At 34.9% G+C, this 461,373-nt stretch carries 391 protein-coding genes, 1 pseudogene and 1 riboswitch (2 of these 393 cut by a window edge); of the genes and pseudogenes, 235 read left to right on the forward strand and 157 right to left on the reverse strand.

Annotated features, from left to right (window positions below; genetic code table 11):
- Window positions 1-13, forward strand: partial view of a subclass B1 metallo-beta-lactamase gene (gene bla-B1-FLAV / locus M0M44_RS14905; protein ID WP_248726363.1) — the 3' end only. It extends 743 nt beyond the left edge of the window; the window shows 13 of its 756 coding nt (coding positions 744-756); its start codon lies beyond the left edge, outside the window; it ends in the stop codon at window positions 11-13.
- Between the two features lie 23 nt (window positions 14-36).
- Window positions 37-2,487 carry a replication restart helicase PriA gene (gene priA, locus M0M44_RS14910; protein WP_248726364.1) on the forward strand — a complete coding sequence of 817 codons (2,451 nt, stop codon included), beginning with the start codon at window positions 37-39 and terminating at the stop codon, window positions 2,485-2,487.
- Here the strand turns inward: priA and M0M44_RS14915 are convergent, their stop codons facing one another.
- Entirely contained in the window at window positions 2,488-3,186 is a 699-nt protein-coding gene (locus M0M44_RS14915; protein ID WP_008463025.1) for a LytR/AlgR family response regulator transcription factor, read from the reverse strand.
- A gap of 177 nt (window positions 3,187-3,363) precedes the next feature.
- Here M0M44_RS14915 and rpsF point away from each other — a divergent pair, with 177 nt between their 5' ends.
- The 9 genes from rpsF to M0M44_RS14960 all read left to right on the forward strand — a co-directional run bounded on the left by rpsF (window position 3,364) and on the right by M0M44_RS14960 (window position 22,536).
- Window positions 3,364-3,705, forward strand: a complete 342-nt coding sequence (rpsF, locus tag M0M44_RS14920; protein WP_068842999.1) for a 30S ribosomal protein S6 — start codon at window positions 3,364-3,366, stop codon at window positions 3,703-3,705.
- A gap of 5 nt (window positions 3,706-3,710) precedes the next feature.
- The gene (gene rpsR / locus M0M44_RS14925) at window positions 3,711-4,007 is read left to right on the forward strand and encodes a 30S ribosomal protein S18 (protein WP_002987043.1); all 297 of its coding nucleotides are present in this window, start codon (window positions 3,711-3,713) and stop codon (window positions 4,005-4,007) included.
- A gap of 69 nt (window positions 4,008-4,076) precedes the next feature.
- Window positions 4,077-4,517, forward strand: coding sequence for a 50S ribosomal protein L9 (rplI, locus tag M0M44_RS14930; protein ID WP_248726365.1), 441 nt, complete (start codon window positions 4,077-4,079; stop codon window positions 4,515-4,517).
- Window positions 4,518-4,621: 104 nt separating this feature from the next.
- A complete protein-coding gene (locus M0M44_RS14935; protein ID WP_248726366.1) occupies window positions 4,622-5,095 on the forward strand; it encodes a DUF6495 family protein in 474 nt (157 codons plus the stop codon).
- Window positions 5,096-6,265: 1,170 nt separating this feature from the next.
- Window positions 6,266-16,681 (forward strand): Ig-like domain-containing protein, encoded by a 10,416-nt coding sequence (locus M0M44_RS14940; RefSeq protein WP_248726367.1) that lies wholly within the window; start codon window positions 6,266-6,268, stop codon window positions 16,679-16,681.
- A 47-nt stretch (window positions 16,682-16,728) separates the two neighbouring features.
- Window positions 16,729-17,661, forward strand: coding sequence for a PorP/SprF family type IX secretion system membrane protein (locus M0M44_RS14945; protein WP_248726368.1), 933 nt, complete (start codon window positions 16,729-16,731; stop codon window positions 17,659-17,661).
- Window positions 17,662-17,672: 11 nt separating this feature from the next.
- Entirely contained in the window at window positions 17,673-19,610 is a 1,938-nt protein-coding gene (locus M0M44_RS14950; RefSeq protein WP_248726369.1) for an OmpA family protein, read from the forward strand.
- A gap of 243 nt (window positions 19,611-19,853) precedes the next feature.
- On the forward strand, window positions 19,854-21,857 hold the full coding sequence (ligA, locus tag M0M44_RS14955; RefSeq protein ID WP_248726370.1) for an NAD-dependent DNA ligase LigA: 2,004 nt from the start codon (window positions 19,854-19,856) through the stop codon (window positions 21,855-21,857).
- Entirely contained in the window at window positions 21,847-22,536 is a 690-nt protein-coding gene (locus tag M0M44_RS14960; RefSeq protein WP_248726371.1) for a hypothetical protein, read from the forward strand. The genes ligA and M0M44_RS14960 overlap by 11 nt, the downstream gene beginning before the upstream one ends.
- Here M0M44_RS14960 and M0M44_RS14965 read toward each other — a convergent pair.
- Window positions 22,526-23,437 (reverse strand): bifunctional metallophosphatase/5'-nucleotidase, encoded by a 912-nt coding sequence (locus M0M44_RS14965; RefSeq protein WP_248726372.1) that lies wholly within the window; start codon window positions 23,435-23,437, stop codon window positions 22,526-22,528. The genes M0M44_RS14960 and M0M44_RS14965 overlap by 11 nt on opposite strands.
- Window positions 23,438-23,482: 45 nt before the next feature.
- Window positions 23,483-24,262, reverse strand: a complete 780-nt coding sequence (locus M0M44_RS14970) for a 5'-nucleotidase C-terminal domain-containing protein (RefSeq protein WP_248726373.1) — start codon at window positions 24,260-24,262, stop codon at window positions 23,483-23,485.
- 47 nt (window positions 24,263-24,309) lie between these two features.
- Here M0M44_RS14970 and M0M44_RS14975 point away from each other — a divergent pair, with 47 nt between their 5' ends.
- From M0M44_RS14975 to M0M44_RS15060, 18 genes are all read left to right on the forward strand, one after another.
- On the forward strand, window positions 24,310-24,822 hold the full coding sequence (locus tag M0M44_RS14975) for a DUF6913 domain-containing protein (RefSeq protein WP_248726374.1): 513 nt from the start codon (window positions 24,310-24,312) through the stop codon (window positions 24,820-24,822).
- A gap of 12 nt (window positions 24,823-24,834) precedes the next feature.
- A complete protein-coding gene (dapA, locus tag M0M44_RS14980) occupies window positions 24,835-25,716 on the forward strand; it encodes a 4-hydroxy-tetrahydrodipicolinate synthase (RefSeq protein ID WP_248726375.1) in 882 nt (293 codons plus the stop codon).
- Between the two features lie 141 nt (window positions 25,717-25,857).
- Window positions 25,858-26,652, forward strand: coding sequence for an outer membrane protein assembly factor BamD (locus M0M44_RS14985; RefSeq protein ID WP_248726376.1), 795 nt, complete (start codon window positions 25,858-25,860; stop codon window positions 26,650-26,652).
- A gap of 9 nt (window positions 26,653-26,661) precedes the next feature.
- On the forward strand, window positions 26,662-26,979 hold the full coding sequence (locus tag M0M44_RS14990; protein WP_008463064.1) for a DNA-directed RNA polymerase subunit omega: 318 nt from the start codon (window positions 26,662-26,664) through the stop codon (window positions 26,977-26,979).
- Window positions 26,980-26,986: 7 nt separating this feature from the next.
- Window positions 26,987-28,201 (forward strand): bifunctional phosphopantothenoylcysteine decarboxylase/phosphopantothenate--cysteine ligase CoaBC, encoded by a 1,215-nt coding sequence (gene coaBC, locus M0M44_RS14995; RefSeq protein WP_248726377.1) that lies wholly within the window; start codon window positions 26,987-26,989, stop codon window positions 28,199-28,201.
- Window positions 28,202-28,270: 69 nt separating this feature from the next.
- Window positions 28,271-29,155 carry a type IX secretion system protein PorD gene (porD, locus tag M0M44_RS15000; protein WP_248726378.1) on the forward strand — a complete coding sequence of 295 codons (885 nt, stop codon included), beginning with the start codon at window positions 28,271-28,273 and terminating at the stop codon, window positions 29,153-29,155.
- Between the two features lie 59 nt (window positions 29,156-29,214).
- Window positions 29,215-30,867 carry a DNA repair protein RecN gene (gene recN, locus M0M44_RS15005; RefSeq protein WP_248726379.1) on the forward strand — a complete coding sequence of 551 codons (1,653 nt, stop codon included), beginning with the start codon at window positions 29,215-29,217 and terminating at the stop codon, window positions 30,865-30,867.
- 9 nt (window positions 30,868-30,876) lie between these two features.
- Window positions 30,877-31,398: a tetratricopeptide repeat protein gene (locus tag M0M44_RS15010; RefSeq protein WP_248726380.1), complete on the forward strand. Its 522-nt coding sequence runs from the start codon at window positions 30,877-30,879 to the stop codon at window positions 31,396-31,398.
- Window positions 31,399-31,419: 21 nt separating this feature from the next.
- Window positions 31,420-32,610, forward strand: coding sequence for an enoyl-ACP reductase FabV (gene fabV / locus M0M44_RS15015; RefSeq protein ID WP_248726381.1), 1,191 nt, complete (start codon window positions 31,420-31,422; stop codon window positions 32,608-32,610).
- Between the two features lie 126 nt (window positions 32,611-32,736).
- Window positions 32,737-33,735, forward strand: a complete 999-nt coding sequence (locus M0M44_RS15020; RefSeq protein WP_248726382.1) for a glycosyltransferase family 2 protein — start codon at window positions 32,737-32,739, stop codon at window positions 33,733-33,735.
- Between the two features lie 2 nt (window positions 33,736-33,737).
- A complete protein-coding gene (gene coaE / locus M0M44_RS15025; RefSeq protein ID WP_248726383.1) occupies window positions 33,738-34,334 on the forward strand; it encodes a dephospho-CoA kinase in 597 nt (198 codons plus the stop codon).
- A 59-nt stretch (window positions 34,335-34,393) separates the two neighbouring features.
- Window positions 34,394-35,980, forward strand: a complete 1,587-nt coding sequence (locus tag M0M44_RS15030) for a sensor histidine kinase (protein WP_248726384.1) — start codon at window positions 34,394-34,396, stop codon at window positions 35,978-35,980.
- A 3-nt stretch (window positions 35,981-35,983) separates the two neighbouring features.
- Window positions 35,984-36,700 carry a response regulator transcription factor gene (locus tag M0M44_RS15035; protein ID WP_095927693.1) on the forward strand — a complete coding sequence of 239 codons (717 nt, stop codon included), beginning with the start codon at window positions 35,984-35,986 and terminating at the stop codon, window positions 36,698-36,700.
- Window positions 36,701-37,208: 508 nt separating this feature from the next.
- On the forward strand, window positions 37,209-37,970 hold the full coding sequence (locus M0M44_RS15040; RefSeq protein ID WP_248726385.1) for a hypothetical protein: 762 nt from the start codon (window positions 37,209-37,211) through the stop codon (window positions 37,968-37,970).
- On the forward strand, window positions 37,960-39,351 hold the full coding sequence (locus tag M0M44_RS15045) for an RtcB family protein (RefSeq protein ID WP_248726386.1): 1,392 nt from the start codon (window positions 37,960-37,962) through the stop codon (window positions 39,349-39,351). The genes M0M44_RS15040 and M0M44_RS15045 overlap by 11 nt, the downstream gene beginning before the upstream one ends.
- Before the next feature lie 13 nt (window positions 39,352-39,364).
- Entirely contained in the window at window positions 39,365-39,970 is a 606-nt protein-coding gene (locus M0M44_RS15050; RefSeq protein WP_248726387.1) for a hypothetical protein, read from the forward strand.
- Entirely contained in the window at window positions 39,958-40,647 is a 690-nt protein-coding gene (prfH, locus tag M0M44_RS15055; protein ID WP_248726388.1) for a peptide chain release factor H, read from the forward strand. Before M0M44_RS15050 ends, prfH begins: the two co-directional genes overlap by 13 nt.
- A gap of 76 nt (window positions 40,648-40,723) precedes the next feature.
- Window positions 40,724-41,257 carry a hypothetical protein gene (locus M0M44_RS15060; RefSeq protein ID WP_248726389.1) on the forward strand — a complete coding sequence of 178 codons (534 nt, stop codon included), beginning with the start codon at window positions 40,724-40,726 and terminating at the stop codon, window positions 41,255-41,257.
- Between the two features lie 92 nt (window positions 41,258-41,349).
- Here M0M44_RS15060 and M0M44_RS15065 read toward each other — a convergent pair whose 3' ends face one another.
- The 8 genes from M0M44_RS15065 to M0M44_RS15100 all read right to left on the reverse strand — a co-directional run bounded on the left by M0M44_RS15065 (window position 41,350) and on the right by M0M44_RS15100 (window position 48,529).
- Window positions 41,350-42,096, reverse strand: coding sequence for an acyl-[acyl-carrier-protein] thioesterase (locus tag M0M44_RS15065; protein WP_248726390.1), 747 nt, complete (start codon window positions 42,094-42,096; stop codon window positions 41,350-41,352).
- 15 nt (window positions 42,097-42,111) lie between these two features.
- The gene (gene miaA, locus M0M44_RS15070) at window positions 42,112-43,041 is read right to left on the reverse strand and encodes a tRNA (adenosine(37)-N6)-dimethylallyltransferase MiaA (protein WP_248726391.1); all 930 of its coding nucleotides are present in this window, start codon (window positions 43,039-43,041) and stop codon (window positions 42,112-42,114) included.
- Window positions 43,042-43,193: 152 nt separating this feature from the next.
- Complete coding sequence (locus tag M0M44_RS15075; RefSeq protein WP_248726392.1) at window positions 43,194-44,033, reverse strand: ion transporter; 840 nt, start codon at window positions 44,031-44,033, stop codon at window positions 43,194-43,196.
- Window positions 44,034-44,063: 30 nt separating this feature from the next.
- Window positions 44,064-45,425, reverse strand: a complete 1,362-nt coding sequence (locus M0M44_RS15080; protein ID WP_248726393.1) for an exonuclease domain-containing protein — start codon at window positions 45,423-45,425, stop codon at window positions 44,064-44,066.
- Window positions 45,426-45,517: 92 nt separating this feature from the next.
- Complete coding sequence (locus tag M0M44_RS15085) at window positions 45,518-45,865, reverse strand: four helix bundle protein (protein WP_248726394.1); 348 nt, start codon at window positions 45,863-45,865, stop codon at window positions 45,518-45,520.
- A 40-nt stretch (window positions 45,866-45,905) separates the two neighbouring features.
- Window positions 45,906-46,577 (reverse strand): YggS family pyridoxal phosphate-dependent enzyme, encoded by a 672-nt coding sequence (locus M0M44_RS15090; RefSeq protein WP_248726395.1) that lies wholly within the window; start codon window positions 46,575-46,577, stop codon window positions 45,906-45,908.
- A 12-nt stretch (window positions 46,578-46,589) separates the two neighbouring features.
- On the reverse strand, window positions 46,590-47,477 hold the full coding sequence (locus M0M44_RS15095) for a 3-hydroxyacyl-CoA dehydrogenase family protein (RefSeq protein WP_095927681.1): 888 nt from the start codon (window positions 47,475-47,477) through the stop codon (window positions 46,590-46,592).
- A gap of 86 nt (window positions 47,478-47,563) precedes the next feature.
- Window positions 47,564-48,529 carry a Gfo/Idh/MocA family protein gene (locus tag M0M44_RS15100; protein WP_248726396.1) on the reverse strand — a complete coding sequence of 322 codons (966 nt, stop codon included), beginning with the start codon at window positions 48,527-48,529 and terminating at the stop codon, window positions 47,564-47,566.
- A gap of 211 nt (window positions 48,530-48,740) precedes the next feature.
- Here M0M44_RS15100 and M0M44_RS15105 point away from each other — a divergent pair, with 211 nt between their 5' ends.
- A complete protein-coding gene (locus M0M44_RS15105) occupies window positions 48,741-49,382 on the forward strand; it encodes a protein-L-isoaspartate(D-aspartate) O-methyltransferase (RefSeq protein ID WP_248726397.1) in 642 nt (213 codons plus the stop codon).
- A 27-nt stretch (window positions 49,383-49,409) separates the two neighbouring features.
- On the opposite strand, the gene M0M44_RS15110 is transcribed toward M0M44_RS15105, so the two are convergent.
- From M0M44_RS15110 to smpB, 3 genes are all read right to left on the reverse strand, one after another.
- Window positions 49,410-50,417: a helix-turn-helix domain-containing protein gene (locus tag M0M44_RS15110; RefSeq protein ID WP_248726398.1), complete on the reverse strand. Its 1,008-nt coding sequence runs from the start codon at window positions 50,415-50,417 to the stop codon at window positions 49,410-49,412.
- Window positions 50,418-50,502: 85 nt separating this feature from the next.
- Window positions 50,503-51,141, reverse strand: a complete 639-nt coding sequence (locus M0M44_RS15115; protein WP_248726399.1) for a hypothetical protein — start codon at window positions 51,139-51,141, stop codon at window positions 50,503-50,505.
- A gap of 82 nt (window positions 51,142-51,223) precedes the next feature.
- Window positions 51,224-51,679 carry an SsrA-binding protein SmpB gene (gene smpB / locus M0M44_RS15120; RefSeq protein WP_095927676.1) on the reverse strand — a complete coding sequence of 152 codons (456 nt, stop codon included), beginning with the start codon at window positions 51,677-51,679 and terminating at the stop codon, window positions 51,224-51,226.
- A 138-nt stretch (window positions 51,680-51,817) separates the two neighbouring features.
- On the opposite strand from smpB, the gene M0M44_RS15125 reads away from it, so the two are divergent.
- The gene (locus tag M0M44_RS15125) at window positions 51,818-52,456 is read left to right on the forward strand and encodes a porin family protein (RefSeq protein WP_248726400.1); all 639 of its coding nucleotides are present in this window, start codon (window positions 51,818-51,820) and stop codon (window positions 52,454-52,456) included.
- A 102-nt stretch (window positions 52,457-52,558) separates the two neighbouring features.
- The gene (locus M0M44_RS15130; protein ID WP_248726401.1) at window positions 52,559-52,783 is read left to right on the forward strand and encodes a VF530 family protein; all 225 of its coding nucleotides are present in this window, start codon (window positions 52,559-52,561) and stop codon (window positions 52,781-52,783) included.
- Window positions 52,784-52,786: 3 nt separating this feature from the next.
- On the opposite strand, the gene M0M44_RS15135 is transcribed toward M0M44_RS15130, so the two are convergent.
- The 3 genes from M0M44_RS15135 to M0M44_RS15145 all read right to left on the reverse strand — a co-directional run bounded on the left by M0M44_RS15135 (window position 52,787) and on the right by M0M44_RS15145 (window position 54,860).
- Entirely contained in the window at window positions 52,787-53,341 is a 555-nt protein-coding gene (locus tag M0M44_RS15135) for a DUF3575 domain-containing protein (protein ID WP_248726402.1), read from the reverse strand.
- Between the two features lie 110 nt (window positions 53,342-53,451).
- Window positions 53,452-54,000 carry a GNAT family N-acetyltransferase gene (locus M0M44_RS15140; RefSeq protein ID WP_248726403.1) on the reverse strand — a complete coding sequence of 183 codons (549 nt, stop codon included), beginning with the start codon at window positions 53,998-54,000 and terminating at the stop codon, window positions 53,452-53,454.
- 8 nt (window positions 54,001-54,008) lie between these two features.
- A complete protein-coding gene (locus tag M0M44_RS15145) occupies window positions 54,009-54,860 on the reverse strand; it encodes an aldose 1-epimerase family protein (protein ID WP_248726404.1) in 852 nt (283 codons plus the stop codon).
- Window positions 54,861-55,046: 186 nt separating this feature from the next.
- Between M0M44_RS15145 and M0M44_RS15150 the strand changes: the two genes are divergently transcribed.
- Complete coding sequence (locus M0M44_RS15150) at window positions 55,047-57,317, forward strand: M1 family metallopeptidase (protein WP_248726405.1); 2,271 nt, start codon at window positions 55,047-55,049, stop codon at window positions 57,315-57,317.
- Between the two features lie 95 nt (window positions 57,318-57,412).
- Here the strand turns inward: M0M44_RS15150 and M0M44_RS15155 are convergent, their stop codons facing one another.
- Entirely contained in the window at window positions 57,413-57,580 is a 168-nt protein-coding gene (locus M0M44_RS15155) for a hypothetical protein (RefSeq protein WP_159436632.1), read from the reverse strand.
- A gap of 201 nt (window positions 57,581-57,781) precedes the next feature.
- On the opposite strand from M0M44_RS15155, the gene M0M44_RS15160 reads away from it, so the two are divergent.
- The 11 genes from M0M44_RS15160 to argH all read left to right on the forward strand — a co-directional run bounded on the left by M0M44_RS15160 (window position 57,782) and on the right by argH (window position 69,244).
- Window positions 57,782-58,429 carry a GNAT family N-acetyltransferase gene (locus tag M0M44_RS15160; RefSeq protein ID WP_248726406.1) on the forward strand — a complete coding sequence of 216 codons (648 nt, stop codon included), beginning with the start codon at window positions 57,782-57,784 and terminating at the stop codon, window positions 58,427-58,429.
- Window positions 58,430-58,484: 55 nt separating this feature from the next.
- Window positions 58,485-59,678 (forward strand): argininosuccinate synthase, encoded by a 1,194-nt coding sequence (locus tag M0M44_RS15165; protein ID WP_248726407.1) that lies wholly within the window; start codon window positions 58,485-58,487, stop codon window positions 59,676-59,678.
- Window positions 59,671-60,648, forward strand: coding sequence for an N-acetyl-gamma-glutamyl-phosphate reductase (gene argC / locus M0M44_RS15170; RefSeq protein WP_248726408.1), 978 nt, complete (start codon window positions 59,671-59,673; stop codon window positions 60,646-60,648). The genes M0M44_RS15165 and argC overlap by 8 nt, the downstream gene beginning before the upstream one ends.
- A gap of 80 nt (window positions 60,649-60,728) precedes the next feature.
- Complete coding sequence (locus M0M44_RS15175) at window positions 60,729-61,877, forward strand: aspartate aminotransferase family protein (RefSeq protein WP_248726409.1); 1,149 nt, start codon at window positions 60,729-60,731, stop codon at window positions 61,875-61,877.
- A gap of 77 nt (window positions 61,878-61,954) precedes the next feature.
- A complete protein-coding gene (locus tag M0M44_RS15180) occupies window positions 61,955-63,148 on the forward strand; it encodes a glutamate-5-semialdehyde dehydrogenase (protein ID WP_248726410.1) in 1,194 nt (397 codons plus the stop codon).
- A 223-nt stretch (window positions 63,149-63,371) separates the two neighbouring features.
- Complete coding sequence (gene proB / locus M0M44_RS15185; protein ID WP_248726411.1) at window positions 63,372-64,133, forward strand: glutamate 5-kinase; 762 nt, start codon at window positions 63,372-63,374, stop codon at window positions 64,131-64,133.
- A 70-nt stretch (window positions 64,134-64,203) separates the two neighbouring features.
- Complete coding sequence (locus M0M44_RS15190; protein ID WP_248726412.1) at window positions 64,204-64,527, forward strand: GxxExxY protein; 324 nt, start codon at window positions 64,204-64,206, stop codon at window positions 64,525-64,527.
- 149 nt (window positions 64,528-64,676) lie between these two features.
- Window positions 64,677-65,624 carry an N-acetylornithine carbamoyltransferase gene (locus M0M44_RS15195; protein ID WP_248726413.1) on the forward strand — a complete coding sequence of 316 codons (948 nt, stop codon included), beginning with the start codon at window positions 64,677-64,679 and terminating at the stop codon, window positions 65,622-65,624.
- Window positions 65,625-65,722: 98 nt separating this feature from the next.
- A complete protein-coding gene (argB, locus tag M0M44_RS15200; RefSeq protein WP_029269663.1) occupies window positions 65,723-66,496 on the forward strand; it encodes an acetylglutamate kinase in 774 nt (257 codons plus the stop codon).
- A 257-nt stretch (window positions 66,497-66,753) separates the two neighbouring features.
- Window positions 66,754-67,824, forward strand: a complete 1,071-nt coding sequence (locus tag M0M44_RS15205; protein ID WP_057118419.1) for a M20 family metallo-hydrolase — start codon at window positions 66,754-66,756, stop codon at window positions 67,822-67,824.
- A 139-nt stretch (window positions 67,825-67,963) separates the two neighbouring features.
- Window positions 67,964-69,244, forward strand: a complete 1,281-nt coding sequence (argH, locus tag M0M44_RS15210; RefSeq protein ID WP_248726414.1) for an argininosuccinate lyase — start codon at window positions 67,964-67,966, stop codon at window positions 69,242-69,244.
- A gap of 78 nt (window positions 69,245-69,322) precedes the next feature.
- On the opposite strand, the gene M0M44_RS15215 is transcribed toward argH, so the two are convergent.
- Entirely contained in the window at window positions 69,323-70,639 is a 1,317-nt protein-coding gene (locus M0M44_RS15215; RefSeq protein WP_248726415.1) for a pectate lyase family protein, read from the reverse strand.
- 257 nt (window positions 70,640-70,896) lie between these two features.
- Between M0M44_RS15215 and M0M44_RS15220 the strand changes: the two genes are divergently transcribed.
- Together M0M44_RS15220 and M0M44_RS15225 are read left to right on the forward strand one after the other, a co-directional pair.
- Window positions 70,897-71,898, forward strand: coding sequence for a DUF2157 domain-containing protein (locus M0M44_RS15220; protein ID WP_248726416.1), 1,002 nt, complete (start codon window positions 70,897-70,899; stop codon window positions 71,896-71,898).
- A complete protein-coding gene (locus M0M44_RS15225) occupies window positions 71,895-73,058 on the forward strand; it encodes a hypothetical protein (RefSeq protein WP_248726417.1) in 1,164 nt (387 codons plus the stop codon). The genes M0M44_RS15220 and M0M44_RS15225 overlap by 4 nt, the downstream gene beginning before the upstream one ends.
- Before the next feature lie 67 nt (window positions 73,059-73,125).
- Here M0M44_RS15225 and ytxJ read toward each other — a convergent pair whose 3' ends face one another.
- A complete protein-coding gene (gene ytxJ, locus M0M44_RS15230) occupies window positions 73,126-73,515 on the reverse strand; it encodes a bacillithiol system redox-active protein YtxJ (RefSeq protein WP_248726418.1) in 390 nt (129 codons plus the stop codon).
- 203 nt (window positions 73,516-73,718) lie between these two features.
- Here ytxJ and clpB point away from each other — a divergent pair, with 203 nt between their 5' ends.
- The 4 genes from clpB to M0M44_RS15250 all read left to right on the forward strand — a co-directional run bounded on the left by clpB (window position 73,719) and on the right by M0M44_RS15250 (window position 79,482).
- Window positions 73,719-76,316: an ATP-dependent chaperone ClpB gene (gene clpB / locus M0M44_RS15235; RefSeq protein ID WP_248726419.1), complete on the forward strand. Its 2,598-nt coding sequence runs from the start codon at window positions 73,719-73,721 to the stop codon at window positions 76,314-76,316.
- Between the two features lie 401 nt (window positions 76,317-76,717).
- A complete protein-coding gene (locus tag M0M44_RS15240) occupies window positions 76,718-77,602 on the forward strand; it encodes a DUF808 domain-containing protein (protein ID WP_248726420.1) in 885 nt (294 codons plus the stop codon).
- A gap of 345 nt (window positions 77,603-77,947) precedes the next feature.
- Window positions 77,948-78,358 (forward strand): hypothetical protein, encoded by a 411-nt coding sequence (locus M0M44_RS15245; protein WP_248726421.1) that lies wholly within the window; start codon window positions 77,948-77,950, stop codon window positions 78,356-78,358.
- Between the two features lie 233 nt (window positions 78,359-78,591).
- Window positions 78,592-79,482: a carbon-nitrogen hydrolase gene (locus tag M0M44_RS15250; RefSeq protein ID WP_095927649.1), complete on the forward strand. Its 891-nt coding sequence runs from the start codon at window positions 78,592-78,594 to the stop codon at window positions 79,480-79,482.
- Between the two features lie 319 nt (window positions 79,483-79,801).
- On the opposite strand, the gene M0M44_RS15255 is transcribed toward M0M44_RS15250, so the two are convergent.
- Both M0M44_RS15255 and M0M44_RS15260 read right to left on the reverse strand, forming a co-directional pair.
- Window positions 79,802-81,061, reverse strand: coding sequence for an OmpA family protein (locus M0M44_RS15255; RefSeq protein ID WP_248726422.1), 1,260 nt, complete (start codon window positions 81,059-81,061; stop codon window positions 79,802-79,804).
- Between the two features lie 202 nt (window positions 81,062-81,263).
- Window positions 81,264-82,781: a choice-of-anchor I family protein gene (locus tag M0M44_RS15260; protein WP_248726423.1), complete on the reverse strand. Its 1,518-nt coding sequence runs from the start codon at window positions 82,779-82,781 to the stop codon at window positions 81,264-81,266.
- Between the two features lie 184 nt (window positions 82,782-82,965).
- Here M0M44_RS15260 and M0M44_RS15265 point away from each other — a divergent pair, with 184 nt between their 5' ends.
- Both M0M44_RS15265 and M0M44_RS15270 read left to right on the forward strand, forming a co-directional pair.
- Complete coding sequence (locus M0M44_RS15265) at window positions 82,966-84,006, forward strand: agmatine deiminase family protein (RefSeq protein ID WP_248726424.1); 1,041 nt, start codon at window positions 82,966-82,968, stop codon at window positions 84,004-84,006.
- A gap of 215 nt (window positions 84,007-84,221) precedes the next feature.
- Window positions 84,222-85,406 carry an endonuclease/exonuclease/phosphatase family protein gene (locus M0M44_RS15270; RefSeq protein ID WP_248726425.1) on the forward strand — a complete coding sequence of 395 codons (1,185 nt, stop codon included), beginning with the start codon at window positions 84,222-84,224 and terminating at the stop codon, window positions 85,404-85,406.
- Between the two features lie 106 nt (window positions 85,407-85,512).
- Here M0M44_RS15270 and fahA read toward each other — a convergent pair whose 3' ends face one another.
- Complete coding sequence (gene fahA, locus M0M44_RS15275) at window positions 85,513-86,799, reverse strand: fumarylacetoacetase (RefSeq protein ID WP_248726426.1); 1,287 nt, start codon at window positions 86,797-86,799, stop codon at window positions 85,513-85,515.
- A gap of 109 nt (window positions 86,800-86,908) precedes the next feature.
- Between fahA and glyA the strand changes: the two genes are divergently transcribed.
- The 4 genes from glyA to M0M44_RS15295 all read left to right on the forward strand — a co-directional run bounded on the left by glyA (window position 86,909) and on the right by M0M44_RS15295 (window position 90,683).
- On the forward strand, window positions 86,909-88,183 hold the full coding sequence (glyA, locus tag M0M44_RS15280; protein ID WP_248726427.1) for a serine hydroxymethyltransferase: 1,275 nt from the start codon (window positions 86,909-86,911) through the stop codon (window positions 88,181-88,183).
- Between the two features lie 135 nt (window positions 88,184-88,318).
- The gene (locus M0M44_RS15285) at window positions 88,319-88,912 is read left to right on the forward strand and encodes a MiaE family protein (RefSeq protein WP_012025392.1); all 594 of its coding nucleotides are present in this window, start codon (window positions 88,319-88,321) and stop codon (window positions 88,910-88,912) included.
- A gap of 230 nt (window positions 88,913-89,142) precedes the next feature.
- A complete protein-coding gene (locus M0M44_RS15290; RefSeq protein ID WP_248726428.1) occupies window positions 89,143-90,183 on the forward strand; it encodes a GMP reductase in 1,041 nt (346 codons plus the stop codon).
- Between the two features lie 2 nt (window positions 90,184-90,185).
- The gene (locus M0M44_RS15295; RefSeq protein ID WP_248726429.1) at window positions 90,186-90,683 is read left to right on the forward strand and encodes a GNAT family N-acetyltransferase; all 498 of its coding nucleotides are present in this window, start codon (window positions 90,186-90,188) and stop codon (window positions 90,681-90,683) included.
- 141 nt (window positions 90,684-90,824) lie between these two features.
- Here M0M44_RS15295 and M0M44_RS15300 read toward each other — a convergent pair whose 3' ends face one another.
- The gene (locus M0M44_RS15300) at window positions 90,825-91,403 is read right to left on the reverse strand and encodes a pentapeptide repeat-containing protein (protein WP_248726430.1); all 579 of its coding nucleotides are present in this window, start codon (window positions 91,401-91,403) and stop codon (window positions 90,825-90,827) included.
- A 158-nt stretch (window positions 91,404-91,561) separates the two neighbouring features.
- On the opposite strand from M0M44_RS15300, the gene aspA reads away from it, so the two are divergent.
- From aspA to M0M44_RS15330, 6 genes are all read left to right on the forward strand, one after another.
- Window positions 91,562-92,971, forward strand: coding sequence for an aspartate ammonia-lyase (gene aspA / locus M0M44_RS15305; RefSeq protein ID WP_248726431.1), 1,410 nt, complete (start codon window positions 91,562-91,564; stop codon window positions 92,969-92,971).
- A 158-nt stretch (window positions 92,972-93,129) separates the two neighbouring features.
- Complete coding sequence (locus M0M44_RS15310) at window positions 93,130-94,416, forward strand: BamA/TamA family outer membrane protein (RefSeq protein WP_248726432.1); 1,287 nt, start codon at window positions 93,130-93,132, stop codon at window positions 94,414-94,416.
- A 165-nt stretch (window positions 94,417-94,581) separates the two neighbouring features.
- Window positions 94,582-95,256: a response regulator transcription factor gene (locus M0M44_RS15315; protein WP_095927634.1), complete on the forward strand. Its 675-nt coding sequence runs from the start codon at window positions 94,582-94,584 to the stop codon at window positions 95,254-95,256.
- Between the two features lies 1 nt (window position 95,257).
- Window positions 95,258-96,640, forward strand: coding sequence for a HAMP domain-containing sensor histidine kinase (locus M0M44_RS15320; RefSeq protein ID WP_248726433.1), 1,383 nt, complete (start codon window positions 95,258-95,260; stop codon window positions 96,638-96,640).
- Between the two features lie 82 nt (window positions 96,641-96,722).
- A complete protein-coding gene (locus M0M44_RS15325) occupies window positions 96,723-97,445 on the forward strand; it encodes a hypothetical protein (RefSeq protein WP_248726434.1) in 723 nt (240 codons plus the stop codon).
- A 185-nt stretch (window positions 97,446-97,630) separates the two neighbouring features.
- Window positions 97,631-98,578 carry a bestrophin family protein gene (locus tag M0M44_RS15330; RefSeq protein ID WP_338030067.1) on the forward strand — a complete coding sequence of 316 codons (948 nt, stop codon included), beginning with the start codon at window positions 97,631-97,633 and terminating at the stop codon, window positions 98,576-98,578.
- Window positions 98,579-98,810: 232 nt separating this feature from the next.
- Here M0M44_RS15330 and M0M44_RS15335 read toward each other — a convergent pair whose 3' ends face one another.
- Window positions 98,811-100,235 carry an aminotransferase-like domain-containing protein gene (locus M0M44_RS15335; RefSeq protein ID WP_248726436.1) on the reverse strand — a complete coding sequence of 475 codons (1,425 nt, stop codon included), beginning with the start codon at window positions 100,233-100,235 and terminating at the stop codon, window positions 98,811-98,813.
- A gap of 106 nt (window positions 100,236-100,341) precedes the next feature.
- Between M0M44_RS15335 and M0M44_RS15340 the strand changes: the two genes are divergently transcribed.
- Together M0M44_RS15340 and M0M44_RS15345 are read left to right on the forward strand one after the other, a co-directional pair.
- Window positions 100,342-101,259: an EamA family transporter gene (locus M0M44_RS15340; RefSeq protein WP_248726437.1), complete on the forward strand. Its 918-nt coding sequence runs from the start codon at window positions 100,342-100,344 to the stop codon at window positions 101,257-101,259.
- A gap of 237 nt (window positions 101,260-101,496) precedes the next feature.
- Entirely contained in the window at window positions 101,497-103,755 is a 2,259-nt protein-coding gene (locus M0M44_RS15345; RefSeq protein ID WP_248726438.1) for an acyl-CoA dehydrogenase family protein, read from the forward strand.
- A gap of 92 nt (window positions 103,756-103,847) precedes the next feature.
- Here the strand turns inward: M0M44_RS15345 and M0M44_RS15350 are convergent, their stop codons facing one another.
- Window positions 103,848-104,192, reverse strand: a complete 345-nt coding sequence (locus M0M44_RS15350) for a 5-carboxymethyl-2-hydroxymuconate Delta-isomerase (protein ID WP_248726439.1) — start codon at window positions 104,190-104,192, stop codon at window positions 103,848-103,850.
- 145 nt (window positions 104,193-104,337) lie between these two features.
- On the opposite strand from M0M44_RS15350, the gene M0M44_RS15355 reads away from it, so the two are divergent.
- The 4 genes from M0M44_RS15355 (at window position 104,338) to M0M44_RS15370 (ending at window position 110,463) form a co-directional block, all read left to right on the forward strand.
- A complete protein-coding gene (locus tag M0M44_RS15355; protein WP_248726440.1) occupies window positions 104,338-105,984 on the forward strand; it encodes a DUF6377 domain-containing protein in 1,647 nt (548 codons plus the stop codon).
- Window positions 105,985-106,188: 204 nt separating this feature from the next.
- Window positions 106,189-108,405 (forward strand): glycoside hydrolase family 3 C-terminal domain-containing protein, encoded by a 2,217-nt coding sequence (locus M0M44_RS15360; protein WP_248726441.1) that lies wholly within the window; start codon window positions 106,189-106,191, stop codon window positions 108,403-108,405.
- A 146-nt stretch (window positions 108,406-108,551) separates the two neighbouring features.
- Complete coding sequence (locus M0M44_RS15365; protein WP_248726442.1) at window positions 108,552-109,214, forward strand: DUF1349 domain-containing protein; 663 nt, start codon at window positions 108,552-108,554, stop codon at window positions 109,212-109,214.
- Window positions 109,215-109,323: 109 nt separating this feature from the next.
- Window positions 109,324-110,463, forward strand: a complete 1,140-nt coding sequence (locus tag M0M44_RS15370; RefSeq protein ID WP_248726443.1) for an acyltransferase family protein — start codon at window positions 109,324-109,326, stop codon at window positions 110,461-110,463.
- Between the two features lie 244 nt (window positions 110,464-110,707).
- Here M0M44_RS15370 and M0M44_RS15375 read toward each other — a convergent pair whose 3' ends face one another.
- Entirely contained in the window at window positions 110,708-111,814 is a 1,107-nt protein-coding gene (locus tag M0M44_RS15375) for an NADH:flavin oxidoreductase (RefSeq protein ID WP_248726444.1), read from the reverse strand.
- Window positions 111,815-111,821: 7 nt separating this feature from the next.
- A complete protein-coding gene (locus M0M44_RS15380; protein ID WP_091496855.1) occupies window positions 111,822-112,124 on the reverse strand; it encodes an ArsR/SmtB family transcription factor in 303 nt (100 codons plus the stop codon).
- A gap of 260 nt (window positions 112,125-112,384) precedes the next feature.
- Here M0M44_RS15380 and M0M44_RS15385 point away from each other — a divergent pair, with 260 nt between their 5' ends.
- Window positions 112,385-112,876 (forward strand): TlpA family protein disulfide reductase, encoded by a 492-nt coding sequence (locus M0M44_RS15385; RefSeq protein ID WP_248726445.1) that lies wholly within the window; start codon window positions 112,385-112,387, stop codon window positions 112,874-112,876.
- 90 nt (window positions 112,877-112,966) lie between these two features.
- Here M0M44_RS15385 and M0M44_RS15390 read toward each other — a convergent pair whose 3' ends face one another.
- Window positions 112,967-113,347 (reverse strand): hypothetical protein, encoded by a 381-nt coding sequence (locus M0M44_RS15390; protein WP_248726446.1) that lies wholly within the window; start codon window positions 113,345-113,347, stop codon window positions 112,967-112,969.
- Window positions 113,348-113,560: 213 nt separating this feature from the next.
- On the opposite strand from M0M44_RS15390, the gene galA reads away from it, so the two are divergent.
- From galA to M0M44_RS15415, 5 genes are all read left to right on the forward strand, one after another.
- Window positions 113,561-116,383, forward strand: a complete 2,823-nt coding sequence (galA, locus tag M0M44_RS15395) for a beta-galactosidase GalA (RefSeq protein ID WP_248726447.1) — start codon at window positions 113,561-113,563, stop codon at window positions 116,381-116,383.
- Between the two features lie 128 nt (window positions 116,384-116,511).
- On the forward strand, window positions 116,512-117,381 hold the full coding sequence (locus M0M44_RS15400) for a helix-turn-helix domain-containing protein (protein WP_248726448.1): 870 nt from the start codon (window positions 116,512-116,514) through the stop codon (window positions 117,379-117,381).
- A 310-nt stretch (window positions 117,382-117,691) separates the two neighbouring features.
- Window positions 117,692-118,099 carry a cupin domain-containing protein gene (locus M0M44_RS15405; RefSeq protein ID WP_248726449.1) on the forward strand — a complete coding sequence of 136 codons (408 nt, stop codon included), beginning with the start codon at window positions 117,692-117,694 and terminating at the stop codon, window positions 118,097-118,099.
- A gap of 219 nt (window positions 118,100-118,318) precedes the next feature.
- Window positions 118,319-119,371, forward strand: a complete 1,053-nt coding sequence (locus tag M0M44_RS15410) for an NAD(P)-dependent alcohol dehydrogenase (protein WP_248726450.1) — start codon at window positions 118,319-118,321, stop codon at window positions 119,369-119,371.
- 228 nt (window positions 119,372-119,599) lie between these two features.
- Entirely contained in the window at window positions 119,600-120,583 is a 984-nt protein-coding gene (locus tag M0M44_RS15415; protein ID WP_248726451.1) for an aldo/keto reductase, read from the forward strand.
- A gap of 187 nt (window positions 120,584-120,770) precedes the next feature.
- Here M0M44_RS15415 and M0M44_RS15420 read toward each other — a convergent pair whose 3' ends face one another.
- The gene (locus tag M0M44_RS15420; protein ID WP_095927616.1) at window positions 120,771-121,358 is read right to left on the reverse strand and encodes a DUF4142 domain-containing protein; all 588 of its coding nucleotides are present in this window, start codon (window positions 121,356-121,358) and stop codon (window positions 120,771-120,773) included.
- A 174-nt stretch (window positions 121,359-121,532) separates the two neighbouring features.
- Between M0M44_RS15420 and M0M44_RS15425 the strand changes: the two genes are divergently transcribed.
- The 6 genes from M0M44_RS15425 to M0M44_RS15450 all read left to right on the forward strand — a co-directional run bounded on the left by M0M44_RS15425 (window position 121,533) and on the right by M0M44_RS15450 (window position 125,445).
- A complete protein-coding gene (locus M0M44_RS15425; RefSeq protein ID WP_248726452.1) occupies window positions 121,533-121,973 on the forward strand; it encodes a hypothetical protein in 441 nt (146 codons plus the stop codon).
- Between the two features lie 18 nt (window positions 121,974-121,991).
- Window positions 121,992-122,861 (forward strand): XAC2610-related protein, encoded by an 870-nt coding sequence (locus M0M44_RS15430; protein WP_248726453.1) that lies wholly within the window; start codon window positions 121,992-121,994, stop codon window positions 122,859-122,861.
- A gap of 224 nt (window positions 122,862-123,085) precedes the next feature.
- Window positions 123,086-123,325, forward strand: coding sequence for a DUF7218 family protein (locus M0M44_RS15435; RefSeq protein WP_248726454.1), 240 nt, complete (start codon window positions 123,086-123,088; stop codon window positions 123,323-123,325).
- Between the two features lie 41 nt (window positions 123,326-123,366).
- Window positions 123,367-124,464, forward strand: coding sequence for a DNA topoisomerase IB (locus M0M44_RS15440; RefSeq protein ID WP_248726455.1), 1,098 nt, complete (start codon window positions 123,367-123,369; stop codon window positions 124,462-124,464).
- A 78-nt stretch (window positions 124,465-124,542) separates the two neighbouring features.
- The gene (locus tag M0M44_RS15445; RefSeq protein ID WP_008463190.1) at window positions 124,543-124,707 is read left to right on the forward strand and encodes a DUF1328 domain-containing protein; all 165 of its coding nucleotides are present in this window, start codon (window positions 124,543-124,545) and stop codon (window positions 124,705-124,707) included.
- Between the two features lie 90 nt (window positions 124,708-124,797).
- Window positions 124,798-125,445, forward strand: a complete 648-nt coding sequence (locus M0M44_RS15450; protein WP_248726456.1) for a DUF5661 family protein — start codon at window positions 124,798-124,800, stop codon at window positions 125,443-125,445.
- A gap of 75 nt (window positions 125,446-125,520) precedes the next feature.
- Here M0M44_RS15450 and M0M44_RS15455 read toward each other — a convergent pair whose 3' ends face one another.
- The gene (locus M0M44_RS15455) at window positions 125,521-126,075 is read right to left on the reverse strand and encodes a hypothetical protein (RefSeq protein WP_248726457.1); all 555 of its coding nucleotides are present in this window, start codon (window positions 126,073-126,075) and stop codon (window positions 125,521-125,523) included.
- Window positions 126,076-126,262: 187 nt separating this feature from the next.
- On the opposite strand from M0M44_RS15455, the gene M0M44_RS15460 reads away from it, so the two are divergent.
- From M0M44_RS15460 to M0M44_RS15470, 3 genes are all read left to right on the forward strand, one after another.
- On the forward strand, window positions 126,263-126,835 hold the full coding sequence (locus tag M0M44_RS15460) for a YciE/YciF ferroxidase family protein (protein ID WP_248726458.1): 573 nt from the start codon (window positions 126,263-126,265) through the stop codon (window positions 126,833-126,835).
- A gap of 70 nt (window positions 126,836-126,905) precedes the next feature.
- Window positions 126,906-127,637 (forward strand): endonuclease, encoded by a 732-nt coding sequence (locus M0M44_RS15465; protein WP_248726459.1) that lies wholly within the window; start codon window positions 126,906-126,908, stop codon window positions 127,635-127,637.
- A complete protein-coding gene (locus tag M0M44_RS15470; RefSeq protein WP_248726460.1) occupies window positions 127,634-128,347 on the forward strand; it encodes a DUF72 domain-containing protein in 714 nt (237 codons plus the stop codon). The genes M0M44_RS15465 and M0M44_RS15470 overlap by 4 nt, the downstream gene beginning before the upstream one ends.
- A gap of 90 nt (window positions 128,348-128,437) precedes the next feature.
- Here the strand turns inward: M0M44_RS15470 and M0M44_RS15475 are convergent, their stop codons facing one another.
- Entirely contained in the window at window positions 128,438-128,938 is a 501-nt protein-coding gene (locus M0M44_RS15475) for a pyridoxamine 5'-phosphate oxidase family protein (RefSeq protein WP_248726461.1), read from the reverse strand.
- Between the two features lie 238 nt (window positions 128,939-129,176).
- On the opposite strand from M0M44_RS15475, the gene M0M44_RS15480 reads away from it, so the two are divergent.
- Window positions 129,177-129,608 (forward strand): response regulator, encoded by a 432-nt coding sequence (locus tag M0M44_RS15480; protein WP_248726462.1) that lies wholly within the window; start codon window positions 129,177-129,179, stop codon window positions 129,606-129,608.
- On the opposite strand, the gene M0M44_RS15485 is transcribed toward M0M44_RS15480, so the two are convergent.
- The gene (locus M0M44_RS15485; protein ID WP_248726463.1) at window positions 129,598-132,420 is read right to left on the reverse strand and encodes a PAS domain-containing sensor histidine kinase; all 2,823 of its coding nucleotides are present in this window, start codon (window positions 132,418-132,420) and stop codon (window positions 129,598-129,600) included. The two genes, M0M44_RS15480 and M0M44_RS15485, sit on opposite strands and share 11 nt — an antisense overlap.
- 209 nt (window positions 132,421-132,629) lie before the next feature.
- Between M0M44_RS15485 and M0M44_RS15490 the strand changes: the two genes are divergently transcribed.
- Together M0M44_RS15490 and M0M44_RS15495 are read left to right on the forward strand one after the other, a co-directional pair.
- Entirely contained in the window at window positions 132,630-132,971 is a 342-nt protein-coding gene (locus M0M44_RS15490; protein WP_248726464.1) for a hypothetical protein, read from the forward strand.
- A gap of 579 nt (window positions 132,972-133,550) precedes the next feature.
- On the forward strand, window positions 133,551-134,363 hold the full coding sequence (locus tag M0M44_RS15495) for a hypothetical protein (RefSeq protein WP_248726465.1): 813 nt from the start codon (window positions 133,551-133,553) through the stop codon (window positions 134,361-134,363).
- A 66-nt stretch (window positions 134,364-134,429) separates the two neighbouring features.
- Here M0M44_RS15495 and M0M44_RS15500 read toward each other — a convergent pair whose 3' ends face one another.
- Together M0M44_RS15500 and M0M44_RS15505 are read right to left on the reverse strand one after the other, a co-directional pair.
- Window positions 134,430-134,690, reverse strand: a complete 261-nt coding sequence (locus tag M0M44_RS15500) for a SemiSWEET family sugar transporter (RefSeq protein WP_248726466.1) — start codon at window positions 134,688-134,690, stop codon at window positions 134,430-134,432.
- A 133-nt stretch (window positions 134,691-134,823) separates the two neighbouring features.
- Complete coding sequence (locus M0M44_RS15505) at window positions 134,824-135,669, reverse strand: SDR family oxidoreductase (protein WP_248726467.1); 846 nt, start codon at window positions 135,667-135,669, stop codon at window positions 134,824-134,826.
- A 391-nt stretch (window positions 135,670-136,060) separates the two neighbouring features.
- Between M0M44_RS15505 and M0M44_RS15510 the strand changes: the two genes are divergently transcribed.
- The 5 genes from M0M44_RS15510 to M0M44_RS15530 are packed head-to-tail and all read left to right on the forward strand — an operon-like array spanning window position 136,061 to window position 142,627.
- The gene (locus tag M0M44_RS15510; protein ID WP_248726468.1) at window positions 136,061-137,275 is read left to right on the forward strand and encodes a hybrid sensor histidine kinase/response regulator; all 1,215 of its coding nucleotides are present in this window, start codon (window positions 136,061-136,063) and stop codon (window positions 137,273-137,275) included.
- 16 nt (window positions 137,276-137,291) lie between these two features.
- Entirely contained in the window at window positions 137,292-140,858 is a 3,567-nt protein-coding gene (locus M0M44_RS15515) for a response regulator (protein WP_248726469.1), read from the forward strand.
- A gap of 17 nt (window positions 140,859-140,875) precedes the next feature.
- Window positions 140,876-141,241: a response regulator gene (locus M0M44_RS15520; RefSeq protein ID WP_248726470.1), complete on the forward strand. Its 366-nt coding sequence runs from the start codon at window positions 140,876-140,878 to the stop codon at window positions 141,239-141,241.
- A gap of 7 nt (window positions 141,242-141,248) precedes the next feature.
- Window positions 141,249-142,061, forward strand: coding sequence for a CheR family methyltransferase (locus M0M44_RS15525; protein WP_248726471.1), 813 nt, complete (start codon window positions 141,249-141,251; stop codon window positions 142,059-142,061).
- Window positions 142,040-142,627 (forward strand): chemotaxis protein CheB, encoded by a 588-nt coding sequence (locus M0M44_RS15530; protein ID WP_248726472.1) that lies wholly within the window; start codon window positions 142,040-142,042, stop codon window positions 142,625-142,627. Before M0M44_RS15525 ends, M0M44_RS15530 begins: the two co-directional genes overlap by 22 nt.
- Window positions 142,628-142,712: 85 nt before the next feature.
- Here the strand turns inward: M0M44_RS15530 and M0M44_RS15535 are convergent, their stop codons facing one another.
- Both M0M44_RS15535 and M0M44_RS15540 read right to left on the reverse strand, forming a co-directional pair.
- Window positions 142,713-143,474, reverse strand: a complete 762-nt coding sequence (locus M0M44_RS15535; protein ID WP_248726473.1) for a porin family protein — start codon at window positions 143,472-143,474, stop codon at window positions 142,713-142,715.
- A gap of 12 nt (window positions 143,475-143,486) precedes the next feature.
- Window positions 143,487-144,608: a hypothetical protein gene (locus M0M44_RS15540; protein WP_248726474.1), complete on the reverse strand. Its 1,122-nt coding sequence runs from the start codon at window positions 144,606-144,608 to the stop codon at window positions 143,487-143,489.
- A 293-nt stretch (window positions 144,609-144,901) separates the two neighbouring features.
- On the opposite strand from M0M44_RS15540, the gene M0M44_RS15545 reads away from it, so the two are divergent.
- The 5 genes from M0M44_RS15545 (at window position 144,902) to M0M44_RS15565 (ending at window position 153,247) form a co-directional block, all read left to right on the forward strand.
- Window positions 144,902-145,225 carry a DUF6660 family protein gene (locus M0M44_RS15545; protein WP_248726475.1) on the forward strand — a complete coding sequence of 108 codons (324 nt, stop codon included), beginning with the start codon at window positions 144,902-144,904 and terminating at the stop codon, window positions 145,223-145,225.
- Window positions 145,226-145,333: 108 nt separating this feature from the next.
- Entirely contained in the window at window positions 145,334-148,456 is a 3,123-nt protein-coding gene (locus M0M44_RS15550) for an efflux RND transporter permease subunit (protein WP_248726476.1), read from the forward strand.
- 122 nt (window positions 148,457-148,578) lie between these two features.
- The gene (locus M0M44_RS15555; protein ID WP_248726477.1) at window positions 148,579-149,739 is read left to right on the forward strand and encodes a TolC family protein; all 1,161 of its coding nucleotides are present in this window, start codon (window positions 148,579-148,581) and stop codon (window positions 149,737-149,739) included.
- Between the two features lies 1 nt (window position 149,740).
- On the forward strand, window positions 149,741-150,988 hold the full coding sequence (locus M0M44_RS15560; RefSeq protein ID WP_248726478.1) for an efflux RND transporter periplasmic adaptor subunit: 1,248 nt from the start codon (window positions 149,741-149,743) through the stop codon (window positions 150,986-150,988).
- A gap of 258 nt (window positions 150,989-151,246) precedes the next feature.
- The gene (locus M0M44_RS15565) at window positions 151,247-153,247 is read left to right on the forward strand and encodes a heavy metal translocating P-type ATPase (protein ID WP_248726479.1); all 2,001 of its coding nucleotides are present in this window, start codon (window positions 151,247-151,249) and stop codon (window positions 153,245-153,247) included.
- Window positions 153,248-153,308: 61 nt separating this feature from the next.
- Here the strand turns inward: M0M44_RS15565 and M0M44_RS15570 are convergent, their stop codons facing one another.
- The 10 genes from M0M44_RS15570 to M0M44_RS15615 form a co-directional block, all read right to left on the reverse strand.
- Window positions 153,309-153,707, reverse strand: coding sequence for a tautomerase family protein (locus M0M44_RS15570; RefSeq protein ID WP_248726480.1), 399 nt, complete (start codon window positions 153,705-153,707; stop codon window positions 153,309-153,311).
- A 44-nt stretch (window positions 153,708-153,751) separates the two neighbouring features.
- Window positions 153,752-154,402, reverse strand: a complete 651-nt coding sequence (locus tag M0M44_RS15575) for a VOC family protein (protein WP_248726481.1) — start codon at window positions 154,400-154,402, stop codon at window positions 153,752-153,754.
- Window positions 154,403-154,616: 214 nt separating this feature from the next.
- Window positions 154,617-155,759, reverse strand: coding sequence for a cytochrome-c peroxidase (locus tag M0M44_RS15580; protein ID WP_248726482.1), 1,143 nt, complete (start codon window positions 155,757-155,759; stop codon window positions 154,617-154,619).
- Window positions 155,760-155,911: 152 nt separating this feature from the next.
- The gene (locus tag M0M44_RS15585; RefSeq protein ID WP_248726483.1) at window positions 155,912-157,375 is read right to left on the reverse strand and encodes a hypothetical protein; all 1,464 of its coding nucleotides are present in this window, start codon (window positions 157,373-157,375) and stop codon (window positions 155,912-155,914) included.
- A complete protein-coding gene (locus tag M0M44_RS15590) occupies window positions 157,362-158,822 on the reverse strand; it encodes a RagB/SusD family nutrient uptake outer membrane protein (protein WP_248726484.1) in 1,461 nt (486 codons plus the stop codon). The genes M0M44_RS15585 and M0M44_RS15590 overlap by 14 nt, the downstream gene beginning before the upstream one ends.
- A 4-nt stretch (window positions 158,823-158,826) precedes the next feature.
- On the reverse strand, window positions 158,827-162,183 hold the full coding sequence (locus M0M44_RS15595) for a SusC/RagA family TonB-linked outer membrane protein (RefSeq protein WP_248726485.1): 3,357 nt from the start codon (window positions 162,181-162,183) through the stop codon (window positions 158,827-158,829).
- Window positions 162,184-162,193: 10 nt separating this feature from the next.
- Window positions 162,194-163,297, reverse strand: a complete 1,104-nt coding sequence (locus M0M44_RS15600; protein WP_248726486.1) for a FecR family protein — start codon at window positions 163,295-163,297, stop codon at window positions 162,194-162,196.
- A 67-nt stretch (window positions 163,298-163,364) separates the two neighbouring features.
- The gene (locus M0M44_RS15605) at window positions 163,365-163,964 is read right to left on the reverse strand and encodes an RNA polymerase sigma-70 factor (RefSeq protein ID WP_248726487.1); all 600 of its coding nucleotides are present in this window, start codon (window positions 163,962-163,964) and stop codon (window positions 163,365-163,367) included.
- Window positions 163,965-164,225: 261 nt separating this feature from the next.
- A complete protein-coding gene (locus M0M44_RS15610; RefSeq protein ID WP_248726488.1) occupies window positions 164,226-164,864 on the reverse strand; it encodes a hypothetical protein in 639 nt (212 codons plus the stop codon).
- A 196-nt stretch (window positions 164,865-165,060) separates the two neighbouring features.
- Window positions 165,061-165,492, reverse strand: a complete 432-nt coding sequence (locus M0M44_RS15615; RefSeq protein WP_248726489.1) for a DUF1810 domain-containing protein — start codon at window positions 165,490-165,492, stop codon at window positions 165,061-165,063.
- A 363-nt stretch (window positions 165,493-165,855) separates the two neighbouring features.
- On the opposite strand from M0M44_RS15615, the gene M0M44_RS15620 reads away from it, so the two are divergent.
- Window positions 165,856-166,605 (forward strand): 4-hydroxy-tetrahydrodipicolinate reductase, encoded by a 750-nt coding sequence (locus tag M0M44_RS15620; RefSeq protein ID WP_248726490.1) that lies wholly within the window; start codon window positions 165,856-165,858, stop codon window positions 166,603-166,605.
- Window positions 166,606-166,925: 320 nt separating this feature from the next.
- Here the strand turns inward: M0M44_RS15620 and M0M44_RS15625 are convergent, their stop codons facing one another.
- The 3 genes from M0M44_RS15625 to M0M44_RS15635 form a co-directional block, all read right to left on the reverse strand.
- Window positions 166,926-167,672, reverse strand: a complete 747-nt coding sequence (locus M0M44_RS15625) for a succinate dehydrogenase/fumarate reductase iron-sulfur subunit (RefSeq protein ID WP_248726491.1) — start codon at window positions 167,670-167,672, stop codon at window positions 166,926-166,928.
- A 260-nt stretch (window positions 167,673-167,932) separates the two neighbouring features.
- Window positions 167,933-169,843: a fumarate reductase/succinate dehydrogenase flavoprotein subunit gene (locus M0M44_RS15630; protein ID WP_248726492.1), complete on the reverse strand. Its 1,911-nt coding sequence runs from the start codon at window positions 169,841-169,843 to the stop codon at window positions 167,933-167,935.
- 291 nt (window positions 169,844-170,134) lie between these two features.
- A complete protein-coding gene (locus tag M0M44_RS15635) occupies window positions 170,135-171,412 on the reverse strand; it encodes an acetyl-CoA C-acetyltransferase (protein ID WP_248726493.1) in 1,278 nt (425 codons plus the stop codon).
- A 238-nt stretch (window positions 171,413-171,650) separates the two neighbouring features.
- Between M0M44_RS15635 and M0M44_RS15640 the strand changes: the two genes are divergently transcribed.
- On the forward strand, window positions 171,651-174,089 hold the full coding sequence (locus tag M0M44_RS15640) for a TonB-dependent receptor (RefSeq protein WP_248726494.1): 2,439 nt from the start codon (window positions 171,651-171,653) through the stop codon (window positions 174,087-174,089).
- Between the two features lie 284 nt (window positions 174,090-174,373).
- On the opposite strand, the gene M0M44_RS15645 is transcribed toward M0M44_RS15640, so the two are convergent.
- From M0M44_RS15645 to M0M44_RS15655, 3 genes are all read right to left on the reverse strand, one after another.
- On the reverse strand, window positions 174,374-175,396 hold the full coding sequence (locus M0M44_RS15645; protein ID WP_248726495.1) for an LLM class flavin-dependent oxidoreductase: 1,023 nt from the start codon (window positions 175,394-175,396) through the stop codon (window positions 174,374-174,376).
- A 73-nt stretch (window positions 175,397-175,469) separates the two neighbouring features.
- Window positions 175,470-175,877, reverse strand: a complete 408-nt coding sequence (locus tag M0M44_RS15650) for a DUF1634 domain-containing protein (RefSeq protein WP_248726496.1) — start codon at window positions 175,875-175,877, stop codon at window positions 175,470-175,472.
- The gene (locus M0M44_RS15655) at window positions 175,864-176,700 is read right to left on the reverse strand and encodes a sulfite exporter TauE/SafE family protein (RefSeq protein WP_198855974.1); all 837 of its coding nucleotides are present in this window, start codon (window positions 176,698-176,700) and stop codon (window positions 175,864-175,866) included. Before M0M44_RS15655 ends, M0M44_RS15650 begins: the two co-directional genes overlap by 14 nt.
- 214 nt (window positions 176,701-176,914) lie before the next feature.
- Here M0M44_RS15655 and M0M44_RS15660 point away from each other — a divergent pair, with 214 nt between their 5' ends.
- Both M0M44_RS15660 and M0M44_RS15665 read left to right on the forward strand, forming a co-directional pair.
- Window positions 176,915-177,778 carry a helix-turn-helix domain-containing protein gene (locus M0M44_RS15660; RefSeq protein WP_248726497.1) on the forward strand — a complete coding sequence of 288 codons (864 nt, stop codon included), beginning with the start codon at window positions 176,915-176,917 and terminating at the stop codon, window positions 177,776-177,778.
- 100 nt (window positions 177,779-177,878) lie between these two features.
- Entirely contained in the window at window positions 177,879-178,382 is a 504-nt protein-coding gene (locus M0M44_RS15665) for a hypothetical protein (RefSeq protein WP_248726498.1), read from the forward strand.
- Window positions 178,383-178,471: 89 nt separating this feature from the next.
- On the opposite strand, the gene M0M44_RS15670 is transcribed toward M0M44_RS15665, so the two are convergent.
- On the reverse strand, window positions 178,472-178,906 hold the full coding sequence (locus tag M0M44_RS15670) for a DoxX family membrane protein (RefSeq protein ID WP_248726499.1): 435 nt from the start codon (window positions 178,904-178,906) through the stop codon (window positions 178,472-178,474).
- A 7-nt stretch (window positions 178,907-178,913) separates the two neighbouring features.
- Window positions 178,914-179,471 (reverse strand): GNAT family N-acetyltransferase, encoded by a 558-nt coding sequence (locus M0M44_RS15675; protein ID WP_248726500.1) that lies wholly within the window; start codon window positions 179,469-179,471, stop codon window positions 178,914-178,916.
- Window positions 179,472-179,835: 364 nt separating this feature from the next.
- Between M0M44_RS15675 and M0M44_RS15680 the strand changes: the two genes are divergently transcribed.
- The 7 genes from M0M44_RS15680 (at window position 179,836) to M0M44_RS15710 (ending at window position 187,519) form a co-directional block, all read left to right on the forward strand.
- The gene (locus M0M44_RS15680; protein WP_248726501.1) at window positions 179,836-180,849 is read left to right on the forward strand and encodes a zinc-binding alcohol dehydrogenase family protein; all 1,014 of its coding nucleotides are present in this window, start codon (window positions 179,836-179,838) and stop codon (window positions 180,847-180,849) included.
- 142 nt (window positions 180,850-180,991) lie between these two features.
- Window positions 180,992-181,378: a DoxX family protein gene (locus M0M44_RS15685; protein ID WP_248726502.1), complete on the forward strand. Its 387-nt coding sequence runs from the start codon at window positions 180,992-180,994 to the stop codon at window positions 181,376-181,378.
- Between the two features lie 404 nt (window positions 181,379-181,782).
- Window positions 181,783-182,418 (forward strand): GNAT family N-acetyltransferase, encoded by a 636-nt coding sequence (locus M0M44_RS15690; protein WP_248726503.1) that lies wholly within the window; start codon window positions 181,783-181,785, stop codon window positions 182,416-182,418.
- Window positions 182,419-182,477: 59 nt separating this feature from the next.
- Complete coding sequence (locus M0M44_RS15695; protein ID WP_248726504.1) at window positions 182,478-184,682, forward strand: TonB-dependent receptor; 2,205 nt, start codon at window positions 182,478-182,480, stop codon at window positions 184,680-184,682.
- A 191-nt stretch (window positions 184,683-184,873) separates the two neighbouring features.
- Window positions 184,874-185,602: a CPBP family intramembrane glutamic endopeptidase gene (locus M0M44_RS15700; RefSeq protein WP_248726505.1), complete on the forward strand. Its 729-nt coding sequence runs from the start codon at window positions 184,874-184,876 to the stop codon at window positions 185,600-185,602.
- Between the two features lie 49 nt (window positions 185,603-185,651).
- On the forward strand, window positions 185,652-186,812 hold the full coding sequence (locus M0M44_RS15705; RefSeq protein WP_248726506.1) for a sensor histidine kinase: 1,161 nt from the start codon (window positions 185,652-185,654) through the stop codon (window positions 186,810-186,812).
- The gene (locus M0M44_RS15710) at window positions 186,812-187,519 is read left to right on the forward strand and encodes a LytR/AlgR family response regulator transcription factor (RefSeq protein ID WP_248726507.1); all 708 of its coding nucleotides are present in this window, start codon (window positions 186,812-186,814) and stop codon (window positions 187,517-187,519) included. The genes M0M44_RS15705 and M0M44_RS15710 overlap by 1 nt, the downstream gene beginning before the upstream one ends.
- Before the next feature lie 323 nt (window positions 187,520-187,842).
- On the opposite strand, the gene M0M44_RS15715 is transcribed toward M0M44_RS15710, so the two are convergent.
- On the reverse strand, window positions 187,843-191,772 hold the full coding sequence (locus M0M44_RS15715; protein ID WP_248726508.1) for a hybrid sensor histidine kinase/response regulator transcription factor: 3,930 nt from the start codon (window positions 191,770-191,772) through the stop codon (window positions 187,843-187,845).
- Between the two features lie 396 nt (window positions 191,773-192,168).
- On the opposite strand from M0M44_RS15715, the gene M0M44_RS15720 reads away from it, so the two are divergent.
- The 9 genes from M0M44_RS15720 to M0M44_RS15760 all read left to right on the forward strand — a co-directional run bounded on the left by M0M44_RS15720 (window position 192,169) and on the right by M0M44_RS15760 (window position 205,415).
- A complete protein-coding gene (locus M0M44_RS15720) occupies window positions 192,169-195,183 on the forward strand; it encodes a SusC/RagA family TonB-linked outer membrane protein (RefSeq protein ID WP_248726509.1) in 3,015 nt (1,004 codons plus the stop codon).
- Window positions 195,184-195,199: 16 nt separating this feature from the next.
- The gene (locus M0M44_RS15725; protein ID WP_248726510.1) at window positions 195,200-196,723 is read left to right on the forward strand and encodes a RagB/SusD family nutrient uptake outer membrane protein; all 1,524 of its coding nucleotides are present in this window, start codon (window positions 195,200-195,202) and stop codon (window positions 196,721-196,723) included.
- A 275-nt stretch (window positions 196,724-196,998) separates the two neighbouring features.
- Window positions 196,999-198,174, forward strand: coding sequence for a cellulase family glycosylhydrolase (locus M0M44_RS15730; RefSeq protein ID WP_248726511.1), 1,176 nt, complete (start codon window positions 196,999-197,001; stop codon window positions 198,172-198,174).
- Window positions 198,175-198,286: 112 nt separating this feature from the next.
- The gene (locus M0M44_RS15735) at window positions 198,287-199,333 is read left to right on the forward strand and encodes a glycoside hydrolase family 43 protein (RefSeq protein WP_248726512.1); all 1,047 of its coding nucleotides are present in this window, start codon (window positions 198,287-198,289) and stop codon (window positions 199,331-199,333) included.
- A gap of 203 nt (window positions 199,334-199,536) precedes the next feature.
- A complete protein-coding gene (locus M0M44_RS15740; protein WP_248726513.1) occupies window positions 199,537-201,345 on the forward strand; it encodes a glycoside hydrolase family 2 protein in 1,809 nt (602 codons plus the stop codon).
- A gap of 101 nt (window positions 201,346-201,446) precedes the next feature.
- On the forward strand, window positions 201,447-202,469 hold the full coding sequence (locus M0M44_RS15745) for a glycoside hydrolase family 43 protein (protein ID WP_248726514.1): 1,023 nt from the start codon (window positions 201,447-201,449) through the stop codon (window positions 202,467-202,469).
- 23 nt (window positions 202,470-202,492) lie between these two features.
- A complete protein-coding gene (locus tag M0M44_RS15750) occupies window positions 202,493-203,671 on the forward strand; it encodes an aldose epimerase family protein (protein WP_248726515.1) in 1,179 nt (392 codons plus the stop codon).
- Window positions 203,672-203,875: 204 nt separating this feature from the next.
- On the forward strand, window positions 203,876-204,856 hold the full coding sequence (locus M0M44_RS15755) for a glycoside hydrolase family 43 protein (RefSeq protein ID WP_248726516.1): 981 nt from the start codon (window positions 203,876-203,878) through the stop codon (window positions 204,854-204,856).
- Window positions 204,857-205,001: 145 nt separating this feature from the next.
- Window positions 205,002-205,415, forward strand: a complete 414-nt coding sequence (locus M0M44_RS15760; RefSeq protein WP_248726517.1) for a 3-hydroxyacyl-ACP dehydratase FabZ family protein — start codon at window positions 205,002-205,004, stop codon at window positions 205,413-205,415.
- 114 nt (window positions 205,416-205,529) lie between these two features.
- Here the strand turns inward: M0M44_RS15760 and M0M44_RS15765 are convergent, their stop codons facing one another.
- The 6 genes from M0M44_RS15765 to M0M44_RS15790 all read right to left on the reverse strand — a co-directional run bounded on the left by M0M44_RS15765 (window position 205,530) and on the right by M0M44_RS15790 (window position 222,690).
- Window positions 205,530-207,458 (reverse strand): OmpA family protein, encoded by a 1,929-nt coding sequence (locus M0M44_RS15765; protein WP_248726518.1) that lies wholly within the window; start codon window positions 207,456-207,458, stop codon window positions 205,530-205,532.
- Window positions 207,459-207,470: 12 nt separating this feature from the next.
- Window positions 207,471-208,394 carry a PorP/SprF family type IX secretion system membrane protein gene (locus M0M44_RS15770; RefSeq protein ID WP_248726519.1) on the reverse strand — a complete coding sequence of 308 codons (924 nt, stop codon included), beginning with the start codon at window positions 208,392-208,394 and terminating at the stop codon, window positions 207,471-207,473.
- A gap of 55 nt (window positions 208,395-208,449) precedes the next feature.
- On the reverse strand, window positions 208,450-219,264 hold the full coding sequence (locus M0M44_RS15775) for a PKD domain-containing protein (RefSeq protein WP_248726520.1): 10,815 nt from the start codon (window positions 219,262-219,264) through the stop codon (window positions 208,450-208,452).
- Window positions 219,265-219,523: 259 nt separating this feature from the next.
- Window positions 219,524-220,591 carry a BamA/TamA family outer membrane protein gene (locus tag M0M44_RS15780; RefSeq protein WP_248726521.1) on the reverse strand — a complete coding sequence of 356 codons (1,068 nt, stop codon included), beginning with the start codon at window positions 220,589-220,591 and terminating at the stop codon, window positions 219,524-219,526.
- A 114-nt stretch (window positions 220,592-220,705) separates the two neighbouring features.
- Window positions 220,706-221,902, reverse strand: coding sequence for an FAD-dependent oxidoreductase (locus M0M44_RS15785; RefSeq protein WP_248726522.1), 1,197 nt, complete (start codon window positions 221,900-221,902; stop codon window positions 220,706-220,708).
- A 29-nt stretch (window positions 221,903-221,931) separates the two neighbouring features.
- A complete protein-coding gene (locus M0M44_RS15790) occupies window positions 221,932-222,690 on the reverse strand; it encodes a helix-turn-helix domain-containing protein (RefSeq protein WP_248726523.1) in 759 nt (252 codons plus the stop codon).
- Between the two features lie 310 nt (window positions 222,691-223,000).
- Here M0M44_RS15790 and M0M44_RS15795 point away from each other — a divergent pair, with 310 nt between their 5' ends.
- The gene (locus tag M0M44_RS15795) at window positions 223,001-223,516 is read left to right on the forward strand and encodes a hypothetical protein (protein ID WP_248726524.1); all 516 of its coding nucleotides are present in this window, start codon (window positions 223,001-223,003) and stop codon (window positions 223,514-223,516) included.
- A gap of 92 nt (window positions 223,517-223,608) precedes the next feature.
- Here M0M44_RS15795 and M0M44_RS15800 read toward each other — a convergent pair whose 3' ends face one another.
- The 5 genes and pseudogenes from M0M44_RS15800 to M0M44_RS15820 all read right to left on the reverse strand — a co-directional run bounded on the left by M0M44_RS15800 (window position 223,609) and on the right by M0M44_RS15820 (window position 226,658).
- The gene (locus tag M0M44_RS15800; RefSeq protein WP_248726525.1) at window positions 223,609-223,998 is read right to left on the reverse strand and encodes a RidA family protein; all 390 of its coding nucleotides are present in this window, start codon (window positions 223,996-223,998) and stop codon (window positions 223,609-223,611) included.
- 95 nt (window positions 223,999-224,093) lie between these two features.
- Window positions 224,094-224,657 carry a Crp/Fnr family transcriptional regulator gene (locus tag M0M44_RS15805; protein WP_248726526.1) on the reverse strand — a complete coding sequence of 188 codons (564 nt, stop codon included), beginning with the start codon at window positions 224,655-224,657 and terminating at the stop codon, window positions 224,094-224,096.
- A pseudogene (locus M0M44_RS15810) lies at window positions 224,650-225,114 on the reverse strand (transposase); the annotation flags it as partial. The pseudogene M0M44_RS15810 and the gene M0M44_RS15805, both read right to left, overlap by 8 nt.
- Before the next feature lie 276 nt (window positions 225,115-225,390).
- Window positions 225,391-225,768: a hypothetical protein gene (locus M0M44_RS15815; protein ID WP_248726527.1), complete on the reverse strand. Its 378-nt coding sequence runs from the start codon at window positions 225,766-225,768 to the stop codon at window positions 225,391-225,393.
- A 257-nt stretch (window positions 225,769-226,025) separates the two neighbouring features.
- Window positions 226,026-226,658, reverse strand: coding sequence for a nitroreductase family protein (locus M0M44_RS15820; RefSeq protein WP_248726528.1), 633 nt, complete (start codon window positions 226,656-226,658; stop codon window positions 226,026-226,028).
- Between the two features lie 106 nt (window positions 226,659-226,764).
- Between M0M44_RS15820 and M0M44_RS15825 the strand changes: the two genes are divergently transcribed.
- Window positions 226,765-227,121 (forward strand): winged helix-turn-helix transcriptional regulator, encoded by a 357-nt coding sequence (locus M0M44_RS15825; protein ID WP_248726529.1) that lies wholly within the window; start codon window positions 226,765-226,767, stop codon window positions 227,119-227,121.
- A 1-nt stretch (window position 227,122) separates the two neighbouring features.
- Here M0M44_RS15825 and M0M44_RS15830 read toward each other — a convergent pair whose 3' ends face one another.
- The 3 genes from M0M44_RS15830 to M0M44_RS15840 all read right to left on the reverse strand — a co-directional run bounded on the left by M0M44_RS15830 (window position 227,123) and on the right by M0M44_RS15840 (window position 228,803).
- Entirely contained in the window at window positions 227,123-227,596 is a 474-nt protein-coding gene (locus tag M0M44_RS15830; RefSeq protein ID WP_248726530.1) for a MarR family winged helix-turn-helix transcriptional regulator, read from the reverse strand.
- A gap of 2 nt (window positions 227,597-227,598) precedes the next feature.
- Window positions 227,599-228,084 carry a GNAT family N-acetyltransferase gene (locus M0M44_RS15835; protein ID WP_248726531.1) on the reverse strand — a complete coding sequence of 162 codons (486 nt, stop codon included), beginning with the start codon at window positions 228,082-228,084 and terminating at the stop codon, window positions 227,599-227,601.
- A gap of 125 nt (window positions 228,085-228,209) precedes the next feature.
- Entirely contained in the window at window positions 228,210-228,803 is a 594-nt protein-coding gene (locus M0M44_RS15840) for a hypothetical protein (RefSeq protein ID WP_248726532.1), read from the reverse strand.
- A gap of 329 nt (window positions 228,804-229,132) precedes the next feature.
- Here M0M44_RS15840 and M0M44_RS15845 point away from each other — a divergent pair, with 329 nt between their 5' ends.
- From M0M44_RS15845 to M0M44_RS15870, 6 genes are all read left to right on the forward strand, one after another.
- Window positions 229,133-230,044, forward strand: a complete 912-nt coding sequence (locus M0M44_RS15845) for a YybH family protein (protein WP_248726533.1) — start codon at window positions 229,133-229,135, stop codon at window positions 230,042-230,044.
- Between the two features lie 47 nt (window positions 230,045-230,091).
- A riboswitch (cobalamin riboswitch) is annotated at window positions 230,092-230,294 on the forward strand.
- A gap of 115 nt (window positions 230,295-230,409) precedes the next feature.
- A complete protein-coding gene (locus M0M44_RS15850; RefSeq protein WP_248726534.1) occupies window positions 230,410-232,458 on the forward strand; it encodes a TonB-dependent receptor in 2,049 nt (682 codons plus the stop codon).
- Window positions 232,455-233,600, forward strand: coding sequence for a YncE family protein (locus M0M44_RS15855; RefSeq protein WP_248726535.1), 1,146 nt, complete (start codon window positions 232,455-232,457; stop codon window positions 233,598-233,600). The genes M0M44_RS15850 and M0M44_RS15855 overlap by 4 nt, the downstream gene beginning before the upstream one ends.
- Before the next feature lie 3 nt (window positions 233,601-233,603).
- The gene (locus M0M44_RS15860) at window positions 233,604-234,800 is read left to right on the forward strand and encodes a cell surface protein (RefSeq protein ID WP_248726536.1); all 1,197 of its coding nucleotides are present in this window, start codon (window positions 233,604-233,606) and stop codon (window positions 234,798-234,800) included.
- Window positions 234,801-234,825: 25 nt separating this feature from the next.
- Complete coding sequence (locus M0M44_RS15865; RefSeq protein WP_248726537.1) at window positions 234,826-237,105, forward strand: DUF5074 domain-containing protein; 2,280 nt, start codon at window positions 234,826-234,828, stop codon at window positions 237,103-237,105.
- A gap of 285 nt (window positions 237,106-237,390) precedes the next feature.
- The gene (locus tag M0M44_RS15870) at window positions 237,391-238,029 is read left to right on the forward strand and encodes an NAD(P)H-binding protein (protein ID WP_248726538.1); all 639 of its coding nucleotides are present in this window, start codon (window positions 237,391-237,393) and stop codon (window positions 238,027-238,029) included.
- 87 nt (window positions 238,030-238,116) lie between these two features.
- Here M0M44_RS15870 and M0M44_RS15875 read toward each other — a convergent pair whose 3' ends face one another.
- Window positions 238,117-240,399, reverse strand: a complete 2,283-nt coding sequence (locus M0M44_RS15875; RefSeq protein ID WP_248726539.1) for a cation:proton antiporter domain-containing protein — start codon at window positions 240,397-240,399, stop codon at window positions 238,117-238,119.
- Window positions 240,400-240,700: 301 nt separating this feature from the next.
- Between M0M44_RS15875 and M0M44_RS15880 the strand changes: the two genes are divergently transcribed.
- The 6 genes from M0M44_RS15880 (at window position 240,701) to M0M44_RS15905 (ending at window position 247,427) form a co-directional block, all read left to right on the forward strand.
- Window positions 240,701-242,686, forward strand: a complete 1,986-nt coding sequence (locus M0M44_RS15880) for a GAF domain-containing hybrid sensor histidine kinase/response regulator (RefSeq protein WP_248726540.1) — start codon at window positions 240,701-240,703, stop codon at window positions 242,684-242,686.
- A gap of 75 nt (window positions 242,687-242,761) precedes the next feature.
- Complete coding sequence (locus M0M44_RS15885; protein WP_095927525.1) at window positions 242,762-243,127, forward strand: response regulator transcription factor; 366 nt, start codon at window positions 242,762-242,764, stop codon at window positions 243,125-243,127.
- Window positions 243,127-244,341, forward strand: a complete 1,215-nt coding sequence (locus M0M44_RS15890; RefSeq protein WP_248726541.1) for a YaiO family outer membrane beta-barrel protein — start codon at window positions 243,127-243,129, stop codon at window positions 244,339-244,341. The genes M0M44_RS15885 and M0M44_RS15890 overlap by 1 nt, the downstream gene beginning before the upstream one ends.
- Window position 244,342: 1 nt before the next feature.
- Window positions 244,343-245,164: a hypothetical protein gene (locus tag M0M44_RS15895; RefSeq protein WP_248726542.1), complete on the forward strand. Its 822-nt coding sequence runs from the start codon at window positions 244,343-244,345 to the stop codon at window positions 245,162-245,164.
- A gap of 12 nt (window positions 245,165-245,176) precedes the next feature.
- Entirely contained in the window at window positions 245,177-246,607 is a 1,431-nt protein-coding gene (locus M0M44_RS15900; protein WP_248726543.1) for a glycosyltransferase family 2 protein, read from the forward strand.
- 265 nt (window positions 246,608-246,872) lie between these two features.
- On the forward strand, window positions 246,873-247,427 hold the full coding sequence (locus M0M44_RS15905) for an NAD(P)-binding domain-containing protein (RefSeq protein WP_248726544.1): 555 nt from the start codon (window positions 246,873-246,875) through the stop codon (window positions 247,425-247,427).
- A 114-nt stretch (window positions 247,428-247,541) separates the two neighbouring features.
- On the opposite strand, the gene ilvD is transcribed toward M0M44_RS15905, so the two are convergent.
- Together ilvD and M0M44_RS15915 are read right to left on the reverse strand one after the other, a co-directional pair.
- On the reverse strand, window positions 247,542-249,233 hold the full coding sequence (gene ilvD / locus M0M44_RS15910; RefSeq protein ID WP_248726545.1) for a dihydroxy-acid dehydratase: 1,692 nt from the start codon (window positions 249,231-249,233) through the stop codon (window positions 247,542-247,544).
- 57 nt (window positions 249,234-249,290) lie between these two features.
- A complete protein-coding gene (locus M0M44_RS15915) occupies window positions 249,291-249,860 on the reverse strand; it encodes a Crp/Fnr family transcriptional regulator (protein WP_248726546.1) in 570 nt (189 codons plus the stop codon).
- Window positions 249,861-250,106: 246 nt separating this feature from the next.
- Here M0M44_RS15915 and M0M44_RS15920 point away from each other — a divergent pair, with 246 nt between their 5' ends.
- Both M0M44_RS15920 and M0M44_RS15925 read left to right on the forward strand, forming a co-directional pair.
- Window positions 250,107-250,919 carry an AraC family transcriptional regulator gene (locus M0M44_RS15920; protein WP_248726547.1) on the forward strand — a complete coding sequence of 271 codons (813 nt, stop codon included), beginning with the start codon at window positions 250,107-250,109 and terminating at the stop codon, window positions 250,917-250,919.
- Window positions 250,920-250,997: 78 nt separating this feature from the next.
- Window positions 250,998-251,609 (forward strand): DUF417 family protein, encoded by a 612-nt coding sequence (locus M0M44_RS15925; protein WP_248726548.1) that lies wholly within the window; start codon window positions 250,998-251,000, stop codon window positions 251,607-251,609.
- 65 nt (window positions 251,610-251,674) lie between these two features.
- Here the strand turns inward: M0M44_RS15925 and M0M44_RS15930 are convergent, their stop codons facing one another.
- Genes M0M44_RS15930 through M0M44_RS15950 form a run of 5 tightly spaced genes read right to left on the reverse strand, consistent with a single transcriptional unit; the run spans window position 251,675 to window position 260,789 of the window.
- Window positions 251,675-254,098: an ABC transporter permease gene (locus tag M0M44_RS15930; protein ID WP_248726549.1), complete on the reverse strand. Its 2,424-nt coding sequence runs from the start codon at window positions 254,096-254,098 to the stop codon at window positions 251,675-251,677.
- Window positions 254,099-256,510, reverse strand: a complete 2,412-nt coding sequence (locus M0M44_RS15935) for an ABC transporter permease (protein WP_248726550.1) — start codon at window positions 256,508-256,510, stop codon at window positions 254,099-254,101.
- Between the two features lies 1 nt (window position 256,511).
- Window positions 256,512-258,923: an ABC transporter permease gene (locus M0M44_RS15940; RefSeq protein WP_248726551.1), complete on the reverse strand. Its 2,412-nt coding sequence runs from the start codon at window positions 258,921-258,923 to the stop codon at window positions 256,512-256,514.
- A 3-nt stretch (window positions 258,924-258,926) separates the two neighbouring features.
- The gene (locus M0M44_RS15945) at window positions 258,927-259,637 is read right to left on the reverse strand and encodes an ABC transporter ATP-binding protein (RefSeq protein ID WP_248726552.1); all 711 of its coding nucleotides are present in this window, start codon (window positions 259,635-259,637) and stop codon (window positions 258,927-258,929) included.
- Between the two features lie 30 nt (window positions 259,638-259,667).
- Window positions 259,668-260,789, reverse strand: coding sequence for a hypothetical protein (locus M0M44_RS15950; RefSeq protein ID WP_248726553.1), 1,122 nt, complete (start codon window positions 260,787-260,789; stop codon window positions 259,668-259,670).
- Window positions 260,790-261,030: 241 nt separating this feature from the next.
- Between M0M44_RS15950 and M0M44_RS15955 the strand changes: the two genes are divergently transcribed.
- The 4 genes from M0M44_RS15955 to M0M44_RS15970 all read left to right on the forward strand — a co-directional run bounded on the left by M0M44_RS15955 (window position 261,031) and on the right by M0M44_RS15970 (window position 266,690).
- Window positions 261,031-262,380 (forward strand): sigma-54-dependent transcriptional regulator, encoded by a 1,350-nt coding sequence (locus tag M0M44_RS15955; RefSeq protein ID WP_248726554.1) that lies wholly within the window; start codon window positions 261,031-261,033, stop codon window positions 262,378-262,380.
- Between the two features lie 2 nt (window positions 262,381-262,382).
- Complete coding sequence (locus M0M44_RS15960) at window positions 262,383-263,717, forward strand: sensor histidine kinase (RefSeq protein WP_248726555.1); 1,335 nt, start codon at window positions 262,383-262,385, stop codon at window positions 263,715-263,717.
- Window positions 263,718-263,823: 106 nt separating this feature from the next.
- Window positions 263,824-264,420, forward strand: coding sequence for a biliverdin-producing heme oxygenase (locus tag M0M44_RS15965; protein ID WP_248726556.1), 597 nt, complete (start codon window positions 263,824-263,826; stop codon window positions 264,418-264,420).
- 2 nt (window positions 264,421-264,422) lie between these two features.
- A complete protein-coding gene (locus M0M44_RS15970; RefSeq protein ID WP_248726557.1) occupies window positions 264,423-266,690 on the forward strand; it encodes an ATP-binding protein in 2,268 nt (755 codons plus the stop codon).
- A 114-nt stretch (window positions 266,691-266,804) separates the two neighbouring features.
- Here M0M44_RS15970 and M0M44_RS15975 read toward each other — a convergent pair whose 3' ends face one another.
- Both M0M44_RS15975 and M0M44_RS15980 read right to left on the reverse strand, forming a co-directional pair.
- Entirely contained in the window at window positions 266,805-267,683 is an 879-nt protein-coding gene (locus M0M44_RS15975) for a DMT family transporter (RefSeq protein WP_248726558.1), read from the reverse strand.
- 1 nt (window position 267,684) lies between these two features.
- Complete coding sequence (locus M0M44_RS15980) at window positions 267,685-268,206, reverse strand: GNAT family N-acetyltransferase (RefSeq protein ID WP_248726559.1); 522 nt, start codon at window positions 268,204-268,206, stop codon at window positions 267,685-267,687.
- Window positions 268,207-268,269: 63 nt separating this feature from the next.
- Here M0M44_RS15980 and M0M44_RS15985 point away from each other — a divergent pair, with 63 nt between their 5' ends.
- Complete coding sequence (locus M0M44_RS15985) at window positions 268,270-269,133, forward strand: LysR family transcriptional regulator (RefSeq protein ID WP_248726560.1); 864 nt, start codon at window positions 268,270-268,272, stop codon at window positions 269,131-269,133.
- A 3-nt stretch (window positions 269,134-269,136) separates the two neighbouring features.
- Here the strand turns inward: M0M44_RS15985 and M0M44_RS15990 are convergent, their stop codons facing one another.
- The 7 genes from M0M44_RS15990 to M0M44_RS16020 form a co-directional block, all read right to left on the reverse strand.
- Window positions 269,137-269,583 (reverse strand): GNAT family N-acetyltransferase, encoded by a 447-nt coding sequence (locus M0M44_RS15990; RefSeq protein ID WP_248726561.1) that lies wholly within the window; start codon window positions 269,581-269,583, stop codon window positions 269,137-269,139.
- A gap of 310 nt (window positions 269,584-269,893) precedes the next feature.
- Window positions 269,894-270,220, reverse strand: a complete 327-nt coding sequence (locus M0M44_RS15995; protein ID WP_111423642.1) for a DMT family transporter — start codon at window positions 270,218-270,220, stop codon at window positions 269,894-269,896.
- Window positions 270,221-270,293: 73 nt separating this feature from the next.
- On the reverse strand, window positions 270,294-270,854 hold the full coding sequence (locus M0M44_RS16000) for a Crp/Fnr family transcriptional regulator (RefSeq protein WP_248726562.1): 561 nt from the start codon (window positions 270,852-270,854) through the stop codon (window positions 270,294-270,296).
- Window positions 270,855-271,011: 157 nt separating this feature from the next.
- Window positions 271,012-272,502 carry a TolC family protein gene (locus M0M44_RS16005; protein WP_248726563.1) on the reverse strand — a complete coding sequence of 497 codons (1,491 nt, stop codon included), beginning with the start codon at window positions 272,500-272,502 and terminating at the stop codon, window positions 271,012-271,014.
- A 156-nt stretch (window positions 272,503-272,658) separates the two neighbouring features.
- The gene (locus tag M0M44_RS16010; protein ID WP_248726564.1) at window positions 272,659-275,775 is read right to left on the reverse strand and encodes an efflux RND transporter permease subunit; all 3,117 of its coding nucleotides are present in this window, start codon (window positions 275,773-275,775) and stop codon (window positions 272,659-272,661) included.
- Window positions 275,776-275,825: 50 nt separating this feature from the next.
- Window positions 275,826-276,920 carry an efflux RND transporter periplasmic adaptor subunit gene (locus M0M44_RS16015; RefSeq protein ID WP_248726565.1) on the reverse strand — a complete coding sequence of 365 codons (1,095 nt, stop codon included), beginning with the start codon at window positions 276,918-276,920 and terminating at the stop codon, window positions 275,826-275,828.
- A 219-nt stretch (window positions 276,921-277,139) separates the two neighbouring features.
- Entirely contained in the window at window positions 277,140-277,499 is a 360-nt protein-coding gene (locus tag M0M44_RS16020) for a hypothetical protein (RefSeq protein ID WP_248726566.1), read from the reverse strand.
- Window positions 277,500-277,892: 393 nt separating this feature from the next.
- On the opposite strand from M0M44_RS16020, the gene M0M44_RS16025 reads away from it, so the two are divergent.
- On the forward strand, window positions 277,893-278,120 hold the full coding sequence (locus M0M44_RS16025) for a hypothetical protein (RefSeq protein WP_248726567.1): 228 nt from the start codon (window positions 277,893-277,895) through the stop codon (window positions 278,118-278,120).
- Between the two features lie 21 nt (window positions 278,121-278,141).
- On the opposite strand, the gene M0M44_RS16030 is transcribed toward M0M44_RS16025, so the two are convergent.
- The 4 genes from M0M44_RS16030 to gndA all read right to left on the reverse strand — a co-directional run bounded on the left by M0M44_RS16030 (window position 278,142) and on the right by gndA (window position 283,856).
- Window positions 278,142-279,866, reverse strand: a complete 1,725-nt coding sequence (locus M0M44_RS16030; RefSeq protein WP_248726568.1) for a tetratricopeptide repeat protein — start codon at window positions 279,864-279,866, stop codon at window positions 278,142-278,144.
- Between the two features lie 323 nt (window positions 279,867-280,189).
- Window positions 280,190-280,906 carry a 6-phosphogluconolactonase gene (pgl, locus tag M0M44_RS16035; RefSeq protein ID WP_248726569.1) on the reverse strand — a complete coding sequence of 239 codons (717 nt, stop codon included), beginning with the start codon at window positions 280,904-280,906 and terminating at the stop codon, window positions 280,190-280,192.
- Window positions 280,890-282,419, reverse strand: a complete 1,530-nt coding sequence (zwf, locus tag M0M44_RS16040; protein WP_248726570.1) for a glucose-6-phosphate dehydrogenase — start codon at window positions 282,417-282,419, stop codon at window positions 280,890-280,892. Before zwf ends, pgl begins: the two co-directional genes overlap by 17 nt.
- 27 nt (window positions 282,420-282,446) lie before the next feature.
- Window positions 282,447-283,856, reverse strand: a complete 1,410-nt coding sequence (gene gndA, locus M0M44_RS16045; protein ID WP_248726571.1) for an NADP-dependent phosphogluconate dehydrogenase — start codon at window positions 283,854-283,856, stop codon at window positions 282,447-282,449.
- Window positions 283,857-284,345: 489 nt separating this feature from the next.
- Between gndA and M0M44_RS16050 the strand changes: the two genes are divergently transcribed.
- Window positions 284,346-286,109, forward strand: coding sequence for a carboxypeptidase-like regulatory domain-containing protein (locus tag M0M44_RS16050; protein ID WP_248726572.1), 1,764 nt, complete (start codon window positions 284,346-284,348; stop codon window positions 286,107-286,109).
- Between the two features lie 79 nt (window positions 286,110-286,188).
- Here M0M44_RS16050 and M0M44_RS16055 read toward each other — a convergent pair whose 3' ends face one another.
- The 7 genes from M0M44_RS16055 to kaiC all read right to left on the reverse strand — a co-directional run bounded on the left by M0M44_RS16055 (window position 286,189) and on the right by kaiC (window position 291,819).
- Entirely contained in the window at window positions 286,189-287,265 is a 1,077-nt protein-coding gene (locus M0M44_RS16055) for a calcium:cation antiporter (protein ID WP_248726573.1), read from the reverse strand.
- A 187-nt stretch (window positions 287,266-287,452) separates the two neighbouring features.
- The gene (locus M0M44_RS16060) at window positions 287,453-287,788 is read right to left on the reverse strand and encodes a winged helix-turn-helix transcriptional regulator (protein WP_248726574.1); all 336 of its coding nucleotides are present in this window, start codon (window positions 287,786-287,788) and stop codon (window positions 287,453-287,455) included.
- Between the two features lie 92 nt (window positions 287,789-287,880).
- On the reverse strand, window positions 287,881-288,285 hold the full coding sequence (locus M0M44_RS16065) for a response regulator (RefSeq protein ID WP_248726575.1): 405 nt from the start codon (window positions 288,283-288,285) through the stop codon (window positions 287,881-287,883).
- Between the two features lies 1 nt (window position 288,286).
- Window positions 288,287-289,543: a sensor histidine kinase gene (locus M0M44_RS16070; protein WP_248726576.1), complete on the reverse strand. Its 1,257-nt coding sequence runs from the start codon at window positions 289,541-289,543 to the stop codon at window positions 288,287-288,289.
- A 1-nt stretch (window position 289,544) separates the two neighbouring features.
- On the reverse strand, window positions 289,545-289,844 hold the full coding sequence (locus tag M0M44_RS16075; protein WP_248726577.1) for a circadian clock KaiB family protein: 300 nt from the start codon (window positions 289,842-289,844) through the stop codon (window positions 289,545-289,547).
- Between the two features lie 2 nt (window positions 289,845-289,846).
- On the reverse strand, window positions 289,847-290,140 hold the full coding sequence (locus tag M0M44_RS16080) for a circadian clock KaiB family protein (protein ID WP_248726578.1): 294 nt from the start codon (window positions 290,138-290,140) through the stop codon (window positions 289,847-289,849).
- Window positions 290,141-290,145: 5 nt separating this feature from the next.
- Window positions 290,146-291,819 carry a circadian clock protein KaiC gene (gene kaiC, locus M0M44_RS16085; RefSeq protein ID WP_248726579.1) on the reverse strand — a complete coding sequence of 558 codons (1,674 nt, stop codon included), beginning with the start codon at window positions 291,817-291,819 and terminating at the stop codon, window positions 290,146-290,148.
- Window positions 291,820-292,144: 325 nt separating this feature from the next.
- On the opposite strand from kaiC, the gene M0M44_RS16090 reads away from it, so the two are divergent.
- Together M0M44_RS16090 and M0M44_RS16095 are read left to right on the forward strand one after the other, a co-directional pair.
- Window positions 292,145-292,888, forward strand: a complete 744-nt coding sequence (locus M0M44_RS16090; protein WP_248726580.1) for an SDR family oxidoreductase — start codon at window positions 292,145-292,147, stop codon at window positions 292,886-292,888.
- Window positions 292,889-293,268: 380 nt separating this feature from the next.
- Window positions 293,269-294,234 (forward strand): hydrogen peroxide-inducible genes activator, encoded by a 966-nt coding sequence (locus M0M44_RS16095; protein ID WP_248726581.1) that lies wholly within the window; start codon window positions 293,269-293,271, stop codon window positions 294,232-294,234.
- Window positions 294,235-294,362: 128 nt separating this feature from the next.
- On the opposite strand, the gene M0M44_RS16100 is transcribed toward M0M44_RS16095, so the two are convergent.
- The 9 genes from M0M44_RS16100 to M0M44_RS16140 form a co-directional block, all read right to left on the reverse strand.
- Window positions 294,363-295,139, reverse strand: coding sequence for an alpha/beta hydrolase (locus tag M0M44_RS16100; RefSeq protein WP_248726582.1), 777 nt, complete (start codon window positions 295,137-295,139; stop codon window positions 294,363-294,365).
- A gap of 140 nt (window positions 295,140-295,279) precedes the next feature.
- The gene (locus M0M44_RS16105) at window positions 295,280-295,696 is read right to left on the reverse strand and encodes an OsmC family protein (RefSeq protein WP_248726583.1); all 417 of its coding nucleotides are present in this window, start codon (window positions 295,694-295,696) and stop codon (window positions 295,280-295,282) included.
- A 394-nt stretch (window positions 295,697-296,090) separates the two neighbouring features.
- A complete protein-coding gene (locus tag M0M44_RS16110) occupies window positions 296,091-296,612 on the reverse strand; it encodes a hypothetical protein (protein WP_248726584.1) in 522 nt (173 codons plus the stop codon).
- A gap of 2 nt (window positions 296,613-296,614) precedes the next feature.
- Window positions 296,615-296,860, reverse strand: coding sequence for a hypothetical protein (locus M0M44_RS16115; protein ID WP_248726585.1), 246 nt, complete (start codon window positions 296,858-296,860; stop codon window positions 296,615-296,617).
- A 190-nt stretch (window positions 296,861-297,050) separates the two neighbouring features.
- Window positions 297,051-297,422, reverse strand: coding sequence for a hypothetical protein (locus tag M0M44_RS16120; RefSeq protein ID WP_248726586.1), 372 nt, complete (start codon window positions 297,420-297,422; stop codon window positions 297,051-297,053).
- A 498-nt stretch (window positions 297,423-297,920) separates the two neighbouring features.
- Window positions 297,921-298,307 (reverse strand): hypothetical protein, encoded by a 387-nt coding sequence (locus M0M44_RS16125; protein WP_248726587.1) that lies wholly within the window; start codon window positions 298,305-298,307, stop codon window positions 297,921-297,923.
- 184 nt (window positions 298,308-298,491) lie between these two features.
- The gene (locus M0M44_RS16130) at window positions 298,492-299,904 is read right to left on the reverse strand and encodes a phospholipase effector Tle1 domain-containing protein (protein ID WP_248726588.1); all 1,413 of its coding nucleotides are present in this window, start codon (window positions 299,902-299,904) and stop codon (window positions 298,492-298,494) included.
- Window positions 299,905-299,953: 49 nt separating this feature from the next.
- Complete coding sequence (locus M0M44_RS16135) at window positions 299,954-301,096, reverse strand: DUF2931 family protein (protein WP_248726589.1); 1,143 nt, start codon at window positions 301,094-301,096, stop codon at window positions 299,954-299,956.
- Between the two features lie 78 nt (window positions 301,097-301,174).
- The gene (locus M0M44_RS16140; RefSeq protein ID WP_248726590.1) at window positions 301,175-302,989 is read right to left on the reverse strand and encodes a type VI secretion system Vgr family protein; all 1,815 of its coding nucleotides are present in this window, start codon (window positions 302,987-302,989) and stop codon (window positions 301,175-301,177) included.
- A 455-nt stretch (window positions 302,990-303,444) separates the two neighbouring features.
- Here M0M44_RS16140 and M0M44_RS16145 point away from each other — a divergent pair, with 455 nt between their 5' ends.
- The 8 genes from M0M44_RS16145 to M0M44_RS16180 all read left to right on the forward strand — a co-directional run bounded on the left by M0M44_RS16145 (window position 303,445) and on the right by M0M44_RS16180 (window position 312,689).
- Window positions 303,445-305,973, forward strand: coding sequence for a hypothetical protein (locus tag M0M44_RS16145; protein WP_248726591.1), 2,529 nt, complete (start codon window positions 303,445-303,447; stop codon window positions 305,971-305,973).
- A gap of 318 nt (window positions 305,974-306,291) precedes the next feature.
- A complete protein-coding gene (locus M0M44_RS16150) occupies window positions 306,292-306,702 on the forward strand; it encodes a cupin domain-containing protein (protein ID WP_248726592.1) in 411 nt (136 codons plus the stop codon).
- A 365-nt stretch (window positions 306,703-307,067) separates the two neighbouring features.
- Window positions 307,068-308,060 carry an alpha/beta fold hydrolase gene (locus tag M0M44_RS16155; RefSeq protein WP_248726593.1) on the forward strand — a complete coding sequence of 331 codons (993 nt, stop codon included), beginning with the start codon at window positions 307,068-307,070 and terminating at the stop codon, window positions 308,058-308,060.
- 95 nt (window positions 308,061-308,155) lie between these two features.
- On the forward strand, window positions 308,156-308,563 hold the full coding sequence (locus tag M0M44_RS16160; protein WP_248726594.1) for an organic hydroperoxide resistance protein: 408 nt from the start codon (window positions 308,156-308,158) through the stop codon (window positions 308,561-308,563).
- Window positions 308,564-308,671: 108 nt separating this feature from the next.
- On the forward strand, window positions 308,672-309,403 hold the full coding sequence (locus M0M44_RS16165) for a DUF1223 domain-containing protein (protein ID WP_248726595.1): 732 nt from the start codon (window positions 308,672-308,674) through the stop codon (window positions 309,401-309,403).
- 415 nt (window positions 309,404-309,818) lie between these two features.
- Window positions 309,819-310,793, forward strand: coding sequence for an IS110 family RNA-guided transposase (locus M0M44_RS16170; RefSeq protein WP_248726006.1), 975 nt, complete (start codon window positions 309,819-309,821; stop codon window positions 310,791-310,793).
- Window positions 310,794-310,924: 131 nt separating this feature from the next.
- Window positions 310,925-311,941: a sensor histidine kinase gene (locus M0M44_RS16175; RefSeq protein ID WP_248726596.1), complete on the forward strand. Its 1,017-nt coding sequence runs from the start codon at window positions 310,925-310,927 to the stop codon at window positions 311,939-311,941.
- Entirely contained in the window at window positions 311,922-312,689 is a 768-nt protein-coding gene (locus tag M0M44_RS16180; protein ID WP_248726597.1) for a LytR/AlgR family response regulator transcription factor, read from the forward strand. Before M0M44_RS16175 ends, M0M44_RS16180 begins: the two co-directional genes overlap by 20 nt.
- 573 nt (window positions 312,690-313,262) lie before the next feature.
- Here M0M44_RS16180 and M0M44_RS16185 read toward each other — a convergent pair.
- From M0M44_RS16185 to M0M44_RS16215, 7 genes are all read right to left on the reverse strand, one after another.
- A complete protein-coding gene (locus M0M44_RS16185) occupies window positions 313,263-313,661 on the reverse strand; it encodes a DoxX family protein (RefSeq protein ID WP_248726598.1) in 399 nt (132 codons plus the stop codon).
- A 493-nt stretch (window positions 313,662-314,154) separates the two neighbouring features.
- Window positions 314,155-315,216 carry an NAD(P)H-dependent flavin oxidoreductase gene (locus M0M44_RS16190; protein ID WP_248726599.1) on the reverse strand — a complete coding sequence of 354 codons (1,062 nt, stop codon included), beginning with the start codon at window positions 315,214-315,216 and terminating at the stop codon, window positions 314,155-314,157.
- 6 nt (window positions 315,217-315,222) lie between these two features.
- The gene (locus M0M44_RS16195; RefSeq protein ID WP_248726600.1) at window positions 315,223-315,597 is read right to left on the reverse strand and encodes a nuclear transport factor 2 family protein; all 375 of its coding nucleotides are present in this window, start codon (window positions 315,595-315,597) and stop codon (window positions 315,223-315,225) included.
- A 21-nt stretch (window positions 315,598-315,618) separates the two neighbouring features.
- Window positions 315,619-316,356: an SDR family NAD(P)-dependent oxidoreductase gene (locus M0M44_RS16200; RefSeq protein WP_248726601.1), complete on the reverse strand. Its 738-nt coding sequence runs from the start codon at window positions 316,354-316,356 to the stop codon at window positions 315,619-315,621.
- Between the two features lie 22 nt (window positions 316,357-316,378).
- Window positions 316,379-316,597 (reverse strand): tautomerase family protein, encoded by a 219-nt coding sequence (locus M0M44_RS16205; protein ID WP_095929127.1) that lies wholly within the window; start codon window positions 316,595-316,597, stop codon window positions 316,379-316,381.
- 12 nt (window positions 316,598-316,609) lie between these two features.
- Window positions 316,610-317,143, reverse strand: coding sequence for a YceI family protein (locus tag M0M44_RS16210; protein ID WP_248726602.1), 534 nt, complete (start codon window positions 317,141-317,143; stop codon window positions 316,610-316,612).
- Window positions 317,144-317,228: 85 nt separating this feature from the next.
- Window positions 317,229-317,813, reverse strand: coding sequence for a Crp/Fnr family transcriptional regulator (locus M0M44_RS16215; RefSeq protein WP_248726603.1), 585 nt, complete (start codon window positions 317,811-317,813; stop codon window positions 317,229-317,231).
- A gap of 214 nt (window positions 317,814-318,027) precedes the next feature.
- Between M0M44_RS16215 and M0M44_RS16220 the strand changes: the two genes are divergently transcribed.
- The 8 genes from M0M44_RS16220 to M0M44_RS16255 all read left to right on the forward strand — a co-directional run bounded on the left by M0M44_RS16220 (window position 318,028) and on the right by M0M44_RS16255 (window position 329,621).
- Entirely contained in the window at window positions 318,028-318,861 is an 834-nt protein-coding gene (locus M0M44_RS16220; RefSeq protein WP_248726604.1) for a universal stress protein, read from the forward strand.
- Between the two features lie 598 nt (window positions 318,862-319,459).
- Window positions 319,460-320,506: a beta-ketoacyl-ACP synthase III gene (locus M0M44_RS16225; protein ID WP_248726605.1), complete on the forward strand. Its 1,047-nt coding sequence runs from the start codon at window positions 319,460-319,462 to the stop codon at window positions 320,504-320,506.
- 39 nt (window positions 320,507-320,545) lie between these two features.
- Window positions 320,546-321,640 carry a sensor histidine kinase gene (locus M0M44_RS16230; protein WP_248726606.1) on the forward strand — a complete coding sequence of 365 codons (1,095 nt, stop codon included), beginning with the start codon at window positions 320,546-320,548 and terminating at the stop codon, window positions 321,638-321,640.
- Window positions 321,641-321,645: 5 nt separating this feature from the next.
- Window positions 321,646-322,401: a LytR/AlgR family response regulator transcription factor gene (locus tag M0M44_RS16235; protein ID WP_248726607.1), complete on the forward strand. Its 756-nt coding sequence runs from the start codon at window positions 321,646-321,648 to the stop codon at window positions 322,399-322,401.
- Between the two features lie 626 nt (window positions 322,402-323,027).
- The gene (locus tag M0M44_RS16240) at window positions 323,028-324,161 is read left to right on the forward strand and encodes an efflux RND transporter periplasmic adaptor subunit (RefSeq protein ID WP_248726608.1); all 1,134 of its coding nucleotides are present in this window, start codon (window positions 323,028-323,030) and stop codon (window positions 324,159-324,161) included.
- Between the two features lie 27 nt (window positions 324,162-324,188).
- Window positions 324,189-327,344 (forward strand): efflux RND transporter permease subunit, encoded by a 3,156-nt coding sequence (locus M0M44_RS16245; RefSeq protein ID WP_248726609.1) that lies wholly within the window; start codon window positions 324,189-324,191, stop codon window positions 327,342-327,344.
- 2 nt (window positions 327,345-327,346) lie between these two features.
- Entirely contained in the window at window positions 327,347-328,756 is a 1,410-nt protein-coding gene (locus M0M44_RS16250) for an efflux transporter outer membrane subunit (protein WP_248726610.1), read from the forward strand.
- 82 nt (window positions 328,757-328,838) lie between these two features.
- On the forward strand, window positions 328,839-329,621 hold the full coding sequence (locus M0M44_RS16255; protein WP_248726611.1) for a hypothetical protein: 783 nt from the start codon (window positions 328,839-328,841) through the stop codon (window positions 329,619-329,621).
- A gap of 193 nt (window positions 329,622-329,814) precedes the next feature.
- Here the strand turns inward: M0M44_RS16255 and M0M44_RS16260 are convergent, their stop codons facing one another.
- On the reverse strand, window positions 329,815-330,753 hold the full coding sequence (locus M0M44_RS16260) for a ring-cleaving dioxygenase (protein WP_248726612.1): 939 nt from the start codon (window positions 330,751-330,753) through the stop codon (window positions 329,815-329,817).
- Window positions 330,754-331,069: 316 nt separating this feature from the next.
- On the opposite strand from M0M44_RS16260, the gene M0M44_RS16265 reads away from it, so the two are divergent.
- Complete coding sequence (locus M0M44_RS16265; protein WP_248726613.1) at window positions 331,070-332,641, forward strand: sigma-54 interaction domain-containing protein; 1,572 nt, start codon at window positions 331,070-331,072, stop codon at window positions 332,639-332,641.
- Between the two features lie 74 nt (window positions 332,642-332,715).
- Here the strand turns inward: M0M44_RS16265 and M0M44_RS16270 are convergent, their stop codons facing one another.
- The 4 genes from M0M44_RS16270 to M0M44_RS16285 all read right to left on the reverse strand — a co-directional run bounded on the left by M0M44_RS16270 (window position 332,716) and on the right by M0M44_RS16285 (window position 334,450).
- Window positions 332,716-333,069, reverse strand: a complete 354-nt coding sequence (locus tag M0M44_RS16270; RefSeq protein ID WP_248726614.1) for a cupin domain-containing protein — start codon at window positions 333,067-333,069, stop codon at window positions 332,716-332,718.
- A complete protein-coding gene (locus M0M44_RS16275; protein WP_248726615.1) occupies window positions 333,069-333,689 on the reverse strand; it encodes an alpha/beta hydrolase in 621 nt (206 codons plus the stop codon). Before M0M44_RS16275 ends, M0M44_RS16270 begins: the two co-directional genes overlap by 1 nt.
- 148 nt (window positions 333,690-333,837) lie before the next feature.
- Window positions 333,838-334,128: a GNAT family N-acetyltransferase gene (locus M0M44_RS16280; protein ID WP_095929144.1), complete on the reverse strand. Its 291-nt coding sequence runs from the start codon at window positions 334,126-334,128 to the stop codon at window positions 333,838-333,840.
- A 166-nt stretch (window positions 334,129-334,294) separates the two neighbouring features.
- The gene (locus M0M44_RS16285) at window positions 334,295-334,450 is read right to left on the reverse strand and encodes a helix-turn-helix domain-containing protein (protein WP_248726616.1); all 156 of its coding nucleotides are present in this window, start codon (window positions 334,448-334,450) and stop codon (window positions 334,295-334,297) included.
- 197 nt (window positions 334,451-334,647) lie between these two features.
- Between M0M44_RS16285 and M0M44_RS16290 the strand changes: the two genes are divergently transcribed.
- From M0M44_RS16290 to M0M44_RS16320, 7 genes are all read left to right on the forward strand, one after another.
- Window positions 334,648-335,052, forward strand: a complete 405-nt coding sequence (locus M0M44_RS16290; RefSeq protein ID WP_248726617.1) for a hypothetical protein — start codon at window positions 334,648-334,650, stop codon at window positions 335,050-335,052.
- A 315-nt stretch (window positions 335,053-335,367) separates the two neighbouring features.
- Window positions 335,368-336,291, forward strand: a complete 924-nt coding sequence (locus M0M44_RS16295) for a FixH family protein (RefSeq protein WP_248726618.1) — start codon at window positions 335,368-335,370, stop codon at window positions 336,289-336,291.
- A 4-nt stretch (window positions 336,292-336,295) separates the two neighbouring features.
- Entirely contained in the window at window positions 336,296-338,275 is a 1,980-nt protein-coding gene (locus tag M0M44_RS16300; protein ID WP_248726619.1) for a TonB-dependent receptor plug domain-containing protein, read from the forward strand.
- A gap of 6 nt (window positions 338,276-338,281) precedes the next feature.
- Entirely contained in the window at window positions 338,282-338,650 is a 369-nt protein-coding gene (locus M0M44_RS16305; RefSeq protein ID WP_248726620.1) for a hypothetical protein, read from the forward strand.
- 48 nt (window positions 338,651-338,698) lie between these two features.
- Complete coding sequence (locus tag M0M44_RS16310; protein WP_248726621.1) at window positions 338,699-339,565, forward strand: MbnP family protein; 867 nt, start codon at window positions 338,699-338,701, stop codon at window positions 339,563-339,565.
- Between the two features lie 87 nt (window positions 339,566-339,652).
- Window positions 339,653-340,645, forward strand: coding sequence for a cytochrome-c peroxidase (locus M0M44_RS16315; protein WP_420842785.1), 993 nt, complete (start codon window positions 339,653-339,655; stop codon window positions 340,643-340,645).
- A gap of 173 nt (window positions 340,646-340,818) precedes the next feature.
- Window positions 340,819-341,067, forward strand: coding sequence for a hypothetical protein (locus M0M44_RS16320; RefSeq protein ID WP_248726623.1), 249 nt, complete (start codon window positions 340,819-340,821; stop codon window positions 341,065-341,067).
- A 47-nt stretch (window positions 341,068-341,114) separates the two neighbouring features.
- Here M0M44_RS16320 and M0M44_RS16325 read toward each other — a convergent pair whose 3' ends face one another.
- Together M0M44_RS16325 and M0M44_RS16330 are read right to left on the reverse strand one after the other, a co-directional pair.
- On the reverse strand, window positions 341,115-341,318 hold the full coding sequence (locus M0M44_RS16325; RefSeq protein ID WP_248726624.1) for a hypothetical protein: 204 nt from the start codon (window positions 341,316-341,318) through the stop codon (window positions 341,115-341,117).
- A gap of 210 nt (window positions 341,319-341,528) precedes the next feature.
- Entirely contained in the window at window positions 341,529-342,968 is a 1,440-nt protein-coding gene (locus M0M44_RS16330) for an FAD-dependent oxidoreductase (protein WP_248730010.1), read from the reverse strand.
- A 297-nt stretch (window positions 342,969-343,265) separates the two neighbouring features.
- Here M0M44_RS16330 and M0M44_RS16335 point away from each other — a divergent pair, with 297 nt between their 5' ends.
- The 10 genes from M0M44_RS16335 to M0M44_RS16380 all read left to right on the forward strand — a co-directional run bounded on the left by M0M44_RS16335 (window position 343,266) and on the right by M0M44_RS16380 (window position 356,739).
- The gene (locus tag M0M44_RS16335; RefSeq protein ID WP_248726625.1) at window positions 343,266-343,469 is read left to right on the forward strand and encodes a hypothetical protein; all 204 of its coding nucleotides are present in this window, start codon (window positions 343,266-343,268) and stop codon (window positions 343,467-343,469) included.
- A 174-nt stretch (window positions 343,470-343,643) separates the two neighbouring features.
- Window positions 343,644-344,279 carry a hypothetical protein gene (locus M0M44_RS16340; protein WP_248726626.1) on the forward strand — a complete coding sequence of 212 codons (636 nt, stop codon included), beginning with the start codon at window positions 343,644-343,646 and terminating at the stop codon, window positions 344,277-344,279.
- 162 nt (window positions 344,280-344,441) lie between these two features.
- Window positions 344,442-344,885 (forward strand): hypothetical protein, encoded by a 444-nt coding sequence (locus M0M44_RS16345; protein WP_248726627.1) that lies wholly within the window; start codon window positions 344,442-344,444, stop codon window positions 344,883-344,885.
- A 658-nt stretch (window positions 344,886-345,543) separates the two neighbouring features.
- Window positions 345,544-348,735 (forward strand): SusC/RagA family TonB-linked outer membrane protein, encoded by a 3,192-nt coding sequence (locus tag M0M44_RS16350; protein WP_248726628.1) that lies wholly within the window; start codon window positions 345,544-345,546, stop codon window positions 348,733-348,735.
- A 12-nt stretch (window positions 348,736-348,747) separates the two neighbouring features.
- The gene (locus M0M44_RS16355) at window positions 348,748-350,172 is read left to right on the forward strand and encodes a SusD/RagB family nutrient-binding outer membrane lipoprotein (RefSeq protein ID WP_248726629.1); all 1,425 of its coding nucleotides are present in this window, start codon (window positions 348,748-348,750) and stop codon (window positions 350,170-350,172) included.
- A gap of 324 nt (window positions 350,173-350,496) precedes the next feature.
- A complete protein-coding gene (locus M0M44_RS16360) occupies window positions 350,497-351,426 on the forward strand; it encodes an NAD-dependent epimerase/dehydratase family protein (protein WP_248726630.1) in 930 nt (309 codons plus the stop codon).
- A gap of 555 nt (window positions 351,427-351,981) precedes the next feature.
- A complete protein-coding gene (locus M0M44_RS16365; RefSeq protein ID WP_248726631.1) occupies window positions 351,982-353,433 on the forward strand; it encodes a TolC family protein in 1,452 nt (483 codons plus the stop codon).
- Window positions 353,434-354,423 carry an HlyD family secretion protein gene (locus M0M44_RS16370; protein WP_248726632.1) on the forward strand — a complete coding sequence of 330 codons (990 nt, stop codon included), beginning with the start codon at window positions 353,434-353,436 and terminating at the stop codon, window positions 354,421-354,423. It begins immediately after the preceding gene.
- A 5-nt stretch (window positions 354,424-354,428) separates the two neighbouring features.
- Complete coding sequence (locus M0M44_RS16375; protein ID WP_248726633.1) at window positions 354,429-355,604, forward strand: ABC transporter permease; 1,176 nt, start codon at window positions 354,429-354,431, stop codon at window positions 355,602-355,604.
- Complete coding sequence (locus M0M44_RS16380) at window positions 355,573-356,739, forward strand: ABC transporter permease (RefSeq protein ID WP_248726634.1); 1,167 nt, start codon at window positions 355,573-355,575, stop codon at window positions 356,737-356,739. The genes M0M44_RS16375 and M0M44_RS16380 overlap by 32 nt, the downstream gene beginning before the upstream one ends.
- 152 nt (window positions 356,740-356,891) lie before the next feature.
- On the opposite strand, the gene M0M44_RS16385 is transcribed toward M0M44_RS16380, so the two are convergent.
- Genes M0M44_RS16385 through aspT form a run of 4 tightly spaced genes read right to left on the reverse strand, consistent with a single transcriptional unit; the run spans window position 356,892 to window position 362,560 of the window.
- Complete coding sequence (locus M0M44_RS16385) at window positions 356,892-358,085, reverse strand: porin (protein WP_248726635.1); 1,194 nt, start codon at window positions 358,083-358,085, stop codon at window positions 356,892-356,894.
- Window positions 358,086-358,105: 20 nt separating this feature from the next.
- Window positions 358,106-359,155 carry a type II asparaginase gene (locus tag M0M44_RS16390; protein WP_248726636.1) on the reverse strand — a complete coding sequence of 350 codons (1,050 nt, stop codon included), beginning with the start codon at window positions 359,153-359,155 and terminating at the stop codon, window positions 358,106-358,108.
- 28 nt (window positions 359,156-359,183) lie between these two features.
- Window positions 359,184-360,830, reverse strand: a complete 1,647-nt coding sequence (gene aspD / locus M0M44_RS16395; RefSeq protein ID WP_248726637.1) for an aspartate 4-decarboxylase — start codon at window positions 360,828-360,830, stop codon at window positions 359,184-359,186.
- A 35-nt stretch (window positions 360,831-360,865) separates the two neighbouring features.
- Entirely contained in the window at window positions 360,866-362,560 is a 1,695-nt protein-coding gene (gene aspT / locus M0M44_RS16400; protein ID WP_248726638.1) for an aspartate-alanine antiporter, read from the reverse strand.
- A gap of 501 nt (window positions 362,561-363,061) precedes the next feature.
- Here aspT and M0M44_RS16405 point away from each other — a divergent pair.
- Entirely contained in the window at window positions 363,062-364,084 is a 1,023-nt protein-coding gene (locus tag M0M44_RS16405; RefSeq protein WP_248726639.1) for an LLM class flavin-dependent oxidoreductase, read from the forward strand.
- A gap of 63 nt (window positions 364,085-364,147) precedes the next feature.
- Here M0M44_RS16405 and M0M44_RS16410 read toward each other — a convergent pair whose 3' ends face one another.
- Window positions 364,148-366,526, reverse strand: a complete 2,379-nt coding sequence (locus M0M44_RS16410; protein ID WP_248726640.1) for a TonB-dependent receptor — start codon at window positions 366,524-366,526, stop codon at window positions 364,148-364,150.
- A gap of 163 nt (window positions 366,527-366,689) precedes the next feature.
- Between M0M44_RS16410 and M0M44_RS16415 the strand changes: the two genes are divergently transcribed.
- The 3 genes from M0M44_RS16415 (at window position 366,690) to M0M44_RS23850 (ending at window position 370,163) form a co-directional block, all read left to right on the forward strand.
- Entirely contained in the window at window positions 366,690-368,291 is a 1,602-nt protein-coding gene (locus M0M44_RS16415) for a histidine kinase (protein WP_248726641.1), read from the forward strand.
- A gap of 1 nt (window position 368,292) precedes the next feature.
- Window positions 368,293-368,988, forward strand: coding sequence for a LytR/AlgR family response regulator transcription factor (locus tag M0M44_RS16420; protein ID WP_248726642.1), 696 nt, complete (start codon window positions 368,293-368,295; stop codon window positions 368,986-368,988).
- A 200-nt stretch (window positions 368,989-369,188) separates the two neighbouring features.
- Window positions 369,189-370,163: a GNAT family N-acetyltransferase gene (locus M0M44_RS23850; RefSeq protein ID WP_338030069.1), complete on the forward strand. Its 975-nt coding sequence runs from the start codon at window positions 369,189-369,191 to the stop codon at window positions 370,161-370,163.
- A 107-nt stretch (window positions 370,164-370,270) separates the two neighbouring features.
- On the opposite strand, the gene M0M44_RS16435 is transcribed toward M0M44_RS23850, so the two are convergent.
- The gene (locus M0M44_RS16435) at window positions 370,271-371,059 is read right to left on the reverse strand and encodes a polysaccharide lyase (protein WP_248726643.1); all 789 of its coding nucleotides are present in this window, start codon (window positions 371,057-371,059) and stop codon (window positions 370,271-370,273) included.
- Between the two features lie 653 nt (window positions 371,060-371,712).
- Between M0M44_RS16435 and M0M44_RS16440 the strand changes: the two genes are divergently transcribed.
- The 6 genes from M0M44_RS16440 (at window position 371,713) to M0M44_RS16465 (ending at window position 378,974) form a co-directional block, all read left to right on the forward strand.
- On the forward strand, window positions 371,713-373,263 hold the full coding sequence (locus tag M0M44_RS16440; RefSeq protein ID WP_248726644.1) for a vitamin K epoxide reductase family protein: 1,551 nt from the start codon (window positions 371,713-371,715) through the stop codon (window positions 373,261-373,263).
- 104 nt (window positions 373,264-373,367) lie between these two features.
- Window positions 373,368-373,553 carry a hypothetical protein gene (locus M0M44_RS16445; RefSeq protein WP_248726645.1) on the forward strand — a complete coding sequence of 62 codons (186 nt, stop codon included), beginning with the start codon at window positions 373,368-373,370 and terminating at the stop codon, window positions 373,551-373,553.
- Window positions 373,554-373,807: 254 nt separating this feature from the next.
- Entirely contained in the window at window positions 373,808-374,950 is a 1,143-nt protein-coding gene (locus M0M44_RS16450) for a hypothetical protein (RefSeq protein WP_248726646.1), read from the forward strand.
- Between the two features lie 178 nt (window positions 374,951-375,128).
- Window positions 375,129-376,487 carry an NAD-dependent succinate-semialdehyde dehydrogenase gene (locus tag M0M44_RS16455; protein ID WP_248726647.1) on the forward strand — a complete coding sequence of 453 codons (1,359 nt, stop codon included), beginning with the start codon at window positions 375,129-375,131 and terminating at the stop codon, window positions 376,485-376,487.
- 157 nt (window positions 376,488-376,644) lie between these two features.
- Entirely contained in the window at window positions 376,645-377,343 is a 699-nt protein-coding gene (locus tag M0M44_RS16460) for a DUF1826 domain-containing protein (protein ID WP_248726648.1), read from the forward strand.
- Window positions 377,344-377,549: 206 nt separating this feature from the next.
- Complete coding sequence (locus M0M44_RS16465; protein WP_248726649.1) at window positions 377,550-378,974, forward strand: amino acid permease; 1,425 nt, start codon at window positions 377,550-377,552, stop codon at window positions 378,972-378,974.
- 46 nt (window positions 378,975-379,020) lie between these two features.
- Here M0M44_RS16465 and M0M44_RS16470 read toward each other — a convergent pair whose 3' ends face one another.
- Entirely contained in the window at window positions 379,021-379,281 is a 261-nt protein-coding gene (locus tag M0M44_RS16470) for a hypothetical protein (protein ID WP_248726650.1), read from the reverse strand.
- 235 nt (window positions 379,282-379,516) lie between these two features.
- On the opposite strand from M0M44_RS16470, the gene M0M44_RS16475 reads away from it, so the two are divergent.
- From M0M44_RS16475 to M0M44_RS16540, 14 genes are all read left to right on the forward strand, one after another.
- Window positions 379,517-379,810, forward strand: a complete 294-nt coding sequence (locus M0M44_RS16475; protein WP_248726651.1) for a hypothetical protein — start codon at window positions 379,517-379,519, stop codon at window positions 379,808-379,810.
- A gap of 323 nt (window positions 379,811-380,133) precedes the next feature.
- A complete protein-coding gene (ureA, locus tag M0M44_RS16480) occupies window positions 380,134-380,436 on the forward strand; it encodes an urease subunit gamma (protein ID WP_248726652.1) in 303 nt (100 codons plus the stop codon).
- An 18-nt stretch (window positions 380,437-380,454) separates the two neighbouring features.
- Window positions 380,455-380,826, forward strand: a complete 372-nt coding sequence (gene ureB, locus M0M44_RS16485) for an urease subunit beta (protein WP_248726653.1) — start codon at window positions 380,455-380,457, stop codon at window positions 380,824-380,826.
- On the forward strand, window positions 380,823-382,544 hold the full coding sequence (gene ureC / locus M0M44_RS16490; RefSeq protein WP_248726654.1) for an urease subunit alpha: 1,722 nt from the start codon (window positions 380,823-380,825) through the stop codon (window positions 382,542-382,544). The genes ureB and ureC overlap by 4 nt, the downstream gene beginning before the upstream one ends.
- Window positions 382,545-382,619: 75 nt before the next feature.
- Complete coding sequence (locus tag M0M44_RS16495) at window positions 382,620-383,207, forward strand: hypothetical protein (RefSeq protein WP_248726655.1); 588 nt, start codon at window positions 382,620-382,622, stop codon at window positions 383,205-383,207.
- A complete protein-coding gene (ureE, locus tag M0M44_RS16500) occupies window positions 383,207-383,710 on the forward strand; it encodes an urease accessory protein UreE (RefSeq protein WP_248726656.1) in 504 nt (167 codons plus the stop codon). The genes M0M44_RS16495 and ureE overlap by 1 nt, the downstream gene beginning before the upstream one ends.
- 1 nt (window position 383,711) lies before the next feature.
- Entirely contained in the window at window positions 383,712-384,401 is a 690-nt protein-coding gene (locus M0M44_RS16505; RefSeq protein WP_248730012.1) for an urease accessory protein UreF, read from the forward strand.
- Window positions 384,402-384,476: 75 nt separating this feature from the next.
- On the forward strand, window positions 384,477-385,115 hold the full coding sequence (gene ureG, locus M0M44_RS16510) for an urease accessory protein UreG (RefSeq protein ID WP_248726657.1): 639 nt from the start codon (window positions 384,477-384,479) through the stop codon (window positions 385,113-385,115).
- 4 nt (window positions 385,116-385,119) lie between these two features.
- A complete protein-coding gene (locus M0M44_RS16515) occupies window positions 385,120-385,917 on the forward strand; it encodes an urease accessory protein UreD (RefSeq protein ID WP_248726658.1) in 798 nt (265 codons plus the stop codon).
- Between the two features lie 6 nt (window positions 385,918-385,923).
- On the forward strand, window positions 385,924-386,622 hold the full coding sequence (locus M0M44_RS16520; RefSeq protein ID WP_248726659.1) for a hypothetical protein: 699 nt from the start codon (window positions 385,924-385,926) through the stop codon (window positions 386,620-386,622).
- Window positions 386,623-386,655: 33 nt separating this feature from the next.
- The gene (locus tag M0M44_RS16525; RefSeq protein WP_248726660.1) at window positions 386,656-387,549 is read left to right on the forward strand and encodes an urea transporter; all 894 of its coding nucleotides are present in this window, start codon (window positions 386,656-386,658) and stop codon (window positions 387,547-387,549) included.
- 145 nt (window positions 387,550-387,694) lie between these two features.
- Window positions 387,695-389,752 (forward strand): TonB-dependent receptor, encoded by a 2,058-nt coding sequence (locus M0M44_RS16530; RefSeq protein ID WP_248726661.1) that lies wholly within the window; start codon window positions 387,695-387,697, stop codon window positions 389,750-389,752.
- A gap of 12 nt (window positions 389,753-389,764) precedes the next feature.
- Entirely contained in the window at window positions 389,765-390,568 is an 804-nt protein-coding gene (locus tag M0M44_RS16535; RefSeq protein WP_248726662.1) for a DUF2490 domain-containing protein, read from the forward strand.
- 204 nt (window positions 390,569-390,772) lie between these two features.
- Window positions 390,773-391,999, forward strand: a complete 1,227-nt coding sequence (locus M0M44_RS16540; RefSeq protein ID WP_248726663.1) for a RidA family protein — start codon at window positions 390,773-390,775, stop codon at window positions 391,997-391,999.
- Window positions 392,000-392,234: 235 nt separating this feature from the next.
- On the opposite strand, the gene M0M44_RS16545 is transcribed toward M0M44_RS16540, so the two are convergent.
- From M0M44_RS16545 to M0M44_RS16565, 5 genes are all read right to left on the reverse strand, one after another.
- Window positions 392,235-393,119, reverse strand: a complete 885-nt coding sequence (locus M0M44_RS16545; RefSeq protein ID WP_248726664.1) for a helix-turn-helix domain-containing protein — start codon at window positions 393,117-393,119, stop codon at window positions 392,235-392,237.
- Between the two features lie 328 nt (window positions 393,120-393,447).
- Complete coding sequence (locus M0M44_RS16550; protein WP_248726665.1) at window positions 393,448-394,572, reverse strand: DUF4238 domain-containing protein; 1,125 nt, start codon at window positions 394,570-394,572, stop codon at window positions 393,448-393,450.
- A gap of 222 nt (window positions 394,573-394,794) precedes the next feature.
- Window positions 394,795-395,025: a hypothetical protein gene (locus tag M0M44_RS16555; protein WP_248726666.1), complete on the reverse strand. Its 231-nt coding sequence runs from the start codon at window positions 395,023-395,025 to the stop codon at window positions 394,795-394,797.
- Window positions 395,026-395,143: 118 nt separating this feature from the next.
- Window positions 395,144-395,812 (reverse strand): hypothetical protein, encoded by a 669-nt coding sequence (locus M0M44_RS16560; RefSeq protein ID WP_248726667.1) that lies wholly within the window; start codon window positions 395,810-395,812, stop codon window positions 395,144-395,146.
- Window positions 395,813-396,050: 238 nt separating this feature from the next.
- Window positions 396,051-396,455 (reverse strand): helix-turn-helix domain-containing protein, encoded by a 405-nt coding sequence (locus M0M44_RS16565; RefSeq protein WP_248726668.1) that lies wholly within the window; start codon window positions 396,453-396,455, stop codon window positions 396,051-396,053.
- Window positions 396,456-396,637: 182 nt separating this feature from the next.
- On the opposite strand from M0M44_RS16565, the gene M0M44_RS16570 reads away from it, so the two are divergent.
- The 8 genes from M0M44_RS16570 to M0M44_RS16605 all read left to right on the forward strand — a co-directional run bounded on the left by M0M44_RS16570 (window position 396,638) and on the right by M0M44_RS16605 (window position 403,450).
- Window positions 396,638-397,165, forward strand: coding sequence for a hypothetical protein (locus tag M0M44_RS16570; protein ID WP_248726669.1), 528 nt, complete (start codon window positions 396,638-396,640; stop codon window positions 397,163-397,165).
- Between the two features lie 254 nt (window positions 397,166-397,419).
- Entirely contained in the window at window positions 397,420-398,346 is a 927-nt protein-coding gene (locus M0M44_RS16575) for a ketopantoate reductase family protein (RefSeq protein ID WP_248726670.1), read from the forward strand.
- A gap of 219 nt (window positions 398,347-398,565) precedes the next feature.
- The gene (locus M0M44_RS16580; RefSeq protein ID WP_248726671.1) at window positions 398,566-399,351 is read left to right on the forward strand and encodes an SDR family NAD(P)-dependent oxidoreductase; all 786 of its coding nucleotides are present in this window, start codon (window positions 398,566-398,568) and stop codon (window positions 399,349-399,351) included.
- A gap of 223 nt (window positions 399,352-399,574) precedes the next feature.
- Window positions 399,575-400,381 carry a phytanoyl-CoA dioxygenase family protein gene (locus M0M44_RS16585; protein WP_248726672.1) on the forward strand — a complete coding sequence of 269 codons (807 nt, stop codon included), beginning with the start codon at window positions 399,575-399,577 and terminating at the stop codon, window positions 400,379-400,381.
- A 154-nt stretch (window positions 400,382-400,535) separates the two neighbouring features.
- Window positions 400,536-401,222 (forward strand): CDP-alcohol phosphatidyltransferase family protein, encoded by a 687-nt coding sequence (locus M0M44_RS16590; protein WP_248726673.1) that lies wholly within the window; start codon window positions 400,536-400,538, stop codon window positions 401,220-401,222.
- A gap of 1 nt (window position 401,223) precedes the next feature.
- Window positions 401,224-401,649: a GtrA family protein gene (locus M0M44_RS16595; RefSeq protein WP_248726674.1), complete on the forward strand. Its 426-nt coding sequence runs from the start codon at window positions 401,224-401,226 to the stop codon at window positions 401,647-401,649.
- Between the two features lie 438 nt (window positions 401,650-402,087).
- Window positions 402,088-402,663, forward strand: a complete 576-nt coding sequence (locus M0M44_RS16600) for a DUF4833 domain-containing protein (RefSeq protein ID WP_248726675.1) — start codon at window positions 402,088-402,090, stop codon at window positions 402,661-402,663.
- A 184-nt stretch (window positions 402,664-402,847) separates the two neighbouring features.
- Window positions 402,848-403,450, forward strand: a complete 603-nt coding sequence (locus M0M44_RS16605) for a DUF4468 domain-containing protein (RefSeq protein ID WP_248726676.1) — start codon at window positions 402,848-402,850, stop codon at window positions 403,448-403,450.
- 393 nt (window positions 403,451-403,843) lie between these two features.
- Here M0M44_RS16605 and M0M44_RS16610 read toward each other — a convergent pair whose 3' ends face one another.
- From M0M44_RS16610 to M0M44_RS16635, 6 genes are all read right to left on the reverse strand, one after another.
- Window positions 403,844-405,775 carry an OmpA family protein gene (locus tag M0M44_RS16610; protein ID WP_248726677.1) on the reverse strand — a complete coding sequence of 644 codons (1,932 nt, stop codon included), beginning with the start codon at window positions 405,773-405,775 and terminating at the stop codon, window positions 403,844-403,846.
- Between the two features lie 10 nt (window positions 405,776-405,785).
- Window positions 405,786-406,703, reverse strand: coding sequence for a PorP/SprF family type IX secretion system membrane protein (locus M0M44_RS16615; protein ID WP_248726678.1), 918 nt, complete (start codon window positions 406,701-406,703; stop codon window positions 405,786-405,788).
- A gap of 154 nt (window positions 406,704-406,857) precedes the next feature.
- Entirely contained in the window at window positions 406,858-408,102 is a 1,245-nt protein-coding gene (locus M0M44_RS16620; protein ID WP_248726679.1) for a T9SS type B sorting domain-containing protein, read from the reverse strand.
- Window positions 408,103-408,179: 77 nt separating this feature from the next.
- Window positions 408,180-410,585 (reverse strand): hypothetical protein, encoded by a 2,406-nt coding sequence (locus M0M44_RS16625; RefSeq protein ID WP_248726680.1) that lies wholly within the window; start codon window positions 410,583-410,585, stop codon window positions 408,180-408,182.
- Between the two features lie 76 nt (window positions 410,586-410,661).
- A complete protein-coding gene (locus tag M0M44_RS16630; protein ID WP_248726681.1) occupies window positions 410,662-416,088 on the reverse strand; it encodes a beta strand repeat-containing protein in 5,427 nt (1,808 codons plus the stop codon).
- Between the two features lie 1,047 nt (window positions 416,089-417,135).
- Window positions 417,136-417,765 (reverse strand): nitroreductase family protein, encoded by a 630-nt coding sequence (locus M0M44_RS16635; protein ID WP_248726682.1) that lies wholly within the window; start codon window positions 417,763-417,765, stop codon window positions 417,136-417,138.
- Window positions 417,766-418,032: 267 nt separating this feature from the next.
- Here M0M44_RS16635 and M0M44_RS16640 point away from each other — a divergent pair, with 267 nt between their 5' ends.
- The 4 genes from M0M44_RS16640 (at window position 418,033) to M0M44_RS16655 (ending at window position 421,983) form a co-directional block, all read left to right on the forward strand.
- Window positions 418,033-419,085 (forward strand): DUF1852 domain-containing protein, encoded by a 1,053-nt coding sequence (locus M0M44_RS16640; RefSeq protein WP_248726683.1) that lies wholly within the window; start codon window positions 418,033-418,035, stop codon window positions 419,083-419,085.
- 30 nt (window positions 419,086-419,115) lie between these two features.
- Window positions 419,116-420,147, forward strand: coding sequence for a methionine synthase (locus M0M44_RS16645; protein ID WP_248726684.1), 1,032 nt, complete (start codon window positions 419,116-419,118; stop codon window positions 420,145-420,147).
- Window positions 420,148-420,311: 164 nt separating this feature from the next.
- Entirely contained in the window at window positions 420,312-421,304 is a 993-nt protein-coding gene (locus M0M44_RS16650; RefSeq protein WP_248726685.1) for a bile acid:sodium symporter family protein, read from the forward strand.
- A 226-nt stretch (window positions 421,305-421,530) separates the two neighbouring features.
- The gene (locus M0M44_RS16655) at window positions 421,531-421,983 is read left to right on the forward strand and encodes an Lrp/AsnC family transcriptional regulator (protein ID WP_047775354.1); all 453 of its coding nucleotides are present in this window, start codon (window positions 421,531-421,533) and stop codon (window positions 421,981-421,983) included.
- Window positions 421,984-422,379: 396 nt separating this feature from the next.
- Here the strand turns inward: M0M44_RS16655 and M0M44_RS16660 are convergent, their stop codons facing one another.
- The gene (locus tag M0M44_RS16660) at window positions 422,380-423,276 is read right to left on the reverse strand and encodes a helix-turn-helix domain-containing protein (protein WP_248726686.1); all 897 of its coding nucleotides are present in this window, start codon (window positions 423,274-423,276) and stop codon (window positions 422,380-422,382) included.
- A 164-nt stretch (window positions 423,277-423,440) separates the two neighbouring features.
- On the opposite strand from M0M44_RS16660, the gene M0M44_RS16665 reads away from it, so the two are divergent.
- From M0M44_RS16665 to M0M44_RS16705, 9 genes are read left to right on the forward strand one after another with little or no spacing between them, the layout of a single operon-like run.
- A complete protein-coding gene (locus M0M44_RS16665) occupies window positions 423,441-424,292 on the forward strand; it encodes an aldo/keto reductase (protein ID WP_248726687.1) in 852 nt (283 codons plus the stop codon).
- A 22-nt stretch (window positions 424,293-424,314) separates the two neighbouring features.
- Entirely contained in the window at window positions 424,315-425,463 is a 1,149-nt protein-coding gene (locus M0M44_RS16670; protein ID WP_248726688.1) for an aldo/keto reductase, read from the forward strand.
- 21 nt (window positions 425,464-425,484) lie between these two features.
- Window positions 425,485-426,468: an aldo/keto reductase gene (locus M0M44_RS16675; protein WP_248726689.1), complete on the forward strand. Its 984-nt coding sequence runs from the start codon at window positions 425,485-425,487 to the stop codon at window positions 426,466-426,468.
- Between the two features lie 25 nt (window positions 426,469-426,493).
- A complete protein-coding gene (locus M0M44_RS16680) occupies window positions 426,494-426,937 on the forward strand; it encodes a nuclear transport factor 2 family protein (RefSeq protein ID WP_248726690.1) in 444 nt (147 codons plus the stop codon).
- A 12-nt stretch (window positions 426,938-426,949) separates the two neighbouring features.
- Entirely contained in the window at window positions 426,950-428,038 is a 1,089-nt protein-coding gene (locus tag M0M44_RS16685; RefSeq protein WP_248726691.1) for an alpha/beta hydrolase, read from the forward strand.
- Between the two features lie 18 nt (window positions 428,039-428,056).
- The gene (locus M0M44_RS16690; protein ID WP_248726692.1) at window positions 428,057-428,683 is read left to right on the forward strand and encodes a flavodoxin family protein; all 627 of its coding nucleotides are present in this window, start codon (window positions 428,057-428,059) and stop codon (window positions 428,681-428,683) included.
- 10 nt (window positions 428,684-428,693) lie between these two features.
- Window positions 428,694-429,407: a carboxymuconolactone decarboxylase family protein gene (locus M0M44_RS16695; protein WP_248726693.1), complete on the forward strand. Its 714-nt coding sequence runs from the start codon at window positions 428,694-428,696 to the stop codon at window positions 429,405-429,407.
- An 11-nt stretch (window positions 429,408-429,418) separates the two neighbouring features.
- Entirely contained in the window at window positions 429,419-430,480 is a 1,062-nt protein-coding gene (locus tag M0M44_RS16700; protein WP_248726694.1) for an alpha/beta hydrolase, read from the forward strand.
- Window positions 430,481-430,504: 24 nt separating this feature from the next.
- Complete coding sequence (locus M0M44_RS16705; protein ID WP_248726695.1) at window positions 430,505-431,005, forward strand: cupin domain-containing protein; 501 nt, start codon at window positions 430,505-430,507, stop codon at window positions 431,003-431,005.
- Window positions 431,006-431,346: 341 nt separating this feature from the next.
- Here the strand turns inward: M0M44_RS16705 and M0M44_RS16710 are convergent, their stop codons facing one another.
- From M0M44_RS16710 to M0M44_RS16730, 5 genes are all read right to left on the reverse strand, one after another.
- On the reverse strand, window positions 431,347-431,817 hold the full coding sequence (locus M0M44_RS16710; RefSeq protein WP_248726696.1) for a hypothetical protein: 471 nt from the start codon (window positions 431,815-431,817) through the stop codon (window positions 431,347-431,349).
- An 87-nt stretch (window positions 431,818-431,904) separates the two neighbouring features.
- Window positions 431,905-433,089 carry a DUF3570 domain-containing protein gene (locus M0M44_RS16715; RefSeq protein ID WP_248726697.1) on the reverse strand — a complete coding sequence of 395 codons (1,185 nt, stop codon included), beginning with the start codon at window positions 433,087-433,089 and terminating at the stop codon, window positions 431,905-431,907.
- 18 nt (window positions 433,090-433,107) lie between these two features.
- Window positions 433,108-433,341, reverse strand: coding sequence for a DUF4266 domain-containing protein (locus M0M44_RS16720; RefSeq protein WP_248726698.1), 234 nt, complete (start codon window positions 433,339-433,341; stop codon window positions 433,108-433,110).
- A complete protein-coding gene (locus tag M0M44_RS16725) occupies window positions 433,338-434,231 on the reverse strand; it encodes an FAD:protein FMN transferase (protein WP_248726699.1) in 894 nt (297 codons plus the stop codon). Before M0M44_RS16725 ends, M0M44_RS16720 begins: the two co-directional genes overlap by 4 nt.
- A gap of 40 nt (window positions 434,232-434,271) precedes the next feature.
- Complete coding sequence (locus M0M44_RS16730; protein WP_248726700.1) at window positions 434,272-434,706, reverse strand: thioredoxin family protein; 435 nt, start codon at window positions 434,704-434,706, stop codon at window positions 434,272-434,274.
- A gap of 352 nt (window positions 434,707-435,058) precedes the next feature.
- Between M0M44_RS16730 and M0M44_RS16735 the strand changes: the two genes are divergently transcribed.
- From M0M44_RS16735 to M0M44_RS16745, 3 genes are read left to right on the forward strand one after another with little or no spacing between them, the layout of a single operon-like run.
- A complete protein-coding gene (locus M0M44_RS16735) occupies window positions 435,059-435,718 on the forward strand; it encodes a BON domain-containing protein (RefSeq protein ID WP_248726701.1) in 660 nt (219 codons plus the stop codon).
- Window positions 435,719-435,743: 25 nt separating this feature from the next.
- Window positions 435,744-436,415 carry a BON domain-containing protein gene (locus M0M44_RS16740; RefSeq protein WP_248726702.1) on the forward strand — a complete coding sequence of 224 codons (672 nt, stop codon included), beginning with the start codon at window positions 435,744-435,746 and terminating at the stop codon, window positions 436,413-436,415.
- 21 nt (window positions 436,416-436,436) lie between these two features.
- Entirely contained in the window at window positions 436,437-437,147 is a 711-nt protein-coding gene (locus M0M44_RS16745; protein ID WP_248726703.1) for an LOG family protein, read from the forward strand.
- A gap of 64 nt (window positions 437,148-437,211) precedes the next feature.
- Here M0M44_RS16745 and M0M44_RS16750 read toward each other — a convergent pair whose 3' ends face one another.
- Window positions 437,212-437,865, reverse strand: a complete 654-nt coding sequence (locus tag M0M44_RS16750; RefSeq protein ID WP_248726704.1) for a hypothetical protein — start codon at window positions 437,863-437,865, stop codon at window positions 437,212-437,214.
- A 154-nt stretch (window positions 437,866-438,019) separates the two neighbouring features.
- Between M0M44_RS16750 and M0M44_RS16755 the strand changes: the two genes are divergently transcribed.
- Window positions 438,020-438,466, forward strand: coding sequence for a hypothetical protein (locus M0M44_RS16755; RefSeq protein ID WP_248726705.1), 447 nt, complete (start codon window positions 438,020-438,022; stop codon window positions 438,464-438,466).
- Between the two features lie 105 nt (window positions 438,467-438,571).
- On the opposite strand, the gene M0M44_RS16760 is transcribed toward M0M44_RS16755, so the two are convergent.
- The 5 genes from M0M44_RS16760 to M0M44_RS16780 form a co-directional block, all read right to left on the reverse strand.
- Complete coding sequence (locus M0M44_RS16760; RefSeq protein ID WP_248726706.1) at window positions 438,572-439,402, reverse strand: universal stress protein; 831 nt, start codon at window positions 439,400-439,402, stop codon at window positions 438,572-438,574.
- Window positions 439,403-439,423: 21 nt separating this feature from the next.
- Window positions 439,424-439,903 (reverse strand): hypothetical protein, encoded by a 480-nt coding sequence (locus M0M44_RS16765; RefSeq protein WP_248726707.1) that lies wholly within the window; start codon window positions 439,901-439,903, stop codon window positions 439,424-439,426.
- Window positions 439,904-439,936: 33 nt separating this feature from the next.
- A complete protein-coding gene (locus tag M0M44_RS16770) occupies window positions 439,937-440,101 on the reverse strand; it encodes a hypothetical protein (RefSeq protein WP_248726708.1) in 165 nt (54 codons plus the stop codon).
- 106 nt (window positions 440,102-440,207) lie between these two features.
- Complete coding sequence (locus M0M44_RS16775) at window positions 440,208-440,876, reverse strand: BON domain-containing protein (RefSeq protein WP_248726709.1); 669 nt, start codon at window positions 440,874-440,876, stop codon at window positions 440,208-440,210.
- Window positions 440,877-440,916: 40 nt separating this feature from the next.
- Complete coding sequence (locus M0M44_RS16780; protein WP_248726710.1) at window positions 440,917-441,447, reverse strand: hypothetical protein; 531 nt, start codon at window positions 441,445-441,447, stop codon at window positions 440,917-440,919.
- 286 nt (window positions 441,448-441,733) lie between these two features.
- Here M0M44_RS16780 and M0M44_RS16785 point away from each other — a divergent pair, with 286 nt between their 5' ends.
- Entirely contained in the window at window positions 441,734-442,171 is a 438-nt protein-coding gene (locus tag M0M44_RS16785) for a hypothetical protein (protein WP_248726711.1), read from the forward strand.
- 73 nt (window positions 442,172-442,244) lie between these two features.
- The gene (locus tag M0M44_RS16790) at window positions 442,245-444,740 is read left to right on the forward strand and encodes a cation-translocating P-type ATPase (RefSeq protein ID WP_248726712.1); all 2,496 of its coding nucleotides are present in this window, start codon (window positions 442,245-442,247) and stop codon (window positions 444,738-444,740) included.
- 6 nt (window positions 444,741-444,746) lie between these two features.
- Here M0M44_RS16790 and M0M44_RS16795 read toward each other — a convergent pair whose 3' ends face one another.
- The 5 genes from M0M44_RS16795 to ppsA all read right to left on the reverse strand — a co-directional run bounded on the left by M0M44_RS16795 (window position 444,747) and on the right by ppsA (window position 451,810).
- On the reverse strand, window positions 444,747-446,102 hold the full coding sequence (locus M0M44_RS16795; protein WP_248726713.1) for an MBL fold metallo-hydrolase RNA specificity domain-containing protein: 1,356 nt from the start codon (window positions 446,100-446,102) through the stop codon (window positions 444,747-444,749).
- Between the two features lies 1 nt (window position 446,103).
- Complete coding sequence (locus tag M0M44_RS16800; RefSeq protein WP_248726714.1) at window positions 446,104-446,934, reverse strand: ATP cone domain-containing protein; 831 nt, start codon at window positions 446,932-446,934, stop codon at window positions 446,104-446,106.
- A 123-nt stretch (window positions 446,935-447,057) separates the two neighbouring features.
- Window positions 447,058-448,107, reverse strand: a complete 1,050-nt coding sequence (locus M0M44_RS16805) for a response regulator (protein ID WP_248726715.1) — start codon at window positions 448,105-448,107, stop codon at window positions 447,058-447,060.
- Entirely contained in the window at window positions 448,104-449,291 is a 1,188-nt protein-coding gene (locus M0M44_RS16810) for a PAS domain-containing sensor histidine kinase (protein WP_248726716.1), read from the reverse strand. Before M0M44_RS16810 ends, M0M44_RS16805 begins: the two co-directional genes overlap by 4 nt.
- Window positions 449,292-449,401: 110 nt before the next feature.
- Window positions 449,402-451,810, reverse strand: a complete 2,409-nt coding sequence (gene ppsA / locus M0M44_RS16815) for a phosphoenolpyruvate synthase (RefSeq protein ID WP_248726717.1) — start codon at window positions 451,808-451,810, stop codon at window positions 449,402-449,404.
- Between the two features lie 252 nt (window positions 451,811-452,062).
- Between ppsA and dinD the strand changes: the two genes are divergently transcribed.
- The 6 genes from dinD to M0M44_RS23935 all read left to right on the forward strand — a co-directional run bounded on the left by dinD (window position 452,063) and on the right by M0M44_RS23935 (window position 456,238).
- Window positions 452,063-452,929 carry a DNA damage-inducible protein D gene (gene dinD / locus M0M44_RS16820; RefSeq protein ID WP_248726718.1) on the forward strand — a complete coding sequence of 289 codons (867 nt, stop codon included), beginning with the start codon at window positions 452,063-452,065 and terminating at the stop codon, window positions 452,927-452,929.
- A 40-nt stretch (window positions 452,930-452,969) separates the two neighbouring features.
- Window positions 452,970-453,392, forward strand: a complete 423-nt coding sequence (locus tag M0M44_RS16825; RefSeq protein WP_248726719.1) for an MgtC/SapB family protein — start codon at window positions 452,970-452,972, stop codon at window positions 453,390-453,392.
- An 86-nt stretch (window positions 453,393-453,478) separates the two neighbouring features.
- Complete coding sequence (locus M0M44_RS16830) at window positions 453,479-453,916, forward strand: hypothetical protein (RefSeq protein WP_248726720.1); 438 nt, start codon at window positions 453,479-453,481, stop codon at window positions 453,914-453,916.
- A 93-nt stretch (window positions 453,917-454,009) separates the two neighbouring features.
- Window positions 454,010-455,728, forward strand: a complete 1,719-nt coding sequence (locus M0M44_RS16835) for an amidohydrolase (RefSeq protein WP_248726721.1) — start codon at window positions 454,010-454,012, stop codon at window positions 455,726-455,728.
- A 184-nt stretch (window positions 455,729-455,912) separates the two neighbouring features.
- Window positions 455,913-456,002 (forward strand): DDE-type integrase/transposase/recombinase, encoded by a 90-nt coding sequence (locus tag M0M44_RS23930; protein ID WP_420842786.1) that lies wholly within the window; start codon window positions 455,913-455,915, stop codon window positions 456,000-456,002.
- Window positions 455,999-456,238, forward strand: coding sequence for a hypothetical protein (locus M0M44_RS23935; protein ID WP_420842741.1), 240 nt, complete (start codon window positions 455,999-456,001; stop codon window positions 456,236-456,238). The genes M0M44_RS23930 and M0M44_RS23935 overlap by 4 nt, the downstream gene beginning before the upstream one ends.
- Window positions 456,239-456,429: 191 nt before the next feature.
- On the opposite strand, the gene M0M44_RS16840 is transcribed toward M0M44_RS23935, so the two are convergent.
- Window positions 456,430-457,938 carry a sensor histidine kinase gene (locus M0M44_RS16840; RefSeq protein ID WP_248726722.1) on the reverse strand — a complete coding sequence of 503 codons (1,509 nt, stop codon included), beginning with the start codon at window positions 457,936-457,938 and terminating at the stop codon, window positions 456,430-456,432.
- 632 nt (window positions 457,939-458,570) lie between these two features.
- On the opposite strand from M0M44_RS16840, the gene M0M44_RS16845 reads away from it, so the two are divergent.
- From M0M44_RS16845 to M0M44_RS16855, 3 genes are all read left to right on the forward strand, one after another.
- A complete protein-coding gene (locus M0M44_RS16845) occupies window positions 458,571-459,254 on the forward strand; it encodes an SDR family NAD(P)-dependent oxidoreductase (RefSeq protein WP_248726723.1) in 684 nt (227 codons plus the stop codon).
- A 12-nt stretch (window positions 459,255-459,266) separates the two neighbouring features.
- Window positions 459,267-460,679, forward strand: coding sequence for an SDR family oxidoreductase (locus M0M44_RS16850; RefSeq protein ID WP_248726724.1), 1,413 nt, complete (start codon window positions 459,267-459,269; stop codon window positions 460,677-460,679).
- Between the two features lie 163 nt (window positions 460,680-460,842).
- Window positions 460,843-461,373, forward strand: the 5' portion of a protein-coding gene (locus tag M0M44_RS16855; RefSeq protein ID WP_248726725.1) for an IS6 family transposase. It continues 135 nt past the right edge of the window; only the first 531 of its 666 coding nucleotides appear in the window; it begins with the start codon at window positions 460,843-460,845; its stop codon lies beyond the right edge, outside the window.

Here is a 461,373-nt window from a genome sequence, read left to right on the forward strand (position 1 = left end):
GGGTCAGAAATAAGTACTGACTTATAAAAAAAATCAATGCATTTCATCGAAGTTATTTTACCGCTTTCTTTAGCTAAGACATTTACATACCGAATTTCTGAAGCTGAATTTCATTTCATAAAAAAAGGAATGCGTGTTGCTGTGCCATTTGGTAAAAGTAAAATATATACAGCGCTAGTTCTGGATGTTCATGAAAATGCTCCAACATTATACGAAGCTAAAGAAATCCATCAAATTTTAGATGAAGTGCCAATTGCAACCGAAATTCAGATTAAACACTGGCTTTGGGTTGCAAATTATTATATGTGCGGAATTGGAGATGTGTATCGAGGTGCATTTCCGAGTGGTTTATTGTTGGAAAGTGAAACAATCATTTCGCATAAGCCCGATGTTGTGGTAAATGACAGCGAACTTTCTGATGATGAATTCTTAATTTATGAAGCCCTGAATCATCAAAGTTCCTTAAAGATTCAAGAGATTACTTCAATTTTAAATAAAAAGAATATACTTCCGATTCTGCAAAAGCTAATCGCGAAAGATATTATTTTTTTGGATGAAGAAATAAAAGAAACATACAAGCCAAAATTGGTTCGATATGTTAAATTGCATTCCAAATACGAATCGGATAACGGTTTGGCTGAATTACTCGAAGTGCTGAAAAGTGCTAATAAACAGAAAGAAATTGTTTTAACTTATTTTCAGTTGAATGCTTCGGAGAAAAAGCCCATTACGGTAAAGAGGCTTACGGAAGTTTCAAATGTAACAGCTGCCGTTGTAAAGGCTTTAGTTGAAAAAGAAATTTTTGAGGAATATTATTTGCAGCAGGATCGTGTTACATTTAATGGAGAAGTATCAGATAAGGAATTGCAGCTTAGTGAGGCTCAAGAAAGTGCTTTTTCTGCAATCAAAAATAGTTTTCTGGAGAAGGAAGTTTGTCTTCTTCATGGTGTGACTTCAAGCGGAAAGACTGAGATTTATATCAAGTTAATTGAAGAGTATTTGAATACCGGAAAACAGGTTTTGTATCTGTTGCCCGAAATTGCTCTTACTACGCAGTTGGTATCGAGACTGCGTTTTCATTTTGGAGACAAAGTAGCTGTTTTTCATTCCAAATACAGTAATAACGAGAGAGTTGAGGTTTGGAGGCAAACGCTTGAAAACTCTCCAAAAGCACAAATTGTAATTGGAGCAAGATCTGCTTTGTTTTTGCCTTTTAATGATTTAGGATTATTAATCGTTGACGAAGAACACGAGCAGACTTTTAAGCAGACAGATCCTGCGCCAAGATACCATGCCAGAGATGCTGCAATTGTTTTGGCTAATTTTCATAAAGCAAAAGTGTTATTGGGTTCTGCAACGCCTAGCATTGAAACCTATTTTAATACCCAAAATGATAAATATGGGTTGGTAACACTTTCTGAACGTTACAAAAATGTCCGTTTGCCAGAAGTGCTTTTAGTTGATTTAAAAGACAAGCATTTTAGAAAAAAAATGACAGGGCATTTTAGCGATCTTTTAATCGAAGAAATTGCAGAATCAATGTCGTTAGGTGAGCAGGTCATTTTGTTTCAAAATAGAAGAGGTTATTCGCCTATAATAGAATGTTTGACTTGCGGACACGTTCCGCATTGTCAGCAGTGCGATGTTAGTTTGACTTATCATAAACATAAGAACCAGTTACGATGCCATTATTGTGGTTATTCTATAGCAAAACCTACAAATTGCCATAATTGCTCCAGTATAGATTTAACTACAAAAGGATTTGGAACTGAGCAGATAGAGCAGGAGTTGGCTTCGCTTTTTCCGAAAGCCAAAACAGCTCGAATGGATCAAGATACTACTCGAGGTAAATTTGGTTTTGAAAAGATAATTGATACTTTTAAAAATCGAGAAGTTGATATTTTGGTGGGGACGCAAATGCTGGCCAAAGGACTTGATTTTGACAATGTAGGTTTAGTCGGAATTATGAATGCTGATAATATGCTCCATCATCCAGATTTTAGAGCTTTTGAACGTAGTTTTCAAATGATGACCCAAGTTGCGGGAAGAGCGGGGCGATCAGAAAAACAAGGAAAAGTTGTCATTCAGACTTACAATCCGAATCATAATACAATTCAACAAGTTACAAACCATAATTATATAGGTATGTATAAAGAACAGTTGTATGACAGGCAAATCTATAGATATCCGCCTTATTTCAGGATTATTAAGCTTACGCTAAAGCATAAAGATTTTGATAAATTGAAGGAAGGAGCTATATGGCTGTATCAGGTTTTAAGTCAGAACTTAGGAATGCCAGTTTTAGGGCCAGAAGAGCCAGCGATAAGTAGAATACGAAATGAATATATTAGGACTATTTTAATAAAGATTCCGCATAATCTTCATTTAGGAAACACAAAAAAAACTATTCAGAAAATGCTGAATAGTTTTGAAGCTGTGGCTCAATACAGAGCTATAAAAGTTGTAGTAAACGTTGATTTTTATTAATTAAGAAGAAGTTGAAAGTGCTTTTACTAGATCTTCTTTTTTATTGCGGCTTAACGGTATTTTGGTAATGCCTATTTCGGCAAATTTACTATTGAAACGTTCAACCTTATCGATATTAATAATATACGACTTGTGAACACGAATAAATTTGTCTTTGGATAAATCATTTTCAAAAGACTTCATAGTAGAGAGAACCAAATTGCTGTCGTCTTCGGTTACTACTCTTACGTAATCTCCAAAAGCTTCAATCCATTTTATTTTTGAAGTGAAGATTTTAAGTTTTTTTAGATTACTTTTGATGAATATATGCTCGCCTTCTTCTTCTTTAATGTCCTTTTTAAGTAAATGCATGTCAATTGCTCTTTTTACAGAGGCATTAAAACGATCTACTGCAATAGGTTTCTGAAGATAGTCGGTAGCATCGTAGTCGAAAGCTTTGAGGGCATATTCGGCTTTAGAAGTAATAAATATAATTTGCGGTTTTGATTTTAATCCGTCAAGAAAATCAAATCCGTTAATAACTGGCATTTCTATATCAAGAAATATTAAATCAATATTATTTAATGAGATACAACTTTTTGCTTCAATTGCATTAGAAAAATCCCCGATTAAATGCAAGCCTGGGTGATTATTGACCAATTTGGCAATAATTGTCCTTTGTATAGAACTATCATCTACAACAACACAGTTTAGTTTCATAACATTTATATTTAGAATAAATTCAGGATAGCAGTAGTAAATGTATTATTTTTTTGTAAAAAAAACTAAGGATGAGGGATCTTTTTTGCATTACGACGAATAAAAGAAAAAAAATGTTGGATATGTAAATTAAATGCTTACTTTTGCACCCAATTTTAACAAATAAAATTTTTATTTATGAATCATTATGAAACTGTTTTCATTTTAAATCCCGTTTTATCTGAGGTTCAGGTGAAGGAAACAGTAACGAAATTTGAAGAATTTCTTACTAGTAGAGGAGCTGAAATGGTATCGAAAGAGGATTGGGGTCTTAAAAAAATGGCTTACGAAATCCAAAACAAAAAAAGTGGTTTTTACCATTTATTCGAATTCAAAGTAGCTGGAGAAGTTCTTTTAGCTTTTGAAACTGAATTCAGACGTGATGAAAGAGTTATGCGTTTCTTAACTGTAAGTTTAGATAAACATGCTATTTCATGGGCTGAGAGAAGAAGAGCAAAATTAAAATCTACTAAAGCGTAATTATTATGTCTACAATCGAGCAATCTGCAAAAGGAAAAAAAGACGGAGATATCAGATATTTAACGCCTTTAAACATTGAAACTAATAAAACTAAAAAGTATTGCCGTTTCAAAAAATCAGGAATCAAATACATCGATTATAAAGATGCTGATTTCTTATTGAAATTCGTTAACGAGCAAGGAAAAATTCTTCCACGTCGTTTAACTGGAACTTCATTAAAATACCAAAGAAAAGTTTCTGTAGCTGTAAAAAGAGCTCGTCACTTAGCTTTAATGCCATACGTGGCCGATTTATTAAAATAGTATAAAAAAAATCTAGTCGCTGGTTTCTGTTTTGTCAGAACCTAACTTCTAAAATATAAGGACAACAACATGGAAATTATTTTAAAACAAGACGTACAAAACCTAGGGTTTAAAGATGATGTAGTATCTGTAAAACCTGGTTACGGTCGTAACTTTTTAATTCCTCAAGGTTTTGCTACTTTAGCAACTCCTTCTGCTAAAAAAGTTTTAGCTGAAAACCTAAAACAAAGAGCACACAAAGAAGCTAAAGTTGTGGCTGATGCTAAAGCAATAGCTGAAACTTTAAAAGCTCTTGAAATTAAACTTACTGCAAAAGCTGGTGGAGAGAAACTTTTTGGTTCTATCACTAACATCGATATTGCTGAAGCGTTAGAGAAATCTGGTAATGCTATCGATAGAAAATTCATCACTAGCGGTGTTGTAAAACGTTTAGGTAAATACAATGCTACAGTTCGTTTACACAGAGATGTAATCGTTGAATTAGCTTACGAAATTGTTGCTGAAAAGTAATAGTTTTTAGATCTATACAAAAATCCCGATGAAAGTCGGGATTTTTTTGTTTAAGACAAGATTATAGTAATAATTAGATGTAAAGCATAAAGCCTAAAAAAGAAATGAAATACGCAAGATTAACAAAAGAGCAGTTTGACGAATTACATGCTGAATTTGCAAGTTTTTTGGCAACACAAGCAATAGATAGAAAAGAGTGGGAAGAGCTTAAGATTAATAAACCAGAAGTTGCAGAACAGGAACTTGATGTTTTTTCAGATTTGATTTGGGAAGGTGTATTAGGTAGGGCAGAATATTTGGAACATTTTTCTAAAAGCCATATTTTTCTGTTTCATTGTTTTGATACTTATATTAAGTCAATTGTTTTGAAAACTTTTTCTCCAGAGGTTGACTTTTTGACTAAAGAAGGGCTTCAATGGTTAAGCGATAATATGTTTACAGACAATATCGAAATGAAAGTTGGGAAGAAAGTGTTTACAGAGGAACGTAATTCTTCGATTTTTGAATTGATTAAACAAGGTGCTTTTTTAAGTGATGGACAGTTGTTTAATCAAATTAATACAATTATAGAATCTTAAAGTAATTTTTGTAAGGTTTTAAATATGGCAGGCAGTTGTTCGCAATTGTCTGCTTTTTTTTTGTTTTTTAACTTTTGTTTAATTTTTTTAAAAGTTTTAACCCCGTATTTCTACTTGTTTTTTTTAGACTCTTCAATTTTTTTATATTTTAAGTTTTTGTGAAACAGTTTTACTGCGTTTGGTCTTTATTACGGATAGTTTTATCGATAAAATTATTAAAAATGTAGGATTATTCTTTTATTCAATCGATTTAACATATTTTGTTTAATATTTTGTTTAATGGAGAAATTATATGCTAATTATGTTAAAAGTAGCCATTTTCTTGATGTTTTGGTGTGTCTACAATTTTGGAATTAAAGTTTTATGAATAAATTATAAGAATTTTATGTTTGTTTTATGTTTTTGTTTTTGCTAATTTTAGGTAACAAAAGTTAAACAAAGTTTTCTTTTGGTTTTCAAGACATAGTGGTTAGAAAATTATTTGCCATGTTGTTAAGATTGAAAATTGAGAAATTATACCACAACCTAATAAGTCTGCGTATGGAATTGACAATTACTTTCTTTATCAAATTTACTTTAATCGTACATTTTGTTTTAGTTTTATTTTTTAACCTATTTCGCTTACTTCGTTTCAACGATAATTTTAATCGTTACATAATACTTAATTTCTTTTCAAAAGGTTTACTTTTTAGTTTGCTGTCTTTTAATTACCCCATTTGGCGGGCTGATTATAAAGGACAATAATTTTATTGGATATAAACAGATTCGAACTAGCTTTTGTAGTTAGTTAATTTTAGAAAAGACTAATCAACTTTCTGAAAAAAATGAATCGACATATATAAAGAACCCCAGTTCTACTTTCAACTAAAATTTTCATTATGAAAATTAGGCCTGCAACAAATCACTCCTCTTGGAAAATTGATTACAATCATTTTTCCTCTAAAAAAGCAGAACTTATTTTGTCTCAGAGAGATAGAATTTGTTCTACGGTATACTTTGATATACCGAATTCAACATAGTTTTTTTTATTAAAACAGAATTTAGCAGCTTTTTTATAGGTTCCTATTTTTTTGTTTTAACTGTTTGATTTTTAATCGATTGTTTAATTGCGTAGGTGCTTGCACTTACTGCAAGAGGTGTTTTATTGTCCATTTTCTAATCTTCCAAATTATGAAAAAAAAATTTACTTTTTGTAGTCTCAATCATCAAATGAGATTATTAGGACTTTTAACTTTATTCTTTATATGCACTAATGCATTCGCTCAGACTATTTGTAGACCTGTGTCTCAGACAAATAGTGCAGGGGGAGGGCTTTTGTGTTTAGGAGTAGATGTTAATAGTCCTGCCAATGCTTTTGATAGCGCTGGCTTATCCACTTATGCAACCTTAACCAATGGTGTTGCAGTACTTGGATGTTTTGCAGAAGAAACAATGACCTTAAACCAAACGGCTAGAGCTGGTGACCAAGTTGCGATATACTTTGGTACAGGCAACGGATTGCTTGATTTAACCTTGTTATCAAATGCAACTGTTCAAGCTAAAAATTCTGGAACCAATGTAGGTTCAAGTGTGGCTTTAAATAGCCCGCTTTTGAATTTGAATTTGTTAAGCGGTAATACTGTTGCTGTTGCAAAGTTTCCTATTACAGGTGATACCAACCAAATTCAAATTCAGGTTGGTGGTGGACTTTTAAGTCTTTTAGTAAGCTTAAGAGTCTATGATGTTAGGCTAGAATTTGCACAACCTACGGTATCTGGCGGTTTATCGCAGACGGTTTGTGCTGGGGTTCCGACCACTCTTACAGCGACACCAGCTGCGGGTACTTCGCTGGCTTGGTACAGTTCTGAGTTTTCAACAACAGCTTTGGCAGTGGGAAATACTTATACAGCTCCTGCGTTAACAGCAAATACAACATATTTTATAGGAATAACTAGAGCTGCAGGCTGCGAAGGAAATGTTCGTGTACCTGTGGCCTTGAATGTTTCTAACCCGACCATTCCGGCCATTAGTAATGTTGGAACAACGGTTTGTTCGACAGGCGCAACTCAACAAACGACTTTATCGGTTGTAAATGCTGCTCCAGGAACAACTTACAACTGGTACTCTTCGTCAAGTGGTGGCCCTATTTTAGCTAGTGGAACTACTTATTCTCCGACAGTGCCATTAGGAACAACTCAATTTTTTGTGGAGGCTGCTATTGGTAGCTGCGTTAGTTCTCGTACGCCAGTAAGTGTTGTTTCGACAGCGGTACCGGCTACACCTACAGTTCTTACACAAAGTGTGACAATACAATCTGGACAGAATGCAACTTTAAGTGCATCGACTACAGAGGTTGGAGCACAATTAAACTGGTATGAAACTTCAACTGGAGGAACAGCTGTTGCAACAAATACAGCAACCTTTACAACCCCAATTTTAACAGCTACTAAAACGTATTACGTTGAAGCACAAAGTCCAAATGGAAATTGTGTTAGCGCGACTAGAATACCGGTTACAGTAACTGTTCAACCAACAGCTTTAGGCGGATGTCTTGAAGCCAGCAGTCAGGTAACTACTCAAGTTGGCATATGTTTATTGTGTAATGCTACAAATCCGAATTTTTCTGTAGACGGAAATCCTGCAACTGCAACAAGACTCACTATTCCTGCCAATGTATTAGGATCTATGCAGCAAACATTACAATTTACAAATCCAGGAAAAGCTGGTGATATTGTTGATGTTGACTTAGAATTGCCTGGAGGTTTAGCAGATGTTCAGTTGTTAAGCGCGATTAGTTTAGCAACTTATAATGGTGCGACTTATAATAATGATAGAGTTACGATTAATAATCCTCTTATTACTTTACAGTTATTAAGCGGTACTAGATATAGAGCAAGTGTTACAGCTGGTGCTAATTTTGACCGTGTAGAAGTTCGTTTAGGAGGTGTACTTGGTCTTATAACTAATTTAGATATTTATCAGGCAACTTATAGATATAAAGCTCCAGTTGTTTCTGGAAATACTACAATTTGCAGCGGACAAACTACAACTTTAAATGCTAATCTGGCTTTAGGTGAAACTATTAAATGGTATGATGCTCCAACTGGTGGAAATTTATTAAACAGCACAGCTTCCTTTACAACTCCAGCTTTGGCAGCTGATACAACTTATTATGTTGAAGTAACTCGTAACGGTTGCGTCGATAGTGTAAGAAATCCTGTTGCTGTTACAGTTAGTAATCCAGTGGCACCAACAACAATTTCAGTTGTGCCAACAAATTTATGTAGTGGAGAAAATACAACTATAACAATCCAATCACCTGTTGCTGGTACAACTTATAATTGGTATGATGATGCTACAGCAGGAACTTTGGTATTTACAGGAACTTCTTTTGTAACTCCAAGTCTGACTGTTCCAACTACCTATTATATTGAAGCAGTAATTGGAACTTGTCTAAGTGCTCGTACACCTGTTGCAGTTAACGTTAACGCTAGACCAGCTGCACCAGTTGCTGTGTCTTCAAGTGTTATTATTCAGTCAGGTCAGAATGTACAGCTTTCTGTTGTAAGTAATCCTGGGATTTCCTATTTATGGTATGATGTCCCAACAGGAGGAACTTTTTTGCAAGGTACTGGTAGCAATACCTATACACCTAATCCGGCTTTAACGGCAAATAAAACATTTTATGTTGAAGCGGTAGATACAGCATCAGATTGTAAAAGTAGTTCAAGAACTCCTATAAATGTGATCGTAACCAATACGGTTAGCACTTGTTTACAGCCAAGTACACAAGCAATAACGGTTGACCCTGGTTTATTGTGTGTTTTATGTAATGGGATTAATGGGGCTAACGCAGTTGACGGAAATCCAAATACATTTTCTTCTTTAACAATAACTGCGGGAGTGCTTAATTCATACATACAGCAACAATTAAATTTTCTAACACCTGGTCAAGCTGGAGATATTATTGATGTTGAATTAGAATTACCAGGTGGTCTTGCTGATATAGCATTGCTGGGATCTGTAAGCATAGGAACTTCTTTAGGAGGAACTGAAAATCCAGGTAGACTTGCAGTAAACAATAGTTTATTGAATTTACAAGTATTATCAGGTAACAAATTTAAAGTTAGTTACCCAACAACTGCCGCATTCGATAGAGTGGATATTAGATTGGGAGCATTAGTTGGCTTATTGACTACTGTAAACATTTATGGAGCTTCTTATAGATTTCCAAATGCTACAATAACTGGAGCGGCGGCACCAATTTGTGCTGGTCAAACAGCAACATTGGCGGCTTCTTCTACAGGAACTGAAACATTTACATGGTATGATGCTCCTACAGGGGGAAATATTGTGGCAGTTAGCCCAACTCTTCCATTAACTGCTACTACAATTTATTATTTAGAAGCAACTCGTGGAGGAACTTGTGTAAATAGTGTTCGTCAGCCTGTAACGGTTAACGTATTGCCTATCCCAACAGATGCTGATATTAACGTTACAACTCCTATTGAAGCATCTTGTACAGGAGAAGCTGTTATAGCTCCTACGACGACAATTCCAGGAGCAGCATTTAAATATTATACAGATCAAAATAAAACTACAGAAATTGTAGACGGAAGTGTAGATGGAAGTATAACATTTGCGAAAGATGCTAATGGAGTACTTACAATTTCAGGTTTGGCAAGTGGAAGCACTCACAGTTATTTTATTTCTATTTTAAATGGTGGTACTTGTGAAAATGTAAACGGAACTTTGAAAGAGGTGGTAATCAATTCTCCTTCAACAACGCCTTTAACAGTTATCACTACTCCATTGCAAGCTTGTGGAAGTGCTAATTTGGTAAATGCAATTGTAGGTTTTGATTCATCTGGAGCTACTACTTATACGTTCTATGACCCTTCAAATAATGTAATAACTGCTGATGCCGCTGCAAATATAACAGTAAGTGGTGTTTATTCTATAGAAGCAAAGAATACATCTAGTACTTGTACTTCGGCCAAAGAAACGGTAACGGTAACAATTAATGCTTTACCAAGTTTAACGATAACTACTCCGCAAGAATCTGTAAACGTTGGAACAGATGTTCCGTTAAATGCAGTTTCTACAGGAACGATTACATGGTTTAACCCACAAGGAGTTGCAATTGCAGGCCCTCCATTTACAACAGGACCTTTAAATACTCCGGGAGTTTATACTTATACAGCTGTAGCAACTGACGGAACTTGTAGTACATCAGCAACTAAGATTATCAATGTGATCGATCTTACTAGTTGTCAAAACTTAACAGAACGAGTTTATGCAACAGGACAAAGTGAAGGAACTATAATTAGTGGAGATGTTACAAACAATGCAAATGCAGTCGATGGAAATCCTCAGACATTCTCAACCATTACTACAGGTTTAGGACTTTTAGGTATTGGCACAACATGGCAGAATTTAACTTGGCCAGCTAATATCGCTAAAGGTACTCCAGTGACAGTTAAATTAGGTTCTGAATATAGCCTATTAGCTGTTGGTCAGAATTTATCAGTAGTAGGTACAAAAAATGGTAATCTTATTGGTGCAGCGCAACCAGTATCAGGATCATTATTAAACTTAATTTCAGGAGATAATACATATGAGTTTACTTTTGTTCCTTCAGATGCATCAGGTCCACAAGATTATGATGGTATTCGTATTATATCTTCTTCACTTGTAAGTGTTGCTCAAAATGTAAAAGTGTTTGATGCTCATTATAATAAACCTGTCACAGCAGTAACTTGTACACCAGGAGATATTCAGGATATCTTTTATGGTGCAACAGATTTAGGCTTGCCAATTGGAGCTGTAACCGCTGCGGTGGGGGTAAGCGATGCTTGGAATATTGCAGACAACGATGTAACTACTTTCGCAACAATGTATAGCGGAGTAAGTGCTTTAGCATCAGCAGATTTAACAGTACAATTTAAAACGCCATCTGTTCTTAGTGATACTTTAAGAATTGTGGTTTCAAAACCAGGAACTCTTTTAAGTGTTAATCTGCTTACAGGATTTACCATTCAACGTTATTTAGGAAATGTGGCAGTTGGTGCTCCAATTCAAAATACAAGCACATTATTAAGTATAAAATTATTGCCTGGAAATTCTTTGGCAATGGTATTAGTGTCTTCTCCAACAGAGATTTACGATAGAGTTAGAATTCGTTTAGGAGGTGTTGTGGGAGTATTAGATTTCTTAAGAGTTCATACTGTAGAAAGAACAGCTAATACCACAGTAATTGGAGCAGATCCGCAAAATAAAATTACGGTCTGTCCAGGTACTGAAATTGAACTTCAAATTCCTGAAGTCGCCTGTTCTACCTATCGATGGTACGATGCAGAGACAGGAGGGAACTTGGTTGCTAGTGGACCAACCTTTACAGTGCCAGACAATTTAACTGCTGGTATTTACAAATATTATGTACAACCGGTACGTTACGGTTGTGAAAATTATGCAAGAGGAGAAGTTACTGTTGAAGTAAAAGCTTCTGCTCCAGTAAATGCTTTAACAGACATTACGTTAAACGGAGGAACAGCAACATCAATTTGTTCTGCTTCTGGAACTGTAACTTTAGCAACTGGTTTAAGCGGAACTCCTGTTTTAACAAACCCTGTATACCATTGGTATAGTTTTAATGGAACAACAAGTCAGTTAATTCCTGGTGAAACAACTGCACAGTTGATAGTAAACGGATTGGCTCCGGGAACTTATACTTATTTCGTTGGAGTGAGTTCAGATGAATTGTGTGAAACTGCAGCGGCAGATAGAAAACAAATTACATTCACAATTTTGCCTCCTTCAACAGTAAATGATATTTTGGTTGATGATGTAACGGTTTGTCCAGGCTTATCAGCATCATTAACTCCGACTGCACCAGCATTAACTAGCCCAGTATTTACTTGGTATTTAGACGCAGCTAAAACGCAACCAATTACAAATGGAGATGTAATAGCAGGGGTTACTTATGCAGTAGACGCAGCTGGTATTTTAACTGCTACAGGTTTAACAAAAGCAGTAAGTCCGATAACATATTATGTAGCGGTTTCAAGCACTAATACCTGTGAAAATTTAGCAGGAACATTACAAGATGCAGTAATCATTGTTAGTGATCCAAATACTCCAACGACTACAAACAGTACTCAAGATTTCTGTTTGTCTTCTAATCCGACGGTTGCTAATATTCAAGTAAACGAGAGCAATGTTATTTGGTATGATGCAGCGATAGGCGGAAATGTAATTGCCTCAACTACTTCTTTAGTAAGCAGAATTTACTACGGAGCAGTTACAGATGCGCTTACAGGCTGTGAAAGTTCAGTGAGATTGGAAGTGACAGTAAATGTAAACGATCCAGGAACACCAACATTAGTAACAGCAGGAACTCAAAACTTCTGTTTGGCAAATGCACCGACTTTTGCAAGCATTCAGACTAATGAAACAAATATTGTGTGGTATACAGCTTTAACAGGCGGAACTTTAATTCCATCTACAACAGCTTTAACAACAGGACAATATTTTGCAGCGATTTTAGATCCAGCTTCTGGCTGTGAAAGCGCTTTAAGATTAACAGTTGATGTGATTGTAAATGATCCTGGAACGCCAACTTTGGTAACAGCAGGAACACAGAACTTCTGTCAGGAAGATGCACCGACATTTGCAAGCATTCAGACTAATGAAACAAATATTGTGTGGTATACAGCTCTAACAGGCGGAACTTTAATTCCATCTACAACAGCTTTAACAACAGGTCAATATTTTGCAGCGATTTTAGATCCAGTTTCTGGCTGTGAAAGTGCTGCAAGACTAACAGTTGATGTGATTGTAAATGACCCTGGAACGCCGACTTTGGTAACAGCAGGAACTCAAAACTTCTGTTTGGCAAATGCACCGACATTTGCAAGTGTTCAGTTCAATCAGGCAAATATAGTGTGGTATACAGCTCTAACAGGCGGAACTTTAATTCCATCTACAACAGCTTTAACAACAGGTCAATATTTTGCGGCAATTTCTGATCCAGTTTCTGGCTGTGAAAGTGCTGCAAGATTAACAGTTGATGTAATTGTAAATGACCCTGGAACGCCAACTTTGGTAACAGCAGGAACTCAAAACTTCTGTTTGGCAAATGCACCGACTTTTGCAAGCATTCAGACAAATGAAGCAAATATTGTCTGGTACACAGCTTTAACAGGCGGAACTTTAATTCCATCAACAACAGCATTAACAACAGGACAATATTTTGCAGCGATTTTAGATCCAGCTTCTGGCTGTGAAAGCGCTTTAAGATTAACAGTTGATGTGATTGTAAATGATCCTGGAACGCCAACTTTGGTAACAGCAGGAACACAGAACTTCTGTCAGGAAGATTCACCAACATTTGCAAGCATTCAGACTAATGAAACAAATATTGTGTGGTATACAGCTTTAACAGGCGGAACTTTAATTCCATCTACAACAGCTTTGACAACAGGTCAATATTTTGCCGCGATTTTAGATCCAGCTTCTGGCTGTGAAAGTGCTGCAAGATTAACAGTTGATGTGATTGTAAATGACCCTGGAACGCCAACTTTGGTAACAGCAGGAACTCAAAACTTCTGTTTGGCAAATGCACCGACTTTTGCTAGCGTTCAGTTCAATCAGGCAAATATAGTGTGGTACACAGCTCTAACGGGCGGAACAGCAATTCCATCAACAACAGCATTAACAACAGGACAATATTTTGCGGCAATTTCTGATCCAGTTTCTGGCTGTGAAAGTGCTGCAAGATTAACAGTGGACGTTATTGTAAATGACCCTGGAACGCCGACTTTGGTAACAGCAGGAACTCAAAACTTCTGTTTGGCAAATGCACCGACTTTTGCAAGCATTCAGACAAATGAAGCAAATATTGTCTGGTACACAGCTTTAACAGGCGGAACTTTAATTCCATCAACAACAGCATTAACAACAGGACAATATTTTGCAGCGATTTTAGATCCAGCTTCTGGCTGTGAAAGCGTTTCAAGATTAACAGTCGATGTTATTGTAAATGATCCTGGAACGCCAACTTTGGTAACAGCAGGAACACAGAACTTCTGTCAGGAAGATTCGCCGACATTTGCAAGCATTCAGACTAATGAAACAAATATTGTTTGGTATACAGCTCTAACAGGCGGAACTTTAATTCCATCTACAACAGCTTTAACAACAGGACAATATTTTGCAGCGATTTTAGATCCAGCTTCTGGCTGTGAAAGTGCTGCAAGATTAACAGTGGACGTTATTGTAAATGACCCTGGAACGCCAACTTTGGTAACAGCAGGAACTCAAAACTTCTGTTTGGCAAATGCACCGACTTTTGCAAGTGTTCAGTTCAATCAGGCAAATATAGCGTGGTACACAGCTCTAACAGGCGGAACAGCAATTCCATCAACTACAGCATTAACAAGCGGTACTTACTATGCAGCAATTTCAGATTCTACAACGGGCTGTGAAAGTGCTGCAAGATTAGCAGTTGATGTGATTGTAAATGATCCTGGAACGCCAACTTTGGTAACAGCAGGAACTCAAAACTTCTGTCTTGTAAATGCACCGACTTTTGCAAGCGTTCAGTTTAATCAAACAAATATTGTTTGGTATACAGCTTTAACAGGCGGAACAGCAATTCCATCAACAACAGCTTTAACAACAGGTCAGTATTTTGCGGCGATCTCAGATCCAGCAACTGGTTGTGAAAGTGTTACCAGATTATCAGTTGATGTAAATGTGACTGACCCTGCAACACCAACAACAACTGCTATTGCACAAACATTCTGTACAGGTACAAATCCTACAGTTGCTAATATTCAAGTGAATGAAAGTAATGTAGTTTGGTACACAACTCAAACAGGAGGCACTGCTTTAGCTGCGACAACTGCGCTAACTACCACAACTTATTTCGGAGCAATTAAAGATCCAGCAACAGGTTGCGAAAGCAGTGTGAGATTGCAAGTGGCTGTAACAGTTGGTAATACATTAAATCCAACGACAAATAGTACAGCACAGACTTTCTGTTCGGCAAATGCTCCAACTATTGCAAATATTCAAGTGAATGAAAGCAATGTAACATGGTTTACAGCAGCAACAGGAGGAACAGCAATTCCAGCAGGAACAGCGCTTACTTCGGGAATTTATTTCGGAAACATAGTTGATCCATCAGGTTGCGAAAGCTCGACTCGTTTGCAAGTAACAGTGACAGTAGTTGATCCGAGTGCAACACCTACTACAGCTAACACAACACAAAACTTCTGTATTTTAAATTCGCCAACAGTGGCAAATATTCAAGTAAACGAAGCAAATGTTGTTTGGTATAGTACAGCGACAGGAGGAACGGCAATTGCGCCAACAACGGCCCTTGTTACAGGTACATATTATGGTGCAGTTTCAAGTGCTATTGGATGCGAAAATCCAGCTAGATTAGTGGTTACGGTAAATGTAAATTCTCCAAGTGTAATTACAACACCAAGAACTACACAAACATTCTGTTTATCAGCTTTGCCAACATTGGCTAGTATTTTTGTAAACGAAACAAATGTAGTTTGGTATGCATCTGCAACTGGCGGAACAGCATTAGCAAATACAACTCCGCTTACAGCAACGACTTATTATGCAGGATCATTGACCAATACATTTAACGGTTGTGATAACGGACCAAGATTAGGAGTTACAATCGCATTTGAAGATGATGCTGCAGTTCAGCTTGCTACTACAGATGATACTCCTTGTGTATTCAAAGGTGTAACTTATTCAATTGCAAATGGTAAATCTAATTATGTATGGACTATTAATGGAGGTACAATTGTTTCAGGCGGTGGTACAAACGATGGTTCTGTAACAGTTTCGTGGTCAGATATTGGTCCAGGAAAAGTAACTGTAGCTTATGTTAATAATTGCGACGAAAGAACAATTAAAACGTTAGATGTTACTGTTGCAAGCTGTTCAGATTTAACTATTACGCATACTGTAGATAATCCAACACCGAACTTTGGAGATAAAGTAACGTTTACGATTACAGTAAACAATGTAGGTGAAGGAGATTTCATAAATACTATTGTGAGTGATTTACTTCCTAGCGGTTTACAATTGGTAAGTTCTTCGGCAACTGCAGGAACATACGATCCAGCAACACAGCTTTGGACCATCCCGACATTAACGGCAGGTCAGAGTGTAGTATTGACAGTTGTAGCAGAAGTATTATCAAGTGGAAACTATACAAGTGTTGCTACCGTTGAAATTTCGACTCCTTTAGATGTTGATGCATCAAATAATTCAGCTTCGGTTACGATAGAACCAATTTGTCTAACTGTTTACAATGAGTTTACTCCAAACAATGATGGTAAAAACGATTTGTTCAGAATTGACTGTATTGAGTCTTATCCAAACAACGAACTGAAAGTATTTAACAGATACGGAGCATTAGTGTATAGTAAAACACGTTATGAAAATGATTGGAACGGTACAGCAAATGTATCCGGTGTAGTTAATAGAGGAGATATGCTGCCAACAGGTACTTATTTTTATGTGATAACCATTGGAGATGGAACGGTTAAAAAAGGCTGGTTGTCTATTATGAGATAATCCACTTCTATTAATCATCTAATTAATTAAACTAAATAAGTATCGTTATGAAACTATATATAAAATCATTAGAAACATATTTCATTTTAATATGTTCTTTTATTACGGTTTGCGCTTCGGCACAACAAGATCCCGAATATACCCAGTATATGTATAATACTATGGCGGTAAATCCAGCGTATGCTGGGTCTACCGGAACCATAGAAGCAGCACTTTTATATCGTTCTCAATGGGTCGGAATGCCTGGAGCACCAGAAACACAGTCTTTCTCTATTCATGCTCCTCTTAGAAATGAAAAATTAGGAGTAGGTTTAAGTATTGTAAATGATAAAATAGGACCTTCAAATGAACTATATCTTGATGGAAACTTCTCTTACTCATTGCCTCTCGGATATGAAAAAAGATTAGCTTTTGGTCTAAAAGCCGGTACGAGAATGTTAAACATCGATTGGTCTAAAGGAAGGTATTACGATGATGATGATGTTTTGTTAAATCAGAACATTAATAATCAGATGAAACTAGCTGTAGGAGCGGGTATTTACTACTATACAGAAAAATGGTATGTAGGATTCTCTATTCCGAGTTTTATTCAGAATGATTACTATGACGATGTAAAGGAATCTATAGATTATGATCGTTTGCATTACTATTTAATGGGGGGATATGTTTTTGATTTGAATCCAAATTTGAAATTTAAACCAGCATTTTTAGTAAAAGCAGTAAGTGGAGCACCGCTTACCGCAGATATTTCAGCAAATTTCATGATTCAAGAAAAGTTTGTTATAGGAGGAGCGTATCGAACAGATGATTCGATAAGCATACTGGCAGGTTTTCAAATATCGCCAAGTTTCTATCTTGGATATGCTTTTGATTATACTGTAAGCCAATTGAATAAATACAATGATGGTTCACACGAGATCATCTTGCGTTATCAATTTGTGAAAAACCAAAGCAAAATTAAATCTCCTCGATTCTTCTAAAACCAAAACTTATGAGAAAACTATATATCCTATGTTTAATTTTGAGCGTTACGTTTAGTTTCGCTCAAAAAACTAACTTAAAGAAAGCTGATGCTTTGTTTAGAAACTTCTCTTATTTGGATGCTTCCAAAGCTTACGAAGAATGTTTGCAAAACATAAAAGATCCATCAGCTCAGACTTTGAAGAATGCGGCAGACTCCTACTATTTTATTTCTGATTCTAGAAATGCTCTCAAATGGTATAGAAAACTGTATGAAGTTCAAGGGAATAATCTAACTGATATTTACTACCTGCGTTATATCCAATCTATGAAAGCAGTTATGGATTATGATGAGGCAGATAAAATCACAAAAGAATATCTAGATAAAAAAGGTGATAAAGTAGAGATTAATAAATATGTTGCCCAAAAGAAATATATGGACAGCGTCGCAAAAGCAAAACCTCTTTACACCATTAAAAATTTGGATATCAATACCAGTAAATCAGATTTTGGTGCCACATTTTTTAAAGATAATGTAGTATTTACGTCAGCTCGTGATACAACAAAGTTCAGTGAAAAATTGTATACTTGGAATAATCAGCCTTTTCTTAATTTGTATGTTGCAGAAAGAAATCCGGCAGATGGCAGTTTATTCAACGAGACGGTTTTTCTTCCAAACGTAATGACTAAGTATCATGAAGCTACTGCAAGTTTTGATAGTAAAGGAAGTACCATTTATTATTCGACCAATATCGTAAAGAAAAATAAATTGGTTGTTGATGAGGCCAAAGTAAACAATTTTCAGATTGTCAAAGGATCCATTGTCAATAATAAATTAGAAAATCCTCAGAAAGTATTTTTTGATAGCGACGATTATTCTGTAGGGCATCCATCATTAAGCGAAGACGGACAATTGCTTTTCTTTGCTTCAGACATGCCTGGAGGTCAAGGCGAAACAGATTTGTACATGGTAAAAATTGCAGCCGACGGTACCATGAGTTCCCCTCAAAATCTAGGATCCAATATTAATACGATTGGTAACGAAGTGTTTCCATTTTACCAAAACGGAGTTTTATACTTTTCGTCTGATGGGCATTATGGCTGGGGTGATTTAGATGTTTATGAAAGTAAGCTTTTACCCGATGGAACATTTTCTACACCAAGAAATCTTGGAGCACCTATCAACAGTAATAAAGACGATTTTTCTTTTATAATTGATAAAACAAATGCTTATGGCTATTTTTCTTCAAACAGAGCAGGAGGAAAGGGCGATGATGATATTTATTCTTTCGTAAAAGGAAAACCAGTTTGTAACCAAAGTATTTCTGGAATGGCTATCGATCATAAAACAAAAAAGCCTTTAACAGATGTTACGATAATGGCGTATAACTCTTACAGTGAAGTTCTGGGCGAAACCAAAACAAACTTTGACGGAAAATATGCTATTGAAGTTCCTTGCAACAAAGTAGTAAAAATGATTGCCGCAAAACCAAATTACAGTAGTGATGATAAAACAGTAGAAACAACTGGTGAAAATGGTGGCGAAATAAAAGATGTAAATTTTGAATTAAGCAATTACGATGACTTAGTTGTCAAAAAACAAGGAGTCGAAAAAGTTGATGTAAATCCAATTTACTTCGATTATGATAAGTATGATATTACACCAAAAGCTGTAGAAGAATTGTCTAAAGTTGTCTTTGTTATGCAGAAATTTCCAAACATCAGAATCAAAATTGAATCGCATACCGATTCACGCGGAAAGGATTCGTACAACTTGAAACTTTCAGATAACAGAGCAAAATCAACTCGAGATTATATCCTTTCTCAAGGCATAGATGCTTCTAGAATTGAAAGTGCAATTGGTTACGGAGAAACACGATTAATTAACAGATGTAAAAATGGTGTAAAATGTTCTGAAGAGGAGCATGTCCTAAATAGACGTTCAGATTTTATCATTATTCAAAAATAGTTCTATATTTGTGCTGTAAAGTATTGATTTTCAGTTAAAAATATAAAACGTCGAAACCATTTGGAAGTTGGTTTTTTTAATTCTTTTTTAAGAATAATGGACAAGGAGGAAATCAGACTGCATGGATTTGCAGTCTGATTTTTGATTTTTTAAAACTTTTATTTTTTCTGCATTTGAACAAAAATAAATTCTAATTTTGATATTCAGTTTTACATTATTATAATCTGCAATATTTTACTATTTATGAGCATTCAAGAGACTATTCAAGCATTACGAAATGAACTTAATCAGCACAACTATAATTATTATGTGTTAGACAATGCTACAATTTCAGATTATGATTTTGATATTAAGCTAAAAGAGCTTCAGGATTTAGAGAATAAACATCCAGAGTTTTTTGACGAAAATTCGCCAACTCAGCGAGTAGGAGGAACTGTTACCAAAAATTTCAAAACAATAGCGCATCAATACAGAATGTATTCTTTGGATAATTCTTATTCTAAAGAAGATCTTTTAGATTGGGAAAACCGCATTCAGAAAGTTTTAGGAAACGTGAACTTGCAATACACTTGCGAATTAAAATATGACGGAGCCTCAATAAGTATTACGTACGAAAACGGAAAATTAGTTCAGGCCTTAACCCGTGGAGATGGTTTTCAAGGAGATGAGGTAACTAGCAACATAAAAACCATAAAATCAGTTCCGTTGCATTTGAAAGGAAATTATCCTGATAAATTTGACATTCGTGGAGAAATTATTCTTCCGTTTGCTGGTTTTGAAAAAATGAATCAAGAATTAATAGAAATTGGCGAAACTCCATATTCAAACCCAAGAAATACAGCTTCGGGAAGTTTAAAATTACAAGATAGTGCTGAGGTAGCTAAACGTCCGCTAGAATGTTTGCTTTATTTTGTTACAGGAAACAACCTGCCTTTTAAAACGCAATTTGAAGGGTTAGAATTAGCTAGAAGCTGGGGCTTTAAAGTGCCAAAAGAAGCAAAACTAGTTAATAGTATGCAAGAAGTTTTTGACTTTATTGATTATTGGGATGTTCACCGTCATAATTTGCCTTATGAAACAGATGGAGTTGTTATAAAAGTCAACAGCATTCAGCATCAGGAAGAATTAGGATATACAGCAAAATCGCCACGTTGGGCAATTGCTTACAAATTTAAATCAGAACAAGTTTCAACCAAATTAAAATCAATTTCGTATCAAGTTGGAAGAACTGGAGCTATAACACCAGTTGCCAATCTAGAACCTGTTCAGCTAGCTGGAACTATTGTAAAAAGAGCTTCTCTTCATAATGCCGATCAAATTGAAAAATTAGATATTAGAATAAATGATACTGTTTTTGTTGAAAAAGGGGGAGAAATTATCCCTAAAATCATTGCAGTAGATTTAGAGAAACGACCAGAAGATTCAGAAAAAACGCATTATATCACGCACTGTCCAGAATGTCAGACAGAATTGGTTAGAAACGAAGGAGAAGCCAATCATTATTGCCCTAATTTTTATGGATGCCCTCCGCAGATTATAGGAAGAATTCAGCACTATATTTCAAGAAAAGCAATGGATATTGAAGGACTTGGAGGAGAAACAGTGACGCTGCTTTTCAAAAATGATTTAGTGCATAACTACGCTGATTTGTACGAGCTTAAAGTAGAAGATATTTTGCATCTAGAACGAATGGCTAAAAAATCAGCTGAAAACTTGGTGAACGGAGTGCAGAAATCAAAGGAAATTCCGTTCGAAAGCGTATTATTTGCACTTGGAATTCGTTTTGTTGGAGAAACAGTTGCCAAAAAACTAGCCAAGCATTACAAAAATATAGATGCTTTAGCGCAGGCATCATTAATGGATTTAATTTTGGTTGATGAAATTGGAGAAAGAATTGCTAAAAGTGTTATTGAATTCTTCGAAAATGAAGAAAATAGAAAAATTATTGAACGATTAAAAAGTTATGGAATTCAATTTGAAATTGAAGAAAAAATAAACCCAAATGCTACTGATAAATTTGTTGGAAAAACTTTTGTGGTTTCTGGCGTCTTTAGTCAATTTTCTAGAGATGAATTAAAGAAAGCCATCGAAGATAACGGAGGAAAAGTAGGAAGCTCAATTTCTGCAAAAACAGATTTTGTAGTCGCGGGAGATAATATGGGGCCAGCAAAGCTAGAGAAAGCAACAAAGTTGAACATCACTATATTATCAGAAGAAGACTTTATAAACAAATTGAATGAAGCCTAATAAACCATCATTAATTTTGTTCTTTTTCGGCTTGTTTTGTACCATCATTTTTGATTGGACAGAACAAGATGTTTTTGCGACATATGCAAAAGCTATTGTTCTCCCTGCTATTTTTATTTATTATTTAATTAGCAGTGAGTTTCAAATCGGGAAAACAGAAGGATTGATCTTTTTATTCTGTTTTATTGGACAAGTTTATGATTTGATGGATATTGAAAGCTCTGATTTAGGAGGAGTGCTTAGTTTTCTAGTTGTTTATAGTTTAATCGTCATGATATTTATTCGGCAGCATGAAAGAATCAGATTAACCAAACGCGATATTCTCCCTATTTCTATTGTAGTTGTTTTTATTGTCTATTTGTTAATCTCTGTTTTGAGCCTGCAGCTCGACAGCATGAGAAAATTTATTGTAATATATACCATGTACGGAATTGTTCTGAGTGTATTGAGCTATTTCTGTTTTGTAAGTTACATCACAAAAGGAACACATATAGCGCTACTAATGTCACTCATGGCAATAAGCTACATCTTCTCTGATATCTTTTATATTTTTAATGAATATTTCTCGTATTCTATTGTTTTAGTTTTAATACGAGATACAACTCAAATTCTAGCTTATTTCTTTATGGTAGAATACTTTTTAGAAAAAGCTAGAATTCAAAAAAAGACTATACAATAATAGTTGCACTTTGGTTGGTATGAGTTTTGTTTTTATCAAAATAGAAATCGATACGGCCTAAATTAATTCCGTAACATCCAACTTGATTCACAAGAACCTCTTTTCCAGCCTTATTCTTTACAATTGTAGGTTTGTCTAAGAAAGTATGCGTATGACCTCCAATAATTAAATCAATGTCTTGGGTTTGTTCGGCAAATGTCAAATCACTAATTTTTGTTGCATCATCTTTGTATTTATAACCCAAATGCGAAAGACAAATTACCAAATCACATTTTTGTTCTTGCTTTAAGAGTTTTGTCATATCCTGAGCAACTTCAACTGGATTATTGTAAACCGTTTCTAGATATAATTTTTTATCTACTAAACCTTGCAATTCAATTCCAACACCAAAAACACCAACCTTAATTCCGTTTTTATTAAAGATTTTGTACGGTTTCACATGCCCGTCCATAACCGTGTTCTTAAAATCGTAGTTCGAGTTGATAAAGTCAAAAGTTGCATGCGGAAGCTGAGCATATAAGCCATCAAGACCATTATCAAAATCGTGATTTCCAATTGTAGAAGCATCATATTTCATCATACTCATCAATTTGAATTCTAATTCACCTCCATAATAATTGAAATATGGTGTTCCCTGAAAAATATCACCAGCATCCAATAAAAGTACATTCGGATTTTCTTTACGAATAGTTTCAATTAACGTTGCGCGACGAGAAACACCACCTTTGTTAGGATTACGTGGGTCATCGGCAGGAAAAGGATCGATGTGGCTATGCACATCATTAGTATGTAGAATTGTTAAATGCTTAATGTCGTTACTTTCAAAACTGCTCAAAGACAATCCTAAACTTAGTAGGGCAGTACTTGCTGCTGTTTTTTCGATAAACTCTCTTCTTTTCATTTTATATATTTTTTGCAGAAATGCTTTGCTTGTTTTTTATAATTTTTATTCCTCTGTGATTCTGATATTTTTTGGAGCAACAACAGTGTCTACTTCTTTAAAATAATCAATCAATACATCTCTAAGTTTGTAGTTTAAGTCAAACTTTTGAGTGTTTTTTGCAAAGAAAGTCATGCTGTCTCCGCCATTTGCCAAATAATCGTTTGTAGCAACATAGTACGTTTTGTTTAAATCAAGTGGGTTGCCTTGCACCATGATGTTTTTTGCCTTATTGTCTTTTGTAATTGTAAAAGTCATTCCAGACAATGGCTGAGGTTTTTTCTCCTTAATAATATAAGCAGCAATTTCTGAGATTTGCTCGCCTTTTAAAGCTAAAACAACCAAGCTGTTTTCAAACGGCATAATCTCAAAGGCCGATCTTGTTGTGACATTTCCTTTTGGAAGAATAGCACGAATACCGCCATGATTTAAAAGACATAAATCAATGTTTTTCTTTTCGCGAGCGTTAAAAACAATGTTTCCTCTTAGTACGCAAACATCTGCCATCAAGCTACCAATGCCAGTCTGCCACTTTCCTGTGCTTTTGTCAAGAGTTTCAGGGCAATAAGCCAGTACATTGTCCAAATCTTTATTGATATGATCGCGATAAGGCTTAATAAAGTTTTCAATTTCAGGAGTTTCGGCAGCCTTTTCAGTAACAGGGAGTTGTTTTCCTTCAATTTTAGTTAGATTGTAGTTATTCTTACTACAGGAAGAGATTAAAAAAAGTGTTAAGAATATAACAAAAAGTTTTAAAAATCCGTTATACTTTTTTAGTTTTACCATTTTAAATGCAACTTAAATAATTAATTTTGTAATCTAGTAAAAGTACTATGTTTTTGAATTATATAAAGGAATTTTTTGTAAAAAAATCATTAAATAATAATTTAAATAAAGAAAAAAACGGAGTATTTACTAAAAATGTCCAAACGGTTGGTTTATTGATAGATGAGAGCGATTTTGAATATTCAGAAGCAATAGTAAAGGAGTTAATGCTCCACGGAATTGCTTTGGAAAATATAAAAGTTCTTGCATACAAAGGAAAATTTAGGGAAAAAGAAACCTATTCTCGTCCAACTTTTGGTAAAAAACACATCAATTGGAACGGAGAAATTACAGAAGGTTTCTTGAATGATTTTGTAAATTCAGAATTTGATCTTTTGCTAAGTTATTATAATGTCGAGAATAGTATTTTGATGTTAATCACGAGCAAGTCAAAAGCAAAATTTAAAGTCGGATTTTCTGCTGTAGACCAAAGACTAAATCGTTGGATGATTAGTACAGAATTAGGAAGCTATAAACTATTCGTTTCCGAACTGTTTAGGTATTTAAAAAATATAAAATAAATTAATAATAATATGCAATCATTAATAGGAACTGGTGTTGCGCTTGTGACGCCATTTAAAAAAGATTTTTCAGTTGACATTGAGGCTTTACAGCGAATTGTAAACTTCTCTATAGATGGCGGAGTGGAGTATCTTGTTGTGATGGGAACAACAGCAGAAAATGCAACCCTTACAGCAGAGGAGAAAGAGTTGGTTATAAAGACTGTAATCGATGTGAATAAAGGAAGATTGCCTCTAGTTTTAGGAGTTGGAGGAAATAATACTATGCAGATTGTTGAGGAGTTAAAAACAAGAGATTTTTCTGCTTTTGAAGCGATATTATCGGTTTCTCCATATTATAATAAGCCAACTCAGGAAGGGATTTATCAGCATTTTAAAGCAATTGCTGAAGCTTCTCCAGTTCCTGTGATTTTATATAATGTTCCAGGAAGAACGGCAAGTAACATGCTTCCTTCGACAGTGGTGCGTCTGGCTAACGATTTTAAAAATGTTGTAGCCATTAAAGAAGCAGCTGGAGATATGGCTCAAGCAATGCAGATTATTAAAAATGCTCCAAAGGATTTCTTAGTGATTTCTGGAGATGATATGTTGGCGTTGCCGATCGTTTTGGCGGGAGGAGCAGGTGTTATTTCGGTAATCGGACAAGGTTTTCCTAAAGAATTTTCAGAAATGATTCGTTTAGGACTAAATAAAAAAGCGGCTGACGCTTACAAAATACATTACTTTTTATCGGACAGTATTGATATGATTTTTGAGCAGGGAAATCCAGCTGGAATCAAACAAATCTTCCAAGCCCTTGGAATTGCTGAGAATACTGTTCGTCTACCATTGGTTTCTGTTGATGAATCTCTAGCAACAAGGTTAAATGACTTTGTAAAAAACAGCATTAAATAATTGTTAAAGTGCTAGTATTTTAAGATACTAAAAAATTATTTTGCAGTAGCTAAATTAATAACTAAATTTGCCACCGAAACTTCGGTGCGATTTCACTTTGGCATAATTAATTGTCTGAGAGATTGTAATAACAGTAAGAAAATGAAAAAAATAGTATCGCTATTAATTGTTGTAACTCTTTTTTATTCTTGTGGAGAATATCAAAAAGCGTTGAAAAATGATGATGTTGCAGCAAAATTTGAAGTGGCAACAAAAATGTATGATGCTGGTAAATACACAAAGGCGATTCGTCTTTTTGAGCAACTAGCAACTTCATACAGAGGAAAACCACAAGCAGAAAAACTGTTTTACATGTTTTCGCAGTCATATTATAAAACAAAACAATATTATTTAGCTGGTTATCAGTTTGAAGCTTTTGTTTCAGGGTATCCTAGAAGTGAAAAAGTACAGGAAGCAGCGTTTTTAGGTGCTTACAGTTATTCTAAATTGTCTCCAGTTTATAGCTTGGATCAAGCAGATACTGTAAAGGCATTAGAGAAATTACAGACTTTTATTGAGAATTATCCAAATTCTGAATACATTCCTCAGGCAAATGAGACTGTACAGAAGTTAAATGGTAAATTAGAGAAAAAAGCTTTTGAGAATGCTAAAGGATATAATACAATATCAGATTACAAATCGGCTTTAATAGCTTTTGATAACTTTATTGCTGATTTTCCTGGAACACCGTTTAAAGAAGATGCGCTTTTCTATAAATACGATTCTGCATATAAATTGGCAATTAACAGTGTTCCTTCAAAAATGGAAGATCGTTTACATGTTGCACAAACATGCTATGCTAATTTATTGAAGTTTAAAAGCGATACGAAATATAAAAAAGAGGCAGACGAAATGAATGCCAGAGTTGAAACAGATTTACAAAAATTTACTAAATAAAATAAAGTCATGGATTTAAAAAAGACGAATGCTCCTGTAAACACAATAACTTACAATAAAACAGTTATTGAAGAGCCAACAGGAAATGTGTATGAGGCAATTACCATTATGGCTAAAAGAGCAAATCAAATTAATTCAGAGATTAAAAAAGAATTGACTGAAAAATTAGAAGAGTTTGCTACTTACAATGATAGTCTAGAAGAAGTTTTTGAAAATAAAGAACAAATTGAAGTTTCTAAATTTTACGAAAAATTACCAAAACCACACGCTTTAGCTGTTCAAGAATGGTTAGACGGAAAAACTTACCACAGAAGTTCAAACAAATAATAGTACAATGTCAGTTTTAAACGGGAAAAAGATTTTACTGGGTGTTTCTGGTGGAATCGCAGCGTATAAAACAGCCACTTTAGTACGACTTTTTATAAAAGCAGGTGCACATGTCCAAGTGATCATGACACCTGCTTCTAAGGATTTTGTAACCCCACTTACATTATCTACGTTATCAAAAAATCCAGTACATTCAAATTTCTTTAATCAGGATGATGAAGAGGCAGTTTGGAATAATCACGTTGAATTGGCTCTCTGGGCGGATTTTATGTTGGTTGCGCCAGCTACTGCGAATACTTTGTCTAAAATGGCTACAGGAAATTGCGATAATCTTTTAATTGCAACCTACTTATCGGCAAAATGTCCAGTTTATTTTGCGCCAGCAATGGACTTGGATATGTACAAACACCCTTCGACTTTATCGAGTTTTACAGCATTAAAACAGTACGGAAATATTATGATTCCTGCTGAAAGCGGAGAGTTAGCAAGTGGTTTGTCAGGCGAGGGTCGAATGGCTGAACCTGAGAATATTGTTGCTTTTCTAGAAGCTGATTTAGAAAGTAAATTGCCTTTAAAAGGAAAAAAAATACTAGTTACCGCAGGACCGACATACGAAGCGATAGACCCTGTACGTTTTATAGGAAATCATTCGTCAGGAAAAATGGGATTTGATATTGCTAATGAAGCGGCAAGCTTAGGAGCAGAAGTGTTCTTAGTAGCAGGGCCAACTCATTTAAAAGCAAAAAATAGTCTGATAAAAGTGATAGATGTTGTTTCGGCTCAAGAAATGTACGATGCTTGTCATTTACATTTTAATGAAGTTGATGCAGCAATCGCTGCTGCTGCTGTTGCAGATTACAGACCTAAATTTGTTGCAGATCAAAAGATTAAAAAGAATACTGTAGAATTTTCGATAGATTTAGAGAAAACAAAAGATATCTTGTCTTCTTTAGGTGCTATCAAAAAAAATCAGTTTTTAATCGGGTTTGCATTAGAGACTGAAAATGAAATTGAAAATGCTAAGCTGAAAATTCAGAAAAAAAACTTAGATTTGATTGTTTTAAATTCCTTACAAGATAAAGGTGCGGGTTTTAAAAAAGAAACCAATAAAGTTACTTTTATTGATAAAAATTTTGAAATCGAACCTATGGAATTAAAATCAAAAGAATCTGTTGCGGCTGATATTTTGAATAAGGTTATTCTGCATTTTTCAAAATTATAAATTTAGAATATACGCCGAAAACATAAATTGGAAACAGCTTATGTTATAAAATTAAATATCTAGACGATTATGAAGAAGATAGTTACGCTATTAGTATTTTTAAGCTTTGGTTTTGTACAAGCTCAGCAGTTAAATTGTACAGTGACTATTAATACAGAAAGATTAACAAACCCAAATAATCAGGTTTTTAAAACGCTTCAGACTTCTTTGGCTGAGTTTGTTAATAAAACAGATTGGATAGGTTCTGTTTTAAAACAAAATGAGAGAATAAACTGTTCGATGTATATTACTTTATCGTCTAACAGCTCAGATCAATTCACGGGAACAATTCAAGTTCAGTCTTCGAGATTGATTTTTAATTCAACCTATTCTTCTCCAGTTTTAAATTACAATGATAAAGATTTTAATTTTAGATATACGGAGTACGAACCATTGTTGTTTAATCCAAGTACTTACGAATCAAATTTGGTTTCTGTAATATCTTTCTACTGTTATGTGATTTTAGGAATGGATGCCGATACCTTTCAGATGGGAGCAGGAAATCCATATCTTCAAACCGCGCAGAATATTGCCAATGTTGCACAGCAAGGAGGTTTTAAAGGATGGAACCAATCTGATGGACTTCAAAATCGATACTATTTAATTAATGATATGATTGCTCCAACCTATAGTGATTTGCGTCAGACTACTTATGCATATCATACAGGACTGGATGCAATGACATTGGACACAAAAGCAGCTAAGGAAAAAATCAAAAACGCATTAATGCTTGTTGGTAAATTAAACTCTGTTAAGCCCAATGCTTTTATAACCCGAGTTTTCTTTGATGCAAAATCAGATGAAATCGTTTCTATTTTTTCTGGCGGTCCAAGTATCACAATCACAGATTTAACCGATGTCTTAAATAAAGTTTCGCCGTTAAATTCTACAAAATGGTCGCAGATTAAATACTAATCTCGTTTTTCATTTTTATCTTCGCTACTTTTTAAACTTATATTTTTACAAATCGACCTATGATTACATCACTGTCAATTAAAAATTATGCTCTTATCGAAAAACTGTCTATAGATTTTTCTAAAGGTTTTTCTATAATTACAGGTGAGACAGGTGCGGGAAAGTCAATTATTTTAGGAGCTATTGGTCTTGTTTTAGGAAAAAGAGCAGATCTTACTTCATTAAAAAATAAAGAAGAAAAATGTGTTATTGAGGCACAATTTGAAATTGGAAAATATAATTTAAAGGAGTTTTTTGAAGCTAATGATTTGGATTATGAAGATGAAACGATCATAAGGAGAGAAATTTTACCCTCAGGTAAATCTCGTGCTTTTATAAATGACAGTCCGGTAAATCTTCAAGAACTGCAAGATTTGAGTTTGTATTTGATTGATATTCATTCGCAGCAGCAAACTCAGGAATTGTCAGATGAAAATGTTCAGTTTAAAATTATTGATGCTATTGCAAACAATACTGAGGTAATTAGTGAGTATCAGAAACTGCTTAAGTCTTACAAATCGGATAAATCGAAGTTAAATGCTTTGCTTAAAAAACAAAGTGATGCAGGTAAAGAGCAAGAATATCATACATTTTTATTGAATGAACTGGTTGCGGCTCAATTGAAATCTGGAGAGCAGGAAGAGTTAGAAGCAGACTACGAAAAACTGAATAATGTTGAGATAATTAAAGAATCTCTAGATAAATCTTTGACAATTGCTAATGAAGAGCAATTTGGTGTTTTTCATAGTTTAAATGAAATCAAAAATGCCTTGCAAAAAGTAGCTCCTTTCTCTGTAGAATATCAAAATTTGTTTGAAAGGGTAACAAGTTTGACTATAGAGTTTGATGATGTTTCTAAAGAATTGGAAAATTGCTCAGAAAAATTATTGAATGATCCTGCACAGTTAGAATTAATCAATCAAAAACTGCAGTCGATTTATAATTTACAAAAAAAACATCAGGTAAGTACTGTAGATGAATTGTTGCAAATTCAGTCAGATTTAGGAAATTCTTTGCTTGAACTTGATAACATGGATGAAGAAATAGCTTCACTGACTAAAATTATCGAAGAAAAAGCAGCAGAACTAGATAGTTATGCATCGAAAATACATCAAAACAGATTAGATGCAATTCCGACGCTATCAGCACAATTGGTTTCAATTCTCGAGACGTTAGGAATGCCTAATGCTCGTTTTAATATGGAATTACAGCCTTCTGAAACTTATTTTCAAAACGGAAAAGACGAATTACAATTCTTATTTTCAGCAAATAAAGGAACAGATTTTGGCTTGCTGAAAAAAGTAGCATCAGGCGGAGAGATGTCTCGTATTATGCTCGCTGTAAAAGCAATTTTGGCTAAATATTCAAAACTTCCGACTTTAATTTTTGATGAAATTGATACAGGAGTTTCTGGAGAAATAGCGATCAGAATGGGAGAAATCATGAAAGAAATGAGTGCTGCCATGCAAATATTTGCCATTACGCATTTACCTCAAATTGCAGCAAAAGGAGATTCTCACTTTAAAGTTTCTAAGGCTACAGTTGGCGACGATACGCAGTCTGAATTGAAACTTTTATCGCAAGAAGATCGTATTTTAGAAATTGCTCAAATGCTATCGGGAGCAAATATTTCTGATTCAGCTTTAAATCACGCAAAACAATTATTGAATTAAATTATAGAAATGGAGAGTTTGAGTTTTTACGAAAATCAATTTATAAAAGCAGATTCATTAATTTCTGAAGGAAATTCGGCAGATGCAAAAGAATTGCTGGAAGAAATTTTATCGCAATACCCTGATTTCGGCAAAGCGCATAATCATTTGGGATGGATTTACTACAATAAGCTAAGCGACTACGAAAGAGGAATTTATCACTATAAATTGGCAATGAAATTTGAGCCAAAATATGCGGCTCCATATTTAAATTATACTTATTTGCTTATTGATATTGGTCGTTATGCCGAAGCAAAAGAGCATATTAAATTTACAATAAGCAATTTAGAAAATGCAGATAACTCTTCTTATAACAGCGAATTAGGAAGAATGGCAGAATATGAAAACCAATATTCGGCAGCTTACAACTATTATAAAGAAGCTCAGAAAAATGCATTAAACCCAAATTTTATTGACAATATGAAGGCTAATATGAAAAGGGTTAAGGATAAAATGTCTATTTTTGAAAAATTAAAACTGAAATTGAAATAATACAAAAAAAATAATTGCAAGATGATTATAGAACCTAGAATGAGAGGATTTATTTGTTTGACTGCCCATCCAACGGGAGCTGAGCAAAATGTAAAAAATCAAATCGAATACGTAAAATCTAAAGGAGAAATTGCTGGTGCTAAAAAAGTTTTAGTAATCGGTGCTTCTACAGGTTTCGGATTAGCTTCAAGAATTACTAGTGCTTTTGGTTCTGGTGCATCAACAATTGGAGTGTTTTTTGAAAAACCACCAGTTGAAGGAAAAACAGCTTCTCCAGGATGGTATAATTCTGCAGCATTCGAAAAAGAAGCTCATAAAGCAGGTTTATATGCAAAAAGTATCAACGGTGATGCGTTCTCAAACGAAATCAAAAGAGAAACTTTAGATTTGATTAAAGCAGATTTAGGACAAGTAGATCTTATAATTTATAGTTTAGCGTCTCCAGTACGTACAAATCCAAATACGGGAGTTACTCATCGTTCAGTTTTAAAACCAATAGGACAAACTTTTACGAACAAAACAGTTGATTTTCATACAGGAAAAGTTTCAGATGTTTCTATCAATCCTGCAAATGAGGAAGATATTGAAAATACTGTAGCAGTAATGGGAGGTGAAGACTGGGCAATGTGGATTGATGCTTTGAAAGCTGAAAATTTATTAGCTGAAGGAGCTACAACAGTTGCTTATTCTTATATCGGACCATCTTTAACTGAAGCGGTTTACAGAAAAGGAACAATCGGTCGTGCAAAAGATCATTTAGAGGCTACGGCATTTACTATCGAAGATTCTTTAAAATCTATCGGAGGAAAAGCTTACGTTTCTGTAAATAAAGCTTTGGTTACTCAAGCAAGTTCTGCAATTCCAGTAATTCCATTGTACATTTCACTTTTATATAAAATCATGAAAGAAGAAGGAATTCACGAAGGATGTATTGAGCAAATTCAGCGTTTATTCCAAGACAGATTGTATAATGGTTCTGAAGTTCCGGTTGATGAAAAAGGAAGAATCAGAATTGATGACTGGGAAATGCGTGAAGATGTTCAGGAAAAAGTGGCTAAACTTTGGTTGGAAGCTACAACCGAAACATTACCAGAAATTGGTGATTTAGCTGGTTACAGAAGTGATTTCTTAAATTTATTCGGATTCGAAGTTCCTGGTGTTGATTACAACGCAGACACTAACGAAGTTGTTGAGATTGAAAGTATCAAATAATATATTTTTACTTAGTAAAACGAAAAACCATCAGCCAAAAGTTGATGGTTTTTTTGTGAATATACCATATCTTTGTTAAAATTTTAAAACAATAAAAATATACCCTTTAATAACGCACATTCTGCTATGATTTTTTCTTTAATTATACCCGTGTATAATCGTCCTGATGAAGTTGATGAGCTTTTGGAAAGTCTCTCAAAATCTGATTATAATGAAGCTTTTGAAATTGTTCTTGTCGAAGATGGATCTTCTATTCCATGTCGGGATGTGGTGATGAATTATCAAGGAAAATTAAATATATCATATTATTTCAAAGAAAACTCAGGTCCTGGAGATTCTAGAAATTTTGGGATGCAGAGAGCTAGAGGTGATTATTTTATCATTTTCGATTCAGATTGCATTATTCCATCGCAATATCTGACTGAAGTTCGTAAAGAATTAGATGCAAATTATGTGGACTGTTTTGGAGGTCCGGATAAAGCATTAGACAGCTTTTCTGATATTCAAAAAGCCATCAATTTTGCTATGACTTCTTTCTTGACGACAGGTGGAATTAGAGGTGGTTCGGAGAAGATAAACAAGTTTCAACCACGTAGTTTTAATATGGGTATTTCTAAGAAAGCTTTTGAGGCATCAAAAGGATTTGGAAACATTCATCCGGGGGAAGATCCAGATTTATCGATTCGTTTGTGGAATTTAGGCTTTGAAACAAGGCTTTTTAAGGAAGCTTATGTGTATCATAAAAGAAGAATCGATTGGGAAAAATTCTCAATTCAAGTAAACAAATTTGGTATTGCTAGACCGATTTTAAATAGCTGGTATCCAGAACATAATAAGTTAACGTTTTTCTTTCCGACTTTGTTTATACTCGGATTATTATTAGCTTTTTTACTGTTAATTTTCAATATCGATATTTTATTACAATTATATTTCGTATATTTCGTTATAATTTTTCTTACAGCTAGTATTCAAAATAAAAGTATCAAAATTGGATATCTGTCTGTAATTGCAGTGTGGAAACAGTTTTTTGGTTACGGAACAGGATTTTTAAAATCTTATATAAAAGTGATTTTATTAAAGAAAAAACCGCAGGAGGCTTTTCCGCGTATGTTTTTTAAATTATAAGAATGACAAAAGTTATTGGTCTTACAGGAGGAATTGGCAGCGGGAAAACGACTGTTGCAAACTATTTTCAAGAAATGGGCGTTCCTGTTTATATTGCCGATGACGGTGCTAAAAGAGTAATGCAGTCAAAAAATATTCTGGCAGAAGTAAAATCTGCATTTGGTGGCAATGTTTTTGATAATGATATTTTAAATCGTGCTAAGCTGGCACAAATTGTTTTTAATGATAAAGAACAATTGGCAAAATTAAATGCGATTGTGCATCCAGCAGTAAAATTAGATTTTGATGATTGGGTAAAAAAGCACATAAATAATGATTATGTAATGTATGAAGCCGCTATTTTGTTTGAAAGTGGCCGATATAAAGATTGTGACGTAATTATAACCGTAACAGCCCCCGAAGAGGTAAGGATTGATAGGGTTATGAAACGAGATAAAGCCACCCGCGAAGAAGTTTTAAGTAGAATGAAAATGCAGTGGAATGATGAAAAACGAATTTCTAATAGCAATTTCGTGATTAATAACAATAATCTTAAAAATGCTAAAGAAGAAGTTGTTAAAATTCTTAAAATTTTAAATATAAAACAAAAACAGTCTTAAATGTTAATATTTGGTTAATGTATTATTTAGTATATTGTTAAAATATTAATTTTGTTTCGATGAATAAATTATTTTTTAGAATACTTGTTTTATTGATGAGTTTGTCCTTGATAGGGATAATTCTGGTGCAAGTGTTTTGGTTCAATTCTTCGTTCAAAAATAATGAAGAGCAATTCAAATACCACGTTACTCAAGTAATTGGAAATGTTGCAGATAAACTGGAACAACAAGAAGAGTACAGTTTCTACGACAAATACAACCGTATAAAAGACAGTACGGGTAAAATTCCAAAAAAAGAAGATTTACTAGAAGTACTTTATGTACAAAGAAACACAAAAACGAATAAAACAATCGTTTATTCAAATACATTGACATCTGAAGATTACGATATCAATGGTTCTGTTTTTAACAAAAAATTCAGTAGTGAACGTTTTAAAAGTTTTAGTTCAAGAAGGGTAACAGAAGTTTATAATAACAATGGCGGAATTGACAATAATAATTTAGGACAAAGTATTATTCCGGATCAGAGATTTGAAAAATCAGGAAGTCTGGATATTTTGAACAAAGTCCAGCAGCAGATCCAGTATAAAGATATTGCCTCTTTAACCCCAATTGAAGGGAGAATTACAAAAGACAAACTTTATAAGTTATTAAAGAAAGAACTGGAAGAATATGGTGTAAAGACCAAATTTGAATTCGGCATATACAGTAGTGGCGTTCCAACAAAGATTAAATCCGATGGATTTCATTTTGATAAAGAATCCACATACGATATTCCAATTTATACAGATAATGAAGGGAATAGCAAATATGAATTATCAGTTACTTTTCCCCATAAAAAGAAATTCTTATTATCTGAATTATTAAGTATTACTATTTTATCAATAGTTTTTACATTAATTATAATAGTTGCATATACAAGTGCGTTAAATCAATTATTGCGTCAGAAACATATTTCTGAAATCAAGACAGATTTTATTAATAACATGACGCATGAGTTTAAAACTCCAATTGCAACTATAAACCTAGCATTAGATGCTATTAGAAGTCCGAAAGTTATTGAAGATAAAGAAAAAGTTTATCGTTATCTTCAAATGATTCGAGATGAAAACAAAAGAATGCACGCTCAAGTTGAGAATGTTCTCCGTATTTCAAAATTAGAAAAAAGAGAACTTGACATAACTAAAGAACCAACTGTAATTACAGATATAATTGACGATGCTATTGAGCATGTGAATCTTATTTTAGAAGACAGAAATGGTTCTGTAGTAAAGCATTATAACGCAGCAAGAACGACTTGTTTGATTAATGAAGTTCACTTTACAAATGTGCTGGTTAATATTTTGGAAAACGCCATTAAATATTCGCCAGATGCACCAGAGATTGAAATCTTTACTGAAAATATTAAAGATATGATTTTGATAAAAGTGAGAGATCATGGATTGGGAATGAGTAAGATAGCTCAAAAACGAGTGTTTGAGAAATTTTATAGAGAGCACACAGGGGATCTTCATAATGTAAAAGGACACGGATTAGGACTTGCTTACGTAAAAAGAATAGTAGAGGATCACAATGGTCAAGTATATGTAGAAAGCGAAAAAGGAAAAGGTAGCACCTTTATAATAAAAATACCATTAATAAATTAAAATATGGAAAATACTAACAAAAGAATACTTTTAGTAGAAGATGACCTAAATTTTGGGGCGGTTCTTAAAGATTATCTAATGTTAAATGACTTTGAAGTTACTTTAGCTAAAAACGGTATGGAAGGTTTCGAGAAGTTCAAGAAAGATGTGTACGATTTATGTATTCTTGACGTAATGATGCCTTATAAAGATGGTTATACTTTGGCCAAAGAAATTAGAGAGAAGAACAGTGAAGTGCCAATTATCTTTTTAACAGCAAAATCTATGAAAGAAGATGTGTTAAAAGGTTATAAAGCTGGTGCAGACGACTATTTAAATAAACCTTTTGATTCAGAAGTTCTTTTAATGAAGATTAAAGCAATCATTCAGAGAAAATCAGCTGATACAAAAGCAGAACAAGTACAGTTTGAATTTAATATTGGAAAATTCCACTTAAATTCGAAACTAAGATTCTTGACTTTCCAAGATGAAGAGCCAATTAAATTGTCTCCAAAAGAAAATGAATTGTTGAAAATGCTTATTCTTCATGAAAATGATTTAATGCCAAGAGAATTAGCTTTAACAAAAATATGGAGAGACGATAACTACTTTACATCAAGAAGTATGGACGTTTACATCGCTAAATTGAGAAAATATCTAAAAGCAGATGAAGATGTTGAAATCTTAAACATTCACGGAGAAGGTTTTAGATTGGTAATAAAAAGCAAAGTTTCTGAATAATCATTCAGGAAAAAATATAGAAGCTCTGAGAAATCAGGGCTTTTTTTGTGCATTTAGCTGAAATATTTTTGATTTATTTTAGTGATATAGATTTGCTTTTAATTGTTTGATTTTTAATGTGATAGTGTTGGTTTTGAAAGCTCTTGAAATATTGTTGGAATTTATTTCGAAGAATTTTCTTTAAATAAATTTGGAAAATCAAAAAAGTATTATGAATATTTGCACACGAAAAAAATAATAACCCTTTAAAAACGAAGAAAAAATGTTTGTACTTACATTGACATCTCAGAGCTTTACACCAAACGGATTTGGTGAAGCAATTCTTCGTGGCTTATTTCAATCTTAGAAATATACTTTTAGATATATATAAAAGCCCGAAGACATTTAGTTTCGGGCTTTTTTTATTCTAGACACTTCAAATTTTCCCGAACAATCGATTTTATTTATCCTTAACGGATAAAAGGTTTAAGCCTTTTGGGCTATTAATTTAATGCGCGATAATTTTTTTATGGAAAATTATACGGTAGACGAGTATGCTTTATGTACTCGTTTTAAAAGTAAAAGAAAGAAAAAGAGATTAGTAAAAGAAGATTTTGAAAAACAATTAATTCAGTTAAGAAAACTTGAAGTTGAACTTTGGAAAAAGCGTAAAGACTTACCATTGGTTCCTTTGGAAATTCCGTATCAAAAAGGATGGCAACGTAATTTTAAATTAAGAGATGATATTGCTAGATCTAATGAAGCACCATTTTACAGAGAATTATTGGAAAAAATAAATACATGGCAGTTTTCTCCTGAAAAATCTTTTAAAAGAAAGAAAAAGAGAAAAAGAAGAAATGTATATGTTGAAAAAATCCAGACTGTAAAAGAATTTTCGGAATGGGAATGGAGAAGTCCAAAATTAGAATTGACAGAAAAGGAAAAAATGCATTTTTATAAGCGAGAACGTTGGTGTAGCAATTTTAAGCGATATAAAATTCATTATGTGTTTAATGAACCTTGGCGTTACGTGCTTCGCGTTAGCCCATATATGATAACACATACCAAGATGGTCGATTCAGATTTGGAAAGCGAAATTCAGCTTCTTGATAATTATATTGTTAATCATAATCTGAGAAATAAAATAAACAGATTAATACACGGCAGTTCTTATAAATGGAGTTACTATGAAAAGGAGAATCCAAAAGAGATAAGCCCAATTAAAAATAAAAGTTTGCATGCTTTGTATCAGCAATATGCAGATGAAATGATAGAAAATCATGGGAAATAAATTATCTGGAAAAGACCTGATTAAATTAGGCTTTCCAAAAAACAATTCAATAAATATCGCCTTAGGGCAGATAAACAGATATAGAAAAAGAGAAAAAAAGGAATCTATTTTAACAGAAGCAAAAGATGTATTGCTAAATCCTGAAAAATATGAAGGAAATGGAACATGGGGTAAAGTCGCTGAAGGTTTAATCAAACCAGTTCAGGTAAGAATGCATCAGCTTAAAAATACAAGAGCGCCTTTTAAAATTTTTGGTGAGAATGAAATAGACGAACAAGCTAAATTTCAATTGTACGATTCGCTTAAACTTCCGGTATCAGTTGCTGGAGCTTTAATGCCAGATGCGCACTCAGGCTATGGATTGCCGATTGGAGGCGTTTTAGCAACAGACAACGCTGTGATTCCGTACGGAGTTGGTGTTGATATTGGATGCAGAATGAGTCTTTCAATCTTTGATTTGCCAGCTTCTCATTTTAAAGGAAAAGAACATCAATTAGAAGCTATTTTGAAAGACAATACAAAGTTTGGAATGTACGAGACGCATGCTTCAAGAGTAGATCATGAAGTATTTTATAAAAGTGAATTCAAGGATATTCCGTTGTTAAAGAATCTTTTACCAAAAGCTTACAAGCAATTGGGAACTTCAGGCGGAGGAAATCATTTTGTAGAATTCGGAATTGCAAAAATCGATAATCCAGAAAACGAATGGAAGCTTGAAAAAGGAGAATATTTTGCTGTTTTATCTCACAGTGGTTCCCGCGGATTGGGTGCTAATATTGCGAAACATTACACGTATTTGGCCACAAAACAATGTCCGTTGCCTAAAAATGTGCAGCATTTGGCGTGGCTAGATTTGAATACACATGACGGTCAGGAATATTGGCTGGCTATGAATTTAGCTGGAGAATATGCAAAAGCTTGTCACGATGATATTCATAGAAGAATTGCCAAAGCGATTGGAAAAAGAGTAGTGGTGACGATAGAAAATCACCACAATTATGCTTGGAAAGAAACGGTAAATGGTCAAGAATGTATTGTGCATAGAAAAGGAGCAACACCTGCAGGTGAAGGACAACTGGGAATTATTCCAGGTTCAATGACTGCGCCTGGTTTTATAGTAAAAGGAAAAGGAAATTCAGAAAGTTTAAATTCTGCTTCGCATGGTGCTGGACGTTTGTTTTCGAGAGCTAAATGCAAAAGTACTTTTACGCAAAGTGAAATCAAAAAGGTTTTGAAAGCCAACGATGTAACCTTGATTGGAGGAAATATTGATGAAGCGCCAATGGCATACAAAGACATTACAAAAGTGATGGCAAACCAAACTGATTTGGTGGAAGTTTTGGGAACTTTCACACCAAAGATTGTCAGAATGGATCGCTAAAAATAAAAAGATTATGGAAAGATTTCAAGACGAAAATAAATGGCTGGGAAATTTTTATAACGAGATTTTCGTAAAATGTCCCAAATGTGAATCTAAAGGAGTTTTAAAGGAAGTGCCTAGAAATTGTGAATGCGGAAAATGTACTACAATGGCTTTTGAATGCAAAACGTGTTTTTATAAAATTGATGAACCTGTTTATCAATACAAAGCATATGGAAAGCATTATTGTGGTAATTGTTTTGAAAAATTCGATTACGAATCTCAGATTTTTAAAGAGATTCCAGAAATATATCAGATTAAATGCCCGCATTGCAGTTTTCAGGAAGAAATAAAGCCAGGAGTTTCTAGAATTAGAAAAGAAACTAAGAAAGACGGTTTAATAAGAGAGCCATGGCATAATTTGCTTCTTTGGTTTCAAAAAGAAATAAAAGGAAATATTTTTTGGGTTTACAATTATGAACATATAATGTATTTGGAAAGATACATTAAAGCCGATTTAAGAGAAAGAAATAATAATGGGAGCGGTAATGGAACTATGGTTTCAAGACTTCCAAAATTTATTAAAGTAGCTAAAAACAGAGAAAAGCTTCTTAAGATATTAGAAAAATGGAAAGAATAATTCAGATAACAGCGGGTCGCGGACCTGCAGAATGCACTTGGGTGGTTGCCCAAGTGCTTAAAAAAGTACTCGAAGAAGCACAAGAACAACAATTGGACACAGTTTTACTGCAAAGAGAAGTGGGAACTGAAAACGGAACTGTTGAAACAGCTTCAATCGCTATTAAAGGAAAGAACGCCGATCAGTTTGTGAATTCTTGGATAGGAACAGTTCAATGGATTGGTCAAAGTCAGTTTAGGAAAATGCACAAACGTAAAAACTGGTTTATTGGAATCTTTGAAATTGAACCGCAGAAAAATACATCAGTTTCCGAAAATGATATTCAATATCAGGCCATGAGAAGTTCTGGTGCGGGTGGTCAGCACGTAAATAAAGTTAGTTCGGCAATCAGGGCGACGCATATCCCTACTGGAATCGCAGTAGTTTCCATGGACAGCCGTTCGCAGCACCAAAATAAAAAACTGGCAACAGAAAGATTAATTAAAAAACTAGAAGACGAGAAATTGATTCAGCTTAAGTATCACGTGGGAAAACAATGGGAAAATCAGCTTAATGTACAGCGAGGAAATCCAGTGAGAGTTTTTACCGGAAGTGATTTTAAAAAAAATAAAGTGGAGAAGAGTTACAAAGGAACTCGTCAGAAATTAAAAAACGATTTACGAAATGAGCATAATTAAAAACTTGGTCGCAAAAAATAATGATGATATGCGAATTGTATGTGACCAAAAAAAACAATACATATAGACACATAAAATGAAAGCAATTGATAAATACCTTTTTCAAGCTTTGGATAATTATCCTTATTCGCTTGAAGAAACTATAGAATCTTTGGATTATGCTTTTTCTTACGATTCAAAAAATACAATGATTTTGTGTTTATACGGAAGAATTCAGGCAGAACAATTAATGAATTATGAAGAGGCGAAATCTTATTTTCAGCAAGCTTTATCTATTAATATTCATGCTCTTGAAGTATATCCGTATTATTTGCAAACCTTGATTGTGAATGAAGATTATGAAGAAGCTCAAAAGCTAATTGATTTTGCTTTGACTGTAAAAGGAATAAACAAGTCTGAAATTTACATCAGAAAAGCAATTCTGTTAGAAGTACAGCATAAATTTAAAGATGCTTTAAAAGAAATTAAGCAAGCAAAATTACATTCTATTCAACATGATTATGACTCTGGAATTAGTGAAGTTGAGAAAAGAATTAAAGGTAAACTTGATTTGTTGAAAAAGAAGAAAGATAAAAAAACAAAAAAAGATTCTAAAAAGAAATCGAAATGATTTTAAACAAAAAACGATGCAAAATAGCATCGTTTTTTGTTTAATTAAGTTACAAACAGAGTTTGTGTGAATATTGTTAGGTTAAAGAAATTTTATTTCCAATGTAATTCTAAAGCAAAACACGTTTTTTCGCCTTTTGTAATACTAAATGTAGCTGTTGTATGATCGTCATCTTCACTTTCGTGAATGACAACATTATCTTGTAATGAAAGCTCTTTCATGAAATTCATTTCAAAGCTTTTTACTTCTTGTTTTAAAATTCTCTTAGGATCCACGTGATCTAAGCACCACTCGAGATATTTTACATTATTGACATGATTTACTATGTCAAGATCTGATAAATAAACTGTTTTTTCAAAAACAGCTTCTTTTTCGTGGTTGATGTTTATTTTAGAAAAACCTTCTTCCGTGGCTCTGTTTTCTGGGAATAATTCAAAATGTTCGTATGGCAAAGCCAATGCTTCTGGACGGCGTGCCTGAGTATTGAAAACAGCCCAGTAGGTTTCGCATCCTACAATTTTTTTTCCGTTTACATACATTTCAAGAGCACGAACAGAACGTGAATTCTCTAAACTATTAATCCAAGTTTTTACGGTTACAATATCCTGCCATTTTGGTAAAGCATGAACTTCTACGCGCATTCGGCTTAAAACCCACGCTTGATGAAATTCCTGCATATCATAAAAACTAATTCCTCCAACTTCTGAATGTGCAGCAGCAGTTAATTGTAAAATATTACACAAATCGGTGTATTTTAAATAACCTGCAGGAGTGCATTGTGTGAAATTGATTTCCCAGTCTTTACTTAAAACTGATGTGAAATTTGGTGATATTGGCATTGTTAATTTTAGATTTTAGATTGATGATTTTAGATTTTCTTCGATGTAATGAATAATCTCATTTCTATCAGTCGAATAATCAAACCATTTCGTGTTTTCATTTCGCTTAAACCAAGTTAATTGTCTTTTAGAAAATCTTCTTGTATTCTTTTTGATTTCTTGTACAGCAAAAGGCAAAGTGAATTCTCCATCAAAATAACTAAATAATTCTCTATAACCGACCGTTTGTAAAGCATTTAACTCTTTGTTAGGATAAAGAGATTTGGCTTCTTCCAATAATCCGATATCCATCATAATATCGACACGTTGGTTGATTCTGTTATAAATGATTTCTCGGTCGGCGTCTAAGCCAATTAAAATAGGAGCGAAGTCTCTATTGTTTTTCTTTAAATTTAAAAATGAAGAATATGGTTTTTGCGATCCAATACAAACTTCTACAAAACGCATCATTCGTTGTGGGTTTTGTAAGGTCTGGGGATTTTCGATTGTTATTTTTTGATAATAATCAGGATCTAAATTTTGTAATTGTTCTTGAAGATATTCGATTCCCAATTTTTCATAGTTTGAATTTACTTCGGTACGAATTTCTGGAGCAATTTCTGGAAATTCGTCAAAACCTTTCAAAACGGCATCGACGTATAATCCAGATCCGCCAATTAAAATTGCAAAATCATTGTTTTGGTATAATTCTTCTAGTTTTAAAAGTGCTTCTTTTTCGTAATCGCCAACGGTATAATTTTCGAAAATAGATTTGTTTTGAATAAAATGATGTTTTGCAGCACTTAATTCTTCCGGACTTGGAACAGCGGTTCCAATTGTCATTTCTTTAAAAAACTGACGGCTGTCGCAAGAAACAATTTCGCATTTAAAATGCTGTGCCAAAGCAATGCTTAGGGCTGTTTTCCCGATAGCTGTTGGTCCGACAATGGTAATTAGGTATTTCATATTTTTTAGCCCAGATGGAAATGGAAACCCCGGACTTATATTTGTTGAATTTTTTTGGTGTAAAAGAGCGACCAACGGAAGCTCCTTTTATGCCTTAAAAAATTACAAATATAAGGAGGAGTTGCAATGTACAGCTGGATTAGCTTCTAAAATTAATTATTTGGCAACTCTGTTCCGCATTCGTAACAATATTTTGCATTGTCAAAATGAACCTGCGACTGACATTTTCTGCATGTTTTTTTTCCGCTTACTGAATTGTTTCTTAAACTGCTTTTTGCAAATTCGGCTGTAACAATTCCTGTTGGAACAGCAATTATTCCGTAACCTAAAATCATTACAAATGCTGCAATAAATTGTCCTAAAGGAGTTTGAGGAGAAATGTCGCCATAACCCACGGTTGTTAAAGTAACAATTGTCCAATAAATTCCCATTGGGATACTTGTAAATCCTGATTCTCTGCCTTCAACCAAATACATGACTGTGCCGATTATAACGGTGCTGATTAAGACAAAATAAATGAAAACTAGGATTTTTTCTTTGCTGGCTTCTATAGCTTCTTTTAATTGTAAAGATTGATGATTAATTTGCGGAATATGCAAAATTTTGAACAATCGAAGAAAACGCAGTGCTCTTACGATGGATAAAATACTCGCGCCAGGAAAAAAGATCGATAAATACATTGGTAAGACGGCAAGCAAATCGATGATTCCGTAAAAGCTGAAAACGTATTTAACTGGTTTTTGAATAGATATAATTCTCAGTATATATTCGATGGTGAAAAAAACTGTAATTATCCATTCGCATATCAATAATTGTTCATGATATTTAGAACTGATTCCTTCTACAGTATCGAGCATGATTAGGAGAACACTCAGTAGGATTAACCCCAGCAATACTAAATCGAACATTCGTCCTAAAATGGTATTGGTACCATATAGAATAATTTTGACTTTTTCTCTGAAGATTTCGTATTGTGATTTTTTATTTTTCATATCATTAAAGATAATGAAAGTTTTGTTTTGTTAAAAATGAAGTATCTTTAATGATTTGCTTTTTCGGATGTAATTCTGAATGATATTTTTTACATCACGGTTGTGCTGCATTGGAATAAGAATGTTTTTGAGAATATCAATATTTGTGATTTGATGATTCAAATCGTAATAAGCATAACCTTGATATGTTCCGTTTTCTATTAAAATAGCACTTCTTTCGTTTACATTTCGACCTCTGTCTATTAAGATCATGCTTTTATTTTCGAAACTGTTTTCCGAGATAAACTGCTGTACTCTTAAATTGTAAACTTCTGGTGTAACTTCGCCAACGCAAGCGCCATCGCATTCTTTGATTTTATATTGAAAACACTCTTTTTTGGTCTGATATAAACCAGTTAGTTTTTGGCACAAATGATATTTTGCTGTAAACCTAAAAAGTGCATTTTTGCCTTCTTGTAAAGAAGCAAAAGATGTAATTTCTTTTTTACGTCCGTCTGCTTTTTCAAGTTTTAAATTGATATACCCGTTTTCGTCTTTTTCGGCATACAAGGCAAAAGGAAAAACAGTTTTCTTTTGCGAACGATTGTATCTCGGGCGATTTATTTTTACTTCCTGACTTTCTTTTAAAAGTGCGATTAATTCGCTTCCAGTTTCGTCGTAAGTTATGGTAAAAACTTCAGCCTGAATTCTTTTGCTTTTGGTTGTAACTCCAGTAAAATGCTGATTGACTCTCTTTTTGATGTTTTGACTTTTACCAATATAAATCAAAGTTCCACCTTCATTATAAATATAGTAAACACCAGTTTTGGCTGGCACTTGATTTAAGATGTCTAAGAGTTTTGGAGAAATGCCTTTTTCGACTTCGAGTTTTATAAAATCTTTTACAATTGTTTTCTCTGTGTCTTTTTCTAAAAGCATTTTGAACAGCTTTGTTGTTGCCATAGCGTCTCCGCTCGCACGATGCCTGTCTGCCATAGGAATTCCGAGCGCACGCACTAGTTTTCCTAGGCTATATGAGGGTTGTTCTGGAATTAGCTTTTTGGCTAATTCTACTGTGCAAAGTGTTTTGGCTTCGAAATCGTAGCCTAAACGACGAAATTCTGTTCTAAGAATTCTATAATCAAAAGAAGCATTGTGAGCCACAATTACAGAGTCTGAAGTAATTTCGATAATTCGTTTGGCGATTTCATAAAACTTTGGAGCAGAACGCAACATCGCATTATTGATTCCAGTCAGTTTCACTACAAAGGGCTGAATCGGAATTTCAGGATTGACAAGGCTAATGAATTGGTCTATTACTTCATGTCCATCAAATTTATAGATGGCGATTTCAGTAATTCCCTCTTCATTAAATTGTCCTCCTGTAGTTTCTATGTCTAGTATTGCGTACAAATTTAGTATTCAGTATAAAATTCAATATCAATAACAATTTCAAAAATCAATATCAATTTCAAAATTGTTATTGTAATTGCCATTAAATAGAACTATTTCTTATTTAGTATCATTTTTGATGAAATTGCAATCAGTTGTTCTACTTCGATTAGGAGTTTACTTCTTTTGCTATCATCACCTTCTTTTATATAATCTAGAATTTTTAATGAATTTCTTGATTCTTTTAATTCTTTTACAACTAATGAAACTTTAAAGATAAAATCTTTATCTGTTATTGTTCCTTGTGCTTCTCCAAAATTTAAAGATGCACTTCCAGAGGATCTAATCAGTTGATTTTTATGATATTCGTTTTCAAATATTTTTTCTAATTGTCTACTAAAGAAAATACATTCTCCAGCAAAACGAACTAATCGATCTTCAAAGTTGAATATTTTTTCCATTTAAAGTTTTAACTTTTGCAATTGATATTGATATTGAAAATTAACGGCCTCCAAAAATGCTGCTTCCAATGCGAACCATTGTACTTCCGCATTCTATTGCTAATTGATAATCTCCAGACATTCCCATCGAAATTGTAGAGACGGACTCCAGTGCGTCTTTACCATATCCGTCAATGTTTTTTAATGAATCAAAAATAGATTTTAAATGGGTAAATTCTTTTTTAATCTGGTTTTGATCTTCTGTGAAAGTTGCCATTCCCATTAAACCTAAGATACGAATATTTTTTAACTCTTTAAACTCTGGAGAAGTTAAAAGTTCATTTAATTCGTTTTCGTCTAAACCAAATTTAGATTCTTCTTCTGCAATATAAATTTGAAGAAGGCAATCTATAATTCTTTTATTTTTTAAAGCTTGTTTATTGATTTCCTGCAATAATTTTAAACTGTCAACACCATGAATCAAAGTGACATAAGGTGCCATAAATTTGACTTTATTGGACTGAACATGGCCAATCATGTGCCACTGAATGTCTTTTGGCATTTGTTCCCATTTCTCCGTCATTTCTTGAATTTTGTTTTCTCCAAAAATGCGTTGGCCTGCTTCGTAAGCTTGTAATAAGTCTGAAACAGGTTTTGTTTTAGAAACGGCAACTAGTGTTACATGTTCAGGTAAAGTTGCTTTGATTGTATTTAAGTTCGATTGAATCGACATGATATTTCTTTTTTATAAGAACTGCTTCGAGATTTTCTCTGCTTTTTTACTTTCGCTGTAATCGTAAAAACCTTCTCCAGATTTAACGCCTAATTTTCCTGCTCTAACCATATTTACTAAAAGTGGGCAAGGAGCATATTTTGGGTTTTTGAATCCGTCGTACATTACATTTAAGATTGCTAGACAAACGTCAAGCCCAATAAAATCAGCTAATTGAAGCGGTCCCATTGGGTGTCCCATTCCTAATTTCATTACGGTGTCAATTTCGTAAACTCCCGCAACTTTGTTATATAACGTTTCTATTGCCTCATTTAGCATTGGCATTAAAATTCTATTTGCTACGAAACCTGGATAGTCGTTTACTTCAACAGGAACTTTACCTAATTTTTCAGATAAAGTCATGATGATTTTAGTTACTTCATCGCTTGTATTGTATCCGCGAATGATTTCGACTAATTTCATAATCGGCACCGGATTCATAAAGTGCATTCCGATAACACGCTCAGGATGTGCTACAACAGCTCCAATTTGTGTAATTGAAATAGAAGAAGTATTAGTTGCTAAAATAGTATTATGCGAGCAGTATTCGTTTAATTGTTTGAAGATGTTTAGTTTCAACTCCACATTTTCAGTTGCTGCTTCGACTACCAAATCAACACCCACAACACCGTCTTTTATGTCTGTATACGTGATAATATTGGTAATTGTTTTGGCAACGTCTTCCTGAGTAATCGTTCCTTTAGACAGCATACGGTCTAAGTTTGCCGCAATGGTTGCCATTCCTTTATCTAATGATTTTTCAGAAACGTCGATTAATTTTACCGTAAATCCGCTTTGCGCAAAAGTATGCGCAATTCCATTACCCATTGTTCCTGCTCCAATTACAGCTATTGTTTTCATATTTTGATAGATATTTTTTTATGATTTAGCCACGAATTCACTAATTAATTCGTGAATTCGTGGCTACCTTATTTTTTGAAATTTACTTATTTATTGAAACAATCAATAATTTGATAAGCCACGCGCAACGCATCTGTAGCTTGTTCTAATGTAACAACTGGCGTGGTATCTGTATTGATTGCATGTGCAAAAGACTCTAATTCGTCCAGAATAGCGTTGTTTTGCTCCACATCTGGATTGGTGAAATAGATTTGTTTTTTTACACCTTCAGCGTTTTGAAGAATCATGTCAAAATCTCCAGGAACTTCTGGGGCATCTTTCATACGTACTACTTCGCATTTCTTTTCTAAGAAGTCAACCGAAATGTAAGCATCTTTTTGGAAGAAACGTGATTTACGCATGTTTTTTAATGAAATTCTGCTTGCTGTTAAGTTTGCCACACAACCATTTTCGAATTCGATTCTGGCATTGGCAATATCGGGAGTATCGCTAATTACAGATACACCACTGGCGTGAATATCTTTTACTTTTGAATTTACTACACTTAAAATTGCATCGATATCATGAATCATTAAATCTAAAACCACAGGAACGTCTGTACCACGCGGATTAAATTCAGCCAAACGATGTGTTTCTATAAACATTGGATTTTCGATCATGTTTTTTGTAGCGATAAAAGCAGGATTAAAACGCTCTACGTGACCAACTTGCCCTTTTACATTGTATTCTTTAGCTAAAGCGATAATTTCTTCGGCTTCTTCTACAGTGTTGGCAATTGGTTTTTCAATAAAGATATGTTTTCCTGATTTGATGGCAACTTTTGCACATTTATAGTGTGAAAGTGTTGGAGTTACAATATCAATCACGTCGACAGCGTGAATTAGTTTTGCAATTGTGCTGAAGTTTTTATAGCCAAACTCTTTAGAGATTCTTTCGGCATTTTCTTGATTTTCGTCGTAAAATCCAACTAATTCGTATTTGTCAGATTGTTGTAATAAGCGTAAATGTATTTTACCAAGATGACCAGCACCTAAAACTCCTACTTTTAACATGAGAATGTATTTTAAACAAAAATATAATTTATTTGTTTACCGTGAAAATGAATTTAACTAATTGTGAGTTGCGAATTATGAATTGTAAACTATTAGCCACGGCTTTTGACTTTCTATTTTTGACTTTCGACATTATTAATTTATTATTTAAAAATCAATATTTGAAATCCTGTTTTGTTTCTTATTTTTGCGAAAATAAAACCTACCCATTTTGAAAGACACTGCCAAACATCAAGGACTTCGTAATCAATTAGTAACCACTTTAGAGCAAAAAGGAATTACTGATAGAGCGGTTTTGGATGCCATTAAAAAAATCCCAAGACACCTTTTTTTAAATTCAAGTTTTGAAGATTTCGCTTATCAAGACAAAGCATTTCCTATTGGGGCAGGACAAACTATTTCTCAACCTTATACGGTGGCCTTTCAGTCGCAATTGCTTGAAGTTAAGAAAGATCATAAGATTTTAGAAATCGGAACCGGTTCGGGTTATCAGACCGCAGTTTTGTTTATGCTTGGAGCAAAAGTGTATACAATTGAAAGACAAAATGAGCTATTTAAAACAACGTCTAATTTATTTCCAAAATTAAACATTCGCCCTAAACATGTTACTTTTGGAGATGGTTATAAAGGATTGCCAAATTTTGCTCCGTTTGACAGTATTATAGTTACAGCAGGTGCGCCTTTTATTCCGCAGCCTTTAATGGCTCAGTTGAAAATAGGAGGAAGGCTTGTTATTCCATTAGGAGAAGATGTTCAGATTATGACTTTATTAATTAGAAAGAATGAAACTCAATTTGAAAAACATGAGTTTGGAGAGTTTAGATTTGTTCCTTTATTAGAAGATAAAAATTAATACGAAGCCCAGTTTAGCTGGGCTTTTTTATTTTTCGATTAATTGTATTGCTCTTTTTAGATTTTCTTTTTCGATTCTAATTATATAATTAATAAAAATTGATTTATCATTCTGAATCTGACTTTCTTCCAAAACAGAAAAATACTCCTCTATACTCTTTTGATTTTCATCAATTGTGACATATGTGTAATTATGTTGGATTAAAATCCAGTTTAATGCTAGGTTTGCCATTTGAAGATTTCCATTTTCAAAAGGCTTAATTTCAGTTATTCTTAGATGAGCTTCAGATGCGAGAATTAGCGGATGAAGATTGTTTTTTTGCGATTCGAACCAATTAAAAAATAAATTCATTTCGCGTATAATAAGTTTGTCATTTACATATTTTCCAGAACTTTCAGATTCGAATCCTTTAAAAATAATAGTATGAAGCAAAAGAAAATCTTTTTCATTTAATGCTATTTTCTTTTGAGTTAGATCTTTAATGTATAATGTTGCTTCTTGAAAATTGATAGCTTCAATATGATTTTGCATACTTTTTCCAGAAATGGTCAATCCTTCATTTAAGACCAGTTTAGTTTCTTCCAATGTTAGCGGATTCCTGTTTAAGTGAATACTTTTAAAAATAAATTCTATTTCTAAAGTTTTTGAAATTTGACGGTACTCAAAATGATTAAAAGAATGAATTTTATTTTTTAAGATTTCAATTTCATCCAATATATTTTGAATTGAAGATAGTAATGCTGAGTTGATTTCTTTTTTATTATTTTGAATTTCTTGTTCAGCTAAAATTAAGGCTTTCAATGCAAATTCTTCATTACCAATTTCATAAAGAATTTTCTCTTTAAGCCACGCTACCATCAAAGTTTCATAATCAATCTCTAAAAGTTGAGATAATTTAGTTACTTGGTCTTTTGTTGGTTTTCGAGTTCCAGATTCAAATTTGCTGATCAAAGCCTGATCGATATCAGCAAGCTGAGCTAACTCACGAGTTTTTAAACCTTTCTGTTCTCTAGCGTTTTTTAAAAGTGATTTCATTTTATGAAAGATTTAGTCTTGACAAAATTAGTCAATTTTTTTAGCAAAAGAAAAGCAACATTTTTGAAATGCTGCTCTTGCTATTTTATTTTGGAGGAAGCGATCCGTCTTTTCTCATTTCTTTCACAACGGCTTGCATTATCGCATCAACGGTTTGCCCTAAATCGGTAACATATTGTGATTCTGTAGTTCCTGTCCAGATTAGTTTATTTTGTTTTAGCGAAAACACATTGGTTTCTACCATGTATGACGTAGTTTCTTGGTAATATCCAGGATCGTAAAAGTTTGGAGAATACATTCCGTACCAGTTTCCAAAACCATAACCGTACATTCCCGTATACATTCCGTCAAAACCGCCATAGTACATTCCTGTATAAGTGCCAGGAACATAATTAACTTCTTTTTCTTTGCTGACTAATCGCATACTGATTACGCCATCAAAATTTTCGTCTTGCAAAACTTTTAGTTTTTGTTCTTGTGTTAATTGTGAAGTTGCATTTAAGTATTGGTACGAAGTCTTAAATATAGGACTGCTGGCTGCAATTCTGTTTTCGGTAATTCGTCTCGAAGCTTCATCTTTGACCAAAGCTACAACCAAAACTTTTTTAAATTGTTCCTGAGTGATCGTCACATCAGGATCTCTCCAGCTGTTTACAATAGAAGTATTACTGCCACAACTTGAAAACGCTGCAATAGCGAAAAACAAAACGAAGTACTTTTTCATATTTTACAGTTAAATTGGTTATAAGTAAAAATAATTATAAAATGTTAATTATAAGTGTTTTGTGTAAAAATAAAAAAGCTTACTAGTTGTAAGCTTTTTTAATGCGGTCTAAATCTCGTTTAGTGTCTTGCTCTTTTAAAGATTCGCGTTTGTCATAGTTTTTCTTTCCTTTACAAAGGCCAATCTGTAATTTGGCTAAACCTTTTTCATTGGTAAACAATTTCAAAGGAATAATAGTAAGTCCTTTTGCCTGAACACTTTTATGTAGCGTTTTTAACTCTTTTTTGTTTAAAAGTAATTTTCGCTCACTTCTAGATTTATGATTGAATTGATTTCCAAAAGAATATTCTTCAATATAAGTATTAATGGCAAAAAGTTCCATACCACTGAATTCACAAAAACTTTCGGTAATGTTTGCTTTCCCTAAACGTATAGATTTAATTTCTGTTCCTGCCAAAACAATTCCAGCAGTGTACGTATCGATTATTTCGTAATCGAATCGTGCTCTTTTGTTTAATATATTGACTGATTTTATCATGGGTGCAAATGTAAGACAAAATTGAAAAATTTCATGAGGGCTAAGATAATTAAAGTTTTTTTTTAATCTATGATTTTAGTCAGTATTAAGCCAAAAGCTTACTCATAAGTTTGTCAAGTAATTAAAAATAAAATAAAAATGAAAAAGATTGTAACATTAGTGAGTATGGTATTAATCGGTCTAACTGCTAAAGCCCAAGATTCAACTCAAGGACTAAAAGGAGCATGGTTTGCAACCTCTCAATTCGGTTATCAACAAACTAAAACGGCAGATGATAAAAACACTACTTTATCTGTGCTGCCAATTGTTGGAACATTTGTAACACCATCTGTTGCTGTAGGTGCAGGAGTTGGTTTTATTAATATTAAAGCAGATTCTGATGCTGGAACTGCAGCAAAAACAAATCTATTTGTAGCGCAGCCTTTAGTTAGAAAATATTGGAATGTTGCGGGTTCACTTTATTTCTTTGGACAATTGGCAGTGCCTATTATTACTGGCAAAGAAAAAGAAAGTGAGTTAAAAGTAAATCAGGTTGGATTGTCTTTATCAGGCGGATTTGATTATTTCGTGACTAAGAATTTCTCTGTGGAGTTTTCTTATGATTTGGCAAACTTTACATCAACAACACTTGATCCTAAAACTGGAGACAAAACTACAGTTACCAATTTTGGTTTAGCGCATGTTGCAAATGTAGATCCTTTTTACAATACAGCTTTAGCGGGAAGTAACCCAAATTTGACTTCTCCTGTTTCTGTAGGTTTTAAATTTATATTCTAATTTATTCTTTATTTGATTAACGTGAAATTCTTTTAGTAATTTTACAAAAAAAAGACCGTACTATAAAATACGGTCTTTTTGATATTATTTAAAAAGTATAATATGCAAAATCAATCTAAAGATCCTCTTCACGGAATCACACTTCAAAAAATTGTCGAAACTTTAGTCAATTATTACGGGTTTGATACTTTAGGAGAATTAATTCCAATTAAGTGTTTTCAATCAAACCCTAGTGTGAAATCGAGTCTTACTTTTTTAAGAAAAACAGATTGGGCGCGTAAAAAAGTAGAAGATCTTTATATAAAAACGCTTCCTAAGCTCAGCTGATTCTTATAATTTGTAAGAGATCATAACACCTCCGCGATACGGAAGCCATTCGCCGCTTTTATTCCAGTGAACGGCCTTTTCATACCTTCCTGGTGTCCCATCGTTATAATATCCGTGATAAAATCCCTGATGCCATCCGCCGCCTACAAAAAAGTCAAGTAAAAATTTATCATTTAGTTTTAGGTTGTAACCAACTGTAGCACCGAGTCTGTAGCCAAAACCGTCTTCATATTTATTGCTATTCCAGTAATTCCATTTTTGCAATTCGTATTTGTCGGCTCCAATATGTCCTCCTACATAAAAACCGTTATATTTTTCTTTAAAATGGTAACGTACTTCTGGAGTAACAGTAATAAATTTCATTGGATTATGTCCGTTAAATGACTCCCAAAACGAAGCCATTACATCGGCACTAAAAGTAGTTTTTTCTCCTATACTGGTTTCAATGCCAATATTTGGGATAGCAAGCAAAGCAGTCGCTCCGTTAAATTTTACAAATGTCTGACTTTGTAATTGCATACAAAATAAAAGAACAAGTAGGACGGGTATTTTTTTCATAAAAATGTTTTCGATTCAAAACAAGCCATTTTAGCTGATTTCGAGCGCAAATATAACGTATAATGCTAGACAACAATTGCCTATAAGATTATTTTAACAAGAATAAAAATCTACTTTTCTAATAATGAATAAATTACCTTATCTAGAAATTTTCCTTCCCAAAATTCTGATTCTTTAAAATGAGCTTCTTTAACAAATCCACATTTTTGTAATACTTTTTCTGAAGCATAATTTTCTGGATCAATTACAGCTTCTATAGAGTGAAGTTTTAAATCTTCAAAACCAAATTTAATTAGTCGGTTTACAGCTTCTGGAATAATTCCTTTTCCATGATAATCAGCTGAAAGCATATAACCTATTTCTGCTCGATAATTTTCAGGTTGCAATCTGTAAAAACCAATAATTCCCAGTAATTTAGGATTACCTTTTAGTCTGATACTCCAATTTATTCCAGTATTATCGTCAATTTTATCATTGATTATTTTGATGTGTTCCAAGGCATCTTCATGATTTTTTGCTAAAGGCCTTGGAATAAATTTCATAATTTCAGGATTAGAACGCAGTTCAAAAACCTCCTGTACGTCTTTGTTATTAAGCCTATCTAGAAGTATACGTTCTGTTTCTATTACAGGAAATGGAGTAAAGTTAAAATCTAACATTTTCTTTGTTATAATGTTGTTATACTAAATTTTGCACTGAAATCTTTGTTTGCTTCCAATGTCAAAATCCCTTCTTTTTGGTATAAATCGCCTGTGTTTTCATCAGTGTCCGAATATCCAAGCCACGGTTCAATACAGATAAAAGGCGCATTTTCTTTTGTCCAGATTCCTAAACTTGGAAAATCATAGTAATCAACCTTTACATAAGGTTTTGAATTATTCAAAATAGTTAAAGATTTTGATTCTAATGTTTTAAAGATTAAAGCATCGTTTTTAAATAGCTCATAATTTAAAGAAACTAAATTATTTTTGGTTTCTAAAATTTTAGTTTTAGATGAAATCAAATCGTTTTCAAGAAGGTAATATTTTAAATTTTCCTCTTTTTCAAATTGAAGGGCATAATTTTCAAAATGATCAGGAAGAGCGATTGCTGGGTGCGCTCCAATAGAAAAAGGCATTTTTTCTTTTCCTTTATTAATGACTTTGTATTCAAGCTCCAATGCGTTTTCATTAAGCGTATAAATAAGCTGTAATTCAAACTCAAAAGGATATTTCTGCAATGTTTCTTCAGAAGATTGAAGAGAGAAAACGGCTTTGTTTTCAATCTTTTCGATCAATTCAAAATCTATGTCACGAGCAAAACCATGACGAGGCAGATGATATTCTTTTCCGTTGATTGTGTAAGCGTTATTTTTTAAAGTTCCTACAATTGGAAAAAGAACAGGAGAATGTTTGCCCCAAAAATCTGGATTGCCTTCCCATATATATTCGTTTTCTTGATTGTCTTTTAATGAAAATAATTCAGCTCCAGCATGTTTGATAGAAGCTTTTAATATTGAATTTGAAATAGTTGTAGTCACAATGTTAGATATAAAATGAATGTTTTTTTATAGAGATGTAAATATATTTTATAAAATTTAGTTTTTTAAGAAAAAGGCCTAAATTATTTTATTGATAAAATTTTGCTAAAATTGAATTTATGTTTTAAAATTTCTCTGTAAATAGCTTTTTTTTTCATTAATTTGCTACATAAACAGCTAAAAAATATGAAAAAGCAATCTGCAAAAGCCATTTTAACCGCGGCTTTATTTTTTGGGATTTCTTCAGTATGGGCGCAGCAAACCCCGTCAGCGACAGCAGCAAATCCGGTAAACAATTACAATTATCATGATGCCTTTGGTCCTCATTTTTACACCAAAAATGCTACGTCAACTCGTACTGCAAGTGGTGAGCCAGGAGTTGAGTATTGGCAGAATAGAGCCGATTATCAAATTACGGCAAAATTAAATGCAACTACAAACGAGATTGTAGGAACAGATGAGATTACCTATACGAATAATAGCCCTAATAAATTATCATTTCTTTGGCTGAATTTAGATCAGAACTTATTCAAAGAAGATTCTAGAGGAAACGCTGTTGTACCTTTGACAGGAAGCCGTAATGGAGCTCAAGGACAAGTTTTTGATGGCGGAAATAAAATTAAATCTGTAAAAGTAATTATTGGTGGAAAAACTAAAACAGAAACAGTTGCTAAATATATAATTACAGACACAAGAATGCAGATTTTCCTTCCACAAGAATTAGCTGCAAAAGGAGGCTCTGTAAAAGTTAAAATCGAATTTTCTTTCATCGCACCTTTCGAGGGGTCTGATAGAATGGGAGTTTTAGAAACAAAAAACGGAAAAATCTTTACAATTGCACAGTGGTATCCGCGTATGTGTGTGTACGATGATGTAAGAGGGTGGAATACGGCTCCGTATTTAGGTGCATCTGAGTTTTATTTGGAATATGGAGACTTTGATGTAAAACTTACAGTTCCTGGAAATCACTATGTTGTAGCTTCTGGAGAATTACTAAATGGTCAAGAAGTGTTTTCTGCTGAGCAATTAAAAAGATATAAAGACGCTTCAAACAGTGATAAAACAGTTATGATTCGTACTGCTGATGAAGTTAACGCAACAGCAAATAGCAACTCAGGAACTGAAAAAACATGGCATTATAAAATCAAAAATGCACGTGATTTTTCTTGGGCATCGTCTCCTGCTTTTATCTTAGATGGAGCTAAAATTAACCTTCCAAGCGGTAAAAAATCATTAGCATTATCTGCTTATCCAGTTGAAAGTGATGGGCAAGGTGCTTATGGACGCTCGACAGAATATGTGAAAGCTTCAATCGAACATTATTCTAAACAATGGTTCGAATATCCTTACCCGGCAGCCACAAACGTTGCAGGTAATGAAGGCGGTATGGAATATCCTGGAATTGTTTTTTGCGGATGGAAATCGAAAGGCCAAGATCTTTGGGGAGTAACAGATCACGAATTTGGTCATATCTGGTTCCCAATGATTGTAGGTTCAAACGAGAGATTATTCGCTTGGATGGATGAAGGATTTAATACTTTCATTAACTCATTAAGTACTGCTACATTCAATAATGGAGAGTACAAAGAACAGCCAACAGATTTACATCAAGAAGCAGAATCTTTCACTCGTCCTGATTTAGAAACGATTATGAGTTCTCCTGATAACATGAAAGAAAAGAATATTGGTATGTTGTGTTATTTCAAACCAAGTGCAGGTCTTGTCCTTTTAAGAGAACAGGTTTTAGGAAAAGAGCGTTTTGATACGGCTTTTAGAACTTATATTGAGCGTTGGGCTTACAAACACCCACAACCAGATGATTTCTTTAGATCAATGGAAAATGTTGCTGGTGAAGATTTAAGCTGGTTCTGGAGAAGCTGGTACGTAAACAATTGGAGATTCGATCAAGGAATCAACTCTATTAAATATGTAAAAAATGATCCTTCAAAAGGAGTAATTATTACAGTTGAGAATTTTGAAAAAATGCCAATGCCAATTGTTTTGGATGTAAAAACAAAAAGCGGAAAAGTAACGAGAGTTAATCTTCCAGTAGAAATCTGGCAGCGCAATAACAGCTGGTCTTTCAAACACAATTCAACAGAAGAAATTGAAACTATAACCCTTGATCCAGATCACGTTTTTCCAGATTATAATGAATCTAATAATGTTTGGACTGCAGGAAAAGGTATAGTAGAGAAAGCGGTTATAATAGATGGATACTTAGGTAATTACGTTACGGCTAAATCTCCTTTAACTATTAATTTGGTTGATAGAAATAGTGTTTTAACAGCTGAACTTCCAAATTATCCAAACTTTTCTTTAGATCCTGTTCCAAATGAAAAAGATACTTTTGAGTCGCCAAGAGCTGGATTAAAGTTTAAATTTAATGAAGCAAAAACTGGTTTCGATATGACTATTTTAGGAAATGGCCAAGTTATGCAATTTACAAGAAAGTAATTTTTTGTAAAATATTTAGAACCCGATAGTTAGAAATAATTATCGGGTTTTTGTTTTTATACATATTAACAAAACCTAAAAAAAATGTTAGAATTTTAATTTTTTGTTTTGTAAATAAAAAAAAGATGTACTTTTGCACCAATGAATAAAATAAGTTTACATATAACTTCTTTGTCACGGACAAACTCACCGATTACTTCTCCCGAAGTACGGACACTATCTCTATAGTGTTCACTGAGTTTTATAGCCGTATATTTATTCATATCCATTTTTCATTTTGAAATCACATAATTTGTCCATTGGACAAACGCATCCTAAAAGTATTTATTATTTTGTAAATTTTCTTAATCAATGTTTTGGTTTTGAGGGTGTTACTTATTTTATGCTTAATTTTATTGGATTCAATTCTGGATTTCAAGCGAATCAATATGCTTTAATTTTTAACTCTAACTTCAATAATTGAAATGAAGATCTCTATTGTTGTAACTCAAGAAGAACATTTTAAGTATGCACAGGAAATCTGTGATACGATAGAATCGTCTGCCTTATTAAGAGGCACGGGGATTGCTAAAAGAACTCCTGAGTACATTCAGAAAAAAATGGCAAATGGTGATGCGATGATTGCTTTGGCAGACGGAAAATTTGCAGGTTTTTGCTATATAGAAAGTTGGCAGCACGGAAAATTTGTCGCTCATTCAGGATTAATTGTACATCCAGATTATAGAAGTCATGGTTTGGCCAAAAAAATAAAATCCAAAGTTTTTGATTATTCTTTGAAAAGATTTCCAGATGCTAAGATATTTGGAATTACTACTGGTTTGGCTGTTATGAAAATTAACTCTGAATTAGGCTATAAACCGGTTCCTTTCTCAGAATTGACAACCGATCCAAGCTTTTGGGCAGGCTGTAAAACTTGTACAAATTTCCCAATTTTACAAAGCAAAGAAAACAAAATGTGTCTTTGCACTGGAATGTTGTACGATCCAAAAGAAAAACAAAAAACACCGCCAAGACACCCTTTTAACGAGGCTGTTTTAAGCAGACTTAAAAAAATCAAACAGGCTTTATTCTTAAACAAATTATTGTCATTTGTTTTTTTATTCAAAATTTAATTAAAAAGAAATCTCAAACTGCTATATACGAAAGTATTAGCCTAAATTATAAAAAATGAAAAAAGTAGTATTAGCTTATAGCGGAGGATTAGATACCTCGTATTGTTTGAAATATTTAAAAAACGAAAAAGGTTATGAGGTTCATACCGTTCTTGTTGATACAGGAGGATTTAGCGCAGAAGAATTATCAGCAATAGAAAAAAGAGCCTACGAATTAGGAAGTGCGCAGCACGCCAACTTAACGATTTTAGACAAATATTACGATAAAGCTATAAAATATTTGATTTTCGGAAATGTCTTAAAAAACAATACTTATCCGTTATCAGTAAGTGCTGAACGTGTTTTTCAAGCAATTGAAGCTATAAAATATGCGAAAAAAGTAGGAGCAACTGCAATCGCTCACGGAAGTACTGGTGCAGGAAACGATCAAATCCGTTTTGATTTGATTTTCCAAACTATTGCTCCAGAAATTGAAATCATTACGCCAATTAGAGATTTAAAATTGTCAAGACAAGAAGAAGTAGATTATCTAGCTCAAAACGGAGTTCATTATTCTTGGGAAAAAGCACAATATTCTATCAATAAAGGACTTTGGGGAACAAGTGTTGGAGGAAAAGAAACTTTAACTTCAAGCCAACCGTTGCCAAGTGAAGCTTATCCTTCTCAACTGCAAAAAGAAGGAGAAGAAAAAGTAACGCTTCACTTTGAACAAGGAGAATTAGTTGGTTTAAACGGAAAAACAGATAAGCCATCAAATAATATTGTAGCTCTTGAAAAATTGGCAAGCGCTTATGCAATTGGTAGAGATATTCACGTTGGAGATACGATTATCGGAATTAAAGGAAGAGTTGGTTTTGAAGCCGCAGCTCCGTTAATTATCATCAAAGCGCACCATTTATTAGAGAAACATACTCTTGGAAAATGGCAACAATACTGGAAAGAACAACTAGGAAACTGGTACGGAATGTTATTCCACGAAGGCCAGTTCTTAGATCCTGTTATGAGAAATATTGAAACTTTCTTGCAAGACACTCAAAAAACAGTAAACGGAACCGTAACAGTTTCATTAAAACCATATCATTTCTCACTTGACGGAATTGAATCTGAAAATGATTTAATGAACACAGGTTTTGGTCAATACGGCGAAATGAACAATGCTTGGACATCTGACGATGCAAAAGGATTTATTAAGATTTTAGGAAATGCACAAAATATTTTCTCATCTGTAAACAAATTAGATCATGATTAATGTCGGAATTATTGGTGGTTCGGGCTACACGGCCGGAGAACTCATCAGAATTTTAATGTATCACCCGAAAGTAAACATCGACTTTGTTTACAGTACTACAAATGCAGGGAAACCGCTTTCTGTAGCGCACCAAGATTTGATGGGCGATATTGAAATGAATTTCACAGCTGAAATAAATCCAAATGTGAATGTTGTTTTCTTGTGTTTAGGTCATGGAAAGTCGATTTCATTTTTGAAAGAAAATCAGTTTGCAAGTCATACTAAAATCATTGATTTAGGAAATGATTTCAGATTGAACAAAGACGCTCATTTCGAAGGAAAAGACTTTGTTTATGGTTTGCCTGAAATCAATAAAACGGAAATCAAAAAAGCAAATTATATCGCAAATCCAGGTTGTTTTGCGACGGCAATTCAGTTGGCATTATTGCCTTTAGCGGAACATAATTTACTGAATAATGATGTTCATATTAATGCGACAACCGGAAGTACAGGAGCAGGTGTGAGTCTTTCTGAAACCTCACATTTTAGCTGGAGAAACAATAATATGTCACATTATAAAGCTTTTGAGCATCAACATTTAGGAGAAATCGGAGAAAGTTTGGTGCAACTGCAAGACGATTTTGACAGCGAATTGCTTTTTATTCCGAACAGAGGAGATTTTCCAAGAGGAATTTTTGCAACTTTATATACATTATGCGATGATAGTTTGGAGCAATTAGTGGCGAAATACGAAGAGTTCTATAAAAATGAGCCTTTCGTAACGGTTACCACAACAAACATCAACATGAAGCAGGTGGTGCAAACGAATAAATGTATTATTAGTTTATTAAAAAAAGGAAACCGGGTTCTCATAACATCAATTATCGATAACTTAACCAAAGGTGCTTCAGGACAAGCAATTCAAAACATGAATTTAATGTTCGGTTTAGAAGAAACCACAGGTTTACATTTGAAACCAAGCGGATTTTAATAATAGTTTCAGGTTTAAAGTTTCAAGTTACACGTTCTGCGAGCAACTTGAAACCTGAAACAAATAAACAAAACAAAAAGATGAACTTATTCAACGTTTACCCATTATACAACATAACTCCAGTAAAAGCAATAGATTGTAAAATTATTGACGACAAAGGAGTAGAATACTTAGATTTATACAGCGGACATGGTGTGATTTCTATCGGACACACACAGCCTGATTATGTAGCAAAATTGAAGAATCAATTAGACCATTTAGGATTTTATTCCAATGCAATTCAGAACCCTTTACAGGTTGAATTGGCTCAGAAATTAGGAAAGCTTTCAGGTTTAGAAGATTATGAATTGTTTTTATGCAGTTCTGGTGCTGAAGCAAACGAAAATGCCTTAAAACTAGCTTCTTTCCATAACGGAAAATCAAGAGTGGTAGCTTTTGACAATTCATTTCATGGAAGAACTTCTGCTGCTGTTGCGGTTACGGACAATAAAAAGATTGTTGCGCCAATAAATGCACAGCAAGTTGTTACTTTTTTACCGCTAAACCAAATCGAATTAGTCGAAGCGGAATTGGCTAAAGGAGATGTAACAGCAGTAATTATCGAAGGAATTCAAGGAGTTGGAGGGTTAGACCAAGGAACAACGGAATTTTTCCAAGCTTTAGAAAAAGCATGTAAAAAACATGATGTGGTTTTGATTTTAGACGAAGTGCAATCAGGATACGGAAGAAGCGGGAAATTCTTCGCTTTCCAACATCACGGAATAAACGCTGATATTATTTCAGTTGCAAAAGGAATGGGCAACGGATTTCCGGTTGGAGCCATTTTGATTTCTCCAAAATTTGAAGCAAGTTTTGGATTATTGGGAACTACTTTCGGCGGAAGCCATTTATCTTGTGCAGCGGGAATCGCAGTTTTGGATGTAATCGAAAAACTAGATTTACAGAAAAATGTAAACGAAGTTTATGAATATTTCTTAGAAAAAATCAAAGAAGTTGAGGAAATCAAACAAGTAAAAGGAAAAGGCTTAATGCTTGGAGTTGAATTTGATTTTGATGTTGCAGCTTTAAGAAAAAAACTGATCATCGAAAAACATATTTTTACAGGAAGTGCCAACAATAAAAACTTGTTAAGAATTTTACCGCCTTTAACTGTGAAAAAAGCTGATATTGATACGTTTGTAAAAGCTTTAAAAGAGAGTTTAGAAGAACTTAAGATTAAGTTTATCTAGAACTGTTAATTCGTTTAATCGTTTAACTGATTAATCGATTAAACGAATTAACGATTAACCAATTAAACCAAAAAAAAATGAATCCATTATCAATTGAAAAACGCAATCTCGTTTTGCGCTCCATGGCCAAACTGGTTGAGCAGGAGCGGAGTCAGATTATCCTAACCAATCAGGAAGATCTTGCTGATTACGACGGTTCAGATTTAGCGATGGAAGAACGCTTAAAAGTAGATGATAAAAAAGTCGATGAGATGATTTTATCGTTAAACCAATTGGCTTCTCAAGAAGATCCCGTTGGCGTTGAGCGTTTTCATTTTACTCATGATAATGGAATAAAAGTTATTAATAAAACAGCCGCTTTCGGAACGATTTTAATTATTTATGAATCACGTCCAGATGTTACAATTGAAGCGGGCGGAATTGCTTTTAAATCCGGAAATAAGATTTTATTAAAAGGAGGAAAAGAATCTTTAAAATCAAATTTAAAAATTGTAAGTCTTTGGCATAAAGCTTTACAAGAAAACGGAGTTTCAAAAGATTGGGTAGAATATCTGAATTATAATCGTGCAGAAACTCAGGCATTTTTGGAAAAACCAACTCAAAAAGTCGATTTAATTGTTCCAAGAGGAGGAGAAAAATTAATTGAGTTTGTAAAAGCACACGCAACTTGCCCAGTAATTGTTAGCGGACGTGGCAATAATTTTGTTTACGTTCATGAAAAAGCAGATACTGATTTGGCTTTAAAGGTAATTCTGAATGCCAAAACAGCTAAAATTTCAGCTTGTAATGCGGTTGATAAAGTTTTAATAGATTCTAAGCTTCCTAATTTTGAAGGTTTTACAGCCATTTTAATTGAAACATTAAAAGAAAATAAGGTTGAAGTTATCGTTGACAAATCTTTAGAAAATTTTGAAGATACAGAAACCCTTCAAAACGAAGATATTTGGTACGAAGAGTTTTTAGATTATAAAATTGTAATCGGAACAATTGATTCTGAGGAACATGCAATTGATAAAATTAATAAATACTGCGGAGGACATTCAGCCGTAATTATTACCAGAGACGACCAAGTAGCCAAAGAATTTATGGATGCAGTTGATGCTGCCGCTGTTTATCAAAATGCTTCAAGCCGTTTTACAGACGGAGGGCAATTTGGTTTAGGTGGAGAATTAGCCATAAGCACTGATAAACTTCACCAAAGAGGTCCAATTGGTTTACAGCATTTAGTAACCAATAAGTGGTACGTCTACGGAGAAGGACAAATACGATAATTGTAGATTTTAGTCCCGAAGCCTCGGGATTAGATTTTAGATTGATGATTAACGATTTTTAATTTCAGATTTATTGGAATTTGGAATTTAAAATTTGGAATTTATATAAAGATTTAGCTTTGCGAACTTAACGTTTGTAAACACAAACAATAAAAAAAACCTTGCGCCCTTTGCGTTAAAAAGAACTTAGTGCCTTAGCGCCTTCGTGGCAAAAACAAAAGACATGGCAAAAAAACGGATTTTATTAAAAATAGGAAGTAATACTTTAACCAAAGAAACCAATCATATTTCGCGGGGAAAGATTGAAGACCTCGGAATTCAGATTGCGGCTTTAAACGACGAATACGAATTTATTATAGTCAGTTCTGGAGCTATTGCAGCGGCAAAGCAGTTTGTAAAGCTCGATAATCAAGATAAAGATGTTTTTGTAAAGCAGGCTTTAGCCTCTATTGGACAACCACATTTAATGCGGATTTACAATGAAAATTTTAAGGATTTAGGATTAAATACCTCACAGTGTTTACTTTCTTATTCTGATTTTGAAAAAGAGCAAACCAAAAAGAACATTGTAAATACAATTAATGTTTTAGTTAAAAACAATTACATTCCGATTATCAATGAAAACGATACTGTTGCAACAGATGAGATTCGGTTTGGAGATAACGATAAATTAGCGGCACTGACTGCTGTTCTTTTAAATGTTGATATTCTGATCATTGCCACTAATACAAACGGAATTTATACGAAAGATTCTATTGACGATGAAATTCCGGAAACGATAAAATTGGTAAGTGATTTAAAAACGCTTGAAAAAGAAATCGGTGAATCAAAATCATCACATGGAACAGGAGGAATGCAGTCTAAAATAGAAGCAGCCGGAATCGCAAAAGCCGCCAATATAGAAACCTGGATCGTAAACGGATTAAATGATAATTTTATATTGAAAGCATTAAAGGAAGAAATTTCTTTCACAAAAATTGTGTAGATTTATACGCAGATGACACGGATTCACTTCGTGAAAACGCGGATTTTTACGGATTTTTAAATGTTGAAATATGAATTTATTGCATGAGGAGTTGACGGATACTATAATTAAAACTTTTTATGAAGTGTATAATGAATTGGGATATGGTTTTTTAGAAAGAGTTTATCAAAATTCATTATACTTAGAACTAAAAAGTAAAGGATTGAAGGTTGAAGCTCAAAAGAAAATAGAAGTTTATTATAAAGGAATTGAAGTTGGACAATATTATGCCGACTTAATAGTAGAAGATTTAATTATTTTAGAATTAAAAGCAGCAGATTGCATAGTGAAAGAATTTGAAAATCAAATTTTAAATTATCTAAAAGGAACAAATTGTGAAGTAGGTTTACTTTAAATTTTGGTACAAAACCAGAATTTAGGCGGAAAATTTTCGAAAATAATCGCAAAGTAAGAATCGAAAATCCGTATAAATCAGCGTCTTCGCGATAGCGAATCCGTATAATCAGCGTCTAATTTTAGACAACTAACAAAAACAAAAAACAAATGAACTATATCTCAATAAAAGACATCAACTCATTATCAAAATGGGTAAAACAAGCGATAAAAATTAAAAAAAATCCGCTTAAAAATCAAAGTTTAGGAAAAAACAAAACCTTAGGTATGTTATTCTTCAATCCGAGTTTAAGAACGCGTTTGAGTACACAAAAAGCGGCTTTAAACTTAGGAATGAACGTAATGGTAATGAATTTTACCAATGAAGGATGGACATTAGAATTTGAAGATGGAGCGGTTATGAATTCTGGTGCTTCAGAACATATTAAAGAAGCTGCAGAAGTAGTTTCTCAATACTGTGATATTATCGCAATCCGTGCCTTTGCAGGTTTGGTAGATAAAGAAAAAGATTATCAGGAAACTGTAATTTCAGGATTCTTGAAATACGCTACAGTGCCAATTGTAAACATGGAAAGTGCTGTTCGTCACCCATTACAATCTTTGGCAGACGCCATTACAATGGAAGAATTCAAAACGAAACACAAACCAAAAGTAGTGCTTTCATGGGCTCCACATCCAAAAGCGTTACCACAAGCCGTTGCTAATTCATTCGTAGAAATGATGCAGATGCAAAAAGATATGGATTTTGTAATCACACATCCAGAAGGTTACGAGCTAAGTCCGGAAATTACAAAAGACTGCACAATCGAATATGATCAAGATAAAGCTTTCGAAAATGCCGATTTCGTTTACGTAAAAAACTGGAGTAATTTTAACGATTACGGAAAAGTAACCAACAGCGATCCGAACTGGACCGTTACAGCTGAAAAAATGGCTTTAACCAACAATGGAAAATTCATGCACTGTCTTCCTGTTCGTCGTAACGTAATTGTTAGCGATGAAGTTTTAGACGGAGAAAATTCAATTGTAATTGAACAAGCGAATAACAGAACGTATTCTGCACAATTAGTTTTACAGAAGATTCTTAAAAAAATATAATTTTTTTAAAGTTGCTAAGATTCTAAGCTACTAAGATGCTAAGAAACTTTGCGCACAGAAAAACTTAGTATCTTAGAATCTCAGAACCTTAGAATCTTATGAATGTATCAGTAATAAAAATAGGTGGAAACATCATCGACAACCCAGCAGAATTAGAACAATTCTTAACCGATTTTTCTAAAATTGAAGGTTATAAAGTTCTAGTTCACGGTGGTGGAAAATCGGCTACAAAAATGGCGCAGAGTATTGGTTTAGTTCCGCAAATGATTGACGGCCGCCGAATTACAGATGCTCCAATGCTTGACGTTGTAGTAATGATTTATGCCGGACAAATCAACAAACATATTGTGGCGCAATTGCAGGCCAAAGACAATAATGCAATTGGTTTTTCAGGAGCTGACGGGAATTTAATTCAGTCGGTAAAAAGAAACCACCCAACAATCGATTACGGATTTGTAGGCGATGTAAAACAAGTCAATACCAAATTATTGGCAACTTTATTAGAAGCTGGAGTTGTTCCTGTTTTCTGTGCCATTACACACGATAAAAACGGACAATTACTAAACACAAATGCGGATACTATAGCAAGCGAATTATCAATTGCATTATCTGAAGTTTTTGATGTTACGCTGACATATTGTTTTGAAAAACAAGGCGTTTTGCAGGATTCAGAAGACGATTCGTCTGTAATTACTGAAATCAACGAAACATTATACAATAAACTAAAAGAAGAAAAAGTAATCCATTCTGGAATGATTCCAAAATTGGATAACTGTTTCAATAGTTTGTCAAGAGGGGTGCAGAAAATCAAAATTGGACATCACAGAATGCTTCAAAACTCAAATATTCCGCATACAACGATTACATTATAAAAAATGTTGCCACAATTTGACTCTGATTTTTTCAGTTAAAAGAGAAAATAATTTTAGACTTACATGAAAAAGTTTATTTTGATTTTAAATCTGTCACAAAAAGATAATTTGTGAAAATTCGTGCGAGTAGTGGCAAAAAAACGGAGCTGCGCAATGCTTTTAGAATTTAATTTTAGAAATTTGCGCCAATCAAAAATGTCGCAGATTTAATTAAAAACTTTGTGACTTCGCGCCTTCGTGGCAAAGAAACCAAACTTATGAAAAGTATAGATACGCTTACCCAAGAAGCAATTAGTTTATTAAAAAGCTTAATCGAAACCCCTTCATTTTCAAGTGAAGAAGATCAGACGGCTCTTTTAATCGAAAATTGGTTCAATCAGAATGAAATTCCTTTCAAGAGAGAAAACAACAATGTGTGGGCTTTCAATAAGTATTTCGACGAGAACAAACCAACACTTTTACTTAACTCACATCACGATACAGTAAGACCTAATCAGGCGTATACCAACGACCCGTTTAAAGCTATCGAAAAAGACGGAAAACTATTCGGATTAGGAAGCAATGATGCTGGAGGCTGTCTGGTGTCATTATTAGCGACTTTTGTTCACTTTTACGAAAACCAAAATCTATCGCATAATATCGTTATTGTGGCTTCCGCCGAAGAAGAAAGCAGCGGAAAAAATGGTTTAAACAGCGTTTTAAAACATTTACCAGAATTAGATTGTGCGATTGTAGGAGAACCAACTTTAATGCAATTAGCCGTTGCCGAAAAAGGTTTATTGGTTTTGGATGTAAAAGTAAAAGGAACCGCAAGCCACGCCGCACATCAAAACGACGATAATGCTTTATACAAATCAATTCCAGTAATGGAATGGTTTAAAAACTATAAATTCGACAAAATCTCAGACGTTTTAGGTCCTGTAAAAATGACCGTAACGCAAATCAATGCAGGTAAACAGCATAATGTAGTGCCATCAGAATGCGATTTGGTTGTAGATATTCGTGTAACAGACCGCTATACCAATGCTGAAATTTTGGAAGTGGTGAAAGCCAATGTAAATGCCGAAGTAACGCCAAGATCCATGCATTTAAACGCTTCGTCTATTCCAGTTGCGCACGGTTTAGTGCAGGCTGGAATTGCTTTAGGAAGAACAACTTATGGATCTCCAACACTTTCAGATCAATCGGTTTTGAGCTGTCAGTCGTTAAAATTAGGACCAGGAGAAACGTTGCGTTCGCATTCAGCAGACGAATTTATTTTTGTAAATGAAATTGAAGAAGGAGTCGATTTGTACATCAAAATACTAACCGATTTCTTTAAATTATAAGAAAAGAAAAACCGCCACGAATTCACGAATTGTTTTTTTACTATATGAACAAGATATTAATTCGAATTAATTTGAAAAAAATAATCGCAAAGATTTGAAAAAATAATTCGTGAATTCGTGGCGAAAAAAAACATAACCTATGAAACTTTGGGAAAAAGGAATACCAACAGATAAACAAATCGAACAATTTACAGTAGGAAACGACCGTGAACTGGATTTGGTTCTGGCAAAATACGATGCTTTAGGTTCAATTGCTCATGCTAAAATGCTGGGACAAATTGGTTTATTAACTGAAGAAGAAACCACTTCTTTAGTCGATGCATTAAACGAAATTATAGCAGATATTGTAGTGGGTAATTTCGAAATAGAAGACAGTTTCGAAGATGTGCATTCTAAAATAGAATATCTTCTAACAGTAAAATTAGGCGATGCAGGAAAGAAAATACATACCGCGCGTTCTCGTAACGATCAAGTTTTGGTAGACGTTCATTTGTATCTAAAAGACGAATTAAAAGCCATAAAAGAACAAGTTAAAACATTATTTGACTTGTTAATGGAATCGGCAGAAAAACATCAAAATGTTTTATTGCCGGGTTATACGCATTTACAAATCGCGATGCCATCGTCTTTCGGAATGTGGTTTTCTGCTTACGCTGAAAGTTTGATTGATGATATTACGATGTTAAACGCAGCTTCAAAAATCGTAGATCAGAATCCGTTAGGTTCTGCTGCGGGTTACGGAAGTTCATTCCCAATCAACAGAACCTTTACAACAAAAGAATTAGGATTTGAAACCTTAAAGTACAATGCCGTTGCTGCACAAATGAGCCGCGGAAAAGCAGAGAAAACCGTTGCTTTTGCGATGACAAGCGTGGCTGGAACGCTATCAAAATTTGCCATGGACGTTTGTTTGTATATGAGTCAGAACTTTGACTTTATTGGTCTTCCAGCGCATCTTACAACAGGTTCAAGCATTATGCCTCACAAGAAAAATCCGGATGTTTTCGAATTAATCAGAGGAAAATGCAATAAGATTCAATCGCTTCCGTACGAAATCACTTTAATCACCAATAATCTTCCAAGCGGTTATCATAGAGATTTACAGCTTTTAAAAGAAGGTTTATTCCCAGCGATTCAGACTTTAAAATCTTGTTTGGATATTGCAATATTTTCTATAAAGGATATTACGGTTAAAGATCATATTTTAGAAGATAAAAAATACGATTATTTGTTTACGGTTGATACTTTAAACGAAATGGTTGTAGCAGGAATGCCATTTAGAGATGCTTATAAAGCTGTTGCTGAGCAATTAGAAGCGGGAACGTATAAATCTCCAAAAGAAACCAAACATACGCATGAAGGAAGCATTAATAATTTATGTCTTGATGCAATTAAAGATAAAATGAAAGCTGCTTTTTAATATTGCGAAATGTGAAAAGTTGGGTATAAAAAGTAAAAAGGTCATTGATTTGTTTCAATGACCTTTTTTATTATGAATTTAATTCTTTACCAGTTTAAAAGTCTTGCTTCGGTTTTCTATTTGTACTTTGCATATATAAAATCCTTTAGCAAGATTTCCAACATTCAGTTCTAATTTTTCATCAGCAGAAATATTTTTTGATTGCGAATATACTTTTGCACCATTCGATGAAAATAAATTAACCTGAGCCAATCCATTATCTGTACTTGAAAAATCTATATTTAAAAGACGATTAATAACCGATGGATAATATTTTAGATCTAAGTTATTTGCATTATCATTTAAACCTAAATTGTTGCAGCTCGTAGATACAGCGCCTTGAGCAGTAACTTGAAGTGTTGCTCCAGCACCACAAGAAGAATTCGAAACGAATCCTGCAACGTTAGCGATTGGTAAAGTGCTGTAAGTATAAGAAGGTTTAGTTACAGCAGTTCCTGAACTTGCAGGAGCATTTAAACAATCTGTAAAAGCAATTCCAATTGTGCCGCCATCTGTACTCACATAGTTTTTAAAAGCAGTTCCAATTTTAGCAAAGTCAGTTCCTTCAACATAGCAAGTTGTATTATTGTTTCCGCCGCCCAGTCCAATTGCAAGAGAACCCGATACTGATGTATTGTAATAACAGTTTAAAATATGCAGTTCGGCATTTCTTGCTCTAGGCATTCTTTCTTTACAGCCTTCAGCCCAATAACAGTTTTTAAAAGTAATGCTGTAATGACCATCAGAAGGAGCGTCGGTTTTAGAAGAACCAACTAAATCAGAAAAACGGTGATCATCAGCACCGCCAGATCCGCCAGCTTTTGGAGCTTTTAAGTAGATAAACTTACACCAGGAAACAGTTACATTATCTGCTGTGCCTTTATTATCAAAATTTCCGTCCATTCCGTCTTGAAATTCACAATGATCGACCCAAAGATTAGTTGCTTCAGAAGTTAGATTATCACGTCCGTCTACATCATACGCACCTGGGCCTTCAAAAATTAGATTTCTAATGATAATATTATTTGATCCGGGTTTTAAACTTAAAATTCCAGAACCTGCAGCGGTTTGATCTAAGTTTACTAATCGTGCCCCAGGAAGACCGATAATGGTCTTGTCATTCACTAGGAGGCTCGTGTACGAACAATTTATAGTTCCAGAGACTAAAATAACCTGCGAAGTAGTCAGCTTTAATTTTGCTGTTAAATCGGTTAAAGTCGTCACAGTTACAGGAGTTGCATTTCCGCCTCCAGTAGCTGAAGCTCCAAATCCTTCTGGTGCACTCATAAAATAGTTTTGTGCAAACAGAAAGGAGCAAGGCAGAAGTAATGCCAATGCAATAATTTTTGTTTTCATTTAAGTGTGGTTTTTTGTGGCTTAATAGTTAATGTAATCGATTGCACAAATGTAAAAGAATTAAAATAATTTCAAATTAATTTTTCAAATATTTATTTTATAATGTTTTGATTTATAGATTTATAAGTGTTGTTTTTACACTATTTGATTATGATGTGATCTGGAGTGATATTTTAGAAAACAGGAAAGGTTTTAAAGTAAAGGGAGAAAATTCATGCTAAATACATATATTTGATGTACCAGTTTAAAACGTACCAATGGAAAAATTCAAAGATCAGTCTGCGCTTCATCTTTTTGAGAAGGGTTTAATTACACAAAACCAGTTGGAAGAAGTAAAAACCTATAGAAACCTAAATATCTTTTCATTAAATGCAGAATTAAAGCTATTTCTTTATTTATCAGTATTGTTATTTACTTCAGGAATTGGAGTTTTGATTTATGAAAATATAGATACTATAGGGCACATCGCTATTCTGTCATTGCTTTTAATTGTGATTGCAGTCTGCTTTTTTTATTGTTTTAAGCATTCTAAAGGTTTTCAAAAAGAAGAAACAACTTTTGAGCACCCTGTTTTAGAATATCTGGTTTTGGCGGGCAATATCTTGACTTGTATTTTTATTGGATATCTTCAGTTTCAATACAAACCTTTTGGAGAACATTACGGATTAGCGACTTTAGTACCCACTGTTGTGAGTTTCTTTTGTGCTTATTATTTTGATAATAGAAGTGTTTTAACTATTGCAATTACGGGTCTGGCCGCGTATGTGGGACTTTCGGTTACGCCACAAGATATATTTAGTGACAGTAATAATTTGTATGCAAGCCAAAGTTTGAGCTATTCAGCGGTAATGTTGGGAGTTTTACTGATTTTATGGACCATCTACAGTAGTCGAATTTCACTAAAAACCCATTTTGGTTTAGTTTTTCTCACTTTTGCATTGCATATTGTAAGTATTGCTGCGATTAGTAATTTAACAGGTTATGATACATTAACATGGGTAATATTTGCTTTAATTTTAGCTGGTTCAACCTATTACTTTTATAAAGTTAGTTACCAATATAAAGCAATGTCTCTATATGTATTTATGATTGTTTATGCTTATATCGGAGGAAATATAGTTTTGTTTAGAGTTTTTGAAAACGTTGACTTCTCTGATATTTGGGAATTATTAATTTTCTTATTACCAGCTTATTTTGTTGGTTCGATTGTAATGTTTATTAAATTGATTAAAAAATTTCATAAAGAGATAGCAGAATGATAGTATACAACAAACAATTATTAGAGAATGAAATTTTAATTGATGAAGCAGATTCTTTGTACAAAGGAGGTTTTATTAGTAAGGAACAGAAGAAATTTATAGAAAAAGAACTGCCCGCTTTAAAAGGTCAGAGTAATATTCTGGTTAGAATAGGTTTGTTTTTGCTTGGTTGCTTGTTATATGGTTCAATTTGTGGAGCAATTTCTTTATTTGGATTAAGTGCAGAGAATGTGTTTTTTCAAATCTGCTGCTATATTTTCACTATAGTTGGATTTGTAGGTGCAGAATTACTTGCAAATCAAGAATATCATAATCATGGCTTAGATGATGCTTTTATATTAAATGCGATTTTATGTTTGGGCGCAGCAGTAGCAATAACAACCGAAGGTCATGAAATAGTAATTGCTTTTTTTGTAGCAGTTGGAGCGCTTTTTATGTTTTTGAGGTATCTGCATGTATTATCAATGCTCGTGTTTTGTATTTCGGCAACCGCCTTTTTATTTTTCGGAATGTTTAAATTTGGAGATATTGGAAAAGCTATTTTGCCATTTGCAGCAATGATTTTCGCAGGATTATTTTATTTTTTGACTAAAAAGAGGATGACTCATTTAAGCAAAAGTTATTATTACAACGGATTATTATTGGCAAATAGTTTTTGCTTGGTTTTATTTTACCTTTCTTGTAATTATTTGATTGTAAGAGAACTTTCTGCAGAACTTTTAGGAACAGAAGTACAGCCTGGAACAGATATTCCGTTTGCATTTTTCTTTTATGCGTTTACTTTTATTGTACCGATTGTTTATTTGGTGCAAGCTTTAAAAACAAAAGACCGAATAATGCTTTGGTTGAGCTTTTTGGCGATTGCATTTTCAATTTATACCATTAGATTTTACCATTCGGTTTTGCCAATCGAAATAGCGCTTACGCTTGGCGGTGTGGTTTTATTTGCAATAGCTTACTTTTCAATTAGAAAATTAAAGGAAAAAGAAAGTGGTCTGACTTTTAAACCAGATAGAATCAACCATTCAGACAGTCTGTTAAATGCAGAAGCTTTAGTTGTGGCTTCCACTTTCGGAATGAAACCAGAAGTTAAGACAGCTTCTCCAATGGAATTTGGAGGAGGAGGTTTCAGTGGCGGAGGTTCTGACGGAAGTTTTTAGAAATGTGAAATGTGAAAAAGTAAGCAATGCATATTATTTCTTCCTACATTTCACATTTCACAAAAAATTACACTTTACTTTTTAATGCTTCTGCGTCAATATCACTGTGCGAAACATCGTAAACTGCTTTTCCGTTTTTGATTAATATCAATTGAGGAGATTCATGATAAACTCCAAATCTGCTTGCAATTTCGTTTGAGATATCTCTGTGTGCTATCAAGTCTAAGAAGTATGCGTCAACAACATTTTCAAGGTCATATTCTCTTTCAAATTGCTTTAAAGCCATGCGGCTAATACTGCATCTTGTGCTGTGTTTAAAGATTACTACTGGTTTTTCGTTAGAAATGGCTTCGATTTCCATTAATTGAAGCATATTTGTTAATTCTGTCCAGTTTACTTTACTTTTTGTTCCTTCTGAGTTCTCTGAACTTCCGAAGATTGAATTAAAAAAACTCATATTTGGCTTGTTTTATGACTTTTTGACACGCTTTAATCTTTAAAAACTGATTTTCACTGTCTTTTTGTCTGTTTTTTTACTGTGGAATATAATTTGTCTATTCGAATACAAAGTTAAAATATTTGAGTCAACAATTTACCTCAATAAATCGTAACTTTAATCCTATATATTTTAAACAGTTAAATCAATCAAATCAAAAAAATATGAATATAAATAAATTTACAATCAAATCGCAGGAAGCCATTCAGTTGTCGCAGCAATTAGCGCAACGAAATGGTCAGCAACAAATTGAAAATGAACACATTTTCAAAGCTATTTTTGAAGTTGACGAAAACGTAGCACCATTTATTTTGAAAAAATTAAATGTAAATGTGCCATTGTTTTTACAACTTTTAGATGCTACAATTCAGAGTTTTCCAAAAGTTTCGGGAGGTGATATTTTGCTTTCAAGAGACGCTAATAAAGCTTTGAATGAAGCTGAAATTATTGCACAAAAAATGAACGACGAATATGTTTCGATCGAACATTTAATTTTATCCATTTTTGACTCAAAAAGTAAAGTTTCCCAGATTTTAAAAGATCAGGGAGTTACAGGAAAAGGTTTGAAAGCGGCTATTGAAGAATTGCGTAAAGGCGAAAGAGTAACTTCGGCTTCAGCAGAAGAAACCTACAATTCGCTAAATAAATATGCTAAAAACCTAAACGAATTAGCTAGAACAGGAAAACTAGATCCGGTTATTGGCCGTGACGAAGAAATCCGTCGTGTATTGCAAATCTTAACTCGTAGAACAAAAAACAACCCAATGCTTATTGGTGAACCTGGAGTTGGTAAAACTGCTATTGCAGAAGGTTTAGCGCATAGAATTGTGGATGGAGACGTTCCAGAAAACTTAAAAGAAAAAATTGTTTTCTCTCTTGATATGGGAGCTTTAATCGCTGGTGCGAAATATAAGGGAGAATTTGAGGAGCGTTTAAAATCGGTTGTAAAAGAGGTTACATCGGCAGAAGGTGATATCGTTTTATTTATTGATGAAATTCATACGCTTGTAGGAGCAGGTGGAGGTGAAGGTGCAATGGATGCGGCGAACATCTTGAAACCAGCTTTGGCTCGTGGAGAATTGAGAGCAATTGGTGCTACAACTTTAGATGAATATCAAAAATATTTCGAAAAGGATAAAGCACTTGAAAGACGTTTCCAAAAGGTTTTAATTGACGAACCAGATACAGAAAGTGCGGTTTCGATTCTTCGTGGAATTAAAGAAAAATATGAAACGCATCATAAAGTTCAAATTAAAGATGAGGCAATTATTGCAGCAGTGGAACTTTCACAGCGTTACATTACCAATCGTTTCTTACCAGATAAAGCGATTGACTTAATGGATGAAGCGGCTTCTAAACTGCGTATGGAAATCAATTCAAAACCAGAAGAATTAGATGTTTTGGATCGTAAAATCATGCAGTTAGAAATTGAGATTGAAGCCATTAAACGTGAAAAAGAAGAAAGCAAGCTGAAAATTTTGGGTATGGAATTGGCTAACCTGAAAGAAGAACGAAACGAAATCTATGCTAAATGGAAACAGGAAAAAGATATCGTTGACGGAATTCAGGCTGTAAAACACGAAATTGAAGACTTTAAATACGAAGCAGAACGTGCAGAACGTGATGGCGACTACGGAAAAGTAGCTGAGATACGTTACGGAAAAATAAAAGAAGCGCAAGAACGTCAAGAAACATTGCAAAAACAATTGCAGGAATTTCAATCTGGAAATTCTTTAATTAAAGAAGAAGTTACTAGAGAAGACATTGCAGAAGTGGTAGCAAAATGGACTGGAATTCCAGTAACCAAAATGCTTCAAACGGAAAGAGAAAAACTATTGCATTTAGAAGACGAATTGCACAAGCGTGTAGTAGGTCAGGAGGAAGCTATAGAAGCGGTGAGCGATGCTGTGCGTAGAAGCCGTGCGGGTTTGCAGGATATGAAAAAACCTGTTGGGACATTTCTATTCTTAGGAACAACCGGAGTTGGTAAAACCGAATTAGCAAAAGCTTTGGCTGAATATCTTTTTGATGATGAAAATGCCATGACGCGTATAGATATGAGTGAGTATCAGGAGCGTCATAGTGTGAGCCGTTTGGTTGGTGCGCCTCCAGGATATGTAGGTTATGATGAAGGTGGGCAATTGACAGAAGCGGTTCGTAGAAAACCATATTCTGTAATTTTGTTGGATGAGATCGAAAAAGCGCATCCAGATACTTTCAATATTTTATTGCAAGTTCTAGACGAAGGTCGATTGACAGATAACAAAGGACGTTTGGCTGATTTTAAAAATACGATTATCATCATGACTTCTAATATGGGAAGCCAGATTATTCAGGAGAAATTCGAAAATCTGAAAGGTGGAGTAGAAGCAGCAACAGAAGCGGCCAAAAACGAAGTTTTAGGATTATTGAAACAAACTGTGCGTCCAGAGTTTATCAACCGTATCGATGAGATTGTAATGTTTACACCGCTTACAGTAGATAATATTTCAAGAATTGTAGGCTTACAGCTTAAGAGCGTTACAAAAATGCTGGCACTACAAGGAATTACAATGGATGCGACTCCAGAAGCAATTGCTTACTTGTCAGACAAAGGATATGATCCTCAGTTTGGAGCAAGACCAGTAAAACGTGTCGTGCAGAGAGAAGTTTTAAATCAATTGTCAAAAGAGATTTTGGCTGGAAACATAACAACAGATAGCATCATTTTATTAGATGCTTTTGATGGCAAGTTGGTTTTTAGAAACCAGACTGCTAGTTAATTATTTTTTTTACAAGTTAATCTTGAAAAGCATCAGTTTTTAACTGGTGCTTTTTTTTGCTATAAATTTTGAAACTTTTTACTCAATTCATATAACAAGATATTTTCAAAAAAAGAGGAAATTTAAATTTATAAAAATCAGCAAATTATTAATTAAAATTTACAATCATGAATAATATATTTAGAGGGTTACTAGCAGGATATGGAGCTAAAAAGTTAGGAGGCGGCTGTTTCGGAACAATCATAGTTTTCATTATTTTATGGGTTCTTTTGGGACAATGTAGCTAAGGATGAGCATTACAGAAAATTAGGAATAAAAACAGAAATTTTGATGTGATATTTTTGGGAAGATCCAAACAAAATGTATAGATTCGCGTCACAAAAAAATAACAAATTTAAAAGATGGCTTCAGGTTTTTTCGTTCTACTAGATGATATAGCAGCAATTATGGATGATGTTGCAGTAATGAGTAAAATTGCAGCAAAAAAGACAGCTGGAATTCTAGGAGATGATTTGGCTGTAAATGCTGAAAAAGCTTCAGGATTTGCATCATCAAGAGAGCTTCCTGTTCTTTGGGCAATTAGTAAGGGCTCTTTGCTTAATAAAATCATTATACTTCCTATTGCTTTTTTATTAAGTGCTTTTCTTCCAGTGGCAATCATTGTTATCTTGGTGTTGGGCGGTCTGTTTTTAGCTTACGAAGGAGCAGAAAAAGTGTATGAGTTTATAGTTCCTCACAAACATGAAGAATCAGAAGGTATTACAGAAGAAGCTCTTACTGAAGAACAAATATTAGCTGTTGAAAAAACAAAAATTAAATCTGCTATTATAACAGACTTTATTCTTTCTGTAGAAATTGTAATTATCGCGTTAGGAACTGTTATAGAAGAACCCCTAACACAGCAGATCATAGTTACTTCTATTATTGCTGTAATAGCTACAATTGGTGTTTACGGAATTGTTGCTCTTATTGTTAGAATGGATGAAGCAGGATATAAACTGATTAAATTTAGTAAAAGTGAAAAAAGCATTTCTGCAGTGATAGGCAATGTTTTAGTAAAAGCACTTCCTTTGGTAATTAAAGGGTTAACTATAATTGGAACTATCGCTTTACTTTTGGTAGCAGGTGGAATCTTTGTGCATTACATCCCTTATTTTCATCATTTATCAGAAGAAATCAAAATGCCGGCTATTATTAAAGAATTTGTAGTAGGATTGGTTTTAGGATTTGCGGTTCTTTTGGTTATTAACTTGTTTAAAAAGGTTTTCAAAAAGAAAACGGTTTAATCGAACCAACATAGATATACAAGAAAACATCAGTGTAATGGCTGATGTTTTTTTTTTTGGAGCAAAAACAAAATTTTCAGATCAAGTTTAGTCCCGCTATTTGCTATATCTTTTTTTATCCCGATAGTTATCGGGATCAAAAAAGGATGCCATTTCTATCGGGGTTGAGCCATGAAATTCTATTTTTTATAAGAAATTTAGGTAAATGTGGAATATTTTTTTAATGAATAAAATATTGATTTGTAACTGTTTAATGTAGCGGTTGAATTTTTAACATTTTATTTAAAGCAACCATTGTAACCGAGCGACATCTTCATAGTAATTAACAATTAATTATTATTTTATATGAAAAGTTTTAGTTTAAAATCTAGTTTAGTAGTATTATTTTTATCAATTGCATTTGCTTCATGCAGTAGCGATGATGATAACAAAACGCCAGCTCCAACAACAAAAGCAGCTTTGGTAACCGAAATTAAAGGGCCAGCAACAGGAAAAGTAAACGACGAATTAAGCTATGATGTAACGTATGTAGTAGATAACGCTTGTGCTGAATTTGATAAGATCTCAGAAGTGACAATTGGAGATGTAAAAGGTCTTCAAGTAATTGCAAAATATCCTTCAGAAGTTTGTACGCAACAAGTGCCAGATCCTAAGAAAACAGTTTACAAATTTTCATCTAAAGTTAAGGGAACTTTTGAAATCAAGTTTAAAAAATCAGAAACAGAATTCCTTACTCAAAAAGTAGTGATAGAATAACAACAAGCTTAGTTGAATTTTTTTAGGTTGAAAAGCCATTTTACAGAGATTTTTATTCAATGTAAATGGCTTTTTTTAATGCAGTATGGGGTGTAATATTAAGTTGCAGTTTATTATTTTATAATCTAAAAAACGGGCATATTGATGATGATCTTAATTTCATGCTTACGCTTGAGCACTTCACTTTGACATTCCTTTAAAATTTACTACTTTTGCACTCTAAATTTTATGTCATGGCGAAAAGAAAGTATAAAATATCGGTTATTCAGTTAAATCTAAATGATGTTGCCGAGAACAATCTTAAAAAATGTATCAGCTGGGTAAGAGATGCTGCAAGTCAAGGTGCTGAGGTAATCTTACTTCCTGAATTATATAGCAGTCATTATTTTTGTCAAAGTGAAGATGTAGATAATTTTGCATTAGCAGAACCACTTTACAGTACTTCATTTATTGCATTCAGCGAATTGGCAAAAGAATTAGGAGTAGTAATTATTGTTCCTTTCTTTGAGAAAAGAATGGCTGGAATCTACCATAACAGTGCTTACATCATTGATACTGACGGAACAGAAGCTGGCTTGTATCGTAAAATGCATATTCCAGACGATCCTCATTTTTATGAAAAATTCTATTTCACTCCAGGTGATTTAGGTTTCCAAGCAATCGAAACTAAAAAAGGAACAGTTGGAACTTTAATCTGCTGGGATCAATGGTATCCAGAAGCTGCTAGAATTACAGCTTTAAAAGGAGCAGAAGTTTTATTCTATCCAACAGCAATTGGATGGCATCCTAAAGAAAAAGAACAATATGGAGAAAATCAATATGGTGCTTGGATGAACGTTATGAAAGGACATGCAGTAGCAAATGGTGTTTTTGTAGCAGCAGCTAACCGAATTGGTTTAGAAAAATATCTTGAAGGAACAGAAGGAATTCAGTTCTGGGGAGCTTCTTTTATTGCAGGACCGCAAGGAGAAATTTTAGCTCAAGCTTCTCATGATAAAGAAGAAATTTTAATTGCTGAGGTTGATTTGGACTTGCAAGAAAACGTTCGTCAAAACTGGCCGTTCTTCAGAGACAGAAGAATTGATGCTTTTGGAGATATTACAAAAAGAGCAATCGATAAATAATCAATTTATCTAAATATAAAAAAAGGACAAAATGTGAATTTTGTCCTTTTTTTATGCAAGCTTAAGAGAAGCTAAATATTTATAGATTTCAATAAGACAAATGGAAAAGCTACAGAGGAGCGACATATATAAGTTTCCAAAGAGCATGTCACTCCGACGGAGCTTTATATTATAAACATTTGTTATTTGCTGTAATATTTAACTTCTTCGAGGCTTTATAATCAGTATTCAAAATTTAGGTTTTTAAACGCTGTTTTTATAAATAAAAAGGAGCCATTCAATTGAATAGCTCCTTTTCTTGTTTTTAGCTTTATATGTATTACTTCACTTGGAAAGTAACTCTTCTCACGATCTGACGTGCCTCTTTAGAATTTTTGTTAACAGAAGTATCTTCTCCGTTAGCAATTACATTCAATCTTGATGCGTCAATTCCTGCATTTACGGCTACTTTTTTAACAGCCTCAGCTCTTTTTCTAGATAATTCAGTGTTATAGTTTGAATTTCCGATTTCATCAGCATAACCAATAATATCAGCCGATTTTCCTGGATTGTTTTTCAAGTATTTCACTAAGAAATCTACACCTGATAAAGATGCGTTTGTTGGTTTAGACGAATTGAAATCGAAATAAACGTTTACATAACCACCGTTAATTAATTCTTCAACAGTATTGTTTGTAGCTGTTCCAGCGCCTTTCTTTTCGTAAGTTTTGTCTAAATAGCTTTCTAACTCATCTGGCACACCATTTTGATTCGTATCAATAGACTGTCCTTTTGTGTTAACAGCAACTCCTGCAATGCTATTTGGTTCTAAATCGTATAAATCAGCAACTCCATCTTTGTCTGTATCGATAAGACCAGTTTCGATTAAGTCCACTCTTTTTTCCAATTCACCAATTCTATCTTCTTCACCAACCCAGTCAGCATGTTTTTGATTTTTTCCTAAGTAGAACGTCAAACCAACAGAAGCGTTTAGTAAAACACCATCAAAAGAACCGGTTGAGGTGTTACCCATTCCGTCAAAGTTCCAATTTTGTCTTCCGTTTACAATTCCAGTAAGATCTCCTGTTAAAGCTACACGATCGCTTAATTTGATTTGTCCAGTTAAACCGGCAATTCCGTGAGCCATGTAGTCTTGTCCTCCAAATCCTGTTTCGGTACTAATTTGAGAAACTCCAAAACCACCATGCGCCAAAAGACCGATTGTATTTGTCCAAGTTTCAAAATTTAAAGCACGTCCCACGTTAATAACCCCTTGTAAACTTGCTCTAACGTAACGGCTTTCAAAGTCTGGCGTGTCTTTTTTCTCTTTAAATTGGTCGTAACCAACGTCTAATTTTACCCCAAATTTTGGATTAAACATATATCTCACACCTAAATCTCCGTGAAAAAAGTTCAATGATTCCGTAGTATAACCTGGAGTCATTGTTCTGGTTGGTTTGTTAACACCACCATTTAGTTCGATCGACCATTTGTTGTATTCTTGATCTACGTTAGGTTTGGTAGAAGTGGTAGCCATATTTTGAGCGCCTGCAGCAAATGATAGTAATAATAAGGATACTGATACTAATTTCTTTTTCATGATATCAAAAATTAAATTGTTTTTATTTTAAACTCATGAACAAAATTAAAAGTCGAATCTTAGAATGCGTTGTATATACCCTTACATAATTCCCATCTTTTGGCTTTTAATTATGTAAATACGTTAAAATAAGTACAATAGAAAGTATAAAAAAAGGACAAAATTCACATTTTGTCCTTTTGCTCTACTAAAAAAGTATTAATTATTTCAAATCAGGCTGATAAATTTTAACAGATCCATCTCCTTCACTACTTACTATCAATAAGCTTCTTTTTGTAGGACTCTTTGAAGCTGGAATGAATAATAAACCTTCTGGTGCGTCACCTGTTTTTACCGTTTGTAAATACTGTGGAGAAGTTGGATTTGAAGCATCATACACCATAAATGCATCAGATCTTTCTAAACCAACAAATAAAATGTTTTGAGTTCCCATTTTTGCTACAACTACAGCTTCTGGCTCAGAACCTTTGTCATCACTTCTTTTATCGTCGTATGTACCAATTTCATTAGTCTTTTTGTCAACATCATTTTTGCTGTCAAAAACGATTTTTCCAGTATTTCCATTCCAAATAGAGAATGATCTTCCTCCAAAACTTACCATTTCGTCTAAATCTCCGTCTCCGTCAATATCACCCATATCAGTAATAAGGTTTAGTCTTCCTAAGTTAGTGTCTAATTTTAAAGTAGCAGCATCTGGAAAAGCGGTTGCATCAAGCGTCATGCTTTTCATACGTTTTACATCAGTATAAGCGTTATATTCCCTTGCGTCACCCTCATTAGCAGTAACAAAATAAGGAATATTATTTACCGTATAATGGCTGATAGCATCTGGCATATAAAGCCCTTTTACTTTCCACGGATTAAAAGCAATTTTGTTATCGCTATCGCTTACATCAATTGCATTCTCAGCAGTATTGTAATCTTTTAAACCTAAAGGATAAATTGCTGTAATAGTTTTTGAAGTTAAATCGACTTTTGCAACGCCATTATTTTCTTGTAAAGTTACCCAAGCAGTTTTGGAATCATCAGAAATAGTAATATATTCTGGTTCGATATCTTGGGCGAAACTCTTAGCAAATTTTGAAACTCTAAATCCGTCTTTCTTTAATGCTTCTGCTTGACTCGCAAACGAGCTAAAATCTAAAGTTGTGACATTGTAAGTGCTAGTTTCAATAATAGAAATTGTTCCGTTTGGATCTTGAGAATAGTCGGTATTTGGTTCACCTTCATTAGCTGTCATGATGTATTTTCCATCTGGAGAAAAAGTAATCATATCTGGCAATGCACCAACGGTAACCTGTTTGATTAAACTATAATCGGAAGTGTTAAAAATAACCACTTTTCCGTTTCCTTGTTTGTTTACTGAAGATTCTAAAGCAACAGCCAATTTTCCGTCAAAAACAGAAACACTGTTTGCAGCTCCTTCGTAAGCAACTAAATCAATTTTTCCTATTTTAATTGGTTTTGTCGGGTCAGCGATATCAATAACATCAATTTGATTTACACCGCTATTATTTACAGTAAAAAGTCTTTTTGTTTTTTCGCAGTAAGCAGAGATTTCTGCGGCAGCTTCTCCGCCAATTGTAATAGAACCAATTTCTTTAAAAGTTCCAGGGTTTTCGTTTACAACAACTTCTGGTTCGTTGTTAGAATTTTCATCATTGTTACAGCTTGCTAATATAAAAAGAGCAGCTAATAATGAGATTGATAAATTTTTCATGTGTTAGTTTTTAGTTTTCGCAAAAGTAAATCTGGATGCTCTGTTAAATATTAAGGATGTATTATTTAATCTTTAACTTTATTTTTGCAGGATATTTTTTGTGAAATAACATACGATTGTGGTTTAGATGTTTTAAAATCCTAACGAATGCTTATCTTTGCACTTTCTAAATTAGAACGTATTTATGTCAACAAATAATAGAAGATTTCCAGCAGAATGGGAAAAACAACAAGGAATTGTATTGTGTTTTCCGCACAATGGTAACGATTGGCCAGGAAAGTACGAAGCGGTTCAATGGGCTTTTGTAGAGTTTATTAAAAAAGTTGCGACTTTTGAAACTGTTTTTTTAGTGGTTGCCGATGAAAAGCTAAAAGAAAAAGTAGCTGATATGCTTGAAAGAGCAAATGTAAACCTTAAAAACGTTTCTTATATTATTCACAAAACCAATAGAAGCTGGATGCGTGACTCAGGACCAATTATCGTAAAAAATGGTTCAAAAAGAGAAGCATTGAATTTTAATTTTAACGGCTGGGCAAAATATAAAAACTATCAGTTGGATAAATTTGTTCCTGGTAAAGTAGCAGATTTTATTGATGTTCCGTTAACTCAGGTGATGTACAAAGGAAAACCTGTAATTGTTGAAGGAGGAGCAATTGATGTAAACGGAAAAGGAACTTTACTAACTTCTGAAGAGTGTCTAATGCACCCAACAATTCAGGTGAGAAATCCTGGCTTTACTAAAGAAGATTACGAAGCCGTTTTTAAAGAATATCTTGGAGTAACCAATGTAATTTGGTTAGGAGACGGAATTGAAGGTGACGACACACACGGTCATATTGACGATTTATGCCGATTTGTAAATGAAGATACAATTGTCACGATTGTAGAAACGGATAAAAATGACGCAAACTATAAACCTTTACAGGATAACTTGAAACGTTTGCAAAACGCAAAATTAGAAAACGGAAAAGCACCAGTAATTGTAGCGTTACCAATGCCAAAACGTGTAGATTTTGAAGATTTACGTTTACCAGCAAGTTACGCAAATTTCTTGATCTTGAATAATTGTGTTTTAGTGCCTACATTCAATGATAGTAATGATCGAATAGCTTTAAATATATTAGCAGAATGTTTCCCTGATCGAGAAGTAATCGGTATAAGTTGTATTGATTTTATTTGGGGATTTGGAACTTTACATTGTTTAAGTCAGCAGATTCCTGCATAAAAATTGTTGCCAAAGATTAAAAAAAAATCACTTTGATCTTTTTTAATCTGTGATAAAATTATCAGATATAGAGAGACTTTCTCATATTATTTGAGCTGTCACCAAAAGTGGCAGCTTTTTTTTGTTGTATATTTAACAGACAGATTTGCCACGTGTTCCAACATCCTTCTTATATTCGTATGTTCAATAATGCAGGAATGCAGATTTAATTTTATATGAAGAAAATATTTTTTATCCTTTCCGTGCTTTCTTCCGGAGTTCTTTTTTCGCAGTCTGATTCACATGAAAAAAATGAACTTACATTTGCTACCTACAATGTAAGTATGGAATCTGATAATTATTCTCCCAAAGGCGCAATGGGAAAATCGGAGCAAATATTGATTTATCAACTTAATTCAGGGCATAATACTCAAATCAGAAATATCGCCCAAATTATTCAGACCGTTAGGCCAGATGTTATTCTATTAAACGAGTTTGATTATATTAAAGACCCTGAACTTGGTGTAAAGGCGTTTATTAAAAATTATTTAAAGGTGAGCCAAGGTGGAGCAACACCTATTGATTATCCTTACTACTATTATTCAACAGTGAATACTGGCCAGCCAAGTCCTTACGATTTGAACAATGATGGAAAATTGGATAATTTTGGAAATGACGCATGGGGATTTGGTATGTATCCTGGTCAATATGGAATGATGCTTTTGTCGAAATATCCTATTGATGCTGCGGCTGTTCGTACTTTTCAACATTTTAAATGGAAAGATATGCCGGGAGCATTGCTTACCAAAAAACCAGATGGATCGGATTGGTATAGCAAGAAAGCATGGAAGGAATTTCCTTTATCTTCAAAATCTCACTGGGATGTTCCTGTCCAGATTGGTAATAAAACAGTTCATATCTTAGTAAGTCATCCAACTCCTCCTACTTTTGACGGTGCTGAAGATCGCAATGGGAAAAGAAATCATGATGAAATCCGATTCTGGAAAGACTATATTTCAGACAATTCGGCTTCGTATATATATGATGATAAAGGCATTAAAGGTGGTTTACCTCCGAATTCTCAATTTGTTATATTAGGTGATCAAAATGCTTCGCCAGTTGAAGGAAACGCTATTAGAGAAGGTATAAAGTCTTTAATAGATAATCCGAAAATCAATAGCGATTTCACGCCTGCAAGTAAGGGTGGTGCTGAATATAGTCCTGAAAATCCTTTTGGAATTAACCATACTGCCTTTTGGAGAATGCGCGCTGATTATGTATTGCCGTCCAGACTTGGATTTAGGGTTGTCAGCAGCGGTGTTTTTTGGCCTGCCAAAGGCGAATCAATGTCGGAATTAGTTGAAAAACGGGAATCTAGTTCAGATCATCGTTTGGTTTGGGTAAAGGTAGTTTTGGAATAAATAAACTTCGTCTTTTAATTTTACGAGATTAAATTAAATCATAAAAAAAAACCTTGGCCATACCAAGGTTTTTTATTTTTTATATCTCTTCAGATTTATCTGCTCTTCATTGTTTGATAAAAGGAGGTAGTAATTGGCTAGAAACTTCTCCAAAACCAATTCTTACTTCCGTATTTTCGCAGAATCCACGAATAATTACAGTGTCATTATCTTCAATAAATTTACGTTCGCTTCCGTCTTTTAGCTTTAACGGATTTTTTCCTCCCCAAGTTAATTCTAGCATTGAACCAAAACTATCAGGAGTTGGACCAGAAATTGTTCCAGAACCCATCATGTCTCCAGAGTTTACACGGCATCCATTAGAAGTATGATGTGCTAACTGCTGACTCATGGACCAGTATAAATATTTGAAGTTAGATCTTGAAATTACAGTTTCTTCTTCTTGATTTTCAGGTTTTAAGGAAACTTCCAAATGGATATCAAAAGCTTTTTTCCCTTTGGTCTGCAAATAAGGAAGCGGAGTTGGATCTTGCTTAGGCCCTTTTGTTCTAAAAGGTTCCAAAGCATCCATAGTCACAATCCAAGGTGAAATAGAAGTCGCAAAGTTCTTAGCTAAAAATGGCCCAAGCGGCACATATTCCCATTTTTGAATGTCGCGAGCACTCCAATCATTTAGTAAAACCATTCCGAAAATATAATCTTCAGCTTCATAAGTTGAAATATTTTCGCCCATTACATTTACATCTGTTGTAATAAAAGCAGTCTCTAATTCAAAGTCTACTAAACGGGAAGCACCGAAAACAGGCGTGTCGTGTCCAGCTGGCAAAGTTTGTCCCATCGGTCTGTGAACTGGAATTCCAGAGGGAACAATGGTAGAACTTCTTCCATGATATCCAACCGGAATGTGAAGCCAGTTGGGCAACAAAGCATTGTCTGGATCGCGGAACATTTTACCCACGTTTGTAGCGTGCTCTCTACTAGAATAAAAGTCGGTGTAATCGCCAATTAAAACTGGAAGTTGCATCTCTACATCTTCAATTTTAAATATAACAATATCTCTATGTTTTGTTGAATCTCTTAATTGTGGATTAGTCTCGTCGAATATCTCTGCGATACGATTTCGAACCAAACGCCATGTTTTTTTTCCGTCAGAAATAAAATCATTTAGCGTATCCTGCATAAACATATCATCGGTTAATTCTATTCCTTCAAAATAGTTTAATTGCTGTAAAGCCCCTAAATCTATGGCGTAATCGCCAATTCTCGTTCCTACGGTAACGACATTTTCTTTAGTAAGAAATACACCGAAAGGAATATTCTGAATGGGGAAGTCGCTATTTTCTGGCACTTCTAACCATGATTTTCTACTGGTATCGTTGGCAGTTATTGGCATGTTTAATGTTAATTATTTGTTGAAAAATTACTTGTCAAATATATCATAATCTAGCAGTTTGACAAACGTTTTTTTGTATTTTTGCGTGAAATTAACGAAAAACAAAAAAATGCAACGCGACGAACAAATTTTTGATCTTATCCAAGAGGAGAAAGAAAGACAAATTCACGGACTAGAGCTTATTGCTTCTGAGAATTTTGTAAGTGATGAAGTAATGGCAGCAGCAGGGTCTGTTTTAACTAATAAATATGCTGAAGGTTATCCTGGCAAAAGATACTACGGCGGTTGCGAAGTAGTTGACGTTATTGAGCAGATTGCTATTGATAGAGCTAAAGAATTATTTGGAGCTGAATATGCAAACGTACAGCCTCACTCAGGTTCTCAGGCAAACACAGCTGTTTATCACGCTTGTTTAAATCCTGGTGATACTATTTTAGGTTTCGATTTATCTCACGGTGGTCACTTGACTCACGGTTCTCCAGTAAACTTCTCAGGACGTTTATATCGCCCAGTTTTTTACGGTGTAGATGCTGAAACTGGTCGTTTAGATTATGATAAAATTCAAGAAATTGCAACTAAAGAACAGCCAAAATTAATCATCGCTGGAGCTTCGGCTTATTCTCGTGATATGGATTTTGCTCGTTTCAGACAAATTGCTGACAGCGTAGGAGCGATCTTATTTGCTGATATTTCTCACCCAGCTGGTCTTATAGCAAAAGGATTATTAAACGATCCAATTCCACATTGTCATATTGTTTCTACAACAACTCACAAAACATTACGTGGGCCACGTGGAGGTCTTATTTTAATGGGGAAAGATTTCCCAAATCCACAAGGATTAACGACTCCAAAAGGAGAAATCAGAATGATGTCTTCATTGTTGGATTTAGCTGTTTTTCCAGGAAATCAAGGTGGACCGTTAATGCATATTATCGCTGCTAAAGCGGTTGCTTTCGGTGAAGCGCTTAAAGATGAGTTCTTTACTTATGCAATGCAATTGCAAAAAAATGCAAACGCAATGGCTGATGCTTTCGTAAAAAGAGGTTATAATATTATCTCTGGCGGAACAGATAACCATATGATGCTTATTGACTTAAGAAATAAAAATATTTCTGGTAAAGAAGCTGAAAACGCATTAGTAAAAGCTGAAATTACAGTAAACAAAAACATGGTTCCTTTTGACGATAAATCTCCATTTATCACGTCTGGAATCCGTGTTGGAACAGCTGCAATCACAACTCGTGGTTTAGTTGAAAAAGATATGGAAACTATCGTAGCTTTAATCGATAAAGTTCTTACTGATCACACAAATGAAGACGTTATTGAAGAAGTTGCTGAAGAAGTAAACGAATTAATGAGCGAAAGACCAATTTTTGCGTATTAATTAGTTTAAAGTTTAAGGTTTCAAGTTTAAAGTTTTGTAATGCGTAAATAAGCGTATTATGAAACTTTAAACTTTTTTCGTTTAGATAAGAAACTTGAAACCTGAAACAAAATAAACCTGAAACAAATTAAAAAAATGGGCGTATTAAGATTACAATTGCCAACCGACCCAAGATGGGTAAATATTGTTGAGAAAAATATTGAAGAAATCTTGACAGATCACGCTTGGTGCGAACAGAAAGCGGCAACAAACGCGATTACGATTATTACGAATAATTCTGAACATCAAGATTTAGTGAAAGATTTATTGGCTTTAGCTAAAGAAGAAATTGATCATTTTGAACAAGTTCATAATATCATTATCAAAAGAGGACTAAAACTAGGGCGTGAGCGTAAAGATGATTACGTAAACGAATTATATCAATACATGAAAAGAAGCGGTGACGGAAGCCGTGTTTCTGGATTGGTAGAAAGATTATTATTCTCTGCGATGATTGAAGCCAGAAGCTGTGAACGTTTCAAAGTTCTTTCTGAAAACATAAAAGACGAAGAACTTGCTGTGTTTTATAGAGAATTAATGGAAAGCGAAGCAGGACATTATACAACTTTCATCACCTACGCACGTAAATACGGAACAGGAATCGATGTTGAAAAACGCTGGAGAGAATGGTTAGCTTTTGAAGAATCAATCATTACCAATTACGGAAAAGGAGAGACGATACACGGATAAAGTTTTTTGTTTCAGGTTTATTTTTGTTTCAAGTTCCAAGTTGATAAACTTTGTGAATCTTTGTGAAATCTTAGTGGATCTCGGTGAAATAAAAAAATCCGTGAAAATCTGCGTTTTCGCGAAAGCGAATCCGTTTAATCCGTGTTCTATTTACCCAATAATTTAAATCTGAAATCTACATTCTAAAATCTAAAATTCCCTATATTTGAGAGTAACCAAAATCTCGAACTATGAGAATAGAAATGGACCTGAAATTAGGATTTAAAGATGTAATGTTTAGACCTAAAAGATCAACGCTTAAAAGCCGTTCTGAAGTTTCTTTAGAGCAAAATTTCAAATTTTTGCACAGCACAGCATCTTGGACAGGAACTCCGATAATGGCTGCCAATATGGATACCGTAGGAACTTTTGAAATAGCGAAAGTTTTAGCAAAAGAAAAACTCTTTACGGCCATTCATAAACATTACACATTAGAAGAATGGAATGTATTTCTAAAAGATGTAACTCCAGATTTCTATGATTATATTGCCGTAAGCACAGGAACAGGGAAAGAAGATTTTGATAAAATAGGTGCAATAATTTCTGCAAATCCATTGCTGAAATTTATTTGTATTGATGTTGCAAACGGTTACTCGGAACATTTTGTTCAGTTTTTAAAGAAAACCCGAAAACAATATCCAGATAAAATCATTATTGCCGGAAATGTAGTTACGGGCGAAATGACCGAAGAGTTACTTTTGGCTGGAGCCGATATCGTAAAAGTCGGAATTGGTCCAGGTTCGGTTTGCACAACCCGAGTTAAAACAGGTGTTGGTTATCCACAATTATCTGCTATAATTGAATGTGCCGACGCAGCTCATGGTTTAGGCGGACACATTATAAGTGATGGCGGATGCACAACTCCCGGCGATGTTGCCAAAGCTTTTGGCGCTGCAGCTGATTTTGTTATGCTTGGCGGTATGCTTGCAGGACACACAGAAAGTGGAGGCGAACTAATAGAAGTAAAAGGCGAAAAATTCAAACAATTTTACGGAATGAGCTCTAAAACTGCAATGGAGAAACATGCTGGAGGTGTTGCAGAATACAGAGCCAGTGAAGGGAAAACAGTTCAAGTTCCGTTTAAAGGAGACGTTATTCATACTGTTTTAGATATATTGGGAGGAATTAGAAGTACTTGCACTTATGTAGGAGCTTCAAGATTAAAAGAATTAACAAAAAGAACAACTTTCATCCGCGTAAGCGAACAAGAAAATCAAGTTTTTACAAAATAAATATGATTACAATTACCGAAGCATCTCTTGAAGATATAGCTAAAATTCAAGAAATTGCACATATAACTTGGCCAATTACTTATGGCGAAATTCTAACTGCAGAACAATTAGAATATATGTTGGATATGATATATTCTAATGAAGCATTATCAAAACAAATCCAGAATAAAGAACAGTTGTTTTATTTAATTTCTGATACAGAATCAGTAATTGGCTTCATAGGAATTGAGCATAATTATAAAAACGAAGCAATTACCAAAATTCATAAAATATATCTTCTGCCAGAAACACAAGGAAAAGGTTTCGGCAAAATAGTGTTTGAAGAAATTGCAAAAATGGCTTTAGAAAATAATTCAAAAGAACTTTTATTAAATGTAAACCGATTTAACACGGCGTTGAATTTCTACAAAAAACTAGGTTTCGAAATCAAAGAAACGGTTGATATAGAAATTGGAAATGGGTATTTAATGGAAGATTATGTGATGGGGAAAAATATTTAAAAGTAGTTTTTTCTTAATCTTGTCATTTCGACGAAGGAGAAATCACACAAGTATTTCTGCAAAGTAAATCGCCAATCTTTGTCGAGTTTCGAGTGTGATTCCTCGTTCCTCGGAATGACAAACTGTAGGTATTTGGCTCATTCAACTCACAATCACATCATGCTTAAACAATAACCCTTTCAATTCTTTCAAAGAAAAAACAGCTTTTTTCAGTTTCGTTTTAGAAGGATCAATAGTGTAATTATAACTTGTATTAAAATCGGCTTTATTGGCTATGGCTTTGTTGAATTCAGAACGATACAAATCGCAGTTGTCAAATAAAACGCCTGTTAAATCAGCTGCCATAAAATCTACTGCTATTAAACTGCAATTAGTAAATGGAGTTCCTTTTAGTTTTAAAGTGTAAAACTTGGAGAAATCCAAAATGCAATCATTAAAGCGAACTTCAAAAATGAGTTTGTCACACATCGCAAAATTCACTTCTTTAATTTCGCAGCGATTAAAAGTTACGGTTCTAAAAGCAACATAATTAATTTTTGCTTCACTGAAAATGCAGTTATTAAAAACACAATCGATAAAAGTAACGGCCAAAAAAGTGCAAGCAGAGAAGTTACAATTGTTAAAAACACAGCATTCGAAGTCTTTAAAATTAAGATCATCTTTGGTGTAAACAATCGTATTGTATTCTTTATCAAGAAAATATTCGCTTTCTTTTTTCAATCTTTTTCGATAATTATTTGAAGGTGAAAAGGTAATAATTTACCATAGAAAAATGAGAACAAATTATAAATGATTTTGATTCCATTCTCATTTTTAATCCATAAAATGCTGTAGCTTTACACTTATTTTTTAAGTTAAAACATATCAATTTTTATTATATGGAACCAACAAGAAAGGAACATGATTTTTTAGGAGAATTAGAAATTCCGAATCATTTATACTACGGAATCCAGACTTTTAGAGCTGTAGAGAATTTCAATATTACAGGAATTCCGATTTCAAAAGAACCTTTATTCATCAAAGCTTTAGGTTATGTAAAAAAAGCTGCAGCTTTAGCCAACAAAGATTGTGGTGCTATTGATGCAAAAATAGCAGAAGCAATCTGTTATGGAAGCGATCAGGTTATTGCTGGTAAATTTGATCAGGAATTTGTGAGTGATTTAATTCAGGGTGGCGCTGGAACTTCGGTAAATATGAATGCAAACGAAGTTATTGCCAATATTGGATTAGAATATTTAGGTCATAAAAAAGGAGAATACCAGTTTCTTCATCCAAATAATCATGTAAATTGTTCTCAGTCTACAAACGATGCATACCCATCAGCATTTAGAATTGCTTTGTATTTGAAAATGGACAGCTTCATCAAAACTTTAGCAGGTTTAGAAGTTGCTTTTGCCAAAAAAGGAGAGGAGTTCAAAGAAGTTCTAAAAATGGGAAGAACGCAGCTTCAAGATGCGGTACCAATGACTTTAGGGCAAGAATTTAAAGCTTATGCAACAACAATTGGCGAAGATATTCAGCGTTTGAAAAATGCTCAAGAATTATTGTTGGAAATCAATATGGGCGCAACAGCCATTGGGACAAAAGTAAATGCTCCCGAAGGGTATCCAGAAATCTGTGTAAAATATTTGGCAGATGAGGTTGGAATTCCTTTAACGCTTTCGCCAGATTTGATTGAAGCAACGGTAGATACAGGCGCTTACGTTCAGATTATGGGAACATTAAAACGTTCTGCGGTTAAGATTTCTAAAATCTGTAATGATTTACGGTTATTAAGTTCTGGACCGAGAACGGGTTTAAATGAGATTAATCTTCCCGCACGTCAACCAGGTTCGTCTATTATGCCAGGAAAAGTAAATCCGGTAATTCCAGAAGTGGTAAATCAGACTTGTTTCTATGTGATTGGACAAGATTTAACGGTTACAATGGCGGCAGAAGCAGGACAATTGCAATTGAATGTAATGGAGCCCGTTATTGCTTTTGCGATGTTTACTTCGTTAGATTATCTTTCAAATGCGATTCAGACTTTAATTGATAAATGTATCAACGGAATCACTGCAAATGTTGACCATTGCTATAATATGGTTATGAATAGTATCGGAATCGTAACGCAATTGAACCCGATTATTGGTTACGAAGAAAGTGCAAGTATTGCTGGAGAAGCGTTAAAAACAGGTAAAAGTGTGCATCAAATTGCTGTTTTAGAACGTAAATTAATTACACAGGAAAAATGGGATGAGATTTATTCTTTAGAAAATCTAATTCATCCAAAGTTTATCACTAAATAAAAAATAGCAATAGTATAAATTAAAGCTGTCAATTTTTTTTGACGGCTTTTTTTGTTAAAATATTTTTTAAATTATTTTGTATCAGTGCTTAAGATGTTGAAAATAAGACTTATATTTACAATGAGCTTGATTTTTATTTCTAAAACAAAACTTCGTAAATGGTACTTTTTTTTCAAAATAATGCCGTTAAGTACAAGTCTAAAATCTTAGGATTACTATTAATTATTTCTTTTAATTTATCTGCTCAAGAGGAAATTAAAAATCCTGAAATCGAAACTCCAACGATCTGTCCTCCTAAAACGTTATTTGATCTTTTTAAGAAAAAAGACGATGCTTTGGTTGTTAAACCAACAAAGAACAATTTCTTTTTATTAATTCCAGCAATTGGTTCACAGCCTGCTACAGGTTTCTTTTTTGGTGCTGTGGCTCAATATACCTTTAAAGGAGAAGAAGAAAAAGATAAGTACTCAATTGCCAACATAGGGATTACTTATACGGTAAAAAATCAGTGGCTGGTTAACATTAAAAACAATATTTTGCTGAAGAATAATAAAATCTTTTTGAGTGGAGATTATCGTTTATACTTGTTTTCGCAGCCCAATTATGGTTTAGGAACCGATATCATTCCGCCCAGACGTGATCGACCTCCAGGTTTTAGTGTAGATTCTCTTGCTCAAGCAATGGATTATAATTATTTGAAGTTTCATCAAACGGTTTCTTTTGAGGTCAAAGAGAACTACTATATTGGAGGAGGTATTAATATTGACTGGTACTCAAGGATACAAGATGAGCAATTAGATGTTGCAAACGGAAAATATACGTACCATTACAATTATAGCCAAAAATACGGATTTGATAATTCTGAATATTTCTTGAATGGTGTAAGTCTAAATCTAGTTCACGATTCGCGAGATAATCAAGTAAATGCATCAAAAGGCTGGTTTGCCAATATAAATTATAGATTTAATCCTGTATTGTTTAATAATCAAGATTATAGCAATGTCCTTTTTGCAGAATACCGTCATTTTATTCCTGTTTCTCATAAAAATCCACATTATATTTTAGCTATTTGGACGTACGGGCAATTTGTGACTAGAGGAAAAGTTCCGTATTTAAATCTTCCTGCAATTGGCTGGGATCAGCGCAGCAGGAGTGGAGAAGGGTATACGCAGGGATTATTTAGAGGAAATGGGTTGGTTTATTTGTCTACAGAATTTAGGTTTCCCATTACATGCAATCAATTGTTAAGCGGTACGGTTTTTACCAATTTTGTGACAGCCAGTAATTCTGATAATGATTTAAAATTATTCAAATCAATACAACCAGCGGCTGGTGTTGGTTTGAGAATCTTAATTGATAAAGCTTCCAAAACGAATCTGATTTTGGATTATGCGTGGGGTAACAATTCTAAAGGATTCTATTTGAATGCTGGAGAGACTTTTTAATCTCAAAAATTAGGAATCAGAAAACTTTAAGTGCAAAATAATATCAAAAAGTAGGCTATGATGTCTGCTTTTTTGATTCTTCATAATTAAATCATAATTTGTAATGATGTGCCAAATTATGTTAAATTGTATTCTTATTTTTGTTGTATATACAAACTTCTTAAGATGAAATTACTTATAGTTGAAGACGAACCAAATCTATTATCAATATTAAGAAAAGGATTTGCAGAAAATAATAATGAAGTAAGCGTTGCAATGGACGGTAAAACGGCTATGGAGATGATTCATAATTATACCTTCGATGTAGTGATTTTAGACGTTATGCTTCCTGATGTTAATGGAATTGAAATTTGCAGAAGACTCCGCGCTGCAAAAAACTTTGTGCCAATTTTGCTTTTAACGGCTTTAGGAACCTCAGAAAACATTGTAACAGGATTAAATGCTGGTGCCGACGATTATTTGGTTAAGCCTTTTAAATTTGGCGAATTAGATGCCAGAATAAATGCGCTGTACAGAAGATCACAACAGGAAACAGAAAAAATAGATACCATCACAATTGCTGATTTAGAAATAAACGGACGCGCCAAAACCGTTAAAAGAGATGGAGAAAACATCATTTTAACGGCCAAAGAATTCAAACTTTTATATTATTTAGCAAAAAATACAGGTAGAATCGTATCTCGCGATCAGATTTTGGACAATGTTTGGGATATTAATTTTGATATGAATACCAACGTTGTTGATGTCTATATTACATACTTAAGAAGAAAGATAGATAAGCCTTATTCGTCCAAACTTATTCATACTATGAAAGGTTTGGGGTATGTTATAAAACCATAATATGGATATTAGAAAAAAAATTACTTTTAATTACGTTGCTCTTTCTACCTTTAGTACTTCGCTATTGTGTATCATCGTATTTTTCCTGTTTAGAGAAAACAATCGTTATCATTTTTTGAAGCGTCTGGATGATAGAGCAAAAATTGTTTCTTCTATTCATTTTCAAAAAGACCCAGAAAAGATCAAATATTACAAGAACCTTAAAAAGAATGGTCTTGAAGAATTGATCGAGGAAGAAGAATACGTACTGAAAATCAACAGTCATAATAGTTTTGATTACAATACCAATCTCAATCTTCCAAACTCTTTTTATACCAATATTTTAAGAACAGGAAAAGATTCTTTTGAAAGAGATAACAAATATTATTTAGGACAGATTTTTCAAGAAAACAATCAAAAATATATTGTAATTGTTGGGGCAAGAGATCGAAAAGGAAAAGATACGACTGTTTATATTGTTAAAATTATGCTTTTTGGCGGAATCGGTTTTGTGATTCTAGCTTTTCTTTTAGGACGATTTTTAGCAAAACGCGTTGTCGATCCAGTTGCAAGAATTACAAAAGAAGTAAAAAGAATTAGTGCTTCTAATCTTCATAATCGTTTGCCTGAAGTAAAAAATTCTGATGAAATTTCAGATTTGACCAATACTTTTAATAACATGCTGGATCGTTTGGAAACTTCTTTTGAGATTCAAGCCAACTTTATTAATAATGCATCTCACGAATTAAAAACGCCAATTACAACTATTATTGCCGAAGCAGAAATTATGCTGCTTAAAGAAAGAGAGCAACAAGAATATATCGAATCTCTGCAAAATATCTACAGTCAGGCCTCAAGATTAGGAAACTTAACGGAAAGCTTGCTGAAATTGACTCAAACGGGTTACGACGGACAAAAACAAGTGTCTGATATTGCTCGAATGGACGAATTGTTATTGGATGTAAAATCAGATTTAGATAAAATTTATCCAGATAACCGCGTAAGCATTAGGCTTAATTTTGCTCCAGAAGATTCGAATCTATTATTGCTCCCATGCAATAAACCGCTTTTAGAATTAGCAATCAATAATATTATTACCAATGGAGTAAAGTATTCTGATAACAATGAAGTCTTTGTGAGTCTTTCTGCTAATAAAGAAATGATTAAAATATCGATTAATGATATTGGAATCGGAATTCCGCCCGAGGATATTCCGCATTTGTATGAACCTTTCTTTAGAGGTAAAATCGCTGCCAAGTATATAGGATACGGGTTGGGACTTCCATTAGCTTCTAAAATCATTAGAATGCATGATGGCGAACTTCAAGTGCAGTCGGAGCAAAATAAAGGAACAATCGTCACGATTATCTTTAAAAAAGGCAACATTAAAAAATCTAATGTTTAATTTTAGAAAATTCTAATTTTAGATTAATTAAGGTCTAATTTGCGGACAGTTATTTTGTAAGTATAAACTAAAAGATGTACTTATGAAAAACTTTCTTATACCTACGACTTTAAAAGATGATACAATCTCTGCTGTTAAATCTGCGGTGAATCAGTCCAAAAATGCGGAATCAGAAATTATTTTAGTATTAGTTTCGGAAGCGCCCGATACTTTTTCTTCTTCTGGTTTTTTAAGAGAAATGAAATCTGGACTCACTAGAAGTCAGGAAGAAGTTCTAGAAACTTGCCGATATATTGTTGAACACACTTCAAACATAAAATTAAAAGTTCATAATCAATACGGACTTTCAGCACCAATTTTTAAAAGGCTAATTGAAGCCTTTTCAGTCAAATTGGTCATTCTTACCCATTCTTATAAACAAGAAACCAAAAAGATACACCAGTATTTGGTGCAATTGGCAGGAAATCAGAAATGCCCAATTCTTCATTTAAGCACAGAGATTAATAAAGAAGTTTTTCATAAAGCACTTTATGTAGAAAATTCTAGTATGAACATTCATGTAAAAGATGTTCAAGATTTTTTGAGCGCCAATTTCTCTTTTGAGATCGTAAGTCAAACTGCTAGTTTTGAAGACGACTACGAAAAAGTCGCTCCATTCTTATCGGAAGCGATTTCAAAACATAATATTGATATGTTGGTAGAAACCAGAAAAGGCGAAAAAATCAAATTTAAAAAATCGAAAAAAGAAAATGTCAATGAAAAACTAGGGCTTCCTGTTCTTTCATTGTACGAAGAGATGGTTTAGTTAGTAAATAGTTGATAGTTGATAGTTAATGGGAATTGTTCTTGTTCTAGCCTCCGCTAATTTTACTGATTTAACCAATTTAAAGATGCAATAAATCTAAAAACTAATCACACTTGACTAAGACTAATTACTAAAGAGTAATCATTAAGAAGTAAAAACCGCAATATTAATTTAAGACCGAAAATATGTTATTAAAGAAAAGAATACCAATGAAGTACGTTCTCGGGAAAATTAAAGTAGAAATTGTATTGGTATTAGCGTATACCATACTATTTGAGATTTTTCATCATTATTTCATCAATCTCCCTGTAGATATCCCGATTGCCATTCCGACTATGATCGGAACCATAATTTCCTTACTATTAGCTTTTAAGTCAAACCAGGCTTATGATAGATGGTGGGAAGCGCGAATTGTTTGGGGTGCTGTTGTAAACGACTCTAGAACTTTGATTCGTCAGGTTTTAACGTTTTATGAAGATCCAGATTTCTCTGTTGAAGCAAGCGAATTCAAAGAAAATTTTGCTAAAAGACAAATTGCATGGTGTTACAGTTTAGGTCAGTCGCTTCGAAACAGAGATGCAATAAAACCGATTGAAGGTTTTATTAGCGAAGAAGAAATCAGATACATCAAAAATCATCAAAACGTTCCAAATGCAATTTTGATGCTACATGCGAGAGATTTACGAAATGCTAAAAACGAAAAGAAAATCAACATGTATCAGCAGGTTGAAATCGATAATACTTTATCTAGATTATGTGATGAAATGGGAAAATGTGAGCGTATTAAAAACACGATTTTCCCAACAACATACAGTATGTATATTAGATTGACTTTGTGTTTGTTCATTTTTCTACTGCCTTTCGGATTAACGAGTGTTTTAAGCTGGTTTGCAATTCCTCTAATTACAGCAATTGGTGCTGCTTTCTTCTTGATCGAAAGAATGGCGATTCATTTGCAAGATCCGTTTGAAAACAGACCAACGGATACTCCAGTTACCGCAATTGCAAATACAATTGAAAAAAATATTAAACAAATGCTGAACGAATATCAAAGCGAGTTTGATATCCTGAAAGAATTTGACTTAAAAGATGAGCCTAAGAAAGTCGAAAAAGACGCTTATTTTGTCTTATAACTATTTAATTTTGGTCTGCTTTTAATTGTTGGCTGGACAGTGTGTAGTTGCGCTGTCCAGTTTTTTTTTATATAAAGATCTATTGATTTTTAAACACATAGAAACATAGATTGAATTATAGATAAAGATGTTTAAAAAAAATCTAAATTTTTACACATAGCTATGTGTGTTTAAATAAGTGAAACGTCTTATAAACACAAACAAAACTATGTGTCTATGTGTTTAAAATTATCTACAGACTTTTTGTTGCCAGTTTCCCTAAAGTCTGAATAGCAGTTCTTAACTCATTTGACCACGGCAGACCAAAACTCAATCGCATACAGTTTGAAAATTGATCTTGGAAAGAAAAAATCCTGCCTGGAGCAATACTGATATTGTGTTTCATCGCTAAATGATAAAAAGCAGCAGTATCAATTTTTTTGTCCAATTCGATCCATAGAAAAAATCCACCTTGAGGCTGACTTACTTTTGTTCCTTTCGGAAAAGATTCCAGAACTGTATTAATATAATTGTTGCAATTATGATTTAATATCTGGCGTATTTTTCGAAGATGATTTTCATAACGTCCGTTTTTTAAAAAATCCCCCACAACTTCGTGCGTAATAGTAGGCGAGGAGAGCGAATGATAAATTTTGTTTCTTAAGATTTGTTTTTTGAATTTCCCAGGCGAAACCCATCCTACGCGATAACCGGGAGCCAATGTTTTGGATACAGAGCTGCAGCAAAGTACAATTCCGCTTTCATCATAAGTTTTACAATTTGTTGGTCGGCTCGAACCAAAGTACAAATCACCGTGAATATCATCTTCAATCAATGGAATGTTATAGAACTCCATTAATTTCACCACTTCTATTTTATGTTCTGCAGGCATCATACTTCCAGAAGGGTTACTAAAATTACTCATCAGTAAACATAGTTTTACTTTTTTAGAAGAAAGCGATTTTTTGAGTGCTTCTAATTCTATTCCAGTTGTCATGTTTGTAGGCAGTTCCATGATATACAATCCTAAAGATTTGGCCAATTGCAAGATGCCAAAATAAGCGGGACTTTCTGTAATTATGGTATCGCCGGGTTGTGTTAACGTCATTAAACAATGAGATATGGCACTTGTGCAGCCAGGCATTGTAATAATATCTTCTTCTGTTAGCGATCCTCCCCATGTAAAAGACCATCGGGCAATTTCTCTTCTTAAATTAAGATTACCTTTTACTTGCTCATAACTAGTTCCGCTGTTTGGGAGTTGACGCATCGCCTGAACCATTCCTTTATTTAATTTAGCAATAGGAAGAAGTTCGTTTGACGGAAATCCCAAAGAAAGCATCGTAATATTTGGATCTGTCATATTGCCGTAAACCTGATCGATTAAATCTTCGCGGTCAATATTGGCACATTTTAAAATCGGACTGCTGGGCGATGGTTCAGGAATCGTTCTTGCTGAAATATTACTCACATAATATCCTGACTGCGGTCTAGCTTCAATCAAAGAACGGCTTTCGGCTTCATAATAAGCCTTACTTACAGTGCTCATGCTGTAACCCGTTTCTGCGCAAACTTCTCGAATAGAAGGCAGTTTATCGCCAACGCTCAAGACGCCAGACTTAATTTGTTTTTCAATACGGTCAGCAAATTGAAGATATAAGTAATTCGAATTTTTCATAAAAAAATAAAACTGTTATGGTGCAATTTACAAAAACTGTATCTGTATTGCTGTTTTATTTTTTAGAAATTTGCTTAAATAGAAAACTAAACAATAAAAACATCTCGTGAAAACAACAAAATACTACATCGCTGCTATTACATGTTTTGTAATCTGGGGATTTTTCAGTTTGGTTTTGAGACCAATACATGACTATCCTTCTTTAGATATTTTATTCTATCGTGTTTTTAGCTGTAGTATTTTAATGCTTCTTATTGCATTTTCTTTCAAGAGAAAAAGAATGAAAGAAGCTGTTCAAACTTTTAAATTAATGCCAGTTTTTGAGAAGCGAAAAACCATTTTACTAAATATTGGCGGAAGCGTTTTTCTAATGGCTAACTGGTTTACATTTATTTATGTTATGAATCATGTAAGTGTAAAAGCGACTTCCTTGGCGTATTTGGTTTGTCCTATTTTAACCACGCTGCTGGCTTATTTTATTTTGCACGAAAAACTAAATAAAACACAATGGATTGCTGTTGGATTAAGCATTTCAGGGTGTATTTTGTTATCGTATGCAAATATTATGGATATGTTTTTTAGTATTATAATCGGTTTTACATACGCCTCTTATTTAGTAAGTCAGCGTGTTAATAAAGGTTTTGATAAATTTATAATTCTAACTTTTCACATCACATTAGCGGCATTATGTTTACTGCCTTTTTATCCATTTTACAGCGGAACAGTTCCAACAGAATTTAAATTTTATTTCTGCATCGAAACCATTGCCATTTTGTTTACTATTTTCCCATTGTTTCTTAATTTATATGCCCTTTCGGGGATAAATTCTTCGACAGTCGGAATGCTTTTAAATATTAACCCAATGATTGCTTTTTTATTGGCAATGTTTTTATACAAAGAACAATTCGGATTTATACAAATTGCTGCATACGGAATTATTTTTGCCGCAGTTGTAGTTTTCAATTCACATCATATTTTTGCGGCCAAGCAAAAAAGAACCGCAATATCCAAAGGTTCTCAATAGTAATTTTCATATTTTTTATTGGTTTAAAATCGAAAATTACCAGAATCTTAACAGGATGTTTAAACAGGAATGATTATTTTTCATTCCTGTTTTTTTATGCGAAAAAGCGTAAAAATGTTTAGCCACAGATTGCACAGATTAAGAGGATTATTTTCTATGTGTTAAAATTTAAATCAAATCCTTTTAATCTGTGTAATCTGTGGCAAAAAAAATCTAATACAAACCGAACCTATTAATATGAAAAATACCAAACTTCAAGCCTTTACTCCGTTATTTTATTTAGTGTGGTCAGACGATTTATTGACTCAGAAAGAATTTGCAACTTTAAAAGAGTTTATAAACTCCCTAACTGTTTTATCTGAAGAAGAAAAAGAGTATCTACTTTCTAAAGTAGATATTTTAAATCCGCCTTCGCGAAACGAACTCACGCAATGGAAATTGGATATTGAAACAAGTATTCAGGACAAATCTTCGATAAAGTCTATTTTTGATATTGCGAAAGCACTTTCGGGAAATGATTTGGATTTAACACCAATCGAATCAGATTTCAAAAAACTAGAAAATGATTTAGGAATTTTAGGAGAAGAAGCACTTCAAAATTTTAAAACAAAAGCAGGTTCTTTTACGGCCAATTCTCATACCGATGCAAGTTTTGATATTCAGAAAATCACTCAACTTTTAGACGGAAAAGAAGCTGCCATAATCAAAAGAGTAAAATCGGTCATTTCAAGACCTGAATTTGCGTATGAAACTTCTACCGATATTAATGTGTTTAGGCAGACAGTTTACAAATGGTGTAAAATTTTAGCAGATGAAAATCTCGGAAATATGGCTTATCCTAAACAATATGGTGGAGGAGAAAACATAGCCGATTATTTTGCCATTATGGAGACACTAAGTTATCACGATTTAAGTTTAGTAATAAAATTTGGAGTTCAGTTTGGACTGTGGGGAATGAGTGTTCAATCTTTAGGAACAGAAAAACATTACGCTAAATATCTAAAAGATATTGGTTCGCTAAAACTTCCGGGCTGTTTTGCCATGACCGAAACACATCACGGATCGAACGTAAAAGGTTTGGAAACTACAGCAACTTACAATCATATCGATCAGACTTTTACCATTCATACACCAAATAAAAACGCTCAAAAAGAATATATTGGAAATGCAGCTGTTCATGGACAAATGGCAACTGTTTTTGCTAAATTAATTATTGACGATCATGATTATGGTGTAAATGCATTTGTGGTTCCGTTACGTGATCCTAATGGAAATGTTGTAGAAGGTGTTACGATTGGCGATTGCGGTCATAAAATGGGATTAAATGGTGTTGATAACGGAACCATTAGTTTCGACAACGTTGTGATTCCGAAGGATAATATGCTGGATCGTTTTGCTTCTGTCAATGATAAAGGCGAATTCGAAAGTCCTATTCCGAGTGATAACAGACGATTTTTTACCATGTTAGGAACTTTGGTTGGAGGAAGAATCGGGATTCCGCGTTCGGCTCTGGCTGCGGCTAAATCTGGACTGACAATTGCCATTCGCTACAGCGATCAAAGAAGACAATTTGGACCAGAAGGTGGATCTGAAGTTCCGATTTTAAACTACAGAATGCATCAACGCAGATTGTTGCCGCATTTAGCCAAAACATACGCCGTTCATTTTGCGCTTCAATATCTAACAAATAGATTTTTAAATAGAACAGAAGCCGAAATGCAGGAAATTGAAGCTTTAGCAGCGGGAATGAAATCGTATTCTACTTGGAGTACGAGAGATATTTTGCAGGAATGTCGTGAAGCGTGCGGCGGAAAAGGCTATTTGTCTGAAAACCGAATTGATGCACTTAAAAATGATACCGAAATTTACACGACTTTTGAAGGCGATAATACGGTTTTAATGCAATTGGTAGCCAAAAATCGTTTGGCAGAATTCAGAAAATCGTTTGGAGAAATGGGTTCTTTAGGGATTATTAATTATGTGTATGAAAATGCTAAAACTGCAATTACAGAAAAGAATCCAATTGCAACAAGAAAAACAGACGACGAACATTTATTAGACAGCGAATTTCATTTACAAGCCTTTGTTCACCGAGAAAAAACAATTCTAGCTTCGGCAGCGAGACGTATTAAAAAATTGGTTGATGGCGGATTAGAAGCGTATGATGCTTTTAATGTCGTACAGCATCAGATGATAGATGTTGCTCAAGCCTATTTAGAAAGAGTAGTTTTAGAACAATTTCAAATTGCCATAAAAGCAGTTGAAGATGAATCTTCAAAAGCAATTTTGACTAAATTGAATCAGTTGTATGCACTTTCTCAAATCGAAAAAAATAAAGCATGGTATCTGGAAGACGGTTATATGGAGGCGGTAAAAACCAAAGCAGTACGTAAAATGGTTAATCAGCTTTGTTGGGACATTCGTCCAGATGCAGTAGCTTTAGTAAATGCATTTGATATTCCTGAAAGCTGTTTAGCTGCGCCGATTGCAGTATAATATTGATAAAAAAGCCTTTTTAATTTAAAATGAAAAAAGGCTTTTTTTTATATCAAACTTAAAATGAGATAAATTTCTTTATATCAAAACCGCTAAATTGATTTGCTATTAAAATAACTTTCTTTTTCAAAATCTTGAATATTCATAGAAATGGAAGGAACTTGCGGCAGTAAGTCTTTCAATTTAGTAACAATTACTTTCGATAAATTACCTTTCTGTTCAGCATTTCTGCCTTCCATGATATAACCAAAAACGTGAATAAAATCGTCTTGAGTATTTCCATTATTATAATCTGAAAAAGCATGGATACGAACTTTAATTTCTGGTGCAGTAAAAAGATTTGTTGATAAGGCAGCCTCAAAAACTTCCTGCATTATTTCGGCTGTAGTTTTTAATCTCGTTACATTTTCAGAACAATCAATAATAAAATTTGGCATTTGTTTTTAGCTTAGGTTAGACATTCAGTTCAAACAAAATTAGGAAACATTCTTCGGATTTCGTTTATTTTCCAGTCCGTATAAATAATTTATTCTTTCTATTTTCACTTTATTATATTTGTAATTCCCTTTATATAAAATCAGCTTGAAAAATTATTTTTTATTTCTCTTAATCCTTATAGTAAACTTTCCGGTTTTTGCATTGGAAAATACCGATGTTATTTTAAAAGAATTAAATAATGCGATAAAAAATAAGCAGCAATATGTAAAACTTAAAGAAGAAAGAATTCTGAATTTTAAGAAAATAAAATCGGATAATCTTACGCCAGAACAAGAATATAATTACAACAAAACCTTATATCTCGAATACCAAAAATTAAACTCAGATTCGGCTATTCGATACGTTAAAAAGAATCTAAGAATAGCAGAACAACTGCAAAACAAAGAACTTTTTAATTTGGCGCAGCTGCAGCTGGTAACACTTTATTCTTCATCAGGAAAATACCGCGAATCTGAAGCCCTTTTAAAAAGTATAAACAAAAAGAATCTGGCAGTTTCGCTGCTTCCCAATTATTATATTTCGTATCGGGAGTTTTTTGAACATTATGCTGCGAATAGTGATAATCGAGAATACAGAAAACAAATAGGAAAATATCGAGATTCGTTACTAAGTGTTTTAAATCCAAATACACTCGAATATCAAATCAATAGAATTCAGCAGGATATCTTTATCCATAAAAAGTTCGAAAAACCGAAAAAGGAATTACTCGTTTTATTGAATAAAATAAAAGAAGAAGATCCGCAGTATGCTATGATTACCTATTTGCTGGGGAAAATTGCAGAGGCAACCCATCAATTAGAAGAAAGAAAGAAATACTACGCGCTTTCTGCCACTTCGGACATTAAAAACGCCAATAAAGACAATGCTTCACTGCAGGAATTAGCATTGGTTTTTTATGAAATGGGCGATGTCGACATGGCTTATAAACTCACGCAATCTGCAATTGAAGATGCATTGTACTGCAATGTCCAATTTAGAACTTTATTGATGTCAGAAGTATATTCGATTATCAATACCGTTTATTTAGAGCGTGAAGCACAAAGAAAAAGCGAATTGCAGATTTATCTCCTTTGTATTAGTCTGCTTTCTCTGTTTTTGCTGGTTGCAATTATCTACGTTTACAAGCAGATGAAAAAGGTTTCGAGAATTAGAAGTGAACTTTATGAAACTAGCCAGAAATTAGCAGAATTAAACAAAGATATTAGCGAAACAAACAGTCAGCTTCAGGAGAGCAATTTGCAATTGTCTGAATCTAATTTGGTTAAAGAAGAATACATTGCGCACTTCTTCAACCTTTGTTCGACATATATCAATAAGTTGGAGAATTATCGCATTATTTTAAACAAGAAAGCAACGGCAAAACAATTCGATGAAGTTTATAAAATTCTCAAGTCAACTACTTTGGTTGATAATGAATTAGAAGAATTATACAAGAATTTTGATATTATTTTTCTGAATTTATATCCAACATTCGTTAAAGATTTTAATGCTTTATTAATTCCAGAAGAACAGATCGTTTTAAAGCAAAATGAGTTGCTTAATACTGAGCTGCGAATCTTCGCCTTAATCAGATTAGGAATTACCGACAGTGTTAAAATAGCAGCATTTTTACGTTATTCTTTAAGTACAATTTACAACTACCGCACAAGAGCTCGAAATAAGGCTGCAGTTTCGAGAAATGATTTCGAAGAAATGGTGATGAAAATTGGTTCGATGGCTTTGAAAGGGTAAAAAAATATTTTAAAACCACTACTTTTTTTGATAATGTTTTTGTTTTAAATATTTGTAAATCAATGCTTTTTATTTTTAAACCACTACTTTTTTCTATCTAAAAATGTAACTTGTACGATAACGTTTTAGTTTTACAATATGATAGAAAAAGTTTTTATAATAGACTTTCTAATATTATCTAACTAATGCTTAATTATTACTGTTATGTTAAAAAACGTTAAAACAATTGTTGTTTTACTTTTACTGAGTTCTTTCGGTGCAAATGCCCAGAACAAAGTTCCAGTTTATCTAGATGATAAAAAACCGATTGAAGAGCGTGTAGAAGATGCGCTTAAACGAATGACAACCGAAGAGAAAATTGCCATGATTCATGCGCAGTCTAAATTTAGTTCTCCTGGCGTAAAACGTCTTGGAATTCCAGAAAACTGGATGACCGATGGACCACACGGAATTCGTGCAGAGGTAAAATGGGACGAATGGGATCAGGCAGGATGGACAAACGACTCTTGTATTGCTTTCCCAGCACTTACAGCACTTTCGTCTACATGGAACAAAGAATTGGCTTCTTTATATGGTAAATCTATTGGAGAAGAAGCACGTTACCGTAACAAAAACGTATTATTAGGGCCAGGTGTAAACATTTACAGAAGTCCATTAAACGGGCGTAACTTCGAATATATGGGAGAAGATCCGTTTTTGGCTTCAAAAATGGTTGTTCCTTATATTAAGGGAGTTCAGTCAAATGGAGTTGCTGCCTGCGTAAAACACTTTGCTTTAAACAATCAAGAAACCAATCGTAATTCGGTTGACGTCATTGTTGACGATCGTGCATTGTACGAAATTTATCTTCCAGCTTTTAAAGCTGCAGTTCAAGAAGGTGATGTTTGGTCAATTATGGGAGCTTACAATAAATATAAAGGGCAGCAATGCTGTCATAACGAATATTTGTTAAATGATATTCTTCGAGGAGAATGGGGTTTCAAAGGAGTTGTAGTTTCTGACTGGGGCGGTGTTAACGATACAAAACAAGCTATTCACAATGGTTTGGACATGGAATTTGGTTCTTGGACAAATGGACTTTCTTGGGGAACAAGTAATGCTTATGACAACTATTATTTAGCAAAACCATATTCTGAAATGATCAGAAAAGGAGAAATTGGAACAAAAGAATTAGATGAAAAAATACGTCGTATTCTGCGTTTATCTTTCTTGACAACAATGGATAGAAATCGTCCTTTCGGATCTTTCGGAACAGAAGAACACGCTATTGCTGGACGCAAAATTGCCGAAGAAGGAATTGTTTTATTGCAAAACAACAACAACATTCTTCCAATCAATCTTTCTAAAACCAAAAAGATTGCTGTAATCGGAGAAAATGCAATTAAAATGATGACTGTAGGTGGGGGAAGTTCTTCGCTTAAAGCAAGATACGAAATCACTCCGCTAGAAGGTTTAAAGAAAAGAATTGGGAATCAAGCTGAAATTGTATACGCAAGAGGTTATGTAGGTGATCCTACAAGTAATTATAACGGAGTTGTAGCTAAAGTAAGTTTAGAAGATAAGCGTTCTCCAGCTGAATTGACTGCAGAAGCTTTAAAAGTGGCTAAAGATGCTGATATTGTTCTTTTTATTGGTGGATTGAACAAGAGCCCAAATCAGGATGATGAAGGACATGATCGTAAAGATTTGAACTTATCTTATGGTCAGGATAAACTAATCAGCGATTTAGCGAAAGTAAACAAGAATATTGTTTTCGTAAATATTTCTGGAAATGCAATCGCAATGCCATGGATTAAAGAAGTTCCAGGAATTGTTCAAGGATGGTTTTTAGGAACTGAGGCAGGAAATGCTTTGGCAAATGTGTTAGTTGGAGATGTGAATCCGTCAGGAAAATTATCTTTCACTTTCCCAGTAAAATTGGCTGATAATGGTGCTCACGCTTTAGGCGAATTTCCAGGAGGCGATTCAGTAAAATACAATGAAGGAATTTTTGTAGGTTACCGTTGGGCTGATAAAAACAAAATTAAACCATTATTCTCTTTTGGACACGGTTTAAGCTATACGACTTTTGCTTACGGAAAAGTAACAGCAGACAAAAAACAAATGAACGCTGGCGATAAAATAACCTTCTCAGTTAATGTAAAAAATACAGGAAGCAGAGAAGGATCTGAAGTAGTGCAATTGTACATCACAGATGTTAAATCTTCATTGCCTCGTCCGGTAAAAGAATTAAAAGGTTTTGAGAAAGTAGCTCTTAAAGCTGGAGAAGAAAAAACAGTAAGGTTTACAATTGACAAAACGGCTTTAAGTTTCTTCGACGATAAAAAACATGACTGGGTTGCAGAACCTGGTGATTTCGAAGCAATTATTGGCGCTTCATCTACAGATATAAAATCTAAAGTGAATTTCTCACTTAAATAAGTTTTTTATTTCTAAAATTGGTTGGTTTGTAAAGCTGCAAGTGTAAAAATTTGCAGCTTTGCTTTTGTCTTAAAAAGTTAGATGAAAAATGTTAAATGTGAGACTTAAGAAGTTTTGCTTTTTATTAAATAAAGAATCAAATTAAAATGAAAAGAATATTATTATTATTATTATTATTATTTACAATGGGACTTTTTCTGTTCCAAAATCTTTCGGCACAGAGCCTTAATAAGATGCAGTGGTTTAATGAACCTGAAAAATGGGAAATTAAAAATAATGCTTTAATTATGAATGTGACCGCAAATAGCGATTATTGGAGAATTTCTCACTACGGATTCACAGTTGATGACGCACCTTTTTACTATGCTAATTATGGGGGCGAATTTGAAGCAAAAGTAAAATTGACGGGAAACTATATCGCTCGTTTTGACCAAATGGGATTAATGATTCGTATTGACGAAAAAAATTATATTAAAACAGGGGTAGAGTTTGTTGACGGAAAATTTAATGTAAGTACCGTTGTAACACACGATAAAAGTGATTGGAGCGTAACAACTTTAGAAAAAGTGCCTCCTTTTATTTGGATTAAAGCTGTACGACGATTAGATGCTGTCGAAATATTCTATTCATTAGATGATAAAAATTATATCATGACTCGAAATGCGCCTTTGCAAGATAACACGCCAGTTATGGTTGGTTTAATGGCAGCTTCGCCAGACGGAAAAGGTTTTGAGGCCAAATTTGAGAACTTTACGGTTAAACATTTACCAGACCAAAGAAGAGCGGAATGGCTGAAAAACCACCAATAAATTAAAATTCAATTTAAAAAATCCAAACTTAATTTTCGAATTTTAAGAGTGAGAAATCTAAAATCTTCAATCTAAAATTAAAACCTAACCTAACTTAAACCAAAAACAAATGAGTTCAATTTCATCGGATATTAAACCAAAAAAACATTACGAAATTCTTGATGGACTGCGTGGAGTTGCCGCTATTTTAGTAGTTGCTTTTCATATTTTTGAAGCTTTCTCAGGCGGAAATCGTTTTGTACAAATTATAAATCACGGATATCTTGCTGTTGATTTCTTCTTCCTTTTATCTGGATTTGTTGTGGCATATGCGTATGATGACCGCTGGGGTAAAATGGGACAATGGGAGTTTTACAAACGCCGATTAATTCGTTTGCAGCCAATGGTGATTATAGGAATGATCATTGGTGCCATATTTTACTACTTTCAAGCTTCAGATATATTGTTTCCAATGATTGGAGGTATGGAAGTCTGGAAAGTTATTTTGACAATGGTCATCGGATTTACATTATTACCAATTCCGCCTTCATTAGAAATTAGAGGCTGGGGAGAAATGCATCCTTTAAATGGTCCGGCATGGTCGCTTTTTTTCGAATATATTGCAAACATCTTGTACGCCTTAATCTTTCGTAAATTTTCGAATAAAGTAATGTCAGTTTTTGTATTGATATTTGCCGGACTGTTAATTAATTATACTGTTTTTGGACCAAAAGGAGATGTAATCGGCGGATGGTCATTGAATTCGGAACAAATGAATGTTGGTTTCACAAGATTGCTGTATCCATTTTTTGCAGGGGTATTATTGTGCCGTTTAGGAAAATTAATTCATGTAAAAAATGCTTTTTGGGTTTGCAGTATTTTAATTACGATCGTTTTAGCCTTGCCAAGATTTGGAGACGAGAATAGTCTTTGGATAAATGGTTTATACGAATCAATTTGTATTATTTTTATTTTTCCGATAATTGTGGCAATTGGAGCAGGAGGAGAAATTAAAAATGAATTTTCTCTTAAAATCTGCAAACTTTTAGGAGATATTTCTTATCCAATTTATATCACACATTATCCGTTAATTTACTGGTTTACAGCATGGGTTGTAGATAATAAAGTTTCGATGGAAAATGGATATTTAGAGGGAATCGGCGTATTAATTGTTAGTATCCTTTTGGCTTTTGTATGCTTGAAATTATACGACGAACCGGTTAGAAATTGGCTGATGAAAAAATTTCAAAAAAGAAAAGTTACTTTTTAAGGGGCAAAGGCTCAAAGGTTCAAAGGGACAAAGTTTTTCCTTTGTCCCTTTGAACCTTTGCAACTCTGAACCTTAAAAAAAGCATTGAATTTCTAAATTTTGTTAGTTATAGATATTCAAAAAGGGATGTAGTTTTAAACTTCATCCCTTTCTTATTTCAGTATGGTTCAATTGTTAATAAGAAGCAAGAAAAGAAACCTCTGTTCCTTTGCAACTTTGCAACTCTGAACCTTTCAAAAAAAACTTATTCTAACACCAATTGTCCTAAAGCTTCTTTAGTAAAACCTTTTAATTCATCCGTTTTTCCTGCTTTGATTTTAGCAACCCAGTTTGGATCTGATAAAAGAGGTCTTCCGACAGCAACCAAATCAAAATCGCCTCTATCGAAACGTCTGTTTAATTCTTCTAAAGAAGTTGGCTGAGAACTTTCTCCTGCAAAAGCGCCAAAGAAATCACCAGAAAGACCAACAGAACCAACAGTAATCGTTGGAGCGCCAGTTACTTTTTTAGCCCATCCTGCAAAGTTCAAATCAGAATCTTCAAATTCAGGTTCCCAGAAACGGCGTTGTGAAGCGTGAATAATATCAACACCAGCATCAACAAGAGGAGTAAGCCAAGCTTCTAATTCCTGCGGATTTTTAGCTAATTTATAATTATAATCAGAAGGTTTAAATTGAGAAAAACGCATAATCACAGCAAAGTCGTTTCCAACTTGTTTTCTCACTTCTTTTACAACTTCAATCGCAAAACGATTACGCTCAGGAAGTGTTTTTCCTCCATAAATATCTTCACGTAAATTCGTTTCAGCTCTAAAGAATTGGTCAATTAAATAACCATGTGCACCGTGAATTTCAACAGTGTCAAACCCCAGTCTTTTAGCGTCAGCAGCAGCTTTACCAAAAGCAAGAATTGTATCTTCAATATCTTTTTCAGTCATGGCAACACCATTTCTAAAATCAGGACGGTTTAATCCAGACGGACCTTCAAATGGAACAGGAGGAACCCATCCAGAATGGTGATTGTCCATAATTCCCATGTGCCAGATTTGCGGACCCATTTTTCCGCCTGCAGCATGAACTTCTTCAATCACTTTTTTCCATCCGTTTAAGGCTAAATCACCATAAAAATGAGGAACATTAGCATCATTAGAAGAAGATTTTCTGTCAATAACAGTTCCTTCAGACAGAATTAATCCAACTTCGCCTTCAGCTCTTTTTTGGTAGTAAGCTGCGACTTCATCAGTTGGAACTCCGTTTGGAGAAAAAGAGCGCGTCATTGGCGCCATTACGATTCGGTTTTTCAGATTTAACGACTTTAAGTTAAATTCAGAAAATAGGTTGTTTGTACTCATAGTAATTTTACAAATTAGATTGAATTAATTTACTGAGTGCTTCAAAGGCACCTTCGTTACGTTTATAATAAGTCCATTGTCCAACACGTTTGGCTTCGATAAAACCAGCGCGCTGTAAAATAGACAGGTATTCTGATACAGTTGATTGTGTTAAACCGGCCTTTGCCTGAATCTGTCCAACACACACACCATGCTCAAATCCCGCATGTTCGAGCTGGCCTGGAAAGTTAATTTCGGGTTCTTTCAGCCATTCCAGCATTTGCAGCCTAGATTTGTTAGATAATGCTTTAAAAATTTCTATCGTTTCCATGACGCAAATATATCGACTTTTCCCGATATGCCAATTTTCAGATATGCTTTTGTGATAATTTTATGATTGGAGTAGGAGAAAGTTTTGTTTTGGCTACGGATTTTTAGACAAGAAAATTTATATTTGTTTTTGATTTAATCTCGCAAAGTCGCAAAGTTTTTTGTTTCACGCAGATTTTACAGATTGAAGAGATCTGATTTTATTTATCTGCAACTTTTCGAGATTAAAAAAAGCTCCAAACAAATAAACTTAATCCAATTATGAAAAAAATCTACTTAGTTTTAACCTTCACATTCTTCAATTTGTTTATAAGCAACGCGCAAGTCGTAGGAACTGATATTGGAGATATTGCTCCAGAAATTGATCTTCCAGACACAAAAGGAGAAAAAGTAGCACTTTCTTCTTTACGAGGTTCTTTGGTTTTAGTAGACTTTTGGGCTTCTTGGTGCGGGCCTTGCATTAAAGAACAGCCTTTATTGATAAAACTACATAATGCTTATCCAGACAAATTATCGATTTATGGAGTTTCTATGGATACCAAAAAGCCATTGTGGACAGGAGCGATCGCAAAAGCAAAATTGCCTTGGACAAACGTTAGTGATTTGAAATACTGGCAATCTCCAGTTATTGGAGATTATATGTTGCAATCTATTCCATTGAATTTTTTAATTGATAAAAACGGAATTATTGTCGCAAAAAACATTCATGGACAGGCTTTAGAAGATAAAATTAAAACCTTGTTTGTAGAGTAATTGACTATAACAGAAAAGAACAGTAAGAAATTATAACTTTTCGTAAAAATAAAAAAGCCTAATCTTAAGAAGATTGGGCTTTAATTTTTTTTAAGACTCTTTAATCACTTTCTTTACACCTCCAAAACTGGTTTTCAGCATTTCTCTAATCTGAAACTGCGTTTTGTTTCCCGATGCGTTTTTCCAATCTTTGAGATCAAAAATATGGATTTGATCTGCGTAAGGATTTGTTAAGAATGAAATTCTTGAAATGGTATATTTATAGTATTTCAGTTCGTGAGAAACATGTCGATTAGGAACAACAATTAATATGTTTTCCCAATTCAAAAAGTCTTTCGGAACGTCTTTTCTTTCTAATAATCCTAAAGATTCAAAAAAAGCCACAATCTTTTGATCATTAAGTTTGTTAATCTTATGATCAAGGTTTTTGAAAGTCATTTGGAGTCTATTTTCATTCATAATAGTACTCATAGTAGAATTGCTTTTTAAGATTTCAATATAAAATTACATTAAAAGAAAATATTTTTTGAATCTGAAGCCATTAGATTCATTCTAAATTTTGGAAGCCTATTCTATAAACATTTATTATGAATGAGTTATCATATTTTGATAAAATACTATTAATGTTTCTTCTCTAAAAACTTTATTTTTATCGCTATTTGATTTTACTAACAAACCAAACTTATGAAAACCACTTTTGTTCAAAAAACAATTCTCTGTTTTTTTCTTGTATGTTCATTCCATTTATTGGCTCAAAATAAATCGGGTAGAGCGCTTGTTTTAATCGATAAAGATTGGAGCTTTTCATTTGGACATCAATACGAAACAAAAAAAGATTTCGGTCATGCCGAAGGCTATTTTTCGTATTTAACCAAAACAGGGTTTGGCGATGGGCCAGCAGCTTCTGGATTTGACGATCGTGCTTGGAGAAAATTGAATTTGCCACATGACTGGGCGGTAGAACAACCTTTTAGCGAAAATGCAAGTTTTAGTCACGGATTCAAATCAGCAGGCAAAAATTTCCCAGAGAAAAGTATTGGCTGGTATAGAAAAAAGATAAATATTCCGAATGAAGATTTAGGGAAAATTATTTCTCTAAAATTTGATGGAGTTTTTAGGAACTCTAAAGTCTTTTTCAACGGATTCTATTTAGGAACCGAAGAAAGTGGCTACAATGGTTTTGAATATGATGTGTCGGCTTATGTAAATTATGGAGGTGAAAATACAATTGTAGTGCGTGTAGATGCTTCGATGGAAGAAGGTTGGTTTTATGAAGGTGCTGGAATTTATAGACATGTCTATTTGCAAAAAACAAATCCGATTCACGTAATTCAAAATGGGACTTATGTTACTTCTGAATTGATAGGAAATGACGCAGCAGTTACTGCAGATGTAAAAATTAAGAACAATGGAAAATTTAAAGGTTCGATTGAAGTTATTCAGACCATTTTAAATAACCAAAACAAGCAAGTTGCAATCTCTTCTGAAAATGTATTAGCACCAGAATTTTATCAAACCATAAATTATAATTCAAAATTACGAGTAGAAAATCCGCTTTTGTGGGATATTGATTCGCCTAATTTATATCAGTTAATTACTGAAATAAAAAAGGATGGAGAAGTAATAGACAGTTATAAAACCTCTTTTGGAATTAGAACGATTGAATTTAATCCAGAAGAAGGTTTTTTTCTTAACGGAAAACATCTAAAATTGAAAGGAACAAACAATCATCAAGACCACGCGGGAATTGGAACAGCACTTTCAGATGAAATTCAGTATTATAGAATTGCAAAACTGAAAGAAATGGGGTCAAATGCATACCGCTGTTCGCATCATCCGCCAACGCCAGAATTGCTAGATGCTTGCGATAAATTGGGAATGCTGGTTATTGATGAAACCCGTTTAATGGGAATTAATGATTATCATTTGAATGATTTACAACGAATGATGGAGCGCGATCGAAATCATCCGAGTATTTTTTGTTGGTCAGTTGGAAATGAAGAATGGCAGATTGAAGGCGGAATTATGGGTGAAAGAATTACCAATATCATGCAGGATTTCAGTAAAAGTATCGATCCGACAAGACCTGTAACAGTAGGAATCAGTAGCGGATTTAAAAGCGGAATTTCTTCTGTTGTCGAAATTATGGGATATAATTATCTCGGAAATGGAGATATTGATGCGCATAGAAGTCAGTTTAAGCAACAGCCGGGAATGGGAACAGAGGAAGGTTCGACATTTGCGACCCGAGGCATTTATTTTACCGATGACGCCAAACATTATCAAAGTGCTTACGATAAAAAGCCTCGACCAACTTTTTACAGTATTGAAGAAGGCTGGAAGTTTTATGCTAAACGACCTTATTTGGCAGGAATGTTTATCTGGACAGGTTTTGATTATCGTGGAGAGCCAACGCCTTATGGCTGGCCGTCTGTAACGTCTTATTTCGGAATGATGGATGTTTGCGGTTTCCCGAAAGACAATGTTTTCTATTTAAAATCTTGGTGGGGAAAAGAACCCGTTTTGCACATACTGCCACATTGGAATTGGAGTGGAATGGAAGGCAAAGAAATAGATGTCTGGGCATATTCAAATTGCGATGAGGTAGAGCTTTTTCTTAACAAAAAGAGTTTGGGGAAAAAGAAAATGGAGCAAAACGGCCATTTAGAATGGAAAGTAAATTATACTCCAGGAACTTTGGAAGCTATTGGTTATAAAAACGGAAAAAAAGCACTTTCTGATGTTCAGAAAACTACTGGAAAAGGAGAGAATATTAAGCTTTCTTTAGATAAAGAAAATGTGTTGAAAGGAAATGTTTCTGTTTTAACGGTTGAAACCACAGATAAAAATGGCTTGCACATTCCGACAGCAAACGATGAAATTATGTTTTCGATTAAAGGCGGTAAAATTTTAGGAGTAGGAAACGGGGATCCAACTTCATTAGAAAACGATCAATTTATTGATGACATTACACTGGTTACTATAAATAATTTTATGGAGCAAAAAGTAACAACTGCATCTCTGCCTCAGCAATTGCCTAATTCTTTAGAAAACGAATGGACAGAAGCTTTTAAAGACCGAGATTACAAAAAACAAGCGCCATCGTATATTTATAAAGGAGAATTTGATTTAAAGAATAGCTCAGCTTCTAAGAATGTGAGTTTCTTTTACAAAAAGATAGGAGTTGAAACAGTAGTTTTCGTGAATGGAAATAAAGTGGAACCAAGCAAAGACGATTCTCAAAAATATGTTTTGAATTCTGCTATTTTACAAGAAGGGAAAAATACAATTTATATTGCAGCAACGCCCTTGCAAAAAGTAAAAGACTGGGATGTTATGAATACAGATCCAGGAATTATTCAAGTAATAACACCAGCAGAATCTTGGAAAAGAAAGCTCTTTAATGGTTACGCTCAAATCATTATCCAAAAAGATGAAAATGTTAAAGAAGTTATTTTATCTGCTTCTGCGAAAGGATTACGCACAGGAACTTTAGCTGTTAAATAGTTTCAAGTTTCAGGTTTCAAGTTTTTACGTCTCGTTAAACTTGAAACCTGAAACTTGAAACCTGAAACTTGAAACCTGAAACAAAAATTTAACAAAAGAATAATGTTTGATTTTCATAACTTTGCAAAATGAATAATCAAACAGAAACACAGAATTGCGATTTCACTTCAGATTTGAAGATGAAAGGTTTTAAAGTCTATCCTATAAATGGAGATTTCAGTAAAGTTCCCGTTTACAGCCGAAGAGACTTTTATAAAATCTGTATTAATACTAGTAAAAGTATCATACAATACGCTGACCGCGGAATAGAAACCGACGGAACGATTCTGTTTTTTGGTAATCCGATTATTCCGTATTCCTGGGAGACTATTTCTGAAAAATTTGAAGGTTATGCCTGCGTTTTTACTGAAGAATTTTTTAAAACCAAAGACCGTTCTGAAACCCTTCAGGAATCGCCTTTGTTTAAAATAGGAGGAACTCCAATTTTTACTTTAACTGCTGAACAAAAGGTGTTTATCGATTCGCTGTTCCAAAAAATGATTGAAGAATACGAAACCGATTATGCCTTCAAAGACGATTTAATGCGCAGTTATGTTAATTTGATTATTCATGAATCGATGAAAATGCAGCCTTCGGAGAACTTCTTTAAACATAAAAATGCTTCTTCGAGAATTACTTCTTTGTTTTTAGAATTATTAGAAAGACAATTTCCAATAGAAACCAAAGATCAGCCATTGGTTTTGAAAACACCTCAAGATTACGCGCAGAGCCTTTCTGTTCACGTAAATCATTTAAACCGTTCTGTAAAAGAAGTTACAGGAAGACCCACTACAGCACATATTACAGAAAGAGTCATTAACGAAGCAAAAGCTTTACTGCATCACACAGACTGGAGTATTTCTGATATTGGTTATTCACTTGGATTTGAATATCCGAGCTATTTCAATAATTATTTTAAAAGACTTACTGGAACGGTTCCAAAATCGCTTCGAATGTAAATTGTTTCAATTTCTTAATTTTTTGTTTGAATATTGTTATTTCGACATTGTAGTATTGCACTACATTTGCCCTGAAATAAACAACGAATCTTTGCATCAGTTTTTTTAATGACTAAATAACACTTCACAAAAGCATGCTCCGCTTTGCATTTAGTTTTAAATTTTGATAATAGAAAAATATAAATTTTTTTAAAGTATTAATTAAAATCAAAATCTCCTTCTATCAAGAGATTCGATGTACTGATTATTTCATTCAAATAAGCTTATAAGAATTTAAAAAATTAATTATTAACCTAAAAACAACGAAATTATGTCGACACATTTCACTGCCGTAACCGAAGAAGGTAAAATTCCAAATACTTATATGACAGGCGAAGTGTCATATAAAAAGCAGACAAGCGAAATTCATCCTGAAAATACTGTTATCAAAGATATTTCTTTTGAACCCGGAGCAAGAAGTAATTGGCACAGTAACGCTAGTCTGCAGTTGATCATTGTAACAGATGGAGTTGGCTATTACCAAGAAAGAGGGGGACAAATTAATCTTATCGAAAAAGGGAAAGTAATCACGGTTTTACCTGGAATTGAGCATTGGTACGGAGCAACGCCAACGACAAAATATTCTCATATTACCATTGTGACAGAAGTAGACAAAGGCACGGGAACTTGGCTGGATAGCGTTACTGATGAAGAGTATTATTCTTTTGAAAGATGCTAAGGTTTTATCCCGATAGCGATCGGGACTGAAATTCTAAGTTTTTTTACACAGATTTAATTGATTGACTAAAAAAAATTTTTTGATTAAAATAAAATAATCGAAATTTATATAACTATTTGTAAATCAATATAAATTGGTAGGTTTTCTATGTCTTTTTTCAACAGCTTTAAAACCTGAAACCGGAAACAAAAAACAAATAACAACAAACTATAAAAAATTATGGAAACAAAAAATATTAAAGCCTTTGGTACCGAAGCTGCAGAAGCAGCGTTAAAGACCCTAGATATTAAAAGAAGAGCGGTACAGGCACACGACGTAGAAATCGAAATTTTGTATTGCGGAATCTGTCATTCTGATTTACACTCAGCTAGAAATGAATGGCATGGTACAATTTATCCGATTGTTCCTGGACATGAAATTGTAGGACGCGTAACAAAAGTAGGAGATCATGTAAAAGGTTTCAAAGTTGGCGATTTAGCAGGAGTAGGCTGTTTGGTTGATTCTTGCAGAGAATGCGAACACTGCAAAAACGATTTAGAGCAATTTTGTGATGAAGGAAATGTCCAAACATTTAATTCGCCTGACAAACACTTAGGAGGACAAACTTATGGAGGTTACTCTCAAAGCATTGTAGTTGATGAGGGCTTTGTACTGCATATTTCAGATAAATTAGAACTTTCTGCTGTTGCACCATTATTGTGTGCAGGAATTACAACTTATTCACCATTAAAACATTGGAAAGTGGGTCCTGGTCAAAAAGTTGGAATTGTAGGTATCGGCGGTCTTGGTCATATGGGAATAAAAATAGCAAAAGCTATGGGGGCTCATGTAGTTGTTTTTACTACCTCTTTATCTAAAACGGAAGATGCAAAACGCCTTGGAGCAGATGAGGTAGTATTGTCTACAGACGAAACGCAGATGGCACAGCACGCCAGAAGTTTAAATTTTATCTTAGATTGCGTTTCTGCTGAACACAGTATTGATTCGTATTTAAATTTATTGAAAGTAGACGGAACATTAACTTTGGTTGGAGCGCCAATGGATCCGCTTCCTGTAACTTCTTTCAGTCTTATTTTAGGAAGAAGAAGTTTTTCAGGTTCTCTTATCGGTGGAATCGCAGAAACTCAAGAAATGCTTGATTTCTGTGCCGAACATAATATCACATCAGATGTAGAAGTAATTGGTGTGAATGATGTTAATGATGCCTATGAAAGATTGCTAAAAGGAGATGTTAAATACCGTTTTGTAATTGATATGGCTTCATTGAAATAAGGTTCAAAGTAGCTAAGGTTCTAAGATGCTAAGAAATTGGAATCTTTAAACTTTGGCAATTTTAAAAATTAAATAAAATAGCTGCTGAGATTTAAAGACAAAGAAAAAACTCAGAACCTTAAACTCTCAGCATCTCAGAAATTCAAAAAAAAAAAAGATACTGAGGTTTAAGATAAAGTAAAGAAAACTTAGAATCTCAGAACCTTAGTATCTTAGAAACTCAAAAAAATGCAAACAAGAAAACTAGGAAATAGCAGTTTAGAAGTCTCAGCGTTGGGACTTGGCTGCATGGGAATGAGTTTTGGCTACGGGCCAGCTCATGATAAAAAAGAAATGATAAGTTTGTTGCGTTCTGCTTACGAAAAAGGAATTACTTTTTTTGATACGGCTGAATGTTACGGACCATTTTTGAACGAAGAGTTATTGGGAGAGGCATTATCGCCATTTCGCGATAAAGTGGTAATTGCAACGAAATTCGGCTTTCTGGAAGGCGATTCTAAAAAAGGTTTAGACAGTCGTCCAGAATGGATTAGAAAAAGCATTGAAGGCTCATTAAAAAGATTAAACACAGATGTAATTGATTTGTATTATCAGCATCGTGTTGATCCAAATGTTCCTATGGAAGACGTTGCAGGAACTATTAAGGACTTAATTCAGGAAGGAAAAGTAAAACATTTTGGACTTTCAGAAGCGGGCGTAGAAAGTATTCGACGTGCACACAAGGTTCAGCCTGTAACAGCACTACAAAGCGAGTATTCTCTTTGGTGGAGAACTCCTGAAGAAGAAATTTTTCCAGTATTAGAAGAATTAGGAATTGGTTTTGTGCCTTTTAGTCCGCTAGGAAGAGGTTTTCTAACAGCTAAAATTGATGAAAATACGCAATTTGATAGTACTGATTTTAGAAATACACTTCCGCGTTTCACACCAGAAGCCAGAAAAGTAAATCAAGCTTTAGTAGATTTATTATCTAAAATCGCTTCTGATAAAGGAGCTACAAACGCACAAGTAGCGCTTGCATGGATTTTGGCTCAAAAACCTTGGATTGCACCAATTCCAGGAACAACTAAACTGCATCGTTTGGAAGAAAACCTTGGCACAACTAATTTGGTTCTTTCTGCACAAGATCTAGCAGAAATCGAAGACGCGGCTTCAAAAATTAAAATTGAAGGATCAAGATATCCCGAACATCTGCAGAAGATAGCAGGAAAGTAAGATTCAAAGTTGCAAATGTTCAAAGGCACAAAGAAATGAACTCTGAACCTTTGTGTCTCTGAAACATAAAAAAACAAACCCCTCAAGCAATTCAACTCTTGAGGGGTTTTTTTAGCAAAGATTTGAGGTTCTTAGATACTTTATACTTAGAATCTCAGAACCTTAGAATCTTAGCGTCTTAATTCATTTACTTTTTGTCTAGGTTTTGTTTCAGCATTTTAGCATGCTCTAAATGTGCTGTTAAACCTGCAATATTGTTAGAAGCCCAAGTTCTTACTTCCTGATCGTTAGCATCTTTTGCTGCTTTGTCTAATTTTTTAATCGCTTTTTCGTGACCATCAATCATCATGTCTGCGAATTTTTTATCGAAATCAACACCAGTTTTTTCGTTTAGTTTATTGTATTCCTCTTGACCTTCTTCAGTTAGAGAAGTTGGTAAAGTAAAGTTTTTCGCTTTTGCTAAAGCACTAACTTCAGAAGCCGATTTAGTGTGCTCATCAACAAGCATTTTACCAAATTTTTTCACTTCAGGATTTGTACTTTTTGTTTGTGCCAGTTTACCAATTTCGATTTCAGCTAAATTAATTTCAGCTTGATCTACTAAAAATTCAGAATCGTCTTCTTTGCTGTCAATAGAATCAAATTTAGCTTCATTTGCATCTTCTGCAACTTCTTTTGGATCTTCTTGTTTGGTTTCGTTTTTACAAGATTGAAGGAATAATATAATAAGTCCTGCTCCTAAAATGGCTTTTCCGGCTAATAATAACTTTTTCATGATTTTAATAGTTTAAATGTTATGATGTAAAATTATTAAGAAGCTGTAAGAAAATTTTACAGGATTTTTAGGGATTGTTATAGGATTTGGATGTAAAAAAAAATCTAAAACTTTTATACCATTTTTGAATATTATATATTTGTTTTAAGAAAAGTATTATAAAATTAAGTATTAATGAACATTCAATCAAAGTTTAGAAAAGCATTGCCGATAAGAATATTAATAGGTTTTTTATTTTTTTTAATAGCCTTATTTTATGTTTTGTATATTTTTTTTATGGGCTTAGATCTTAATCCTTTGTTTGTAATGGCCTGTATGCTTCTTTTGTTTTTAATTTATTGTTCTCTGGATTTGGTTGAAATTTTTAAACTTACAATTACAGAAGTAGGAATTGAAAAAATCACTATAATTACTGGTAGAAAAGAGTTTATTCCTTTTGAGGATATTGTTACGATTAAAAGAGGAAAAATTAAAATCCGAAATACAAGAGGAGATATATCTGATGGATTTCATTTTAGTACATTGGTCCTTAAAAATAACAAGAGTATAATAATTTCTCCAGATCATTTTAGTAATTACAATATTCTGATGGGGAACATTCGTGAAAAATTTTAATAAAAAGTATTAGTTTCAATGAAACAAAAAATTACAATTCTATTTCTTTTAGCGACAGCTTTTACATCAGCCCAAATCAATTATAAAGGTTTCATTGATAAATATCCAATTGAGTTTGTTACTGATATTTATTCTGATGGACAAGGAACAGCAATTTATGCTTATTCGAATTATGATACTCCGATTGTTGTAAATGCTAATCTTAATGGTAAAACTTTGGTATTCACAGAAAAAGATAAAAGCGGTAAAGAAACGGCAAAATTGAGTTTCGAAAATTACAATGCAGAAAGCGATAAACTAAACGGAATTTGGAAAGATTTAAATTCAGGAAAAGAACTTACAATTAGTTTAACAAAAGAATTTGATCTTAATTCTGATACAGATGAAGAATGGATAGAAAGAGAAATTCTTCAGCCCGTTTCTTTAACGGGCAAGTATTTTAAATTGGTTATTTCAAAAGGGAAAGACAATTCTTTTGGAGTTTCGGCAGTAAAAATTATTGAAAAAAAGACTGATAAATTAATCCAGAAAGTTGATGTAGAGTCACCGCTTTGGGGATTGTTTAATATAAATGTCGGAGATTATAATTTTGATGGATTTGATGACTTTTCTGTTTTTGAAGCTAGTTATGCGGGACCTAACACTTCGAGAATATATTTTTTATACAATCCGAAAACGGAAAAATATTTTGAGAGTAATTTTAGTGGAACTTCTTTAGAATTTGATAGTAAAACAAAAAGAATAGTTGAACATAACCAGTGTTGTGCAGGCAGAAGCATTGAAAGAACCGAATATAAAGTTGTAAATAATAAAATGATTCTAGTAAAAAAGAATTGCCTAGAATATGACGATAAAACACGAGATTATAAGAGAATTAAATGTGATTAGTTATTTAAAAACTTCTTTACTTATAAAATCCCAACTTCAAAAGAGTTGGGATTTTTTTGTATCTCACATTTCACATTTCACAAGAAAACATTTTACATTTCGACTTTCACAATTCCCATGCTACAAATATGAAATTTCCAGTAAAAATTCTATAACAGAATCACCTTACTTTTTCAAGAACTTTGACTTATCAGATTTTTAGAATAATATTAAAAATTAAAGTCATGCCAAATCCAAGAATTAAGAATGAAGAGCAATATGAAGCATTGCTGAAAAAAGGATACAGCAAAGAAAAATCGGCTCGTATTGCCAATACTCCAGATGCAGGAAAGAAAGGTGGGAAAGCGAAGCCTTATGACGAATGGACAAAAGAAGATCTTCTAAAACAAGCTAGCAAAGTAGGCATAAAAGGAAGATCTTATATGAATAAAAAAGCCTTGATTGAGTCTTTGAGAAATAATTAAAATTTAAAACAAAATATTAATGCGATAAAAATATAAATATCATGAATGCCACAGCCAAAAAAGAAATCTTAATGAATCAGCTGATAAAAGCACCACATTTAGTAATTGAAAAACTAGATTTGGAATACATTAATGATTATCAATTGACAATTGTGCGCTGTCGCGAAGGGGAAAATTTCGTTTATAAAAAGAACGGAAAGAATGTAAAAAGCAAACATGAAATTAAACGCATTAATAGTCTCGTACTTCCGCCAGCTTGGGAAAATGTTCGTATCACCGACATTACAAATGGACATTTACAAGCCGTAGGAACCGATCTTAAAAATAGGAAACAATACCGTTATCATCCAAAATGGAATTTGCTTCGAAATCAGACCAAGTTTTATAAAATTGCTGAATTTGGATCTAAACTCCCAGCTATTAGAAAGCAAGTTGATCTTGATCTAGAGCAGAAAGAATGGTCTAAAGAAAAAGTAACTGCTTTGGTCATTCGATTAATGGAAGAAACGCATATTCGAATTGGAAATGAGAAATATGCCAAAGACAACAAATCGTATGGACTTTCGACTCTTAGAAAACGTCATATTAATATCAATAAGAATTCGCTTCGATTTGAATTTGTTGGCAAAAAAGGAAAACAGCATACCATTACGACCCGAAACAAACAATTGATAAAACTGGTAAGCCGTTGCGAAGAAATTCCAGGCTGGGAAGTTTTTAAATACTATGATAAAAATGGCGAGAAAAAAGTATTGGATAGCCATATGGTCAATGAATATCTGCACAACATATCGGGCGAATATTTCAGCGCGAAAGATTTCAGAACTTGGGCAGCCTCTATTATTTTCTTTGAAAGCTTGATGGAAATGGGAGTGACTTCAGATGAAAAAGAAATTAAACAAAATATCATATCTGCTTTTGATCTGACAGCTGAAGCGCTAGGTAACACCAGAAAAGTGTGCAAGGATTATTACGTTCATCCGCTTTTGATTTCGACTTATGAAGACGGTTCTATTCAGGAATATTTTGATAGGGTCAAAAAAAGCAGAAGCACGAAAAAATATTTTACAAAAACAGAAAGTGCATTTTCTGAATTGATTAAAAATTATGAAATCAATTTAGAAGCATCTTGTCAATAAAGGAGTTGGAGCATCTCTCTTAAAAGCTTGAAAGTTTGGAATACAAACAAAATCATTATTAACTAAAAAACTATTATTATGTTACGTTGGACAGTCACTTTTATTATTCTAGCCATAGTGGCGGGAATATTTGGTTTCGGTGGAATTGCCGCTGGAGCTGCTAGTATAGCAAAAATTTTATTCTTTATATTTTTAGTTCTTTTTGTTATTTCTTTAATAAGCGGAAGATCAACAAGAGTATAGAAGAAGTATCAGTAAATACAAACAAATCAAAAACGACACATTTCATTTAGTAAATGTGTCGTTTGTGGTTTCATTAAAAAAAGCCAAGTCATGGGAACAAAAAGCGGCGCTTATCAGGATGTTTATATAAAAAGAGAAGATGAATTGGTAAGCCTAAAGAATGATGTGACAGATTTTTGTGAAAAGTATATAAAACCTGTTCATCCCAAAAATTGGGATTGGTCGGTACGGGATTTTGAAAATCCTGAAAATGATCCGACAACTGCAGAAGCACGAGCTATTGCAAATATAGTTTTTAAGGATTTAAATGATAAAAAACACACCGATGTTGATCTTTCTACAATGAATAATGTTCATGCAATAAAAGCTTATCTGGATCCAAAAAGCAAGCATGAAGCTTTTAATATGGAAGAATTCGCTTTTGCATTAAAAGTAGAGTTGGAACACGGAAGGGTAAAAGACGTAAATGTGACCAATAACCATCCGTTTTTGACTGCTATGATTGCGCTTGCACACATGACCGAAAGTCTGACTTATTATAAAAGACTAAAAGTAATGGAAGCGGAGGGTGAGATTTATGAAATTATCAGGAAAATAGAGTCATCGCCAGTCGGTAAAGAAAAATGGTATATAGAATTAGGGAAAGCTGAACAAGAGCTTAATGAAGCCAGAGCAGGATTAGCGAAGCGTTTAGCAAGAATGGACGATATTCCAGTATTGAAAATTATTGGAGATTAAGTAGTTAAATTTTAGACTCAAAAAAAAACCGTCCCGATACATCGGGACGGTTTTTCTTTTTCGTAAAATGAAATATTACAATCTTCGTGGATCATTTTCGGGATAACTTTCATCATCCTTATCTTCTTGAACATCATCTTCGATATAATCAGTATCATCGTCTTCATCAATATCCTCTTCGATGTACTCGTCTTCATCATCATCATCATCATCATCATCGTCATCGTCTTCATCATCAATGTCTTCCAAAACATCTTCGGTTTCGTTAAAGTCATATTCGTCTTCTTTCAAATCAGAAGGATTATCAAATTCGTCATTTTCTTCAGTATAATTATCATCTTCTAGCTCTACTTCATAAACATCGTCGTTGTTGTCTTCGAGATCTCTGTCAGTATGAAAATCATCGTTTAGATCGTCCAAATCATCATCACTTACAAAATCGTCTTGATCTGGGTTTGGCCTGTTTGGATTGTAGCCGTTTCTTACCGTATAACCTCGCTCTGCAATTTCACGGTTATCATTGTCAGGTTTTTTAATGTCATCTTTAAGATCTTCTGCTAGGTTTCGATCATTTGAGAAATGATTTTTGAGATCCTTATTTGTGCTGTTGTTTTTATCTATAGTATTCATGATCGTTGTTTTTTAATGATTATATATACAAAGCTAGCATGAAGTTGACGGAATATATTATAAAATTGTGAAGTGTAATTCTATAATTAACAGATGTTTAGAATGAAATTTTAATCTGTAATCATATAACCAGTCTGATACTGCAGGATGTAATTTTACCAACATATTAATCATAAAAACTATTACCATGAAAACTACAGATAGTAAAAATGCAGCTGCTGCAAAAGAAACTACACCTAGAGGAGTAACGAAGCCGAAGTCTAACGCCGCTTCAGGATTAACAGAATTATTTGAAGACGGGTTAAAAGACATTTATTGGGCTGAAAAAGCACTCCTAAAAGCCTTGCCTGTAATGGTTAAAAACGCTTCTTCTGTTGAATTGAAAGATGCAATCGATAATCATTTAACCGAAACAGAAGAACAAATTGTCCGTTTGGAAGAGGTATTTAAAATTATTGGCAAAAAAGCAACGGCAAAAAAATGCGATGCGATGGAAGGCTTAATTGAAGAAGCCAAAGGAATGTTGGAAGAAACGGAGCTTGGTGTAGTGCGTGATGCAGGAATTATTGCGGCAAGTCAGAAAATTGAGCATTACGAAATTGCCACTTACGGTACTTTAAGACAGTTTGCAGAAACGCTTGGACTGCCAGAAGCAGCAACTTTATTGGAACAAACACTCGATGAAGAAAAAGGAGCCGATAAAACCCTTACAGAAGTCGCTGTAAATGCAGTGAATCTTGAAGCTGCCGAAATTGAATAGAAGGTTTAGAAATGAAATAAAAGTGCAGTTTTAAAACTGCACTTTTTTAGTTGAATAAAAACTACAGTATATGCCCGAAGGTCCGTCTACATTAATCTTAAAAGAAGAAGTGCAGCAGTTTACTGGACAGAAAATAATTTCTGTATCTGGAAATACCCATATTGATATTTCTCGATTGAAGGATAAAACCATTATTGCCTTTAAAACCTGGGGAAAGCATTTTTTAATCTGTTTTGATTCTTTTACGGTAAAAATTCACATGCTAATGTTCGGAACCTATCGTATTAACGAGCGCAAAATTTCAAAACCAAGACTGAGTTTAGGTTTTGAAAAGGGCGAAATTAATTTTTACACCTGCTCAGTTAAAATCTTAGAAGGCGATATCAATTCTCATTATGATTGGAGCGTTGATGTAATGAATGAGAATTGGAATCCGAAGAAGGCAAAAACCAGCGTCGACAATATGGAAAGCAAAATGATCTGCGACGTACTATTAGATCAGGATGTTTTTTCAGGAGTGGGCAATATCATAAAAAATGAGGTTTTGTACCGCTGTTATGTTCATCCAGAGTCGATTGTAGAGAAGATTCCACCTCATGTTATAAGCCAACTCATTGCCGAATGTTCTATTTACAGTTTTGAATTTTTATACTGGAAAAAGAAATTTGAACTGAAACAACATTGGGAAGCTTATACCAAAAGTATTTGCTTGCGATGTAATCTGCCGTTTGAAAAAAAACAGACGGGAGAACGAAAACGCAGAAGCTTTTTCTGCACCAATTGTCAACAATTATACAAATGAAAAATCAAGTAATAATAGGATGTTCAAGTTTTTACAACAGTTTTTGGAAAAATATTTTTTATCCTCAAAATCTGCCGTCAAAGCAATGGTTTGAGTTTTATTGCCATCATTTTGATACGTATGAGTTTAATGGAAGCTTTTATAAATTTCCGACCGTTCGTGTTTTTCAAAATTGGTATAATAAAACGCCTGAATCGTTCAAGTTTTCGGTTAAAGTGCCGAAAGAAATTACCCATATTAAAAAATTGCAAGAATGTGAACGACTGCTCAATGACTTTTATGAAATCTGCAAAGTAGGTATGAAAGAAAAACTTGCAGCGGTTTTATTTCAATTTCCTCCGAGTTATGTTTTTAGCCAAAAAAAGTTAGAAACTATAATCAATAGTCTGGATTATAATTTTAAAAATGTAGTCGAATTTCGTCACGAAAGCTGGTGGAATGATGAGGTTTGGACTGTTTTCAAAGAAAACGATATTACATTTTGCAGTGTAAGCCATCCTAATCTTCCTAAAACCATTTTTAAAGATTTTCCACTGCTTTATATGCGATTTCATGGAGTTCCGAAATTATTCTATTCCAGTTATTCTACAGAAGAATTAACTAGTATAAACCATGAAATTAATTCTAAAAAAGGATTTATCTACTTTAATAATACAGCAAGTGAAGCTGGTATTCTGAATGCTTTGGAATTAAAAAGAATGAATGCCTAGAATCTTTGTAACAAAAAAATAACCGTAAAGAGAGCGAAGTATACTTTGCGATCTTTACGGTAAAAAAAACTTTGCGGCTAAATAAAAGAGTTACAGTTTCAAGCTTCCTTCAATTCCGTCATCCATCGTTTTCCCTGTTACAAAAGCCGCTGTCATTTTAGCAATGGCGACCATTTTTCCGTTTTTGTTATTCCAATAGTAACCATCTTCAGGAACTACTTTTATAACACTTAGATTCGGATCGTCTACACCGCCAGGCATCCAGATTTTTACTAAAGGATTCCATAATTTTTCGATAGTTTCTCGATCGTATGAAATACTTGCGGTTCCGTGAAGCGTTAGAAATTTATCATGCGGTTCAGAAAAGAATATTTCAACCATCGGATTTAATGTAATTTCTGCATTCTGACTGCTGTTTCGGTCAGATAAAAACCAAAGCTGTCCTAAATCATCAATTTTCTGAACAGACATCGGTCGTGACTGTAATCTATATTCATTGTATGTACAAAACATACATGTTTTAATATGCTCAGCAAGATCTTTTATCTTATCTACTGCAAATTCATCTGTAAGGTCTTTATGATCGCCCATAATATTATATTTTTAAGTTATATTTTATAGTTAATTGCTTGACAAATAATATTTTGTTTGCCATTGACAATATTTAAAAGTAAAGTTGGCTCTTTTTGCCCTTTTTTAGATTATATAATTAAACTTATAAATTATGAGATTTCAATTTGCTGTTTTTGTAAGAAATTAGTTCAAAATCTGTTTGTTACATAAAATTACATTATATTTGGGAGATTAAAATTCTAAGCCAAAAGACATAATGAGTGATTTTACTATATTCTATACCGATGACGATGAAGATGATTTGTGTATTTTTGCTGATGCCGTAGAATCTATACCTCAGAACATTACACTTCAAACTTATTCTGGAGGGCAGAATTTTTTAAATGCAATTTTTGATCCTCCTGCTACACCTTACGTAGTTTTTTTAGATTTAAACATGCCTGGAAAAAATGGATTTGATGTTTTAGAAGAACTTCGCAATTCAGATTATAAAAAAGATATTCCCGTTGTAATTTATTCTACTTCAAGCGAACCTGGAATTATAGAAAAATGCCGTAAACTTGGCGCCAATTGCTTTATTACAAAACCGGTTTTAATGAACGACATTATAAAATCTATAGAACACGCAATGCAGATTGATTGGAAAAAATTTATTCCGAATCAATCCAATTTTGTGTTTAAATATTAATTTCAGACAAATCGGGAATGTAAATATTAAAAGTAGAGCCTTTACCTTTTTCGCTAGAAACTGTGATAAAACCTCTATGATTTTCAACGATTTTTTTCACGATTGCAAGACCAATTCCAGTTCCTTTGTATTCACTGTCGGTATTTAAGCGCTGAAAAACTTCAAAGATTTTTTCTTTATAAATAAGTTCAAAACCAATTCCGTTATCTTGAACTTGGAGATGGAGATAAGTTTTGTCCTTAAATTCAGCCTTAGGAAGAGATTTTCCTTCAATTTGCGTAGCAGAAATTTTTACTTTTGGAGGAACACCAGGAATAGAAAATTTTAAGGCATTTTCTACCAAATTATGCAGTAACTGTCTAAACTGAAACTGAATAAGATTTGCTTCTCCTAAATCTTGATATTCTACAACAGCATTTTTTTCTTCAATTCGATCAGAAAAATCACTTATTACTTCTTCTGCAATTTCGTCTATTTTAACCGTTGTAAAAATGCGATCGGCAGAATTAGTGCGGGAATAGGTTAATAAATCCTGAATGAGATTTTGCATTTTTTTGGCCGAAAACTCAATTCTAGCTAAATAAGATTTGGCATTTGCCGAAATATTCTGCTCGTCCAACATAGCCAATCGACTTGCGAAAGTCTGAATTTTTCGCAAAGGTTCCTGCAAATCATGGCTTGAGATGTAAGCAAATGACTGCAGTTCTATATTCATGTTAATCAAATCCCTGTTTTTGAGTTCCAATTGTGTGGTGCGTTCTATAATTTGATCTTCTAGCTTATTGGTAAAGTTCTTTTGCTCTTCTATATCAGTGCTTGTTCCAACCCACATTTGAATCTTTCCCGATTCATCGAATTGGGCTATTGCACGGCTAAGCTGCCATCTGTATTCGCCATCATAGCGCTTAAAACGGTGAATAAACAGAAAATCATTTCCTGTTTTTACAGATTCCATCCATAGTTTTACATTTTCCTCGCGGTCGTCGGGATGCACAATTTGGAGCCAGCCGTTTTTCTCAATTTCTTCTTTAGACAATCCAGAATAGTTGTAAACCGTTTCATTAAAATAATTGAGATTTCCCAACGTATCACTCGTCCAGATAAACTGAGGTATAGAATCGGCGAGAAGTCTAAATTTTTTTTCGCTTTTCATTAAAACATGCTGAATTTCTTTTTCGATAGTAAAATCCATTACAGTTCCCAACATTTTAGTAGGTTCTTTATTTTCATCAAAAAAGATTTTACCCTGAACTTTTATCCATGCAATCGAATGGTCTAGTTTCAAAATACGAGCTTCATATTTGTAAATTCCTGTTTTTAATGCTTTCGCGAAAGCGTCTAGAACAATATCCTCGTCTTCTGGAAGTACTCGACTTCGAATGTCCTGATGCACAATCTTTGTGTTTTTCTCAAATCCGAAAATGTCTAGAATAGTATCGCTGTAGATCAGTTTCTTTGTTTTAAGATTCAAATCCCACATGGCAATTTCGGCAATTTCAGTAGCCAAACGTGTTCTTGCTTCGGCAGTTTCCACTTTTTTTCTGGCTTTAACTTTAGAAGTTACATCATAAACCGTACACATTACACCAGATGCTTTTCCGTTTTTTTCATATAGCGCAGTATATTCGTAATCCAGATAGAATTTTTTTAGATTTCCTTTAATATCCACATAAGCGACAGCTTCATTCTCACGAATAGTTTTTCCATTAGTCAAAACATCAAGTAATAATTCGGGATATTTTTGGTTTTTCAATTCAGGAAAAACGTCTAGTAACGGAATGCCAATACATTCTTTCTCTTCCTTTTGCCAAATGTTATGCATCATGGTTTTATTGGCCATTTCGATAATAAAATCATTTCCTCTAAAGATGGCCATTGCAATGGGAGAATCTATTACAATATTTCGAAAAGCTTTTTCATTTTCTGCTAAAAGATATCTGCCCTTTACTTCTTCGGTTACTTCATACGCAACAACAATAACTCCGGTAATCTCGTTTTCTTCCTTTAAAGGGTAAAAAACGAGATTGAAATAAGCTAATTCTTCTTTGTTGTAGCGATTTAAAGTTACAGCAAATTCATCAGCATAGTAAGGTTCGCCAGTTTCAAAAACATTTTTTAGAATAGGATATGCAGTTTCTTTAGTTTCGGGAACAGAATCAAAAATAGACTTGTTTAATATTGCACTTTCTTCTCTATCAATGATGTGCAGATAATTTGTATTGGCCATCTCGACAATTAGATCGGCTCCTTTTAGAACACAAATTCCGAGAGGTAATTGTTTAACTGTATTTCTAAAACGTCTTTCGCTTTCTTCGAGTTTTTTGCGAGTAATTATCTGTTTGGTGGTTTCATTACAAATTACCAAAACGCCATTTGTTTTTCCGTTTTCATCATTTACAGGACTGTAACTGAACGTCCAGTAGACATCTTCCAATTTTCCGTTTCTATAAATCGGTAATAATTGGTCTTCGTGCCATGAGGCTTCACCATTTTGAAGTACTTGGTCGATTAAAGGCTTAATAAAATCCCAGATTTCAGGCCAGTAATCGGCTCCTTTTTGGCCTAGAATAGCAGGATGTTTTCCGTTATCTCCTAGACTTGGGCGATAGGCATCATTATAAAAACAAATATGATCTGGTCCCCAAAATAAAAACATTGGAAATTTTGAGTTTAGAAGAATTCCTAAAGTAGTCCGAAGACTTTGAGGCCATGATTGTGCAGGTCCAAGTGTTGTTTTGCTCCAATCTTTGGCACGAGTAAGATTACCCATTTCTCCTCCGTTTGCGAGAAAATCAAAATTGTTGCTATTCATTAAAATCTTATTTTTTGTCTTGTTAAGAAGCTTAATTTCCTTACTATTAAAGCTAGTTAATACTTGTTTTAAATTATGTTTTATTAAAATTAGTGAAAATAAATATTCGCAGAAAAGTGATTTTTAAATGAGGCAAGATTAAAATCGTTAGAGTTAATATTATCTCTTTCCTATGCGGAAATTTGAATAACAGTTAAAAATAAAAAACAATGAAAAGGGAAGATTCAAAACACGAAACCGATAATATAAAGAGATATCAAGAGGAAGGGTACACGGTAAATTATTTATTCGAAAACGACCATTTGATAGATTCAGAAAGCAAAGTAGCTTATAAACCAGAAGATGTTTTTATTGTGGCTCATCATCGTTATGAAGGTATGAGTGATCCTGATGATATGTCAATTTTATATATAATAGAAACTAAAGACGGAGGCAAAGGGACTCATTTATTAGGATATGGTCCAACGGCAGATTTGGAAGAAGCCGAATTTTTTAAAGACATTCCGAAAGCGAATTATTCCAAAAATGCAGACATAAACGAATTAACATAAAAGAATAAAAATAGATTGGTATTTTTATTTTGCTGATGAGCAGTTGTTTCAAATTTATTTGAGGCAGCTGCTTTTTTTTTGAGGTTCAAAGGTTCAAAGGTTCAAAGTGACAAAGGTTTTTTCTTTATCAAAGGTTTAAGACAGAGAGTATAAAACTTTGAACCATTGCCTCTCAGAATCTTTGCCTCTCAACATAAAAATTATGAAAAGACTCAACTGAACAAAGGTTTTTCTTTATCTAAAAGGTTCTGAGGGACAAAGATTATAAACCTTTGAGCCTTTGCCTCAGAACCTTTGTTTCTCAACGTAAACATTATCAGTCTTTTATGTGTAAAGACTCAAAGTGATAAAGGTTTTTCTTTATCTAAAAGGTTTAAGACAAATATTATAAACCTTTGAACCTTTGCCCCTCAGAACCTTTGTTTCTCCCCAAATATAAATTATGAAATATCTGCACAAAATTGTGTAAAGAATTGACTGACAATATAAACGAAATTTGGATTATAGAAATTTAGCAACCAAGGTTGGTTTTTATACGTAAATAATTACCGAACCCGCTTTGATAAACCAAACCATATAATGAAAAAACTTTACATAAATACTGGAAGCTTTGATGCTATTTTTAATAATCTGAAAGAAAGTTTTGGAGGAGAATTAAAAGTTACGGCCAATGAATACAATTTGGAAATTAAATCAAAATGGGCAAAGGGAAGCATTTCTGGCGTTCGTTTTGAAAAAGAGATGTCATACCTTAGTTTTGATCTAACTTTTAATCAAGAAATTAGTTTAAGTATCGAATCTAATCCGTTTTCACCTGTATTTTTTGCGTATTGCGAGAAAGGAAACGTTTTGCATAGTTTTGGCGCTGATGGTGCTACTCATTGCCTTAAAAAACAACAATCGGGTATTATGAGCAATTCTTCTACTATTAATAGTGTATTGCATTTTCAAAGCCACCAACAGATTCAATTTTCGATAATTGGAATGCCAACAACAATAGAAAATAAAGAAAGTGACTTTGTTTCTCAAGTAAAAAAAATATTTACGAGCAATTCTGGAAATTACATTTATGTAGGAGATGAAAACCACCAAATAGGAGAGAAGTTTCAAGAACTTAAAAGAATTCCGAGTCAAGGATTAGTTCGTTATATACTAATGAAAGGTATTCTTCGCGAAGTTTTAGAACTTGAGATAGCGCAACATAGTTATAATTATTTTACTGCGTTTGAGCCTATTTTGAATTTTGCAGTAAAACAATTAAGTGAGATCAAAAAATTGTCTCATATGAAATTAACTGCAATTACAGCGCCAGTACAGTTTTTAAAGCGAAACTTACAACCTCGAAAATACCAATTAGAATTAAAATCATATAACCAAAAATTAGCTAGCTAGTAAGCATACCATATTCTTCACTTTCAAAAAAACAGCTTCGATCGAGCTGTTTTTTTATTTTATTGCCTATTCTTTTTCATAGTAAATAATGAAATAAACCATGATGAGATTTAAAATGAAAGAAATACTGTTGGTCAGAATAATGGGAAGATCTTTTTTAAGAATTCCGTAAACAATCCACACCGCGATTCCAAAGGTCAAAATGCTGAACATCCGTAGCGAAATTTCTTTTACTTTCTTGGTCTTCCAGACCTTTATAATTTGTGGAATAGTAGATAGCGTAATACATGCTCCAGCAAAAAGTCCTATGATATCTATAAAGTCCATTTTGTAAAATTTGTTAAGTTGGTTTAGTTATCGAAATAAAACTTCGGGACTGAACGCCTTTGCGAGATAAAATCACAAGACGATAGCATTATTAGCTGAAAAAACTTAGCATCTCAGCATCTCAGCAACTTTTCTAACCCACCAATTCACCACCATTTATATGAATAAATTGGCCAGTAATATAACTGCTGTCTTCACAGGCCAGAAATACATAAGCAGGCGCGACTTCCGAAGGCTGACCGGGTCTCTCCATCGGATTGTCTTTTCCAAAATCAGATAATTTGTCGAAACTAGCTACGATTAAAGGCGTCCAGATTGGTCCAGGTGCAACGCCATTTACGCGTATTTTCCTTTTTGCCAGCATAGTCGAAAGAGAACGGGTAAAGCTTACTATCGCCCCTTTGGTACTCGCATAATCTGCCAAGTGTTCGCTTCCGCGAAAAGCCGTAACAGAGGTGGTGTTTATGATGCTATCACCTTCTTTCAAGAAAGCAAGCGCTGCTTTGGTGATATAAAAGAAGGGATAAATATTCGTTTCAAAAGTTTTATGAAGCTGCGCTGAAGTTATTTTTTCTATTTCTGTTTGCGGAAACTGAGTAGCAGCATTATTTACCAAAATATCTAGACTTTTAAAAGTAGTATGGCATTTTTTAATGGCACTTTGGCAAAATTTTTCATCTTTCAAATCACCGCTTATCAATAAACATTGCTGACCTTCTTTTTCGATCATTGCTTTGGTTTCTTTCGCATCTTTATCTTCTTTTAAATATACAATTGCGATATTGGCGCCTTCTCTCGCAAAATGTACCGCAACACTTCGGCCAATTCCGCTGTCGCCACCGGTAATGAAAGCTGTTTTTCCGAATAATTTACCGCTTCCAACATAATTCTCCCTTATAATTTCAGGCTCTGGATTCATCCTGTGCTCATTGCCAGGAAGATTTTGTTTTTGCTCGGGAAATGTTTGTTTCTTTTTCATGATTTACTCTTTTAAGCTTGTAATGTCATTTAAAATTACCCGATAACTGCAATTTTACTTGCCCTAAAAGATATTTTATTTGCCTCAATAAACTCAAAAAGGAAAAACTTGTATGAAAATACATCTGATAGAAGATAAAGTTTAAATAACAAGAAATTTCTAATAAGTTAAGAATCACGCAATATGTTTAATTTAATAGTAAAAGATGGGAATTTTATAACTATTTTCGATTTAGATAAAAAACCAGCTCGTTATTTTTTTTATACATTTGAGAATTTCCACATAATTTTTAAGAGTTACTTCGGTGATTCTTTAAAAAAATAAGAAAATTTTTAAATTTCACTTTAAATTCAAGAGTTTTGATTTACAACCGATTTAGCATCAATATGGCATGGTATTAATTGTAGACGATATAAGGGCCAATATTATTGCCTTAAAGAAAACATTAGAGCTGCATAATATCGATGTCGATAGTGCCGAATCTGGAGAAGAAGCTTTAAAGAAAATCCTGAAAACAGATTATTGTCTGATTATTATGGACGTTCAAATGCCGGGACTCGATGGTTTTGAGGTGGTAAAAATTCTTTCTGGAAATATCCGTACAAAAGATATTCCTGTTATTTTTCTTTCGGCACTTAATACCGAGAAAAAATACATCTTTAAGGGGTACGAAACAGGTGCTGTTGAGTACATTACCAAACCTGTAGATAGCGATTTACTGATTTTAAAAGTAAAAACCTTCATTAAAATCTACGAACAGCAAAATGAACTTAAAGTGATGAAAGACCTTCTTTCTAAAGAAATAAAAATTAGAAAAGAAGCGCAGGACAATCTTGAAATAAAAATCGCGGAAAGAACAAAAGAACTGGTTCAGAAAAATGAAGAACTCGAACTTCGAAATCACGAATTGCAACAGTTTTCTTGGGTGGTATCGCATGATCTAAATGAGCCAATCAGAAAGATTCAAATCTTTATCAAAATAATAAAAGACCTTTACTTAAAGGCAGATGACAAAGCGATCGATTATGTTGACCGAACAATAAAATCGGCAGAAAGAATGCAAACTTTAATTACCGATCTTTTGGCATATTCAAGGCTTTCTGCTCAGGTAAAACCTGAAAAAACAGATTTGAATGTTGTTTTGCAGGAAGTGTTGGGAGATTTTGATTATTTAATTGAGCGTAAAAATGCCACAATAAAAACTAACGAACTTCCAACAATAGATAGTATTCCGAGTCAAATGCGTCAGGTTTTTCAGAATCTAATTGGAAACGCTTTGAAGTTCTCAGGAAATGAAGAAAAAGCGGTAATAGAAGTTACTTCGGAAACTATTTTAGAAAAATCAATCGAAAGTCCGACTTCGCCAGAAGGAAAATTTTGCAGGATTACAGTAAAAGATAACGGAATTGGTTTTGATGAGATTTATCTTGATCGTATTTTTATTATCTTTCAAAGTTTAAACGATCGTCAATCCTACGAAGGAACAGGAATTGGGTTGGCAATTGCTAAGAAAATAATCGAAAAACATAACGGATTAATTACTGCTAAAAGTAAAGTGGGAGAAGGTGCAAGCTTTATCATTGTTCTTCCTTTAAAATACGAATAAAAATAATTTAGAATATATGAATGGTAATTTTAAAAGAAATTTATTAATCAGTTCACTAGTTTCACTGCTTGTACTTACTATTAGTTCTGTTGCCTCTTTTATCAGTATTAAAAGTTTACTAAACAGTAACTTTTGGGTAAACCATACCCAGGATGTAATATATAACCTAAACGAAGGTTCCGCAATTATTACCGAAGCCCAGACCAGTATGAGGGGTTATCTGCTTACAGGCGATGAGCAGTTTGTGGATCGTTTTAATGATGCTGAAGCGAAATCAAATACTTATTTTGATAAGTTAGATGAACTTACGTCTGACAATCCTTCGCAAAAAAAATTACTAGAAGAATTACGCTATAAACGTTCCGGTTTCTTTAAATATCTAAACAATCAGATTGTCAAAAAACGTTTAAGCAAAGAAACGCTGATTTTTGATTTGAATGAAGGCAGAAATATGATGAACGAGATTAAGGCGATCGTCAGAAAAGTTGAAAATACAGAGCAAAAACTTTTAGAAGAACGTAACTCAAATTCAGAACGTTACGGGAATTATAGTTTGGCTTTAATTGTTGTTGCTTTTTTTATAGCTTTTCTTATTTCTATTGTTTTCTTAATTAGAATTCTGAAAGATTATAACGAGAGAACTTTATTGCAGCTGGAATTAGAGAGAAAAGATAAAGAAACAGCGGAAAGACTTGACGTAATAAGTGGTATCGCAACACAAATTTCTAAAGGAAATTATGATGTTCAGATTGATGATAGAAAAGCAGATACTTTAGGAGCTTTGGGAGCCTCCATTCATAATATGAAAGATTCATTAAAAGATTCTTTCGAATTATTATCTCAAAAAGAATGGCTTCAATCGGGGGTTGCGACTTTGAACGATAAAATGCTGGGAGAAAAAACAATCCAGAAATTATCTAAAGATATAATTGAGTTTTTATGCCAATATACTAATAGCAGTGCCGGAGTTTTGTATGTAATTGATGGAGAAGAATTGACGGTTACAGGAGGTTACAGTTATATACCAAGTAAAAACAGAGAAAGAATCAAGAAAGGCGAGGGGTTAATTGGCCAGTCTATTGTTTCTGGAAAAATGCTGGAACTAAAAGCCCTTTCTCCAGATGATATTCAGATCAATTATGCATTGGGAGAAATAAAACCTACGCATATTGTGGCATTGCCATTAATGGATTTTAAAGTTGAAGGTGCTGTTGAGCTGGCTAGCATTTACGGATTTTCTGTTTTGCAGCTTGAATTCTTGAATATTGTGGCAAATAATATCGGGATTGCGATTAAAGCGACCCAAAATCGCAAAAGGGTAATGGAACTTTTGGAAGAAACCAAATCTCAGTCAGAAGAATTACAGATTCAGCACAGCGAATTGGAAGCGATAAATGCCGAATTAGAAGCGCAAACCGAAAAATTGCAGGCTTCGGAAGAAGAACTTCGCGTACAGCAGGAAGAATTGGAGCAAACTAATGAAGAATTGTCTGAAAGAAGCGTTTTATTAGAAGAAAAAAACACTGAAATCCAAAAGAAATCAGAAGCTTTAGAATTGACTACGCGCTATAAATCGGAGTTTTTGGCCAACATGTCGCATGAGTTGAGAACACCGTTGAATTCGATTTTATTGCTGAGTCGTTTATTGTCTGAAAATAACAATAAAACAATGAACAATGAAGAAATTGAATTTGCAAAAGTAATTCAGAGTTCAGGAAATAGTCTGTTAGGTTTAATTGATGAAATCCTTGATTTATCTAAGATTGAAGCTGGAAAAATGGATCTGGAATTCTTGGATGTTTCAACTAAAGAGATTACAGATAACCTGTATAACTTGTTTTATCTGGTTGCAAAAGAAAAGGGAATTAATTTTGAAATTATTGCCAAAGATGCGCCTATTGTCATTAAAACAGATAAAATGCGTTTGGAGCAGATTTTGAAAAACCTGATTTCAAATGCTATAAAATTTACCGAAAAAGGAACCGTTTCTCTTGAAATAAAAGTAGATACAGACGATGACAAAATTATCTGTTTTATTGTAAAAGATACCGGAATCGGAATTCCGTTAGAAAAACAGCCTTTAATTTTTGAAGCTTTCCAGCAAGCTGACGGTTCAACTAAACGTAAATACGGTGGAACTGGTTTGGGATTGTCAATTAGCCGTGAGCTGGCAAAATTACTGAGAGGAGAAATTGTATTGAATAGTAAAGTAAATGAAGGAAGTACGTTTACATTGTGTCTTCCTGTTTTAGGATTTGCGATCAACAAAGTTTCGGTAAATAAAATTCCGCATGCAGAAGAAATCGAAGTAACAACTGAAAGTGATGAGGAAAGACCGAAGTACATCAGTGAAGTTATTCCGCAAGAAATTGAAGATGACAGAGATTCAATTGTAGAAGGGGATAAAGTCATTCTGATTGTAGAAGACGACATCAATTTTGCCAAATCATTATTGGCTTTTACTCAGAAAAAAGGGTATAAAGGAGTAGTGGCAGTAAGAGGTGATTATGCCTTGAATTTTGCTTTAATTTATAGACCAATTGGAATTTTATTGGATATCGAACTTCCTATAAAAAGCGGATGGCAAGTTTTAGAAGAACTAAAAAATCATACTCATACCAAACATATTTCGGTACACATTATGTCTTCGCATAAACTGAAACAAGAAAGTTTATTAAAAGGAGCGGTTGACTTCTTAGACAAACCTGTTGCTTTTGACCGAATTCCAGATGTTTTTAAGCGTATTGAGCATATTATAAACAAAGAATCGCAGAAGGTTTTAATTATTGAAGATAACCCGAAACATGCAAAAGCACTAGCGTTTTTCTTAGAAACTTATAATATTAATTCGGAGATTAAAAGTGAAGTTTCAGAAGGTTTATCGTCTTTGGGCAAAGAAGAAGTAGACTGTGTAATTCTCGATATGGGAATTCCAGACAAACAGGCTTACGAAATTCTAGATGGCGTTAAGAAAAGTCCAGGTTTAGAAAACCTGCCAGTAATTGTATTTACAGGAAAAAGTCTTTCGATAAAAGAAGAACTAAAAATTAAGAAATATGCTGATTCTATTATCGTAAAAACAGCACATTCGTACCAGAGAATGCTCGATGAGGTTTCGCTTTTCCTTCACTTAGTAGAAAATAAGAAAGAAGGAAATGTAGGCAAAGAAAGCAATAAAAAACTGAATTCGTTAAACAATATTTTATTTGAGAAAAAAGTATTAATTGTAGATGATGATGTGCGAAACATCTATTCGCTTTCTAAAGCTTTAGAAGCGTTTAAGATGACTGTTATTACGGCTTTTGATGGAAAAGAAGCGATTAAGATTTTGGATGAAAATCCAGATACAGATGTGGTGCTTTTAGATATGATGATGCCCAATATGGACGGTTACGAAACGGCAGAAAAAATTAGGAGCAATCCTAAATTTCTTAACTTGGCCGTAATCGCCGTAACAGCCAAAGCCATGACTGGCGACAGAGAAAAATGTATTAAGGCGGGAGCTTCAGATTATATTACAAAACCGGTCGATGTCGATCAGTTATTATCGCTGCTTCGAGTTTGGTTATACGATAAAATCTAATCTTAAAAATACTATACATGGAAAAGAAAAAAGTATTGATTGTAGATGACGATTCTAGAAATATTTTTGCTTTAGTAAATACCTTAAAGGCAAAATCTTTTGACTGTCTGTCTTGTTTAAGTGCCGAAGAAGCTCTAAAAATATTAGAAAAAGACAATTCAATAGACGCCGTTTTGATGGATATGATGATGCCCGAAATGGACGGTTATGAGGCAATTCCGCTCATTAAAGCCATTCCATCACAAGAGAATACTTTTGTAGTTGCCGTAACAGCGCAAGCTATGGCAGGAGATAAAGAAAAATGTTTACAAGCCGGAGCAGATGCATACATCTCAAAACCTGTAGATGTAGATAAATTACTTCACATCTTGGGGGAAATTTAAATGAATTATGATTGAAGATATTGAATTAGAGGCTCTCATTAATGAAGTTTACGAATATTATGGTTTTGATTTTGGAAGTTATTCAAGAGCCTCACTTAAAAGACGTGTAAGCAGGGTATTTACTTTGGATGGATTCAAGCATTTTCATGATTTTCTATCTAAAGTCCGTACCGATCCAGAATATTGCAAAAAAATGATTGATGAAATAACGGTTAACGTTACAGAAATGTTTCGTGATCCGTCATTTTATATGACACTTCGAAAAGAAATTCTTCCTTTACTGGGAACCAAACCTTTTATCAGAATCTGGCATGCGGGCTGTTCTACAGGAGAAGAAGTGTACTCGATGGCTATTATGCTCAAAGAAGAAGGTTTGCTGCACAAATCAATATTATACGCTACCGATATAAATGCGACAGTTTTGGAGACAGCAAAAAGCGGTATTTTCCCGCTAAGAATGATAAAAGATTATGCCGATAATTATCGTGAAGCGGGCGGGCAGGAAGATTTTTCAGATTATTATATCGCCAATTACGGATTTGCAAAATTCAATGAAAATCTTTCAGAGAAAATGGTTTTCTCGCAGCACAATTTGGTTTCTGACACTTCATTTAATGAGTTTGATCTGATTTTGTGTCGCAATGTTTTAATTTATTTCGATAATAATCTGCAGAAAAGAGTGGTCAATTTATTTGATGACAGCTTAGCTGTTTTGGGTTTTTTGGCACTTGGAACAAAAGAAACTATAAAGTATTCTATATCTCAAACCAAATACAAACAATTTGATAAAGAGAAAATATGGAGAAAAATAAAAGAATAACAAATTGTAAAGTACTTATAATTGGCGGTTCGGCAGGAAGTTTACAGGCATTATTGCAGATTTTACCCTTTATAGAAAAAAAGGTTTCTTTTGCAATTGTCATTGTTGTTCACAGAAAAAATTCAGACGAACAAACCTTAGAAGATTTAATCGCTTTAAAATCAAAAATAAAAGTAAAAGAGGTAGAAGATAAAGTAAAACTTGAAGCAGGATTTATTTATATCGCGCCTTCCAATTATCATTTATTATTTGAAAAAGAAGAAACGTTGTCTTTAGACACTTCAGAGAAAATAAATTATAGCAGACCCAGTATAGATGTTTCTTTTGAAGCTGCTGCAGAAATATATGGTCAAAATTTAGTTGGAATTCTACTTTCGGGTTCCAATTCGGATGGTACAGCAGGTTTGAGGGCAATTCAGGCAGCTGGAGGAATAAGCGTTGTGCAGAATCCGCTTTCTGCAGATATGCCTTTTATGCCTAATAATGCGATTTTGCATACAGTGCCAGATTTTATTTTAAAAACTGAAGAGATCTTGGAGTTTATAAAAGATTTAAATCAGGAATAAAAGTCTAAAATATTAATTATAAGTATATAGTCTTATTTAGAATTAGTTCCAGAGGCAAGAAATATTTTTTTGCATAAAAAACATATTATTTTTCATCTTCTGGTAGAACCACTTTGTTAAGTTCGGCTTCTTTTTCAGCTCTTTTTTGTGCCGCTTTCCCTTTTCCGATCGGAATTCCTGCAGTAACATACAAAGATCGATTGTATTGGTTATTTGGGCCATCACCTTTCATTACAGTAACAAGTCCATAGTAATATTGAACGGTAATATTTAAGCCATTTCCAACATGCATATGATAACCAGCGCCAAAGGCAAGTCCAGCATCAATAACATGAATCTGATCTCTGATATTTTTCTTATAGACCACGTCGTTATCGTTGATTTCGTTTTTAAACTCGTCAAATGCTTTGGCTAATAAACCAAATTGTGGACCTGTTTTGAGATAAATATTGTTTTTGAATTGGTATTTAATTAATATAGGAACGTTAAAATAACGTATTTCACGATTTACACGTCCGCCCGCAAAAGTATTGTCGAGATTTTCATCATTTAAAGAATACACCGGAATATCTTTTGCACCCATTGGCGACTTAACAATTACTCCAGTATTGATCATCCACGCTGGATTTTTCTTAGATCTAAAATCAAAATAAAAACCAAGATTAAAACCTGGATTTAAAGCGGAAGATCCCATGTTTGAAATGGTAGAAAAATTAGCACCGCCTTCCAGACCAAATTCTAAAAACTCTGAGTTGAGTTTATCTCCAAAGATTAGGGAAATCAAGACTTGTGACTGTGCCGTGGTAATACAAAAGAAAACAAAAACGATTAATAAAATCTTTTTCATATAATGGATGAATTACAGTCCAAAACGGTATTGTAAACTTCCCAATACCTGTGTGCGAGAACCTAAGAAACCGCACTCTGCACGAAACATTACATGTTTGCTGAATTGATATTGAGACCCAATAATAAAGTTCCACATGTCTTTTGGCCTTTTTTGAAGGGAATATTGAACAGATGAACCTGAGGCTGTGCTCAATGCTCCGTCAAGAGTCGCAAGGAATGTTCCCGCTCTTTCTAGAGCTCTGTCGGCAGTATTATGTTTGGCTACATTAACTGGATTTTTTTGTTCAGTTGGGCTCAAACCATCCCACCATTCATCTACTTTTGTCTGATTTTCAGATACTTTTTGAAGTCCGCTGTCCACTTTAGCTTGAGCGCTGCTTAGATCAATAAAATCAGATAAAGGCAAATCTCCATTTGTATCTCCAGAAATATGAACTCTGAAACCGCCAACCCAAACTGCTATATTGGTATCTGGCTTATTGAATTTAAATGTCTTTCCTAATCTTGGGCCAAAAACATATGAAAAAGCAGGTTTATCCAGCGAACTAATATCAGTCCAGGCCATGTTCATATCCAAAGCTAGCCAGCCACCTCCAATACCGATTGTTGGTGTCATACCTATACCAAAAGTAGTGGCGTTAAAATTTGCTTTAGTACTAAAATTAGCAACTTCAGACCAATTGTTATCTGCATCTGGCACCCAAATACCCGCATTAATTTTAGTTGCCGTATTAGCTTTTCCAAAAATTCCATAAATATTTAGAAAGGGAAGCAGCCAAATATCAGGTCTAATCGTTAGTGCGCCAGCTTCAACTGTCGATTTATCAAATCGTACAATTTCATCTAGGTTATATTGCGGTCCATGATTAAAACCAATATTCAAATCATTAATAACAATTTCAGATTCCTGCCAAAAATAATTAACTGAAACTCCTGCAGAATAGGGAAGCTTATATCCTTTTTGAGCTACTTTCTCACCCCAGATTGGTAAAGCGTATGGGTATTTTTCGACTTTAAGACTGTCTTTTAATTCTTCATTTTTTTTTCCTACAATTTTATCGGTGTAAACCTGTCCGAAAATTTGCATGCTAAATAGTAATAAAAAGGCTGATATTAGTGTATTACATTTCATTGATTAGAGTGTTTTAATGTTAATTAATTAAACTGCGAAAAATAAATATGTACTAATGCTATTGTGAGAATCTTTTTATTGGTATGCTAAATAGGTTTTTATAATTAAAGATTAGGGCTTAATAATGTGTTAATTAGTGTTAAAGTTAACGAAATTTTCTTACGTCTGACAAAAAAAGACAAGAAAATGATAAAGGGATTAAAATAATTTTCGCACTATTTTTAAGTATGGTTGTTCTATGAAATTTATTGGCTTCAATTATCAATTAAAAAATAAATTGTATTTTTACAGCTGTGAAATGGATAACAATCATATTATCAATTTACCTGATGGCATTGTCTAATATGCCATGTGCCGATATGGAAGTAAACAGCGCTATACATAAAACAGCTCAGTTTGCTTCAGAAGACAATCATTCGCACGACAAAGACAATGATTTATGTTCTCCGTTTTGTGCCTGCAATTGCTGTGGCGCGCAGGTTTTAAGTTACCATTCTGCTGTAAGTTTTGAATTTCCTAAACCTTACAATCAAATTTCAATTGCTTTACCAAGTTACAGTTCTGTTTTTATTTCCAATTTCTACGGAAGTATTTGGCAGCCCCCTCAAATAGCATAATGATTAGGCCTGTTCGATAAAGATCGAAAACGGGCGAGAGAGTTGTGGACTTTCCACACGTTTACAGACAATTTAATTGTCTAATTTCTCACGTCATTATATATTCAAATGTTAGATAAAATCATTCAATTTAGTATACGAAACAAATTCGTAATACTATTATTTACTCTTGCACTCATTGCCTGGGGAAGCTATTCGCTTAAAAATTTACCACTAGATGCCCTACCAGATGTAACCAACAATCAGGTTCAGATTATTACTACTGCACCAACATTGGCGAGTCAGGAAGTAGAGCAATTAATTACCTATCCTTTAGAAAGAGCTGTAAAGACAGTTCCCAATATTATAGAACTCCGCAGTATTTCCCGTTTCGGATTATCGGTTGTAACCGTTGTTTTTGAAGATGATGTGGATATTTATTGGGCTCGGGAGCAGATTTTCCAACGCTTAAAACAAGCTGAAGAAAATATTCCTGATTATGTAAATTCTCCTGAGTTAGCGCCAATTTCTACAGGTTTAGGAGAAATTTATCAATATGATGTTTATGCCAAAAAAGGTTATGAAAACAAATACAGCGCTATTGAACTGAGAACAATTCAGGATTGGATTATTATTCCTCAATTGCAAGGAATTAAAGGTGTTGCTGAAGTTAGCACTTGGGGAGGTAAACTCAAACAATTTGAAATTGCTGTAAATCCCAATATGCTGAACAGTCTTGGAGTAACAATCACCGAAATTTTTGATGCTTTAGAAAAAAACAATCAAAATACTGGAGGAGCTTACATTGAAAAAGACCAATACACGTATTTTATTCGTGGTGTCGGAATGGCAAAAGGTATAAAAGACCTTGAAAATGTAGTAGTTAAAAACAGAAATGGTTCACCAGTTTTGGTTCGCAACGTAGCGCAGGTTCGCGAGGGCATCGCTTTACGTTATGGAGCTTCAACCAAAGATGGAAAAGGAGAAATTGTTTCTGGTATGGTTCTGATGTTGAAAGGCGAAAACTCCAGCGCTGTTGTAAATCGTGTTCACGAAAAAATGGCTCAGATTAACAAAAGTCTTCCCGAAGGAGTTGTAGCAGAAGCTTTTATTGACAGAGGAAAGTTGGTTGATAATTCTATTAGAACGGTGGCCAAAAATTTATTGGAAGGTGCTTTAATCGTGATTTTTGTCCTGATTTTATTCTTAGGAAATCTTCGTGCCGGATTGATTGTTGCCTCTGTGATTCCGCTGGCGATGCTGTTTGCCGTTATTTTAATGAATGCCTTTGGCGTAAGCGGAAACTTAATGAGTCTCGGAGCCATAGATTTCGGGATTATAGTCGACGGCGCCGTAATTATTGTCGAAGCCACGATGCATCACCTGCAGAAATTCAAAAACAAAAAAGAATTAACGCAGGAAGAAATGGACGAAGAAGTCTATAATTCGGCCTCAAAAATTAGAAATAGTGCTGCTTTTGGTGAAATCATTATTCTGATCGTGTATCTGCCAATCTTGGCCTTGATTGGAACTGAGGGAAAAATGTTCAAACCAATGGCTATGACAGTGGGATTTGCCATTATTGGAGCATTTATTCTTTCACTGACGTATATTCCGATGATGAGTGCTTTGTTTCTTTCGAAAAAAACTGAACACAAAGAAAATTTTAGCGACCGCATGATTGCTTGGCTGGAGAGCCATTATACACCTTTATTGAAAAAAGCTTTACAGTTTAAAAAAGTCGTGCTGTCTGTTGCTGTCGGACTCTTTGCTTTTGCCTTTATTGTTTTCCAAAATATGGGAGGCGAATTTATTCCTACTATAGAAGAAGGCGATTTGGCAATCAATGCTACGATTATGACAGGAAGTTCGCTGACGCAGATGGTAGAAACTACAACCAAATACGAACAGATTCTAAAAGCTAAATTCCCAGAAATTAAAACCATTGTAACCAAAATTGGAAGTGGTGAAATTCCAACCGATCCGATGCCGATTGAAAGCGGGGATTTGATTATTGTTTTAAAAGACAAAAAAGAATGGAAAGGCAAATATCGTAATTGGGAAGAACTCGCAAATGCCATGAAAAAGGAAATGGAAATTATTCCTGGAGCGAATATCGAAATTTCGCAGCCGATTCAGATGCGTTTTAACGAGCTAATGACGGGAAGCCGTTCTGATATTGCGATCAAGATTTTTGGTGATGATTTAGAAATCCTAGATGCGAAAGCAACAGAATTGATTTCGAAGATAAAAGGAATCGAAGGAATCGGCGATTTAAAAGCTGATAAAGTAACCGGATTACCACAGATTACAATCAAATACGATTACGATAAAATCGCCTTGTACGGACTAAATATTTCAGATATCAATCAAATCATTCGTTCCTCATTTGCAGGAGAAGTAGCAGGAAAGATTTATGATGAAAGCAAAAGGTTTGATGTGGTAGTAAGAATGGACGAGAATAATCGCGCCGATATTACCGATGTGAGCAATTTGTTTATTCCGCTTCCAAGTGGTCAGCAGGTTCCCCTTTCTCAGGTTGCTTCTGTTGAATATGAACAAGGTCCAGTACAGGTTATCCGCGAAGACGGAAAACGAAGAATTACGGTAGGACTAAACGTTCGCGGAAGAGATATTAAAAGTGTGGTGGAAGAAATTCAGGCAAAACTGGATAAAAGTTTTAAACTTCCCGCAGGTTATTATGTGACGTATGGCGGACAATTTGAAAATCTGATCGAAGCTTCAAAAAGACTTTCTGTAGCCTTACCAATTGCTTTAGGACTGATTTTAGTCTTGCTGTATTTTACTTTTAAAAGTGCCAAACAAGCATTGTTGATTTTTAGTGCGATTCCGTTATCAGCAATTGGAGGTGTTTTCGCGCTTTCGCTGAGAGGAATGCCTTTTAGTATTTCTGCTGGAATTGGTTTTATCGCCTTATTCGGAATTGCAGTTTTAAACGGAATTGTATTGATTTCTTATTTTAATCAATTAAAATCAGATGGAATTTTAGATCCATTTCAAAGAGTTTTAATCGGAACCAAAACACGTTTGCGTCCCGTTTTAATGACCGCAGCCGTAGCTTCATTAGGATTTCTGCCAATGGCTTTGTCTACAAGTGGAGGGGCAGAAGTGCAGAAACCTCTAGCAACTGTAGTAATTGGGGGATTAATCTCGGCTACTTTATTGACCTTAATCGTTTTGCCGATTTTGTATTTAATGCTCGAACGTGGGTTTAACCGCAAAGAACGCTAAGGTTTACGCAAAGCACACAAAGAAATATTTGAAAAATGAAAAAATTACGATTCAATTCAAGAATAAAAAACTCCGCGAACTCCGCGCATCCCTTGCGATCTTTGCGGTTAATTGCATTTCTATTGGTAAGTACAGTAACATTTGCCCAGCAATCCATCAGTCTGGAAAAAGCAATAGAACTAGCCAAATCAAATAACATCGACTTAAAAATCGCTGACAAAGAAATCGAAAAACAAACCGTTCTTAAGAAAGCGGCTTTTCAACCTGATCCTTTGCAGGTACAATATCAGGGAGGTCAGTTTAATAGTGCAGATTACGATCATAATGTTTCGGTGCAGCAGTTTTTTCCGTTAGGAAATATTACAAAAGCCAACAGACAATTGCAGGAAGAATTGGCAAAATTGGCTGAAAAACGAAAAGCTTTATCTTCTTATGAAATCGAAAAAGCAGTAACTCTATCGTATTATCAATATCTGTATGGTGTTTCAATCCAGAAACTTAATTCGGAATTGAATGATATTTATACCAAATTCTTGAAGAACGCCGAACTGCGTTTTAAAACGGGAGAAAGCGGGAATATTGAGGTAATTAGTGCTAAAGCTAAAGTAAAGGAAATTGAAACCCAGAAAGCACAGTTAGAATACGATTTGGCAATTTATCAGAAGCAGCTGCAGTTTTTTATTCAGACCAATGAAAACATTATTCCCGATTCTAATACCGCTTTGCAGTACACGTATATAGAAAATCAGGAAAACTCGAAAGCAGAAACCCTGATGACCGATTTTTATCAGCAGCAGATTTCAGTTTGCCAAAAAGAAGCGGGAACTTTTAAAGCACTGCGAACACCAAAAGTCGGATTAGGATATTTTGCGCAAACCATCAACACCGAATCGCTGTTTCAAGGTTTTACAGCCGGATTACAGATTCCGTTATTTGGAGGTGTGAATACGACAAAAGCAAAAGCGGCAGAAATTAGTATATCGCAATCGCAAATGGCTTTAGATAAAAACAAAATGATATTGAATTTGCAAAAAGAAGAATTGCAAAACAATTTCAAAAAACAGCAGAAAAACTTAGCTTATTTCCAAAATGAAGGCTTGCACTATGCCGATCAGATTATAGAAACGGCTCAGAAAAGTTATGCCAATGGCGATATGAGTTACTGGTCGTATATCAGCTTTTTAAATCAGGCCATCGATATTAAAAAGCAGTTTGCAGAAGCCACGCACAGCTATAATCAGAGCGCAATCGAACTTCAATTTCCAACTATCAAAAACAATTAAAATGAAAATAAATTTAACCGCAAAGATCACAGAGATTTTATCGCAGAGTCTGCAAAGAAAGTTAGCCTATAGCTTACTGCTTATAGCTTACTGCGGAGTTTTAAATTCTTGCAACGAAAAAAAGGCAGAGGAAATACAGGAAGAAGAAAAAGAAACTACAGAAGTGGCTTTGACGGCTTCTCAGTACAAAACAGTCGGAATTGAAACGGGTTTTGTAGAAGACAGAAACCTTAACAAAGTCATCAAAGCGAATGGCTATACAACCGTACCCCCGCAAAACTCAGCTGAGGTTTCAACTTTAATTGGCGGAACGGTAAAAGATATTTTTGTGTTGGAAGGAACCTATGTCAACAAAGGGAAAGTATTGGCAACGATTCAGAATCTGGAAGTTATAGAAATGCAGGAAGATTACCAGTCAGCGGTTGCGAATGTAGAATTCCTGCAGTTAGAGTATAACCGCCAGAAAACATTGAGTGAGGAAAATGTGAATCCGAGAAAAACTTTTCAAGAAGTAAAAGCCAAATTAGCAGCCGAAAGAGCCCGAGCGCAAGCCGCAAAAAACAAGTTGGACGCTTTGCATGTTAATACTAAAGGAGTGACATCGGTTGTGCCAATTGTTTCGCCGATAAATGGTTTTGTTGGGAAAATCAATATTGCCAAAGGCGCTTTTGCCAACACAGGAGTTTCGCTTTTTGAAGTGGTTGACAACAGCCAGATGCATTTGGATTTGAATGTGTATGAAAAAGATTTGGGCTCGATTTCTGTTGGTCAGGTAATTGATTTTGTATTGACGAATCAGTCCAATAAATCCATTAAAGGAAAGATTTTCGGAATCAATAAGTCTTTTTCTAACGAAAGTAAAACGGTTGCCGTACACGCCAAAATCGACCCTGCCGATGCCAAAGGCCTGATTCCAGGAATGTATGTTTCGGCAAATATTAATATTACGAATGCAACTGTTCCAGCATTGCCAAAAGATGCTGTCGTTCGTAATGCCGATAAATATTTTGTTTTTGTTCGGGAAGAAAAACAGGCAGAAGAAAAACACGAACATAAAGAAGGTGAAAAAGAGGAAGCACACGAAGAAGAAATTCATTTTAAAGCCGTAGAAGTAATTCCGGGAACAACCGATTTAGGTTTTACAGAAGTAAAATTCGTTGATAAGATTGACTCTCAAGCAAATATTGTTACAAAAGGTGCTTTTTATCTGCTTTCGGCAATGAAAGGCGGCGGGGAGCATGAGCATTGATTCTTTGAAGATTCTGAGGTGCTAAGATTCTGAGATGCTAAGTTTTTTTAATGCTGAGATTTGATAGCAAAGTAGCAGAGTCTCCAATTTTTCTTTTAATAATTAAACTGCCTACAGCTTTAGCTGGAGGTAATTCAAAATAAAAAACTTAGTGCCTTAGCGCCTTTGTGGCAACAAACAAAATGCTTAAATTTAGAACATTAATTTATACAAAGGTTGAACTTGCAACCTGAAACAAATAAAACTTGAAACTTTCTCATGATACATCAAGATAAAGAAATAAAAGGCATAAAAAATAAAGCCAAACCATCTTGCTGCTGTTCGCATGATGAACCTGTACATTCAGATAATGACGGACACGATCACGGAGGACATGATCATGATCATAACGTTGATGGAGGTTTGTTCAAATTGTTCTTACCATCAATTATATCCTTTGTTTTATTGCTCATCGGAATTGGTTTTGATAATTATTTTCCTCAGGATTGGTTTACAGGATATGTGAGAATTGTTTGGTATGCAATTGCTTATCTTCCAGTGGGACTTCCGGTTCTGAGAGAAGCTTATGAAAGCATTGTAAAAGGAGACATTTTCTCAGAATTTTTTCTGATGTGTATTGCTACAATCGGAGCCTTTGCTATTGGCGAATATCCAGAAGGTGTTGCTGTTATGCTATTTTATACGATTGGAGAAACCTTTCAGGGAATGGCGGTTAACAGAGCAAAATCGAGTATTAAAAGTCTGCTAGACCAGCGTCCAGATGAAGTTCATGTTTTAGAAAATAATGTGGCAGTAAAAGTCAAAGCCAAAGAAGTTCAGATTGGAGCAGTTATTCAGCTTAAAGCAGGAGAAAAACTAGGATTAGACGGCGAATTATTATCAGATTCGGCTTCGTTTAATACAGCAGCTTTAACAGGAGAAAGCAAACCTGACACGAAAAAGAAAGGCGAAACCGTTCTGGCAGGAATGATTAACGGAAATACAATTGCAGAGGTAAAAGTAACCACTGCTTATAATGACAGCAAATTGTCTAAAATTCTAGAATTGGTGCAGAATGCTACAACAAAGAAAGCTCCTGCAGAATTATTCATCAGAAAGTTTGCTAAAGTCTACACGCCTATTGTGGTATATCTGGCAATCGCAATTTGTCTGCTTCCCATGCTTTTTGTAGACCATTATGTTTTTAACGATTGGCTGTACAGAGCTTTGGTCTTTTTGGTAATTTCTTGTCCTTGCGCTTTGGTAATCAGTATTCCGTTAGGGTATTTTGGCGGAATCGGCGCTGCAAGTAAAAACGGAATTCTCTTTAAAGGCAGTAATTTTCTAGATAGTATTTCGACGATTCAGAATGTTGTTGTTGATAAAACAGGTACAATGACCGAAGGCGTTTTTAAAGTTCAGGAAGTCATTATAAAACCTGAATTTGATAAAAATGAAATTTTAAAACTAATAAATGCATTAGAAAGCCGAAGTACACATCCCGTTGCAACGGCCATTCACAATCATGTTGGGCCAATAGATTCTGCTGTAGAATTAAAAAATATCGAAGAAATTTCAGGTCACGGATTAAAAGCGTCTTACAACGGGAAAGAATTACTCGTAGGTAATTTTAAGCTCTTGGATAAATTTTCTATTTCGTATGATATCGATCCGTCTTCGATTGTTTATACTACGATTGCAATTGCTTATGGAGGTCAATTTGCAGGTCATCTTACCATTGCAGATGAAATTAAAGCAGATGCTAAAGAAACCGTTTCTAAACTAAAAGCTTTAGGTGTAAAACTAACTATGTTAAGCGGTGATAAAACCAATGTCGTACAATTTGTCGCTGATAAACTCGGAATTGTAAAAGCTTTTGGAGATTTGCTTCCAGAAGATAAAGTCAATAAAGTAAACGAAATTAAAGCCAAAAACGAAACTATTGCTTTTGTGGGCGATGGCGTAAATGATGCACCCGTAATTGCTTTAAGCACAGTGGGAATTGCAATGGGAGGTTTAGGAAGCGATGCAGCAATCGAAACGGCAGACGTTGTCATTCAGGACGATAAACCGAGTAAAATTGCAATGGCAATTAACATCGGAAAACAAACCAAAAAGATTGTCTGGCAGAATATCACCTTGGCTTTCGTTGTAAAAGCTTTCGTCTTGATTCTTGGTGCAGGCGGACTTGCTACCATGTGGGAAGCTGTTTTTGCCGATGTTGGGGTAGCTTTACTGGCAATTTTAAATGCAGTTAGGATTCAGAAGATGAAGTTTTAATTTGTCGCAAAAAATAAAAGCCCAATTCAAATAAATGAATTGGGCTTTAGTATTTTTAATTTCACTTTTTTAAATGCTTCGGTTCCTGAATTTCGCCGTTGCCAAAAGACCAATTTTCAAGTCCATTGTTTTCTAATAAAACAATAATCACATTATTAATTGTTATTTCTGTTGAAGCAGCAATTCTAGATGCAATTTGATGGTACAACTTCTTTTTTTGTTCCAATGTTCTTCCTTGGCCTGCCGTAATTTGGATGTAGACGATATCCTCAGAATGTGAAATTCCCAGATAACTTTTAGGATATTTTATTTGATGAGGTTCTAATTCTTCAATAACATGAAAATAATCATCCTTCGGAATATGAAATTCTGCAATTAAAGATTCATGAATGGATTGTGAAATACTATTTTTTGTTTCTAATGAAAGTTTTTTCGGTAGGCTGATTCGAACAAATGGCATTTTTATATTTTAAGTTAATTCTAATTTGAAGAGATGAAGGTATATTAAAATTTCAGATCAACAATAATTCCGTTATTCTCTATTTTAATTTTTGTTTTATTGCTTTCAGATGGAGTTTGTGTTGGATACCAGTTTCGATTTGGTTTTACCATAATCAATAAACCTTCGTCATCTCCAATTGCTGCAAAGAGTTCGCTGTTGGTATTTTTAGAAAAGAATTCCAGTCCGTGTTTTGCTACTAATTGTTTTCCCAATTCTAGTGGATTTTCATTCACAATCCCGATTTCGCTGATATTTAAAATCGATTTTGAACTAAATGCTTCTGTTTGTGAATTCTCAAGATCATTTCGCGCAATAAATTCCAGTAAATTTCCATTATTATCGTAGAAATAAACGGCATTTGCATTCCAGTTTTCAAAATTGGTAATCACATTTTGATCTTCAATAACAATTAAATCTACTTTGTTTCTGCACCATTGTATGCCTTCGTCTAGTTTGTTTTCAGGAATATTAAAAGCAAAATGATAAATCGATTTAAACACTGCATTTTCAACAAATTCTAAAAATGAATTTCCAGCTTTAATAGTAATTGAATTTGTCTTTTTTTCTATGATTGGCAGTTCTAAAATATCTTGATAGAATAATGCGGTCTGCTGAATATTATTGCTCTGAATTTGGATGTGTTCTAATTTCATGTTGGTATTTTTATTGAAGAAAAAAAGCTTCCTCTGTTTCAAACAAATTTAAAGAATCGCTAATGTTTTCTGGCTGGAGTGCTATTTTATACTTTGATGAAAGGATAGGGAATTAGTATTGAAACTGCAGCATTATAAATAAAAAAGCCCATTTCCAAAAAGAAAATGGACTGATTAGATTTGTAGATTTGGGGCAATTTACAAACTAACTAAATTATTTAGGCATTTCTGGCACCATAATTCTTCTGGTTGGCGTACTCAAAGTTTCAATAAAAGCCAAAAGATCACTTATTTCTTCTTTACTTAAATTCAGTTTCTTAAGTGCAGGATCTACTTTCGGAATTAGCGAATCTCTTGGAGTTCCCAGATATTTTTTCTGAACGGGCGAAGGATTTCCTCCATTATACAATTCTACCACATCTAAAAGTGTTGGAAAATGCCCGTGATGCATCCACGGTTTTGTGTTTACCACTTCACGCAATGTTGGCGTTCTGAATTTGCCAATATCTTTTACATTTTTGGTAACATTATAACGTCCGAAATCTTCATTTTTAGTTCCGAATAAAGTTTGTCCATCGTTATGAAACTGATTATCGCTGAAATAAGGTGTATTATGGCAGTTGATACATTGCGCTTTGGTTCTGAATAAATGCATTCCTTTCACTTGAGAATCGGTAAAGGCTTCCGATTTTCCGCTCACAAAATGATCAAATTTGCTTTTCGGACTGTTTATTGATCTTTCGAAAGTCGCAATCGCATATTGAATTCGCTCTAAAGTCACTTTTTTATTGCCAAAAGCAGCTGTAAATAAAGAATTATAACCCTTAATCTTCGCAATTTTGTCAACGGCAATTGTCAGTTTTTCGTTCATTTCCAAAGGATCCGAAACAGGAAACTGCGCCTGATCTTCTAAACTCGATGCTCGTCCGTCCCAAAATAGAGAAGTGGCATAGGCGGAGTTTAAAATTGTCATCGAATTACGTTTTCCCGTTTGGCGATCATGCCCGAAAGAACGCGTCAAATTATCTGTCCAGCCCAATTCTGGATTATGACAGGAAGCGCAGGCAATTTGTCCGCTTTTTGATAATCTCGGATCAAAAAACAAGATCTTCCCCAAACTTTCTTTTTCCTTAGAATACGGATTATAAGCGGGATAAGGAACTGCAGGAAGTACTCCAATATCCTGAAATTTAGTTTTATCAACACTTTCGTGCAATTCCGCAGCAGGCCATTTTGAAGCATCACCGCTGGAATAGATTTTTCGTAATTCCTGAATATCTATATAATCTGGTTCTTCAACGCTTTTATAAGCCGACAAACCCAGCAGGAATAGGAGAGGGAAGATTAGTTTTTTCAATTTTTTTTTTTGTTTTTTGTTTTTTTTGTTTCAGGTTTCAGGTTTCAAGTTGCTGTAGAACTTGAACCTGAAACCTGAAACTTTTTTTTGTTTTACCCGCCAAAAGTTTTGTCAAAATTTAAAACTTTGACAAAACTCAATTGGCATCAACATTATAAAGAAACTTCTTTAGGGCACGAAATGCTTAAAGCAGTCGGTTTTGGATACGTCCTGTTATTGTACATTCTGTATTGTGTCGACACTGTTCCTCCAAACAGTTTGTCATTCGTCAGTTTTAACTCAAATGAAATTTCATATACACCGTTGCTGATTTCTTTATATGTTCCTTCTCCTGAAATGGCAATACTATGCGCATTTGTTGCACTTGATCCAATTGTAATATCTTGCGGAATCACGAGTACGGTTCCTTCAGTTTTGCTGTTTCCATTTGCTGGAAAAAATTCCAAAGCCGAAGTAATATTAAATCCTGGCGAAATAGCAGCAGCGTTACTTTCGTTAGAAAACCATCTTTTTAAACCAAAAGAATTCACAGTATTGGTTCCGCTTGAGACGTTAAATCCTATTTTGAAAGCATCGTGATACACATCATCATTAGGATTTGTAGTTCCTTTATCGCTGTATAAAATAGCATTTGGATCGTCTTTTGTTACTATAACTGGAAAAGTCAAAGCGTTGAAAGTCATCCATGCACAGTTTCCATTGTTGTTAAACCAATGCTCTCCGTATGTTAGAAAAAACGCATTGGTAGGATCTGTAAATTTCGAAGCAGGATATGCCTCAACATCTCTTGGAGTTTTTATTGGTTTTACAATGGTTAAGTTTATGTTTCCTGTTGCAGTATAGTTCGGAATATTTACAAGTGTTAGTTTGGACTCGTATCGAACATCATCATTTTGAAGATCTTCTAAAAGAGTTAAATGATAGGTTACAGAAGTTCTGTTGTCGCCATAATCATCATGGGTTAAGGAATATTCGAATCCGTTTTGGAATTTAAAAATAGAGGCATTTTCAATTTCTTCTGGGAAAAAACCATTCGGATAATTTACTTTAAAATCGATTTTTTCGCCTACTTCGCCTTTTATATTGTATTGCGTTACCGGAAAAGTGTAATTGGTGGCAATAGTTCCTAAATCAATCTTAAAAGTATTGTTTGGATATTCTGTATTCAAGCTTCCAATATGAATATCAGGATCAGAAACTGTTTCTAATTTTAATGTAATATTCTGGCTTTGAGTCCATCTTTTGTCAAACGATACAAAAATAGTATCTGTTAATTTACTGCCTTGAAAAGAAAGCTGATTTACAGGAATTACGCTAAAACTGTCGCTTGCCCCGTTTGTTTCGGCACTAAAATTTGCCGTAACAGTTCCTTTCAATTCGCGCGCTGTTAAAGCAACAGGAACTTTTAAGGTCTTTACAGATTTGTTTTCATAAGTAGACTGCGGAACTAAATTTCCGCTTACGGTTGGGTATTCAAGAGGCGTGTTGTCACTTTTGACTAAAAAATTAAATCTTAAAAAAGGATCAATGTCTGAGCCTAATTTGTAATCATCTTTAGAACATGAAATATATAATAGTGCTATAAATAATATACTGAATATCTTAATACGAGTCATTTTGCTGCAAGTTTGGGTTAAGATTAGTGTTGAATGTTGGTATTGGCAGTACGTATTTTAAAGACGGATAAGTAAGACTGCAAACCGTAGCAATACAGCCATCATTTCTAGAAACATCTTTGTGCATTCTGGCAATATCAAAGAATAGGAAACCTTCAAAGCATAATTCTTTTCTTCGTTCTAAAAAGATATTTTCTTTAAGATTGTTTGTATTAGTCAATAGAGATGCATTGGCGCGGGCACGAATGATGTTAATATCTGCCATTGCCAAATCGGCTCTGTTGGTTTCTAGTGCTGCTTCGGCACGAATTAAATACATTTCGCTCAACCTAGAAGCTACATAACCCGCATTATTCTGGTATTTTTTGGTAAAATTGTAATTAAGATTGGTCTGAACGCCGCTTACTATTGTAAAAAGCGATTTTGTTAAGAACAGTTGTTTTCTTAAATCTGTGCTTTCGTAAAGATCAACTAAATCATTTGAAGCAGTATATTTTTCAAAGTTTGTATCTGAAGTATAGCCATAAGTCTGAGTCATTGAGGAAGAAACGTTTCCTTCGGTATCTTTTGGAATAGAAAATTCTAACAAAATTTCAGACACCGGAAGATCTGGTTTTTCCCATTCTGCAATAAAAGTTTCTTTGCTAGTTAACACAACTCCAGAATTGGTAATTACATCATTTGCCATTTCGTAAGCATTAGCCCAATCTCCTTTTTGAAGATAAACTCTCGCCAATAATGCTTTTGTATTTTTTTTGTTAAAGAAAGAATAAGCAGGACCAGAAAGGAGTGAAGCGTCTGAATAACTATCGATAGCCGTTTGTAAATCATTAATAATTAAAGTATAAGTTTCGGCAGCCGTTTTTCTTGCAGGATATTGTATGCCAGATTTAATAGATTCTGTGCTATAAATTATTCCTAAATGGGAGGCATCTGGAGTATATTTATAATCTTGGCTGTAAACAAGAGATAAAAGAAAATGTGCATACGCCCTTATTGCCAAAGCTTCTGCTTTTATTTGGTTTTTCTCTGCCTCAGTGGCGTCGGTTAGGGCGGGAGTAAATTCTAAAATTAAATTGGCCTGATTGATTATATCGTAACTGCTATCATAAAATGATTTGAAATTACTGGTTAGCGCTACATCTTCAAAAGAATAAACTTGCTGCAGATTTATTGCTGGAGAAATTTGACCTCTAAGACCTCCCGTTGCAGCTGGTGCAAATTTTATATTACCGCCCTGTAAATCAGCATAAGCAGCATAACGATCTGGTCTTACATTAGCTTCTACTTCAGTATAAAGTCCTGTAAGGGCCTGTAAAACACCTGTTTTGTTCTGTAAAAGTTCGTCTATAGAAGTTTGTGTTCCAGGTTCTTGTTCTAAAAAGTCACTACAGCTTTGTAATGAAAGCATTAGAAAAAATATAGATACGTATTTTGAATATTTCATTTTCTTAAAATTTAGCATTTACTCCAAGCGAAATTGTTCTTGCCTGCGGATAGATATAACTGTACTCTCGAACTCCATTCATTCCTTTCGGGCTTTTTTCTTTGTACCAATAGGCCACGTTTGTAGCATCGGCAAAAACAGAAAGAGCGTCCAGAAAAGTATTTTTCAACGGCACATTATAACTTAAATTAATATTGCTGATTCTGATATAAGTGGCATCATAAGCATATTTGCTTAAGTTGTTGAGAATTGGCGAAATTGTTACTGCTGATTGAGAAACGTTGTCGCCTGGATTTCTCCAATAATCGTAGGCATTTACAGAAAGATTTCGGTTTGTTGTTACATTATATTGATCTATAAGTACGCTTGAGGCCAATAGGTCACCACCAATTTGATAATCTCCTCTAACAGATAAAGTAAGTTTGTTGTAGAAAGTAAAAGTGTTGTAAAAACCTCCGTAAGCATCTGCTTGTTTATCTCCAATTGGTTCCCAATCGGCAATAGTGTGGAGTTCGTTATAGGTTTTTGCATCATAAATTTGACCATTTTTTTGAACAAGATCTCTTCCTGTTGCAGGATCTACACCAACCCAGTTGATTCCCCATAATGTTGTTGTGCTGTAGCCTATTTTTTGCGCCAATGCAATATTAGCTTCAGAATAATCACTTCCTAGACCTTTTAAGTCGGTTACTTTGCTGTCTATTGTAGAAATATTAAATGCTGTAGTCCATTTAAAAGCATCGCTTTTTATCCACTTAATTCTTGTAGTAAGCTCAAAACCTTTATTGTACATACTTGCAGCATTTAATTGTACTGAACTATAACCATTTTCTGTCGGGATATCTCGTGCAGTAATTAAATTGCTTTTGTTATCATAATAATATTCTAACGTCAATTCGATTCTTTTGAAAATATTAAAATCAAATCCAGCATTGAATTTTGTGTTTTTTTCCCAGCTTAACCTTCCATTTGGGGCAGAACCTGTAGTTGCTCCAATCGAACCATTATATTCGTTTTGGCTGATATTGTACAAACCTTTTGATCGGTAAGAGCCAATCTTAGAATTTCCTGTTGTACCGTAACTCGCTTTTAATTTCAAGAAATCAATCCAAGAATTAGAGTTTAAAAAGTTTTCATTGCTAATAATCCAACCAGCGCCTAAACCTCCATTATGGGCTACATCGGTATCATCTCCAAAAACAGAACTCTGATCGCGGCGGTAATTTGCCAACAAGAAATAGCGTTTTTTATAGTTATAATTTACTTGCGAGAATAAAGAAACTCTCGAATTGTAACTGATTTCATTTTTGTAGGTTTGGCCATCTTTAGATTCATCTTGAGGTGTGTTTGGATTATCATCTCTTATAGCATCTGTAACAGCATTAATACGGTCTGGCTCTAAAAAACCTACACCAGATTTGTAATTGAAATTTGTTTTATCCTCAGCCAATTCAAAACCAACAACACCATCAATTTCATTGTTTTCATTCAGTTGTTTATTAAACAAAGCTTGTCCTTGCCAGTTCCATTTGGTCGAATTTCTTTCATTGATGAGACGGCGCCCCCAAGCTGCATGCGTAGTTCCGTCCAAAATAAAAGTTCCGTTAAACTGACCGCTTTCATTTGCTGCAGAAAAATAACGATCTTGTTCTTTATCGGTATAATCCATACCAAAAAGAGTAGAAAACCGAATGTTTTTATTGAGTTTATACGATAAATTGATACTTCCTAAAAGACCAAAAGTCTGTGCTTCATTTTTGTTTTGTTCAATTGCCGCCAACGGATTTCCTCTCGTAGCACCGCTTAAACCTAAATTGGCATACGATCCGTCTGCGTTATAAACGGGAAGAGTAGGAAGGTAGGCAAAACTGTAAAAAATGTTAGGCGCATCTTTTTGTACAAAACTTGGATTCAGCATTAAATTGATATCCCATTTGCCAGAACTGTAGCCAAGATTAATTCCCGCATTTAATTGCTTACTCTCATTTCCAACCTGAGGTTCGTCAATTTTGGTGTAACTAACGTTGGTTCGGTACGAAAATTTAGAAGTAGACCCCGAAACATTAAAATTATATTTGTTATAAATGCCAGATTTGTTTAAAATGTTAAACCAATCTGTATTTACTCCATTATAAGCAACAGGAACATAACCAGTTGTGGTGTTTTTCATGAACTCATTTCGAAGTTCTGTGTATTGTTCGCCATTTAAATATTTAATTTGATTAATGGCAGAAGAAACTCCTAACTGATTTGAAAATCCAAATTGCGTTTTACCCTTTTTACCTTTTTTAGTTGTAATCAAAATTACTCCATTTGCTCCGTCGGCACCATAAATACCTACGGCTGCGGCGTCTTTTAAAACCGAAATGGTTTCAATATTTTCTGGAGCAATTTTCATTAGAGGATTAGCAATGTTTTCTGAAAAATCGCCGCCTCCGTTAAACAAGCTGCTGTCAATGGCATATTCTTCGCTCATTACAACACCATCAATAATAATAAGGGGTTGTGACGAAGTTCCGGTAATTGCACCGCTTAAAGAAGATAATGTGCCTTGGCCACGAATATTAATTTTTACAGGACCACCTATACCAGAAGTATTTTCTACCATAACTCCGGCAATTTGTCCCGTGATCATTTTATCAAAACTCTCAGAAGCTTGCTCAACGGCAATATCTTTGGCTTGTAAAGTCGAAATACTTCCAACAATTTCTTCTTTTAGCTTTGTAGTGCCATAAGACGAAGTAACCACAACAGGATTGAGTTCATCTGTCGCTTCTTGAAGATAAAAAACAAAAACATTTTTGTCGTCTGCTTTTTGAGATTGGGTTTCCATTCCTAAATAACCAGCTTCAAGAACTAGATTTGAAATAGTATTTCCTTTTAGCTGATAAACAAACTTTCCGTTAAAATCGGTAATAGCGCCCATTCCAGTTCCTTTTATGCGAATTGAAGCGCCTGGAAGCGGTTGTCTGTCTTTTGCGCTATAAACTGTTCCGCTAATCATTCTTTGAGTTTCCTGAACCCCTGTGTTTGAAGTTTCAGGAATCGAAGGAGTCAATAAAACCTGTTTTTTCTGAATGTAAAACGAAATGTTTTTGTCTTTTAATAACTGTGTTAAAACCGTTTCTAGAGAAGCATTGCTGACATCTAAGTCGGCTAACTGATCGGTATCTATTTTTTTTGCATTATAAATAATTCTAAAATCACTTTGTTCTTCAATAGATTTGATAATTAGGCTTATAGGTTTATTCTTAGTATGTATTGTAATTAATTTATTCTGTGAAAATCCTTTAAAACCAGATATGAGTATGGCTAAGAAAAACAGAATTTTTCTTAAAACGGGTTGTATCGTAAATGTCATGTTTTTTTATTTATCGCGGATTGGTGATTGTAATGGTTTTTTGTTGAATAGAATAATTAAATGGAGTGTCACGTTTTAGCAGTTCTAAAATGTTCTCGACACTAGATTCGCTAATTTTAATCGTACCAGTAAAATTCTGTCTGGCCAAATCAGAATTTTCGTTGATAATTTCAACATCATAAGTACGCTGAATAATTTTAGCGATTGTAGAAAATGGGGTGTCTTTAAAAGCAAGTTCGCCTTTTGTCCAGGCAGCATAAAAGGTTGGGTCGACTTCTTTTAAGACCAGTTTTTTTGAATTATTTTGCCATGTAGCCATTTGGTTGGGCTCCAGCAAAATAGCATTAGAAGGATTAAGGGCTTCAGACATTCGAATACTTCCTTCCATTAATGTACTATTAACTGTAGGGTTTTCGGGATAAGCGCTCACATTAAAGGTTGTTCCAAGAACTTCAATGTCTGCTTGATTAGCATGAACAATAAACGGATGCATTTTGTCTTTGGCAACTTCAAAAAATGCCTCACCAGTTAAGTACACATTTCTGTTTCCGTTTAAGCCAAATTGCTCAGGATAACGCAAAGTGGTTCCAGAATTTAAACTCACAACAGTACCATCTGAAAGTTTAAGTTTGAAACGTTTTCCGTACGGAATAGAAAGCGTATTATAAATCACTTTGTGATCCTCAACTTTGCCAAAGTAAATAATCTCGGTAGGAAATTTTTTGGCAACCAAATCGCCTTTGTCATTTAAAAGAGTGGTCTGGGTTTTTCCAGAGAAATATTCCAGACGGCCGTCGCCTAATTCAAGAACAATTTCTTTTGGAGTTTCAGATTTACCTTTAAAAAAATAAATAGTTGCTCCTAAACCCAAAAACAATAAAAAAACCGCAGCATACTGTAAATATGTTCTGATTTTGTTTTTTGGCTGCATCTGGATTACCGAAACAGTCTCAATAGATAAGTCTGAAGAAAGTGTGGTTAATACCCAAATTTTTTTGGCCTTTATAAATTGCTTTTTGTTTTCTTCTGACGCTTCAATCCAATCAAAAAGTGCCTGAACTTCTTGTTCTGAAGCTTCATTAGAAAGGTATTTATTTATTATTTCCGATGTCATATATGCTTTTTAAAACTTCTCGCCATTATAAGTACACCTCAGAATTAAAATACCCTACTTTTTATTCTTAATTATTATAAATAAGGATAAAAATCAAGAACAAATAATCAGATAATCGGGTCTTTAAAATCTTCAAAGCCTTTGTCATATGTGCTTCTACGGCTTTTAAGGAAACTCCTAGCTCTTCGGCGATTTCTGCATTTTTTTTGTTCTCAAAGCGTTTTTTAATAAAAACTTCTCTGGTTTTTGGAGGCAGATCGCTGATAGATTCCTGAATTATGCGTTCTAATTCGGTTAATTCTAAAGTGTCAAACTGAATCGAATTTAAAACTTCGATATTCAATTCTCTTTCTTTGTGGTTTAAGAGGTCATTTTTGAATTTATCCTTCACTTTATTATGACGGATTAAATTCAAGCATTTTGATTTAGCATAAGTAAATAAGAAAGCTTGGATTCCGTTGATAGATTCTATGTCTTCTCTACTTTGCCATAGGTGTAGTAAGGATTCCTGAGCAAGATTTTCAGCTTCGTCTTGATCGTAAATAAATTGAACGCTGAAAGATTGGATTCTCCTAAAATATTTATCGTAAAAAAACTTGAATGCAGTTTCGTCGCCTTCCTTAAAGGAATGGAAAAGATCTAGTTCTAAACTGGCATTTTTATTCATTAAACGAAATTTACTTTGGGTGAAGCAATATTAAGCAAATTTTAAAAACTACTCAATTTTGCTCAGAAAGCGGCAAATACAAAAGTTTATTTATATTAATTCTAAATAAAATAAAAATAAAGACCTTTCCTGAAAAAATTATTCAGAATAGCTTTAAAAAGATACTATTTTGTTTGAAACTCTTGCCATTTTGCGAAGGAGAAATCACACAAGAAACTAAACAGAGAAGATCAGCAAATCTAGGCCAATATGTTAGTGGAATTAATTGATTATTAAATCTATATTTTGAGATAACCTTTCGGCTAATTCAGGTGTAGTGTTGTTATTTAAAACCCACGGAACCAGTTTTCCCTTGTTTATGATTTCATTTTTAGAATAAACTAAACTGAAATATTCCTGTAATTCATTGTAATCAACTGGTATTGGAAGATGTTTTTTGTTTTCTGGGATTTCTTCAAAATAATATCTTGACTGTAGTAAGGAAGGATATTTTTCTAATAAAAAATCATTCAAAATATACGAAGGGCCAGCTTTATACAAATCCTCTTTTAAGATTCCTGTAATTTTTATACCGCCAATATTTTGTTTAAAATCTTTGTAAGCTTCTTTGGTAGTCGAAAAATCAGATTGCAGCAGTTTGTCTTTTTGCGATAACTGCCTAACAACCGAAAGTTTCACATAATCGCCATTTATTTCAATTACCTTAAAAATAAAGTATTTGCGCTCCATGCTTTGACTCCCGTTAGAGCCGCTTTGTTTACTAAAGATAAAACTTCCCAACTGCAATTTATGCTCAGGGCTGTTGATTGCTTTTTTCCATTGATAAGAATCATAAACTAATTTTTTGAAAGCATATAAAATGAATACAAAAACAACGCCGGCTATAAATATTTTTTTCATTAAATGGAAATTTCATTAAAAGTACTACTTTTTAATCGCAATACCGATACTTATTGAGCGCTAAGATTTGGTTATTGACCATCTTATTATAAAAACAAAGTCCGCAAAGCTTTGTCTAAAAACTTTGCGGACTTTGCGGACTTTGCGGTTAAAAAAATCAAAGAATCACTTTACGTTTACAAAGTGATTCTTACTTCTATAAATTGCTATACAATAATTGCAACGTGTGAAAATCGGATGAGCCATCAAAATGCTTATGAAGTACTTCCTGAAAAACAGATTCTGTGTTTTGAACGCTGGCAAACAAAGTCATACATGATTGAAGTTTTTCTACATCAAGGCTTTCAAAAATATCCGAAACATTTTCTTCTTTTTTGACAAGTTCTGAAGTAATTTCTATAAGATGTTTTCCTAAAATTGGATGCTCAAGAAAAGCAATTGCCTCATCGGCATTTTTGATTTCGTAAAATTTGGAGTTATCGCTCGAACCCATTCCTTTTATCTGTGGAAAAATAAACCACATCCAAGGAGATTCTTTTTTACCCTTTTTGATTTCGTCTAGAGCTGTTAAATACAATTTGTTTTGAGCATCTAAAAACCGAAGTAATCCATTAGTATTGTAAGCCATTCTTTATGATATTAATTTGGGGATATCAGGCCATAAAACTAGGCAAAATATATTTACTTGTATGTAATCAAATCTTTTTTTTAAAGTCATTTTTTAACATTTTAAGGGGAATAATTTAAAAGAGCGTTTTACTTTTAAAATGAAGTGCTTAAAATTACTATTAACAGAAAAAATCGTACTAACGACTGTTTTTATTGTTATAAAATGAAGTTTTTGTTGGTAATTCTGTTATGATTTTTCTATTTTTATGAACAGACGGTTTTGAGAGCCATCTGAAAAAATAAAATTTGGATTGGTATTGGCCACTTTACAATATCAATATTTTCAATCGGGCAAGCTTCGCCCATAAAATAATAAATGCTTATGAAAATAGGATTAATCGGATTTGGGAAAACTGGAAAATCAGTAGCTTCAATACTATTAGAAAATAAAAAATTCAGCCTTGAATGGGTTTTAAGACAAAGTAATGTTTTGGAGCACAGATCGGTTCCCGAGTTTTTTGGAATCCAGTCAGACGAACCGGGCTTAATCTATTCTAGTTCGCATACCTCTGTTGAAGAATTATTAGAAAAACATCCAGTAGATGCCATAATCGATTTTTCGTCTAGTGAAGGAATTTATACTTATGGAGAAACAGCTGCGAGGCATAACGTGAAAATAATTTCAGCAATTTCTCATTACAAGGAAAAAGAATTGAATTTATTGAAGAAACTGGCAGATAAAACTACAGTATTCTGGTCGCCAAATATCACATTGGGCGTTAATTATTTATTGTTTGCAGCAAAATTTTTAAAGAAAATTGCACCTTGGGTTGATATTGAAGTAAATGAAGAACACTTTAAGGCTAAAGAAGGAACGTCTGGAACCGCAGTAAAAATTGCTGAAGCATTAGATGTTGACAAAGAAAATATTAATGTTGTTAGGGCAGGAGGAATCGTAGGAAAACATGAAGTTATTTTTGGTTTTCCTTTTCAAACCGTGCGCTTAATACATGAATCGATTTCAAGAGAAGCCTTTGGAAACGGAGTCATTTTTGTAGCCGAAAATATAAAAGAAAAAGAAAAAGGACTTTATAATTTTGAAGATATCTTGACGCCTTATTTTACGGTTTAATTTTTTTTAGGAGGCGAAGTTTTTTTGCCACAAAGACACGAAGGCACAAAGTTTTTTATTGAAAAATGGGTCATGCTGTTTGTTTTCCTGACCGAAGTTGAAGGATGAGTGCAAAATATTAAAAGTATATTTAATCTCGCAAAGTCGCGGAGTCGCAAAGTTTTTTATTGAAAAAAGGTTACTACTGCTTGTCTTCCTGAGCGAAGTTGAAGGATAAGCGCAATGTATTTAAAGTATTTTTTAATCTCGCAAAGTCGTAAAGTTAAAAATCTTAAAAAAGAAAAACTTTGCGACTTTGTGTCTTTGCTGCAAATAAAAACTTATTTCCTAAAAGTCAAAGCCTTCATATATTCTAAATTCATTTTAGCAATTGAAAGGACAGAAATGCCTTGCGGACATTCGATTTCGCAGGCCCTGGTATCAGAACAATTTCCAAAACCTTCTTCATCCATTTGTTTTACCATCGAAATTGCTCTTTTAGAAGCTTCAACTTTTCCTTGCGGAAGTAAAGCCAAATGGGTTATTTTGGCACCCACAAACAAAGCGGCACTAGCATTTTTGCATGAAGCAACACAAGCCCCGCATCCAATGCAAGCAGCGGCATCAAAAGCAGCTTCGGCAGTTTCATAAGAAATCGGAATACTATTTGCTTCTGGCGCCTGACCAGTCGAAGCTCCGATAAATCCTCCTGAAGCGATAATAGAATCAAATGCTTTCCTGTCAATTTTTAAGTCTCTTAAAACAGGAAAAGCTTTCGCGCGAAAAGGTTCAATATAAAGGGTATCTCCATCTTTAAAACTTCTCATATGAAGCTGGCAGGTTGTGGTATTTTTTAAAGGACCATGAGCTCGACCATTTATCATGACGCCACATTGCCCGCAGATTCCCTCGCGACAATCGTGATCAAATTCAATAACACGTTCTCCTTGCTGAATAAGCGATTCATTCAAAAGATCCAGCATTTCCAAAAACGACATATGTTCAGACACTCCGTCAATTTCATAATCTGTCATTTCCCCTTTTGCAGAAGAATTAAACTGCCGCCATATTTTAAGATAAAGTTTCATTTTTTGTTTTTTTTTAGTTTCAAGTTTCAAGTTTCAAGTTTCAAGTTCGCGTCATATCTTTCATCTTGCTTCTTTCGTCTTGCTTCTTTCGTCTTGCTTCTTTCGTCTTGCTTCTTTCGTCTTGCTTCTTTCGTCTTGCTTCTTTCGTCTTGCTTCTTTCGTCTTGCTTCTTTCGTCTTGCTTCTTTCGTCTTGCTTCTTTCATCTTGCTTCTTTCATCTTGCTTCTTTCATCTTGCTTCTTTCATTAACTCTTCATCAACTATTTATAACTTCTAACAGCCAATTCCACAGATTCAAATGTTAAAGGCTCTTTATGTAATTCAGGTTCGTTATTTAAACCTTTCCATTCCCAAGCCGATACGTAACAGAATTCATCGTCGTTGCGGACAGCTTCTCCGTCGGCGGTTTGGTATTCTTCTCTAAAATGAGCGCCACAGGATTCTTCACGCTGTAAGGCATCGTAACACATTAATTCTGCCAATTCGATATAATCGGCTATTCTACCAGCTTTTTCTAATTCGCTATTTAAAGTATTATCACCAGTAATTCTGAGATCTTTTTCGAAAGAAGCTTTAAGTTCCCGAATTTCGATAATTGCTTCTTCCAGTTTTTCTCTGCTTCGTGAGAGACCGCATTTTTCATACAAAAGGCGTCCGATTTTTTTATGAAAATAATCTGCTGAAAGTGTTCCGTTAGTATGTAGAAAACGATCTAACTGTCTTCTTACCGTATTTTCAGCTTCTTCAAAAGCAGGATGTGAGGTATCAGGTTTATTTAAATTTAATTCGCCTGCCAAATAGTTCGGAATGGTGTAAGGCGCAATAAAATAACCATCCACACAAGCCTGAAGCAACGAATTTGCTCCGAGTCGGTTTGCGCCATGATCTGCAAAATTAGCTTCGCCTAAAGCAAATAAGCCAGGAATCGTAGTCATAAGTTCATAATCGACCCAAAGTCCGCCCATTGTAAAGTGTGCCGAAGGCGAAATCAGCATAGGTTCTTTATAAGCATTTATGCCCGTAATCTTTTCATACATTGCAAAAAGATTGCTGTATTTGGCTTCAATTTTATCTTTTCCCTGCGCTTTGATGGCATCCGAGAAATCGAGATAAATAGCATTTTTCATTGGTCCCACACCGTGGCCAGCGTCGATTCTTTCTTTTGCGGCTCGTGAAGAAATATCTCTTGGCGCTAGATTTCCAAAAGATGGGTAACGCCGTTCTAGGTAATAATCGCGTTCTTCTTCAGGAATAGCATTTGCATTTCGATCATCAGTTGCTTTTTTCGGAACCCAGATTCGGCCATCATTTCGAAGCGATTCCGACATTAAAGTCAGTTTAGATTGGTTTTCACCATGTTGAGGAAGAGAAGTGGGATGAAACTGAATCCAGCTAACTCCAGCCATAAAAGCACCTTTTTTATGCGCTCTCCAAATTGCAGAACTATTGCAGCCCATGGCCAAAGTAGACAAATAATATACTTTTCCATAACCTCCAGAAGCTAATACCACAGCATCAGCAGCGTGGCGTTCTAGAATTCCTGTTTCAAGATTTCGTGCAATTATTCCTTTGGCTTTGCCATCAATAACCACAAGTTCAAGCATTTCGTGACGAGTGTATAATTGTATTTTTCCTAAAGAAGCCTGCCGCTCTAGAGCTTGATAAGCGCCTAATAAAAGTTGCTGTCCAGTTTGTCCTCTAGCATAAAAAGTTCTAGAAACTTGAACGCCACCAAAAGATCTATTATTTAGGTAACCCGCATATTCCCTTGCAAAAGGAACGCCCTGCGCAACAGCATGATCTATAAGATGAGCAGAACATTCTGCTAAGCGATAAACATTTGCTTCACGAGATCTAAAATCGCCGCCTTTTATAGTGTCATAGAACATTCTAAAAGTACTGTCGCCATCATTTTTGTAGTTTTTGGCAGCGTTTACTCCACCTTGAGCGGCAACAGAATGTGCACGTCTAGGAGAATCCTGAAAACAGAAGGATTTTATATTATAGCCTTGTTCCGCAAGAGAAGCCGCACAAGAAGCGCCAGCAAGACCGGTTCCGACCACTATTATATTTAGTTTTTTTCGGTTTGCTGGATTGACCAGCTTGGCTTTAGATTTGTAAAGACTCCATTTGTCAGCAAGAGGACCATCGGGTATTTTTGATTCCATCATTTTTAGTGGTTTAAAATGAATTCATGCAAAAGCTTAAAAAGAAAACTAAATTTAGTATAAAATATTGATATTTAGCTGTTTTTTGTATGAATATATTTAAACAAAAAATGGATTTTGAGTAGAAGATGGCTATTTTTTCTCTTGAGTTTAAATCTGACAGGTTTTATAAAATCTATAGGGTTTGGTTGATAAGTATTAAAAAAAATCTGCTATCTGCGAGCAAAAATTACTCCCGCAGATTCAGCAGATTTATAAAATTAAATTGAAATGTTCTTGAAAAATAGAAAAATGTTATTTTTCGATTATCATAGTAACTCCTTGACCGCCTGCGGCACAGATTGAAATTAATCCTTTTCCTGAGCCTTTTTCATTTAGTAATTTTGCCATTACTCCAATAATTCTTCCTCCAGTTGCCGCAAAAGGGTGAGCGGCTGCTAAACTGCTTCCTTTTACATTCAGTTTATTTCGATCTATTGCACCTAGTGGTTTCTTTAAGCCAATTTCGGCGCTTAACTCTGGGCTTTCCCAGATTTTTAAAGTGGCCAAAGTTTGTGCAGCAAAAGCTTCGTGAATTTCATAATAATCAAAATCCTGAAGGTTTAATTCTGCTTTTTCGAGCATTCTTGAAGCAGCAAACAAAGGTGCTAATAAAAGATTCTGCTGATTTTTAACATATTCAATTGCGGCAATTTCAGCAAAAGTGATGTAGGCTAAAATAGGAAGTCCTTGTTCTTTTGCCCATTCTTCGCTAGCCAGAAGAATGCAAGATGCGCCATCTGTTAATGGAGTCGAATTTCCTGCAGTCAGCGTACCGTTTACTTTATCAAAAGCTGGTTTTAATTTGTTTAATTTTTCAATTGTACTGTCTCTTCTTAGATTATTGTCTTTTTCTAATCCGTTAAAAGGTGTAATCATATCATCAAAAAAACCTTCGTCATACGCTTTTGCCATGTTTAAATGGCTTTTCAAAGCAAATTGATCTTGTTCTTCACGAGAGATTTTATAGTATTTCGCTGTGATTTCGGTATGTCCACCCATTGAAAGTCCAGTCTGCGATTCTTCATTTCTAGGAACTAAAGGAGACAAATCCTTTGGACGAAGCTTTAGAAATGTTTTGATTTTTCCGCCTAATGATTTTGCTTGTCTGGCTTCTAATAATATTTTTCGAAGTTTCTCACTAACCGCGATTGGCATATCGCTGATAGAATCAACTCCGCCAGCAATTCCAGAATCAATTTGCCCAAGTGCAATTTTGTTAGCAATGTAAATAGCGCTTTCAATTCCGGTATCACAGGCTTGTTGCAAGTCGCAAGCAGGGGTAGAAGGATCAAGGCTTGTTTGCATAACGCATTCGCGAATTAGATTGTTGTCGTAAGTATGTTTAATTACCGCACCTCCAGCAACTTCGCCTAATAATTTTCCTTTTAGATTGTATTTGTCAATAAGACCATTAAGTGCAGCGATCATCATTTCTTTGTTTCCCACATTAGAATAGGCCGTATTTGCTCTCGCAAAAGGAATTCTGTTATAGCCCACAATGGCCACTTTTTTTATTGTATTTGATTTCATATCAGGAAGTTATTGGTTTTGGGTCATTGAAATTTATAAATATAAAGATAGAAATAGATTTTGGTTTGAAACTTAATGTAGGTTAATATTATCAGGAAATAACTTAGAAATGGCTATTCTCAAATTTATTTCTACTGATTTAATATAATTTGTTTTATTTATTTAGAATGAATTAAAATAATTTGGAAAAGTTGAGATTTGCATCTACTTTTGTCGCTCAATTTAAAATCAAAACCAAATGAAAATAATCATTAATGCAAAAGTTTATCTTTTCGTGCTGTTTTTGAGCTCATTAAATATAATGGCACAACAGCTTGGGACTGTAAACGGAAAAGTTTCTTTGAGTGGCAATAAACCAGCAGAAAATATAGCTGTAGCGTTAAAAGGAACAAAATATTCAGATATTACAACCGTTTCAGGACATTATGAAATTAAAAATGTAAAACCTGGAACGTATACTATCGTATTAAATGGAGTAGGAATTCAACCTGTTGAGGATAAAATTGTAGTCAATTCAAAACAAACGACGACTAAGAATTTTTCTCTTTCAGAAAGTCAAGAAGATCTTGAAGAAGTGGTAATTACAAAGAATAAATACAAGCAAGATAACCCTTCATTATCATTACGTCTTCAAACTCCTGTTTTAGAAATTCCTCAAAATATACAAATTGTAAGCGGTCAGACTTTAAAAGATCAGCAAATTACGAGTATGAGCGATGGGGTGATTCGTAACGTGAGTGGAGCTGTACGTTTGGAGCACTGGGGAGATTTGTATACCAATATTACTATGAGAGGTTCCCAAATTCAGGCTTTTAGAAACGGATTTAACGTAGTTTCTTCTTTCTGGGGACCATTAACAGAAGATATGAGTTTTGTAGATCATATTGAGTTCGTAAAAGGACCAGCAGGATTCATGCTTTCAAGCGGAGATCCAAGCGGATTGTATAATGTGGTGACTAAAAAACCAACGGGAGTTACAAAAGGTGAGGTGAGTGTACTTGGCGGAAGCTATGATTTTTATAGAGTAAGCGTTGATTTTGACGGGAAATTAGATAAAAAAGGAAAATTGCTTTATAGATTTAACGGAGCTGCCCAAAATAAAGGATCTCACCGTCCGTTTGAGCGTAATAACCGCTATGTAATTGCTCCTGTAATTTCATATCAAATTGATGATAAAACAAAAATCACGGCCGAATATAATTTCCAGTATGCTAATATGACCGAAGTGGGTTCATATTATGTTTTTGGACCTCAAGCAGGTGGTTATGCAACTTTGCCTGTAGGTTTTACCATGACACAGCCAGGATTGCCTGATACTAATATTCAGGATCATAGCGGATATCTTCAGTTTGAGCACAAGTTTGATGAAAACTGGAAACTTACAGCACAGACTTCTTATTTTAAATATATTCAGCAAGGATATAGTTCATGGCCAGGAGTTGTTGGTCCAGGACCTGCTGATAGAGATTTTGATGGCGTTCCTGAAGGAAATCTTGCTTATGGAGAAATCATTAGAAATGTTGGTATCTGGGATGCAGAAAGTAATATGTATTTAGGGCAGATTTTCGTGAACGGAAAATTCAATACAGGAAATGTTTCTCATAAAATATTAGGTGGAGTAGACTTAGGAAGCAAAGATTATATGGCAGACTGGGGACAATCGCATGATTTAGATACAGTTGATAATCCGTTTAATGTTTATAATCCGAATTATGGAACGCCTTCAAATGGTTTTCCGCAGTTTGATCACGATACTCCTTTAAGCCAAAGAGCAGGAGGACTTTATGGTTCAGAATATGCGGCTGGTTATATTCAGGACGAACTTGGTTTTTTGGAGAATAAATTAAGACTGACTCTTGCTGCAAGATATACTTGGATTAGCCAAACTAGCAGTTATGAGGCAGAACCAATTGCGGATAGTCATATAACACCTCGCGCCGGTTTAAGTTATTCTATTACTGATGATTTTGCAGTTTACGGGTTATACGATCAAGCCTTTACACCTCAATCAGGTGTTTTAAGAAGTGGCAATATAAAGCCTCTTACAGGAAATAATGTTGAATTTGGAATTAAGAAAGATTGGTTTGGAGGTTCTTGGAATACCAGTTTATCTGTTTACAATATCTTAAAGAAGAATGAGTTAACGGCAGATCCTAATAATCAGCCAAACGAACAATATAAAATAGTTCTAGGTGAAAAGAGAGCTCGTGGTGTTGAATTTGATTTGAGAGGAAAAATCTTTGATGGCTTAAATCTTATTGCAAATTATGCCTTCACAGAGTCAACTGTAACTAAAATTGATCCAGATGTTTCTGAAGCTAATGGTATTAAGGTGGGTGATATTGTTCCAGGTTATGCTAAGCATACCGCAAATGCTTGGTTAAATTACACGCTTCAGCATGGAAAATTAAAAGGTTTTGGTGCTTCTATTGGAGGAACTTTCCTTGACGGACGCCAGACAGATACTTGGAGCGAAGGTCTTCAAAAATTACCTTCTTACTTTAAATTGGATGGAGGTTTATCTTATGAAAGCGGTAAATTTAAAGTTACTGCAAACGTATTCAATATCTTAGATAAATATCTATATAGCGGTTCATACTATAGCTGGTTAAATGCCTATTACTGGCAGACAGAAGCGCCAAGAAATTTTAGAGTTGGTGTTACTTATAAGTTATAAATTGGTTTGTTGTCGTTGAAAAATTGCAAACTATAAAAAAGCATCGCCTTAATTGGCGATGCTTTTTCTTTTAAGGGGCAAAGGTTCAGAGGTTTTTAGTTACAGACAATTAAAGTAACAAATAAATAAAGGTTTTATGAGTTGCCTCCAGTTTTAACTGGAGTTTATAAATTATGGATTAAAAAAGGCTTTAGCCAAACTTATCGATAGTTTGGCTAAAGCCTTTCTGATTTCTTTTATATTTTCATCCAGCTAGAGCTGGACACTATTCATTTTTTTGGATATTATCCTTTTTTAATCAACGGAATCAGTTTTGTTCCAATTAATTCTATAGCATTCATTAATTGTTTATGCGTCAATCCAGCGTTATCCATCTGGAAAGTAAATCGGTCCACACCGCCAAGCGCTTCACTGTGTTTTAGGATTTTCTCTGCTGCTCTTTCTGGACTACCGACAATCAGAACACCTAAATCATCGATTAAGCCATCAAATTTGCCTTTTGTAACAGGAGGCCAACCTCTTTCATATCCTAATTTTGTCCATAATTCGGCATAACCGGGATAGTATTCTTCAATTGCTTTTTCTGTTGTGGTACCAACATATCCAGGCGAATGCAATCCGACTTTTAATTCATTCGGTTTGTAGCCTGCTGCTTTTCCTGCTTCACGGTATAAATCGATTAAAGGTTTAAAACGATGTGTCTGTCCGCCAATAACAGCAACCATTAACGGAAGTCCAAGGGAACCTGCTCTAATAAAAGATTCTGGCGTTCCGCCAACTCCAAGCCAAATCGGCAGCTTTTCTTGTAAAGCTCTCGGATAAACAGGCAAATTATTTAGAGCGGGACGAAATTTTCCTTCCCAGCTTACAAATTCATTATCTCTAATTTGAAGAAGCAGTTCAAGTTTTTCTTTAAAAAGAGCATCATAATCTCTCAAATCATATCCAAAAAGGGGATAAGCTTCAATGGCAGATCCTCTTCCGACAACTATTTCAGTCCTTCCTTTTGAAATTAAATCTAAAGTTGCAAAACTTTGATAAACCCTCACTGGATCTGCAGCACTTAAAACGGTCACGGCACTTGCCAGTCGGATATTTTTTGTTCTTGCCGCCGCTGCACTCAAAATAACAGCCGTAGCAGAATCTAAAAACTCTTTTTTATGATGTTCTCCAATTCCGAAAACATCAAGACCAGCCTGATCTGCAAATTCAATTCGCTGCAAAAGCTGTTCCATAGCATCAACACTGCTCAAAGTATTGTTGTCACCATACATTGCCGAAGCAAAACTGTCTATTCCTATTTCCATATTTTTTATTTTTTGCTTTAGGCAATAAGCTTTAAGCATTTTGAAGCTTATAGCCTACAGCCTATTGCGAATATTAATGTGAGAAACCAAATGAAATACTGATAATTATAATCATGATTACAATCAATGTAATCCCAACGTACAGATAATCTTTTTCCAATAAAAATGAAAATAACGAAAGCAGTACACGTAAAACAGGTGTCATGAACAAGAAAATAATTCCTGTAAAAATTAGCGATTCTCCGTTTCCTTGAATTGCGCCATTGTAAATAGCGGTAATTACTTCAAATATATTTCGGTCATTTTCTTTAAAAACAGAATAATCTTCAATCTGGCTGCCGTTATGAATTAAATATACAATTCCGCCAATAAAAGCAACCGATAACGAAATCCAAACCCCGTAACGAAGCAAGTTTCCTATAATAGTTTGAAAATCTTTTTCTCCAAATTTTTCTTCCTTTATCATATTAGATTTTTCCATTTAGTCCGTTATAAATCATGTTGATTGCCAAAACAAAAATCAGGCAGGCAAAAAATATTCTCAATTTCTTCGGATTCGTTCTTACTAAGATTTTAGCTCCAGCCATTGCTCCAAACAAAACTCCAATTACAACCGGCATACAAATTCCAGGTTCGATATATCCTTTTTGAATATAGATAACAGAACTTGCCATTGCCGTAACTCCCATCATGAAATTACTGGTTGTTGTAGAAACTTTAAACGGAACACGCATAATATTGTCCATCGCGATTACTTTAAATGCGCCAGAACCAATTCCGAGAAGCCCAGACATCATTCCCGCAACTCCCATCATACTGAAACCGCCAATTACATTTTTGGTTCCGTACTTTACAACTTCGCCATCATGTGTAGGGTATGTTCCTTCTAGTTTCAATTTTTTAGCCAGCGGACTAGATTCTAAAACAATGTGTTCTTCTTTTTTTCGAAGCGAATTAATTGCAGAAAAAATCAGCGTTAAACCAAATAAAACCGCAATAAAAGAAGTAGGAGCGATAGTAGAAAGTAAAGCACCGCAAACTGCTCCAATAGTAGTAGCTATTTCGAGAAAAATTCCCATTCGCATATTGGTAATTCCTTCTTTTACATAAGCGGCGGCAGAGCCTGAAGAAGTGGCGATTACAGAGACTAAAGCTGCTCCAATGGCATAATGAATATCGACACCAAGAATAATCGTAAGAAGCGGAATGATGATAATTCCTCCGCCCAAGCCTGATAATGAACCAATAAAGCCTGCTAAAAAGGCACCTAGAATCATTATAAGCGTAAAGGTAAGTATTGTCATTTAAGATATGTTTTTGTAATTGCTAATTTACGAATACAAATTTGTTCAAGGAAAAATAAGGGGCTTAATAATACCTTAAAAATTTTTCAGTCTTATTTTACTTTAGATCGAGAAGCTTGTCAAAGTTTCATTTTAACAGATCTGTCAATTCGTAACGCAAAGATTGAAAACTAAAAAAGTGCTTATATTTGGAAATACAATTAAAAGAGCAGTCTTGAAGAATAAAATCCTCACGTATTCCTTAACGTATCACAAGAGCTTGTTTTCTCACGGAGATCAGAAAGAATATTTCTATATCCAGACCAATGAGCATCCTTATATTAGCGAGCCTTATCGTGCAGAAAGTTATGCGATTGAGTTTCTAAGAAAAGGAAGCATAATAATGCATACTGGACTTGAAAAAAAAGTGGTTCATGCTCCAGCTATTATTGCTTTAGGTCCTTCGGTAATTAGAAGTTTTTCTAAAAATGAGGACGAAATCCTAATCGATATTATATTTTTTAAACCACAGTTTTTTCTAGAAAATCAAGCAAATGTATTTTTTCTGATGCAATATAATTTTTTTGAAAGCAGCGAAAGCAATACGTCGCCACTCACAAAAACTGATGAAAGCAAGTTTGAACGCATTTTTAGTTTAATCAAAGAAGTATCGGAAGCTCCGTCGAAACATCAAGCTTCTATTTTGAGAAGTTATCTCTACATTTTAATTTATGAAATTGATGGTATTCAGAAAGAAAAAATTCCCACGGAAACACAAAACCCTTTATATGAAAAGTTTAAAGAGCTTCTTTTTAAAGATTTTCTGAATTTCAGAACCGTACAACATTATGCAGATGAATTAAATGTAAGCCGAAAATATTTGTCTGAAGTCATTAAAAAATATAGCGGAAAAACGGCAAGTGATTGGATTAGTGAAATGGTAATTTTGGAAGCTAAAGTTTTGTTGCAGAATAAAAAAATGTCAATCAATCAGATAAGCGATTTACTTCATTTTTCTGATCAATCTGTTTTTGGAAGGTTTTTTAAAAACTATGAAGGTATTTCGCCTTTAGAATATCGAAAAAAACAGATCGATTAAAATTATTCTGCCGACATTTTGCACAATACAGAAGCCGTTTCGCTCTTTTTTTAGACCAACATTTGGTGCAATTTTGCTTTTTATTTTTTAAAGAAAAGAAATGAGTAAAATTGCAAAATTTGTTGTCATCATTAACGATAATGTCTTTTGGATGGAAGACAAAGCCGTTCAATTCTATACCAATTTATTTAAGGAAAAAGATTTAGGAGAAAAATATGCTGAACAGCATCTTTCGAAAAAAGAGTTGTTCCGAATTCAGAATGATTTTTCGATCGAAATTCTGATGGCTTATCTTGGAGAAACTCCGCAATCGTATTTAAAATTAGATTCGTCGAGAATATTAAACGAAAATCTTGGAGCATCAAAAGCAATCAATCTAAGTGAGATTATTTATTTTGATGAAGAAGATTTAAAAGCACTTATTAAACGCGCTGAAGAAATTGCCTCGCAACGAAAACACGATTTAATTTGGGTAAAAGCTTTTGCCGTAGATACTGCTTTGATCGATATTTTACGATCATTAAATTACGAAGAATTTGAGAGGAAAGAAGGTGTCGAAGATCAATTTCCCAAACGAATTTATTTCCAAAAAAATGTAAACTGATTTATTTTTGGGTTGATAGTTGATGGTTTTTGGTTGTTAGCTAAAAGTTTTTAACCCATCAACTATCAACCCAAAAACCATCAAAAAAACTAGATTCTATTATCAACTGCATAAGATGTTTTTCCAATATTCGCGAGCAATAAGGCCGCCGCACAACTTGTCCAAACCGAATAATCAAGAGGTGCTTTTACAGAAACTGAAACCGACATAGCAAACGCAAAAAAGAACATTAAAAAGGTAGTTCCTAAAGCTGCAAGTCTGGTTTTGAAACCGAATAACAATAGTAGACTTAATAAAACTTCAAAAAAAGTGGCAATTCCTGCAAGAATTTCTGCTGTGGCTTTGTTGGCAAAAGAATTTAAAGATTGGGTGTAAATTACAAAATTTTCCCAATTTCCCCAGGCAACTGCGTGAGATCCCGGTGCGCCCCAAACTCCAAATCGGTCTGCTACGGCCGAAAGCATTGTGATTCCTAAAACTATTCTTAAAATTAGACCTGCTTCTAATATTGTGATATTTTTCATTCTATAATTAATTTTTGATTTGAAGATGTTCCAGGTTCTTCTTAACCAAAGTTTTGTTTCCAACTACTTTAAAACCAAGTTTTAAATACAGTTTTTTAGCACTTGGATTGTCTTCTTCAACCAGGAGACCTAAAACCTCTTTATTTTTATGAACGTATTTATCAATCAAAAATTGCAATAATTGAGAACCAATTCCTTTTCCCTGATATTTCGGATTCACGCCTAAAGAATCAATGTAATATTCTCCAGCATGGGTTTCAAACTCTGGATCGAATTCAGGATTATGGTGTTTTCGGACATATTCGATGATTGGAGCACGCAGCTTTTCAATGTCAGCACCATTGTAGATGTTTACTGCGCCAATGATTTCGTCGTTCTCTTCGGCCACAAAACAATTTTGATAAGAGTATTGATTGTTTTCACTTTCGATGAAATACTGCAGAAAGTCTTTCGCTAAAGCGTAATCTTCCTTAGCTATAAATTTATAGATAATGTCTTCCATTGCTAATAACAATATAGGAGCAATATATTTTGAGTCTGATTTTTCGGCTTTTCTGATATTCATAGTAAAGTGTTTTTTACAAATTTAAGGCTTTATTTAAATACAGAGAAACATAGCTTTTCTTTGTACTAAAAGGCATTTCATTTGTTTGAGCGCACATAGCTTTGTATATTAAACTTTGACAAAGTTTTAAACCAATGGCATAAGGAACTTTAGTATTACACAAAATAACCACAATCATTGTCATTTCGACGAAGGAGAAATCTTCGCAAGAAACTCGACAAAGATTGGCCTTTATAAATCTCCATGAAGCAAAAAAATGTATTGTGCTTAATATGTACAAATATACGCTCAATATATACCAATCAAGAGATTTAAACTCCTCTTATCTTTGTAGTATAGTTTTTAATTAGAAAATTAAATAATCATGAAAGCAATAGGATTTAAAACATCATTACCCATAGAAAATCCAGAAAGTTTTATCGAATTTGAAGCGGTAAAGCCAATTCCTGGACCACACGATTTATTAGTCAAAATTGATGCGATTTCAGTAAATCCAGTCGATTTTAAGATTCGCCAGAATAGCGCAAAAGATACCGTTTTAGAAACGCCAAAAATTATTGGCTGGGATGCCGTCGGAATTGTGCAGGCAGTTGGACAGGACGTTACTTTATTCGAAGTAGGAGATCCTGTTTATTATGCTGGAGATATTACCAAACAAGGAAGCAATGCCGAATATCAGATTATTGATGAAAGAATTGTGGGCAGAAAACCTAAATCATTGAGTATTGAAGAGGCTGCAGTAATTCCGTTAACAGCTTTAACGGCTTGGGAAATTCTATTTGACAGAATCAGAATTAGTGCTGATAAAGACAAAGGGAAATCAATTTTAATTATTGGTGGAGCAGGAGGAGTGGGTTCGATTGCCATTCAGATAGCCAAGAAAATTGCTGGCTTAACAGTTATCGCAACAGCGTCGCGTCCAGAAACGATTGCTTGGTGCAAACAGCAGGGAGCTGATTTTGTTGTGGATCATAAAGATTTGGTTTCTTCGGTTCGAGAAGCTGGTTTTGAGTACGTTGACTTTATTTTAGATTTTGTAGACACCAATACTTATTGGGATATAATGGTAGAATTGATTAAACCGCAAGGACACATTGCTTCCATTACAGGAAGTAGCGATCCAGTTGCATTAACCAAACTGAAAAGTAAAAGTGTTTCTTTTTCTTGGGAATTGATGTACACTCGTTCTATGTATCAAACGGAAGATATGATCGAGCAGCATAATATCTTAAATATTGTATCAGATTTGCTAGACGATGGCATTCTGAAGACGACTTTAAACACTACTTTGAACGGACTTACGGCTGAAAATCTAAAGAAAGCGCACGAACTTTTGGAATCGGGAAAAACAATTGGAAAAATTGCGTTAAAGTTCTAAAGTAAAATAACGCTTGTGATAGTCTAAAACAGTTATTTGGAATCGTTTTAAATAATATTATTTTTAAATAAGAAATTTTTGTATTTTAGTCGGCTTATAAACCCAATTTTGATATAAATTTTTAACCTAAACAAAATTTTTTATGATTTCAAAAAACACAGACCTTGGATTATTACTATTGCGTATTAGTACTGGTGGATTAATGCTTTTTCACGGTGTTTCTAAGTTGATTCACGGAATTTCTTTCCTAGTAGAAAACATGGGCGTATTTGGATACGCGGTTTACATTGGCGAAGTTTTAGCTCCAATTGCTATTTTATTAGGATTTAGAACTAGAATTGCTGCAGTTCTTTTGGCTATTACTTGTGTTGTAGCAGTTGCGACAGCCCACGCTCAAGATATTTTCTCAATTAGTGATCATGGAGGTTATGCTTTAGAATTATTAATGCTTTACCTTTTTGGAGCTGTTGCCTTATTTTTTACTGGAGCAGGTAAATTTGCCCTTTCTAAAAACAATCAATGGGACTAATTTATTAGGTCGCTTATAAATATAAGAAAGCTCTAAATTTCGATTTAGGGCTTTTTTATTTAAATCCCTTTCATTTTGAAAATCAGCGTATCATTTTGATAAGCTTTTACAAATTGATTAAATCCGATTTTTTATTATTTGTTTTATAATGAGTGGTTTATTGTATTTTGAGATGCTATGGCATGCCTTTTGTTTTTGGATGATGCGGATCATTTTAATAAAAAGCGCCTTAATATAAAAACATTTAAAAACATGAAAACAAATAAAAGCAGAAGCAAACAAATTACAAAAACATATTCTTCAAGTAAATCTAGACGAAATAAAGATCGATTCGTTAACTTAATGGTTTTTACAGTAGTTCTTTTTATCACCGTTATGCTGATTGCTAAAATAGTTTAGGTATCATGAAAACTATTGAGTATAGAAAAGAGGCAACTGTTCTTTCTTCCAATGAAAAAGCTGCCGAATCTTATGATTTTATTTTAGAAGAAACAAAAGCCGAACATGTTTTTTATCTAAATGAAATCTGCCAAGAAACATTATTATCTGCGAAAGCCCGCGGAACAGGAATCTCAAGTAGACCTCCCGAACTTCTTGAAAAAAAGATGAGAGAAGGTGAAGCCATTATCGCAATTACAGGAGATGGAAGATGGGCAGGTTTTGCTTTTATATCTTCGTGGGAAAATGGCAAATATGTTTCTAATTCTGGATTAATTGTCGCACCAGAGTTTAGACACACCGGACTGGCAAAAAAAATTAAAAGAAAAATTTTTGAATTCAGCCGTAAAAAATACTCAGAAGCACTTATTTTCAGCCTAACGACAGGTCTTGCCGTTATGAAAATGAATCACGAACTTGGATTTGAACCCGTTACTTACTCTGAATTGCCAAACGATGAACTTTTTTGGGAAAACTGTAAAAGCTGTATCAACTGTCCAATTTTATTAAGCAAGGGCAGAAAAAACTGTTTGTGTACCGCTATGCTGTATGATCCGAAGAAAAAGAGCTCTACTGTTTCAGATTTTCGACAAATAAGCTGAAAAAATCTTTTTTATGCTATTTTTGCGCTCAAATTATCAAATTAGTTACCAAAATAGCAATGAAATCTTTATCAGCCCTTTTCTTTTTTATTCTTTCTGTTTCTATCCATGCACAATCTGTCAACGGTATTGTAAATGATGGAAGCGGAAAATCTTTATCAGAAGTATTAATTCGTGATTTAACCTCAAAAACACACGCACATACTGATGCCAATGGAAAATTTACATTAGAAGGAGTTGAGGTAAATGATAGTTTGCTGATTACAAAAAAAGGATTTTCTCCTCAAAAAATTAAACTTGCTTCTTTTGATTTTTTAACGATTTCAATAAATGAAAAGCCTTTTTTACTAGAAGAAGTTAAGATTAGTAATAATTTAAAATACCTAAATACTATTTCTAAAATTGATTTTGAAATCCAACCAATTTCAAATTCTCAGGATCTGCTGCGAAAAGTTCCAGGACTTTTCATCGGTCAGCATGCAGGAGGAGGAAAAGCAGAACAGATTTTCTTAAGAGGTTTTGACTGTGATCACGGAACCGATATTAATATTACAGTTGATGGAATGCCAGTAAACATGGTTTCGCACGCCCACGGGCAAGGTTATTCCGATCTGCATTTTGTGATTCCAGAAACAGTAGATAATATTGATTTTGATAAAGGAGCCTATTTTGTAGATAAAGGCGATTTTACAACTGCTGGATATGTTGGCTTTAATACTAAAAATGCTTTACAAAACAGCTCTATTTCTTTTGAAGGCGGGCAGTTTGATACCTTTCGTACTGTTGCTATGTTTAATTTATTGAACAAAGAAAACCAATCGGCTTATTTTGCGGGAGAATACATGATGACCGATGGCTATTTTGATGCTCCACAGAACTTTAACCGAATTAATTTGTTTGGAAAATACAATGCTAAAATGGAGAACGGAGATCGTCTGGCTCTTTCGGTTTCACATTTTAAAAGCCAGTGGGATGCCAGCGGACAAATTCCGGACCGTGCGGTAAACGACGGAACAATTTCGCATTACGGAGCAATTGATTCTAATGAAGGAGGAAACACCGACAGAACCAATTTCAATCTACAATACGATGCAAAAATTGACGAAAATACGCATATTAAAAGCAGTGCTTATTTAAGCAAATATGACTTTGAACTGTATTCTAATTTTACTTTTTTCTTAAACGATCCTGTTAACGGTGATCAGATTAAACAAAAAGAAAACAGAACTATTGTAGGTTTTCAGTCTGAATACGATCAGAAATTAAACCATAATTGGCGTTTTAAATTTGGGGCAGGGCTTCGAAATGATCATAATAAAGATGTAGAGTTATCTCACACATTGAACAGAAAAACAGTTCTAGAGTATTTGAGTTTAGGAACTGTAAACCAGACCAATTTGTTTAGTTATTCAAGTCTTGATTTTACAGCAGGAAAGTGGTTAGTGAATGGAGGATTGCGTTTAGATTATTTCAAATTTGGGTACGAAGATCAATTGTCTGCAACTTATACCAATCAGACGCAAACCAAAGCAATTGTGAGTCCAAAATTGAACTTTTTGTATACTCAGAATGATAAATTAAACTATTTCCTGAAATTAGGAAAAGGATTTCACAGCAACGATACTCGAGTAGTGGTGGCGCAAAAAGGAGAAAAGATTCTTCCAGAAACGTATGGAGCAGATTTAGGGATCAATTGGAAACCATTTCCACGCATGATTGTTAATTCAGCAGTTTGGTATTTGTATTTAGCACAGGAATTTGTTTATGTGGGAGATGAAGCGGTTGTTGAACCAAGCGGAAAAACAGAAAGAAAAGGTTTCGATTTTGGTTTCAGATATCAATTGACTAATTGGTTATTCTGGAATACCGATTACACATACACACACGCAAGAGCAATTGATGAGCCTAAAGGAAATGATTATCTTCCATTAGCTCCAAAAAATACTTTAATGAACGGAATTTCGGTAAAAGATCTAAAAGGATTTTCAGGAAGTTTGAGAACCCGTTTCTTAGGCGACAGACCAGCAAACGAAGACAATTCGGTTGTAGCAAAAGGTTATTGCATTACCGATTTTTCTGTGAATTATCAGATAAGAAAAGTTTCAATCGGTGTAAACATCGACAATATTTTCAATACAAAATGGAAAGAAACGCAATTTTTAACCGAATCAAGACTGGCAAATGAAACCGATCCTGTCGAAGAAATTCATTTTACAGCAGGAACTCCGTTTAATGCACGTTTGATTTTGAAATACACATGGTAGAGAATTTAGGCAATTAGAAAATATGCCAATTAGAGTAATTATCTAATTGGCCCATTTTCTAATTATCTAATTCTATTATCGTCTAAAATAACATTTTCACCGAGTAGATTGTATGTTCTACCGATCACAATTTTAATTGATATACTCGCGATATACTTTTGATCAAAATTAAAACCTTAAAAATCAAAATTATGTCATTATTTACACCTCTTCTTTGGATTTTGTTAATCGCTCCGATTATTGTGATCGCGTGTTTCAAATCGGAAAAACCGAATTTAAAATATTTAGGATTCTTTATTTTATATTTTCTTGCAGATGTATTTTTACAGGCTTCAGGAAAACAACTCATAAATCTTGATTTAAAGTTCAATTGGGCAGGAAAATTTCTGAGCTTAGTTTTAGGATTGCTTATAATCTTTTCAGTATCAAAAGAAGAAAGAATTAAAATCGGATTTACTTCTAAAACCAATTCAAAAGCAAGCTTGAAATTCGGATTATTGGTTTTCTTCGGATTCACTTTGTTCGACATTATTTTTAAGCTCATTTTATTTCCAAAAGGAAATGCCTTCAATCTAGAAACTTTTCTTTTTCAAGCCACAATGCCTGGATTAACAGAAGAAATTCTTTTTAGAGGAATCTCTTTGTGGCTTTTAGACAAAGCTTTTGCGCCAACATGGAACTATCGAGGCATTAAATTTGGCTGGGCGTTTGTTATCGTAACGGTTTTATTTGGAGTTTCTCACGGAGCAATTCTGGATCAGGATTTACATTTAAAATTAGATATTATTACAATGGTATACTTAACCTTAATTTCTTCATTAAGCGTTGGTATTTTAAGACAGTTTTCTGGAAATCTTATTTATTCTATTCTAGGGCATAACACGATTAATTTGATCAATGCGGTTATTAGAATTTTATAAAACCTGCCAAATTAAAGTTATATTTGAAACTGCTTTACAAATCTTTTACATGCCAAATACCACATCGACTTCGGGATTTTTTTTAGATAAAATGGCGCCGCTGAATTTTGATCACTTTTTCACTAAAAGAAATCGAATTTTATTGCACGTTTTTATGTGGTTTGGGTTTGCTGTATTACTCTTTCTAAGTTATGTTATTGGCTATCATTTAATGTACTTTGATGCCGTTCTGCTTACATTGAGAATGGCTGCGGTAAATATGATTGTGTTTTATATGCTGTTCTATTTACTGTTGCCAAAGATATTTTCAGGAAGTAAAACCCGAATTATAATGCTGCTGCTATTGGTTTTTCCAGTTTCCATATTTGTCTGGATGGCGGCAACGTATTTTATTTCACTGTTATATCATGCTTTAGGTTTTGAAATTACTTTTGGAGAACTGAAAGATGTCATTAAAAAGAGTGCAAACCAAACTTTTCTAGAAGCAGTTTCTCCAAAAAGAATGCTTTCGCAGACCATAATTATTATCTCATTGCTTTCGCCTTTTTGTTTTGCTAAAATATTGGTAGAAATCACGAAATTGTACAACAAGAAATTTCAAATTGAAAGAGAAAAAACAGCTTTAGAAATTCAGAATATTCAAATTGAGAAAGACTTTCTGAAAGCACAGTTAAATCCGCATTTTTTATTTAATACCTTAAATAATCTGTACGGATTAACGGTTAGAAAAGACAATCTGGCTCCAGAATTAATCTTGAATCTTTCGGATATTATGAGCTACACGCTCTACGAATCGAATACCGAAATTGTCCGTTTGGAAAAAGAATTGGATTTCATCAAAAATTATATCGCTTTAGAAAAAATGCGTTATGCAGATGATGCCAATATTCAAGTTACTATTGAAGGACAAACTGCAGGACTTTTTGTTGCACCGCTTCTAACCTTTACTTTTATTGAAAATGCTTTTAAATATGGTTTAAAAAGCAAAAATGCTTTTGTAAAACTCGACATTAAGATGGAAAACAATAATTTTTGGTTTAGCTTAGAGAACGATTCGGAAGCAACGGAAAATGATTCTGATTTTGGCGGAATAGGAGTAGAGAATGCCCGTAAACGTTTAGAATTGCTGTATCCCGATCAATATAAATTAGAAATTAAAAGACTGGAAAACTCGTTTAAAGTCGATTTAAAAATAGTTTTAAGAAAATAATGGAAAAACTGACATGCATTGTTGTAGACGATGAACCAATTGCAAGAGATATTATCGAATCTTTTATTGCTGAAATTCCGTTTCTGGAACTAAAAGACTCGTTTGCAGAAGCTTCTAAAGCATTATTGTTTCTGCAGGAAAATGAAGTTGATATAATTTTCAGCGACATCGAAATGCCTAAATTTAATGGTTTAGAATTGGCGCAGTCGCTTACGAAAGCTCCAGTTATTATTTTTATCACGGCACATCGCAATTTTGCTTTGGAAGGTTTTGAAACCGGAGCAGTCGATTATCTGTTAAAACCCGTTCGTTTTGATCGTTTCTTGAAGGCGGTAAATCGCGCCAAAGAATATCTTTCACTAAAGAAAACAACTTCGGTTCATCAAATCAATTCCGATCGTATTTTTATTAAATCGGATGGAAAACTGATTAAAATTCTTTTGAGTGAAATTCTTTATGTCGAAGCGCAGGGCGATTATCTGAAATTTGTTATTAATGGCGGCTCGTACACTACTTTAGGAACATTAAAGTCAATGGAAGAAGTGCTGAAACTGCCCATGTTCTTTCGGGTGCAGCGTTCTTTTATTCTAAATCTCGAAGCGGTGAGAAGTCTCAACGGAAACGTGGTCGAATTGATTGATGGAAAAACCATTTCTGCGGCGTTGAATAAAAAAGAGGAATTGTATTCGTTGCTAGGGATTAAGTAGTCTTTTTAACGCAGAGTTCGCAAAGGATTTACGAAGAGAAACGCAAAGTTTTGGAGTTACATTTTATTTTAAAAGGTCACAGAGCGATAGTAAAAAATTCCAATTTTAAAACATAGCGCGCGGTTTCAACCGCGGAAACGCCCAGAAATACATTGTGTAATTTACGTTGTGTTCCCTCGGTTGAAACCCCGAGCTATGTTTTATAAAACAGATAAATAAAACCTTACGGAAAAATTGTATTGAATTTTTCATAAAACCATAAAGCGAAAAAAAACTTTGCGTCTCTGCGACTTTGCGAGAGTTATTTAAGCTACTTAAAAAACTTATCTATTTGCATTGATATAATCCGTTGGCGACATATTAAAATGCTTTTGGAAATTTCGCCCAAAGCTAGTTTGCGATTTATAGCCTACCATTTCTGCGATTTCGTACATTTTATAGTTTTCGTTTAATAATAGTTCTGCAGCTCTTTTTAGTCTTACGATATTGATTAATTCATTCGGACTGAGATTTGTAATGTCTTTAATTTTTCGGTATAAAGTCGAACGACTCATATTCATGATTTCGGCAAGCGATTCTACACTTAAATCCTGATCGGTAATGTTTTTAAGAATTTCGTCGTCGAGTTTTTTCAAGAACTTTTCGTCAGTTTTATTATGGGCAATGCTTTTAATGTGAGAAAGTGGAGAACTTGCATAATAATTCATAATCTGTCTGCGGTTTTCGATTAGATTGTTGGCTTGCACTTTCAGATAATCCATAGAAAAAGGTTTTGCTACGTAAGCGTCTGCACCAACTTCAAGTCCGTCGATTTGTGATTTCAGCGAATTTTTAGCTGTTAAAAGAATTACTGGAATATGACTCGTTTCCAGATTGGTTTTAATCTTTTTACACATTTCAATTCCGTCCATAATTGGCATAGTCACATCAGAAATGACCAGTTGGATGTTTTGATTATGAATGATTTTGATGGCTTCTTCGCCATTTTCTGCTTTTAGAACAGTGTAAGTTCCAGCCAATTCAGTAGTAATAAAACTCAGAAGATCTTCATTGTCTTCCACCACCAAAATCTGAGCTTTTTCGTTTTTAATTTCAACAGTTGCTTTTGGAGTTTCATTTTCCGTCTGTTCTTTTTCAGCATCGGCGTAAAGCATAAATTCTTCTTCTTGATGCAAAGGAACAACCAATTCGAAGATATTGTAATTCGCGTCTTCAATCAATTCTAAACTTCCGTTGTGTAACTGCGCTAGAGAATGCGCTAACGAAAGTCCGATACCAGTCCCTGAAGCGATACTGTTGTTGTCAACTCTAAAAAACGGTTCAAAAATCTTGTGTTTTAAATGAATTGGAATCACATTTCCGTCATTTTTTACAATTAAATGGAGTTTCTTTTCATCTCTGAATAAAGAAATGAAAACCTTTTTATTCGAATATTTAATAGCGTTGTTGATCAAATTGCTCAAAATCTTTTTGAAAGCTTCTTTATCAACAAAAGCATGTATGTCTTTTTCGCCTAACTCCAATTGAAATTCCAGTTCGCGTTCTTCAATTAGCTGGCTGAATCTCAAATGGAAATTTCGAACCATCGAAGAAATATTCGCTTCGACGAAAGTCAACTTCAAACCGCCGATTTCAGATTTTCTAAAATCCAGTAATTCATTTACCAGTTTCAATAAACGCGAAGTGTTTTTCTTCATGATCGAAAGATGCTGAGGCACTTCTTCCGATTCGTATTTCATACCTAAAAGCTTTTCCAGCGGACCTTTAATCAAAGTCAAAGGCGTCCTGATTTCGTGCGCTACATTCGTAAAAAAATCAATTTTTGCCTGATAGATCTCTTTCTCTTTTTCGTCGTTTAAATGCTTTATTTTGCGGTTATTCTTAATCTGAGTCAGATTTTGAGAATAACGGATAATATAATACAATCCGGCGCAGAATAAGATAAAATACAATATATACGCATAAGTGCTGGCATAAAATGGAGGCAGAATGGTAATTTTGAGTTTTATCTCTTTACTCCAAACCCCAAAACTATTCAAGGATTTTACTTTAAAAACATAATCGCCCGGCGCCAGTTCGGTAAAGAAAACTTTGTTGTTTCTTCCTAAATAAACCCAGTCATTATTGACGTTTTCGAGCTGAAACCAATATTCGGTCAATTCTGGTGCGGTATAGTTTAAAGAAGCAAACTCCAAATTAAAAGTCGACTGGCTGTTGTTGAGTTCCAGTTCGTCCAAAAACGAAATAGATTGCGAAATAGGAGAGTCTGGGCTATTTACCTCAATATCCTTATTATTAATCTGAAGATTGGTAATGTAAATAAAAGGCGTGTATTTATTTTTGCTGAAATGCTTCGGATTGAAACTGATCATTCCGTTTAGATTTCCAAAATACATATCGCCGTTTGCATCTTTAAAAGCCGAATTGTAATTGAACTGATCGCTCAATAATCCGTTAGCGGTGGTAAAAATCTTGATTGCTTTATGATCTGGACCAAATTTTACCAGACCTTTGGAAGTTGTCAGCCACAGATTTTTCGAATCATCTTCCAAAATAGAATAGAAAACATTGCTTGGCATTCCGTTTTTGGTTGTGAATTTGGTAAAAGTGTGGTTCTGTCTGTTTACGAGATTCAGTCCGTTTTCGGTGGCAATCCATAGGTTTTTTGAACTGTCTTCAAAAATGGCATTTATTGTGTTGTTGCTTATTCCTTTTGGATTTTTATAATCATACGTAAAAACTTCTTTTTTCTTTGTTTTCGGATTATAAAACAACAATCCGTCGCGGTAACTTCCAGCCCAGAGATTGCCATCGCTGTCTTCTTTCATATTCGTATAATGATAAGTTTCTGGAAAGAATTTCAGTATTTCAAAATTATCGGCTTGTTCATTGTAACGGTAAAGTCCAGATGTCGTTACAACAATCAGGTCATTGTTTTTCATTTCATAAAAAGAAAAGATAAAATTGCTATGCAATCCGCTTTGGCCGTCATTTGCGCTGTAATGTTTGATAATTGCGCCAGAATTTCTGTCTAGAACATCCAAACCATGCTCAAAAGTTCCGACCCAGATTTTATCTTTTCGAGGCATTAAAGCATGAATATTATAATAAGAAACCGGATAAGTAGTGAACTTTTGTGTTTTCGGATTAAAACGATTTAAGCCCGCATCTTCGGTTCCGATCCATAAATCGCCGTGATCGTCTTTGTGAATTTCTCTAACTGCGCTTCCGCTGATGGAGTTCTGATTGTTCTGCGGAAAATACTTTTTAAACTGTGTATACTGTTTCTGATGGTAATTGACACCTCCAAAATACGTTCCAATCCAGATTCCGTTTTCTTTATCGATAGTGATCGAGTAGGCCGCATTGTCTGAAATCGCATAGGGATCGTTGTATTTTTTTTTAAGATTTATAGCCGTTTTGGTTTTCAAATTATAAACATAAACGCCTGATTCGCTTGCAATCCAAAGTTCATCATTGCCTTTTTTTCTGAATTGACGCACGAAAACCGGTTCTTTGATTCCAAATTTAAGTTCACTTGTGGTTTTGTCTTTTCTATTATATAGCAGTACACCGTGATCGAGTGTACCGATTATGATATTTTCGCGATCAACGGCATAAATAACCGTAATTCTAAAATTAGCTTTATCTGCCGGAGGATTTAATGGAATATTCTCAAAAGAAAGGTTTTCTTCCGAATAATGATAAATTTTATTTAAAGAAGAAGCCCAGATTTCGCCTTTATAATCCTTTGTAATCGAAGTTGTGATAAAATATTTGCTCGGATTAAAAGTGGTTGTTTCTCTCTTTTTTGGTGCATACTTATACAAAATGTTGCCCGAAACAAACCAAATGTTGTCTTTCTGGTCGTGATTGATGTCATTAATACGATCATTTATGGCTTCATTCAAAATCGTAAAGTTGTCGTGCTTTTTGTCGTAATGATACAAACCTTTATCAGTTCCAACCCAGATCGTACCGTTATGTTCGTGCAGCGACTGTATATAATTGCTTCCTAAACTATGTATCGGATCTCCATTGCTTCTGTACGTTTTAAAACGATAGCCATCAAAGCGGTTCAAACCATCTTTGGTTCCAAACCACATAAAACCATCATTATCCTGAATTGAGGTTAAAACAGTGTTGTTTGAAAGTCCTTCTTCAACCTGAAAATGTTTAAAATAATAATCTTGCGCATTCGAAAAATTTATCGAAAAAAAGCTGAAATATAAAAAAAGAAAGAATTTACGCATAGGTCTGTTTTTAAGGCTAAAATCAATATTTCTGCATATCGTCTCAATATTCTACAAAATGTTGCATCTGAATGAAAACGGACTGTTTTTAATACAATTTGAATCATTTAAGAGAGATATTGACACAAATGAAGCATTTTATTTTGAATAAAAAGCGTCTACTTTGAATTTTCAAATAAGCGATATTGATAATTTTTTAAGGATAAAAATATACTATCAATAAAATAAAGTTTGAAAAATCTAACCATTAATAATTTTGAAACAAAATGAACAATTTTTTACAACCAAAGAATATTAGTTCTTTTTTTGCCCGTATTCCAGACGATTAAAAAAAGAGCAATATTTCATTAAACCAAACCACAAAAAGAAATAAAACTATCTAAAATGCAAAAATCAATGAAAACAAAGTTCACTCACTTTTTAACGAAGAGATATTACCTCTTGGTTTTCTTTAGTTTATTACTGCAGTCTGCTTTTGCCCAGCAAATCAATGTTACGGGAAAAGTAACCACCGCAGACGGACAAGCGGTTCCTTTTGCAAATGTTTTGATAAAAGGAACTCAAAATGGTGCTGTTACTGATTTTGACGGAAGTTATAAAATTTCAGCCAATGGAAATCAGACACTAGTTTTTAGTTCGCAGGGCTATAAAACAATCGAAATTGCAATCAATAACAAAACTTCTATAAATGTTACAATGGCAGAAGATGCCATGAAACTCGAGGAGATAGTGGTTGTAGGTTACGGATCGCAGCAGAAGAAAGACCTTACGGGAGCTGTTGCGTTAGTTAAACCAGACGAAATTCAGAAAAGACAGGTTACGACAGTTGCAGACGGGCTTCAAGGCTTGGTTACAGGAGTTAAAGTTCGCGGTGGCGGACGCCCAGGACAAGAAGCCAATGTTGAAATTCGCGGACTTAAAAATCTTCAAAATACAAACCCACTATACGTAATTGACGGTTTGGTGACTTCTGCAAACAGAGACTTTAACCCGAATGACATTGAATCGATTCAGGTTTTAAAAGATGCTTCTGCAGCAGCGATTTACGGTTCTCGAGCTGCAAATGGTGTAATTATCATTACGACGAAAAAAGGTAAAAAAGGACCGCTTCAGGTTGAAGTATCAGCAAAAAGCAGTCTTCAGGTTATGCCTCGCTACGATTTGATGGGAACTGAGGAATTTGCCAAATACAACAACATGGCTTATGATAATGCTGGATTTCCGAGACAAAACTTAAATATGGCTGTTAATACAGACTGGCAGGATGCAACTTTTCAAACGGGAATAATTCAGGATTACAATGCAAGTTTTTCTGGCGGAAATGAGAATTCGACTTTTTTTATGTCTGGAAATTATTTTGGAAATGAAGGAACAGTTATCGGAACCGATTTTGACAGAATTTCATTCCGTGTCAATTCAAGCGGTACAAAAGGAATTTTCAGTATTGGAGAAAATTTGGCCATAAGTAATGCGAAAACAGATGAAATGTCTGGAAATCCAATTATCGATGTTTACAGAATGACGCCAACAATTCCGCTTTACGATCCATCTAATCCTGGCGGATATGGCTACGGAAAACAAGGTGTTGCCGATACTTTTGGAACAAACCCTCTAGCGTTGGCTGATTTTTCTAACGTGACTAATCAAAATTTTAGAATTAGAGGAAACATTTGGTCAGAATTAAAGTTTGTGCCTTGGCTGAAATACCGTTTCAATTTTGGGTATGAAACGAGTTTCGATTCTTATAAATACATGAGAAAAAAAGGAAGCTGGACATTAAACCAACCTCAAGATCCTTCTCAAACCGATCAAAATAAAGGAAGATCAGAAACTTTATTATTTGAAAACACGCTGACTTTTAAAAAAGAATTTGGCAAACATGACATTACGCTTTTAGTGGGTCAGACGTATCAAAAAGACAATTACGATCAGATTTACGGAACTAAAAGAAATCTTCCAATGAATTCTGGAACTGGACAGTATTATGAGGTTTTAAACCAAGGAGATTCACCAGTTGTTGGAGGTTTCATTAACGAAGCGGCTTTAACTTCATATTTAGGAAGGTTAGAATACAATTACGATAACCGCTATTTGTTTAATGCCGTAATCAGACGTGACGGATCTTCAAGATTCAGCGATGGTAATAAATGGGGTAATTTTCCTTCTATTTCTGCGGGATGGAGAATTAGCAACGAATCTTTTTTTAAATCGGAATTTATTAAAGATTTAAAACTAAGAGCGAGTTATGGTGAATTAGGTTCTGGAAATATTAGAGAATACGAATCTAAAAGCTTCATTAATAATTTCGGACAGGTGGTTTTAGGTAAAGACCAAACTTTATATCCTTCTGCAACTCAGGTAAAGCTATCTAACTCACAATTGCGTTGGGAGAAATTAAAACAAACCAACTTTGGATTGGATTTAGGAGTTTTAAATAACGATTTACGCCTTACAGCAGATTATTTCATTGCACGCACAGAAGATGTATTATTTGGTTTTCCAATCTTATTGACTACAGGAAACGATGGCGGAAATCCGATTTCTAATGCTGCAACGGTAGAAAATAAAGGTTTTGAGCTTGAACTGGCTTACAGCAAAAAAATCAATGAGTTTTCTTTTAATGCTTCGGTAAACTTCACAAAAGTAAATAATAAGCTGGTTTCTTTAGGTAACGGACAAAACGAAAACATTATTGGAAACACAATGACTCGCAGCGGAAGCCCAGTAGGAATGTGGTATGTTTTGGAAACGGATGGATTATTCCAAAATCAGCAGGAAATTGACAATTACAAAAATGCTGACGGGAAAGTTATTATGCCAAACGCTGTGCCTGGAGACATTCGTTTTAAAGACAATAATGGAGACGGGCAAATTACAAACGAAGACAAAGCGATTGTTGGAAGCCCGTGGCCAGAATTTGAAATGGGGTTAAATGCGGGAGCTGAATATAAAAACTTTGATTTTTCGATGAACTGGATTGCTTCAAACGGAGCTACAGTTTACAACGGATTTAGAAGTGTTGTCGATCGTTTTGATGACAATAGTAACTACAGAAAAGGTATTCAGCCTTGGACACCTGAAAATCCAAATACTGATTTTCCTAGAGTTACAAAAGGTTCAACTTTAAATTCAAGAGGAGATAGTGACCGTTTCTTAGAAAGCGGCAATTTCATCAGACTAAAATACATTGGTTTTGGTTATAATCTTCCAAGCAGTGTCTTAGAAAAATCAGGAATTACAAGAGCAAGATTGACTTTATCTGCACAAAACATTCTAACAATCACGAAATACAAAGGTTTAGATCCTGAGTTTAGCAATACGGGTGATAATAGAATTTTTGAAAGAGGTGTTGATAATGGTTCTTTCCCGAATCTTCAGACTTATTCTTTTGGTGTAGAATTTAGCTTTTAATTAAAAAAATAGCGTAATGAAAAAAATAATCATAATAACCGCAGCTTTTTTAGGTCTTGTTTTTACCGCTTGTGAAAACGAATTAGACTTAAACAGCCCAAATGATATTACAGTAGACCAATATTGGAAAACGGAGAGCGATGCACAAGCCGGTGTAAACTCTATTTATGCCATGTTTTACAAAGACGGTTTGTGGGCCAGATGGATTTATTTTCGTCTGGATCTTACTTCTGACGAAGGTTATAGCGTAAGTCCGTGGACAGAATTGGCAGATTGGACAAGATTCAATTATATCAATTATAATTTTTGGGAAGGAAATGCTGTAACGTGGAGAGATACGTACAAAGCCATTTTTAGATGCAATCAGGTTTTGGCCAATGTTCCGAATATCACTTTTCAGAATGAAGATGATAAAAAGAAAATTATCGCACAAGCAAAATTCTTTAGAGCCCTGCATTATTACTACGCAGCTGTAATTTGGGAAGATGTGCCGTTGGTTTTAGATCCGTCTACGCCAGCAGATTTGCCAAAACAAGTAAAAGTAGCCGAAATCTGGGCGCAAGTAGAAAAAGATTTGAATGAAGCCTTTGAAGATTTACCAAGAGATTGGGCAGCTGATCAGTTAGGAAGACCAGACAAAGGTGCGGCAAAAGCTTTTCTTGCCAAAGTATATATGCAGCAGCACAAATGGCCTGAAGCAAAAGGAGCTCTGGAGTTTTTAATTTCTGGAGCAGGAGCGAAGTACAGTTTGGTGTCTAACTACAGAGATAATTTTACGGATACAAATGAAAACAACGGAGAATCTGTTTTTGAAATTCAATTTGGAGACCAAAGAAAAGGCGGAACTGATGAGGCACAAAATGCCGCAGTTTCGAGCAACCGTTCTCAGTTTTTTGCGCCAAGAGGAATTGGATGGTCTGACGGGCAAGCGCGTATCTGGTTAGTAGATGCTTTTAAACAAGAAAACAATAAAGACGGAAAATTGGATGAAAGGTTAAGATGGACTTTATTCTATCCTCAGTTATTAGCTGATTTTGGAGACAAAACATACGGAAGAAACTGGGAGTGGAACAATAATGAAGCTTGGTTTAGAAAAGGGAGCCGTGATTATTACAGAAATAACGAAGATTATTACAGTCAGGTAAACTACAGATTGGTTCGTTATGCGGATATTTTATTGCGCTACGCGGAAGTTTTAAACGAATTGGGAAGTACTGCTGAAGCGTATCAGTATGTAGATTTAGTAAGAGCTCGTGCAAACATGAATACATTGGCAACAGCACATCCTGAAATTGGAACCGATCATGACAAATTCTTAGAGCGTTTGAAAACGGAAAGAGTTTTGGAATTGTGTGGAGAAAGTGTTCGATGGGAAGATTTAAAACGTTGGGGAGATTTAGACACTCAAACTTCTGTTGATAAAATTGCACTTCGTGATTCAGATTTTAAAAACTTCACAGTTGGTAAAAATCATAGAATGCCAATTCCGCAAAGTGATGTAGATAATAATCCAAATCTAGAGCAAAACTCTGGATATTAACAATATGTATTTGGTGAAATTGAACAGAATTTAATTTTAACACATACAAACATAGTTTTTATTGCTTCTGCTTAAGGTTGTAGAAAAAGCAAGCTTTAACACATAGTCTATGTTTATTATCTAAGTGAAACGCCTTTATGCGTAAAGAAGAGCTATGTATCTATGTGTTAAAAACAATTTCATCCAATGGTTAAAAACTGATTTTATGGGAATCAGATGTACAAGTCTGATTCCCTTATTATAAAGAACAATCGTTCAAAAAAAATAAAATTGAAATGAAGAAAGTAAAATTGTGTCTGACATTTATGTTAGCAGGACTCGTATTGCTTAGCTGCAACAATAAAAAAAGTAATCCTGAAGAAAATAAAAGCGAAACCGCATCAATAGAAAAAAGAGAAATCTGGACAAAAGATCAGGCCAATGAATGGTATGCAGAACAGCCGTGGCTAGTAGGCGCAAATTATTCTCCTAGCACCGCTATAAATCAGTTAGAGATGTGGCAGGAAGATACTTTCGATCCGAAGAGAATTGATCAGGAATTGGGTTGGGCAGAAAATTTAGGCATGAACGTTATGCGAGTGTATTTGCATGATTTATTACATCAGCAAGATGCTGAAGGTCTTTACAAGCGCATGAACACTTTTTTAGAAATCGCAGACAAACACCATATTAAAACTCTTTTTGTTTTGTTTGATTCTTGTTGGGATCCGTTTCCTGCTTTAGGAAAACAACGTGCGCCAAAACCGCATACGCACAATTCAGGATGGGTACAGGCTCCGGGACAAAAAGCGCTTCAGGATAAAACGCACTATCCTCGTTTGGAAAAATATGTAAAAGAAACTGTTGCAAAGTTCAAAGACGACAAACGTATTTTAGGCTGGGATGTTTGGAACGAACCAGATAATATGACGGGACCGTCTTACGAAAAAGTAGAAATTAAAAACAAAGTCGATTTGATTCTGCCACTTTTAAAAGATGTTTTTGTATGGGCGAGAGAAAGCAATCCTTCACAACCCTTGACTTCTGGAGTTTGGGTTGGAGATTGGAGCGATGAAGCAAAAATGAAGCCAATGCACAAAATGCAGATTGAACAATCTGATATTGTTTCTTTCCATAATTACAACACACCTCAGGATTTTGAGAAAGTCATCAAACAATTACAGCGTTACGGGAAACCATTAATCTGTACAGAATACATGGCAAGACCAAACGGAAGCACTTTTGAAGGCTTTTTGCCTCTTGCGAGAAAATACAACGTAGGAATGATCAACTGGGGATTTGTAGACGGAAAAACACAAACTAAATACGCTTGGGACAGCTGGACTAAAACTTACACTGCAGAGCCAAAACTTTGGTTTCACGATGTATTGCACACAGATGGAACGCCATATATAAAAGCTGAAACCGATTTGATTAAGAGAATGACGTCTGAGGCGAACAAGAAGAATTAGATAATGTGTCAATTTGATAATTAGAAAATTGTTTTGCCACAGATTTCACAGATTAAAATGATTAAATCTTTTCTAATCTTCTCATCTGTGGCAAAAAAAAAACTTAAGCGAAATGAGAAAAAATACAACAAAACAGCTCTTTTTAGCAAGTATATTATGGTTTAGCTTTTATGCGAATGCGCAACAGCCGAACCCTCCTGGGCAGGTAAAAGGAAACGAAAAACCAAAAAACGAAGCCTATCTTTTTGCGCACATGACGCACAGCGATTACGGCAGACTGTATTATTCTGTTAGTTTGGATGGACTTCATTGGGAAAATCTGAACAACGGAAAACGCGTTTTTGAAGATTACAAAGGACATCCCGACATCTGCAAAGGGCCAGACGGGAAATATTATATTGCAGGAAATACAGGAGACGATGCCAAAAGCATCAATATCTGGGTTTCGGATGATTTGATTACTTGGAAAAAACACTCCGATTATACGCCAGATTTAAAAAGCACGCCAGATTATTCAAACGCTTTACAGCGAATTGGAGCTCCAAAATTATATTATGATGAGCCTTCTCAAAAGTTTATCATGACTTGGCACACGCCACATTTGGAAGGAACAAAAGAAGATGGCGAACGTTATTGGGCAAGTCAGCGTACCTTGTATGTTTTGTCTAAAGACTTAAAAACTTTCGAAGGAACTCCAAAACGTTTATTCGATTGGGATATGGGAACGATTGATGTTTTTATTCGTAAAGTCGGCGATTCTTATTATGCCGTTATTAAAGACGAAACCTATCCAACTTTGTATTGGACAACCGGAAAAACCATCCGAATTGCCAAATCAAAATCCCTTTTAGGACCTTATTCTTTGCCCCAGCAATCTATCAGTCCAAACTTTAGAGAAGCGCCTATGCTTATTCCTTCTCCAGATGATAAAATATGGTATATGTACTACGAACAATATCCAGGTGTTTCGTACGGATTATCGATCGCTGATAATCTCAACGGACCTTGGTTTCAAGCCTCTGGCTATACTTTTTTCTCAGATTGGGACAAATACAGTCTCCCAGAAAAAGTACGCCACGGCTGTATGATTACAATCTCTAAAAAAGAATATGACAGTTTGGTGAAGAAATTTGGAATTGTGAAAGATGTTAAAAAGTAAAAAGTGAAAAGTGAAAAAGTGAAAAGTTGAGAGGAAAAAACTCAGTCTAAAATTTTGCATTTCACATCTCACATTTCACAATTAATAAAATGGTTAGTTAAGTTAGTTTGGTAATTATCGGGCTTATGTGGAGATGAGCCCGGTAATTCATTTTGATTTAGAAGAAAATCATGGCATTTACAAAATGCCTAAAAATATAGAACATGAAAAGAAAAAGCATCCTTTTTTTAGCCTTGTTATCGATGTTTGCGGTTAGTGCGCAATGGAAGCCGCAGGGAGATAAAATCAAAACCAAATGGGCAGAGCAGGTTGATCCGAATAAAACTTTACCCGAATATCCCCGTCCGATTATGGAGCGCGGCCAATGGAAAAATCTGAATGGTTTGTGGAATTATAGCATTCAAGAATTTGGAAAAGTGGCGCCTTCAAAATATGACGGGCAGATTCTGGTTCCGTTTGCAGCCGAGTCGAGCTTGTCTGGAGTGATGAAAGACGTGGGAGCTAAAAACGAACTTTGGTACGAAACACAATTTTCGATTGAATCAGGTTGGAACGGAAAAAAAATCCTTTTGCATTTCGGAGCTGTAGATTGGAAAACAGAAGTTTTTGTGAATGATGTAAAAGTCGGTTGTCATACTGGGGGATATACGCCATTTTCGTTTGATATTACGCCATTTATCCAAAAAGGAAAAAATCAGAAACTGGTAGTAAAAGTTTGGGATCCTTCCAATGATGGGCCTCAGCCAAGAGGAAAACAAGTTAAAAAGCCAGAAGGAATCTGGTACACTCCCGTTACGGGAATCTGGCAGACGGTGTGGATTGAACCTGTAAATGCTAAAAACATTACAGAATTAAAAACAACGCCCAATATCGATCAAAACACCATCAGCATTAAAGCTGAGGTAAATGGAGCAGAAAAAGGAGATTTGGTAGAAATTTCTGTTTTCGATAATGGAAAAGAGATTGCTAAAGAAAAAGCGGTTGTGGGTGAAAGCAATGATATTGTTTTGAATGCACCCAAATTATGGTCGCCTGAAAGTCCGTTTTTGTATCAGACTAAAATTCGTTTAATCAGCAAAAATAAAGTGGTTGATGAGGTAAAAAGTTATTTTGCGATGCGAAAAATTTCGTCTAAACGAGATGAAAATGGAATCGTGAGAATGCAGTTAAATAACAAAGATTATTTCCAGTTTGGGCCTTTAGACCAAGGTTGGTGGCCTGACGGATTGTACACCGCACCAACAGATGAAGCTTTGAGATATGATATTATTAAAACCAAAGAATTAGGTTTTAATATGATTCGTAAACACGTGAAAGTAGAGCCAGAACGCTGGTATACGCATTGCGATCAGTTAGGAATTCTGGTTTGGCAAGATATGCCGAGTGGCGACGATCAGCCGATCTGGCAAAACACAAAATATTTTACCGGAACAGAATTAGAGCGTTCTGCAAAATCAGAAGAAATCTACAGAAAAGAATGGAGAGAGATTATGGATCATTTGTATTCATACCCAAGTATTGTGGTTTGGGTTCCGTTTAACGAAGCTTGGGGACAATTCAAAACCGTTGAAATTACCGAATGGACGAAAAATCATGATTCTACACGTTTGATTAATTCTGCGAGTGGCGGAAATCACTTTCAAACAGGAGATATTTTGGATTTACACAATTACCCTGGCCCAGAAATGTATTTGTACGATGCAAGAAGAGTTACGGTCTTGGGAGAATATGGGGGAATCGGACTTCCGCTAGAGGGACATTTGTGGAGAGCAAATGACAACTGGGGTTATGTTAAATTTAAAAATGCAGGTGAAGTTACCGCTGAATACATAAAGTACGCTGAAATGCTTCGAAAATACGTTAAAACGGGATTCTCGGCTGCAGTCTATACTCAAACAACCGATGTCGAAGGCGAAGTGAACGGCTTTATGACTTATGATCGAAAAGTTGATAAGATGGATTTTAAAGCGGTAAATAAAGTCAATACAGAAGTTATAAATGCTTTGAATTAGAGTTAAAATTTATTTCTCCCCACAGATTTTGCAGATTACGCTGATAAAAAAAATCTGCACACTCTGCGAGAGAAAATTCAAAGACTAATAAAAAACTAAAAATGAAAAAATATCTAATCCTCTTGCTTTTCACAACGATAAGTTTTGCACAGCAAAAAACATTTACTAACCCAATCCTTCCATCTGGAGCAGATCCTTACAGCACGTATTACAAAGGCTATTATTACTACACCAATACGCTTGGAAACAAATTGGTTTTATGGAAAACGAAAGACTTGTCGGGTATTAAAAACGCAGAGAGCAAAGTGATTTGGACACCGCCCAAAAACACCAATTATTCGGCAGAAATCTGGGCGCCAGAGTTTCATATCATCAACGGAAAGTGGTATTGCTATTTCGCAGCCGATAATGGCGATAACAACAATCACAGAATGTATGTTTTAGAAAATAAATCTTCAGATCCGTTTAAAGGGAATTTCGAGTTTAAAGGCAAAATTGCGGCGAAAACTGACAAATGGGCAATTGACGGGAATGTATTTGAGCATAAAAAACAGGTTTACATGATTTGGGCAGGTTGGGCAGGCGACAAAAACGGTCAGCAGAATATTTACATTGCCAAAATGAAAAATCCGCTTGAGATTGATGGCGATCGTGTTATGATTTCTGCGCCAACAAACTATTGGGAAACGCATGGCGCTTTGCATGATGAGGTAAATCCGTCGCAAGTAAATGTGAACGAAGGACCGCAGTTTTTGGAAAGAAACGGTAAAATTTTCATTGTTTTTTCTGCAAGCGGATGCTGGACTGATTTTTATGCTTTAGGATTGTTAAGCTTTAATGGCGGAGATAATTTGCTAGATGCGAATGCTTGGAAGAAATCTCCAGAGCCTATTTTCAAGCAATCAGAAAAGAACAAAGTTTATGCGCCAGGACACAATTCATTTTTTAAATCTCCTGATGGAAAAGAGGATTGGATTTTATATCACGCCAATTCAAACCCGGGAGAAGGTTGCGGAAACAAAAGGTCGCCAAGAATGCAGAAAATTGACTGGGATGCTAACGGATTTCCTGTTTTAGGCGAGCCAGTTAGTGAAGGAACGCCATTGGCTATTCCATCAAATTAAAAATCATTTCAAAAGATATAAAAATGAAAAATATTCAAATTGCCGCAGTTTTGTTGCTGGTACTTTTCCAATTCAGCTGTAAAGACAGTAAAAAAGAAAATGCGGTTTTAAAAGAAAACACAGAAATCAAATTAGATTCAGTGAAAACGGTTTTAGAGGCCAAAAATTTTGATACAATCATCGATGGTAAAAAAGTCACGTTGTATTGGATTGAAAATAAAGATGTGAAGGCTGCTTTTACCAACTATGGCGGACGATTAATAGGTTTGTGGGTTAAGGATAAAAACGGAAAACCGACTGATGTTGTAGTCGGTATAAATAGTGTAAAAGGCTTTAAAAACGCAACAGAACCTTACTTTGGTGCTACAATCGGAAGAGTTGGCAACAGAGTTGCATTAGGAAAATTTACGCTCGAAGGAAAGCAATATCAGATTCCACTTAATAACGGAAAAAATGCGCTACACGGTGGTGTAAAAGGTTTTCAGGACGTTGTTTGGAATGCTGAAAAGACAAACGGGAACACCTTGGTTTTTACTTATGCTTCGCCAGATGGAGAGCAAGGCTTTCCTGGAAATCTGAATGTAAAAGTGACTTATTCGGTCACAGACAACAATGCTGTAAAAATGGAATACGAAGCGTCAACAGATAAAACTACGGTTGTCAATTTAACCAATCATGCCTTTTTCAATTTGAATGGAGAAGGAAGCGGGACAATTCTAAATCATCAATTACAAATTTACGGAGACAAATTTACGCCAGTTGATGAAGGCTTGATTCCGACTGGCGAATTGAAATCGGTAAAAAATACGCCATTCGATTTTACATCAAAACATAAAATTGGTGAAAGAATAGAAACCAATAACGAACAGTTGAAATTCGGAAAAGGTTATGACCATAATTACGTGCTTAATACAGCGAAAAAAGATGGGTTTATTCATGCCGCAACAATTACAGGAGAAGTTTCAGGTATTACTTTAGATATTTACACAGAAGAGCCTGGAATACAATTTTATAGTGGAAATTTCATGCAAAGCAAAAACACCTTTAAATCAGGTGCTAAGGATGATTTTAGAACTGCTTTTGCCTTAGAGACACAGCATTTTCCTGATGCGCCAAATCAGCCAAAATTCGCGCAAATAACATTAAAAGCAGGAGAGAAGTATCATACTGTTTCTTTGTATCAATTTTCATCTGAAAAGTAATAAGTTTTGAGTTAGAAGTTAGCAGTAAAGAACCATTTTTTAAGGAAGATTTTAAAGCTTATTTTTTCCGAAATCAAGATGCGGATTTTTGAGTAAAATAATGGTTTTTAGCTTCAATTTCTACTATAGAGGTTTTCTATGGTACTTGTTTAACTATTTGATTTTTAGTTTTTAAATAGTATTAATTAAATAAAAAGTTTAATAATGAAAATAAAAAAATATTTTAGCTTATTTGCGCTATTTTGCGTCTTTATCTGTTGTTCTCAGGAGAAAGAAACGGCTAAATATACAGTTTCAAAAGACAAACCAATCTTGTTGGCAGATCCGACGATTTTTTATGAAAATGGAGTTTATTATTTATACGGAACCACAACTGGAGATTTTCCGAACGGAGAGGGTTTTCAGGTGTACACTTCTTCCGATTTAAAAAAATGGAATGGTCAATCAGGAGCACAAAATGGTTTAGCATTTAAAAAAGGAGACGCATACGGAACGAAAGGGTTTTGGGCACCGCAGGTTTTCAAATACAACAATAAATTTCATATGATTTACACTGCCGATGAGAATATTGCCATTGCAAGCAGTGATAGTCCGCTTGGGCCATTTAAAAACGATTCTAACGCTCCAATGTTTAATTCGGGGAATCAGATCGATCCTTTCTTTTTTGTTGATCAGGATGGCAAAAAATACCTTTATCATGTGCGTTTGACCAATGGGAACCGAATTTTTGTGGCGGAACTGAAAGATGACTTGTCTGGAATTAAAGAAGAAACTTTGAAGGAATGTATTTCTGGCGTTCTTCCGTGGGAAAATACCCAGAATGTTTCTTGGCCGGTTACAGAAGGGCCAACGGTTTTGAAACATAATGATTTGTATTATATGATTTACTCTGCAAATGATTTTAGAAATCCTGATTATGCAGTAGGTTATGCAACGGCCAAGAGTCCGCTGGGACCTTGGGAAAAAGCGACTGAAAGTCCGATAATCAGCCGAAAAGATGTTGGAATAAACGGAGTAGGTCATGGTGATGTTTTCTATGATAAAAACGGAAAAATGAAGTATGTGCTGCACACGCATTTTAGCAATAGCGGTGTGTCTCCAAGAAAAACAGGAATAATCGATATTGATTTTGAAGGAAATAAAATCAAAGCAGATGCTAAAAGTTTTATTTTATTGAAAGAATAAAACTTATGATTTTTAGGGTTGGTAACGTGGGCTGTCTCAAATTGAGCCAGCCTTTTTTTTAACATTTTAACCCACTTTTAACACAGATGCAATTTAAATATTGTCTATTTCAGTTCAGATTCGTACATTGTTAAAAATTACAGACATGACTAAAAAAATAGAAGATTTAATTCCGCATCGTGCTCCATTTCTCTTTGTAGATGAAATTATTTCTTATACAACAGACACAATCGTTGGTTTAAAGACGTTTACAGATAAAGATGCCTGGCTTCAGGGCAGTTTTCCTGATTTTAATTTTGTTCCGGGAACTATTTTGATCGAAGCTATGGCGCAGTGTGGCGGTGCAGGTATAAAGCTTTTAGGAATTGCAGATGGCGTTTTTGGCTTAGTTAGTTTAGATAAAGTCGAGTTTTTTGGAGGTGTTGAGTTCAATAAACTCGTTAAATTTGTGGTAAAAAACATTCGTACAAGTGAAAAAATCATAAAGCAATCGGGTGAAGCTTTTGATGACGATAAATTGATTATGAAAGGCGAGTGGATGTGTGTGAAGCTTCAGTAGAAAATGGAAAATAGAAAATAGAAAATAGAAGCAAGAAGAAAGAAATAAGAAATAAGAAATAAAGCAATACGATAATTGAAAAACGCCCGAAGATTTGATTCTTAGGGCGTTTTTTTACATTTTGGTAATAATAAATTCGCTTCTGCGATTGACTTGGTGCTGTGCTTCTGTGCATGGAACTCCGTTAGAGCAGTTATTTATTAATTGTGTTTCTCCATAACCAATTGCGCTTTCTATTCTTTCGGGGGCAACACCTTGGGAAATTAGATAATCCCTTGTGGCTTTTGCTCTTCTATCAGACAACTCTAAGTTGTATTGATCGTTGGCGCGAGAGTCGGTATGCGATTCAATTTTTATAACAATGTTATTGTATTGATACATTAAGAGAACTACTTTATTTAATTCTATAGCAGCATCATAACGTATGTCTGATTTATCTAAATCAAAGAAGATAATTCCGATTTTTATTTTTAAAAGACCATTTTCGCGAACGATTAAAGCAGGATCTAAACCTACAAGAGCTTCTGTTTTTCCAGAGCTGTTTGCTGTAACAATTGCTTTCTTATTGGTATTATAATTTTCTTTTGTAACCTCAATAGTATAAGGTGTATTGCAATTTACATTGTTATTAAAATCGTATTTTCCGTCAAGCTGAGAAACGGTTTCAGATACTTTTATTCCGTTTGCATTTTTAAGTGTTACCATTGCACCAGCGATTCTGTTGTTCGAAATAGCATCATAAACATAACCGCTTATGGCTTGATTGCACGATCTTTCAAAAGAATAGATATCATCATCGCCTTTGCCTGTTTTTCTGTTAGAAGAGACAAAACCTTTGTTAGTTGCTTCATTAACAATATAGCCAAAATCATCCCTATTACTGTTTAATGGGGCTCCAAGATTAGCTGGAGTATCAAAAATGCCATCAGTTAGACGGCTTTCAAATACATCTAAACCTCCCAAACCTAAGAAACCATCAGAAGAGAAGTAAAGTGCCTGATCGGTAATGTAGGGAAACATTTCTCGTCCAGTTGTATTTATTTTTTCGCCTAAATTTTTAGGTTGAGAGAATTGGTTATTGCCTAAAATATCGACTACAAAAATATCTGTAGAACCAATGGTTCCTGGCATATCTGATACGAAATAAAGCTTCTTTCCATCTTTACTTACTGAAGGATGTCCTACTGAATAATTATCGCTATTAAAAGGCAGTTCTTTAATATCTGTCCATTGTGTGGTTCCGTCTTTGTTTTCTACAGCTGTTGCGGAGTAAATCTTCAGGTTGTTAATGCCTTTGCTGTCTCGTTTTAATTTCCCGTTATAATTATTTCGGGTAAAATAAATAGTTTTTTCGTCGGGAGAAAAGGCAATGCAGGCTTCGTGATACTGTGTTGTAATTTCTTTTCCGAAACGTTCTTTGAAAGTAACGTTAGATTGCGTTTCGCTGATTTTCCCCAGCTGCATATTCAGATAAGGCTGATCGTTCCAACCGTATTTTTCGGTTTTTATATAAGAAGAATCGATGGTGGTGGAGTAGACCAGATCGCCTTTGTAAAACATCGGACCAAAATCAGAATAAGCAGAATTGATGTCCAAGTTTTCTAGGATAAAAGAAGGTTTTATGTTTTCGATGTCTTCCAATGTCACATTTTTCAGCGAAAAGTTCTTAGCTCTAGCATCGGTCGATTTCTGTTTTTCGGCGAAGCTTTTCATCCATTTTTTTGCCAGTTCATAATTTTGAATCCCTTGCAGTGACTGTGCATAGCGAAATAAATATTCGGAAGAAACGTCATTGGGATATTCAGCAATTAGTTTTCCGTACCATTTGGAAGCACTTGACATTTTTGTATTGAAATAATAAGCATCTCCAAGTCGCTGAAGCGTTTCTTTAGAAGCATCTCCATTGTTGATGGAAATCTCGTACGATTTTGCGGCTTCAACATAATACATCTTATCAAAAAGAGCATCAGCCGTTTTGTTTTTGGTTTGCGAATAAATCAGCTGTATAACCAATAATGTGAGTATAGTAATTGTTCTTTTCATAGACTATCCGTATTAAAAGAATCTTGGTGATTTTAGTCCTTTTTTGCGTGAAACCAGTTCAAAACGAAGCATAATTTCATGTGTTCCGCTGTTGTAATTCTGCAATGCGGTTGTAGTATAATCATAGGCATAACCTGCCATAATCATAGGCGTGATTTGGATTCCAATAAGACCGCTCACAGAATCTGATGTACGATAGGAAACACCTAGTGTAAGAGCATTGTTGAACATAAAATTGGCAGATATATCGGCAATCAGAGGGGCTCCGGCCACATATTTTACCAAAGCTGCAGGTTTGAATTTGGTATGCGCCGAAAGGTCAAATACATATCCTCCAATAAGATAGACGTGTATTCTCTGATTGACCAGATCTTCACTGATATCATCATAAGTATAGCGTTCACGGGTCATAAAATTTGGAATTGAAAGTCCGATATAATCTCTTTCTCCGTGCCAATATAATCCTGCACCGATAACAGGAAGGAACTTGTTGGTAATATTTTCGCGAAACTGCACATCGGGATCTTTATAGCTTCCTTTAGACCAGTCAATATTGATGACGCGTCCACCTCCTTTTATTCCAAAAGAAAGTTTATGGGTCTCTCCAGATTTTATGGTATAAGAGAAGTTGGCATCTAGATATTGCTCATCTGTTGGTCCTATCTCTTCGTTTACGATTGAAATTCCAAGGCCTACATTTTTTCCGACTGGAGTATCCAAAGAAAAACTTTGAGTATCTGGAGCGCCTTCAATACCAACCCATTGCGTTCTGTAAATTCCTGTTATGGCTAAATGTCCCAGCGAACCGGCATAAGCCGAATTTACGGTAAGTGTATTGTACATATACTGCGTGTATTGGGGGTCTTGCTGTGCAAAGGCTCCATATACCGAGAATAGAGTTATTATCGCGAAAACCTTTTTTATATTTTTAATCATAGCCAATTTTATTTTGGTTAATCCTATTTTTTAAACTTTCTTTTTCTGGATAGTTTTATTTGAGATAAACCCATCCAGAGGTTTTTTTAGATCCATCTCCTAAATCAAGAATATAGAAATAGGTGCCCTCAGGAAGTGTTTTGGCAGAACCTTCTTCTTTTCCATCCCAAGTGTTTTTGTAGCCTTTTTGATAATAAACCAAATTACCCCAACGGTTAAATATCTCAAGCTGGTTATTTGGGTACCTTTCAATACAATCAATGTAGAAGAAATCGTTCTGGCCATCGTCATTTGGCGAGAATTCATTATAGATTTTCAGACAGTTTGGAGAAACAGTGGCACTATCTTGATTGTTTGCCGAATTGGTGTCTATCTGATCCAGTTTGATCAAATGGGCATTATTCAAATAATCATTAAAATCGACAACCTTAACAGTTAGTGTTAATGTTTGGACAGTTCCTTTATTAATCACTGGAATGCTCCAGATTCCTATTTTCGCATCATAACTTCCTGAAGTTACCGATGAGTTTACTAATGAGTATCCTTTAGGCAATGCATCTTGAACTTCTACATTTGTAGCAGTTAAATTGCCTAAATTTTCTGCCGTGATAGTAAATGTTACTTGAGTATCCATAGGAACATCTGTTTTATCTACTTCTTTATTTATGGCCACATCGGTAGAAGGGATGTTTATAAATTCAGAATCTTCATCATCCTCACTCTGATCTCCATTATCATTATTCGGAGTCGAGTCTGGATCAAATTGATTACTGGCGGTTACCTGAGCAATATTAACATAATCAACGCTTTCAAGTCCAAATGGATTGGCTACTGTGACCTCATAAGTTAATGTAATACCACCAACAGGAACGGTTAGATTCGCCCATTTGATAATATTCTTACTGAAGATACCGCCATTATTGATATTCGAAATATTCTTGAATCCGAGCGGTATTAAATCTTCAACAGCAACTCCAGTAGCAGTGCTTGGACCTGTATTGTTAAGCTGAAGGGTGAACATTACAACATCATCTACATTTGCATTTTTATTGCTAGCTGTTTTTTCCAGGCTTAAATCTGCAACCCCAACATTAATTTGCAAGCTGTCATAATCATCCTCTGTGGTTACTCCGTTGTTTGGAGTAGAATCTGGATCAGGAAGATTGCTGGCAATAATCTCGGTTGTATTTGTATATTCATTTGCAGCTCCCGACGGAGGGTTTACACGGGTGTAAATATCCAATGACTGATCAGTTCCGCTTACAATATTTCCGACATTCCACACTCCTGTAACAAAGTTGTATAAACCGCTGGTAGGACTGCTTGTCAAATAAGTGAATCCAGAAGGAAGCAAATCTTTAACTGCTACGCCGCTTGCATCTGCGGGACCGTCATTGGTAACGGTAACGGTAAATATGACCGTCGAGCCAACATCTTGAACTGCATCCTGATTTAATGCTGTTTTGCTAATGGATAAATCTGCCATTACAATTACAGGTGTAACCGAAATACTGCTGTAATCATCTTCGGTAGTGACTCCGTTGCCAGGCGTACTGTCGGGATCATGCTGATCTGCAGTCATAATTTCAGCTGTATTTAAGTATTCATTGGCAGCACCGGTCGGACTTTTTACAAAAACATTTATGACTAGGGTATGGCTATTTCCAGGCAGTATTATTCCAGGATTCCATTCACCGGTTAAAGGATTATATGTTCCCGAAGTGGAATTGTAAAAAATATAATCATATCCAGAAGGCAGTATGTCTTTTATGGTAACACCTGTTGCATTGCTTGGACCTGAGTTGGTTACTATAACAGAGAATGAAATCTGCGATCCCACAGCAGGGGTAAGGTTATTATTGAGCACTTTTTTCTCAATAGAAAGATCGGCTACAGCTGGAACAGGAGTTAATAGCACAGAACTGATATCGTCCTCACCGCTGACATTATTGTTTGGTGTGGAATCAGGATCCAGCTCGTTTGAAGCATAAATCTCGGCAATATTATGATAATCTCCTGTAGGATTTACTTTTACGCCTATTATTAAAGATTCAGAACCGCCACTTGGTATATTTCCTAAATTCCAGATTCCTGTGGTGTTGAAGTACTGTCCAGCTGTTGAGCTGTATGCCACATATTCATAACCACTTGGCAACAGATCTTTTACCTGAACACCAGTTGCGTTTTGTGGTCCGCTGTTATTTACGGTTATTTCGAAAGTAATAGTTGCGCCAAATATTGGACTTAGATTGCCGCCGACTATTGCTTTTGTTAGAGATAAATCTGCCATAGGTGCAGTTGGCGTTGTGGTAGCACTTGCATAATCATCTTCTGCCGCTATTCCGTTATTTGGAGTTGAATCAGGATCAGGAAGGCTGCTGGCCGTTACTTCAGCTGTATTTAAGTAATTACCCGAACCATTCACTATAGCTGTTAATTGCAATGTTTGCGCATCTCCGCTGGCCAAAGAACCAATAAACCATTTTCCGTCTGTGTTGGCATATGTTCCTTTTGTTGCTGTAAAATTACTAAAGGTATACCCCGAAGGCAGTAAATCTGTTACTTCGACACCTGTTGCATTCTGAGGACCTTGGTTGGTTATAATTATTTCAAAAGTTACCGGAGTTCCGATTAATGGCGTCGCATTACTGACCGTTTTGGTTAAAGATAAATCTGCTGTTTGCCCTAAAGGAGAAGTTGTGGCTGTTCCGTAATCATTTTCAGTTGGAACTCCATTGCCAGGGGTTGAATTAGGATCTGGGAGACTGCTGGCTGTAACTTCGGCAATGTTTACATAATTTCCAGTTGGATTTACAATGGCAGTTATTCTCAATACTTGAGAATCTCCATTAACAAATGAGCCAATTGTCCATTTTCCCGTTAGGGCATTGTAAGTTCCTTTTGTAGCGCTGTAGTTAGTAAAAGTATATCCAGAAGGCAGTAAATCAGTTACTTCAGCTCCAGTTGTATTTTGAGGGCCATTGTTGGTTGCAATTATTTCAAAAATAATTGAAGATCCTACCAGCGGAGCTGCATCATTAACGGTTTTAGATAAAGATAAATCAGCGGACTGTGCATTAGGAGTAACTGCAGCTGCTGCATAATCGTCTTCTGTAGTAACTCCGTTGTTAGGAGTAGAATCCGGATCGGGAAGACTGCTGGCAGTAACTTCCGCTACATTCAAGTAATTTCCTGTTGGATTGACCAATGCCAGAATTTGCAGTGTTTCTGATTTTCCGCTAATTAAATTACCAACTGCCCATAATCCTGTTGCTGGATTATATGTTCCGGTAGAAATTGTAAAATTAGAATAAGTATAACCGCTCGGCAGTAAATCTGTGACTGTTACACCAGATGTATCTTGCGGACCATTATTGGTAACAACTACTTCAAAAGTAACCAAAGAGCCTACCAGCGGATTGGCATTATTGACTGTTTTAGTTAGTGACAAATCTGCCGATGTCGGTACTGGAGCTGTTGTCACTTCTGCGTAATCATCTTCTGTAGTAATTCCGTTGTTTGGAGTGGAATCGGGATCAGGAAGATTTGCAGCTGTTATTTCAGCCTTATTAAGATAATCGCCACTTGGATTTACTTTCGCCACAATTTGAAGCGTTTCTGCATCACCTGACGCCAAATTGCCAACAGTCCATATTCCTGCAGCTGTGTCATAAGTTCCTGTTGAAACGGTAAATCCACTGAAAGTATATCCAGACGGAAGCACATCTGTTACCTGTATGCCAAAATTATCCTGCGGGCCATTATTGGTTACGACTACTTCAAAAGTAACGAGCGAGCCTACTAATGGTGTGGCAGTGTTAACTGTTTTAATCAATGATAAATCTGAAGACTGTGAAATAGGAGCAGTAGTCGCCGTTCCATAATCATCTTCTGTTGTTATGCCGTTATTTGGAGTTGAATCTGGATCAGGCTGACTGCTTGCCGTAATTTCAGCGGTATTGGTATAATTTCCTGTCGCATTAACTACAGCTGTTATTTGTAAAGTGTAAGAGTCTGAAATAGGTATGTTTCCAACTGTCCAAAGACCGGTTACTGGATCGTAATTTCCTGTTGTTGCATTGTAGGATACATATGTATATCCAGAAGGCAATAAATCAGTTACAGTGACTCCATTTGCTTCCTGCGGTCCAGAATTAGTTACTTCAATACTAAAAGTTACCTGCGACCCCACAAGCGGATTAGCATTATTTACTATTTTGGTTAGTGACAAGTCTGCCGATGTCGGTACTGGAGCTGTTGTCACTTCTGCGTAATCATCTTCTGTAGTAATTCCGTTGTTTGGAGTGGAATCGGGATCAGGAAGATTCGCAGCTGTTATTTCAGCCTTATTAAGATAATCGCCACTTGGATTTACTTTCGCCACAATTTGAAGCGTTTCTGCATCACCTGACGCCAAATTGCCAACAGTCCATATTCCTGCAGCTGTGTCATAAGTTCCTGTTGAAACGGTAAATCCACTTAAAGTATATCCAGACGGAAGCACATCTGTTACCTGTATGCCAAAATTATCCTGCGGGCCATTATTGGTTACAACTACTTCAAAAGTAACGAGTGAGCCTACTAATGGTGTGGCAGTGTTAACTGTTTTAATCAATGATAGATCTGAAGACTGTGGAATAGGAGCAGTAGTCGCTGTTCCATAATCATCCTCTGTTGCTACTCCGTTATTTGGAGTTGAGTTAGGATCTGGAGTATCACTATTGGTAACTTCCGCAATATTGGTATAATCTCCTGTTGGGTTTACTATTGCATTAATCTGTAAGGTTTTAGATTCGCTGCTTTTCAATATATCTAAAGTCCATAACCCTGTTGTGCTGTTATATGTTCCGCTTGTCGCATTAAAATTGCTAAACGTGTAACCAGATGGCAATAAATCGGTTACCTGAACTAAAGCAGCATCTTGGGGTCCGTGATTAGTTGTAATAATGGTAAAAGTTACTGTGGAGCCAACCAGAGGTGTTGTATTGCTTACTGATTTCGTTAACGATAAATCTGCAGAAGGAGGTATAGGAGTTAGTAGGACATTATCCTCATCATCTTCACTTTGATCTCCATCGTCATTATTAGGGTTGCTATCAGGATCAGGAAGGTCACTAGCAATAACCTGAGTTATATTTTTGTAATCTCCTGTAGGCAATACTTTCGCATCTAAAATAAGTGATTCTGCTACACCAGCATCAACAGTGCCGACACTCCAAATTCCTGTGGTACTATTGTATAAACCAGCAGATGAACTGTAATTGACATATTGATATCCAGTAGGCAGTAAATCGGTTATCTGTACTCCAGTTGCATTATTTGGACCATCATTTCTAATTATCAGTTCAAAAGAAACTTGGCTTCCTACTACAGGACTGGTATTGCCCGTAACTACATTTTTGGTTAAAGACAAGTCGGCAGAAGGGCCAATAAAGGTAATTTCAGCATTATCCTGATCATCTTCAGAAGCAACATTATTATTTGGGGTGCTGTCAGGATCAGGCAGATCGCTTCCCGTTATCTGAGCTGTATTTAGATAGCTTCCTGTAGGATTTACCAAGGCGCTGAAGGTTAGATTTAAATTAGCGCCGCTGTTTAGAACCAAATTCTGCCAGTTAATTGAGGCGTTTGCAACTTGATAGGTTCCTCCGTTTGATACTGAACCGGGCACCAAAGTATAACCAACAGGAACAACATCCTGTACATTCACGCCTGTTGCATTTCCTGGACCTTTGTTAACGACATTAATGGTGAAGTTTACTTGTTCGCCCGCAGCAGCTGAAGTAGGAGTTACCGTTTTTGAAAGTTCCAGGTCGGCTGAATTTAGAACAACATTGGCGCTGGCAATATCGTCTTCTGGAAGGCCATTGCCGGGTGTACTGTCTGGATCTTTTTGTTTTGCTGTCTGTATTTCGGCGGTATTGATATAATTGGCTGCAGAAGCAGTGTTGACTTTAGCAGTAATCTGTAATGTTAGCGTGTTTCCATTATTTAAACTGCCGACATTCCAGATGCCTGTAGTATTATTATATTTTCCTGCTCCATTATCGCTTACGTAGGTATATCCTGGAGGAAGGTGGTCTGAAACAGTAATTCCTGAAGCATTATTTGGACCGCTGTTGGTAACTCTGATTGTAAATATCACATTGTCATTTATGCTTACAGTAGTTGGCGAAACTGTTTTTTGAAGAGATAAATCAGCCAGATCTAGTGTAATAGCAGCATCATCCTGGTCATCTTCTGCCAGAATATTATTATTAGGCGTACTGTCGGGGTCAAATTGATCCGAAGCAATAATTTCAGCTGTATTTAAATAAGAACCGCTTGGCAGAATAGCTGCTTTAAAAGTCAGCGTTATTCTATTTCCATTTGGAACAGTTAGATTGTACCATGAAATAGTGTTGTCGCCAATATTGTATTGGCCTGCTAAGTTTGCAGATCCAGGGATTATTGTATATCCTGATGGGATATAATCTCTTACTGCCACATTTGTTGCATCAACTGTTCCTCCAAGAGAGTTATTATTAAAAACCTGAATATTGAATGTTACAATATCACCCGCACTTCCGCTTACAGGTGTAACCGATTTAGTCAGTTCAAGATCAGCAACGGATAGTATATTAAGTGTTACGGTATCAGAAGAAACGGCACAGTTTCCATTGCTTACCGTCCATTGGAAAACATAGGTTCCAGAGACAGTTCCTGTAACAGCGGTTGTTGGAGAAGCATTATCGGTGAACCCTGCCGTACTTGGTCCGGAAATCTGCGTCCACAATCCAGTTCCAGCAGTCGGGGCGGCTGCATTTAAATTTACAGGTGAAAACTGCGGAATTGTCTGGTCAGGTCCAGCATTTGCAGCTGATGGCAATTGATAGATGGTGATATTAACCGAATCTTGTGAAGTACATCCGTTTAGATTTAAAGTCGTAGTGGTCCATAGAAACTCATATGTCCCAGGAATTAACCCTAACATTAAAGAATTTTCATTGTTTGGCGAAGCAATATTAGCTGTGTTTGGCCCGGAAACCTGAGTCCATGTTCCCAAACCCGAAGTTACTGCCTGTGCGGCCATTGCAGCTGTGCTAACATTACATAATTCCTGATCTGGACCTGCATTTGCAACAGAAGGGGGAATGTCGTTAAATGTTATTTCAACAGTGTCAGAAGAAGGCTGGCACAATGAAGGGCTGGTAAAAGGTCCATTTGACACGGTCCATGTCAATCTATAAGTGCCTAAGGCAGTAATGTTGGATAAAGTTGTTACGGGACTATTTGGATTATTGATTACTACAGCACCCCCAGAAGGATCGTCTCCCGGACTGGCAAATGACCATGTACCGATACCTGCAGCAGGCGGTACAGCGGCAGTCTGATAAGTGGTCTGGCATGCTACGGTATCATCTGGACCTGCGTCTGCGGTACTTGGCGCTTCATTCATTTCAATACGGACAATATCGGATAATGTTCTGCAGGAAGTGCTTTCAAATGCCCATTCCAGAATATAAAGTCCAGGTACGTTTAAACCTGTAACAGTTGTCATTGGAGCAGAAGGTGTGGTAATTACCGCAGTACTGCCCGAAGGCTGGTAAACAAAGCGCCATTCTGTAACTGCGACATCAGCAGGAGGTGCATTTCCAGCTAAAGAAGCAGTTCCTCCAACATCCTGAATGCACAGGAGCTGATCAGGTCCTGCATTAGGGGCTATACTGGCACCGCTGTAAACTTCAACATTGACTGAATCTGATGAGCCCGTACAGCTGGAGCTGTCTGGAAAAGCTGTAGAATTGGTTGTGTAGGTAAATACGTAGCTGTTTCCAGGAACAACTGTTGCGTTGGCCACATAACTGCCAGGCGGAGACTGGGTAATTACAACATCAGCTGTATTTCCCGTTGTACTGGTAAGTGTCCATGTTCCTGTAGAATTTTCATTTCCTTTAAGCTGGATACTGTTTACATCGCAGTAAGACTGGTCGAGGCCTGCATTTGCAGCCGGCGCGACTACAACCACAACATCATCAAAAGTTCCAGGACAGAGAAAAACACTTTTTGCAGTAATCGTCCACCTAAAGGTGTAAGTACCAGCAGTAAGCCCTGTTATAGCTGTATTTGGATTAGTTGCATCAGCTATGCTTGGCTGGTTTGGAGCACCGGTTAGAACAGACCATTGGCCGCTTTCAAAAAAGCTGTCATAAGCGTTTGCAACCATTGTGGTACTGGTACTGTTGCAAATATTCTGATCCGGTCCTGCGTTTGCTGCATCAGGCGGAATTCCTATGGTTAAGTTGATGTCATCAAAAGATTCGCCGCACACTTCGGCATTTACTGTCCATCTGAAAATATAGTAGCCGCTGTTTGAGAATGTAAAAACCGCATTGGGATCATGTTCATTGCTAATAGTATAATTTCCCGAACCAGAGATTCTTGTCCAGGTTCCGATGCTTCCTGCACTTGCCGTCGCAGCCATAGTTATGGTATTGCCGCAGATCTGCTGGTCTGGTCCAGCGTCTGCAGCTGGAGGAGTATCTGCTATGGTTACCATAACACTGCTTTCATTGGGCAGACAGAGCCTTAATTTGTTTTCAATTGACCACGTGAAAGTATAAGTGCCACTAGAGGCAACAAGAACTTCGGTGTTAGGGTCAGCTGGATTTACTATAGTTACTCCTGTTGTGGGCACCACAGTCCATGTGCCGAAATCTTCGGGATTAGTTGTGTTTCCGCTAAGATTGAAGGATGTCGTGCCATTCGGGTAACAGGCATCGGGCCCAGCATCTGAGTTGGTAGGAGCATTGCTGTTATTGGTTATTATTTGTACAGTATCAGATATGGGAGCACTGCAGGAAGGTCCGGGATGCAGATAGGAAATAGTCCATTGCAGCTCATATGCAGCAGAATTAGCACTAAAACCCATGGCTTTGGAGTTAGGATCATTAATATCGGAGAATGTTATAGTACTTGGTCCAGAAATCTGGCTCCAGGTTCCTATTTCTCCGCTCAGAGCAGGTGTTGCGGCCAGCGGCACCTGTGAATTTGAACATACAATTTGGTCAGGTCCGGCACTTGTCGCTCCTAGCGTGCTACCAGAAACATTTATAGTCACTGTAGAAACCGAAAAACCACAAGTTGCACCTCCTCCTTTTGTTATATATTGAAAAACATACGTTCCGGGAATAAGTCCGGAAACCTGAGTATTTATAGCAAAACTATCGGCAATTAAAGCAGTGTTAGGGCCACTAAGCTGGCTCCAAAAATGCAGTCCCTCTTCTGTTGCAACTCCAGATAAAAGAGTGCTAGTATCTCCGCAGGGCAGGCTTACATCAGAGCCCGCGTTTGAAGGAGTTGGTTCGCCGGAAACTAAAATATTGAGCGAATCGAATCCGTAATCACAGCCAATAGGAAGTGATCCGTCCTGCCTTCTGATAAATTCAATATTGTATTCCCCAGACGCTGTAAGGGTAAGTGTTAATGAATTTCCAACATTTTGTAATGCAGTAGGAAATGGGCCCAGCGGTGAACTGCTTGGACCTGTTACAATCCTGTATTGGTTATAGCCGGTTCCTGTGACAGTAAGCGGAATTGTAAAAACAGTAGCATTACAGGCTCCTGCCATATCATTACCATTATTGGCTGTAATGGTCCTTGTTGAACTGTTATACTGCACGATATAATCTTTACTGAAAACACAACCGGTATTATTGTTAGTTAGTGTATATCTAAATCTGTAAGGATCTCCTAAATCTGAAATATTGGTCACCAGTGTAGTGGGACTCTGAGGTGATGCTATTACAGCACCGCTGTCTCCTTCAATCTGGGTCCACTGAACGGTTTCATCGGCATACAGAGGTGTTTGCGCTATTAGAGTAACTTGGGTAATGGAAGGGTCACAAAAAAATATATTCTCGTCTCCGCCTGGCAAGGTAGTTACATCCTGTGTTGCCGCAGGGACCGTAATGGTTACCAGATCATTGCCAGATGCACATGGACCTGTAACAGTCCATCTGAATGTATAAGTGCCCTGAACAAGATTAGAGATTTGTGTATTATTCGAATTTGGACTGTTTATCACAGGCGTATTAGGGCCGCTTACAAATGTCCATTGGCCATTCTGTCCATTAAGGCCGCAGCCGCCATAAGTTCCACTGAGGTTTGTGGTTTGTGTTGTAGTATAGCAATTGCTCAGCGTCTGGTCTGCGCCGGCTGAAACCGGAGTTACGCCGCCATAGTTGGTAACGGTAATTTGGGATGTTGTTCTGCATCTTTGTCCAGCAGCAAATTCAGGCCCTTCTATAACCCATTGAAGAGTAGTTGTGCCGCAGCTGGTCTGCGGCAACGATATGGTTGAGGTTGGCAGATTAGGAAAATCAATTATAACTCCTGCATTATTAGCCCCGACGATTTCCCAGTAAGCATTTTCTCCAGGATTTTGAGGAGTATTTGCTGTAATAGTCAATGTTCCTGAATTATTTGGACAGCTCGCAATATTGCCTCCCGCATTGGCAATTGTAATGGGCTGTACATTTACGACTTTATCCTGATAAGCAAATATCCCGTCGGCACAGGTTGCACTGTATCGAAATATGTATGTATTGCCGCCCGTGTAACCTGTTACAACTGTACCGGGACTGTTTGGAGTGGCAATAACCACTGCCGGTCCGGATATTTGTGTCCATGAAACATTTCCTATAATTGGTGATGGGACATTTCCATTTAAAACCAAGGCGTCGGTTTCGCAGATGGTAACATTCAAAACTCCTGCATTTACGGTACAGTTTTGTGCATTTGCTTTTAAAATTGAGAGAAAAATTAAAACGACAAAAGCTAATTTTTTTGATAAAGTGCAGATTCTCCAAGGAAAATAAAATTGTGCCATAAGCAATCAGGAATAGAGAGGAGGCGAAAAAAATGTATAACCACCTTAAATTAATAAATTGATTTTGAGCATTAGTTAGTTAAGGTTTTTGAATATAATTTGGGGATACTCAAATTTAAAGAAAGATGATCGTAGATTTATTTTTTCTATGTTGCATATTATAAAATGGAACAAAAAAAGAAATGTGAAACAATAAAAGTATTGTTATATGAAAACAAAAAAGCTCTAAATATTTAATTTAGAGCTTTTTTGTTTTCAATTAAAATGCTTCGCCAATTCTAAAATAAATTCCCCAGTCTCCTTTACCGACTGCGCCGTCCAGACCGACATTGAATTTTGATTTTTTGAAAGGATTGTATCGGTAACCAACGCCGCCTCCAGGATACATTTTCCAGTCAAAGTTTGGAGTATCAGAACCGTAAATGGTTGCGATACCAAAAAAGCCGACCAATCCCATTTTCTTTCCAAAGTTATATCGGTATTCTCCTTGAATGTCCATTAACCCTGAACCTCTGTATTTTCCTTCAGAATAACCGCGAATATCTGTTCCGCCAATAGTACTCTGCTGTTCAAAAGCGACATTTCCCAGTCCGAACTTTCCATAAAAACGTGCAGCGATAACATCTTTGCCTTCGCGATTGGGAAAATATTTGTTGGCCTGAAAAGAAATTCGATTCGATGCTAATTCGTTGTCTAAAAATTTAGGATAAGTAGACCAGTCCATTCTAATTTTGTAACCAGTTGTCGGATAGTAAACGGCATCTCTCGTATCGTACAATAAATTAAAGACAACTGCATTACTGTGAGAAATAGAAGAAGGAGAAATGTTATCTTCATAAACTGTATTGTAATGGGCATAAGTATAAGAAAGTCCGCCATAAAACTTGCCAACAATTTTACGCTGGCCTCCAATGCTCAATACAGTTGTTTTGGTTCCATAATCGTAAAAATCGGGCTGGTCAATATCATCCACATAAAACTGTGAATTCTGATTTCCGGTAAAAAAGAAAAATTTCAAACGCCATTTGTCTTCATTTAAATACCATTTATTAAAAAAGGCCAAAGCGTACGATTTATTTGTGGTATAAATGGCCGACATTCCAGATAATGATTTAGGTGAGATCGTATCGGCTTCATTGACTCTGTACATCATCATCGGAATTGCGCCAAACATAAAATCAAGATTCCGATTATAGCTTAGATAAGGCATTATTCGCAGTTCGATTTTCTTTTCTTTTGTTTTTTTCGGAACCGAATCGGTAATTTTTTGACCGGAACAAGGAGAAATAAAAGCTGTAAAAAAGAGTAAAAGTAGAAAATGCCTCATTGTATAATTTGTTTAGTGAAAATTACATTGGCTTATTATTCTTAAATGATGCTTTTTTGGGTATATGTAAATTTAAATAAAAAATGTAAGTTTTTGATATAAAAACAATTAAGTTTAAACTGACGGGTTAAATATGGAAAGTAATCTTTCTAGGGCATTTTTAGAATGCAGTTGTTCGCCGTTGCTTAAAGTGTCATTCAAGGCTTTTGTTGCTCTTTTTAGCATTCTTTTTTCAAAATAAGAAATAGCAATTTTCCTATCAGAAAATAGATTATTTGTTAAACAATCTGCCAATTCAAAAGCATCAAGCATAGCCAGATTAGCGCCTTTTCCTGCAAAAGGAGGCATTCTATGCGCTGAATCGCCAATAATTATCAGGTTTTCTTGGGTTTCCCAAGATTGGTTTTGCGGAAAATAATACTGTGGGCGAAATATAAAGTGCAATTCTTTACTTTTAAAAAATTCATGCCAATCAGAGCTCCAATCTTTGTAAACCTCTTTAAACCAATCAAAAATCTTCTGATTGTTTTTAAAATCCAAATCATTTTCTGCAATCCAGTTTTCAGGAATTTTACTGCTAAGAAGAAACATTAAAGAACCATCTCCTTTTGTGCCGTACATAATGGTCTGTTCATTTCCTAAAGCCAGCACTTTTCCGCCTTTTGAAAATTCAAAAAGCTTGGGAGCATTTTCTTGGGCATTATAAATTGTACCTTCAATCATCGTTATGCCAGAATAAATAGGTTTTTGCGTGCTTAGATAAGAACGAATCTTAGAATTTGCTCCATCTGCGCCAATTACCAAATCGGCATAGATGTTTTTTCCATTTTTAAAGAACAATCTCCAGCCATTATTTTCTTTTTCCATTGAAATGAAATGACTGTCCCAAACAATAGTTTCTGGTAAAAGCGAATGCAATAAAATAGCTCGAAGTTCTGAGCGATCTATTTCTGGACGTGGTTTTGAGATATCCTGAAGTGAATCATGGTTTGCGTTTGAGGTTTCTTGAAAAATCGTTTTTTGAATAGTATGCTCGTCAAATTTCAATTCAAAATTCTGATTTACAATTCGGGCTTTACTGGCATTTGGGCGAATCTTTTTGTAAAACTCATCTAGTAAATTTGCCTTTTCCATGGCTATTAACCCTGAATCTTCATGTAAATCTAAAGGCGAACCTTGTATGCGAACTTTTGAATCGAGGTCTCTTTCGTAAACCTTTACATTTATATTTTGCAACTGTAAAAGACGGGCTAAAACTAAACCGCCCATTCCGCCACCAACAATGGCGACCTGTTTATTTTGTAGTAACATAGTTTGTAGTTAAAATCTATGTTGCAAAATTATTTAGAGGAAAGAGCAGATAATAGTATAAATCGGTCGTTTTTGTTTTGAAAAAGCTCTTTTGGCAGCGAACCCGAAATTTTCTTGATTTCTTTAATAAAATGTGTCTGATCTGTAAAATTTTCTTCTGGAAAAAGTTTCCCTTTAGCAATATGTTCTAATGAAGCACGAAAACGAAGAATGGAACAATAGGCCTTTAACGAAATACCAAAATATTGATTAAAATAGCGATTAATTTGACGGCTGCTCCAATTAGATTGTTCCGATAATTCTTTTACTGTCAGATTTCCGTTGGTTTCATAAATGAGTCTGAATAGTTTTTGTTTTCGATTGTCTATTTCCTTTACTAATAAAGACTCGATTTTTGAAGAAGCTTTTTCGCAAAACAATTCAAAATCATCTAAATCATTTTCATTAAAATCCCAAAAATGGTTTTCGAGCAGTTTTCCTGAGTTCAAAATTTCAACAATGCTTTCGTGAAAAACATACTCAACAGCAGGGAGTTTAAAGCTAATTACAAATGTTTGGCTGCTTGCAGGAATTTCTCCTTTTTCGTATTGCTGAGTTCCTAAGCCTAAAAGTCTAATTTGAAAAGAGGTTTCAGCGGTCTTTATCAAAGACAAATCAATTCGTCCATCAGGAAGACCGATAGTTTCCAATTTTTGATCCGATTTATTTTGCATACACCAAAAGCTATCCACAAAATCTGAAAGGTTTTTGTTGGGTTTAATGGACTTGTATATTAAATCGTTGAACATTTCATCAAGTTTAAAGCGAAATTATACAATTTGTTGATCATTTTTCAAAAATAAGGATACCTCTAAAAGGGGTGTATTGAGGTTTCTGCTTTCGAAAAAATGATGATGAAAAACTTAACATTGGGTAATATGTTGGTTTTTAGGTAAATATCCGAATATTTTTTTGCTAGTGAAAAACTTAACATTGGCGAATGTCTTTTTCAATCTATCTTTGTTTATTATTTTTTGATGTTAATTTAATGATTTAATAACATTAAAAATTAGTTTAATTAAAAATAAATTTAATCAATTTCTTAAAATTAACAGAATAATGGCAAAAGAAATACTTGTTGATGAAATCAATCAGGAGGCAGAAGCTGTTTCGGTTATCTCTAATGACGAAATCGAGCAAAAAGAGACTCCAGTTTTAGAATCTGCTGTAACTCCAGAAGCAAAACCAAAACCTAAAAGAGCTCCAAAAAAAGTGGCAGAAAAAGAGGTTAGTACGGCCGAAGAAGAACTGCAAGAACCAAAACAAATAGAAGAAATTTCATCTGAGGCTGAAGAAGAAACATTTGAAGAAAACAACGATCAGCCAAAATCTAAAAAGAATAAAAAAATGAAAGAAAAAGACAAAGAGAAAAAAGAGAAAAAGAAAAAAGCTGTTGCTAAGAAAAAAGAAAAAGCAAAAGATAAAAAGAAGGAGAAAGCTAAAAAAGCAAAACTAAAAGCGCAAGCAAAAAAGAAAGCAAAAGCTAAAAAAGCGAAAGACAAAGCAAAAGCTAAAAAAATCGCAAAAAAGAAAGCGAAAAGATCTAAAGCAAAAAAGAATAGTAAAAAGAAATAATCTTTAATTAGATAATTGATTTTGCAATTAGAATTTTATAAAAAATGCTGTACAACAGGATAGCCGTACAGCATTTTTTATTTTAATCCAGATTATTTTACAACTGTTGCTTCCAATTCTACTTTTAAGGTTTCGAAAAGGCTTTTTACTTCCAGCAATGTCGTAGCCTGAGTAATATTATGTTTATTGATCCAGTCTTGTAAAATGTTAAAATGAGGCCAGAGTTCGGCTGTAGAAGTCGTATAAATATTTAAACGCACGATTCCGTTACATTCATATCCTGCTTCTGTTATAACTTGTTCTAGATTTTTTAAGGTTTGAATAATTTGAGACTCCATGTTCTCATTGCTTGAAATTCCCTCTGCACTTATAGCCGTTTGTCCAGATACGTATAATGTTCCTTCTGGATTTTTTATTTCAACTGCCTGCGCATAGCTACGTTTATCTTGCCATTTCCAAGGATTTATAACTCTTTTTTCCATCTTTATTTTGTTTTAAATTATAAAGACAAAATTCAGATTTATCAAGGATTTAAGCTGTTGATATTCCTCACAAATAAAAAGTGATCTACATCACATCAGGAAGAAAGCCGGCTCAGTGTTTCACGAGATACTCCTAAATAAGAAGCAATTTGACTTTTAGATACGCGTTGAAAAAGTGTTGGATATTGTTTTAAAAGCTGTTCGTATCGTTCTTTTGAGTTTGAAGTAAGCCAGGAAATAATGCGGCGTTGTGAACCTAAAAAGCCAAAAGTAGCTTTCTCCAGAAAAAAACGTTCCATTTTTTGTAAACCGTCGCATAGTTTTTTATAATCTTCGAGTGTGCAGCAAAGTACTTCCGTATCTTCAAGACATTCCAAAGACATAGTTGCCTTGGTTTGCGTGTAATAAGCATAAAAATCACTTTCCCACCAGTCTTCCATAGCAAAAGAAACAATATGTTCTTTTCCTGACTCATCAGTAAAAACCAATTTTACAAGACCTGTAATTATAAAATAAGAATAGTGTACAGGTTCGTCTTTCTGGATAAGAAATTGATGTTTTTTGAATTTTTTGGTACTGAAATGAGAGATAACAAAATCAAATTCCTCGTCAGTTAAAGGGATAATTTTTTCGATATGTGCTCTTAAATCAGCTTTCATAGGAGGTTTTAGTTTTCTTTTCTAAAGTCAGTTTATCAATTTTCTGAAGAAATTCGGGATCAAATTCTGAGTAAGCACGTAATCGGTATTTTTCGTCTCTAATTTTCATTACTAGACGGATCTTCTGTACCATCAGCCAAATCGGTTCATATCTTTTATGGCCAAGCAAATATTGAATTTTAAGAATAGATATTTTTCGGTGGGAAAGTGTCATTAATTCAATGCAAATCATCCAATAGCGAATAGGGAGATTGGAGTTTTCCATTACAGTTCCCGATCTTAGGCTGATTCTACTGCCACATTTTCTGCACTGAAATTTTAAATCATTCTGACGAAAAGAATGTGCATCATGCCCACATTTTCGGCACAAAAGTCCATTTTCTAAACGTTTGTTTTTGAGCTCTTCAATACAAGTTGCTTCATCAGAATATTTTTCAAAATAAGTGCGTAATTCCATTTATACAATTCCTCATTTAGGTTTCGAAATATAAAATATTTTCAAGAAATGAAGAGCAAATTGGAATAAAAAATAAAATGTTTTTTTGCGTTTTTTGAATAAGATTGTGTAGAAACATTTTATCCTGCTGGGACTTTTATCAATATAGCAGAGCTCCGGCGGATTATAGGAAGAAATAGTATAAAAGAGAGGAGCGAAATCTTTTAAAACATGCTAAAAAAACAAAAAGGAATACTCTCAAGCGACTATTCCTTTTTATCAAGGGGCAAAACTTTGTTATAATTTAGCTGCGATTTCTTTTTTATACTTATTAAGGATAGATTTTGTCATACCTAAATTGGCTTTTGTAGAGTCTACAGCCAGGTAAATAAAGTAATCTTGATTATCAGAAACGTCGATAATGTGAATTTGAGAACTTAGCGTAATCATAATATTATCGATAACCTGACCATTTAAATTCAATGCTTTAATAGCATTCATTTTGGCTTTTACTACTTCAAGGTTGTATGCAGATGCCAATTCTGGGTCAAAATCTGCAAGTGCAGAGTGTGAATAGTATGACATACCGCTTGCGATTTCAGCAACAGATACTGCGATGAAACCTGGGACATTCTTTTTTAGGTCCTCCCCAAATTGCGTTAAGAAATCAGACATAGGTTTTTAGGATTTAATTAAATGAATCGTTTTGGATAAAGCAAAATTAGCTATACAATATTATTTAATTATCCGTAATGCGTCCCTATTTTTATACAAATAATAAAATTAACATAAGTTCTAAAAATCAATTTTTCTGATTCCTTAAATTGAATTTTGTTTTGATTTGAAAATGAAATAATTAAACGAAAAATGCTTCTGAAAAAGAGCTGCTGCACCATTTCAAAAGCATTTTCATTTAAGCAAAAAATAATTTTTTACTTGATTTCTGTTATAAAATCTTCTTGTGGAGTTCTTACTTTTTTCATGTTTACCAACCAATCATTTTCATGATCTCTATATCCTAGAGGTAAAACTAAAACACTCTTTAGTCCAAGTTCGTTTAGACCTAAAAGGCTGTCAACTTCAGCAGGAATAAAACCTTCCATTGGAGTTGCATCTACTTGCTGTTCTGCAGCTGCAGCGATTGCTACACCAAACGAAATGTAAGCTTGTTTGGCGGCGTGGTTAGCGTGCCATTCTTGTCCAAGTGGCTCGTACATTCCCCAAAGTCTTTGTTTGTATTCATCCATTGCATCAGCAGGAATTCCTCTTTCTGCAATTGTTCTGTCAAAAACAGCAGAAATTTTTTCTAAACTATAACCGTCCCAAGCAGCCCATACCAAAACGTGAGAAGCATCTGTAACTTGGCTTTGGTCAAAACTTACCGCTCTAAGTTTGTCTTTTAATTCTTTGTTTGTGATCACAAAAATCTTGTAAGGCTGTAATCCAGAAGAAGATGGAGCAAGCTTTGCAGCTTCAAGAATATAATCTACTTTTTCTTGCGGAACAGCTTGTCCGTTCATTTTTTTTGTAGCATAACGCCACTTTAGTGCATCTATTAAGGCCATTTTTCTTTATTAATTAAAATTGTTTTCAAATGTAAACACTTTAAGTGTATTTTTGTCATCCGATTACCAAAAGTAACTGTAACATCGAGGTAACTTACAATAGAACATGCTAAAACAACTAGACCACGATCCTAAAAAATGCACGCAGCACATTATGGCGGTGCATGATGCTATGTATATCTTAAACGGAAGATGGAAAATTTCTATAATTGCATCACTGTGCTTTAATACCTTAAGATTTACCGATTTATTGCGGGAAGTAGAAGGTATTTCGGGAAAAATGTTAAGCAGAGAATTAAAAAACCTGGAGGAAAATCAATTGGTTACAAGAACCGTTTTGAATACCCAGCCCATAACAGTTGAATATCAGTTAACAGAATATGGGCATACTTTAAAAGAGGTAATTGATTCTTTGGCAAAATGGGGGCATAATCACAGAAAAAAGATTACAGGTAAAGAATAAATCAGCTTTTGAGTTCTGAAATTCTCTGAAAAAATCCTTGTGTAGCCAGTTTTTGCTCCGTTTCTTCAATAGCTCTCAAAAGATTATTCTGATTATCGGTGATTTCGTTTAAAGCATTTTTCATCACTGTCCAAACAGGTTGCATTTTTACGACCAGTTCTTTTCCTTTGGGTGTAAGCACAATTAATCTCTTGCGTTCGTCTAATTTGTCTTTTTTAGAACTGATAAGTTTTTGTTTTTCTAATTCCTTTAATAAACTTATAGTTGACGGATGGCTATAGCCAATTTCGTTGGCAATTTCTACAACACTAAGCATTTCTTTAATGTGCAGCGTATAAATTACAGGAAACCATTTCGGTTCAAAATCAATATCGAAAGACTTATAAATTAAGGCACCGTCTTTGCGCAACTGTTCGCTCAGACGCTGCAACCGCGTTGATATGGCCAATATTCCAATCTCGTCAATTATATTCATTTTTATTGATTTAGTTTTAAATGACAAAAAACATTATCGGGTTTCATTAAAGGAAAATCAGTTGGAAGCGCTTCTTTTTCGATCGTTACAAAATTATTCTTTTCGTAAAAACGCAAAGCCGCCTGCAATAAAGAAACCGTTCCTAAATATAAGTCTTTAATTCCTTTTTCTTTGCTGTACGCAATTAGTTGCTCTAATAATTGTTGAGCGATTTGGAATTCTTTACCTCTATATTCTTTCTTCACGAACATTTTTCTGATGGCTCCAGCTTCAGAATTGAATTTTACCAAAGCAATTGTGCCAACCAATTTCTCGTCTATAAAAGCACCCAGAAAAATCCCGCCTGGTTTATAGTAAAAGTTCTCAATGTCCAATAAATCAGGCTGATCTTCTAAAGTGACAGGAACATTAAATTCTTTTTGCTGAATGTGTAAAATCAAATCTACGATTTCATTTTCGTACTTATTTTGTATAGGCTGAATTTGCATTTGTATGGTAAATTAAATATCTGTACAAAACTACGTAGTTAACTACACATATGCAACAAAAAAACTGCTGAAACCAGCAGTTTTAAATGTTTTTTATGATTTCAAACGATTTTTGTTAGAAAGTTTTATTCTTTAACTAATACAATAACAGCTTTGTATCCCGTACCAACATTCCATTCGCTTGACGAAATAACTTGGCCTTTATCGTCATAAACTTTAAATTCGGCTGTATTTGGAGAAGCAAAACCTTCGTTTAAAGCCTCAATGTCAATTTTGTTGATTCCTTTTACTAAGTTGATCTTAACACTTTTAAAATCGCCATTTAAGAAAACTTCAGGCTCAATTACTTGATCATTTAAATATACTTTTACTTTATCGCCGTCTACAAAAGCAGCATCACGATACATAATGGTCGAAGTAACGGCTGTTGTATTGAAATTACCTAAAAACTGATTTCTTCTATAAAATATTCCTTCAACATTTGCTTCTGGCTTATAAAGATTAGTGTTTTTAAATAACTCGTCAGGATTAACCTGAAGCGGTGCAGGTTTCTCAATAGGCGCTGGCGGGTTTTCTTTTGGAGCTTCTTCTTTTGGAGGGATAACTTCTTTTACAGGAGATTTTTTTGCTGGAATCGATTTGAATTTATTATCAAGTTCCTGAGCAAAACTGTGCAATGAAAAGGAAGCAAAGGCAATTATCAAAAATATTTTTTTCATGTTTTTATACTATTAATCTTGAGTGGTATTGATTTAAAAAATTAGATGCATCATAATCTTTTATATATAAACATTTTATGAAACCAAATATTGTCTTGTTATGAATTATTTGTCGAAAAATTAACTTCTTTGTAAGCAAAATTTAAGTGTTTTCTGCTGCAACTGAATTATCTCTATATTCTCGTGAAGTTTTTAAGATTCTTTCTTATATAATGGAATGAAAAATATTCTCAACGATTGATTTAAAATCCTGTTTTTATATTTTTTTTATTGTAAAATATTGAATATTAATATTTTGTATATTTATTGTTCAATAAAATATTTCTGGTATGAACAGGTTAAGTTTTATCTTTTTCCTTTTTGCATCCGTTGGTTTTGCTCAGGAAAACAGCACAAATTCGAGTATTAAAAAGCAGATTGAAGATTATAATGTCTCGTTTGCAATTGCTTTTACAAAAGGAAATCAAGACGATTTAGCAAAAGCTTATACAGATCAAACCCTATTTATGCCCGAGCATAGCAGACAGCGAGTGGGCAGAAAAGCGATTAGGGACTTTTACAAACAATGGTTGAAACAGGCAAAAGTTACTTCATATCAAAAAACAATTTTAGAGTTACAGGATTTTGGAAACTATGTTTTAGAAATTGGAACTTTTAAGGAAGATTTAAATCTAAATGAGCAGAAAGCGTTTTCTTATATTGGAAAATATTCCGTTTTATGGAAAAAGCCTTCAAAAAAAAGTGTCCCTCCAACAATTGCTGCAGAAATCTGGGGTTCTTCAAGTTATTTTGATGATAAAAATATTCCAGATATAAACGATATTGAAATTCCAAAGACTAAAAAATATATGCCGACTGACAAATTAACTTTGGAGGTAAAAGAAAGAAATAAAGCCATTAAAGAGATGGTTCAGAATAGGCAAGGAGCAGAGCATGCCAAAATGTTTATGCCAGATGCGATGTATTTAACATATTATACTCCGATTCTTTCGGGTGAAAAAGAAATTACGGATTATTTTACAGCGCATGAAAAACCTGGCACACTACATATCGAACAAATTTCGATTGAAACTTCAAATATTATTTATGCACAAAAAGCCATTGTAGAATTTGGTTTCTACAGCGTTGATTGGCGCGATGGAGAAAACAGTGGTAATGTAAAAGGAAAAAGCATAAATGTCTGGAAAAAAGGCAGTAATGGAGAGTTGCTGCTTTTTCGCCAAATAGTAAATCATGATTAAAAATTAAAAAACAGACAGGTAACTTGCAGACACCATACCTGAGTTATATCTTTGTGGCTGATTTTGGTCTGTTTTTTCAATTCAGAAAAAACAGTTAAAAGGGAATCAGGTGCAAATCCTGAACAGACCCGCTACTGTAAGTTCTATTTGAGTCTTTAAACATTACTAATGCCATTGTTCGTTGTTTCGGATGAGAAGGCCGTTTAAAGATGGAATAAGTCAGGAGACCTGCCACGATCACATAGTTTAAAACTTTCGTGGTATGAAGTTGATGACAAGATAATGACCTGCTATTTAGGATAGTTGGCCTATTTCTATGTTTTTATAATTACTGCATCACGTAAAGTTTATTTAATAAAATCGTGATGTATAATTTGAAGAAAACTTTATTTTCTATTTTTTTAGTACTTGTTCCTTTTTTGCTTCATTCTCAAGCAGTGACTGATAGTTCACGGGTTTTAAAAGAAGTGGTTTTAAAAGGAAAACCATATCAGGAAGTGATTCCCGTACAAAGTCTTTTGGGCGTTCTGCTCGAGAATTTGGCGACTCACAATGTCGCAGATGCGCTTCGTTATTTTGCAGGAACCCAAATTAAAGATTATGGCGGAGTTGGCGGACTTAAAACGGTTGACGTTCGTAATATGGGAACGCATCATGTTGGTGTTTTTTACGACGGAATTCAGCTTGGAAATGCGCAAAATGGCGTAACCAATCTAGGAAAATATTCGCTTGACGACATGGAATCTTTGACGATGTATAACGGTCAGAAAAGTGAAATTTTTCAGTCGGCTAAAGATTTTGCTTCTGCTTCTGCGATTTATTTGCGAACCAAACGACCTGCTTTTTCGGGCAATAAGAAAACAAATCTTCTGGTTCGTTACAAAACAATGTCTATTGATTATCATGATCCTTCTTTTAGATGGGAACAAAAACTGAGCGATAAAGTCAGCTTGAGTGTAAGCTCAGAATACATCAAATCAAACGGGCAGTATAAATTTAGGTATAAAAGAAAAAATCAAGACGGTAGCATTGCATACGATACCACAGCAACGCGATGGAACAGCGATATTGAAGCCTTTCGATTTGAATCGGGTTTGTTCGGAAAAATAAATAAAGGAACTTGGGACGCCAAAGTGTATTATTACGATTCTGAAAGAGGCGCTCCTGGTGCCATTGTAGAAAATAAGTTTCGAGATGGTTTTCGTCAATTTGACAAGAATTTTTTCTCTCAAGCTTCCTTAATGAAAGACGTTTCTGAAAAGTATAAATTTCAGCTAAAAGGCAAATTTGCTTATGATTACACCCATTATATTGCACGAGATACTACCAATGTTTTAGGAGAAACGGTAACGGAAGGCGTGCAATCTAATGATAGCTATTATCAGCAAGAAGCCTATTTTTCTGCGGTCAATATGTACAGCATTTTACCCACTTGGGATGTTTCGCTATCAACCGATTTTCAATACAATAAGCTAAATGCAACTAGAAGAGGCATTCAGACACAATTTTCTTTTCCGCACCGTTATACTGCACTAGTTTCTCTTGCGACTTCTTATCGATATGAAGGTTTTAAAATTTTAGGAAATGTACTCGCAACTCGCGTTATCGAAGAAGTGAAGTACAATGCCAAAGCACCCAACAAAACCGAATTTACTCCCGCTATATTTCTAGGTTATACGCCGTTTAAGAAATACGATTTCAATTTAAGAGCTTTCGCTAAACGAATTTTCAGAATGCCAACTTTCAATGATCTGTATTATACAATGATAGGTTCGAGCACTTTGAGGCCAGAATATATGAATCAGTACGATGTTGGTTTTACGTATAATTTCCCCGTAAGGGAAAGCTTTTTTGATAAATTTTCTTTTCAGGCAGATGCTTATTATACCAATACAAAAGATAAAATTATTGCTGCTCCAACAGGAAATCTGTTCCGTTGGATGATGACCAATATCGGGCAGGTAAAAGGAAAAGGAATCGAAACGGTGCTGAATATGGTAACTCATATTGAGAAAGTAAATCTAACTGCAAACTTGACTTATACGTATTCTCAAAGTCAGGATTTTACAAAGTTTGTTGGTTTAGAGATGTCTTCTTATGGAGATCAAATTCCGTATACGCCTTGGCACAGCGGATCTGGAATTTTGAATGCTGGTTATGAATCTTGGAATTTTAATTACAGTTTTATTTATGTCGGAAAACGCTACAACGGAAATGTCAATAACATTAAAGTAAATGAAGTTCAGCCTTGGTATACACACGATTTGGCGGTTCAAAAATCTTTCACATTCAAGAATTACAAATTGAACGGAACGATAGAAGTCAACAATGCTTTCAACCAGCAGTATGAAGTGATTTACAATTATCCGATGCCAGGAAGAACATTCAAGTTTATAATCAGTTTTGAGTTATGAAAAAGAGCATTTTAAAAATAGTATTCAGTTTAAGTATTGCCGTTTTTTTAGTTTCCTGCAGAGAAGACGAAACCATATTTCTTTCTTCGGATGTGAGTGTTGCTGCGCCAAGAAGCGATGGCAATATTGAAGGCTTTTATCTTCTAAACGAAGGAAATATGGGAATGAACCGTGCGAGTTTGGATGTTTTTAACTACAGAACAGGAAATTACACTACAGATGTATATTCAGAACGAAATCCTTCGGTTGTAAAAGAATTGGGAGATGTTGGAAATGACATTAAAATCTACGGAAATAAAGTTTATGCGGTCATTAATTGTTCTAACAAAGTGGAAGTTTTAGAAAAATGGACGGCAAAACGCATCAAAAAAATAGACATTCCAAATTGCCGTTATGTTGCTTTTTATAAGGGCAAAGCGTATGTGAGTTCGTACTCTGGGCCTGTTGCCATAAATCCGAATGCCGAAATTGGTTTTGTGGCTGAAATTGACACCACTTCATTAGAAATAAAAAGAAAAGTAACGGTTGGTTATCAGCCCGAACAAATGGTCGTTCATAACGGAAAATTGTATGTGGCCAATTCTGGCGGTTATAGAGTTCCAAATTATGACAGAACGGTTTCTGTAATTGATCTGGAAACGTTTACAGAGATTAAAAAAATCGATGTTGGAATCAATTTATACAGCATGCAGATTGACAGTCGCGGCGATATTTATGTGAGTTCGCGAGGCGATTATTACAACACACCGTCCAATCTTTTTATTATTGATACGCAGACAGATGAAAAGAAAATGCAACTCGATATCCCGGTTTCTGGAACTTGTCTCGTTAACGATTTATTGTATTACTATAGTGTTTCTTGGAGTTATCTAACGGGAACAAATAAAGTGAGTTACGGAATTTTAGATACCAAAACTAAAAAAGTAATTACAAACCAAATTATTACAGACGGAACCGACAAGCAAATCATGATTCCGTATGGTCTTCAAGTCAATCCAGAAACCAAAGAAATCTACATTACCGACGCTCAAAACTATGTAGTAACGGGTTATATCTACTGTTTTACGCCCGATGGAAAATTAAAATGGAAAACAACCGCTGGAAATATTCCCGCTCATATTGCTTTTATAACTAAAAATTAAAAAATGTTGAACAAAAAACTTTTCAAAATCGCTTTGTTTTCAATTCTCTTTTTGGGATTTGTTGCCTGCGATAAAGACAATGAAGAAGATTTGCTTCCTGCAGAAATTCTGAAAGAATCGTATACAATTGACCGCTTTAAAGTGCTGAATATTGCAACAGCTCTTCCAATTACTGCAAAATTGACTTGGAGTATCAATGATTCTATTATTTCAGAAAATGCAGATTTAGATTTTATTAGCCCTTTTCAAAAAAATTATCCGCTGACTTTAAAAGTAGAAATTAATGGAGAATCAAAAATTTACACTTCTTCAATTAATGTGATAAAAGAAACTGGAACTTACAGCAGATATATTTCTAATGTGCTTGATTTTCGTCCTGCAGTTGGTCAGTTTACTAATGAAATTCCGCAATATGTAACGGGAAATACAGAGGCCAACATTATTGCTGCTGCGAAAAAAGCAATTGTTGGTTCAAATACGTCTATGATTTCGCTTGGCGGTTTTGGCGGTTATGTAGTTTTTGGTTTCGATCATACTATTCCGAATAGGGATGGTCGTGATTTTAAGATTTTAGGAAATGCTTTTTGGGGAAATGAAGCCAATGAAGCACGCGCAGGATCTTGCGAGCCAGGTATTATTATGGTGGCTTATGACAAAAATAAAAACGGCAAACCAGATGACGACGAATGGTATGAAATTGCTGGAAGCGAATACTTTAAAAGCACTACAATAAAAAACTACGAGATCACTTATTTTAAACCAGATGTTAATAAGGAACCTATGACAGGAAATGAATTTTGGCAATTTGATACAGAATATATTAAATGGCAGGACAATGCTGGGCAATCGGGTTATAAAGTACAAAACGTATTTCATAACCAAAGTTATTATCCGCTTTGGATTGCCGATGCTTCTTATACTTTGAAAGGAACCAAAATAGCAGATAATTTCTACGATCAAAGTGGTGAAGGTTCGTATTGGGTCGGCAAATCTTTTGAATTTGGTTACGCTGATAATGCACCCAATAACGATGAAGCTTCAAATATTGACATTTCTTGGGCAGTAGATAAAAACGGAAAATATGTCAAACTTCCAGGAATTGATTTCGTAAAAGTTTACACGGCAATTAATCAGGAAGCAGGCTGGCTTGGAGAAGTTTCTACAGAAGTTTCAGGCGCTTACGATTTACATCTTAATTAACACAACATTTAAAAATTAATAAATTATGAGGAAAAATTACTTTATAGTAATCCTGTTATTTTTTGCATTTCTAACCAATGCGCAAATAACAATTCAAGGCGTTCCTAGAAATGATGTTAAATCAAAAACAGTAACGCAAAAGCAAGTAACGGCAAAAAGCGCCAATTCGACCACTTTTTCAGATATTCAATTTTGGGTTGGAAGTGGAGTTAATCAGGCTGCATTTGTGGTGCAGTGGAATGACGGTAAAACTTCTGATGCCTTAGTTTGGGGTTTTAAATGGGACGGAACTGCAACAGGAGAAGACATGATTAAAGCTATTGCAAAAGCTGATCCACGTTTCTTTGCTTTACTCAGACAAGGTACTCAGTATGGATCTGCAATTGGCGGATTTGGTTTCGATTTGAACGGAACGGGCACAAACGGACTTTATAAAGATGGAAATAAAATGTATCCATATTATCCTTTCGATGGTCTTATTAATACTAGCGAATACGATTTTGATTCTTATACGGGCATTGATGCCGATGATCACTGGCAGTCAGGATGGATGGTAGGATATTGGTCATACTGGGTTAAAGATCCTGTAGATGAAGGTTATAATTATTCTGGTGTTGGAGCTTCTACTCGCGAATTGCAGAATGGTTCTTGGGATGTCTGGAATTTTAATCCAAATATGGAAATGTTTGATATTGCAACGACTTTTACTCCAGTTGCTCCTTATTCTAAAACAATAGATTTTAGCAAAGGCTATTTTATTGTAAATGAAGATTGGTTTGGGCACGTTAACGGATCTGTAAATTTTGTTGATAATAACGGAAACATTAATTATCGGGTTTATAGTGAAGCCAATAACAACAATTCTTTTGGCGCAACTACGCAATATGGAACTATTTACGGAGATAAATTTTACTTTGTCTCTAAACAGGCTAAAGATGGTGGAGATACACAATATATTGCTGGCGGAAGATTGGTTGTTGCCGATGCTTTAACGATGAAAAAAATAGCTTCGTTTGATGATATTGGAGGAGGAGACGGTCGCTCTTTTATTGGTGTTGATGAGAAAACGGGTTACATAGGCGCTTCTAATGGTATTTTTCTGTTTGATATTGCTAATATGAAAGTTGGGAGCATGGTACCAGGAACAGGAGGAGGAAGTCAGTATTTAGGACAAATCGGAAATATGATTCGTACTTCGCAATATGTTTTTGCTGTAAAACAGAGTACAGGAATTTTGGTTATTGATCCTAAAACGAATACTGTTGTAAAAACTATTGCAGGTGCATTCCATTCGGTTACACAGGCCAAAGACGGAAGCGTTTGGGGAATTCAGAATCAGAAATTGCTAAATATTGACACACTGACTTTTACAACAACAGAATACCCGATTCCAACCACTAAATATTTAGGTTCTTGGGGAGCTTGGAATGCAGGAAGTTTTACTTACAGCAACAAAGAGAATGCTTTGTATTGGAATAATAACGTAAGTAGTTATGTGTCTGGAGCTCAAATTGTAAGGTTTGATATTGCAACAAAAACATTCAATGAAAATTTCGCTACACTTCCTGGACAAACAGGAACGTACAAGCAGATTGTATATGGTGCAGGATTGCGTATTGATCCAGTTTCAGGAAACTTAATTGTGAACACAACAGAAAGCGGATTTGGAGCGCATTATCAGAAAAACTGGGTTCATACTTACAATAATACAGGACAGTTAATTGATACTAAAACTCTAAACGATTATTATTGGTTTCCTGCAATGACTGTATTTCCTGATAATGCTTCGCCAGTTTTAAACTCCATTTTGCCTTCGCAAGTTTCAGTGGTAAATCCGATAATTATCGATTTGAAAACGGTGGTTTCAGATGAAGACAATATTTCGGCAGCAATTGTAAAAACAATAAAATCAAACAGTGATGAAAATATTGTTTTAGCAGCAATTAATGCCAATGAAGAATTGGTTTTAACGCCGAAGAATAATGGAACTGCAACTGTTGTAATTAGTTTTAATTCTAATGGAAAAGTAGTTGAAAAATCGATTTTAGTTAATACATCGACTTTAGGAAGAGATGAATTCACAAAAGTGCAATTGTCTATTTATCCAAATCCAGTTTCAGATTATCTGAATATCAGTAGTGAAGATGAAGTTACTGATGTTGTAATTTATGATGTGAATGGAAGAACCATTAATACTAGAATTAATAACAATCAAATAGATGTAAGTAATTTTGCCCCAGGTTTTTATATTATCAATATTTCAACTGAAAAAGCGAAGTATACACAGAAATTTATTAAAAGATAAAATTTAAAATTTTAACAATTGAGGCTGTCACCAAAGTGACAGCTTTTTTTTGTAATATTCCTTATCAACAACATATTTATAGCAAAGAAGTATAACCAATGGTTGAAACCATTGGAAAGTAAAGTAACACCGAGCATAATACGTTTCTATTTTAATGCTTCGGAGAAGCAAAATAGTTATAGCAAATAGAATTACCAGAGAAAAACGTTCCAGAGGAGCGAAACATCGGTAGGAATAATATATCGGTTGTAATCATTATATTTACAATACAAAATTCCGAACATTATGAAAGCATTGGTAATTGGAGCCACGGGCGCGACAGGAAAAGAGTTGGTTAATCTGCTTTTAGAAAGTACTGATTATTCAGAAGTTTCAATTTTTGTGCGACGTCCAACAGGAAAATCACATTCAAAGTTGACAGAACACGTTGTTGATTTTTCAGATATAAATTCGTTTCAGGAATTAATTGCGGGCGATGTTCTTTTTTCTTGCCTCGGAACAACTTTAAAAGATGCGGGCTCAAAAGAAAAACAATGGAAAATCGATTATGATATTCCGGCTGAATTTGCTTCTGCCGCAAAACAAAACCATGTAAATTCTTTGGTCTTGGTTTCCTCTTATGGAGCTTCGGCAAAAAGCAACGTATATTATTCGATGATGAAAGGAAAACTAGAAGATTATCTACAGGAGCTTCATTTTCCGCAATACATCATTTTCAGACCTGGACCTTTAATTCGAGAAAATACAGATCGCTTAGGAGAAAAGATTTCAGTAAAAGTTATAAAATTCTTCAACGCTATCGGACTTTTTAAAAACCTGAAGCCAATTACAACCGCATTTTTAGCTCAAAAATTAGTAAAAGCACCAAAAGTACTTTCATCTGGAAATACGACACTTGAGCTTAATAGAATTATTGGTTTATAAGTGAAAAGTGAAAAGTGAAATGTAAGATGTGAAAGTAATGCTTTATATTTTACTTTTCACATCTTACACTTAACAATTAGCAAAACACTATTTTTTATCTTCAGAGAGAATTAAAGTAGAAGGTATATTAGCCAGCCAAGGACTTTTATTCTCTACCAAATGTTTCCATCCATCAATAGAAATCAGCATAAGGTCTTGTTGTTCAAGAAAATCTTTTTCAATAGATTGTTCTTTTCTTAGAGTCAGCTTGTTTGGAGCTGCCTGTTCCATTAGTCTAATTTTTTCTTTCGTGTCCAGATCGGCCATAATTTTGCCTTCAACATCCAAAATTTCAATTCTCGCATTGATATTCTGAATGAATTTCTGAACGTAGTTCTGAATGAAATTCCAATCTTTTAAACTAAAAAGGGGAATAAAAATCGTGTTGATGTCGGCTAAATCCTTGTCAATCAAAACTCCAACAGGAATATGTGATTTTGCAATAATTTGTCTTGTTCCGTCATCAAAAGGAGCAGATTCTAAAATGTTTTCCTTTCCAGTTACGGTATTTAATATTTTTTCAGGATTGATAATTCGAGTTGTAAATCCCAGCACTCTTCCTAATAAACTTCCTTGATAGATAGATTGCCCAATTCCAACCAATAATAAATCATGTTTGCTTTTGTTGGCAACATTTACAATTTCGTTATCAATATCAGAAGATGCCTTAAACATAGTAGTGATATTTCGATTTAAAGCAACAGATTCTTCTACAATATCTTTAAACTTTTCGTTTTCATAAACATCTGTGTTGTAGTGATGTAATTCTTCTGTAGGAAGAAAATGCATGGCTGTAATTTCAGAGCTTTCAGAACGTTTATTGGTTAATCCGTCAGCAACTTTAAACAAAGCCCTTCCAGATTCCGGTCTGTCAAAAGACAATAAAATTCGGTACTTGTTTTTTAATGCAATATCTTCTTCGGTTTCTTGTTTGCTAGATCTAAAAAGCCAGTTGATTAAATCTAATGTTGGGCCAGTCATAAATGTAGTAGCCAGCGCCATAATAACAAACATCGAGAACAATTCTGGACTTAAAACGCCAAGATCGTAACCAATATTTAAAGCCACCAATTCTGTTAAACCTCGTGTGTTCATCAAAGCTCCAATCGATAAACTGTCTTTCCAGTTTTGTCCCACAAATCTTGCTGCAAGAGCACTGCTGACAAATTTGCCTATAACAGCTACTGCAAAAATTAATCCTGCAATTTTCCATAAATAAGGTTCGTTCAACAAGCCAATTTGCGTTCTTAAACCAGTGAAAACAAAGAATAGCGGCAATAAAAGTACTAGCGCAACGTCTTCCACTTTTTCGATAAATAGATTTCTGAATCTAATATTTTCGGGCATGATCGCTCCAGCAATAAAAGCTCCAAATAAAGCATGGATTCCGATAACTTCTGTTAAGTAAGAAGAAACCACAAGCGTTAAAAAGAAAATAGCGACGATTGGCTTGCTTAATTTTTCGCTTGTAGCGTACAAATCTCCAATTCTTTTAAGGAACGGACGAACCACTTTTATCATTAAGAAAACATATCCTAAAGCCAAAACAACAGTGTATAAAGCACTTCCAAAAGAACCCGCTTTTACGATTGCAATTACAACAGCAAGAATACACCACGCCGTAATATCATCTGCAGCGGCACAGGTAATTACGATAGTTCCTAATTTTGTTTTATGAATGCCGCGTTCCTGCACAATTCTGGCAAGTACCGGAAACGCAGTGATACTCATCGCGATTCCGGCAAACAAACCAAAAGATGTAAATTGTACATCTGCGGGGGCAAACTCGTCATATATAAAATACGCTAGACCCATTCCTAAAACAAATGGAATAATAATACTCGCGTGACTTATAACTACAGCATCGTGGGCTTTGTTTCTCAAAATCTTCATATCAATCTCCATTCCCACGATATACATGAAAAGGATTAAACCAATCTGGCTTAAGAACTGAAGATTTCCAAGTGATTCGGCAGGAAATAAGGCTGTAGAAAACTCAGGAAGATACATTCCGATTAAAGAAGGACCCATCACAATTCCTGCAATCATTTCTCCAATTACGGCGGGCTGTTTTATTTTAATGCAAATCCATCCAAAAATACGGGCAACAAAAATAATGGTAACAATTTGGGCCAACAAAAGCGCTAAAGGATGATGCAGGTTTTTTATAAGAGAATCGAGAAATTCGCTCCATTGGCTTTTGTCTGAAGTAGGGATTTTAAGATTTCGGCCTGTTTCCAGTTTCACGCCTAACAAAATAATCCAATACATTAGGACGGAGAATCCTCCAATAACTCCAATGTAAAAAATACTGTTTCTTAAATTTTTCATTTATTTTAATTTTTTGCTCTTCGCAACGACTTGATTTTCTTGTAAAAAAGATAGAAAAAAGGGCTTTTTTGAAGAGATTAGTTGATAAAATCAGGGCAATTTTATAACAAAATCAGCAGTTGCCCAATAGAGGCTATTCAATTTTGTAATGACCAAGAAAAAATTTGTAATGAAATAAAAAAGGGAAGATTTGACCGATCAAAAACGATTGTGCTTAAAGTTGTTTTTATAGAAAAGTCGAGATAATGCAAGTGTCTTAGACTAAATTGCCTTACCTTTATACCTTTACCACTTGAATAAAATGAATAAAGATTATCCAATTCCAGATAACGAACTTCAACGTTTAGCTGCCCTAAAACGTTATAATATACTCGACACGCTTCCAGATGATGCTTTTGATGATGCGACAAAGCTTGTCGCTTATATCTGCGGCGTGCCCATTGCCCATATTTCTTTTATTGATGAAAATAGACAATGGTTCAAATCTGAAATTGGAATAGGAACTTCTGAAGTTCCTCGCGAAATCACTTTTTGCAATTATACTATTTTAGATACAAAAATCTTAGAAATCAGCGATACGCATGTTAATGAAACGTTCAAAGACGATCCAAATGTAACGGGCGGATTTAATGTACGTTTTTATGCAGGTGTACCCCTTACAACGCCCGATGGCTATAATATTGGAACTTTGTGTGCAGTTGATCATGTCGTAAAAGAACTGAATGAAAATCAGCGAAATGCACTTTCTATTGTTGCCAAACACGTTATTGCACAATTGGAATTAAGCACAAAAAACGGTCAATTATACGCGCAGAGAAAAATTGCCGAACGTGCAGTTTTGGCAAGAGACAGTTTTTTGGCCAATATGAGCCACGAAATCAGAACGCCTTTAAACGCAATTATTGGCTTTACAGATTTGCTTGCACAGACAGAGCTCGATGAGACACAGCGGGATTATATTGAAAGCGTGCAGATTGCAGGCGAAAATTTACTTCTGATTGTAAATGATATTTTGGATCTTTCAAAAATTGAGTCGGGAAATTTACCAATAGAAGCCGAACCATTTAATTTGAAGAAAACACTCAAACACGTCTATAATTTACTGAAAGTAAAAGTGCAGAAAGAGGTGGAGTTTAATCTTTTTTTGGATGCCGAAATGCCAGATTTGGTTATTGGAGATCAAGGAAGACTTAATCAGATATTGGTAAATCTTATTGGAAACGCGCTGAAATTTACAAATGAAGGAGAAGTAACCGTTTCAGTAAAGAAAATAGATGAAACAGAAGACAGTTATTCGCTTAAATTTTCTGTAAAAGATACCGGAATCGGAATTCCGAAAGATAAACTGGAAACTATTTTTGAACGCTTTACACAAGGGGAAGAAAGTACAACGCGAACATTTGGCGGTACTGGGCTCGGATTGAATATTGTAAAACAATTAGTTGAGCTTCAGGAAGGACAAGTTCAGGTAAAAAGTACATTAAATCGTGGTTCTGAGTTTTTCTTTACCCTTTCTTACAAAAAGTCAAATTTTGAAGAAACCGCAGTAAAAACGGTTTCTAAAAATGATTTAGGAAATCTTAAAATATTGCTTTGCGAAGACAATGTTTTAAACCAAAAGCTTGCAAAAAGCGTAATTAATAATTTTGGTTTTGATTTGGATATTGCACAAAATGGCGAAGAAGGGATAGAACTCTTGTCTCAAAACGAATATGATTTGGTTTTAATGGATTTGCAGATGCCTGTTAAAGACGGTTATCAAACCACAGAATTTATTCGAAATGAGATGAGCTCCAATATTCCGATTATTGCCATGACGGCACATTCTCTGGTAGGTGAGCAGGAGCGATGCTACAAAGTAGGAATGAATGCTTATGTGCCAAAACCGTTTAAACAATCTGTTCTTTTAAAAGCGATAAAAACAGTAATGACGCCAGACAACAATGCGCATCATAAGAGAATTATTGATATGTCTTTTTTGGATGAAATGTCTGGAAGCGATCCTGAATTTAGAAAAGATATGATAAATCTTTTTATAGAAAAAATTCCAATTCAGGTGACACAGTTAGAAGAGGCATTTAAGAATACGGATTATGAAAATGTAAAAAAACTGGCGCATAATATGAAATCAAGCATGGATATATTTATGCTGCAAGATTTGAGCAATTGTCTGTCGATTATCGAAGTAGAAGCGTCATCGGGCGAATTTACTTCGGAAACATTAGATAAAGTGAATATTTTTCACTGCGGAATTGAAGAAGTCGTTAAAATTTTAAAAGAGCTATGATATAATAGAAATATGCATTAGCTTTATAAATAAGAAGTTATAATTTTGAATATCCCCCAGATAAAAAAATAAAAAATGAGAATTATTGTAGCAGAAGATAATGATATCCTACGCAAATCGTTATCTTTTTTCTTAGAGTCGAAAGGATTTAATGTTGACCAGTTTTCTGATGGTAAAGAGGCGTTGGATGCCATAGAAAAAGAAAACTATGACTTAATATTGACTGATATAAACATGCCGGGTGTCAGCGGAATGGAAATTACGCAACACGTCAGAGAGAACCTTAAATCTGATACTCCTGTAATTATATTAACTTCTTCGGGCGTTGAGCAGACCGAACTTGATTCTTTTGATATTGGGGCAAACGAATTTATTGCAAAGCCAGTAAGTCCGGCTGTACTTTTAGTGAGGATTAATAAATTACTAAAAACCCGAATCTGATGAGGTTTATTTATTATGCTATTTTCCTGCTTTTTGTTTCCTCTGTTGCCATTGGACAAGAAATCAATATAGATGAAGCTTTGGCCAATGTGAAGCGCGAAGTCGAAAAAGAAAATTACGATAAGGCTTTATCGATTATTGAACCTCTGCGCGCTAAATATCCTGAAAATGAAGATATACAGATCTTTGCAGGACGCATTTACAGCTGGAAGAAAGAGTATAAAACAGCTATAAAAATTTTGTCTCCAATGGCAGACAGAAACAATCCAAATCCAGAAGCATTACAGGCACTTGTAAATGTCTATTTTTGGACAGAGGATTACGAAAAATGTATTTCGTATTGCGATAAATATCTTGCCATTGATCCAAAATCGGTTGATGTTTTGAAGATTAAAGCAACTTGCTTAGAGAAATTAAACCGCGATCAGGAAGCATTAGATTTAATAGAAAAAGCATCTTATATTGATAATAGCACGCAGGCCTTTAGAGGAATCCGAACGCTTATTGGGCGCAAAGCAAAAAATGCTGTTTCGTTTTCTTATCTTAATATTTCAACCTCAGATCCTGGACAATCTCCATTTCATTATGGATATGCAGAGTATTCGCATAAATTCAGTAAATCGGCAATTGTAGGAAGGGCAAATATTGGAAATGTCAGCAATGAAACCCAAATGTTATTTGAAACCGATTTCTATCAGACTTTTTCAAACAAAAGCTATTTGTATGCAAATGCTGGGGTTTCAACAGGAGAAACCATATTTCCTGTAGCAAAAGCTGGTTTAGAATATTATTTTAAGCCACAAAAACATTTTGATTTTTCGCTTGGCGCAAGATTTATGCATTTTGATACCGACGATATCACGCTGCTTACAGGACAAGTAGCCTATAATGCCGGAATTTATAGTTTTGCTTACAGACCTTATTATGATACTTCGAACGAATTGTTTTCTCATGTTTTAAGCGTGCAGCGCGTAAATGAAGAAAAAGAACGTCTTATCAGACTGGAGCTGCAATACGGAAATGTTCCTTATTTGTATCTGTACAATAATTTTACACAACCTCTAAAAGCGTATCGAGTTGGAATTCAGTATCAGCATCGTTTTGGCGATTCTTTTTTTGTACGCCCAATTTTTCTTTATGAAGATGAGGAATATGCACCTGGAGAATATAGAAACAAGTTTAATGTGCAGTTAATTGTAACAAAACGTTTTTAATATGACTGAAATCTGGGAACTATATAAACAAGGTCGGTGGGAAGTGCCTTTTCTTACATTCTCTATTTATCTGTTCATAGCGGCTTCACTTATTCTATATCTTATTATTGTTGCCAGCAGAAACGGTAAAATAAAGCGAGAACGCCTGAGTAAAGAATATAGTTTTGTTATAGACAAAATAATGTCGGCTGTTATTTTTGAAGATGTTCCTTTTGAAGAAGTAAAGAAAGACAAAAATTTCTTAGTTCTTTTTGACACTTCTTTTTTTAGGAAAGTTTTGACGGAATCTCTTATAAATCTCCATAAAAACTATGAAGGTGTCTATGCTCAAAAACTGGAACAGTTTTATAAAGATTCGGGATTGATAAAAGATTCATTCAAAAAACTCAAGAGCCTAAAATGGGAGGTTAAATGCAAAGGAATTACAGAACTGGCAGAGTTTAATATCAATGAAGCTTTTGATCAGATTATTGTTTATTCTAAAGCCAGAAAGAAAACATTAAAAATCGTAGCAATCAATGCGGCTATTAAACTTGAAGGCGCTGAAAGCATAAAATATCTTGTAGAACATCCAGATCCTATAGACGATTGGATGCAACTGAATATTATTGGAGCTTTCAAAAAACATGATATTGGCGATACAGAAGGAGTAGAACATTTATTGGAATCACAAAATATGACAGTGGTTACACTTGGATTAAAACTGATAAAAGAGCTTAAATTGTCTCAAAAAGTTCCTCATGTAGCGCAATTGGCTGCTCAGACCACCAATACTATCATTAAGTATGAAGCGCAGAGTATTTTGCAGACCTTAACAGCATAATCTTATAAGAAAATGACTTTTTTTAATACTGAAATAACGTGGTTTTTGGATGCATATATACTCCTAATATTGGGTTATGCCATACTAATCATGTCTTCTTATTTAATGTTGGCTTATATTTCTACGAAAGAGCTTAGAAAATATCTTAAACGAAACAGTTTTGTAGATTATGATGTTTTGTTAACCAGCGAGTTTGCACCAAAACTTTCGCTTATAGCACCTGCTTATAATGAAGGTTTAACTATTGAAGAAAATGTAAAATCGCTGCTTTCGCTGAATTACAACAATTATCAGGTTATTGTGGTCAATGACGGAAGTAAAGACAATTCGATGGAAATCCTAACCAAAACCTACGATTTGGTTTTGACTGATTTGGATTTTCATCCGCAAATTGAAACCAAAAAAATCAGAGGGATTTACACTTCCAAAAATGCCGCTTTCAAAAAACTGATTGTAGTTGATAAAGAAAATGGAGGTAAAGCCGACGCCTTAAATGTCGGACTTAATATTGCCCAAAATCCTTATGTAGTTTGTATTGATGTGGATTGTATTCTTGATAAAGATTCGCTTTTAAAACTGGCAAAACCATTTTTAGAATCGCATGGAAAACGAATTATTGCAACAGGAGGCGTGGTACGAATTGCCAATCAATGTGTAATTAAAAATGGACGTTTGGTCGAAGTAAACGTTCCAGATGTAATGCTGTCGAGAATTCAGGTTTTAGAATATTTAAGGGCCTTTCTTTTAGGCCGAATGGCTTGGGGAAAACTAGATGGTTTATTGCTTATCAGTGGTGCTTTTGGAGCTTTTGATAAAGAAATCGCCATTCTTTCTGGAGGTTACAGTACCAAAACGGTTGGAGAAGACATGGAACTTATTGTCAGAATGCGTCGTTATATGCTTGATAATAAACTGCCTTACTCGGTAAGTTATATTCCAGATCCGCTTTGTTGGACCGAAGCGCCTGAGGATTTTAAAATATTCAAAAAACAGCGCTCCCGCTGGATGAGAGGAACAATAGAAACATTAAGTATTCACCGCGGAATGTTCTTAAATCCAAAATACAAATTACTGGGAATGCTGAGTGTGCCGTATTGGACTTTATTTGAATTTCTAGCTCCTGCAATAGAATTTATTGGTTTGGTCATAACCGCTGTATTTATAGTGTTTGGTTTGCTAAACTGGCATTTTTTCTTTTTACTGCTGCTTTTTGTGTATACATTTGCAGTGTTCTTTTCGGTTATCGCTTTGTACAGTGAAGAAAAAACCTATCATAAATACCCCAAACAGGCCGATTTTTTCAAATTACTGATGGCCGCTTTTATTGAACCGTTTTACTTTCATCCGTTGACGGTTTATGCAGCGTTAATTGGTTATAAAGAAAAAATGATGGGAACCAAAGGCTGGGGAGAAATGACCAGAAAGGGGTTTACTAAGAAATAATGAAAATGACAAAGAAGATTTTAATAGTAGATGATCTCATTACACTTTAAAAAAAATTTCCTTTTGATTAGTAATGTAAAATATGAACTGCTATTTTTGGCATCTGATTAAATTATAGAATAAACTTAGCAAAGATAAATCACAATTTGAGGTTTGTAGTTTTAAAACTACAACGTTGTAGATTTATTGGCACAGTAAAAAAAGCCTTGTAGTACTTTGCAATGCTGTATTTACGTTATAAGGTTAAAAGCAAAGTACAAAACGTATGAAGGTAGGGGTAATTGGTTTATGTAGTTTTACAATGGATTTTGTGAACCGTGCGATCGGGGCTGGGCATCAGGTTTTATTAAGTTCTACCCGCGAAAATCGTCAGTTTAAAGATATGGCTGAGACTTTGGGAAAGAATGTAAAATTGGTAAGCAAAGACGAAGCCGCAAAAGCCAGCATTTTGATAGTGTTTATTCCGCGTGAAGATGTTGGATTGTTCCTGACAGATTTGCCAGATATGAGCGAAAAAGTAATCATATACGAGAGCAATCCTATTTTTAGTTTAGAATGCTTGAAGCCAAATTCAAAATCATCACCTGAAATTATTGTTTCTCTTTTGCCGGAAGCGCTTGCTATCAGGGTGCTTAATATCGTTAATCCAGAAGTGTTTTCCGCAATAAACCAAAAACAGAATGCTGATGAAATATTTTATACTGGATTAAATAAACAGGCAAAAAATAAAGTCAAAACATTTTTTAAAAGCCTAAATCTAGTAGGAGTAGATTTTGAAGAATTGTACCAACTTCCAGTGCACTCCTGTTTCCTGAATTAAAGAGGAATATAGTATGAAACCAGCTTTTAATAATTAGATTATTCAACCTCAAATGTTCCCAGAAAGGTAACTTTCTGGGACATTTTTGATTCTATTTTTTTAGAAAATTAAAATTTAATCTAAATCGGTTTTTAATACAGCTCCCGTACTAGCATTGGTCACTAAAGATCGGTATTGTGAAAGCCATTTAGAATTTAAAGGTTTTTTCAATGGTTTGAAATTGGCTTTTCTTTTTGCGATTTCTTCATCACTTAAATTAACAGACAAAATATACTGATCTACATCAATATGAATTTCGTCTCCATCTTTAACCAAACCAATCATTCCGCCTTCTGCCGCTTCTGGAGAAACGTGTCCTATAGAAGCGCCTCTGGTTGCACCGCTGAATCTTCCGTCTGTAATCAAGGCTACAGAACTTCCAAGTCCCATTCCCATAATCAAACTGGTTGGCGAAAGCATTTCCTGCATTCCCGGTCCGCCTTTTGGGCCTTCATAACGAATAACGACTACGTTTCCTGCTTTTACTTTTCCCATCATAATTCCGGCAATTGCTTCGGCCTGACCGTCAAAACAAACCGCTTTACCTGTAAACACGCGGTCTCCTGTTAATCCTGCTGTTTTAATAACAGCACCTTGTTCTGCAAGATTTCCGTATAAAATAGCCAATCCGCCCACTTTGCTATACGGATTATCGATGGTATGAATGATAGTGGTATCTTTAATTTCGGCATTCGCAATTTTTTCCAATAATGTTTCGCCTCCAATCGTAAGATTATCAATTAAAACGCCCGAACCTCTTTTGTTTATTTCTTTCATAACCGCATTTACACCGCCAGCTCTATTGATATCTTCCATATGAACGGTGCTTAGACTTGGCGAAATCTTGGCAATATGGGCAACATTTCCAGAAATGGTATTAATGTCTTGCAGTTTAAAATCGACATTGGCTTCGTTGGCAATTGCAAGCATGTGTAAAACGGTATTGGTACTTCCGCCCATTGCCATATCTACGGCAAAGGCATTACGAACGGCATTTTCGTTTAAGATATTTTTCAATTTGAATTTCTCTATTAAATGCTGATCTTTAGCAATGTCACAGATTCTCCTTGCTGCTTCGCGATACAATTGCTCGCGTTCTGGTGTCTGAGCCAAAATAGTTCCGTTTCCAGGCAGTGCAATTCCCATTGCTTCCATCAAGGTATTCATAGAATTTGCGGTAAACATTCCAGAACAGCTTCCTCCGCTCGGGCAGGCGTTGCATTCAATATCGTACAACTCTTCGTCAGAGATTTTTCCAGCTTCGTGTTTTCCAACCGCTTCAAATGCTGTCGCTAAGTCAATTGCTGTTCCGTTTTTAGTGTAACCTTTAGACATTGGTCCACCGCTTACAAAAATAGTCGGAACATCAACGCGTAAAGCGCCCATAATCATTCCTGGAACAATTTTGTCACAGTTTGGAATTGCGATCATGGCATCCAATTTATGCGCATTCATTACACTTTCTATAGAGTTGGCGATAATTTCACGGCTTGGAAGCGAGTACAGCATTCCGTCGTGTCCCATTGCAATTCCGTCATCAATTCCAATTGTATTAAATTCAAAAGGAACGCAGCCATTGGCCCGAATTTCTTCTTTGATAATTTCAGATACTTTATTTAAGAAAAAATGTCCCGGAATAATTTCGATAAACGAATTGGCCACTCCGATAAAAGGTTTGCTGAAATCTTCATTTTTCAAGCCCGTAGCTCGCAATAAGGATCTGTGGGGAGTTCGTTGAACACCTTTTTTTACTTCATCACTTCTCATGATAGAAAATGTTTTTTAATGTTGTTGTTTTTTGTCTTTTGATAGTTAATAGATCGTTTAGATCTGTGATTTTATCCTGCTTAATGTTTCTGGCGAAATATTAAGATATGCGGCAAGATTGGCATTGGACAATCTCCGAATAAGTTCTGGGTTATTTTTAAGAAGGTTTCGATACCGTTCGGCAGCATTTTGTGTCAACAAACTGCTAAGTTTTGAAGTAATGACCGTTAGACCATATTCTAGAATATAAATATACATTTTGTCCCATTGCGGAATGGTGTTGCGAAGATGAAAAAAATCGTCATAAGAAATCGCCAAAAGCTCCGAAGCTTCTACAGCTTCAATATATTCTGTACTAGGTTCTCTAGAAATAAAACTAACAATTGAAGTTAGAAAAGTACCTTCAAAAGCCATAAAACGAGTCGTAATATTATGATCTTCGGTGCTGTAATACAATCGCAGGCAGCCTTTTTTTATAAAATAGATTTTATCTGCCACGTTTCCACTTTTAAGCAGCGGTTCATTCTTTTTTACTTGTATTAATTTAAAGCGGGAAAGAATGGTGTTAAGGTCATCGTTTTCCAGTTGTAATCTGCTTTGAATTAAGGTCTCAAGTTCACTCATCATTTCTCAAAAATTAATCATTTCCAAAAATAAAGCTAATAAGGGAGAAAAACATTGACGAATGTCAAAATCGGTTTAAGAATGAATATAAATAAAACTTTACGCCTTAATGAGCAATTTTTCGATGGATGGAAAAAGAGACTTAAAGTATAATCTCGAAAAGCCGCTAATACGCCAAGTTTTGAAGTTTTAATCTGCTCAAATCTGCGGAATCTGTGTGAAACAAAAACAAATCTGTAATTTAGTAAAATGAAAATCAAATTAAAACAATCTTCTTTTCTAGAAAAGGGAATCAACGAGCCCTATTACAACATTTTAATGTTTGATGGAGAAGCGGCTTTTTCTGTTGATTTAAGCGATTACGAATGCAAAGGGAAATGTTTTTTGTTTTTAACGCCATACCAGTTATTGCAATGGAAAAATTCGACTGCATCTTTTATAAATATTCTCCGTTTTCATGGCGACTTTTATTGCATTGAATACCATAAAAAAGAAGTGGCTTGTAATGGAATTTTATTTAATGATATTTATAGCGAACCTTTTGTAACGGTTTCCGATTTTATTTACGAAGAAATCGCGAGTATTATGGAACGAATGAAAAGGGTAGAAGACTCTGAATTGGATTATGATAATTCGATTTTAAAATCCTATCTGCAGGTTATTCTAGCCTTGAGCAGCAAAGAAAAACAGCTCAAAATGTCTCCACAGATTCAGGAATCTATTGGAAATGCTGATATTTTGAAGTTTCAGCATTTGTTAGATACTCATTTTCTTGAGGCTAAAGAAGTCGCTTTTTATGCCTCTAAATACAATTTGAGTGTAAATACTTTTAGCAAAAGAATCAAAAAGCATTTCGGAAAATCGCCTTCGCAGCTTATTCAGGACCGTATTGTTTTGGAAGCCAAGAAACAGCTGCATTTAACAACGAAGACGATAAAAGAAATAGCAGACGATCTTAATTTTGAAGACGAATTTTATTTCAGCCGATATTTCAAGAAAAGTGTAGGCATTTCGCCCAAAGAATTTAGAAAAGAAGTTGGCATTTCTATCGTGGCAAAATAGTCCATGAAAACTCCTTTTCGTCCATTTTTATCCAGATAGCTATAAAGTAATTTTGGTATGTATTAAAACAGAATCAAAATGGAAAAATTTATAAGATTTATTGCTGGTGGACAAAACAATTTTATTCACTTTTTAAGAATTGCCATATTTGTTGTAATGGCATGGATTGGCGGATTAAAAGCTTTTAAATATGAAGCTGACGGAATTGTTCCGCTGGTTGCGAATAGTCCGTTTATGAGTTTCTTTTATAAAGATGCAAATAAACAAGTTGTGAATGATGATGGTAAAACCGTCAAAGCCTACACACTTTACAAAAACGTTGAAGGTAAAACTGTGGAGAAAAACGTTGCATGGCACGAAGCCAACGGAACTTATATTTTCTCTTACGGATTAGGAACTGTTATTGTGACAATTGGCTTGTTGGTTCTTTTGGGAATTTGGTTTCCTAAAGTCGGTTTTGTGGGTGGACTTCTAACGTTCGGGATGGCATTTGTAACCCTATCTTTTTTAATCACCACACCAGAAGTTTACGTTCCGAATTTGGGTGGCGATTTCCCAACTCCAGAATTTGGTTTTCCCTATCTTTCTGTCGGAGGCCGTTTGGTTCTCAAAGACATTATCATGATGAGCGGTGGATTGATTGTAGCTTCAGACAGTGCAAATAAAATTTTGCAACGATTTTACGCGTAACCAAAATAAAAAAAGCTGTGCAAGGGCTCAGACTCGCACAGCTTTTTATAAAAACTCAAAAGTAATTATTCATATTTTAAATATTGCAAAACATCTACTTTTGTTGCCTGATAGGCTTTTGCTAAAACAATGCATAATGTTAGAAATAATAAAAGCAAAAATGAAAGTAGAAACGGCAGCATCGGAATTTCGATTCTAAAAGCAAAATTATTCAGCCATTTCTGCAATAAAAAATAAGCAGGAAATACAGCAATAAGAAAACCTATTGCACAATAAACAACATATTGTTTAGACAGTTCTTTCAATAAGATATTGGTTTCTGCGCCCAAAGTTTTTCGAATCGCAATTTCTTTCATTCTACGCTGAATTGAATAGGAAGCCAAAGCGAATAATCCAAACAAAGCAATAAGTATTACAACAATGTTTAGTAAAGAAAATAAATTCTTTTGCTTGACATAAGACTCATAAGTTCTGGCATATTCTTTATCAGCAAAATCGTATTGAAAAGGATATTCGGTATCGACTTTTGTCTTCCAGAATTTTTCGATTGCTGCAATAGAACTCTGAATCTGATCTGCTTTTAATTTTACATAGATCCGATTCATTTCATCGGCCATATCCAGTGATTTTATGTGATAAAAAGTAATTGGCGGAACATCAACTTCTGGACTTAACAGATTAAAATCTTTTACTACGCCAATAATCCTCATTTTCTGATTTCCAATTTTTATCTCTTTACCAATTGGATCTTTGATCTGCATTAAACTCAATGATTTTTCATTAACTAAAACCGAATTTATGGTATCTGAAGCTATATTTGGACTCAGATTTCTGCCTTTTATTACTTTTATATTTAGCAGATTTAGCATATCATAATCAAGTCCAATTGCTTTTTGTTTGAAAAGAACATCACGATACCAAATTGGCCACTGAGAATCGTCAGCTCCATCAAAAGAAAGAAGACCGGTTGAAACACTTTCAACGCCTTTAATTTTTGAAAGTTCCTGTTTTATGGTATTGTATCTTTCAAAAATATTCTTTCCAATGTTTTCTCCCTTATAATACGAAGAGGGCAGATTTAACGAAATTGCCATAACCTGATCGCCTTTAAAACCAAGATCTTTGTTGTTTAGAAATTTAATTTGCTGATAAACAATTACAGAACCAATGATAAAGAAGGAAGCAATTGCAAATTGGAAAATCAGCATTCCGTTTCTAATCCAAACGCCGCTTTTGCTTCGGGAAAAATTGCCTCTTAAGACTTTTAAAGTCTCAAAATTAGCCACATATAATGCAGGAAATATTCCAGCAAACACAATGGTTATGATAAAAACCAGCATTAATTGAACATAAAATTGGCTTTCAACTATTTTTAAATTTTTTTCTAGAAAGGAATTGTAGTAGGGAAGTGCAATTTCTACAATCATTAATGCTAATAAAACCGAAAAAGCAGTTATTAAAATGGTTTCAAAAATAAATTGCCAAACAATCTGCTTTTTTGAAGCGCCCAAAACTTTACGGACCCCGACTTCTTTGGCTCTTTTAATCGAATTTGCTGTTGCCAGATTGATGTAATTGACAATTGACAGAATAAGAATCAAAACCGATAAGCAAGCCATAATTACCAGAAACTGATAGTTTCCTCTGCCTTCAGGATAACCGTCGGTTACAGAATGTAATCTCGCTGATGATAGCGGTTCCATTAAAACTTTGAAGCTTCCCATTTTCTTGACCATTTCTGCAGGAGTAAAACCTGCTTGTTTGGCGGTTCTTACAATAACTTCGTCATAAAATACTTGATCAAGCATTTTTCGGGTAGATTCCACTTTTGATGGATCTTTTAGTTTTACTAGTACTTTTAAAACAAAAAGGCCAGGATTTTTAGCCGGATCTACCAAGTCTTTCATCCGATTTATCACTATGTTTGGTGCGATCGATGAATTTCCAGAAATACGATAAACGCCTGAAATCGTAAACGTAGCATCCAGACAATTGATTTGCTTGCCTATCGGATTTTTATTTCCAAAAAAGCGTTCAGCAAGTTTTTCTGAAATGGCAATACTGTTTTCGTCTTTTATAGCAGATTTGGCATTTCCATAAATAAATTCAAAGGGAAAAAGAGAGAAGAAATCTTTTTCGGCATTTATGATTTTATCTACAAATTCCTTTTGTCCATTATAAATCACTTTGTCTTTTTGATACCATTCATCTGCGTAAACAACAGTTTCTACATTGGGATCATTTTCTAGATGAGGTTTTAGACGTACAGGGTTATTTGCCGTTACAGGCATATCACTTAATTGCGCTAAAACCTGATAAACCTTATCTTTTTCCGGATTCCAAGTATTGTAGCTTTGTTCGTCGTTCCAATACAGGAGCGCGAAAATTAGACCCGAAATTCCAATTGACAATCCGAGAATATTGAGTGCAGTAAATAATTTATTGTGTTTTATCTGATAGATAAATATATTGATCCAGTTTCTTAACATCTATTCGTATTTAAGGTATTTTAAAATATCCACTTTGGTTACTTGGTAAGCCTTTGCTAAAACAATCGTTAGCGTTAAAAATAAAAGAGAAACAAAAGCAACTAGAAAAGGAAGAAACGGAATATCGATTCGAGAAGCAAAATTTTCAAGCCATTTCTGCATTAATAAATAAGCTGGAACAATTCCGATTAAGAAACCAATTACACAGAAAAGGACATACTGTTTCGATAATTCTTTCAGTAAAGTATTGGTTTCAGCGCCAAGCGTTTTTCTGATTGCAATTTCGCGTAATCTTCTTTCCATAGAAAAAGAGGCAAGGGCGAATAATCCGAAAACGGCAATTAAGATTACAACAACATTCAGCAAAGCAAATAAATTTCTCTGATCTTCGTATTTTTTATAAGTACGGGCAAAGTTTTTATCTACAAAATCATATTCAAACGGATATTCCTGATCAACATTAGATTTCCAGAATTTGTTGATGGCAGCAATGGTTTCGGGCATTTTATCTGGAAATATTTTTACAGAGATGTTTCGCATATCATTTGGCATCCAGTCAAAAGCCTTGATATGAAAGAAAATCATAGGTGCCACATTATATTCTAATCCGACGTAATGGAAATTTTTGACAATACCAATAACTTTAAACTTCTGCCCGCCAAAAGTGATTTCTTTATTTACAGGATCTTTTTCTTGAAGCGTTTTTGCAGCAGTTTCATTCAGTAAAGCGCTCGAAATGCTGTCTGTAGCCAGTTTAGGATTTAAATCTCTGCCTTTTAATATTTTGATTCCCAAAAGTTCTAACTCACCAAAATCCATTGGCATTTCCTGTGTTACAACCTCTTTGTTGGATTTATAATGAAGACCTTGCCAAGAATTCTCATTGCTTCCAATAGAAAACATTCCTGCAGAAACCGCTTGAACACCTTTAATTTTTAAAAGCTCTTCTTTGATCATTTTATACCTTTCATACTGATTTTTTCCTTTTTGCGGTTTAAAAGAAATATCCATAACCTGAGCGCCATTAAAACCTAGATCTTTTTCGACCATAAAATTTACCTGTTTGTAAACAATAAAAGATCCGATGATAAAAAGCGTAGCTATAGAAAATTGCAGTACCAGCATTCCGTTACGAATCCAGACTCCGTTTTTACTTCTCGAAAAATTGCCTTTTAACACTTTTAAAGTTTCAAAATTGGAAATGTAAACCGCAGGAAAGACGCCAGAAACCAGTATAACAACAAAGAAAATTACAATTAGCTGAAGGTAAAATTGAGTTCCTATCAAAACTAGATTTTTGTCTAGAAATGCATTATAAAATGGCAAAGAAAGTTCTACAATTACCATGGCTAGCAGAACAGAAAACAGCGTTATAAGTATAGTTTCAAACACAAACTGAGCTATAATCTGAGATTTTGTAGCGCCAACTATTTTACGAACTCCAACTTCTTTTGCTCGTTTTACCGCGTTTGCTGTAGCCATATTGATATAATTGACAATTGATAAAATTAAAATCAGGATTGATAACCCCATTATTATTTTTAAGAACTGTAAATTGGCGTTTTTTTCAGGAAAAGCGTAATTTCCTTGATTAAGTCTTGATTTTGTAAACGGAAGAAGCCTTGCTTTTATAGGATCTCCGTATTGTTTAATAAACTGTTCCAGCGATAAACCTTCATCTTTTGCCTGTTTCTTGTAATTGTTTTCGAGAAATATTTTATCTAAGTTTTGAATAACGGCTGTAGTATCGCTTGGTCTTTTAAGCTTTAACATTAGTCCGTAACTGAAGCCCCAATTATCTTTATTTTGCTCTAATTCCTCTTCTACAATCGGAGTAATTACGGAAGGCATTACCGATGATTTTTGAGGCATTTTGTAAACACCGCGAACAACAAAAATATGATCTGCATATTTCACCTGTTTACCCATTGGGTTTTCATTCTTAAAAATGCGTGCTGCAGTTTCTTCAGAAAGAGCCATGCTGTTGCGATCAGCGAAGACCGTTTTGGCATTACCTTGAATAAATTCAAAAGGAAAGAAAGAAAAGAAACTCCTTTCGGCAGAAAAGATTTTGTCAATCAATTCGATTTTTCCTTTGTATTGAATTGTTTCAGTAGTATAATTTACTCTAAAATAACAGTATTTATCCAAATACGAAGTAGTTGCATTAAGCATTCTGCCTGGAATTGGAGAGTTTGTTGTCCAGATATTACCACCGCCAAAATCGTTCATGACGATAAAAATTTTATCTTTCTCAGGATTCCACTGATCATAAGAATGTTCGTCGTTCCAGTACAGAATCGCGAAAATTAAACCCGCAATTCCAATGCTTAAGCCCAAGATATTTAGGGCTGTAAAGAATTTGTTATTCTTTATGTGGTATATAAATATGTTTGTCCAATTTTTAATCATCTTACTCGTATTTTAAGTATTTTAAAACATCGACTTTTGTTACTTGATACGCTTTTGCTAAAACTATTGCCAGCGTAAGAAAAAGCAAAGACACAAAAGCAAGAATAAAGGGTAGAAGTGTGATATCTATTCGGAAAGGGAAATTTTCAAGCCATTTTTGCAAAAGCAAATAAGCGGGTGCAATTCCGATAAAGAAACCAATTATACAGAAGACTACATATTGTTTAGAAAGTTCTTTTAGTAAAATATTGGTTTCAGCGCCAAGCGTTTTTCTTATTGCAATTTCTTTTAATCTTCCTTCCATAGAAAAGGACGCTAGGGCAAACAGCCCGAAAATCGCAATTAGAATTACAACAACATTCAATAGAGCAAATAAATTTCTTTGATCTTCGTACTTTTTAAAAGTTTTAGCAAAGTTTTTGTCCAGAAAAGTGTATTCAAAAGGATACTCAGAATCTACTTTTTTAGACCAAAAATTCTTAAGTGCCGATATAGTTTGCAGCATATCTTTAGAAGAAACTTTTACAGAAATTGATTCAATACTATTCTGTGTCCATTTTTGAGTATTGATATGAAAGAAAATCATCGGACTAATTTCTGTATCAAGGCCGTAATAATGAAAATCTTTTACAACTCCTACAACCTTGTATTTTTCGCCTTGCCAGTCAATAATTTTGTCAACAGGATTTTTTTCGTTCATTTTTTTGGCTGCCACTTCATTTATTAAAACATTAGAAATCGTGTCAGAGGCAAGTTTCTCGTTAAGAAATCGTCCTTTTACCAATTTAACACCCAACATTTCCAGCATTCCAAAATCGGAGCCTAATTGCTGAATAATAACTTCAGGAATGTTTTTATAATGCAAACCGCCTCTTGAAGACCAATTTTCGCCAATAGCAAAAGCTCCAGCAGAAACCGCTTCAACATTTTTAATTTTCTTTATTTCTTGTTTTAAACTTTCGTATCGCGCAAATTGTTCTTTATCCTTTTGTGCTCTAAAAGTGATGTTCATTATTTGAGATCCGTTAAAGCCTAAGTCTTTTTCGACCATAAATTGAACCTGCTGATAGACGATAATTGATCCGATGATAAAGAAAACTGCGATTGCAAATTGTACAATCAACATACTATTTCTAAGCCATAAACCGTTTTTGCTGCGCGAAAAATTTCCTTTTAAAACACTTAAAACTTCAAAATTGGAAATATAAACAGCTGGAAAAACGCCGCTCACAATAATGACAAGAATAAATATTACGACAAGCTGCACAAAAAACTGAGATCCCGCAAGAACCAATTCTTTGTTTAAAAGCTGATTGTAAAAAGGTAAAGAAACTTCAACAATCACAAGCGCTAGCAACATAGCAAATAGCATTGTTAAAGCAGTTTCAAACACAAATTGAAATACAATCTGTCTTTTTGTAGCGCCAATAATTTTTCTCACGCCAACTTCTTTTGCACGTTTTATCGCATTAGCTGTAGCTAAATTGATATAATTTACAATCGATAGCAATAAGATTACAATTGATAATCCCATTAAGATTCTTAAGAATTGAAGATTTCCTGTTCCTTCTGGAAATGGATAACTACCTTTGATAAGTCTAGAATTTTCAAACGGAATTACGATTGTTTTCAAAGGCTCGCCGTATGTTTTAATAAACAATTCTAGCGTCATTCCTTCATTTCTAGCCTGTCTTTTATAGTTCTTTTCTATAAAAATTTCATCCAAAGCTTTTTTTACCAGTGGCGCATCAGTTTTTTTCTTCAATTTTACTACTAATCCAAAATTAAAACCCCAATGGTTTTTAAGTTTTACTAGACTTTCCTCAATACTATTTGTAACAGCATTTGGCATCACGACCGATTTCCCTGGTAATCGGTATACGCCACGAACCACAAATGTTTTGTCATCGTATTTGACCTGTTTTCCTACTGGATTTTCATTTTTAAACAAACGAAAAGCGGTCTCTTCAGAAAATACAATGCTTTGAGGTTCTTGAAGCACCGTATTTGGGTTGCCGTATTTGAATTCGTACGGAAAAAAAGAAAAGAAACTTTTTTGTGCAGAAAAGATCTTATCTACAATTTCTGTTTTCCCATTAAATTGAACTGTTTCCTTTGTATAATAATCATTGAAATAGCAATAATCTTCTATATATGGAGTAGAGGATTTGAGAAGCGGTGCTGTTACGGCAGAGTTTGTAGCAAAAACATTTCCTTTTCCGACATCATTCATAACGATAAAGGTTTTATCCTTTTCAGGATTCCATTTATCGTATGAATATTCGTCGTTCCAGTATAGCGTTGCAAAGATTAAACCTGCAATTCCGATACTCAAACCGAGAACATTTAAAGCTGTAAAAAGCTTGTTATGCTTTAATTGATAAATAAATATATTAAGCCAATTTTGAAGCATAAACTAGTTTTTTGCAGTTATCAAAACATCTACATTTCTATGATTCACTTTTTCAGAAAGAATCACACCGTCTTTCATAAAAATGGTTTTTTGCGAAAAAGAAGCATCATATTCAGAGTGTGTTACCATTAAGATGGTCGATCCGCTGGCATGAAGATCAGTTAGTAATTCCATAACTTCGTTTCCGTTTCTACTGTCTAGGTTTCCTGTAGGCTCATCGGCCAGAATAATTTTCGGATTATTGATCAAAGCTCTTGCTACAGCCACACGCTGCTGCTGTCCGCCCGAAAGCTGCTGCGGAAAATGCTTTAATCTATGGGCGATTCCTAAAATTTTAGCCATCTCATTTACTCGAGATTTTCTTTCGGCAGAAGGAACATTGTTGTAAATCAAAGGCAATTCAATATTATCAAAAACAGATAATTCATCAATTAGATTGAAATTCTGAAAGATGAATCCGATGTTTTCTTTTCTGGCTTGCGATTTTTGTTTCTCTTTTAAACCCACCATTTCTTGATCAAGAAGCTTGTAACTTCCGTTTGAAGCACTGTCCAGAAGTCCGATAATATTCAATAGAGTCGATTTTCCGCTTCCGGACGGTCCCATGATTGATACAAAATCGCCTTGATTGATGGTTAATGAAATTTCACTTAATGCTTTGGTTTCTAATTCCTCAGTTCTAAATACTTTTGAAAGTTTTGTAATGGTAATCATAATTGACTGTTTTAATTTTTGATTGATGATTTATTGTTTTAATTTTTTTAATTGCATTCTAATAGTGTCTTTATACAATACCATATTCCATTGCATCGATTTGTTGTCGAAATTATTAATTTGAACAGGAATTGTATCTGGATTTTGCAAGTTTCTTTCATATGAAATCACTTTAAAGGTATTTTTGACATCATCAAAGCGGTATTTCATAAATATTGATGCGCTGTCAACATACAAGTTTGGATTTGGGCAGAAGAAAATCTTCCCTCTTTCTTCAATATAAATAGTTTTCCATGCAGAACTATCTTTTTCCCATTCCTTTTCTAGAATTATTTTACCGTTTCGAGACATGCTTTCTACTTTCCATTTTCCAAAATATCTTTTAGAAAGCTGAACTTGATGGCTATAATAAAGTACAAAAAGACAAGGGATTATGATGCATAAAACACGTGTAACAACTCGCAATGTTTTACTTTTTACTATCGAAGAAGTTATTTTAGGAGAAGTAAATAAAGAAATTATTTCTTCTTTATACTGTAATAGCAAATAGGCTAATCCAAGCATAATTTGTATTGAGGTAAAACAAGTAATTGGGCCAATATTATAAAATAGATTAATTAATAAAATATTGAACATTACAGGCATTAGCAATACTAATCCAAGTAGAATAGATCGTTTAAATAATAATGCAATGCCTCCAGCAATTTGTAAAATGGCAACTATTAGTGAAAGCCCATATGAATATCCGTAATATTTCCATGTAAGTTCTTGACCTGTTAAAGTGTTAACCAAAGAATCGTTTATACGGTAAGAAAATGAAAAATTGACATCGATAATCTTTTCAAAACCAAAAATGCAGACATGAAAAGCAATCCAAAAACGTAATATTGCGATAAGTACAGTTTTGTATTTTTCGGAGTTAATGCTATGATTTTTTTCTTTATAATTCCAGTAAAGTGAAAATATAATTGAAAATAAAAGCGCTAATAATAAACTCAACATTCCAGCTGTATTTATAAATTTTGTCAAACTGTATGGAAGAATAGGCAATACCACAAAAAGTAAAGCGTTTACTCCGCCTACGAATGCAAGGAAACTTAAATAAAATTTTGATAGCCAGTTAGATTTACTTGTTGAATAATTGGTTGTCATAAAGTATAATAATTTTAGTTGTTTTATTTTTTAGGTTTTAAAATATTTACAATGTATAATCGCTTTTTATTTTGTTATTTTTACTTCCGAAAGCTGTTAATTATTAATGATTTACAAGTTCTAATGTGATTTTCGTGCCAATAAATTAAACCTTCTAAATACCTTGTTTTTAGGGGGTTGTTTTTCGAAATGAAATTGAACTGTCCATTAATGGACACCTTTCGTCCAAAACTGAACAATAATGAAAAAGACCAACGCCTCTATTTTAATCATCGACGATCAAGAAGACATTCTTTTTGCCTCAAAAGTCTATCTGAAAAAGTATTTTGAAAACATTTTTACGCTCAATAATCCAAGAAATATTGTCGAATTATTGTCGAAAAATACAATTGACGTCGTTTTATTGGACATGAATTACAGATTGGGTTTTGAAGATGGGAGAGAAGGTTTATATCTGCTGAAGGAAATAAAAACGCTTTCGCCTAAAACGGTGGTAATTTTAATGACTGCTTTTGGAAAAGTAGAAACTGCTGTTGAGGGCTTAAAATCGGGCGCTTTTGATTATATTCTCAAACCTTGGGAAAATAAAAAGCTTTTAGAATCGGTAAAACAAGCTGTTGATAAAGCCCGAAAAGAACAGAAGAAAACTAAAGAGGTTGCGATAAAAGAGGATTTTTTTGTTGGTAATTCTGAAATTATAAAAAAAGCCTATTCGTTGGCAGATAAAGTGGCTAAAACAGATGCCAACGTTTTGATTTTGGGTGAAAACGGAACTGGAAAATTTGTTCTAGCACACCATATTCATACCCAATCTGAAAGAAAAAATCAGCCTTTTATTGCAGTTGACTTGGGGTCTTTAAATTCGAATATTTTCGAAAGCGAGTTGTTCGGTTATGCCAAAGGTGCTTTTACTGATGCTAAAACGGATACAGCGGGACGTTTTGAAATGGCACAAAACGGAACCATTTTTTTGGATGAAATAGGGAATGTACCGCTTCATTTGCAATCAAAATTGCTTCAAGTGATTCAGACGAAAACCGTAACAAGATTAGGAGAAACAAAAGCAAGACCTTTGAATGTGAGAATTATTACAGCAACCAATTTGAACTTAAAACTAGAAGTTGCTGATAAAAACTTCCGTGAAGACTTGTATTATCGCATAAATACGATGGAAATTGTTTTGCCTCCGCTAAGAGAACGACATGAAGATAAAATTCCGCTTGCCGAATATCTTTTGGATAAAATGATTGAAAAATACGGAAGAGACGAAATTACTTTTGACAAAAAAGTCTTGGAACAAATTGAAAAACACGCTTGGAATGGAAACATTCGCGAAATGGAAAATAAGATTGAACGTGCGGTTATTTTATGTGAAAACAATGTAATAACAATTTCAGATTTGGATTTAGAAACGATAACGCCTTATGAGGAAAATTCAGATGATATTCAGCTTTCTTCGGTTGAAAAAGCTGCGGTTGAAAAAGCACTTCTTAAAAACAATAATAATATTAGTAAAACGGCCGAAGAACTGGGTTTGTCAAGAGGCGCACTTTACAGACGTTTGGAGAAATTTAATATCAATATCGACTAATTATGTTAAGGACTTTACAAACTTACAAACTCCTTTTTCTGCGATTAATTTTTATCGTGATCGGAATCGAATTGTCGCTGTATTTCTTTAGAATTGGTTTGCTTTTTACGGGAATTTTTGGTCTCTGCATGGTTTTTCTGTTGGGTAGGGAAATGTATTTTTTTGTTAGAAATATGGTTCTTATTTATAACAAAACGATTTCTTCGATATTGCAGGATGATTTTAGTTCTGATTTTTCTAAGCATAAATTCAATAGTACTTATAATGAACTTTTTACTTTGTATGAAACCTTGAAAAACAAACAAAATGAGCAAGTTACAAGGGATATTATTTACCGTTCGATTTTAAATAATATAGAATCGGGTGTTATTATTTTGCAGAAACAAGAAAGAGAATGGAGTATTTTTTTAATGAACGACTACTTTTCGAGCCATTTTAATGTTCCGAAAGTTTCGAAATGGAGATATCTTAAAAATCAGCTGCCAGCTTTATGTGAAATCATTGAAGAAGATGATTTTCATGAAATAAAAACTTCAATCGACATTAGTATAAATGAACAAAGCAAACAAACATTTGTTTTGCAGGCTTCACGAACTGAAATTTTCGAACAGGATTATTTTATTGTTTTGCTAGATTCGATTCAGAATGTAGTAGAGAAAAAAGAAAAAGATGCGTGGATTAATTTGATGAAAGTGATTTCGCATGAATTGCTAAATTCTATCACGCCAATTCGTTCCATCTGCCAAAATCTGGAAGACTTAGTAGAGCAAGATTCTCTTTCGACAGAAGACTTAGAAGATATAAAAAACAGTGTGCAGACGATGCTGAGGAGAAGCGATCATTTGCAGAAGTTTGTTGAAGGTTATAGAAAACTCGCCATGCTTCCTTCGCCTAAAAAAGAAAAAACAGAATTGCAGCAGTTGGTTGAAAACTGTATTCAGGTTATGAATCCGTTGTTTCGGAAAAGTAATATCGAAGTGATCAACGCTGTTAATCAAAATTATCTAATAAATATCGATTCACAGCAGATAGAGCAGGTATTGATTAACTTATTGACTAATTCGATTAATGCTTTAGAAAACAGTAGTTTAAAACAAATTTCGATTTCGGCGGAAGCCAAAAACAATCGTATTTTTATAAAAGTTTCAGACTCTGGAAAAGGCATCGAAAAAGAAATTGAAGAAAAGATATTTCTTCCGTTTTTCACCACCCGAACGGAAGGAGCAGGAATCGGACTTACTTTATCTAAAAATATCATTGAAGCACATGGAGGCTATATTTCGCATAAAAACGAAAATAATAAAACGGTCTTTGAGATTAGTTTAGTTGAAGAGTAATGTAATTGGTTAAAAATATGTTTTAATGTACTGCTAATATTTTTTGTTTAAATTTGTGAAAGTGGAGTTGCCCGTTTGACTCTCTTAAACAAAGAATATTATAACAATGAGTACACATTCAGCTTCCAATATCGCTTCCAATTTTCTTAGTGATTTAAAAATACAAACTTCTGATTCTCATAAGAAATTAGAAGAACTTCCAGTTTCAATGTCGATTATGTCTCCCGAAATGAAGATCGAAGATTACACTTATTATTTAAGTTTAATGCATGATGTTCATAATGATACGGAGACACTTATTTTTCCTTTGTTTTCTGATCTGATGGAAGATTTGGAACACAGAAGAAAAAAACAGCTTATAGAGAATGATCTTTTATTTTTAAACTCAAATAAAACAGATTCAGGAAAAGTTTTTCAGACAGAAGGAATTTCAACCCCTTTTGCTTTAGGGATTTTGTATGTTGTAGAAGGTTCAACGCTTGGCGGAAGGTTTATCTTAAAAAATGTTTCTAAGTTTCCAGAACTTTCTGGAGATAAAGGAGTTTCCTATTTTAATGGTTATGGCGAAAGAACAGGAAGTTTTTGGAAATCATTTCTGAATTTTCTATCAGAATATGAACAAAAACATGATTGTGGTGATGCCATTATAGAAGGAGCAATTTTTGCTTTTGATAGTATTTATAAGCATTTTGACAGAAAGTAAAAATGAAGATCAGAGATATAGTCAATCGTGATATTGTTACGTTAACCAATTGTGAACACGAACCTATACATATTCCAGGAAAAATTCAGCCTCATGGTTTTCTGCTTGGCATTACGCAAGAGTGGAAAATAGATTTCTGTACAGAAAATATTTCTGCTTATTTTGACCTGCTTCACACTCAGGCATTAGGAAAAGAATTTGCTACTGTTTTTGGGGCAACAGCTGAAGCAGAAATAGTAGCTTATATTAAAGGTGATGAAGTTGAGGATGCCTTTCCTCTTGAAATAGAATTACTCGGCAGATTATTTCAGATTAATGTTCATAAAAGTAGTTCTATTTATGTGCTGGAAGCCGAATTGCTGTTTCCAGACAGAGAAAAATTGGCAGATGCATACAAACAGACCATACAGTTTGTAAGCCAAATGAACAAAACCAGATCATTAAAAGATTTATGCGCACTTGTAGCAAAAGGAACGCGTGAAATAACAGGTTATGATCGCGTAATGATTTATCGTTTTGACGAACAGTATAATGGAGAAGTTTTTGCAGAAGATTGTCGGGAAGATCTGGAACCTTTTTTAGGATTGCATTATCCGCATACAGATATTCCTCCTCAAGCCCGTGAATTATATATTAAAAATCAGCTGCGATTGATTGTTGATGTTAATTATGAACCGGTTCCTATTTTTACGGTTGACGATAAAGAAGGTAAAAATCTCGATTTAAGTCTTTCGATATTAAGAAGCACTTCGCCAATTCACGTAGAATATTTGAAAAATATGGGTGTTGGAGCAACACTGACCATTTCTCTCATTCATCATAATAGATTATGGGGATTGATTGCCTGTCATCATTACTCAGAAAAAAACATATCTCCCGAGATTAGATTGGCCGCAAAACTTCAAGGGCAGTTTATTACTTCTCAAATTGATATTAGACAATCAAATGATGAGTATATTAATGCCCAGAAAACTATATTAGCATTAGAACAATTAACAGCACTAGATTTACAGCAGTCATTAGAAACCATAGTGGCCGCACCTCAGCTATTAGAAATCTGTAATGCTTCTGGGGTATCAATTGTTTCAAAAAATAAAGTATATAAAAATGGTTTAACGCCAACAGAGCCGGAGATTTATGAATTAATTGAAGAGATTTCGGCTAGTAGCATAACTGAAATTTTCTCGACTAATAAAATAAGTGACCACTTTCCTAAGTTTGCTGAAAATTCTAATGTGGCTGGAATTATTTACCATTCGCTTGGCAATAATGACCATATTATCTGGTACAGACCAGAGACTATTTCAGAAATAAATTGGGGAGGCGATCCCGAAAAAAGCATCGTAAAAGATCATAACGGTCTGCATCCTAGAAATTCATTTAATATTTGGAAACAGATTGTAAAAAATCAAAGCAGCGTTTGGAGATCGTACGAAATTAATGCGGCAGCACAATATGCCCATACTTTGCATAATCAGCTCATTTTGATTATGCTGAGCGAAGAAGAGGAAAAATACCGCAACCAAAGCGAAATCTTAAAAGAAACCAATTCAGAACTTGAAAATATCAACTGGATCAGTACACATGATCTGCAGGAACCTTTACGCAAAATTCAGCTGATTACTTCAAAAATGCTGTCGGAAATTGATGTTATTTCTATAGAATCTATTTCCAGTTCCTTAGAGCGTGTTTCAAAATCAGCCAATAGAATGAGCGGTTTACTGGAAGATATTTTAAAGTATACTCGAATTAAGAATACAAGGGATACTTTACAAGAAGTGAACCTGAACGAAATTTTAGATTCGACTCTTAAGGAAATGAACGAGGTAATTGCGGAAACAAATGCTGTCATTGAAGCTGAAAAACTTCCAGAAGTTCATGCTATTGGTTTTTTAATGAAACAGTTGTTTGCCAATATTATCCAGAATTCATTGAAATATGCTTCACCAGAGAGAACGCCAAAGATAAAAATTACAGCTTCTCCAGAGCCTGTAATTATGAATCATTTGTATAAAGTGCACTGCCATTGGGTTCGTTTTTCTGATAACGGAATTGGCTTTGAATCACAATATTCAGAAGCTATTTTTAAAATTTTTACCAGGCTTCATAACCAAGAACAATATACCGGATCGGGTATAGGTTTGGCTTTATGTAAAAAAATCATGCAGGCAGTAGGTGGTGATATCCACGCAGAAGGAAAACTAGGACAAGGAACAGATATTATATTATATTTTCCATGTGATCCGGAAGATACGCTTATACCAGTATAAAGACTTTAAAAATAAAAACTCTATCAAAACAAACATTGATAGAGTTTTTGTTTTTAAATAATTTCTATCTAAAAACTTTGTTATCAGGTTAAAACTCTTTTTATAATTATTTTTTTACTCTGCAGTTTTAATCTTTCGGCTTTTAAAATTCACTTCTGAAATAATAGTTGCCGAAAAAATTAAAGTTCCGCCCAAAAGCAGTCGCCATGAAAGGTTTTCTCCTAAAATGAAAAATGCTCCGATTGCACCAAAAACAGGTTCAAACAAATAAATAACCGCTACACGTTCTGCCGATAAATAACGTTGCGAAATGTTTGAAACTGTGTACATAAAAGCTGTAGAAAACAAAGCACAGTAAACAGCACCGAGCCAAAACGTATCGTTTTTAGGGAACCAAACAGCTTGTGAATCTGTAAGTGCAATACAAAAAGTAAATAAAGCACAAAAAGCAAACATGGGAACAATCGAGTACAAAAGATTTTTGGCAGCCGAATGTTTTTCGACAGAAATCAAATAAACAGCAAAAGCAAATGCGCCAGAGATTGTAAATAAATCGCCAACGTTTATGGTAAATTTATCTGTTATAGCGATAATAAATAAACCTGTTAAAGCAGTGAGAGCGGCAATCCAGATCTTTAAAGGGGTATTAGTTCTGTAAATCGCTAATTTCAGCATCGGAATAATAATTACGGTTAGTCCTGCGATGAAAGAACATTGTGATGCATCGGTATATTTTAATGCGGTCGTCTGTAATTGAATCCCTAAAAACATTGGAACGGCAAGTATAAAACCTGTTTTAATTGCTTCTCTATTGATGTCTTTAACGTATTTCCAAAAAACAATGCTCAATACCATTACAGCTAGCAGGAAACGATAAAATAAAAAAATGTTGAGCGAATAGTGGCCAATTGCCATTTTGGTAACGGAGTAAGAAACGCCCCAAAATGCAGTGCCAAGAATTAATAGAAACAATAAAAGCTGTCTTCTTTCCATTTTAATTCAATACTTTTTTCATCATTAAATCTGTTTGTTCGTCGTCTCCTAATCTGAAAATATGAGTATCAAACTGTATAAAACCATTTTTAGTATAAAAGCTTACTGCGCGAAAGTTTTTTTCCCAAACGCCCAGCCACATATACGAAGCTTTTATTTCTTCGGCAATTTCTTCTGCCTGAGCGTATAATGCTTGAGCGACTTTTTTGCCATGAAATTCCTTTGCTACATAAATACGTTCTATTTCTAAGGCGTTTAGATCTTCTTTTTCGGTTTGAGCCTCAGCTGTATTTAATTTTAGATAACCCACTACTTTTTCATCTAAAACAGCTAAATAGAAATAAGATGACGGATTGTCCAGTTCGGCAGCCAGTTTTTTTGTTGCGAAGCTTTCATCTAGATATTTTTTCATGTTTTCTTCGCTGTTTACATCAGTAAAAGTTTCAGAAAAGGTTTGTCTGCCAATTGATTGAAGCTTTAGAACGTCATCAGGTGTGGCTTTGGTTATTTTTAGCGTATTCATTTTTTATTTCTTTAATGCGTTAAAAGCGGTTTTTTATTTGTGATAAATGCGTAAATTGCATCAATGGATTTACAGCAAATTAAATATTTTCTAGCGTTATCACGCGAACTTCATTTCTGGAATACTGCCGGAAAAATGAATATCACGCAATCAGCGCTCAGTCGACAAATTCAATCTCTTGAGAATCAGCTTGGCGTGCAGCTTTTTGAACGTAACAAACGCAACGTTAAACTTACTGCTGCTGGCCAATTCTTAAAAGAAAAATGGGAGGTCGAATTGAGTAAACTAGAGTTTATTCATCAATCTGCCCGTCAGATTCAGTTGGGCGAGAGTGGAACTATTACCATTTCTCATCCCGATTCTATTTCGGCTTCTCTTATGCCCGATATTGTTTCACGTATTTCAGAAGCTTTTCCGAAACTTAAAATCAAACTGGTTCAGGTGTTATACGAGAATCAGCAGGATTTTCTGCGAAATTATAAAATTGATCTGGCCATTACCAGAGACATCAATAATGCTAAAGATATTCAATCTCAAAAGATATATACCGATAATCTTGCGGTTGTTGTTCCCGTAGACCATCCATATCAAACTCCAGAAGATTTGACCAAAGAAACGCTTGCTTCTCAAAAATTTATTTTGCCTACTAATGATGAAGGAAGCAGTTACAGCGATCTTATTCGAAGATTATTCAATTCTTTGGAGAATGCTCCGGAAGTTTATCTTCACTCTGAATTTGGTTCTTCTATTATTGCTTTGGTTCGAAAAGGACTCGGAATCGCGATTTTACCCGATTCGTATGTTTTGCATGAAATTCCCGGAATCCGATTTATCAAATTACCCATGGAAACCGATTTATATGTCAATTGGAGAACCGAAGATCATAATCCCGTACTGGCAAATGTTTTAAAATTGATTATTCCATAAACCTTATGCACGAAGCATTTGGATATGTGGAATTCCGTCTTCATCATAAACTTCGCCCTGTTCAGCAAATCCGAGCGATTGATAAAATTTCGATAAATGATACTGCGCACTGATTTTGATTGGAGCTTTCCCAAACTTTTCTTCACAGCCCGCTATAGAAGCTTCCATTAGTTTTTTTCCTAAACCCAATCCGCGATGTGTTCGGGCAATTACAACTCTTCCTATTGAAATCTCATTATAAGAAACTCCAGAAGGAAGTAAACGTGTCACGCCAGCCAATTTGTTATCAACATAATACAATAAATGAAAACCTTGTTGGTCTTTATTGTCTAAATCGAGATACGGGCAGTTTTGTTCGACAACAAAAACGTCACATCTCAAACGAAGCATATCGTATAGTTCGTGATTGGTTAATTCGTCAAAAGATTTAATAGAATGGCTGAATGTCATGTTTAATTTTATGCTTTATTTTTGACAAAGATAAAGCAGAGAATAATGTATTAAAATGCTATTTTTTTATCATGTGATGTTGAAAACGCATTAGTTCTTTTAAATTCCAAATTTTAAATCCCAAATTCCAAGCTGAAAACACAAAACTAAAGTGGAAACTTGGGGCTGTATTTTAAAGCTTTACGAACAGTTTGTGATTCCTCGTTCCTTGGAATGACAAGAGTGGGGTAATTCCTATGTGTTTAAAACAAAAAAACTTTGCCAAAGCTCGAGACTTTGACAAAGTTGAATATAATCGTAAAATATATTTTTAGTGAGAAACCGCTTTTAAACCAACGATAGAACCGACCAAAGTAGCTAAAAAGAATAATCTCCAGAAAGCTGCAGGTTCTTTAAAAACAAAGATTCCGACCAATACAGTTCCCACCGCTCCAATTCCAGTCCAGACAGCATAAGCAGTTCCCAGCGGTAGTGTTTCTGTAGCTTTCATTAGTAAAAGCATACTGATAGTTAGAGAAATAAAGAAACCAATATACCAATAGTACATTTCGGTTCCTGTTGTAGCTTTTGCTTTTCCAAGACATGACGCAAAGGCTACTTCAAATAGACCCGCAATGATTAAAATAATCCAGTTCATATAGTTAAAAATTTGTGATGCAAAGTTCTTTTATAGAAATCAGAAATAATTTAACAAATGATAAAAAATGAAGTTATTTTAATTCTGCACGTATTCTGCTTAAACTTACTTGTGTAATTCCTAAATAGGAAGCAATATGACCTAATTGCACTCTTTGCAATAATTCAGGATGATCTTTCATTAATTCCAAATAGCGTTCAGAAGCATTTTTAAATTGCTTAGAAATCAAGCGTTCTTCGGTTTTGATCAATTCTTTTTCAGCAAATTTTCGTCCCCAATTGGCTATGTGAACATCTTCGTTAAAGAGTTTTCTAAGATTTTCGGTTTTTAGCTCATACAATTCGCAGTCTTCCAAAAGTTCGATAGTCTCATATCCAGGCTGCTCTTCAACATAACTTTTCATCGAAAGCACAGTTTCGCCTTCTTTTCCAAACCAGAAAGTAACTTCATTATCCCTTTCTACATAAGCTCTTACTAATCCTTTCTTTATAAAATAAATATTGGATTCTACTTTGTTGGCTTTTAGCAAAATATGTCCTTTAGAAAATGCTATTTCTGTAACATTATTTTGCAGAGCCAGTTTAGACTGCGCGGGAAGTTGGTGTATGCGATCAAGAATTTTGGAGATATCCATTAATGGAATTTTAGAATTTGAGAATAAAGGTAAAAAGTAAACGGGAAACGAAAGATATTTTAATAAAAAAATCCCGTTTCAAAATAGAAACGGGACTTAAAAATAACCTCTGCGATGAGCTATTATAAACAGAAGCCATTTTTGACCAACATATAAACTAATTTATTCCTCCGCCTAAAGCCTTATAAAGCAATACTTGTGAGTTTGCATTTCGAAGTTGGATATCGACAAAGTCCAATTCGGCCTGCAATTTATTTTTTTGTGCATTGATGATTTCCAGATAATTGGCATAACCGCTCAAATACAAATCGTTTGATACATTTACAGCAATTTCAAGATGATCAATTTCGTTTAATTTATATTTTAAAACATCTTCATAAGCTTGATTTCTATGCAATAGAGCACTTAACTCGTTGAAAGCTGTCGTAACTGTATTTTGATATTGCAGAAATGAAATTTCCTGTCTTCTGTTCGAAACATAAAATTCCTGTTTAATCTGCCCTTTGTTGAAAACAGGAGCTGTTAATCCGCCCAATATCTGCCAAGCGAAAGAGCCAGCATCAAAAAAGGTATTGAACGAAAACGAATTGAAACCTGCATACCCGCCCAGATTTACAGTTGGGAAAAAAGCAGCACGAGCCGATTTGGCATCTGCATTACTTGCTAATAATTCGAAGTAAGCCTCAGATACATCTGGTCTTTTGTGAATGATAGAATCCACGCTTATTTTTTGGTTTAAAACCTCCAAATGCCCAGATAAGAAATCGCTGCTTCTTTCAATTTTTCCGCCATATTCGCCTAAAAGCGTTAATAGCGCTTTTTCGGTTTGATCAATGCTTAATTTTAATTCTGACGCTTCGGCGTGAATGTTATTGTTTTGTGCATTAAACTGCTGTACAGCCAATTCTGTCGCTTTTCCAACCGATCTTTGTGCTGAAACGATATCAAGCGCTTTTTCCTGCGTTTTCAAGTTGTTATCGTAAATCGCTGCTTGTTTGTCTAAAGCGATCAATTTGAAGTATAAGTCGGCAACATCTCCTAAAAGGCGTGTTTGCAACAAACGCATTCCTTGCTGAGAGGCAAAAAATCGCTGCTGAGCCGCTTTTTTTCGATTGCTTAATTTTCCCCAGATATCAGCTTCCCAAGAAACTTTGGCTCCTAAAAATAGGTTAGGGGTAAGATCTTCGTTGATTCTTTGTTTTTCGGAAATATTTTGAGAAAAATTGGTATCAAAGTTACCAACGCCGTCCATTGTATATTTTCCGTAATGTGTTCCAGAAGCATCTGCTACAAGATCTAAAGAGGGAAGAAGTGCCAGTTTTGCTACTTTTAAATGCGAATTGGCAATTAAAATTCTTTCCTGCATGATTAAATAATCAGGATTTTTGGTAACGGCTTTTTTTAGTAATTCCTCTAATTTAGGGTCTTTAAAAAACGTTTCTGTTTTTAACGGAATAAAATTCTCTGTTGGGGCTTCTTTTCTTTGTGCATCAAAATTCTCAGGCAGTTTCGCAGCGTCTAGTTTATTGCTGACTTTTGGTGCAGAACAAGCGGTCAAAAGTAAAATTCCAGTTATTACAACGGCACTTTTGGTTGTCCTTAGAAACTGCACATCCCCATTTTTATATTGATTTAATATCTCTTTCATTGTTTAAATTTATTTGTTCAATCTTTTTGGCTAAATTTTATACTATCACATAGTTCCAATCCCGAGACGGGATTATTTAAATAAAGTGAAACATCTCTATAATTTTTTAATTCCGATAGCGATCGGGAATGAATCTATGTGTTTAAAAATTATGCATTAAGATTTGCTCATTCGTTTTTCCAATTTTGCAAACAGGATGTAAAGCCCTGGAATAATTAAAAGACCAAATACAGTCCCAATTAACATTCCGCCCGCTGCGGCTGTACCAATCGAACGGTTACCAATTGCACCCGCACCAGAAGCGATACATAACGGAATTAATCCTGAAATAAAAGCAAAAGAAGTCATCAAAATCGGTCTAAAACGAAGTCTGGCTCCTTCAATTGCCGCTTCGACAATATCGCGCCCGAGTTTGTTCTGTGCCATCGCAAACTCTACAATCAGAATAGCATTCTTGGCGAGCAGACCAATCAGCATGACGAGTGCTACTTGGGCATAAATATTATTATCGAGTCCGACCATTACAAGTGCAATGTAAGAGCCAAAAACTCCAACAGGAAGACTTAACAATACTGGGAACGGAAGCAATAAACTTTCGTATTGTGCCGCAAGCAACAAGTATACAAATAGTATACAAAGCGCAAAAATGTAAATGGTTTGGTTTCCTGATAGAATTTCTTCACGTGTCATACCTGACCATTCCAATTCAAATCGGCTTGGGAGCTTTTCAGCAGCAATTTTTTCAACAGCAGCAATGGCATCTCCAGAGCTGTAACCTTCAGCAGGTTCACCGTTAATCATAGCCGACATGTACATGTTGTAACGCGTTAAAACTTCAGGACCATACACTCTTTCTAATTTGATGAAAGTAGAGAACGGAACCATTTCGCCAGCCTCATTCTTCAAATACATATCCAAAATACTTTCTGGATTTTGACGGAATTGTGGACTTGCCTGAACCATTACTTTATACATTTGTGAGAAACGGATAAAATTGGTAGCATAAAACGAACCTAACATGGTTTGTAAAGTCGACATGGCATTGTCTACCGAAATTCCTTTTTTAGCAGCTAAATCATAATCAATATGAATTAAGTACTGCGGGAAAGTAGCATCAAAACTCGAGAAAGAGTTCTGAATTTCTGGCGAAGCATTTAATTCTTTAATAAATTCTTTGGTTACTTTATCGGTATTGGTGATGCTTCCGCCAGATTTATCCAGCAAACGAAGTTCAAAACCACTCGTGTTACCAAATCCAGGGACGGTTGGCGGTGCAAAAATCTCGATTTGTGCGTCGGTAATGTTTTTGGTTTTTTCTGTAAGTTCTGCCATAAATTCGGTAACCGAAATATCACGTTCGCTCCAATCTTTCAAGTTGATCATTCCCATTCCGTAAGAAGCTCCAGCAATTTCAGTCACAATACTGTATCCTGCAAGAATCGTTACGTTGTCTACACCTTTAATGCCTTGAGCAATTTTAGTTACTTCATCCAAAGCTTTTTCAGTACGTTCTACTGTTGCTCCCTGTGGTGTTGTAACACTTACATAAACCATTCCCTGATCTTCAGTCGGGATAAATCCTGACGCCAAAAACTTGGTTGTACCCCATGTTAAAATACAAAACAATACCAATAACCCAATGGTAACAGTGCTGCGATCAGCAAATTTTACCAATACTTTGATGTATTTTGAAGTAATGCTATCAAACCAATTGTTGAATCTATGGAAGAATCGGTCCATTAATGATTTTTTCTCTTTGTTAGGATCATGTGCTTTCAACATAATAGCGCAAAGAGCAGGAGTAAGGGTAAGGGCGTTGATTCCAGAAATGACAATACTAATCGCCATTGTTAAAGAGAACTGCCTATAGAAAACCCCGACAGGACCACTCAAGAAGGCAACCGGAATAAACACCGCAGCCATTACAATCGTAATCGCAATAACGGCTCCAGTAATTTCTTTCATCGCGCTAATGGTAGCTTCCATTGGCGACATATGTTCTTCGGAGATTTTTACGTGAACGGCTTCGACGACGACAATTGCGTTATCGACCACAATTCCGATTGAAAGTACTAAAGCAAAAAGCGTTAATAAGTTAATTGAGAATCCCATCATCGACATAAAGGTAAACGAACCGATAAGCGCGACAGGAACTGCCAATACAGGAATCAGAGTCGATCTCCAATCCTGAAGGAAAAGGAAAACGACGAATGCCACCAAAATAAAGGCTTCAACCAAAGTTCTTAAAACCTCGTGAATAGAAGCGTCAAGGAAACGCGAAACGTCATACGCAATGTTAAATTCCATTCCTGGAGGAAAAGAAGAGGCTTTCAATTCGGCCATTTTTTCTTTTACGCTTGCAATTACCTCAGAAGCGTTAGAACCTGGACGTTGTTTTAGCATGATGGATGCCGAAGGTTTTCCGTCGGTTTTAGAAACCATTCCGTAGCTCATCGCACCAAATTCGATTTTCGAAATGTCTTTCAATCTTAAAATAGTTCCGTCTGAATTGGCTCGTAACGGAATTTCCTCATATTGTTTTGGTTCAAAGAACTTTCCGCCATATTTAATTACATATTGCAATTGATTGTTCATTTGTCCCGAACCTTCACCTACTTTACCAGGTGCAGCAGAAATGTTTTGTTTTTGAAGTGAATTGATAACTTCATTTGCCGAAATATTATACGAAAGCATCTTTTCTGGATCCAGCCAAACACGCATCGAATATTCTTTCTGACCCATGATTTCGGCACGTCCGACACCATCAATACGCTTTAATTCCTGAAGGATATTAATATCGGTAAAGTTGAAGATAAACTGCTCATCCTGAGTTTTGTCGGTACTCGTAATATTCAAGTACATCAGCATACTGTTTACCTCTTTTTCGGTCGTAACACCAGCACGAATTACCTCTTCTGGAAGTTCGTCCAGAATCGTCGTAACCCTGTTCTGCACGTTTACTGCAGCCAGATCGGGATCGGTTCCTACTTCAAAGAAAACTTGGATTAAAGTCAAACCGTCATTGGAAGTTACGGTTGACATATAGGTCATTCCTGGAACTCCATTTATGGCTCTCTCTAACGGAAGGGCAACGGCATTGGCCGAAACCTCTGCGTTTGCTCCTGTATATTTTGCTGTAACGGTTACAGACGGTGGTACAATGTCTGGGAATTGGGTAATGGGAAGCTGAAACAACGCCAGCAATCCCAGAAGGACTATCATAACCGAGATGATTAATGACAATATTTTCCTTCTGATAAATAACTCTATCATTTTAAATTTTTTAGATAAATAATTAAATAACTGTTTTACAGGTCGATAACCTACATTTGTTTCATGTTGATTTTATCGCCGTCTCTCAATGATTGTGTACCTTCTTGTACAATCAGGTCGTCGCTTTTTAGACCGTCGTTCAAGATATAAACATCATCTAGAGTGGTTTCAATTGTAACATTTGTCATTTTAACTACTCCATCTTTGTTCACGCGGAAAACGTATTGTTTGTCCTGAATAGAAAAAACAGCTTTCTGCGGAATTAAAATCGCATTGGTTTTGGGTTCTGAAATAATCAGTTTTCCAGAAGTTCCATGTTTGATAAATCCTTGCGGATTGTGAAATTTTGCTTTGTATTGAATAGAACCGGTTTGTCTGTCGATTTCTCCATCGGCGGTTCTTAATTCTCCTTTCTGACCGTAAACCATTCCGTTTGGCAACACCAATTTGATATCACCTTGCGTGTTTAAAGTTTTGTCTTCCATCATTTGGAAATAGGTGTTCTCAGGAATTGAGAAATACGCGTAAACATCGTCTAATTGAGAAACAGTTGTCAATAAGGAACCGTTTTCTACTAAACTTCCTTCTTTAAACGGAATACGGTCAACTGTTCCGTCAAATGGTGCGCGGATAGTGGTGAAGCTAATTTGCTGGTCAATTGCTTTCTTTTCTGCAACGGCGTGCGCTACTTTCGCGGAAGCGGCTTCATATTTTGCTTTAGATAATTCTAATTCTTTGTCTGCAATTACTTTTTTATTGAAAAGGGTTTGTGCTTGTTCTAGTTCCACAGTTGCAATTCTTAAATCGGCTTTTGAACTTTTGTAAACCGCTTCGGCTTTTAAAAGCTGAATCTGAAGTTCAACATCGCTTATTTTAAAAAGGATTTGCCCTTTTTTTACTTTTTGTCCTTCGCTAACATATACCTTGTCTAATAAACCAGGAATACGAACGTGAATTTCTACATTATTTTTAGCATGTACATCGGCAACAAATTTGCTCGAAACTATGGTGTCTTTTACAGTAACCTTATAAACAGGAAACGTTTTAATGTTGTTTGAATCTTTTTTTGATTTATCTCCGCACGAGACTAAAACGAATAAAGCCAAGGTGCATAAAAGAAATGGATTTTTATAAATGCTCATCATTAGGTGTAAATTTTTGAAATAAATAGATGTGCTCCCTTGATACTAAATATCGGGAGTATGAATTTGGATTTTATGAAATAAATAATGTTTACGGAAGCTTTCCTTTGGGAAAAAGTACCGTTTAGGGAGATGTTTTTATAGCAATACCTGCTCAATCATATATGTAAATGAGGTATTTTTCCAGAATTCTAGAATATAAAAACGACGAAATTTTGCAGCCTAGAAAAGCTGGTACAAATGTAAGTGAGGATGTCTTTCGATGTGGTATATTGAAGCTATACCATAGATTAAAGTCTCTTTGTAGACTTTGAAGTTGACTAAATTACTGAAATAGGGAGCTTTGATCGTACTTTGTTCTAAAGTAGTCGCTCGGCATTTCATTTTCTTTTTGAGCTTATAATGAACTTCTAGGTTTTTAGAAGAAGAAAAGTCAGAAGAAAAAATTTGGGTATCGTCTGCCGCAACACTATCCAGAGTAATACAGCTGCTAGAACTATAAATTGGCGAATACGTCTCGGTGCCTCTAAAAAAAGAAAGCAGCGATAGTAAAACGACATATATGAACTTGGTAGGTTTCATTTACAGTACAACAGATTATATAATGTTCCTTAAAAACAGGGAGTATATTTGTTTAAAGTGCGCCAAATATAGTAATTTGAAAAGGAAGGTTTCTTAAAATTTTTCTAAAAACCGTTAGATTTAAAAATTTGATAATATTTAAAGTTAGTTTTTAAGGTTTTAATTTTTTACTGCCTTCCTTATTAATAAGTTAGTATCGATTAGATTTAAAAATTTAGTAAAATAGTAAACTTCTTTTTATTTGTGTTATAAGATTATAAGGAGACAAACTTTGTTTCCCATAATAAAAAGAATACCACGTGAATTATTTAAAGCTTTTCAGGACAATCAGCGGTTTATTTAAACTATAGAACTTTTTTGTATTGGTTATTAAGCTATTTTTATTGAAAAAAAATGGTAGAATTAGTATTTGTTCTTTTAATTATGATTGCAATTGGTTCTTTCATTTATATAAAGAAATATAAAAATAATGGAAAACCAGAAGCTGGAATAAAAAGAGACAATCTTTTGGACTATTACAAAGATTATAGCAATTTGAAGTTATATTGGACTTCTATATCATTTATTGTTTTAGGTGTTGTTGTTCTAGTGGTAATTTTAATATTAGAATTGGTGTTTTAAAAAAACATTAAAAGCTAAAAATCACTCGACAATACTAGAAGAAGCCTTAATCTCAAAATCAGCATATTGCCAAGCATGATCAAAAGAGCTCTTAATTTTTAAAGCTTCTTTTTCTTTTTTCTGTAGTGTTAGAGAATTATAAAGTCCGATTAAGGCGAAGCCGTTTTTTGGAAGTGTTTGCAAATCTTGTCTGTAGATTTTTTCCGCTTCGGCATATTTTCCAGCTTTAAGCAAAACAGAGCCTAAATAGTGTCTTACGGAGAAAAACCAATCTGGCGGTTCGTTGTAATTTAAACGGTCTTCTATTTCTATAGCTTTATTCAAAAAGACAATTGCTTTATCTAAATTATTCTTTTTTGCTTCAACTCCTGCTGAAAGAACGTTATTGGCAATCTGAACCAAATCGTACGTTGTATTGATATTCCAAATGGTAACATCTTTTAAGGTTTTGTCTTTTGCTAATTCATTAAGAGAAGTAAGCTGTTTTTCAGCATTCGCAATATCATTTTTCCCAAGATATGCCATTCCTTTTGCGTAATGCCAGATTGCAGTTGGATAAATGAGATCTTTTTCGGGTTGTGGAATTTCCATAATCTTTTCCCACATCGAAAATTTTACAGCTATGTAATACGGAATACTGTAATAATGCTGTAAAGTTCCCCAGCCAGCTTCACGCATAATTGTAGGAGACATATGTTTCTGCAATATCAAGGAAGATTTCCAAGCCAATTGCGATTTTCCTTCTAAAGCTGCAGTTGCCGTTAAAAAATGATAATTGTGCGGATAATAGGCAAGTGGATAAGCACCTTGCGCATTACAAGCAGTCGAGTAAAGGCTATCAATTTTAATAGCTTCAATGTTGGAAAGCGTGCCTTCGTGATAATCTCCTGTACGAATGTAAATATGAGAAGGCATATGAACCAAATGCCCAGAACCGGGAACTAAAGTTTCTAGTAATTTGGCACTTTTGAGTCCGTTTTCTGGATGAGAAGATGCTTCAACGGCATGAACTAAAAAATGATGCGCACCAGGATGTTCCGGATTTTTTTTAATCAATTCGTTTAAAACAGTCAATATTTGCGGTGTCCATTTTTTGGGAACGTAGGTCTCTTTTTCGTATAAATCCCACGGATGCAAATTCATTAGAGATTCGGCATAAAGTGCTCCAACATCTGGATCGGATGAAAATTTAAGATAAACCTTTTTCATTGCAGCGGCATAAGCGGTATCTAATGGTTTTCTGTCCTCAGGAGGGTTTTTAGCGTAACGTACAGACAGCGCATTAATCATAGCAATTTCTTTTGGAGTGCATTTCGCAGAAAGTTTTTTAGCTTTTTGAACAGCATCATAAGCACGCTGAAAATTATCTTCTTCCATTCCCGCATTGTAATTCGGACCTAAAACATACGCAAAACCCCAATACGCCATTGCGCAATTCGGATCTAAACGCGAAGCTTCGTAAAATGATCTTGCGGCTTCGGCATGATTAAATCCGTATGCGAGCATCATTCCTTGATTGAAATATTCCTGCGCTTCTGGATTGTTAGTGGAAATTTTAAACGAAATGCCTTCAAGTCCTTTAAACTTTGGTGCTTTTTTGTTTTGCGTATACCAATCTTTGTCATTCGTTTTCGGAATGTAGCAGCCTTGTGTAGCGCTCACTTTAACAGATTTAGGTTCTGTGTTTTTTTCTTTACAGGAAACAAAAAGAAGGAAAACAGCAATTAGGAAGTAATTATATTTCATTGCAAAAAAAGATTTGAAATTATATAATCAGTATATAAGTCTGCCAGGAGAGAATAGCCAATAAATTGAATCGGAGAGTATTAAACAAAATTAAATAAAAAACGAATATCTTTTGTTTAAATAATTGGTTTTTAGTTTTTTATGTTTTTATATGAATTGCTTTGACAAAAAAAGTCCTCCCGCAGATTTCGCAGATTCAGCAGATATTTTTTAAAATTTAATCTGCCAGATCTGCTAAATCTGCGAGAGAAAAAAATAAAGACAATAAAAAAGGTTTATACTGAAAAGCATAAACCTTAATTCTATAATGTAAAAACAATTTCTTAGTTTGTTCCCGCAGCAACTTTGTCTACTAAAAACAATAATTCACCAGAAACCGGTTTAATCAATTGCATTGGGTATAATGTTGGATTGTATTCTCCAGTTGTCACTTCTTTCAAAGCGTTGATTTTCTTTTCTCCAAAAGCCACCACCACAATTTTTTCCGCTTTATTAATTAACGGAGCTGTAAGCGTGATGCGATACATTTTTTGAGGAGCTAAATAATAAGCGTCAACCCATTTGGTTTGCTCTTCTAAAACGGCTTCACCTGGGAAAAGAGAAGCGGTGTGACCGTCATCTCCCATACCTAACAAAATCAGGTCAAATTTACCTTCTTCGCCTAAAACAGTTCTGATAGACTTTTCGTATTCGGCAGCGTAATCCTCTGGCGTAACGCCGTCTTTATACATTTCAAAAATGTTTTCTTGCGGAATAGGAACGTGGCTCAATAACGTTGAATAAGACATTTTTGCATTACTCAAATCATCATTAAGCGGAACCCATCTTTCATCACCCCAAAAAATATAAACTTTGCTCCAGTCTATTTTGTTTTTATAAGCATCAGAAGCTAACAATTTGTAAATTCCAGCAGGAGAAGAACCTCCTGTAAGTACAGCTGTAAACTTGCCTTTTGCAGCAATTGCTTTTTGCGCAGATTCCACAAAAAGGTCTGCAGCTGTAGTGTTAATTTCTTCTGTATTATTATATATCTGTATCATTTAAAACTTCTTCTTTTGTTTGTGTATTCGGAATCCATTTGTGGCCTTGACGTGCTAGCAATTCATCAGCTTCTTCAGGTCCCCAGCTTCCTGCTTTATAATTTGGGAAATTCTTTGGAGGCGTTGTTTTCCAAACTTGCTGAATCGTTTCAATTGCATCCCAAGCTTCTTCCACCTGATCCCAACGCATAAATAATGTAGGATCTCCCAATAATGCATCTGCAATTAAGGTTTCATAAGCTTCTGGTGACATTGTAGAACAAGAAAAATAATCAAAAACCATTTCTGCAGGTCTTAAGGACATGGATAAGCCAGGTTTCTTGGTCATAAACTGCAGTTTAATGTCCATTGAAGGCTGAATGTTGATAATCAATCTGTTTGGTGTCATGCCTTCTTTTCCATATGAGAATGAAGAATGTGGCACTGGTTTGAATTGAATAATGATCGAAGATTGTTTTTCTTCCATTCTTTTTCCTGAACGCAAGTAGAACGGAATTCCCTGCCATCTCCAGTTATCCAAATAGATTTTCATTGCTACATAAGTTTCTGTATTAGAATCTGGCGCAATGCCTTTATCTTGACGATAACCTGGAACGGGAACTCCTTTTATTTCTCCAGTATCATACTGGCCTCTTACGATATAATGATCAACTTCTTCTGGTTTAATACGGCGAATAGACTTTAAAACATCTGCTTTTCGATTACGAATGTCGTCAGCATTTAAAGAAGCAGGCGCTTCCATAGCCGTCATACATAAAATCTGGAACAAATGGTTCTGAATCATGTCTTTCAATGCTCCGACACCTTCATAGAAACCGCCTCGTTCTTCAACGCCGACCTCTTCAGCAACGGTAATTTGCACGAAATCAATAAAATTACGGCTCCATAAAGGCTCAAACATTGAGTTTCCAAAACGGAAAGCCAAAATATTTTGAACAGTTTCTTTTCCTAAATAGTGATCGATTCTGTAAATCTGCTCTTCTTTGAAAGTCTGCGAAAGCATTTCATTCAACTCGATTGCAGAAGCTTTATCGTAACCAAAAGGTTTTTCGATAATAATACGATCTTGTTTCGGATTTGCAGCAAGTCCGATTTTCTTTATATTGCTTGAAATCGTTGAAATGAAAGAAGGCGTAATCGAAAGATAGAAAAGACGATTAGAACGTTCGCCAAAAGCAAGGTCAAAATTGTTTATTTTTTCGTTTAATCCAATGTACGATTCTTCTTTGTCGATATCAAGACTGTGGTAAGAGATGTGCGAAAGAAATTTTTCTGTTTCTGGATCATCAATTCCTTTTCTTCTTGAGAATAGATTTAAATTTTCTGCTACATAAGCGCGAAAATCTTCATTGGTTTTTTCAGCTCTTCCAAGAGCAATAATCTGAAACTTTTCAGACATACGTCCGTCAAGGTACAGATTTTGGAAAGCGGGGAAGAGTTTTCTCTTTGCTAGATCTCCAGTTCCGCCAAAAATAACAATGATGGTTGGGTTCTTTAGTTTATTTTTAGTCATTGTGTGTAGTTGTGTTGCTTTAATTGTTTATTCAGCCCATTGTGTATGGAAAACGCCTTCTTTGTCGATACGCTCGTAAGTATGCGCTCCAAAATAATCACGCTGTGCCTGAATTAAATTAGTTGGAAGATTAGCAGATCTATAAGCATCAAAATAAGCTAATGAGTTCATTAATCCTGAAACAGGCAATCCTTTTTGAACTGCAAACTGTATCACAGCTCTCATTCCTGCTTGGTTTTCTACTAATTTTGAAGCAATTCCGCCATCCAAAAGTAAATTTGGCAAATCTGATTTTGCTACGTATGCTTTTCTGAAATCCTCTAAAATGGTAGCACGAATGATACATCCGCCTCGCCAGATTTTAGCAACCGTTTCCAGATTTAATCCGTAGTTGTATTCTTTAGAAGCCGTGTGAAGCTGTGCTAAACCTTGAGCGTAAGTCACCACGATAGAAAAATACAAAGCCGATTTTAAAGCCGCAATTGCTTCGCTTTGAGGAACATTCGTTCCATCGGCGTTCCAAACTAATTTTTTAGCCGCTTCAATTCTTTCTGGTTTTGTTTTAGACATATCACGCATGTTAACCGCTGCGTCGATTGTCGGAACTGGAACTTGTAGGTCCATTGCATTTTGCGAAGTCCATTTTCCTGTTCCTTTAGATCTTGCCCAATCGGAGATTTTGTTGATTAATTGTGTTCCGTCTTCATCCTTTTGTTTTAAGATGTTTCCAGTAATTTCAATCAAATAAGATCTTAAATCATCCGTCTGATTCCATTCAGCAAAAGTTTTCTGAATCGTTTCATCATCTAAGTTATAACCTCTTTTCATTAAGTCATAAATCTCAGAAATCAACTGCATGATTCCGTATTCAATTCCGTTGTGAACCATTTTTACGTAGTTTCCAGCAGAACCATTTCCTAAATATTCAACGCAAGGTTCTCCATCCACTTTTGCTGCAATTGCCTCAAAAATAGGACGCAATCTTTCGTATGCTTTCTGATCTCCACCTGGCATCATAGCAGGACCGAAACGCGCGCCTTTTTCTCCGCCCGAAATTCCCATTCCGAAGAAGTGGATTCCTTTTTCAGACAATTCAATGAATCTTCTGTCTGTATCTGTAAAATAAGTGTTTCCACCGTCAATAATGATGTCTCCTTTGTCTAAGTGTGGCAATAAACTAGCGATAGCGCTGTCAACAGGTTTTCCAGCAGGAACCAATAACATAATTGCTCTGGGCTGCTGAATAAGCTCTACAAAATGTTTTACATCTGTCGTCGCTTCAATAGTGTGGTCGGCATCGGCTTCTTGTTGAAGAGAATTGACTTTTTCAGTGTCTAAGTCTAAACCTGCAGCCGCAAAGTTATGGCTGGCGATATTTAAAAGTAAGTTACGGCCCATTACACCGAGTCCTACAATTCCAAAATCAAATTTGCTCATAGTTTTCAATTAACTAAATTATTAGAAGAAATGTTTTGACAGCAAAAAGTAAGAGAAAGTATGGTAATTCTTTTTCATTCAATGTTTTGCTGCAAAACAATGGTTATTTTAATCTTACATTTCAAAATGTAGAGCGCTAAGTTAGAGAAAAATGCTGAAAAATAAGGGGTAAAATAGTTCAGTTTTGGTCTTTATTGTGATACTTTTTATGTGTAAAAATTACGCTTATTATAATTGTTTCTAACCCTTTACACTACTAAAACGTTGTAATACTGGTAGTGCCAATTGCGGACGAGTTATATTGACAGTAATATACTATTTGTGAGAATAAAGAGTGAAAAAATAGAAAAATGTTTATTGAAAATATAGTATTTGAGGTAATTTTGGAAATGCAATCTTTAGTTTGTTAAAGTTTTAATTTTAATAACGAGTAATGATAAAAATCGAGCACACCAATAATCAAATTATACTAGAGTAATTCCCTTTTATATGCCAAGTAATACAAAGTTTATTTTTGCAACCACTTTATTGATGCTTATTTCTAGTGTCTTTTTTAAAGTAAATGCACAATCACTATTAGAAAACGAAATCTCCGTTCACGCAGACCAAAAACCATTAGGGAATGTTTTGGATTTAATGGAAGAAAAAGGAAATTTTAGGTTTGCTTATTATGGCAAATTAGCTGTGAAAGATAGCGTCGTTAGCATTCATGCCGATAATAATACCATAAAAGGAGTTTTAGATCAGTTGCTAGGTGCCAAATATGAATATAAAGAATCGCCAGGATATATTATTGTTCGTTATGCTCCTTTAGAATTGGCTCTTGTGTTAGAAAAAAACACTGTTATGAGTGACGGACAGCAAATTGTAATCGGTTATATTGTAGATACACAAACTAATAATCGTATTGAAAATGTGAGTGTATTAGAGAAGAATGCACTATTGTCTACATTAACCAATAAAGATGGTTTTTTTGAGCTTCGATTAAAAAATGCGCCTCAAGCTATAGAGCTTACAGCGGTTAAGGAGAATTATAAAACGGTAACGATGGTATTTCTTTCTGAAATTAAAATTCAGATGGGAGACAAAAAAAATAAAACAGATTATATTGATGGAGATTTCACTGAAATTGAAAGATCAGGAATTGGCCGTTTCTTTATTTCTTCTAAACAAAAGATACAAGCGCTCAATTTGGGAGGATTTATTTCTAAGGTTCCCTTACAGGCTTCTTTAATTCCGAGTATCAGCACTCGAGGAATGCTGAATACTCAAATTGTCAATAATTTTTCGCTAAACATATTGGGAGGTTATAATGCTGGAGTTCGTGGATTAGAAATGGCCGGACTTTACAACATCAATCGTATGAATGTTGATGCGCTTCAAATGGCAGGAATATTCAATACTGTTGGAGGTTCTGTAAACGGAGTTCAGTTAGCCGGAATCTATAATAATGTTTTTGGCAATTTAAGAGGATTGCAGGTAAGCGGTATTCATAATAGTGTAAAAGGTTCGCAAGTTGGTTTGCAAATGGGCGGTATATATAACAATGTATATAAAGATTCTAAAGGGCTTCAAATTGCAGGAATCGGCAATACGGTAAAGGGTTCTCAGAACGGATTGCAGTTTTCTGGAATTTACAATATTGGAAGAGACACAGTGCGTGGCGCTCAAATTACGGGACTTTTTAATTATGCTAAAGAATTAAACGGAGTCCAGTTTGGATTAGTAAACATTACCGATTCGCCGTCTGGTTATAGTTTTGGTTTGTTAAACTTTAAAAAAGGCGGTTACAAGAAGATCAGTATGACAACCAACGAAATCTCAGATATAAACCTTTCTGTAAAAACAGGAGATCATAAAATGTATACCATTTTGATGGCAGGAAGAAGCGATCGAAACGATGAAGAAAAACTATTTTCTTTCGGAATTGGACTAGGAAAGAACATTCCGTTAGGGAAACGTTTTACTTTTAATCCTGAATTTAGCACGCAGTATCTTTATTTAGGAAATTGGGACATTTATAATTCCTTATCTAAATTCGATTCTTCTTTTTCTTTTCAATTATGTAAAGGCGTAGCGATATCTGCAGGACCTTCTTTTAATTTGTATTGGTCTGAAAAACAAGATAAAAATGGCAACGCAAACACTTCGACATTTGTTCAAGATCGTACCAAACGTTATAGTGTAATTAACAATAATAGCAAAGACATTCTGGGATGGATAGGATGGAGTTTTGGATTGACATTTTTTTAAGCTATGTTTTAGAAATTAGTTTCTTTCGTGGTTCTTTTAAAATAAAAAAATCTATATCTCTATGTGTTTAAAAGGACTTTTAAGGATAAATCATCAAAAACATAAAAGCAAATAAATTTACTAAAAGCACAACACCATAAACGATATTAGATTTTCCTTTACTTAAAGAAAGCATTACTGTAAAAACAGATAAAGCCAGCAGTACAATAGATTTAATATCAAGTCCTAAAACGATTGGCATATTCATAACAATGCAAACCGCCGCCACACTTGGAATCGTTAATCCGATACTGGCAAGAGCAGAACCTAAAGCCAAATTTAAACTCGTTTGTAATCTATTTTTTCGAGCTGCAATAATTGCTGCAATGGCTTCTGGCAGTAAAATGATAATGGCAATAATAACTCCTACAAGAGATTTCGGAAGATTATAGCCAATAATAATCGTTTCAATAGTTGGCGACAGCGTTTTGGCCAATAAAACCACAATTCCTAAACTCACCAATAGAAAAACAAGACTCGTATAGAATGTTTTATTATTAATTTCGATTGGATGTGTTTTAGATTCGTCCTCATTCGTAGTGTTGGTTAGAAAATATTGGCGATAACCTTTGGTTTGTGCGAACAAAAAAGAACTATAAATAACCAGACAGGCAATGGAAGCAAAAATGAGCTGAGGCGTTGAGTAATACGAACCGTGAACACTTTCTGTAAACGTAGGAAACACTAAAGTGAATACAATAATCGAAATAAGCGAAACCAAACCAATTGTTACCGAAGAAGTAGAGAAATTTTGTTCGTAATGTTTGATGCTTCCAATAAGAAGGCACAATCCAATTATACCGTTCAGGATAAGCATGGTGGCGGCATAAACGGTGTCTCTGGCCAGAGAAGTGGCTTCAGAACCTTCAGAAAGCATTAAGGAAACAATTATAGAAACTTCAATTACAGTAATAGAAATAGCCAAAATTATGGTTCCGTAAGGTTCTCCCACGCGCTCTGCAATGATTTCGGAGTGATGAACGGCAGACATTACGCTAAGAATAAGCAATAAACTAGCAATAATCTGAAATAAACTGCTGTCGGCTATCAGTCCGCTAAATAAAAGAGCCCACGAAAGGATTGGAATAATGATGGTCCACTGTAATAATTGTTTCATTTTTTTGTAGTTTTTAAAATTTATACTGCCGATAGGGCCAACAGAATCGGCTTTTGCGTTTTTTGTAAGATAGAACTTTTATAACTAAAAATGATGAAAAACTACATTTTTAAGTACTTTTTAAGTTTATTTGAGCGTGTTTTGACTCAAAAAGTGCATTTTACTGGAAATGAAATTACTAGTTTATTTAAGAGTTTCGAATAATTTCCTTTCGATGCGATTTTCCCCATTTGATCATTTCTTCGATTACCGGCCCAAATGATTTGCAATACGGCGTAGATTCATATTTAACCTGAATTTCGGCATCACGGTCTTCGGTTCTTTTGATCAGCATATTGATCTCCATTTCTTTGAGTTCTCTAGAAAGCATGCGTGTCGTAATTCCTGGAATACTGCGTTCAATTTCCCTGAAACGATGATTTCCGTTGCAGATGGAGTTTATAATGGGCAGACGCCATTTACCGCCCAAAACATGCAAAGTGTCTTGAAGCGCTTGTACTTCTTCTTTCTGATTTCTTTCCATAACAAAGCAACATTAGTTTAGAAATTAACTGGTTACAAAGTTATACCATAATTCTAAAAAAATGAAAAAAAAAGTTTAAAATTAAACGAAATTTAAGCTTCAATAATGCTCAAAATAGTTTTCGGAATTTCAGCGAAAGCTTCAAAAGAATAGGGTTTAATTAAGTAGGCTTTTACGCCCATATCATCGCATTTTTCTTTATAAGAAGGATTAATGCTTGTGGAATAAACAAAACACGGAATATTTTTTAATTCATCATTACTAAAGATTTCTTGCAAAGCTTCAATACCGTCAATAATAGGCATATTGATATCGGTAAGTATAACATCGGGATTTTCGTTCGAATCGTTTTTTAGATAATTAAGCAATTCTTCGCCATTGGCAACAAGACTAACTTTGCTAAAATTTGGATTATTGGTAAAAGTTTCTGTAATGACATCTGCATCATCTATGTCATCTTCAGCAATTACGATATGTAAATTATATTTTTCCGGCATTTTATAAGATGGGGAAGTAAAGGTTAAATACTGTTCCTTTGTTCAATGTGCTTTCAACGGTAATATTTCCAGAATGGTTTTCCATTATTTTTTTACAGATCGCAAGACCAATACCGTTTCCTGAATATTCATTTCTGGCATGTAGGCGTTGAAAAATGATAAATATTTTAAGCAAATGGCTTTCTTCCATTCCAATGCCGTTATCTTTTATCTGAACCTTTACAAATTTAGCATTTTGATTTGGTATTTCAGTATCTAAATTTTCTTCTTGCGAAATTTCAATTATAGGAGTAGTATCTGTTTTGCTATATTTAATGGCGTTTGAAATAAGATTAGAGAAAAGCTGTCTCATCTGCACGCGAGAAGCTTTGATAGTGGGAACTTTTCCTGTTTTGATAATGGCTTTTTTATCAGAAATTATAATTTCAAAATCCTCAATAACTTCCGAAATTATGGTTCTTAAATCTATTTCTGTTCGTTCTTCCTGCGCGGTATGCGAAGAATACTGCACTAAATCATCTACAAGCGAATTTAATCTTAAGGCCGATAGTTTCATGACATTTACCGCTTTTGTATCGGCTTCTTTAAAATAGCTTCCATCAATTCTGCTGGTATTCATGACAATTTTCCGCAGGGGTTCTTTTAAATCGTGTGAGATCACATGAATAAATTCCTCTAGATTACGATTGATTTTATTCAGTTCGTTTATTTTTTCTTCTAATTCTTTCTGATGGCGAATTAAGGCTTCTTCATGCTTTTTCTTTTCAGTCAAATCGGTAATCACAACCCCAATCGCCTCTACAGCGGGTTCCAGATCAGTTAAAGCGATATAAGCAGGAAAAGTCTTTTTTTCATTCTCCGATTTTAAAAGTATTTCATGTTTAGTAATTCCATATCTCAGTGCTTCTATAAGAGAAATAAACTGCGTTTGGTTGGTAAAATATTCATAAATGTACGTTCCCGTTATTTTTTCTGAAGTAATGCCAACCAGTTTAGAAAAATGTTCATTGCAGTAGAGTATAAGTCCTTTTCTTGAAATACTCAGCGCGCCCTGACCAAATTTCTCTATAAGAAGACGATAAGTGTAATCGGCGGTTTCTAGAGAATATAGTTCGGGAACTCCATTATTGCTTACCACAAGCGCATCTACATCTCCTTGTTTTATAGCATTGACAATACTATTTGATTCATAAAGTTCTTCTTTCAATGATTCAATTTCTGCTAATAATGCGGCTATATTTTTTTTATTTTCCTTCAAACTATTCGCTTATATTAAGTATGTATAATACTTTTTCTTTATCTGATAAATCTCCTAAAATAATTCTTTTAGGTTCTGGATGTGTTTTGATCAAGGTAGGAATTGCTACAATTTGATGAATCACAGCCTGTTCTTTATCACGGCTGATATCAACAATTTCTAATTCATAATTGTTGGTGAGATAGGTGTCGCAGATTTTGCGTATATTTTCGATTGCATGTCCTGATTTAACAGACATACCTGAAACAAAAAGCATGAACTTATGTTTGGTTGTACTAGTGCCATCAGATGAATCTTCCATGATTAAGAGTTTATAGGTTTGATGTTAAGTCCTACAAGCACTCTTTCTTCATTAGAAAGGTCACCAATAATTTTACGAATAGGCTCGGGAAATTTACGCACCAAAGTAGGTACGGCCAAAATCTGATCGCCTTCTGCCAATTGCGGATTCTTGAGCAAATCGATAATTTCGATGCTGTATTTTCCTTTTAAATATTCCTCGGCATACTTTTTTATGTTTTCTAGCGCCTTGATCGATTTTGGCGTTTGCCCTGCTATATAAAGCAATAATTGCCATTCGGCTACTTCTTTTTTCATCTTATTTATTTTTTCTTAGAAGACATTTTTTCCTGCAATTCTTCTGTTGCTTTAAGGATACTTAGTTCTTCTTCAGCAGATTCAAATTCTGTTCTCAATGCTTCAATATTTGCCTCAAGGACTTTGCGTTTACGCTCAATTTCCCTGTCTTTTCGGCTAATTTCGTTTTGAAGCTTAATATCCGACATGGTTTTTTTGAATTGATAAGATTGTCTTGCCGCTCCCGTCAAAATTCCCTGCGGACCTAATTCAACATCTAGTAATTCGATTCCCTTGCTCGTTATGACAAATTCTCTTACTTGATTAGAATGCCCCATTCCGCGCGCTTTGATGATAAAAATACCACGATTTCTTTCGCCAACACCTTCCATATCGCGAACTGTAATCCAGGTATCGACCAATGAAGAAACCGATTCTTCTGCCAGATCCGGTCTAAAATTATCGGTTTGTTTGTTGAGCGACGTAAACATGGCGGTAATATTATTCGCTTTCAGCATATCAATTAACCGAACGAGCATCGAGCGGACTTCGTGTTCGCTTCCTACCGAAATAAGATTGCTGATCGGGTCAATAATAATTGTAGTAGGCTGAAACTCTTTGATTAGTTTTCTAAGCGTAAGCAAATGAAGTTCCAAACCATTTAATGACGGACGCGAAGAATGTATTTGCAAAATGCCTTTTGTGATGTGTTTTTCCAGATTAACTCCGATTGATTTCATGTTGCGCACCAATTGATGCGGTGATTCTTCAAAGGCGAAGTAAATCGTTTTTTCGTTCTTTTCGCATTGTTCATTAGCAAAATAACAGGCCACTGTCGTTTTAGCCGTTCCTGCCGTTCCCGAAACCAAAATATTACTTCCTCTGTAGAAACCGCCGCCATGAAACATTTCATTTAGTCCAGGAACACCGGTAGAAATAATATCTGAGGAAACTTCGTTATCCAATTTGAGAGAAGTAATCGGAAGAACTGAAATTCCGTCTTCATCAATTAAAAACGGATACTCATTTGTTCCATGTGTTGAACCTCTGTATTTTACAATTCTAAGCCTTCTAGTCGAAACCTGTTCAATTACACGATGATCGAGAACAATTACGCAGTCCGAAACGTATTCTTCCAGACCTTGACGGGTTAGTGTAGCTTCGCCGCGTTCTCCTGTAATAATCGCAGTTACCCCTTTGGTTTTAAGCCAATGGAATAATCTTCGCAATTCCGCTCGTAAAATGGCCTGATTGTCTAGACCAGCAAAAAGCGATTCGATTGTATCCAATACAACACGAGTGGCTTTTATAGAATCGATAGCATGTCCTAAACGAATAAATAAGCCGTCAAGATCATATTCGCCCGCTTCTTCAATTTCTGATCTTTCAACGCGGACATGATCTACAACAAGCATTTTATCTTTTTTAAGCTGTTCAAGGTCAAAGCCTAATGATTTAACATTTAACGTTAAGTCGTCTGAAGGCTCTTCAAAAGACATAAAAACTCCTGGTTCGTTATGCTCTGTAATTCCTTTTATAAGAAACTGCATTGACAATAAAGTTTTGCCGCATCCCGCACCGCCACAGATTAAAGTTGGTCGTCCTTGCGGAAATCCTCCATCTGTAATCTCATCTAATCCATCGACTCCAGTAGGAGTTTTTGGAAATATAAAACTATGTAATTTTGTTTTTTCTTGCACGATAATAAATTTCTGTATTACTCAAATATACCTTTTTCTGAAGAATTTTCAATGAATTCTCATTACGATTTAACACGTATTTAATGAAGTTTTAAAAATAAATTAAGAGAATTTGTTTAAAAATCTAAACAAATCGAAAAATTTTGACCAAAAAAGTGAAGAATATAGATTCAATATTTAACACGGAAATTAGATTTTTTACTAAAACGTATTTTTCTGTACAGATTTAATGTTAAAATGTACTTCTGGTATACTCCATGATACTGGTTACAAAGTTATACCATTTTGAATTTACCTTTGTCTCATTAATTTAAACACATAAAAAATGGACAATTTAAAAAATAAAGTGGCAGTGATAACAGGCGGTAACAGTGGAATAGGTTACGCAACGGCTAAACAATTAAAAGAGCAGGGCGTTAATGTAATTATTACAGGAAGAAGAAAAGAAGCTATAGAAAAAGCAGCTTTAGAATTAGGAGTTACAGCAATCACAGCAGACCAATCGAGTGTTTCGGATATCGAAAATCTAGCTGCTCAGGTAAAATCCGATTTTGGTTTGGTTGATATTTTGTTTATCAATGCTGGAATCGCAGGTTTGGGAACGATCGAACAAACCACAGAAGAATTATTTGACAGTATTATGAATGTCAATTTAAGAGGAGCTTTTTTCACTTTAAGCAAATTCATCCCAATTTTAAAAGACGGCGCTTCGGTGGTATTTCTTTCTTCTAATACTGCGAGTATGCCAGGTCCAGGATCTTCAGTTTATTCGGCGAGTAAAACCGCTTTGAATTCGGTAATGAAATCGGCAGCATTAGAATTAGCGCCAAGAAAAATCAGAGTCAATTCGGTAAGTCCGGGACCAACTCAAACCGAAGTCATGAACAAAGTCGGTCTTGACGAAAACACCGTAAAAGGAATTATGGATGTTGTAGTAGAAAAAGTGCCACTCAAGCAAATGGGAAGGGCAGAAGATGTGGCCAAAATGGTTTCGCATTTGAGCAGTGAAAATGCAGGTTTTATTACCGGCGCTGATTTTATTATGGATGGCGGGATGGTTTTATCCTAAGATGCTAAGGTTCTAAGCTTTTTCTTCTGATTATGAAATAAAAGTTTAAAGCCTTTCGCCTTCAAATACTAAAAATAAAAGCGATCCGTTAAGATCGCTTTTTTTATTTCAAATAAGTTTGTTTGAAAAAACATCATTATAGAACGATAAACACAATATGCTCCAAAAACTACTCCATCTGCATTTACTCCATTCCGTTATGGTGTTCTTTATTATGTACGATAAGTTGGATGATTTGGATTTTATTTTTTATGAAAAAGAGGATAATTATTTTAATTCTAAATAATTTAGGTTTTTTGGAACTTTGGAAAAAGAATCAAAAGAAATTAAAAATAAAAACTTAGTACCTTAGCGTCTCAGTATCTTAGAAACTATAACACATGACCATTCAGCAGTTAAAATATATAGTCGCTTTAGACGAAGAACGGCATTTTGCAAGAGCTGCAGAAGTTTGTATGGTAACACAGCCAGGACTTACGATTCAGTTAAAAAATCTAGAAGAAGAAATCGGAATTAAGATTTTTGATCGAAATAAAGTGCCGTTGACACCCACCGTTTTGGGGATCGAAATTATCAATAAAGCAAAAAAGATACTTCGTGAGGTCGATGAAATTCGTGATTTTGTGATCAACGAAAAAAATCTGCTGGAAGGGGAGTTGAAGCTGGGCATTATTTCCACTTTATCGCCTTATCTGATTCCGCTGTTTATTCAGGCAATGAAAGAAGTAGCACCCAAAGTACATTTTATTATAAAAGAAGGATATACGGGGCATTTAATGCGCGATTTAGAAACGGGAGCAATTGACGTTGCCATTATGGCGACACCAACAGGAAATCCGAATTTAATTGAGCATGTTGTTTTTAAAGAACCGTTTGTTGCGTATTTAAATCAGACGCATCCAATGGCGAATGATGAATTTTACGAAATGCAGCTCGGCGACAAAACCGAATTGTTATTATTGCATCATGAATATTGCTACAACGCACAATTGCTAGACATCTGCGGACTAAAAACATCTGATAAAATTAAGGAACAATTTACATACGACATCAATTCGATCGAAACCTTAAAAAATCTAGTTCGTGCCCATTTAGGATTTGCGATTATTCCGAAACTTTCTACTTTAAACGAATCAGGCGGACTTTTTAAACCTTTCAAAGAACCCGTTCCCGTAAGAGAAATAAGCCTTGTAGTTTCCGATTCCTTCTCCAAGAAATTACTGCTGGAGAAAATGAACGAAGCCATCTGGAACTGCCTTCCCGAATCACTCAAAAAAGATTTTAATTATAAAAAAATCCGCTGGAACGATTCGCCTTATTTTATCAAAGCTGTTTCTAAAAGTTAAATTCCAAATATTGAAAATTCTAATACTAAAAATTCCAAACTCCAAGCTATACTGTAACTTGGAGTTTGGAATTTTTTATTTAAAGTTCCTCCAAAACCATTGGAATTTGGAATTTAAAATATTGGAATTTATTTTTTAAATGATGCATCAATAATCACATTCGCTACTTTCTCTGGCTGCGAAATAAACACCACATGACTGCCTTTAATTTCAGTAATTTTTGTGTTAGAACGTTTGTACATTGCTTGCTGAATGCTCGGTACAATACTTTTATCTTCAGTCGCTACGATTCCGTAAGAAGGTTTAGTTCTCCAAGCCGCATTAGTTATTTTTGTTAAAAAACCTTGTGCATGAAAAGCACCTTGTGAAGCATACATAAAATCGGCTTGTTCTTTGCTCAAATCACCTGCAAAACCCGCGTGAAATTTAGCTTTGTCATAATACGCAATTCCTTTTTCATCTGGAGGCAATACACCATTTTCTGGAGCTGGAGGAGCAGTTTGCAGCCACTGAACAGAGTTTTCGCCATTATCAGGCTGTAAAGCCGCCACGTAAACCAAAGCCGCTACTTTCGGGTGATTTCCAGCTTCTGTAATTACAGTACCACCCCAAGAATGTCCCACCAAAATTGTCGGTCCGTCTTGTTTGTCTAAAGCTAAGTTTGTAGCATTAACATCATCCTCCAAAGAACTCAACGGATTCTGAACGATTGTTACATTATAGCCTTTTTTTGTCAAAACTTTGTATAAACCCTGCCATCCAGAACCGTCTGCAAATGCACCGTGAACCAATACGACATTTTTAATTTGTGAAGTTGTTTTTTGAGCATTTACGTTTACTGTTGAAAGTAAAAAAGTAAAAATTATTGCTGTGATTGCTAAGAAGCTTTTATATGTTGTTTTCATTTTATTATAGATTTTAAATAGTTGATTTTAGATTGAATTGAAATTCCAATTTTCCCACGATTTTGTCATTTCGACCGAAGGGAGAAATCACACAAGTAATTCCGCAAAGATTTGGAATTTGGAATTTTTTATATTGGAATTTAATTAAGCGTAACAGTTAAAGTAATTTCAGTATTCAACAGTTTAGAAATAGGACAAATTTCTTTTGCTTTTTGAGCCGTTTGCTGAAATTCTTCTGAAGAAATTCCAGGTACTTTTCCAGTCAATTCTAACTGAATTAAAGTAATCGTTCCGTCTTCAAAAGTTACTTTAGCGGTTGTGTCTAAATCTTCTGGAACAAAACCAGCTTCAGACAATAAAAAGCTTAATTGCATGGTAAAACAGCCAGAATGTGCCGCTGCGATTAATTCCTCAGGATTAGTTCCAACACCTTGCTCAAAACGAGTTTTAAATGATAATTGGGCATTGTCTAAAGTTGTGCTTTGTGTACTAATGGTTCCTTTTCCTTCCATTCCTGTACCTTTCCAGTTTGCGTTTGCTCTTCTTGTAAATTTCATGATTTCTATTTTTTAAGTTATTTTTAAGATGTTCAAATCATTTCTTTGATTTTGATGAGACAAAGGTATAGGGAAGGTGTTTATTAATCAAATTAATAATTTTTTGTAGTTATAAAAATAATTTATAACTACTAGTTAAACTAGTATAGAGTATAAAAGATTGTTTTAGAATAAATGGGAATTGTAAAAGATGTTGGTAGAATTGATTTTTTATTTGGATATTAAGGTTTAAATCTAACTTTTGGGTACATATATTTCTCGCTTATAAATTACTTTTTCATCTTTTATAATTGGAGCAACAGGTTCATTTATAAAAACATAGTTTGATAAAAAATGATGATCTCCGGTTTGCGTTGTAGTACTAATATTTTTGCCTTCCTCATCAAGCTGAATTTTATTCCAGATAGGGTGTTTTTTTATTCTCAAATTCTCGCAATAAATTGAAATTATACATTTCGTCATTTATTTTTAACTGGGAATAGTCTAAGGAACATTCCCCCCCATTGTATCCAAACATTACCCATCTGCTTTTTAAAGAATAAGAGAATCCTGAAATTTTATACTTTTTATCTCCGATACAAACGATTACGATATCAGTTTTTTTTATTTTTTTAAATGGAATATTAAAAGAGTAATAAGTATTGTTACTACTAGTATTTTTTAAAAGTGTATCATTAATAATTTCATTGTTTCTTATTAATAAAAAACTCATTTTATTTTCTATTTTTTTTGATTTTTTTTCTAAAACAATAAAGGGGTGTTCAGAAATGTACACTGTTTTTTCACATTCACTTCTTTCGTTACTTTCTCTTTCATGACTCGTACTTACACTGTAATATATCCAACTTAAAATAATTATAATTATTAGCAAAATCATTATGAAGAATATTAGGCAACCTTTAGATTTTTTATTCATTACTATTTGAATTTAATATATCCATTATAATTGTTCATAAAATGAGAAGACGTGATTAGTTTCTTTAGATATCGATTATTCCCATTTGGATCAGTGTCCCATGTATAAACTTTAAAGTCAATCTCATCTACTTTGGCTCCTAAAAGACCTGGTATATAATTCCATGTTATGGGTGATTCTAAAACTACCCAATGTAAATCTAGAGAAGATTTATCCCATGTATTATCTATTAAATCTGAATCAATCATTAAAACGAGTTTGTAACCAGCATTAAATTGGACATTAATATTATCTATTTTATTTTTGATATCCAAAGAAGTATAGGCTAACGGTTTTATAGGATTAAAAACTCCCTTTGAATGAACATCTTTATAACCAAGTAATTTTTCACTTAAACTAGTCATCAAAGGTGGCCAATTTATAGCCTGAAATTCTTCATTACCACCTTTGTAATCCAGGCTCTCCTTTTTTCGTTCCCGTAAGTTGCATGAAACCTCTTTCCACATATGGATAGTACAGCTGATTATCTGCATTTTTTTCTTTAGTTGATGAAAAATATCCTGTTTTCCAGTATATTTGGGCTATAAAGTGTATTTTTCTTAGACAACTATTAATTTCAAACTTTCTCAATGTGTCATTTAAGGCTTTTGTTAAAGTTGTATAAGTTTTTTGATTTGCTGGCATGCTTTTTTCAAAATGAAATAATTTGTCAATAGCATGATATGGTAAATTTGTAATTGGATATTCTCTGTTTGTTTTTGTTGCAGGATCTTTGGCTATATAAAAAGTATTTTCTTTTAACTCTTTCACAATTTTTTTAATTTCTAATTCTGTAAAATCACGATTGCAATAACAAGCAAAAACATCTCCAATTGTTACTCTACCGCAATGTTCCCCTGTTGGCGCGATCATCCTGCTCGTGCCCTTGATGCTTAATTTAATTCGAGTACGTAAACTTAGTGTTCACGAGCGAGACGCTCGCGCTAGCAGGGGGCATAAAGATAAAGCATTTAGATAATTAATATTTAAGTTAATTAAATCTGATAATATTGGAATCATAAATAACATGAGTGTTAATACACTTATGAATAAATTTATTCTCCAAAATAACTTCATATGTTTTAATATTTTAGTTTTTCAAAAATGTCCTTTGTTTTTTCTATTAATTCTTCACTTTTTCTATATATTTTATTAGTTGTACTTTCTTCAGGATTAAGAGATTATTTCTTCATTACAAACTAGGATATTACACTTAAAGGCATTTTATAAGTTTTAAAGAATTTACTTTTTCCTGTATTGTTTTGTTTATTATTGAAAATACTCTGTTATCTTTTTTCCATTCTTTTTATTAATTATTATAAATTTACATGGACCGTTTGCTGGACAACCACTTCGAAACAGTAACTTATTTGAGTAATCTTTAATTAATTGATAGCCCAATCGATATGTATAGGGGTAGAGATTTACATCTACTTCATTAATTGTAATTTTAAATTTATTAGGTTTCTCTAGGGTTAACCATATTCTATCGCAATTAAATTGCCAATAAAAATTATAATTTTTCTTTAGTTTTATCGTATCACAGTTTATATTGCTTTCATTCATTAATTTATTTTCGTTACAAAAGCAATTTTTATTCTGTGCTGAACAACTACTAATTTGAAGTATTATTAAAAATAATATATTTTTTATCATTTGATATCTTCTTTAGGTTTTGAGATATTAACTTCTTTCCAAAATATAGTAAGGCCATATTGAGCTGTCGACTGTAATCTAATTTTGTTTTTATTTTTCATTCCTCCACAATTCCTTTGTTGGAGCGAGTACATAAACTTAGTGTTCACGAGCGGGACGCTCGCACTAGTAAACGGAATAATCTTTATGCATTGTCTTCAATAATGGTACGTTTCATTGTGGTAGGCCCATCGGGTCGATTGGTGTCCATACCCAAGGAATCATCATTTGCTGAAATATGTAAATAATGATTGCGGATATATTTCAACTCGTGAATATTGTTCAATTTTGTTTTTAGAGATATTGCTCCCTCTTTTTCGATTGCTAAGTTCAAAAGCTTATTTTTGACATTTTCCAGTTCGGGAATTACTTCAAAGTCTTTATTTTGTTTGCTAGTATCAAATCCTTCAAATTTCACCCCATTTTTCTTGGCAAAATACATCATGATGGCCAAAGGGATGAATTGATAAGAATTTTTTAATTCTCTTGTTCCTATGTAAGTTTGTCCTGCACTTTTTATCTGCCTTTCTGTATACCAGCCTTCGTTAATCCAATCCTGCTTTTTCTTGTAATAGGGGCGTATAACCCTTTTCTCTAAATGTTCATACTCTTCGTATCCTCCGCCGACATCAGAGTGTGCACCTGGTATTTGAAATTCGAATCCCACGCCTGCAGCTATGGAACTTGCAATGGTAGTTAATGAAAAATTCTTACGGTACTCGTTTTCAGCTGTTAAGTGTATTACTTTCTTGACCATGCCATCTAACTTCAAACCTAATTCTTTGACGTCATTATCGAAATTATGACTGGCAGCCGAACCAAACTTGCCAAAATAACCTTCGGGTTCATAGGAAGATACCGTATCAAACAAACCTGCAAAAGCATAAGTTATCTTGGCTTTGGGGTAATTCTTTTTAAACGTCTTTTCTGTAGTCGTTAGAAAACTTCGTGCCGCCGCAGCACCACGGCTGAAGCCAAAAACCTTTATTATCAACTCTTTTACATATTCTTTATCTTCTTTAAAAGCCCCATCAATTTTTGTTTTGATATTTGTAAAGCCTTTTTTCACTTTTTTAGAAATCCCTGTATCGCCGGAACCAAAAGCAAACCCCATAGCATCTCCTTTCTGGTCATTCTCAGTACCTTCTCCTTCGATATAATCTATCACTATCCTTTCTTTAGGGTTATCAATAGCCATATACGACAATGCGGCTATGTTGGAGTAGCCGTTTTCATAGCTGCTTTCTTTCTCAATATTTTTTTTGTAAATAACTTTGCTGTCTTTACTAGTATTGCTATTGGCATCTTTGTCTAATCGTCTAAAAGTGTTATTTCTATTATTTTTCGTGCCGTCAAAAAATAGTATGGCGGTTATTTTTACTCCTTTTAGATTTTCAATCGTTTCATAAGTTGTAGGAATTCCGTGTGTTACTCCGTTCTCTTTGCCTCCCTGTATTATTCGTTCAGCACTATTTTCAATACCTTCCCTACCATAAAAAATATTGTTGCCTCCTGTAAACTCAATAATATCTCCTTGTACAATAGTTATTTTGCTCATAATTGTCCATCTTGTATTTTCTGTTGAATTGTTTTCTAAATAAGCAGTATTATTTCTGCTTCTTCAAATCATTGCTTTTATCTAAAATAAACAATTGCAAAAGCGCTTTTTCAAGCTTGATTTCTTTCTTGTCGTTTTTTAGCGTCACTGTAAAATTTTTAAAAGCATCATCAACCGTTATAAACATTGTTATTACAGATTTAGGACTTAGCTCTTCTAGCTTTTTGAATGCCTCAATTGTTTCCTTTTCATCAAGAGTTTCAAGCCTAATTAAGTAGTTTCTATGGTTTTCAGCAGTTACATACATACCTATATAATTAGGAACTACTTTTTCTCTTGGCTCAAGTATAATTTTGTTGAAATTCTCTTGACTTACTTTAGGCGGGAGATAGCCTGAGTATTCGCTATTAAAAAAACCAATATAATATTTATACATTTCCAATGGTTTATTAAACTCCACTTTCCAATTGTAGCGTAGCCTGTAATCGTCCCATTGCTTGCTGCTTATTTTTCCCTGTCTTATTATTTCTTTTACTTCGGGAGTCAATCTATCAAATTCTGCTTTATCAATGGTTTCTGGCATATCACCGCTTGATTTAAAATGTCTTTTAAATACCTCATTGGCTTCTTTTCTGCCTAGCTCTTTAGCTTGATACCTCCCTATTTCTACTTTATTTCGGCCATCCATCCATACTACCACCATACCTTTTGGAGCGAGCCCTGCTGTGAGAGAAGTGTATGTTTCCTTATGTAGTGTTTTCTTGCTATCATCACTATCAGCTGGAATGCCGTAAACTATATATCCTTCTTTAAATAAATTATAAATTTTCTGCTGTGGCAATGAAAATTCTCCTGCGTAAATCTTGTTTTCGGTCTCAGAAAACCAAGTAATGCTCAAATGATCGGGCGCAGGGCTTGGTTCACTGGCCCAGCTCCTACCAGAACCTGACCACGATCCTGTAGTATAACTCATGTTTGGAATTAATGTAATGTGTTTGCCTCCGTTGGAATAAAACACATTGGGCGATAGTACAGTTACAGGGTAATCATCTGGAACGCAAGCCATACCGTCCCATTCAAATTTTTCTTCGTTCATGTTTTCTGTTTTTTTAGCGGTGTTTAAATCTTTTTTCTGGCAGGCGCTTAATTGTGTGATAACAATAGTTAATGTTATTAAGATTCTATACTTCATGGAATTGGACTTTAAACATTGTTCAATAGAATATGTTGCATTTTTCAGCTTCTGAAACTAGTTTCATTTTATCAATATTTAAAACATGCTGGTATTTTCAGATGAATTGTTTTTTATTTCTTTATCTGAATGTTGCTCATGAGTACCTTGACTCTGGGCTATTATTTTTCCATTAGAGACCCTAGTTCTATCTTTTTCTGTACGAGATTCTTTGTCGCCTTTTATATATTCAGTCATGCTGCCTATAATATTAATCAAAAAATCAGCTCCGACAGATATGCTGTAAAATAGTCCAGTGTTAGTTTCTTTATATCCATTTGCATTTTCAGTAATATTTTGTCCAGCATTTGTTATTATATTCTGTCCGGCATTTACAATAAAATCTTCCCCTGCTTCAAATTCGATATTTTTTGGCGCTCTAAATTTGATGTTTCCGTCGCCATGAATTACCGCAATGGTTTGCCCTTTTTGGCTTTCAATGGTAACGTCACCCGTTTCATCGTCAGAAATGATTCTGTTGCCGCTTCGAGTTTGTATAACTTTTAGATCATTCTTTTCGGTAGCAAAACCGCTTTTTGCCTGGCCATTATAATGTGCCCCTATAACATAAGGACACTGTGCGTTGCCTCCTTCAAAACCAACCAGCACTTCCTCGCCAATTTCAGGGATAAAATAAGAACCTTTTCCCGCTCCAGTATGCTGTTGAACCACACGGATCCAGTCGCTTTTGCTTGTCCAGCCATTCCAGAAAAAATCCACTTTTATGCGTCCCATTTTTTCAGGGTCGTTATTGTCAATTACTATTGCGGGCTGGCTTTCGGCGGGAGCAAATACATTTACGTCTGTATAGTGCGGCGCTGCCACATCGGCTGGAATTGCTTTGAATTGGCAGGTGTAATTTCCGTTTACTTCAGAGCGGTGCGTAATTTCAATCGCCAGCAGGTGGTGTTCTACGTTTTTGTTTTCTATGGAAAAAGTCTGTCCCAAACCTATAGGCAGATAGGAGGTGCCGCTGTAGAATATGCTGTTGGCATCGCGTGCAGCGGTCTGCATTTTCATCATTTCGTCAATTTCCTCTTTATTTTGGGCGTTGCTGGTATACGCGCCGTTTTCAAGTCCGGGTCTTACAATGTAAGGCTGCTTAAAGACGGCAAGCGATGCAAATCGGTCTTGGCTTCCTTCGGAGGTTTTTTCTGCACCATTTTTTATGCGTGAAGCGCTATTGTAGTCATAGCTGCTGAAAGAGGTTTTATGCGAAACCAAGCTGGCCTCGATGCTAAAGTTATGGAGCGATGATTCGTTTATAAGCTTTATGTCGGTGTTTTTAATTTGGCCAAACTGCATGCGCATTCCGTCAAAATAAAACCATTGGGCATAGCGTGCAGAAAGGCGTTTGAGGAAATCAAAGCTTGTTTCGTTGTACTGGGTTTTAAAACTGAATTCTTTTGTATAAGTTGGAGCAATGGCTTCCCTCTGGTAAAATTCTCCCGAGCTTTCTTCGGCAAAAATCTCCAGTCCGATCTGCTGGAGGCTTTTCTTGCGAAAGATTCTGGATTTTGGCATATCATCAAGTGCTATGGTATGGCTTATTCCTGTAACGTGCAGTCCGGCAGGGCTTCCGTTCTTATCGATAGAGCCCAATTTTGTAATTCTTCCTTTAGACATTACGCGTATGCCTTTTACCTTAAAGGTGAAAATTACCTCGCTGCCAATGTAACTGCTAATGGCTTTTTCCTGATCCTGCGGTGCGATGATAGGTTTTCCGGTGTATTGCCAAAAGAAAGAAAAATGATGGTGGTCTGCCATTTTTTGAGAAAGCTCAAGATTGTAATAAATCACATTTTGGGTAAAGCCTTCTATGGTGATGTTTACCTGTTCGGAGAATTTTGACATTTTTTAGAAATTTAAATAAGGTTAGTTTGATGCAATAGTTTTGTGATCCTTAATTCTGATATAGAGAAGGATAGTGGGACTTTTTATGTAGTTGGATTTATACCGCTGGTATAGGCGCAGTACTTTTAGTGTGGTATTTGGTAAATTTATATTGAAGAAAAAAATAAAGAATACCCCTAAACGACAAAAAAATATCAGAATAGGGTATTTTACTATATCCTTATAAAAAAAACTTCATTTTAATTCTTACGTTACCAAGACAGGCTTAAATTTTAGAATAGAAGAATGAAGATTTGTGTACAATTTGGTTTCAAATTATAATCTGCAACAAAGAAAAGGGGCAATTAATAGTTTTTTTTAGTTGGTGAATTTAATTTTATCTGAAACAATTTATAAGACGGTTGGAAGACAATCGGAAGAATAAATTTTTGATGAATAACCTAAATTTTAAATGTATGAAAAATGCTTTTCTAATAATTGTAGTTTGTCTGAGTTCCATTTTGTTCTCCTGCAAAAAAGAAAAAGATCAGTTGAATACGGAAACCGGAAAGTCTGATACTGCCAATTCTGAATTAATTGCAGATCGCGGCTGGCCTCGAGAAGCTGAAAATAACGGTACAAAACTCGTTTATTATCAGCCACAGGTAGACGACTGGAAGGATTTTAAAGAACTTACAGCGCGTGTAGCTTTTTCGCTGACTCCAAAAGACGGCAAACAGGTTTTGGGCGTTGCTTCTTTAAAAGCAGAAACATTGGTGGATAAAGACAACCGAAGCGCTTTTATTAAAAATCTTCAGGTAACAGATGTTCGATTTCCTGCTTTAGACGAAAAGAAAGTTCCTGAAATGGAAAAGCTATTTAAAGAAACATTGCCTCAAAGCGGAGATCCTATTTCGGTAGATCGTATTCTGGCTGATTTAAGCCACACTAAAAGTCCGCCAAAGGGAATTGTTGCTAAAAACGATCCTCCAGCCATTTTTTATAGTACCAATCCTTCGATTTTGCTTATCATACAAGGAGAACCGGTCTTAGTGCCAATAGAAAAATCGGATATACAATATGTGGTGAATACCAATTGGGATTTGTTTTTTGATAAAACTGCAAAAGAGTATTATCTCTTGGTTGATAATATCTGGCTTACATCAAAAAATATTGAAGGCAAATGGACTAAAACAACCAAACTGCCTGCGGGTTTAAGCAATCTGCCTTCGGGACAGAATTTTGATGATGTAAAAAAAATGATTCCGCCACCCTCTTCGGGCGCAGCTCCAGAGGTATTCTACAGTAATAAACCTGCTGAACTGATTGCTATAAATGGAAGTCCGAAGTTTGTTAAAATTCCAGGAACCAAATTGTTATACATTGACAATACCGAGAATGATATTTTTGCCGACGAAAACAAAGGTCAGTATTATGTATTATTGTCTGGAAGATGGTTTAAGTCTAAAGAACTAACTGGACCTTGGAGCTATGCGAGTAATAGTCTCCCAGCTGATTTTGCTAAAATTCCGAAGGATTCTCCTCGTGCCAATGTATTGTCATCTGTACCTGGAACGGAGGAAGCCAATGATGCTGTAATGTTATCGCAAGTTCCGACAACAGCTATTTTGAAAAAATCGGATGCTGAAGCAAAAGTAAAAGTATCGTATGATGGCGGAACGCCTCAGTTTAAACCTATCGAAGGTACCAAAATGCAATATGCAAGCAATACGCAAGAGAAGATTATAAAAGTAGGCGATTTGTATTATTTATGTTTTCAGGCAGTTTGGTTTATGTCGACAAGTCCGAACGGACCTTGGAAAACATGCGATTCTGTTCCGAAAGAAATTTATACGATTCCGCCAAGTTCACCAGTTTACAATGTGACGTATGTAACCCAAACGACAACCGATACAACGGTAGAAAGCAGTTCGACTGCGGGTTATTTGGGTGCGTTTATTATTGGCGCAACATTTGGCGCTATCTTGACTTATGGCACAGGATGGTATTATCCGCCTTATGTGTATTACGGCGGACTATATCCAATTTATCGCCCTTGGCCTTATGCATATGGTGGAGGAGCAGTTTATAATCCGTGGACGGGAGGTTATGCAGCAGGAAGACGCGTTTACGGGCCTTATGGCGCCGCTGGAACTTCGGCTTGGTACAATCCAGCAACAGGAAGATACGGGCGTTCTGCAAGCGTGCAGGGATGGTACGGAGGACGTACTGCTGCTAGTACTTATAATCCGTGGACTGGAAATTACGCTAGAACCAATCAAGGACATAATGCGTATGCGCAATGGGGACATTCGGCTGCTACAAACGGAAATCAATGGGCGCAGACGGGACACATTACAACCCGACGCGGAACTGCAATTGGTTATGAGACTTCGGGCGGAAAAGAAGGTGTAATTACACATCGCAGAGGTGGAGGAACAACGATTCATACCAACAATAATCTGTATGCTGGCCACGATGGGCATGTGTATAAAAGAGATGCTAACGGAAATTGGAGTCATTACAATAATGGAAACGGCGGCTGGACGCAAGCAGGAACTTTGGGTTCGTCGAAAAAAACAGGCGACGCGATTCAGCGTAATAAACCGAATCAGGGACTTGGAGCAAATGGAGCGGGAGAACGAATTCAGCGTGACAGGCCTAATGAAGGACTTGGAGCAAATGGTGCAGGAGAAAGAATTCAGCGTGACAACTTGCCGAAAGCCAACCAAAATCTAGGAGGCGAAACCCGAATAGGAGACGGAATGCAGCGTGATAATTTCCCTAAAGCAAATCAAACGCTCGGACAGCCTAATAAACCATTGGGCGAAGCGGGACGTCCAGACATAACAAACGATCTTGACCGTTCAGCAATTTCTAGAGATCGCGGAGAAATGCAAACCCGAAATTTCCAAAATATTCAAAGAGATGGAAGCCGTTTTAACGGTGGCGGTTTCAATGGCGGTGGTTTTAGAGGTGGCGGAGGCTTTAGAGGCAGAAGATAATAGTGAAGGTTATTTTTAATTCAGAAAATCAGGATGGTAGCAATACGAATCCTGATTTTTTTTTTTGTGCTTGTTGTTTATTTAGCCACAAAGGCGAGAAGCCGCAAAGTTTTATTCGTCCAGCTTTGTGAACTTCGCGTTTATATAAAGTGCAATAAGCATATGCCATTCACGAGCATCTCACAAACCACAACTCACAGCCTGTCTGTTTCACCCTGAAGTTTGTCCGTTTCAACTATTTTCTGATTTCGTATGAAGGGTTATCGAAATACTTTTGACAAAGAAATTAACGAAAACTAATAATTAAAATCAGAAGTTATGGAAACGAAAAAACAAAAAACATGGGTTATCATCGCAATTATTGTTTTAGGAATTATTGCTTTTTTAGTTCCGAATCAAATTACAGCACAGGGAGTAAAACGCATCGATTTGCAAAAACACGATTTAAGCGTTCCTGGACGCGAAATGGTTCAGGCACGAATCGATTTTGAAGGCCATTCTGCTTTTGGGAAACATTCTCATCCGGGTGAAGAAGTGATTTACGTTGTGGAAGGTTCATTAGAATATCAGATAGAAGGCGAAAAACCTGTTACATTAAAAGCGGGAGAAGTACTTTTTATTCCAGCAGGCGTGGTGCATTCGGCTAGAAATAACACAAATGCAAAAGCATCAGAACTGGCGACTTATATTGTAGAAAAAGGAAAACCTATATTGGTAATGAAAAAATAGTTTCAAGTTTCAAGTTTCAGGTTTCAGGTTGAAATGCGTATAATTTTTAGCGCAGAGTAATCAAAGGATTTTCGCAAAGCTTTGTGTGATTATTGGGCTTTTTTAATCTCGCAAAGTCGCGAAGTCGCAAAGTTTTATTTCTACAGCTTTGTGAACTTAAAAGAAACTTAGTTTCAACTCAAAAAAATCTTTGTGTGCTCTACGAATCTTTTGCGCTCTTTGCGTTAAAATTATCCCAAATTAAAGCCTGTCCATTTCAACCTAAAGTTTGTCCACTTCACCTTTTTTTACCTTTTAAAACAACCATTGTCTAAATACCTTTGACGAATAAATTAACTGATAATCAACTAATAAAAAATAAAATTATGAAAACACTATCCAATATTTTAATCGCTATTCTTTTTATGAATGCATCTTTAACTCAAGGACAAACTTCAAAACAGAAAACAATCGAAGTAAACAGTTCTTTGGGGACATTAAAACAAATCAACGCTGGATTATTAAACGTCGGATATACAGAAGCAGGCCCATCAAACGGAACTCCAGTAATATTGCTTCACGGCTGGCCTTATGATATTCACAGTTACAACGAAGTTGTTCCGATTTTAGCAGCAAAAGGCTATCACGTTTTTACCCCTTATTTACGCGGATTCGGAACCACAACTTTTCTTTCGAAAGACACTTTCAGAAACGGTCAGCAGGCGGCTTTAGCAAGCGATATTATCGCTTTTATGGATGCGCTAAAAATTGACAAAGCCTTAATCGGCGGTTTCGACTGGGGCGCTAGAACAGCAGTTGTGGTATCGGCACTTTGGCCAGAACGTGTAAAAGGTTTAGTATCGGTTAGTGGTTATTTGGTCGTGAATTTAGAAGCCAACTTGAAACCGCTTCCTCCAACAGCCGAATTAGGATGGTGGTACCAATATTATTTTGCAACCGAAAGAGGAAAACAAGGTTACACACAAAATACTTACGATTTCAATAAACTAATCTGGAAAATCGCTTCTCCGTTATGGAATTTCGATAAAGCAACTTACGATCAAACTGCTCAATCTTTTGATAATCCAGATCATGTAGCAATTGTAATTCACAATTACAGATGGAGACAATCTCTGGAAGCAGGAGAAGCTAAATACGATAATCTAGAAAAACGTTTGGCAGCTAAACCAGAAATTAAAGTTCCAACGATTACAATAGGAAGTGATTTTGATGGCGCTTTCGCGGATGGAAAAGCGTACGCCAACAAATTTACAGGAAAATACGAACACAGAATTTTAAAAGGAATAGGGCATAATGTTCCGCAAGAAGATCCAAAAGCTTTTGCGCAAGCAATAATTGACGCAGATAATTTAAAGTAAATTCAAAAATCAATATCAATATCAATATCACTATCAATATCAATATCAATATCAATTTGAAATAATCTAAAATCAACAATCTAAAATTAAAAATCATGAAAACAGTATTGTACACAGGAAAAACACATACAACAGGTGGTAGAGAAGGAGCTTCTCAAAGTTCAGACGAACAATTGAATATAAAATTAAGCTCGCCGGGATCTTCGCGTCCGGGAACAAATCCCGAGCAGTTGTTTGCTGCAGGATGGTCGGCTTGTTTTATAGGAGCTTTAGGAATTGCGGCTTCTAAACTTGGAGTTCGACTTCCAGCCGAAACCGCCGTAGATGCCGAAGTAGATTTGTGCGTAACAGAAGGAGAGTATTCGCTTCAAGCAAGATTAAATATCAGTCTTCCAGGAATTGACATTGAAACTGCGGAAGCTTTGGCGGCGCAAGCGCATCAGACTTGTCCATATTCTAAAGCGACTAGAGGAAATATAAACGTTGAGATTAATATTCTTTAAAGTGTGAAAAGTAAAAATGTGAAAAGTAAAATGTTAGATGTGAAAAGTTTAGTAGCATCTTACGTTTTACATCTCACAACTTACATTTCACAATCAAAAAATCATGTTATGAAAAAAATAGTAATCGCTTTTACAATGCTTTTTTTCCTTAGCGCAAACAGCATTTTCAGTCAGAACTCAGATAAGAAAGGTTTTGCACTTTTAGAATTATATACTTCCGAAGGCTGTTCCAGCTGTCCGCCTGCTGATGAATTGCTGGGAAGAATTCAGAATGAATACCGAGATAAAAATGTTTATATATTGGCTTATCACGTAGATTATTGGGATAAACAAGGCTGGAAAGATATTTTCAGTAATGCCGATTTTACGAAAAGACAATACGACTATGCCCAATTTATGGGAAAAGAACCCATTTACACGCCTCAAGTAATCATTAACGGAAAAACAGATTATATCGGTTCTCAGGAAACAAGCCTAAGAAATGGAATTAAATCGGCGCTTTCGAAGCCGTTATCAACTGGTTTAAATTTAGAAGTAAATCAAAATGCGAATTCACTTTCAGTAAATTATAATGTCGAAGGCACTTCGAAAAATAGCCGTTTATTAATCGCAGTTGTTCAGAAAGAGGCAAAAAGCAATGTGAAAAGAGGAGAGAATGCGCATCGAGTTTTATCGCATTATCAAATTGTTCGTAATCTGCAATCTGTAGATTTAAATAAAGCCAAAAAAGGAACAGCATCAATTCATCTCCCTAAAAATTATAACGCGCAGGATTTCGAAATCATTGGCTTTGTTCAAGATATGAATTCAGGTGCTATTTTGGGAGTTAAGAAGGTTTAGCATTTTTTTGTTTCACGCAGATTTAAACGGATTTTAGCAGATAATTTCAGTTTGTTTTTAATCTCGCAAAGTCACAGAGACGCAAAGTTTTTTATTCTCATTTTTTGTCATTTAGAGGAACGAGAAATCTCACTAGAAATTCCGCACAGATTTTCGCCAATCTTTGTCGAATCTTGAGTGAGATTTCTCGTTCCTCCTTTAGATTTGTTTTTTGAAATTTAAGTAGATTTATGATTGAGAAAGGAAGCAAAAGTAAACTGTTCGTTCCTCAGAGCTTGTGACTCATATTTCGATTAAGACTTTAGCTTCCCTTTCATCAAAGACTCAGATAGAAATTTGGGCTAGTGACCCGTTATTAAGGAGTTGAGCTTATGATGAATTTCTCAAATCATTGTTGAATCGTAAAAGCAAAGTTATGAAAAACATTATTGTCGGCATTGATATCAGCAGCAAGACTTTGGATATTTGTGTTAAGGAAGAATCTGTAAATTACTTTTCAATTGAGAACAACGTTCAGGTTATAAAACGTTTTTTCAAAAGATATTCAGATGAAAATGTGATTATAGGTATGGAAAACACAGGCAGATACAATTGGAATCTCTTTGAAGTGCTTGAGAAATTCAATTTTAGAGTTTATGTCATATCAGCTCTGCATATCAAAAAAAGCATAGGTCTTGTCAGAGGCAAAAATGATAAAATCGATGCACTGAGGATTTGTAATTTCATTGAGAAAAATTATCAGGAAAATAGAGAATGGAAGCCAAGTTCTCGCTCTATCAAAAAGATAAAAATACTATTGACCGAAAGAGCTTTAAGGATAAAAATTAAAAAACAGCTTATGGCCCAGCAGCATGATTATAAATTAATGAAAGGCATTGGATTGGATAAAGAACTAAAAAGTCTAAATGTAAAACTCATTAAAAGTGTTGAAGAACAAATTAAAGCTATTGAAAATGATATTGAAAAAGTAATCCATGATGACCAAAGTCTAAGCCAGAAGCAGAAACTGATAAAATCAGTTCCAGGAGTAGGCCAAGTTCTATCGTGGACATTATTATCAAAAACAGAAGGTTTTACGGTTATAACAGATCCAAGAAAAATGGCCTGTTACAGCGGGGTTGTACCATTCGATTTTCAATCTGGAACATCATTAAAAAGAAGACCTAGAGTTTCCATGCTTGCAGATAAAGGACTCAAAACCATCTTACATCTGGCAGCAATGAGTGCAATACGTTTGGATAATGATTTAAGCAAATACTATCATAGAAAAATTGATGAAGGAAAGAACAAAATGAGTGTTTTGAATGCTGTGAGAAATAAAATAATTCATAGAGTTTTTGCAGTAATAAAAAAACAAATCCCTTATCAAAAAGATTTGGTTTTATCATAGAAATCGAAATGACAAAACGTGTAAGGAAACAGTAATAAAAAAAATCTGTATAGATCTCCTAAAATCACTTTAAATCTGCGTGAAATCTTTTTCAAATAAACTTATCTTTGATCATAACTAACCAATAAAGTATGGAAAAAACAAAACGTTTTCAGGTTTCGCTCAAAGTCATTTGGGGAAGTTCGATTGCATTGGCAATTCTGGCCTCGATTCCAAAACTGTTTGATGCCGATTCAACACCTGGAGATATTGTCATAAACTCTTCGATTACATTGCTGTTTTCCCTTTTTATATGGTATTACAACATTTACAGTTTACCGAAATTTTCTGCTAATCATGCCAATAAAAGCCTCTTTAACTGGAAACTTCTATTGAGTGTTATTCTAGGGATTGTCTTAATGGTGATTTTGGTAATCGCGCATCAGGAACTGTTTCAGGTTTCAAAAATGGATGCTCCTATCATGTTCGAGCTTCGAGGAGTTTTAATCAACTTGATTGTATATATGTTTCTGCATTTGCTTTTTCAAAACTACCAAACCCAGCAGATGGGAGTTGAACTGGAACGCACAAAAGCAGTAAATCTTGGCGCTCAATACGAATTATTGAAACAGCAGGTAAATCCGCATTTTTTATTTAATAGTCTGAATACGCTGAAATCTATGGTTGATATCCAAGATCCACAGAGTTCAGATTTTATTCTGAAATTATCCGATTTTTATCGTTTTACGCTAGAAAGCCGAAAAATGGATTTGATTCCGCTTCGAGAAGAAATTCAGATTCTGGATTCGTACGTATATCTGCTTAAAGCGCGTTTTGAAGATGGATTTGTTTTAGAAAATGAAATTGATCCAAAGCAATGCGATTCGGCAATTCCTCCTTTTACTTTGCAATTATTAATCGAAAACTGCATCAAACACAATGTTGTTTCTTTAGATAAACCCCTCAAAATAAAGCTTTACACTGAAAATGAATTTTTGGTAGTAGAAAATAAAATTCAGCTTAAAAGAGGCGCCGTTTCTACAGGTGTTGGTTTAGATAATATCAATCAGCGTTTTATGCATTTGATTCACAAAGAAATTGAAATCGATAAAGACGAAACTACTTTTAAAGTTAAAATACCACTAAATTATGACTATCATAATAATTGAAGATGAAGTAAAAACGGCCAAAGCACTTGGCCAATTAATTCTGAGCATCAGACCCGATGTTCAGATTTTGTCTTATATACAAAGCATTGACGGCGCAGTAGATTATCTCTCAGAAAACGATCAGCCAGATCTTATTTTTATGGATATTCAGCTAGCAGATGGTCAGTGTTTTGAGATTTTTAAGAATGTTGAGGTTTTATCGCCGGTCATTTTCTGTACCGCTTTTGATGATTATGCCATCGAAGCTTTTAAGTCAAACGGAATTGATTATGTTTTAAAGCCTTTTTCACGAGAAAGTATTTCGCAGGCTTTAAAGAAAGCGGGAGAACTGAAAAACTTCTTTCAGAGAAATAAAAAAGTAATGCCCGATTTTGATTATTTGCTGACGCGAAATGGCGAAAATAAAGGTAAAAGCAGTTTTTTGGTTTTCAAAAACAATAAATATCAGACGGTTTTAACTGAGAATATTGCGTTTTTCTATATCAAAAATGAAACGCCAACGATTATGACTTTAGATAAAAATGAATATCCGTTAACGCAGTCTTTAGACGAAATTCATAAGCTTTTATCTCCAATTCAATTCTTTAGAATCAACAGGCAATATTTGGTCAATTTTTCGGCTATTCGAGAAGCAGAACATTATTTCTCGCGTAAAATAATTGTAAAACTGAGCGTGCCAACAGAAGAGAAATTATTGGTAGGAAAAGAAAAAGCAACAGCATTTTTAAGTTGGTTAGAAAACCGATAAAACCAATTAATTTATCATTTTTCAGATAAACTAATTGGCTTGATTTTATAATCCTGGAAACATAAAACAGCTTATAAAAAACAAAGCTGAAAGTATAAAACAGAGAATGAGAATGATCTTTTTCATTGGAAATAATTAAATTAAAAATTTGTAGAGGCTATATCAAAACAATCATTTCTCTTTCTGTAAAGTTTCGGAGAAGCGAAATATTATCGCGAAGAATATACATTTACAATATAAAACTCCAGAGGATTCTTTTAGTCTTTTAGTAAGCTTCGGAGAAGCGAAATATCTTTAGCGAAGAATACATATTTACAATATAAAACTCCAGAGGATTCTTTTAGTCTCTTTAGTAAGCTTCGGAGAAGCGAAATATCTTTAGCGAAGAATATACATTTACAATATAAAACTCCAGAGGATTCTTTTAGTCTCTTTAGTAAGCTTCGGAGAAGCGAAATATTTATAGCAAAAGAATAAATGTTTGTCAGATAAAGCTCCAGCGGAGCGACATTTTTTTTAAGCTAATAATATTCCGCTCCGCTAGAGCTTTCTTGTAGAATAGATTTACCTTCCTTAAAAGTTTTCGGAAGATGGAATATAAGTTGCAGTATATAATTTTCTAAACATAGCATAAGTTACACTTACCATTACAAAGGCAATAATGGCATCGGTTGCAGTACCAAAACCTAAGACAGCAATTTTTGAAAAGAATGCAAAAATAATGTCGAAAAATACGCCTGCGAAAACCCATTCTTTCAATCGTAATAATTTGTTTGGAATTAAAAGTGTAATGACTCCTGCTACTTTAAAAACACCGAGAATGTAAATAAAATGTGCAGGATATCCCAATTGCTGCGTAATTCCCCAAACCAATGGATTGTTTGTTAATTCAAAGAAACCGCTTGCGCCAAACCATAAAGAAGTTAATACTGTTCCTGTCCAATAGATAATTTTTGTTGTTTTTGAGTTCATGATTTTGATATTTAAAGTTATTTAACGGTACAAATGTGCGTTGAAAGCCTTAAAAACGAAGTCGGAATTATGTTGAAACGGACAAACTTTAGGGTGAAATGGACAGGGAGTGACTTGGTGTTTTTTACCGCAAACTACGCTAAGGTTTTTTTTTTCTAGATTGCGTTTTAAGTTCACAAAGTTGTGCAAATATTGTGGTTTTTAATCTCGCAAAGTCGCAGAGTCGCCAAGAATTTTTATTTTAAAGCCACAGATTAAAAAGATTAAAAGCATTTCTCTCTCGCAGATTGGGCAGATTCATGGGTTTTTTTCATATTAAAAATAAAATCTGCTCAATCTGCCCAATCTGCGAGAGGTAAAAAACTTCGCGGCTCTGCGACTTTGCGAGATTAAAAAAATTAAGCACAAGCTTAACAGTTAGTAAGACCTTTGCGAACTTAAAATCACCAGCATTTATATAAAAAAGAACCTTAGCGTACTTTGCGTTAAAAAACTACACCGACATTTCAGCAATTAAATACTGCATCAATTCGCTTGCTTTATGATGTTTTAAATTGCTTGTATTCTGACCCGACCAAAAACTAATCATATCGGTTCTTCCTTGAGCAAGTGCCGCCACTTTTAAAGGTGCGATTAATTTGGTTTGAAGCGGAAAAGGAAGGACTTCGGTTTCAAAAGGAACAGCATCAGAGATTTTATTCCTGATCATTCGGCCCATTCTTCCTGTGAGCGATTTTGAAACCGTAGTTGGAACATTCGGATTCTGAAATAGCATTTCTTTATGAACAGGCGCAGCGCCAGATTCATCTGTAACCATAAAAGCAGTTCCCAATTGTACAGCATCGGCGCCTAATGTCAGAGCTGCAGCGATTCCTTTTGCATCTATAATTCCGCCTGCTGCAATGATTGGTGTTTTAGTCTTTGCTTTTAATTGCTGTACAAGAGTAAACAATCCTGTAAAAGAATCTTGTGCTGGTTTAAGGAAAGAAGGTCTGTGTCCGCCAGCTTCAAATCCAGCAGCGATAATTGCATCTACTTCGGCATCTTCTAGAGCAAGCGCTTCTTCTAAAGTTGTTGCCGCGCCAATGGTTTTTATTCCAAGTTTTCTGCTTTCTTTCAGTATTTCTTTTGATGGAATTCCGAAAATGAAGCTAAAAACAGATGGTTTGAGTTCGAATACAACTTCAACTTGTTTTTCAAATTTAGAAGGAATATTCGAAGATAAATCAGGAAGAGGAATTCCTAATTCATCAAAATAAGGTTTAAAATTCTGTTTTATCTTTTCCAGTTTTTCTGGAGGATAATTGAGAAGGCTTTCGTCAACATCATTGACCCATAAATTGATATTGTAAGGTTTGGAAGTAGCGAGTTTAATTTCTTTTCCAGCTTCTCGAATTTCTTCGGGAGTTAGGGTATAAGCGCCATAACTGCCCAATCCGCCTGCGTTGCTTACAGAAGCCAATAGAGCGGCAGTTGAAAAACCACCGCCCATTGGACCTTGTAAAATTGGATACTCAATACCTAGTAATTGTGTTATTTTGGTTGAATTCCACATGGTATTTTAATTTACTTTAGTTGCTAATTTATTGCTGATAACCCATTTGCCATCCACAACGATAAGGCTTAAAAGGTCATAATAATTATACTCAAATATCGGAACTTGAACTTTCGCGACAGCGGTATTATTGATAATTTCTAAAGATAAGATTTTCATTTTGAATTCTTCTCCCAATTCCTGTGGACTTTTACGGTTTTTTACACCTTCCAGATATTGATTTACGGTTTTAAAATGAGTTTCTCCATTAATATCAAAACCAACAATTGCCTCTTGATGAAAAACACTTCGCAGTAAAGGAACATCACCATTATAAATTCCGTTAAAATAATTCATAAGCACAGCTGTAATTAGAGCTGCATTTGTGCCAAAATTTTCCATGATTTTAAGTTTTTGAAGTTATCAAATGCTGTGTCCTGCAACATGTCCGCCATCTAAATTAATGATTTCGCCCGTTACAAAATTGCTTTCGGCCAAATAAAGAGCCAATTGTGCTACATCGCTAGTTTCTCCAATTCGTTTCAAAAGATGCAAACCAGCCAAACTATCTGCATTATCTACACCTGTTTTAGCTTGAAGCGGACTTCTAATAATACCTGGAGCAATAGCATTTACACGAATATTATTTTTTCCAAATTCTGTAGCAAGCTGTCTCGTAAAAGCATGAACACCACCTTTGCTTGAAATAGGAGCAGTGGCAGGAAATCCGTCGATGGCATGATCTACCAAAACAGTTCCGATATTAATAATTGATCCTTCACCTTGCTGCAACATTTGTTTTACGGCTGCTTGGCTTGTAAAATAAGTTCCTTTTAAATTGATGTTTAAAAAACGATCTAAGTCTTGTTCTTCAACATCTAAGAAAGATTGTGGCTGAAAAATCCCTGCATTGTTTACCAATACATCGACACTCCCGAAACGCTCTAAAGCAGTTTGAACTAATTGCTTTCCTGTTGCAATGCGACTTACATCGCCGTGTATCATCGCTAATTGGCTATCATGTCCAAGCTCTTTAAAAGTAGTTTCAAGATTCTGCAAATTGGCAGAATTGATAACTACATTGTAGCCTTTTTCTAAAAATAATTGAGCTATTGATTTACCGATGCCTGTTGAGGCACCGGTTACTATAATTGTTTTCATTTTTTTTCTGATTTTAAAGTGATTATTTCTTTTGGGCTGTAATGCCTCTCTCGCGCAATACAGAAACCTGTTCGCCTGCAAATCCCCAATCGTCTAATTCTATTTCCTGAATCACGATGTGTGTAAGACTGGGATCTTTGTCCAAAACATCTGTTATTAATTGCGTAATTCCAGATATCAGTTGCTGTTTTTGTTCTCTTGTAACGCCTTCTCGAGTTACTTCAATTTTTACGTATGGCATGATTTCTAGGTATTAAGCAATTTTTGCTGTTAGGTTTACATCCAATTCAAATTCGTTGTAAATCAGAGTATCTCCAAGATTGGTGAAGAAATTTCCAGAACGGAATTTCATATCATATTTGGTGCGGTCAATGATGATTTTACCAGAAGCTTTCAAATCGTTTTCATTTTTTTTTACTTCCAAATTAAAACCTATTGGATGCGTGATGGCTTTAATAGTAAGATTGCCTTCAATAAAATAATCTGAAGAAGATTGTTTAGAAACAGCTTTAATATCTAAAGTTGCTGTCTGAAATTTATCTGTAGAAAAGAAATCGTCTGAAGCCAAATGCCCTGCAAATTGCTGATTGGTTGCGGGATCGGTTACATCAAGAATTACGATAGAAGTAGTGTCGATAGTAATATTTCCACCAGTTAGTTCATCATTCGAAAAAGTAAAAAAGCCTTCTTCAATATTAATTGTTCCGTTGTGTTGTCCAGTAACTTTTTTTCCAATCCAATTTACTTGACTTTCAGTATTCGAAATTTTAAAATTTTTAGTTTCCATTATTCTGTATTTTAAATTGTTATTAATTTATGGTACAAAGTAATGGCGACATTCAAAATTGATTACGTGATGTAGATCACATTCGTCAGTGCGCTTTGGAAGCGTTGTATAATCGGCTTAAAGTTTCTCTTGAAACACCTAGGTAAGCTGCAATTAAATGTTTAGGAACAGTGTTGTATAAAGCAGGATAGAGTGCAAGTAATTCTTCGTATCTCGTTTTGGTGTCATTATTCATAAAAGAAAGCAGTCTTTTCTGAGAAGCGACATAACCGCGATTGGTTCTCCATCTAAAAAAATGTTCAACTTCGTGTATTTCTTTGCAGATTTTTTCTCGATCCTGATTGGAAAGAGAAAGAATTTCAACATCCGAGACACAATCTACATTAATGGTAGCTTTAGTTTTGTTGTAAAGCGCCGCATAATCAGAAGCCCACCAAGTTGGCATGGCAAACTGCAGAATGTACATTTTTACTTCATCATTGACATAAAAGGACTTTAAACAGCCTGAAATTACAAAATATTCTTTGTCAACTTCCTGACTTTCACTAATAATAGTTTGCCCTTTCTTAAAAGTTTCTGTTTTAAAATGCGAAAAGAAATAATCAAACTGTTCGTCTGTTAAGGTGACAATTTTAGAAACATGTTCTTTTAATAAAGATTTGGCATCCATCGCTGAAGTTTTAATAAAAGTAAAAGTAATAAATATTAAAACGGTCAGAGACGATTATTTTTTATGGTTTTTAAAGTAAGAAACAAAAAAGGAAAGGCTGTTTTTTCAGAAATGATATTTTACGGTTGAGTCGTTAAAAATGATTATTCAGTTATATAAAAAATGATTGAAGCCTTTATTTAAACAATTTTGCGCAAAAGCTTAATTATATTCTATGAATTCACCTCTTACTATAATCGCCGCAACAAATTTTTCTGCCATTGCCACTAATGCAGTTAATTATGCCGCTGGGCTTGCAAAAGCTACAGGAGCAAAATTGGTTTTATTTAATTCATTTTCATTGAGTGTGCACAGTGCAAACTCGCATATTACTGCAGATGCAATGCAGAAACAGATTGACAAAGCAATTTCTAGACTAGAAAATTTATCCAAAGAAATGGCAGATTCGTTTAAAATAGAAACAGCAGCAATTTGCACCTATTCTTTCTTGGAAGATGAGCTTCCAAAAATTATCAAGGAAACCAATGCAGATGTGGTTGTAATGGGAATGGCAGAACGTTCTTTTGAACAAGAATTACTAGGAAATTCAACTACAACAGCCATTAAAAATCTTCAAATTCCGGTTTTGGCAGTTCCTGAAAATGCCCGTTTCTTGAATATCAAAAAAGTGCTATATGCCTGCGATAGTTTGAGTTTTTCGGCCATTAAAAAGTTTAGCTGGATCAAAAATGCTTTAGGAGATTTTGGAGCAGAAATCGAATTTTTTAGCGTAGACGAAAAATTAGACGATTTAAAAGAAGAACAGCAGAGAATTTTAATGAATTCTAATATCGAAAAAGAATTTGAAGACGTTAAATATCTTTATAAAACCGTAAGATCTAATGCCGTTATCAACGAAATTAAGAAGGAAATAAAGAATTATGAGGCCGATTTGCTAATTATGGTGCCTCAAAAATACGGTTTTTGGGATTCTCTGGTACATAGAAGCAAAACTAGAATTTTGGCAGCAGGGCTAGATATACCACTATTGTCGTTTCCAAATTATTAAAGATTATTTTGTTTTAAAAACAATGATATAAAAATTACAGGTTTTTTTTGAAGAAATTTTATCAAATTAAATTTTAACAGATTTTTTTTGATTTTAGGAATTCTATAATTTTTAGTGCTGGATGCCGAATTTCAAAAATATATTTTAACTTTTAAGGCAGTTTTGTTAATTATTCTTAATTGTCTGCTAGTTTCAGATTTTTTTAAATTAATTTTGTGGCACTCTAAAAACTTAAATGCAATAGGTTTTTTTATCAGTATGGCAACGGCTATAATTGGGAATTATCTACAAACTGAAACAGCATTGTATGATTTTAAAAATAAGATAAATTAAAGATTTTATTCCAAAGTAATACCGAGATAGCACTTGGTGTATATTTTTAATTTATTTTAATTGGATTTTATATAATGTTTTTAGCTTGTTCAGGTTTTTTTAAAATTTCTAAGAAAATGGTATTGCCAGTAGATTTAATCGGCTTTTTAAGAAATACAACTCTGTTTCCTGCATCAGTTCTTAATTGAGCTGGGCTATAAAAGAAGAGAAAAAGTATTAAGCATTGCGTTCTAAGAGTACAAAGCTTAAAAAAAAATAAAAAACAATGAGCGCAGTTATTACAGCAATAGGTGGTTTCGTGCCATCATCAATTTTGACCAATAAAAAGATTTCAGAAACTGTTGATACATCGGAGGAATGGATCATTAAAAGAACTGGAATTAGAGAACGTAGAATCGCAGACGACGATACAGCAACATCTGATCTTGCCGCAGCAGCTATTGAAAATCTTTTCGAAAACTATAAGGTAGATCGCGAGGAAATAGAAGCATTGTTGGTGGCAACAGCAACTCCAGATCACATTTTAGCGCCAACAGCAAGTATTGTTTGCGATAAAAGCGGACTTACAAATGCTTTTGGAATTGATATGAATGCAGCTTGCAGCGGATTTTTGTATGCACTAGAGATGGGAGCAAACATGATCGAAAGCGGTCGTTACAAAAAATTAATCATCGTTGGAGCAGATAAAATGAGCTCTATCGTAGATTATGAAGACCGCAATACTTGTATTCTTTTCGGAGATGGAGCAGGAGCTGTTTTGTTAGAAAAAACAGAATCTGATGCGGGGTTAATGAAAACAATTCTGAAAACGGATGGAAGCGGTGTTTCTTCTTTGGCTGTACCGGCTGGAGGTTCTAGAAATCCAACTTCTATGCAGAGTCTTTTGCACAGAACACACTATTTAAAACAAGACGGAGCTTTTGTATTTAAAAGAGCTGTTGCAGCAATGAGCCAAGTTTCGCAAGATGCTTTAGTGAAAAATGACTTACAGGCAGACCATATTGATTGGGTTGTGCCACATCAAGCGAATTTAAGAATTATTAATGCTGTAAGCGAAAGCTTGAATATTGATTTTGATAAAGTTAAAGTAAATATCGATCGTTACGGAAATACAACATCTGCAACAGTTCCGTTGTGTTTATGGGATTTCAAAGACGATTTTAAAGAAGGACAAAATGTATTGATCACTACTTTTGGTGCAGGATTTTCTTGGGGCGCAACGTGCTTAAAATGGGGCGTTATGCGTGAGAAAAACCCAATTGCTACCATAAAAGCAGATAAAAAAGAAGAAGCTGTTCTAGTAGAACACTAATAAGATAGGATTTTTCAATTTTTACAGTTGAGGGAATAAATGGGTAGAAAGAACCAAAATAAAAAAACAGGTAAGAATTTTTTCTATAAATACTACAGGGTTATAGTAATTCCAGCCGTTTTTTTGGTCTATCTTTCGTCCTATTATTTTCTAAATCCGTATAGGAATTTTGAAGAGGAAGGTTTGCTCGATTTAGACCAGACCTTCGATATCTTCATCATTTTGCTTTACTGCGCCATCCTTACAGAACTGACTTTATTTGTTGGCCGAAAATTAAACTACTACATAAGTTGGGAGCAAAATCCAGCGTTTAGAGCAATAGCACAATTTATTTGTCTTATTGCTGGAAATATACTTTTAAATTACTTTTTTTCTTGCCTTTGGGATTATTTATATCCTTGTACAGCATTAGAAGAAAATGATTTGGTTACCATTTGGCAGTCTAAAATTATGGCGGCGATTATCTCGCTTTTCATTAGTGCCATTCATACCGGAATATTTCTGCTAAACAGATGGCGTTTAAATGCAATTGAAACAGCCGAATTAAAAATTAAAGCATCAGAACTTCAAGAAGCGGTAACACGTTCAAAATTGGAGTCTCTTAAAATGCAGTTAGATCCGCATTTTGTCTTTAATAATTTCAGTACTTTGACAGAACTGATTTATGAAGATCAGAAAGAAGCGGCTTCGTTCTTAGAAAATATAACGAGAGTATATCGTTATATGATTTCCAATTCAAATAAAGATACCATTACGGTAAAAGAGGAAATAGAATTCCTAAATGCTTATTTTTATTTACTAAAGAAAAGGCTGGGAGATAAAATCGATTTGAAAATTGAAGTTGATTCTCCTTCTTTAGCATTTCATTTGCCACCATTAACCTTGCAGTTGCTGGTAGAAAATGCGGTAAAACACAATATGGCAACTTTGGCCAATCCGCTTACCATTACTGTTTTTTCTGATTCTGGTGATATTATCGTTCGAAATAACTTGCAGAGAACCGCTGGCAAAAGTTTGGTTTCAACAGGAATAGGAAATAAAAACATTGAATTTCGTTATAAAATTTTATCTGAAAGAATGCCGATTTTTAATGAATCAAGCAGCTATTATGAGGTACGTCTGCCATTAATTTAAAAGTTATGAAAATTTTAATTGTAGAAGATGAAAGTATTAACGCCAGCCGATTAAAAAGGCTGTTGGAAGAACTGGAACCCAACTGTGAGATTTTAGGCATTATTGACACGGTTGTAGATACTGTTGCGTGGTTAAAATCGAATCCGGCTCCCGACTTAATTACGATGGATATTCGTTTAGCCGACGGATTAAGTTTTGCTATTTTTGATGAAATCGATATTACTTGTCCAGTTATTTTTACAACTGCTTACGATGAATATGCAATTCGTGCTTTTAAGGTTAACAGCATCGATTATTTGATGAAACCTATCGAAAAGAACGAATTAGAGTTTGCTTTAACCAAATTCAAATCTTTAAATAAAAATGAAACTAGTTTTACCAATATCGCAGGAATCCTAAAAGAACTAATTGAAAAACCAGTTTTCAGAATGCGTTTTTTAGTGACCTATCGTGACGGCTATAAAAGCGTAGACGTTTCTGATATTGATTTTATATATTCGGAATTTAAAACCAGTAATTTATTTCTAAAATCGGGTGTAATTATTTCTATTCCGCAAACCATGGAAGAACTGGAGCAGGAATTAGATCCTAATATCTTTTTTCGTGCCAATCGACAGTTTTTTATTCGCGCCGAAAGCATCAAATCTATTGCGAACTATTTCAACGCAAAACTTAAAATCCAATTAAAACTTGACCCCGAACGAGAGGTAATCATCAGCAGAGAAAAAACACCTTTCTTTAAACAGTGGATGGATCGATAAGTAAGGCGCAAAGGTTCAGAGGGACAAAGGCTCAAAGGTTTTCTGTTTTTGCTACTAAGAACGCTAAGTCACAAAGTTTTCTTTTATTGCATTTTACGATAATGTTTGTCATTCCTACTGATAAAAATTCTAGAAATTAAATCTGTATTATTTTACAGAACAATTTTAATTAGAGAAATTCGTGAATTGTTTCGCCTGTTCGCTATCGCTCGGGTTGTGGCAAAAAAAACTTAGCGCCTTTGCGACTTTTGCGAGATTCCTTTTCTTTTATTCTTAAAAAAAACTTAGTGACTTAGTGCCTTCGTGGCAAAAACTCGCATCAAAAAAAAACTTAGCGACTTAGCGACTTTGCGAGATTCCTTTTCTTTTATTCTTAAAAAAAACTTAGTGACTTAGTGCCTTCGTGGCAAAAACTCGCAGTAAAAAAAAAATAGTACTCTAGAGCCTTTGCGAGATTCCTTTTCTTTTATTCTTTAAAAAAAAACTTAGTGACTTAGCGCCTTCGTGGCATATCCGTTTCAGTATCAAAAAATGTCGCTTGGGTAACTTTCTTCCTTAAAAAAGCCCTTTTCCGCTGTTATTTTGCGCCCAAATTTGAGGTAATTCATTTAAAAATGAAAAGTAAAATGACAAAACAGTTTTTTAAAAATAATAACGCAATTGGCAAGATTGCAATTTTATTGCTAATGGTCTCTCTTTCTTCATGCGGAAAAAGCGGAGAGGCGCAAATGGCTCCTCCAAAGCCAGAAGTAGACTTTCTTCAGACCAATTCGGCAACAGGAGAGGTAGAAAAGAAATATCCAGGAACAGTCGAAGGTACGGTAAACGTAGACATAAAAGCACAAGTATCAGGTTATTTGGAAGCAATTTATGTTAAAGAAGGAGACTATGTAACCAAAGGACAATCTCTTTTTAAAATAAAAGGCGATGTTTATGCCGAACAAGTAAACAACAGCCGTGCAGCTTACAAAAGCGCTTTGGCCAATCAGGCAAATGCAAAACTGGAAGTAGAGAAAATCAAACCTTTGGTTGAAGGGAAAGTTTTCTCAGACATGCAGTTAAAAACAGCACAAGCCAATTACGAAGCTGCAACTGCACAAGTAGCACAGGCTAAAGCCGCTTTAGGATCATCTCAGTTAAATGCCGATTTCTCTTTGATTAAAGCTCCTGTAAGCGGCTATATTAGCCGTATTCCAAACCGTATCGGAAACTTAGTTACTCCAAATGATGCCGTTCCATTAACTACACTTTCAGAGATTAACAGCGTATTTGTTTATTTCTCTTTAACAGAAGCCGATTATTTAGCTTTCTCAAAAGACGCAAAAAACAATCAGACTGTAAGTTTGATTATGGCCGATGACAGCGAATACGATCAAAAAGGAAAACTGGAAGTTGCCAGCGGAAACATCGATCGTGCAACGGGTACAATTGCTTTAAAAGCCATTTTCCCAAATCCGAAAAAAGAATTGCGTTCTGGAGGTTCTGCAAGAATTGTTTTGAACAAAAGTTTGTCGTCTGTAATTACAGTTCCTATGGCGAGCGTAAAAGATATTCAGGATAAATTCTTTGTTTTTGTTCTAAAAGAAGGCAACAAGATAGCAATGGTTCCAATCGAGATTGCAGGAAGCGCAGGAGTAGATTATTTTGTAAAATCTGGATTAAAACCTGGAGATAAAGTGGCACTAAACAATATCGATGTCCTTTATGATGGTATGGAAGTCGTTCCAAAAATCGCTGCTAAAAACGCAAGCAGTAAATAATTTTTCATTTAATAAAATAACATTTCCATGTTAAAGAAAATAATAGACAGGCCAGTATTGGCCACAGTTATCTCTATTGTACTGGTTATACTGGGGATTATAGGTCTTACCCGACTATCGGTAACGAGATTCCCAGATATTTCTCCGCCAACAGTTATGGTAAGCGGTTCGTATCCTGGAGGAAACAGTGAAACCGTTATACGTTCGGTAGTAACACCTTTAGAAGAGCAGATTAATGGAGTTGAAAATATGCAGTACATTAAATCTACTGCCAGCAATGACGGATCTTTCTCTATTAGTGTCATTTTCAAGCAAGGTGTAGATCCAGATCAGGCTGCGGTAAATGTACAGAACAGAGTACAGCAAGCCACTCCAAAACTGCCTCAGGAAGTTATCCGAATGGGCTTAACGACTTCGAAACAGCAAAACAGTATGATTGTTATTTTCAACTTGTATACAGATGATAATAGCAAATACGACGAATTGTTTCTGCAGAACTATGCCAACATCAACTTAGTGCCTCAAATGAAACGTGTTCCAGGAGTAGGACAAGTTCAGATTTTTGGGGTGAAGGATTATTCGATGAGAATCTGGCTGGATCCGCGTAAAATGGCCAATGCAGGTTTAGTGCCTTCAGATGTTACTCAGGCAATTGCAGAACAGAGTTTAGAATCGGCTCCAGGAAAACTAGGAGAAGAATCTTCAGCAGCATTAGAATATGTAATTCGTTACAAAGGAAAAAAGAACAAACCAGAGCAATATGAAAATATTGTGGTTAAAAACGTTGGAAGCAATGTTTTGAGGCTAAAAGATGTCGCTAGAGTAGAATTTGGTTCTATTTCGTACAGCGGTGATAATAAATCGAATAGTAAAAATGCCGTTACGATGGCGATTTTACAGACTTCGGGTTCAAATGCTAATGACATTGAGATTGGGATTAATAAAGAAGTAGAACGTTTATCTAAATCTTTTCCGCCAGGTATCAAATACGTTAATGTAATGAGTACCAAAGAAAGATTGGATGAAGCAACAGGGCAGGTAAAATCGACTTTGTTTGAAGCTTTTATTCTGGTGTTTATCGTAGTGTTTATTTTCCTTCAGGACATTCGCTCGACGATTATTCCAGCGATTGCAGTTCCGGTTGCAATTGTAGGAACATTTTTCTTCCTGCTCGTTTTCGGATTTACCATTAATATTTTAACGCTTTTTGCTTTGGTACTGGCAATTGGAATTGTGGTCGATGATGCGATTGTGGTTGTCGAAGCCGTGCACAGTAAAATGGAAGAAGATGAAGGAATTTCAGCCAAAGAAGCGACACATAGCGCCATGGCAGAAATTACGGGAGCGGTAATTTCGATTACTCTGGTAATGTCAGCGGTATTTATTCCGATTGGTTTCATGACGGGATCTTCGGGGATTTTCTATAAACAATTTGCTTACACGCTGGCGATTGCTATTATCATCTCGGCTGTAAATGCCTTGACGCTTACGCCTGCATTATGTGCGCTTTTGCTGAAGAATCACGGAGCTAAACATGGGGAACACGAACACAAAACTACTTTTAAAGACCGCTTTTTTGTTGGATTTAATACAAGTTTCAACAATTTAACGGGTAGATATATTAAGGGTGTACGTTTTTTAATTGGTAGAAAATGGATTGCGGCTGGTTTAGTAGCTGGAATTACAGCGCTTGCCGTGTACATGATGACATCGACACCAAAAAGTTTTGTGCCTCTTGAAGATGACGGTTTCATGGTGTACAGTTTATCAATGCCACCAGGAACAGCTTTGGATCGTACAACAGCTGTAATTCAGAAATTGGAAAAAGAATTAGCTCCTATAGAAGCAATTGATGTCAATACGAGTATTACAGGATTCAATATTTTGAGTAATAGTGCCAGCCCAGCTTATGGTTTAGGTTTTATCAAACTGAAGGCGAAAAAAGATAGGGGAGATGTTAAGGATATTGAGGAAATCATGAATATCGTAAGCGGAAAACTGGCTAAAATAAAAGAAGGCCAAATCATGGTTTTCAGAATGCCTCCTGTAGAAGGATTTGGGGTAACAAGTGGTGCTGAGATTGTGTTGCAAGATAGAATGGCGAGAAGTCCAGAAACTTTAAAAGCAATGTCTGATAAAGTAATCGGACAGATTATGCAGCAGCCTGGAGTTCAATACGCTTACACGACTTTTAGAGCCGATTACCCGCAATTGGAATTGGAAGTTGACGAAGACAAAGCACGTCAAATGGGAGTGAACATCAAGGAACTTTTAGGAAATATCCAGACGTATTTTGCAGGAGATCAATCAGCTGACTTTTCTAGATTTGGTAAGTTTTACCGTGTGAATGTCAAAGCTGATGGTATTTTTAGAATGGATGAAGATGCCTTTAATGAAATTTTCGTTAGAAATGCAGATATGCAGATGGTTCCTGTAAAATCAATTGTGAAATTCCATAAAGTGTATGGACCAGAATCGGTAAACCGTTATAACCTTTATAATTCGGTAAACATTACAGCGATGGCGTTACCGGGTTATAGTAACGGACAAATTATGGGAAACCTAGAACAAGTTTTAGACAAGCTTCCATCTGATTACACTTACGAATGGACAGGTTTAAGTTTGGAAGAAAAAGCAGGAGGAAGCCAGACCGTGGCCATTTTCGGATTGTGTCTATTGTTTGTATTCTTCTTATTGGCAGCTCAATACGAAAGTTATTTGTTGCCACTTGCGGTATTGCTTTCTATTCCTACAGGAATTTTAGGAGCTTTCGCCGGAATTAAAGCGGTTGGTTTAGACAACAATATTTATGTTCAGGTCGGATTAATCATGCTTGTTGGACTTCTGGCTAAAAATGCCATTTTGATTGTGGAGTTTGCTTTACAGAGACGTCTTGCTGGATTAACCATAGTCGAAGCTGCAATTGAAGGTTCAAGATCAAGGTTACGCCCCATTATCATGACTTCGCTGGCTTTTATTGTAGGTATGATTCCGTTGATGTTTGCTTCTGGAGGAACTGCAGTTGGAAACCGATCAATCAGTGTGAGTGCGGCAGTAGGAATGTTTAGCGGTGTTGTACTAGGAGTTTTTGTGATTCCGTTGCTTTTTATTGTATTTCAATATCTACAGGAAAAAGTATCTAGAAAAAAGATCGCAACCCAAGTTCAAACGATAAAAGAATAAGAATGAAAACATTATATAAAATCGGAATGGTTTTACTTACTGGAGCGATCATGACATCGTGTGTGGTAGGAAAAAAGTATTCTCGTACAGATTTAAATGCTCCAGAAAAGTACCGCGAAGAAGTAGCGGTTACTGGAGATACAGTTTTGCTTCCGTGGAAAAACTATTACAAAGATCCTTTGCTGGTTGCTTTGATTGAAAAAGCTTTAGTCAAAAACAATGAAGTTATCATTGCTATGAAAAGCATGGAACAGCTCGACCTCAGTTATAAACAAGCCAAATTATCGTTATTACCCACACTAGATTTCGATGCTGGAGCGAGCCGTTCTTATCAATCTAAAAACTCTTTAAATGGGTCGTTGAGTGCGCAGTTTATTGGTAAAGATTATATGGATGATTATAACGCCAATCTACGTCTTGCTTGGGAAGTGGATATTTGGGGAAAAGCAGCCATGCAGAAAAGAGACGCTAAAGCCGCTTATTTTGCTCAAAAAGAAAACCTTTCGGCATTAAAGACTCGAATTATTGTTCAAGTGGCACAAGCGTATTACAATCTTTTAGGATTAGATGAACAGCTGAAAATAGCAGAGAAAAACATCGAATTGAGCACGAATACTTTGAGCATGATGGAATTGCAATATAAATCGGGTTCTATTAGTTCTTTGGCGGTAAATCAAACCGAGGCTCAGAAAAAAACGGCCGAATTGCTCGTGCCTTTAGCGAAAGCGAATATTGCAGTTCAGGAAAATGCTTTGCAGATTTTATGCGGAGAATATCCAGATAAGATTGAAAGAGCCGGAAATATTGATGCTGCCGAAGTTTCGGTACTTTTCCCAACAGGAATTCCAGCTTCACTTTTAAGCAGAAGACCAGATGTAAAAGCTAGCGAATATGCGGTAATATCTGCTAACGCCAAAACGGGATTAGCAAAAGCAACGATGTATCCAACGTTAAGTTTAAATCCGTCAATTGGAGTTAATTCTTTTGAATTTGAAAACTGGTTTAATTTTCCAGGTTCTGTTACCAAAACCATTGCTGCCAATTTAGTACAGCCCATTTTTAGAAAAAAAGCATTGCGAACAGCTTATGAAGTTGCGGTTTTAGAACAAGAAAAAGCGGTTGTACAATTCAAACAATCTTTTATAACAGCAGTTGGTGAAGTGAATGATGCCATGTCTAGATTGAAGTATGCTGATGAGCGTATTGTTTTAGCAAAAGATAAAGCAGAATCTTTAGATAAAGCGACTTCAGATGCTTCTCTGCTTTATAAGAGCGGAATGGCCAATTATCTTGAAGTAATCGCAGCCCAGAACAGTTCGCTCCAAAATGAATTGGATCTTGTAACAATAAAACTCGAAAAACTGAATGCAGCAATTAACCTGTACCGTGCTTTAGGAGGCGGAGTAGAGTAGTACTTAATTTTTCTTAATTCACCATTACTATAAGAAATTATAGAAATGGTGAATTTTCTTTTGAATTGATTTTATCTGATTTATGGACAAAATTACTTTTACCCGATCAGAACTTTATGGTTTGGTTTGGAAATTTCCAATTCCGCAGATTGCAAAGCATTATGAAGTTTCTAGTATGGGAATTAAAAATGCTTGCGAAAAAATGAATATTCCGCTTCCTAAAAGCAGACATTGGATTGGACCCGCATATAAAAGGAAAAATGTTCCTCAACTTTCATTGGATTTTAAAGGAAATAATGAAATTGCCATTTTAAAAAAGACGTACGAAATGCAGCTTCGAGTTCCTTCAAAATCAACACCTTTGCTTGATTTGGCTCAAAGTATAAAAAACGATGTTTATGCTCCGTTGACCATTAGCGATAAGCTAGAAAATCCGTTTGAGATTATTACGTTAACCAAGCGATATTGGGAAAGCAAAACTTTAAATCAAGATATCCAGCCAGATAAATTGGAGATTTTGGATTTAAATGTTTCTAAAGAAAACCTCAATAGGGCTTTACTGTTTATAAATGCTTTAATCAAACTGATTCACTATCGAGGATATGAATTTAGAAAAGGTCTTGATGGTTTGGATACCATCATCTTTAAAAATGAAAATGAAATAAAAATCGATTTGAGAGAAGCGCAGAAAAGAATAACCAAAAATGGATTAAGAGAAACTTCTGGTTACATTTTTACAGGCGATTTCATTTTTAGAATTTCAAGAGGATCCAATAAAAAGGAGTGGCGCGACGGAAAGATTACTTTAGAAAATAATCTTGCATTAATTATGGCAAAAATAGAATTAATGGCTGCAGAAGATTAGATTTAATCCAGAGTGGAATTCAAATAAGAAAAATGATAAAGCCCCTTTAGAGTTTTATATTGTAAATGTTTTTATTCTCTGCTATAAATTCCGCTTCTTTGGAAATTATAAAAAAAGAGGCTTATTTTTACGGTAGCCTCTCTTTTCAAATAGTTGTGTTGTGGTTTAAAAAGAAACCAGCTTAGTATATAAATTAATTAATTTTAACCAAATGCTCTTCAATAGCAGCTCTTTGAGATTCGTATTGAGCTGGAAGTTTCAAGTTTTGACCTAATTCTTCTAAGCTTTCGTCTACAGTAAATCCAGGATTATCGGTTGCAATTTCAAACAAAACACCTCCTGGTTCTCTGAAATATAGAGAGTGGAAATATTGTCTGTCAATTTGCGGCGTAATCTGCAATCCGTATTCTTCGATTTTTTCTCTGAATTTCATTAAAATTTCATCATTCTGTACACGGAAAGCCACGTGATGAACAGTTCCGTTAGCATTTAAACCGCGTTTTTCTTCTGGCAATTCTACCAAGTCAACAATAGCAGCATTTTCTACAGCATCTGTTGCATAACGGTAACGGTTAACATCCTGATCGATCAATTTATAACCAAAAATATCAGTTAAGATAGCAGCAGTTGGTTTAATGTTGTTCAAAGTCAAAGTAATGTTATGAAAACCTTTTGTAGCCACATCTGCTTTTACTTCGTCAGTTTCCCAAGCTTTTCTGTTATCGTCTGTTTTAGATTCGATTAACTCCAATTTTAGTCCGTCTGGATCTAAGAAAGTCAAATATTTTTCTCCAAACTTTTCAGCTGGTTTATTGTAAATTACATTGTATTGCTCAAAACGTTTTTGCCAGAAATCAAGACTTCCTTTTGGAACAGAATATCCAATTTCAGTCGCCATTCCAGAACCTTTTCTTCCTTGCTGAATTCCGGCTCCCCAAGGGAAGAAGGTTAAAATAGTTCCTGCGCTTCCAACTTCGTCGCCAAAGTAAAAATGGTAGGTTCCTGGATCGTCAAAGTTCACTGTTTTTTTAATAAATCTTAATCCTAAAATTTTTGAATAAAAGTCAAAATTGCGTTTAGCGTCACCTGCAATTGCAGTAATATGGTGTAAGCCTAAAATTTTATTTTCCATGGTATTTTTTATATTAAATTGTTATTGATTTTTCTTTTACAAATTTACGGCGGTTATGCTTCTGCATCGATTAACCTAGATTAAGAAATAAAACAGCATTGTTTTTTGAAAACATCAAAGCAAACCAAATAACATTCCGATTTTGAAAAGACTTTGAAAACAAGGCTTTTGGCAGAAAACCATATTTTAGGCAATACGATATTTCGTAATTTTATGATATAAAAATGATGTATTTAGAAAATGTATACTTGTTTACTAAATGCTATTCCTTATTTTTACGCTATCACCGCCAAAATACCACAATAAATACCCGTTTATGGAAAAGCCTACAGAGAATGCTGTAATCGCTATAAATCGATTGCAGGAAAGAGAAAAAGAACAAATGCTCATTATGTCTATTTGTGCAGCACTTTCTCGGGCTTTAAACAAAAAGGAACTAGAATCTCTTGTAAACGGAATATTAAAAGATAATTTTCAATTTGATGATTTTATTTTGGCTTCTTCTGATGAAAGCAAAGGGGATTATTTCATTTTTCATTCAACAGATAAATATATAGATTCAAAAAGTTACGCTACAAATGATGGCTTTTTTGATGATTGCATTAATTCTCCTGATGTAGTTTCTTTCGACTTATCAAATTCAAAGCATCCAGAATACATTCAGAACATTTATAAAAAAGGCTCTAAAAACGCATTTGGGATTGGACTTCCTTATATAAAAGGAAATCGAAATGTGCTTTTTCTTTTTTTTAAAAATGCTAAAACTTTCAGCAGAGAATCTAATCGTATTTTGAGAGGAATTGTTATGCAGCTTTCTATCACGCTAAGAAACATTATGCTGACACAGCAAAATGAAAGCGTTCTTGCTGAATTGGAAATAATGAAGCAGAATATTTTAGGAAAGAAAGAAAAAAACATTCAGAAAAAGCAAGGTTTTCAGGGAATTATTGGGACTAGTGATGCTATGAAAGACGTTTATGAATTGATTGCTCAAGGCGCATCTTCAAATTCTACGGTTTTAATTTTGGGCGAAACCGGAACAGGGAAAGAACTTGTAGCAAGTGCAATTCATAATTTATCTGAAGTTTCCAACCAAAAAATGATTAAGGTAAATTGCGCTTCAATTCCCGAAAATTTGATCGAAAGCGAATTATTCGGTCATGAGAAAGGTGCTTTTACAGGGGCAACCGAACAAAGAATAGGTAAGTTTGAACAAGCCGAAAACAGTACCATTTTTCTAGACGAAATAGGAGAGTTGCCATTAGAATTGCAAGGTAAACTGCTTCGTGTTCTGCAAGAAAAGGAAATTGAACGGGTTGGCGGAAACAAAAGCATAAAAGTGAATGCTAGAGTTATTGCCGCAACCAATAAAATACTAGAAAAAGAAGTTTATGGTGAGCGCTTTAGAAGTGATTTATATTTTAGATTGAATGTTTATCCTATTAAGCTTCCTGCTTTACGTGACCGTAAAGAAGATATTCCAGTTTTGGGACATTTTTTCTTAGAAAAGCATGCTGCAAAAATGGGAAGAAATCTAAAACGGTTTTCTAAAAAAGTACTCAATAGTATGATGGCCAACCCATGGCCTGGAAATGTGCGTGAGCTAGAAAATATGGTAGAAAGAAGCATCTTGTTTGCCAAAGATGAAAAAATCAAAGAAATGATTTTTCCTGAAATTGTAATGGCTAGCTCAGATACTTTAGTCAATGAATTTTATACCAAACCCCTTCAAGAAGTAGAGAAGGAGCACATTCTAAAAGTGATAAAAAAATGTAACGGACGAATTTCGGGACCGCAAGGCGCAGCTGTTTTACTCGGTTTGCCGTCTACAACATTGACTTCTAGAATGAAGAAGCTAGGAATTAAAAAAGAACATTTTTTGGATTGAAATATGTGTAAAGGTAAAACTTTGTCAAAGTTTGAAACTTTGACAAAGCTCGAGCAGAACATGGAACCAAACCTTTAACCTAATTTTATAAAAATAGATTTTCTCAGTTTAGGTTCAATATTTTTGGTTTTGTGACCTTTTCCTGTGGTATCTTCTACCAATAAAATAGAACCCGTATTGAATATCCTTTTTTCTCCTAATGAAGTTTCGATTTCTACGCCTCCTTCTAGCAAAACAATGTATTGTCGATCTGGAGCATTGTGAAAATCGTAATCGTAAGAAGGACTAACTTCTCTAAAAACGATAGATTTAACAGGTTCATCATTAGATAAAAATCCGATGTCGCCATTGTTTTTCAGCGGAACTTCAAAGTCTTCAAAATGACTTTCTCCATTGGCATCGCTGTAAACACGAGTTATCGTAATCATTATTTTTTATTAAAAATTAATGCATTGGCACAATTTATCTCATCTTGACTGATAGTATGTCCCATATTTGGGTAGATTTTTTTAGTAACATCTGCGCCCATTTTTTCCATCAGCTCTTCGGTTTCATTGACTCTTTCTACAGGAACGTGAAAATCTGGATCGCTTGTTCCGATGAAAACAGGTGTATTTTCAAAGTTTCCTGAATAATGATTTTCATAAACTTGATCACCAATTAATCCGCCCGTAAAAGCTACTATTCCGCCATATTTGGCTGCATTTCTTGTGGTGAATTCTAAAGCAAGACAAGCGCCTTGAGAAAATCCTAAGAAATAAATATTCTCTTTTTCGATTCCGTTTTGCTGTATAGCCACCACAACTTTATGTATGGCTTCCAATGATTTTGAAAATGATGGTTCATTTTCGTTCAAAGGAGCTAGAAAAGAATACGGATACCAAGTTCTATTTTCTGCTTGAGGTGCGACCAACGCAAAGTCATCTACTTTAAGATGTTTTGCAATCGAAAGAATATCATGAGCGCTGGCACCACGTCCGTGAATTAGAATCAGGGCTTTTTTAGCTTCATTTAAAGGAATACCGTCTGTTAAAATATCTGTATTCATAGTATATTTTTATTTTTTAATTATTAGCGCAATTTTGTCATTTCGACGGAGGAGAAATCTTCGCGAGAAGCTCGACAAAGATTGGGTTTTCTGTACGGAGTTACTTGTGAAGATTTCTCCTCCGTCGACAAACTTTGTTTAGAATTAATTATTTCTTCCAGATATCTTCGTATTCGTCTGGATGTCTTTTAAATTGCGCGTGAACGTAAGGACAAAGCGGTAAAACTTTCAGATTATTGGCACGAACATAAGAGACCATTTCTTCTAAAAGTTTCTTAGCGTAACCTTTTCCTTCTGCTTCTGGCTCAACTCCCGTGTGGTAAACAGTCAGCAAATCAGGTTTGATGCTTACAGTCATTTCGCCTAGTTTTTTATCATCTACATAAAGATTAAAAGCGCCATGTTTTTTCTCGTCTAATTCTAGTTTTATTGTTTCCATTTTTTCTGGCTTTAGTTGTTATAATGGCAAAGTTCGCTAAGTAGTACGTTTAGATCTCTTAATGTAGATTAATAAAAAAATCTACGTCAGATAATAAACTTTGCGTTAATACAATTCCGATTGCAATAAGCATTGCGCTCTTTGCGGTTAAAAAAACAGTATTAAATTAATTATATCCCTGCTTAATTCCTAATTTTTTCATTTTGGAATACAAAGTCTGCGGTTGCAGTTTTAAAAGTTCGGCAGCGCCGCCGATACCCGAAACTTTACTATTGCACATTTGGAGCGCATTCATAATATGTTTTTTTTCCATTTCTTCCATCGACTTTATTTTATCTGTACCGATTTCTAAAGAGATGATAGAGCAATGGAAGGTAAATCTGTCTGTCAAATTCTTTGTGAGAACTTTGTCAAAGTTGGCCACATAGCGTAATCCATTTTTTTGTAAATAATATCGATCTGTCTTTCCTTAAATAAAAATCAGAATTAGTTAAAATAAATACAAAATAGTATGTACTTTTGCGAGCAAACTATTTGAACAAGCATTTGAAAAGGTTAATCATCATAGCACTTTCTATTTTACTTATGTCGCCATCTTTTGGCAGCTTGTTTATTTATGCTTCTTTTAAAATCAATCAGAAAGAAATTGCTAAAACGATTTGCGTTCAGCGCAAACAGGCTTTTAACAGTTGTAATGGTCGATGCGAACTTCAAAAAAGCATTAAAAAATATTCTGATAATGAACGAAAAATGCAAGACAGCCTAAAAGATAAATTAGAGCTTGTGTATGTTCAAAATACTGCTGAAATCACTTTTAGCGCAATTCCGGTTATGGAATCAAAAAATAACACTACAATTTTGTTTGAGAAGAAACCAATCGGAGCTTCTAATCTTACTTTTCATCCTCCTCTCTGCACAGTTTAGGGATCAAATTTTTTTAAATTCCAATTTTTAAATTCCAAATTCCAAACTTTTTGAAATTCCAATTTGAGATTTTGAATTTCGAATGTTTTATTTGCTCGCTTTCTGAGATTTAAAATCTTGGTTTAAGTATCTTATTAGGTAATTTATTTTCTGGAACTGATTTTGATCTTCTTTTTGTAATTGAAGAATAGCTTTATGTGCTCTTCATTTGCGTTGCCATTTTCTTGGCTCATTAACTAGCATTTAAGTTTTTTGGTATTCAAAATTTTATAGCTTAATGCTAAATTTTAAACATTTTTTTATAACATTCATCAAATGAAATCTTATAATTTTTGGATAATCGCACTATTATTTGCGGTTACTTCCTGTACAATTGATAAAACAGATTACGAAGCTGAAATAGGTTCTGAAGTTCCTGAAAATATAGAATTTAAAGAAGCGACATCACTTACAAGAGGTAACTATAAAATTAGTATAGAAGCTTTAAATGGCACTTTTTATAAAGGATATAATGAGCTTCATTTTAAAATTATCAATACTCAAAACAGCCAAGAATTAACGACAGCTACAGTAACTTTTTTGCCCATAATAAGTAATGCTGACGGAAGCAAAAGTTCTTGTCCGCACGAGTATAATGTGCTGTATGATTCTGCTAACAAATACTACAACGGTTATTCTGTTTTTACAGGAGAAAGCACTACAACAGCAAGCTGGAAATTGTACATCAGCTTTACAGCTGATAATCAAAAATATGAGATCAATAAAGATGTTACTGTTGAAAAACAAAGCAATAAAAACCTTAATATGACTGCTTTTGCAGGAAATGATGGCGAACAATATGTTATAGCCTTGATTTCGCCTCAAAAACCTACAGTTTCAGAAAACTCATTGGTTGCTGGTGTTTACAAATACAACAAACCAACAACTCCTGCAGGAACATTTCCAGATCCGTCGCAGTTTTCTTATTCTAAAGTTGTGGGATACACTTTAAAATTAGATCCTAGAATGCCAGAACCTTCTATGGGAAATCATTCTTCGCCAAATAATAAGGATTTAACACAAGGAGACGATGGTTTATATCACGGTGTTGTCAATTATACAATGACAGGAAACTGGACATTGAACTTCATTATGATGAACCAAAATGGTTTAATCGTGAAAGGAACCATAGTTCCAACCGATCATACGCCAGGTGTAGAAGGCGTAAAAAGTGAACTTTATATTGATACTTTATTCTAAAAACATGAAATATATTATAATGCTGCTTTTCTTTGGTTTTTCAGTTACAGCTCAAAATCAGCATGCACATCACGATAGCATAAAAAACTTAGAAGAAGTAACGGTAAAAAATGCGACGAAAAAGAAAATAGAAACAGAAATGAAAATGGCTGTTTCTGTTGATGAATTTTTGTCTTCATCAGATAATATCAGTTTCATAAAACGTGGAGCTTACGCTTGGGAGCCTTTATTAAACAATATGAGCACAGAACGTTCGACGGTTACTATTGACGGAATGCATGTTTTTGGCGCTTGCACCGATAAAATGGATCCAATTACGTCTTATGTTGAAAGCAATAATCTGGCGGCAGTAGATATTAAATCGGGTCAGGAGGGAAGCTTGCATGGAGCAACTGTTGCGGGAAGTATTGATTTAAAAAGAAAAAGCACACCATTTGGACTTCATAAGAAATGGAATGGAGGATATCAAACGGGATTTGAGTTTAATAATAAACAGTTTTTCAATTTAGGAAATATTGCTTATTCAGGGACAAAATTTGTGGCTGATGGAAGCATTTCGTACCGAACTGCCGATAATTATAACGACGGAAACAACAACGAAGTAAAGCATTCTCAATACAATAAATTCAATACGTCGTTAGGTTTGGCTTATAAAACGAGCGATTTGTCATCGGTTAGATTAGACGCGATTTTTGATGTGGCAAAAGATGTAGGTTATCCCGCTTTACCAATGGATTTGTGGCTTTCGCGTGCTCTAATTACTTCGGCTTCTTATAAACAATTGTTCGAAGAAGGTTTAGTTAGAGTGGTTGACACTAAAGTATATTTTAATGCAATTGAGCATTATATGGACGATACAACACGACCAGAAAACTTAGTTCACATGGATATGCCGGGTTGGAGTACAACATACGGATTGGTTTCGAAAGCTAATTTGAAAAAGAATGATTACTCTTCTGAAATTCAACTGAATGCTTACGATAATTTGTCTATTGCAGAAATGCGCATGTATCCGCAAGATCGAAGCGAAAGGACGATGTTTGCTTATAGCTGGCCTTGGGTTACGACTCGTTATGCAGGACTTTCTATGAATAATTCTTGGGACATTTCTGAAAAAAGTCAAGTGCATTTGGGAGGCTCTTTGGGCGTGAATTATAATTATTCTAAATATGTAGAATTCAATTGGATTTTTCATCCAGGAGCACCTCAAGAAAAAACGAGATTTCTGCCAAGCCTAAATGCGGCATATAACTTAAATATTAATCAGTTTAATTTTTCTGCCGGAACTGGTTATGGCCATAGAGCGCCTTCTGTTTCTGAAGGTTACGGTTATTATATCTATAATAGTTTTGACCGCTATGATTATATTGGAGATCCGAATCTAAAAAATGAAATTTCGTATGAAGGAAATGCAAGTGCAGGTTTTAAAAACGAAAAATTAAGCATTCAAGGAAAAGTCAACTATTTCTATATTCAGAATTATATTATTGGTAAAATCTTGAGCATGGGAAGTCCGATGAATTATCAATCGGTTGGAGTAAAAGGATATACATCGTTAGATTATGCAACGCTTTTAAATATGTCTGCCAATGTTAGTTACGATATTCTGGAGCATCTGCATTGGAAGGGAACACTTACCTATGCACGCGGAATGGATAATAAAGGAGGAAATTTGCCTTTCATACGTCCGTTAAGTTACTTGACTTCTATTCATTATATGTATAAAAATTTTGGAATCCAGACTTCTGTAAATGGTGATTTTGAACAGATTAATTACAGTCCAGAATACGGAGAAGATCAGACAGCATCTTATGCCATTTGGAATATTTCTGCCAATTATTCTTTTAAGATTAATACGGTGCGAAGTACGATACAAGTTGGTGCAGAGAACATATTAAATGCGTATTACAGTACTTATGCGGATTGGGGAAATATCCCAAGAATGGGACGTAATATTTTCACGTCTTTAAAATTGAATTTCTAAGAAAAAATGAAAAAAGTTTTTAGTATCACAATGACGATTCTGTTCCTGCTGGTTTCTTTCCAGCAGGCACTTATTGTTGTGCACTTTAAACTGAATCAAGTTGCTATAGAAAAAGAGTTTTGCGTTAACAAAGCCAAGCCAGAATTGCAATGTCATGGTAAGTGCCATTTAAAGAAAGAACTTCAAGAATCGGAAAAAAATACCGATTTAGAATTGAGAAGCATTAGCAAAAAGATTGATATTGCTTTAAACACAACTATTGAATTTCAGGTTCCACTATTAAAAACTATAACATCCAAGAAAGTGTCGATCTATAAAGAATCGGATCGATTAGAACCTTGTCTTGAAATTTTTGTACCGCCGCCTATTTTATAATTCTCTTTTCGATTAATAAAATACAATACAAAAATTAAAATCATAAAAATGCAAAATTTAAAAAAATACCTTTTATTATCAGTGGCCGCTTTGGCATTTGTTTCATGTTCAAACGATGACGATGCTCCAGCAGCAAACAATGTAACGTTGGAATTCAACAATACGTTTAAAGATAAAACAATTGTTTTGGGAGATGCAACTTCAACATCTGCGTCTACAAATACTTCAGCCGTAGGACAAGTGCATCATTTTTCTGAAGTAAAATATGTGATTAGTAATATTCGTCTAATAAAAGATGATGGAAGTGAAGTGCCTTACAACGTAAATGATTTAGACAAAGGTGCAACGGTAATAGATCAGGCAAAAGCGGCTTCATTAAGCTATGTTTTGAGCAATGTGCCTTCTGCGTCATACAAGCAGATTAAATTTGGTTTGGGTATTAAAACAGAACAAAATACACTAGACCAAACAAGATTTCCTAAGTTTTATGCAGCAGCTGGAGCCAACGACACGGCAATGATGTGGGAATGGGGTACAGGGTATCGTTTTACAAAAGTGGAAGGCTTTTATGATACAGACAATAAAGCCATGTCTATTCACACAGGAAGTACTGTTGCAGGAGAAGAAGGAGCATATAAGCAAGGTGTAAATGCATATAGAGATATTACGTTAAACCTTACTGCAAACGCAATTGTGGGTAAAAATGCTCCGAAAATTAAAATTAAAGCCGATTTCGACAAATTATTGAGCGGAAAAATCAATACCATTACTTTGTCTACAGGAACAGGAATGGGCGATAATGCGACTCCAAATGTTCATACTGCAGCGCAAATGGTAAAATTTGTAGATAATCTAGGAGGTAACGGAACAAACGACATTACAGGAATGTTTTCTATTACTAGTGTAGAAAACTAAATTATTTTTCAGAGCCGTCTGAAATTAAAAAAAGACGGCTCTATTTTAAAAATCATTAAAATGAAAAAAATAGTTGGCTTTATCCTAATGGTACTCTTTTTCACTTCTTGTAGCAGTAGTGATTCTGATGAAACTTATTTTGATAATCCGGAGCTTTCATTGCCTATTCCGACTGATTTTCCAGAGGTAAACAGTTATGTGAGTTTGAACAAGCCCACAAAATATGGTGCTGAATTGGGCGAAAAGCTTTTCTCAGATAAAAGATTTAGTAAAGACAATACCATTTCTTGCTCAAGCTGTCATATCCAAGCGAATGCTTTTGCAGATCATAATGCGCAAGCTATTGGAATCGAAGGAAGAGTGGGACTTAGAAATGCGCCACCGCTTCAGAATTTGATGTTTTTAAAATTCTTTAATTGGGATGGAAGCAGATTGCAATTAGAGACCCAGCCTTTGGTTCCTATTATAACTCACGAAGAAATGGATTCTTCGATTCTGGAAGTTATTGGAAAAATTAAAGATGATGCTTCGTATAAAGAAATGTTCAAAAAAGCATTTGGAGATCAGGAAATTACACCAGATAGAATTTATAAAAGTATTGCTCAGTTTGAATACACTTTAATTTCTGCTAATAGCAAATACGATAAAGTAAAACGAAAAGAAGGTCAAACGTTTACAGAAAGTGAAGCGGCAGGTTATGCAACATTTCAGCAGAAATGCGCCAGCTGTCATAGCACCGAATTGTTTACAGATCAGAGTTTTAGAAATATTGGATTTCCTTTAAACACAGACACTAACGAGGCAGGACGAGGCAGAGTTACTGGAATTCCGTCTGACTTTATGAGTTTTAGAGTTCCGAGTTTAAGGAATGTTGAATATACAGCACCTTACGGAAGTTTTGGTCAGTTTGCTACCTTACGATCTGTCTTGGATTATTTTGATAGCGGAGTTTTAAGTGCTGAGAATTTAGACCCTATTTTTAAAAATAATGAGAATAGAATTCCGCTTACAGAACAAGAAAAAGAGAATCTTCTTGCATTTATGAAAACTCTGAGCGACAAAGATTTTACAGGAAACTAGCTTGAAAAGTCTTGATTTTACTGGTGTTTTATATTCCTTTTTAAAAAAGAGAAAGATGTTTATAATATGTTGATAAATAATACGTTGCGAACTGTGTTAAAATCTGATTTCGATAGATTAAATGTTTTAAATTTATAACTGAATGATAGTTAATTATTTAAAAATTTTTGAATATGGAAAGAGCTATAAAATTACAGGTTCGCAAAGAACTTGATGGAAAACAGGAAGTAAACATTATTAAACTAAAAGGGAGTTTAATAACCAAAGGCTACACAGAAATTATCCATATTATCGACAAGGACGACGAATTCTATATTAATTCTTTTGCAACCAAAACAGAAGCAAGCAAAGAAGTAAAAGAATTTATTTTGGATTTTATAAACAAAGAAAATTTAAGCAATACAATCAGCGTTCTAGCATAACGCATAGAATCGCAGGATTGTAATGCTTAAATTAAGTAGCCTTTAGTTTAAATTGCATTTGTAAAACTTGTATTTTGATCCAGATAAAGATGCTGATCTTTTAAAATATTATCTGGTTTCTCGTCCCAATCTCCCCAATCTCCTACATAAGTTTTACGAAATATCAATTCATTATTATCACCATCACAAACCAAAGTTCGGTCTGTACAGGTTTTATTGTTTGGACTGAAATTTATTTGTGTATTTTTCATGGCGCAACTATTTAAATTGTTTGTAAATCAGATCATAAAATTAAAAAGATCAGGTAAGATTTAGTTATAAAAAAATATTAAATTATTATCTAATTCCCATGTATGTGACTGAAAAATAACTCTATACAAAAAATGCTAAACAACATGTTTAGCATTTTTTATTTAGTTTCAATCTTCAATTTTCTATCTTTCCTCTTCAATCTTTCTTCTTTACTCTTTACTCTTTCTTCTTTCTTCTTTACTCTTTTTAGAGCATCGTCCTCTAGGTTCATCGCCTTCTTGCAGTATAATTTCAGAATGTAAAAACTGAGCGGCATCAGCAGAACCTTGTACTTTAGTGGCACTGCGTTCGAGCATTTCAGATTCAAATTCGTTTAAGACACATTCTCTCAATCCTCTTTCTTTCCATTGTGATTTAGCGTTACAGCCTTTCGAGATTTTTCTAGCCAATTTTAAAGCATCCAATAAAGCCTGATTGGCACCCTGACCTTTAAATGGACTCATCGGGTGTGCCGCATCGCCAATTAAAGTAATATTCGGATTCTTCTCTAATAATGTTGAACTCAATAATTCTCGATCATAAACAGGATAACCAGAAATTAGATTTTCCTGTGTTGCCTCCAAAATCTGAGGAATAGGAGTATGCCATTGCGTTCTTCGGCAAGCTTCTTCTTTTAAGGCTTGCGGTCCTTTTGCGCTTAGTTCTTTGGCCTCTTCTTCAGGCATCGGGAAACTCAATTGCCACATGACAGAATCTTGAGTATAAGGCATTATATAAATACGTTCATTCCCGTTGGCAGTCTGAAATATTGTTGCGCCATCTAGTAAATCACTCGAAAGTCCTTCGAGCGAACTTAAAGGACAAATTCCTAAGATTACAATACAATCCAAATAACGTAGCGGTGTTGCCTCTTCGCCAATTATTAGCTTTCTCACGGCACTGCGAATACCATCTGCACCGACAACAAGATCGGCCTTTGCAGTTTTTATTTCGCCGTCTGCCTGAAAATGTAGTTCAACACCGTTTTCAGATGCTACAAAATCTATTAATTGATTTCCCCATTGGACATTATTATTTCCCCCAAGTTGTTCTAATAAAGCTAAACGTAGCGATTGTCTTGCGATATGTATGTTGGTGCGTTTTGTAGGCGTTTTAACCGCGGTCTCCAGCCATTTTCTGGTTCCCCATTCGCCTAATATTTTTCCTTCTGTATTGTGTACGATATGCTTTGTAGAAATTACTCCATCTAAAGAAGTAATTCCCAACCCTTTCATGGCTTTACTGGCTTGCTGTAAAGTAAGTCCATAACCTTGAGATCGGGCATCAAAGTCGCTGTCTCTTTCATAAATTGTAAACGGAATTCCGCGATGTAAGCATGCTACCGCTAGAGCAACCCCGCCAATACCTGCACCAATTATGGCAACATGCGGTTTTGTGAGATCGGGTTCAAGATAGTTTTCAGATTCAATTAATCCAGACCCAGAACAATTTGTGCATAAATGCAAATGTGCCTTCGGACGTATCGGAGCATTGTTACTTTGCTTACTCTCATATGCAGCCAATTCCGTTTTATAAAGGCGTTGTGCTTTTTTAGTGAGTCCGCGATTTATTTTACCCTGTCCTTGGCATTCATGGCATATAGTCCACATATTCTGTTGTATCACTTACTTTGAGTATTGAGGCTGCAAAGTTACGTCAACTAAAGCATTTAAACTACTGATTTTCAAAGCTAAACTGTTTTTATTGTTAAGTAATTATTTTGCTGAAAATCAGTAGATTATATTTGTTTGTTTTTTGAAACAGCGATATTTAGCAGATTTTCGAAATACAGTAAATAGGTATGAGATAAATAGAAGCAGTTTTATTTTATAATTTTTAAAAATGATTATATAAGCCAAGCCATTGTATTTGAGCTAATTTTAATAATCATTTAAAAACTAGGAATTATGGAAAAGAATAATCAAACCCAGAAAAACCCGAATCCTAAACAACAGGGTGGAGGAGATCATCGAAACGATACGAGAAAACATCAATATAAAGATCATGATGAAGTTTTGACAAATGATGAAAACTATGATGTTGACACGAAAAAGTTTAAAGGCAAAGAACCTGAACTTGATGATAAATTGAATAACGAAGAAAAAAAATAATACAGAAGCGTCTCAATGTTTATTTGAGGCGTTTTTTTATTTTTTTTCGTTTAGAAAACACTTTTTTTTAATAGATAAAAGTAAAGAAGCAAAAGTATGGTTGGATTTTTATAGATTTGTAAAATTCTAATACAGTTTTTCAAACAATAATTGAGAAATAATATATAATAAGGCATGAAATCGGTTACTTCATTTTTTTTACTTTTAATGTTTATCTGTTCAAGTTCATATTCACAATTGAGTTCAGACAAAATATTTGAAAGTTTTAAGCAAGGTGAACGTACAAATTGTTCATCGATAGCATTTATTAAAGCTTCTTTAAATGTGTACGGATTGGATAATCTATTTGAAAGCGAAAAACTACACAATAACTCTTATAGGATTACGCTAAAAAACAATGCAACCTTTAATTTGGACAGCAGCGAAGTTACTAAAGCTAGAAAATCTGCAGGTTTTGTTTATATTAAAGATAATTGCGACAGCGAAAAAATACGTGATTATGCTGTTTTGACGTATGCTGTTATGGCAAAATACATGCAGATTATCGATAAAGAACCCACTTTTGAGAAAGCCTTAGAAGAATTAGAAGAAGGCACTGTATACACTCCAACAATCTATAAATATTTGGGATTTAGATTAGGTAAACAAATTCAGAAGTTAAAAAGACAATCAGGAAGCGAATATTGCGGAGTTGTGGCTTGGTCGAAAGCCCATGCTGTTTTTGTTTGCGAAGATTTTATGGATTACTACGGAAACAAAAAAAGTATTTGGATCAAATATCCAGGACGTTTTAGAATCATTAAATCTTAAAAAAGAACGATTGGAATATCGCAATTTGTAGGCGTTTTATTTCTATTTTGCTAATTACATTAAAAGATTATTATAATTTTAGCAAAAAGGGATTGTAAAAATTGGATTTTAAGTTAAATTATATATTTTTGTTTTTATTCAAGAACCAAATCTATTAAGAAAATGAAGAGTAAAATTATTTTATTATGTGCACTTTTCTTCTTGACGACTGCCGCTGTTTCTGCACAGGCAAAAAACGCACCAAGAAGTATCATTAGTACAACAGCTTTAATCCGTAAATACCACGATCAAAAAGAACTAAGCGGTATGCAAAAAGGTGAGCTTTTAGAATTGTACATTGAACGTATTAAAGTTTTAGTAAAAACACTTCCTTACATTGCTTTGGTTACTAAGCCAGGTGTTACAATGGCAGATTTAGGTATTCCTGACACGGCAGATAATAAAAAAATATTAGATGGTCAGGCAGTAGGTACAACTAGTTTCTTAGATACTACAGTAGAATTTCAGAGAAAAATGATGCCTTACTCAGATAAAGGAAATCTGATTGCAGCAATTTTATTTTATGAAACTACATTAAAATCTCTACACGAATTCAACGAGCTATAATAAGTTAGAAATACAAAAAATATCAACTCCAAGGTCTTATGATCTTGGAGTTTTTTTTTGGTTTAAACTTTCCAAAAATTGGAATTTAAAATAGTTAAAATGTTTTTTTGTTTTTAAGATTTTAGTACAATTCTTATAAAACCGTAAAAATATATGTTTTTTATAACTTATTTGTTTTTAGTTATTTAAGGCTTTTTGTTTAAAAAGGTTAACATTTTTTTTTCAAAAAGTTTAATTAAAATTTGGGTAATAATATTTTTAACTTACTTTTGTTCTATCAAATTAGTAGAGTTTAAAATATAAGTTAAAAGCCAGAGATTAGAGCCACGATATTTCATCCAAAATAAGCAAAAGCATTCGGCAGTTTTCGTCCTTATGCATCCTACGGTTAAAATTCCTCTTTTTTAATTCATTATAAATTTTAAGAAGTACAACAATCCCCAATAGGGATTAAAATTTTATAGGCCAATTTAAAATAATAGTAATCCAAAAAAAAGTAAAAATGAAAAAACGAATGTGCTGCAGATAAAAAGAAAAAACCATTTCTGTTGCAGCAGAAATGGTAGAAGCTTAAAAGAAATTGTCATCTCTAAAAGGCAAAGCTAGAATAGCACAAAGCTTTCTAAGCTAGCCTTATTTATTAAACTAAAACAAAGTAATGAAAATAAAATTAAAAAGATATGCTTGGCTATGTATTTTGTTGATTTCCATAGGAGTTAAAGCTCAAGAGACAAAGCCACTAATTCAGTCTAAACTGGAAGGAACAGTTGTCGATGCAGTTACAAAAGAGCCTATTATTGGGGCTTCGGTAACGATTCAAGGAACTACACATGGTGTTATCACAGATACAGATGGAAAATTTTATTTCCAAACAGGACAAAAATTCCCTTATGTGCTTTTAGTTAGTTATTTAGGATATAAAAAACAAGAAGTTGTAGTAAACAAAAACGATATTACGATCAATCTTACCGAAGAACAAAATGCTTTATCTGAAGTTGTGGTTACAGCACTTGGAATTTCAAAAGAAAAGAAATCTCTAGGATACACAACTCAGGCAGTAAAGGGAAAAGAATTGGCGACTACCAAGGAAACCAACTTCTTGAATGCTCTTTCTGGTAAAGTAGCGGGTGTGCGTATTACCAATTCGCAAGGAGATATGGGGTCTTCTCGTATTATTATTCGTGGAGAAACCTCTATTGCTGGAAACAACCAACCGCTTTTTGTGGTAGATGGTGTTCCGGTAGATAATTCACAGTTGAATTTTGGAGGAGCTACTCGTGATTTCAGAAACGCAATTGCCGATTTGAATCCGCAGGATATTGAAACTTTAACTGTTTTAAAAGGGCCAAATGCTGCTGCTCTTTACGGATCGCGTGCTGCTCATGGTGTTGTACTTATTACTACAAAATCAGGAAAAGGACAAAAAGGAGGATTTGGCGTTACTTTTAATACAGGTCTAACTGTTTCTCAAGTGGCTACTTTGCCTTCTTTCCAGAACACTTTTGGACAAGGTTCTAATGGAAGATTCAGCTACGTAGACGGAAAAGGTGGAGGAATTAATGATGGTGTTGATGAAAGCTGGGGACCAAGAATGGACGGACGCCTTATCCCGCAATTTTATTCTAAAGGAGAAGCTGTTCCTTTTGTTGCACATCCAAATAATGTGAAAGATTTCTTCAATACAGGACTTACTTATGATAATAGTGTTTCTATAGCAAAAGCTAACGAAAAATCTGATTTCCGTTTAGGTGTAAACAATCAAAAACAGCTTGGAACTGTACCGAACAGTGAAATAAACAAAACAAATTTTTCTATTAATACCAATTACCAGATTTCTGAAAGTGTAAAAGTTGGGGTTAATGCTAATTATATCGCTACAAATGCTCCTCAATTGCCAGGTGGTCCATCTGGTGGGCGTGCTGCTGGAGTAATGCTTCAGTTTCTTTGGTTCGGACGTCAGGTTGACATTAATGAATTGGAAAAAGATAGGAATACCAACTGGAATAACAGCTATTACAGCAACCCATATTGGAATGCCTATTACAATACAACAAGCCAACAGCGTAATCGTTTAATTGGGGATATCCATTTGGACGCGAAATTGGCAGAAGGATTAAACTTCAGATTCCGTACAGGGGTTGATTATTATAACGATAGAAGAAAATATACTATTAAATATGGTACAAATGGAACTCCTTTCGGATCGTACGCAGAAGATGCTTACACGGTAAATGAGCAAAATACCGAGGGTATATTTCAATATACAAAACAGCTTAATGACGATTTCAGTTTAGATGCACTTGCAGGTTTCAATATCCGTAACCATAGCGATGCCAATAACTATCAGAAAGCACCTCGTTTAGCAGTTCCAGATTTATATACTTTAACAAACTCTAGAGATCCGTTAACATCATCAAATTCATTATCTAGATTAAGAGTTTATAGTGCTTATGCTTCTGCGCAAGTAGGATTTAGAAATTATGCTTTCTTGAACGTTACGGCTCGTAATGACTGGTCTTCTACATTACCAAGCAGCAACCGTTCTTATTTTTACCCATCTATTAACGGTAGTGTGGTTTTAACAGATGCATTAAATATTAAGAGCAGTACATTAGATTTCTTAAAGCTTCGTGGAGGATGGTCTGAAGTAGGTAACGATGCAGATCCGTACCAATTGGCTACAGTTTATAATTTCCAAACAGCATTTGACGGAAATCCTATTCAAACTTCTTCTCAAAGAAAACTGAATGAAAATTTGAAGCCAGAAACGACACGTTCTACTGAAGTAGGTGGTGAAGCTTCTTTCTGGAAAAACAGACTTCATTTTGATATTGCTTATTACAATACCAATAGTTTCGACCAGATTTTAGAAATCAAAACTACAGCAGCAAGCGGTTATACTTCGCAGTTAATCAATGCAGGTAAAATTAATAACCAAGGTATTGAAATACAGTTAGACGGAAATCCTGTTCAAACAGAAAACTTTAAGTGGAATGTTGCTGTAAATTATTCTAAAAATAAAAGTAAAGTAGAAATTCTAGATTACGCAGGAGATATTAAAAACTATACAATTGGTTCTTCTGGAGGTGTAGATGTATTGGCATCTGTAGGACAAGCGTATGGAGCGCTTTACGGAACAGCTTACGAGCGTGATGCAAGCGGAAATATCGTAGTAGGTGCAAATGGTCTTCCAAAAGCAGATCCGACGAAAAAGGTGTTAGGACATTATACTCCAGATTATTTAGCGGGTCTAACCAATACTTTGACTTACAAAAATCTTGAGCTTTCGTTCCTTGTTGATGCTAGTGTTGGTGGAGAACTTTTCTCAGGAACAAACAGAACAGGTAACTATACAGGGGTTTTAGCACAGACTCTTCCAGGTCGTGGTGCTGAAAATGGAGGGTTAAGCTACTATTATCCAGGAAATAATACAGCTAATCCGAAAACTTTGGTAACAGGTGGAGCAGCTCCAGGTGGTGCAACAATTTATGATGACGGAATGATTTTCGGAGGTGTGTTTGCAGACGGAACTCCTAATAATAAAGTGATTAGCGCGCAAGAATATTATAAAGCATCATACAATATTAGCGAAGCTTACATCTATAGTTCAACTTTCGTAAAAATGAGAGAGATAAAACTTACTTATAATTTTAATAAAAAGCTGATTAAAAAACTTGGATTAGAAGGAGCGAGCGTTACTGCTGCTGGCCGTAACTTATTCTTTATCTATAAAGATGCTCCAAATATTGATCCTGAAACGGCTTTCAATACTGGAAATGCGCAAGGATTGGAAAGTTTAGCTTTACCAACAACTAGAAATTTCAGTTTAAACCTTAACGTTAAATTTTAAAAACTCGGAATCATGCTAAAAAAACTATCATATACAATACTGTTTGCATTGACACTGAGCTCTTGCAGTGATACTTTGGACGATATTAACAAAAATCCAAATGCAACTGAAACCCCGCTTGCGCCGTATCTTTTAACAGGTACTTTAAAACAAAGTGCAGATTTGTACTGGGGAGATGCCAATAACTTTAACTCTACTTTGCTGTTTGTGCAGCATTGGGCTAAAATTCAATATACAGAACCAGATCGTTACGATGTTTCTAATGCTTCTTTCACGTCATTGTGGGATAAGGGATATTCGACTCTAATTACAGATTTGAATACTATTATAAAATTTCCAGATGCTCAGGCAAACTCTAACTATAAAGGTATCGCTTTAACGTTACGTTCATGGACATTTTTATTGCTTACAGATGCTTACGGAAGCATTCCATACAAAGAAGCGGGTCAAAATGTAACGCCTGCTTATAACACACAAAAAGAAGTATACACAGGATTGCTTGAAGATTTAAAACAGGCTCAATCTTTGTTAAATCCAGCAAATGGTTCTGTTACGGGTGATTTGGCTTACAAAGGCGATATCTTGAAATGGAAAAAACTGGTAAACTCACTTCGTTTGCGTATTGCCCTGAGAATTTCAGACAAAGAACCAGGCTTGGCAAAACAAGCAGCTATAGACGCTACAAGCGATGCAGGAGGATTAATTAGCAGTAATGCCGAAACCTTCCAATTTGTTTATACAAGTTCGCCACAGCAAAATCCAGCCTCGGCTTGGTTTGAAACTAGAGATGATTTCCGTATTTCAAAAACTATGGTTGATCAATTATATGCATTGTCGGATCCTCGTTTGCCTGTTTTTGCACAATTGCCTTCAGATGCAAGTGTAGGGAAGTATGTAGGAGGTGCGAACGGATTATCAAATAGTGATGCCAATAGCCAAGGTTTTGCTAAAACATCAAAACCTGGAACTTATTTCTTAACATCGGCTTCTCCAGCGGTCATTGCTTCTTATTCAGAAACATTGTTTAATCTTGCAGAAGCAGCAGCCCGCGGATATATTTCGGGAGATGCAGAACAGTATTATAAAAATGCCATTACAGCATCTTTGAATCAGTTTGGAATTACTAATTCGACTACTATTTCTACTTATTTAGATCAAGCAACTGTAAAGTATGATGCGTCAAATTATGCTAAATCTATTGGTACGCAAAAATGGATTGCTTTTTTCGGACAAGGGTTAGATGCTTTTACAGAGTGGAGAAGATTGGATTATCCAGTTCTTACAGCTGGGCCTGCTACTGTTTTGGACGGAAAAATTCCTTCGCGTCTTTTCTATCCTGGTACAGAACAGTCATTAAACGGTGCTAGTTATCAAGCAGCGGTAGCTGAACAAGGAAAAGATTTATTGACAACCAAATTATGGTTTGATGTGAAATAAAAATATGTTGTTTTGTTGAGTCAAAAAGCCCTGTATCTTAGTTGATGCAGGGCTTTTGCTTTGGTATTTTCTATATTTCAATTTAAAAGAAGTAAAAAAGTTATAGAATCGAGTAACAAAACTCTCACCGATTTTACTAATAAGAAGAATGGCAAAAATGGTATGTTTTTTTGTTGTAATTTAGAAATAAATTAACTGATTTATAGATTCTAAAGTAGCAATAAAGTAGAATATAAATGAGTTAGAGTTTATGAGACTTGCCACAATTTTCTATAATAAAAACAAGTATCAGAAAAAATAAAGCAATTTAAAAAGTTAAGCAGTATGCAGACTATATTAGGAGCCAACGGACAGATTGGAGAAGAATTGGCTAGAGAATTGAAAAGAAATTATACCTCAGATATACGAATTGTAAGCCGTAAAGCACAAAAAGTAAATGATACAGATGCCGTTTTTTCGGCAGATTTAACCATTAAAGAAAAAGCAATAGAAGCGGTGAAAGGCAGTGAAATAGCCTATTTTACATTAGGACTTCCGATGGATTCTGATTTATGGGAAAAACAATTTGTGCTTATTTTAAGAAATGTTATTGAAGCCTGTAAAATCAATAAAACGAAATTGGTCTTTTTTGATAATACCTATATGTATCCGCAAGACAGCAGAGTGCTTACCGAAGAAACTCCATTTGAACCTGTTGGAAAAAAGGGAGAAATTAGGAAAGAAATGGCGGAAATGGTGCTAAACGAAATAAAAGCTGGACAATTGGAAGCCGTAATTTGTCGTGCGCCTGAATTTTATGGGCCTGCCAAAACGCAGAGTATTACCAACACTTTAATTTTTAATGCTATTAAAGAAAATAAAAAGCTAAAAGTGCCTTTAAAAGACTCTAAAAAAAGAAGTCTAATTTGGACACCTGATGCAAGTCGTGCCACAGCTTTAATAGGAAATACACCAAATGCTTTTGGACAGACATGGCATTTGCCAGTAGATGAAAGTCATCTTAATTACAAAGAATTCATTGCCTTAGCTTCAGAAATATATGGGAGAAAACTAAAATATAAAGTTATTCCAAAGTTTGTTTTTACCATTGGAGCCTTTTTCAATAAACAAGCAAAAGAACTGCAAGAATTGCTTCCAAGATATGAGCATGCCAATGTTTTTGATGATTCAAAATTTAGAAAGCGTTTTCCAGATTTTCCTGTAACAAGCTATAGAAACGGAATTGAAGAAATAAAAAAGGAGCAGCATTCTTAATTGCAATGATGGTTTGAAAGAAAATTAAAATGCTAAATCTAAAAGATCTAGCATTTTAATATATTTTTTAAGGTTGAAATATATAATTTCTATAGCGATTCATACCAGTTCAAAATATAATCGGCAATATTTTCCCAGCCAGCTAAAGCTGTAGGCAATTGATTTAATGCGCCGGCGGAGCAGAATATCTATAACAGGTTCAATTTCATCGCTACAGAAAGCTCCAGAGAAGCGACATAAAAATGGTTTTAGACAAGGAGATCGCATTACACTGATTTTCTGTAAATTAAAATAGCACTTATAAAATAAAATCTTTATCTTTAACTAGTTGGTATATCGGTTTATATGTGTTTTTTGCTGTTATACTTTTTTCGCTGTTTAAGTTAAGGACCCCAAATTTTCATAAACAGTATATGCTAAATACATTCAAACAATTTCAGAATTTATCTGAATAATAAGTTTTTATCTCATTTCTATTTTATCCTGCCGTTTTTAATTAAACAGCAAAGAAGTCGCTAGTTAAAAGTAATTTCAATTCATAAGAATATTATATAGATGTACGTAAGACTAAATTTTCTAAAACCTTTTATTTTGTTTTGCTTTTTGTTGTGTCTGGAAACAAAAGCGCAGACGACTTCTCTAGAAGAATGTTTTTCTATAGCACAGCAAAATAATATTACCATCAAACAGGCAAAATCTGCATTAAAGACAGGCGAGTACAATCTTCAAGCAGAAAAAAAAGGTTATTTGCCTAAAGTAGATCTTTTATCGAGTTATTCTTATTTGAGCAGTCCGCTTACGATAAACTTGCAGACCGTTAAAGACGGAATCGTTGAAGGTTCGTCACAGCAAAGCGTGAATACGGCAAACGAAATTTATCATGAAATTACAGGAAACAATTTATCACAAGCAGCGCAGGATCGTATTTATAATACTTCAAAAACGGTTATTGGCGGCATTTATCCAGACTATAATCCTAGTTTAAGTAAACAGTCTTATTTTGTTGCAGGAGTGGGCGTTCGTCAGCCTATTTTTCTTGGAAACAAAATAAACTCCAGTATAGATTTGGCTCAATCAGTGGCAAATTCGGCAGGAATTGGTGTTGAGATTGCAGGTAAAGAAGTTAATTTTTTAATTGCAGTGCAATATCTTAGAATATTGTACCTCAATTCTTTAATTAAGAAACAAGAACAAATCGTAAACGCTTTAGATAAAAATAAAAATTACGCCGAAGAACTGGTCAAAAATAAAATACTACCGCCATACCAAAAAAACTGGACCAATGTGGTTTTAATTCAGGCGCAGACTCAGTATAACAATATTAAGATGGAAAAACAAAATGCCCATCTTGAATTGAATAAACTAATGGGAGTTGATCTTGACGCTGCAATAGTGATTTCTGACACTTTAAAATATGCCGAAATTAATCTAGAGAAACCTATGAATGATTATTGGCTTTCAAATCCAGTTTACAGAATTGCAAACAACAAAATCTCTTATGCAGAAACTGCTGAAAAAATCAGTAAATCCATGGCTTTGCCTAACGTTTTTGCCATTGGAAATTACAATTTATATCAGAAAGACTTGCCCGTTTCTATTCCCGATTGGTTTGTAGGACTGGAATTGCAATGGACTTTATATAACGGACAGACCAATAAAAAGACTTTAGCCGCAAAACAATTGATAGAAGAAGCCAAGTTAGGAGAGGAGAATTCTAGTTTAATGCTTCAGGTGCAGTCTAGAGTGGCAAAGAACAAAATGATTTCATTGCAAAACGATGTTATGGCTATGGATGCAGCGAGAAAGGAAGCCAATACGACAAGCAGTTTAATTACCAAGAGAATGAACAATCAGCTGTCGTCGCCAAAAGATGTGAATGATGCTTTATTGATAGAAACTGAAATAGAAAAAGGGTATTATACTGCTGTTTTAGGATACTATCTAGCATTAGCGGAATATTTTAATAGTTTAGGAAATCCAAGTCAAATAACGCAATTTATTAAATAGATGAAAGAGATATTTAAAAACTACTGGGCGCTGATTATTCCAATCTTTGTAGTACTAGCAGGATTGATTTTTTTCTTAAAAGACAATAAAGAAGATGATAATTTTATAGGAATCGTCGATGCGACAAGTGTTGATGTAGCGGCAGAATTTCCAGGCAGATTGGATTCGTTGCTTGTAAAACAGGGCGATACTGTAAAAACCGGACAATTGCTAGCTGTACTTCGATCTAATGAAATAAATGCTATAAAAGCACAGGCATTGTCGGCAATTGACGCGGCAAAAGGTCAGCAAGAACTGCTTACACAAGGGGCAAGACCAGAATTGATCGAAGCGACTTCTAAACTGTATCAAATCAGTCAGGAACAATATAAATTGTTTAGCACGACTTATGACCGAATGGAACGATTGTATAATGAAGATGTGATATCGGGACAGGAAAAGGATGTTTTCTATTTTAAATTTCAAGCCGCAAAAAAGGAAATGGAAACGACTCAGTTAAATCTTCAGATGCTGAAGAATGGCACAAGGCCCGAATTGCTAAAAACGGCTAATGCCATCGTAAAACAAGCAGAACAAGCTTATGAATTGACCAAAGCACTTGGAGATAATACGAGAGTTTATGCCCCAGCAGATGGAGTAATTTCAAACTTGGTTACGCATCAGGGCGAAATTATTTCTATAGGGTATCCGATTATGACCATTGAGAAGAAAAATTCTACCATAATTAAATTTAATATTCGACAGGATAAATCCAATTTGCTTAAAGTGGGAAGCAAGACAGCGGTTAAAGTTCCGGGTTGTGAGCCTGAAACATTTGATGCCGTTGTGCATTCTATTGCTCCAACATTAGAATTTGCCAATTGGGTTCCGTCAAAAGATAAAGGAGAATTTGAATTGAGAACTTTTACAATAGAAGTGAAGCCAGAGAACCTTGCTCAAATAAAAGGGCTTCGTTCTGGTATGACTGCTTCTTTAATTCTTCCGCAATGATTTTTATGATCAACATAATTGTAAGGGAATGGAAGCGCATTCTGAGTTTGAAGGTTTTTTATTTGGTAATGCTCGTTGTTCCCGTAGCCTTGTTTTTCTTCTATGCTTTTATTTATCAGAAACAGGATGCTAAGAATTTAGCATTTGCGATTTGGGATGAGGATCAAAGTGCCATAAGCCGAGAGCTGATTTTTTTACTGGAGCAAAAAGAAACATTGCAGATTACGAGAAGAGTAAGCAGCGAAGCCGAAGTCAAAAAACTGATTCAAGAAGGGAAAATACTGGGCGCCGTACATTTTCCTGCAAATCTGCAAAAGAATATCTACAGCCGTCATCCGAGTAATGTGACTTTGTACACCAATGCCGCCGCGCTTGTTCCTGCTAAGTTAGTTTACAAGGCTGTCGCCGAAGTTGTAATTACAGGAAGTACTGGGCTAATTTTGCAGAAATTGGTAAAAACCGGAATGAAATCTGATCAGGCCATGGCAATTGCAAATCCAATTAGTCTGAGAACCTATCAGCTTTACAACCCAACTTACAATTATCAGGAATATTTGGTTCCAGGATTGATTACGGTGGGAATGCAGATGATTCTAATTATCAGCTCTATGCTGGCTTTAAATTATGAGCGGGTCACAGGAACGATGCACGAGCTATACGATTCATCAAGAGGTTCTGTAGTGGCAGTAATTATAGGCAAAACAATTGCTCATCTCGCCATAAGTTGGATTAATTTTATCATTATTACAGGGATTATTTTTCCATTTTTTGATATTGGCATTCCCGCAGCCACTGGAAAGTTTTTTGCACTATACACCATGCTTTCTTTGGCCTGTATTGGCATTGGCATGTTTATATCGGCTTTGTTCAAAGACGTGATGCTTTCAGGAGATGTAGCTCTTTTCTATACTTCACCCGCTTTTGTGTTCAGCGGATTTACTTTTCCAAGATGGGCAATGCCTTGGTACGATCAGTATTATGCGCTTATTATGCCTTATACTGCATTTCTAGACGGATTTTTTAAGGTGTATTATATGAATTTGCCTTTGAAATATGCTCAAGGAGAATTCGCCAAACTCTTGTTGTTTTGCTTGGTAATGTATCCAACAGCAATATTGTTGTTTAAGCGTCAATTTAATTCGATTAAAGATGAAAAAGAAACCGCAACAATCGTTGATTAGTCTCTTTTTAAGAGAAGCTTCGCAAGTAGTAAAGGATCATAGTTTACTGCTTACGCTTCTTATTGCTCCTTTGCTTTACGCTTTTTTTTACGGAAGCATATATATCAATAAAGAAGAGTTTGATGTAAAATTGGCCGTTGTTGATGATGATGGCTCCAGATTGTCACGTCTGCTGCAGCAAAATATAGACGATTCTCCGATAGTTGAATTGATCCATTTTTCTAATCTGGAACAGGCAAAGGAGCAGATGTATCAGGGCAATTGTCAAGGATATTTTTATATTCCAGAAGGTACAGAAGCAAATTTATTGAGTTTAAAACAAAGTAATGTAGTATTGGCTATCAATGCTGCAAGGTTTCTGCCTTCGAGTGATTTGTTATTAAATGTACAGCAAATATGCCTGACAGTTGGAGCAGGAGTACGGCTTCAATATTATCAAAAAAAAGAAGGAATGAGTACTACCATTGCTATGGAAAACGTAATGCCTGTAAATTTAGATTATCGTCCTTTATTTAATGAAAGATCGAGTTATGGCGCATTTTTATTGCCAGGATTGTTAGCTTTGATATTACAGCAGACATTATTAATTGGTTTGTGCGAAAGTGTGGCAGGCGAGCGGCAGCGTTTTCGCTTAGGAGAATGGCTCGGTTCGGGTATTTCTAATGGTATTTGGGGAAAAGGATTATTTTATCTGATACTTTTTTCTTCATATGGCTTTTTCTTTCTAAATGTAAATTACAAACTGCTTAATTTACCCATGAGAGGTTCTGGATTCGAATTGAGTTTATTGCTGCTTTTGTTTATTGTTACTTTAATTCCGATGGCTCAGTTTATTGGTTCTTTGTTCAAATCGCAATTGCTTTGTTTGCAAATGATGGCTTTTTCGACTTATCCGATTTTTTTGATTACAGGATACAGCTGGCCATTTGAATCGCTTCCGCTAGCATTACAGTGGCTGTCTAATCTTTTACCTACAACACCATTTATTGTTTTGTATACCGCTATTGTGCAGTCAGGTGCCAGTTTATGGGATAATCCCTCTGTTTTATTGCATCTTATACTGCTTTTTGCTTTTTATAGTACAATTTGTTTTATTCGTTTAAAATATTTGATGGGTAGAGGAAAAAGAATATAGAGGATAGAAAAAAGAATATAGAGGAAAGAGGAAAGAGGAAAAGGAGCTTTGAAACCTGCTGAATCTAATTGAGTGGAGTTTGTATAAAAAATGCTGGAATAAATCGCATTTTACGATTTGTTCCAGCATTTCTTATTTTGTTAATTACAATATTATAATACAACCAAAGGAGAAATTACACCAAGCATAATTCTTCCTGTTGTGTTATTGGATTGACCCAAATCTGTTTTGGCATAATCGCTGTAATTGTAGAATCTTGCGACATAAGTGGCAAAAAACTTTAAATTAAAGTTTTTGATCGGATAAAACTCTACTGTTGGAATAACACCCCATGCAGTACGAATTCGGTTGGAACTGACATTTGGATCAGGAATATCTTTCCAAGAAGCTTTACTAACCATGCCAATGGCCGAAATTTTCCATTGCTCATTTAGAGAATATACAGTTCTAAGCCAATGTTCTATATAATAAACATTTTCTGCAGCGTGATCTAAAACAGTATCTGGAAGTAAAGAACTCACAACTCCTGTTCGGTCAAGATCTTCGCTGCTCCATTTGAAATCATATTGAAAGAGCCATTTTTTAGTGCGAAACTGATTTCCTAATGCGGTATAATACATATTTACCGGTTTTCCATTTTTTGTGGCTTCCTGAAAAATACTGAAACTGTAAATGGTCTTAAATTTTCCATCTAAAAAACTTCCGTTCCAGTTTCCTACATAAGCGGCAGGAAATTTTGCTTCTTCAACATCAGGTACATTTTGATATAGTTCAGAAAAGGTTTTGGTTCTGGAATTTAAGATCTGTCCCGAAAAAACGTGATCAGCATTTAGTTTCCAGTTTACTTGAACTCCAGTCAAAAAGTTGTCCGAATTCTCCACAATATCATTGTATTGATAGATATCAATCGGATTCATATCGAACTCATAACCGCCCCAGTTTGCTGTCATTTTTCCAATTGCAATACTGGTTCTGTTGGATATATTATACCCAATAAAAGCCAAGTCTGTAGAACTACTGATGTTATCTGTAGATTGCGGTTCAGTTTCTTTGGTATATCGGTCTCTAAATCTAAAAAATACTTTATCCTTATACACTTTCCCTTTTACTTCCAATCTAAACTGGTTTACTTCAAATTTACTTCCAGTATATTTTCCATCTTCGATATAGGTGTTAAAACCCAATTGAGTATTGAAAATTAAATCAACATTGTTAAGCAAATCAACTTTGGTTGCTTTTATTAGGGGAGTTTTATGATTTAGAACGGTATCAGTCTGTTTTTCCTGCTGGGCATAGGCGCCAGCAGCCAGAAAAACACTCAAAATTATTGAAGTTAAGATACGCATAGTTTACAATTTCAATTGGTTTAATACTCAAAGAAGTATTCTTGGAGTTTTTTACTGTCCGTAGTTTGGGTAAGTCCCAACATTAATAGAATCCTAGCTTTTTGAGGAATTAGATCATCTGCGACTATGGTACCAAGCTTTTGATCATCGGTTTCGTCAAATAAAGTAACTCTTCCAGACGGTACTCTAGAAGCTCTTGCAACAGCAATTCCTTTTTTAACAGCGCTTGCGGCAGCATCTGAGTTTGCTTTATTTAGATTTCCGTTGCCTAAACCGCCAGTTACAATTCCTTTTACCCCAGAAGCTACATACGCATTTATTGCAGTTGCTGGCGCATCAGCGTATAATTCGACAACAGCTACTTCTGGTAAAGTGGTTAATCCTGTAATATCAAACGGAGTATTTTTATTGGTTTTTCTAATCGGACTTTCATAAAGTGTCACCTTTCCGTCATAAACCTGCCCAATTGGACCGCTGTTTGGAGCTGTAAATGCATTTAAGTGCGTTGTACTCGTTTTTACAGCATTTCTTCCCGTAAAAATATATTCATTAAATACCAGTAAAACACCACTGTGTGCTGCCTGTTTAGACGCTGCTAAAGTTACGGCATCATATAAATTCTTTGGACCGTCTGCACTTATGGCTGTTGCTGGACGCATAGATCCAGTAACGATTACAGGTTTATCATATCGTGCGGTCAGCGATAAAAAATAAGCTGTTTCTTCCTGCGTATCGGTTCCGTGAGTGATTACGATACCATCAGCTTCATTATTTTTATAAATTTCATTGATTCTTTTATTCAGCTTAATCCAAATCTCCACAGTCATATCCTGACTTCCTACATTTGAAATCTGTTCTCCAGAAATTTCGGCAACTTTATCAATTCCTGGAACCGCTGCGATTAAATCTTTTATTGGCAATTGTCCCGCAGTATAAGCAGAGCGATCTGCAGATGCACCTTGTCCGGCAATTGTTCCTCCAGTTGCAAGTATCTTAATTCTAGGTAATTTTTGAGCATAAATACCTGTTACTAATAAAACGGACAATAATAAAGTAAATAAATTTTTCATAGGTTTAATATTTTAATTTAAGCTTCTATTATTTTGTTGAGTTTTCCCAACTGGTTACATATTCCATTAAAATTTTACGGATATTTTTTCCAAGAATCAGATAACTATCAGTTGGAAGATTGGCAAGAGAAACCCTGATACTCCATTCAGGTCCAGCAAAGCCTCCACCATTTAAAAGGACAATAGCTGTCTTTTCGGCTAAACGGAACAATATATCAACGGGTTCAAAATTGGTTTTCAGCCAATTGGCAAAATCATCTCCGTAAAAGTGTTTTGCCGCTACCATAATATCAATTTCAGAATAATATCCAGCACGCATCGGATCTTCTAGAATTGGAACTTCTAATCCTTCCCATAATAAGCTAAGACGTTTGTGAATAATAGACTGAGTAAGCGTTTTATAAACATCCTGAGTATCTAATAAACAAAATGCAGAGAAAAGCATCATTTGAAATTGCTGTGGTAATGATAATCCTGCTGTGTGGTTTAAAGCTACTTGTCGGCTATCGGCAACAAGTCTGTCAATAAACTTGATTTTTTCTGGTTCTAATGTCAGAGAGGAATAACGATCGTGTAGTTCTTTTTTGAGAGCCGGACTTAAATTAGCAATCTTTTTATCGAAAATATTGTCTTGATGAATGGCAATAGTTCCAAGTCTCCAGCCCGTACAGCCAAAATATTTTGAGAATGAATATACTGTGATGGTATTTTGTGGAATAATAGCCATTAACGATCTAAAATTATTAACGAAAGTTCCATAAACGTCATCTGTAATAACCATCAAACCAGGGTTATGATTTTTTACTATATCAGCGATATAATTTAAAGTATCTGTACTCATTGCCGAAGATGGTGGATTGCTCGGATTTACCACAAAAGCCACTTTAACCGCTGGGTCTTTAAGTTTATCTAATTCAGAATTTGGATATTGCCAGGTATGGAATCCGTTTTCGCCAACTCCGCTTGCTTCTACATAAACTACATCAAATTTGTATCGATCTAATTCCGGAATTTCGATGTAGGGCGTAAAAGTAGGCGTAAGCAAAGCTATTTTATCACCACGCTCAGTAAGGTGGTTTTGCATAAGCGAATCAAAAATATAACACATTGCCGCAGTTCCGCCTTCAACGGCAAAAATGTCAAATTTGCCTTTATCATTTCCCGCACCGCACATTTCTTGCACCAAATAATCGTGCACAATAATTTCTATTTGGCTTAGCATACGATCTGGAACGGGATAGTTGAACCCAATTACAGCTTCTATCCATTCACGAATCCACGCATCACCATCAAAATCATGTTTGTCTACACCATAATGATATGTTTTTTCTAAAAGTGCAGCTGCAGGAGTATCTTTATGTTTCAATAAAAAGGCTTCAAAACGAGCTGCCACTCCGCTTTTGTTTTGTACAATTCCTGCCAGTATGCCTTGTTCTTCCATAACATTGCGACATTCTTCTAATGCAAATTGTCCGAAAAGGAAAAAAGCTTCTCTAGGAACTGTAGCAATCCAGTTTGGGTTTCCTCTTCCAGCGTTCAGTGTTATCGCTGTAGATTTAAGTGCGCTTTCATCTGCCAAATGAATTAATTCATTTTTAATTTCAAATGGGCTGAGGGTTTGAAGTGTTTTTTCTACCTCTCTTGATGTTTTTATTTTTGAAATATCAATTGCCATGACTAAAATGTTTAGAGATTATATAAAAAATTCGACTAACTCATGATTAAAATAATGACGACGCCCCATATAATGAGCAACGTATTACCAACGGCATAGGTCACGGTATAACCCAATGCAGGGGTTTTGCTTTTTACGGCATCTTGCAAAGCTCCAAGGGCGGCAGTAGTTGTTCTTGCCCCAGCAGCACACCCTAAAGTTATAATAGGATGGAATTTGAAAATGTATCTTCCTATAAGAAGTCCGAGGATTAACGGAATTGCTGTTGCTGCCGCACCTGCAATAAAAAGTCCCCATCCGGCTTCTTGAAATCCGACAATAAAACTTGGCCCCGCTGTAATACCCACTACAGCGATAAATATGTTTAATCCAACATTATTCATAATCCACAAGGCAGGTTCTGGAATTCGTCCAAAAGTAGGATGCTGACCTCTTAGCCATCCGAAGAAAAGTCCAGATATTAATGCACCTCCACTGGTACTAAGGCTTATTGGCACTCCGCCAACTTTAATGGTTAATGCGCCAAGTAGTCCTCCTAATACTATTCCTAAACCAACAAATGCCATATCGGTAGAGTTTGTAGGACGATCGGGATAACCGATATGTGTTGCAACTTGATCTACGTCTCGTTTAATGCCAATCAGTTCGATCATATCTCCTTTTTGAAGAACAGTATTTGGCAAAATTGGCATCTGGATTCCAGACCTTTTTAAAGATCTTACAACAACGCCATGCATATATTTTAAATGACGCAAATCGGCAATGGTTTTGTTGATGACTTCTTTTTTTACAATTAGCACGCTTAGAACTTCTACTGGAAAATTAAGAAGTTCTATATCTAGCACTTCTTTTTCATTTACAGCGACATAATTCATCATGTATTCTCTTCTTCCGCCGAGTGCAACAACATCATTTTCTTTAATTATAAATTCTGGAGAAGCGTCTATAATTTCTTTTCCTCTTCGAATTCGCTGTATAAACAAACGTCTGCCTTTGCTTTCCAATTCATTTTCGACATCTGCAACTGTTTTGTTGTTAGCATAAGAATGTGCGGCAATCTGATAGGCATTGTATATGACACGATCGTAAGCAGAGGCAATACTTGGATCATCGCCAATTGCATCTCCTCCAAGTTGGATTTCGAGTTCTTTTGCTTTTTCAACTAAATTGCCACCTAACAATTTTGGTCCGATAGAAGCCAATAACCAAGCAGATCCGGCTGTTCCGAAAATATAAGTTACAGCATAAGCAACTGGTATTTTGTTAATTAATGCCGCTTTTTGATCAGCAGGAATTCCCAACTGATTGATAGTGTCTGATGCAACACCAATAACGGCAGAGATGGTTTGAGAACCCGCAAGCATACCAGCGGTCAGCCCCATATCGTAACCCATGATTTTGCCTATCAGATACGGACAGATCAGGCACAAGACACATACTACCGCGGCATAAAGCATTTGAGGAAGTCCATCTTTTTTTAATCCTCCAAAAAATTGAGGTCCAACGCTATAGCCGACAGCGAAAAGAAACATGAGGAAAAAGACAGATTTAACATTGGGAGAAATTACAATGTCTAGTTGTCCTACTAGTACCCCAACAAGCAAAACACTGGTAACAGTTCCTAAAGAAAAGCTTCCAATTTTAAACTTTCCGATGAAGTAACCTAGAGACAAGGTGAGAAAGATGGCTAGCTCGGGATAATCTTTTAATGTAGTAATAATCCAATCCATAATTAGTGGTTTTAGTTTAGATCTATTAATAATTGATTATGAAAATCGCAGAAGTAGGAGAAGATGGGGGAGGCTTGTAAAAGAAGGTTGTTTTTTACGTCTTTCAAATATATGTCACAAACTGAGAATAATTGTACAAAATGGAAGAAGGAGATGTTTCATATTATAATTTGCAACAAAGTAAAATGAAACTTTATGTTGCAAATTTTTGTTTTTATGTGTTGTAAATCAGGTATTTGTGATATTGGAACGAAGAAGGAATTTAAGCGTAACAGCTGTGATGGCAATGCTTGACAAAGAAAAAGACTGTTTTTTATTCCTTGAACGAACAGTCAAAGAAAAAAAGAAATCATTAAAAAGTTTGAATAGCAAAATATTTAATAGTAATGTGCTTTGTTGTTAAAAATGAACAAGTTATATCTATTTTCAAGAAAAAAAACACGATTTTCTTTATTTCTCAGTTATGCGTATATTTGAGAGAATAAAAAAATAAAAGCCATTATGAAGAAAATAGGATTTTTATCATTTGGGCATTGGTCTAATCATCCATCATATAAAACTCGTACAGCGGCAGATACCCTGTTGCAATCTATTGATTTAGCAGTAGCAGCTGAGGAAATAGGCATCGATGGCGCTTATTTTCGAGTGCATCATTTTGCACAGCAGTTAGCTTCTCCTTTTCCTTTGCTTGCGGCTATAGGCGCAAAGACAAGCAAAATAGAGATCGGAACAGGTGTGATCGACATGCGGTACGAAAACCCAATGTATATGGTAGAAGATGCTGGATCTGCTGATTTGATATCAGGAGGACGTTTACAGTTAGGAATAAGCAGAGGATCACCGGAACAAGTTATAGACGGTTGGAGTTATTTTGGTTACGAACCTGCTGCAGGTGAAACCGATGCTGATATGGGCCGTAAAAAAGCTTTGGAGTTTTTGGATAAGCTTAACGGAGAAGGATTTGCAGAACCAAATCCGTACCCAATGTTTCCAAATCCGCCTGGATTATTGCGTATCGAACCGCATTCTGAAGGATTAAGAGAAAGAATCTGGTGGGGAGCTGCATCGAATGCAACTGCTGTTTGGGCAGCCGAAAACGGAATGCATCTTCAGAGTTCCACGCTTAAGTATGATGAAAACGGAAAACCTTTTCATGTTCAGCAAGCCGAACAGATAAGATTGTATAAAGAGGCTTGGAAAAATGCAGGCCATCAGCGTGAAGCGAGAGTTTCGGTAAGTCGTTCGATATTTGCATTGGTCAATGAGCAGGATAGATATTATTTTGGCGGACAAGCTAAAGGCAATGATAGTTTTGGTTATATCGAGCAAGACAAAAGAGCCATCTTTGGTAAAAGCTATGCAGCAGAACCCGATAAACTAATTGAAGAACTTGCTCAAGATGAAGCTATTCAAGAAGCGGATACTTTATTGCTCACTATTCCGAATACTATAGGTGTAGATTACAATATTCATATTTTGTCTTCTATTTTAGAACACGTTGCACCTGCATTGGGCTGGCGATAAGTTTGATAAAAGAATGAAAATAGCCCTCTGTTTATGGAGGGCTTTTTTATGAAATAATAGTAACTAATCTCTATTAGCATCATTTGCTTGTCGAATTGCTTTTGCATCGGTTAGATTAAAACGATAAACAAAACTTAGGCGATATCTCGCTGCATTTGGAATACTATTATCTTTGATGATATAATCGGTTCCAGATGTAACGCTTTTGTATTGACGAAGATTAAAAGCATTTGTAACATCAAAAACAATAGTGGCTTTATCTTTAAGAAGGAGTTTGCTAAATCCGAAATCAATTGATTGTAAGGCTTCGCTGATAGTTTGCGCATTGCGTTTTTCTCCACGAAAGTTATAACGGCCTTGAAAACTAAATTTAGCGGGAAGTTTAATCTGCGTACTTAATCGAGCAGTAAAGTTCTGACTGCTGTAATTAAGATTTTGTTCCATGTAATTTCCTTTTTGTTTGAAGTGATAATAATTCATTTCGGCATTCACCTGAAGCCATTTTAGCGGATTGTATAAGGTTGATAATTCAATTCCGCTTCTTATTTCGTAATCAATATTTATCGGAGTTGTAAGAAAGATATCATCTTGTCGATACGTATAATCTTGAATAAAGCCTTTTTCGTATTGATAATAAAGCGAAGGATTCAGAGTAAATGTTTTCCAGTTTTTAAGAAATGCCATTTCAAACGCATCTGTATAGGAAGGATTTAAATCAGGATTTCCGATATATTGTGCATTTAAATCTGTGACTTCATTAAACGGGTATAAGGCATATAATGAAGGACGCTTAATGCGTTTGCTATAATTTAACTGTAATGTCGAAGCATCAAACTTATAGCCTAAATTGACAGTAGGAAACAGTTTGTTATAGTTTTTTTTATCGCTATAAGCATTTTCTGCATCTTTAATGGCAATATCTGTAAGCTCGGCTCTTAATCCCAGCATATAACTAAACGCATTGATTTTACTGCTAAATTGCATATAAGCTCCCGTTATGGTTTCGTCGTAATTTAAGGCATTATCAATATTCTGATAAACGACCCAATTATTGTTCTGTTGTTCTTCTGCCAGATAATTGCTAGCTACAGTTCTAATTTCAGTTTTTAATCCCAATTCTAAAGTAGAAAGACTATCAATTGGCTGTATAAAATCGGTCTTAGCCAGAAAATCTTTGCTGTTTCCTATAGAGCTTGTTCTAATGCCCGGATAAGGCATTACGTCCGGAAGTAGACGCTGTGTAGAAAGATCCCATTTTTTGTCGCTGTTCCACCAATCGTATTGAACGTCAATAGTCCATTTTTTTGCTTTCTGTTGGAATGTTCTTGTATAATTAAATTCAATTTGACTGTAATCACGTTTTTCCAATGATTTTCCGTGTCTTGTCAAAAGACTATCAGGTGTTGTATTGCCTAGATCACTATCGTATTGATAACGCAAATCGGTTTTATCATTATCATGTGTGGCGTTCTTTAAAAAAGCGGCTGTTATAGTTTGATGTTCATTAATAAAATAATCCGCACCCATATAAAGTAATTTTCCATCGTCGTGACGGTCTTCATTCTGCACGCGATGCATGTAATTTGGAGAAGTTGTGCTATTGGTTACCTGATCGGTTGTGTACAAACCCACATAATCGCTAGAACGAATACTGAAATTGGAAAAAATATTGATTTTGTTTGATTTAAAATTAATACTCGGATTAAGGCGGCTATCATTTGGCGAGCCTGCAACCAATCTAACCTGACCGTTAAAACCGCTTTTTTTATTCTTTTTCAGTATAATATTAATAATCCCTGCAGAACCCGCAGCATCATATCTTGAAGAAGGATTGGTAATAACCTCAATTCGTTCGATCTGATCGGCTGCAATCTGATCAAGCGCATTGCTTTGGGTAAGTCCAGATTGTCTTCCGTTAATTAATATCAAAACATTACTATTTCCACGAAGACTTACTGTTCCCGCAGCATCCACGGCGACAGATGGAACTCCATTTAATACATCATGAGCAGAACCATTTTGCGAAAGCACATCTTTACCAACTTCAAACACCTTTTTGTCTAGTTTTAAACTAACACTCGATTTTTGGCCACTAATTTCAACAGCTTTTAATTGTACAATACTGCTTATTAAATCAATTGTTCCCAAATCAATTTTTTGTTTTCCTGAAAAGAGTAAAGATTGTGTATGATTTTGATACCCCGTATAACTAAACGAGATAGTGGGAGAGCCAGTTGGCGCTGCATCAAGAGTAAATAAACCAAGATCGTCTGTTATGGCTGTAGCCAATGTTTTTGAGGTACTATCTTGTATGGTTACTGTTACGTAAGGTAGTGCTTCTTTTGTAGAACTGTCTTGAACTTTACCAGAGATAACGGTTTGCTGTCCTATTCCTAAAAACGGAATAAAAAGAATTAAGGTTTTGATTATTAGTGATTTCATTTTGATTGATTTTGTTGTACAAGATTAATTCATAAAAGAAAGCACTGTTTTCGAAAACATTCAAACGGCTCTATAAGCTTCTCAAAAGCATTTGGCAATTCGATATTTGTTCTATCTTTATCTTATGTATAAATCTTACTTTTTTATCATTTTACTTCTTCTAATGTTTACCTCGTGTAACTATTACAAAGAGTACGTTACAACCGATGTAACCTATGATGTTGATTACGATCATCAGAAGATGGATTGGGGTAAATCGGATAGTTCGAGTTTTAGATTCCAAACAGATGTTGAAATACAAAAACGAAAAGACACTTCTCAATCGTTAGGGCTTCAGATAAATGCCTTTGGTGCTTTTGATGTGTATTGGGATGGAGTTTTGATTGGGAGAAATGGTCAAATGGCAAAATCAGATCGTGTTGAGGTGCCAGGAACAGAAACATCTTATTATCAAATACCTAATAATTTGTCTAAATTGGGCAAACACACTGTTGTTTTAATTGGTTCACAGACCTACAATAGAGAAGCTGAGCGCGGTATTGATGTAAAACTTAAAGATTATCTGCTGCTTCATCGTTCACCGCTTATCGTGGTTTCTTTTATGAATATTATGGCAGGTGCTTTCCTTATTGCAGGCATCTACTATTTTTTTTTATATCTAAATAGTACTCGAAAAGAACTAGCAGTTTTGCTTTTCGGAATTATTTGCCTGCTTTTCTTTTGTCTGCTAATTATCGAATATGTCAAGTATTATTTAGAAATTCCTTATAATGAATTTTATACTCGTTTAAAGATTATTGGCTGGCTTACTTTTGCTATTTCAATGCTCGTGCCGTGGTATTTTATGTTACAGTTTGAATTTAAAAGAAAGAAACTAGTGCTGCTTTTTTTGTTCATTGTCCTTTTAGCAATTTATATTGGCTATTATGGTCATTATGATATTTCGGCAGCCTATTTTACTATAACTGCCCGTTTCTTTTCTATTGTAATCGCTATTGAAGCCGCCATTAGAAAAGCAAAAGGCGGACTTATAGTTGCAGTTGGTTTATTGGCAGGAGTAGTGGTCAATTATTTTATGTTTTATGACTTCGGATTGTTTATTGCTTTTACCATTTTGGTGCTTTGCATGCTCTATCTCCATACCATACGGACAAAGGCAATGGAAGAAGCTCATAATGCATCATTGCTGCTTTCTTCAAGATTGCAATTAGAATTGATCAAGAAAAATATTCAGCCGCATTTTCTTCGAAATACTTTAACCTCGCTGATCGATTGGATTGAAGAATCGCCTAAAGAAGGGGTTGTTTTTATTCGCGCTCTAGCGGAAGAATTTGATATAATGAATGATATTGCCGAAGACACACTTATTCCAATCAGACAAGAAATTGATTTGTGCAGAAGACATTTAGAAGTAATGTCTTTTCGTAAAGAAATTTGTTATGAATGGCAAGAAGAGGGAATTGAGGAAAATGAAACGATTCCGCCTGCTATTTTTCATACCATTATAGAAAACGGAATTACACATAGTCTTCCTCCAGAACAAGGTTGTATTGTTTTTTGTTTGAAATTCGTCAAAGAGAAGCAATTCAAACAATACACTTTATTGACTTTTGCTAAAAATCGTCAAGCGAAAAAAGACAAGCGAATAGGAACGGGATTTAAATACATTGAAGCTAGATTAACAGAAAGTTACGGTACCAATTGGTCTTTCGATTCTCATGCTGTAGAAAAAGGGTGGGAAACCATCATTAAAATTTTGGATTAAAATGAAAATACTCATAATTGAAGATGAAGCTCGTATTGCCAAAAGAGTAGAAAGAATGACGCGTGATTTCTTTGACAAAGACGTGCAAATTCTGCTTTCTGATTCTCTTGAAAACGGACTTTCGGTTATTGAAAATAATCCAATCGATCTTCTGCTTCTAGATTTAAATCTGAATGGAGAAGATGGATTTGAAATCTTGCAGACTTTTGTGGCGGGTTCCTTTCAGACCATTATTATTTCTGCCTATACCGATAAAGCTATTACTGCCTTCAATTATGGAGTTTTGGATTTTGTACCCAAACCTTTCGATCAAAATAGATTGGAGCAAGCCTTTACGCGTTATACCACACAGGGAAAACAATCGGGTGGAGATGTTCGTTTTTTGGCGGTAAGAAAAGCAAAGACGTTCAGACTTGTGCCTGTTAATGAGATTTTATATATTAAAGGAGCAGGGATTTATACCGAATTACATTTGGCCAATAACAAAATAGAATTACACGATAAATCACTTGAAGCTTTAGAAAAACTGCTTCCTGAAACATTTGAAAGAATACATAAATCGTATATTTTATGTTGGGAGCAAGCAGACAAAATTGTGGTAGAAGCAGGAGGAAAGTACAGTATGCAACTTAAAAATGGTGATTTATTGCCAATTGGACGTTCTAAGTATAAAGAGATTAAGAATAAACTGCTATAGTTTCCAGCACAGTAAAAGAGTTATCGCTACAGAAGAATGTACTTAATTTTTAATATTGATTTTTTATTAAACTTTAACGAATTGTCAAAAGAGAAGGCTAATGCAAAAAACGCATTAACAAATTAAAAAATAGCATTTTTGTGCATTAGGTTTTTGCCTAGTTTTATCCCTAGAAAAACACAGATACAAAGAGCCACAAAATGATAACAACCAAAAACCTTTTAATAAAACCTTATAGAATAGCGGATTCCGAATGCTTTTTCAAAAGTATAACTGATAACAGTGAATATTTGTATGATTACTTTGCGAACATGATTAAAGTGAATGATAGCTTAGAATCAACAAAAAAATATTTGGAGCAGAAAGAGAAAGAATGGCTAGAAAATAAAAGTTATGCTTGCGGTATATTTTCAAAAGAAAACAATGAATTTATAGGACATATATCTGTACGAGAAATCGATTGGAGAGTTCCAAAAGGCGAACTGGCTTATTTTATTTTAAAAGAACATAACGGTAATAATTATGCAGCCGAAGCATTAACGGCTTTTAAAAACTGGTGTTTTGCAACTAAAAAGTTTAATAGGCTTTTTATGAAAATTGCAGAAGAAAACGCCGCAAGCATTAAAGTAGCCGAACGTTCTGGATTTGTGTATGAAGGACTTCTAAAAAAAGATTACAGAAAAAGAGAAGAAGAGTTGACAGATATGAAAATATACGGATATACTGAAGATTTGGAACTCGTAAGAACGACTTCTCAAAATGCAGATTTCGCCAATTTAATTGTAAAACTAGATGAGAATTTAGCAAGCCGAAATGGCGATATGCAAGAATACTTCAACCAATTTAATAAAGTTGATGCCATTAAGCACGTCATTATTGCTTATATCAACGGAATAGCAGTGGGCTGTGGAGCTATAAAACAATTTGATAATGAATCTGTTGAGGTAAAACGCATGTTTGTTTCTGACGAATATAGAGGAAGACGCATTGCATCAAAGGTTTTAAATGAGTTGGAAAACTGGGCTAAGGAATTAGGTTATGCATCGGCCGTTTTAGAAACCAGCAATGTGCAAACAGAAGCAGTTGCATTGTATACTAAAACGTATACGGTTACCGAAAATTACGGACAATATGCTGGAATAGATACTAGTATTTGCTTTAAAAAGGAATTGTAGAAAGCCTTTAACTAATAACAACTTCGATGCTTTCATGGTAACAAATAGCATCGAAGTTGTAGGGTTTATTTTTTTCGGTTCAAATGTTTTTTAAATTGTGTTAAACACTATAGAGCATCCCAAGATGCGCTAGGATAGTAGATAGAGCTTGTTACAGGAGCTGTCCAGTAGCTTTGACTTCCTCCTCGGAAAGTATGAAGACTTACTGCATTTATATTTCGCTTAGCATCGTTGGTTACCCAGCGAATTTTTTCGTTCAATATCTCTGTACCGTTCACGTAATATTTTACGTATCCGTCAGTATTTGATCCTGTATTTAACTTCACAGATATTTGGCAGTTATAGGTAACGCCTTCCTGTATGTAATATTTCTTTCCGAAATCGTTACCATATTGTCCCGGCTGATCTCTATAATATACGTAAGGTTGAAGATAAGCACCGCTTCCTTTGGCTGTATTAGAACCGCTTGGACAATACCACATAAACCTTGCGCTACCGCCGTTTCCATCCCATGCAGCATCGCCACCCGTATTTTGGTCACCAATTAAGATGCCATATCCGCATTTACCGCCTCGGCTCCAATAAAATCCATTGTTAAATTTCATTTGGAACCAAACGGTATAAACGCCTGTAGACCATACGCCATATGAGGTGCACAATCCGCCTGGACAAGATAAGGTGTTGGTTTGCAAAGTGATCGTTCTTGCTCCAGCAGTTCCTTTTGCTGTTGTACCGGCTTGTATTGCGGAATTATTTGAAATAGTGTCTCTATTCGCGATTAAGTCAGAATCTTTTTTAGCAGTTTGGGACACATCTAAATCTTGCTCCTTTTCGCAGGAATAAAACACTAATGCTGCAGTAGCGAGCATACAAGATAATTTTATGATTTTCTTCATTTTTTAAATTTTAAGGTTAGTAAACAATTAATAGTTAGTAAAATAGATAGTAGTATTTTAAACCGAAAGTGTAAAGTTGATTATTAATAATTTATGCAAGGAGTAATAAAGTACGTTTTTACGTACACAGAAATCCAGCGTATGTACTTGTTAAGCATTCCAATACATAAGGCTGATGTTGAGAAACTTTTCGTCACAAGCAAAAATGTCAATAAATAGAAATCAACTTAGAAGAAATGTAAAAGAAAAATTATGGTATTTAATTTTATTTCAGATATCAAAAAAAGTTTTCCTACAATCACAATTTCGAGATATTTCTTTTATAGGATTTGCGCAAATTTTAACTTTTTGGAGATCCAAGTTTTGACAAATGTCTAAGCAGACCGATGCGCTATAGGAAGAAAATCAGACTAATTTTTATGGCTGTTATAAAACTTTAATGGTGTCCTTAAAATCAGAAAAAGGTCAATAAATACTTGGTTTGTTTATGTTGAGGATATGTTAGTGTTTATGCTTATATATTGATTATATTGCATTATTTTGTCTAAATTATCAAAAAATATGCCAAAATATACTATTTTTTTTACCGAAAAAATTTGTTTGTTTTGAAAGATTTAAATTACATTTACAACAAACAAACATAATCTTCAGACATGGTACAATTAGTTCAAAAGTATTTAAGTATAAATAATTATAAAGATCAAACAGAAGAATTTGAAGACCTATTTCAGTCTCATCCTGATTATCCCAGCTTATTTGCCATTACCGATACTTTTGATTTATTATCCATAGAAAATGTAGCTGTAAGAATTCAAAAAGAGCAATTATCTGAATTGCCAGATTCTTTTTTGGCTGTATACAAACAAAATATAGTGTTGGCAACTCAAAAAGAAGAAACAATAACTATTGAGTCAGAAGAGGAAGGAAAAAAGGTTTTACTACTTGATGATTTTGTCCAAGACTGGGATGGAATTGTAGCAGTTATTGAACCAAATGAAACTCCAAAATCAGCAAGCTTTAAGACAACTTCAAATTGGCATTATTATGCTTTAGCAATTCTTGCTTTGGTAATTGTTTCGTTTTTTTATAATAGTTATGGCATTAGCGAAATTTTGTTGCTCTTAACCTCAATTGCAGGCCTTGTTTTCAGCGTTTTTATAGTTCAAGAAAAACTAGGTGTTAAAAACGAAATGGTATCTAAATTTTGCAGTATGAGTCCTAGCGCATCATGTGACTCTGTAATTGGCTCCAATAAAGGAGAGATTAATAAATGGATTAATTTCGCAGATTTGCCTGTTCTTTTTTTCGGTGTTAATTTACTTGCGGTACTAGCAAATCCTTCTGGGTCAAGTGTTGTAATTGGATTTTTAAGTTTATTATCTCTCCCTGTAATTGCTTATTCTATTTATATACAAAAATGGCAGCTTAAAAAATGGTGCTTATTATGTTTGACAGTTTCCGCCATTATAATTCTTCAAAGTGCTGTTTGGGTTTTTATGATGCAACCATTTGTTTATAATGTATCTAGTCTTTTTCCTTATTTGTTTTCGTTAATATTAATTGTTAGCTCTTGGTTAGCTATAAAACCTATTTTAACAGGTAAAATGAAAGCAGAAGAAGAGGTAAACAAATTGAAAAAATTTAAAAGAAATTTCGGGGTGTTAAATTCATTGACCAAAGAGATTCCAGTTTTGGCTGGTTTTAATAAACTAGAGGGGCTTCAGTTTGGTAAAATTGATGCTGATGTAGAACTTTTAATTATTTTAAGTCCAAGTTGCGGGTATTGCCACAAGGCTTTTGCAGAATCTATGGAATTAATAAATAGATATCCAGAAAAAGTATCTCTTAAAGTTTTATTCAATATTAATCCTGATAATACGAACAATCCATATAAAATTGTTGTAGATCAATTATTGGAAATTAATAACAAAAATAAGGATTCGGTTTTAGAAGCAATTTCAGATTGGCACATAAAAAAGATCGGACTGGATAAATGGTTAGAGAAATGGAATTCAGGTTCGATTAGTATGAAAATAAATCAACAAGTAGAATTGCAATACGATTGGTGTCGTGAAAATAAATTTAATTATACGCCAGTGAAAATTGTAAATAATGAAATCTTTCCTCATGAATATGAAATAAGTGATTTAAGATACTTTTTAGGTGATTTTTCAGAAGCAAAAAGTTTAAGAAAAGTAGTTTGATAGTATTATAAAAATATATAAAAAATTCTTGCGCAAGAATAGACATAAACTTCAAGTGTCTTTAAGCAGATTGAAGTATTAACTAATATTAAAAACTATATACTATGTTAAAAAACATTTTAAAGTTAGACGGCGTTGCTGAACTAACTAAAACTGAAAAAAGAAGTGTTAAAGGAGGTTTGGCTTGTGTTGACGGAGTATGTCCAAAACCAGGTAATTATTGTTGTCCTCCTTATCCAGATACAGAAGAACAGCTTTGCAGACTAATTGGCACAAGTTGTCCAGGTTAAGAATTTCATATTCTGTTATATTTCAGATTAGGTGCTTTAACGTGACATAATATAACTATCGAAAAAAGAATTTCTAACATTAGAATATTAGAAGAGACTGTTTAGGCAGTCTCTTTTTTTTGTTTTAAAAAGTTTTGGCAAAGTACTGAAAACAGAAAATATCTTGACTTAAAAATATATTTTTAGTAGAAATAAATATACATTAGCTTAAAAAAACATTACAAACTACAATCATTCTTCACTGAAATATTTTAATGAAAAAATACGCATTAGCATTTTGTTTTGTATTACTATCGGTTTGCATTTTTGCTCAGGAAAACCAAGTTCCAGCCATAAAAATATATTTGGAAGATGCAGAAAATGGTAAAAATGTGAAGGATGCAAAAGTTACTCTTGAGGGTTTTGGGCTTCCAGATATTACTGCAGAGTATAATAAGAAAGATAAAAGTTATTATTTTAATGAAATTCCATTAAGGTATAATACCGTCATGACTTATCATGAAAAATACAACGAAAAAGGTTTTCAGAATGTAGAAGGATTACCAAACGAATTGAAATTCAGGCTCTTCAAACCAATTAAGGTGTCTTATGGATTTGAGTTTTTCTGGTTTCACTATTTTCCAGAGAAAAGTTATGTCGAAGATCCTTATAAACTGAGTATTTCATTGAATGATAATGATATGAATTATAATTCTTTGAGAGCATATATCAGCAAAAAAATTAAAGAGTTAAACCTTGAAATGGAATTGGTAAATCCTTTTTGGGAAGAAAGTAAAATAATGAAGTATAGCTTAACTTTTCCAAACCAAAAAGAAGCTTATCCTTTGCTTAGTTCAAAGAATACCAATGTCATAGATCATGAATATGTTTTTCCGTTAAAAGGAGGCGTAAGTTCTATTTTTCCAGAGCGAGAATATTCTAATACATCCAAGGATATTTGTTTTATTGTGCGAAAAAAAGATGGTTCAAAATTTAAACGATTTAATGATCCTATAATTAAAAAGTTGAAAGAAGAAAATTTTAATGTTTCCGCGATTGTTTTAAATAAAATAACAGGATACGACAACGCACGCACAAAATTAGAAAAGAGAGATAGGTTTAGTAAAAAGTTTAACTTAAAACACGATGTAGATTCATCAAAGGTTTTCTTTTATAATTTATACAACCAAAAGCCTATAAGGTTGTTTTTTTGGAAACGCAGATCACGAGTTAGCATCATGGAACCAGATCAGTTTCCTCAACTTCCTTTGTTTTTTCTTATATCAAATGATAATTTAGATATTCCAGAATATAGACCGAATACAGAAGGAGTGGAGTTTCAGAAAATTCCCATTCAAGATAAAGCATTAGGTCTTGGAATATTAGATCAATATGGATATTATCTCAATGCAAAATAACGCCTTCAAAATCATTATAAGTATTAATTAATTCTATTCAAAACATGACTTCTTTTTTCTTAATCTGTTTTTAGATAAAACACTTTCGTCAAAAAAAACAGGCTTCACACAATTTAAAAACTAAAAATAAATTGTATCTTTTATATCGTTTTTAAACAGATATAATAAAAAATAAATTATGATAAAGTCTATAAATCCTTATAACCAAGAGATCGTATATGAGGTTGCTGAATTTGATAGAAAAGATATAGAAAACGCAATTGATAAAGCTGATGCTCAATACGCGATTTGGAAAGAAATTCCCTTTTCTGAACGTTCAGTGCTAATGCAAGCAGCTGGTCAAGAGCTAAGGAAAAACTCACGCGAATATGCCGAGGTGATTACCCTAGAAATGGGAAAACCGATTACTCAGGCATTGGCAGAAGTAGAAAAATGCGCTGCTTTATGTGACTATTATGCTGAGAATGCTTCTAAGATGCTTGCCGATAAAATAATCGAAACAGAAGTGCATAAGAGCTATGTAAGCTACGAACCAATAGGAATTGTTTTAGCCATTATGCCATGGAATTATCCTTTCTGGCAAGTGATGCGTTTTGCAGTTCCGGCATTAATGGCCGGAAATGTTGCCGTTTTAAAACATGCCAGCAATGTAATGAAAAGCGCCATGAGCATTGAAAAAATATTTGATAGAGCAGGCTTTCCTGTAGGGTGTTTTACTAATTTGCCCATTGGAAGCAAAATGGTAGAAGAAGTCATTAAACATCCTAAAATCAAAGCAGTTACACTGACAGGAAGCGAAGCGGCAGGAAGAGCTGTTGCAGCTGTTGCCGGAAATGAAATTAAGAAAACAGTTTTAGAGTTAGGTGGCAGTAATGCTTTGGTGGTTTTTGCAGATTGCAACTTGCAGAAAACGGTTAAAACTTGTGTGCAAGCGCGCTTTCAGAATGCGGGGCAAAGCTGTATTGCTGGAAAACGTCTTTTAGTAGAATCGTCTATTGCAGAAGAGTTTACAAAAGCTTTTATAGAAGAAGTTGGCAAGCTGCGTGCAGGCGATCCTTTGAGTGAAGAAACAACAATAGGAACGATGGCAAGAGTTGACCTTGCTGAGGAATTAGAAAAACAGCTTCAAGATGCATTGGATAAAGGAGGAGAAGTTTTACTAGGGGGCAAAAGGAATAAAGCTTATTTTGAGCCTACTGTTATTGGGAACGTTACAACAGATATGTCGATTTTTAAAGAAGAAGTTTTTGGTCCATTAATTGGAATCACGACTTTTATGGATGAAAAAGAAGCTATTGCACTTTCAAACAATAGCCCATTTGGACTTGGCGTTACAATTTTTACAGAAGATTTTGAAAAAGCATTCCGTTTAGTGCCAAAATTTAATGAAGGAGCAGTATTTGTAAATGAACTAGTAAAAAGTGATCAGAGGCTTCCTTTTGGCGGAACTAAAAACTCAGGATATGGCCGTGAACTTTCGCAAGATGGCATTCAGGAATTTGTAAACAAGAAAACGGTTTACATTAATAAATATTAACAGAATAAGAAAGGTGTTTGAAACTCTCAAACACCTTTTTCAATTTTATGAATCCTATTTAACGGATTAATTATGTCGGAGTCGGGAAGATAAAAAATAGAGTTGTAAAGAAATAAGAAGCAGCCTATTTTTGCAATCGATCCAAAATATCCTAACGATGAATAAAACATTTTTTTCTAGTAGCCAAATTGGTATAGTATCTACCTTTTCGGAGCTTGTGCATACTGATTTTAAGGAAGAAATGAATGCATTATGTTGGCACAGAAATTTGAATGGTGATTTTAAAGAAATTGTAAATCAATTAAGTTTAAAAGAAAATATAACAGAAGTTTCTCCAGAAGATTTAATGGCACTTTCCTTATCTGAAAAAGGAAATATAGCCAGAGAAATAATCTTAAACGATTTGAAATTATTAACTGAATTTGGAGCTTCGCCCTCTCTTAATTTATTGAAGTGTTACGAGCGAGATGACGAGTTTGATTTCATATCTACAGATGTGTATTCGTTTCATGTTGATCGTTCGCCCATTGCAACAGATACTTTTTTATGCACTTATCACGGAGTGGCAAGTGATATTGTTCCTAATTCGCAAGCCGAACAGAAAATTTTAATTCCAGAAATTCGAGCAAAACTAAAAGAGCTGCATGATGGGGCAGAGGAAGATTTCGAAGACTTTTTAAAAGAGAATTTCTTTGACTTGCATTATCAGTTGCATGAAGATGCAGTACCCATTAATTTAGAACAAATGCATCTTTGGCGTTTGGCTGTCGATCATCCAAAACAGCAAGTGAAGCCTTGCATTCATAGAGCGCCAAAAGAAAATGATGGAGAATATCGGTTGTTGCTGATTTGCTAACTAAAGAATCTCGAAAAATCATCTTTTGAATTTAAGTTGAAATAAAGAAGATTCTTTACATTATCAGTTTAGCGGTTATAAAATTAAATATGGTATGTTTGATTATAAAAGAAGTCACAGATTGATGCTTTGTGTGATTACTTTTTTAACTTATCTTCGCTTTTTATACATTTCTGAATACATTTAAATACCTTAAAACAAAATCTGTGAAAAATAATCATGATGCTGCAGCAGAAAATCAGCTTAAACGTGGACTAACTAATCGACACATTCAGTTAATTGCCTTAGGCGGTTCTATAGGAACAGGTCTTTTCCTCGGCATTGGTCCAGCTGCCGTATTAGCAGGACCATCTGTTATTTTAGGATATGCTATTGCTGGAATTATCGCTTTCTTTATTATGAGACAACTTGGCGAAATGGTTGTAGAAGAACCCGTATCGGGAAGTTTTAGCTATTTTGCTTATAAATATTGCGGTTCTTTTGCGGGTTTTGCATCAGGTTGGAATTATTGGATTTTATATATTCTAGTCAGTATGGCCGAACTTACAGCCATTGGAGTTTATGTGCAGTTTTGGTGGCCCGAAATTCCATTGTGGGCATCCAGTTTGTTTTTCTTTCTGGTTATTAATGCTTTAAATTTTGCCTCGGTAAAAGTGTACGGAGAAACAGAATTTTGGTTTTCAATTATAAAAGTGGTAGCCATTATTGCCATGATTCTTTTTGGTACTTATCTGCTAATAAGCGGAACAGGAGGAGAGCACGCTACGATTCATAATTTATATAATGACGGGGGCTTTTTTCCAAAAGGTTTTTTCGAGAAAAATGCAAATGGAAGTTTTCAAGGTTTATTGTCTGCAATGGCTTTGATTATGTTCTCTTTTGGTGGTTTGGAACTTATTGGAATTACCGCTGCTGAAGCCGAAAATCCAGAAAAAAACATTCCAAAAGCAACCAATCAGGTTATTTATAGAATTCTTATATTTTATGTTGGGGCATTGGTCATTCTATTTGCTTTGTCGCCTTGGAGGCAAATTACGACTGACAGCAGTCCGTTTGTAATGGTTTTTCAAAATCTGAACGGAATGGAATTTGATCTTTTTGGACGCAAAATATTTTTTACAAGCCTTATCGCCAATGTGCTGAATCTAATTGTTTTAACCGCAGCTTTATCAGTTTACAACAGCAGTGTTTACAGCAACTCACGCATGTTATTTGGTTTAGCAGATCAGGGCAGTGCGCCAAAGTTTTTAAAGAAGCTCAACAAACATTCGGTACCGGTTAATGCCATTTTAATTTCTTCTTGTTTTGCCGCTATTTGTATTTTAATCAATAAAGTGATGCCAGAAGAAGCTTTTAGTATTTTAATGTCTTTAGTGGTGTCTTGCCTAGTGATTAACTGGGTTATGATTTCGTATACGCACTTGCAATTTAGAAGTGCCAAAGACAAAGAAAACACCAAAACGAAGTTTGCTTCTATATTTTATCCCGTAAGCAATTACATCTGTTTCGTATTTTTATTGGGAATTTTATCCATTATGTGGATGACGGATATGAAGTTATCTGTAGAATTAATTCCTATTTGGCTGGTTATTCTTTTTGTGTTTTATAAAGTTTTTAAAAAGAAAGAATAAAGTAACTTTTACTATATTAAAATTATTAGGCATTGATTGTCAACGTTTAGTTGATTTTCAATGCTTTTTTATTATAAAAATGATCTACCAAAACAAAAAGTCTTCCCCCGTATTCATAGGGCTCTAGAAGAGAACGATGGCGAATATAGACTGTTGCTAATTTGATAAAAGAAATTTCAGGCAGAAGCTGAATCACGAGAACTGGATTCGCCCAGTTTTTATTTTCATGGTATTCCATTCTCCAAGGATTCCACCAAAAAATTAAATGTAATGAGCATGATAAAGGAACTCGATGAATTAGTAACATGTGAAAATCATGTTAAAATTCTGTTTTTTGCAAATTTGGAAAAGAAAAGTCAAGATTTGTGCTACTCAATTGTATTTTAACCCTGCTAAATTTGCAACTATAAAAGGAACAATCCTCTAATAATTGAAGTCTTCCGATGAAGTTAGCTTATATTCTTTTTCTACAAATTTGTCTATTAACTATCCCAAATAGTTATAGCAATAGCATTGTAAATAAGGGAAATAGCAATACCACAATGGAATCATTTTTTGAGTCTTCAACTCCAAGTAAAGCCCTATTTGAAAAAGCACTTTCAGAATCCGACCAATTAAAATTTATCTTATTGGAGAATACTTCTGAAACGGAAAAATGCAGCACTCCTTTGCTTGCATCTCCACTTAATCTAAATGGCAAAAACTTAAGAGACAGCAGTTTTGTTTATACAGAAAATGCAAAATTGAACAGTCAGGGATTATTGGAACGAAACATTACTCCTTTTCGAAACATGTCAAGAAATATCCTATTTCATAGTTTACAAATCCACTTTTAATTCTTTCCTAAAAGCTGCTTAATTGAAATGTAGTGCCATTATTTTATGATGAAAAAATGTGCCAATATTTTAATAGCAAAGTAAAAAGTACTTATTATCTATATAAGCGCTCGTTACATTGTGCAGCAAATAAGGGAGGTGCAGGGCTTTTCTATAAATGCACCACTAGCTTATCCAAGTAGAATTCTATTTGGAAAGGGCAGCTATTGCCTTGACTTTAACCCATTTTTACTACATCTGAAAAGTTATAATTGTTTCTAAAAATAGATCAGTTATGAAGCTTTCACTGCTACACGTTATTTTTTTAACTAAAATATTTTATTATGCATTTAACACCAAGAGAAATTGAGAAGCTAATGCTGCACACAGCTGGCGAATTAGCTCAAAAAAGAAAAGCCCGTGGCTTAAAATTAAACTATCCTGAAACTATTGCTCTTATCAGCAGTGAACTTATGGAATGTGCACGAGACGGTAAGACAGTAGCCGAATTAATGCAATATGGCGCAACGCTTCTTCGAAAAGAAGATGTAATGGAAGGCGTTGCAGAAATGATTCACGATATACAAATTGAAGCAACATTTCCAGATGGTACCAAACTTGTAACTGTGCACAATCCAGTGCGATAAATCTAAAAAAAATTAACAATGATTCCAGGAGAAATTATATTAAAAGACAGTACTATTATTTGTAATGATAGCCGTGAAACGTTAAAGATTAAAGTTACAAATACGGGCGATAGACCCATTCAAGTAGGTTCCCATTTTCACTTTTTTGAAGTGAATAGAATGATGTCATTTGACAGAGAAAAAGCATTCGGAATGCGATTAAATATTATTGCCAGTACCGCAGTGAGATTTGAGCCAGGAGAGGAAAAAGAAGTTGAACTGACGCAATTTGGCGGCACTCAGCATATTTATGGCCACAACAATTTGGTAGATGGAGATTTATCTCCGCATAATAAAGCTCTTGCATTAGAACGCTTAGAAGAAGGGAAATTTAAAAATGTGAAATCATGAGTTTAGAAGTAACTAGAAAAAATTATACAAGTATTTTTGGTCCAACGGTAGGAGATCAAATACGTTTAGGAGATACAGATATCATTATAGAAATTGAAAAAGATTTCTGCTCTTATGGAGATGAAGCAAAATTTGGTGGTGGAAAAACGGTAAGAGATGGTATGTGCCAATCATCCACAGCTTTACGTGACGGAGGTGTTCTTGATTTTGTAATTACAGGCGCTACAATTATTGACCACTGGGGAATTGTAAAGGGAGATATTGGTATCAAAGACGGAAAAATCGTAGGAGTTGGTAGAGCTGGAAATCCAGATACTATGGACAATATTACGCCTAACATGATCATTGGAGCTTCAACAGAAGTTCATGGAGGACATGGATATATTGTTACAGCTGGAGGAATTGATACGCATATACATTTTATTAGCCCTACTCAAATAGAAACGGCTTTGTATAGCGGAGTTACTACCATGATAGGTGGTGGTACTGGCCCAGCTGACGGAACAAATGCCACAACGGTTACTCCAGGAAAACACAACATTAAGAGAATGTTACAGGCTGCAGAAGCATTTCCTGTAAATGTTGGTTTCTTCGGAAAAGGAAATGTGGCTACCGAAGCTCCAATTGAGGAGCAAATTGAAGCAGGAGCATTAGGAGTAAAAATTCATGAAGATTGGGGAGCAACTCCTGCCGTGATAGACGCTTCTTTAAAAGTGGCTGATAAATACGATGTGCAAGTAGCTATTCACACTGATACACTTAACGAAGGAGGATTTCTTGAAGATACCATGAATGCTATTGCAGGACGTGTTATTCATACATTTCATACTGAAGGTGCTGGTGGAGGTCACGCGCCAGATATTATCAAGGCAGCGATGTATCCAAATGTATTGCCGGCCTCTACAAATCCAACCAGACCTTACACAACAAATACTATAGATGAGCATTTGGACATGCTGATGGTTTGCCATCATTTGAGCCCAAAAATCCCAGAAGATGTAGCTTTTGCCGATTCACGAATTCGTCCAGAAACTATTGCGGCAGAAGACGTGCTTCAGGATATGGGAGTGTTCAGTATCATGAGTTCTGATTCGCAGGCTATGGGACGTGTAGGAGAGGTAATTACCCGCACTTGGCAGACAGCAGATAAGATGAAGAAACAGAAAGGCCATTTAGCCGAAGATGAAGCAAACAAAAACGACAACTATCGTGCAAAGAGATATGTGTCTAAATATACAATCAATCCTGCCATTGCACACGGAATTTCTAATTATGTTGGATCAATAGAAGCAGGCAAAATTGCTGACTTGGTAATTTGGAAACCTTCATTATTTGGGGTTAAACCAGAAATTATCGTAAAAGGAGGTTTTATTGCCGCAAGCAAAATGGGGGATGCTAATGCTTCTATTCCAACACCACAGCCTATTATTATGCGTAATATGTTTGGAACTTATGGTAAAGCATTGACAAAAACCGTGTTCACCTTTGTTTCTCAGGCAGGTATTGATAATAATATTGCCGAAGAATATGGTTTAGAAAAGAAATTACTAGCCGTTTCAAACTGTAGAAATATTGGTAAGGCAGATATGATTCATAATAATGCAACTCCAGAGATTATGGTAAATGCTGAAAACTATACCGTGACAATTGATGGAGAAAAAATCACCTGCGAACCAGTGGATAAACTTCCATTAGCACAGTTATACTATTTGTTTTAATTAATAAAATTCTACTCACTGCAACAGTTTGTTGTGTTGCAGTGAGATTAGAAATAAAAATATCAAAAGAACTTTATGAATACTTGGAAAATTAATTTAGGGTTAATTCTTCTCCTAGTATGTGCTAGTCTAACCACAGTTCATGCACAGAAAGGATCTTTAATGCTTTATGGTTCTTTAACCTATAAAGACAATAATAATACAGGGAGCACTTTTGCGGCAAATCCAATAGGAGTGGGGTATTTTTTTAACGATCACGTCGTTGCAGGGATGAATTTTGCTTTTGACCAAGAGAAAAACGCAGTTGGAAATCTCACAGATTCTAAACACGAAATTGGTCCTTTTTATAGTGATTCTTGGAATATTGGAGAACACTTTGCAATCATTGCACAGGTTGATGCGCATTACGTATGGGGAAATACGCTTATGAACACACCAGGATCTTATAGCTACAATGGTTATCTAGGAAGAATTTATCCCATTGTTGCCGTATTTCTTGGGCACGGATGGGCATTAAAAGCGAAGTTCTGTGAATTATCTTATGAAAATACAACAGGAAATGATGCAAATAAAACAAGTAATCGAACATTTGTTGCAGGAATAAACGGGTCAACATTCGGGTTAGGAGTTTCAAAAAACATCTCCCTTAAAAAAACGAAATAATGATTATACAACAGACAATAGGTAATACCAAAACGCAATCAATTGAAGGGTTGGAGATCGATCTGCTGGAAATTGAGTGGTTTGAAACTACAAAGCGAATTCAGCGCAAGCAAACAAATTCAGGGGTAGAAATTGCGATTAAGTTTATTCAAGAAGGACAGCGATTGAATCAAGATGATATTCTTTATCAAGATGATAAAAAACTGATTGTCGTCAATATTAAGCCTTGTGAAGCGATCGTAATGACACCATCATCTTTATTAGAAATGGGAACAATTTGCTATGAAATTGGAAACAAGCATCTTCCATTATTTATTCAGAATGATCAGATTATGATGCCTTTTGAAATGCCAATGTTTCGATGGCTCGAAGCCAGCGGTTATGCACCAGAAAAACAAGAGACAAAGCTCTTGCATTTGCTGAAATCAAATGTAGCGCCTCATGGCCACGGAAATTCCTCTCTTTTTACAAAAATTCTAAATATGGCCTCTTCAAATGACTAATATAGAAAACACCTATTTAGGAAGTCTTCTCCATTTGGCAGATCCAACTTTGCCAATTGGAGGATATACCCACTCTAACGGATTGGAGACTTACGTTCAGGATGAGGCGGTAAATTCTGTAGCTTCAGCAAAAGAGTTTGTAACAAATATGTTAATATATAACATTAAATATAATGATGCATCTTTCTTAAAATTAGCGTATCTGGCTGCAGAAGAAAATGATTTAGAAACTATCATTAAACTAGATCAAGAATGCAGCGCTTTAAAAAGTCCGCGCGAAATACGAGAGGCAAGCCAGAAACTGGGGATTCGATTAATCAAGATTTTTCGAAGACAAAAAGCCTTTGATCTCATTGATGGTTATGAACGTGCCATTGCAAATAAAGAAGCAACAGCACATTATTGCATTGCTTTTGGATTGTATGCGCAGTTATTGGAAATTCCACTGGATGAAGCCTTGTTCGCATTCTATTACAATGCTGCTATCGGAATGATTACCAATTCAGTAAAGCTCGTTCCTCTCGGGCAATTAGATGGACAAGATGTTTTATTCGAACTGCAGCCGCTGATTAAAAAATTAGCAAAAGAAACTTTAACAGTAGAAAGAGAGCTTGTTGGTCTTTGCAGCATCGCTTTTGATATTCGATGCATGCAGCACGAGAGACTTTATTCAAGATTATACATGTCGTAGAAAAAGAGAAAAGAGAAAAGAGAAAAGAGAAAAGAGAAAAGAGAAAAGAGAAAAGAAGAAATAAAAAAATAAAAAATGGAAACTAGAAAATATGTTAAAGTAGGAGTTGCAGGCCCTGTAGGATCAGGAAAAACTGCATTGTTAGAACGTTTAAGCCGAAAAATGCTGAACAACTATAATTTGGGAGTAATTACCAATGACATCTATACGAAAGAAGATGCCGAATTTATGGTGAAAAATAGTCTATTGCCAAAAGAGAAAATCATTGGAGTAGAAACTGGAGGCTGCCCTCACACAGCAATTCGTGAAGATGCCAGTATGAATTTGGAAGCGGTTGATGAATTGGTTTCGCGTTTTCCTGATATCGAATTGATTCTAATTGAAAGCGGCGGAGATAATCTTTCTGCAACCTTTTCACCAGACTTGGCCGATGTGACCATTTTCGTAATCGATGTGGCCGAAGGAGAGAAAATCCCTCGTAAAGGCGGGCCAGGGATCACAAGATCAGATTTGCTTTTGATCAATAAAATCGACTTGGCACCTTATGTGGGAGCTAGTTTAGAAGTGATGGAAAATGATGCGAGAAGAATGAGAAAAGGTGCGCCATTTGTGTTTTCAAACCTTAGATCTACAGAAGGAATTGACGAAGTTATTGGCTGGATCAAGAAATATGCATTGCTTGAAGATATCGAAGAACCAAATTTAGTTCGTTAATCAAATGGTAAGTACCCTAAAAATAGAAATAGAAGAAAGAGATGGGGAATCATTTTTAAGAGATGCATACGTAACACAGCCTTTTAGAATTATGCCTGTGGGGCAGTATAAATCTGATGGAGCTTCCTACTTGATGATCATGAGCTCATCGCCTGGAATTTTAAGTGGTGATGCTTATGATATTCAGGTAAATATAAAAGAAAATGCTCGTTTGCAATTGCAATCACAATCCTATCAGAGATTGTTTAATATGGAAGGCAGTGCAGCGCAAATCATGAATGTCAAAATGGAAAAAGGAACTTCGTTCTCGTATGTGCCTCATCCTGTAGTGCCTCATGAAGATTCTACTTTTAAAAGCCATAATAAGATTAGTCTCGACGATGATTGTGATCTAACGATAAGTGAAATCATTACTTGTGGACGTAAACATCACGGAGAAACTTTTAAATATACTCATTTTCAGAATCTTCTTGAGGTTTATCACCATGATAGGCTTATTCTAAAGGACAATGTTCTGTTAAGACCCGATATTATGCCTTTATCGGCTATGGGGTTGTTGGAAGGTTACACTCATCAGGGAACTTTTGTATATCTCAATACAAAAAATGAAGAGGTGAAGGAACATATCGAATCCTTCTTTATTGAATTGGAAGCATTAGAAAATGTAACATTTGGAATTAGTGAGCTGGAAGCTAATGGCTTTGTCATTAGAATTCTAGGACATGGAGGGGAGCAAATGTTTGATTTTTTCAGAAAGGTGCAGGACGTGCTTTGGGAAGAAAAAGACACAATACAAATTTAAACAGTTATGGATTCAAATTTAATAGCATTATCAGTTACAGCTATCAGCATTAGCTTTTTTCATACAGCATCGGGTCCAGATCATTATCTGCCGTTTATTGTTTTATCGCGATCGCGCAAATGGAGTCTGTCTAAGACCATTATGCTAACAATAGTTTGCGGTTTAGGGCATATTCTGAGTTCGGTTGTTTTAGGAATTATTGGGGTTTTCTTAGGATGGCAAATTAATAAAATAAGCTTTTTCCAAGACTTCAGAGGCAATATTGCAAGTTGGGCGCTGCTGTTATTTGGTGCCGTTTACCTTTGTTATGGGCTTTGGGCCGCTTATAAAAACAAAGCGCACAAACACTTTGACGTAATGGGAGAAGATGTATTTGTGTACTCGCACAAACACGGTGAAGTAGTCATGCCAACAAGTCGAGTTAAAGTGACGCCTTTGGTTTTGTTTGCCATTTTTGTGATGGGACCAAGCGAGCCGTTAATTCCTTTACTATTCTATTCAGGATTGAACCGTTCTGTTGCCGAAATTTCCACAATCATTGGTGTATTTACATTAAGTACAGTTTTAACGATGCTTGGAATGGTGCTTTTGGGCGTTTATGGATATTCTTTTTTTAAAACAGAAAAATTCGAACGCTATACTCCCGCAATTAGCGGAGCAGTAGTTTTAGCCTGCGGTTTTGGGATGGTCTTTTTGGGTTGGTAAATCAAATAATTTCACTTCTAGAAGTATAAATAAATGAAAAAAAGTAAAACGATAGTAGAAACTGTGCTTAAAGGCATTGGTCAAATCATGCTTCAGGAAAGCGCTTGGACAGGTTTATTATTTTTAATTGCAATATGCTATGACTCCCTTCTTATGGGCGTGGGTGCCTTGATAAGCTGCATTGTTGCCACTGGAACAGCACGAATCTGTAAGTTCAGTGACGAAAATATAAAAGCGGGTTTGTACGGATTTAATGCTACATTAATCGGGGTAGGATTGGTTTTCTTCTTTGAAACAAGTCCATTAATATGGTTTTTAATTATTCTAGGTTCAATTTTGAGCACCTTGCTAATGGAATTTTCCATTCGCAAAAAAATTCCATTTTTCACCTTTCCTTTTATTGTAATTACTGTAGTTGCTGTTTTGAGTATTCAACATTTTGGATTGGCTGCTGCAAGATTACCTGCAGTAAATGCAGAAATGGATGAACTTGAAGTTTTTGAGGTAGCCGCACACGCTTATAGTGAAGTGATTTTTCAGGGAACTATTGCTGCTGGCTTGCTGTTTTTTATCGGGGTTTTTCTCAATAATCCTACAGCAGCATTATACGGATTCGTAGCAGCAGTGATTGCAGGAGCAATTGCGCATTTTAATCAGGATTCTGTAAAATTAATAGAAGATGGAATGTTTAGCTTCAATGCTGTTTTGTGCGGAATTGCATGCAGTGGAACAAAACCAAGAGATGGATTATATGTACTGCTGTCAGCAGTCATAGCAACGTACTTTGATATTTTCATGATGCATAATGGTTGGATTACACTTACGTTTCCGTTTGTTTTATCGATGTGGGTAATTGTTTCCTTAAAAAAACTGGTAGGTCATTTTGAAAATAAACTCCAAAAACAGGAGCAGATAATACTAAAATAAAATTCGGGAGCGGAATTAAAAAAACTTTTAACACATAGGAGCATATTTTTTAAGGTTCAATCCTGTCTCGACGTTTGGGGATCGGGACTATGCTTCTATGTGTTGAAAATAATTTCCCCCAACGAATTAAATAAAATAAAAAATAATGAGAAACAAACTTTTTACAGGGATTGTAATAGTATTGTTAACAGCGCAGAATGGATTTGCTCAAGAAGTAAATAAAGCAGAAGCAAATAAATCAGAAGTAAACAAGCCAGAAGCAGATACAGTGCATCTGAGCAAAATAGTTATTAGTAACATCGACTTCAGAAAACAAATTATGAAAGTTGATTTAAGAATGGCACCTGTAAACTCTGCGCAGGATTTATTGCGAAAAGTTCCTGGATTATTTATCGCTCAGCACGCTGGCGGCGGTAAAGCAGAACAAATATTTTTACGAGGTTTTGATAATGATCATGGAACCGACATCAGTGTTATGGCTGACGGAATTCCAGTAAATATAGTCTCACATGCACATGGGCAAGGATATGCTGATCTGCATTTTCTGATTCCGGAAACAATCAAAGATATCGATTTTGGAAAAGGAGCTTATTATGCCGAAAAAGGTGATTTTAATACTTCTGGCTATGTAAATTTTAGCACATTTGACAAATTAGAGAATAATCTTTTCAAAATTGAAGGTGGTTCTTTTAATACCATGCGAGCGGTGACCATGCTTAACCTTTTGAATAAGAACAGTAAGGATAAAAATTTTTATGTAGCTGGCGAGTTCAATTACACAGATGGACCATTTGATGTCAAACAGGATTTTACACGTATTAACGTTTTAGCGAAGTACAATCAGTGGATTGATGAAAAACACTATTTCTCTATTCTTGGATCTACTTTTACTTCAAACTGGAACGCCTCGGGACAAATTCCAGAAAGAGCAGTCGAAGAAGGAATTATAAGCAGATGGGGATCAATAGATCCAACTGAGGGTGGAAGCACTTCGAGAACAAACCTTGTAGTGAATTATAGATATTTGGCCAATGAGAACGAAGAGTTTTCAAGCAATTTATTCTATTCTAAATATAATTTTAATCTGTTTTCGAATTTTACCTTTTTTCTGAATGATCCTGTTTATGGAGACGAGATTCAGCAGACTGATAATCGTTCTATTTATGGTCTTGAAAATAAGTATATCCGAAGATTTGCATTTGAGAATAGTAGCATGACTTGGACTTCGGGAGCGGGTTTTCGTTTTGATGACATCAAGAATTTACAATTAAACCATGTTTTTCAGCGTGATTTATTGTTAGACAGAATGTCTGATGCATCTGCCTCTGAAATAAATGTTCATGGCTATACTTCAATTGATTATAGAGTTGGGAAATGGATCATAAATCCATCAGCGAGGTTAGACTATTTTACCTTTAGTCTTCATGATAGGCTTTCTAGTCTGCCCGCAGCAAAAGAGGCTTCTGCGGCTAGAGTGAGTCCAAAATTGAATATTTCGTATACACAGAACCAAAATGTGCAATGGTATATTAAGTCTGGTTTTGGTTTTCACTCCAACGACGTGAGAGTTGTAGTGGCGCAAGATGGAAAAGACATTCTTCCTTATTCTTTTGGAAGTGATTTTGGCGTCATCCTTCGTCCAACAGCCAATATGATTATTCAGCCTGCAATTTGGCATATGTATTTGCAGCAAGAATTTGTATATGTTGGAGATGAAGCTGTGGTAGAACCATCTGGAAAAACACGTCGTTTAGGGTTCGATCTGAGTTTGCGATACCAGCCAATTTCATGGCTGTATCTAGATGGCGATCTTAATTATGCTCATGCACGTTATATTGATGAGCCAAAGGGAGAAGATTATATTCCTTTAGTTCCAACACTTACCAGTACCGGAGGTGTGGCGGTAAAACTTCCTTCTGGTTTTTCGGCAAACCTAAGATACCGCTATATGGATGCCAGACCTGCCATCGAAGACAATTCGGTACGAACACGCGGTTATTTCGTTAATGATCTTGTGCTGGCATACGGCAAAAAAAACTGGGAAGTAAATCTGCAGTTTCAAAACATCTTTAACACAAAATGGAACGAAGCGCAATTTGAAACAGAAACCAGACTTAGAGATGAGACTAGTTCGGTATCCGAATTATGTTTTACTCCCGGAACCCCTTTCGCTGTAAAAACAGGAATAAGTTACAAATTTTAAATTTTAGAAAATATGAAAAAAGTGCCTGCAAAAAGCAAATTGCTATTGGCAGCGCTCATTTTTGTGGTCACAATAAGCAATTCATACGCACAGTTAAGCCCTCCAGGCTTAGGAGAAGCAAAAAACGCTTCTTGGTTTGCTCTTGGAGTCAGGCAATCTTTAGATTCTCTTAAACAAAAAGAATCGACCACTTATGTAGGCGTTGGACTAAAGAGCAGTCCAGATGAGAATAATCCATTTTCAAAAATGGCTATTCTCGTAATCAATGAGGAAATTTCGAATCGTTATAGAAAGAACTGGGAATACTCCTATGCACTAAGCTACAGACGATCTAATAATTATGATTCAGAAGCACCATATGACGAATTAAATCCAGCAATTGAACAGGAATTTAGAGTTTACGGACGCTATTCGTACATCATGGAAGGCAATGGACTGAAATGGAAAAACACGGTAAGACAGGAGTTTAGAAAGTTTTTTAACCCTGATTTTAGTAATGCCGAAGAGAATTTTCAGTTGCGTACAAGACTTAAAACACAGCTAAGCCTAGATTTAGGAAGCACCAAAACGCATCACATCATAGGCGGAGCCGAAATGCTTTTTGCAATCAGTAAAGAAAATGAGCCAGAAAAGCAATGGTCGAAGTTTGATTACAAAGAAAGCAGACTTACGCTTTACTATTCGCTTAGTCCGCATGAGATTCCATTTATTTTCGATGTAGGTTATATGTATAACATTATTGGTAAAGGCGCTGATAGTTCAGACGTGAATTATTTAGCCGTAGATATAATTTGGAAAAATCCTTTCGGGGCATGATCAAACAATACAAAAGCCAAGATCTAACCGTGGGCGGCAATTATTTTTAACACATCAAAACATAGCTTTTAGAGGCTTATCTCAAGCGTTTCACTAAAAATGCTACTACACATCGATCTATATGTTAAAATTAAATTTTGTTCAATTTCCATCAAACGAGCGCTAAAAAAGAAGTAATAATTAAAACAGAAAAACAAACAATTTATGAGCGAAATTAAAAAGAATTCGAGAAACACAGAAAACGCGCCAAAGAGTCCATTTTCGACGCAAACAGTAGCATTTTCTCATTACAACAATTTTTCGGCACAATTACCTGTCGATCCTAAAACGGGAGAAATTGTTAGCAGCGATATTAAAGAGCAGGCAGAACAATGTTTAAAGAATATCCAAGCAATCGTAGAAAGCATTGGCCATGTTATGGATGACGCTGTAAAACTAACTGTTTTCCTAAAGAATATTTCTGATGTAGAGGCAGTAGACGAAGTGTACAAAACGTTCTTCAAAAGCGATCTTCCAACACGCACAACAGTTGCAATAGAAGCTTTGTCGCTAGAGGGTGCTTTAATTCAGATCGATGCTCTTATCTCAAACGGTGAGGGAACAACTCCTCAAAAAGCTTTAGATCTTGTTAAAGTGACCAGAAACACAGAAAAAGCGCCAAAGAGCTTACACGCACAAACCGTAGCATTTTCTCATTACAACAATATTTCAGCTCAATTGCCGCTTGATCCTCAATCAGGAAAAATAGTTGCTGGTGGAGTAGAAGCGCAAACAGAGCAATGTTTGGAAAATATTAAAGCCATTTTAGAAAGCATTGGCCATGTTATGAATGATGTGGTGAAAACTACTATTTTCCTTAAAGACCTTTCAGACGCTAATGCTGTAAGCGAAGTTTTGGCAAAATTCTTTCCAAACTATGTTCCAGCGAGAACAATTGTTAATGCTTCAGCTTTGCCAATGGATGCTTTAGTGCAGATTGATGTTGCTGTATCGCATGGTGACGGAACGCCTCCGCAACTTCCTGAAGATACACGCTTTTTAGTAATCGAGGCAAACAACACAGAAAATGCACCAAAATCACCATATTCTCATACAGTTGCTTATTCACATTACAATCATATTTCGGGTCAATTGCCTTTGGTTCCAGAAAACAATCAAATAGTTGGCAGTGGCATTAAAGAACAAGCAGCGCAATGTTTAAATAATATCAAAGCTATTGTAGAAAGCATCGACCACAAAATGGATGATATTGTTAAAATAAACATTCAGCTTAAAAACGTAGCAGATATTACTGCTGTAAACGAAATCTATACTTCATTTTTTAGCGGTGACTTGCCTGCAAGGACGGTAATTGGCGTTTCGACAATTCCTATGGATGCTTTAATTCAAGTTGATGCTGTTGTTTCTAATAGTGAAGGTACGCCAGCCTAAGTAATTGGTGAAAATTTAATTTTTTAAGTAGAGTCTTTTTTAGACAAAAAAAGCGCTTATCACAGGATTGTTAAAGATTCTCCATAAGCGTTTTTTGTTTTTATAAATAAAATATGGGTGTGAATCCGTTTCACTAATTTAAATACACATAGCGCTATGTGTTAAAGCTTGCTTTTTCTTTAATCTCAAACACAAGAAATAAAAACCTATGTTTCTATGTGTTTAAATTAAATTTTTAATGCTTCAAAAACTGCGAGCGATAATCTGAAGGAGATTGTCCCGTCACTTTTTTAAACATACGCGAAAAATAAGAAGGGGACTGAAATTGCAGTTCAAAAGCTATTTCTGCTATTTCTTTTGAATTGTCCTGCAAAAGAATCTGGCTGTGCTGAATCGTAATTTCATTTATCCATTGTTTTGGCGCTTTTCCAGTGGTTTCTTTGACGCATTTGTTCAAATAATTATCTGATATTTTTAATAGATTAGAGTAAAAATCGAGGTTTTTATGTCGAATATGGTTCTTTTGCACCAATTCTCTAAAGTGAAAAGAGATAAAGCTGGTTCGATTGAGCGATTTGTTATCTGTGTTTTCTGTTCGAATAATTTTCAGCAATGCCGATTGAAGAAGCGCAATCGTGATGGCATCAATATGTTCGTCTTCGTTTAATTCTTCTTCTAGCAATTCAAACAAACGAATAAGCCAATTGATTTTATTAGAATCTAAAATAGAAAATGGAGAGGTGTAAAAGAAATTTAAATCGCTTGTTGTTAATGCAATTTCAGTGATAACCTCATTTTCATAAATAATAAAAAAGCCTTCAACATCTTCTGATAATTCCAGTGTTGCCGTAAAATTTCCTTGTTTAATATTCAGCGCCTGATTCGCATTGATTTCAAAAACAGAGGTTTCCAGCTGCTGCTTCACATATCCTTTTGTTACAAAAATCAGAAAGTTAAAAGTAGTCTGATACGGATTAACGGGTATGACAATTTTCTTTAAATAATTTTCAATTCGATACAGCTGTACGTTAGAATTATTAAAGAGATTATGACTAGTTATATCTGGAAGAAAGAATTTCTTGTATTCATAATTACTAATCATTTTGGGGTTATTCTTCATGCGAATTCAATTTTCTTCTAATAGCTGTAAATGTAAAATGTATAAGTCGTGATAAGAGAATAAAGGCAATTCTTAACACTGGGTATACAGCTAAAAATGAAGCACTAAGTTACGTTATTTTTATCTATTTAAGTGAAAAACAAGTAAGGAAGAATCAATTAAAAATCTATTTTAATTTAACTTCGCTGATTATAGATTTTTAGAGACATTTAACTCCTTAGAATGACTACAGAATTATATCTGTTTCGTATTTTTTGAGTTATTTTATCAAGTTTTTAAAATAAGAAATACGTAGTTTTTAGTTTATTGTCGTTAGGAGGAATTTTACTTATTGTGGCTTTTTCATAATTGGTATGAATGTATAGACTGCATAAGTATGACCTCTGAATTTGATATTTTTTCTGTACTGGTCGTTAATCGATTTTAATTTTACAGCTGATGATTTAGAGACAAAGTTTAATTTTTGAAGTGTTAAATTGATATTTAGGTCTGAAACCCCCATTTCAATCATCTGTGCACTTAAGTTATCAGATTCTTTAGTAAAATTCATTTTGTGCACATCAATAGACACATTGTTAGCTTTTTTGTATTTTTTAGATTTTTCATAAAGTGTTTCTATATAATGTTTAGAAGCTCTATGGTTGAAATTAACTGTAGTTTCAGAATTGAGAAACTGTAGAAGATTAAGTTGGTCAATACTGTTTTTATCATCAATCGTAACAATGTCCTGTTTTTTAGTTCCAAGTTTGTAAATATTATGATCATATACAACCAACATATACGAATCGTTTAGAGGTAGGAAAAACTGCATTCCCTTTAACCCGTAATCTCTCTGACTGCAGACTTTCCATTTTCTTTTTTCTAAAAACTGATTGTAAAGTATTAAAGGATTATCTGAAATAATAAAAGGATTTGGAGTAGTATTTTTTAGGAGTTTGTATTTCAATTCTATAAGATCTGGTACAAGTTCTTTGGTAGATTTGAGTGAGTTAAGTTTTCCCTGATCACTCTGCTGCTCCTGTAATCCAGGAATCATATCAGTAGGTAAATTGCCTTCACTGATTTTAGACTTAGTGGTAAGAAGTTTTTGCTCAAAATTATTTAGAATTCCAAAACGAATAGGATTTCGAAGGTCCAAAATAATCATGAAATGCAACATTTTAGAATGATTCAAACCTTTGGCAATTGGCAGTTTTTCTTTTTCCCACATTTCCCTGAAGATTGGGGCAGAATCTGTTTCCATTTTTGAAAGCCATTCTTCCAACTCGCCATCACGACCATAAAAGTAATCACTGCTAAGCTGTGAGGAGATTGGCACATGACTTTTGAAAAGATTCAGTTGTGTGTTGAACATACCAATAGTTTTTTCATTATTTTCATAAGAGAAGAATCTCTGAAAAAACTGTGGTACAAAGTGCTGGTTTTTTGTGATCTTTTTTTTCTGATGAGCCATTTTAAATTCTGTTTATAAGTATTTGAAATTTGGTTCAATTTTTTAAAAAAAATTATCATCCCCTTGCTCGCGCGAGCGTCTCGCTTGTGAACGCAATCTAAATATATATGGATTATTATCTTTTTAAAGATCTTTCATTTTACTAAATTTGTAGAGATTCTATACTTTGTGTTCACTAATGATACGCTCGCGTTAGCGGGGTATATTTAAGCCAATCAATAACTATTCTATATAATTGATTTTTTTTTTTGCAAATTCACTAATTAGATATGTTGAAGTAATATTTAAATCACTTCTATCTAATCCATATTTTTTAACATAGTTGTTGACAAACTCATATACTGTATTTTCTGCATCTGATAATTTTTTAATGTTATCATTTTGATTTGAAGCATTAAACTCTTTTGCAAGATGATCATTTAGATCTTTTTCAAATTGTTCTATATTGCTCATGTTTTTTATTTTATAAGTTTTATATTAAATTTTATCAAAAAAATAATTTTAAAGTAACTTTACATAATTCAAATTTATAATATTTTCCTCGTTCACGTGAGCGAAGGTCTAATATATATTAAAGTAATTCTTTTTTTAAATCATCGATAAAATATTGAAAATCTTTCAAGAAATCTGATATGACACTTTGATCATTATTTATCTCTTCCAATGTATAGATTGTAATAATTAATTTCTCAAATGATTTACTTGTCTCATCCGCTTTTTTAATTAAATCTTCGTAAAAAATTGATTTGAAGTTATAATTAAATAAGTGACCATAACGTTCACCATATGTAGCTATTAGTGCATAAAATTCATGAAAAATACGTGATTGTTCTATGATTTCATTAACTGCTACGTTATTATAAGGCAATCCATTATTTTTTTTATGTGTTGCTACTTTTAAATTTGTATTTGCGAGTGCCAAAGCTGATAGAATAGATGTCATTTTTGACGAAATAACTTCATATGCATCAAATTTCCTTATTAGAATATTTGTTTTTCTATTCTCCTCATTTGATTGTAAACCAATAAGGTAAGTCAGATAACTTAAAACAATTAAACTTACAATATTTAAAAATATATTTAGTATTCCTCCAAAGTAATCTCCAAAGGCTCCCCACTTACTTATATCTTCTGAAATCGTATGATCATGAAAATAATAACAAAAAACAATAATTGGAATTAAAAATAAAAATGAAATGATGATAATTAAATAAGGATGTTTTTTTAGAATTGCTGTCATGATTTAATCAAAATTGTTACCTAATGTTATTTGTATTATTATGAGAGGATTATGCAAACATAAATATAATTAAAAATAAAAATACGCGTATTTTTACTTAAATTTTATAAAATAAATTACGCGTAAAAAGATGCTCTTGGAAGAGTTTTACAAGATAGATTGTCTTTAATCTCACGCTCTAAAACAAAAAAGAGACTCAAATGAGTCTCTTTCCAAAATCAATATATTTTATAAATAATTACTTACCAATCAATTTCTCAAGCCTCGCCATCATTTCATCTTTTTCCTTCAACATTCTTTCATACAAAGCAATTTTTTCTTCGTGAAGTTTAATAAACTGATCAATTTGATTAATCGTTGAATTGTAGAATACTGAGGCAGGTTGTTGACAATTATCAAAAGTATTAGAAATAATATTTATCGCTTGCTCTTCATCAAAATTCTGAAAAGCTTCCACAGGAATTTTCAATACTGCTGAGATTTGTTTCAGCAGGCTGTCTTCAATTACATCTTTTTGCTCCAGCATAGAAATTTTCTTTTGGTTCCAATCTTCGCCCAGATCATAAGCCAATGCTTCCTGCTTTATGTTTAGCATTTCTCTAAAACGTTTTACGTTTCTTCCCTGATGTATTTTCTGTTCCATACTAAATATCAATTTTTCTAAAAGATCAAAGATAAAGCCATTTGGCTAAAAATCATGAGTTTCAAAGATAAAAAAATATCGTAAAAAAGAGCTTTTTTTGTCAGAATATTATATCTGGTTTATGAATATATTATTCTTCTTAAAATACAGAATTTAGCTACAAAATTTTAAATTTATTAACTGTGAAAAAAAATAAAACATTCTTCGAAACTTGTTTTTGGGCCGGAGATTCGGCAGAAAATCCATTTAAGGCAATTGATGCTTTTTTTGCTTTTGCTAAGCTTGATTATTACAAACAGATTTTAAGCGAAGTGGTAATTTACTGCTATAAACCAAAAGTCTACAAAGACGATAATCCTTCGGATGTTTTTATTTTGTATTCGGTTCTCAAATCATTTCTCAGAGTTTGTTACTGTCTGCAGAAGAAAAGCAAAAAAAGGAAAGTGAGAGCGTCTTTACGCTCTGAAACAGTATTTCATCTTTCTTCCCTAACAAAGGAAGAATACAACAATCCTTTTATGGTATTTCAAAAAGCATTTGAATTAAAATCTCTCGAAGAGTTTGAAATGTTTCTATATCAAGTTCTTGAACTTTCATTGTCTCCTTATTCTATCGATTCTGACTCTGATTTAATGACGCCTTATATTTATTTAATCAAAATGCTCGATGCTGCAGAACTACTAAGAGAAAGGGGAGTGGAGAAAATTTAGTTTTTTATTGAGGATTTCTGATTAGTGCTAAATAATCTGTGCCCTTAAAACATTCATTTTTATATCTGTAATTTCTATTTTATTTGAATTAATTTTGTCTAAGGTGTTAAGTAGAATTCAAAATTTATAACAACCTCAAGCGTTTAGGGAAAAATTGTGGAGAACGAATTAAAAACTGGATCCTAATAAATTCTAAAAACTGTATCTGTGTCTGCGAGAGTTAGATTTCTAGTTTTGCTAAAAAATATATAATAATGAAGCCGAATCAAAATCATATTTACATTGTTGGAAATGGCGTAATTGGAAAAGCTTTGGCGGTCGCTTTAATTCTGAATGAAAGAAAAGTGACCATTCTAAGAGGAAGTATTGACAATCAGCCTGCAATTATTGAAAACATACAGGTAGAAATTGAAAATAAAATAATAGAGGCAGAGGTTGCTGTAAGTTCACTTTCTAACTTTGAAAGTCTTGACGGAATTATATTATTAACTAATAAATCATTTGGGAATAGTGTTCTTGCTGATAAACTGAAAAATAAAACGGGAAAATCTCCAATTGTTTTTCTTCAAAATGGACTACATATTGAAAATAGTTTTTTAAACAAAGGCTTTGATGAGCTTTACAGATGTGTTTTATTAGCAACCAGCGAATCCTTAGAAAATAATAAAGTTAGATTTAAGCTAGTTGCCCCATCTCCAATTGGAATTGTAAAGGGCTCAAATGATATTCTGCAGCAAATTGTTGATGTACTCAACACCAGTCTTTTTTCATTTAGAAACGAAAAAGATATTCAAACCATCATTTGGAAAAAAGTCATAAGTAACTGTGTGTTTAATTCTATCTGTCCTTTATTAGAAACAGATAATGGAATTTTCCAACGTAATGAAGAAGTGCTGCAAATTGCACAAATGGTGATTAAAGAATGTTTGTCAGTGTCAAAAGAGTATGACATCAATTTAACAATGGAAGTTGTTTTAGAAAACATTCTGGCTATAAGTAAAATGTCTGACGGACAAAAAATATCAACCTATCAGGACATTCTAAACAAGAGAGAAACTGAGATAGAAACTATGAATTTAGCTATTGCCGAATCAGCCATTTTGAAGGGAAATATAGCCGTGCCTGTTACTGCAATGCTTGGTCAATTAGTAAAAATAAAGTCCGAATTATCAAGAAACTAGTATTATCTCAGAATTATGAATAGTAAACAAACCAGCCCTTGGAACGAAATACCTTTAGAGGATTACGAAAAGCATATGTCTCATAACTCAGTTGGTCAGCTAGAAGTTTTGAATTTATTGACAAAAAAATATCTAAATAAATTTTATATTCTACTAATTTAGTATACATTGCAATAATATTGAATTTATTTCAAGATATTTGATAATTAAATTATTAAAATGAGCAAAACGAAACCGTATGCTTTAATAACCGGTGCCAGCAAAGGCATTGGAAAATCTATTGCTTCTGAATTGGCGAAACAGGGGTATCCGCTATTGCTTGTAGCAAGGAGTGGGGAGGAGTTAAAAGTACTATCTGATGATCTTCAAATTAAATACGGAATCAGTACGGCTGTTTTATCCATTGATCTTTCGGTAAATGGCGCATCGCAAAAAGTAACCGATTGGATAAAAATGAATAACTATCCGATTGGCATTTTAGTTAACAATGCGGGTTATGGTGTCTGGAGAGATTTTAGTCAGTCTTCTTTAACCGATCAGCTTGGTATGATGCAACTTAATATGAATGTTGTTGTAGAACTTTCGCATTTATTAATACCCATACTTTCGCAAGAAAAACAAGCCTACATTTTAAATATATCGAGTACGGCTGCTTATCAGGCTGTGCCAACGCTGGCTGTTTATTCGGCTACAAAAGCTTTTGTTTTATCTTTTACGCGTGCCCTGCGTTTCGAACTTTCCCAAACTTCAATTTCAGTAACTTGTTTTAGTCCAGGTCCAGTTGATACTGGTTTTGCCGCAAGAGCGGGTTTAAGTGCTCTAAACAAGATGGCTGAAAAGTTTAATATGCAGCCAGATGAAGTGGCAAAAATGGCTGTAAAAGCCATGTTCAGCAAAAAATCAGAAGTTATTCCAGGTTTTACCAATCTCATTTCGGTTTATGCCAATCGTGTACTGCCAAAGGCTTTCATCGAAAAAACGGCAGCTGGGATTTATAAAATTTAATTTTTTTAGAAAAAAACAGAAAAAAAATTTTGGCAAATAATAAATTATATTACATTTGCATAAATGTCTACTAATTCTATAGAGTATGTCTAATAATAGAAATATGTTTAATTTACCTAAAGGTCGAATGCACGCAAACATGCGAATGTGTTGCTGTTGTTGTTGCTGCTAATCTTTCGGAAAATTATAAACACTATTATTTCAATTATTAAATATATTTATCATGGTATCTTCTTATAAAACTTTTACACTTGCTAATCAATTAACTAACGAGCAAATTGCCTTTTTTAACGAACATGGTTTTATCCATTTCAAAAAATTTATAAATCCAGAAACTGTTTCCTCAATCATTGATGCCTCCAAACAAGTAGAGCAAAAATGGATAGACAATGAACTTCAAAAAGTAAATGGTGTTCCAATTAAATACGGAAAAGATTTGGATGGTTCTCCAATTGTACAGCGTTTTGCTTTTATCAATCAGCATCATCAAACCTTAAGCGGCCTTTTATTGGATCCAAGATTTAATGGTTTATTGCCATTGGCAGGCGATGGTGCAAGATTGGGAACCGAAGAAAAAGACGGAATGGTTTTCAATCATTATATTAATGGGCCAGAAAGTAAGTTTACCAAAATGGGCTGGCATACAGATGGTTTGAGAGATATTTTTTATGGTGGAAAATTAAACCCGATGTTAAATGTGGGTATTCATTTAAGCACTTTAAAACCAGAAAACGGTGGCCTTAAAATCATTCCGGGCACGCACAAGCAAAGCATTTACCAGATGCTTTTCCGTAAAAAATACTTTTTAGATAATAATCCTGATCCTCAGGAAGTTTCTATTAATCCAGAAGCAGGCGATTTAACCATTCACGATGGACGTTTGTGGCACAGAGTTGCACAATCCTCTATCCGTGGCGAAGAGAGTAGAAGGAGAGTTATTTATATTCCGATTATAGCAGGAAAATATGCTCCTAAAAACGAGAATAGCCCAACGGTTTTCTATCAACGTTTTGCGGGTATTGTTAAATAATTATGCTGATTGTTCTCGCATTTAGTTATCTGGTTAGATCAGGTAAGCTAAAAAGTACCACAGATTTTTTTAAAAATACGCAGCGAAAAATCAAATTTAAAATTGCAAAAGTAGAATTGGCTATACTGTCAGGGTTACAAATATTGGGCTAATAATGGGAAAAGAAATACAGGAGGAGGAATATAGTACAATTGCACAAAGAACATTTTCTGACCGTAAGCGAACTAATATTTTAAAAAGAGCAGAACAGTTAACGATTGTATTTTTGCTTCCAAAAGTGCCTAAATTCATTTCACCCAACTTGCTCACTTTGATAGGGACGCTTGGTTCGGGATTGGTTTTTTTAGCTTTTGTTTTAGGAACTTATTTGACAAACGGGTATTTGCTTTTGGGTATTATCGGATTGGCTATAAATTGGTTAGGCGATTCTTTAGACGGAAGATTGGCTTATTATAGAAATATTTCGCGCCGCTGGTATGGTTTTGCACTCGATATTATTGCCGATTGGATTGGTATTGTACTGATAGGCTTTGGCTATTACATTTATGCTGAAAACGGCACGCAAATAATAGCCTTTGCTTTTGTAGCGTTGTATGGTTGGTCTATCATCATCAGTCAGTTGCGCTACAAAATTACAGATGAATACAGTATAGATTCTGGCTTTGTTGGTCCAACAGAACTTCGATTTATTATTGCTTTAATTTTAATTATAGAAGTTTTATTTCCTGGATCAATTGCCTATTTGGCTGGCTTAATTACAGTTATATTACTTCTAATCAATGTTATTGATAGTGCAAAACTTTTAAAGCTAGGCGATTTAAAAGATAAAAACCAAGGCTGAAATGTTCAAGAAAAAAGCTATTTTCACTTTTCTGCAGGCGCAAGTTGCGGCATTTTTAGGTGGTATTACCGATTATGGCTTAATGATTTTGTTAACTGAAGTCTTCAAACTGCATTTTACCTTTTCTATTCTAATCTCCGGAACTGTTGGCGCCATTATCAATTTCAGCATCAATAGATTTTGGGTATTTAAAAATCAATGCGGTTATAACAGCCGCATTAATAGTCAGCTTTTTAAATTCGCAGTGGTTGTATTAGGAAGCATTTCTTTAAAATCATTTGGTACGCTTATTTTGCAAAAAGCATTTCAAATCGATTATCGAATCGGAAGATTAGTAACGGATAGTTTTGTTTCTTATGGATTTAATTACCCACTGATTAAATATTGGGTTTTTAGGGCAAATGAAAAACAGAATGTAATCGAATAGAATTAATTCTGGTAATTAAAAAAAAAGCAATTTAACACATAGAAACATAGGTTTTCGATTCCTAAAAAGAATATAAAAAAGAAACTAGTTTCTTCACACATAGTTCCGATCCCGAACCGTTGGGCAATGTCATTAAATTAAGCTTTTTTGAGCTATAATTTTTCTCAAACATAGGAGAATGCAAAGATTAACCGCGATATTGTCATTTCGACGCAGGAGAAATCTTCGCAAGTAACTCCGCAACGCAAATCCAATCTTTGTCGAGTTTCTTGTGTGATCTCTCCTTCGTCGAGATGACAAACTTTGTAGAAACTAATCCTAACACATAACCAACTATGTTTGTTTTAAACAAGTGAAACGCCTTTTTTAAGCGTTCTAAATCTATGTTTCTATGTATTAAAATAATCACACCAAACCATTTCTTATAAATATTTTGTCATGAATAAACCATTTAAATATTTTACAAAATCACTAATCGTTATAACGATTTTAGTAAACATAATGTCTGGAAATCTAATGGCGCAGTCCAAAAATCCATCGCCATTACATTTTCCAACGCCTAAAAATGTAGATAATATGCTATTTTACATTCAGCGGGACCCCAATATAAACACTGCTATTTATGCCTTAAATTACCAAGAAAATGGAAAAATAGATAAAGACAATCCGATAAAAGGGTATTGGATTCGATATGCTGAGAAAGGAGAAACAAAAGATTTTAATTACATACAACGCAAGTTTGCCTACGGAATAGAAAGCAAAGTATTGAATAATGAAGAATTTGAGCTTCAATTCGTATCGTATAAAAAACTGCCTTTAACCTTGAAAAAGACGGATTTAGATCAAAAGTATCATGTTTTTGTAAGTATAAATCAGAAGAAAATACAAGTAGAAAAAATATTTGTGCGTATTGAAGGAGGTTCTTTTTGGTTGCCCAATGTAAAGTATGCTGAAGTTACTGGAATTGAGACTTCTTCAAATAAAACCATTACGGAGAGGATGTTATTAAAATAGGACGAGAAAAAGAAATCATTAAACGAATACTCAGCCAATTAGAAAGTCTCCGAAGAGATCAACTAATTTACATCAAATAACCATGAAATCAGGTATTGTTTTTCGTATCTACCCAGAGTAAATTTGTTTGAATCAAACGGTAGATAATTCTACATTCAACAATAACCTTGAATTTTTACAAATCATGAACATAAACAAAACACTCAGTATTGCCATACTTGTGCTTTTTACACAGCTAAGTTTCGCTCAATATTTTAAACTAACTCCCCAAGGCTTTGTGTCAAATGACGATAGCGATTTTACGGTAGTAAATGTGCCAAACGTAAAGCAAAAGGATCTGTATAAGAATGTACTAAATGCTATTAATTCGATGTACAGTAATCCACAAAAAGGACTTAATGTAGTGGATGGTGAAAGTATTAGTTTGACGGCTTATGAAGAAAATGCTCTAACTGTAAAGCATAGCGCTGGAGGTTTTGGAAAAGGAATTTATAAATATGACTTATCTTACACGTTATCTTTTCTTTTTAAAGACGGTAAGATCAGGATTAACAGTCCTACTTTTGAATGTAGACGATGGTATGAAGGAACTTACAAACCTACAAGTGGCTGGGGAAGCAGCGGCTGGACTACTCTAAAACTTGTAAAAGGCAAGAACGATAGAGTGGCTATTTATGATAAAGATGGAAAATTGCTTTTAGAAGATGCCTACAATGGATTAAACACTCATTTGAATTCGGTTTTAAAACAAATTATTGATAAATCTCAAAAGATTAATAATTGGTAATAAAGATTTAAAAGGGATTTACATTCATTTCTTTCAAATTCAATTCTTTCTTTACATATTATATAATTATAAAGTGGCTTAGTCTATTGATCTGATGCAGGACTTCAGTGGAGGGAACCCCGTTTGAGCAGTTATTAATGAGCAGAATTGATGCTTCTTCGAACTTTGCTAAAGTATTGCGCATATTCAAAACCTACGAATAAGCAATTTCGTTTACGCTTAAATTGGATCTGGGAATGAGTTGTTTTGTTTTTTCAATAATATGATTATGAATGTATTGCTGCGTATTTAACCCATAATTAAGAGTAAATCCAGATGTGCAACAATTAAATCCTGGCTGTAATGATTGTCTGGTGTAAAGAGTTAATTTTTTTTTTAGATAGTATTACTATTTTAAAGACCTGTTATAATAAACTCGCTTCTGCGGTTCATTTGATGCTGTTCTTCAGAACAATTTACACCATCAGAACAATTGTTTACCAACTGAGTTTCTCCATATCCTTTGGCTGTTAAGCGACTTGCAGCAACTCCGTTTTTAACCAGCCAGTTTAAGGTAGATTTTGCTCTCTGATCAGATAATTTTAGATTGTATTGATGTGATGCTCTGCTGTCTGTGTGAGAACGAATATCGAGTTTCATATTAGGATGCTGGTTTAAAACATCTAATATTTTTTCTAAATCAATGGCAGCCTCAGTACGGATATTGTATTTGTCTAAGTCAAAATAAATCATTTTTATGCCAAAACATTTTCCTAAATCATCTCCAACCGTAACTTTGCAGATAGATTTATCCAATGCAATGGGCAGTTGAGTTTTTCCAGAAACTTTTCCAATTGTCACCATTTCTTCTTTTGTTTCGTATTCGGTTTTTTGAGCTCGTACCATGTAGGTTTTACCGCATTCTACAGTAAACGCATACTCTCCGCTTGAATTGGAAATACTGGATTTTATAATTTTTTGATTTTCATATAAAGTCAATTCAGTTCCTGGCAGCACAACACCACTTTGAGAATCGGTTATTATGCCATTAAGTTCCTGCAGACATTTTAACACGCGTGTTTCTACGAATTTGTAAATATCATCAGAACCTTGTCCGCCATCTTTATTGGAGCTAAAATAACCTTGTCTGGTAATAGGATCGATACTATAAGCAAAATCATCTTTTGGAGAATTAATATCATTTCCAAGATTTTGAATATCCGTAACGCTTCCATTAGATTGAATCTGTCCTACAAAAAGATCCAAACCTCCAAGTCCGGGATGACCGTCTGAAGCAAAATAAATTTCATTTTCGGTGGTTACGTACGGAAAGGTTTCTTTTCCTTCGGTATTAATTGATGGACCAAGATTCTCAGGAGATCCAAAACTGTTATTGCCTTTTATACTCACTTTGTAAATATCCGACTGGCCAATTGTGCCTGGCATATCAGACGCAAAATATAAGGTTTTTTCATCTGGACTAAGTGTAGGATGAGCGGTGCTGTAATTATCGCTTGTAAAGGGGAGAGGAACAATGTTGCTGAATTTTTCGTTGTCAAAATCGGCTTTGTAAATTTTTACGAGTGTAATTTCCTTCTCATCTTTTCCTTTTTTGCCGTCTATAAAATTATTTCGTGTAAAGTAAACTGTTTTCCCATCCTTGGTAAAGACAATTGTTGATTCGTGGAAACGGCTGTTGAGGAGTGATTTGATTTTATTTACTTTTGATGCCTCTCCGGTTGCAGGATCAATGTCGGCATTATAAATATTGGTAAAGTATTCTCCTGTCCATTTATGTTTTCTCTGGGTAAAATTTCCAGTATCTCTGGCCGAAGCAAAATAGATTTTGTTGTTATAGATAAAACTTCCGTAATCGGAATATTTAGAATTAATTCCAGCATTTTCAATTTTATAACGTCCAGAATTGGCTTTAATCTGGTCAAGATAGTTGACATTTTCTTGGTAAAGTTTTGCTCTTGAATCGTTTTTATATTTAGTACTGAATTCATTTAAGATAGCTGTAGCTTTATCGGTCTGTCCAGCTGATTTTAGAGACTGCGCGTATCTGTAATAGTATTCGGCTTCGGGAGTTGAATTAAGAGCAAAAAGCTCTCCGTACCATTTCGCAGCAGCTTCGAATTCGGAATTAAAATAATAGGAATTACCTAATTTTTTAAACAAATCTTCAGATTTATATCCTTTATCAGCAATTCTTTCATATGTTTTTATGGCATCGATATAGGCATAATCATCGTATTTTTTATCACCCGATTTTACTTTAGACTCTTGCGCATAGCCATAAAAAACATTTAGAATTATTAAGCAGAGAAATGTGTAATTTTTCATAATATTTTTTTTAGAAGAAACGAGGAGTTGTCATTTTACCATTGTTTTTGAAGAATTCATAACGGAGAAATATCTCGTGTGATCCTGAATTGTAATTATTAAGGTGTGTGGTTTCACGGTCGTATCCATAACCCAAATAAAGTCCGTCAGTGATTTGAAATCCAACCATTGCGCTTAATGAGGCACTCCATCTGTATGCGACACCAACAACAAATCGGTCAATAAACATAAAATTGGCAGAAATATCGACCTGAAGCGGTGCTCCTTCTACCATTTTTGCCAGTACAGCAGGTTTGAATTTGTAATATTGATACTTATCGAGATTAAAGACGTAACCTCCCATTAAGTAGTAATTGATTTTGTCTTTATAGATGGCTACATCATTGTCATCATATCGATTGGTCTCGATGAAATTAGGAACTGAAAATCCGATGTAAGCTTTATCTGAATGCCAGTAAACACCAGCTCCCACATTGGGAGAAAACTTATTATCTAAATCCTGAAATTGCGGATCTCCTTGATCTTCAGGATTCAGCTTGTTAATGTCAAGATTAAAAATATTAGCCGTTCCTTTAATACCAAAAGAAAGTTTAAAATCGGGCGATGTTTGTATGGTATAAGAAACATCTGCCGATATATTGTTCTCGTTTGTAGGACCGATTTTATCATTAACTAAAGAAAGACCAACACCAAGTCTGCTATTATTAATTGGAGTATTAATAGAGAAACTGCTTGTTTCTGGCGCACCATCAAGGCCAACCCACTGCGTTCGATAGAGCCCAAAAATACTCAAAACCCCACGTGATCCAGCATAAGCGGGGTTTATATTAATGGTATTATACATATACTGTGTGTATTGTGCGTCTTGCTGTGCATAGCTGGCATTGGTTATAAGCACAATGGCAAAAAGGAGTAACTTTGTTTTCATGGTACGAATATTTATGACTACTACTTTTGCATTGTCTTGAAATTACGTTAAATAGCGCAATTAAGATTTTTAATAGTAATCTGAATAATTATTAAAAACAAGAGCAGTTTAATAAGGGTTAAAATTTAAACTACTTACATTTTAAATCTCAATCTTATTTATCATTTGTAATATATAGATAACCGGTTTTTTCGATTATTGTATTGTCTTTGTTGTATTTTAGAACATAAAAATAGGTTCCAGCAGGCAATCCTTCACCTCTTTTTACTGTGCTTCGCCCATCAGAATATCCCTTAAACATCACATCATTTTCATTATAGGATGTGGCATCATATACTTTTACTCCCCATCGGTTGTATATTTCTACACGGTTGTCTGGGTATTTATCAATTCCTTTTATATAAAAGCTATCATTAATACCGTCGCCATTAGGAGATACGGCATTGTAAATAATTAGATCTGAATCTGGAGTAATTGTGTTTTTTACAATCGCAATTGTAAAAAGGCCATAGCCTCCGACTTGTGTGGTAACTAGTTTAGAATAATTGGCTCCTGTCAAGAGATTGGTCGTGACTCCGCCTTCATTTACCCATTTTTGGACAGCTTGATCCCAACGTACTATTCCTAGCTGGGTATTTGGATTTTCTTCAAAAAAAGAAGCTGGTGTTGTATTGGTGTCAAGAGTAAGACTTAGTATAATTTTTTCTGAACCTTGATCTTGAGTTAAGTTCCAATATTCAACTTCATCAATAGATATAATCGTTTCATCCTTGCTTGTGTAGGGATACTGATTTCCTGCATTTTGTAAAAAGTATTGAGTTGTGTAAATATTATTGGCATTTGCTCCTTTATCATGATAGGATGGCCTGAAATATAACTGATCTCCAATAGGAAATTCAAAATCGAGATCACCGATATTTTCTACTTTTCCATCTACAAAACTCAGATTACTGGCATCTGTATGAAAAGCATTTTGGTCAAAAATCATTTTTCCATTAAAAGTATCGGCGTCAATAATTCCGTTTTTAAATGTTGCATTGTTTCCAATTTCAATAGTTGTATTTAAATGAAAAGGAACTAATTCTGATGAATTCTCAAAAATAATATTCTGAAAATGTGCGATTTGTGTTCCTGAAATAAGCTGTTGCTTCGTTCCTATGAAAAAAGTTTGTCCATTACTGGCATTACTGTAAGTAACTAATCCATCATTATTAAAATTAGCATAGGCAATAAAATTACCATCAATAAGTAAATCACCTGTGGTTTTGTTATCAAAATTAAATAAGGTTGAAAACTCCGTGTTTGGAGTAATGGATAAATCTCCCGTATTGATAGTTTGCGCAGTAATATTATTAATGAATTGTGCACATATTAGAATTTTTATTATATGTATTTTCATCGTGATCTAGCATTTAAACGTTAAATAATACAGACCTCTCTATTATCATAAAGAGATCTGTATTCAATTTATTTTTTTTAAGGAAGAACATAACTAGAGTTAATATTATCCTGCACATATTTAATAGCCCACGCCACAGCATTCGCATACATGATACTATTATAGACTGTAATTCCAGAATCATATGCTTTTGACAAAGGCTGTCCAGTAGAGGCAAATTTTGCTGGCCATGTTGTAGTCGAAGTATTGGAAACTGTTCCCGCAGTCCAGCCAGAATCTCCAACATAAACATATCCTAAAGTATTATGTTTAAATGAAAATATTCTGGTTGCATTTCCATTTTGAGTTGAGAGATTCGTTACGTTTGCAGGTAGTCCAGTAACATAATAAGAATTGTTTACATCGCTTCCTAGGTTAAATCCTGTAATGGTTCCAAACGGACCTTGTAGGATAGGATCTGAAACATTTAAAACAGGATTGGTATAAGTTGTTCCTGTACCAGAAACAACTGCTGTTGATGAACCGCAAATTGTATTAATTAAGCTGGCAGCACCAGATGAATCGTTTTCTTGCGAATGAATCAACACACCTTTTTTATTCTGAACAAAATCATTTAAAATAGTAATTGATGCTGCGCTTGGCAGATAATTATAACCGATTACTATAATATCTATATTATTGGTATTGATTAAGTTTTTAAGTGTAGTTCCTTGATTACTTCCACCATTTATAATTGTAATGCTTTGTACCTGAAATGTTCCCGTGGGACTGAAATTTGCTGTTGAAGCTAAAATGGCTCTTGAAGCATCTCCTGTTCCAGCAGTTCCTGGCTGATACATTCCGTCTCCCAATCCTAATACTTTCATAGTACGGAAAACAAAAGTGACGCTTTTGTTACAAGCTGTACTTCCATTAGTACTATTGGCAGTTATTGCGTACGAAAAAGTTCCGCCTGAAATTGGCGTTCCTGTTGCTGTCAATATTACATTTTGGGATCCAGTGGCACTAAATGTTCCGCTTGCCGAAAAGCTGATTCCGTTTACTGTATTTGTTGTAATACTATAGGCACCAACATACGTTACATTTACTGGTACAGTCATGGTATTTGCTGGTAGCATTGCTACACCTGGTGCGTAACTACCAGCTGTTGTAATTCCGGCACAATTGGTTGTGTAAGTAACAGGTTGTGGAGCTATTGTTACATTTAATCCGCAGGTTGCTACTGCGCCTGGTGTTCCAGATACTGTTAGTGCTGTTGTTCCTGAAGCTGTTGGAGTTCCAGAACCTGTTAATGTAATATTTTGCGCGCCCAAAGCAGATAAATTTACCAATCCCGATGTAAAAGAAATTCCGTTTGCAGTAGTAGTGGTAATTGTTGTTTTTCCAGTTGCTGTCACATTTATAGGTAATGTAATTGTATTGAGTGCCGTTAAAGGAACATCCTGCATATAAGTTCCATTTTGTGTTGCCGTACCGCAATCAATAGTATAAGCTACTGCTTGTACTGTAATTGGGATACCGTTACATGAAGCTGTTGCTTGTGTCGTTGCATTAGAGACAAGGTTAAAATTGTTAGTACCTGATGCATCTGGGGTGCCTGTTCCTAAAAGCTCAATGGTTTGGTTAGGTGTTAAATCTGTAAATGTCCCTGTTCCGCTAAAAGAATAGCCATTTACAGTATTGGTATTCATACTCCAAAAGCCTAAAACTGATGGACTTATACTAACCGTAATTTTATTTGAAGATGTTAAAGGAATTCCAATATAGTAATTCCCTAATGGATTTATTACACCACAATTTATTACATAGTCAACATCTGGCTTACTAATAAAAATATATGGAACACAAGAACTGGTTTTACCATTCAATACAATATTCACTTGATCTCCGGGATCTGGTACAACATAACCATTATTTGGGGTACCGGTGCCAGGTAAATTTAAGGTATAGGTTCCTGCTGTAGGAAAAGTTCCGCTTGATCCAAAATAATAGCCATTAGTAGTAGTAGCCGAAATTGTATAAACTCCAGGCTGTGAGACAGTGACTGGTACTGTTAAATAATTAGATGCAATAAGCATTGCACCCACAGCATAGGAACCAAAAGCTTGAACTGCACTGCATTGAGCTGTTGTAATTTCAAATACAGCTGGAGGTAAAGTTCCACAGATACTCAACCATATATTCTGAATTTGGCTCCAATAATCAAAACATCCTGTTGTTGTATTAAATATTAATAAACCATCTGTCAAATTAGCCACAGGTATTGCATCTCGCTGTGCCGTGGTTAGTCGGGAAGTCAGCATTCCTTTATTGTTACTCTCCAATTCGAATATTGCTCCAGGTTTAGCTTTTTCTGGTCCGGTACTTACTGTTCCGTCTTTTATTTTAGTATTATTTACTTGCGCTTTAAGAGAATAAAGACTGAATAAAATAAAGAATACTGCACAGATATTTTTGTTGGTTTTATATAATGTTATTTTCATAATCTTAATATTTAAGTCCGTAATAATATTACTTGCCACTTCTTGCTTTAGAACTTCCAAAACATAATAACTGGCATTAATTATTCTTTTCTGTTATTAGTTTTTCCAGCCTTTCTAGGCGCAAATTCATTGCTTTTGAAGCTTCTTTCAATTCTTTTATTTCTTTATCTTTTGCTTCAATCTCTTTATTTTGCTCTATAATGTGTAAATAAATTTCTTCTGTTTTTTCTAATAACTGAATTGATAGTTCAGACATATTAAATGCGTATCCTTCTTTCGTTTTTTCGAGCTTGTTAATAGGGGTTATTCCGGGAAGATGTTTGTGTTTTTTAATATAATCTTCAATTTCTGGTAGACGTTTAAATTTATAATCAGCCTTGATTTCGGATTTTCCTTTAAAATAATCTTCAAATACATAATCAGCATAGTAGGTATTTACTGTTGAAATTGCGCCGTTAACTCTCAGTTTTTCATTTGGTGCAGTAGATGAGGTTGTGTATCCAATTCCTACCCATCCATTAGTATAAATATCTTCTGAATTTAGTGTAGCTCCAGTGTGGGTTGTTGTACTATACCAAGGTTCTTTTACCGCAGCGCCTAAATCTAATTGAGTTAGTATTTTGTTTTCGTCTGTATAATCTAGGGTTCCTGTTGTAGCATTTACTTGTAAATTGGTTAATGTTTCCGATTCTCCAATTAAATCAACCATTTTAAATTCTGTGGCATTTCCATGTTCATCACTATAAATCAAAGAGTGATTTGCACCATCATATACTAACGATGTTAAGGTTTCTACACCTTTCACCAAAACTGATAAATCAATTGGATTAGGCGTATTTGTTTCATCTGTATAAGTCAAAGTATGCAAATCAAATAATTGCCCAAATGGATCTGTTATTTGTGTAACAACATCTTTTAAAGAAGTTACAGTTTCTTTCACCTCAACAGGTGTGCCACCAGCTTCATTTGTATAGGTGGCGATAATGTTACCAGTAGTTACAATTGGATTTATTGTAGTTAGGGTTTCGCTGGCCTTAATAGCAGGAGTTAAATCTAATGCAGCACTTGCTAATCCGTTTACGGTTGTGGTTAAGCTCGTTCCAGTCAGTGATGTTGCATTGCTGTTGATTATAGGGACTGCCGTTCCGGCAACTCCGTTTACTGTGGTGCTTAAATCATTTCCTGCTGATGTATTGACTACTGTTGTCGCTGGAACTAAAGAACTTGCAGTTACAGTTTTTAAAACGCCAGTTGCATCTGCCACGACAACATTATCAGTTCCTGAAACACTTGGCTGTAAACCTTCTACACGAACAGGATTTATACCTGTTAAAGGCTTTACGTGTAAAGTGTTTGTGGGTGCATCAATACCTATTCCAACATTTACAGCATCAGCTGCCATACCTCCTAAAACCAAACTATTGCTTGTTGCTACTTTTGAATTATTTCCAATAGCTGTCGAATTATTTATAGGGTTACTATTTGTTGGATTGGCATTATTACCAATAAAGGTATTTCCAGAACCATTAAATCCGCCAATACCACCAGCAACAGAACCTACTGCTGTATTATTACTTCCTGTTTGATTACTTGCAAGTGCTGAGTAACCTACTGTGGTGTTATGATTTCCCGAAGCATTTTCCTGCATGGCAAGAAGTCCGGTTGCAGTATTAAAATCACCTATTGTATTAGTAGACAAGGCATAGGTTCCTAAAGCAGTATTATTAGATCCTGTTGTATTGCTATATAGGGTAAAATTTCCTAAAGCAGTATTAGATTCCCCCGAAGTATTTGAAGGAAGTGTAGATGTCCCCAAAGCAACATTCCGAATCCCAGTCGAAGCTATATTTAATGCATTAACACCAAAAGAAGTGTTGTCTGTTTCAATTCTTCCAGCTGGCATATTATTTCTTCTAAAAACCAGGTTTACATTATCTGTTGTGCCTAAGAAATTTAAACTAGCATCTGTTCCTGTGTTACCAAAAATATTCCAACTATTTGCGTTAAGAGTTGCAGGGGTAATTGTTTTTAAAATACCAGTCGCATCTGACACAACAATATTATCTGTTATTCCTCCTGTCTGCAACCCCTCTATTGCCAGTGTATTTGTTACATCGGTAGTAATTACTGTTGGAGTCGTAAGTGTTCCGCCTAATTTTATATTTCCGTTATTAGCCGTTAAACCATTGTCAGCAGTCGATAAAACAGATACTCCGGGAGTTGTCGCAATTCCATTTACAGTAGACACTAAAATACCGTTTGTAGTAGTTATAACATTGCTATTAATAATTGGTGCTCCAGTGCTTGTCACTCCGTTTACCGTTACTGTTGAAGTATTGGCAGAAGAAGCGTTTGATACTGTTGTTGCCGCTGTAATTCCAGATGGTGTAAGTAATGCTCCGCCATCGGTTCCTATAGCAAGGATATTGCCAGCATCGGCGCTTTTTAAAACTGCAGTCTGTATGTCTGCATTTTCATTTGTATAGGTGATAACACCTGTTGCAGTATCTTGAGAAAGATTGGTTGTAGTTTCTCCAGAAGCAATTGCAGGAGCCAGATCCAGCGCTGTACTTGATATTCCGTTTACGGTTGTGGTTAAACTAGTTCCAGTCAGTGATGTGGCATTGCTGTTAATTATAGGAACTGCAGTTCCTGTTACTCCATTTACAGTAGTGCTTAAACTGTTTGCGATTGAGGTGTTTGAAACTGTAGTAGCGGGAATTAATGAGCTTGGTGTTACTGTTCTTAAAATGCCTGTTGCATCAGCTACTATGATGTTGTCTGTTCCCGACAAACTAGCCTGCAGCCCTTCTATGCGAACAGGATTTACACCAGTTAATGGTTTTATGTGTAAAGTATTTGTTGGTGTATCAATACCTATTCCAACATTTACAGCATCAGCCGCACTGCCTCCTAAAACTAAACTATTGCTCGTTGCGACTCTCGCGTTGTAACCAACAGCAGTGGCATTGGAGACATTTAATCCTGATGCACTTAAATTAGCTCCAGCGCCCAAAAATGTATTATTAGAAGCTGTGGTGTTATTATTGCCAGCACCATTACCGAATGCAGTATTTCTATTGCCGCTAGTATTACCTGACAGAGAGCCATATCCAGAAGAAGTGTTAAAATTTCCTGTCGTATTGTCTAGCAAGGCTAAATGTCCAGATGCAGTATTTTCAGCACCAGTTGTATTATTATATAATGAATTTTCACCCATTGCGGTATTATAAAATCCAGATGTATTGCTAAAAAGGGAATATCTACCCATTGCAGTATTTCCTGTTCCAGTAGAAGCAATATTTAGTGCGAACACCCCAAAAGATGTATTGTTGCGATTAAGTAAACCCGCTGGATTATTATCTCTCTTGAAAACCAAATCATGATCATCTGTTGTTCCTATAAAATTAACAGATTCATTAGTTCCGCTATTGCCTAATAAATGCCAATCATTTACATTTAAAGCTGTAGATGATATTGTTTTTAAAACTCCACCAGTACCTGAAACTACTATATTATCATTTACTGTTCCAGCCTGTAAACCAGTTATGGCTAAAGTATTCGCAGAATCAGTAATTATTGTTGTTGGAGTTAACAGTGATCCGCCTAATTGAACGTTACCGTTTACTGTAGTTAATCCATTATCAGATGATATTACTATTGGGACGGGGGCAGTTGCTACTCCATTTACGGTTGATATTAAGTCACCATTTACAGCTGTTAAAGTATTGGTCGTGCCCGCAGCAAGTGCAGGAGCCAGATCCAGCGCAGTGCTTGCTACTCCGTTTACGGTTGTGGTCAAACTAGTTCCCGTGATTGATGTGGCGTTGCTGTTGATAATTGGCGCTCCGGTACTTGTCACTCCGTTTACCGTTACTGTTGAAGTATTAACTGTTGAAGCATTTGAAACGCCGCTTACAGCATCTGAAGTTGTAGAAACTCCATTTACATTAGAGGTTAGGGTATTGCCAGCCAGGCTCAGAGCATTGGTTGTGCCTGCTGTAATTGCGGGAGTTAAATCTAATGCAGTACTTGCAACTCCATTAACAGTTGTGGTTAAAGTTGCGCCTGTTAATGCCGTTTCGTTGCTGTTGATAATTGGCGCTCCGGTACTTGTCACTCCGTTTACCGTTACTGTTGCAGTATTAACTGTTGATGTATTAGAAACAGTAGTAATACTTGTAATTGCAGTAGGGGTTAATAGAGCACCTCCATCATTACCAGCAGTAATTATATTAGTAGGCTCAGAACTAATGACATTCGACGTGACCGCAACTCCGGTTTCATTAGTAAAAGTAATTACTCCCGTTACTGGATCTTGACTTTGAGTTGTCACTGTTTCTTTAATATCAACAGATAATCCAGCTTCATTATTATATGTTGCTATAGTGTTTCCTGTTGTCAGAGCAGGAGTTATTGTTGTAACTGTTTCAGCATCACCAACCAAATCAACCAAATTAATTACTGTTGGAGTTCCACTTTCACCATTATATGTTAAGGTTTTCGCTGTTTGATCGTAAACTAATGTTGTCTGAGTTTCTGCATCACCTACCAAATCCAATAAATTAATTGTATATGGTGCAGCCTTTTCATCTATATAAGTTAAAGTATTTGCTGTACTATCATATGTAAGACTTGTTAGTGTTTCATTTGCTTTGATGATGTTGGTTAATTGATTGATAAAAGTTGAATTATTTAAAATTGTATTCGCATTGTTTATTACATCTCCAACTATATCAATTGTAGTTTTAGTTGCATTCTCGCTTGTATAGGTGTATTGACCATTATTAGCAGCATCCTTCTCTAGTGTAGTAATCGTTTCATTAGCTTTTACAATAGTACTAATATCAATTATTTGTGTATTACCAGAAGCATCAACATAACTAAACTGATTTGTTGTAGAGTCAAAAGTTACATTTCCCTCCGTTTTATTTACAATATCCTGAATGATATTTGTTACTGCTGGATTGTTTACAATCGTACTGAAATTAGTTGTTACATCGCCAACAATGTCTATATTCACAGCTATACCGGCTTCGTTAGTATAGGTATAAGAACCAGCACCATTATTTATAAGTGAGGTGATTGTTTCATTTGCTTTTACAATTGAGCTTATATCAATAATTTGCGTATTTCCTGAAGCGTCAATATAAGTGAATTGTTGATTTGTAGGGTTGTAAATAACTGTACCTGGATTTGTAGTTATTTCATTTGATATTACAATTCTATTCCATTTGTTATCATACCAGTAGTAATAACCTGGTTTAATATCAGAAATAGTAGAAGTATTAAATACCAATAAACTATTAACATTGCCATTTGAAATTGTAGTGGCATCAGTCGAACCTGTTAAGCTAATTTTAGGAATTAATACACCTTTGTCGGCTGCAACAACTTCTAATTGAGAAGATGCATTTGGCATTGGTGTTCCAATACCTACTTGAGCGTTTATTGGACCTAAATAGCAAATAATAAAAAATGTAAGGAGTAATGTTTTTTTCATTTTTAAATATTTTAAATTGTGCAATAGTCGTTAAGGAGCAGACTTTTCTAAATTCAAGGAATATAAAATGAGGCTTTGTATTGAAAAACAACCAAAAGAAAGGCAGGTAGTGTTTTTGTAAGATATTATTTGTAGAATTATAAAGGTAGAAATTTTACATAACGACAAATGTTAAAAAAATATAGAGTTATATTTATTTTTTGTCATCTGCCCAATATTTATGAAACGTTTAGATAGGAATACTAAAAACAGAGCGCATTGACAAGGAATTTTTAATAGCGCTCCATGCTTCAAAAAATGGTTGCATTTTATAATATGAAACAATTTTGATTTATTTGAAACAATAAAAAAGCTAGTATTGAGTATGTAATTACTTGATAAACAGTGTTTTTTTTGTAAATAACCTATTCTTTGAATTAGTTAATTCCACTTTGAAGTACAAGTGAATGAATAAATCATAACATCACGATTGAAAATCTTAGGTTTTTGCTCAATCAATAATGCTGTAAAACAAGATTAAATGTATTATTTCTTAATGACCGTTATCACAATAAACTTCGACAATTGATACTCTCGAAGAATGAAGTTGAATTATAAAAAAAATTGGAAAACTAGAATATAAAGACATAGAAGCGAGTTAATTATATTCTCAAAAAGTATTAAAGAAAAAAAAATGAGGAGGGGGCTGACCCTTTCTCGATGCAGAAAGTTATTTATAGCCGGAATATTAAAAATTGATGACTATAACGAACTAAAAAAAGAGAATCAAGTCACACCAAAAATCTTAAAAATTAAAAGCTATTGATGGAAAAAATCAAATAGAAGAAAAAACATTAGTTGAAATCTTTCAAAGATTTCTGAATTTGAGGCCTCAGATAAAAGACGTCTTTTAAATTTTTCATAATGCAATACTCCGTGATTCTGTCACAAAAATTATACAGGATAAAAACTGTATAATTTGCCTGAGCTTTTTGTGACAGAAAAAAGTATCAAGTCTTCAAGGTTGAACGTATACTATTATCGCAATAAGTAACATATCTAATAACATTAATAAACTTTCGTTATCATTTCATCTATAGGCAAACGAACTTTTTTCGTAGCTGCCATATAGTCTTTCTCCGAATCCCGATATCCTAAAGCGAGGATAACTGTAGACTGCAATCCTTTTTCTTTCAAACCCAAAACGGCATCGATAATGGCGGCATTAAATCCTTCGATAGGAGTGGCGTCCACTTTCAATTCTGCCGCAGCAATAAGTGCAGTTCCTAGAGCAATATAAGCCTGTTTGGCGGCCCAAAGGGCTTTTTGCTCTGCGTTAATAGCACTAAAATAGGAATGCAATCCATTTCTAAATCCTGATAAGGCACCAGCATCAAGACCTCTTTGTTTTTCTGTCATTGCCATGTAATCGTCAATGTAAGTCGAAGACATGTCAGTGAATGCAGCAAAAACTAGCAAATGAGAGCAAGAGCTAATCTGTCCGTTATACGAATCAGCACCTAATTTCTTTTGGATTTCTGGATTGCTTACAACAAAAACACGATAAGATTGCAGACCGCAAGAAGATGCTGAAAGATTTATAGCCTCTAAGATCTGATCGACCTTTTCTTCTGTTACTTTAATGTTACTGTAAGCTTTTGTGGCGTAGCGCCATTTTAAATTTTCTATCAAATTCATTACTATGTCTATCTTAAGTTTTGGCAAATATAAATGATATTGTTTTCTTTTTCGAGTTTTTGAAGTGCTCTAGGAAACTCCAAATCAAATCATTTCAGTTCACTAAAGAATATTTATCTGTTTTTCTTCATTATTATGTTTGTTTAAAGATTAATAATCTTTAAAAATTTATATAAAAAGAATAATTATCTGATTTTAAGTATAAATAAAAATATTTAATCTTTTATTTTCAAATTTGCAGGATAAAAAACTAAATATTATCATCAGATGAAAGCGAACATACAAGAAGATAGGGGAATAAACGAAAAGCAGGATATTGAAAACACCCAGAATACAATCAAGAATGATTTTGCATTCAAATTAAAGAGCACTTGTTTAGATGAAAATTATCACCCCTCAAGTCAAACGCGTTTGACAACCAATTTTGCCAACTTGGCCAGAGGAGCTAGTCGCAAGCAAAACTTACGTAATGCCTTAAATATGATTAACAATCGATTCAATGCATTGGCTCATCTGGATAATCCAAAAGGGGATCGTTACCGTGTAGAACTTGAAATCCTCACAGTAACAATGAGTATTGATGATAAGAATGGTAGTAACGATCTACCGATGATTGAAGTTTTAAAAACCAATATTATTGACCGTAATACTGGCCAGCAAATCGAAGGAATTGCCGGAAATAATTATTCCTCTTATGTTCGGGATTATGATTTCAGTATTTTATTGATTGAGCACAATAAAAATAAATCTACTTTTTCTATTCCTGAAAATTTTGGTGATTTGCACGGAAAACTTTATAAGTGCTTTGTGAATTCTTCCACTTATAAAGAGCATTTTAAGATGTCACCGATCATTTGTCTCAGTGTATCGAGTAACAAAACGTATACTCGCACGGAGTATCAGCATCCGGTTCTGGGTTTTGAGTATCTGCAGGATCAGTACTCTATCACTGATGAATATTTCTCTAAAATGGGTTTAAAAGTTCGTTTTTTCATGCCTGCGAATAGTGTGGCACCAATGGCTTTTTATCATTCTGGAGATCTGCTTGCTGATTATACTGATCTTGGACTAATCAGCTCAATAAGCACGATGGAGACTTTCCAGAAGATTTATCGCCCTGAAATTTACAATGCAAATTCAGTGGCTGGGAAAATCTATCAACCTAGTCTTAAACACGATGATTATTCACTTACCCGCGTGGTTTATGACCGCGAAGAGCGCAGTCGACTGGCTGTTGAACAGGGTAAATATGCAGAAGAACATTTCATTAAGCCTTACAAAAGTCTCTTGGAACAATGGTCTGCTAATTTTACCCTTTAATTGATTACAACGCATTAATATTATACTATTATGAAGAAATTATTATTACCCACCTCTATTGTTGGAAGTTTACCTAAACCTGCCTGGCTTGCACCACCCGAAAAACTTTGGTCGCCATGGAAATTAGAAGGTGATCAGCTGCTTGAAGGGAAACAAGATGCTTTACGCATTTCTTTGCAGGAACAGCAATTGGCAGATCTAGATATTATTTGTGATGGCGAGCAGACACGCCAGCATTTTGTAACGACTTTTATCGAACATTTAAGCGGTGTAGATTTTGAAAATCGTAAAACAGTAAAAATCCGTAACCGTTATGACGCGAGTGTTCCAGTGGTCGTAGGTGAGGTTGCACGCCAGAAAGCAGTTTTTGTTGAAGATGCTAAATTCTTACGTAAACAGACTACTAAGCCTATAAAATGGGCATTGCCAGGCCCTCTGACAATGGTAGATACCTTGTACGACGACCATTATAAAAGCCGGGAAAAATTGGCATGGGAATTTGCGAAAGCACTCAATGAAGAAGCAAGAGAACTTCAAGACGCAGGAGTAGATATTATCCAGTTTGATGAACCTGCATTTAATGTGTTCTTTGATGAAGTAAACGATTGGGGAATGGCAGCATTAGAACGAGCCATTGAAGGTTTACACTGTCAAACTGCAGTTCATATTTGTTATGGTTATGGAATACAGGCAAATACTGATTGGAAAAAGACATTAGGTTCAGAGTGGCGACAATACGAAGAAATTTTTCCGAAAATTCAAAAATCAAAAATTGATGTGGTGTCTTTAGAATGTCACAACTCCAATGTGCCTTTAAATTTAATGGAACTTGTTCGCGGTAAAAAAGTAATGGTCGGTGCCATTGATGTGGCAACCAACACTATCGAAACACCAGAAGAAGTAGCTGATACCCTGCGTAAAGCTCTTGAGTTTGTCGATGCCGAAAATCTTTACCCTTCTACAAATTGCGGTATGGCTCCGCTATCTCGAAACGTAGCCAGAGGCAAGTTAAGTGCTTTAAGCGCAGGAGCAGAAATTATACGCAAAGAACTTGGGATTTAGTCTCAATGTATTAATTAGAATATGGTTTCCCTGTTTGAAGCCTGCTGTCCGTAGAATTTAACAGAGTTACTCTGCGGACAGACTAATGAATCTGGAGAATCTACGTTTATGCGCGTAGATATTTTTGTAATCTTGACTCTACGGAGAATAATATTAAAAAAACATTGAAGAAATTATTAGAAGTATTAAAAAAAGCAGGTTTCGACGGTTTCCTGTTAATGATAGCCGCTATGATTCTGATGGCTTATTTTTTGCCAAAGCCAGGCATGGTTAAAGAACCTATTTCGCTGGAGGAAATTGCCAATGCTGGCGTTTCCTTAATTTTCTTGTTTTATGGCATGCGACTGAGTGTTGAGAAACTAAAAGCTGGACTTTCCAACTGGAAAATGCACATTGTGGTCCAGTTGACAACCTTTTTATTTTTTCCGCTCCTAGTTTTACCATTTCGCCCGTTGTTTGTTAATAACGGCTACGAGCTGCTTTGGCTGGGTGTATTTTTTCTGGCAGCTTTACCGTCTACAGTATCCTCTTCCGTGGTAATGGTTTCCATCGCCAAGGGAAACATTCCCGCAGCCATTTTTAATGCGAGTATTTCCAGTTTGATCGGAGTAGTGGTTACGCCGCTCTGGGTTGGACTGTTTATAGCTTCTGCAACAGGCGATTTTGATGTCACTCAAATCGTCATAAAGTTGATTCTGCAAGTCTTGCTGCCTGTGATCATCGGCATAAGCCTCAATTCCCGTTTCGGCAGCATTGCCGAAAAATACAAGAAACAGCTCAAATATTTCGATCAGGCAGTTATTCTAACCATTATTTACACGTCGTTTTGCAAATCATTTTCCGAACATCTTTTTGAAGGTTTTACCGCCCTTGAACTTGCTGGACTCGCTACAGGGATGATGGCGTTGTTTTTCGCCGTATTTTTTTGTGTCGGACTATTCAGCCGTCTACTTGGTTTTTCAGATGAAGACCGTATTACTGTCTTATTCTGTGGGTCTAAAAAGTCATTGGTACACGGCACTGTTATGTCAAAAGTACTTTTTCAGCACAATACGATCACAGGCATCGTATTGCTGCCGCTCATGCTTTACCATGCCTTGCAATTGATTTCCGCTAGTATCATCGCTCAGGGTATGGCTCGACGAAAAGAAGTATAATTTTATTGATGACATAGCTCTTTATCTTTTTTATATAAAGGGTACTAAGGATAACGCTCCCTACTATAAAATAATGCCTTTTAGATTTTTATACTGTGAAGGCAAATGTTGCAGTATAGTATGTTTTTATCTAGTATAAAATAAGATTTTTATATTGTTTTTGGTTATATTTGAAGAATTTTATTCTGATATAAAAATAAATTAAACTTGTTTAAATTAATATTCTATGGAGCAAATAGACGATATTGATCTTCAGTTATTAAATATACTTCACGATAATTCTAAATACACTGTAAAAGAACTTGCTAAAATGGTAAATCTTTCTGCATCGCCTGTTTTTGAGCGGATTAAAAGATTGGAAAACAACGGATATATCAAGAAGTATATAGCACTCCTTGATGCAGAAAAATTAAATCGAGGTTTCATTGTTTTTTGTAATATCAAACTTAAACAGCACGATCGTAATATCGGGAATCAGTTTGTTAGCGATATTATGAAAATCGAAGAAGTTGTGGAATGTTATAATATTTCGGGTGATTACGATTTTTTAATGAAAGTTTCTGCTAAAGACATGAAACATTATCAGGATTTTGTGTTTAATAAATTGGGGTCAGTTGAAAGCATAGGGAGTACCCAAAGCACCTTTGTTATGTCGGAGATAAAAAATATGTATGGATAGTTACGTGATGGCTTAACGGGATTTCGAACCGTCGTCCAGCTTTGATTATATCTCTGACAACACCACTTTAAGACTGTTTGTTTCAAAGCAAGTCTAAGGATTTCTTATCAAAAAATCGAACCATGAAATGTTAGGTTGTAAGGCTTGAAAAATCTACATATTAGTGCATAAAAAAAGAGATAACTATTTCTAGTTGTCTCTTTTAGTAATGTTTACAGTTTAAAAAACATTTAATGAATGATTTAAAGAAATTGGTTTATTTTTCTATTGATTTGTAAGATAATTATTTTTATTTGTAAGTGGTTTGTATGTATCGTACGGGTTAAATGTTAAAATGCATTATTCACTAATATTTTTCGACTCTGAAGAGTATTGCTTGGTAAAGATCACCATTTTTTAATTCAAAATCCGATATTCATTAGGAGTGCTTCCAACATGCTGTTTGAAAAAACGCGTAAAATGCTGCGGATATTTAAAACCTAATTCATAGGCGACTTCATTAATAGTTTTTGTTGAATCGAATATCTTATTTTTAGCAGTATCTATTATTTTATTTTGAATGTATTCCTGAGCAGATTTTCCCGTTTCTTTCTTAATAAGATCACCAAAATAATTAGGAGACAAATTAAGTTCGCCGGCATAATACGCTACGGAAGGAAGTCCTAAGATATTTGGTTTATCCGATGAAAAATAACTGTTTAATAATTCTTCAAATTTTTCAACAATTCCTTTGTTGGTTGTATCCCTGGTAATGAACTGACGGTCATAGAACCTTTCGCAGTAATTCAAAAATAATTCAATATTTGAAGCAATAAGTTTTTTGCTGTGTTTGTCAATAGACTGCTTTAATTCAGTTTCTATTTTAGAAAAACAATCAAAGACAAGCTGTTTTTCTTTCTCTGATAAGTGTAAAGCTTCACTTGTATTGTAGCTGAAAAAGTTATAGTCACTAATAGTTTTAGCAAGTGAGGTGCCTCGAATTAAATCCGGATGAAAAACCAACCCATGTCCTGCGGGCTGATAGTAATCTACTTTGTTTTCTACATCAATGGTCTGGCCTGGAGATACGAAAACTAAGGTTCCTTCCTGATAATCGTAATAATTACGGCCGTATTTCAAATCCCCGCATTTTACATCTTTAAGAAATATGCAGTACAATTCAAAATTCATCCTTGAACCTGTTCTTGGTTTAGCTTTATTAAAATCAATTATACTTACTAAAGGATGCAATGTTTCATGATTATTAAAATCATTATACTCCTGAATAGTCTCGAAGTTAAATACCTGTCCCATGTCTTCATCGTTGTTTGTTACACAAATTTAACTATTTAAGTACAGTTTTAACAGCAGTCTACTCTGAATCAGTAATCTTGGTAGGAGATTCCGTAATCCGTATACCAAAAACCATACTTTTAGTTCGGAGATTTGTAATAATAGAATTATAAAATCGTGTTACAATGCAAACTATAAAATTAAACAACGGAGTTGAAATGCCCATTTTAGGGTTTGGTGTTTTTCAAATGCAGGATCAGGCAGAATGTGAACAGGCTGTGGTTGATGCTATCGAAACAGGTTACAGACTAATTGATACAGCAGCGTCGTATATGAATGAACAGGCTGTTGGAAACGGAATTAAACGAAGTGGCATTGCAAGGGAAGAACTTTTTATTACAACAAAACTTTGGGTAAGCGATGCAGGTTATGAAAATACCTTAAAAGCTTTTCAGAAATCTTTGGATCTGCTGCAATTGGATTATCTGGATCTATATCTTATCCATCAGCCTTATGGAGATATCTACGGATCGTGGCGCGCCATGCAGGAATTATACCATGCAGGAAAGGTAAAAGCGATTGGTGTTTCTAATTTCCATCCGGACAGAGTTATGGACTTAGTATCGAATACCGGCTTTACGCCGGCCGTAAACCAGATTGAAACGCACCCTTTTCATCAGCAGAATGAATCGCAGCAATTTCTTCAGGAAAACAATATTCAAATTGAATCCTGGGGGCCGTTTGCAGAAGGGAAAAATGATATTTTTCAAAATGAAATTCTAACAGCAATTGCATCGAAATATAATAAATCTACGGCGCAGGTTATCCTGAAATGGCTCATTCAAAGAGGAGTAGTGGCGATTCCAAAATCAGTCCGTAAAGAAAGAATGGCAGAAAACTTCAACATTTTTGATTTTGAATTAACAGATGAAGACATGGCTTCTATCAAAACTTTAGATACCAACGCAAGCCTGTTTTTTGATCACAGAGATCCCAACATGGTAAAATGGCTGAGTGAGCGAACATTAAACAGATAACTAACTAGAGATAAAATTTAAAATGGATAGAAGATCAATATTAAAAACGGCGGGTTTGGCATTGGCAGGAAGTGCACTGCTTCCTTTTGCTTCTTTTGCGAATTCTGGAAGAGAGGATATCATTTTAGAAGAATATAATCAGATTCCACTAACGGCTCCCGGAAAGCGAAAACTGGGAAAACTGGAAGTTTCCAGCATTGGTATCGGTGTACAGAATATGAGCCGTAATTACCAGACCACAATTCCTTCAAGACCTGAAATGCACCGAATTATCCGATCAGCTTATGATAACGGCGTCACTTTTTTTGACGCTGCTGAAGCTTACGGACCTTTGGAGGTAGAGAAAATTTTAGGAGAAGGGGTTCAGTCTTTTCGTGATAAGATTACAATTGCTACAAAATTCGGCTGGAACATTGATCAGGAGACAGGAAAACGCTTGCCGGGTTTAAACAGCCAGCCTGAACATATTAAAATGGTGGTGGAAGGAATGCTGAAACGCCTGCGAACAGACAGAATTGATTTATTGTATCAGCACCGTGTTGACCCTCAGGTTCCAATTGAGGATGTTGTCGGCGTAATACAAGATCTGATCAAGGAAGGTAAAGTACTGCATTATGGACTTTGCGAGCCGGGTCATCAAACCGTAAGACGTGCACACGCAATTCATCCAGTTACAGCTATTCAAAATGAATATTCATTATTATGGCGGGGTCCTGAAAAAGTGATTCTTCCCTTATGCGAAGAACTGGGAATCGGATTTGTGCCTTGGAGTCCTCTTGGTGTTGGTTTTCTCACAGGAGCCATTGACAGTAACACACGATTCGCACCTGGTGATATCCGCGGTATTGAATCCAGATTTTCGCCTGAAAACCTACCTGCAAATATGGCTTTGGTTGAATTAATTCAAAAATGGAGCATAGCGAAAAAAGCCGCACCGGCTCAAATTTCACTGGCATGGCTGCTGGCACAAAAGCCTTGGATAGTACCAATTCCGGGAACAACCCAAATGGCTCATATGCTGGAGAACACAGGAGCATCTCAAATAAAATTTACTGCAAACGAATGGCAGGAATTTAATAAGGATTTAAATGCCATTAAAATTGCAGGTGAAAGATTGCCTGCCGGGGTATTGGCTTTCTCGGATGTAGAAGCTCCCGAAAAAAAGAAATAATCTAATTTAAAGATAAAGATAATGGAAAAGAGAATATTAGGAAATAACGGACTTGAAGTATCTGCTCTTGGACTCGGCTGTATGGGACTGAGTTTTGGTTACGGAAAAGCAACAGAAAAAAATGAAGCCATAGCTTTAATCAGGGCTGCTTTTGAAAAAGGTGTTACTTTTTTTGATACAGCAGAATGTTATGGTCCTTTTATAAATGAAGAAATTGTTGGTGAAGCTTTAGAACCATTTCGTAAAGAAGTGGTTATTGCAACCAAATTTGGATTTCAGGGAGGTGATTCGACAAAAGGTCTGGACAGCAGTCCTGCAAGAATTAGAGGAGTGGTCGAAGCTTCACTTAAAAGATTAAGAACTGACTCGATTGATTTGCTTTACCAGCACAGAGTTGATCCCAACGTGCCTATCGAAGAAGTTGCGGGAACGGTAAAAGAGTTAATTCAGCAAGGAAAGGTAAAACATTTTGGACTTTCAGAAGCGGGTGCAGAGACCATTCGAAGAGCGCATATTATACAGCCGGTTGCAGCGCTGCAGAGCGAATATTCCTTATTTTATCGGGAACCTGAAAAAGAAATTATTCCGGTTCTAGAAGAACTAGGAATTGGTTTTGTGCCTTTCAGTCCGCTTGGAAAAGGCTTTTTGACTGGAGCAATAAATGAAGATACAAAATTTGAATCATCAGATTTTAGAAACATTGTTCCCAGATTTTCAGAAGAAAACAGAAAAGCCAATCAAACTTTAGTAGAGTTAGTAAAAACAATTGCTTCACAAAAAAATGCCGCACCATCACAGATTGCTCTAGCTTGGTTATTATCTCAAAAACCTTGGATTGTGCCAATTCCGGGAACTACAAAACTGCATCGATTGGAAGAAAATATTGGAGGAGCAGCAATTCATTTAAGCAAAGAAGAATTAAACAATATAAATCTTGCTCTTAAAAACATAGAAATTGTTGGTGCACGTTACCCACAGCAGTTGCAGGATAGAGTTGGTAAGTAAAAAATAATTATAAACTAAAAATAGTATGAAAAAATCATTTTTTAAACTACTGATATTCATTCTAACGATGAACAGTTCTTTTGCTCAAAATAATACTGCGGAAGAGGAAATAATACAGCTTTCAAAGCAAAAATGGCAATGGATGGCTGATAAGAATGTAGATAAACTTACACCATTGTTTGATGATAAATCTGTCTTTGTTCATATGGGAGGGAGTTGGGGAAAGACGCAGGAAATCAATGTAATTAAAAGCGGAGGAATTCATTATAAGAAAGCTGATGTTCATGAAGTTTCAGTAAACATTATCGATAATACAGCCATACTTTTAAACAAAATTACACTATTGGCTGTAGTGGGAGGCAATGAAGTAACCAATCCTTTTATAGTAACCGAAGTATATGTAAAAGGCATTAATGGCTGGAAGCTGGGTTCATTGTCGTTTACTAAAGTCATGACGCCTGAAAAATAAAAGAACTAAAATATGATGAATAACAAAATCATTTACAATTGGATCATTTTATGTCTGTTATTGATAACGGCAGGCTCCTCCATTACAGCGCAGAAAAAAGTAAAACAAAAGCCAATACTTATAGAAGAGCAGGGAAGCTTTGCTGTTGGCGGAACCATAATTGAAAACCCGGGAACTTTTGATCCTTATAATATTACGCCGGCAGGACAGACCTTTCACGGAGATCATGCTTATGTTTTTTATCAGATTCCAGCCAATGCGCACAAATATCCATTGGTCATGTGGCACGGCATAGGCCAGTTTTCCAAGACTTGGGAAACCACACCAGACGGGCGTGAAGGGTTTCAGAATATTTTTCTGCGCAGAAATTATCCTGTTTATCTGATCGATCAGCCCAGAAGAGGAAATGCAGGAAGAAGTACTTCGGAGGCTTCTATAAAACCAGTTCCGGATGAGCAGCAATGGTTTGGCGTATTCCGCGTGGGAATCTGGCCCGATTATTTTGAGGGAGTGCAGTTTGCCAGAGATAAAGAAACGCTTAATCAGTACTTCCGATCGATGACTCCAAATTTAGGTACAATTGATTTGAATGTTACTACAGATGCGGCTGCTGAGCTGTTTACAAAAACAGGTCCTGCAATTCTTGTCACGCATTCCTATTCAGGCGGAATGGGCTGGATGACAGCAATTAAAAATCAGAATGTAAAAGCCATTGTATCTTATGAACCGGGAAGCGGATTTTTATTTCCTGAAGGAGAGGTTCCATCGCCCATAGCGAGTTCTGCGGGAGCACTTGAAGCCACCGGCATTCCCCTTAACGATTTTATGAAGCTGACGAAAATTCCTATTATAATTTATTACGGAGATAATATTCCCGATAAACCATCAAAGAATTCCGGAGCGGACGGATGGCGTTCACGTTTGGAAATGGCAAGACTATGGCGAGATGCCGTAAACAAAAGAGGCGGCGATGTAACAGTGGTGCATCTTCCTGAAATTGGAATTAAAGGCAATACGCACTTTCCATTTTCAGATTTAAATAATATCCAGATTGCAGATCTTATGTCTGACTGGTTAAAAGAAAAAGGATTGGATAAGTAACTGGAAAGAAACAAGAAAATGAAGAAACTAACAGCAATCTGCTTTATGCTTACAACAGCTGCCTGCCTGTTTTCAGGCTGCAGTAAAGCGCAGGAAGCATCTCAGGATAAGACAGCGGTACAAACCGATAAAAATATACTGATCATGTATCTGTCACGAACAAAAAATACCAAAGCAGTTGCAGAGATGATTCATAAGAATGTGGGAGGCACATTGACAGCATTGGAATTGCAAAATCCTTATCCGGAGGATTATAAAACAATAGTCAGCCAGGTTGCCAAAGAAAACGAAACAGGTTTTCTCCCTCCGCTTAAAACCAAGATAGACAATATTGAAAAATTTGATGTTGTATTTGTAGGCTTTCCAACATGGGGAATGCAACTGCCACCGCCTATGAAAAGTTTTTTGAAGCAGTACAATCTGGAAGGGAAAACAGTTATCCCATTCAATACCAATGCCGGTTATGGGATAGGGAGCACTTTTCAAACTGTAAAAGAGTTATGCCCTAAAAGTACCGTTTTAGAAGGTTTTTCTACAAAAGGCGGAATAGAAAGAGACGGGGTTTTATTTGTGATGGAAGGCGGCAAGGAGAAAGAGGTTCAGACTGAAGTTCAAAACTGGCTTAAGAAAATTGGTTTTAATTAAATAAAAAAAAATGAAAACACTCTCGATACTTATAATGATTGTATTTGCTTGTGCAGAAGGAAATTCGCAGACTGATCAAAATCAGAGTTTAAGCAGGCAGCAGCAGGCAATTGTAAAAATTGGAGCACTTACAGCCAAAGGTGATTTAGTAAAATTGAAAACGGAATTAAATAAAGGACTTGACGCAGGTTTGACCGTTAATCAGATTAAGGAAACACTGGTGCATTTATACGCCTACTGCGGATTTCCAAGAAGCATTCGCGGACTGCAGACTTTTATGGCTGTACTGGAAGAACGTAAAGCAAAAGGAATAACCGATACAATTGGAGTAGAGGCATCACCTATAAAGGACGAGCGTTCGAAATATGAGCGTGGTAAAGCAGTATTGGCAGAGCTTACCAAGGCATCGCAGGACGGACCAAAAACAGGCTATTCTGCCTTTGCACCGGAAATTGACGTTTTTTTGAAAGAACATCTTTTTGCAGATATTTTTGAACGTGATGTTTTAACTTATTCTGAAAGAGAATTGGTAACGGTTTCTGTAATAGCCACTATAGGAGATGCAGAACCTATGCTGCAATCACATTTGAATATCTGCCTGAATTTGGGTTTAACGCCAAAACAGCTCCAGGAATTTGTTGAAATTATCAAAACAACGATTGGCGGAAAGGAAGCTTCGGCTGCACAAAAAGTGTTAAGCGAGGTATTAAAAGCCAAAAAATAAAAAATTAAAGCATGAAAAATGTATCGATTATAAAAGCACTAATACTAACCGTAATTACTATAAATATGGCACATGCACAAACTATTCAAAAAAGGTATGAGCACAATCCATTTACCTTAGTGTATGATGGCGCGATAACTAAAAATGAAAAAGGTAAAGTAAATATTCATCCCGTAAAATATAAACTTAACGGAATTGATATCGCTGCCAATGTTTACACACCTGCAAATTATGATGCTTCAAAGAAATATCCTGCAGTTGTAATAGCACATCCTAATGGCGGTATCAAAGAGCAGACAGCAGGACTTTATGCGCAGCGTCTGGCTGAGAATGGGTATATAACCATTAGCGCTGATGCAGCATACCAAGGAGCAAGCGGAGGAGAGCCACGTCATACTGATAAACCGGCAAGCCGTGTTGAAGATATTCACGGTATGGCTGATTTTATCACTCAATATGCGGGAGTAGATGCCAATCGTCTGGGGATTCTTGGAATTTGCGGCGGCGGCGGTTATACATTGAAAGCAGCACAATCAGACAAACGTTTTAAGGCAGTAGCAACATTGAGTATGTTCAATTCTGGTGAGGTAAGGCGTAATGGTTTTCAAAATTCCCAATTGGCTACAATTCAGGAAAGATTACAAAAAGCAACAGAAGCCCGCGCCCAGGAAGCTGCAGGCGGTAAAATGATTTACGCTGGTGTAGCGAGTATCACCGACGAAGAAATTGCAAAAACATCAACTGATTTATATCGTGAAGGATATGAGTACTACTATAGAACTTATGCGCATCCAAATTCAACTTTCCTTTATACTATGAGCAGTCTGCTGGACTTAATGACCTGGGATGCTGCAACGAATATGGATCTAATCAACCAGCCATTGCTGATGATTGCGGGAAGCAAAGCCGATACCAAGTATATGACCGATGAAGCTTTTCCAAAAGCAGTTAATGCAAAAACCAAGGAACTTTTTGTTATTGAGGGCGCTACTCACATACAAACCTATTATAAACAAGAATATGTTTCTCAGGCTGTCACTAAATTACTGAGTTTTTATCAGGCCAATATTTGATATTTTAAATTAAAATAAAACATTATGAAGCTAATAAATTTATCAAAAAGCACAGCGATAGCTTTTCTATTCTGTATTGTAATGGCTGTAGTTTCTTGTAAAGATGGTAAAGAACAGAAGGCAGATTTGGATTTAATTTTTCCGAAGGGCGATAAAATCACAAATAAGAATTTTACAGGAGAAGTATGGTTGAATAATCTGGCGCAGGCAGACAGCACTAATCAGAATGCTGTTGGAAGTGTAACTTTTGAGCCTGGAGCAAGAACCAAATGGCACAGTCATCCCGCAGGGCAGATTATACTCGCTCTTGACGGAGTTGGATATTACCAGGAAAAAGGAAAACCAAAAATTATTGTCAATAAGGGAGATGTGATTAAATGCCCTGCAGACGTTCCGCATTGGCATGGTGCGAGCACAGATAAGAAGTTTATTCAGGTTGCAATTACAGGACGAGAAAAAGGAGAAACGATTTGGCTGGAAACGGTTAGTGATATTGAGTACAATAAAACACAGAAACAATTATAAAAGAGTACATAAAGTTACCTAAATGGAAAACACATTAAGTAATACATACGCTGCGAAAAGATATGAGCACATAACCTTCGAACCTAAATTCTTGAGCACTTGATTTTGCTGAGTTTTTATTTTATCAAAAAATAGTGTGCCACGATTCAGCCACAAAAATTTGCTGGTTTAAATTCTTTAAAAACTGCATTAACTTTTGTGTAAGAAAAAGGATGAAGTCGAATTGATAAGTAATCAATCTTGTAAACAGTTCTTTCCAATAAAGATTATTTCTCCATCAATCATTTTATCAATTCGTACTGAAAATAAATAAAAAAAGAGGCTTAAAAGCCTCTTTTGGATTAATGTTTCCCGTTTCCTTTCCCATTTCCATTATGGTTCCCATTATCGTGGTGTCCATTGTCTTTTCCTTTATTATTTCCTTTACCGGGCTTTTGACCAATTGTTTTTTGAGGCTGTCCTTTATAGCCTTTTCCATATTTTACTTTATGGTTTTTAAAATTATCATAAGGTCTGTCACCTCTATAATCAGTCAAAACTACTTTGTATTCAGTATAAAGGTCATAATTTCTATAAGCATATGGTAGAGATCTGGTTCTAACCCATTTTCCATTATTCAGATAAACATAATTTGATGTGCTTACATCATAGTAGGTTTCAAGATCCGGCAGGTAATAATAACGAACATCTGTATAACCGGCAGGTCCCCATGCAGGAGGAGTTCCAATATTAACGTTTACTGATATCTGAGCCTGTGTATAGCTAAAAGAAAGGAACAGTATTCCAATCAAAAAATATTTAATAGTTTTCATAATGTTACTTTTTATTCATTAACATATTTGATAGAACAAGAAATGTGCCTAAAATTTATTTTTACTGTTTAAGTATCTGAATATATTTTATTTGTATTTGATGTTAATGCTTATAATATCCGAAGTCATATTAGTAGTTCTGGTATAATGCCCGTAACGTATTTCTAATGTATTCCAGTGTTTAAGTCCAAAGATTCCGTTTATAGGTGTAAATTTCATTCCCATTCCAAAGAAACTGCTGTCAAACTTAGATAAATCATAATTGCTGGTATAGTATTCATCAGCTGCAGTATGTTCTCCGTATGGTTTAAAATACTTTGTTCCTGTCTGGGTATAATATCTGTAAAACGGACTCACTGAAAATGCCTGGGTTAATTTCACAGGAATTTCAAGATCGGCAGTATGTGCTTTTAAGCTCCAGTCATCAGTGTAATATCTATAATAAGCACGAATAATTAGATTATCTCCCAGGAAATAACTGGTCCTGATTCCCAGTGGAATTTTAAGTCGGGTATCCGGCATTTTTTCCTGATGCACTGATCCGTCTGCAAAATATACTCTATGAAAAGGAAGGCTTAAATATCCATTTTGGCTGATTATATCGCCTACAAGCATTACCTGAAGGTTTTTGTTTACCACCTGCGAGTAGCTTAAAGTTCCTGCAAAAGTATTACGGTTCGCGCTGTCGTAGCCTTCCTGGCCTGGAGGACGGAGTTCGACGGGTTCAATTAGTTTTAACTGATCTATAAAGGTTTGAAATTTAGCCGTAAATTCTCCGTTTCTGTCTTTTGTTTTTTGTGAGAAGCTGATATTTCCTCCGAAAGACTGATAATCAAACTCGGTTGATGATGAAACCCCAATTCCCAATGTTCTCCCTTTTTCTTCGTTCTCTCTCCAATAAGTCAACGAAGGATAGAAGCGGTTGTCTGAAGATGATGCAGATGAATTGGCGCTCAAATCAATCATATCTGATGATGCTGAGGTATAATGGTCAATACCGGCTTCGATATCAAAAGTATGTTTGATTCCGGTTTCTCCGTATTTTACTAATTTTACATCGATAGTATTTGCAATATCTGTAAGGTGTTCAGAACCAATACCTCCAGTAACGGCAGAATTGTTTCCGTCCTGTTTATAATAGCTGGAAACCAGATTTACTTCTTCCAGTTTTAATTTTTTGCTTTTATAACTGGTAGAATCCGCAGGAACGTTTTGTGCTCTTGCCTGAAATAGTGCCAATAAAGCAAATCCTGTTATGAATATTCTTTTCATTTTTTGATCTTATGAAAGTTAGTTGCACCCGCAGCCCCCGCCGCTTTTTCCTGAATTGGCTCCGGAAGCTCCCTCGCGGTAGGATTGGAAACTGAGTTCTGTTTTTTCGATTTTCCTGTTCGAAAGCACCATTTCAGAATCGTTGATTTTTCCTTTCTGGTATTCTTTTACCGATGTGCAGGAGGTGAGCAGAATGCCGGTAAAAGCAATGCTGCAGCATAGTGCGAGCGCTTTTTGTTTTGGCTTTTTCATTTCAGGTTGATGTTTTTTGAAGTGTAAATTTTGTTGTTATCGTCTATTATTATGCAATATAGATCCGGTATCTGATCTATTAAAAACAAGCCTGCCTTAATTCCCATAACCGCTATTGGGGTTGCCATTGCATCTGCAAATTCTGCATTTGAGGCAATAATGGTCACGCTTTTTATTCCGGTTATTGGCAGTCCTGTTTTTGGATCAATGGTATGCGAATATTTTTTGCCGTTAATGGTTACGAATTTTTCATAGTTGCCAGAGGTTGCTACCGCTTTATTGGATATTTCCATATACGAAAAAGCACCATTTGGAGCATCAGGATTTGCCACGCCAATGGTCCATTTTTTTCCATCAGGCTGCAGTCCCCATGCAGATAGATCTCCGCTGGCATTTATAATGCCGCTTTGAACATTGTTTCTGATTAGGATTTGTTTGGCCATTTCAGCCGCATAGCCTTTTCCGATTCCTCCAAAACCAATCCGCATTCCTTTTTCTTTTAGAAACACAGTTGTGTTTTCTCTGTCAAGGATTATGTTTCGGTAATCTATAAGGTGCACCATTTTTAAAGCCGTTTCGGCATCTGGCAGCTTGGTCATGGACTTGTCAAAATTCCAAAGGCTTTTGTCTATGCTTCCATAAGAAATATCAAAGGCTCCTTGTGTAATTCTCGAAATCCCGATAGACCTTTCGATAAGATTAAAAACTTCCAGATCTACTTTAACAGGCTTAATTCCTGCATTTTCATTAATGAGATTCGTTTGACTGTCATTTTTATAAGTAGTCAAAAGTTTTTCGATTCGCTTGATTTCTTCAATGGCGAGGTTGATATTCTCATTTCCTGTTTTCTCATTTTGGGACACAACTGTAATGGTAAAGTTGTTTCCCATGAGCTTTAGGGATTGTGAATATTTTTGATTTTTCGTTATGTTATTTTCGGCTGTCACAGATCGCTTTTATTTCGGCAGTCCACTCATCAGGTGTAGTTTCTGGTTTTCCGTGCCAGGTTTTGATTACTTTACCATCTGCATCCAGAAGAAGTGTTAAAGGAAAACTTCCTTCTTTATTATAAATTTCGGCTAAATCCTCGTTGCGCTTCACTTGCTCCGGAGTTCCAAGGTTTTTCTTTTTTCTTGGAAAATCAGCATTAACCAACACTAAATTTTCATTTGCCATAGCTGTGAATGTTTGACTTTCGAGATAGTCTCTGCGCGTTACGATGCAGGGTCCACACCAGTCTGAACCAGAGAAGTTCAATAGAATTAATTCGTGCTTTTCCTTTGCAATTTTTTTTGCATTATTAAAGTCGGGTTCCCAATTTATAGGAAGCACTGTTAACATCAGGAATAATGTAATTAGCTTCATTTTGGCGTTTGTTTTTAGATATATACGAAATAACGAATTCGAAGGGGTCTTATTTTTTTTTATCGCTTAAGATTTGATTAATTTTTTCAAGTTTTATACTTCTGTTTTTCTAGAATAAATTGCTTGAAATTCAGAACGATATTTTTGTTTTTCTTGTGTTGGCAATAGTCAAATTGATTCTTCAAGTTCATTTTAAAAGTACGTTCTGGCATTTAATTTCAAAATGTTTTTAATCACTTTTTAAATTGATTGGGATCATTTTTAATTCTGCTTTATTACTTCAAATTTGCTTAATGATCCAGGTCTTAGAATGGCGTGGAATTTAGTTTCTGTAAAATTTAAAGTTTTTGCCATGAAAAAAGATAACGATGTTTTACGCAAAGAAGCAGTAGAGGCTATCAAATGGGAGCCGCTATTACGCTCAAATGAAATTGATGTTACTGTTCAAGACGGGATTGTTACCCTTGGCGGAACAGTGGATAACTACACACAAAAAAAAGAGGCGGAGCAGGCAGTTAAAAATATTGCAGGTGTAACAGGAGTAGTAGACGATATTAAAGTTGATTTATTCTTTTCTGCTATTAGAAGCGATACCGAAATTAAAGCTGCTGTTAGCAAAGCGCTGCATGAAAATTGGGCTGTGCCTGATCATAAGATAAAAGTTAGTGTAGAGAATGGATGGGTAACACTAGATGGGATTCTACATTGGAATTTTCAAAGAAAAGCAGCTGATAACGCTATTCGATATCTGGCAGGAGTAAGAGGGGTGATTGACAATATGAAAATAGAAGCTGAAATAAAAGACGAAATGACAAAAGAAATAGTAGAGAAAGCCCTTCGCCTGAGCTGGATTCTTGATTTTGATAATATTAAAGTTAGGGTCGAAGGCAAAACAATATACCTCAGCGGTATTGTTGATTCTCTTTTTCAGAAAGATGAAGCAGAAAGAATTGCCTGGAATACGCCTGGTGTATGCTATGTTGACAATGAGATTGTTGTAGAATTTAATTAATGTGCAAAAGACTAATACATTAGATATGAAAAGTAATGAAGTTTTACAAAGAGAGGTGCAGCAGGCAATTAAATTAGAACCCCTACTGCATCCAGCAGAAATTGGTGTAATAGTAAAAGAAGCAATAGTGACCCTTACAGGAAATGTGGATTCACTTGTGAAGAAAAAAGAGGCGCTGCATGCTGCCAAGAAAATAAAAGGTGTTGCTGCAATTGTAGATGAAATAAAGGTTTTTATTGAAAAATCAGCTGTAATTTCAGATCAAAAGATTGCCGAGCAGGTTGTTAATGCTTTTAATGAAAATCATATTATACCTAAAAAAGCAGTCTGCATTACAGTAGAAGACGGCTGGGTTATTCTTGAGGGAATTTTACCTTGGAGTTTTCAAAGAGATATTGCTGCGGAAATTGTTGAAAATCAAAAAGGAATAGTAGGATTAACAAATAATATTAAACTTAAGAGAGAGACATTTCATCCTGTAGAAAAAGAGCTGCTTGAGAAAGCGCTTCAAAGACATTGGGCTCTTGATCTTGATGAAATAAATATTGAGGTTGCAGGAGCGACCGTGCAGCTATCTGGAACAGTAGGCTCTATTTTACAAAAAGAGGAGGCAGAAAAAATTGCATACAAAACTCCGGGAGTAATCAAAGTGATAAACCATTTGAAAGTGAATCTGGAACAGCCTTATCTCTGTTAGGAGATTTAAAAAATGTAAACCATGAAAAATGCAAAACCTCGTAACGATTCGTCAGAAATTCAGTTTTTAGAAGGGCCGCAATCGAGGTTAAGCGAGCTGAAGTTTATATTAGGTATTTTGTGGGAACTGATAAGATGCTTCAGAAAACTGTACACTATTGGTCCTTGTATTACTTTTTTTGGATCTGCACGTTTTAAAGAAGATCACCCTTATTATGAATTTACAAAAAAAGCCTCCGGCGAGTTTGCTAAACTTGGTTTTACCATAATGACTGGAGGTGGGCCAGGCCTTATGGAAGCTGCAAACTTGGGAGCAAAACAGGTTGGAGGAAAATCAGTAGGATGCAATATAAAACTTCCTATTGATCAGGTGCCAAATTCGTACCTTGACAAGTGGGTTGTGGCAAAACATTTTTTTATCCGAAAGATTCTTTTAGTGAAATATTCTTTTGCCTTTGTAGTTATGCCTGGCGGTTTTGGAACGCTGGACGAATATTTTGAAGCGCTTACGCTGATACAGACCGGAAAGATTAAAAACTTCCCTATTATTATATTCAATGCAGCATATCATAAAAACCTAATTGATCATATTAAGCATATGAAACAGCAGGGAACTATAAACGAGCTAGATTCAAAATTATTCTTGATAACAGACGATATTGAAGAAGCAAGACTTTTTATCATGGAGCATAGCATTAAACATTACGGCCTAAAACCAAAATTCAAAATTTAAATTTTTTGTATGTTTTAAAATGGTTTAAGTAAAATTCTATACTGTTGGTAAACATTTGTAACTGCTAAAGTTTTTTGTCCTTTTGTTTATGAAGATTCGTGATTACATTATGTTTCAGCATATCACTTATAATTAATCTGCCATATTCGTGTGCAAGAGCAGGAGCACTAGAAGGATTAAAAGACTGGGTTTTGGCTGAATAGACTAATTCTTGATTTGGCATTAGAAACAAGCTACTTTCCCAAAAGTAATAAGTGTTATTTACATAATATCCGTGTTCATTTATTTTACTATATACGGCATTATAATAAACATCAAAATTATTAGTATCGGTTTCTGCAGCGTCAAACATGCTTTTGGGCGCATGATAGGTTTCTTTTTGTTTATCAAGCAATACAATTGTTAAAACAGCAATAATCCCATTTTGCTTTAACTCTTTTATTATCTGTTTTTGATCCTGGCCCTTATATGTTTCAAAATCATAAATATCGGATGAGGCGGCAGCATCGTAGCCAAGATTACACAAGTCGTCAGCCAGATGATTTTCCATTTTCTGCAGCAGTCTTTTATCAGATTCTGGCATTAAGCCAACTACTATAATGCGACCATGTTGCAGACTAGATGCTTCTGTCGAGTGCCAACTGCTGGTAATATTTGAACTGGAACATTGAACAAAAAAGACCGAGAATATTAAAAGACTGCTTACAAGTGGTTTCATATCGTTTTAGAATTAGAATTAGTTTTCAATAAATAAAATTATGATTTCCAGCTCGATCAAAATATGACCATAATCACCATTTGTGAATATATTTTTTAAATATGAAAAATTGCTGATTCAATGAGTATTATATGAATATTAAACATCAAAAAGTATGAATGCAAAATTCAACATAATGGCTGCTATAACTTTACTGATATATTCCTGCCAGAATAAAAATTCGTCAAATGAGGAAGGCCTTAATGCAGATTCAATAATGAAAAGAGAAAATATTGAGCAGCAGACCCTTCGAAAATGGTTTTCATTTAATAGGGAATCAGATAGTATAATTGCATCTGTGGAGTTAACTATTAAGAATCAAGAGAAAAGTATGAGTGTGGATGGTGAAAATAAGACTGAAGAAAAGAGGCTGGAAGAGGCGAAATATCACCTTGAAGAATTGAAAAGAAGAGTCAGTTATATTAAAGAATATGAAACTAGCACTGAAAGTTTTAATTCCTCAGTTGTACATCAGCTTGATTCACTGAAGCTAGATTATCTTCAGGAAAAACTTAAACTTGAAGCGGCTTTATGTAGATTGCAGGAATTTAAATCGCCTTAATCGGGTTTGCCTGCTGAAATAAATTTAAAAAACAGCTTATTGGACTTTTAATAATAACAATGAAAAAAATTGGCTGGCAAATGTAATCTATTTGCCAGCCAATTTTCATTTTCTAAAAACAAGCATAGGTGTTCTTGTATCAAAACCCTTTTCGGATGTTTTGATAGGCTGAAAAAGCTGTCCAAACCAGCTTCGATCCTCTTTGGCAAACATGGTTATGATGGAGGGTTTGGCTCTCATAATATCAATTTGCAGGTGGCGAAGTAATGATACTTCGGGATTTAGCTTTTTAAAATGAAAATGCACAATATTGGATTTATATTGATGTTCTATTTCATGTAGTTTTTTATTGATTTCTTCCTCTTCGGTAAAGTAATCATAATGATATATGGAAATCGGAGCATTAAATTCTGCAGCAAACTTTTTAATTAAGGGCAATTCAATTTTTATGTCTTCAATGTCAGATGGATATAAGACAGAATTTAATTGCTTCATTCTGTAATGTCTTGGTACAACAAGAACAGGAATAGGAGAATCGTGTAAAATTTTGCTGGTATGGCTGCCTAATAGCTTATTGGCCAGACCACCGCCTCTGGTGCTCATGCAAATATAATCGGCTTTGATTCTTTTTGCACAGTCCAGAATAGCTTCATTTACACCCAGCTTATTTTCGACTATATAATTAATCTTTTCTGGTTGTTTATGGGTTTGCCTGTACAGAGTATGTATAAATCTTTTTAAGCTTTGTTCTTGCATTTTAGTGTCAGGTTCCGGAAGGCCAACAAAAGTAACAGATGAAAAAGGATCAATGATAAATGAACTGTTTACATAAAGAAATGTAAGTTCGTAACCTGCTTGTGCAGCAAGCTGTATGGCAAATCGTACTGCCGGTTTGGAATTATAGGATAAGTCTGTTGTGACAAGTAATTTTTTCATGTTTTCTAATTATTAATGCTGTTAATTGGAATCAAATTTCATTTCATTTACATATAAGTTTACTTTTTTCCATTGTCTGCTGCTAATTTTAGTTGTATCAACGTCCGTAGTCCAGTCTAATCCGGGAAATAATTTTAATCTGTTAATTACGCGTTTTTTGTATCCAAACGCAAAACGATCCCCCCGCATCTGGAAATCTATAGTTTTGTTGCGGTTGCCTAGGTTTTGGTAAAGAATGGTCTGCGTTTTCCAGTCGCCGCCCCAAGTCAGAAAAGATTGGATAAAGCACAGGCAACCAACAATCAAAATTGTCAGCAATCTTGATTTCGTTGTTTGCAATTTTCCAAAAAGCTGTCCTGCAATAAAAATAAATGAAATTGCAGCTGCCAGCAATATTACAAAATGTACAATCGAATTATTAATGTATAAAGCTGTATACCGATTTAAAAAAAGCAATAGAAATGTAATTGCGAATACGATATTAATCATCAAAGTTTTCATTGTATCTCGTCTTAAATGAACAATGCCATTAAATTAATGGATATCATTTGATTCAGATTCCTCTTCAAAAATATTGGAGAAGCTATTTAAATCTTTCTCATATGTTTTTTTATCTTTTCTATTTAGTCTGAAAATGTAAATTATCATAATGAGTACGAAAGCACCAGTAACAGACAGTATAATCCAGCTTGGTTCCATGATATTTGATTTTTAAATTAATTTTTCCTTTTAGTCAGATTCTAAAAATTATGCAGTTATGTAATTTTTTTTCAAGTTTTAAAAAAGAGAGTAATCTCTCTCTTTATTACAATACTGGAGTGTATTTATGTTCTACAGCCAGCTGATTGTCAACAGCCCAGATGCCAGGAGTTTTCCAGACTATTTTTTCTGCCAGATCTTTTTGGTAAATGGAAGAGACACTACCAGTCAAAGTAACTTTTGTGCCATCTACCTTAATTAGAATATTTTCAGAATGTAAGGTCCAGTTGCTGGACAGGGCTTTTTTTATGCTGTGTTTCTCAATCTCGTTTTGTATTTCCGCTTTAATTTTGATGTGATTTGTCACACCTCTCACACCTGAAAGATGCCCAATAGATTTTTCAGCTGCTTCTTTTTGATAGTTCCAAGTCACATGTCCTTCAAGTGTGACCCATCCTTTTTCCACCTTAACCTGAATGTTTTCCTGAGGAACATTCCAGCTGTCAGTTAAAGCTTTTAAGGCATCGCTGGCAATATCCTCATCTGTTCTTTGGTTGCTGGAATACTTTATTTCAATTTCCTCGACAACAGCTTTTACTCCATCAACATTTTTGGTGGCATTTTCAGCTTCGATTTTTTTATAGTAAGCATCGACTGTTCCCATCAGCGTCACAATTCCATCTTTAGCGGTTACGCCAATTTCTGCCGCATGCAGCTGTGGCTCCCATTTTATGGCATTTTGAACGTCTCTTTGTAATTCTTCATTTGTTTTCATTATAATGTTATTTAGAGAGTTAGATAATTTAATTTTTCCGCTAATAAAACTCCAGTGTTTCATTATTTAAAAGAATTTGATTTTCTTTTTCAGCTGGAGAATTCTCTTTCGGAATATGTATTTGTAGCAATACACGCATTTTGTCTATTTCTGCTGCAGTTTCATTTGCACAGAGTATAAATTTTCTGGCTTTTATCTGAGTATGATATTTTATGGTTGTGTTTTTTGAAAACGCTGCAATTACTAGTGGTATTATTGAGAGTATAAGTATAATTAAGCAGGCAGCTATAATTGGAACTCTGAGATAAGGCAGTCTAACAATCAGGTTAAAAAACAACAGAGTACCAAATATGAGCCCTGACAGACCAATGGCAAATAATCCGGTAATACTCCATTTTTCCATTTTGTCATAAATATTTTGATAGCCTAAAACATTTTGTTCTGTGTAACATTCCATCCCTATAATAGAGAGCTTTGTAATATCATAACCATTTTTTTTGAGTGTTTTTATGGCCTCCTCAGTATGTTGCTGTGTTTGAAATTGAGCAATAAAAAGTTTTTGATTTTTCATGGTTTTTTGTTTTTTAGTAAGTAATGCGAACTAGTATTCTAAGAACTGTTTTATAATTTTTAAACTGTTAAAAATGCTCTTTGAGTAGTTTATTTTGTTTAGTAAAAGTGCATAAAAACATTAAAAAGTAAAATGATCTTAGTCATTCACGAAACTATTTGCTGTTTAAATTATTTAATGTCTGGTACTGGAAAATGTGACTAGAATCATTTTTTATAGTATGCTAATAGTTTAATTTAGTAGAACACATGCCTCTAAAGAGCTATATAACAGGAAAAAAAGTAAAATGGAAGCTTCACAGGAATTTCAGGTAGATTTGCATTGGCAGGAAAGTCAAAAGGCAATCTTAAGTGCTGTTATATTTAATGATGTTATAGAAGTGGCTTCGTATTCTTGTTTAAAAAAATCAGATGAAGCTGCTTGGTCTGCAGAACATTTATTTATTGCTTCTGTAGAAAGTTCTTATATGACAGGATTTTTTAGGGCTGCAAAACATGAAGGCCTTACATTTAAAAGTTATAAAAGTACAGCCCGAGCATCTATACTCATCTCTGATGAATTTTCAGAGATAACAGATATTGTAATTAGACCAGTAGTTGTGATCACGGAAAGGGATAAGATTAATAGAGCTTTGAAAATATTGTCAATCTGTAGGGATCACAGTGTAGTTTTAAAGGCTTTAAAAGTGAGACTGCATATATTTCCTTCAGTTATAATATCTTAATGCATTTTAATCATAATTTTTCGCATCTTTATATATAATACTGCATTCCAGCCTAATTTTATTTCAAGATACTATGAATACTGACGAAAGGGAATTAAAAGGATTAAGTTTTAATGAGGCAACTGATTTAAGAAAAAAATTTGGAACTAATACTTATAATCATAAAAAAGAGGACCGGTTTTTAGTTTTTTTTAAAAGTATATTCGGAGAACCAATGGTTCTTTTATTACTAGTGGCTTCAGTAATTTATTTCATTAATAAACAATACAGTGATGCTGTATTTCTTTCAGCTTCAATCTTATTAATTGTTGCCATTTCACTGTATCAGGAAAAAAGAAGCCAGAATGCTCTGGCAAAGCTTCAGGAATTTACACAGCCTTTATGTAAAGTGATTAGAGAAGGGCAGCAGCAAAATATCAAAACACAGGATATTGTGGTGGGAGATTTTGTAATTGTCGAAGAAGGCGGTTTGGTTCCAGCTGACGGAATTATTTTGCGATCTAATGATTTTTCTGTAAATGAATCAATACTGACAGGTGAATCTATGGCTGTTTTTAAAGATTCGGAAAAGGAAGATAATAAGGTTTTTTCAGGAACCAATGTGGCCAGCGGTCTTGCAATAGTAAAAATAACAGAAATTGGAAACCAGACAAGACTGGGTAAAATAGGGAGCAGTTTGGAAGCTATTGCCGAAGAGAAAACACCATTGGAGCTTCAAATTGGAAATTTTGTAAAAAAAATGGTTTTTGCTGGGGCACTAGTTTTTATTTTGGTATGGAGTATTAATTATTCCAAAATAGGCAATGTTTTAGAAAGCCTTTTGATGGCACTAACTCTGGCTATGAGTATCTTGCCAGAAGAAATTCCGGTCGCTTTTACAACATTCATGGCATTAGGAGCCCGCAGACTTATGAAAATGGGTATTGTTGTAAAACAAATGAAAACGGTCGAAACCTTAGGCAGTGCCACAGTAATATGTACCGATAAGACTGGTACCATTACGCAGAATAAAATGGAACTTGCCAAGCTTTATCTGCCATCTGGTTCAGAAGTTAATGCTGATACTTTTACACAATTAAAGGAAACAGAAGAACTGGTTGCTACTGCCATGTGGGCAAGCGAACCCATTGCTTTTGATCCTATGGAAATAGCGCTTCACAACAGTTATAAAAAATTTACCAACAAGGATAGGAGAGCCGCTTTTAAAATGATTCATGAATATCCTTTATCAGGCAAACCGCCTATGATGACCCATATTTTTGAGGATGAATCAGCCAATCGAATTATTGCGGCAAAAGGAGCGCCAGAAGCCATATTAGAAGTGTGCCATCTTACAGCTGAAGAAAAAGAAAGGGTAACGGCTGCGATGAATAAACTAACCGAGAAAGGTTATAGAGTGCTTGGCGTTGCGGTAGGAAATTGGCACGGGAATAATTATCCGGAAACCCAACAGGAAATTCCATTTGCATTTAAAGGTTTAGTTGCTTTTTATGATCCTCCAAAAGAGAATATTAATGAGGTCTTGCAATCATTTTATAAAGCAGGCATAGCAGTAAAAATTATTACAGGAGACAATGCAAAAACCACTAATGCAATTGCACAGCAAATCGGTTTTAGAGGAGGGGATAAGACTATTACTGGGGATGAGCTTATGAGGATGAGCGATGCTGAACTTCAGAATAAGGTAATGGATATTAACATTTTTAGCAGAATGTTTCCCGATGCCAAACTGCGAATCGTAAACGCTCTGAAAGCAAACGGACAGATTGTTGCTATGACAGGAGACGGCGTAAATGACGGCCCTTCGCTCAAGGCGGCACATATAGGCATTGCAATGGGAAAAAAGGGAACTTCAATAGCAAAAGATGCCGCTTCGCTAATTCTGGCAGACGATGACCTTTCTAAAATGGTTGATGCTGTTGCTATGGGAAGAAAAATCTATACAAATCTAAAAAAGGCAATTCAGTATATTATTTCCATACATATTCCTATAATCCTGATTGTATTTTTGCCGCTTGCGCTGGGATGGATTTATCCCAATATATTCAGTCCGCTTCATGTAATTCTGCTGGAACTTATCATGGGGCCAACCTGCTCTATAATTTATGAAAATGAACCTGCAGAAGCAGATACGATGCAGAGAGGACCAAGGTCTCTTACAGCAACATTTTTTAATGCAAAAGAACTTGTTGTGAGTATTCTTCAGGGTATTGCTATAACTTTAGGTCTGCTGTTTATCTATCAATGGTGCATTCATAATCAGGGAGATGAAGACAGAACCCGAAGCATGGTTTTTCTCACGTTAATTACCGCTAACATTGTTCTCACTTTGGTCAATCGATCTTTTTATTATTCAATCTGGGTTACCCTGCTGTATAAAAACAAACTGGTTGCTATGATAATAAGTATTACAGTGCTTTTAACGATAGTATTATTTGCCGTACCTTTTCTTCGTTCTCTGTTTAGTTTTGAATTGATTACTTTCTACCAGCTGGTTCTATGTTTTTTAGTGGGTTCAGTATCTGTTTTATGGTTTGAGGGAATAAAATATCTTAGAAGGAATAAATAATGATTTCTAAATTTCTATTTCACTACCCATAAACGGAACAGTGCATTTAAATCCATATTTGTCCTGGATTTTAATTCTTAGTTCTTCTGCCGGAAGGTTTTCTCCGTGAACTAAATAAATGCATTTTGGATTGTTTTTAAGAGCAGAAAGCCAGTTTATCAAATCTTCCTGATCGCCATGTGCAGACAGCCCTTCAATTTGTACAATTTTAGCTTGTACTGGATAATATTTTCCATGAATTTTAATTTCATTAGCTCCATCAAGAAGCTTTCTTCCGCGAGTGCCTTCTGCCTGATAGCCCACAATTATGACAGTAGTTTTTTCAAGACCTATATATTTTTCAAAATAAGACAGCACTCGGCCGCCGGTAACCATACCGCTTGCTGCAATAATTACTTTTGGCTGAGGATCTTCAATAATGCGCATGGTCTGATCGAATTCAGAAACGATTCTGAACATTTTGAACATTTCATGGCAATCATTGACAGAGAGTTTATGCCACTGCATATTTTCCAGAAAAACATCAAGTACGCTGGCACCCATAGGAGTGTCAAGGATGTAAGGAATGTTAGGTATTCTTCCTTCTGTTTTAAGTTTCCATAAAAGATACATTATGGATTGCGCTCTCTCGACAGCAAATCCTGGAATAATTACGGTTCCGTTTTGTTCGATAGTACTATTGATATAGGTTTCCAGCTCTTTTTTCACGTCGAGGTCAGGATGCAGGCGATTGCCGTAAGTGCTTTCTAAAAAAATATAATCGGCCACTAAAGGTTTTGTTGGCGGAAACATTAATACGTCATCATCCCGCCCAATATCGCCTGAAAAGACTAAAGTTTTACCCTCAAGAGTCAGTGTAATGCTGCAGGCACCAATAATATGTCCCGCACTCGAAAAAACGGCATTAATATCATTTGCCACAACAATTGATAGATTGGGCTGTATTACTTTAAAAAAAGGGATAACATTTCCTGCCTGAATTACGGTATATAAAGGTTCTGCCTTTTCATGTTTAGAATAATGTTCTTTGTTGGCTTTATCAGCTTCTTCTTCCTGAATTTTAGCGCTGTCTAAAAGAACGAGCTGTGCTACTGCTTCGGTTGGACTGGTGCAGTAAATTTTTCCTGTAAATCCCTGAGCGACCAGTTTTGGTAGCCAGCCGCAATGATCCAGATGGCCATGCGTTAAAAGCACATAATCTATACTTGCGGGTAAAATTGGCAGCGGTTCCCAGTTGAGTTCCCTAAGTGCTTTAAGCCCCTGAAAGAGCCCGCAGTCAACCAATATTCTAACACCATTGCTTTCTATGAGTGTTTTGGAACCTGTTACAGTTCCAGAGCCTCCTATAAATTTAATTTTCATCTTATATAAGTTTACAAATTTGTGAAGCTTCTTTCAATACATTTCGAACCCGGTTTTCGCTAAGTCCAATTTTATGAAGACTATGAGAATCGTTAATAAGATCTTTTACAAGCAGCTGATCCAGAATTAGCAATTTTTCCTTTTCTACCATAGATAAGGTTGTGAGGCAGGTAATAGGATAGAGCCCTCCTTTATCAATTTTACTTTTGATGTTGTTATCTTTTGGATAGTCCCAACTTAAAAGGTTTATTCCGCTGCAGTTTGCGAAACTTTCCGCATCTTTAGTAAAGCGATTATTGGTTACTATTATACAGGAATTAATAGTTTCGCTATTAGAAAAAATAGTATGCGTTTTCACTTTAAGGTCATTAAAACGAGAAAGAATGTACATCGGAACTTTTACATCAGAAGAAGCTTCTCTGCTGCTGTGAAATTTACATTCAATCATCGAAATCAGATTCTCTTTTTTCAGCATTACATCTACTTCATGCGAGACACATTTTCCCTGCAGCGTTAAGTTGGTTCTGGTTTTAAAGCCTTCGGCAGCATATAATCGTGCAATAAATTTTTCAAAGAAAAAACCAGCCGGGCCAAGCATTTGTAAGGCAGAACGCAGATTATAACGCGCTGCATGACCATTCGAAGCTTTTTTTAGAATAGCAAAAGCCATTTTGTATATCTGTTTGGTCGTTATTCCCTCGTACATTTGACTCTGTATTTGAGCCAGCGATTCTTTAATGAGTTCAGGGGCAGCACCCGATTTTTGAAGAGAAAGCCTTAATTTTTCTATGTCGAAAGGAACAACATGCCCTGAGTGCTTAATTACTTTCATAAATTTTTAGTTGATCCCTATTACTTAAAAAGTATAGGATTGTTCAACCAAAATTATAGCAGATTATCTAGAGAAGGGATGATCAAAATCACTTAATAAAATGATTTTGATCATAATGAAAGATTAGTTTTTTATTTTGCTGAGTTTTTCCAAATTGAGTACATGAATGGTACTGGCTGTTTTCTCAATCAGTCCTTCTTCTTTAAAATCGCTTAAAGTGCGACTTACTGTTTCTGGAGAAGTTCCTGAAAATGCGGCAAGATCATCCCTGCTGAACTTGATGCTGGAACCATCCATGCCATGCTGTACTACTAAATGGACAATACCTTGGGCAATTCTCTTTCGCACTGACATATAGGCTATCTGCAAGAGGCGAACCTCTTTTTCTCTCATGTCATTGGCTAGAATTTTAATGAATTTTGCGCCTACATCCGGATAAATAAAAAGGAGTTTATCGAGCTGTTCAGTTGGCAGAAAGCTCAAAACGGTTTCTTCTAAAGCTATTGTGGTATCATTATAAGTGTCATTAGAAAATAAAATACTGATGTCGAGGTAATCATTCTCTTTAAATACGCCTGTAATGAGTTCACGCCCGTCTTCGGTTAATTTTACAGTTTTCACTTTGCCGCTTATAATGTAATAAATGCCCGTTACATTGTCCCCCTCATAATGAATATACTGGTTTTTTTTATAGTGCCTTGTACTTCTTTCCAGCATTATTTCCTTGAGTTTTACCAGTCCGTCCTCTTTAGAAATAAGAGTGTTGAGGTTTTCAGCCGTTTGTCCGTAAAACAGCTGCTGCAATTCTTGTTTTTTCAGCCTCGCTTCTATAGCCCGTAAAAGTTCCAAATCGTCAAAAGGTTTAGTGAGGTAATCATCTACTCCGAGTTCCATACCTTTACGAATATCGGCTCTCTCTGCTTTTGCGGTTAAAAATATTACAGGTGTGGTCTGTGTTTCTGGATTCTTTTGGAGAATGTGTAATACTCCATAGCCATCAAGCTCGGGCATCATGATATCACAGAGTACAATATCAGGTTTTATTTTTAGCGCTATTTCTACTCCGGCTTTTCCATTGTCGGATGCAAAAACTTCATATCCTGATAGTTCCAGTATTTCAACAACATTTTCCCTAATATTGTCATTGTCTTCGATAATAAGTATTTTAGTCATAAACGCGGCAGTTCAATAGTAAATAAAGTTCCTTTGTTAATTGCACTTTCAAAAGAAATGGTGCCATTCATCAGAGATACATATCGTGAAACAATGTGCAGTCCGAGACCGGTTCCCGGTAAATTTGCTGTATTATGAGCCCTAAAAAAAGCTTCAAATAAATGTTCATGATCTTCCTCAGGAATACCTATGCCATTGTCTTTTATGTTTATTGTTATTGTACTGGCATTAATTGAGGTAAAAAGCTCAATTTCAGTTTCTTCTCCCGAGTATTTAATAGCATTAGAAACAAGATTAATGATACAATTTTTGAGCAGGTTTTTATCTAATTTTACTAAAGTGACTTCTGTGTTGGGAATGGTTACGATTTTTTGCTTTTTTTTGGTGAGAAGCTTTAATTCACTTATAATTTCCTTTATAAAATCCTGAAGATCAAAACAGGATATCTGGAGTGTGATTTTATTAGATTCCGCTTTTTCAAGAAGCAGAAAATCATCCAGAATAGTCGTTAGGTTTGAAACAGCACTTTTAATTTTTCTTATGTGCGTTTCAATTTTTGGATTATTTAAATCTTCTGAATAGCGCTGAATCAAAGAAGTGGAAAGATGAATGGTGCTGAGCGGTGTCCTGAATTCATGGGAAGCCATTGATAATAGGCGGCTTTTAATTTTACCGAGTTCTTTTTCTTTTTCCAGTGTACTGCTGACCTCTTCCTTAGTCTGAGTTAATGCGGCAATTGTTTCATTTAGCGAATGGGTACGGTCTTTTACTAATTCCTCTAGATGCTGCGTGTACTGCATGAGTCTGTTTTCGGCTTCTTTTTGGTGGCTCATGTCATGAATAAAACCTGCAAAAATTCTTTCTCCTTCAAATTTCACTTCACTCACTCCAAGTCGGAAGGGGAAAATGTTGCCGTCTTTTTTTCGTCCAAGCACATCTCTGTCATGGCCAATAATATGAGGAATTCCGGAAGATTTATAACTTTCTATATATGAATCATGTTTTTCCCGGTCGGGAGAAGGCATCAAAAGTGAAATGTTTTTACCGATTACTTCTTCTGGATCATATAAAAAAAGCCGGCAAGCAGAAGGATTTATAGATTCTACAATTCCTTTTTCGTTAATTGTAATGATACCATCGATTGCATTCTCAATAATTGCCTTTAAAAGTGCTTGATTTTTCATGTTGCAATCGGTTTTTGGTCTAACAAATGTCGCAAAATGTTTTTGATAACCAATCTATTAGAGACTTAATTTTTGCTAAAGAAATATTGAGTTGTTTGTAAAATCATGTTTTAAGAGGTATAAGTATTTTTCTGTTCTGCAATATCATTTTTCAGAACGGAGTTTATAGTTTTAATGCCATTTAGCAAAGCATCGGCATTAAAGGAAATACTGTTGATTCCCGCCATGACCAAAAACTTTGCAAAGTCTGCTGAATCACTTGGCGCCTGCCCGCAAATTCCAATTTTTCTATTCATTTTGTTAGCCGTCTGAATCATTTGAAGAATAAGTTTTTGAGATGCTTTATTATCTTCATCAAAAAGGGCGGCGATTAATTCAGAGTCACGATCAATACCTAATGTGAGTTGCGTTAGATCATTTGAGCCGATAGAAAAACCATCAAAAATTTCCGCAAATTCTTCTGCCATTAAAACATTTGAGGGTATTTCTGCCATGACATATATTTCTAGTCCGTTTTCATGCTGTTTTAAACCGTGCTCTGCCATAATAGCAATGACTTTTTTCCCTTCTTCAGGAGTACGGCAAAAAGGGATCATGAGTTTTACATTGGTAAGACCCATATCATCTCGAACTGCTTTCATAGCCTGACATTCAAGCTTAAATCCTTCGCGATATTTTTCATGATAATAACGTGAAGCGCCCCTAAAACCAAGCATTGGATTTTCTTCCTGAGGTTCAAAAAATGTGCCTCCAAGAAGACCTGAATATTCATTGCTTTTAAAATCGCTCATTCTCACAATAACTTCTTTAGGATAAAAAGCGGCGGCTATTGTTGCCACACCCTGCGATAGTTTTTCGATGAGGTAATCAGCTTTGGTGTCATAATTTTCCGTGAGTTTGTTAATTGCTGTGCTTTGAACCGAATCAACTACTTTATCGGGATGGATCAGCGCCATTGGATGTATCTTTGCATAATGTGTTATAATAAATTCAATACGAAGCAGTCCCACACCATCATTAGGATAAAAAGAAAGTTCAAAAGCTTTATCGGGCTCAGAAGCAATAAGCTGGACTTTTGGTTTTCTAGGCAGTGTAATTTCTTCAAGCGCTGTGGTTGTTTGTAAGTATTTCAATTTATCTTTATATACATATCCCGTTTTTCCCTCAGCACAGCTTATTGTGATTGCATCGCCATCTTTTATTAACTCAGTGGCATTCTCAGTTCCTACTATAGCAGGAGTTCCAAGTTCACGGGCCACTATCGAAGCATGACTTGTTCTTCCTCCTTTATTAGTCACAATTCCGGCTACTTTTTTAAGGATAGGGTCCCAATCTGGGCTAGTGAAATTAGTAATGAGAATATCTCCTTCTTGTAGTGCTGAAGCATCTTTAGGTGAATGCAATATTCTAGCAATGCCACTGGCAATAGCATTTCCTATAGCTTCACCGGTTATGATTTCTTCTCCTTTTTTTTCTAATTTATAAGAAGTTATACATAAAGGATTGATCAGGGAATGTACAGTTTCGGGTCTGGCCTGAATGATGTAAAGCTCCCCATTCATACCGTCTTTTGCCCACTCAAAATCCATTGGTTTGTTATAATGATTTTCTATAATAAGCGCCCATCTGGCCAATTTTTCAATTTCTGAATCCTGAAGGACAAATTTATTGCACCATTTTCTCGGAGTTACTTTTAGAATAGTTGAATTGACACCGGCTGAATTTTCATTGTAAATAAGCATTTTTGTTTTTGTGCCAAGATTTTTTTGCAGAATGGCTTTTTTATTGTTTTTAAGAGAAGTTTTAAATACAAGAAATTCATCTGGAGTTACAGTTCCCTGAACAATGGTTTCGCCCAAACCCCAAGTACCTGCAATATGAATCAAATCACGAAATCCTGACTCGGGTTCAAGCGTAAAACCTATTCCGGAACAGGCCAGATCTGAGCGAACCATCTGCTGGATTCCTACTGAAAGGAATACTTTATCATGATCAAAACCTTTATCTAATCTGTATTTGATTGCTCGGTCTGTATAAAGAGAGGCAAAACAGCATTTAACGGCATATATAAGCGGCATAGTTCCTTTTATATTTAAAAACGAATCGTGCTGCCCTGCAAAACTAGCATTATCCAAATCTTCTGCTGTGGCGCTGCTTCTTACGGCGACGTTCATTTCATTATCTTTAGATAAGTCTGTATAAGCAGATGAAATTGCAGTTTGAAGATCCAGCGGGAATTTTGCATCCAGCATTAGCTTTCGGGCTTTTGAACCGATTTCGCTTAAGTTCATAAAGTCTTTCTTGTCCAGAAGTTTCATCAGTTCATCTAAAGGAGCATTTAAACTATTATAATTTATAAAGTCTTTATGAGCAGTTGTGGTAATGGCAAAACCATTTGGGACTCTAATTCCCTGCGGAATAAGATTGTTATACATTTCGCCCAAAGAAGCATTTTTGCCGCCTACTTTACTACTATCATTAATCCCGATCTGATTAAATTTTAAAATATACTTTTCCATTTTCATTGCTTTTAAAATCTCGTATTTATGGCTTTAAATTCTCTAATAAAGATAAGCTGATGCATAATTATTAGAAATGATGGCAGTCATTTAATACGTTTTTTTAGAGTTTTAAAGACTTTCTAATATGTGATGCAGATCATTTTACGGCACTAAATAATAAATGACATTTGTGTACAGGATTAGATAAGACAAAGATTTCTAATTCTTAAAAAAAAGGTTTTAGAATTTTTATAATTGAAAAACTGCAACATGAAAACAAAAAAATCACAGGAGAATAATATATCCGTTTTTGAAAAACTTAGAAAAACAGATAAAAGCGGTCATGAATTTTGGAGTGCTAAAGAACTTGCTAAACTGCTGGATTATCCTAAATACAGTTTATTTTTGAAGGTAATAGATAAGGCAAAAGCAGGTTGTATTAATGCTGGCCAGGAAACAGGTCTACATTTTAAAGATGTCGGTCCTATAAAATCAGTGGGTGATGATTTACAAAGAAACAATGGCGATATAAAACTATCGCGTTATGGCTGTTATCTTGCAATTCAAAACGGAGATCCAAATTTGAAACCCGTTGCTTTGGGACAAGCCTATTTTGCAACGCAGACTCGTTTACGCGAACTGAGCCAGCAGAAGCATAAAAATTTAAAAATAGTAAAAGAGAGAAGGCTTTTTCTTCGAGAAGAACTGGCTAAAAGAAATCTTCAGCTTGCAGGAGCAGCGCAAAAAGCAGGCATAACGAAACCTGCAGATTATGCCTTTTTTCAGAATCATGGCTATAGAGGACTTTACGGAGGATTAGATGTAAAAGCGATCCGTGAGATCAAAAACCTAGACGCAAATGAAAATATTCTGGATTATATGGATAGTGATGAATTAGCGGCCAATTTATTTCGTGTTACACAAACTACAGAGAAGCTCAAAAATGATAATGTTCATGATATTGTTGATGCCAATAGTGTTCATTTTACCGTGGGATTAAAAGTTCGTAAAGCACTAGAAGATGCTGGAAATACTCTTCCGGAGAATATGCCGGCAGTTGAGGATATTTCTTTGGCAGAGAAAAAAGATAAAGAATTGAAATCCAGAAAAAGTAGCAAAACAAGAACTATTCACTAGATGAAGAGAGTAAAATTTTAATCATTTAAAAATTATAGTTTTGAGTACAACAGAATTTTTATTTCGATTAATAGCGGCCTTAATTGCCGGATTAATTATTGGTTTTGAAAGGCAATGGCATCATAAAGAAACTGGGCTTACTACAAATATGCTTGTAGCAACTGGAGCTGCCGCTTTTGTATTATTGTCCATAAAAGTTTCAGCCGTAAATTCAAATATTGATGTTACGCGAATTACTGCCCAGATTGTTATGGGAGTTGGCTTTCTGGGAGCCGGAGTTATTTTTAGAGAAGGACCAAATGTACATGGTTTAAACTCGGCCGCTACGCTATGGTGCAGTGCTGCAATTGGCTGTATTGCAGCTTCGGGATATTTTATTGAAGCATTGGTGTGTACACTTTTAGTTGCGATAGTGAATACCGTTCTTGAACCAGTAGATCAATGGCTGCGAAATAGAAAATAATTATAGAGACAAATTTCTATTTTATACTAATGAGAATAGTTAATCAGTTTTGAATAATAATCGAAGGAATTAATTAAGTAATTTATATGAAAACAAAATTCTACATAATAACCTTCATTGGTCTACTATTTTATTGCTGTCAGCAAAAGGACTCGATTGATTCAAACGAAAATATTGATTTAGATTCAGTTGAAATCTCTGGCATCGATAATGAAATGCTTAGAGAATGGTTTTCCTTAAACAGACATTCAGATAGTATTGTGGCTTCTGCACGGCTTATTATAAAAGAGAGGAGAGACGAGGTTGAATTTCATCCACAGGATGAGCGCGAATACATCACTACCTGTATTAATGAAGCTCAGCAGCATCTTGACGAATTGAAAAGAAAGGTGAAATACATCAGAGAATTTGCTGTTCAAATTAAAAAATATGATCCCGAGGTACAGTACAAGATTGATTCGCTAAAAGAAGATTACATTCAGGAGGAACTAAAGCTTAATGAGTCACTAAGCCACTTGTATTAGTTTAAAATTAAATATACTGTCGATTAAATGATTAAAAAACAGTATGTTATTTCTATCTTTATAAGATGTTAAACGACTAAAAATAATTTTGAAATGAAAAATATACTATTGACATTCATGTTATTAATTGCATTAGCAAGTTGTAAAAAAGAGGCTAAAGATTCTGCAGATGCCATTTTTTATGGCGGAGATATCATAACTATGGAAGGCAGCCAGCCACAGTACATAGAAGCGGTTGGGGTAAAAAACGGGAAAATTATTTTTGCGGGCTCAATAGCTGAAGCTAAAAATTTTAAAGGGAGTAAAACGGAAATGAAAGATCTAAAAGGCAAGACAATGCTTCCGGGATTCATAGATGCACATGGCCATGTTTGGAATGCCGGATTTCAGGCAGTAGCAGCTAATCTGCTTCCAGCTCCTGATGGCACGGGTAATGATATTGCAAGTATTATTTCATTGCTTAATAAATGGAAAGCGTCTAACAAGAATGCTATCGGAAAATACGGCTGGATAGTGGGTTTTGGATATGATGACGCACAATTGAAAGAAAAGCTTCCTCCAACTGCAGATGATCTAGATAAAGTATCTTCAACAATCCCTGTTATTATTATACACCAGTCCGGGCATTTAGCCGTAATGAATCATAAAGCTTTGGAAATGTCGGGTTACAATGCCGCATCAAAAAATCCTGCAGGCGGCGTGATTAGAAGGAAAAACGGATCTAACGAACCAAATGGAGTAGTGGAAGAGATGGCTATGTTTGCACCGCTTTTTAAAATGATGGGAACACTCGACGAGGAGGCTAATGAAAAAATTGCAGAAGCAGGTCTAAAATCTTATGTAAGATTTGGCTTTACAACTGCACAGGAAGGAAGAGCGACAAGTGATGTCTGCAATACATGGCTAAAACTTGCTGCTAAAAACAAACTCACTATTGATGTTGCTGCTTATCCTGACATACAGAGCCAAATGGCTTATATGAAGAAAAATGGCATTCAAAAAGAGTATAAGAATCATTTTAGGATTGCGGGGGTAAAACTCTCACTTGATGGTTCTCCGCAGGGTAAAACGGCATGGCTGACAAAACCCTACATTATTCCGCCTCCAGGCCAGCCTAAAACTTATGCCGGCTATCCTGCATTTCCAAAAGAGAGCGATGCCATTGCCCTTGTAGATTCTGCATATGCAAATAACTGGCAGATTTTAGCCCACTGTAATGGAGATGCGGCTATTGATGAGTATATAGCAGCCGTAAAGCATGCCACCCAACTATATGGAAAAAAAGACAGGCGTACCGTTGCTATACATGCACAAACAGCACGCTTAGACCAGTTAGATGCAATGAAATCCTTAGGAATTATGCCTTCTTTTTTTGGAATGCATACCTATTATTGGGGAGACTGGCATAGGGATGAAACATTAGGGAAAGAACGAGCTTACCGTATTTCGCCTGCTGAAACAGCTCTTAAAAAGGGAATGATTTTTACCCAGCATCATGATGCGCCTGTCGCGCTTCCTAATAGCATTATGATTTTGTATTCTGTGGTGAACAGAATCAGCAGAAGCGGGGATGTAATTGGGCCTGAAGAAAGAATCAGCGCTTATGACGCTTTAAGGTCCATAACGATTTGGGCAGCCTATCAATATTTTGAAGAAAATAATAAAGGATCCCTAAAGAAAGGAAAATTGGCTGACTTGGTAATCCTTGATAAAAATCCTTTAAAGATAGATCCTTTGAAAATCAAAGACATTCAAGTGGTTGAAACGATTAAAGAAGGAAAAACTGTATTTAGGAATGCTGCTTTTAATTAAAATTAATTATTTGCCGATTGCTGATGGTTTTTTGCCAATTCTGGGGCTTTGCTGTCTGCACTGGTAAATTCTGTTAATTTCAGATGTTTATACTGCCACGATCCAATGAAGGTTTTTTAAATTTACAAAATTGCTTGAATCACAGATGAAAAAGAGGAAGAGCAGATTTGCAATCAGTTCGAGAATGGATGAGACTTATGTAAAAATTAAAGGTATTTGGTGTTATTTATATTGTGCTGTTGATAAATTGGGTATAGAGGGGACTTTCTTTTGACCAGAAGAGGACAGGGAAAGAGCGTCCAGTCGTTTCTAATTAAAGCAATAGACAATAACAGTCGGCTAACGGTAATAAATGTAAGCAAAAGCGGTTGGAGCACCAGTGCAATAAGAGTTTACAGCAAACTTTCTTTTTCCAATATAAAAATTCGGCAATGTAAATATCTAAACAATATTATCCAGCAGGATCATCATTTTATAAAAATGGAGAATACAAAATGCTGCAGTTTTTAAAAGTTCTGAATCGGCCAGGCGAACGTTAAGCGGTATTGAGGTTGTACATGCTAAGAAAGAATCATATGGTTAGGTCAAGAATATCTATGTTTAAATCATTCTGTAAATAGGCGCGCTAACTTTTAAATTACTTAAATTCTTATATTTGATTTTGGCAGATGTGAAAACCAAAGGTCAAAATATTTGTTTTTCTATATAGTTTCAGTTTTTTGCTTTAAAGGAAGGGTAATCGTAAACTCTGCACCGTTGTCTTTTTCCCCTGCAGCAGTGATTTTGCCATGATGCCTTTCCGCAATTTTTCTGCATAGGGCAAGGCCTAGACCATTTCCCTCGTACTCATTTTTTGAATGCAGTCTTTCAAATGCTGTAAAGATCTTTTCCGCAAACTTAGGGTCAATTCCAATACCATTATCCTTTATTTTTATCTGTACGCAATCTTGGCCGTCAATAACAATGGTGGAGCTTGTTATAACAACTCTTGGTGGCTGGTCAGCTTTGGAAAATTTTAAGGCATTTTGTATCAGGTTATAGAACAGCTGGTTAATTAAAATCGGCGCGCCTTGAATTTGCGGAAGATCACAGGTAACTAAAATAGCATCTTTCTCTTTTATGATTAGTTCCAAATCTATTTTTATATCTTCAATAACCTCATTGAGATTGATTGTTTCGATGACCTGTAAAGTTTTATCCAAAGTGGAATAGGTTAGAATCCCCTCGATGATATTTTCCATTCTCTGGGCAGACTGGCTTACCTTATGAAGGTATTTTTTAGATTTATCATTAATATTGTCTTCAATGTCATTTCGTAAAAGGGTATTGAAAATTTTAATTTTTCGCAGCGGTTCTCGAAGATCGTGGCTCACGACGCTGGCAAAATGCATCAGATCACTATTAGAGCGCGTGAGCTCATTTGTGCGGTTTGCGACCTGCTTTTTTAGTTCGTCCTGAAATTCCTTATGCTCGTGTATATCCTGAACAATTCCAATAATGGTCTTTGCAAGCCCGTCTTTGTCCTTGATAATCTTTCCATTGATTTTAGTCCAGCGATAAGAGCCGTCATCATTTAAAATACGCGCCTCATAGCATATTTTCCCGCTAATTACAGCTTCCTTATGCGCTTTTTCGCGCGTTTGAAGGTCTTCTGGATGAAGTTTTGCAATTAAATCGTCATTTGTTGTTTCGCTTCCAATGGAACAGATCGCATTGAAATTGCCCGAAGTTTTGATTTTTTTTGTCTCAAGGTCGATCTCGTAGCTTCCTATACCGGAACTTTCTATTGCTATGGTTAATCTTTCGTTCGATTTCAGGACTTCTTCTTTTGCGCGCTGCAAATCTGTAATATCAGCACCGGTGTTCAGCACGCCATACACTTTTCCATCCTGATCAAAGAGCGGGATAAAACTATAATTGAAATAATGTTCCTTGATAATTCCGTCTATTACCAAATCTACTTTTTTGGCTACAGCATGAAAGGCTGTTCCGCTTTTAAGAACGCCAAGGGCCTCATCCAAAATCTGCTGCTTTTCAATTTCAGGAACAACACTCAGATAGGTTTTACCAAGTACGTCATTTCCTTTTCCCCATGTTTTGATCATGGCATTATTAGCTAATGTAATTTCTAAATTATCTCCCACATAGACCCCGACAGGCAAGGGAATAGCGTCAATTATATTTTGTAGAAGCCTTGGATCTCGGTACATAGCGTTAGGTTTTTCTGGTGTATTTGCATTAGCGAAGCTATTGGTTTTTAAAATTTTACTGTTACATGAACTCTACATTGTGTATCATAATTCCAATAATTTCCAGCTGATTATTTCTGCTTTGTTGGAAATGGTCCGCTGCTCTTTACACTTAAAGCGTCTAATTGCTCTGCTTCGTTTCTGCAGCTGCTTTTTCTTACAGTTTTACACTCTTTGACACTAAGGTAAAGCTAGCCGGCTTTCAATCCTTTCTTCATTAAGGCTTTTGCATAGGCTTCTTGAATGCAAACTGATATGCGATGGCCTCAATAGGACTCTGCCTTCCCATCCCATCTCAATTATGCGATTCAAGTCAGGATCAGCAAACTGCCGTTTTAATTTTTTCAGACTTGCATTTTGTTCGGAATTTCCAGTCGGGAATTAAGGAGAGCATCACTAAATTAAACAAAATAATTTTTATTTTGTTTAATATTTGTTTAAAATGGTTAAACAATTAGTATCTTTAACATACAAAAATCGCTTTCTGTGAAAACGCAGTTTAGCTTTTTGACAATTAACAGATAATACCTTATTTTTTTTTTAAAGCATAATAGAGACAGTCAGACCGGTTTTTTAATTTTAATCTTTAAAAAATGAAAACTATTGTAATTGTTGGCGGCAGTAAAGGAATTGGGAATGCTGTCTTACTGCAGAATCTTGAAAACTGCCGGGTTGTCAATATTAGCAGAACAGCTCCGGATATTGCCCATCCGAATTTAATTCATTTTTCAGCCGATGTGCTTCGGGATGTTTTGCCTGAATTTGAAAATATTGACGCCCTGGTTTATTGTCCGGGATCCATAAGCCTCAAACCCATTCTAGGCTTAAGCCTGGATGATTTCAGGAATGATTTTGAAATTAACGTGATGGGCGCCGTCAGGGCAATCCAGCATTATTTGCCCGCATTGAAGAAAGGAAAGAACCCTTCGATTGTTTTGTTCAGCAGCGTCGCGGCAAAACTCGGAATGCCTTTCCATGCCAGTATTTCGGCCTGCAAAGCAGCAGTGGAGGGACTTGTCAAATCACTCGGTGCCGAACTTGCCCCATTAATACGCATCAATGCTATTGCCCCCACTATTACAGAGACTTCTTTGTCGGCATCCATTTTAAGAAACGATCGTATGAAAGAAAATATGATCGAGAGACACCCTTTAAAAAATTACCTAAAACCCCAAGAGGTTGCCCGTATGGCAGGATATCTTATCTCTGAAGACGCAGCCTCCATTTCAGGCCAGGTTTTCGCCATGGATTATGGTTTGGTAAGCTTTAAAATATAAAACAGTTCGAAGATGAAAATTCTACTAACAGGCGCAACAGGTTATATTGGTAAGAGGCTGCTGCCCTTGCTACTGGATCATAGAAATGAGGTGATTTGCTGCGTCCGGGATAAAAACAGGTTTTATTTTCCTGAAGAGTTTGAAAATAAAATACAGGTTATAGAAGTTGATTTTTTGGATCCGGAAAGCCTGAGGAATATACCCCATGATATAGATGCGGCCTACTACCTGATCCATTCGATGTCCGGAGCTTCCAATTATGATCAGCTGGAAAGCATTTCAGCAAAATATTTCATTGAAAAAATAAACCAGACAAATGCAAAACAGATTATTTATCTCAGCGGAATTGTAAATGATAAATCACTATCCAGACATTTGTCATCAAGAAAGGCGGTAGAAGAAATTTTAAAAACCGCAGTAGTGCCCTTAACGGTGCTTCGTGCCGGAATAATAGTAGGATCGGGAAGCGCTTCTTTTGAAATAATACGCGATCTGGTGGATAAACTGCCAATTATGATTACTCCAAAATGGCTCAATACCAAATGCCAACCGATTGCTATAAGCGATGTTTTAGAATTTTTAATCCGCTCGCTGTTAAACCCGGCAGTTTATAGTGAAAGTTTTGATATCGGGGGACCTGATATATTGACCTACAAGGAAATGCTGCTGGAGTTTGCAAAAGCAAAAAAACTGCAGAGATACATTTACACCGTACCGGTGATGACCCCGAAATTATCGTCCTACTGGCTGTATTTTGTGACTTCAACTTCCTTCAAGCTGGCCTCGGCATTGGTCAGCAGCATGAAAGTGGAAGTCATCTGCCGAGATAATAGGATTAATAGTGTGCTGGGAATCACACCCATATCTTATCGGCAGGCATTAGAAAGGGCTTTGAAAAAGATTAGTAATGATGATATCATTTCAAGTTGGAAAGATTCCCGCGTAAGCGGACAGTTCAAGGGCAATGTTTCCCAATATCTGAAGATCCCAAAAAAAGGCTGTTATATAGATAGAAGAAAAAGAACAATCATAAACAGGGAATATACAATTGCACGAATCTGGTCTATAGGCGGAGAGACAGGATGGTATTATGCCGATTGGCTTTGGGATCTGCGCGGGTTTATCGATAAGATTTTTGGAGGTGTCGGCACCAGAAGGGGAAGGACACATAAAACGCAGATACATGCAGGTGATGCACTGGACTTCTGGAGGGTGGTATACGCCGATAAGAAGCAGGGCAAACTGGTTTTGTATGCCGAGATGAAACTTCCGGGCGAAGCCTGGCTGGAGTTTAAGATAATCAACAATACCTTATATCAGGCGGCCACTTTTAAACCCTGCGGTCTTATGGGCAGGCTGTACTGGTATGCTGTTCTGCCATTCCATGGCTTTATATTTGAGGGCATGCTTAAAAAATTAGTTTAGGGATTTGGATAGCATTGGCTGGCTTGACACTACTTTACATATAACGCTATTTTCAATATCCTGCAATTTCTAAGGGTTTGTAAATTAGACTTAGGAGCATTAAATTTGGTTCTGTCGCATCTAAGACTAAATTTTATCTTTGGTTTTTCAAAACTAATAAAAAATGAATACTAAAGGTCATTGTTATCCAAAATATGTAATCCTTCAGGCAGTGTATTTTAAATTAAGATTTACACTTAGCTATCGTGACGTTGAGGAAATAATGAAGATTAGGGGGGTGATTGTGGATCATGCAACGATTCAGCATTGGGTATATAAGTTTGCACCTTCACTTGAGTCCGAGATGAGGAAGAGAAAAGGCAGAGTAGGGACGAGTTGGAGATTGGATGAGACCTATATCAAAGTAAAAGGTATTTGGTGTTATTTATATAGAGCAGTGGATAGGTCTGGTAATACAGTTGATTTCTTATTAACTAAAAGAAGACAGAGAATGAGTGCCCAGTCATTTCTAATTAAAGCAATTAGTAATAACTGTAGTCCCAGAGTAATAAACATCGATAAAAGCGGTTCTAATACTGCTGCGATCAAAGTCTATAACAAACGTTCGTTCTCAAAGATTAAAATCCGACAGTGTAAATATCTCAACAATATTGTAGAGCAGGACCATCGTTTTATAAAATGGCGCATTCAAAAT

Source organism: Flavobacterium humidisoli (assembly GCF_023272795.1).
In the GTDB taxonomy this organism is placed as follows: domain Bacteria; phylum Bacteroidota; class Bacteroidia; order Flavobacteriales; family Flavobacteriaceae; genus Flavobacterium; species Flavobacterium humidisoli.

What these genes read in the sequence shown, in the direction of transcription:
- priA (WP_248726364.1), top strand. Translation starts at nt 37, where the DNA reads ATGCATTTCATCGAAGTTATTTTACCGCTTTCTTTAGCTAAGACATTT.
- M0M44_RS14915 (WP_008463025.1), bottom strand. Translation starts at nt 3,186, where the DNA reads ATGAAACTAAACTGTGTTGTTGTAGATGATAGTTCTATACAAAGGACA.
- rpsF (WP_068842999.1), top strand. Translation starts at nt 3,364, where the DNA reads ATGAATCATTATGAAACTGTTTTCATTTTAAATCCCGTTTTATCTGAG.
- rpsR (WP_002987043.1), top strand. Translation starts at nt 3,711, where the DNA reads ATGTCTACAATCGAGCAATCTGCAAAAGGAAAAAAAGACGGAGATATC.
- rplI (WP_248726365.1), top strand. Translation starts at nt 4,077, where the DNA reads ATGGAAATTATTTTAAAACAAGACGTACAAAACCTAGGGTTTAAAGAT.
- M0M44_RS14935 (WP_248726366.1), top strand. Translation starts at nt 4,622, where the DNA reads ATGAAATACGCAAGATTAACAAAAGAGCAGTTTGACGAATTACATGCT.
- M0M44_RS14940 (WP_248726367.1), top strand. Translation starts at nt 6,266, where the DNA reads ATGAAAAAAAAATTTACTTTTTGTAGTCTCAATCATCAAATGAGATTA.
- M0M44_RS14945 (WP_248726368.1), top strand. Translation starts at nt 16,729, where the DNA reads ATGAAACTATATATAAAATCATTAGAAACATATTTCATTTTAATATGT.
- M0M44_RS14950 (WP_248726369.1), top strand. Translation starts at nt 17,673, where the DNA reads ATGAGAAAACTATATATCCTATGTTTAATTTTGAGCGTTACGTTTAGT.
- ligA (WP_248726370.1), top strand. Translation starts at nt 19,854, where the DNA reads ATGAGCATTCAAGAGACTATTCAAGCATTACGAAATGAACTTAATCAG.
- M0M44_RS14960 (WP_248726371.1), top strand. Translation starts at nt 21,847, where the DNA reads ATGAAGCCTAATAAACCATCATTAATTTTGTTCTTTTTCGGCTTGTTT.
- M0M44_RS14965 (WP_248726372.1), bottom strand. Translation starts at nt 23,437, where the DNA reads ATGAAAAGAAGAGAGTTTATCGAAAAAACAGCAGCAAGTACTGCCCTA.
- M0M44_RS14970 (WP_248726373.1), bottom strand. Translation starts at nt 24,262, where the DNA reads ATGGTAAAACTAAAAAAGTATAACGGATTTTTAAAACTTTTTGTTATA.
- M0M44_RS14975 (WP_248726374.1), top strand. Translation starts at nt 24,310, where the DNA reads ATGTTTTTGAATTATATAAAGGAATTTTTTGTAAAAAAATCATTAAAT.
- dapA (WP_248726375.1), top strand. Translation starts at nt 24,835, where the DNA reads ATGCAATCATTAATAGGAACTGGTGTTGCGCTTGTGACGCCATTTAAA.
- M0M44_RS14985 (WP_248726376.1), top strand. Translation starts at nt 25,858, where the DNA reads ATGAAAAAAATAGTATCGCTATTAATTGTTGTAACTCTTTTTTATTCT.
- M0M44_RS14990 (WP_008463064.1), top strand. Translation starts at nt 26,662, where the DNA reads ATGGATTTAAAAAAGACGAATGCTCCTGTAAACACAATAACTTACAAT.
- coaBC (WP_248726377.1), top strand. Translation starts at nt 26,987, where the DNA reads ATGTCAGTTTTAAACGGGAAAAAGATTTTACTGGGTGTTTCTGGTGGA.
- porD (WP_248726378.1), top strand. Translation starts at nt 28,271, where the DNA reads ATGAAGAAGATAGTTACGCTATTAGTATTTTTAAGCTTTGGTTTTGTA.
- recN (WP_248726379.1), top strand. Translation starts at nt 29,215, where the DNA reads ATGATTACATCACTGTCAATTAAAAATTATGCTCTTATCGAAAAACTG.
- M0M44_RS15010 (WP_248726380.1), top strand. Translation starts at nt 30,877, where the DNA reads ATGGAGAGTTTGAGTTTTTACGAAAATCAATTTATAAAAGCAGATTCA.
- fabV (WP_248726381.1), top strand. Translation starts at nt 31,420, where the DNA reads ATGATTATAGAACCTAGAATGAGAGGATTTATTTGTTTGACTGCCCAT.
- M0M44_RS15020 (WP_248726382.1), top strand. Translation starts at nt 32,737, where the DNA reads ATGATTTTTTCTTTAATTATACCCGTGTATAATCGTCCTGATGAAGTT.
- coaE (WP_248726383.1), top strand. Translation starts at nt 33,738, where the DNA reads ATGACAAAAGTTATTGGTCTTACAGGAGGAATTGGCAGCGGGAAAACG.
- M0M44_RS15030 (WP_248726384.1), top strand. Translation starts at nt 34,394, where the DNA reads ATGAATAAATTATTTTTTAGAATACTTGTTTTATTGATGAGTTTGTCC.
- M0M44_RS15035 (WP_095927693.1), top strand. Translation starts at nt 35,984, where the DNA reads ATGGAAAATACTAACAAAAGAATACTTTTAGTAGAAGATGACCTAAAT.
- M0M44_RS15040 (WP_248726385.1), top strand. Translation starts at nt 37,209, where the DNA reads ATGGAAAATTATACGGTAGACGAGTATGCTTTATGTACTCGTTTTAAA.
- M0M44_RS15045 (WP_248726386.1), top strand. Translation starts at nt 37,960, where the DNA reads ATGGGAAATAAATTATCTGGAAAAGACCTGATTAAATTAGGCTTTCCA.
- M0M44_RS15050 (WP_248726387.1), top strand. Translation starts at nt 39,365, where the DNA reads ATGGAAAGATTTCAAGACGAAAATAAATGGCTGGGAAATTTTTATAAC.
- prfH (WP_248726388.1), top strand. Translation starts at nt 39,958, where the DNA reads ATGGAAAGAATAATTCAGATAACAGCGGGTCGCGGACCTGCAGAATGC.
- M0M44_RS15060 (WP_248726389.1), top strand. Translation starts at nt 40,724, where the DNA reads ATGAAAGCAATTGATAAATACCTTTTTCAAGCTTTGGATAATTATCCT.
- M0M44_RS15065 (WP_248726390.1), bottom strand. Translation starts at nt 42,096, where the DNA reads ATGCCAATATCACCAAATTTCACATCAGTTTTAAGTAAAGACTGGGAA.
- miaA (WP_248726391.1), bottom strand. Translation starts at nt 43,041, where the DNA reads ATGAAATACCTAATTACCATTGTCGGACCAACAGCTATCGGGAAAACA.
- M0M44_RS15075 (WP_248726392.1), bottom strand. Translation starts at nt 44,033, where the DNA reads ATGAAAAATAAAAAATCACAATACGAAATCTTCAGAGAAAAAGTCAAA.
- M0M44_RS15085 (WP_248726394.1), bottom strand. Translation starts at nt 45,865, where the DNA reads ATGGAAAAAATATTCAACTTTGAAGATCGATTAGTTCGTTTTGCTGGA.
- M0M44_RS15090 (WP_248726395.1), bottom strand. Translation starts at nt 46,577, where the DNA reads ATGTCGATTCAATCGAACTTAAATACAATCAAAGCAACTTTACCTGAA.
- M0M44_RS15095 (WP_095927681.1), bottom strand. Translation starts at nt 47,477, where the DNA reads ATGAAAACAATAGCTGTAATTGGAGCAGGAACAATGGGTAATGGAATT.
- M0M44_RS15100 (WP_248726396.1), bottom strand. Translation starts at nt 48,529, where the DNA reads ATGTTAAAAGTAGGAGTTTTAGGTGCTGGTCATCTTGGTAAAATACAT.
- M0M44_RS15110 (WP_248726398.1), bottom strand. Translation starts at nt 50,417, where the DNA reads ATGAAATCACTTTTAAAAAACGCTAGAGAACAGAAAGGTTTAAAAACT.
- M0M44_RS15115 (WP_248726399.1), bottom strand. Translation starts at nt 51,141, where the DNA reads ATGAAAAAGTACTTCGTTTTGTTTTTCGCTATTGCAGCGTTTTCAAGT.
- smpB (WP_095927676.1), bottom strand. Translation starts at nt 51,679, where the DNA reads ATGATAAAATCAGTCAATATATTAAACAAAAGAGCACGATTCGATTAC.
- M0M44_RS15125 (WP_248726400.1), top strand. Translation starts at nt 51,818, where the DNA reads ATGAAAAAGATTGTAACATTAGTGAGTATGGTATTAATCGGTCTAACT.
- M0M44_RS15130 (WP_248726401.1), top strand. Translation starts at nt 52,559, where the DNA reads ATGCAAAATCAATCTAAAGATCCTCTTCACGGAATCACACTTCAAAAA.
- M0M44_RS15135 (WP_248726402.1), bottom strand. Translation starts at nt 53,341, where the DNA reads ATGAAAAAAATACCCGTCCTACTTGTTCTTTTATTTTGTATGCAATTA.
- M0M44_RS15140 (WP_248726403.1), bottom strand. Translation starts at nt 54,000, where the DNA reads ATGTTAGATTTTAACTTTACTCCATTTCCTGTAATAGAAACAGAACGT.
- M0M44_RS15150 (WP_248726405.1), top strand. Translation starts at nt 55,047, where the DNA reads ATGAAAAAGCAATCTGCAAAAGCCATTTTAACCGCGGCTTTATTTTTT.
- M0M44_RS15155 (WP_159436632.1), bottom strand. Translation starts at nt 57,580, where the DNA reads ATGAATAAATATACGGCTATAAAACTCAGTGAACACTATAGAGATAGT.
- M0M44_RS15160 (WP_248726406.1), top strand. Translation starts at nt 57,782, where the DNA reads ATGAAGATCTCTATTGTTGTAACTCAAGAAGAACATTTTAAGTATGCA.
- M0M44_RS15165 (WP_248726407.1), top strand. Translation starts at nt 58,485, where the DNA reads ATGAAAAAAGTAGTATTAGCTTATAGCGGAGGATTAGATACCTCGTAT.
- argC (WP_248726408.1), top strand. Translation starts at nt 59,671, where the DNA reads ATGATTAATGTCGGAATTATTGGTGGTTCGGGCTACACGGCCGGAGAA.
- M0M44_RS15175 (WP_248726409.1), top strand. Translation starts at nt 60,729, where the DNA reads ATGAACTTATTCAACGTTTACCCATTATACAACATAACTCCAGTAAAA.
- M0M44_RS15180 (WP_248726410.1), top strand. Translation starts at nt 61,955, where the DNA reads ATGAATCCATTATCAATTGAAAAACGCAATCTCGTTTTGCGCTCCATG.
- proB (WP_248726411.1), top strand. Translation starts at nt 63,372, where the DNA reads ATGGCAAAAAAACGGATTTTATTAAAAATAGGAAGTAATACTTTAACC.
- M0M44_RS15190 (WP_248726412.1), top strand. Translation starts at nt 64,204, where the DNA reads ATGAATTTATTGCATGAGGAGTTGACGGATACTATAATTAAAACTTTT.
- M0M44_RS15195 (WP_248726413.1), top strand. Translation starts at nt 64,677, where the DNA reads ATGAACTATATCTCAATAAAAGACATCAACTCATTATCAAAATGGGTA.
- argB (WP_029269663.1), top strand. Translation starts at nt 65,723, where the DNA reads ATGAATGTATCAGTAATAAAAATAGGTGGAAACATCATCGACAACCCA.
- M0M44_RS15205 (WP_057118419.1), top strand. Translation starts at nt 66,754, where the DNA reads ATGAAAAGTATAGATACGCTTACCCAAGAAGCAATTAGTTTATTAAAA.
- argH (WP_248726414.1), top strand. Translation starts at nt 67,964, where the DNA reads ATGAAACTTTGGGAAAAAGGAATACCAACAGATAAACAAATCGAACAA.
- M0M44_RS15215 (WP_248726415.1), bottom strand. Translation starts at nt 70,639, where the DNA reads ATGAAAACAAAAATTATTGCATTGGCATTACTTCTGCCTTGCTCCTTT.
- M0M44_RS15220 (WP_248726416.1), top strand. Translation starts at nt 70,897, where the DNA reads ATGGAAAAATTCAAAGATCAGTCTGCGCTTCATCTTTTTGAGAAGGGT.
- M0M44_RS15225 (WP_248726417.1), top strand. Translation starts at nt 71,895, where the DNA reads ATGATAGTATACAACAAACAATTATTAGAGAATGAAATTTTAATTGAT.
- ytxJ (WP_248726418.1), bottom strand. Translation starts at nt 73,515, where the DNA reads ATGAGTTTTTTTAATTCAATCTTCGGAAGTTCAGAGAACTCAGAAGGA.
- clpB (WP_248726419.1), top strand. Translation starts at nt 73,719, where the DNA reads ATGAATATAAATAAATTTACAATCAAATCGCAGGAAGCCATTCAGTTG.
- M0M44_RS15240 (WP_248726420.1), top strand. Translation starts at nt 76,718, where the DNA reads ATGGCTTCAGGTTTTTTCGTTCTACTAGATGATATAGCAGCAATTATG.
- M0M44_RS15245 (WP_248726421.1), top strand. Translation starts at nt 77,948, where the DNA reads ATGAAAAGTTTTAGTTTAAAATCTAGTTTAGTAGTATTATTTTTATCA.
- M0M44_RS15250 (WP_095927649.1), top strand. Translation starts at nt 78,592, where the DNA reads ATGGCGAAAAGAAAGTATAAAATATCGGTTATTCAGTTAAATCTAAAT.
- M0M44_RS15255 (WP_248726422.1), bottom strand. Translation starts at nt 81,061, where the DNA reads ATGAAAAAGAAATTAGTATCAGTATCCTTATTATTACTATCATTTGCT.
- M0M44_RS15260 (WP_248726423.1), bottom strand. Translation starts at nt 82,781, where the DNA reads ATGAAAAATTTATCAATCTCATTATTAGCTGCTCTTTTTATATTAGCA.
- M0M44_RS15265 (WP_248726424.1), top strand. Translation starts at nt 82,966, where the DNA reads ATGTCAACAAATAATAGAAGATTTCCAGCAGAATGGGAAAAACAACAA.
- M0M44_RS15270 (WP_248726425.1), top strand. Translation starts at nt 84,222, where the DNA reads ATGAAGAAAATATTTTTTATCCTTTCCGTGCTTTCTTCCGGAGTTCTT.
- fahA (WP_248726426.1), bottom strand. Translation starts at nt 86,799, where the DNA reads ATGCCAATAACTGCCAACGATACCAGTAGAAAATCATGGTTAGAAGTG.
- glyA (WP_248726427.1), top strand. Translation starts at nt 86,909, where the DNA reads ATGCAACGCGACGAACAAATTTTTGATCTTATCCAAGAGGAGAAAGAA.
- M0M44_RS15285 (WP_012025392.1), top strand. Translation starts at nt 88,319, where the DNA reads ATGGGCGTATTAAGATTACAATTGCCAACCGACCCAAGATGGGTAAAT.
- M0M44_RS15290 (WP_248726428.1), top strand. Translation starts at nt 89,143, where the DNA reads ATGAGAATAGAAATGGACCTGAAATTAGGATTTAAAGATGTAATGTTT.
- M0M44_RS15295 (WP_248726429.1), top strand. Translation starts at nt 90,186, where the DNA reads ATGATTACAATTACCGAAGCATCTCTTGAAGATATAGCTAAAATTCAA.
- aspA (WP_248726431.1), top strand. Translation starts at nt 91,562, where the DNA reads ATGGAACCAACAAGAAAGGAACATGATTTTTTAGGAGAATTAGAAATT.
- M0M44_RS15310 (WP_248726432.1), top strand. Translation starts at nt 93,130, where the DNA reads ATGGTACTTTTTTTTCAAAATAATGCCGTTAAGTACAAGTCTAAAATC.
- M0M44_RS15315 (WP_095927634.1), top strand. Translation starts at nt 94,582, where the DNA reads ATGAAATTACTTATAGTTGAAGACGAACCAAATCTATTATCAATATTA.
- M0M44_RS15320 (WP_248726433.1), top strand. Translation starts at nt 95,258, where the DNA reads ATGGATATTAGAAAAAAAATTACTTTTAATTACGTTGCTCTTTCTACC.
- M0M44_RS15325 (WP_248726434.1), top strand. Translation starts at nt 96,723, where the DNA reads ATGAAAAACTTTCTTATACCTACGACTTTAAAAGATGATACAATCTCT.
- M0M44_RS15330 (WP_338030067.1), top strand. Translation starts at nt 97,631, where the DNA reads ATGTTATTAAAGAAAAGAATACCAATGAAGTACGTTCTCGGGAAAATT.
- M0M44_RS15335 (WP_248726436.1), bottom strand. Translation starts at nt 100,235, where the DNA reads ATGAAAAATTCGAATTACTTATATCTTCAATTTGCTGACCGTATTGAA.
- M0M44_RS15345 (WP_248726438.1), top strand. Translation starts at nt 101,497, where the DNA reads ATGAAAAATACCAAACTTCAAGCCTTTACTCCGTTATTTTATTTAGTG.
- M0M44_RS15350 (WP_248726439.1), bottom strand. Translation starts at nt 104,192, where the DNA reads ATGCCAAATTTTATTATTGATTGTTCTGAAAATGTAACGAGATTAAAA.
- M0M44_RS15360 (WP_248726441.1), top strand. Translation starts at nt 106,189, where the DNA reads ATGTTAAAAAACGTTAAAACAATTGTTGTTTTACTTTTACTGAGTTCT.
- M0M44_RS15365 (WP_248726442.1), top strand. Translation starts at nt 108,552, where the DNA reads ATGAAAAGAATATTATTATTATTATTATTATTATTTACAATGGGACTT.
- M0M44_RS15370 (WP_248726443.1), top strand. Translation starts at nt 109,324, where the DNA reads ATGAGTTCAATTTCATCGGATATTAAACCAAAAAAACATTACGAAATT.
- M0M44_RS15375 (WP_248726444.1), bottom strand. Translation starts at nt 111,814, where the DNA reads ATGAGTACAAACAACCTATTTTCTGAATTTAACTTAAAGTCGTTAAAT.
- M0M44_RS15380 (WP_091496855.1), bottom strand. Translation starts at nt 112,124, where the DNA reads ATGGAAACGATAGAAATTTTTAAAGCATTATCTAACAAATCTAGGCTG.
- M0M44_RS15385 (WP_248726445.1), top strand. Translation starts at nt 112,385, where the DNA reads ATGAAAAAAATCTACTTAGTTTTAACCTTCACATTCTTCAATTTGTTT.
- M0M44_RS15390 (WP_248726446.1), bottom strand. Translation starts at nt 113,347, where the DNA reads ATGAGTACTATTATGAATGAAAATAGACTCCAAATGACTTTCAAAAAC.
- galA (WP_248726447.1), top strand. Translation starts at nt 113,561, where the DNA reads ATGAAAACCACTTTTGTTCAAAAAACAATTCTCTGTTTTTTTCTTGTA.
- M0M44_RS15400 (WP_248726448.1), top strand. Translation starts at nt 116,512, where the DNA reads ATGAATAATCAAACAGAAACACAGAATTGCGATTTCACTTCAGATTTG.
- M0M44_RS15405 (WP_248726449.1), top strand. Translation starts at nt 117,692, where the DNA reads ATGTCGACACATTTCACTGCCGTAACCGAAGAAGGTAAAATTCCAAAT.
- M0M44_RS15410 (WP_248726450.1), top strand. Translation starts at nt 118,319, where the DNA reads ATGGAAACAAAAAATATTAAAGCCTTTGGTACCGAAGCTGCAGAAGCA.
- M0M44_RS15415 (WP_248726451.1), top strand. Translation starts at nt 119,600, where the DNA reads ATGCAAACAAGAAAACTAGGAAATAGCAGTTTAGAAGTCTCAGCGTTG.
- M0M44_RS15420 (WP_095927616.1), bottom strand. Translation starts at nt 121,358, where the DNA reads ATGAAAAAGTTATTATTAGCCGGAAAAGCCATTTTAGGAGCAGGACTT.
- M0M44_RS15425 (WP_248726452.1), top strand. Translation starts at nt 121,533, where the DNA reads ATGAACATTCAATCAAAGTTTAGAAAAGCATTGCCGATAAGAATATTA.
- M0M44_RS15430 (WP_248726453.1), top strand. Translation starts at nt 121,992, where the DNA reads ATGAAACAAAAAATTACAATTCTATTTCTTTTAGCGACAGCTTTTACA.
- M0M44_RS15435 (WP_248726454.1), top strand. Translation starts at nt 123,086, where the DNA reads ATGCCAAATCCAAGAATTAAGAATGAAGAGCAATATGAAGCATTGCTG.
- M0M44_RS15440 (WP_248726455.1), top strand. Translation starts at nt 123,367, where the DNA reads ATGAATGCCACAGCCAAAAAAGAAATCTTAATGAATCAGCTGATAAAA.
- M0M44_RS15445 (WP_008463190.1), top strand. Translation starts at nt 124,543, where the DNA reads ATGTTACGTTGGACAGTCACTTTTATTATTCTAGCCATAGTGGCGGGA.
- M0M44_RS15450 (WP_248726456.1), top strand. Translation starts at nt 124,798, where the DNA reads ATGGGAACAAAAAGCGGCGCTTATCAGGATGTTTATATAAAAAGAGAA.
- M0M44_RS15455 (WP_248726457.1), bottom strand. Translation starts at nt 126,075, where the DNA reads ATGAATACTATAGATAAAAACAACAGCACAAATAAGGATCTCAAAAAT.
- M0M44_RS15460 (WP_248726458.1), top strand. Translation starts at nt 126,263, where the DNA reads ATGAAAACTACAGATAGTAAAAATGCAGCTGCTGCAAAAGAAACTACA.
- M0M44_RS15465 (WP_248726459.1), top strand. Translation starts at nt 126,906, where the DNA reads ATGCCCGAAGGTCCGTCTACATTAATCTTAAAAGAAGAAGTGCAGCAG.
- M0M44_RS15470 (WP_248726460.1), top strand. Translation starts at nt 127,634, where the DNA reads ATGAAAAATCAAGTAATAATAGGATGTTCAAGTTTTTACAACAGTTTT.
- M0M44_RS15475 (WP_248726461.1), bottom strand. Translation starts at nt 128,938, where the DNA reads ATGGGCGATCATAAAGACCTTACAGATGAATTTGCAGTAGATAAGATA.
- M0M44_RS15480 (WP_248726462.1), top strand. Translation starts at nt 129,177, where the DNA reads ATGAGTGATTTTACTATATTCTATACCGATGACGATGAAGATGATTTG.
- M0M44_RS15485 (WP_248726463.1), bottom strand. Translation starts at nt 132,420, where the DNA reads ATGAATAGCAACAATTTTGATTTTCTCGCAAACGGAGGAGAAATGGGT.
- M0M44_RS15490 (WP_248726464.1), top strand. Translation starts at nt 132,630, where the DNA reads ATGAAAAGGGAAGATTCAAAACACGAAACCGATAATATAAAGAGATAT.
- M0M44_RS15495 (WP_248726465.1), top strand. Translation starts at nt 133,551, where the DNA reads ATGAAAAAACTTTACATAAATACTGGAAGCTTTGATGCTATTTTTAAT.
- M0M44_RS15500 (WP_248726466.1), bottom strand. Translation starts at nt 134,690, where the DNA reads ATGGACTTTATAGATATCATAGGACTTTTTGCTGGAGCATGTATTACG.
- M0M44_RS15505 (WP_248726467.1), bottom strand. Translation starts at nt 135,669, where the DNA reads ATGAAAAAGAAACAAACATTTCCCGAGCAAAAACAAAATCTTCCTGGC.
- M0M44_RS15510 (WP_248726468.1), top strand. Translation starts at nt 136,061, where the DNA reads ATGGTATTAATTGTAGACGATATAAGGGCCAATATTATTGCCTTAAAG.
- M0M44_RS15515 (WP_248726469.1), top strand. Translation starts at nt 137,292, where the DNA reads ATGAATGGTAATTTTAAAAGAAATTTATTAATCAGTTCACTAGTTTCA.
- M0M44_RS15520 (WP_248726470.1), top strand. Translation starts at nt 140,876, where the DNA reads ATGGAAAAGAAAAAAGTATTGATTGTAGATGACGATTCTAGAAATATT.
- M0M44_RS15525 (WP_248726471.1), top strand. Translation starts at nt 141,249, where the DNA reads ATGATTGAAGATATTGAATTAGAGGCTCTCATTAATGAAGTTTACGAA.
- M0M44_RS15530 (WP_248726472.1), top strand. Translation starts at nt 142,040, where the DNA reads ATGGAGAAAAATAAAAGAATAACAAATTGTAAAGTACTTATAATTGGC.
- M0M44_RS15535 (WP_248726473.1), bottom strand. Translation starts at nt 143,474, where the DNA reads ATGAAAAAGATTTTATTAATCGTTTTTGTTTTCTTTTGTATTACCACG.
- M0M44_RS15540 (WP_248726474.1), bottom strand. Translation starts at nt 144,608, where the DNA reads ATGAAATGTAATACACTAATATCAGCCTTTTTATTACTATTTAGCATG.
- M0M44_RS15550 (WP_248726476.1), top strand. Translation starts at nt 145,334, where the DNA reads ATGTTAGATAAAATCATTCAATTTAGTATACGAAACAAATTCGTAATA.
- M0M44_RS15560 (WP_248726478.1), top strand. Translation starts at nt 149,741, where the DNA reads ATGAAAATAAATTTAACCGCAAAGATCACAGAGATTTTATCGCAGAGT.
- M0M44_RS15565 (WP_248726479.1), top strand. Translation starts at nt 151,247, where the DNA reads ATGATACATCAAGATAAAGAAATAAAAGGCATAAAAAATAAAGCCAAA.
- M0M44_RS15570 (WP_248726480.1), bottom strand. Translation starts at nt 153,707, where the DNA reads ATGCCATTTGTTCGAATCAGCCTACCGAAAAAACTTTCATTAGAAACA.
- M0M44_RS15575 (WP_248726481.1), bottom strand. Translation starts at nt 154,402, where the DNA reads ATGAAATTAGAACACATCCAAATTCAGAGCAATAATATTCAGCAGACC.
- M0M44_RS15585 (WP_248726483.1), bottom strand. Translation starts at nt 157,375, where the DNA reads ATGACTCGTATTAAGATATTCAGTATATTATTTATAGCACTATTATAT.
- M0M44_RS15590 (WP_248726484.1), bottom strand. Translation starts at nt 158,822, where the DNA reads ATGAAATATTCAAAATACGTATCTATATTTTTTCTAATGCTTTCATTA.
- M0M44_RS15595 (WP_248726485.1), bottom strand. Translation starts at nt 162,183, where the DNA reads ATGACATTTACGATACAACCCGTTTTAAGAAAAATTCTGTTTTTCTTA.
- M0M44_RS15600 (WP_248726486.1), bottom strand. Translation starts at nt 163,297, where the DNA reads ATGACATCGGAAATAATAAATAAATACCTTTCTAATGAAGCTTCAGAA.
- M0M44_RS15605 (WP_248726487.1), bottom strand. Translation starts at nt 163,964, where the DNA reads ATGAATAAAAATGCCAGTTTAGAACTAGATCTTTTCCATTCCTTTAAG.
- M0M44_RS15610 (WP_248726488.1), bottom strand. Translation starts at nt 164,864, where the DNA reads ATGAAAAAAATATTTATAGCCGGCGTTGTTTTTGTATTCATTTTATAT.
- M0M44_RS15615 (WP_248726489.1), bottom strand. Translation starts at nt 165,492, where the DNA reads ATGGCTTACAATACTAATGGATTACTTCGGTTTTTAGATGCTCAAAAC.
- M0M44_RS15620 (WP_248726490.1), top strand. Translation starts at nt 165,856, where the DNA reads ATGAAAATAGGATTAATCGGATTTGGGAAAACTGGAAAATCAGTAGCT.
- M0M44_RS15625 (WP_248726491.1), bottom strand. Translation starts at nt 167,672, where the DNA reads ATGAAACTTTATCTTAAAATATGGCGGCAGTTTAATTCTTCTGCAAAA.
- M0M44_RS15630 (WP_248726492.1), bottom strand. Translation starts at nt 169,843, where the DNA reads ATGATGGAATCAAAAATACCCGATGGTCCTCTTGCTGACAAATGGAGT.
- M0M44_RS15635 (WP_248726493.1), bottom strand. Translation starts at nt 171,412, where the DNA reads ATGAAATCAAATACAATAAAAAAAGTGGCCATTGTGGGCTATAACAGA.
- M0M44_RS15640 (WP_248726494.1), top strand. Translation starts at nt 171,651, where the DNA reads ATGAAAATAATCATTAATGCAAAAGTTTATCTTTTCGTGCTGTTTTTG.
- M0M44_RS15645 (WP_248726495.1), bottom strand. Translation starts at nt 175,396, where the DNA reads ATGGAAATAGGAATAGACAGTTTTGCTTCGGCAATGTATGGTGACAAC.
- M0M44_RS15650 (WP_248726496.1), bottom strand. Translation starts at nt 175,877, where the DNA reads ATGGAAAAATCTAATATGATAAAGGAAGAAAAATTTGGAGAAAAAGAT.
- M0M44_RS15655 (WP_198855974.1), bottom strand. Translation starts at nt 176,700, where the DNA reads ATGACAATACTTACCTTTACGCTTATAATGATTCTAGGTGCCTTTTTA.
- M0M44_RS15665 (WP_248726498.1), top strand. Translation starts at nt 177,879, where the DNA reads ATGAGTAAAATTGCAAAATTTGTTGTCATCATTAACGATAATGTCTTT.
- M0M44_RS15670 (WP_248726499.1), bottom strand. Translation starts at nt 178,906, where the DNA reads ATGAAAAATATCACAATATTAGAAGCAGGTCTAATTTTAAGAATAGTT.
- M0M44_RS15675 (WP_248726500.1), bottom strand. Translation starts at nt 179,471, where the DNA reads ATGAATATCAGAAAAGCCGAAAAATCAGACTCAAAATATATTGCTCCT.
- M0M44_RS15680 (WP_248726501.1), top strand. Translation starts at nt 179,836, where the DNA reads ATGAAAGCAATAGGATTTAAAACATCATTACCCATAGAAAATCCAGAA.
- M0M44_RS15685 (WP_248726502.1), top strand. Translation starts at nt 180,992, where the DNA reads ATGATTTCAAAAAACACAGACCTTGGATTATTACTATTGCGTATTAGT.
- M0M44_RS15690 (WP_248726503.1), top strand. Translation starts at nt 181,783, where the DNA reads ATGAAAACTATTGAGTATAGAAAAGAGGCAACTGTTCTTTCTTCCAAT.
- M0M44_RS15695 (WP_248726504.1), top strand. Translation starts at nt 182,478, where the DNA reads ATGAAATCTTTATCAGCCCTTTTCTTTTTTATTCTTTCTGTTTCTATC.
- M0M44_RS15700 (WP_248726505.1), top strand. Translation starts at nt 184,874, where the DNA reads ATGTCATTATTTACACCTCTTCTTTGGATTTTGTTAATCGCTCCGATT.
- M0M44_RS15705 (WP_248726506.1), top strand. Translation starts at nt 185,652, where the DNA reads ATGCCAAATACCACATCGACTTCGGGATTTTTTTTAGATAAAATGGCG.
- M0M44_RS15710 (WP_248726507.1), top strand. Translation starts at nt 186,812, where the DNA reads ATGGAAAAACTGACATGCATTGTTGTAGACGATGAACCAATTGCAAGA.
- M0M44_RS15715 (WP_248726508.1), bottom strand. Translation starts at nt 191,772, where the DNA reads ATGCGTAAATTCTTTCTTTTTTTATATTTCAGCTTTTTTTCGATAAAT.
- M0M44_RS15720 (WP_248726509.1), top strand. Translation starts at nt 192,169, where the DNA reads ATGAAAACAAAGTTCACTCACTTTTTAACGAAGAGATATTACCTCTTG.
- M0M44_RS15725 (WP_248726510.1), top strand. Translation starts at nt 195,200, where the DNA reads ATGAAAAAAATAATCATAATAACCGCAGCTTTTTTAGGTCTTGTTTTT.
- M0M44_RS15730 (WP_248726511.1), top strand. Translation starts at nt 196,999, where the DNA reads ATGAAGAAAGTAAAATTGTGTCTGACATTTATGTTAGCAGGACTCGTA.
- M0M44_RS15735 (WP_248726512.1), top strand. Translation starts at nt 198,287, where the DNA reads ATGAGAAAAAATACAACAAAACAGCTCTTTTTAGCAAGTATATTATGG.
- M0M44_RS15740 (WP_248726513.1), top strand. Translation starts at nt 199,537, where the DNA reads ATGAAAAGAAAAAGCATCCTTTTTTTAGCCTTGTTATCGATGTTTGCG.
- M0M44_RS15745 (WP_248726514.1), top strand. Translation starts at nt 201,447, where the DNA reads ATGAAAAAATATCTAATCCTCTTGCTTTTCACAACGATAAGTTTTGCA.
- M0M44_RS15750 (WP_248726515.1), top strand. Translation starts at nt 202,493, where the DNA reads ATGAAAAATATTCAAATTGCCGCAGTTTTGTTGCTGGTACTTTTCCAA.
- M0M44_RS15755 (WP_248726516.1), top strand. Translation starts at nt 203,876, where the DNA reads ATGAAAATAAAAAAATATTTTAGCTTATTTGCGCTATTTTGCGTCTTT.
- M0M44_RS15760 (WP_248726517.1), top strand. Translation starts at nt 205,002, where the DNA reads ATGACTAAAAAAATAGAAGATTTAATTCCGCATCGTGCTCCATTTCTC.
- M0M44_RS15765 (WP_248726518.1), bottom strand. Translation starts at nt 207,458, where the DNA reads ATGAAAAGAACAATTACTATACTCACATTATTGGTTATACAGCTGATT.
- M0M44_RS15770 (WP_248726519.1), bottom strand. Translation starts at nt 208,394, where the DNA reads ATGATTAAAAATATAAAAAAGGTTTTCGCGATAATAACTCTATTCTCG.
- M0M44_RS15775 (WP_248726520.1), bottom strand. Translation starts at nt 219,264, where the DNA reads ATGGCACAATTTTATTTTCCTTGGAGAATCTGCACTTTATCAAAAAAA.
- M0M44_RS15780 (WP_248726521.1), bottom strand. Translation starts at nt 220,591, where the DNA reads ATGAGGCATTTTCTACTTTTACTCTTTTTTACAGCTTTTATTTCTCCT.
- M0M44_RS15785 (WP_248726522.1), bottom strand. Translation starts at nt 221,902, where the DNA reads ATGTTACTACAAAATAAACAGGTCGCCATTGTTGGTGGCGGAATGGGC.
- M0M44_RS15790 (WP_248726523.1), bottom strand. Translation starts at nt 222,690, where the DNA reads ATGTTCAACGATTTAATATACAAGTCCATTAAACCCAACAAAAACCTT.
- M0M44_RS15795 (WP_248726524.1), top strand. Translation starts at nt 223,001, where the DNA reads ATGGCAAAAGAAATACTTGTTGATGAAATCAATCAGGAGGCAGAAGCT.
- M0M44_RS15800 (WP_248726525.1), bottom strand. Translation starts at nt 223,998, where the DNA reads ATGGAAAAAAGAGTTATAAATCCTTGGAAATGGCAAGATAAACGTAGC.
- M0M44_RS15805 (WP_248726526.1), bottom strand. Translation starts at nt 224,657, where the DNA reads ATGAAAGCTGATTTAAGAGCACATATCGAAAAAATTATCCCTTTAACT.
- M0M44_RS15815 (WP_248726527.1), bottom strand. Translation starts at nt 225,768, where the DNA reads ATGTCTGATTTCTTAACGCAATTTGGGGAGGACCTAAAAAAGAATGTC.
- M0M44_RS15820 (WP_248726528.1), bottom strand. Translation starts at nt 226,658, where the DNA reads ATGGCCTTAATAGATGCACTAAAGTGGCGTTATGCTACAAAAAAAATG.
- M0M44_RS15825 (WP_248726529.1), top strand. Translation starts at nt 226,765, where the DNA reads ATGCTAAAACAACTAGACCACGATCCTAAAAAATGCACGCAGCACATT.
- M0M44_RS15830 (WP_248726530.1), bottom strand. Translation starts at nt 227,596, where the DNA reads ATGAATATAATTGACGAGATTGGAATATTGGCCATATCAACGCGGTTG.
- M0M44_RS15835 (WP_248726531.1), bottom strand. Translation starts at nt 228,084, where the DNA reads ATGCAAATTCAGCCTATACAAAATAAGTACGAAAATGAAATCGTAGAT.
- M0M44_RS15840 (WP_248726532.1), bottom strand. Translation starts at nt 228,803, where the DNA reads ATGAAAAAAATATTTTTGATAATTGCCTTTGCTTCCTTTTCATTGCAC.
- M0M44_RS15845 (WP_248726533.1), top strand. Translation starts at nt 229,133, where the DNA reads ATGAACAGGTTAAGTTTTATCTTTTTCCTTTTTGCATCCGTTGGTTTT.
- M0M44_RS15850 (WP_248726534.1), top strand. Translation starts at nt 230,410, where the DNA reads ATGTATAATTTGAAGAAAACTTTATTTTCTATTTTTTTAGTACTTGTT.
- M0M44_RS15855 (WP_248726535.1), top strand. Translation starts at nt 232,455, where the DNA reads ATGAAAAAGAGCATTTTAAAAATAGTATTCAGTTTAAGTATTGCCGTT.
- M0M44_RS15860 (WP_248726536.1), top strand. Translation starts at nt 233,604, where the DNA reads ATGTTGAACAAAAAACTTTTCAAAATCGCTTTGTTTTCAATTCTCTTT.
- M0M44_RS15865 (WP_248726537.1), top strand. Translation starts at nt 234,826, where the DNA reads ATGAGGAAAAATTACTTTATAGTAATCCTGTTATTTTTTGCATTTCTA.
- M0M44_RS15870 (WP_248726538.1), top strand. Translation starts at nt 237,391, where the DNA reads ATGAAAGCATTGGTAATTGGAGCCACGGGCGCGACAGGAAAAGAGTTG.
- M0M44_RS15875 (WP_248726539.1), bottom strand. Translation starts at nt 240,399, where the DNA reads ATGAAAAATTTAAGAAACAGTATTTTTTACATTGGAGTTATTGGAGGA.
- M0M44_RS15880 (WP_248726540.1), top strand. Translation starts at nt 240,701, where the DNA reads ATGAATAAAGATTATCCAATTCCAGATAACGAACTTCAACGTTTAGCT.
- M0M44_RS15885 (WP_095927525.1), top strand. Translation starts at nt 242,762, where the DNA reads ATGAGAATTATTGTAGCAGAAGATAATGATATCCTACGCAAATCGTTA.
- M0M44_RS15890 (WP_248726541.1), top strand. Translation starts at nt 243,127, where the DNA reads ATGAGGTTTATTTATTATGCTATTTTCCTGCTTTTTGTTTCCTCTGTT.
- M0M44_RS15895 (WP_248726542.1), top strand. Translation starts at nt 244,343, where the DNA reads ATGACTGAAATCTGGGAACTATATAAACAAGGTCGGTGGGAAGTGCCT.
- M0M44_RS15900 (WP_248726543.1), top strand. Translation starts at nt 245,177, where the DNA reads ATGACTTTTTTTAATACTGAAATAACGTGGTTTTTGGATGCATATATA.
- M0M44_RS15905 (WP_248726544.1), top strand. Translation starts at nt 246,873, where the DNA reads ATGAAGGTAGGGGTAATTGGTTTATGTAGTTTTACAATGGATTTTGTG.
- ilvD (WP_248726545.1), bottom strand. Translation starts at nt 249,233, where the DNA reads ATGAGAAGTGATGAAGTAAAAAAAGGTGTTCAACGAACTCCCCACAGA.
- M0M44_RS15915 (WP_248726546.1), bottom strand. Translation starts at nt 249,860, where the DNA reads ATGATGAGTGAACTTGAGACCTTAATTCAAAGCAGATTACAACTGGAA.
- M0M44_RS15920 (WP_248726547.1), top strand. Translation starts at nt 250,107, where the DNA reads ATGAAAATCAAATTAAAACAATCTTCTTTTCTAGAAAAGGGAATCAAC.
- M0M44_RS15925 (WP_248726548.1), top strand. Translation starts at nt 250,998, where the DNA reads ATGGAAAAATTTATAAGATTTATTGCTGGTGGACAAAACAATTTTATT.
- M0M44_RS15930 (WP_248726549.1), bottom strand. Translation starts at nt 254,098, where the DNA reads ATGTTAAGAAACTGGATCAATATATTTATCTATCAGATAAAACACAAT.
- M0M44_RS15935 (WP_248726550.1), bottom strand. Translation starts at nt 256,510, where the DNA reads ATGATTAAAAATTGGACAAACATATTTATATACCACATAAAGAATAAC.
- M0M44_RS15940 (WP_248726551.1), bottom strand. Translation starts at nt 258,923, where the DNA reads ATGCTTCAAAATTGGCTTAATATATTTATTTATCAATTAAAGCATAAC.
- M0M44_RS15945 (WP_248726552.1), bottom strand. Translation starts at nt 259,637, where the DNA reads ATGATTACCATTACAAAACTTTCAAAAGTATTTAGAACTGAGGAATTA.
- M0M44_RS15950 (WP_248726553.1), bottom strand. Translation starts at nt 260,789, where the DNA reads ATGACAACCAATTATTCAACAAGTAAATCTAACTGGCTATCAAAATTT.
- M0M44_RS15955 (WP_248726554.1), top strand. Translation starts at nt 261,031, where the DNA reads ATGAAAAAGACCAACGCCTCTATTTTAATCATCGACGATCAAGAAGAC.
- M0M44_RS15960 (WP_248726555.1), top strand. Translation starts at nt 262,383, where the DNA reads ATGTTAAGGACTTTACAAACTTACAAACTCCTTTTTCTGCGATTAATT.
- M0M44_RS15965 (WP_248726556.1), top strand. Translation starts at nt 263,824, where the DNA reads ATGAGTACACATTCAGCTTCCAATATCGCTTCCAATTTTCTTAGTGAT.
- M0M44_RS15970 (WP_248726557.1), top strand. Translation starts at nt 264,423, where the DNA reads ATGAAGATCAGAGATATAGTCAATCGTGATATTGTTACGTTAACCAAT.
- M0M44_RS15975 (WP_248726558.1), bottom strand. Translation starts at nt 267,683, where the DNA reads ATGGAAAGAAGACAGCTTTTATTGTTTCTATTAATTCTTGGCACTGCA.
- M0M44_RS15980 (WP_248726559.1), bottom strand. Translation starts at nt 268,206, where the DNA reads ATGAATACGCTAAAAATAACCAAAGCCACACCTGATGACGTTCTAAAG.
- M0M44_RS15985 (WP_248726560.1), top strand. Translation starts at nt 268,270, where the DNA reads ATGGATTTACAGCAAATTAAATATTTTCTAGCGTTATCACGCGAACTT.
- M0M44_RS15990 (WP_248726561.1), bottom strand. Translation starts at nt 269,583, where the DNA reads ATGACATTCAGCCATTCTATTAAATCTTTTGACGAATTAACCAATCAC.
- M0M44_RS15995 (WP_111423642.1), bottom strand. Translation starts at nt 270,220, where the DNA reads ATGAACTGGATTATTTTAATCATTGCGGGTCTATTTGAAGTAGCCTTT.
- M0M44_RS16000 (WP_248726562.1), bottom strand. Translation starts at nt 270,854, where the DNA reads ATGGATATCTCCAAAATTCTTGATCGCATACACCAACTTCCCGCGCAG.
- M0M44_RS16005 (WP_248726563.1), bottom strand. Translation starts at nt 272,502, where the DNA reads ATGAAAGAGATATTAAATCAATATAAAAATGGGGATGTGCAGTTTCTA.
- M0M44_RS16010 (WP_248726564.1), bottom strand. Translation starts at nt 275,775, where the DNA reads ATGATAGAGTTATTTATCAGAAGGAAAATATTGTCATTAATCATCTCG.
- M0M44_RS16015 (WP_248726565.1), bottom strand. Translation starts at nt 276,920, where the DNA reads ATGATGAGCATTTATAAAAATCCATTTCTTTTATGCACCTTGGCTTTA.
- M0M44_RS16020 (WP_248726566.1), bottom strand. Translation starts at nt 277,499, where the DNA reads ATGAAACCTACCAAGTTCATATATGTCGTTTTACTATCGCTGCTTTCT.
- M0M44_RS16025 (WP_248726567.1), top strand. Translation starts at nt 277,893, where the DNA reads ATGGTAGAATTAGTATTTGTTCTTTTAATTATGATTGCAATTGGTTCT.
- M0M44_RS16030 (WP_248726568.1), bottom strand. Translation starts at nt 279,866, where the DNA reads ATGAAATATAATTACTTCCTAATTGCTGTTTTCCTTCTTTTTGTTTCC.
- pgl (WP_248726569.1), bottom strand. Translation starts at nt 280,906, where the DNA reads ATGATACAGATATATAATAATACAGAAGAAATTAACACTACAGCTGCA.
- zwf (WP_248726570.1), bottom strand. Translation starts at nt 282,419, where the DNA reads ATGACTAAAAATAAACTAAAGAACCCAACCATCATTGTTATTTTTGGC.
- gndA (WP_248726571.1), bottom strand. Translation starts at nt 283,856, where the DNA reads ATGAGCAAATTTGATTTTGGAATTGTAGGACTCGGTGTAATGGGCCGT.
- M0M44_RS16050 (WP_248726572.1), top strand. Translation starts at nt 284,346, where the DNA reads ATGCCAAGTAATACAAAGTTTATTTTTGCAACCACTTTATTGATGCTT.
- M0M44_RS16055 (WP_248726573.1), bottom strand. Translation starts at nt 287,265, where the DNA reads ATGAAACAATTATTACAGTGGACCATCATTATTCCAATCCTTTCGTGG.
- M0M44_RS16060 (WP_248726574.1), bottom strand. Translation starts at nt 287,788, where the DNA reads ATGGAAAGAAATCAGAAAGAAGAAGTACAAGCGCTTCAAGACACTTTG.
- M0M44_RS16065 (WP_248726575.1), bottom strand. Translation starts at nt 288,285, where the DNA reads ATGCCGGAAAAATATAATTTACATATCGTAATTGCTGAAGATGACATA.
- M0M44_RS16075 (WP_248726577.1), bottom strand. Translation starts at nt 289,844, where the DNA reads ATGGAAGATTCATCTGATGGCACTAGTACAACCAAACATAAGTTCATG.
- M0M44_RS16080 (WP_248726578.1), bottom strand. Translation starts at nt 290,140, where the DNA reads ATGAAAAAAGAAGTAGCCGAATGGCAATTATTGCTTTATATAGCAGGG.
- M0M44_RS16090 (WP_248726580.1), top strand. Translation starts at nt 292,145, where the DNA reads ATGGACAATTTAAAAAATAAAGTGGCAGTGATAACAGGCGGTAACAGT.
- M0M44_RS16095 (WP_248726581.1), top strand. Translation starts at nt 293,269, where the DNA reads ATGACCATTCAGCAGTTAAAATATATAGTCGCTTTAGACGAAGAACGG.
- M0M44_RS16100 (WP_248726582.1), bottom strand. Translation starts at nt 295,139, where the DNA reads ATGAAAACAACATATAAAAGCTTCTTAGCAATCACAGCAATAATTTTT.
- M0M44_RS16105 (WP_248726583.1), bottom strand. Translation starts at nt 295,696, where the DNA reads ATGAAATTTACAAGAAGAGCAAACGCAAACTGGAAAGGTACAGGAATG.
- M0M44_RS16110 (WP_248726584.1), bottom strand. Translation starts at nt 296,612, where the DNA reads ATGAATAAAAAATCTAAAGGTTGCCTAATATTCTTCATAATGATTTTG.
- M0M44_RS16115 (WP_248726585.1), bottom strand. Translation starts at nt 296,860, where the DNA reads ATGATTGATTCAGATTTAATAGATAATACATGGGATAAATCTTCTCTA.
- M0M44_RS16125 (WP_248726587.1), bottom strand. Translation starts at nt 298,307, where the DNA reads ATGATAAAAAATATATTATTTTTAATAATACTTCAAATTAGTAGTTGT.
- M0M44_RS16130 (WP_248726588.1), bottom strand. Translation starts at nt 299,904, where the DNA reads ATGAGCAAAATAACTATTGTACAAGGAGATATTATTGAGTTTACAGGA.
- M0M44_RS16135 (WP_248726589.1), bottom strand. Translation starts at nt 301,096, where the DNA reads ATGAAGTATAGAATCTTAATAACATTAACTATTGTTATCACACAATTA.
- M0M44_RS16140 (WP_248726590.1), bottom strand. Translation starts at nt 302,989, where the DNA reads ATGTCAAAATTCTCCGAACAGGTAAACATCACCATAGAAGGCTTTACC.
- M0M44_RS16145 (WP_248726591.1), top strand. Translation starts at nt 303,445, where the DNA reads ATGAAAAATGCTTTTCTAATAATTGTAGTTTGTCTGAGTTCCATTTTG.
- M0M44_RS16150 (WP_248726592.1), top strand. Translation starts at nt 306,292, where the DNA reads ATGGAAACGAAAAAACAAAAAACATGGGTTATCATCGCAATTATTGTT.
- M0M44_RS16155 (WP_248726593.1), top strand. Translation starts at nt 307,068, where the DNA reads ATGAAAACACTATCCAATATTTTAATCGCTATTCTTTTTATGAATGCA.
- M0M44_RS16160 (WP_248726594.1), top strand. Translation starts at nt 308,156, where the DNA reads ATGAAAACAGTATTGTACACAGGAAAAACACATACAACAGGTGGTAGA.
- M0M44_RS16165 (WP_248726595.1), top strand. Translation starts at nt 308,672, where the DNA reads ATGAAAAAAATAGTAATCGCTTTTACAATGCTTTTTTTCCTTAGCGCA.
- M0M44_RS16170 (WP_248726006.1), top strand. Translation starts at nt 309,819, where the DNA reads ATGAAAAACATTATTGTCGGCATTGATATCAGCAGCAAGACTTTGGAT.
- M0M44_RS16175 (WP_248726596.1), top strand. Translation starts at nt 310,925, where the DNA reads ATGGAAAAAACAAAACGTTTTCAGGTTTCGCTCAAAGTCATTTGGGGA.
- M0M44_RS16180 (WP_248726597.1), top strand. Translation starts at nt 311,922, where the DNA reads ATGACTATCATAATAATTGAAGATGAAGTAAAAACGGCCAAAGCACTT.
- M0M44_RS16185 (WP_248726598.1), bottom strand. Translation starts at nt 313,661, where the DNA reads ATGAACTCAAAAACAACAAAAATTATCTATTGGACAGGAACAGTATTA.
- M0M44_RS16190 (WP_248726599.1), bottom strand. Translation starts at nt 315,216, where the DNA reads ATGTGGAATTCAACCAAAATAACACAATTACTAGGTATTGAGTATCCA.
- M0M44_RS16195 (WP_248726600.1), bottom strand. Translation starts at nt 315,597, where the DNA reads ATGGAAAATTTTGGCACAAATGCAGCTCTAATTACAGCTGTGCTTATG.
- M0M44_RS16200 (WP_248726601.1), bottom strand. Translation starts at nt 316,356, where the DNA reads ATGAAAACAATTATAGTAACCGGTGCCTCAACAGGCATCGGTAAATCA.
- M0M44_RS16205 (WP_095929127.1), bottom strand. Translation starts at nt 316,597, where the DNA reads ATGCCATACGTAAAAATTGAAGTAACTCGAGAAGGCGTTACAAGAGAA.
- M0M44_RS16210 (WP_248726602.1), bottom strand. Translation starts at nt 317,143, where the DNA reads ATGGAAACTAAAAATTTTAAAATTTCGAATACTGAAAGTCAAGTAAAT.
- M0M44_RS16215 (WP_248726603.1), bottom strand. Translation starts at nt 317,813, where the DNA reads ATGGATGCCAAATCTTTATTAAAAGAACATGTTTCTAAAATTGTCACC.
- M0M44_RS16220 (WP_248726604.1), top strand. Translation starts at nt 318,028, where the DNA reads ATGAATTCACCTCTTACTATAATCGCCGCAACAAATTTTTCTGCCATT.
- M0M44_RS16225 (WP_248726605.1), top strand. Translation starts at nt 319,460, where the DNA reads ATGAGCGCAGTTATTACAGCAATAGGTGGTTTCGTGCCATCATCAATT.
- M0M44_RS16230 (WP_248726606.1), top strand. Translation starts at nt 320,546, where the DNA reads ATGGGTAGAAAGAACCAAAATAAAAAAACAGGTAAGAATTTTTTCTAT.
- M0M44_RS16235 (WP_248726607.1), top strand. Translation starts at nt 321,646, where the DNA reads ATGAAAATTTTAATTGTAGAAGATGAAAGTATTAACGCCAGCCGATTA.
- M0M44_RS16240 (WP_248726608.1), top strand. Translation starts at nt 323,028, where the DNA reads ATGACAAAACAGTTTTTTAAAAATAATAACGCAATTGGCAAGATTGCA.
- M0M44_RS16245 (WP_248726609.1), top strand. Translation starts at nt 324,189, where the DNA reads ATGTTAAAGAAAATAATAGACAGGCCAGTATTGGCCACAGTTATCTCT.
- M0M44_RS16250 (WP_248726610.1), top strand. Translation starts at nt 327,347, where the DNA reads ATGAAAACATTATATAAAATCGGAATGGTTTTACTTACTGGAGCGATC.
- M0M44_RS16255 (WP_248726611.1), top strand. Translation starts at nt 328,839, where the DNA reads ATGGACAAAATTACTTTTACCCGATCAGAACTTTATGGTTTGGTTTGG.
- M0M44_RS16260 (WP_248726612.1), bottom strand. Translation starts at nt 330,753, where the DNA reads ATGGAAAATAAAATTTTAGGCTTACACCATATTACTGCAATTGCAGGT.
- M0M44_RS16265 (WP_248726613.1), top strand. Translation starts at nt 331,070, where the DNA reads ATGGAAAAGCCTACAGAGAATGCTGTAATCGCTATAAATCGATTGCAG.
- M0M44_RS16270 (WP_248726614.1), bottom strand. Translation starts at nt 333,069, where the DNA reads ATGATTACGATAACTCGTGTTTACAGCGATGCCAATGGAGAAAGTCAT.
- M0M44_RS16275 (WP_248726615.1), bottom strand. Translation starts at nt 333,689, where the DNA reads ATGAATACAGATATTTTAACAGACGGTATTCCTTTAAATGAAGCTAAA.
- M0M44_RS16280 (WP_095929144.1), bottom strand. Translation starts at nt 334,128, where the DNA reads ATGGAAACAATAAAACTAGAATTAGACGAGAAAAAACATGGCGCTTTT.
- M0M44_RS16285 (WP_248726616.1), bottom strand. Translation starts at nt 334,450, where the DNA reads ATGGAAGAAATGGAAAAAAAACATATTATGAATGCGCTCCAAATGTGC.
- M0M44_RS16295 (WP_248726618.1), top strand. Translation starts at nt 335,368, where the DNA reads ATGAAATCTTATAATTTTTGGATAATCGCACTATTATTTGCGGTTACT.
- M0M44_RS16300 (WP_248726619.1), top strand. Translation starts at nt 336,296, where the DNA reads ATGAAATATATTATAATGCTGCTTTTCTTTGGTTTTTCAGTTACAGCT.
- M0M44_RS16305 (WP_248726620.1), top strand. Translation starts at nt 338,282, where the DNA reads ATGAAAAAAGTTTTTAGTATCACAATGACGATTCTGTTCCTGCTGGTT.
- M0M44_RS16310 (WP_248726621.1), top strand. Translation starts at nt 338,699, where the DNA reads ATGCAAAATTTAAAAAAATACCTTTTATTATCAGTGGCCGCTTTGGCA.
- M0M44_RS16315 (WP_420842785.1), top strand. Translation starts at nt 339,653, where the DNA reads ATGGTACTCTTTTTCACTTCTTGTAGCAGTAGTGATTCTGATGAAACT.
- M0M44_RS16320 (WP_248726623.1), top strand. Translation starts at nt 340,819, where the DNA reads ATGGAAAGAGCTATAAAATTACAGGTTCGCAAAGAACTTGATGGAAAA.
- M0M44_RS16325 (WP_248726624.1), bottom strand. Translation starts at nt 341,318, where the DNA reads ATGAAAAATACACAAATAAATTTCAGTCCAAACAATAAAACCTGTACA.
- M0M44_RS16330 (WP_248730010.1), bottom strand. Translation starts at nt 342,968, where the DNA reads ATGTGGACTATATGCCATGAATGCCAAGGACAGGGTAAAATAAATCGC.
- M0M44_RS16335 (WP_248726625.1), top strand. Translation starts at nt 343,266, where the DNA reads ATGGAAAAGAATAATCAAACCCAGAAAAACCCGAATCCTAAACAACAG.
- M0M44_RS16340 (WP_248726626.1), top strand. Translation starts at nt 343,644, where the DNA reads ATGAAATCGGTTACTTCATTTTTTTTACTTTTAATGTTTATCTGTTCA.
- M0M44_RS16345 (WP_248726627.1), top strand. Translation starts at nt 344,442, where the DNA reads ATGAAGAGTAAAATTATTTTATTATGTGCACTTTTCTTCTTGACGACT.
- M0M44_RS16350 (WP_248726628.1), top strand. Translation starts at nt 345,544, where the DNA reads ATGAAAATAAAATTAAAAAGATATGCTTGGCTATGTATTTTGTTGATT.
- M0M44_RS16355 (WP_248726629.1), top strand. Translation starts at nt 348,748, where the DNA reads ATGCTAAAAAAACTATCATATACAATACTGTTTGCATTGACACTGAGC.
- M0M44_RS16360 (WP_248726630.1), top strand. Translation starts at nt 350,497, where the DNA reads ATGCAGACTATATTAGGAGCCAACGGACAGATTGGAGAAGAATTGGCT.
- M0M44_RS16365 (WP_248726631.1), top strand. Translation starts at nt 351,982, where the DNA reads ATGTACGTAAGACTAAATTTTCTAAAACCTTTTATTTTGTTTTGCTTT.
- M0M44_RS16370 (WP_248726632.1), top strand. Translation starts at nt 353,434, where the DNA reads ATGAAAGAGATATTTAAAAACTACTGGGCGCTGATTATTCCAATCTTT.
- M0M44_RS16375 (WP_248726633.1), top strand. Translation starts at nt 354,429, where the DNA reads ATGATCAACATAATTGTAAGGGAATGGAAGCGCATTCTGAGTTTGAAG.
- M0M44_RS16380 (WP_248726634.1), top strand. Translation starts at nt 355,573, where the DNA reads ATGAAAAAGAAACCGCAACAATCGTTGATTAGTCTCTTTTTAAGAGAA.
- M0M44_RS16385 (WP_248726635.1), bottom strand. Translation starts at nt 358,085, where the DNA reads ATGCGTATCTTAACTTCAATAATTTTGAGTGTTTTTCTGGCTGCTGGC.
- M0M44_RS16390 (WP_248726636.1), bottom strand. Translation starts at nt 359,155, where the DNA reads ATGAAAAATTTATTTACTTTATTATTGTCCGTTTTATTAGTAACAGGT.
- aspD (WP_248726637.1), bottom strand. Translation starts at nt 360,830, where the DNA reads ATGGCAATTGATATTTCAAAAATAAAAACATCAAGAGAGGTAGAAAAA.
- aspT (WP_248726638.1), bottom strand. Translation starts at nt 362,560, where the DNA reads ATGGATTGGATTATTACTACATTAAAAGATTATCCCGAGCTAGCCATC.
- M0M44_RS16405 (WP_248726639.1), top strand. Translation starts at nt 363,062, where the DNA reads ATGAAGAAAATAGGATTTTTATCATTTGGGCATTGGTCTAATCATCCA.
- M0M44_RS16410 (WP_248726640.1), bottom strand. Translation starts at nt 366,526, where the DNA reads ATGAAATCACTAATAATCAAAACCTTAATTCTTTTTATTCCGTTTTTA.
- M0M44_RS16415 (WP_248726641.1), top strand. Translation starts at nt 366,690, where the DNA reads ATGTTTACCTCGTGTAACTATTACAAAGAGTACGTTACAACCGATGTA.
- M0M44_RS16420 (WP_248726642.1), top strand. Translation starts at nt 368,293, where the DNA reads ATGAAAATACTCATAATTGAAGATGAAGCTCGTATTGCCAAAAGAGTA.
- M0M44_RS23850 (WP_338030069.1), top strand. Translation starts at nt 369,189, where the DNA reads ATGATAACAACCAAAAACCTTTTAATAAAACCTTATAGAATAGCGGAT.
- M0M44_RS16435 (WP_248726643.1), bottom strand. Translation starts at nt 371,059, where the DNA reads ATGAAGAAAATCATAAAATTATCTTGTATGCTCGCTACTGCAGCATTA.
- M0M44_RS16440 (WP_248726644.1), top strand. Translation starts at nt 371,713, where the DNA reads ATGGTACAATTAGTTCAAAAGTATTTAAGTATAAATAATTATAAAGAT.
- M0M44_RS16445 (WP_248726645.1), top strand. Translation starts at nt 373,368, where the DNA reads ATGTTAAAAAACATTTTAAAGTTAGACGGCGTTGCTGAACTAACTAAA.
- M0M44_RS16450 (WP_248726646.1), top strand. Translation starts at nt 373,808, where the DNA reads ATGAAAAAATACGCATTAGCATTTTGTTTTGTATTACTATCGGTTTGC.
- M0M44_RS16455 (WP_248726647.1), top strand. Translation starts at nt 375,129, where the DNA reads ATGATAAAGTCTATAAATCCTTATAACCAAGAGATCGTATATGAGGTT.
- M0M44_RS16460 (WP_248726648.1), top strand. Translation starts at nt 376,645, where the DNA reads ATGAATAAAACATTTTTTTCTAGTAGCCAAATTGGTATAGTATCTACC.
- M0M44_RS16470 (WP_248726650.1), bottom strand. Translation starts at nt 379,281, where the DNA reads ATGTTACTAATTCATCGAGTTCCTTTATCATGCTCATTACATTTAATT.
- M0M44_RS16475 (WP_248726651.1), top strand. Translation starts at nt 379,517, where the DNA reads ATGGAATCATTTTTTGAGTCTTCAACTCCAAGTAAAGCCCTATTTGAA.
- ureA (WP_248726652.1), top strand. Translation starts at nt 380,134, where the DNA reads ATGCATTTAACACCAAGAGAAATTGAGAAGCTAATGCTGCACACAGCT.
- ureB (WP_248726653.1), top strand. Translation starts at nt 380,455, where the DNA reads ATGATTCCAGGAGAAATTATATTAAAAGACAGTACTATTATTTGTAAT.
- ureC (WP_248726654.1), top strand. Translation starts at nt 380,823, where the DNA reads ATGAGTTTAGAAGTAACTAGAAAAAATTATACAAGTATTTTTGGTCCA.
- M0M44_RS16495 (WP_248726655.1), top strand. Translation starts at nt 382,620, where the DNA reads ATGAATACTTGGAAAATTAATTTAGGGTTAATTCTTCTCCTAGTATGT.
- ureE (WP_248726656.1), top strand. Translation starts at nt 383,207, where the DNA reads ATGATTATACAACAGACAATAGGTAATACCAAAACGCAATCAATTGAA.
- ureG (WP_248726657.1), top strand. Translation starts at nt 384,477, where the DNA reads ATGGAAACTAGAAAATATGTTAAAGTAGGAGTTGCAGGCCCTGTAGGA.
- M0M44_RS16515 (WP_248726658.1), top strand. Translation starts at nt 385,120, where the DNA reads ATGGTAAGTACCCTAAAAATAGAAATAGAAGAAAGAGATGGGGAATCA.
- M0M44_RS16520 (WP_248726659.1), top strand. Translation starts at nt 385,924, where the DNA reads ATGGATTCAAATTTAATAGCATTATCAGTTACAGCTATCAGCATTAGC.
- M0M44_RS16525 (WP_248726660.1), top strand. Translation starts at nt 386,656, where the DNA reads ATGAAAAAAAGTAAAACGATAGTAGAAACTGTGCTTAAAGGCATTGGT.
- M0M44_RS16530 (WP_248726661.1), top strand. Translation starts at nt 387,695, where the DNA reads ATGAGAAACAAACTTTTTACAGGGATTGTAATAGTATTGTTAACAGCG.
- M0M44_RS16535 (WP_248726662.1), top strand. Translation starts at nt 389,765, where the DNA reads ATGAAAAAAGTGCCTGCAAAAAGCAAATTGCTATTGGCAGCGCTCATT.
- M0M44_RS16540 (WP_248726663.1), top strand. Translation starts at nt 390,773, where the DNA reads ATGAGCGAAATTAAAAAGAATTCGAGAAACACAGAAAACGCGCCAAAG.
- M0M44_RS16545 (WP_248726664.1), bottom strand. Translation starts at nt 393,119, where the DNA reads ATGAAGAATAACCCCAAAATGATTAGTAATTATGAATACAAGAAATTC.
- M0M44_RS16550 (WP_248726665.1), bottom strand. Translation starts at nt 394,572, where the DNA reads ATGGCTCATCAGAAAAAAAAGATCACAAAAAACCAGCACTTTGTACCA.
- M0M44_RS16555 (WP_248726666.1), bottom strand. Translation starts at nt 395,025, where the DNA reads ATGAGCAATATAGAACAATTTGAAAAAGATCTAAATGATCATCTTGCA.
- M0M44_RS16560 (WP_248726667.1), bottom strand. Translation starts at nt 395,812, where the DNA reads ATGACAGCAATTCTAAAAAAACATCCTTATTTAATTATCATCATTTCA.
- M0M44_RS16565 (WP_248726668.1), bottom strand. Translation starts at nt 396,455, where the DNA reads ATGGAACAGAAAATACATCAGGGAAGAAACGTAAAACGTTTTAGAGAA.
- M0M44_RS16575 (WP_248726670.1), top strand. Translation starts at nt 397,420, where the DNA reads ATGAAGCCGAATCAAAATCATATTTACATTGTTGGAAATGGCGTAATT.
- M0M44_RS16580 (WP_248726671.1), top strand. Translation starts at nt 398,566, where the DNA reads ATGAGCAAAACGAAACCGTATGCTTTAATAACCGGTGCCAGCAAAGGC.
- M0M44_RS16585 (WP_248726672.1), top strand. Translation starts at nt 399,575, where the DNA reads ATGGTATCTTCTTATAAAACTTTTACACTTGCTAATCAATTAACTAAC.
- M0M44_RS16590 (WP_248726673.1), top strand. Translation starts at nt 400,536, where the DNA reads ATGGGAAAAGAAATACAGGAGGAGGAATATAGTACAATTGCACAAAGA.
- M0M44_RS16595 (WP_248726674.1), top strand. Translation starts at nt 401,224, where the DNA reads ATGTTCAAGAAAAAAGCTATTTTCACTTTTCTGCAGGCGCAAGTTGCG.
- M0M44_RS16600 (WP_248726675.1), top strand. Translation starts at nt 402,088, where the DNA reads ATGAATAAACCATTTAAATATTTTACAAAATCACTAATCGTTATAACG.
- M0M44_RS16605 (WP_248726676.1), top strand. Translation starts at nt 402,848, where the DNA reads ATGAACATAAACAAAACACTCAGTATTGCCATACTTGTGCTTTTTACA.
- M0M44_RS16610 (WP_248726677.1), bottom strand. Translation starts at nt 405,775, where the DNA reads ATGAAAAATTACACATTTCTCTGCTTAATAATTCTAAATGTTTTTTAT.
- M0M44_RS16615 (WP_248726678.1), bottom strand. Translation starts at nt 406,703, where the DNA reads ATGAAAACAAAGTTACTCCTTTTTGCCATTGTGCTTATAACCAATGCC.
- M0M44_RS16620 (WP_248726679.1), bottom strand. Translation starts at nt 408,102, where the DNA reads ATGAAAATACATATAATAAAAATTCTAATATGTGCACAATTCATTAAT.
- M0M44_RS16625 (WP_248726680.1), bottom strand. Translation starts at nt 410,585, where the DNA reads ATGAAAATAACATTATATAAAACCAACAAAAATATCTGTGCAGTATTC.
- M0M44_RS16630 (WP_248726681.1), bottom strand. Translation starts at nt 416,088, where the DNA reads ATGAAAAAAACATTACTCCTTACATTTTTTATTATTTGCTATTTAGGT.
- M0M44_RS16635 (WP_248726682.1), bottom strand. Translation starts at nt 417,765, where the DNA reads ATGAATTTGATAGAAAATTTAAAATGGCGCTACGCCACAAAAGCTTAC.
- M0M44_RS16640 (WP_248726683.1), top strand. Translation starts at nt 418,033, where the DNA reads ATGAAAGCGAACATACAAGAAGATAGGGGAATAAACGAAAAGCAGGAT.
- M0M44_RS16645 (WP_248726684.1), top strand. Translation starts at nt 419,116, where the DNA reads ATGAAGAAATTATTATTACCCACCTCTATTGTTGGAAGTTTACCTAAA.
- M0M44_RS16655 (WP_047775354.1), top strand. Translation starts at nt 421,531, where the DNA reads ATGGAGCAAATAGACGATATTGATCTTCAGTTATTAAATATACTTCAC.
- M0M44_RS16660 (WP_248726686.1), bottom strand. Translation starts at nt 423,276, where the DNA reads ATGGGACAGGTATTTAACTTCGAGACTATTCAGGAGTATAATGATTTT.
- M0M44_RS16665 (WP_248726687.1), top strand. Translation starts at nt 423,441, where the DNA reads ATGCAAACTATAAAATTAAACAACGGAGTTGAAATGCCCATTTTAGGG.
- M0M44_RS16670 (WP_248726688.1), top strand. Translation starts at nt 424,315, where the DNA reads ATGGATAGAAGATCAATATTAAAAACGGCGGGTTTGGCATTGGCAGGA.
- M0M44_RS16675 (WP_248726689.1), top strand. Translation starts at nt 425,485, where the DNA reads ATGGAAAAGAGAATATTAGGAAATAACGGACTTGAAGTATCTGCTCTT.
- M0M44_RS16680 (WP_248726690.1), top strand. Translation starts at nt 426,494, where the DNA reads ATGAAAAAATCATTTTTTAAACTACTGATATTCATTCTAACGATGAAC.
- M0M44_RS16685 (WP_248726691.1), top strand. Translation starts at nt 426,950, where the DNA reads ATGATGAATAACAAAATCATTTACAATTGGATCATTTTATGTCTGTTA.
- M0M44_RS16690 (WP_248726692.1), top strand. Translation starts at nt 428,057, where the DNA reads ATGAAGAAACTAACAGCAATCTGCTTTATGCTTACAACAGCTGCCTGC.
- M0M44_RS16695 (WP_248726693.1), top strand. Translation starts at nt 428,694, where the DNA reads ATGAAAACACTCTCGATACTTATAATGATTGTATTTGCTTGTGCAGAA.
- M0M44_RS16700 (WP_248726694.1), top strand. Translation starts at nt 429,419, where the DNA reads ATGAAAAATGTATCGATTATAAAAGCACTAATACTAACCGTAATTACT.
- M0M44_RS16705 (WP_248726695.1), top strand. Translation starts at nt 430,505, where the DNA reads ATGAAGCTAATAAATTTATCAAAAAGCACAGCGATAGCTTTTCTATTC.
- M0M44_RS16710 (WP_248726696.1), bottom strand. Translation starts at nt 431,817, where the DNA reads ATGAAAACTATTAAATATTTTTTGATTGGAATACTGTTCCTTTCTTTT.
- M0M44_RS16715 (WP_248726697.1), bottom strand. Translation starts at nt 433,089, where the DNA reads ATGAAAAGAATATTCATAACAGGATTTGCTTTATTGGCACTATTTCAG.
- M0M44_RS16720 (WP_248726698.1), bottom strand. Translation starts at nt 433,341, where the DNA reads ATGAAAAAGCCAAAACAAAAAGCGCTCGCACTATGCTGCAGCATTGCT.
- M0M44_RS16725 (WP_248726699.1), bottom strand. Translation starts at nt 434,231, where the DNA reads ATGGGAAACAACTTTACCATTACAGTTGTGTCCCAAAATGAGAAAACA.
- M0M44_RS16730 (WP_248726700.1), bottom strand. Translation starts at nt 434,706, where the DNA reads ATGAAGCTAATTACATTATTCCTGATGTTAACAGTGCTTCCTATAAAT.
- M0M44_RS16735 (WP_248726701.1), top strand. Translation starts at nt 435,059, where the DNA reads ATGAAAAAAGATAACGATGTTTTACGCAAAGAAGCAGTAGAGGCTATC.
- M0M44_RS16740 (WP_248726702.1), top strand. Translation starts at nt 435,744, where the DNA reads ATGAAAAGTAATGAAGTTTTACAAAGAGAGGTGCAGCAGGCAATTAAA.
- M0M44_RS16745 (WP_248726703.1), top strand. Translation starts at nt 436,437, where the DNA reads ATGAAAAATGCAAAACCTCGTAACGATTCGTCAGAAATTCAGTTTTTA.
- M0M44_RS16750 (WP_248726704.1), bottom strand. Translation starts at nt 437,865, where the DNA reads ATGAAACCACTTGTAAGCAGTCTTTTAATATTCTCGGTCTTTTTTGTT.
- M0M44_RS16755 (WP_248726705.1), top strand. Translation starts at nt 438,020, where the DNA reads ATGAATGCAAAATTCAACATAATGGCTGCTATAACTTTACTGATATAT.
- M0M44_RS16760 (WP_248726706.1), bottom strand. Translation starts at nt 439,402, where the DNA reads ATGAAAAAATTACTTGTCACAACAGACTTATCCTATAATTCCAAACCG.
- M0M44_RS16765 (WP_248726707.1), bottom strand. Translation starts at nt 439,903, where the DNA reads ATGAAAACTTTGATGATTAATATCGTATTCGCAATTACATTTCTATTG.
- M0M44_RS16770 (WP_248726708.1), bottom strand. Translation starts at nt 440,101, where the DNA reads ATGGAACCAAGCTGGATTATACTGTCTGTTACTGGTGCTTTCGTACTC.
- M0M44_RS16775 (WP_248726709.1), bottom strand. Translation starts at nt 440,876, where the DNA reads ATGAAAACAAATGAAGAATTACAAAGAGACGTTCAAAATGCCATAAAA.
- M0M44_RS16780 (WP_248726710.1), bottom strand. Translation starts at nt 441,447, where the DNA reads ATGAAAAATCAAAAACTTTTTATTGCTCAATTTCAAACACAGCAACAT.
- M0M44_RS16785 (WP_248726711.1), top strand. Translation starts at nt 441,734, where the DNA reads ATGGAAGCTTCACAGGAATTTCAGGTAGATTTGCATTGGCAGGAAAGT.
- M0M44_RS16790 (WP_248726712.1), top strand. Translation starts at nt 442,245, where the DNA reads ATGAATACTGACGAAAGGGAATTAAAAGGATTAAGTTTTAATGAGGCA.
- M0M44_RS16795 (WP_248726713.1), bottom strand. Translation starts at nt 446,102, where the DNA reads ATGAAAATTAAATTTATAGGAGGCTCTGGAACTGTAACAGGTTCCAAA.
- M0M44_RS16800 (WP_248726714.1), bottom strand. Translation starts at nt 446,934, where the DNA reads ATGAAAGTAATTAAGCACTCAGGGCATGTTGTTCCTTTCGACATAGAA.
- M0M44_RS16805 (WP_248726715.1), bottom strand. Translation starts at nt 448,107, where the DNA reads ATGACTAAAATACTTATTATCGAAGACAATGACAATATTAGGGAAAAT.
- M0M44_RS16810 (WP_248726716.1), bottom strand. Translation starts at nt 449,291, where the DNA reads ATGAAAAATCAAGCACTTTTAAAGGCAATTATTGAGAATGCAATCGAT.
- ppsA (WP_248726717.1), bottom strand. Translation starts at nt 451,810, where the DNA reads ATGGAAAAGTATATTTTAAAATTTAATCAGATCGGGATTAATGATAGT.
- dinD (WP_248726718.1), top strand. Translation starts at nt 452,063, where the DNA reads ATGAAAACAAAAAAATCACAGGAGAATAATATATCCGTTTTTGAAAAA.
- M0M44_RS16830 (WP_248726720.1), top strand. Translation starts at nt 453,479, where the DNA reads ATGAAAACAAAATTCTACATAATAACCTTCATTGGTCTACTATTTTAT.
- M0M44_RS16835 (WP_248726721.1), top strand. Translation starts at nt 454,010, where the DNA reads ATGAAAAATATACTATTGACATTCATGTTATTAATTGCATTAGCAAGT.
- M0M44_RS23930 (WP_420842786.1), top strand. Translation starts at nt 455,913, where the DNA reads ATGGATGAGACTTATGTAAAAATTAAAGGTATTTGGTGTTATTTATAT.
- M0M44_RS16840 (WP_248726722.1), bottom strand. Translation starts at nt 457,938, where the DNA reads ATGTACCGAGATCCAAGGCTTCTACAAAATATAATTGACGCTATTCCC.
- M0M44_RS16845 (WP_248726723.1), top strand. Translation starts at nt 458,571, where the DNA reads ATGAAAACTATTGTAATTGTTGGCGGCAGTAAAGGAATTGGGAATGCT.
- M0M44_RS16850 (WP_248726724.1), top strand. Translation starts at nt 459,267, where the DNA reads ATGAAAATTCTACTAACAGGCGCAACAGGTTATATTGGTAAGAGGCTG.